The following is a 456,478-nucleotide window of genomic DNA, read 5'->3' as shown; positions in this document are numbered from 1 at the left end:
ATTGCCCGTATGCCTTTTAGTGGATGAGCTTGCCGCCTCAGGCGATGCAACCCGCGCCGGCACGCACTTGCCAACGATCTGGCGAGCGCAGAGCTCCTCCAGTTTGGCAAGGCGGCTCTTGGAACTCCGACGTCAAGCCCTAGCCTCGGGCAGAGGCGCGACGTGCGGCGAATTAAAGCCGATTCCAGCGGCAGCCGCGGCCATAACGGATGACCGGATCCGGCTTGCAATGCTGCTGCTCGCTCACGATCGGACATGTCTGGCCGTCATACCGAAGCGGATTCAATCAGGGCTGGTGCCCTCATGTGCCTCTTCTGGCACAGCGTTTGTCGATGAAGGTTAGAATAAAAATGACGGCAAAGGCAAACATCACCATACCGCCGGCAATCCAACTTGCCTCGCTCCAGCGCGATGCTTGCACATAGTCAATGACATAAGCTGACAACACCTTGGTGCGCCCAGGAATGTTGCCGCCGATCATCATCACTACGCCGAAGGTGCCGATCGAATGAGCAAAGCCAACCAAGGCAGCCTTGAGAAACTCCAGTCGCACCAACGGCAGACCGATAGTAATGAAGGCATACAATGGAGAAGCACGCTGATTGACGAGCGGTCCCCCGCCTATCGCAATAAAGGCATTATGGATCGGCTGCACCACCAAAGGGAGCGCTGAGAGGACCGATCCGACTACAATTCCTGCAAAGGTAAAGGCGAGCGTGTGCTCGCCCCAGAAAGAGGCGAGAAAGCCACCCGGTCTGTTCGGGCCGAGCAGGACGAGTACGCAGAAACCAAGCGCCGTCGGAGGCAGCACCAGCGGCAGCGCGATGATCGTCGCCACCGCCTTGCTCAAAACCGTCTTTGAACGTGCCAGCCACCACGCGAGTGGCGCGCCAACAACCAAAAGGATCATCGTCGTCATGCTGGCGAGCTCGATCGTGAGCGCAACGGATTGCCAGATCTCGGCCGAAAAGGTATCCATGTGCGTCAGCTCCACGGTGAGAGCACGTTGCCATATCGGCAGAGCGATCGCCTGCACGTCCGGCTTGCTGAAGGATTTGGCATGCAGCGCCTTTTGGCCGGATCCAACCTCCAGAAGCGAGGCATCCTGCCAGGTCGGTTCACAAGGTCCTTTGCTAACCGCCGGCGCGTTCTCACATCGTTCCCTTTTAGCGGCGATTCAGAATCTCCGGTCTGAATCAATCGATCAATCTGTGGGATCGACGCACACTGTACTAGGAGCTTGTCTGGATAGTCGCTGTTCAAATCTGGTCGGGTCTGATTCAACATTGGGCGATGAGCAAGTATTTTCGGCCTTGGAACATCGATCAGACGCTGCTTCTGCCGCCGAATGTGCAGGACTTCGTGCCGAAAGGCCATGTCTCGCGGTTTATGGTTGATCTGGTGCGGGAGAGCCTCGATCTCAGGGAGATCATGGGCAGCTATGTGAGCGGGCTTGGGCAGCCGCCGTTTGATCCGCGGATGATGGTGGCGCTGCTGCTGCATAGCTATGCGAGTGGGCTGTATTCGTCGCGTCGGATTGCCAAGGCCTGCCGGGAGCGGAACGATTTTGTGATGATCGTGGCGCTGGATGCGCCGGATTTTCGGACGATCAGCGACTTTCGCAAGCGACATTTGAAGGCGCTCGGCGCGCTATTCGTGCAGGTTCTGAAGTTGTGCGAGACGGCCGGGCTGGTCAAGCTCGGTCATGTCGCGCTGGATGGTACGAAGATCAAGGCGAACGCGTCGAAACACAAGGCGATGAGTTATGAGCGCATGAAGAAGCGCGAGGCGGAATTGAAGGCCGAGGTCGCTCGCATGCTGGCGGCCGCCGAGGCGGCGGATGCCTCGGAGGATGAGACTTTCGGCAACAGCGACGAACTGCCGGACTGGACCGTCGACAAGCAGAAACGGCTGGCGAAGATCCAGCAAGCGATGGCGGCGCTGGAAGCGGACGCCAAACTGGCGGCGGAGGAAGAGCGCCGCATCGAGGCCGAAAAGGAACAGCAGCGCCAGGCCGAAGGCCGCAAGAAGCCGGGCAAACCGGCGGCGCTGCCATCGGAGGAACCCAATCCCAAGGCGCAACGCAACTTCACCGATCCGGAAAGCCGCATCATGAAGTCGAAGGATGGCTTCGTTCAGGCCTATAATGCCCAGGCGGCCGTCGATGCACATGCCCAGATCATTGTCGCGCAAGAACTGACCCAGCACGGCAGCGATCAGGGCCAGTTGGTGCCCCTGATCGAGGCCATCGAGAGCAATCTTGGCCGCAAGCCGCGGCAGGCCTCAGCGGATTCCGGCTACTGCAGCGAAGCCAATCTCGAAGCGCTCGACACACGCAGCATCGATGGCTATGTCGCGCCCGGACGCGCCAAGCACCCGACAGTAGCGAACGGAAAAGTCGGCGGCCCGCTGACACAGGCCATGCGAAAGAAGATCGACGATGGCGGCTTCGAAACACCCTACCGATTGCGAAAGCAAGTGGTGGAGCCGGTGTTCGGGCAGATCAAACAGGCAAGAGGCTTCCGCCAGTTCCTGTTGCGGGGCATCGAGAAAGTGCGCGCCGAGTGGACAATGATCTGCACCGTCCATAACCTCCTCAAGCTGTTCAACCTCGCAAACGCAGCCTGAGCCTGCTACTCTACAACAAATGCCCGTCACGAAAACATATCTGGACGGGCTCCTAGCTTCGGCCGCGCCGCCTTCCCCATTGCGAATGCATCTGCGGTGTCCGGCCCACTCGTCCCTTTTGCGGCGACGACGCGCCTGCAGATCGACGGCACGGAGAACGACGACGGCTTGCACGCACGATTCACAACGTTCGAAGCCGAACTCGCCAGAGAGGCGAAGTGGCTTTCCGGAGGCGCGAGGCCGCCCTCAAGCAGCCGAGCCGGGCGACCGCGGTCGCCCGAGCGAAACGCCAGAAATGTTGGAGCTTGCGTGGCCTGGCTGTATAGCTCAGTGCCCGCTATGACATTCAACATGGCTTCGGACCACCTCGCCCGCTTTGACAATCCGGCAAGCCTATCCGTCGGCATGAGGAACTTGATGAGGGGTGCCATATTGACGCGCGTCATTTCTGCGAGAGAGGGCAAGAGGGCGGAAATCGCAGGCCTCATCGGAGACTCCTGTGACAGGGCCGCTTCACCCAGTCTGACGGCAGCAGCTCCTGTCTTGTCGTCCAGCAATGTCTGTGCCGCTTGCCAAATGTGATGCACTCCGTGCTCAACGTGAGGAAAAACGCGCATAGATGGGCATTGCTGTGGAGTGGACCTAACGCTCTGTCAGCTTTCTGGCATCATTGTCCTCGAGCGGACAGCGCCGCACAATGAAACTGCAGAGTTGACGTGCGCGAGATGCCCTTGGGGTCTCATAACGTTCCGGATACTCGACGGAAATCCTCGCGTGCATCTCCTGCTTCGAAGAATTGGTTAGCCGTTCCTTAAACGCTAGCAGGCATGACGGCCGGCAACCGCGCCACAGTCCCATGCGTGGTCATGCGCCAGTTGTTCCGAGCGCTGGACTAGGACCCACTGCCGAAACAAGCGCTGCAACGAGCCTATATCGTGTCCAGGCGATGTAGTATATCGAGGGTGATCGTGCCGTGAGCGCGAGAATCACATGCACAGATCTTGCGTTCGCGCGCTTTTGCTGCTCGCTGAAGAAGACGTCGCGGTGGTCAAGTTCACCGTCGATGTTGACGAGATCGATCGCACAGACGCCGCACTCCCCGCGCCGGCAATCCGCAATCACGTCGTAACCAGCTTCATTGAGTACATCGAGCAACGAGCGATCGCGCGGAATCACTAGCTCGATGGCAGGATCTGCAAGGCACACCCGGAAACCTTCAGTCGGCAGCGAGCCACTCGAACCGAAGGTCTCGTGGCGTAGGTCCGATAGTGCGCGCCCTGCGCCGGTCCAAGCCCGGCGCGCCGTATCGAGCATCCGCATCGGACCACACAAGAGTGTCAAGGCGTCAGGCGGCAGCGGGGCGAACAAGTCATCGAAATCGAGCCGACGCCCTTCGTTGCTTGCATGGATATTAAGTCTCTCGTTCAGCAAGGGGACGAGGACATCCAGATAGACGGCTTGATCACGAGAAGGCACGGCATAATGTAAAGTGAATTGGCTATCGCGGCGGGCTATCGCCTGAGCTGCCCCTATTTGTGGCGTAATACCGATGCCCCCGGCGATTAGGCAGTAGTGCCGGCGCGCCCAGTCTATCGACAGCAGTGAGACCGGCAATGTAATGGTCAGCCGCGCGCCCGGCGCGAGCGACCACATGTACTGCGAGCCGCCGCGCGAGCCTCCACGCGCCGCACCGCAATGCCATAGCCCGCCCGGTCGACTTCGCCGACCAAGGAGTAGGACCGCGTCTCCGGCCGTGTCCATCGACAGTGACGGCGACATTGATATGGCTGCCCACCGGATAGGCCGCGCTATCAAAGTTGTCCGGCTTGATCAGCAGCTCGCGGATCGAAGGCGTCAGATCGCATGTCGCAACGAGGGTTGCGGGTATCCAGCTTTCAATGAACCGCATGCAGCTCCCTTCAATCGCCTGCCATCCTAATGAGCGCCAGTCCCGGCAGCAGGTCGGAATGCGTCTTGTTCTTGAGCACCAAGCGCAAATTGCGCGCCGCCACTTGCGCGTGCTCCCGCATGATTGCTTCGGCCCGCGCGCCTTCTCGATTTTCGATTGCGTCGATTACGACGCGGTGTTGATCCTGCGCAATTAGGAGTGTGTGGCGCGCATCCGGCAGTGTCGATTGTATCATCACAAAGCCGCTAGGCGAGGCGGACGGTAATGCGGACGCGCGATCGACCTGCCTGATCAAGGGCGGATGCGCGACAATTCCGTCAGCAGCGCGTGAAAGCGCGCGTTGAGCGCGACGTAGGAGGAGAAAGTCTCGACGCGGGTTCGAGATCGCGCAACGAAACACCGCGCTCGGCGGCAACGCGTGCGGCCAGCCTCTGGAGCGTGCCGCGCAGTTCGATCGAGTCCACGACATCACGCTCGGAGAATGCCTTTACCATGAAACCGCCGGAAGAGATCGCTTCCAAAAGCCCTTCCTCCTGCAGTCGAACCAGCGCCATTCGCACCGGAGTGCGCGAGGCGCCGGTCGCCCCCACAGCCTGCAATTCGGAGATCCGTTCGCCGGGCCGCAAATCACCCGACAGAATCAGATCGCGCAAACTGAGCTGGGCACGCACCGTCTGTGAGACAGAGCGATCGCTGTCACGCTCGGCCATGTCCTACTCCGCGGCTTGCCGGTGCTGCGGCGGATTTCCGCGTCGATCATGCGATCTATCAGGCGGCGTGCCCACATCGCGCCAGCGTCGATGTTGAGGTTGTAGAAGACCCGATCGGCATGTTCGTCGATGGCGCGCTGTTGCGCCTCGAGAATAAGCTCATCCTCTCGGAAGATGCCGGAAACGCCTTGGCGGAGTTCGGTGGTCAGACGCTGTTCGCTTAAGCGGTAATTACGTACGAATGCCCAGAAATAATGGCAGGTCGTCTCCGTTTCGGGCGTGATGGTGTTGAGAACCATACCATTGACACCCGCCGAGCGATCGCCTTCGGGCGCGCCTGTTCCGGCGGGCGCCACCCCGACGTCGATATTGATGGTGCACGGCGCCTCGAAACGAATGATTTGCCAGCGGTCCACCCGACCAGGCTTTTGCAACTGTTTCGACCAGAACGGCGGCGGGGGTAATCCCCTTCATCCAGCGCGTTACTGTGGCAGTCTTCTCGCCGTGCGTGACGTCAAGCGGCGCTTCCGCGATGGCGTCGTTGCCAATACTGGCCCCGTGCACAAAAGTCTCGTGCGTCAGGTCCATGAGATTGTCGACGACCAAACGATAGTCGCATTTGAGGTGAATGGTCTCACCATCACCGACCCAAGCAGGATCGTCGTTCCAGTGCATGTCCGGCACCAAATCTGGGTCAGCCAGCGCCAGATCGCCCATCCACAGCCAGATGAAGCGATTGCGCTCGACTAGGAGCTTGTCTGGATAGTCGCTGTTCAAATCTGGTCGGGTCTGATTCAACATTGGGCGATGAGCAAGTATTTTCGGCCTTGGAACATCGATCAGACGCTGCTTCTGCCGCCGAATGTGCAGGACTTCGTGCCGAAAGGCCATGTCTCGCGGTTTATGGTTGATCTGGTGCGGGAGAGCCTCGATCTCAGGGAGATCATGGGCAGCTATGTGAGCGGGCTTGGGCAGCCGCCGTTTGATCCGCGGATGATGGTGGCGCTGCTGCTGCATAGCTATGCGAGTGGGCTGTATTCGTCGCGTCGGATTGCCAAGGCCTGCCGGGAGCGGAACGATTTTGTGATGATCGTGGCGCTGGATGCGCCGGATTTTCGGACGATCAGCGACTTTCGCAAGCGACATTTGAAGGCGCTCGGCGCGCTATTCGTGCAGGTTCTGAAGTTGTGCGAGACGGCCGGGCTGGTCAAGCTCGGTCATGTCGCGCTGGATGGTACGAAGATCAAGGCGAACGCGTCGAAACACAAGGCGATGAGTTATGAGCGCATGAAGAAGCGCGAGGCGGAATTGAAGGCCGAGGTCGCTCGCATGCTGGCGGCCGCCGAGGCGGCGGATGCCTCGGAGGATGAGACTTTCGGCAACAGCGACGAACTGCCGGACTGGACCGTCGACAAGCAGAAACGGCTGGCGAAGATCCAGCAAGCGATGGCGGCGCTGGAAGCGGACGCCAAACTGGCGGCGGAGGAAGAGCGCCGCATCGAGGCCGAAAAGGAACAGCAGCGCCAGGCCGAAGGCCGCAAGAAGCCGGGCAAACCGGCGGCGCTGCCATCGGAGGAACCCAATCCCAAGGCGCAACGCAACTTCACCGATCCGGAAAGCCGCATCATGAAGTCGAAGGATGGCTTCGTTCAGGCCTATAATGCCCAGGCGGCCGTCGATGCACATGCCCAGATCATTGTCGCGCAAGAACTGACCCAGCACGGCAGCGATCAGGGCCAGTTGGTGCCCCTGATCGAGGCCATCGAGAGCAATCTTGGCCGCAAGCCGCGGCAGGCCTCAGCGGATTCCGGCTACTGCAGCGAAGCCAATCTCGAAGCGCTCGACACACGCAGCATCGATGGCTATGTCGCGCCCGGACGCGCCAAACACCCGACAGTAGCGAACGGAAAAGTCGGCGGCCCGCTGACACAGGCCATGCGAAAGAAGATCGACGATGGCGGCTTCGAAACACCCTACCGATTGCGAAAGCAAGTGGTGGAGCCGGTGTTCGGGCAGATCAAACAGGCAAGAGGCTTCCGCCAGTTCCTGTTGCGGGGCATCGAGAAAGTGCGCGCCGAGTGGACAATGATCTGCACCGTCCATAACCTCCTCAAGCTGTTCAACCTCGCAAACGCAGCCTGAGCCTGCTACTCTACAACAAATGCCCGTCACGAAAACATATCTGGACGGGCTCCTAGGGGATAGGCACGCACGTATGCGGAGGGATTGATTGTCTCTTGCGAGGGCATGAAGGTGCAGCGCCCCTGCGCATTGAATTTCAGCCCATGATAGCCGCAGACAACGCTGTCGCCCTCAAGGCGCCCTTTTGAGAGCGGCACCAACCGATGCCAACAGGCATCCTCCAGCGCCCCCGCCGATACATTACGGCGTGCCTGCCGCAGATCGTGCGCGGCAACAGCGCCTGCTTGACCTCGGCATCCCAAGCGGCCGCGTACAGGCATTGGTCGGAAAGCAATCGCTCATGCGGCTTTAGTGTATACACTAATTCGAGATTTCGTGGGAAATATGCTCATTATGAGAAATTTTTGCAGTCAAAATCGTCGTCGGAATGACAGCATGTATACAAGATTCGATTTTATCAACCCTATATATCCCGGCCGGCGATGGAGAGGCATCAGCTTGGTCAAACTCCCGGGACATCGCCAGACGGCACATCCTGCTGCATCTCAGTCCTGCATCGTCGCTATTCTCATGCGGCGATCACCATGACTCCTGGCGTGCATAGGGCGCAGCCTTGGGCGATTCTTGGCCGGCAGCAACAATGCCTTTACGGGATCGGACGTTGACGCCCTGACAGCGAGATCGGCCCACGCTTTCAGCTCATCCAGTGCGTAGATGACGCGACCGCCAAATTCGTCGATACGTTGGCCCTGCGCCATATGTCCGGTGCGCTTTGAGCGTGCGGCCCGCCAAGCAGAGATAACGCGCCCAAAAAGAATCTCGATCTGACGCTCAGATGTCGCCAAGCTTCCATCGCGTGGATACCTGCGATCCAAACAATCGATTTTACCAATGCAACGCACTGTTGCATCAACTCGGCACTCGACACATTCCGATCACGCTAAGCTTCAACGCTGAGACGCGACTCGGCCTACGTGCCCTGCCAGAGCAAGAGATACGCCACCCAGCGCAACGCCTTCCATTCGAACATGCGAACGCAGGTCCGAGCATTCAGATAACCTCATCAAGAGATAGACGGCTTATGCCTGGTTTGATCGGCCGCAGATTAGCGTCTGGTGCAAATCTTGCTTGCCGAAAAAGATAACGTGACTGAATGCCTGCCTTTGGAATGACGCGCCGGCTCCCGGAACCGTCTTCAATCGGACACGGCTACGGCTAAAAGGACAGCCTCGTATGATGCCGTCGGCTCTCACGACGCGGCGGCTCACATTCGAGGGAATTCGGGAAGGAAGCGTCATGACCACCATGGCAACTGCGGCGCCTGCGCGCGCGTCGCAAACCTGGTATAAAATTCTCTACGTCCAAGTGTTGATCGCTATCGTGATTGGCGCCATCGTCGGATGGCAGTGGCCATCGGTCGCGACCAACGACTGGGTCAAGGCGCTCGGTGACGGCTTCATCAAGCTGATCAAGATGGTGATCGCGCCGATCATCTTCTGCACCGTTGCATCCGGCATCGCGCATATTCAGGACGCAAAGAAAGTCGGGCGCGTCGGCGTCAAGGCGCTGGTATACTTCGAAATCGTCTCCAGCTTTGCCTTGGTGTTGGGCCTTGTCATGGGCAATCTGGTTCAAGTCGGCCGTGGCCTTGCCGTCAAACCCGATGCTGCGGCAGTCGCCAATTACGTCAAGCAGGCGGAAGCCTCGAAAACCGTCGATTTCTTTCTCAATATCATTCCCGATACCGTGGTCGGCGCCCTGGCTCGCGGCGATGTTCTGCAGGTGCTCCTGTTCGCGATCCTGTTTGGCTTTTCGCTGATGGCGCTGGGAGAGCGTGGAGCGCGGCTGCGCGGCATGATTGACGACGTTGCGCACGCGGTGTTCGGCGTGATCGCTATCATCATGAAAGCGGCTCCGATCGGCGCGTTCGGCGCAATGGCCTTCACGATCGGCAAGTTCGGGCCGGCGGCGCTCGGTAATCTGATCGGTCTGATCGCGCTATTTTATGCGACGGCCGCGATATTTGTAGTGGTCGTTCTCGGCCTGATCGCGCGCCTTGTCGGCTTTTCGATCTTCAAGTTCATTGCCTATATCAAGGATGAGCTTCTAATCGTGCTCGGCACCTCGTCTTCGGAAAGCGCGCTGCCGCAATTGATGGAGAAGCTCGAGCGGCTGGGCTGCTCCAAGCCCGTGGTCGGCCTCGTGGTGCCAACCGGCTACTCCTTCAACCTCGACGGCACCAACATCTATATGACGCTTGCGACCTTGTTCATTGCCCAGACGCTCGGGGTCGATCTCACTCTTGGCCAGCAGCTCACGATCTTACTCGTGGCAATGCTGGCCTCGAAGGGGGCAAGCGGCGTCACCGGCGCGGGCTTCATCACGCTCGCTGCTACGTTGTCGGTGGTCAACCCAGCGCTAGTGCCGGGCATGGCAATCGTGTTCTCGATCGACAAGTTCATGAGCGAGGTACGAGCCCTTACCAATATCACCGGCAACGGCATCGCAGCTGTGTTCGTCTCCTGGTGGGAAGGCGAACTCAAGCACGGGACGCTGCACGCCCGGCTCAACCAGCCCGCCGATTCCACCAGCATCGACATTAGAAGCACAAGGAGGTAGGCCACGGACTTTATCCGTGATTACAAGACGCGTCGAACGCGAGTGTTGCCCAAACTTGTGATTCTTCGCAGTTCAGATCGGCGCAGCCGACCTGAACTGCAAACCGGAGCGTTTTCTCACGCGATCTCGGACCGCCTGCTTTGCGCTGCGGTCCAGGCAACTGCTCTGAGAAAGATCCTCACATAAAAAGGGAAAAGAGAGCATTGTTTTCGGCAGCCATCTCCAGGCGCGCCTTTTGAGGTACAGCTCCTGGCCATCCAAATGCCGGGGCAAGGTTTGCCGAGCCAGAGCATACGGTTAATGACAGAATCTGTGCGGCGTGACGGTCCACGGTACCCGGTCCGCCCATGAAACGGTTGGTACGTGGCTACTGATGAACCCGCCACGTCCGACGGCGACCTCGCTGGCGCAACTCGATCATCTGGCTTGTTCCGGTGCGCATTGCGGAAGAGACCGCGATGGACGTGATCACGGTGGACCAGATTGGCCCCTTCACCAGCCTGAGATGGATCCCAGAGGGTAACGTCACGGCGCTCCAGAGCTTTTCGCTGCTCTCTCCGCATAGGCAAGGCCTGCCGCATTGTTCAGCGTCAGCGCTTAGCTGAATTGATGTGGCCGCTGACCCTGACCTTGATGTGCCTTGGCGCCACGCAGCTGTGCTCGGCCGCAGCCTCACGCGCCCGCGAGCGTTTCAATAGCGAAGGAAAACAGATAGCCCGGGCTCGGTTGCACGCATGTCAGCGCGATATTGAATGGTTTAGGACAACTATACGTACGTTTGTAATGCGCCTTTCTTCGGTACGTGCTCAGTTCAACCGTAAGCAATCGATCCCGGAAATGCTCGTGTGCGTCTCTGGGGCAGAAAGGATTGCCTTACTTTTGCCTAGAATGTTATAGCTCTCCTGCCGCATAACGGCCGGACGGTCGAAGAATGCATAATCAGATCAGCAATTTCAAACGTTCGGCCACGCAGTTTGCCTTCGGCAGCATAACGCTGGCGGTGGTGACGCTAGCTTCCTTTTACCTTCAAACGCATTTCGCCGCGATGGCGCTCGTCTATCTGCTGGTGATATTGCTGTTTTCGTTGATCGGCAGCTTTGTCGCATCATACGCGCTTTCCGTCTTAGCCATCGCTGCTTTGGCCTACTGCTTTGTGCCGCCGGCGTTCAGTCTACGGATTGACGACCCCCAAGCTCTTCCGGTGGTCGTCGCATTTCTTACTGTCTCGATCGTTGGAACACACCTGATCGGAAGAGTCCGCCAGGAAAGAGAGGCTACGCATGAGGCTGCGGCCCAGCTGCGGCGCGGCGCGGCCGATTTGAAGGATCGCGAAAAACGGTGGCGCGCGATCTTTGAGCACAACCCGGCCATGTACTTCATGCTCGATGAAGCCGGTACGGTCCTCAACGTCAATACCTTCGGCGCGACACAACTCGGCTATGCCCGCGACGAACTGATCGGCCAATCCGTGCTGGGAATCTTTCTCGAGGAAGATCGCGCGTTCGTTCACAAATGCGTTCGCACCTGCCTTGAAGATATCGGCCAATCGCACACCTGGGATGTCCAGAAAATCAGGAAAGACGGCTCGGTACTGTGGGTACGTGAAAACGCTAAAGCCATGCTCTGGGCCGATGACCAGCCCATTGTCCTAATAGCGTGCGAAGATGTCACGGAGCGAAAGCGAACCGAACTTGCCCTGCAGCGGAGCGAAGCCCATTTGGCTCAGGCGCAGGAGTTGAGCCACACAGGCAGCTTCGGCTGGAACGTTGCTACCGGCGAGGTCTTTTGGTCAAAGGAGAACTTTCGAATTTTCCAATTGGACCCGCAGACGGCTCCTGCGCCGGAACTGGTTGTCGAGCGTACCCATCCAGACGATAAAGCTTCGGTCCAAGAGATCATCGATCGAGCGATGCGAGACCCAAGGGACTTCGAGCACGAATACCGGTTGCTGCTGCCGGACGGCTCGGTGAAGCACATCCACGCGCGGGCGCGAGCAACAAGAACTGCCACCGGTGACATCGAGTTTGTCGGCGCAGCGACGGATATCACGGCAGCAAGGCAAGTAGAACAGCAGCTACGCCGTAGCGAAGCCTATTTGGCCGAGGCCCAGCGTCTCAGTCACACGGGCAGCTGGTCCTGGGACCTCTACAGTCTCGACTTTGTGTATCGCTCCGCTGAGGTCGACCGTCTATTTGGCTTTGAACCGCAAGAGACTGTATCGATCGAGACCATTCGGTCGCGCGTTCATCCAGATGACCTGCCGCGGCTTCAGGAAGTGCAGCGCCAGGCTATCGAAGGCAAGGAAGAGCGCTTCGAGTATGATTTTCGAATCCTTCTAGCAGATGGCGGGATAAGACGCATACACTCCGTCGCGCATGTGGTGGTCGGCAGCGATGGCAATGTGCGCGAACTCATCGGAACACACATGGATGTCACCGAGCAATACGCCGCTAGGGAACGCTTGGAAAACACACTTGCCGCGCTGCGCGAAAGCGAGCAGCGCTTTCGCGATTACGCCGAAACAGCTTCCGACTGGCTCTGGGAGACGGGACCAGATCATCAGGTCACCCACTTATCCGAGCACACCAGCGCTGCGGGAATATTGGCGACGGGATTGATGGGCCTGCCTCGCTGGGACATCGCGTGCGACGTCGAGGAAGAACCTGAGAAGTGGCGGCAACATCGGGCGACGCTGGAGGCGCATCTTCCGTTTCGGGATCTGGTCTACCGCACTGTCAACCGTATGGGATCTCCGATCTACGTCCGGACGAGCGGCAAGCCTTTTTTTGATTTAAACGGCAATTTCCTCGGCTACCGCGGCGTCAGCACCGACATCACCGCTTTGATTCGCGGAGATCAAACCGAACAAGAGCTCCGAAAGGCGCAGGCGGAGCTTGCGCATGTGACGCGTGTGACGACGCTAGGAGAGCTGACAACCTCCATCGCCCACGAAATCAACCAGCCACTCGCCGCGATTATCAGCAACGCCGACGCGTGCCTCGGTTGGATGGGCCGCCAGACACCTGATCTTTCCGCCGCTCGCTGTTCGGTTGAGTGGATAATCGAAGACGCAATCCGGGCAAGCGAGGTGATCCGTCGCATTCGCGCACTTGCGAAGAAAGGCGAGATCGAGATGGTACCGCTCGATATCAATGATGTAGTCAAGGATGTTATTGCTCTGGTGGCACGTGAGCTGGTTAACCACCGAGTGACGCTAAAGACCAAGTTGACGGAAGCGCTGCCCGCAATCCTCGGTGATCGGATTCAGCTGCAACAGGTGATTATCAATCTGGTGATGAATGGGATCGAAGCCATGGACGCAGTTACGGACCGGACGCGCGAACTGGTGATTCAGTCGTCGGAGGACGATACGGGATACGTGCAGCTTACCGTGACGGATTGCGGCGTCGGGATCGCTGAAGATGATACCGACCGAGTATTAGACCCCTTCTTCACGACAAAGTCGAGTGGCCTTGGCATGGGCCTTTCGATCTGCCGCTCGATTGTGGAAGCTCATGCAGGGCGCCTTTCAGTCGTTCGCAAGCAGGGGCCGGGAGCGAGCTTTCGGTTTGACCTACCGTTGCACAAGGAGCTCGTGCCGTGAGCGAACGCCCTTCCCCCCCGCGCGAAGGCAGCAAAGCTGAAGCGTCGGCAAATGCGACAGTCTTCGTTGTCGAAGATGACACCTCGATGCGTCGGTCGCTAACGAACCTTTTTCAATCGGTCGGCCTGGACGTCGTTGCATTCGGATCGGCCCGCGAAATGCTACAGAGCGGGCTTCCCGATGTTGTTAGCTGCCTGGTTCTTGATATCCGGCTGCCAGGTCTGAGTGGACTTGAGTTCCAGGCTGACCTGGCGCGGTTGAACATTCATATTCCGATCATCTTCATCACCGGCCATGGCGACATTCCCATGAGCGTCAGGGCCATGAAAGGCGGAGCCGTCGATTTTCTCACCAAACCGTTTCGCGATCAGGAGCTGCTTGACGCCGTGGTCGCCGCGACCGAACGTGATCGCAAAAGACGGAAGGCTGAGCAGACCGTCGCGGAACTGCAGGCTCTATTTAACACCTTAAGCCCGCGCGAGCAGGCGGTGATGAAGCTGGTCGCTACCGGCCTGATGAACAAGCAGATAGCCGCCGAGCTGAGGCTCGCCGAGATTACGGTCAAGATCTACCGGGGACACGTAATGAAAAAGATGCGCGCCCGGTCGCTCGCGGATTTGATCAGAATGACTGAGACGCTGAGCATCCGCGCAAATCGGCCCGAACAAACCTAAGTATGATTTTACAATTTCAACACTCAAGCCCACTTTTCGCCGAGGGTGGCTAATGCTGCGGCAGCCGCCATTCCCGCGTCCGGAGGGCACGTCTTGTCCACGCCTTTAATATCTGTCGTTGACGACGACGCGTCGGTCCGCGCGGCGACAGAGAACCTTATGAAATCGCGTGGCTACATCGTCCAAACGTTTGCGTCGGCCGAGGACTTCTTGAGGTCACCGCGATTGAACGAAACCTCCTGCGTAATTTCGGATCTGCAGATGCCGGTTATGAGCGGCTTGGACCTGTTGGCAGAAATGCGGGCGAGAGGTCACGGTGTGCCGTTCATTTTCATTACTGCGTTCCCGAACGACCGCGTGCGCGCCTCAGCCCTGGACGCGGGAGCGATTGGCTTTCTGGCCAAGCCCTTCGCCGGACATACGCTGATCGAGTGCCTCGATGCCGCACTGCAGGAGAATCGCGACGGGGGGCACACCTAATCCAGAAGACCGCCAACCTCATGTCCAATCTGCGCACTTCTCACGCGACACGACATCGATCAGCTTCTTGGCGCCGAGCACGCTGCGCCTGTAATTAGAACTCCGAGAGGCCGGGTCCGCGCGCTCCAGTCTAATTGGTTGGTCCGCTTTTTTAGGCTCGTCACCCGCGAGTTCGCTCAAGCAGGGTGTCATTCGGCCTGCAATATTGACCCCCTAAGCCGGGGGATCGGCGTCCAAAATTGACCCCCTGTAGGTTGGTCTGTTGCGCTGCCTGCTTTGGAATGAAGCAGGTGGTCGGGGATGCTGGTCGTGGAGACGATTGCGCGGATTCGGCGCGAGCACTTCATCAAGGGCAAGACGATCAAGGAGATCGCCCGCGACCTGAAGGTGTCGCGGAACACGGTCCGGAAGGTGCTGAGGTCCGGAGGGACCTCCTTCGAGTACGAGCGGCAGGTGCAGCCACGACCAAAGCTGGGGCGGTGGGCATCGGAGCTCGATAGGCTGCTGGCGGCGAACGCGACCAAACCGGCTCGTGAACAGCTGACGCTGATCCGGATCTTCGAAGAGCTGCGCGGGAGCGGCTACGACGGCGGTTACGATGCCGTGCGGCGTTACGCCAGGCGGTGGAGCAAAGAACGCGGGCAATCGACCGCGGCCGCTTATGTCCCGCTGAGCTTTGCCCCCGGCGAAGCCTACCAGTTCGACTGGAGCCACGAGGTGGTCTTGCTGAGCGGCACCACGGTGATGGTGAAGGCCGCCCATGTCCGGCTCTGTCACAGCCGCATGCTGTTCGTGCGGGCCTATCCGCGGGAGACGCAGGAGATGGTGTTCGACGCCCACGACCGGGCGTTCGCCCTGTTCAAAGGCACCTGCACCCGCGGCATCTACGACAACATGAAGACCGCCGTAGAGACGATCTTCGTCGGTAAAGGGCGTCTCTACAATCGCCGCTTCCTGCAGATGTGCAGCCACTATCTGGTCGATCCGGTCGCCTGCACGCCAGCGTCGGGCTGGGAGAAGGGGCAGGTCGAGAACCAGGTCGGGCTGGTCAGGGAACGCTTCTTCACGCCGCGGCTGCGGTTCAAAAACCTCGACGAGTTAAACGTCTGGCTGCTCGACAAATGCATCGCCTACGCCAAGGCTCATCGCCATCCGGAGCTGGTCGATCAGACGATCTGGGAAGTGTTCGAAGCCGAACGCCCCAAACTCGTTCCCTATGCCGGCCGCTTCGACGGCTTCCATGCGGTGACGGCATCGGTCTCGAAGACCTGCCTGGTGCGCTTCGACAATAACAAATACTCGGTCGCAGCCAGCGCAGTCGGACGACCGGTCGAGGTTCAAGCCTATGCCGATCGCATTGTGATCCGTCAGGATGGACGCATCGTTGCCGAGCACCCGCGATCCTTTGGCCGCGGCGATACCGTCTACGACCCCTGGCATTATGTGCCGGTGCTCGCCCGCAAACCCGGCGCCTTGCGCAACGGTGCTCCCTTCAAAGACTGGGTGCTGCCGGCCGCGATCGAGCGGATCCGGCGCAAGCTTGCCAGCACCGACGATGGCAATCGGCAGATGGTCGACATCCTCAACGCGGTGCTGACTGACGGTCTGCCCGCGGTGGAAGCAGCCTGTGCTGAAGCGCTCAGTCACAGCGTCCATTCCGCCGATGTCGTGCTCAATATCCTGGCCCGTCAACGTGAACCCGCCCCACCGGCCAACATCATGACGCCGGCCGCACTGACGCTCCGTCATGCGCCGATCGCCGATTGTGCCCGCTACGACAACCTCCGGAGGACCATCTGATGGAACGAACCCAAATCTTCGACCTCATGGGCGAACTCAAGCTCTACGGCATGAAGGCTGCCTTCGACGAGATCATGGCAACTGCCGTCAAACGCCAGCACGAACCTCAGCGCATTGTCGGCGACCTGCTCAACGCCGAGATCAACGAGAAGCAAGCCAGGTCGATCAAATACCAGCTCACCATTGCCAAGCTGCCGCTTGCCAAGGACATTGCCGACTTCCAGTTCGACGGCACGCCGATCAATCAGACTCTCGTCAATGATCTCGCTGGCGGCGGCTTCATCGCCCAACAACGCAACGTCGTGCTGGTTGGCGGCACCGGCACAGGCAAGACCCACCTGGCCATTGCCATGGCCAGAAGCTGCATCCGATCCGGGGCTCGCGGCCGCTTCTTCAACGTAGTCGACCTCGTCAATCGCCTCGAGACCGAGACCCGCAACGGACGGCAAGGACGGCTCGCCGAGCATCTGACCCGGATGGACTTCATCGTGCTGGATGAACTCGGCTATTTGCCCTTCGCCCAGTCCGGTGGCCAGCTTCTCTTCCACCTCGTCAGCCGGCTCTATGAGCGCGCCTCTGTCATCGTGACCACCAATCTCGCCTTCGGCGAATGGCCGAGCGTGTTCGGCGACGCCAAAATGACCACCGCGCTGCTCGACCGGTTGACCCATCACTGCGACATTGTCGAGACCGGCAACGATAGCTGGCGGTTCAAGAGCCGAGACGACGATCACGCCACCCGCGCTCGTCTCGCCTCCGCTATCCCGGCCAGCTCCGACGAGACGAGCGCTACCAGCAAAGCCCGCCGCGCAAAGGGGTCAAAATTGGACGCCGATGAGGGGCGCATTGCCTCATCGAAAATGTTACCGAACAATTCCGCTGATGACTGGGGCGGCGTTACCGAATCAGGTCGGTGGCGCCAATGGCGAGCGGGATCAGCATGGGCGCAAGGCGCGAGGTGTTGGCCGTGGTGGCGAGGCGCTACCGTGCGGCTGGACGAGTTGAGAAGGGACGGATCCTTGACGAGTTGACAGCGACGACGGGTTGGCACCGCAAGCACGCGGTGCGAGCACTGTCGGTTGCCGGAAGGGACAGGCCCAGGCCACCACTGGACGAAGGGGCAACGAGCCCAACCGAACCAGCGACAAGTCGGCGACGCAAATACGCCAGCGTGCGCGACGCGCTGATCGCGCTGTGGGAAGCCTCCGATCGCGTCTGCGGTAAGCGCCTCGTATCGATGATCCCAGTGCTGTTGCCCGCACTCGAGCGGCATGGCCGGCTGAAGCCAACGAGCGCAGAGCGTGCGCTGCTGACAACTCTGAGCGCGGCGACGATCGATCGGATGTTGATCGACGTTAAAATTGCGGCTGCTGGGGGGCGCCGGCGGCGAGTCGGATTCTACTCGGCGATTCGACGCGAGGTGCCGATCCGCACTTTCAATGACTGGGCAAACCCGCCGCCAGGCTTTTGCGAGATCGACATGGTCGCGCACGGTGGGACCAGCGTCGCCGGCTCGTTTATCCAGACTTTGACCATGGTGGACATCGCAACAGGATGGACGGAATGCCTGCCCCTGGTGACACGCGATGGCAGCCTCGTCGTGGAAGCGATGAAGCGAGCGCAGGGCCTGTTCCCGTGGGTGATCTGTGGCGCCGACTTCGATAACGACAGCGCGTTCATGAACGACGTCGTCGTTCCATGGTGCCGAGCACAGAAGATCGAGGTAACGCGGTCACGTGCCTACAAAAAGAACGATCAGGCTTTCGTGGAGCAGAAGAACGGTGCGGTGGTCCGGCGGCTCGTCGGATACGGGCGCTTCGACGGGGTCGAGACGGCCCGCGTGATGGCACGTCTCTACGCGGCGGCGCGCCTGCTGGTGAACTTCTTCCAGCCGTCATTCAAGCTCAAAGAGAAGCGCCGCGAGGGTGCCAAGATCATCAAACGCTATCATCCGCCTGCCACACCATACGAACGTGCACTGGGGCACCCGAAACTCCCATCAGCGGTCAAGCGCCGTCTGCGCCACACGTATCGGACTCTCGATCCCATACAATTGCTTGCCACGATCCGCACGGCGCAGGAAGAGCTCGGCGAACGGATCGGCAAGCGCGGTCTTGCGAAGGTTCCCACCGTATCGCCGGCTGATCCGCTCTCGTTTGCCCGATCGCTCGGCACGGCGGCAAAAACCGCCGAAGTGCGGGCCACGCACCGCCGGCCGAAACAGCGATACAAAACGCGTATTCGCATGCCCTCGAAGCTCGATCCCCATCTCGCGATCATCGAGAACTGGCTCGCCGTCGAGCCACAGCTCACTGCACTGGCCATCGTGGGCAGGCTCGCCACGATCGATCCCTCGATGTTCAGCGACAAGCAGCATTCGATCGTTCAGCGCCTGCTTCGGTCCCTCCGGCGGAAGGTGGCGGAGACAGCCATCGTATCCATGCCCGTGGATGAAATACGGCCCGAGGCTGTGGACGGCGCTGCGTGTGATGAGCACTCCGCCCCGCCCACAGCCTCTCCACCGAGCTGGCCGCGGCTCGAGACCGGTCTGGGGCAGTTCGTAGACCTTCATCCCGGGTAACATTACTTCCTGAGGCAATACGAGGGGTCAAATTTGAACGCCGATTGACAAGCAGGGTTCAAGACCTGCATGTTGAAATCCTATCTCGAGCTCGTACGATCTACTGGAATGAACTCCCCGAAATCGGCCGGCATCACCAGCGGTCCATTTCTTACTTTGGCTTATTGATCCTTGTGACGTGCTCCGCCCGCTAGCCGCGTTGATCAGGACCAACGTTGCCGCCGCGAGGCTCGCGGTACTCGGCACTCCCGGCTCCGTTCAATCTCCGTAGGCTGGTGCTCAGGGTGATCCTCCTCCCGGACAGGATTCGACAGGTTCGCGCGCTTGCTTAGCTCGGTCTCGTTGCAGCAAGCATACTATTTTCAACAACGAAAGAGCTCTGCTCAGCCCAAGAGCTCTCCGGAACGCATTTTCGAACCAATTGCTTGAGTCTTGTTCATTTCGTCGGGCGAAAAGCTCTGTGGGACGAGCTCCTGTTCACCGCGCCGCCCGTCACAGCTTCTATCCTCCTTGTCTATTGGGGGGCAGCAATCGCTCCGTAGCTCCTTCACGCCCTATCTCAGGCTGCTCCTTTGCTCCTCATGAACTCTTGGGCCTCATCAGATCGCCCGGAAGACCTTTGCCTCCAGATACCCCACATAATCTGCGTGCAAAATGCCCGGCCTCCTTTCGACGGCCGGGCGGATCTTGGCCGCGCCTCGTAAAGTTATTACGACGCCGCCAATTCGATCTATTGGCTCGTGCATTGCTGTCACAGAGCGCACCAGGCACTAGCAGCTCGGCGAAGACTACGCCGGCCGGCTCAGTCTGCGTACCATCTTCTCCGCGCAGGAGCTCTTCTGACTGTGAGCCTTCCCCAAGGCCGCCTAGCGCAGCAAAGACGGCGCGAAGAGCACGTCGAGATACGTTCCACGCAACTATACTCGTCGTCGGTTAAGAAGCCGATTTGAGTGGTGTGCGGTGGCTGGTGACTGAGAAGAAGGCAGCCAGGAAGAGGTACCAAAGAGCCCTTAGCCAGGCGAGGATGCGGCGGAAGTTGTAACCGACGGCGGAGAGGATGACGTTGGCGGTATCGCCGGCGCGGCCTTTAAGGTAGCAGCGGCCGAGGTGTCCGTCAGCCTTCAAATGGCCGATCACGGGCTCGATAGCGGAGCGGCGCCGCAGCTGGCGCTTGATAGTGCCGAAGACGCCGCGCTTCTGGCCGGAGATGAAGACGCGGCGCGGGTTCTGTGCGTCATGGCCGCGGTATCCCTTGTCGACAACGGCGCACTCGATCGCGCAGCCGTTGAGTGTCTCGGTTCGGTCGATGACGTCCCGCAGGGTGTGACCGTCGTAAGGGTTATCGGGCAGCGCCTTGGCGTGCAGCACGAACTGGCCGCCGGGAGCAGGCCGGTTGTTGGTGACGATGGAAGCCTTCACGCCGAACTCGTAAGGCGCGCTGGCCTTGCCCTTGCCGATGCACTCCACCTCGGGGGCATGGAAGGAATACAGCTTCCAGCCGCGCTGGCGCTGCTGCTGCGAGCGGATCTGCGTGGCCCGGCTCAACGGGAGTGCGAACGCCTCTTCGAGCGCATCCTGGCCTTCGATCTTGCGGCGGATGTCGCGGATGATCCGGCCCAGGCGGCTGCGCAGGATGCGCAACTGCCGCTGGTGCCGCTTGAACTGTTTGGCATGGGCGTAGCGTCCCGCCATCATCGCGGTGGCCTTGGCGATCCGAGAATAGGATTGCCGCAGCCGCACTCCGTGCTTCCTCGCTAGGCGGTTGAGCCCCTGGATCGCCGCATGCAGCAGCTTGGCATCGGTCGGAAAGGTGATGGCCTTCGGCTGCACCGTGGTGTCGACCGTGACCCGCTCAAGGTCCTTGCCGCGTAACGCGCCGACGTCGTGCGCCACCCGCAGGCTCTCGGCCAATAGCAGTTCCAGTCTGTCGCCGAGCCGCTTGCGCCAATGGCTCAGGTCCGAGCGCTCGTGCGGGAATGCGTGCTGGAAGAACTCTTCGCCAGTGAAGTACTGGAAATACGGGTCGTGGACCCAGCGTTCGCATACCCCCTCATCGGACAGCCCGTAAATGTGCTTGAGCAACAACAGCCCGATCACGAAGCGGGTCTCAGTCCCCGGCCGGCCGTTCTCGCTGTAGAGCGGCGCGATCTCGCCGTCGATCCAGTCCCAATCGATCTTGCCGGTGAGCCGGACCAGCTCGTGCTTCAGATTGATGATCTGGTCGAGCCGCGCCCGGAAAAAATCGTTCGCTCCCGTCGTTTTGTGCTTCTTCGGCCGCATCGTGCCCTCCGATGCGGACAGGGAATCATGCTTCGCCCATCGAGGGAATCTCGAAAACGAAATTGCAAGCTTCCGATGCGCAAAACACCAAAACCTTGCAATCTCAGAACGTCATTCCAGCCAAATTACGATTCCAGATCAGTCGCCTGGAAGCTTCTTAACGGGCGACTATACTCTAGGAGCCCGTCCAGATATGTTTTCGTGACGGGCATTTGTTGTAGAGTAGCAGGCTCAGGCTGCGTTTGCGAGGTTGAACAGCTTGAGGAGGTTATGGACGGTGCAGATCATTGTCCACTCGGCGCGCACTTTCTCGATGCCCCGCAACAGGAACTGGCGGAAGCCTCTTGCCTGTTTGATCTGCCCGAACACCGGCTCCACCACTTGCTTTCGCAATCGGTAGGGTGTTTCGAAGCCGCCATCGTCGATCTTCTTTCGCATGGCCTGTGTCAGCGGGCCGCCGACTTTTCCGTTCGCTACTGTCGGGTGCTTGGCGCGTCCGGGCGCGACATAGCCATCGATGCTGCGTGTGTCGAGCGCTTCGAGATTGGCTTCGCTGCAGTAGCCGGAATCCGCTGAGGCCTGCCGCGGCTTGCGGCCAAGATTGCTCTCGATGGCCTCGATCAGGGGCACCAACTGGCCCTGATCGCTGCCGTGCTGGGTCAGTTCTTGCGCGACAATGATCTGGGCATGTGCATCGACGGCCGCCTGGGCATTATAGGCCTGAACGAAGCCATCCTTCGACTTCATGATGCGGCTTTCCGGATCGGTGAAGTTGCGTTGCGCCTTGGGATTGGGTTCCTCCGATGGCAGCGCCGCCGGTTTGCCCGGCTTCTTGCGGCCTTCGGCCTGGCGCTGCTGTTCCTTTTCGGCCTCGATGCGGCGCTCTTCCTCCGCCGCCAGTTTGGCGTCCGCTTCCAGCGCCGCCATCGCTTGCTGGATCTTCGCCAGCCGTTTCTGCTTGTCGACGGTCCAGTCCGGCAGTTCGTCGCTGTTGCCGAAAGTCTCATCCTCCGAGGCATCCGCCGCCTCGGCGGCCGCCAGCATGCGAGCGACCTCGGCCTTCAATTCCGCCTCGCGCTTCTTCATGCGCTCATAACTCATCGCCTTGTGTTTCGACGCGTTCGCCTTGATCTTCGTACCATCCAGCGCGACATGACCGAGCTTGACCAGCCCGGCCGTCTCGCACAACTTCAGAACCTGCACGAATAGCGCGCCGAGCGCCTTCAAATGTCGCTTGCGAAAGTCGCTGATCGTCCGAAAATCCGGCGCATCCAGCGCCACGATCATCACAAAATCGTTCCGCTCCCGGCAGGCCTTGGCAATCCGACGCGACGAATACAGCCCACTCGCATAGCTATGCAGCAGCAGCGCCACCATCATCCGCGGATCAAACGGCGGCTGCCCAAGCCCGCTCACATAGCTGCCCATGATCTCCCTGAGATCGAGGCTCTCCCGCACCAGATCAACCATAAACCGCGAGACATGGCCTTTCGGCACGAAGTCCTGCACATTCGGCGGCAGAAGCAGCGTCTGATCGATGTTCCAAGGCCGAAAATACTTGCTCATCGCCCAATGTTGAATCAGACCCGACCAGATTTGAACAGCGACTATCCAGACAAGCTCCTAGTCACATAAAATCATCCTCGCAATCGTATGTCGCGGAGCCTTCTGCGATCTCGGTATCACCGTTCTCACAGTTGCCAATTTCGGAAAGATATCGCGCGGCAGCGCCTTTTCGCTGCCATTCACCATCACTGTTCTTATCCAATTTTCTGACATCTCTGGGTCGAGAACCATATTGTCGGCGTCAACCTCGACAAACCCCAACTTCTCCCCACGGGCTCTTGCTTCTGGATTAGCCGGACGCAAATTGAGCAACGGCCTTTAGCCGTCCATTCGAAGTTGATGCTCGAGCAGAATATCGCCAGCGTTCTCGACAAGCGGATGAACGACCTGAAGATCTACACTCGAGGTAGTCCCCGTTCGCCCAGGAAACAGCTCCCGCCATCGCTTGACGTCGAACTCTGTCATGCTGTCGCCGCCTTCCATTCTTAGAAGCCCGACACTCTTGTTTCCTAATTGGTAGCTGAAGTATCGCGCATTATCGGAATCTCGAGTTGTTCCATAGTCCTCAGCAATTTCCGCAGTTCGCCCTGCTCTTGCGGACACGAAATCTGAGTACTCTTGCGGGTTGTCGGCGATGTACTTGATCTTTTCGCCGTGATAGGTCTGAGCTGCCTTTCTGAACGACGACCTATTGATCTCCACCACAGGAGGGTTTTGAACGAGCGAATACGGTCTTGCTGCCGACGATGAGCTGCCACTGGGGCCTGGCGCAGCCAAGCGCATATTGGCGAACGCATCCGCGAAGCTGTTTGCATCCCCTTGCTCGTCAGCTTCGACAAAGCGTGAGGATTGGAAGTGGACAAGCCATTGATCCGATTATACATGGCGATTGGTGCTCCCAGCGGGCATACACTTCCGCATTTGGTTCAGGCTTGTTAAACTCGGCGGAGTTGATAGGCTGACTGCCTTACCAAAACCTGACGCGAGACCGTGAATGCCCTCCCATCCTTTCGGCAAGCTTTCCTAAAGCGGCACCAATGCACGTCGCATTGGCGTTGCCGGGATTGGTGAGGCTACGAGCATGGCTCGCAATGTCAGCCTATCAGGAGCGGGTTCGATCGATAGTTCTCCTATTGAATCAGCCGTCGAACGCTCTCCTTCTGATGCCGCGCGCCATGCTAGACGTATGCCCAGATCGCAGTCTCGATAAGTCCGGGGGAGCGCGCGGCCTGCTAACAGTTACCAGAATTCGCGACAACCAAGTATCCACCAACCATGGATAGGCGCGAGACTACAGCCTTTCCGGATTTTGAATCCACCAGATGGGGCAGCCACCGCAGCCTGATGGCTAGACAACGGCACCTCGACATTGCCGGAGCCGGCTATTCGACGGTGACCGATTTTGCTAAATTGCGCGGCTGATCCACATCCGTCCCCATAACGACGGCAGTATGATAGGCTAAAAGCTGAACCGGGATGGCATAAACCATGGGCGTAAAGCTTCCACCCATGTCCGGCATCACAATGGTCATGAGCGTGTCCACCGTCGCTTCCGAAGCGCCCTTCGCATCAGTGATCAAGATGATGTTGCCGCCTCGAGCCGCGACTTCTTGCATGTTCGAGACAGTTTTCCCGAAGACCGCGTCGTATGGCGCGATCACCACCACGGGCACCGTCTCATCAATCAATGCAATCGGTCCGTGCTTGAGCTCGCCAGCGGCGTAGCCTTCTGAATGGATATACGAGATTTCCTTCAGCTTGAGCGCACCCTCCAGTGCCAGGGGGGCCGATGTGCCGCGGCCGAGATAGAGCACATCGCTCGACTTGGCGACATGACGCGCGAGTTTCTCGATCTGCGGCTCGATCAACAGCGCCGCAGCAATCAGCCGCGGCACTTCGATAAGCTCGCCGACAAGCTTCGATTCATCGATCTCGTGCAGTTTACCGCGCTCTTTGCCTGCTGCCAGGGCAAGCGCCGCCATTACCACTAGCTGACAGATGAACGCCTTGGTGGAGGCGACGCCGATTTCCGGTCCCGCCAGCGTCGGCAGCACGGATTCGCTCTCACGCGCAATCGTCGAGGTCTGGACGTTGACTACAGATATCGTGTGCAGACCCTGGCTCTTGGCGTAACGCAGCGCAGCCAGTGTGTCGGCAGTCTCCCCCGACTGCGAGATGACGATCGCGAGATCGCCCTTGCGCAAAGGCGCCTCCCTGTAACGGAACTCGGATGCCACATCGATTTCGACCGGCAGGCGTGCTAACCGCTCGAACCAGTATTTGGCGATGTGACCGGCATAGCTTGCCGTGCCGCAGGCCGTAATCGAGATTCGCTGAATCGAATTGAAGTTGAACGGTAGTTTGAGCGGCAGGGCGACGCGCTCGGCGCCGATATCGACATAATGAGCCAATGTCTGCCCGGCCACCATCGGCTGCTCGTGGATTTCCTTAGCCATGAAGTGGCGGTAATTCGCTTTATCTACCAGGAGTGACGACGCGCCTGACTTTGATGTTTCCCGGTGGACGATAGTGCCGTCCGCGTCGTAGATCATACAAATCGAGCGGGTAAGCACGGCCCAGTCGCCATCTTCAAGATAAGTAATGGAATCGGTCAAGGGTGCGAGCGCGATCGCGTCCGATCCTAGATACATTTCGCCATTGCCATGCCCAATCGCAAGGGGTGATCCCTTGCGCGCACCGATCAAAAGATCGTCGTGGCCTTTGAACAGGAATACCAGCGCGAAGGCTCCGTGCAGCCGCGGCAGCGACGCCTGCACCGCATGCTGTGGCGAGTAGCCATTCATGAGATAGGATTCAACGAGATGCGCCACCACCTCGGTGTCGGTCTCTGAGCTGAAATGAGCTCCATTCTGTCCCAGTTCGGCTCTCAGCTCGCGGAAATTCTCGATGATCCCATTATGAACGACCGCGACATTTTCCGTCGCATGCGGATGGGCATTTCTTTCGGTAGGCCTTCCATGAGTCGCCCATCGGGTGTGACCAATGCCGATATGACCCGATAGCGGATGCCGGTGTAGCCGCTCGGCAAGATTTCTCAATTTGCCTTCAGCGCGCCGCCGCTCGATACGGAGACCTTCGAGCGTCGCAACGCCTGCGGAGTCGTAGCCACGATACTCCAACCGCTCGAGCGAAGCGACCAACTGTCCAACGACCGGACCACGCCCCAGGATGCCGACAATTCCACACATGCTGATCAATGCAGCCCAAGTTCGCGAAGCCGCGGCTTCCGAATGGCCTGCTGTCGACGTGGTTGCGGGGCTGCTCTAGCGTGTGTTGCCATTTGTTACTGGAAATGTTTGTCGCGCTCGTTCAGGCGAACATGCGATACTCGGACAGATGCATGCTCCGCTTGTCGAGATCAGACTAAACGATCAATATCGATAGCTCGATTGTACGAAGGTAAACTTTCGATATCGAAACGTTCGAAGAACTATACAAGTGTTTGCAAGCTCCCCGTATTTCCTGCACCAGCAGAAGCGATGTCATCGATATGGTCGATGAGCTTGCTGCGCCCTAGGCTGAGTGTTCTGTTGGAGGTTGAGTGAGCGGTACGCATTGTGGGCTGCGATATCTATGCACAGGCTGTGGCTGGGTGTCGGCCTGCATGCTGCGATTCTATCAATGCAATGCCGATCTCCTAACTTGCAACTGGCTAACCTCAGCACGTCGCTTTATCCGGCCACGATAAGCCAGGTCCGAATGATTGTAATATTGGGATAGAGCAACTGCCGGATCGGAATAAATCAATGTATATAGTGTGCATGGATATATGATGTGTATGATCGGAGCTGACGATCGCTTTCCTCTAGTTGCGGGTGTAGCGCGCTTGAGCATCTAGATCTCTCGCAGCCGCTTCGCAACTGGCGTTCTTAAGGGGGGCTCTTTACGGCGCAACCAATAGAGACCATGGCGGCTCAGGATTCAAAGCGGCGCGTGGCGCTGATCACCGGCGTGACCGGGCAGGACGGCGCGTATCTCGCCGAATATCTGCTTGGCCTCGGCTACACCGTGCACGGGATCAAGCGCCGCTCGTCCTCGTTCAACACCGCGCGGGTCGACCATCTCTACCAGGACCCGCATGCCGGCAACGTGCCGTTCCTGATGCACTACGGCGACATGACGGATTCGACCAATCTGATCCGGCTGATGCAGCAGATCCGGCCGACCGAGATCTACAACCTCGCCGCCCAGAGCCACGTCCAGGTCAGCTTCGAGAGCCCGGAATATACAGCGAACGCGGACGCCATCGGCGTGCTGCGCCTTCTGGAGGCGATCCGCATCCTTGGCATGGAAAAGGAGACGCGGTTCTATCAGGCCTCGACTTCGGAGCTCTACGGGCTCGTGCAGGAGGTGCCGCAGAAGGAGACGACGCCGTTCTATCCGCGCTCGCCCTATGGCGTCGCCAAGCTCTACGGCTACTGGATCACGGTGAACTACCGTGAGGCCTATGGCATGTTCGCCAGCAACGGCATCCTGTTCAACCATGAGAGCCCGATCCGCGGCGAGACCTTCGTGACGCGCAAGATCACGCGCGCCGTCGCCCGCATCGAGGTCGGCCTCGAGAGCAAGCTCTATCTCGGCAATCTCGATGCCAAGCGTGACTGGGGCCATGCCCGCGACTATGTCGAAGGCATGCACAAAATCCTGCAGGCCGACGAGCCTGATGATTTCGTGCTCGCGACCGGCGAGACGCGCTCGGTCCGCGAGTTCGTCGAGCTGGCGTTTGCGGAGGTTGGTCGCAGCATCGAATGGCGCGGCAAGGGCGTCGACGAGGTCGGCGTCGACAAGGCGTCCGGCAAGACCCTGGTGCAGATCGATCCGACCTATTTCCGCCCGACCGAGGTCGATCTCCTGATCGGCGATGCCAGCAAGGCACGCGCCAAGCTCGGCTGGGCGCCGAAGACGCCATTCGCGCAGCTGGTGAAGGAAATGGTCGCCAGCGATCTCGCTGAGGCCAGGCAGGACGCGGGCAATGGCAAGCACGTTTGAACTGAAGGGTAAGACGGTTTTCGTCGCCGGCCATCGCGGCATGGTCGGCTCGGCGCTGATGCGCCGGCTGGCGCGCGAACAGGCCGATCTGCTGACGGTGTCGCGCAGCGAGGTCGATTTGCGCGACCAGGCCGCGGTGAACGTCTGGTTTGCCGCGAAGCGGCCGCAGGCCGTGTTCCTCGCCGCCGCCAAGGTCGGCGGCATCGTCGCCAACAACACGCTGCGGGCCGAATTCCTCTACGACAATCTCGCGATCTCGACCAATGTGCTCCAGGCCGCCCATGCCAATGGATGTGAGAAGCTGATGTTCTTCGGCTCGTCCTGCATCTATCCGCGCCTGGCGCCGCAGCCGCTGCGCGAGGATTCGATGCTGACCGGCCCGCTGGAGCCGACCAACGAGCCCTATGCCATCGCCAAGATCGCCGGCATCAAGATGGCCGAGGCCTATCGCAGCCAGTACGGAGCCGATTTCATCAACGTGATGCCGACCAACCTCTACGGTCCTGGCGACAATTATCATCCCGAATACAGCCACGTCGTCGCCGCGCTGATCCGCCGCTTCCACGAGGCCAAGGTCTCAGGCGCAACCAAAGTCGTGGTGTGGGGCACCGGGACGCCGCGCCGCGAATTCCTCTATGTCGACGATCTCGCCGACGCCTGCATCCACCTGATGAAGACCTATTCCTCGCCGGACCTGGTCAATATCGGCACCGGCGCAGACATCACCATCGCCGAGTTCGCACTCTTGGTGGCGGCGGCCGTCGGCTATCGCGGTGAGATCAGCTTCGACACGTCGCGCCCGGACGGCACCCCGCGCAAGCTGCTCGACGTCAGCCGTTTGGCCAGGCTCGGCTGGCGTGCCCAGACCTCACTGGAGGAAGGCATTAAGTTGACGTACCGGGCGTATCTCGGCCAGAGCAATAAAGGCCACCAGAGTGATCCAGCTCATCCCCGGCAAGTGGGCTTAAGGGAAGGCAATCCTGCACGACGAGTCCGCGGCGACTCTCCCGGCCGTCCGTCAGCCCAGGCCACTCGGTAATAATCTACTCCGTGAACGGCCTTCTTCTCAACACAGCGACCGGTTGGATCCTCACCATGTACATGCTGGCCAGCATGCGGATCAACCGGCTTGCATCACGACGCAGAATGATCATGATCGCGGATGTGTTGTTCTACTCCGCCGAAGTCGACAGTTGATAAGCGCGATCTGAAGTCGATGCTGAGCCGCGATCGATCATTGAGTTGGAACGCGCCAATATTCCTCTTCAGCCATGTCCAGCGATAGTCCGTCATCAGCACCCACGGCGATAGCGTGACGATGCAGAACTACGAGAGACGGAAAGCCTTTGAGGATCTTTTGTTTTCCAAGCTAGTTTAGCCTGAAGGCGCCAAAAATCGAGCGCCACGGTGTCAGCCGCCGCGGCGAGCCTGATTAGCACGAACGCAGGAATCGTATGCGAGCCTCTTCTACGCGAATTGCGCGACGGCACCGGCCGCGGCCGGCTCGACTCTTGGGCATATTCGCGAGCGGACAACGACAACCCAAGTTGGCCGCATTGAACTTGCTGTTAGAGCGCTACCCCTCGCCTCCATTCGCACGCTGACGCGCGCGCCGAGCTTTGCGAAAGCTCCTGTCCGCCGCCATGAACCTCGCCAGCATAGGTGCGATCAGCTTGGCTGGATCCTGAACGGGTTGTCCCGTTTCCTGGGCCAGGATTTCAGCGTAGGCAGCGAGGTCCCGGTGGACGCTTGCCGGCAGTTCGTGCGCCACTTTGATCGGTTTGTCGTCTTCGATCGCTCCAAGCTTGAGCTTTGCCATCGCGTTATCCTATATATGGTTCGAGCATCAGGTCGCGGTTGACGATCACCCTCACCGGGAATCCCTGGCGGATCGTCAACGTTGGCTGGATGTTGAGATTGCGGCGAACCAGCTGCTGTCCTGTCTGATTTGCGGAATCCTCCGCTCCACGCCGGAGCGCAGCAATGAGGTCGCTGTTGGTGTTGCCTGCGTCCGCGCCCGAATTGACCTCCGTGCCAACAGCGAGCAGTGTCGAAACCGCTGCTGCGCCCAAGAGCTATTTCCAGTGATTGTCGACCTCGTCCTCGAGGCCGGCGTATCCAGATGCATCTGCGCCAGGCTGCCGTTCCAGGACGATCGAACGCCCGTTCGGCATAATCAGCCGCGTCCAAACCAACAGTACGCGCGACTGGCCAAATGCCACCTGGCTGTCGTAGGTGCCGATCAGCCTTGCCCCCTGCGGGATAAGGCGCGCTCGCCGCGTTGGACTGTCATAGACAGCTTCCGTCACCTGCGCCGTGATCTGCCCCGGCAGATCGGATCGAATGCCCGTGATGAGAGCGGCCGGAATGACTGTGCCGGCCTGCACCACAAACGGCGAAGCTGGCCTCACGAGGCGATCCGGACTGGTCGTCCGGCGGTCGACGGATGCGCTGACGAAGGCAAGCTTCCGTTCCTGGCCATTCTGGGCGAACGTTTCATCAGATGATGTCGTGGCATTCGAAGGCGTTTCATTGGCCGATGTCACAGCAGTTGAGGGACGGACATTGGTGCTGGCACAGACCTTGCTGGTACGCGCCGACTTGTGCTTGTCGTGAGGGTCGATCACACGCAACCCCGCTGACGCAGCATGTACCACATCAAGAAGGTGCTTCATTCTCATATGATATTCGCCGGTGCCACGGCCGAACGCAGCTTCTAAGACCGTGCCTTCTGCTTCTCAGTCAACCTGAATAGCGTTGGCTACATCGTCTCGTATTTTCCCGTACATGTGGATGATGCGCGAGCCACCGAGAAACTGCTCTATGAGAATCCGGTCGTGTCCCCAGTGATGGTGTAGCTCGGTAGAGCAAAGCCGCCCGCACGCGCGCCTCAAATAGCGCCGTAGCGGGCGGGCGGCTTTGCGGTGGTCATCGGCAGTTCTCCGGTAGGATCGGGTTGCGACACGCCAACGCAACCGAGGAATCACCGATGACCGACGATATGATGAACCTGCGCACGCTCGTGGAGAAGACCCCCGATGCCGATCTGTTGCGCGAGATGATCGTAAGCGCTCCTTTCTACGCACCTATGCAGTTGAGCGCGGGGATGGGATGAGGTGTCCACCATGAGCGAGGTGGACACGATCGATGATCACTCCAGAAGAACCTTTGAGACTTGAGACGGTCGGCGTGTTGCGCAATGGCCGGCGTCGCTATGATCCGGCCAGCAAACAGCGGCTGGTCGAGGCCTGTCTGCAGTCTGGCGTGTCGCTGGCGGGGCTTGCGCTGCAACACGGCGTGAACGCGAACCTGCTGCGCAAGTGGGTGGCCAAGCGACAACTTCAGAACGGGGATGGCCAGCCGGAGGCGCGGGCGCCGATTGCGCCAGCCTTTATTCCGGTTCGCGCGCCGTCGCCGTCGCCAACTCGATCTGCTGGCGCGATTGCGGTTTGCGCGACGGAGCGATCCTGTGCAGGGCGGCTGACGGCATCGATGCCCAACGGCGTGACGCTTTCGCTGGAAGGCGGCGACGCGCAGTTGCTGTCGGCGGTGATTGAAGCGCTGGGGCGTTGCGATGTTCCGACTGGCGTCTGATCTTCGGGTCTACCTTCACCGCGAACCGATTGACTTCCGGGCGGGCATCAACAGCCTGGCGATCGTGGTCGAGCAGTCGATGGGGCTGGATCCGTTCCAGCGCGCGGTGTTCGCGTTCTGCAATCGTCGCCGCGACCGGATCAAGCTGCTGATTTATGATCGGTCAGGATTTTGGATGCTGCTGAAGCGGCTGGAGGCCGACAGATTCCACTGGCCCCGAAGTCAGGAGGCGGTGCTGACGCTGACGACGGAGGAGCTGCACTGGCTGCTTGACGGCATCAACATCGCGGCGGTGCGTCGTCATCCGGTGCGGCAATATCAGAGCGTGGGCTGAGCGTGTTCGATGCGGGCGGCGTCATCGGGCTTCGGCATGGCCGTTCTCAGATGACGCGGCCGAAGACATGACGAAGACATGGGAGCCCGGTTGACGCGGCGGCATGACTTCGATTCAAGACTCCGATGAGTCGCAAGCCCACGACGCACGAACTGGAAGCCTTGATCGCGGCGCACGCGGCCGAGATCGCGGCGCTGAAGGCCGAAAACGAGAAACTCGCACAACGCGTGCTGCATCTAGAGGAGCAGTTGCGCCTGGAGCGCCTGCACCGGTATGCGCCGAAGAGCGAAAAGCTCAAGGAGCGCATCTTCAACGAAGCCGAGCAGGCCGCCGCTGAAAGCCGGGACGACGACGATGTCGAGGCGGTCGCCGTGCCGGACACGGGATTGCCGGAGGCTCCAAAGCCGGCGCCGAAGGCACGCGGCCGCAAGCCGCTGCCTGACGATCTGCCGCGCCAACGCGTCGAACACGATCTGGGTGAGGATCAAAAGGACTGTCCGTGCTGCCATAATCGGATGCATCGGATGGGCGAGACCGTCACCGAGCAGTTGCACGTCGAGGTCAAGGCGTCGGTGCTGCAACATGTGCGGTTCAAATATGCCTGCCGTCACTGCGAGCGCACCGCGCTGAACACCCCGATTGTGACCGCGCCGATGCCGGCGCAGCCGCTGCCGGGTAGCGTCGCCACGCCATCGACGCTGGCGCTGGTGCTCGCCAACAAATACGTCGACGGCACGCCGCTGTACCGTGTGGCGGACGCGCTGGGGCGCGCCGACGTCAGCATCAGCCGCGGGACGCTGGGCAACTGGGTGATCCGGGCGAGCGAGTTGCATCTGCATCGGGTCTATGACGCGCTACAGCAAAAGCTCATGTCGCAGCCCCTGGTCCACGGCGACGAAACCTGGGTCCAGGTTCTTAAAGAGGACGGCCGTGATGCGCAGGCCAAATCCTTCATGTGGGCCTATCGCAGCGGCCAGGACTGCGCGCAGCCGGTCGTGCTGTTCGATTACCAGCCCGGTCGCGGCCAGCAACATCCTCAGGCCTTCCTGGCCGGCTATCGCGGCTTGTTGATGAGCGACGGCTATGACGCCTGGCGCACGCTGACAGGCGCGACCCATCTCGGCTGTATGGCGCATGCGCGCAGGAAATTTACCGATGCGCTCAAGGCCAGGACAAAGCCTGGCGGTCCGCCATTGCAGGCGCTCAAGTTCTTCGAGGCGTTGTACGAGGTCGAGAGGGTGGCGCGCCAGACGCCGCCCGACGGCGAAACGCGCGCCGCATACACCTTGCGGCTGCGCCAGCAGCATAGCCTGCCGGTATTGGCCGCCTTCCGGACCTGGCTCGACGACCAGGCGCCGAAGGTGCTACCCGAAAGCTTGACCGGCAAGGCGATCGCCTATGCACGCAACCAATGGGATTATCTGACCCGTTACACCAGTGACGGTCTCGCCCCGATCGATAACAATGTTCTGGAGCGCGACATCAGGCCGTTTTGCACCGGACGAAAAAGTTGGCTGTTCAGCGACACCGTTGCCGGCGCCAAGGCAAGCGCCGTGATCTACAGTTTGGTGCTGACATGCCGGGCATGCGGCGTCGATCCCTATGCATGGCTACGTCACGCGCTCACCGAATTGCCCCAACGCGCGCCAGACGCCGATATCGAAGATCTGTTGCCGTTCAATTGCACCGCTCAAAAAAACCTGCCAGCTGACAACGACAGCGGCTGACCGTCAAACGCTCAGGATCAATCAAGCCGTTCCGATGATCCCGCTGGGCCCCGGCGCCACGCGACGCCGCGGCCAGCCGCGCGCGCAGCCTGTGCAGTAAAATGCGCGCTTACAGATGATCGGCTTTGCCGCCCAGCGGCTGATGGAGCTGGAAGTCGAGGGCCACACCGGGCGGCCTACGGCGAGAAGAACCCCGAGCGTCTGGCGCAGCGCAATGGCTACCGCGACCGGATCTGGGAGACCCGCGCCGGCGCGGTCGAATTGCGCATCCCCAAGCTGCGCAAGGGCTCCTACTTCCCAGGCTTCCTAGAGCCGCGCCGGATGGCCGAGAAGGCGCTCACCGCCGTGGTGCAGGAGGCCTACGTGCAGGGCGTCTCGACCTGTTCGGTAGACGACCTAGTGCAGGCAATGGGGATGAGCGGCATCTCCAAGAGCCAAGTGAGCCGGCTGTGCGGCGAGATCGACGACAAAGTAAAGGCGTTCCTCGCCCACCCGATCGAGGGCGACTGGCCGTATCTGTGGATCGACGCCACCTATGTGAAGGTGCGCCAGAATGGCCGCATCGTCTCGGTCGCGGTGATTGTCGCGGTCGGCGTCAACAGTGACGGCCACCGCGAGGTTCTCGGCATGGATATCGGTCCCTCCGAGGCCGAGACGTTCTGGACGGCGTTCCTGCGCAAACTTGCCCGCCGCGGCCTGCGCGGCGTCAAGCTCGTCGTCTCCGACGCCCACGAGGGCATCAAGGCCACCGTCGCCAAGGTGCTCAACGCCGGCTGGCAACGGTGCCGCGTGCACTTCATGCGCAACGCGCTGGCGCACGCCGGCAAGAGCGGGCGGCGCGTCGTCTCCGCCTTCATCGCCACCGCCTTCGCCCAGGACGATGCCGAAGCCGCAACGGCGCAGTGGCGTAAGGTCGCTGATCAACTCCGCCCCAAGCTGCCCAAGCTTGCCGACTTCCTCGACGAAGCGGAGACCGATGTGCTGGCCTACATGAATTCCCGCCGCAACATCGCACCAAGCTGCACTCCACCAACCCAATCGAGCGCCTCAACGGCGAGATCAAGCGGCGCACCGAGGTGGTTGGCATCTTCCCCAACGAGGATGCCATCGTCCGCCTCATCGGCGCGATCCTGCTCGAGCAGAACGATGAATGGGCCGTCCAGCGTGCCCGTTACATGACACTGGAAACCATCGCGCCGTTGAGTAAGGCGTCGGGTTCGCTCGCGACCTTTGCTTCCTTCAGGATTTTACCCTGGGCATCCACAACGCACACGCTCGACAGTTCCAATGACACGTCGATTCCGGCCTAGTTCTCCACGGCAACCCTCCGTCTCCGGATGCTTGGGCCGACTCAAGTCGTGACCCCGTTTGATCAGGGGACAGCCACCATCATGCCCCCTTTGCTCGGAGCAGGGCCCCTTACCGCATCTAGCCTGACCAGGCCGCGCTCTGCGGCTGATCGGTCGTCTTGAGCGATGCTTCGAGTTCTGCGATTAGCGCGCTGTGCCTGTTCTTGTCCGCTATTGGCGGGCAGCTATCGCCGATCGCAATTGGCTTTCGAAGATGAGCGATATCGGCAGCGACAAATTCGTCGAGTGTCATGGCAGTCACCTCCTTTCTGCCTGACATCCGCAGCATGAGAGGTTAAGAGAGCGTAAAGACCTAGCGTCTCGCCCATAGGGCTGAGAAGACCTTCGCCTTTCCGCGCGGCATATGCCTAGCGCCTATCAGCCCCAACAGAATGACTTTGGCATGCATAGACGACAGTGCGGTGCTGCGCGGCGTTGATAAGTCCGGTGGCTCCGGATTTGCAAGATTATCGGAGCGAGCCGGCCTCACATAGCCAGGACTCTTTCCAAGGTGCAGCAAGATGGATGGTTGGATAGTGACGGTCGCCATCCTCAAGGAAGACAGCGACGACGAACAGGCATGTAACCTTGCGGTCAGCCGTGAAGCTGCCCCTGAAAGACTGCGGGGGCAAAGGCCGCAATGCTAAACTGCCCGATCGAAGAGAAGCAGTTGCAAAGGCCCGGCGTGGAGCCCGGCGAGCTGATCGCTATACTCGATGACTAGATCGATCCAATCATCTCGCGACCCCAACGTCACTAAAAGCGCTGCACGTCTGATCTCGCTCACCCGCGTCCGATTGATGACATGTGTCCGGAAGCCGCCATTTGAATTGCGAGTAATTGCTCGGGCCAAAGCTGGAAGCGCTGCGTTCTGCCTCTCCTTCAAGCAGAGTTGCATTTCGACTATTTGGCACGCCGGTTGCTACCCCCTTATGGCTTGGTTGCTTACTGATGAACCTCGTGAGACGGCCAAGTCTCCACCAGCAACTCGTGCGGGCGGCTCCTTCCGCCGTCCGCACGCTTTTCACGGTGCTGGCCTTAGCGCCGCGCTTCGTGTGGATCGTGACCTGTGGAAAGGCTGCGCAGCTTTTCGCCTCTTTTGCGTCGCGACGGTCTGGCATGCGAGTTGCTGAGGGACGTTTGGACTCGGCTTCTCATACTTTCGCGCAACCCCCATGAGATGGCGAAGTCCGCGCAGCCTTGCGCTAGCGCGAGCGGCTCCTCCAGCCGCTCGCGCTTCTTTCGGTAGCATCGGCCTAGTGCACGCTGTGGAGATCATGCCATGACCCGTGAAGGGGCGTTGAAGATCGCCATTGAGGCGCTCACACAATGGTCTCAAGGGAAGGTCGCAACGGCCGTCGTGCTTGCCGCGATCGCGAAGCTCGAAGCGCGTAGGCCGACACCTAGGCGGCCTCCAAAACGGAAGCTTTCTTCCATAACGGGGATGCGCGCGTTAAAGTTACGCCCTAGCAATGTCAGGCCCCTAGGGTCGCGCTGCCATCCTCCGGATATCGAGCAGGAGTACACCGAAGTATTCGAAGAGCGCGAGATCGCTGCATATCACGAGGCGGGGCATGCAGTGATTGCTCGCGCACTAGACATAGAGGTCGCGTGTGTTGCCATCATTCCATTTATGGGTCGCATTGGGCACGTGTGGCACGAGAAGGCCAGTCCCAAGACTGAAATCTTGATCACGATGGCAGGGCCATTCGCGGAAGCTCGCTTCACCGGCCGGCTGCTTTGTGCTGGCGATGACGAAGCCAACATCACCAGCGCAATGACGCAATTGCCGGAGCCGCGCGAGCACTATGAGGCGAAAGCAAAGACGCTCGTGGCGGAAAGCTGGCGCGCTATCGAAATTGTCGCGGAAGAACTATTGATCGGAGCTGGCAGGCTCTACGGCCCGATGCTTGATTTGGCTATTTGCTGCGCTGCCCCCGGCGTCCCCTAGCGATCGATGATCCCGGCGAGGATGGCTTTGGCGCGCACGGAGACGGCCATGTAGTGCTGTGCCGCTTTGATAGACTTGAGCCTTCCCGGGTCATTCTGTGCGATGTTGGGATCAGATAGGAGGCGCTGGAGCCGCGCTCTGCGCCACGCCTGCACACGGCGGAGGCGTGGCAGGATGGCCGGCCGCGCGACAGTGTCGATCCGCTCAAACTTGCTCGCCACGGCGGCTTTCCTCCAAGTCGTAGCCTAGCGCAGCTCGCGCTACGCATGGAAGAGGGTCCCGTGATCCTACGGACTTGGCCGCCACGGATTTGCAATCCTCCCATTATTGGGAGGTGGCTACTAGGCGTGGATGCGTAGAGTAACCGCCTGTCTTGAATATCGGACGAGTGAGATGGCAGCAGGATGGATGGTTTCAATCGGCGTTCCCAAAGCCGACGGCAAGCTTCGATATGTAACCTATGCGGTCGCAATGGCCGATGCGACAGAAGCCGTAAAGGCTTCGTTGGCGGCCAGCGCGGGCGAAGCAGCGATCTCGAATTCCGAACTACGCGAAGCTGACTTGAAGGGCCTCGGCGTAGGAGCTGGCGAGCTTGTGACCATATATGATGATCGGAATGATCCGCTGATCTCACGGACGTGGAGTCCTGATACCGGCTAGGATCGAGCCGCCCCAATTCTCAAGGCACCGCTGACCAGAGCCTTTCGGGCCGCGTGCGGTCGTTTGGCACGCTCGTTGCTGGGCTTGGTTGCTTGGCCCCGATGTCGCGGGACACCAAATCGTCAAAGTCAGAACTGGCGCGGGCGGCCGCGATGGTATTGCCAGCGACCCATCATAGGTTTCTCTCGGCAGAGATAAAGCGCATGATCAAACACCGAATGCTTTTCAAGCAAGCAAAGCCCCTTACTGACCGTCTGTTGGAAGAGGCGGCGCGCTTAAGGAACTGCGCTGACCAGATGCCGGCATGCCCAAAGCGCGATGCGATATTGCGCAAAGCGCGGGAGCATCAAGTGACTGCCCACATGGCAGATTGGATTAGATCGTCCGGGATTAGGTGCCCAACTTAGCCGGCGGCCCTCATCTTACCCCGTGGAAGCTTCAACCCGAGACGCGATGAAGGGTGTGGTGGTAGTCTTCCGTGCGATGCGCGCCGATCGGGTGAAGATTGTCGTCTGAGATGGCAGCGGCCTTGTGATGTACTGGAAACGGCTGGATGGCGGCGGCTTCAAATGTCCTCCCATCGTGGCCGGCGTCATGCGGGTGAATGCCGCGCTTCTGGCCGGCATGGATTGGACGCGCATGCACGCGCCTCGAATCTCTCAGCCGAAAGCGCTTTGCGTAGGACATAAAGTCTTCGCTGCATCGTGGCGCGAAGCATGGCAGACTCGGGCCAATGAGTGATTTACCTGATGTGCTGCCGAGCGATCCAGCCGAGTTGCGTGTCTTTGCCGCGGCTCTACTGGATCGCTGCGCCAGGCTCGAGCGGCTGCTCAAGCTTGCAAAAGATGCGAAGTTCGGTCGATCGTCGGAAAAGCTGGACGCTGCTCAGCTTCAGCTTGGTTTGGAGGACATCGAAGAGGCCGTCGCGGCTCTCGAAGCAACCGAGAATCACGCCAATCCAAGAACCTGCGAGAAGAGAACTTCCAAGCGCGGGGCCAATCGTGGCAAGCTGCCGGAGCATTTGCCACGCATCGTCGAGACCCTGATGCCCGCTGCAACCTGCTGCCCGTGCTGCGCAGGCGTCCTTTTTGAAATTGGGAGCGATGAGAGCCAGAGGCTCGGCGTCGTACCGGCGCAGTATCGCGTAATTGTCACTCGCCGGCCCAAACTGGCCTGCCGCGCTTGTCATGGCGTCGTCCTCCAACATGCTGCGCCCGAACGATTGATCAAGGGGGACTGCCCACGGAGCGGCTGGTCGCGCATGTGATCGATGCCAAGTATCATTGGCATTTGCCGCTTTATCGCCAGGCAGATGTTGGCGACGCACGGCATCGCCATCGACCGTTACACGCTCGCCTTCTGGGTCGGCTACGCCGCCCAGGAGCTGGAACCCTTTTGGCATGGTTTGCGCGAGATTTTGCTCGCCTCTTCGAAGCTTTGTGTCGATGAGACCCCGGCGCCGGTATTGGATCCGGGGCGCGGCAGGACCAAAACCGGCTACTTCTGGGCGCTCTCGCGCGATGACAGGCCTTGGGCCGGATCTGACCCACCTGGCGTGGTTTACGCCTATGCACCAGGCCGTGGGGCCGTTCATGGCTTGAGGCTGCTTGAAGGATACCGGGGCATCATCCATTGCGATGGTTATGAGGCCTACAAGACCATGACCCGAGAGACGCGTGCGGACGCCCTGTCCGGTACGCTTGCCTTCTGCCGAGTAGGCGGGGGTGTTGCCATCCCCGCCCCTCACAGACCCGGACGAGCGGATTACCCGCATCCGGTTCTTCACGCGCAAGCTTCGCTCACGAGACGGCAGCATATTGGTGGACGATCTTGGCTGTTGGCAGTGGGTATCGCGCGAGCATGGCCCGGAAGCGCGTCCACGGCAGATTGCTGTGGCGGCCACGCCGTGCGAGCCATTTCCTCCATATCCGCGTGACTTGGTGGTGGTACCATCTGATGCGTCGGCCGTTTCCGGAGATGCCGTAGTAGGCGCAGTGCCCCCGGATTACCCGTGACAGATGGGCGTGCTGCTCCCTGAACGAACAGTGCAGGTTTTGCCGACACCATTCCATCACAGAAGCCAGCGCGCGTGCGTAACGGTCTTTTGCCGTTATCTGACGGACGACATTCTTGCCTTGCCTCGACAGACCCCACACGTGGGTGAAGCCAAGGAAGTTGAACGTGGTCCCCGCCGTCGCAGGATGACGCCCGCCTGGGCGTTTGAACCGGAAGTCTACGAAGCGAGTCTTGGTCGGATGGAGTTGAAGCCCATACCGATCAAGCCGCTTGGCCAACACGTTCAGCAATCGCTTGCCGGACAGGTGGTCCTCAAAGGCAATCACCGCATCATCAGCGTATCGAACCAGTTGGCACCGCCCCTTGAGCCGCGGTCGCGCCACCTGCTCGAACCATTCGTCCAGCACATAATGCAGGTAGATGTTTGCAAGCAGTGGCGAGATCACGCCGCCTTGGGGCGTTCCAACAGTCGTGCGGCGCAGGATGCCCTTTTCGAGCACCCCCGCCTTCAGCCATTTATCAATCATCCTCCGGACGACACCGTCCGTGACTCGCTGGTCGAGGAATCGGCGCAAGTGTGCGTGGTCGATGGTGTCGAAGTATTTCGAGATATCGACGTCCACCACCCAGCGCAGCCCTTGTTCCATGAACCCGGTACGTAGAGCGTGCAGGGCGTCATGGGCCGATCGTCCCGATCGGAACCCGTACGAGCACGGCAAGAAGTCCGTCTCGTAGATCGGCTCTAGCAGCAGGAGAATCGCCCGCTGCGCCACCTTGTCTTCCAGTGTCGGGATGCCCAGCGGCCGTTCCGTGCCATCCGCCTTGGGGATGTAGTGCCGTCGCACCGGCGGCGCGATGTAACGGCCGGATTTGATGCGCGCCAGGAGATCATCAAGATTGACCTCCAAGTTCGCCTCATAGTCCGTCGCCATCATGCCGTCGACGCCGGGCGCGCCATCCTTGCGCGTCAGACGATAAGCCTCGAGCATCCATTCACGGTCGATCAGGTGATGCAGCGCGGTCAGCACCCGCTCGGGATGTTGCCTCGCCAGATCGGCTATCCATTGTCGTTTCGTGGACAGGTTTGCGGGACTCAGGGTTCCCTCCCGTGTTTCTCGTCAATGGGTCTTAACGCGTGACGGCTCCCTTCCCTCCAGCGGGTCCCGGTGAGCCCAGTTCCCCGCCTTCCTCGGTACTACGAAGCCGCTACGACTTCCCGCCGCGCATGTCCGTCAGCTTATGTCTTCGCCTCGGGATTCCACATGCCTTGGTGTTTCGTGTTCGCGTCTGCGCTCCCGATGTTCGCCAAGTCGGTCATCGGGCCCGGAGCATTGTTCAGGCCGGTGCTCCTGTCCGGCCGATTCATGTGGACACAAACGGGACCTCTCAGGTTTCCTGGTGGCCCATCCCGTACCTTTGCCCTGCTCTGAGACCCCGGCCGAACCGGTAAGCCTGACCATAGCGGCTTTCCCAGTGCTGCCCCCGGATCCAACACGGCGAAGGCTTCAGCACGACCATGATTTCGAGGCTGCCACAGGGCTTCAGTACCCGCTGTCTACGCTTCACGAATGACGTTGCCGTCACCCATGCAAGACTCGCTTCCGGCTGGCGGGCTCCGCCTTTGCCGCGAGGGCGTCGAACCCTCTGGGTCACGTTGAAAGGTTTCAGGTCACATTCTTCCTCCTTTCCAGGACTTATCCTGACGCAAGCTGGTCGCATCTACGGCGTCAATTTGTGAAGATCGAGCGCGAGGCTTCACTGGCGCCGGCTCCGGTTGCCCGGGAGGCCCTCAAGCGCATTGCCCAGCTCTACGCGGTTGAGAAAGCACTACGTGGCCGATCTGATGCCGAGCGCCGCGCGGGCCGACAAGGGCATGCCCGGCCTCTGGCTGCAGCCTTGAAGCAGTGGTTTGAGGCAAAGCTTGATCACCTTGCGCAGAAGTGCGACACGGCGAAGGCTTTGCGTTATGCGCTGCGCCATTGGGACGGCCTGACGCTCTACCTTGATGACGGGCGCATCGAGATGGACACGAATGCGGTCGAACGTGCGATGCGGCCGATCAAGCTCAACGCCAAGAACTCCCTTTTTGCCGGCTGCGACGAGGGCGCCGAGAACCGGGCATTGCTGGCTTCGCTGATTGAGACGTGCAAACTCAATGGCGTTAGCGCCGAGCACTGGCTCTCCGACGTCCTCGCGAAGCTCGTCAATGGCTGGCCTGCGGCGCGACTGGACGAACTGCTTCCCTGGGCGTCGACCTACAAGATGCATGCACACGATCCGAGGCTGGCGGCATGAGCCTGAACACGACCGCGGTCCGGATCAAGGTGACCCTCAAGGACGTGAAACCGGAGGTGATGCGCCGCCTCGTCGTACCGCTGACCCTGCGTCTCGATCGGCTGCATCTGACGCTTCAGGCGGCGTTTGGCTGGACGGATAGCCATCTCTTCGAGTTCCACGCTGGCGAAGGACGCTGGGGCATCCCTGACCCCGATGGTGATTTTGGCCCCCAGCGCATCGATGCTCGCAAAGCGCGGCTCTGCGAAATCGTTCGAGAGACCGGCGCCAAAACGATCCATTATCTCTATGACTTCGGCGACAGCTGGGACCATGTGATCAAACTCGAAAAATGGTTCGACAACACGACGACAGAGGGACTTCCCCTCTTGCTCGAGGCCGCCGGTGGTTGTCCTCCGGAAGACGTAGGCGGTGCGCCAGGCTATCCGAATACCCCGATGCCATCGGTGACCCCACCCATCCGGAGCACGAACAAATGCGCCTCTGGGGCCCGGAGCGGTTCGATCCCAACGTCGTCGACCGGAAGGCGCTTGAGGCCGCCGTCAACGCATTGTCCGGAATTTGGAAGCCACGCCGGCAAAAGCTGCGATCAAAATAGGGCGTCAAGAGCCAATCAAAAGGGCCGCAGAGCTACGCTTACCATAGACCATCGCGCTCACGACCAGGAGCGGCCGGATCCGGGACGGGCCGAGCTCGGCCCATGTCCGCGCGTTGCCTTTCGGGTAGAGGCCGGATTCCGGCCAATCTCGAGCGCCGTCATCTCGCCGCCCGGTGACCTTGTCCTTGCGCCAGGGACGATGCACGTCGAGGAGAACAAAGAGATTGACCGTGCATTCCGACGATACTCATAATCGTAACGTTCGAGCCTGCGGGGCTTGGCCGGGATCGGCTGACGCGTTTCGCCGATGAGTTGGACCGGGCTTTCGTCGAAGCACACCACTGTTCGATCGAATCCCCGCAAATCCACAAGTATCTAGTCGACGTCCTCGAAGGCACCCGCCCTGCATTCGATAACCGCGGTTCAAAGTATTACGCAAGCTGAGAAGCTGCCTCCAATATCTATCGATGATGCCGGGCTGGGTGGTGGATTACGCATATTTGGCATGTTCTACCTCCTAGCATCCCGACTGCTCAGAATTGCATCATGTCGGGATGAAGCAGACGACGCCTCAAGTTCGCTATCAAGGAACTATAATCAATTCTGCATCCGGTCGGTCTGGTATGTTTTGTTATCCTCATCCTGAGCGGCACACGGATGCCTTCGGACCTCGCCTGCAGTACTTCGAGATCGAGGCCGAGCGGGCGAGCAAATGCTCCAAAAAACCCTTCTCGACGAAAGCGAGACGTGAGTCTGGCTGCGCAACGCGCCAACTAATACTGCGGCTACAACACAGCCCACTTCATCGATTTTTCGGGTTGAGCCGTTCGTTCGACGTGCGACGTTCCATGTTTGCCAAGTGCGGTGCGGCGAACGTCGTCTTCCCGAGAATCAGGTCTGCCGCCTTCTCCGCTATCATGATGGTGGGCGCGTTCGTGTTGGATGACGTGATGCGCGGCATCACGGAAGCGTCGCAAATCCGCAGACCATCGACTCCACGAAGTCTCAGCGACGGATCGACCACCGCCAGCTGGTCAGTGCCCATCCGGCAGGTGCCTATAGGGTGATGATCGGTCTTGCAGGTCCTGACAGCATAGTCGACGAGAGCGGCTTCGCTTGTAGCCGCAACACCGGGCATCCGCTCGACCATGACGAATGGCTCGAGCGCGGGTTGCCGGAGAATCTCACGGGCCATCTTCAGCCCCTCGATCGCTGCCGGGCGATCACGCGCATCAGACCAATAGTTTGGGTCAATCAGAGGCATCGCGGAAGGATCGCCGCTTGCGAGCCGCACGGTACCACGCGAGCCCGGCCGCAAGAATGCCGAATTCAGCGTGACGCCTGCATGTTTTAGCTTTTCTACGCCCGCCTCGATTCCTGAGCCGAGCCCGAGATGGAATTGCACGTCCGGCCATTCCTGCGCCCTCGCCGCCGGCTCGACATACCAGAAGCCCCCTGTCTCAAATAGGGTGGACGCGACCGGTCCGCGCTTGAACAGCAGATATTCCAGTCCCGCCCAGATCATACGATGCAGTTTCACATAGCTGTCGTAGGTAACGTCGCCCTTGCACTCCGCGATCGCATAGACGTCGAGGTGGTCCTGAAGATTCTCGCCCACGCCGGGCAAATCGTGGATCGGCTTGACACCGACTGATTTCAGATGGTCGGCCGGACCGATCCCCGATAGCAGCAGAAGGCGAGGCGATCCGATGGCGCCGGACGCAAGGATGACCTCCCGCTCGGCGCGAACGATCTCCCGCTGCCCTCCGCGTACCGACGCGATTCCCACAGCACGCCCATTCTCGACCACGATCCGCGTGCTGTAGGCGTCGGTAAGGACGGTGAGATTCGGTCGGCCGCGGATCGGCTGCAGATAGGCGGTGGCGGTCGAGCACCGCCGGGCATCTCGCACCGTTACTTGATAGTGGCCGACGCCCTCCTGCCGCGCACCGTTAAAATCGGGATTGTAGGGCATTCCATATTCCTGCCCGGCTAGCAGAAACGCTTCGCTGATCGGCAACGGATTGACAGGCACCGAGACGCCCAAGGGACCACGGCGCGCATGGTAGGCGTCGACGAAGCGCTGGTTGTCTTCGGTGCGCTTGAAATACGGCAAGACATCCGCGTAGCTCCAGCCTGTCGCACCATCCGCCGCCCAACCATCATAATCGCGGGCATTTCCGCGGGTGTAAACCTGCGCGTTGATACTGGAGCCGCCACCTAGCACCTTCGCCTGGGTATAGCGGAGCACCCGCGCGCCGAGATGACGCTGGGGCACCGTCGAGTATCCCCAGGAGGGGATGCCCTTGGTCATCTTGGCAAACCCCGCCGGCATGCTGAACAGCGGGTTGTTGTCGCTGCCGCCGGCCTCGAGCAGCAGCACCCTGGTCGACGCATCGACGCTCAGGCGGTTGGCGAGCACGCAGCCGGCCGAGCCGGCGCCGACGACGATGTAGTCGTAAACCGTCATCTCATGTCCCCATGAGTTCGAAGATCGGTCCTCGCGACATGATCCGCGACGCGCAACGCCTGGGCGGCGATCGTCAGCGACGGGTTCACCGCCGCCGAGGTCGGCAGGAACGACGCATCGACAACGAACAGATTGGGGTGATCAAAGGAGCGGCAGAACGGATCGAGCGGTGATGTCGCTGGATCGAGGCCGATGCGCACTGTCCCGCACTGATGCGAGGGCGTGCGCCGGTCGAACGCCTTTGACAGTACGATCGGATAACCTGCGGCACGCAGCCGTTCCTTCAACGTCGCCACCAGCGCCAAATGGGTCGTCCAGTTCGAGCGCAGCCAGTCGAGCCGGATATTCGCACCATCGACCGTCACACGGCTCTCGGCGCGCGGCAGATCCTCGCTCATCACGTACCAGTCGACCGCATGCCGGCTCATCAGCCCAAGCGCCAATTCCGGCGCGAGCGGCATGTTGGCCTTCAGAATCGGCGCGGTGACACGTCCTAGCAACTGGATGTTGCCCAGCGGCGGTCCGCCGTGCCCATCATCGAGATAGAAATCGTTGGTGCCGATCGTCTTCTGGTAGATCGAGTTGTTGACGACGCGCGGATCGATCGCCAGCACAGCCGAGGAATTGTGGTTCATGAAATAACGGCCGACTGCATCGGAGCGGTTCGCGATGCCGGCCTGTGACGAGCGCAGAAGCAGTGCGGCCGAATTGACGGCGCCCGCCGCGAGCACCACGATGCCGGCGCCGATCATGGTCCGCTCACCGGCCTGAATGACCTCAACGCCGGCAATGCGTTTGCCGTCCGGCTCGACGACCAGCCGCTTGACCTGCGCACCTTCGCGCAGCGCGACATTGTCATGGGCGAGAGCACAGGCAAGCCCGCAGGATTCGGCATCCATCTTGCCGTGCCCGGCGTCGGGGAATGCATCCCACGGAGTCTTGGCACGTTTGAGCCATGTCTCGATGTCGATGCCAAGCGGCAGTATAAACGGCTTGAGCCCGATCTTCTTGAGCCGCTGCCGTACCGCCGCAATCGCCGGCTCATCCGGCACGGGGCCGAACGGATAGGGCGCGGAGTGAAAAGGCTCCGAGGAATCGTCTCCGAGCGCGCCGCGCACGTTGTAGAGCTGTTCCGCCCGGGTATACCATGGCTCCAGTTCGCCATAGCTGAACGGCCAGCCCGGCGTCGTTCCATCGCGGTGCGCGATGGGCGCGAAGTCTTGAGCGCGGTAGCGGATCAGGACCGCCCCGTAGAGCTTGGTATTGCCGCCGACGCAGTAGTAGTTGCCGGGATTGAAGGCCTTCCCCGCCCCATCGACCCAGGACTCCTGCGGCCGGAACACCCCGCGCTGAAAGATCGCCCTTGCGTCCCGCGCAGCCTCGCTATCGCGCAGACGCTGGCCGCGCTCGAGGATCACGATCTTTGCGCCCGTAGGCGCCAGACCCGCGGCAAAGTTCGCACCGCCCATTCCAGACCCGATGACGAGGACATCGGTTGACTCCGTGATCTTCATGCAGGTCTCGCACCACTCGATCAGATACGGCGCGTGGTCGTTGGGTCGAACAGCACCGCCTTGTCGAGGTTGAACGCAAAAGTGTGCGGTTGTCCGAGCCGGACGTCAGCATCAGCGCGCATGCGCAAGACCTTCGTTCGTACCATATGCACCTCGGGTCGTCAGATCGATGGGAGCCTCGCGTCCCGTTCGGGCAGCCTCGCGCGTCGACAGGGCGGCGCTCAGCGACTTGATCCCGTCTTCGCCCGTAGCCGACGGCGCGCCACGGGCGGCAACCGCGTCGCCGAACAGGCGCACCGCCCGTAGATAGAGATTCTCGTGCGCGATCGAGAGCTGCCTTTCGCCGTCCCTGGTCCGCAGCAAGACCTCGCCCTTGGGCACCTGGGTCATGCAGTCGGTCCCGATCAGCGATCCCTCTTCGCCATGGACCTCGAAGCCGGTCACCGCGTATCTTGTCGTGAAGGCATCGTGGAACTGGGCAATCAGCCCGTTTTCGAAGCGGACCACCCCCATGACACCGTCTTCGAGACCTGCCTGGCCCATACCACCCCGCGACGTCATCGCGGTCACGGCGACAGGATTTTCGTCGAGCACGAAACGCAAGGTGTCGGCATCATGAACGGTGATATCGAGCACGACGCCGCCGCCCGCTTCCGGCCTCTCAATCCGCCAGCCCTGCAGGTGCGGCGGAAGATAGACCGCATGAAAAACGCGGGCGAATAGAGGCTTGCCGATGTGGCCCGCCTTGATCGCGGCATGAATTGCACGATGGGTGGCCGCGTTGCGCAAATGATGGTTTGTCCCCATCTGCACCCCTGCCGCCTTGCAGGCCGCGACCATTCGCTTCGCGTCCGGCAAGTTCAGCGCGAGCGGCTTCTCGCACAGCACATGCTTGCCGGCCGCGGCCGCGGCCAGCGTTTGCGAACAATGATGCTCATTTGTTGTCGAGATGTAGACCGCATCGATACCGCTTCCGAGCAACGCGTCGAGGCTGGTTGTTGCTATCGCGATCCCGTTCTCGCTGGCAAATCGCTGCGCCCGCTCCGGATCGCTGCCCATCACAGCCCGCACCGCGCCAGCCGCTCCGCGGATGGCCTCGATCATCCACTCGCGCGCGATTGTACTTGCACCGATCAATCCCCAACGCAGGCCACTCAAGATGCGATTCTCCGTTTGAATTCCGCTCCACAACTCTCCCGAACGACCAACCGCGCTTCGCCCCCGCAACTCTCGAGACGACGCTCGCCCTCGTTGATCTGCCTCAGCAGCATCTGCGCGGCGCGCTCTCCGAGACTACCGGCATCGACCGACACAGTGGTCAGAGCGGGAGAGACATGATGGTCTCGGCGGTATCATCGAAACCGACGACGGCAACATCGCGCCCGACGGTCAGCCCCTGTCGTGCGATCGCCAACATCGCGCCGATTGCCACGACGTCGTTGAAGCAACCACCGCCGTTGGTCGCCTCTCCGACGACAGCAAGCGCTTCATGGCGTCGAAGCCGCCATCTTTCGTTAGCATGCTCTCAATGATCCACGCGGGCTCGACGGCAAGTGGCGCCACCGCCACCCGCGCTGTGGTGGAAGCGGTGCCGCCGGTCAACACGTGTTCTGCGATCGAGCCAATAACCGAGGTCGCAAGAATGTTAAGAACCTGATCGCTCTCCTCAAGGGGAGCCGTCGCCAGCGGAATGTACGCTCCTTTCAGCACGCCAGTCTTCGCTTTCCAGGCGAGGCATCGTATTCCCGTGTACCCGCGTTTTGGATCGCAGTCTCCACGTCTTGACGAACGGAACGCGCTGCTCGCCCTCTTGGATCGCATGGCATGCGCTACATCCCCCTTCGGCGGGATCTCTTTCGAAAATCACGTCGCCTTGGGCAACCAAGACAGCGTCACACTTCCAAGGCCATTTCGGAGGGCCGATTCGCGTTACTAAGTTTTCGAGTTCGCTCAGACCGTCGAAGTTAGCGGAATTATTGATGAGGAAATTGATGACCCCTCCCTGACGTTTCGGCTCAAACTTAGCCCCCCAGAACCTGGCCCACGTTCCGAGCCAGCCCTACAATGCCACTTCCGTTTTTTGCGAAACCCGGCCACTGCGTCTTGTCTTGCCGCGGCGCATTCCAAAGGAATGGATATCTCACGGGAGCGTCGGCGGTTTTTATGTTTTCCGGAATCATGAAGTCGGGTGGCGGACCGATGTCCAGACCGGATACGCGGTTGAAAATCATCCCTACAGCATCCAAACGGCAAACCCCCAGCCGTTCTCTGGCAGCGCGCGCACCATGCATGAGCGTGTGAAACCGCAAGTACCACCCACCTACCTGTAGACGAAGATCCGCAACATCTATCGCATCCGGCACTGCGGACCGCAGAACAGCTGCAGCAAACGGAGCGAATGAGCTGTCGCTGGCAATCACTTCGCCCACCGCCTTGTCTAGGTCGCGAAGCAGTGCGTAGAAGTCGACGAACCCCGGACCGCCATCCACCCGATACACCTTGCCGTTAACTTCGATCTGGAGCGTGTGACATGCTGAACAAGTCATTCCCACGACCTGACAGTCTTGAGGGCCAGAGCGTGAAAGCCTATGGGAAGGTTGGCCGGAGTTGCAGGATTCGGTAGATAACCGTGACAAACCATCCGCCAGGAACGGCTGTCCGTTCCTTTGCTTCAGGGCCTGCATCCTAGACAACGCGATCAAACGCGAGCCTTGATCGCGCGAATAGAAATCTGCTCTCGCTGCCGCGGTCCAATCCAGACCTTGGTCAACGTAGAAGGGATTGGCGTTGGTGCCCTGAGCGATCGACCGTGTTGTGACGAAAACCGTTAAGGCTATTAGAACGAGAGCACGGAGCATCGTATGGCCTACTGACTTCATTGTTAAACTCGCCCGAAGAAACGTTCGCTGAAATCCCTCGGTTGCGGCAAGCTTGGCTCGATCCTCTGACCTGCCTTTGGGCCCGCGGGTCCTTGACTATCGGCCATTAAAGGGCGCGGTCCACTAAGTTCAACCTACCAAATTTGGGAGAGGACAACGGCTCGGCAACCCCATTGATCGTAGAAACTCCTGCTGACGCCCGTTCACCCTTAGGCCGAAATCTATGGCCGCCAAGGGATCGGGCTTGATCGCGCGACACTTGGCAATTGGTGATGCCGCCCTGCTTCCCATCGGCAGCCCGTTGCCAACCTCATGTGCTGCGATTTCGCAGCCGCGGATCGCCTGTTCGTGTGAAATCGTGGCGCCGGTGCCCGATCTGAGCGTGGTCAAACGAAGAAGCGCGACTTTTGGACGATCGTCCAACGACCGCGGCTATAGCGGTCAAGTCTGCGATCGTGCTCTGCCGATATGCCCTCGGTCGCAGTCGCGCATTCGCAGAATAGTCCCTGGACGGCTTCAACAGACGCTTATCCGATACCTATGACAGTTATGATCGGCTGAGCGAAATCGCTCATCACAAGAATCGTGGACGCTCATGCATTGGTGAATTGGTGGAGCTTCGATGGCGTAGAGCTTTGCGATCCGCCGGACGCCAGCCTCGGGTCAATTTGACCAGGCACCGGCGCCGCGCGCATGGAACGCCCGCTGGCCTCTGGTCGGGTCGTTAAAGCCGTGGTTCGAAAAACATCCGTGGATGATCTCCAGCGGCTCGATGCTCGCTGATGACATCCGCTACGCGCTCAATATTGGCAGGTCGCTTCCTCGATGACCGGATTCTCGAGGTCGGCAGACTGGACGCTACCACGGTGACCATAAGTCGCGAGTCTTTACTATTTCCGCGGCCTTCGCCGGTGTCGCAGTTCGCACCACAGTTCCGCTTCAAACGTCGCTCGTCAAACCGGGCATGCAGATTTCGCGCACCCGGCTTTTACTTGTCCGTCAGACCTTCGCGCTCGATCGGTCAGTACGACGGTCTGGATGCGGAAGAGTTGGAGCGTATCGTGCCGGTAATCCTGCGGATACTCTTCGAAGCCCCTACCACCTCCTCCTGGTCGTCGCATTATCCAGTGCCGCAGACGGCGATCGACGTACCACCCGATGAAGTCATACGTCTTCATGAAAGGGCTTGGTCGAAGTAACCGCACCAGCCGCGAAGAAGGCGGCTGATAACGGTGATGGTGTTCTCTGGTGTGTCCGGGCAATACTGTGACGTCGTGCGTTCATGGATTCGTCGGAGCAATGTTAATTAGCTGAGGCTCTTCGTTCCAGCCAGGCGAGAGGCTTCGCGGAACCGCCAGCAGCAGCGTTGCACGATTAGATCCCGAACATCGCCGGTAGCGAATGCGGCCAGCAGTGCAAATTCGCGTGGATAGTAATTTTGTCGCACCTCGAAACGACACTATGGTCAAACGTCACAAAGCATCCAGGCTCTCCGGAGGATGCCCCATTTGGCGACAAACTAATCTCGGCACATCGCTGGCTAAGTCATGGGGCTTTAGTATCTGGAGCTTCTTTCTCCAGCAAACGGCGAATTCTCTCTTCAGCTGCCGCACGCTTACCCTCAAGCTCCTCGGCAAGTCCTAAAAGCTCCTGAATCCGATGCTCTGACTGAGCTCGACCAACCTCAAGTTCCGAGCAGAGATGAAGAAGTGCTTCGATCCGATCCTCGCTAGCCGAGCGCTTTGCTTCGAGTTCTTCGTTGAACTTCAACAGCTCTTGTATCCGGCTCTCTGACTCAGCTCCGCTCTCCTGCTGCTCCGCGCAATGCCTCAGGCGCCCTTCGATCTGGCCTGCGCTAACGATGCGTTTCGCTTCAAGCTCGTCCGCGACCTTCAACAACTCCTCTATCCGTTTCTCTGCCTGAGCTCGGCCAGCCTCGAGCTCCGAACAAAGACGGAGGAGCGCCTCGATCCGTTCTTCTCCGGCGGCACGCTTGTCTTCAAGTTCTTCATTGAGCTTCGATAACTCGCCAACGTGACGCTCCAGAGCAGAAGCGCCAGAGCGCACAGAAGATTCAGCCAGCAAGGGATCGACCTCGCCCTCCAACGAAATAGAGATCATCGGCCCAGAGGATTCAACGATGCGCAGAAGATAACCAAAGCGAGAAGCGGATACGGCGGGGACGCTGCACCAACCTTCAGATTCCGACTGGAGCGATACGTCCTGCTGGACGAGGGGATCGTACATAACCAAGGGCAAATTGGGCGTCGCGCGAACGCGCATAGGCAAACGCGGGAGAAAGATTGCCGTCGTATTTGCCAGACCCGGGACCAGGTAAGGCGCCCGCTCATAGCTACTAGGATCGACAAGCATCGGGAGATCGTCACGCTCAATCTGTGGCGGCAGGGCTATCGGAGGACTCTGCTTATCTTCAGTCAACACATCCGGCCTTGCCGCCACAGTCGTCTTGTCGAAAAGCATGACTATCTCCGAGCGCTGCGGCCAGGGGATTCGTCCCGTCAGAGCGAGCGTATAATGCAAGGCTTCTATTCGGTGCTCAAATGCGGCCGACAACTGTGCCTGCTTTGGCTGATAGGGCGAGCCACAGCATGGGCACTGAGCGTGCTCGAAATCGTAATGGCGACCGTTAAAGAGATGCAGCAGCTGAACAACAAGTGATGAACTCCATCGCCAGCGCGCGCCGCAAAAGGCGCGGTTGACCGCAGCAGCCCTTCCTTCCCAAAGCCGCGCCAATATCTCCGCAGAATACGACCGCTGGTGCCAATGCATATGGAAACCACGGGCACAGGAGCCGCAGTCGACCGTCGCGGCGTCGCGAGTCTCATTGTACGGGACAGCAATAAGCAGCCACCGTGTCGATACGCGATAGAGCTCATCGAGCGCCTTCCGATACTCGCTTTCAGCGATGTGCTCCAACACATCCGTGGCTAGCACCAGGTCGAATGCGCCGTCGGAAAACGGTAGCGCGGTGATCTCGGCAACCCTCGAAGAATAGCGGACATGGGCTAATGCTGCCGGCGAGATGTCACAGCCTTCGACATGGCGATCCGCAGGTAGATGATTAGTAATAGCTCCGTTTCCACATCCGACGTCCAAAATGCTGCGAGCATCTTGAGGGATCATGGCTAGGACAGCATCGCGCACTTCTCTTGTAGAAGCATCAATATCCTGGCGCCAAAGCGCTTCCTGCTGATAGTAACTTGACGAATCGGCCTCTACCATATTCCGCACTACTCTAACTGTAGGACAGCCACGTTGCATCGTGCAGAAAATCGCCGGTTTCAAGGCCCCTATTTGGGGGACTCATGACCTTGAGACGAAAGCGCCGATCGAGCACATGTAGAGGATCCCCACCATGATGATGCTCGTCGTGAAGATCTCTAAAAACGCCTACGGATACGATGTATTCCATCGGTCCAAGCCGAATTGGCATCAGCGAAACGCGATCACGGTGCCGACCTGCCGTCCGCGTGGAAGCCGGACTAACGACCTGTGCTGCGCAGCGGCCATCCAAACGGTAGACAGCGAGGACCAGTCGACAATGATCGATAGTACTCGATGCCTCCCACTCTATCTCGGCCGCGGCTGCCTCGCCGCATATAAACGTTCGACGCTCTTCGCTCCGCTCATCGTCAGGCGAAAAGAAACGTACCGCCGTGATTTGAGCTTCGCCCGCTCCGTAAGAGTCGCCATCCACAACATGGTCCACGTTCTCCGTTGTCGATTGCTCCCGCGCTGAGTCGGTGGACGACGACAACTTTGCTGGCAAACGCAGACGCTCAGTTCCCCACGCGCCGTCAGGTGATGGAGATAATGTGGCAGCCAGCGAATAGGCTTCGTCAGTCGTGAACTCAACCCGCACATCCTCACCGGCAACGGCCGCATGCTCGATCTCCACAATCCCGGATGCAATCAGGTCAGAGGGAATCCGAATGGTGAAAGGGGCGTGCAAGTAGCGTCCATTCTCGTCACGAAATTCCCGCCAAACCGTATTGTCCGGTCCTACCTGGGGCGCGGACCAGTTGGTATAGCCCGGCGCGTCAGTCAGCCAAACGACTTCCGTCGAGTCATTGTCGCGAGCGTCGCCAACGCGCAGAGACGCCTGCTCCTTATCATCTATCAATAGTCGGATCGAACGAACACGATGGCGTGCTTTCGGGGCAGACGGCGCACCGGTGACAAATCTACCCGTCACAAAATGACTTCCCGAATTCGAACTGGCGCTAAAGGCTAGTGCCCGTCTCGGCCACCTTGAGCCGGGCATCTTCCCGCAGTCGAATTGCTGACATGTAGGACTTACAGAGAGTTAGCGTGTCGCGTTCGGCCGCTACTCGGCCCCGATCAATCCAGGCGGCCCGACTACACATCATTTGTACGGAGGCGCGGTCATGTGAAACCAACAGCAGCGTAGCACCATTCCGTGTGAGGTCCTTCATTCGGGCCGCGGCTTTGATGGAGAAATACGCGTCTCCCACACCGAGAATTTCGTCCACGATGAGGATATCGGGGTCGACACTTGTGGCGACTGCAAAGGTGAGACGGGCTTGCATGCCAGCCGAATAGATACGGAAGGGGTGATGGATAAAATCACCGAGTTCCGCGAACTCAGTAATCTCATCAGCCTTCTTGTCCGCAGCTCTACCGGTGACGCCCAAATAGGCGAGCGACGCACGCAGGTTTTGAGCGCCAGTGAGATCGGGATGGAATCCGGTTCCCATCTCCATGAGCGCCGTCACGCGCCCAGAGACCCGAAGTGACCCGTTGCTCGGCCGGATCAGACCAGCGATCAGCTTAAGCAGCGTGCTCTTCCCCGCGCCGTTGCGGCCGATGAGACCAACGCGCTCGCCGCGCTTCAAAGAAAGGTTCACATTTCGAAGTGCCCAGAAATCCCACGGGGCATCCTTGGGTGTTGGCAGGCCCAGCGCGTCGGCCATCCGCCACCCCTTCGAGCGAAATAGCCGATAGCGCTTGCTCACCGAGTGAAGTTCGATAGCGAGATCAGACATGATCGGCAGCCAGGGTTTTCAAGCGCTGAAGCAGATGGAAGCCGAGGGTGAAGAGCGCTAGCGATACGGCACCGAAGGCCGCGAGCCTCCCCACAGGAATGCGGTCAAAGTGAATAAGATCGCGGTAAATCGAGATCATATAATACAGTGGATTGACGACCATGATCGGCATCATGCGCGACGGGATCATGTCGTCCGTATAGCCGATCGGCGAAACCAGCATAAGGAACAAGAGAAGCGGCGATACTAGATTGGCAATATCACGGAAGAAGATGTTGAAAATGGAGAGGACCCAAATGAGTCCGACCGTGAAAATAGTCGCCCGTTAAGAAGCTTCCAGGCGACTGATCTGGAATCGTAATTTGGCTGGAATGACGTTCTGAGATTGCAAGGTTTTGGTGTTTTGTGCATCGGAAGCTTGCAATTTCGTTTTCGAGATTCCCTCGACGGGCGAAGCATGATTCCCTGTCCGCATCGGAGGGCACGATGCGGCCGAAGAAGCACAAAACGACGGGAGCGAACGATTTTTTCCGGGCGCGGCTCGACCAGATCATCAATCTGAAGCACGAGCTGGTCCGGCTCACCGGCAAGATCGATTGGGACTGGATCGACGGCGAGATCGCGCCGCTCTACAGCGAGAACGGCCGGCCGGGGATTGAGACCCGCTTCGTGATCGGGCTGTTGTTGCTCAAGCACATTTACGGGCTGTCCGATGAGGGGGTATGCGAACGCTGGGTCCACGACCCGTATTTCCAGTACTTCACTGGCGAAGAGTTCTTCCAGCACGCATTCCCGCACGAGCGCTCGGACCTGAGCCATTGGCGCAAGCGGCTCGGCGACAGACTGGAACTGCTATTGGCCGAGAGCCTGCGGGTGGCGCACGACGTCGGCGCGTTACGCGGCAAGGACCTTGAGCGGGTCACGGTCGACACCACGGTGCAGCCGAAGGCCATCACCTTTCCGACCGATGCCAAGCTGCTGCATGCGGCGATCCAGGGGCTCAACCGCCTAGCGAGGAAGCACGGAGTGCGGCTGCGGCAATCCTATTCTCGGATCGCCAAGGCCACCGCGATGATGGCGGGACGCTACGCCCATGCCAAACAGTTCAAGCGGCACCAGCGGCAGTTGCGCATCCTGCGCAGCCGCCTGGGCCGGATCATCCGCGACATCCGCCGCAAGATCGAAGGCCAGGATGCGCTCGAAGAGGCGTTCGCACTCCCGTTGAGCCGGGCCACGCAGATTCGCTCGCAGCAGCAGCGCCAGCGCGGCTGGAAGCTGTATTCCTTCCATGCCCCCGAGGTGGAGTGCATCGGCAAGGGCAAGGCCAGCGCGCCTTACGAGTTCGGCGTGAAGGCTTCCATCGTCACCAACAACCGGCCTGCTCCCGGCGGCCAGTTCGTGCTGCACGCCAAGGCGCTGCCCGATAACCCTTACGACGGTCACACCCTGCGGGACGTCATCGACCGAACCGAGACACTCACCGGCTGCGCGATCGAGTGCGCCTTTGTCGACAAGGGATACCGCGGCCATGACGCACAGAACCCGCGCCGCGTCTTCATCTCCGGCCAGAAGCGCGGCGTCTTCGGCACTATCAAGCGCCAGCTGCGGCGCCGCTCCGCTATCGAGCCCGTGATCGGCCATTTGAAGGCTGACGGACACCTCGGCCGCTGCTACCTCAAAGGCCGCGCCGGCGATACCGCCAACGTCATCCTCTCCGCCGTCGGTTACAACTTCCGCCGCATCCTCGCCTGGCTAAGGGCTCTTTGGTACCTCTTCCTGGCTGCCTTCTTCTCAGTCACCAGCCACCGCACACCACTCAAATCGGCTTCTTAACCGACGACAAAATAAACTGCGTAAAATGAACCAGCGGTAACGCAAGCTGCGTAACCTGCATCTCTCCGCGCACAACAAGGATGGCTAGTAGTAGTGCGAGACCTACCAACATCGTGACAGAAGAAACCAGCACCGACTTTACGGCAATGAGTTCCACCGGAAAGATCGTTCCCTTAAGCAATGACCGATTATCAGCGAGGCTGCTTACGCCGGCGGACAGAGCCTCACTGAATCCAAGAAACGGGATGAGCCCCGAAAAGATGATAAGAGTATAGTCGAACGAACTCTTGCCCGGAATCCGCACCTGCAGGATAAGACTGAACACTAGGCTGTAGAGTCCCAAAAAGATCACGGGAAACAGGACCGTCCAGGCTAATCCAAAAAAGCTCGCTCCATGGCGTTGGCGCAAGTCGTGCAGGAAGGTTGCAAGCACCATCCAACGATTACCCCAAATGAGCCGAACTGGCGCAACTAGCATCCTTTTTCGCGCCCCGTAGAGCAACGTCCGTTCGCTCTACGGCTCCCTAGGTGCCTTTGGCTTTTTGGATCACGCACCGAACCTCCGCTCCGGCGCAGACAGGAAACTTAACGCACGAAATCCAGTCATGCCGCACAGCGTTGTTTCGCCGGCTTCATGAGGCGCGCATAAATATCCAGCAACTTCTTCCCCTCGAGTTCCCAGTTGATGCGCAAGCCAGCTTCAACAGCCGCACACTTGAGTTCAGCATAATGTCCGGAATCGGCAAGAGCCGTCGTTATGGCAGCGGCAACGGCCTCCGGCTTGTCTAGATTGGTGACGACACCGAAGCCGTGCTCTTCTGCTACGTCGCGCAAAAACGGCAGATCGTTTGCCAAGAATGGCACTAAGCGCCCGTCGACTATCGCTCTCAACCGAAACTCAAATCTCGCCCTGTTGCGAGTCGGCGCCTGCTTGGCAGTCGTCCTGCTGCACACCAGCGCGGACCATCTATATTTATGGAGAGGTCGGCCAGCTTTCTTGGAACTTCGCGAACCTCGTCAACTCGTCGACGCGCTGGTGTGTATCAGTCTTCGTGATGATCAGCGGTGCCTTGATCGCGTCCAAACCAATCGAGCAACCTCTCGCATTCATGTTCCGCCGCGCGCGCACCACTGTGGTGCCCATCGTCGTTTGGACCGCCGCCTATCTGTGGTGGAGGTCAGCTTATTACGACGAGCATTTCACCGCTCTGTCGGTCGCGAAGGAGGTCTTTTCCGCCCCCCCTATTATCATCTGTATTTCCTTTTCCTGATCGGCGGTTTCTATGTCTTCGCACCGCCAATTGCCGCCGCCATCAGCATTTTGCCCCGATCGCAGAGCCTCGTCATGTCGGGATTGGCGCTCGCCTTCGCGTCAATCACGTTGACCGCCCAGGGTCTTAACTCTAACGCGCTGACCTTCTTCGTGCCGTATCTTGGCTACTTCGCTCTAGGTGCGCTGTTGCTCGATGCCCGCGTGCGGCCCGGCCCAACCGCGGCGCTGTTCGCTTGCGCGGTCCTGATAACCGCGGCACTCACCTTCGTCGTCGTATCCAAGCGCGGCGTCAACAGTCGGTGGGGGCTGTATTTCTACAGCTACTCTAGTCCGACCGTCCTGATCATGGCGCCGGCGGTTTTCTGCCTTTTTAACAGCCTGAGAGTACCCGTGAGCTTCACCCGATGGCTCACCGCTTTCGTGCCATTGACGCTCGGGATCTATCTTGTTCATCCGATAGTGCTCGAAACTCTGCGATGGCAGTGGGGGCGCTTCGCGCCTGCACTACTGCGGCCTATTCTGGATATACCAATCACCTTCGTTCTCACGGTGATCATCTCGGCTGCCTTCGTGGGTCTAGTCAGATGCATTCCAATCGTACGGCTTGCCGTTTGACACCCCGAGAGCACATCAGCCATTTTCGCGATCTTTGATCGTACCGAATTCATACCGCTGATAGAACTGCCTACTCTGACCGCTACGCTTCTCAACAGTTGCCGGAATATCTTTCTAGATATCTGAAGACAAGAGAGTGAAATTGAATTTCCAAGAGAAAGTCGGTCACATCGATCGGGACGAGGTTATCCCCCTACGCGTTGAGCAAATTGAGAGCAAGATAACGCCGGACCCGGTTTATCCGCTGGCTCATGCCATTGACGTTGCACGGATACTGGAGGAACACGATGGCGGCTTCATCGACATGATCAATCGGTTCTTTGACCTCAGGGACGACGAGGTCGGTCGGAAAATGCCACACGGACGAGGACTCGTGTTTGCGCGTCGCATCGGCGCCGTCAATGAGTGCATCGCTGAGACCTCTGCAATCCTCGGTAAGATCGGCAAGCCGTTTCCGCCCCGCGACAAGGTGCACATCGATGTCGGTTGCGGCATGGGCTTTGGCATGGCGGCCTCCTCCAAGAGTTCTTTTGGACAAAATGTGATCGGGATCGATCTTGCCCCGCATTATCTCGTAATGGCAAAGCGGCTACTTGCCGAACAAGGCGTCGAGGGGGCGAGGCTAGTTTGTGGCGACGTTTGTGACGGTTGGCCGATCGAGCTCGATGACCACAATGTCGGATTTATTTCGATGGAGGGCGTACTCGAGCACATCAAACGCCTTCCTGAATTCTTCGCAAATGTACGCAAGCTGCGGAGCTTTCCTTCGGCGATCTATTTGACGGTACCGTATCGCTGGACGTTCCAACCTGAGCCCCACTTCAACGTCCGAGGAGTCGGACTTATGCCGCGCTCTTTACAGGACCGCTATGTTGCGTGGCGCCTCGGAGAAAAAGAGATCGACCACGTCGAGCAGTATTCCGTCAATTCTCTGCGGCGAATGCTGGCGTCTCACGTTGAAGACCGCACCCACATCACGCTGAACTCCACCGAGCTGCTCAAGGCACACTACCTCAAGTGTGTGATCTACATTGAGAGCGCGGCAGATTTCAGATGAACGAAACGCGGCGTTCTGATCGATGCGCTTTACGCCAGAAAGTTGCAGAAGCGCCCAATTTTGGGGAGCCGCGCCTCGAGTTCGATATCACCCTCGCCCACTCCAGGCGCTACGGGATCAACCAGAAGACCGTCGCGAAGTGGAAGCAGCGCGAGACCGTCGCCGATCGTTCGACAGGCTCCGGGAAGCCAAGTCGACAATCCTTTCCATCGAGGAGGAGGCGATCGTCGTCGCCTTCCGGCGGCATACGCTACTGCCGCTCGACGATTGCCTCTATGCCCTGCAGCCGACCATCCCGCATCTGACGCGGTCGTCCCTGCAGCGCTGCCTTCAGCGCCACGGCATCAGCCGATTGCCGGAGGTTGAAGGCGGTAAGCCTTCGAAGAAAAAGTTCAAGGCTTATCCGATCGGCTATTTCCACATCGACATCGCTGAACTCCAGACTGCCGAAGGCAAGCTCTACCTCTACGTCGCAATCGATCGCACCAGCAAGTTCGCCTTCGTGCAACTGGTCAAGAAGACGGGAAGGACCTCAGCCTCGGCCTTCCTCGAAGCTCTGATCGCGGCTGTCCCCTACAAGATCCACACGGTTCTCACCGACAATGGGATCCAGTTCACTTTCCCGCCGCGCTATGCGGACGGCCCGGCGGCAAGATACGTGACGCATATGTTCGATATGCGATGCCAAGGATCGAACATCGGCTGACCAAGATCAAGCATCCCCGGACCAATGGCCAGGTCGAGCGCATGAACCGCACGATCAAGGAAGCGACCGTCCAACGGTACCATAACGATCGACACGATCAGCTCGAAGCTCACCTTGCCGAATTCATCACCGCCTACAACTACGCCCGGCGCTTGAAGACCCTGAAGGGCCTCACACCTTACGAACACATCTGCAAATGCTGGACTTCCCAGCCAGAACGATCCAGACTCAACCCGCTCCAGCAAATGCCGGGACTAAACACCCTCGTCCTGTCCCCGCGGTCATGCGCCAACATCAGGCCGGGATCTACTGTCTAAAATGACGGGGGACGTTGCAAGACAGCGCACAGCGCTACCGGCACGCTTACCAGAATCAAAAAGCCAAATCAGGTAGGTTCGCTCTTGGATGCCGTCGGTTAGAGTTGCTTCTTTTTGTAAGCTCAAAAGGAGGGCAGTGTGAGTGAAGAACTATACGACGGGATGCTTGACGCGATCCCACCAAATCCCGCCAGGGCAAAGAACTACGTAGAATTGCTCGCGCTAATGAAGGAACAGCAGAAGATCGCCGAGCGCGGCGTCCGCCAATCACCTGATGATTTCTGGATGGACCAAAAAGGTCCAGTCGTTGCTCACTGCGCGCGAGCGATCGTTCCTTCTGGAGCCCCAATACTACCTTCCGGTCCGCAGGATCCAGACATCCCGCATGCAAATCGTTTAAATCGTCTGATCAAGATTCGCGTCTACCGACAAGGCCTCAAAATGACGAACGGATTCAACGGCTGAGAGTCGTCAGCCTAAGGTCGCAACCTGGGCCAGACACCTAAGTCGGCCGGTGCGGCGATAAGGTTCAAGGGCAGACATGAAAACTCGCCACTTGCGCGCCGGCTATGGGCGTCCGAAGATATTTCTATTTCAAGCGACGACTGGATGGGTTCGTCCAGGCTCTTCTTTTCGTCCAAAGCCAACTTTCAAGTTCAGCAATTTGGATCGAGAATGATTGGGGAATTTGGCATCCTGAGTATGATCTCGGGATCCGCCCTGGCCTTGTACGCACGTCGGCATCGATCGAAGGTCTTGGAGGCATGCGCTGGCGCACTGCTAATTCTTGGCCTCGCCTGCTTTGGCGCGTCACTGCCGGAGTGAGCATCCAATCTCGCGGAACTAGGCGTCTGCTCGCGCGGCAACAGAGCGCATCCCGGGTCGCACACAACTCGCGGCCGCGTCTATTATCCAGGTCGGCCGCGAGTTGCTAGAGAAGATGGTGCTTGGCCATTGCAATTTCTTGCCGTGGATTTAATCTGAGTTGGGATGACGGATCAGACTGCGCGAAACTATATGCGCGTCGCAACAGAGTGTCCGTCGTCAGATAATTTGCGACTAATCAGGCTTTTCGAGAAGGGAGGCTCTGGCTCATCTGTTGTTGGAGTTTAAGCGGCCTGCAGTTGGTGCTGCAAGCGGCGGTTTGCGATGGTCTCACGCTTGATGCGCTGTCGTTCGGTTAGGATGGTCTCGGCTCTGCCGAAGTAGACGTCAGCCGGGGTCAGGTTTTTGATGCTCTCATGATAGCGGACGTGGTTGTAATGCTCGACGAAGGCGCCGATCTGCCGTTCGAGGTGGTGAGGTAGATAATAGTTCTCGAGCAGAATGCGGTTCTTCAGGGTCTGATGCCAGCGCTCGATCTTTCCCTGGGTTTGGGGATGATACGGAGCGCCGCGCACGTGCTGCATGCCCTTGTGTTCGAGCCACCTGGCCAGATCGTCCGCGACGTAACTCGAACCATTGTCGCTGAGAAGCCTCGGCCGGTGCGCGACGGTGATGTGGTCAAGGCCGGAGGCCGCGAGTGCCTGGTCGAGTGTGGCCGTGACGTCGGAGGCACACATCGTGGGACCAAGCCTCCAGGCGACGATGTAACGCGAGAAGTCATCGAGCACGGTCGACAGGTAGTACCAGCCCCAGCCGGTGATCTTGAGGTAGGTAAAGTCGGTCTGCCAGAGCTGGTTGATGGCGGTGGTCTTGTCCTTGAACTCGTTCGCCGCCTTGATCACCACATAGGCGGGGCTGGTGATGAGGTCATGCGCCTTCAGCAGCCGATAGACCGATGCCTCGGAGACAAAATACTTCCGTTCGTCGGTGAACCGCACGGCCAGCTCGCGCGGCGACAGCTCGGGCAGCTCCAGCGCCAGGTCGATGATCTGGCCCCGCACATCGTCGGGGATGCGATTCCATATCCGGTCAGGTCGAGACCGGTGGTCAGCCAGCGCCTCGACGCCGCCATCACGATAGCGATCATACCATCTATAAAACGTGGCGCGTGGGATCCCGAGCTTGTCCAGCGTGCGCTTGGCCGGCAGGTGCGACTGCTCGACCAACTGGATGATCTCGGCCTTCTCGGACGCAGGATATCTCATGCCTCGTCCTCCCCATCCCCGTTCATGCTTTTTTTGAGTAGGCGGTTCTCAAGGGTGAGGTCGGCCACGACTTCCTTCAATGCGGCCGTCTCACGACGGAGATCCGTCACCTCGCCGGAGGTCGCCGCACGCGCCGTATCGCCCGCCAGGCGGCGCTTACCGGCTTCGAGGAACTCCTTCGACCAGCCGTAATACATTGAGGCGGCAATGCCCTCACGCCGGCAGAGCTCGGAGATGTTCTCCTCGCCCCGCAGTCCTTCCAGCACGATGCGGATCTTCTCTTCCGCCGAATACTGCCGGCGGGTCTGGCGCCGAATGTCCCTTAGTACCTGTTCTGCCGGCGCTTTGCCCGGTCCGGATTTCTGCTTCATCTTCGCTCCTGGTGGCTACGATGAACCAGAAATCCTCCCTCCGCAAAATCCTTCAATTTGTCTCACACGCCCTGACGGCAAACACGCCATAGTAACCATAACCGCGATCGTCGTAGCCAGGGCTGCCGTGAAAGCCGTAGCTCCGGCGCATCACATAGCCGTCGTCATAGCCGTAATAGCGCTGGACGTAGCGGGGCCCGCGGGTGGAAGCAGCGGCCGCACTCGTTGCGGCGTATGCGTCGTTTTCAGGCCACGGCTTTGAGGGCTTGAGCGCGGTAGGCCCAGGGCAGTAGCTGGTCGATGTCGCGGTTTGGATGCCCGTTGACGATCCTTGTCAGGACGTCGGTGAGATACGCGTCGAGCGCGTCGGTGATAGCGGTCACGAGATCGCTGGAAATCAGAACCTGACTCAGCGCCGCATTGGTGTGGAGGTCGGGGGGCCCACGGAAGCTAGGGTGGTGGCAACGTCGGGGTTCCCGCTGAGCTGCTGGGCGATCTGCACGTCATCAGGGTTCAACGGAGCGGTTGCCGAGCCGAACCTGATGTCCTGGCGCACGCCTGCCTGTTCGGCCGCGTGCCTGCCCCACGCCGCGGCCTAAGCCTTGAGCTGAGCGATGTCCTGATCCGTGAGCGTCTGCTTGTTCCGCAGTGGGCTCGGCAAGCCGGCTCTAGCCGGCCGTGTACTGGCCGCACCGGTGCCGCGCCCAGCGTCTTGGCTTGGATCCGTATCGCGTCAGCCTGCTGCTTGATGCCCGTGATCCCGAGGGCTGCCTTTTCAGCTAGGCACCGTCTTGGGTAAACAGCTACGAGAAATCGGTCGAGTATTTCAGCGCCTGGTTTAGGCCCGCCGCCCGTGAGTGCACCGCGGTAGCGCTCTCGTCTCGTGAAACGCCTTTGTACTGTCCTGACGCCTGGAGCAACTGAACGCTCAAGATGCTGAGGCTTGTGCGCTGCTCGGCCATCTCCTTTCGTCAATTGTTATCGCCTGTGCCGCGGCGGCGACGCGCGCCCTTCGATTTCGTTCGTTGCAACTTCAGACACTTTCGTCCTGGGCTGTGTCGACCTCTTTCTTCCGCCCGCCGACACCACTACCCTCCTCGTTGTGTTATGTCTCGATGATCACCTTCAAGGCCCCGGTCTCTGCCGCACGCGAGAACATGTCGTAGGCCTCCATGATCTCGTCGAGCTTGACGCGGTGTGTAATCAGCAGCTTCGGTTCGATGCGGTGGGAAAAGACCGTCTTCAGCAGCATGGGCGTCGAGACAGTGTCCACCAGCCGCGTGGTGATCGATATGTTCTGGGACCAGAGCCGTTCCAGATGCAGATCGACCTTGACGCCGTGTACGCCAGCGTTTGCCACGACGCCGCCCGGCGAGACGATGTCGGTACAGAGTTTGAAAGTCGCCGGTACACCGACGGCCTCAACGGCAGCATCCACGCCCTCTCCCCCCGTGAGCGCGCGAACCTTCTCAACTGCTTTGCCGTCGGCGCTGTTGACCGTCTGTGTTGCGCCAAACTGGCGCGCAATGGCGAGACGCTTGTCATCGACATCGATCATGATGATCTCGGCAGGCGAGTAGAATTGTGCGGTCAGCAGCGTAGCCAAGCCGACGGGGCCGGCACCGACGATGGCGACGGCGGAGCCGGGCGAGATCTTGCCGTTGAGCACGCCGCACTCGAATCCGGTGGGAAGGATGTCGCTGAGCATGACGAGAGCTCCCTCATCGACCCCATCAGGCAAATGGTGGAGACTGGTGTCGGCATGCGGCGTCCGGACATATTCGGCCCGCGTGCCGTCGATCTTGTTGCCGAGGATCCACCCGCCGGTGCGACAGTGCGAATACATACCTCTCCGGCAGAAGTCGCATTTGCCGCAGGACGATATGCAGGAGATGAGGACGCGGTCACCCGCCTTGAAAGCGGTCACGCCACCGCCAACCTGGTCAACGACGCCCACGCCCTCATGGCCTAGAATTCGGCCGGGCTGACAGGTCGTTACATCGCCCTTGAGGATGTGGAGATCAGTGCCGCAGATCGTGGTTTTCACGATCCGCACGATGGCGTCTCCGGATTCCAGGATGGCCGGTTTCGGTCGCTGCGCGAGAGACTTTTTACCGGGCCCCTCGAAGATGAGCGCTTTCATTTCGCATCACCTCCTTGCGTATTCAGTCCGCCGGTTTTGCCTCGGGCAATTGCCATCGTCGCCCGGTAGAGCCGAACCGTGTAGTTCCAGACTTTGGTGATCGGCAGGCAGTTTTGGATCTTGCCGTCGTAGCCTCCAAACTGGCACCGCAACTGAGCCGTCCGAGCCAGCCGCGCACTGAGCTTGCGAACGCATCGGTGGTCATGCCGGCATACGGCACCGCCATTAATCTGCACCAGGCCCTTCTCGCCGCTGGCGGCAAGCGCCCTGCTGTCCTTCTCCAGAATCGCTTTGAACGGCTGCCGCGGAAGAGCGCGCGCTCGACCACGCTGATCTCGGCGTCGAGTACAGGATCGTGGGCAGCGAGCCGCAATGCCTCGATCGCATGCGTGGCGCGACCGGTTCGAACTGTTGCAGCCAGTCGCGCGCGAACACGTCGCGCAATACGCCTCACGACCGGCGTGCGCCGGACGTACCAACCGGCGATGCGCCGCTCGCTGACGGGTTTGCCTCGATATGCAGGTCACCGCATCGAAATGCGTCACGTAGATTCTTTGCGCGCCGACGTCTGAAGCGACGATTGAGCGGGGTAGAGCATGAGCCCGTCTCGGACAGCAAATTTCGCCGGCGACAACAGCATCGTCGGAATGCCCTCGGTCCTCGATAGTGACGGTTCGCGTCACGGCATTCCCGGTCTCGAGCTGATCCGACGAGCGATTGATGGTCAGCGCGATCGACAGACTGCCTGCAGCGAGGAAGGGCAGATCGGATGCCACATGCGGGATGAAGGGCTGAAATGCGATCCGGGGGAGCGTGAGCGTTGCCTCGCGTGTGGCCGGCGGATCGACCGCGTATTTGGCGACGATCGTCAGACCAGAGATCGCATAACTGCCCGGCTCCTGCGGATGGATCGCGAATTCGAACCGGACGCCGCCATAAGTGAGGCCGTCGCGCTCTTCGCTCTCATTGGGGCTGCGCAGCAGGCGCGTCAGGGCATTTGACGGTTGGAACTCTGGCAGCTTGGGCGGCGCCGTCATGTAGTTCGGCGCCAGCACCTCGATCCGCTGCGTGGCGGCCTGTCTCACCACGACGCAGGGCGGATCGAGCGTCACCCGCAGGATCGGCTCGGGCGTGTTTTTCTGAGCGTGGGCCGCGCATGGCGCCAGCGAGCCAAGCATCGGGGCTGCGTTAGACAGCGGATACCTCATTGCTTCGCTCCCGCCGGCTGCGTCGCATCCTGGGGGGCATATTTCAGCTTGAGGACATCAGCAGGCGTGGCCTGAACCTGTCCAGGCTTCAGCGGCGCGGGACGTGGTCAGGTCTGCCGGTGTAACCTGATCTTCTGGCCGCCCTTCTGGGCTGGGTCGATCCGACGGCCTGCCAAATAGTCAAGCCCCTCATCGACGACAATTGCCGCAAGCGATCAACTACCAATGCTCGCAATTGACCTGCTGATGGGGCATGACCACCCTAGTTAATGATCGTCACTGAAAACTGTGCCGATCCGGCTGCATCACATGCGTTGAGGCATAAAGTCATCATCGGCCGATGAGCACGAAAAGGATATGGCTAAAACACACTTGGTATGTTTCCTTCAACCAGTCGAAGGGGCCAAATCGATACCCCATTCGAGAAACCAGAACCTTTCCAAGTGAGGCTGACGCGAAGAGATTCGCGGACGAACTGCTGAACAGTCCACCCGCGAGTTCGACTACCATACTGGCTGGCACGATAAACCCACATTATCCAAGGCGCGTAGTCGGATCGAGCGACATAGTACGTTGGATACGTGGTCGCAACTGACATAATCGACATTCATTCGATCCCCATCAGAAAATAGTCTCGAGCGCTTCAGATTTCTGTGGGACGCCGATCGTGAGACTACGATCCACTACCATCTCTGAACCGGTAATGTAAGAGGACTCGTCGCTGAGTGGGAACACCACTGCCTCAACGCTGTCTGCTCGGCCGTTAACGACGGGACGAATGCGTTTCCGGTCCCTCTAATCTTTGGCGCCCCGAATGCATCGTACCGCGCCGGAACCGAGAGCGGCGGAAGCGCGGATCTGATCAGCAGCATCTCCGCGATCGTCGCATTTACCGGAGAAGCGCGCCACCCTCGATATGCTCATAGAGCCGCCAGCCCACTGTCAGGAGCAAGCGTGAGCCTCGCTGCGCTCAGCTGAGGCTGAGTTAACGGCTCGGCAGTCGCAATGACCGACTTTGCCAACCACCAGTACACGGAGCGCATATTATGTCGCATATGGCGAATGGGAAAATTCTGGATCGACGAAGGAGAGCGGCGAACTTTGGATGCCTTGGGCCGCTCCTCAGCGAGGCATCTCGCCAATAACATCTCGCCCGATCTCCGTGCCGACGCTATCGAGCACCGCGACGCCATGGTCCCACCTCCGCCGCCGCCGACGATGAAATCAGGGCGAATTGACACCATGACTCCCTCGATCTCGATAGCCTCGAAGGTTGGCGCCGCACTGGAGCGCTATGGGCCGGTGATCCATCCCGGACTCGTGCAGCGCAACTAGCAAGCGCTCTTCGGTCTCAGTCCAGCTATTGAGTCCGTTCGCACGCGTTCGTCCCGTTCCGCTTCCGAAAAATCATCGCTGATTGCCGGAATGTACACATGCCCTAATTCTCTCCGGCTAGGGCGAGACAATGAAACGGGCCGCGTCACGCCAACGGCCCCTTATGCCGGTAAAAACCTGTTCGAATAGCCGTCAAGGTCTAGCAGGCTATTGAAAAAGGTGCTCGCCGCCGACCAGCGACCGTGATTCATTGGCTCTGACGAGATTCGGAGATGGTGCGTGCGCGGCGGCGACAATCGAACGGACGAGCTGTTCAGCTACGTCGATCTGGAGGCGCGGGTGCGGCGTGACCATCCGCTGCGAGCGATCCGGACGATCGTGAACGAGGCGCTGTCGACGCTGGAGCGCGAGTTTGCCGCGCTCTATTCGCCGATTGGGCGGCCGTCGATCCCGCCGGAGAAGCTGCTGCGGGCGATGCTGTTGCAAGCGTTTATTCGATCCGCTCGGAGCGGCTTTTGATCGAACGGCTGGAATACGACCTGCTGTTCCGCTGGTTCGTCGGAATTGGCGTCGACGACGGAGCCTGGGACCATTCGGTGTTCTCGAAAAACCGCGACCGGTTGCTGGAAGGCGACATCGCGGCCGAGTTCCTCGCGGCGGTGCTGGCGCAGCCCAAGGTGAAGAAGCTGCTGTCGAGCGATCACTTCTCGGTCGATGGTACGCTGATCGAGGCCTGGGCCTCGATGAAGAGCGTGAAGAGGCTCTGGCGCGCCGCCGGCGCAAGGCGGCGGGCGCAATGCCGAAGCGGACTTCCATGGCCAGAAGCGCTCGAACGACACCCATGCTTCGACCACCGATCGGGATGCCAGGCTTTACCGCAAGGGAAAGGACAAGGAAACGAAGCTGTGCTTCATCGGGCATGGGCTGATGGAGAACCGCCACGGCCTGCTGGTCGACGCCTGCCTGACGCGGGCCGACGGGCATGCCGAACGGGTGGCCGCGCTGCACCTGATCGAACCGCGTGCCGACCGGCCGACAGCGATCACGCTTGGCGCCGACAAAGCCTACGACGCAGAAGACTTCGTCAACGAGCTGCGCTCGATGAACGTGACGCCGCATGTTGCGCAGAACACCAGCGGCCGCAGCTCTGCGATCGACGGGCGAACGACCCGGCACGGCGGCTATGCCGCCAGCCAGCGCATCCGCAAGCGGATCGAGGAGGCATTCGGCTGGATCAAGACGGTCGCCGGGCAAGAGAAGACCCGCTTCCGTGGCCATGAACGCGTCGGATGGGCCTTTACCTTCGCTGCCGCCGCCTACAATCTGGTGCGGCTGCCAAAGCTGATCGCGGAGGCCGGCTGATGGCCAAGGTGCCCGGCTTCGCCAAGGCCTTTGCTGGCCGTTGGCACATCGTCGAAATGGCCAACTGGGACGGCGACTTCCTCGACCTCGTCGAACAGGCGCATCTCACCTTCACGGGCAAGTCCGACGGTGAAATTGCCTTCGGTGCGCTGAAGGGCTTCCTCGATGTCCGCTACGGCGCGCGAGACGGTTCGGCCTGCGCGGAGTTCTCATGGGAAGGGCACGATGAGAATGACCCCGCCTGCGGTCGCGGATGAGCTATGATCGGCACTGCGGGCAGGCTCGTCGGTCACTTCTACATACACAATGGCGACGATTCAGCCTTCGTTTGCGAACGCGGCTGAGTTCTTCAACAGCCTGCTAGAACATAAGCTCAACCAGCAGCACTGCGCCGGCAATACTCAGAAGTACGATGATGAGAGTCCAATCGCGGTGTTCCTCCGTCATGGTCCCACCTTGAAAAGGACGGTCGCAACGCCCCGGAAAGAGCACCAAGCCGTGGTAAATTGTTCCACATCATCAAAGCGAAGAGTCAACTTCGCGGACCCCCGAAAAGAAGAGGCTACACGCCGAGGCCAAATTGTCCTCATCACGAGAAGTAGGACGCTCACCCCAACTTACGCTGACGATCAGCGCGACGAGCGATATCCCCGCTAAGCCTACAAGAAAACTCGACGCCATCAAAATCGGTCCAGAACATAATACTCACCATTACATGTCGGATCAGGAGAGCGCTTCGCGTATGTCAGTCAGCGGCAGTGTCCTATGTGGACGCTTCAAAAGAACGGGCCAGTACCTCTGGGGGCCTCTAAGCCCGAACGGACAGCATTGCGGTGGCAACGTGCATCCCTACTCTGACCGCGAGTGAGCCGTTCTCGGCGCGAGCGTGACGTGAGATCGCTACGCAAGCGGGTCCGGCCCACGGAGCCATATGCCTAGCGTTCTGTCAGCCCCATCAGAATGATTTTGGCGCGCGTCGAGACGGCTAAGTAGTGCTGCGCGGCTTTGATGGACTTGTGTCGCGCGGGATCATTCTGGCGATGTGGGATCGGCTAGTCTAGCATCCGCTGGAACCGTGCCTGCGCCACGCCTGCACTCGACGGAGACGCGTCAGGATCGCCGGCCGTTCGACGCTGATCCGCTTCTCGCTCGTCAAATCTGCCACTCCTCTTGAGGTTGCGAGCCTAAGGGAGCCGGCCCTTCCAACCTCCCACTATTGGTAGGTGCGCTTTGCGCTTAGTGGCGCAGAGTAAGCTGGGGCAGTCTCCATATCGGATTGCACACATGGCAGCAGGTTGGATGGTTTCAATTGGCTACATAGAAAGCGGCCAACTTCGGCACGTAACGTATGCGGTCGCGGTGGCTAACGCCACCGAAGCCATCAAGGCTTCACTGGATGTCGGCGCCGCCCGATTCTCATTGGATGCCGGTCTCGGCGGGGTGGCCTTGGCGAATTCTGAACTCAGTCTACAGCAACTGGATGATCTCGGCATGGTGAAAGGCGGGATTTGTTCCCTATGGGACGACACGCATGATTGGCTGATCTGGCCCCGCCAGCTCCATTAAGTTTGATCAGGGAACACGATGACTCGGCAAGGAGCGATAGTTCGCGGTCTACCGGCAATCGGGCGCGGTGTCCGCTACGGCGCGCGAGACGGTTCGGCCCGCGCGGAGTTCTCATGGGAAGGGCACGACGAGAATGACCCCGCCTGCGGTCGCCGATGGGCTATGATCGGCACCGCGGGCAGGCTCGTCGGTCACTTCTACATGCACAATGGCGACGATTCAGCCTTCGTTTGCGAACGCGGCTGAGTTCTTCAACAGCCTGCTAGGTCGTCACCGGATACGTCTCGAAAGCAAGAGACCTGATCAACGGACTGGCGCACGCGGCCCCGACCTCGCGGCTAGCCCCGTGTCACGGATGTTCGATGGCTCTGGCAGAGGCTCGTTAGCTCGTAGGCCAATGCCTCACGGAGCGGCAGGATGGACGGTTGGTTAGTGACGGTCGCCATCAAGGAAGACGGCGATGACGACGACGACGGGTACAGGCACATAACTTACGCGGTCGCAGTCGCAAACCCGAGCAAAGCCGCAAAGCTGGCCATGAGAGATAGCGTCGCAAAGGGCGCAATGCTTAACCGTCCGCTCGAAGCTGGAATGTTGCAAAGTCTCGGCTTGGAAGCTGGCGAACTGGCCGTGGTTCACGACGATGACATTGATCCAATCACCTCACGGCCTCGGCATCATTAGCCAACGTCTGATTTTTCATTCAACAGCGTCGGATTGGAAACATGCATGTCCGGAAGCTCCACGAGCAGTTAGCTGGCGCGTTGTGAAGAAGCGAGTCGCTTGCTCCTCTCCTCTTTGGCACCCGAGTTGTTGACGCCCGCGAAGTGTGATCGCCAAGATAATAAAATGCCAACAAGGAGAGGAGGAAACATGGGCGCGGTGAAGACGGTTTTCATCGTGGGTGGCGGAATTGGCGGCTTGACGGTGGCCCATGCGCTTCAACAGATCGGCGTATCCACCAGAGTCATTGAAATGGGAGACAAGCGTGACCGGATCGGCACCGGTATTACGCTGCTGGGGAACGCCTTGCGGGCACTCGCCGAACTGGGATTGGTGGATGCGTGTCTTGAAGGTGGCCTTGGTTGGGACATCGTGTCGGTGCGCGATGGCGCAGGAACGATTCTGAGCGAACAGTCCACCCCAAGAATTTGGGACGCCGATCGTCCTGGCGCACTGGGAATCATGCGGCCACGTCTGGGACAGATCCTGGAAGACTTTGCGACGAAGGGCGGCGCGAAGATTGATTTCAACACAACGGTCACCCGAATTGATCAGGACGATGGAGGGGTGACGGTTCAGCTATCGAACGGCGAGACGGACCGCGCCGACCTGCTGATCGCTGCGGATGGTGCCTATTCCAACATCCGCCAGAGCATCTTCGGCGAAGAGTTCAAGCCGCACTACGCCGGTCAAGGCGTATGGCGTTATACGATTTTTCGCACCGAGGCGATGAATGGCTTCGTCCTATATCGCCTTCCGACGGGCCGGGTAGTTGGCGCGCTGCCGCTATCGAAGGAACTGTGCTATCTGTTCTTCTTGGAACGCACGGACGAAAAGCTTCGTATTCCGCAAGATCAGGTGTGCGACTATCTCCGTAAACTGCTCGCCCCCTTTACGGCGCCCGAACTGGTCGCGGCTGCCAAGGTGATCGGCGAAGACAGGCACATAAGTTACCGCCCATTTGATGTCTTGATGATGCCAGCCCCCTGGCACCGTGGCCGTGTCGTGCTATTGGGCGACGCGGCCCATTCGTTGACGCCGCAAATGACATCCGGCGGCGGTATGGCAATCGAGGATGCACTGGTTCTTGCCCAGGAACTGGATCGCAACAACGACTTGGAGACTTCGCTCGTGACCTATTGCCGTCGGCGCGAGCAAAGGGTCAGTCGCGTATACGACATCGCATACGCCATTTGCCGGGAAGAGCGCAAACCGGAGCATGGCCGGGACCATTCGATGGGCCTTCTTCGTGAAGGCTACGCGTTTCTGGCTACGCCCGTCTGATCGGAAGCAGGCGAAGTCAGCTGGGAAGGGACGGACGTCGATTCCGCGGTGGCAGGGCCACGTCCGTGGACCGAACGCAAACTCCGTACTCACTTCGGCCCACAACAAGTATGTCACGAGAGGGGGAAATGTATGACAAGACAGGCGAGGTCGCTGCAGGGATGGATTTTGACATCTGCCCCATGGATGACGATTTTTGGAGTGGTTCTGTATCGCAAGTCCTGCCGTTTATGATGAAAGATCTTGCGCAGAACCCGGAAGCGCAAATATTGGTTCCGACGGTGCTTGCCGGGTCGGCGGTGATCATCGCGATCCTGTCGCCATTCGTAGGCGTTTTGGTCAAGCGCGTTGGACGCAAGAGTGCTTTGATAGCGACGCGATCGCGGAATCGGCGCCGGTCTGGCTTAACGACATCTATCACATCATCGCGAGCCGTATGATCGTCGGCGCTGCCGAGGCAGTAGTGACGGCGATCGCAACTGTCTTGACGGTGGACCAAGAACCGGAAAACTCGCCGGCTGCCCGGGCCTGAGCCCGTCGCCCTCCGGGCTACGGGAGCGCGACACGCTCAGCGCCGCAATTCGCGCCAAGTTCTCACGCAACCTTACGCCGGCCTTGGGAGAAATACGGAAATGCAAAAGCCACTCGCTACGGCCCCGACCGATCAGACCCTGCCCCCTTACGACCGGGAGCACGCCGTCACCTATATGCGCCTGCTCGACGCGGATGCAGAGGGCGCTGACTGGCACGAGGTCGCGGAGTGTCGCGCATCGATCCCACACACGAGCCGGAGCGCGCCCGCCGGGCCTATGAGACGCATCTCGCCCGCGCCCGATGGATGGCTAATCAAGGCTACAAGCATCTGTTGCGGAGCGGCTGGCCCAGTGCAGCTAGCGGTAACTTCAATTCGCGCTCGCAGTCCTCTCGCGGTAGGCGCGTATGCTTAATGCACAGCATGGAGGCCGTGCGCTCTAGCCTCAGTGCCGGATTTCTTGTGGGGCGGGCAACGCTTCGAGCCGCTGACAAAGGAGAGTTCGAAACGGCCTACCGTCTCGCAGGTTGGTCTATGGTAATCTACGACCGTATCGCAGCTCCTCCGCGAGGCATTGACCGATGTCGGTTGGCTCGTTCAGAATCGAGAACGAAATCTATGCGGATGAGTATCTAGACGCGCTTCTAGCGGAGCCGAAATACAGATCGATGGATGAAGTCCGCATGCGTGCCGCCAAATTCATCCCCAACGCTAAAGTCACAACCTATTTCATCGTGGGTTTGCCGAAAGCAAAGAAGTTCATCCGCGATAGAGGTCGGTAGTCTTTTGACGTCACCCATTGTGAGAAGTCGTCAAAGCCGTGCGCTCCACCTTCCACGAAAAGCGTATTCGTCTGAAGTTGAGTAGCCTTTTCAAGTTGCTTCGTATCCCTCCATTGAGGGCCGCCTTGTTTGACGGACGCGAGCGCTGCAGGTCCTAGGGGTAATCCTAGGAGAAGCGCTATGACGATTTCGCGGGCAGAGGTGATCACATCGGTCGAGCGGCGGCGTCGGTGGTCACAGGATGAGAAGGAACGGCTAGTTGCAGCATCGTTCGAGCCCGGAGCCACTGTTTCCGAGGTGGCTCGCATGGCCGGCCTTCATGTGAGCCAGCTGTTCAGGTGGCGCAAAGAGCTTTGCAAGCACGGTGAAACGAGTGTAGCGCCGTTGGTGCCGGTCGAGATTGGGCCGTCTGTGCCGCCGCGGGATGTGGCCGAAGCGCCATTGACGACGGCGCCGGCGCGTCGACGGAGGAGCCAGGGCATCATCGAGATTGATCTCGGTAGCGGACACCGCATCCGGGTCGACGGTGACGTTGATGGAGACGCGCTGCGGCGAGTTCTCGATGCCCTGGTGCGCCGATGATCCCGGTTCCGACAGGCGCGCGAGTGTGGCTCGCGACAGGCTACACGGATATGCGCAGAGGCTTTCCGTCGTTGGCACTCCAAGTGCAGGAGGTGTTGCGCAAAGACCCGCTCAGCGGTCATCTGTTCGTCTTCCGCGGTCGCCGCAGCGATCTTGTGAAGATGATCTGGCACGATGGCCAGGGAGCATGCTTGTTTACCAAAAGACTCGAGAGAGGAAGGTTCATCTGGCCATCGGTTGCCGGTGAATCGGTAACGATCTCTCCGGCGCAATTGAGCTATCTGTTGTCCGGGATCGATTGGCGCAACCCTCAAGAAACCCAGCGTCCGACGCGGGTCGGTTAGTCGTTTTGCAGGTTTGAATCTGCTGCTTGATCTGATTCAATGGCTTCGTGATATCAAAGCCGGACGATCTTCCATCGGACCTTGTCAGTGCCCTGGCGGCGCTGCAGGCCGAGCGTGAGGCGCGGCTGCGAGCTGAGGCGATGGCTGCCAGCGCGCAGGCGGAGCTGTCGAACAACGAGGCGCTGGTCGCGCATCTCGAGCTGCGGATCGAGAAGCTCAAACGCGAACTGTACGGGCAGCGCTCCGAGCGCACGGCGCGGCTGCTCGAGCAGTTGGAACTGGAGCTCGAAGACCTCGTCGCCACGGCGAGCGAGGATGAGCTTGCGGCGCAGGCCGCAGCGGCGAAGACGCAGAACGTCCGCCCCTTCACGCGCAAGCGGCCGGTGCGCAAGCCTTGGCCGGACGACATCGAACACGAGCGCGTCGTCATTGACGCTCCGACGAGCTGCGCCTGCTGCGGCGGATCGCGGCTGGCGAAGGTCGGCGAGGATGTGACCAAGACGCTGGAGGAGATCCCGCGTCGCTTCAAGGTCATCGAGACAGTGCGCGAGAAGTTCACCTGCCGCGATTGCGAGAAGATCAGCCAGCCGCCTGCGCCGTTCCATGCCACGCCGCGCGGCTTCATCGGCCCACAATTGCTGGCGACGATCCTGTTCGACAAGTTCGGCATGCATATCCCGCTCAACCGCCAGAGTGCGCGCTTTAAGGCCGAGAGGATCGATTTGCCGCTGTCGACGCTGGCCGACCAGGTCGGCCACGGGACCTTCGCCGTCATGCCACTCTTCCACTTGATCGAACGCCATGTGCTCGCTGCTGAGCGCCTTCATGGCGATGACACCACCATCCGTATCCTGGCGAAGGGCAAGTGCACGACCGGGCGGATCTGGACTTATGTGCGGGATGACCGGCCCTTTGCCGGGCCTGCGCCGCCGGCGGCGGTCTATTACGCCTCGAGCGACCGACGAGGCGAGCATCCGCAGAAGCATCTGGCCGCCTTCGCCGGCATCCTGCAAGCCGATTGCTACAACGGCTTCGAGCCGCTGTTCGACCCGCAGAAGAAGGTGCTGCCGATTACGCCGGCGTTTTGCTTCGCCCATGCGCGGCGGGGCTTCTTCGAGCTGGCTGACATCGAGAAGAATGCCCGGGAAGGCAAGAGAGGTAAACCGGTCTCTCCGATCGCGCTGGAGGCGGTCAGGCGCCTGGATGTGTTGTTCGAGATCGAGCGCGCCATTAACGGCTGCGGCGCCGAAGAGCGGCGCGCCGTGCGCCAGGAAAAGAGCAAGCCGCTCCTCGGGGACATGCACGCCTGGTTGCTGCGTGAGCGCGAAACCCTCTCTCGCTCCTCCGAGGTCCTGAAGCCTATGAATTACATGCTCAGGCGCTGGGACGACTTCGCCCGCTTCCTCGACGATGGCAGGATCTGCTTGACCAACAATTGTGCTGAGCGCGCATTGAGAGGCATCGCCTTGGGAAGGCGCAACTGGACCTTCGCCGGCAGCCAGCGTGGTGCCGACCGTGCCGCCATCATGCTGACGATGATCACGACCTGTCGTCTCAACGACGTCGATCCGAAAGCCTGGCTCGCCGACGTCCTCGCCCGTATCGCCGATCTTCCCGCATCGCGTCTGCACGAATTGCTGCCCTGGGAATGGAAGCTCCTGCGCCAAGCCGACAAGCCCGCCGATCAGCAGGCCGCCTGACCTTCACGCAAACGCCATCATAGAGCTCGCCGTACCCGCGCGCATGCGTCCATCACGCGGTCCTCGTCGTATGCGTACGTTGCTTCCGACCATCCTTTTCGCTCAACAACTCCTCGAAGCCGACCGTGATGAGCAAGTATGTCTCGACTGTATGCATGCGATAATGACCGGTGAGCGCCTCGAAAACTCCGTAGCAATAAGCGAATGGCCAGATTTGATAGAAAACTTCCTGCACTGTCTTGTCCGCCAGCGATAGCTGCAACTCAATACCTTTGGTCCCGAGCACGGCAACAGACTTTATCTGTTCGTTTGTCACGGCCATTGATTATGCTCGCATCTCGCTGATGATGATGTGATCGCGAAGCACCCCGGTTTCATCCCCAAAATAAGCTCTCACATCGTGCCGAGGCCGACAACGGGCGGACACGCTTTAACTCTCGATCAGCCTGCGCAGGATGGCTTCCGCGCGCATCGCGACGGCCGTGTAGTGCTGCGCCGCCTTGATGGACTTGAACCGCCCCGGATCATTCTGAGCGATGTCAGGATCAGCTAGGAGACGCTGGAAACGCGCCCTGCGTCACGCCTGTATGGAACGAAGGCGCGGGAGGATTGCCGGCCGCTCTTCAACACTGACCCGCTTCTCGCTCGGCACTCCCAGTCGCCTCCTCTTGAGGCTATGAGCCTATCGCAACTCCCGGCTCGTGTGGAAGAGGTTCCCGGGATGATACGGATTAATCAAGACCGGCCGAATTCGACAACGAGGGATGGCTCGATTAGTATTCCGGACCAATCTCGCCTGCGCCTTTGTTGAGCCTCCGATATGAAACGACCGTTGATCGCCGCCGCGGCTCCTCCTCCTGACCGATTCGTCTGTGAATGCCCAAAACGCACTAACTGACGCGGAACGTGGAGCCATCCACAAAGCGCGCGAATTTTGTATCGAAGCTCTTGGCCGTGACCGCCGTCGAATATTTTTCGGAAACAGCGACACCGCCGACGCGTTTCACGCACAGCTTAATGAGTGCGCAATGCGCATGATGCCTCGTTACCTGCCTCCCGCGAGCCGTTGAGGCTAGTCTAGGTATGTTTCTTGTTTGCGTGCAGCCGCGCTCGGTTGACGGCATGCATGCCCGATGGCTCCGAATTTGCAGGATCATCGGTCCGAGCCGATCTCACATGGCGAGGGCTGCTCCCGAGGTGCAGCAAGGAGGATGGTTGGATAGTGACTGTCGCCATCTTCAAGAAAGACCGCGACGACGACGAAGACTTCAGGCATGTAACTTACGCGGTTGCAGTCACCGATCTGGCGGAAGCCGTGAAGCTGACCCTGAAAGACTGCGGCGCAAAGGCCGCAATGCTAAACTGCCCGATCGAAAAGGAGCAGTTGCAAAGGCTCGGCGTGGAGCCCGGCGAGCTGATAGCTATACACGATGACGAGGTTGATCCAATCATCCCGCGCCCCAGACGCCACTAAGGCGCACGTCTGATCTCGTTCAGTCGCGTCCGGTTCATGACATGTACGTCCGGAAGCTGCCACCACAGTGCAGGTAGTCAGTCTGCACGAGGTGTGAAAGCAAGCCGTTTTGCGTCTCTGCAGCGTGACCGTCAGGCACGCGAGTTGCTGAGCCCTGTATGGCTTGGTTGCATATTGATGACCCTCGTGAGACGGCCAAGTCTCCACCAGCAACTTGTGCGGGCGGCTCCTTCCGCCGTCCGCACGCTTTTCATTGATCGCCCTAGCGCCGCGCTTCGTGTCGATCATGACGCGTGGAGAGGCTGCGCAGCTTTTCGCCTCTCTTGGATCGTGACTGTCTGGCACGCGAGTTGCTGAGAGACGTTTGGACTTGGCTTCTCATACTTTCGCACACCCCCCATGAGATGGCCAAGTCCGCGCAGCCTTAACTAGCGCGAGCGGCTCCTCCAGCCGCTCGCGCGTCTTTCCGTAGCATCGGCCTAGCGGCGCGGCGTGGAGATCATGCTATGACCCGTGAAGAGGCGTTGAAGAACGCCATTGAGGCACTCACACAGTGGTCCCAAGGGACGGTCGCAACAGCTGTCGTGCTTGCCGCGATCGCGAAGCTCGAACAGACTAGGCCGCCGCCCAGACGGCCTCGAAAACGGAAAGTCACTTCCTAGGCCAGCGCTCACGATCGCTGGAGGCTGGTGCAATGGACAGACCACATTTATACCGGCCTTCGAGGCTGCTATTCGTCTGCCGATGAGGAGAGGCGCACATGAACATCAACCCAGCTTCTCGAAGCTATAGCATTCTCATCGCAGACGCGGCCGTATCTGTCGTTAATACGGCTTGCACAGCATGGCGGCTGTACGTCCGGACCGACAGAGAAGGCACAAGTGATCGGACCAGAAACGAAAGCGAAGAGATCGACCAAAACGAAAGCCGGCGCAGTGGCCGGCCCCGTAAATCTTCAATAGCTTGATGTGCTCAACGGAAGTACATCATAATCACTTCGATATCCGACGTGATGCGGGGCTGACGGTCATTCAAGTGAGTGTCCACAATGCGGCGCGCAACCAAGTGCGTAACGATATCTCCGAGATCGCGGGCGGCTGAGAGAATGGTCCAGACCTCAGCTAGTAGCGCTTGGCGTTCTGGCGGGACGGACATGCCCCTGTCCTCCTCAAGCCGAAACGACACGGACGGGAGCACCGGATATCGTCGCCTCGTATTCACCAAGAACCGGCCATCAATTGACGCTCCTATGTGCTCTTCGATGTATTGAACGAGGCCGGCACGAACCGCCTCAATGAACTCGGTCGCCGTCTGTCGAATGATCTCTTTGCTCTCCATCTCCCCCCCCCCCCGAGGTATGCCGAGATGCTTTGAAACGCCGCGCCCAGCGTGCCGCCGAGCGAGGAGACGATGGCGAGCGCGATCCCGGCGCAGAGGATCGAGTACTGGATCGAGGTGACCCCACGCTGATCCGGGACGAAGGGCAGGATCACGGCTCCCAGGTTCGGCATCCGCAGCGGAAGACGTTGCGCAAGACGATGGCGATCAAACGCGATCACTTCGCAGTCGTCGTCCGTCACTGGGTTGTCGTGCATGTGGTCGATAGCATCGAGGTCGATGGCTTCACTGCTGCGGGCCGTCGCGGCGACGACCAACTCGATTTTCTCGCGCTTCAGCGCAGTGAGCCGCTGCGCCTCCGCAATCAACGTGCCAGCCGCTCGGTCATTTGCGGCCCTCCACGATACGCTCAATGAACTTGACGAAGGCGACCTGAACAGCCGGCTCCAGGTACACGACGTGATCGCATTCAGGACGCGGTGCACGAAGCTGGATTTCATCTCGATCTCGATTACCCCGGAGAGCTTGGTGTCGCCACACCGTGAGCAGCCCGCGGGCAACGCCATTGCACCGCGCCACCTCGGAGATGTTCGCCCCCTCCTCGAAGCTCTCCGCTACGATCCGGGCCTTCTCTTCGCCCGTGCATCGCCGCCGCTGTCCGGTGATCACCTCGACCCGACGATAGGAATCACCTTCCTGCCTGGCATGAAGCATGGTATTTGCCATCGTTGCACCTCCACCGATCAGCTCATGCCAGGCTGTATCGCAGCCGAGCCTCACGATGGCGAGGTGGGGGCCTCATGCCGGTTACGTTGATCCAACCCGATCGGTCAGGGGATGCGGGGCCTTGGGCGACGTAACACGACCTGCGACGAAAATTCGTTGCGATCGAAGGTGCAGATGCGCTTGCGCCGCCCGCCCCTATGTCCCTATGTCCCCGCACGTACGATCTGGGGAATGGCGGCGCAAGAGGACTGGCCCCTGGGCGATGAGGCTGATGCTGATGAATTGTCGACGCCCTACACACAAAGATCCGGTGCGATGATCGATCGTACCGTACCGCGCTCGTTGCGGAATCAGCATGGATTGGACCGCGGCAGCGAGAGCGGATTTCTATTCGCGCGATCAGGGTTCGCGTTCGATTTCGTTATCTTGGATGCAGGCCCTGAAGCAAACGAACGGACAGCCGTTCCTCGCGGATGGCTTGTCACGGTACGGGTATCTACGGAATCCTGCAAACACGGCCAACCTTCCCGTCGGCTTTCACGCTTCTGGCCCTCAAGACTTCCAGGTCGTCGGAATGACCTGCTCGGCATGTCACTCGCGCCAGATCGAAGTTGACGGCAAGGTGTATCGGGTGGATGGCGGTCCGGGGTTTGTAGACTTCTACGCACTGCTTGGCGATCTGGACAAGGCAGTCGGCGACGTGATCGCCAGCGACAGCTCGTTCGCTCCGTTTGCTGCAGCTGTTCTGCGGTCCGCAACGCCGGATGCGGCCGATGTTGCGGATCTTCGTCGACAGTTGGCGAGGTTCTGGGGGTATTCGCTACGTTCGAGCCGAAGCGTCAGGGCGCGATCATCAATTTCCTCGACAATAACTCCGCCAATTTCGACGGCCTGAGCGAGCTTGAAAACTTGGTGAAGCGAATCGGCCCTCCGAAATGGCCCTGGAAGATTGACGCTGCTTTAGCCCCACGAGGCAAGGCTATTTTTGAAAGGGATTCCGCTGAAGGGGGATGTCGCGAATGCCACGGGATTGAAGACGGAGAGCAACGCATTCCATTCATCAAAACATGGAGGACTACGGTCCAGAACGTTGGTACCGATACACGAGAATACGACGTCCTCGCCTGGAAAGCGAAGACGGGCGTGCTGAAGGGAGCGTACATCCCTTCGCGACCGTCCCACTCAAGGAGAACGATGAGGTCCTTAACATTCTTGCGAGCTCGGTCATTGGTTCGATCGCAGAACACCTGTTGGCCGGCGCCGCGCCTTCCACTAACGCACGGGTGGCAGCGGCGCCAGACCCGGGATCGTCGGACACACCGGATTCTCTGGGGCTGGTGCGACTACCACCAACGCTGCAGGATTTGCTAACGGCTTTCGATACTGCCAGCACCTCCGAAGCAATCAAAAAGGCCAAGCGGCAGGGAGCAGAAAGAGCATCTCGGAGTCGGCTCCCTCCGTGGGGCGCCTACGAGGCTCGTGTTCTGCAGGGTATTTGGGCCGCCGCACCTTATCTTCATAACGGCTCGGTCCCTACCCTGGCGGAATTGCTCAAGCCATCAGGGGAGCGCAAATCGCAGTTTAGCGTTGGACGGAAATACGACATTGAAAACGTTGGTCTTGCTGCCACCCAGGAGCCGCTGAGCGAAACTCTGTCCGTCACGGATTGTAGTAATATCAATTCTGGCAATAGCCGATGCGGACACGAGTACGGGACCAGTTTAAGCGACCAAGACAAAAGGCGTTGCTTGAATACCTCAAGACACTGTGACCCGCTCCGGCGCTCCCTCTTTGACCGGTCTCCAGCATGCTGTCGGTCACAGTATGCTCGCTTATCGGCACGAGCCTTGAAACGGAGATCTGATCCAGCACAGCTGCTCAAGGAAGCGCAAGTGATGGCTTACAACTTATCGCCTTTCTACCGTATGCGTCGCTTGTGCATACGAAACGAGGTTCTACATGACACCAATCTCAATGCCACATCACAAGGAATGCCTTCGCTGTGGTTCTGGGTTAGTCACCCGCGAGTGGCATGAGCGCGTCAATGCAAACGAAGTTCAGGATCTTTGGCGCTGCTGGAACTGCAAACACCAATTTATCTCCGTCGTCACTTCTCACGAAAGGAGCCGTCAGTCGCTGAGATCACAAAACCATTCTTTACGAGCCTGCTCGTCTGAACCAATGACGCCCGAGCAGGTCGACCTTATCAGGTTATCGTTTGACGCGATGTGGCCGATCCGTCGCGACCTCGCTGACCTGTGCTACAACAGGTTCGTTGAACTAGCTCCTGATGCAAGAGATATATTCGGCGGCGATATCGAGCAGCAGCGGATGAAGGTGCTGGATATGATCACCGCGCTGGTCGCCTCGCTCGACGAAAGACCGATGTTCCAATCGCTGATCACGCTTTCAGGTCACAAGCACGCCAGACTTGGCGTTCAGCCATCGCACTTCGTCGCAATGGGCGAGGCGTTGATGTGGAGCTTTGATTGCAAATTCGGCCCTTCTTTCACCCCCGAGCTGAGGGAATCGTGGCGGACGCTTTACGCCACCGCCCAGAACGAGATGCTGCGCGCGGCCGGCCGGCAGAGTTCGTTTTGACAACGGCGGGCGAGAAGCCTAATTCGTGACCCAATCGTGGATCTCCGGTCGGCTGGAGACACACGAAAAAACCTTGTCGCGCGAACAGTGCTCGTGCTCCTGAGCTGACGTTCCGAGATTCGCTGAATTGGAAACTCACGCAAACGCGCTTCGATGAGTCCTGCGGAGAAATGAAATCCGCAACTACTTGCCGATCGAATATTCGATCTCGACTTGTGTCTCATTTACACCTACTTTGGGATCGGCGTGGCCGGTTGTTCGCGCAATTCCCCGAATGCTAGCTAGCGTTCCCGTACCTTCCGTGATGTAGGCGACAGTCGTGTTGCTAAGCTTTCCCAGCCCGGCGCTATGAGCAAGCACTGTCCCGCGGGTAAAGAACTTGTCGCCATTTTCGACAACATAGACATTGTATATGCTGGGTATATGCTGGCAGTGCCATTATTGTCGACGTAATCGGAAACGCAACGCGTCCACGTTTCCTTGATCTTCAATCCATTGACGACAGGGGCGTTAGTCGAAAAGATACGATGAATTTCAAAATCGCACCTGATGGCCAGCAACGTCGCCGACGTCGAGAAACTGCTGTTGTGTGTATTTGGTATTTTCCGCGCCCACTTTGTAGGATGCACGCTGTGTCTGTTGGGCGAACGCATCGCTGATCGGTACAACAACAGCGAGACACAGCAGAGCTGATGTCGTTAGAATGATTGTAGCGAGTTGTTTCATGGTAACCTCCTGGTCCGCCAACCGCAAGGCCTGTACGCCCTTATGATATTGGCCTCGTGCTTGCTGCACAGATTCCCGACCACGCTAAACGCAGGGTCGTCGCCCGTTAAGAAGCTTCCAGGCGACTGATCTGGAATCGTAATTTGGCTGGAATGACGTTCTGAGATTGCAAGGTTTTGGTGTTTTGTGCATCGGAAGCTTGCAATTTCGTTTTCGAGATTCCCTCGACGGGCGAAGCATGATTCCCTGTCCGCATCGGAGGGCACGATGCGGCCGAAGAAGCACAAAACGACGGGAGCGAACGATTTTTTCCGGGCGCGGCTCGACCAGATCATCAATCTGAAGCACGAGCTGGTCCGGCTCACCGGCAAGATCGATTGGGACTGGATCGACGGCGAGATCGCGCCGCTCTACAGCGAGAACGGCCGGCCGGGGATTGAGACCCGCTTCGTGATCGGGCTGTTGTTGCTCAAGCACATTTACGGGCTGTCCGATGAGGGGGTATGCGAACGCTGGGTCCACGACCCGTATTTCCAGTACTTCACTGGCGAAGAGTTCTTCCAGCACGCATTCCCGCACGAGCGCTCGGACCTGAGCCATTGGCGCAAGCGGCTCGGCGACAGACTGGAACTGCTATTGGCCGAGAGCCTGCGGGTGGCGCACGACGTCGGCGCGTTACGCGGCAAGGACCTTGAGCGGGTCACGGTCGACACCACGGTGCAGCCGAAGGCCATCACCTTTCCGACCGATGCCAAGCTGCTGCATGCGGCGATCCAGGGGCTCAACCGCCTAGCGAGGAAGCACGGAGTGCGGCTGCGGCAATCCTATTCTCGGATCGCCAAGGCCACCGCGATGATGGCGGGACGCTACGCCCATGCCAAACAGTTCAAGCGGCACCAGCGGCAGTTGCGCATCCTGCGCAGCCGCCTGGGCCGGATCATCCGCGACATCCGCCGCAAGATCGAAGGCCAGGATGCGCTCGAAGAGGCGTTCGCACTCCCGTTGAGCCGGGCCACGCAGATTCGCTCGCAGCAGCAGCGCCAGCGCGGCTGGAAGCTGTATTCCTTCCATGCCCCCGAGGTGGAGTGCATCGGCAAGGGCAAGGCCAGCGCGCCTTACGAGTTCGGCGTGAAGGCTTCCATCGTCACCAACAACCGGCCTGCTCCCGGCGGCCAGTTCGTGCTGCACGCCAAGGCGCTGCCCGATAACCCTTACGACGGTCACACCCTGCGGGACGTCATCGACCGAACCGAGACACTCACCGGCTGCGCGATCGAGTGCGCCTTTGTCGACAAGGGATACCGCGGCCATGACGCACAGAACCCGCGCCGCGTCTTCATCTCCGGCCAGAAGCGCGGCGTCTTCGGCACTATCAAGCGCCAGCTGCGGCGCCGCTCCGCTATCGAGCCCGTGATCGGCCATTTGAAGGCTGACGGACACCTCGGCCGCTGCTACCTCAAAGGCCGCGCCGGCGATGCCGCCAACGTCATCCTCTCCGCCGTCGGTTACAACTTCCGCCGCATCCTCGCCTGGCTAAGGGCTCTTTGGTACCTCTTCCTGGCTGCCTTCTTCTCAGTCACCAGCCACCGCACACCACTCAAATCGGCTTCTTAACCGACGACAGGGTCCTTTGATGCGCGTGATGCGTGCGTCAGCGCTTTATTCTGCCATAAGAACCGACAAAGACGTCACGTCGGCAGAGCGGATATCTTCAACCCTCGCGCTGCATCTCCTTTAGCCAAGCGCATTGTGTAACGAGATCGCGACCGCCGACAAAGCTACTCTACCTCAAGGATCATTTCGACTTCGACCGGGGCTTGGCGCGGAAGCGCCGCCACGCCCAACGAGGAGCGAGCATGCTTACCAACCGACTCGCCGAACACCTCGACCATTAGGTCGGAATATCCATTGACCACCTTGGCTTGGTCACCGAAGTCGTCGGCCGAGTTCACCATACCGACCACTTTGACCACGCGCTTCACCCGATCGAGGCTGCTCAGCGCCGCGCGCACTTTTGCCAGCATGATCAAGCCGGCCTGCCGCGCGGCTTCATAACCTTGTTCGACAGTCAGATCCCGTCCGAGCTTACCCTTCAAACCGCCTGGAACACTGCCCGCCATGAACAAGAGATTTCCAACTTGTACCGCGTTGACGTAGCTACCGACCGGAGCGGCCTCAACCGGCAGCGTGATGTTCTTCTCTCTCAAGCGAGCCTCCGCACTCGACGAATTCTCCGCCTGCGCGCCGTCAAATGCTGAAGCTAAGGTCACCAAACAAAAGGCGATCAATCCCGCAAATTCCCTCATCGAGCGCCCCCGCACTTACCCGTGAACGTACTTCTCTAAAGCGGACCTACCGGCAGCATCCGCTGTGTGGCCGTCACTGACTCAAAGCTTCTGGACCCTTTGACTAAGAGTAGTGTGGGCGATTGATTTGCGCGGGTCACCTCCCATTTGGGGTAGGACGAGCATTCCGGAACCTTTCTCCCGTGCGGTCTGTCTTGTTGTGCTGCCCAAGGCACTCGCGGTTCACAACCTTCTGCGACGCTCTCCGCCAGGCCTCCAACGCTATACGGAAGTAAAAACTGAAAACACAAGCGTTCGCCTGCGTGTCACACCGTAAATGACCGCCCATATGATGGCTCTATGGAGCAATAGCTGATACCGCAGTTCGCGTCTGCCTCAAGCGTGCCCAACCGATCCATCTGCTTGTCATTCAGCCAGTCATTTTGTGGAAGTTCCAGTCCGCCCCCACGTAGTACATCGTCCATCGAGTTGGACTTTTGTCACCAGCTTACAATGCCGGATCGTCATTGTTCTACAGATCGGCTGTATACGGGCCGTGCTGATCATTTCGTGAGTAGATTCTGTAGCTCGCCCATCCGTTCGCTAGTGGGTCTTGTGGGTGCTGACCATGCCGGAAACTGAACATTGCCTGCGACAGCTGTGCCTGTCAGGCGTCCGCGACACGCTGCAGACGCGCGTGCTGCAGGCGCAGGGCGCCAAACCAGCCATTCCTCGAGACCTTCTCCCTGATCCTGCAGGACGAACTGGAACGTCGTCAGTCCCGCCTCATCGAGCGCCGGGCCCCCGTCGCGGGATTGGCTGGATTTGAAGGTGGCGTAGTCTCCGAGGTGATCAACCTCGAATCATCCGGCGTTGGATCGCCGGATCGGAGACCACGCCATGACCAGCAGTATCACGAAGACGCATTTCTCGCTCTCATTCGGCGTTCAAATTTGGCTCTGACTCATATGTGGAACGGCCCGGGCTGCAAGGTCTTTCTCTGATTGAACAAGGAATGGCGGTGCGGTCATATGTTCGGCCTGTGAACGCGGCACCTGGCCGCTGGCCACGATGATGTCCGCGGAAGCAATCGCCCAATCAATTTTGCGCGCTCGAAGCGCAGTGAGTCAGGCGGTCTGATTGCTACCGGGAATGTCGTCATTCAGTGTTCATCCAGATTGCACCCTGCCTCCTCGGCGGCTTTCCTTTTCCGCCGATGAGCTCTTAAGATTAAGATTTCAGCATTGCGGCCGGTGCCTGATAGATGCCGCCCTTGACTAGCAACGCCCAGATGGTGCGCGCAATCTTGTTGGCTAACGCCACTGATACGACCTTGACCGGCCGGCGTTGCAGCATGGTCCGAACCCAGAGCGGGACTTTCAAGCCTCGTTTGGCAAGCTTGATGATAGAAGTTGCACCGACGATTAAGAGCGTCCGTAGTTGCCGATTTCCCCGCTTCGATATCGCGCCGAGCCTTTCTTTCCTACCGCTCGATTGTGCCCTCGGCGTCAGACCCATCCAAGCCGCAAAATCTCGTGCAGTGGCAAAGCCACGAGCATCCAAGACCGATGTCCGAACGGTAGCGGCGATGAGAGGACCAACACCGGGAATGCTCATCAGACGCCTCGCATCGGGATCCTTTCTGACGGCAACCAAAATCTCTCTATCGAGCTTCTCTATGCGGTTTGTAAGTAGCTCAATCTGTTCAGCGAAATGGATCAGGGCAAAGCGGGCGGTGGCGGGGATCCTGTCGTCTTCCCCCTCCCGGAGCAATCCCAGAAGTTTCGCGATGCTTGCCATGCCCGTCCCCGCAATAATACCCAACTCGGCCATGTGAGCGCGCAGAGCATTGGCAGTCTGGCTCCGCTGTCTGATCAGCAGCTCTCGCGCCCGCAGAATCATACCGGCGGCTTGTTGTTCGGCAGTCTTCATCGGTACGAACCGCATCGTCGGACGGGTGACAGCCTCACAAATGGCTTCTGCATCAGCCATGTCGGTCTTATTTCGTTTGAGTAGAGTCGAGGAGAGGCGCGGTGATGCGCTTGTTGCGCGTTCCGTTTCCTCTCCCCGCTCATCAAACCGGACGTGCAGTTTTCCCGCATCCGGCTTTCCGACAGGTTTTGTCACAAGGCGCACGTCGGCGACACTTTGCGCACGCGGTTCAGCACAAGTACGCCAGGGTTCCCATGGATCCGATCAGAGAACCGTCTGACGCCACGTCCTGGCGTCTTATGTCGTCTGCGCAGAAAGGCGAGCACGCGGTCGAAGACGTGTCGATCAACGGCCTGATGAGCCGTAGCAAGAGAGCCATAGCTGAAGTAAGCGGACCAGCCGCGCAGAAGGCGGTTCAGTCGTGCTTGTACTTCGGGCCAAGCGCCCTTGTTGCCCGGCGTCAGCAGTACGCTGACCTTCCTCTTGATCCGCAGCACGCTTTTCTTGGACGGAGCCGCGCCAAGATACCACCGTCCCCCATTGCGGAAGCGGCGGGGTCCGAGCGTGTACCCAAGGAAGTCAAAGCTTTCCAATCGGGCATTCTTCACCGAGGTTTTAGTCTCGTTGAGCGTCAACCCAAGCTTGGTCATCACCGCTTTCGTCCACGTCAATGCTTCCTCCGCGTGGCCGCGGCTGAGAATGACGAAGTCGTCGGCATAGGAGATAACCTGGGCATGGAATGCTTCACGCCGACCGCTGAGACGCCAATGCTTCAGGAACCGGTTCATGTAGATGACGGAGAGCAGCGGACTGATGACACCGCCCTGTGGCGTGCCACGCTTGTTGCTCTTACCGCCGCTCATGCACCGTTTCCCGTCGCTATCCCGCTCCTCGACCGGTACTCGCAGCCATAACTTAATCAGCCGCAGCACATTCCGGTCAACGATGCGTCGGGCCACCGATTTGAGGAGGTCCGAATGCGGGATCGTGTCGAAGTATTTCGACAGATCGGCGTCAACAACGTCCGTGTAGCCCCGGCACACAAGCCGGTGCACTTCCTTGACTGCATCGACCGCGTTACGACGCGGGCGATATCCATAAGCACCGTCCTCAAAATCCGCCTCGAAGATCGGTTCCAGCACGATCTTTGCGGCAGCTTGGACGACCCGGTCCCGGATTGTTGGGATACCGAGTGGACGTTCGCCGCCGCCGGGCTTCGGGATCATCACCCGCCGCACCGGATCGGGCCGGTAAGTCTTCGTGACGAGTTCATCGCGCAGGCCGGCCAACCATGCTTCGAGTCCCGACGCGTCGATTTGCTCGAAAGTTGTTCCGTCCACTCCTGGCGCACCCGCGTTGGCGCGGGCCAGCTTGTAGGCATGGCTCAGAATGTCCTCGCGGCAGATCTTGTCGTACAGCACATAGAAACGGAAGGCAGGCTCCGCCTTCGCCTTGCAATAACGCTTTCTCTGAAGGCTCCTGATCTTATCGGGCGTTTGTAGGCTCATCGCCAATCGACCCATTCCCTCGCCATCTTCAAAAGCGCACCTGAAGTCAGGGTCCTTTCCTCCGCCGGAATTACCCGGTTTCATCAGTACTACGACCCTGTCCGACTCCCGTCCGGTCCATCGACTACTCGATGCTGAAGGCGCGACCTTCGACCAAGACGGGTCTCCCCCGATTACCCGCACTACCTTTCCGGCGTGCCGTGCCCATTACCCCGGTGAACCGGACAGGTGCATGCGTCGATTGCTTCCCTGTCAGCGCGGCCTTCCCCGCCATACGATCGGGTCGGCATTCACATCGTAACTTTCGAGGCGTGCTCAGGCTTCACTCACGTTACGGCCCGCTGGATTGCTCGGCCGCCAAAAGCGACCTTTGTCACGAGGCTTCGATCCGTCCGATTGCTCGTCCAAACCGCTCGTCAGCTACCAGATCAATCGACAATTCTCTGGGTGGATCCTTCCTCCACTGGTAATGCGCGCCGTCGGGGCGCACCATAAGGCTTCACATAGGCCGGTGGCATCATGCGGACCGAATGCCCCAGGGCCGCGATTTCGCGCGCCCAATGATGTGCACTCGCACAAGCCTCCATGCCGACCAGGCAAGAGGAGAGCGCTCGAAAGAATGGCTGCACCTGCGATCGTCGCAACATGCGGCGAACCAATACTCTCCCGTCGTTGCCGATCCCGTGCACTTGGAAGATCGACTTAGCCAAATCCAAACCTACTGTGATAATCTTCTCCATTGGAACGGTCCTTCCCTTGTGGCGCCTCTCGAAGCGACCACGTTAGGCACTTTTGATGCCGGTTCGAAGGGCCGTTCCACACCATCACTTTTGATGCAGTTCGAGGGATCTCTGGCGCATTAATTGCGGGAAGAATCAGCGCCATGCCGCAAGCACTCCACCGCTCCAGGCTGGTGCCGCGTGGGTTTGTTGTAGAGAGTGCGTGCTACGAGCAAGGACACGCTCCTGCGTGTCGTGCGACGCCGCAGCCGTTCGCCGTCCGACCCGCTCAGGGTTATAGGCATTGATGACTGGGCCTGGCGGCGCAATCACCGATACGCCAGTATCATCTGCAACCTGGAAAGGCGCCGGGTCGTCACCTTGCTGCCGGATCGTGAGCTCGCGACCGCCCAAGCCTGGCTGGCTGCTTCCGTTGCGGTCGCGCCACCATTGCGATTGTATCTGACGCGCCAAACAACCGGATTCGCCGCAAATTTTCCTGGGAACCAAACCCCAAACATTTCCGTTGACATGGCCAATAGTAAATCTGCTATAAAGGCATCCGAAAGCAAGGTGGATGTATCCCTCGAGTTCGTCGGCTCGTCGCTTGAAGATCTTTCCGCCTTTCCCCTTCCCTGCAAGAAGGAGATCGGTTTTGCGCTCCGCGCTGCCCAGAAGGGCGAAAAAGGTGAAAATGTAAAGCCGCTGAAAGGTTTTTGGCGGAGCTAGCGTCCTCCAAATCACGTCTAATTTTGATGGAGACCCGTTCCGGGCTGTCTACACGGTTCAGCTGAAAGGCGCCATATACGTACTCCACGCCTTTCAAAAGAAATCCACCAAAGGCAAAAAGACATCCGAGAGCGATAAGGATCTGATACGCGCTCGGCTGAAGACAGCAATCGAGCTACACGCGGAGAAAGCAAATGAGCAAGGCAAGAAGCACAAAAGGCAGCGGTAATGTTTTCGCCGACATCGGCGTGCCGGATGCAGAAATGCATCTTGCCAAGGCTGACCTTGTGCTCGGCATTGCCGCGATCATTCGATCAAAGGGGCTCACACAATCACAGGCCGCGAAGGTGATCGGGATTGCGCAGCCCGATGTGTCGCGACTGATGCGTGGGAATTTTGACGGATTTTCATATGAGCGTCTATTCAACCTTCTCAACGCGCTGGGAGAAAACGTGCGCATTGTAGTTTCGGACGCAAAGCCGAAAACCAAAGCGAAGCTTGAGTTCGAATTTTCGTAATGCTAAGGGTCGCCATTTGAGCGGCCCTTGTTATATCCGCGCCGATGTCGCGTGCGCCTCTGTATACTCTGATCGGGCGGCCGCAGCCTTGCGGCCTCTCTTTCAACGGAACCATAACGAATGTCTAACGACGCGCTCACGGCCACCTGCACAAAGTGCAACGTAGGGCTCACCGTCACCGACAAGACCGACGATGCATCGCATATCAACGCTCAGCAGGCACTGCTCGGAGCAAAGACTATAGGCAACCGGCAAATCCTGCGGTTTTGTGAGCAAGAGGGCAACCAATTCCGCGACGGTCATCGGGGATGGTCGAGTAGCTAAGCCATTCGGCTTCGCCCTCACAGATCCGGGCATGCAGATTTCCCGCACCCGGCTCTTCTCGAGAGTCACCCGCATCGGTTTGCTCCTACGCCCATGAGTGAACGACACGTGCCCGGGGTAAGGGAAAACGCGCTTCCACAGTCTCAAACCAGTCCCAGCCCTTGTCCCGGTTCTTCTGGCTCCGCCGCCTGAGGCAGGTGAACCAGATGCGCCGGACCTCCTGTAGGAATCCGTTGAGAGCGCGCCAGTTGTGTGGGACGCCATAGTAGCCGTAGTGGCCGCGCAGCACGCTGGAGTACCAGCGATGCTGTGTCGCCATCGGGGCATGCATGATCTGCCACGCTTCCTGCCGCAACGCCTTCAGCTTTCGCGTCATGCGTTTGCTCTGCGTTTTGCGTTTTACGATAAATCTGCCGTCCCTGGTCCACCCAGAGTAGTGGGTGAGGCCGAGGAAGGCGAATGTATCTAGACGCCGTGCGCCGCGTTGTCGTCGAGCCATGGCCGGTAAACGGCCGAACTCGATGAGCCGCGTCTTGTCCTCGTGGAGTGCCAGGCCGAAGCGCGCCAGTCGCTCCTTGAGGTCTGCCATCATGCGTCGGGCATCCGCCAGCCGTTCGAAGCCCATCACGAAGTCATCGGCATACCTCACGATCGATACCCGACCGCTCGCGTGCCGACGGCGCCATTGATGCACCCAGAGATCGAGGGCGTAGTGCAAGACGATGTTGGCGAGGCACGGGCTGATGCCCGCCCCTTGCGGTGTCCCCTTGTCCGTTTCGTACCATTCTCCGCTCTCAAGGGTACCGGCCTCGAGCCACATCCGAATGAGCCGGAGGATCCGAGGGTCGGCAATCCTGTGCGCCACCATCCGCATCAGCCACTCGTGATCAATCGAGTCGTAGAAGTTGCGAATGTCGGCATCGAGCACCCAGTTCACGTACTGGCTCATGATCGCTGTATGCAATGCTGAGAGAGCCTGATGTGGGTTACGCCCCGGCCGAAAGCCGTAGGAGAACCCCATGAAGTCGACTTCGTAGATGCTGCTCAGCACCTCGGCGACCGCGCCTTGAACGATTTTGTCTTCCAGCGTTGGCACGCCGAGTGGACGCCGTCCACCATCTGCCTTCGGGATATGTACACGCCTGACCGGCTGCGGCCGGTATCGGTTGGTGTGGATTCGTTGACAGAGCTCCTCGAGATTGCTCACTAGGTTCTGTTCGTAATCCGTCACCGTGATCCCATCGACCCCCGCGCTTGCCCGCCGCTTCTGACGCCGGAACGCTCGTTCGAGCGCTTCGACATTCACGTGATGCAGCAGAGCCGTGAATTGGGTACGGGCGGCCTTGCGGGCCGCTGCGTTCACCCTCGCGAGGTTGGGCGGCAAGGCACCCCGGCTCTGTGTCCGGTCCTTGTCCCTCTCGTTTGGGCTCCTCTCGAGCTGGCTCCTTCCCTCAGCCCGTCTCGTTTCCTTCGACGGCTTCATCGGTAATATAACCCAGTCCGACTCCCGACCTCAGCTCGGATGGCGGCTCCGGCGTTGCCTTGCCGCCATCCCCCACCGGGGATCATTCCGGCGGACCCGGTCGGGCCTCTCATGTTCCGATGCGTGCTTTCCATGCGTGATCCGGCCTTCGACCCCGACGGAGCATCACCGTCTCGCTTAGCGACGGCGCACATTCTGCCTTCGTGGTCGGGAACACACTCGGCCTCCGTGACATTCAGCATTTCGTGGCTCAATCCCGCACCCCACATGGCCCCTGTCTACACTTCAGACGCCGCGTTACCGCGACGCCCGCAAGACTCGGTCCTGATCTGCCCGCTACGGCTTTGATCAGATGAGACTCTCACTCATAGGCGCGCATCAGCTTTCATGACGTACTCCCGGGTTCTGTTGAATTTCTGAAGAGGTCGGCGTTGCCCACCTTGAGCCGGTAGGCTCGGGGTGCTGATTCCACAAAGGAGAGCAACGCCATGACGAGAGATATCACACCGGCTGGTTCGCCGGCGACCGGGGCTGTTGGACGAAGCGTTTGCAGAAGTGCGGGCGAGCTTCGATCGGTTCTGCCTTGCGGCAGGGATCGAGGCGCTCGGCACGATGATGGAGACGGATGTGACGGCGGCCTGCGGGCCGCGCCACGGTCGCGATGCGGCGCGGCGGGCGCACCGTTGGGGCCGAACGCGGGGACGGATCGGTTTCCACGGCGGCAAGATCGAGGTCGAGCGCCCGCGGGTCCGGGGCGTGGATGGCCGCGAGGTCACGATCCCGAGCTGGGAAACGGCGGCGCAGGAGGATTGGCTCGGTCGCTGGGCGATGAACCTGATGCTGATCAATGTGTCGACGCGCCGGTTCGGCCGCGCCGTCCGGCTGCCCGAAGGTGACGTGCCGGCACCGCCCGGATCGGGGGTTTCGAAGTCGGCGGCCTCGCGGAGATTCGTAGCGCTGTCGGCGGCGCGGCTGGCTGACTTCATGGCTGCCGATCAGTCCGCGCTCGACCTTCTGGTGGTCCAAATCGACGGGCTGCATCTCGGCGACGATCTCGTGCTGGTCGCCGCGATCGGAGTTGACGGCGAAGGCAACAAGCATCCGCTGGCGCTGGTGGAAGGGGCGACCCAGAATGCCGCAACGGTTCAGGCCCTGCTGGACAACCTGGTCTCGCGCGGGCTCGACCGTAAGCGCTGTTCAGCGGCCACCTACCGGTTGACGGGGCGATCTGCGAGTCTGCGGTTTGTTTGAACCGTTAGGCTTAGAATGGACACAGTGCATAGTGCTATCACGGAGCCGGTGAGGCGGCTTGAGGTCTTCACTGGAGCCGGCCGTCGGCGGAAGTGGAGCGACGAGGACAAGGCGCGGATTGTTGCGGAGATCGTTGCGAGCGGCGACTCAGTCTGTTCGGTAGCGCGACGGCATGGATTGTCGCCGCAGCAGTTGTTTGGCTGGCGCCGTCAGTTGCGAGAAGCTGCGGGCGGTCATTCCGAAGTGGAAGAAGTACAGTTTGTGCCGGCGGTGGTGGATGCCGTAGTGCCGGCGCCCGCTCTTGGCCGTGAGCGCAAAGCGGTGCGCTGCAAGGCCAAGACGGATTCCGGGATCATCGAGATCGAAGTTGACGGCATCACGATCCGGGCCGGTCGTGGTGCCGACCCAACAATGATTGCGTCGATCGTCCAGGCGCTGAAGGCGAGCCAGTGATCGGTCCGTCGGGTGCGGTCCGGGTGATGGTGGCGACTAAACCGGTAGACTTCCGCAAGGGAATGGAGGGGCTTGCTACCCTGGTGCGCGAGAGCATGGGGGCTGACCCATTCTCGGGAGCTGTCTATGTGTTCAGGGCCAAGCGGGCGGATCGGATCAAGCTGGTGTTCTGGGACGGAACGGGTTTGTGTCTGTTCGCCAAGAGGCTGGAGGATGGAATCTTCCGCTGGCCGAAGATCGAGGACGGTGTGATGCGTCTGTCGGCGGCGCAATTGTCGGCGCTGCTGGAGGGGCTCGACTGGCGGCTTGTGCATGAAGCACGGGCGACGCCGGCGCCAACACAAGCGGGATAGTTGTTGGCGGTGCTGCGGCGAAGTGAATCAGGAGCGTCGGACGCGTCGCCAGTTGGCGGCGAATATGCTCTGAATTGGGTGTGAGCGACGCCCTGCCTGACGATCCCGAGACGCTGAAAGCGATGCTGCTTGCGGAGCGGTGCGAGAGCGAACGGCTGCGTCAGATCATCAAGGAATTGCAGCGGCATCGGTTTGGCCGGCGGGCAGAGACGCTGCCTGAAGATCAGATGCTGCTGGGCCTAGAAGACGTCGAGCAGGTGGCAGCGTACGGCGAGACGGCGCAGGACGTCAGCGCACCTGAAGGCCGTGAGGTGCAAGCCGGTAGGCGCCGCGTCAACCGTGGCGCCTTGCCGGCGCACCTGCCGCGGATCGAAGTCGTCGTCGACATCGAGGACAAGACCTGTCCCTGCTGCCAGGGCGAGTTACATCGGATCGGCGAGGATAGAAGCGAGCGGCTGGACCTGGTCCCGGCGCAGTTCCGGATCCTCGTTACCCGGCGTCCCAAATACGCCTGCCGCGCTTGCGAGGACGGTGTCATGCAGGCGCCGGCCCCGGCCCGGTTGATCGAGGGCGGACTGCCGACCGAAGCAACCGTCGCCCAGGTTCTGGTGTCCAAATATGCCGATCACCTGCCGCTCTATCGGCAGGCTCAGATTTACGCCCGCCAGGGCATTGAGCTCGATCGTTCGACGCTGGCGGACTGGGTGGGACAAGCAGCCTTCCACCTGCGTCCGTTGCATGAGCGCCTCCTCGGCAAGCTCAGGCGACGGCCAAAGCTGTTCGCCGACGAGACAACGATGCCGGTGCTCGATCCTGGCCGTGGGCGTACCAAGACCGGCCAGCTCTGGGCCTATGCGGCGGACGACCGGCCATGGGGCGGTGCCGATCCGCCGAGCGTCGTTTATGTCTATGCCCCCGATCGCAAGGCCGACCGACCGATCGCGCATCTGGCAGGCTTCAAGGGGATCCTGCAGGTCGATGGCTATGCTGGCTATGGCAAGCTGGCCGAGCGTGGCGACGTTCAGCTTGCATTCTGCCGAGTAGGCGGGGGTGTTGCCATCCCCGCCCCTCACAGACCCGGACGAGCGGATTACCCGCATCCGGTTCTTCACGCGCAAGCTTCGCTCACGAGACGGCAGCATATTGGTGGACGATCTTGGCTGTTGGCAGTGGGTATCGCGCGAGCATGGCCCGGAAGCGCGTCCACGGCAGATTGCTGTGGCGGCCACGCCGTGCGAGCCATTTCCTCCATATCCGCGTGACTTGGTGGTGGTACCATCTGATGCGTCGGCCGTTTCCGGAGATGCCGTAGTAGGCGCAGTGCCCCCGGATTACCCGTGACAGATGGGCGTGCTGCTCCCTGAACGAACAGTGCAGGTTTTGCCGACACCATTCCATCACAGAAGCCAGCGCGCGTGCGTAACGGTCTTTTGCCGTTATCTGACGGACGACATTCTTGCCTTGCCTCGACAGACCCCACACGTGGGTGAAGCCAAGGAAGTTGAACGTGGTCCCCGCCGTCGCAGGATGACGCCCGCCTGGGCGTTTGAACCGGAAGTCTACGAAGCGAGTCTTGGTCGGATGGAGTTGAAGCCCATACCGATCAAGCCGCTTGGCCAACACGTTCAGCAATCGCTTGCCGGACAGGTGGTCCTCAAAGGCAATCACCGCATCATCAGCGTATCGAACCAGTTGGCACCGCCCCTTGAGCCGCGGTCGCGCCACCTGCTCGAACCATTCGTCCAGCACATAATGCAGGTAGATGTTTGCAAGCAGTGGCGAGATCACGCCGCCTTGGGGCGTTCCAACAGTCGTGCGGCGCAGGATGCCCTTTTCGAGCACCCCCGCCTTCAGCCATTTATCAATCATCCTCCGGACGACACCGTCCGTGACTCGCTGGTCGAGGAATCGGCGCAAGTGTGCGTGGTCGATGGTGTCGAAGTATTTCGAGATATCGACGTCCACCACCCAGCGCAGCCCTTGTTCCATGAACCCGGTACGTAGAGCGTGCAGGGCGTCATGGGCCGATCGTCCCGATCGGAACCCGTACGAGCACGGCAAGAAGTCCGTCTCGTAGATCGGCTCTAGCAGCAGGAGAATCGCCCGCTGCGCCACCTTGTCTTCCAGTGTCGGGATGCCCAGCGGCCGTTCCGTGCCATCCGCCTTGGGGATGTAGTGCCGTCGCACCGGCGGCGCGATGTAACGGCCGGATTTGATGCGCGCCAGGAGATCATCAAGATTGACCTCCAAGTTCGCCTCATAGTCCGTCGCCATCATGCCGTCGACGCCGGGCGCGCCATCCTTGCGCGTCAGACGATAAGCCTCGAGCATCCATTCACGGTCGATCAGGTGATGCAGCGCGGTCAGCACCCGCTCGGGATGTTGCCTCGCCAGATCGGCTATCCATTGTCGTTTCGTGGACAGGTTTGCGGGACTCAGGGTTCCCTCCCGTGTTTCTCGTCAATGGGTCTTAACGCGTGACGGCTCCCTTCCCTCCAGCGGGTCCCGGTGAGCCCAGTTCCCCGCCTTCCTCGGTACTACGAAGCCGCTACGACTTCCCGCCGCGCATGTCCGTCAGCTTATGTCTTCGCCTCGGGATTCCACATGCCTTGGTGTTTCGTGTTCGCGTCTGCGCTCCCGATGTTCGCCAAGTCGGTCATCGGGCCCGGAGCATTGTTCAGGCCGGTGCTCCTGTCCGGCCGATTCATGTGGACACAAACGGGACCTCTCAGGTTTCCTGGTGGCCCATCCCGTACCTTTGCCCTGCTCTGAGACCCCGGCCGAACCGGTAAGCCTGACCATAGCGGCTTTCCCAGTGCTGCCCCCGGATCCAACACGGCGAAGGCTTCAGCACGACCATGATTTCGAGGCTGCCACAGGGCTTCAGTACCCGCTGTCTACGCTTCACGAATGACGTTGCCGTCACCCATGCAAGACTCGCTTCCGGCTGGCGGGCTCCGCCTTTGCCGCGAGGGCGTCGAACCCTCTGGGTCACGTTGAAAGGTTTCAGGTCACATTCTTCCTCCTTTCCAGGACTTATCCTGACGCAAGCTGGTCCCACATGCGGCGTAACTTCTACGAACTCGCCGCCCCCGGTCCCGCGCCCATTGCGGGCGAGGCGCTCAAGCATATCGCCGAGTTCTATGCCATCGAGAAGGACATCCGTGGCCGTAGCGCCGAGGAGCGCTGTCTCGTTCGGCAACAGAAAAGCCGACCGCTGGCGGAAGCCTTCGAGCAGTGGCTCCGCGCAAAGCTCGCGTTGATCAGCCAAAAGGGCAAGCTGGCCGACGCCATCCGCTATGCGCTCTCACGCTGGGAGGGCCTGACGCGCTTTATCGATGATGGCCGTATCGAGCTCGACAACAACGCCGTAGAGCGCTCGATCCGTCCGATCACGCTCAACCGGAAAAATGCGCTGTTCGCAGGCTCCGACGGTGGTGCCGAGCACTGGGCTATCATCGCCTCCCTGGTCGAAACCTGTAAGCTGAACGATGTCGATCCGCTTGCCTACTTGACCGACGCGCTCACCAGGATCGTCAACGGTCATCCGAATAACGAGATCGATCACCTGCTGCCGTGGGCCTATTGCCGTCACGACCTCAAAGCTGTGGCCTGAAAACAGCGCTTACGCTCGACCCGACGGTGCCAAGACTGTTCATCGCCGACGGCGCAAAAGCGTTGTCGAAGGCGATCCGCCGCACCTTCGGTTCGGCCGCTGCGATCCAGCGCTGCCAGATCCACAAGGCGCGCAACATCATGGAACGCCTGCCGAAAGAGCATCATGCGGCCACCCGTCGGGTGCTGCGCCAGGCCTGGGAGCTCGATGACGCCGACAAGGCTGAAAAATTGATCCGCAATCTCGCGCGTCGACGCGACCAGCAATGGCCCGGCGTAGCGGCCAGCATCCTCGAAGGCCTCGACGAAATCCTGACTGTCGTCCGGTTGAAGCGGCCGAAGGAGCTTCGGCGATCGCTCGCCTGGACCAACATCGCCGAGAACATGATGGGCACCATTCGCCGCGTCACGCGCAACGCCGAACGCTGCCGGGATGCCGGTATGGCCTTGCGATGGGTCGCGGCCGGCATGATCGAGGCCAACAAGGGCTTTCGACGATTGAAGGCGCATAAGCAATTGTCGGTTCTACGTGCGGCCCTTCAAGCTCGCCACGATCGCATGACGATCAAGCCCGTTGCCCACGTCTCGAGGGCCGCGTAACATTCATTCCGGCAACGTCGGCCCGACCTAGTTCAACACCAATCGGGACATCCCCACGGTCATCAGCGCAGCCTCCTTAATAGCCGAGCTGCAGGCGACGCAGAATCTTCCGCTTCCGGCGCGCCCGACGCTCTGGGGTGATAGGAATTATCTGGGCCGGGCCCGCGATGGCAGGGCGCACCGATCGCGTCAGCGGCCTCACCATCTCGTCGCAAAACGAGGCCATGAACTGCAGAGGCGCGAGGGCGAGATCGACAAAGAACAGCATGTGGCTACTCCTTTCTTTAAGCCGTAGTTGTTTCGTACCAGATCGAGTAGGTCGCACTCTGTCTGGCGGCGCTCGAACTCCTCACCTACCAACAGATCATCGACAGTTCGCACGCGCCCGAATTGCGCGCGGTATCCCGTGTCGTGCTCCCAGGCCGTCCCCCACAGCGAAACCGTACCCACAGCGAGAGCAACCAGATCACCCTGGTCGGCAGACGGCAACAGAAGCGGAGAGCGCCAGACGGCTGCAAGCTTTGCTCCTTCATCGGCCGTGCGCTCGGTGATCCCGAGGGATCGGTCCTATCAGTGGATGAGTCTGACCGCGGCGCCGGTGGGCAAGGTGCCCAAGCTATCCGAGGTGGTGACCGTCAGCGGCGTGCCGCGCGAGCCCGCGGCCGATGGCTGGAACGGCGAGATCGACGCACTCACCGACGCATTTCTTTCCGTCAACCAAGGGCGCTGTACGTGCCGTAGAAGAGCTAGAGCGCACTGTCTCGCAAGCAGCAATTCCATACTAGAGAAGACTGCTCACCGACTGTTCATTTCGCGGGCCGGCTTGTGTCCCCGATCGCAACATTCTTAAACCCGGCGCCGTTCATTTCCGCGGCAACGGCCTCAGCTCTTCTATCGTCCGGCACGGCTGAATGATTGGCCGACCGCTCCGACGTCCGCTTGCGAGATCACTACGGTTCTCCCTCCAATGAATCCCAGACGAAACATGCTGCTCTATTGGAGGCTTGGCAATGCGGGATCCTACGGGGTTGCGGTATTTTTGAGCTGCCCCAAGCCCCCAGGGTCCCGCGGGAGAGACGCCTATTCGCTGAGGACGTGAGAGCCTTGGCGACGACGTTGCCGGACGACATACACCAAGGCTCACCCGCACAACGGATTGCCCCTTAAATGGCGTGAGCCGTCCTTCGGTTGTCATCCCGCCCCGGCGCGATCGAGTCCTGCTTGTCCCTCTGACTTGAAGAATGGAGGAGTATGCGCCGGGTGCCGACCGCGATCCGGGCGGCCGGCGCCCCCTAGAATAGGTAGGAGCCTGATCCAATGTTGGTGCTGTACGGTGAACCGCCGTTAGCTTTTCGGGCTGTCCAGTGGAGCATCAGGACTCTGTTCGATGTCTAAAAAGACTACCAACTTGCGTGCCGGAGTTAAGAAGCGCATTGCCCAGATCGAAAGTATGACACTAGTCCAGATTCAACGGGTCATGATGGATTGTATGTCCAAGCGGTCTGCTGGTATGTGAGGGCAATGCGTTGCGCCACGCGCTCAACAAACGGGTCGGCATTCTCAGACGAGACCTTGTCGCGACGCGGGAGAGCTAAAGCGCCAGGTGAGAGGCCGCGATCCCGAAGCCGGGGTCGCCAAGCTTGCACGCCTAAAGAAAGAACTCGCGGCATGGAGTTTAGGATACAAATGCAGGAGCGGTACCCGCTCGCGTCAAGGACAAGAGGAGCGTGGCATGTTCGAACGATCACACTTCCGTTCTTATTCAACCTTGGCCGCATTTGTATTGGCCTTGCGGTCTTAAGCGCCGTCCTGCTGGTCCGGATAATAATGACGCCCGTCGGGCCATAAGGCTGCTCCCCAGTTTGTGTATCCTCGCTTGGTTGATTGGGGATTTGCTGGATGCCGTTCCGCCGCTGGAGACGAATCGGAGTGAGCCATGACTCGCCGCATTACCTGCATTGCCAGGCTGCCTAACCATCAAGACCGCCATCGGCGCATTCAAGCAGTCGGTGGTTCAGGATGGCAAGACACGGAAGAAACAGCCATTGCAAACGTCAGACGCGACAAAAGCGCTTATGAGGTCACTGAGCAGGGCAAGACGGTCAAGGTGACCGTCAAAAAACACGATGGTCGCGAGTACCTCAATACCGAGAACAATCGTTTTCTTCCCGACAATCTTCTTAGTCTTCCGGATTGCCCGTGACCAGCCTGTCGGCCCTCGCGCTCCGGCCGGAGGGGCATCTTTGTCTCGGACTTCGAGCAAGGTGAGATCGGCCCGGACCTCTTCCGGAAGGCCTGCGAGTTCGGCTTTGAGGGCTTGGTATCGAAGCGCTCCGATCGCCCATACCGCGGCGGCCGATGCCCGCATTGGGTCAAAATCAAGAATTGGACGCATGCGTCCATGGCGCGGAAGTTCGAGTGAAAGCCGAGCCGCGGAGTGGCGGGCGTGAGAGCCCCAGCCCTTGGCTTTCCTGCCCGCTTAGGTTGTGGCACATTCCCTTCTTATATTCATTAAAGGGAAACAGCCTGTGGCCACCACAACAAAAACGGGACCGAAGCGGAAGCCCTTAAAGACATTCAAGCCAAAGCTGGCGACAATTGACACGACCAAAGTTAAGCCAGTTCCTAAGACGAAACGCAAGAAATTGCCCGACGGAAGTTACGATGTCTAAGCGATGCACTCGCGCCAAATGAAGTTTGCACCGCCGCTCCACTCGGGGTCAATACAAGAAGCTTTCAATCGAAGCCTTCACGACATGGCCCGTGAAGTGGCCGCCAAATTGATCCAGGAGAAGATTCGCGAGCAAGGCGTGCATATAGCTGAAAATCACCTCGCCAGCTTAGTCGACGGACTCCTTCAAGCAAACAGCGTCGATGCGGTGACGGTCGATGATGGGGGAGCCGGCGAGCCGGTCGAGATAATATTTGATCGACGTGATGAAGACGAGCTGTCGCGACGGCTTGGCGATCTTGAGGATCAAATTCCATCTCTGACAAACGACTTCACAGAGAAAGTTTCGACGCAATTGCTCTCCACTCTTAAGCGGGGATGGCAAGAGCACGCGACGGAACAGAAGGACAGCTTGGACGGCTTCCGGAGCAGGATCGCTGAGCGTTGGGGAGCCGGACTCGAGGAGCTCGATTGCTCGTTACAATTGCCAGCGAATTCGGAAACAACATAGCGCATGGCGTGTCAGAGCCAGAGCCAATCGCCTATTCGATGGCGGCCATCCGCCTGCTTCACGCGCGATCCTGCCAGATTACCCAGGAAATCATCTGGTTGCTGAGCGGAGGATTTGCTGATGCCGCTATGGCTAGATGGCGGACGCTCCGCGAGGCGACGGCGGTGGCCAGTCTGATCGGGGAACACGGGGAAGATTTTAGCGGAGCGCTATTTCGCGCATGAAGTTGTAGAGACCCGCCGGGCGGCGTTGCAGTATCAAAAGCACTGCACAAAGTTGGGTCAAGAACCCTGCAGCGACGAAGAAATGCAACACCTTGAGAGCCAATACGCGGCGGCGCTATCAAGGTATGGACGCAACTTTAAGACCCAGCAGGGTTGGGCTGCTGAGCATCTAAAAAAGGCCAGTCCGAAGATCGAAGACATATTTGAGGCCGTCGAGCTCGATCACCTCGTCCCTACTATCGCCTGGCAAGCCATAATGTTCACGCAAATCCAAAGGGCGTGCTGTTCAAGTTAGGGCTGATGGACGAAATGAAGGTTCTTCTGGCGAGTCCCAGCAATGCCGGCTTGGCGGATCCCGGACACGCTACCGCTCGATCATTGATGCAGGTTTCTTCGGTTCTGAACATGTTGAATCCGACCTTGGACAATTTGATCAGCGTAAAGATGATGTTCCAGCTCTTGACGGAAATTACTGACAACTTCCAAGCGTCTCACGACCAATTAGTGCGTGAACATGAGTAGCCAACGGCTGGCGGCGCCATTTAGGCGGTGAACCAATGCATAGACTCCTCATGGCAAAGGAGCGCCAAGCGCTGGACCGCATGACGTGGACTACGTCAATTTCCACATCAAAGCCGAACTCGGGACTGGCGTCGGCACGAAGACCATTGAGGGCCTGGTGGCAGTGGGGTTGATCGAAGCCGGCCCAAATGCTCGTCACTAAGGGGAAATTGGCTGGCGGCTGACAGACGACGGTTGGCGCTGCATGTATGGTGAAACGATCGCCGAGATTTTGGCCAAGCCGGAGGCGTGAAGTCTTATCCCTTCATCGTGTGGCAATGGCCGGTAGATCCAAGTGGTAGAAGGCGACTCCGATGAACCGAGATCGTATAATTGCATCGATGCCGAGGTCTTCTCATCGAACTTGGTTCGAAAATTGTACTTCCGCTCTCCAACTTCGGTGATTTCATTTATTACGACGACACCGCCCTGGCGAAGGTACGGCATCGCCGTTGCGCCAATCGGCCCCGTTGAGATCAGAAACAGCGCCGCGGCGATGCAATCATAGGAACCTCGTGATTATTGTGGTGCAGGTCTTCGCCCAATCGATCAACGATGAATTCTGACGATTTTGACCGGCGCTGCTCTTCCCCTTGGAAGCCGTTCTCATCGAGAGTCGCGTTCCAGTCGGCCAAGACTCCATCGATCCGTCCGAATCGCATCGCGTTCTGATGTTGGATTGGCCGAATTCTAGATGCATATCGAACAGCTTCATTGCAAATCTCCTTCTCTATGCGAACAGCAACTGGTATTTGCGCGGCGGCTTGGTTTCATCGAGCGGTGCGGCCCCTTTTGCCATAGCTAGTGCGACCATTCCGTCGATGCGTCCCGCGCTCCGCGATTTTGACAGCTTCCGGTTCTAGGCGTCTTTACCGTCCACCACGGCATTGGCTGCACACATCGACAACGCAAAACGGACCACGGCCAATGGATCCGATCTGTCGGATCATACTTAGCCAGAACGTATCTTCTTGCCTGGACCCAACGGGGCCGGGAAACGTTCATCGCGATGATTAGTCGACACAACGAAGTCGGCTCCCTCGCCCAGCTGCCTCACGCCGCGTTTCGAACATGTTCATGCGGAGCTCCATTTGAGAACTGAAGCATTCTTATCTTTTCGTCATGATCGGCTCCGGGGGCGCCCGCAAAATCGGCTCTGGGGGCGCCCGCAAATTCCCTTTATCTTACAACCTAACGCTACGTGCGCTTCAAGCCGTTTACGCTAATGCTCTGGGTGAACCTGGAGCGCGTCACCGGCGCAAGCAAAACGCGCCCGCATTTGCTGCATCAACAAAGACAGGCAGCCAGAACGCCCAAGAACGAAACATAAAGTTGGCGGAGTAAATCCCGATGAGACAATTCGGTGGAAGCGATTCCTCGCTAACACGATTAGGGTCCTGTACCTGATCAGCGGGTTCTGATTCCTTCGCTCAAAGTTGATTCGGCATGGGACCGCGGCCCTGGAGGGAGATTACGTCGCAGCGAGATCGCGGAGCATGTAAGTCGCACCCTCCCCGTAGGATGCGAGCTTTGCGCGCAAGTCCGCATCCGTCGTGACGAGCCGAAATGACGACGCGCGGCAGCAGCTGGGATAACGTGCTGAACACACAAGACCCGCTCACCTTCGGCGGAGCGGGCGGCCTGAACGTGGTGGGCTCGAATACGTAACCGCGGTCCACGGCGCTACGACCACCGGCTCTCTACGGCCTGAACGCCGCCGGCAGCTTGATGGAAGCTGCCGTCGGCGACCAACACGTCCCGGAAATCCGATGCTTTGTCGTGCTTGGACATCGTCCCCTCTCTGTGATCACTTCCAGACCGTGCGTCGCCGCCAGTTAAGCCTGTGGTCAGGCATAGGCACAAGCGAATTCCTTTAAAGAGATCGTCAACCACGACTATCGCAAGGCCCAGAGAAGCCAGGGAAAGGACCGGCGCTTCCCCACATGATGCTCCGGTCCCTATCCAATTCTGAACCGATGATGTGACGCCGACCATGCTGCCCAGTTCTCAACAGGCCCGAGATGTGGCCTATCAGCTTCACGCCTATACCAACGCACGGTCGCACCAACGGGCCGGGCCGCTCATAATTGAACGCGGCGAGGGCCCCTACGCCTTCGACACGGCAGGAAAACGCTACCTCGATGCGATGGCCGGTCTCTGGAGTGCGGGTCTTGGCTTCCGCGAAAAGCGGCTTATCGAAGCCGCGCATCGCCAGATGCAAATCCTGCCATTCTATCATACCTTCGCCTCACGATCGAATGGGCCTTCCATCGCGCTTGCCGAGAAGCTGGTGAAGATGTCTCCGGTGCCGATGAGTAAGGTGTTCTTCACAAACTCCGGCTCGGAAGCGAACGATACGGTGTTGAAGCTGATCGCCTACCGATCGAATGCATTGGGCCAGCCTCAGCGCAAGAAGGTCATCAGCCGGTTGCGCGGCTATCACGGCGTCACGGTCGGTGCGGCAAGCCTGACCGGATTTCCCGACAACCACCGCTCTTTCGATCTGCCGCTGCCCAACATTATGCACACGGGCTCTCCCCATTTCTACAAAGACAGCCGTGCGGGCGACTCGGAGGAGACCTTTGCAACGCGTTGGGCCGAGGAGCTCGAGTCGCTGATTCAGCGCGAAGGTGCCGATACCATCGCAGCATTCTTCGGTGAGCCCGTAGTGGGCGCGGGCGGCGTCATCGTTCCGCCGCCAACTTACTGGGACAAAATTCAAAGGGTACTAAAAAAGCATAGCATCCTTTTGGTCGCTGATGAGGTGATTTGCGGCTTTGGCTGGACCAAAAAAATGTTCGGTTGCGAAACCTGCAACATCGCGCCCAATGTAATTGTAGTTTCGAAGCAGTTCCAGCTATTTTCCGCTATCGGCGATCATAATGAATGACTACATGTTCGAACCAATCGCAGACGAGAGCAATAAGGTTGGACTGCTGGCTCATGGCTTCACGGGCGGGGTCACCCGGTCGGAGCCGCCGTTGCGCTCGAAAACCTCAAACTCATCGAGGAGCGGGGTCTGATTGCGAACGTTGGCCGCATCGGGGCCCTACATGCAGGAACGGCTGCGCACGCTCGTTGACCATCCACTCGTTGGGGAGGTCCGCGGCGTTGGCCTTATTGCGGCAATCGAGCTGGTGCTGGACAAGAAACGGAAAGTCGCCGCTACTACTCCGGGCGACGTTGGCAGCATCGCGAGCCGGTTGCTGCACGAGTCCGGCACGTCGCTTGCTTTGTTCACACCACGATCACACCGTGACGAGAGGACGATGTGGAGAATGCTGTCTCGAGTTCACGAGGTGTTAATTACGATGGTCGTGGCGCTGCGTCATTGCTGCGCTTTCTCGAATCGAGAGAGCGCTCGGCTACGATATCTATCTTACGATCGTGCGCGACTGCCGGCTGCTGCTTCCGGTCGCCGCACCGTTCTCCACCGCAGCGCTCTTCGCAGCCCACGTGCTCGCGAGCTTTCTGCTGCTCGTGCCGTTATTCGCCAGCGTGGTCTTCGCGGAAGCACTGTTGGCGCTCTATGGCACTGCGATGGCGGCGGTGCACGTCATCCGCGCGGACAACGATCCACGGCCGGGAGCTGCAGATCACCACTAAAGCGCTGGTCGCCATCTCGGCGGCAGCCTCTTTCTTATCGGCGGCGGCCCCATGGCTCGGCCAAACATTTGTCATGAGGCTGCTCGCGTCGTTCATCGTCAAGCTGTTGCGTGCCGTGTGCAAGAAGCTGTTGCAAATCCTCTCATCGGTCGGCATAGCGGAGAACGCTTGGCTCGATATTGTGGTGGCGAGGGACGATCTTACCGAGCATCGCGTCTTCGTAGCCCAGTGCAGGCTGCAGAATTCTCCCAGAGAGCTGTCGAAAGAGCTCGGCATCGCATTCCGTGGCAGCCGCTTGCCGTACGGAGCACTGGTCGTCGGTGCCGGGGTAGTACGCGCCAAAAGGCTGATCAACAACCGTCAGCAGTTCGCAAGTCTGCTCGATGGCTGCGATCTCCGGGTTGCGCTGGTGCAATATTATCTCAGCGTGGTGCGCTCCACCCACTCGCGGCCGACCATTGTCGAGCTGGATGTCGAACATCCTCATCAACAAGCGATAGACGCCTGCGATCGCGGGAGCGAGGCGGCATTTCGCCGTTCCGCGCAGGCGGGTCGAGCGCCGCTCGCTCTCAGCCCTATGGTAAAGTCCCTGGTCGATGGCGCGGCGCTCCCTTTCGACCGCTGCGGCAGGGCGGCAAGCCCATAAGACCGAAAAGGCTGACAAGGCGAATTGCGAATACTGCGCGACTGCACCCTTCAGGGATTCTTGTGCTCCTGCTGCGGCTGCAGTGTGTCCACCAAGGGCGGGGCCCGCAAAAGTGCGGTGGCGCGGCAGATCAATCGCGCGTGCTAAACAGCGAAAGAGGGAGTGAGGGATGCGTGCTTGCGAAATCGCCGTCGTCGGCCTCGGCCTGATAGGGAGTTCTGCGTTCCATGCGCTGGTGCGTCGTGGGGCCGACGTGCTCGGATTCGACCCTCTTGTCTTGGGCGAGGCTCGCGGCTCGTCGCATGGCTCATGCCGAGTGTACCGACGCTTCAATTTCGAGAGCGCGGCTTACACGGAGCTTAGCGATGCTGCCCTCAAGGGATGGCGGATGTTGGAGGCCGCCAGCGGACGAACAATCCTCATGCCGACCCACGTACTCGAAGCAGGACCTCCCGGATCGAAGATGGTGGCCGACTCCCGCGCCGCCGCGCTCAAGGACGCCGTCCCCGGTCCGGTCACGGGAGCGGAAGCAAACGCCGCATTTCCCGCGTTCCGGCTTCCGGATAATTGGGATGTGGTCGTCCAGGAAAGCGGCGGGATCCTGTTGGCCGAAGCGGCGATCCGCGCGTTTCGCGAAGGCGCCGAACACCGCATCATTCTGGCTCCGGCCCGAATACGGCCGGTGGCCGCCGGCATCCGTATTTCAATGCCCCGAGAGGTAATCTTGGCCGAGAGGGCCATCATTGCTGCAGGACCGTGGATTGCCGGGCTAATCCCGGGACTCGCACGACACTTAAAGATCACCCGACAAACGGTCGGTTGGTTCAAGCCGGCCAAACCCGAATTGGTGCGTTACGGCGAGTTTCCGGCGTTTATTGTCGAAGGGGAGAAAGGAGTGGTCTACGGCTTTCCCGATTTCGAGGGACGAGGCGTGAAGGCTGCACAGCACGACCAAGGGCCAGTCGTGGGGGCAGACGCCTGGCACCCGCCGCCAACGGACGCAGAACTGGAGACTGTCGGATTGACACTAGCTGAATTGGTTCCCGGTGCGGCGGGGCCAATCGTCGAGCGCGATATCTGCCTCTACACGAACACGCTGCGAGCAGACCTGCAACCGGACGAGGGCAACGAATTCATCATCGATAGAGCTGGCGCCGGTTGTTTGGACAGCGCCCCGCGGGATTTAAGTGGATTCCTGCCGGGTTATGCTGAACGCGGGGCCTTACGATTTTGTCGTTGCGTCGGGAGGGCGTAGCCCGACCAGAGCGACGACAAAATCGTCGGCGACGGTCATGCGGCCATCACCATAGCTTGCGTGCCGAAGTAAGCCTCGTCGGGCGTGCGCCCGTCAAGGCTCGAGTGAGGGCGTCCCTGATTGTAGAAGGCCAGATACTTGGCAATTGACGCTCGCGCCTCGGACACGCTGTCGTAGGCGCGGAGATAAACTTCTTCGTATTTGACCGTGCGCCAGAGCCGCTCGACAAACACGTTGTCGCGCCAGGCGCCCTTGCCGTCCATGCTGATGGCGATCTTCGCGTCCAGCAGCACATCGGTGAACTCGAGGCTGGTGAACTGGCTGCCCTGGTCCGTGTTGAAAATCTCGGGCCTGCCGTGCTTCGCCAACGCCTCCTGGACCGCTTCGACGCAGAAGGCCGCCTCCATTGTGATCGAGACGCGATGGGCCAGGACCCGTCGGCTGAACACATCGACGACCGCCGCGAGATAGACGAAGCCACGCCGCATCGGAATGTAGGTGATGTCCATTGCCCACGCCTGGTCGGGCCGCTCGATCTTCAATCCGCGCAACAGGTACGGGTAGATCTTGTGACCCGGTGCCGGCTTACTCGTGTTCGGGCGACGATAGACCGCCTCGATCCCCATGCGCTTCATCAGCGTCGCGATGTGGCGGCGACCGGCGTATACGCCCTCCCGCCGCAGCAACGATCGCTGCATACGCGCTCCCGCGAAGGGATAATCGAGATGCAGCTCATCGAGCCGACGCATCAAGGCAAGGTCCTCGGCCGAAACTGGCCGAGGTTCATAGTAGACCGTGCTGCGAGCCAGCTTCAGGACCTTCGCCTGGCGCACGATAGAAAGATCATGACCGCGGTCGATCATCGCTTTGCGCTCAGCAGGCCCGCCTTGGTGAGCGCGCCGGACAAAAAATCGTTTTCCAACGCCAGCTCGCCGATCTTGGCATGTAACGCCTTCAAATCGACCGGCGTCTCGGCCGACGCCTTGTCATGCCCAAACACGCCGGCGGCGCCTTCCAGGAGCTGGTTTTTCCAGATCGTGATCTGGTTCGGATGAACATCAAACAGTTGCGCCAGCTCCGCCAGCGTCTTGTCGCCTTTGACCGCAGCCAAAGCAACCTTCGCCTTGAATGCCGGAGAATGCATCCGGCGGCTCTTCTTCGTCATCTTCGCTCCTGATTCGCGGCAAGAATCCTCGCCGCTGTCAGGCAGAAAATCCACTCAAGCTACTGTCCGAATTTGCGGAGCCAGCTCTGATCGACTTCCGGCCGACCCCCGCATCGTCGTTGCGTCGCCTTGCTCCGGTCACGGTGCGAAGTTCGCCAGCGCGATCGGTACGATGCTCGCGGATCTGGCACTCGATGCGAAGCTGATAGCGCCGAACGCGTTTCGGCTCGACCGTTTCAGCGGCGTCGCGCCGCCAAACTCCTGAGACGTCAATTGGCATCCAATTCTGGAATTGCAGACAATGGCGTAATTGCGGTCGTGGGCTCGGGCACCAATGGAGCTCCCGCAAACAACCAATTCGCATCAACTGCCATGAAGCACTATGTTGGGCCGGAAACCGCAGTGTGCGTGGTCGGCGAGACGGGGCAAGTGAGTCTTTGAAGGCCGCCCGTAATCGGTCTGTGCCGGGAATGCCCCAGCTGATCAAGTAGCTCGCAGGAGGGCACCGTCAAGTTAACGAATTGGAGCGGCCGAGGGGGTAGACGACGGGCATGCCGACCGCCCGGGACCCTCTTTATCTCCGCCATCGCTTCCCACCGGAAGTAATCAGCTATGCCGTTTGGTTGTATTTCCCGTTTCCCTTAAGCTTGCGCATGGTCGAGGAAGTGCTGGCAGCGCGTGGCATTGGCGTAAGCTATGAAACCGTGCGCCAGTGGGACGGAACATTCGGCAAGCCGTTCTCCGATCGAATCTGCCAGCGCGCTCCCGCTCGCGGTAACAAATGGCATCTGGACGAGGTCGTTATCTCGATCGCGGGCGAACAACATTGGCTCTGGCGCGCTGTCGACCAGAATGGCTTCGTTCTCGACGTTTTGATCCAGCGCCGAAGAGACTTGCGCCCTGCGCAGCGGCTCATGAAGAAGCTCTTGAAATCCGCCGGCACACCGCCGCGCGTGATGTTCACGGACAAGCTCCGTTCCTACGGCGCTGCCAGGGCAAAGATGGGCTTTCACGTCGAACATCGCCGGCACAACGCTCTCACCTATCGGGCCGAGAATTCTCATCGGCCGACGCGGCGACGCGAGCGGATAATGAAGCGTTTCAAATCGTCCCGTCAGGCTCAACGGGTTCTGGCAGTTCACGATCAGGACGCGAACCTTTTCCACATCCCCTATTCCGGAGCCGTCACTGCCGACTTCCGTCGTGCTTCACGCGAACGAGCCTTTGCGACTTGACGCGAGATCTCCACGACAAGCGCTATCGCCGAATCTCGAACCTTTGAGAATCGCCTCCTTCAGCTCGGCGGTCGATTAAGTTGACGATGCCGTGAGTGGCCCTTGCGGATAGAGCCGCCCCCTGGCTTCTAGAGGGCGATCGGACGGCGAGCGGTACGGCCCGGCAATGGCGGAGGTCACGGCTATTTTCCGCCGGCGCGGACCGCGCCTTTGTGCGAAACAAAATAGCCGCGCCTCTGCCATCTCCCCCTCGCTTCGGCCCTTCGCTTTGCGTCGGGTTCTGGTCCGTTCCACCTGCCGTCAGATGATCGCCACGAAGGCCACGATGGGCGCGGCCGATCCGGCAAAGGACGTCCCCCATGACGACCGACCTCGACGGCCCTCATTTCGAACGGCTCCATGCTTCGTCCCCGACCGATCGCGTTCTCGCCGAATTCGCGCCTGCCGTTCGTAGCGGCGCAACTCGTTTGCCTCGATGTCCTGAATGAGCAGGTCCATCCATGGCTTGACTTCCTGAAGCGGCTCGCTTTCCGCGCCGACCTGCGAACTTATGGCGAGCCTCCTCTCCTTCAGCTTCTGTTGCGCCCTCTTCTTCTCGCGAGGCCCCGTCGCCTGCGCCTTCCAACGCGGCCAGGCGCGCCTGCGCATCGGCCCTCTCCATTATCGCAGCAGGGAATGAGCGCAATTCATTAAGGCCGAAGGTTCGCCAGGCGATGCGATACGGCATTCGCCTCAATACCGGCAAAGGCGCCTCTATCCGCAAGGCTCGAGCTCACAGGAACGGTCATGACCAGTCCGCGGCCAACCGGTCTCGATTGCGGCGGGGACCAGGAAGCGCGCGACGCCCCGCCGGAACTGGAGCAGCAGCAGCGCAGAGCGAAAATCCATCCGGGCCGAAGGCGGTGCGCCGAATCCACGTCGAAGCCGCGACGGATTGGTGGATACCGAGGACGTGCTAGTCGAGACGAACGATCTGCGCCGTTGCCGGCACGGAAATTGCTGTCTTCACCATCGAGCGTGCTGGTCAGCGCGATGTATGGAGATTGACAATGTCGTTCGTGTCGACCGTCATAGAACGTCTGAGTCTATTCAAAGAAGGTGAGTTCTCTCTCCGCCCCTGATGACCAGAGGGACGCTTCAATCGCTCGTCATGCCGGGATTTGGAAGCACGCGAAAGACGCATGAGCTGACGACGGCAGGCAGGACATGCTGAGGCTGCCAATTCGCACCCTGCAAACTCAACAATGGGATATGAGTAAGGTTTTCATGAACCATCGGCCCGTGCCCCCAACACGAAGGAGAGCGAGATGAATCGGCCGACGGCTACTACGGAAGTAGATCTCCATGACTTACGGATTACTGATCCGCTCATTGGGAAATGCCGGCAATTGGTGAGGGAGGTGACGCTCCCTTATCAGTGGGAGGCGCTGAACGACCGTATTCCCGAAGTCCCGCCGAGCCATGCGATAGACAACTTTCGGATCGCCGCCAATCGAGCAAGTGGCGAGTTCTACGGCCCGGTTTTCCAGGACAGTGATGTGGCGAAATGGCTGGAAGCAGTCGCCTGGTCGCTATGCGAAACATCCAATCCAGAACTGGAGAAAATCGCCGATGACCTGATTGAACTGATTGCGGCCGCCCAGTGCGGCGACGGCTATCTGAACACTTATTTCACGGTAAAGGCGCCTGGGGAGCGCTGGAGCAACTTAAGCGAATGCCACGAGCTTTACTGCGCCGGCCACTTGATTGAAGCGGGCGTCGCTTTCTTTCAGGCGACTGGCAAAAGGCGCTTACTGGAGGTCGTTTGCAGGCTTGCTGATCACATCGCCGTGGTGTTTGGCCCGGAGCGCCATCAGTTACACGGCTATGATGGCCATCCGGAAATCGAACTCGCATTGATACGCCTCTACGAAGCGACGCTGGAGCAGCGATATCTCACACTGGCGAATTATTTCGTGGAGCAACGCGGCAGGGAGCCGCACTTCTATGACATAGAGTATGAGAAGCGATCCCGTCACCGCAAAGCAAACGTCGAGCCCTGGATGGTCAGAGATAAAGCCTATAGCCAGGCGCACCTGCCGGTCTCGGAGCAGCGGAATGCAACAGGTCATGCGGTTCGGTTTGTATACCTCATGACTGGGGTTGCCCATCTGGCGCGTCTGCTTCAGAACGAGCAGCAACGCCAAGCTTGCCTGCGGCTATGGCAAAACATGGTGCAGCGGCAGATCTATATCACCGGCGGCATTGGTTCGCAAAGCGCGGGCGAAGCGTTCAGCAGCGACTACGATCTGCCGAACGATACTGCGTACGCGGAAAGCTGCGCGTCGATTGGCCTGATGATGTTCGCCCGCCGGATGCTGGAGATGGAGGCGGACAGTCGCTATGCCGATGTGATGGAGCGTGCGCTCTATAACACCGTTCTGGGCAGTATCGCGTTAGATGGACGCCATTTTTTCTATGTCAATCCACTCGAAGCTCATCCCAAAACACTGCGGTCCAACCGCATCTACAGTCATGTCTCGCCGGTACGACAGCGCTGGTTCGGCTGCGCCTGCTGTCCGCCAAACATCGCGCGCCTTTTCACATCAATTGGTCATTACATCTACACGCCACGCTCCGACGCGCTCTATGTCAATCTCTACGTTGGCAACAGCGTGGCGTTACCGGTCGGAGAGCATACGCTGCGACTGCGCATGAGCGGGAACTATCCCTGGGAGGACCAGGTGGAGATCGCCGTGGAATCGGAGCAGCCAATCACGCACACGCTCGCGCTGCGCCTGCCGGAATGGTGCAGCGCGCCAGAGGTCAGACTGAACGGCGAACCAGTCAATTGCGAGTCGTGCAAAGGCTATTTGCACATTCACCGCACGTGGCGGCAGGGCGATCGCTGCAAATTGCAGCTGCCCATGAAAGCACGCCGCGTGTATGGCCATCCACAACTTCGCCACCTGGCCGGCAAAGTGGCTATTCAGCGTGGCCCCCTAATTTATTGTCTGGAAGAAGCCGACAACGGGCCGGAGCTACATAATATTTGGCTGGATGCAGACAGCCAATTTTCGCTTGTTGAAGGCAAGGGCCTCTTTGCCGGCAAGAGTTTGCTGCAGGCTGATGGCTTTCGTTTGCAACACAGGCTCTCTGAGGAAGCACCGCTTTATCACTACGACAACGTGCCTGGACAGCGGCAAACGCAGCGTTTGACATTCATTCCGTGGTTCAGCTGGGCCAACCGCGGCGAAGGTGAAATGCGGATCTGGATTAATGAGTGGTGACTGAGGCCATAATCGGGACCTATTTGAAGCAACTTGGCCGGAAAGAAGAGCATAGGTTGAGCGCCGGCATAGGCTGCTCGTCGCACGCAGCAGAAGGTGCTTTCAGGAGCGATGGCTTGGTCGATGCTTCGGCTTGGTTTTTGGTCCTTCTAGCGATTTCAATCCCATCGACCGTCAAGACGTGCGTTGGAACCGGTGAACCGTTGAGAGGCTGACAGGCGTCAGCCTAACCACTTGCTGGAGATCGCATTCAGCTGGCCTGGTCGCAATCGGAGCATACGAAGCGCGCGACATCCTTCGGCGTAAACTGGAGCTGCGAGGCTGAGCGGAGTTCACCGAGGCCGAACGTTTGTAGGTCGTCGTTGAAGTCTGAAAGCCGAGGCGATAAACCGCTGCACAATCTTACGATTCTGATCCAGAGTGTTCAGGACTGGCGGTCGCCGATTCCTGCGTGATAACAGCTACCATCCGCGGGTAAGACGATATGGTGAGTATTGCGCGTTAATCCCCAGCACGTCATTCGTTTTGGTTTACCGAGGGAGAGCGGACATGGTGCTGAACAGTCGAAAGGTCATCTTTTACGACGACACCAGGTTGCAGCTAACTTGCCTGCCCGAATCTGGCGCAAATTCGCTCATTTCAATATTGGCGCCCGCCTAACTTCCTCTCGGGTGGTCGGCTTGCGAAGGTTGCCGGACGCGAGAAGGCGGAGCTACCAGCTTACGGCGCATAACATCGCACGGTCGATCGAGGAACCCTTGGTCGCTCAGATAGGTATTAGCGCGCCCACTTTCTTATGCCTCTGAATTCCTCCGCGCGGGCGCGCTCTTGTGACCGTGACGTCGTCGGCGTGCATTCGCAACATGCTCAGCGAGCGGGACGGCCTACCATTTCTGGCAGGTGCCTCGGAGGTCTTTTGTGGCAGATAAGACACAAAGCAACCATCGGCAAAAGGTACGCATCCGGCGGGCGCCGTCTTGTCTGACACGCTGTAATTCGCCAAGCGTGTGACCTTAAGTCTAGCTTTAAGGTCATCGGGCGATGCGGGTCGAGGTTTTGGGCGGGCTGGAGCGTCGGCGGCGTTGGTCGCAGGATGACAAGGCACGGATTGTCGAGGAGACGTTGGCGCCGGGCGCAAAGGTGACAGCGGTTGCACGTCGCAACGGAGTAGCGGCCAGCCTGGTGTTCACCTGGCGTCGTCAAGCGCGGACATCCGAGCAGGTCGCACCGTCTTTTGCGCCGGTGCAGATCGCCGCCACGGAGGCGGAGGAAACTCCGAAGCTCTTACCTGCGGGTGATAGCCGAGGGCGGTCTGTAGTGGCCGCGCGTACTGGATTGATCGAGATCGACCTCGGTAACCGGCGACGGATCCGAGTGGATTCGCACGTCGATCCAGAAGCGCTGGCGCGGGTCCTCGAGGTACTTGAGCGCCGATGATTGCGATACCGGGTAATGTGCGGGTGTGGCTTGCGACCGGCCACACCGATATGCGCCGCGGCTTCCCGAGCCTCGCGCGTCTGGTCCAGGAGAGTTTGAAGCGTGATCCGCATGCCGGTGATCTCTATGTTTTTAGAGGCCGCCGCGGCGACCTGATCAAGATCATCTGGCATGATGGCCAAGGCGCGTGTCTGTTCACGAAGCGGCTGGAGCGAGGCCGCTTTTTGTGGCCATCAATGGCGGATGGCGTTGTGACGATCAGCGTTGCGCAGCTATCCTATCTCCTCTCCGGAATTGATTGGCGGATGCCGCAGGCAACCTGGCGTCCACGGGCTTCCGGTTAAATCGAGCGGGATTTTTTGCGACGAATATGGTTGATTCGTCCTCGTGACGACGCCCGCCGATCCGCTTCCCACCGACCTTGCCGCAGCACACGCGATGATCATTGCGCAGCGCGAGCAGCTGACGCTGGCGAAGAGCGAGGTGACCGTCGGCCGGCTGGAGATCGAGCGGCTGAAGCTGATGCTGGCCAAGGCACGGCGAGAACAGTTCGGGCAATCTTCTGAGCGCGGCAAGCTGCTGGTCGAGCAGCTCGAACTCGCCATCGAGGATCTTGAAGAGACCCAGGCTGAGCAGGAAACCAAGGCCGAGCTCGCAGCGCCGGAAGCCGCCAAACAGCAGCGCGTGCAAAATCCACGGCCGCCGCGACGTCCGTTGCCGGACAATCTACCGATCGAACGCATCGTCGAACCCGCTCCTTGCGTATGTGGCAAGTGCGGCAGCGAGCGACTGCACAAGCTCGGCGAGGTGGTATCGAAGACCCTGGAATGTGAGCCACGGCGCTGGAAGATTATCGAGCATGTCCGCGAAAAGTTCTCCTGCCGGGATTGTGAGGCAATCACCGAGGCGCCGGCGCCCTCCCATCCGATCCCGCGAGGCTTTGCCGGGCCGAGCCTGCTGGCGATGGTGCTGGTCAACAAGTTCCTGCTGCACCAGCCGTTGAACCGACAGAGCAAGACCTATGCCCGCGAAGGGATCGAGATCGACGTCTCGACCCTGGCGGATCGGATCGGCGCCTGCGTGGTGGCACTCGATCCCATCATTGAGGCGATCCGGATCCACGTCATGAGCGCGGAACGCATCCACGGCGACGATACGACGGTGCCGGTGCTGGCCAAGCTCAAGACGGTTACCGGCCGGATCTGGACCTATGTTCGCGATGACCGGCCGTTTGGCGGCACGGATCCGCCGGCGGCCCTGTTCTACTACTCACGCAACCGGGCTGGAGAACACCCGCAAAGCCATCTTGCCGGCTATGTCGGCCTCATGCAGGCCGATGCCTTCGATGGGTATAACCAGCTCTACAAGGCCCAAAGGAAGCCAGCTCCGATCCTTGAAGCGGCCTGTTGGAGCCACGGCCGCAGAAAGTTCTTCGACTTGGCGAAATCTGGAGAGGCGCCGATTGCCAGCGAGGCCGTGCGACGCATCGATATCCTTTTCGAGATCGAGCGCACCATCAACGGCAAAACGCCGGAACAGCGGCTTGCGGTACGTCGTGATAAGTCGAGGCCGATCGTCGCCGATCTCGAAATCTGGATGCGTCAGCAGCGAACCTTGCTCTCATCAGGCAACGATACTGCAAAGGCGATCAACTACCTGCTCAACCGTTGGGCGGCGTTCACCCGCTTCCTGGACGATGGTCGCGTCTGCCTCTCGAACAACGCTGCCGAACGAGCGTTACGCGGTGTGGCTGTCGGAAGACGAAATTGGACCTTCGCCGGTTCAGATGCCGGCGGCCATCGCGCCGCCGCCGTCTATACCCTGATCGAAACCTGCAAGATGAACGACGTTGATCCGCAAGCCTGGCTCGCGGATGTGTTGGCCAGGCTTCCAGATCACCCCGTCAACAAAGTCGCCGACCTGCTCCCGTGGAATTGGAAGGCGACCCAACAGTCCACAGCGGCTGCCGCCTGAGCGCCACGGCTGACCGGCGCGCCTGCCCGGGGTGCTGACCGGATGCGTACGGCAAAAGGCAGATTCCCGGGAATTGTTGAACAGACCAACCTGGAACTAGAACGGCCTCGACGAGCTTTAGGAATCACCGTCATGGTGGGTTCCGCTTTGAAAGGTGTGCATCAACGCACGTCGTCCAAAATCGGTTGTATGGTTCTCCTATTTCGGATCACATGGATTCGACGATGTCTCAAGAAATCTGGAAACTGACGCACTACGTGGCATCCGTATGCGTTCTGCTATTGGATGCAGCAGAAAATGCCCAACCCACCTGGACCTGGACCAACCAATATGGCTCAACTCTGACCGTCAACAGCTACGGTCAGAGTACCGGAGCACGTCTGGCACCTACACGAAACGCAAGCAACAGCTCCGACGGCAATGTGCCCCAAGCGATGACTGGCTGGCTTGCTCAGACCAATCAAGGCACGGCGATTAGCTTTGCGGTCAACTTCAGCTGCTGTGGCTCAACGACCGTGTAGACGGGGCAGCTTAATGCTGCATTGGAATTTCAGGGCCTCTGGCTGCTCTCACTAGTGGCTCTGCACAGTGATTTTGACAGGTTGGGTCCGGCAGTCAGATTAGCTCCGCCAGGAGTTTCGGATCAATGAGGACCTCGATGCTGCGAGGTGTCCTTGGCTGCCGTCTGATGAGGCCGGCGCGTTCAAGCGTCATCCAGCGCACCGAACTGAGGGCGCTGCTCAGCGGCGGCAAGCATGCGTCCCGCAAGCTCAAGCGAGCGCAGATTTTGCTGGCCGCCGATGCCGAGACCAGCGACGAGGAGATCGTAGGAGCGTCGGCGTGAGCGGCTCGACCGTGTACCGCACCAAGCGACGCTTCGTGGAAGGCAATCTGGAGCGGGCGCTGAAAGAAGAGCCGCGTCCCGGGGCGGAACGCAAACTCACGGGCAAGTGCAGCTTGCAGGCCGCTCAGAACGTGGAGGAAGTTTCGACCGACACGGTTTGGGGGTATCGGACTGCAGGAGAAAACGATCGTTTGGGTCATGGACCTCAAGCCGCATAGGCCGGCTGCGCGGGTTCCAACTTTCCGTCGTCAGCCAACCACCTTGCTAGACCCTCGCGCGGCCGACGATTGGAATTTCCCAAGCTGGGTCTAGCGTTCGGCGATTGCGGGTGAGACATACGACAGGAGGCAAAGCAACAGCACCTGCGAGAAAGCCAGACCGACGGAGATGATTTTAAGGCCCCGCATGCCCGCGAGGAGAGTGAAAGCGACGCCTCGAATGGCCGAGGCGGCCAGTTGAGCATCACGAGGATAAGGACATCCTTGGTGAGGTCGCAGAGAATATAGACTGCGGGCAAAAGCCAAAACGCCCAAACGGGTACATTCAACAAGATTGGAGGCCAATGCGATAGCCTCGCACGAAGAACGCTAGCATAACCTAGAAACAAGCCGAGACATACCAAATAGGCGATGTCGAGCGAAATAACGTGGCGCGCATAGCCCTTCGCTGATCGTCCTTGCGCTTGGACCCATTCGAACAACGTATCAGCTTCGAGACGATCGCCCTTCGCAGGCTCAGGCGGAACGGTATATTTCGAATCACCGTGCCCCGTCGGTCGCTCCAGAAGACGCAAGGAGACGGCGTTTCCTAATGGCATGGCCGCCTGGGCAATTAACAAAAGGCAATGCGATGGCGAGCGTGCCGAGAAGGATAATCAACCTCATGGGAACACCAGCGCTAATTGACCTGACGAACCTCAATCGTGGCTTCTCCGTCGTGGCGATCGTAGAAGCTTGAGCCACACATTCCGTCGAACGGCAAATCGAGTCATTCACGTAAAGGAACAGCTCGCCGTCTCTGCGTGGGGTTATGACCACGTCGAGGTTGTTTGACTTGATGTTGTCATCGGGTTCGAGAACCGTTTCATCACTTCCTGTCGACCCCACGCGGGCAACCACCTTGAAAGGCTGCACAAAGAGATGACGCTTCAGCGCCTGGCGTATGCGGTCGGTCAAAGTCACCGTCGAGGGATCAGCCCCTCTTGGGCTGACCACGATATCCCCGTTCTTCCAAGGTGATTTGCTATCTGGCAGAGGCGCCTTGATGAGATCCTGTATTTTAGCCCTTGCTCGACGATTAAGTTACATGCCTGAAGTCTTCTTCGTCGTCGCGGTCTTTCTTGAAGATGGCGACAGTCACTATCCCCGCACCTCACAAGCCGACGGGCAAATCGCAAAGCCCCCTTCCCGCTGGGGCCCTGGCAACGCACCTGATGCAGGCGCTGGCGCGGTCACAGGTTATTGCCATTCCATGAGGTCAGAGTAGTTGCTAAGGCGCTAAGCAGGCTGGTAGATTTGAAGTCGTCCCTCTGAAGTTAACACCACGAACTCGCGTCGGGTGGTCGCCGGCCTCGCGCCAGACCAGAGGATGCGGTGCCGGTTTGCTTGTCCGCTGCCTTTCGGCAGCGCTTGGAGCTGTCCGGAATTACAAACACTCCCGACCGCAGGCCCGCATCTGCAAGAGTTTGCAGATCGGCAGCTCAATTCAATTTTTCCTAAACCTCTGCAATTTAAGCCAGCCCCCTCCGCGCCTTGGCATCCTTCACCGCCGCAACCACCCTGCTGGGCAGCTCCGCGTTCTGCCGTCAGCCGATCCTAGACCGCACCGCACTGCCTCCACTACTCATCGGTGATACCGGAGTCATGCGGATAGCGAAGACGTAAGCTCCCCTCCATACTTTATCCAGGTCAGGATTTTGTCATCCCTCCTGGGGAGAGCCAACGTCGCCCGCATGCATTTCAAGCGGGCGGCGTTGGGCTGTTTTGTACTTGCTCGCATACGCGGACGGACATCATTTTGCTGCGCGGCGCGACTATACAACTTCCAACAGGCACACGTGGAGTGTGATCGGTCTCATGTTGCCGTCCAAGAGGACGCGCACCCTTGTCCTGGTCACACCAAGAGCGACGATGAGGCCGCTCCGCCCTTTCAGCTTTGGACCAGCCGAGTACACTACTGTTACGCGAGACCCAACGGTCATCGCATCATTGGCACGCGAAAACTGGATCGGTTCAACAGGGCGGTCGGCCCTTGGAAATCTCTCCGCTAAACAGGGGCGCCTCCCCTTCCCGCCCTCCGGCAACGGCTGATCGGTCGTTCTCTTTGCGGATTTGAACCATTTCGCTGGCAAACCCAGCACATAGCCGCGCCGTCTGAGATCCTGACAAGTCTTGTTCAGCGCCGGCGCGATGACTTCCTCTGGAGTTTGCTTTCTTACCAAATGCCAGAAGATCTCGTCCTGCTCGCGTGTCCAGCCCTCGGAGGTTTCGCTCATCACCAAATAATCACGTCATTGAAAAAATGGGTTGCTGCGATGCCTGCGAACCTGGTGATTCTAGGTTCGCAGGCAATCCCGACAAAGAGAGCGGCGCCTATATGGTTCGGCCGCGCGGTGAAGTCTTCCGTTCCGCCCCCATAGCCCACAAAGCCGAACGTGGCTGCGTGACTCCTAAAGCCACATCCAGTCTGCGTTATTGGCGAATGAAGGCGCCACCGAGGCCGATAGTTTCGGCATTGAAATTAACGAGCCCACCGAAGCTCTCCAGGTCGGCAGCATCGTCGCTGGCAATAAGGGTTCGCTATCAGAACCGGACCGGAGAGCTTGTTGTCGATCAAACGCAAGCAGTCGCAGCACTCAACGCAGCAAGGGTGGAGACGAAAAAAAGAGCTTGGGATCTCGGTCATAATGGAAAAATGGATCGTCTCCCAATCCGTCATCAATCCAGGCCTTCGACTCCAACCAGAGAGAGAAGATTGGCTAGCAGCTAGGCGACATCTCGCTCTCGATACTCGATCTCGCCGATTGAAGCCGCTACGTTCCAGCTCTCGTAAATAAGGGAAGCGGCCAAGGCGCGGCAGTTGGTCTCCGCGGTCACAGCAAACAGGCCAGCCCTATCACTACAAGGCGCTGCTCCTTGGGAGCCCACCAAAACGGTAGTTGAGGCGACCGCGGCAGATTTGCAGAGTACGACCCGTCTATCGATCACGGGGGCGATGCCGGAGCCAAGCTTTATGGACGAGGCGACTTGGTATTGAAATTCGAATGCAGCAAGCCGAGGAATCTCGTGTCCTGGCGACCGCACCGTCGTTGGACACCGATCACGGTCTGCATCAGGCCTTTAGTCTTCCAGGTAAATTGGCGCCAGCACATGCGAGGCGGCGACCAGGCAAGCGACGCTGCGAAGCCCAAGCGATGGCGAGGTATCGATCATTCAGATATCGAACCGCTCGGCGGCATCGGCGAGATTGCTGCAGGGTCATGACGGCGGCAGCGTTGCCGCGATCGATATCCGTAAAGGAGCTGTCGGCCGGTGCCAGCGTGATACCGTTGTTTTCACCAGCGACTCGGGTCGCGGGCTTGAAGAGATCGGCCGCCGAGATCGACCCTGTATGCTGCTTGAGCGTGTCGGTCGCGTTGCCCTGCGCGTCAACATCGATCATCAGAACCCGGCGGCCAGCTTCCGCCATGAACCAAGCCAGATGCACAGCAAGCGTCGTCTTGCCGACACCCTTTTTATTGTTGATGACGATCGTGTTCATCGATGACTACTCCTTCCGATCGTGCTGCTCCTGCTGGCACGATTTCGATGAAACCGGCCTCTTAATCCCCGGTGTTGGTTGGAACCAACACCCGCTACGGACCGGCGCTTTCTAGATAATCTTCAAAGCCCGGCACAAATCCCCTGCCAGAAGAGTCAGGTCGGCCCAGCCAAAGAAAAAAGACGCGCCGGATCGAAAACCAGTCCACACGGGTCGACAGGCGGTTGATGTTGTCACCGAAGCGCAGCCGCCCTCCCCGGCGTGTTGGTTTGAACTTCCAACACGTTCCGGGCCTGCACCATATTGCGACATCAACTGCTGGAAGGACGCGACAGAACCCGAAGCCCCAGAGACAGGAAATCCCTGCTCCGCGAGAGTCAAAGGGTCCCAGCGCGAAGAACACTAAATGGCGTCAGCTCAGTTGGTTGGGCTTTCCATCGATTGAGCGTCGTGAAGGGGTCGAGAGCCAGGAATCGACTCCCGCAGTTCTACAAAGTTCCAGTTTGAGACATGAACCTTGGCACGCTTTGTGCTGACCCATCCTTGTCGGGATTTTGCATCACCTTCGCGGGGCTAGGAGCCAACGCCGCTCGAATCATTTCAAGCGAGCGGCGTTGTATTGTCGAAGCTCCTCGGCGAGTGATCCTGAATCCACACGTGGGCGACACTCGCCGGACCAAGGTATCAACCGCCTTGCCGAGGAAACCCCGCCAAGATCGTCGTTGGCGGCCGACAGCAATGTGAGCGTCCACAGATCGTTAACAAATCCGGAGAGGCTAGCGGGCTTATCTGTTGGCTCGCATGGGGAGCCGTCACTGCCGTCGCTTCGCGCGAGCGAGCCTTTGCGACTTGGTGCGAGACGACAAGCACAATGGCCGAATCTCGAATCTTTGAGAAGCGCCTCCTTCAGCTCGGCGGTCGATTAAGTTGACGATGCCGTTACGCCGCTTGTGCGGCACCAGCAACCGGTCGGCTCTCTGCTGAGATGTTTCGTTGTCGTGCAACACTTCGAGACTGCAGACGCGAGCGATCGCCACGGCGCGGCGCGAGATTCGCTGATGGTTCATGGATTTTGCTTTTAGCTCTGATGCCGGTAGCGGACTGGCTGCCGGGGGTTCAGAAATCCTGAACGGCCAATGTGCTTTTGGGGTGCCCCTTCGACATGGGCGCACCGTCCCACCGAACGGGGCTGTTATACGCTGGCCCATTTGATGGCCACTGATGCTATCTCGGGTTTCTGATGCCCAAGCCTACGGTTGCATACAACCTAGACGTTTGCAACAGTCATTTTCTACTCAGGGCGCGACGAAACCGCGCGCTCTCCCTTGGTTTTTCGTACACACGGCTGCGCTCGGCCGCTCGGCTTTATCAAACCCGAATTGCTCAAGCTCCTGCCGAAAGCGCGGACAACGAACCTGCAAGCCGTGCTGCCGTGGCCTACTGCACTTACGATCGAAAGCCCGACGCGGATATAGACGCAAAAGACGGCGAACTGTCTTAGACTGGTCGCGCAGAAAGTTGACGCCGGTCTCGTCGTATTCATTCGTGTCAGGCCGATGCCACAATGTCCGCAACTCGACGCTGAGCCGCGGGGCTCGCACCGGCGAGGCGCACCTTTCTATGGCCATTGAAGCACTCACCGCGCAAATTCTCTGCGGCCGCTGGCGGACACCACCCAGCGCCGCACGGGTCATCAGGCGTGCGGGGATGCTGCGCAGCGTCGCCCAAGCATCGTCAGCTCACGAGGACAATCATGGGTTTCTATCAGACGGAGCCGTCTAAAACGACAAAAGTCACCTTCATCACGGATCCGATGGATTCGGGCTATTTCTGGTCGAAGTTGAGGGTGATGCGCCGAACTTCACGACAGGAATTACCCTAGTGCGCGATCCGCATTGGGTCGGCGGCCTGAAGATCGACGTGATGGGCTGGACGGGACCGCTCGGTGATGGGTCCACGCCCTACGCGGTCAAGGGCAGCTTCCCCGGCCATTATGTGCCGCAAATCGTCGTGTCCGGTAGCAATGGCACGCGCATTCCGGTGAAGGCGATCTCGGCGGAAGAATCTGACAACTACGTGCGGAAGTTGGCCGGATGACCACGGCCGATCACCCGCTCAATCCTCTTAAACAGGAAAGGATAGCTCTATGCCAGATACGACAACCAAAGACCACGTCGGATTGTTTCACGCCTGCTATCAGATTGGCGAAAGCCGCCCAGGAGACATAATCTTCATGCTGGATCTGGTCGTTGACACGCCGAACAGGCGGATCCAGGGCTGCGGCAGCATCACCCAAGCTGTTAATCCGCCGCTCGATGTCGCCGCCTCCCTGCAAGGCAATTACAGCCAGCTGCCTACGCTCTTGCCGGCGCCGGCACTACTTCTAGTACTCCTTACTGGCTACCCGCCGATCCACTGGCCGCACCATGCCGGGCTGGGACCGGTGATTCTGCCCAACGTCGATCTGCGCATGACCTGGTCCCGAACTGGCAATCGGGAATCGCCTCCTACCGCTATCGCAGCGGCCACGGCGATTGACAGGAGGTCGAGGCCGCGCCGGTCAAGCTGGTGTCTCCAGTCGTCGCATGAACGCATCAAGTTCGGGCCGGCAAGGCTCCTGCCCGATTATCGAGACTGGGCTGATCGTTCAGACACCCAGCCGGTGTGGTATCTCTCTTCATGGCGTTGCTCTCCTTTGTGGCATCAGCACCCAGAGCCTACCGGCTCAAGGTGGGCAACGCCAACCTCTTCAGAAATTCAACAGAACCCGGGACCTCCCCTTGACGACTGGAGGCTCCCGGTTCCCAGAGCCGATGCGTCAATACTGCGACGACTTGACCGAGGTCATGATCCGGTCTGGCCACTGGATGGCACATGAATGTCCGGTAGCCGTGAACGCTGCATTAGCGAAGTGGCTGGCGGTGAAGTTGGCTCACGTCTGGTCCTCGTGAAAGCGGTCATCGCGTTGGAAACGGCCCAACGGGCTGAACGGCAACCACAAGCAAATCTTCGCTCGAGTTCGTGGGGTGCCTCTCGAAAGTCTGAAAACATAGGGACGGAATTCTGCCATCACGGAACAGCATCAGGTCTCAGAGACCTCGGCAGCACGGATACTGTTTCTTGTTCCGTCTCTGGAACCAAACTTTCCGCGCCCTGTTGTTCCCCTAAGCAATGGAGGAACATCATGATTTCGAAATGCATTGCAATCGCATTCCTGGCTACTGCGTCGATGACCGGCGCGGCTTCGGCGCAATCCACGAACCAGGTCGATTCGACTACCACTGCCACCACGCACAAGGTGGGTGAATGGCGTGCGTCTAAGCTTGCCGGCGTGAATGTGTACAATGAAGCAAACGAGAAGATCGGCGAAATCAACGAGGTGATCTTGGATAGGTCAGGCAAGGTGGCCAATGTCGTTCTAGGTGTTGGCGGCGTTCTCGGCTTGGGCGAGCACTACGTGGCAGTCGCCTTCGATAAGTTGAAGTGGGTTGACCAACCGGTGACCTCGACAACTACGTCGACAACGTCCGCCCCAGCGAATGCTCCTGCAGCGACTTCCGCTCCAGACAGCACCACGCGAACCACCACCGGTGCCGCAACTACGACCACGACAACCACCACCACCAGCGCCAGTAAGAGTTGGTACCCCGATCACGCAGTGCTTAACGCCACTAAGGATGAATTGAAGGCCATGCCGGAGTTTAAGTACTAACTCTCGCCTACGATCCGAAGCCGCCCCCAACGGGGCGGCTTTTTGTTTGAGTGGCCGGATCGATGACGCGTCCGGTGCTAGCCCGATCTATTCACGAGAGCACGGTCGTTCTTGACGTCTGACGGGGGCTGGCGGCTGGCGTGGGTGACCGTCCGGCCTTTTGTCACCGGGTTCTACATCAAGCTGTTTTGTACGCGTTGGAGGAGTGGGGCGGGTGAGCGGGCGCAGGCCCGGTCGGTTACGGGCCGAGCGGGAGCAGCGCGCCGGGCAAGCTGCGGAAGAGGTCGGCTTCGGGGCATGCCGCGGCGAACGCAAGGCGAATGCGGCTCGCGGTTTCGACGACCCGGGCTGCGATTTTCAAGAGACGAAGACGCAGCGTCGCGAACTCGGCAGTGGCCAATTCCCGGACTTTGGGAATGGCGCCGCGCACGGTCAGCATCAACCAATAAGCGGCGGTGTGGAGAACGAGACGGACCTGGTTGGCGAGCGCCGAACGGCAACTGGTGCGATCGGAGGCGAGCTGCGTCTTATGCAGCTTGATCAGATTCTCGGCTTGGCCGCGCGCGCAATACAGGCTGTCGTAGATCCACTCGGCCGAGCCGACATCGAGGCTGGTGACGACGAAGCGGATGTCGAGGCCGAGCATCGTCGCCTCAATACGGGCGACGGTGCGCCGTTCGCGATCCCAGGACTTTGCCTTGTGGCGCGTCTCGGTATAGCCGCGCAGAACAGCTAGGTTCTCGATGGCGCGTCGGGTGCGGATATCGTCGGCGACCTCGTCGACGTTTCTGGCGAGCGGCTTGGTGCCGGACAGACCGAAGATGTAGTCGATGCCGTTGGTCTCGCACCACGCCATTGCCTCCGGCCGGGCATAGTGCCCGTCGCCACGGAACGTAATTCGCGTGTTGTGCCACCGCGTCCGGATATGCCGTATCAGGCGGCGCAGATGGGCACGCACCTCGACCCCGCCCGGCGTCTTGCCGGGCCGCAGCACGACCGCCACGGGCCGGCTCTTCTCCGTGTCGTAGACGTGGATCGGCAGGAAGCAGCGTTCGTCATAATGAGCGTTGAACAGCGAGAGCTGCTGATGGCCGTGGACGACATCGCAGGTATCATCGATGTCGAGCGTGACGGATGCCGGCTCGCGCGGGTAGCTATCCATCCATGCGTCGACCAAAGTGTAGGTCAGTCGGATCACGTCGCGCAGGCGCGGAGCATTCTCCAGCCGCGACAGCGTCGGTTGGGAACACAGATCGCGACCCGTGTCCGGCAGCCGTCCGCAGGCCAGCTTGAATGCGGGATCGGACCGCAGATGATCGAGGTCGTCGGCGTCCTCGTAGCCGCAGCAGATCGCGAACATGCGCGCGCGGAACATATCGACAAGGCTGTGCACGACCCGCGTCGGATCGCGCCGATCCGGGAACACCCGGGCCAAATTGTCGGCCAAGCCGAGACGCCGCTCGGCCATCGCCAGAAGCATCACGCCCCCGTTCGAGGTCAGCCGACCGCCATCGAAGGCAGCTGTGACTTTCTTGGCGTGAACGGCTGGAAACGAGAAGGGCAGAATCGTATCATCGGTCATGGCGGGCCTGGCGTTCGCGGTTGAGGTGATGGGGTTGGCTTTGCAACCGAATCCTACGCCGCATCAGCGCTTTACACCACGCTCGCCAGCCTCTCAGGCGCCCTCTCGCGAATAAGACGGGCTAGGGGCCCCCTCTCTTTCCGCCGTTGACGGCTCGGTGTGCCTGCTATCGCCCGTCCGTAGGGAGCTGTGGCCTGACTGTCTTGTCGCCTGAACGGGGGATGTCCCGATCGCTGTTGAACTAGGTCGGGCCAACGTTGCCGGAATGAATGTTACGCGGCCCTCGTGACGTGGGCAACGGGGTTGATCTTCATGCGATTTTGGCGAGCTTGAAGGGCCGCACGCAGAACCGACAATTGCTTATGCGCCTTCAATCGTCGGAAGCCCTTGTTGGCCTCGATCATGCCGGCCGCGACCCATCGCAAGGCCATACCGGCATCCCGCCAGCGTTTGATGTTGCGCGTGACGCGGCGAATGGTGCCCATCATGTTCTCGGCGATGTTGGTACAGGCGAGCGATCGACGAAGCTCCTTCGGCAACTTCAACCGGACGACAGTCAGGATTTCGTCGAGGCCTTCAAGGATGCTCGCCGCTACACCGGGCCATTGCTGGTCGAGTCGACGCGCGAGATTGCGGATCAATTTTTCAGCCTTGTCGGCGTCATCGAGCTCCCAGGCCTGGCGCAGCACCCGACGGGTGGCCGCATGATGCTCTTTCGGCAGGCGTTCCATGATGTTGCGCGCCTTGTGGATCTGGCAGCGCTGGATCGCAGCGGCCGAACCGAAGGTGCGGCGGATCGCCTTCGACAACGCCTTCGCGCCGTCGGCGATGAACAGTCTTGGCACCGTCGGGTCGAGCCCGCGCGAGACCAGGTTGTCCAGCAGGGCCTGAACCGTGGCGGCATTCTCGGTCGCCCCTTCCACCAGCGCCAGCGGATGCTTGTTGCCTTCGCCGTCAACCCCGATCGCGGCGACCAGCACGAGATCGTCGCCGAGATGCAGCCCGTCGATTTGGACCACCAGAAGGTCGAGCGCGGACAGATCGGTAGCCATGAAGTCGGCCAGCCGCGCCGCCGACAGCGCTACGAACCTCCGCGAGGCCGCCGATTTCGAAATCCCCGATCCGGGCGGTGCCGGCACGTCACCCTCGGGCAGTCGGACAGCACGGCCGAACCGGCGCGTCGACACATTGATCAGCATCAGGTTCATCGCCCAGCGACCGAGCCAGTCCTCTTGCGCCGCCGTTTCCCAGCTCGGGATCGTGACCTCGCGGCCGTCCACGCCCCGGACCCGCGGGCGCTCGACCTCGATCTTGCCGCCGTGGAAACCAATCCGTCCCCGCGTTCGGCCCCAACGGTGCGCCCGCCGCGCCGCATCGCGACCGTGGCGCGGCCCGCAGGCCGCCGTCACATCCGCCTCCATCATCGTGCCGAGCGCCTCGATCCCTGCCGCAAGGCAGAACCGATCGAAGCTCGCTCGCACTTCCGCAAACGCTTCGTCCACAGCCCCGGTCGCCGACCAACCAGCCGGTGTGATATCTCTCGTCATGGCGTTGCTCTCCTTTGTGGAATCAGCACCCCGAGCCTACCGGCTCAAGGTGGGCAACGCCGACCTCTTCAGAACTTCAACAAAACCCGGGACATCCCCCCTGAACGGCTGAAGGGAATTGACGAGGTGCTGATGCGCCGTCCCAGCCAAGGTAAGGGCAACTTAGCACTACTTTGGCAGAATCTGTTTGCGCCAAGGTTTTTCATGGATTTGTTTTCTGCAGTAGGGACACCGCTGAGACGCTGGCCGAAGGATGAGATCAACGATAGCGTGACGGTACGGCGGGCATGGTTGGTTGAGGCGGAGGCCCGTTGATTCTTTTTTTTCCGCCCCGCGTGTGCGAGGCGACGGTGCTGCTAGAAGGCGTAGGCAATCATAGTCATTAGGGCGTGACGATGAAGACCTTGCCACGAACGCCCTTCGAAGTGATCGAGGCCAAGCTCTTCTTTCTGCTGCTGATGGGCCTGCTCGCAAATCCATCGCGCCTTGATGGTGGCGGCCAGTATGCGCAGATCTGCCGCCGCGAACAGGTTAGCAAGATAGTATTTCTTCTCCCCGAGGCGCGATGCTCGCCAATGAGCCACGCCTCGTCGCCCGGGAGATGCTGCTGATCCTTATCCCATATTCGCTGCGGAGGCCCGTCGGCGATGCGCACACGGACAGCAGCAAATCGGGCTTTCAGCCGACCCTTCGGCCCGCTGCGCCAAGGCTGTGCTGGCAATTGTGCGTGACGATGCAGTCTGTCGCCGGCTTATGACAGTGCCGGGCGTTGGTCCCCCTAGGTGGTGTGGACTCTAAGGATTCCCTTTTAGGAGCAAATCAGATTCAAGGCTGCTTTTGGGGAGGCCGCCTTGGGTGTGATGGACCGTTTGGTATTGAGCGACGCGGCGTGGGAGCGGATAGCGCCGCTGATCATAGGGCGCCCCGATCAGAAGGGCTCCACCGGGCGCGACAACCGGATGTTCGTGGAAGGTGTGCTGTGGATCGTGCGTACGGGGTCTCCCTGGCGCGATCTTCCGGAGGTGTTTGGGGACTGGAACAGCGTGTTCCGGCGCTTCAGTCGATGGAGCATCAAGGGTGTTTGGTGGCGGATCTTCGAGGCGATGTCCGATGATCCGGACTTCGAATATCTGATCGTCGATTCCACCATTGTTCGGGCGCATCAGCACGCCGCCGGCGCCAAAAAGGGGGGTCTGAAGATCAAGCGGAAGATCAAGCGATCGGCCGCTCGCGCGGCGGCCTGAGCACCAAGATACATATGGCCGTTCGAGGCTTGGGATGTCCGGTGCGGTTCACGCTTACCGCAGGTCAGAAGGGCGATGCACCGCAAGCCGCCGCATTGATCGAAGGCTTATCCGCCGAGGTCGTCATGGCCGATACGGCCTATGACGCCGATCACTTGCGCCAAGCCATCGCCGCCAAAGGCGCGCTCGCCGTGATCCCCAACAACCCGTCACGGGCGCTCAAATATCCACTCGACAAGCATTTCTATGCCCAGCGTCATCTCGTCGAATGCTGCTTCTCAAAGCTCAAGCAGTTCCGCCGCGTTGCAACCCGCTTCGAAAAGACCGCCCGAAATTACCTGGCCGTCGTCACTCTCGCAGCCATCGTCTTATGGATGCGATAAGTGTCCACACCACCTAGTGGCTGTTACCTACAAATCAGCGATTGATGACCCTCATCGCATCGTAAAATCGAAGGCAGCAGGCGCTGCTGTTCGGGCTCACGCCAAAGAAGTACCAATCGGGAGAAGAAGACGTCACAGGCGGCTCACGCTGGCTGGCGATGAGATGGTGCACAGGGTGTTGTATGAAGCCGCCAACGTTCTGCTATCGCGCATCACGCGGTTCTCAAAACTCAAGCGCTGGGGGATGGACGTCGCCAAGCGGCGAGGCTCGAAGCGCGCAAAAGTTGCCCTGGCACGCAAGCTCGCAGTGATCCTGCATCGCATCTGGGTCGACGGCACAACTTATCGATGAGCAGGAGCGGATCCGATCCGCAACATAGAAGACGTGGAGGAGATCAAGAACGCAACCGGGCTGAACTGAGCCCTGTGCCCGAAGTCCCGTGCCGGGACGGTGGATCCGGTGAAGCCGTTACACGGCCAGTGGTCGTCGCCTGACGAACCACGCGTATCTAGATAGGCTCACCGCTCCCTCTGACAGCATGATGTGGCGGCCAGGCCTTGACCACGGACAGAAGCATGAGCTCGGCGGCGTGACGTTCACTCGGGAGGCTACATCGTCGGGCCCATTACAGAAGGCCGTGTACCCCATAAAACCGGCGGCGTCATGCGACGAAGGTTACGTCTGCTTTGACCCTATGGTGACCAGGTTCGTGCGGCAGCGCAGCCAGGTCGTGATGGTCCGGAACCAGAAGAGGTTATCAAGGCCCTCGTTGGTCCTACAGGGGCAAACGTCGATTCCTGGCGGACACGAACCGAGCTATTTCTGCCAGTGAGCTAGGAGTACGCCCGAGATTTCCTTGGCGCGCTCGACGATGGCCCAGTGACCCGCATTGCGTTCTATAAGAAGATTCGCGCCATGCCTCGTCGCAAAGCGTCGGGCCACCGACACCGGCACATAAGGGTCCTTCGCTCCCCAAATCAACAGCCCCCGCTTGGGTAGGGCTTCGAGCCGGTTAACCCAGTCTCCCTCAAATCGGAGCGCGTTGGCTGACCTATAAAGTGCGAGGATGGATCTGCGCATGTTTGCGCTCCATGCAGCCGCTTCGTGCCTCGCAATATCAGGTGGAAGCGCGCTCTGACGTAAAATGATTTCTATCATCTTTCTTGGTGAAGCGGCTATCGCAATTTCGCCTAGGAGCGGTGTAATCCAGATATGAGCAACAAAGTGGCCACCATAATCCGGGTCGATCGCCGCTCCCGATATCGCCCATGAGTTGATCAAGTCCGGGCGCAGTGAAGCAGCCCTTAACGTCAACAATGCACCCCAATCATGTCCGAAGATATCAAGCGGGCCGTAGGTGGCGTATTGATCCTGCAGCAGATCAACCAACCATTTCGCGTATTCGTCCTTGGTGCTGCCGAATCCCGCGGGCGGCGGGGCGCAAAAGCCGGGCAGACTGGGTGCCAGCGCGTGCGCACCAAGCTGCTCGATCAAAGCACTCCAAATGAATGGCGTGTCAGGCACCCCGTGCACAAGAATTCGATGGGTCATCGGCGGGTCGTCCTTCGTTGTCTCTGAACGGAAGTCTGCACTTTGAGGGCAATCCGTAAACGCCTGGCAAGCAACCGAATGTCGTTTGGGTCATTTTCAACGGTTTCAGCGGGGCGTCGGCAAGCTGATGTTCGCTTCTGACCGAAAGTGCCGAGCCGGGGCCACGCCAGAAATGTTGCGCCTGGCGAGACCCCTGTGACTCAAACTCCTAAAACTTGGGGCTCGAATCATGCGCTATGAACTCGCCGACTATGAATGGACTGCCATAAGGCCGATGCTGCCGAACAAGCCGCGTGGCGTTCCTCGAGTGAACGACTGCCGCGTCCTCAATGGTATATTTGGGGCTTGCGATCTGGAGCACCTTGGCGCGATCTGCCCGAGGCGTTTGGGCCGTACACCACTTGATACAACCCGCTTCGTCCGCTGGCGGCGGGCTGGTGTCTGGGGCCGTATCATAGACGCATTTGCCGCTGCCCATGATGCCGCTGTCCAGATGATCGACACCGCGATTGTCCGCGTGCATCAGCACGGCGCCTGCATCACAAAGAATCGGCGCCAATTGATGGGAAGATCACGCGGCGGCTTGACGAGCAAAATTCATGCGTTGGTCGATAGCAATGGCCTGCCGGTACGGCTGGCATTGAGCCCCGGCGGGGCCCATGACGTTCGACTTGCCGGGAAATTGCTGTCTCGTCTGAAATCGGGGTCGATGCTGCTTGCCGATCGTGGCTATGACGCCGACTGAATTGGAGAGCTTGCCACGAAGAAGTGCGCGTGGGCCAACATCCCGCCGAAAACAAATCGTAACGATCCGATCTGCTTCAGCCCTTATCTCTATCGCGCTCGCAACCGGGTCGAACGGGTCTTCAACAGAATCAAACAATGTCGTCGTCGGAATGGCTTGCGGCCGATCTGCCGAGGTAACTGACAGTGGCCAATCTCAAGCGCTCAGGCTGGTTCAGATGGCCGCTACCCAGATCGTATAGTCTGGTGTATCGAACGACCCGCGCGAGATAGCGGCAGGTCGAGAACGTCCACGTCCCTGCCGCCGGCAGCTTCAAGTAAGCCCGTGATGATGACCGACAGCGCTGCCCTGCCGCTCTAATCCGGGGCGATACCACGGTCTGAATATAGTAAACACGGGCTTGCTGACGCCGCTGCCGATGACGGCGCCGCCAAGGTCGATCATGTGAAGTGAGATTTTGTTTTCTCGACATCACTCATCGACAAGCCGCCGGAATGCATAGGTATATTCGAGGGCCACCCGGCGTGCATCTTCAATGAGATTGGCGGCGGCACTATGCCCCCCGTCGAGGTTCTCATAGTAAAAATAGGGCTGGCCTAGCTCAGCGAGCCTTGCGGCTGTCTTACGGCCGTGGGCCGGATGCACGCGGTCGTCCTTGGTGGAGGTGAGAATGAAGGGGGTCGGGTAGGTCTTGGCCGGCACCAACTTCTAATAGGGCGAGTAGGCCTCGAGCCACTCGCGCTGTTCGGGAATGGCGGGATCGCCATACTCGCCGGTCCAGGAGGCCCCGGCGGCCAGCTTGGTGAACCGAACCATGTCGAACAGCGGCACCTCCACCATGGCGGCATCGAAGAGGTCGGGTCGTTGGGTGAATGCGGTCCCCACCAGCAGGCCTTCCTGGCTGCCGCCGGCTACGCCCAGGCGGCGCGGAGAGGTGATCTTCCGTCGGGTCAGGTCCTCCGCAACGGCGATAAAATCATCCCATGTGCGCTGCTTTGTTGCCCCCTGGGCGGCCTCGTGCCATCGCGGCCCGTACTCGCCGCCGCCGCGCAGGTTCGCGACGACATATGCATTGCCCTGCTCGAGCCAGAGCCGTCCCATAACCCCCGCATAAGACGGCAGGAGCGGAATCTGAAACCATGCCATAGCCATAAAGAATGGTTGGAGTCGATCCGTCAAACCTCGCGCTCTTGGGCCGCACCACAAAGAAAGGAATGCGGGTGCCGTATCGCGAAGTTGCCTCGAACTGCTCCACGACAAGTCTAGACGCGTTGAACCTAGGAGGCATCGACTTCAGTATGTCGAGGCTTCGGTCGCGGCGTCGAAGTACCAGAGCGACGTCGGCCTGAGAAAGCTGGAGACGGTGAACATCACCTCGTCCTTTCATTCGATGCGGCAGGTAGACCGACACTCGCATTCTCCGGAAGCGGGATCGGCGTGGCCCGTTAGGTGCCCTGATCATACTTGTAGACGAACGCCTTGCTCTGAACCTTGTCGAGGGTCGTCAGGATCAACAAATTCCTGGTGGCGCTGAACCCGCTGAGCGCCTGCCGAGGCCCGGGCTGGAAGACGAGCGACGGTCTGGCACGCAGCGGATCCTGCTTCCATTCGGCCAGGTCATACGAGATGATCGAGCCGGCTGCGAACCGGGTGCCGCCGGACGGCGTCCACTCCTCGTCGAGCGTCACGAGCAGGCGGCCACTGTCGATGCCACCGATGGTCGCCTTCTTTGGCAGGTTGAGCTTGATCGGCCCCTTGGGCCCGAAGAGCACATACTCATACTCGAACGTGCTGATAGTGCGCACCGCGCCGGTCGCATGGACCATGCCTGCACTGTCGCGCAGCGCGAATGGCACCGTCCCGTCATCGGTCGGTTCGCCGCGAAAGACCTCGCGCGCTTCAACGAGCGGCTGAGCGCGCTTGAGCTCCTTCACGACGAAAGGGTAGCCGGCCTGCGTCGTGGTCCCTTCGCCCCAATCGCGTGCAATCAGGATCGTGTCGCCGTCGATCCAGCTGACGCCCTGCTTTCCCTCCGGAAGGTCGAAGCCGGTCGTGACGAAGGCTTGGGCGTCCGCGTCGAACTCGCGCACGAACACGGCGTCCTTGCCGCCCTCGGAAAATTTGAGCAGGCACAGGCGCTCTTCGGGCGGCAGGCAGCTACCCCCTTCAAAGACCCAATTCTTCTTCTCCGCGGCAGCCAGCGCGTCCAAGTCGAGGATGGTGTCCCATCGCGGGTCCTGGGCGCGATAGCTCTCAAACGTGGTACGTCGCCAGACGCCGCGCACGTGATTCTCGTCCTGCCAGAAATTGTCGAGACCGCGCCGTCCGAAGGAAACGTACGGAATCCGATCCTTGGCCTGGAGGATGGTGAGCCCCTCTTGATAGAAGCGCTGATAGCGGGGATCCGATTGGAGCGCGCCGAGCGTCTTGTCGTTCTCGGCGCGAGCCCAAGCCAATGCGCGCGGCCCTTCGATCTCCTCGAGCCAAAGGAAAGGATCGTCCGCCTGCATCGCAGCCGGCAGCTTCTGGGGCAGTGCCGCGGACATCAAACAGGTCATGGAGAGCGACGCGGCGAGGAGGAGCGACTTTTTCATGGGAGTTGTCCTGGATTGGGTCGGCGGGCCGGGCTCGCCGCGTCTTGCGAGGTAGGCGGAAGCAGACGGAATATGTGCATTCGGTTTCGAAGAGCGGATATGTGGGGAACCGCGCCCGCTGGTGCCCCGAACGAAGCAAGCAGCGTGCCGCTTGAAAATTGGAGGTTCTCCAGTCGCTTTCTACTTTGTGTCAGCGTTAACTTGGGGACGTTGGTCTCAAAGCTGACAATCGCGCTATGAGCAACGACCGTACGTTGCGCAGCAGGTTGCGCAGCAGAAAGCCGCCTTTTGCGCTAAGCATGAGAAGGCGACCCTTGTTGGTCTGGGCGGAATTTCGATCTGTCGAGTCTCATGCGAGGCGTTGGAAGGCAATGGGCTTTGGCAAGGCCGTGCTTCCATGGAATTGGAGTGCCCATGTCCGGTCTGTCGCGCCGACCCAAGCAGCTTGACGAGGAATTGCTCGCCCTCGGCGAGGAAACGATGCTGCTCGAAGATCCTGACGGCTTTATCGCCGGTTTGCTGGCCTGCCCGGAGCAGATCACGCCCAGCGATTGGCTTCCAGTCGTGTGGCATGAGGACAGCACGGACCAGCCGGTCTTCGAGAATCTCGACCATACTGTTCGCCGTCAGCGCATGTGAGACAAATTGAAGGATTTTGCGGAGGGAGGATTTCTGGTTCATCGTAGCCAACAGGAGCGCAGATGGAGCAGAAATCCGGACTGGGCAAAGCGCCGGCAGAACAAGTGCTAAAGGACATTCGGCGCCAGACGCGCCGGCAGTATTCGACGGAAGAGAAGATCCGTATCCGTGCTGGAAGGACTGCGGGGCGAGGAGAATATCTCCGAGCTCTGCCGGCGCGAGGGCATTGCCGCCTCGATGTATTACGGCTGGTCCAAGGAGTTCCTCGAGGCCAGCAAGCGCCTCCTGGCGGGCGATACGGCGCGAGCTGCGACCTCCGGCGAGGTGAAGGATCTCCGCCGGGAGGCCGCCGCCCTGAAGGAGGCCGTAGCCGATCTGACCCTGGAAAACCGTCTGCTCAAAAAACGTATGGCCCCGCCCCGTCTGCAAGGGGTCTGATTCGGTTAAAGGAGATCGTGGTCGACTGGGCTGCCCTGGTCACCAATATCAAGCCGAAAAGCGAACATCCGACTTTTCGCGTGCGCCTGGCGCTCGGCTTTACCACCTCATTAAGCTGCAATGCGACATCATAATGCATTCACGCATCTGTCACGGACTCGGCTTATGGCTTCAACATCGTCAAATGACCGAGGATTAATCATGAGCCCTTTGTCAGACATGCTGCGAAACCTGCGGTGGGATGACTACCGTTACTATCACCGGAGCAGAATTAATCAGATGCTGCATTTGATCAGCGCTTTCATCTTCCTCGGTTGCTATGCGCTCTTGTTCAAGGACCCGGCAGTGGCCGGCCTCGTTGGCTGGCTTGCGATGCTGACGCGGCAGACCGGACATTTCTTCTTCGAGCCGAGCGGCTACGATAACGTGAACAAAGTCAGCAACGAGTACAAGGAGGCGGTCAAGGTCGGCTACAACCAGACGCGCAAGATTGTGCTCTTGATAATCTGGGGCCTGGCGCCGTTCGCACTCTACGTCTTCCCGCTGTTTGGCATGTTCGATCCGCCTGTCGGGCGGCTTGACTTCATCCGGCAAGTCGGCACGGTATGGCTCGTTATAGGCATTGGCGGCGGCCTCTTTCGGATGATCCAGCTCTTCGTCACCCGTGACGGCCAGACCGGGCTGGTATGGGTCTTCAAAGTCCTGACGGATCCCCTCCACAACGTCGCGCTGTACTACAAATCGCCGCTCGCGCTGTTGCGCGGCGAGCTGATCGACACATCGATCGCGGACGCCGGCTGGGGCGGTGACGAGGCCGAAACGGCTCAGCGTCTCACCTGAGCGACGCACGTTGAGCGTGTGCTCACCAGGTGCCCGCTTGACAAGCGTATCCTTCGGCTGGAATGGTCCGCGCGCCTGATCGTCACTAAGGACCCCAAGGCGGTGAGCTTGCGTGGTCGCATCCGCAACGATGATGGGCGCCATGTCCGACGCCGCTGAATAGCTGGATCAGAAGGTTTTCGAGAAGGCCGCGCCGGCAAAGTGCGGCCTTCTTGCGTTGCTGGCATTTTCTCGCGGAAGCCAACGAGTTGGGGGATGTCCCGCTCGATGTTGAAGCTGGCAGAGCCGGTGTTCCCGATAATACCACGGAGGGCGGTCTCCGTGCGAGCTATAAAGAGAAGCTGATCAACTCCGCTTACCAATTACAGCGTCATGCGGGCGTGGGCCTGATTCGGCATACAGAGAACGATGGGGCGAAGGCACGGTCTGCGATAGCGGCAGGCCGACCACGTTTAGCGAACGAACAGGCTGGGCGGAGCGAATGCCGCTCAGCTACGGGACCGCGGCCTCGTCAGCTTCTCGAAAGCAGGTGAGACCCGCAATGGACTGCAGGGCAGGGGTAGCGCGTGCACAAGGCCGAAAAGCCTCGAAAAGACCAATGAAGTTGATTAGGGTATTTGGTGTGATTGATCGCCACTTTCGGAAACTCCTTCCGCTCCGCCCAGTATGTTCGCGGTTCGCGATCGGCGAATAACTGGAACCCGACGCCGGCCAAGCGTCAGCCGTTAGATCAGGGCGAAGCCCTCGCGACCCACAAACACTGCGAGCTACTTGATCAGCTGGGGCAATTCCCGGCACAGACCGATTACGGGCGGCCTTCAAAGACTCACTTGCCCCGTCTCGCCGACCACGCACACTGCGGTTTCCGGCCCAACATAGTGCTTCATGGCAGTTGATGCGAATTGGTTGTTTGCGGGAGCTCCATTGGTGCCCGAGCCCACGACCGCAATTACGCCATTGTCTGCAATTCCAGAATTGGATGCCAATTGACGTCTCAGGAGTTTGGCGGCGCGACGCCGCTGAAACGGTCGAGCCGAAACGCGTTCGGCGCTATCAGCTTCGCATCGAGTGCCAGATCCGCGAGCATCGTACCGATCGCGCTGGCGAACTTCGCACCGTGACCGGAGCAAGGCGACGCAACGACGATGCGGGGGTCGGCCGGAAGTCGATCGATGATGAATTCGTTGCCCTCGTCCGGTTGCAGGTCTGCTCGCAGCGTGTTCGTGTAGAGGCAGATATCGCGCTCGACGATTGGCCCCGCCGCACCGGGAACCAATTCAGCTAGTGTCAATCCGACAGTCTCCAGTTCTGCGTCCGTTGGCGGCGGGTGCCAGGCGTCTGCCCCCACGACTGGCCCTTGGTCGTGCTGTGCAGCCTTCACGCCTCGTCCCTCGAAATCGGGAAAGCCGTAGACCACTCCTTTCTCCCCTTCGACAATAAACGCCGGAAACTCGCCGTAACGCACCAATTCGGGTTTGGCCGGCTTGAACCAACCGACCGTTTGTCGGGTGATCTTTAAGTGTCGTGCGAGTCCCGGGATTAGCCCGGCAATCCACGGTCCTGCAGCAATGATGGCCCTCTCGGCCAAGATTACCTCTCGGGGCATTGAAATACGGATGCCGGCGGCCACCGGCCGTATTCGGGCCGGAGCCAGAATGATGCGGTGTTCGGCGCCTTCGCGAAACGCGCGGATCGCCGCTTCGGCCAACAGGATCCCGCCGCTTTCCTGGACGACCACATCCCAATTATCCGGAAGCCGGAACGCGGGAAATGCGGCGTTTGCTTCCGCTCCCGTGACCGGACCGGGGACGGCGTCCTTGAGCGCGGCGGCGCGGGAGTCGGCCACCATCTTCGATCCGGGAGGTCCTGCTTCGAGTACGTGGGTCGGCATGAGGATTGTTCGTCCGCTGGCGGCCTCCAACATCCGCCATCCCTTGAGGGCAGCATCGCTAAGCTCCGTGTAAGCCGCGCTCTCGAAATTGAAGCGTCGGTACACTCGGCATGAGCCATGCGACGAGCCGCGAGCCTCGCCCAAGACAAGAGGGTCGAATCCGAGCACGTCGGCCCCACGACGCACCAGCGCATGGAACGCAGAACTCCCTATCAGGCCGAGGCCGACGACGGCGATTTCGCAAGCACGCATCCCTCACTCCCTCTTTCGCTGTTTAGCACGCGCGATTGATCTGCCGCGCCACCGCACTTTTGCGGGCCCCGCCCTTGGTGGACACACTGCAGCCGCAGCAGGAGCACAAGAATCCCTGAAGGGTGCAGTCGCGCAGTATTCGCAATTCGCCTTGTCAGCCTTTTCGGTCTTATGGGCTTGCCGCCCTGCCGCAGCGGTCGAAAGGGAGCGCCGCGCCATCGACCAGGGACTTTACCATAGGGCTGAGAGCGAGCGGCGCTCGACCCGCCTGCGCGGAACGGCGAAATGCCGCCTCGCTCCCGCGATCGCAGGCGTCTATCGCTTGTTGATGAGGATGTTCGACATCCAGCTCGACAATGGTCGGCCGCGAGTGGGTGGAGCGCACCACGCTGAGATAATATTGCACCAGCGCAACCCGGAGATCGCAGCCATCGAGCAGACTTGCGAACTGCTGACGGTTGTTGATCAGCCTTTTGGCGCGTACTACCCCGGCACCGACGACCAGTGCTCCGTACGGCAAGCGGCTGCCACGGAATGCGATGCCGAGCTCTTTCGACAGCTCTCTGGGAGAATTCTGCAGCCTGCACTGGGCTACGAAGACGCGATGCTCGGTAAGATCGTCCCTCGCCACCACAATATCGAGCCAAGCGTTCTCCGCTATGCCGACCGATGAGAGGATTTGCAACAGCTTCTTGCACACGGCACGCAACAGCTTGACGATGAACGACGCGAGCAGCCTCATGACAAATGTTTGGCCGAGCCATGGGGCCGCCGCCGATAAGAAAGAGGCTGCCGCCGAGATGGCGACCAGCGCTTTAGTGGTGATCTGCAGCTCCCGGCCGTGGATCGTTGTCCGCGCGGATGACGTGCACCGCCGCCATCGCAGTGCCATAGAGCGCCAACAGTGCTTCCGCGAAGACCACGCTGGCGAATAACGGCACGAGCAGCAGAAAGCTCGCGAGCACGTGGGCTGCGAAGAGCGCTGCGGTGGAGAACGGTGCGGCGACCGGAAGCAGCAGCCGGCAGTCGCGCACGATCGTAAGATAGATATCGTAGCCGAGCGCTCTCTCGATTCGAGAAAGCGCAGCAATGACGCAGCGCCACGACCATCGTAATTAACACCTCGTGAACTCGAGACAGCATTCTCCACATCGTCCTCTCGTCACGGTGTGATCGTGGTGTGAACAAAGCAAGCGACGTGCCGGACTGAAAGGCGCGATTTCTGCAAGCACTACAGTCCTCTGTTGGGCATCGCGTCGCTTGTTGATGTCAGGTCAAAGCTGACAACATTTGTGAGAGCTCGAACATCGCCACTTCCTCATTTCGAGCACCACCCGCAGCCAGAAAGGGCCGCCAGGGTTACCGCGGCCCTCTTCAGGCAAAGTTCTGAGTTAGATCGCGGTTTAGACCTCGAACCAAGTGGAGGAAGGAATGGCACGGCCGACTCTGTATACAATTCGTTCTCCGCTTGAGAGCCGCCTGCAATTGAGCCGCAGGCGCGCGAACTCATGCGGTAAGCGGTTGGAGAATGATCCGGGTATCAAAGCGAACGGCGCCCACCTCAAAGAGAGGAAGAGCAAATGAAAACGCATAGCAGTATCGGGGAGCTGCAGCGAGACGGCTTCGAGCTTGAAAGGCATTGCGCCTGATTGTGGCAAACGCGATGGCTATGGTTCATTCGACGGGGTGACGAGTTCATCAAAAACATTCATTCGGGCACTTCGAGACCACCGCCTACAAGTTGCCGCTGGCTGTCCGGCGGCTGGCATGAGCTGCCCGAGCCGGCCAAGAGGCTTCGCTGAAAGTGCAATACCACATGGCTGCCGGGACCGAGGCCAATCTAGAAAAGTCACCCTCTTTACCTGGGCCGCAAGCAAGCGGCATGATCTCGGGGAACTCTCGCAAGTCCTTGAAGAATGGTATCGTACCGTTCCCTCGGCCGACTTGGCCCGGTACTCGTTCTCGCGAGAAGCTTCGGCTCAAGCTTCCTTTTAGGGCGGTCGCTTGAAAGCAGGGACTGCGTCTTCCGGATCAGCCGCTTCGAGGTCGGCGGCTGAGGCGTGGTCCAAGCCCTGGTCGACCTTGTGGCGTAGATGCTGTCGTCGCCATTGTGCCAACCGAGATAAATCCATCCCGTTTGCCTTGATCGAGAGCGAGGCCCAGCGATCGTCAACGCCTCCTGCTGCGAAAAGCAGGCCATCGTGATTCGCAGCGATGAGGGTCATGCCTTCCGGGCGTCTGCATCTCGCGCCGTCGATCTCGCCCTATAGTTGTTACGCGACTTCGACTGCGCCGCGGATTTGCGGAAGCACCGGTTTGATCGGGCAAATGCATGCGCGTTATGCGCCGTGTATCGATCATTGGTGGATCTGTCCAGGCAATCGGACTTGAGGCGCACTAACGGGGTTGAGTGAACGTTAGTGAGGCTCGCGACAATTAACGTACGCATACGACGAGGACCGCGTGATGGACGCATGCGCGCGGGTACGGCGAGCTCTATGATGGCGTTTGCGTGAAGGTCAGGCGGCCTGCTGATCGGCGGGCTTGTCGGCTTGGCGCAGGAGCTTCCATTCCCAGGGCAGCAATTCGTGCAGACGCGATGCGGGAAGATCGGCGATACGGGCGAGGACGTCGGCGAGCCAGGCTTTCGGATCGACGTCGTTGAGACGACAGGTCGTGATCATCGTCAGCATGATGGCGGCACGGTCGGCACCACGCTGGCTGCCGGCGAAGGTCCAGTTGCGCCTTCCCAAGGCGATGCCTCTCAATGCGCGCTCAGCACAATTGTTGGTCAAGCAGATCCTGCCATCGTCGAGGAAGCGGGCGAAGTCGTCCCAGCGCCTGAGCATGTAATTCATAGGCTTCAGGACCTCGGAGGAGCGAGAGAGGGTTTCGCGCTCACGCAGCAACCAGGCGTGCATGTCCCCGAGGAGCGGCTTGCTCTTTTCCTGGCGCACGGCGCGCCGCTCTTCGGCGCCGCAGCCGTTAATGGCGCGCTCGATCTCGAACAACACATCCAGGCGCCTGACCGCCTCCAGCGCGATCGGAGAGACCGGTTTACCTCTCTTGCCTTCCCGGGCATTCTTCTCGATGTCAGCCAGCTCGAAGAAGCCCCGCCGCGCATGGGCGAAGCAAAACGCCGGCGTAATCGGCAGCACCTTCTTCTGCGGGTCGAACAGCGGCTCGAAGCCGTTGTAGCAATCGGCTTGCAGGATGCCGGCGAAGGCGGCCAGATGCTTCTGCGGATGCTCGCCTCGTCGGTCGCTCGAGGCGTAATAGACCGCCGCCGGCGGCGCAGGCCCGGCAAAGGGCCGGTCATCCCGCACATAAGTCCAGATCCGCCCGGTCGTGCACTTGCCCTTCGCCAGGATACGGATGGTGGTGTCATCGCCATGAAGGCGCTCAGCAGCGAGCACATGGCGTTCGATCAAGTGGAAGAGTGGCATGACGGCGAAGGTCCCGTGGCCGACCTGGTCGGCCAGCGTCGACAGCGGCAAATCGATCCTCTCGGCCTTAAAGCGCGCACTCTGGCGGTTGAGCGGGATATGCATGCCGAACTTGTCGAACAGGATCGTCGCCAGCAATTGTGGGCCGATGAAGCCGCGCGGCGTGGCATGGAACGGCGCAGGCGGCTGGCTGATCTTCTCGCAATCGCGGCAGGTGAACTTCTCGCGCACTGTCTCGATGACCTTGAAGCGACGCGGGATCTCCTCCAGCGTCTTGGTCACATCCTCGCCGACCTTCGCCAGCCGCGATCCGCCGCAGCAGGCGCAGCTCGTCGGAGCGTCAATGACGACGCGCTCGTGTTCGATGTCGTCCGGCCAAGGCTTGCGCACCGGCCGCTTGCGCGTGAAGGGGCGGACGTTCTGCGTCTTCGCCGCTGCGGCCTGCGCCGCAAGCTCATCCTCGCTCGCCGTGGCGACGAGGTCTTCGAGCTCCAGTTCCAACTGCTCGAGCAGCCGCGCCGTGCGCTCGGAGCGCTGCCCGTACAGTTCGCGTTTGAGCTTCTCGATCCGCAGCTCGAGATGCGCGACCAGCGCCTCGTTGTTCGACAGCTCCGCCTGCGCGCTGGCAGCCATCGCCTCAGCTCGCAGCCGCGCCTCACGCTCGGCCTGCAGCGCCGCCAGGGCACTGACAAGGTCCGATGGAAGATCGTCCGGCTTTGATATCACGAAGCCATTGAATCAGATCAAGCAGCAGATTCAAACCTGCAAAACGACTAACCGACCCGCGTCGGACGCTGGGTTTCTTGAGGGTTGCGCCAATCGATCCCGGACAACAGATAGCTCAATTGCGCCGGAGAGATCGTTACCGATTCACCGGCAACCGATGGCCAGATGAACCTTCCTCTCTCGAGTCTTTTGGTAAACAAGCATGCTCCCTGGCCATCGTGCCAGATCATCTTCACAAGATCGCTGCGGCGACCGCGGAAGACGAACAGATGACCGCTGAGCGGGTCTTTGCGCAACACCTCCTGCACTTGGAGTGCCAACGACGGAAAGCCTCTGCGCATATCCGTGTAGCCTGTCGCGAGCCACACTCGCGCGCCTGTCGGAACCGGGATCATCGGCGCACCAGGGCATCGAGAACTCGCCGCAGCGCGTCTCCATCAACGTCACCGTCGACCCGGATGCGGTGTCCGCTACCGAGATCAATCTCGATGATGCCCTGGCTCCTCCGTCGACGCGCCGGCGCCGTCGTCAATGGCGCTTCGGCCACATCCCGCGGCGGCACAGACGGCCCAATCTCGACCGGCACCAACGGCGCTACACTCGTTTCACCGTGCTTGCAAAGCTCTTTGCGCCACCTGAACAGCTGGCTCACATGAAGGCCGGCCATGCGAGCCACCTCGGAAACAGTGGCTCCGGGCTCGAACGATGCTGCAACTAGCCGTTCCTTCTCATCCTGTGACCACCGACGCCGCCGCTCGACCGATGTGATCACCTCTGCCCGCGAAATCGTCATAGCGCTTCTCCTAGGATTACCCCTAGGACCTGCAGCGCTCGCGTCCGTCAAACAAGGCGGCCCTCAATGGAGGGATACCAATTAACTACAGTCGCCTTAAGATCGTGGAGCATGCCCGTGATCCCGTTGACGAGCTCGTCGATTTGATCCTTGTTGACGATCAGAGGTGGGCAAATCGACAATGCATCGTCTACATTCCGCACGATGATCCCTCGCTCGTGCAGCAACCGGCTCGCGATGCTGCCAACGTCGCCCGGAGTAGTAGCGGCGACTTTCCGTTTCTTGTCCAGCACCAGCTCGATTGCCGCAATAAGGCCAACGCCGCGGACCTCCCCAACGAGTGGATGGTCAACGAGCGTGCGCAGCCCCTGCATGTAGGGCCCGATGCGGCCAACGTTCGCAATCAGACCCCGCTCCTCGATGAGTTTGAGGTTTTCGAGCGCAACGGCGGCTCCGACCGGGTGACCCCGCCCGTGAAGCCATGAGCCAGCAGTCCAACCTTATTGCTCTCGTCCGCGATTGGTTCGAACATGTAGTCATTCATTATGATCGCCTGGGCAACAATGGTCGGCGTCACATCATCGGTTCAGAATTGGATAGGGACCGGAGCATCATGTGGGGAAGCGCCGGTCCGTTCCCGGCTTCTCTGGGCTTGCGATAGTCGTGGTTGACGATCTCTTTAATGGGATTCGCTTGTGCCTATGCCTGACCACAGGCTTAACTGGCGGCGACGCACTGTCTGGAAGTGATCACAGAGAGGGGACGATGTCCAAGCACGACAAAGCGTAGGATTTCCGGGAGGCGTTGGTCGCCGACGGGAGCTTCCATCAAACTGCCGGCGGCGTTTAGGCCGTAGAGAGTCGGTGGTCGTAGCGCCGTGGACCGCGGTTACGTATTCGAGCCCACCACGTTCAAGCCGCCCGCTCCGCTGAGGGCAGCGTGTCATGTGTGTTCAGCACGTTATCCCAGCTGCTGCCGCGCGTCGTCACGGACTGGTTGGGCTCCGAGCCAACACGCGTGATGAGCAACACTGTAAGCAGCAGCCCGCTCTGATTGACCAGTTTCTTGTGGGCCATCCGTGATCTCCTTGATCTGGTCGGTGTCCCGGCTTTGCGCGGAGATGCGCGACCGAGTTTTCTCCAGAATACCTTAACTCGTGGAGTTCGTCGCCTGCCAACGCTTGTAGGCTCCCCCCCAACCGGCACCGTCAAGTTAACGAATTGGAGCGACCGATGGGGTAGACAACCGGCATGCCGACCGCCCGGGACCCTCTTTATCTCCGCCATCACTTCCCACCGGAAGTGATCAGCTGTGCCGTTTGGTTGTATTTCCGGTTTCCCTTAAGCTTGCGCATGGTCGAGGAAATCCTGGCGGCGCGTGGCATTGGCGTGACCTATGACACCGTGCGCCAGTGGGGCGGAAATTCGGCAAGCCGTTCTCCGATCGGATCCGCCAGCGCGCACCCGCTCGCGGTGACAAATGGCATCTGGACGAAGTCGTTATCTCGATCGCGGGCGCACAACATTGGCTCTGGCGCGCTGTCGATCAGAATGGCTTCGTTCTCGACGTCTTGATCCAGCGCCGAAGAGACTCGCGCGCTGCGCAGCGGCTCATGAAGAAGCTCTTGAAATCTGCCGGCACGCCGCCGCGCGTGGCGTGATGATCACGGATAAGCTCCGTTCGTACGGCGATTGAAGCCCTGGCGCGCGAGGGCGCGAAAATCGCCGAGCGCGTTGCCGATGCCTGCCAAGACGAAATTCTCATCACGATGCTCGCCGACGACGCGACCGTTGAGGGCGTCGAGTTCGGAGACCGCGGCGCGCTTTCCGCGCTTCGCCGCGATGCCATCCACATTTCCATGAGCACGATCAGCGTGGGGCTGTCCGATCACCTGACGGAGGCGCATGGCAAAGCCGGCCAGGGTTACGTCGCTGCGCCTGTGTTCGGGCGGCCCGCGGCGGCAGCCAAGCTTTTCATCATCGCGACCGGCGCTGACGCGATGCTCAAGCGTTGCCATCAGCTGTTTGATGCGATGGGTCAGGAGACTTTTGTCATCAGCAACCGCCCCTCCGAGGTAATCTGGTAAAACTCTCCGGCAATTTCCTGATCGCGTCGGTGCTCGAGTCGCTGGGCGAGGCATTCGCGCTGGTGCGCAAATCCGGTATCGACCCGCATCGTTATCTCAATATTCTGACTAGCACGCTGTTTTCAGCGCCGGTCTATCGGACTTACGGACCAATCATCGCCGACGAGAAACAACCCGCTGATGGCTTCAAGATGTCGCTCGGGTTGAAGGACATGCGGCTGGCGCTCGCCGCAGCCGACGCGCTGGCGGTCCCGATGCCGGTCGCGAGCCTGGTGCGGGATCATTTCATCGAGGGCGTCGCGCAAGGCGACGGCGACGCCGACTGGTCCGGCCTGGCACGGCTCGCCGCGCGAAGGGCGGGGTTGTAAGGCCTGATGACGTTGACGGTGGAAGGCGACGCTTCAGGGGAAGGTACGCACAGAGACGTTTACTTAGTTGGCCGTTCGCGCCATCTGGGTGCACGCTTCAAGACGAAACGCATAGTCAGTCGAGATGCTCGCAGAGGTCAATCGACTACATCCAGAGTCGTTCGCTAGGCGCGGAATTGATGCGAACCTTGACGGCATCAAAAAGATAGGCCGCCTGCGTTGCCACAAGCAGCCCAAGTCTAGGGAGGAAACGCCCAAGGAGGGCGGCGATAGCGGGGCGCTACCGCACACCCTAGCTAAGATGATCGCGATCAGCGGCTCAATCGAACGTAGGTAAGGGTCCGGCATCCAAAGGGGCCACGGAAACTATACTAAGGTTTATGGCGCTCGCCCTCAAAGCCGATCACTTCCGCACCAGGCCCTGCTTTTCGTCGCGCATCGGCGACGCGGGGGCCCGCCGTACCTTATATGCGGATCGACCACTCCTCCTCCGCGCGGTCCCCCTTCTGCGCTGCCTCCTTTGGCAGCCTTACGGGCAGTCTCGGCGCGCATCTTCGCGCCCATGATCCTGCGCCCAAATTACCTCCCGCGATTTGGTGGTCATGGGGCGCGGGCATTGGAAATGCCACTAGAATTTGAGGATTGCCTCGCCTGACAGACCCCATAGATCGGTTATGATCATCTCTGGATGTGCAACATGGATTCGATCACAAACCAAAAAGTCATCCGCGCACTATTCCGCGTCATCAACCGCTATGCCGGCAACCGCTGATGCGCGCGCGTGACGTGCAGACAACACCCAAGCAGAAATACCCTCCCCTAAGTCCGCTAGATCACTCGAAGCGGACATCAGCTTTGAAGCAGCAATCCTTGCACTTCTTTCCGGAGGCGCATGGGCATGGCTCGCTCCATTTCGGCTTCCACTTCTTCCGTATCGGCATTTTGCTGCTCTCTCGCTCGTCTCTCTTATGGCAGCTAAGCCGCTGTTGGGGCATCGGAGCCTTGACCATCATCGAGCAGCCGGAGAACTCGTTGCGAGGCGGTCACCCCGCCGACCACCCGCGTCATGGCTTCGGGCTCCTGGGCGTCGCCACTGACGCGAAGGCCCCCGAACAGCTGAAACGCCCAGACCGACATCTCCGGGAAATCCATGCCTTGCGCCCCTCGTAGACGAAGGTACCGCCACCGATGTCGCCCTTTGCCCGGACGAGGGCATTCTGCGCCAGGAGCTTCCGGTGGATCTCCTCCCCGGGCCGGTTTAGCAGCTCGCCCAGACCCCGTGCTCCTGCCGATCGAGCACAATCCCGAAAAATGGAAGAGCAGCCCCTGGGTGGTGAACTTGAACAGCTCGCCGACCCGGTCACCGTCAAACGGGAGCGTCATCGCCCGCACAACGATGCCGTTCTGAAGCGTCAGCTCTTGCCGGTAACCGGCCGACAGGCGCCGCTTCAGCTTTGCGTTCTTCTCCAGCCGTCGTGCGACCATGTGGGACAGCACCATCGGCGCATCTTGATGGTTGCTGGCGAACGGCAGATCTTGAATTTGATGATCTGCCATTTGCAGCTCGAATGGAAATATTAGACCGCATCCTCGAACTGGATGACGACCGCAAAAACCAGCTGCAGTATCGGGGAGCCAAAGCCGTTCAATACTTCATGATTGCTGACACGCAAACCGCCGAGCAACAGTTGGGCGAAATCATTGGCTTTGTGCGGCAGACCGAAGCGGATGAGCGGCTGGATGGGTACGAGAAGCACCTTTATGGCGGGCTCCTTCAACTTCTCGGCAGCATGAAACGGGACAAGTCGATGCTGAAGGAGTCGGCATTGCAATTTCACGCGCTGCTGCTTGAGGATCCCTGGCCAAAAAGCGGCAGGGCCGCCATTCAACGCGAGTTAGGCGACAGCTACCGATATGCTGACGAGTGGAATCAGGCAGAAATGGCTTATCGTCAGGCAATTGCGCTTGGCGGGTCTGACCTCGATAAGGTCCACGTCGCAGGATGTTTGCTCTATAGCAAGCAAATCGATGCTGCCGCCACCGAGATCGATCCGTAAAGCGAGAGAACCTGCCGGGACATGAGTTCGAGGATTTCGTGTTCGCTTATGCTGCGATCGCGATTTGGTCGGCCAAAGCCGATCGCCTGACCGAGGCGAAAACGCATCTTCAAGCTCTTGCTCCGGCCGAGCCAATCTTCAATGATCGCCGCTTGAACCTGCTGCTCCGGGTGACGGAAACTCTTGCCAGCTGCACGGTATCCGCTGCGGCGAAGGCAGACAGCACGCCCAAAGGCGGGCTGGCAACGGTTGCCGGCTTCTTCGAGCTAAAGGCGAACATCGCCGGCATCGGGTTTAACTTCAACGCGATGATCGACTATTTCGCTCGAAAGAAAACCAAGGGCGAACCTGATAGGTCCGATTGAGGCCGGCCAATAGCGAAGCCGCGATTCCCCGGCCATCGCCAACCCACGTGTTCTGCGAGACGACTCAGGCTGTCGATCGCCAACTTGTAAATATTCGGCAGATTTGTTCGCGAATCCCGCTTTCAGGATTGCGGCATTTGCCTCGGGCGTGTTCCATCCTTTGAGTATCTGCCGCCTGGTTTGTCCGTCCCAGCCGGCACGCCCGATTGGGCTCCAGGCGAAATCGCGTCCGCCAGTTTTGCTCAAGGTGTTCTGCAAATCCTCCAGCGAATTCGACAGGGTCAAATATGCCAGTGCCGCCAGCAGTTCGAACTCTTCAAACAACCTGGTGAACTCACCATTCAAGAAAATGAAATCGCGCACCAGGCGGGCAGCACATCGTGAAGGTGATCGCTGAGGGGCGTCTTCCGCTTCTCAAGGCCCTCCAGGGTCTTCCGAGCGTCGTTGCTGCCTCCGTCCCAAGAGCCGAGCAGCAAACGCTTTACAAGGGGCTGTGGTTCGCGCTCGTGAGGCACTGTTGTCGCGAACAGCTTGAACATACGCCTGTGGAAGCCAAGTCTTGAAGCGGTCTTGTATGACTTGAATGGCGAGATATGTGACATCAATTCCGATCCTCCTACGTCCCATCTTCCCCGCCGCATGAATTGCGGTGCCGCATCCGCAAAATGGATCTAGGATATCCACCTCGCAAGGCAGGGCAATGTGGAGTCTTCAGTGAAGGGATATGTTTTTAAGGCCGGTGCTCAATCGGCAATTACCAAAGAGCAGAGTGGTAGCAATCTCCCCGCTCCAAAAGTCGGCTCATGGGCGTTTGCAAAGGAAATTAGGGACGTGACTGCACCGGGCCTTATTGGCTTTGACCCTGATGCATTTGCAAAGCAGGGATATCAACTTTGGCCCAATACCGGTGGCATTGCTTCGAGCCACGATCCGCTGACCAGCAAAGATATTTAAGGCGGCCAAGACGGCGGGGGTTAACCGGCTGAGACGGCGGCTCCGATAAGCAACCGCCGTCAAGACGTATTCTAAAGGTGGCTAGAACAGCATGCCGGCGCCGAGCACAGACGCTCAAGGGCCTTCGGCCCGCCGGTCATGAGCCTGTGGCACACACGGTGCAGTACGTTTAAGGCTGGGGATTTCAGCGTCCCAGTTCGGGAAGAAAACGTCGCCGGGCATGTATTTTTGAGACCGGCGGCGTATTTTTTTGGGACGGTCAGAACAGCATGCCGCTGCCGATCGTCGCCAGCTTGCGGCTCAGCAGGATCGCGTTCCGCGCCAGCCTGAGCCGATATCGCATCACCAACAAGCCGATCAGGCGCATTTCGTTACCCCCGCCTTCGCCGGCTGGGGCCGAACGATGTTGCTGTCACGCTCGAGCAGCGCGACCCTCGCCTCTTCGCGGATCTTGATCGCTCTGGCGTGGTCGATGATTGCCATGCGACCCGGTGCATCTGATGAACCGAGGTGTCGGCATCGGGTTGTGCCAATGCAAACGGGCTGTGGTGGCAATCGAGGCTTCCAAGGTCGGGCTCGTCGTCTTCGAAGCAGTCCTCGCGATCGCAATCGTCCCGCTCCGCTCGATTTCGGCCGATGCCTCTTTCCTGAGTCTGCGGAGGCGCTGGAGAGTCGTTTCCCGCTCCCGCTTGGATAGCGAGGCCGGATAAAATCGCCCGGCGGAGTCCGCTGGCTGTTCTATGAGGGTTTGCATGTGGTTAGTCTTTCGGTTTGGCTTCCTACAACGGCGCCCAGTGTCAGACTGGCAGCCGGGGGTAGGAACCTGCCGAAAGACAGGTCGCAACGCTTTTAAGGGTTTCCCCTCTGGACATGGCGCAGCGCCCCCGGCATAAAGCCAGAAGGGCGCGCCCGCCAAGGCGCTCCAGTAGCGCCTAGCGAGCCCGCCAAGGCTCACCGCGCTTTCGGCAGCAATCGACGCCGATCGATCGCCAGCCTGTTTCGGTCCGGGTTCCTACACCCGCGGACAGCCTGCACCTAAAAATCCATCCCCTTTCGGGGAATTGCGTTCGCTGGCCCGTTCGGGTTGTATCGTCGTCATGACAGAACACCCGGGCGTTTCAGAAAAACCAGACTTGGGAACGAGCGGCGCCGATGTCACGACCGCCGTAGCGCGATCGGTGCTGTCAATCGTACCCGTCGTCGGACAGGCCCTCCAGGAAGTGGTGACAGCGCTCGTCCCCAACCAAAGAGCCGAACGCTTCGAAAAATACCTTCCCCTGCTATCCGACGAGCTCAACAGGCTGGCGGTTGCTTCATAGTCCCCTCCGATTCGCGAGCTTGCGGGAAGGCTTGAAGATAGCTGACTTTTTGAGCCGCAGGCGCTGACCGCAATTACGTCATCGTATGCACGATTGACACGTCTTAATTGCGTGGGCCACTTCTTGCAATTGCGAAGGCATCTCGTCCAGCAATGCGCCTGCAGTGCAGACAATCAACGCGCCGGGCTGATCATCCCCTTCGCCTATGTCAAGGACAAACCGCAGTCGGTCAGCTCGACCACGACGTCGGTTGTAGAAATGACGCCTTTGCGATGAGTGATTGCCAGCACGGTCACATCTTCCGCCAGGCTGCGAATATGGTCCAAAATGTCCCGCTCGGTTCGTTCGTCAAGCGCGGAGCTGGCCTCGTCGAGAAGAAGGATCGCCGGCTCGCCATAGAGCGCGCGGGCAATAGCAATACGCTGGCGCTCCCCGCCTGAAAGCTTCAAACCGCGTTCTCCAACGGTTGTTTCAAATCCTTCCGGCAGAGCCTCGATAATGGGGAGAATTGCGGCTTTTTCCGACGCACCGCGAAGGCGCACCTCGTCGCGGCGCCGTCCTAGCAGAATGTTGTCGGCTACCGACTCATTGAGCAACATCACGTCCTGCGGCACAACAGCAACTGCGGCATACCAATCCGTGTGATCGATGGTCGCTATATCGGTTCCATCGACCAGAATACGGCCGCAGTCTGGCTCAATCGATTTTAGGACGAGCTTGAATATTGTCGACTTCCCCGATCCGGATTCGCCGACAAGGAAGGTAATGGCGCCGCGCCTAGCCATAAACGAGACATTCGTAACGCCACGACCGTTGTCGTAGGCATAACGAATGCCCTCGAAGGATAGCTGGCCAGCGGAGGGCGTGAAATCATGAGCATGAGATGTTCGCCGCTCTTCTGGTGCGACCCACAGTCTGGCGAGAGGAATGAGGTCGGCTCGCGACCGCGCCGCGTCAGAGATCGCGCGCGCGACCATCTCGAAGGGCATATTGAGTTGGAGTAGAAGCGTGTTGAATAGCACAATATCGCCGATCGTGACCGCGCCGGCCCGGTATTCAGGCATTAGAAGGAGAAGTGTGACGGCAAATTGTAGCGCGATGGCTAAGCCGAGCACGGCTATGTAGGCCAATCGTTGAAACACGTAGGCTCGCCAGTTATCGCGCACCTCCCGCGCCTTCATCGTAAAGCGCTGGCTCATCCAGGAATGACTACCGAAATGGCGCAACGTGTCCATGGAGTTCATGACGTTGCCGACGAAACGCGCATTCTCCTGTCCGGCTTCGATGGCCCGGTCCAGAAACACGCGCGCCCGACGCGTGGAACTCCACCCCAATGTAATCGCGACAGCCCCATAAGCGACGACGATTGCAGCGATTTGGATATTGACGAGCACACCGAGAGTAGCGAGCGTAAGCAGAAGCTGCGCTGCAGCCGGGATGAATATCATAGCTCCAAGCTGGACCAACGTCGTCAACCCGCTGCACCCGCGCGCGGCCGCACTCTGTATCTCCACGGGATTGTGCTCAAGAAAAAAGGCCGAGGTTTTTCTCAGGATGCGATCGAAAAAGCGAGTTGCAGCGATGAAGCCCAGGTTCTCGGCTGTCATGAAGGAAAGATACTGCAGCATGCGCTGCAATGCGGAGGCTATGCCGAGCAGGACCGCATAGCCGGCGAATCCCCAGGCAAGCGCCGACATGCCTTCCTCCCGCGGGAGACGATCAATGAGACTCGAAAATACATAGGGGGCTGCGACGCTGCTCGCGCTGGAGATCAGCACCACTGTGGCAACGATGAGAAGCAAGCGCCGATCGGATCGCCAGTACGCATGCAGAATTTCGGAAACCGGCGACAATGCGCTGTCGTTGACCTGATCTGCGGTGGATCCAGGGAATGGGGCTTTGCTTACACTGAGAGAGCCGACATGGCCTTGCGATCTGGATTCCATACGATCTCACGTAAAGATGCGGCTCTGCGGAATTTGCTGCCGTTTACCGTTACTAGACTCCAACCCAGTTTTGTCCAGCACCGTCATCCAACCCCGCCAAATCTTGGTAGGTTGTCGCCCGGCTTCTCACATGAGAGACGTTATAGTGTGGTTCGACACGCTGCCGCGCCACACGACGAGAAGCCCGATCACGCTATCAATAGGAACAGACATGAAGAGCGCAACTGCAGACACGTCTAAGCGGCCATCGCGGCCCGATACAACTGACCTCCCCTTACCGGTGCTGCCACCTCCCACTATTCAGGGAGAGAAGGGCCCCTTCCCTAACGACAGCAGTAACTTCGGCTACCTTTAAGATCATTCTTAACTCCGTTACCGCCTCTCCCACGAGAGGCGGTAACGTTTAAGGAACAAATGCTCAAGGCCACTCTGAAAATAGCCGACTTGGAAAACTACGATCCTGTTGCCAAAGGCAGTTCGATACAGTTTGGTGAAAGCTGCATCCGGCCGTTCCAACATAAGAGTCTTGAGAGTTCGTTAGTGAAGAACACTGAGCAATGGTTCTTCGTCATACGTGAGCGTCAAGTAGCGGCGGACGGGGCTGGCGTTCATTCGGTCGTAATAGCCCATGCGTCTACGGATCAGTTTCGTCAGCACTACCAGAAATGCATGTACTGGCCGCTCGATTTTATCGTGATCGAGGCCGCTCGCCGGGGTCCTCGGTTGCGTGTACGAGCAGGCCATATAGGTAGCCTCCCAATTTACTTCCACGTGGAGGAGCGCACTCGTACGGTTACGCTCTCCTGGGATTTCGTCGATCTTTTGGATAACTCGGGAACGATTGATGCAGAAATCATAGCCCATCATCTATCTATGAGAACGTTCTACTCTGCGCGACAGGCCTGCGTTGGCGTTAACCTGCTGACTGCTTGCTCCACCTTGTACGTCGACAGATCGGAAACGTCATTTGTGTACGGCGCGACAACTTCATCAGCCCCTGAGCTCTCTGGACGAGAGGAGAGCAATCATGTCCTTGAGTTTTCTGATACTCTTCAGGCGGTTGTTCGTTCGCGGCCGACGGCCTTCTGCGCAAGCGCTGTGGAGCTGAGCGGAGGAATGGACTCCGCTTCCGTCGCAATTGCTGTTGGCGAGAACGTAGCATCGCTAGCATGTGGCGGGATACTATTGGGCGACGGGAGTAGCCCCAAGCAGATTGACCGCCGAGCGAGCATTTTGAGCGCACTGGATTGCCGCGATCACAAAGTTGACATGCACGCCCACATGCCGGCGATTGATCTAGATCTTGACCTGAAAGGACGTCTGCCACTCATTTCAGAGTATTACCTTGAGGCGTTCGGGTCACTCTGGGATCGGTTCCGCGGTGATGGCTGCGAAATAATCTGGACCGGCATAGGAGGAGACGAGCTTTGCGCTCGCTTCACCAACGACGAGGATGACCCCAGATCTCCGTCTTCACCCCACCTGGATATCGCGCTTGGGCTTGCAGAAGACCTATTGACGAAACGCGGGCTTGACGCCGCTCGTTCATCCTTCCTTTTTAGCGCCCCCATCAGCGCCACTCTATCCACAACTCTGCTCGCAAGTCTTTGTCATGCTCGCCCACTCGCGACGCGAGGACTTTGGCCCGTCCGCCCATTCGGCGATCCGAGATTGATCAATTTTGGAGCGAAGCTTCCGTTTGCACTTCGCTCGGGCAAGGAGCTCCTCCGTTCTTACTTGCGTGAGCGCTTGGGCTCTGACGTATTTCCACGCGGTTACGCAAAGGAGACTTTCGCGCTTGTACTGCCAAAGGCGATTGCGGCTCGTGCGGACATAATTTCATCACAGCTTGCTTCTTGCGCCTTGGCCGACTTCGGCTTGGTTTCGCAAGAGGCTGTCATGGCACTCTTGAACAGGGTGATAACAACACACGAATTTTCCGCAACGAGCACCTTGGCACGTTTTTTATGGGCAGAACGTTTCGTTCGACAACTCTGTTGATTGCCGCCATCATAAACGATCACGCGTCAGAACACCTGCTACAGTGGAGAAGGGTTGCAATTGGGCGTTTTCGCTCGTCGCCGCTCGATTTCTGAACACGCGCGATTGTGCGCAACGCGAAAGGAACGCAAATGCCCCACGTTATCCGCTTCACTGATCCGGCCGGCGCGGTTTCGTTTTGGCCGAAAGGTTTCGGCTTCAGTTCCCACGCGCACGCGCCGACGATGGACGGCGCCGAGCACTTCGCGGACGCCGCGCGCGCTCAACGTTCCCTTAACGGCTACGTTAACCCGCCGGCATTCTGGAATTAACGGCTTTCGGGTCGTTCCGTACCGGTTGGCCTTTCTCCCGAATAGCAGCCAACACTCATGCCAGCATTGGGGATCAACGTCCCCCTTGAGATGATAAATAGGCCCAACGACTATGCTATTGGATTCGAAATCCGCGCTCCCGGTTGTTACGCCCAGGGACTAACTACCTAATCATCGAACACGGGCGGCAACTCGCGATCGTTACCGAAGCCCGGCTAATCCCCTAAACGACAAAGAGCACCCTGGTTTCCCGAGGTGCCCTTCTCGTCAGAACAGTCGCGAGAGCACGGCCACAATCCAAGCCAGGGGCATAGTGCACCCAAAGCCGAGACGGTAACTCGCACCGCCGGGCCTGCTGGCTTCGAGAGTGAGCAGCACAGTCAGCTGTGCCCTCCTTCCATTCGCCATCGGAAGCAAAGCACTACTGCCGCTTCACAGCATAATGGCTGATCAGCCGTCGCAGTTTTCAGTTTCCGCGCGCTGCGGTTGAACCAATACCTCGCTCAGGCAGTTGCTTGATCCTTCGATCTGGAAAGGACCGCGTGGTCAAGCAGCAGACGCCGCTTCACAGACTGAGGCCGCGTTTGTTGAACACCGTGTCCCTCAGAGCCCCCTTGATCTCGCGAGCGATGTCCTTGCTGACCTGGTGTCCGAACTCCCGCTCGGCATCCGCAACGACATCGGCTTCAGCGCCGATCAGTCCGGCTTCAACGAGCTTTTGCTTCAGTCGGCCTTGGAACTCCTCCTCCAAGGCATGGGCGAGCTGTTTCTCCATCGTGGCATGGTGTTCGGGTTCAATGCGGAGCACCACATCGTCCCAAGGTTTCCAGTCCGTCGCCAAATAGTCGGCGAACCCCGTCGCCTCCTTGCTCCGCACAGACGTCTCAGCCCTGTCAATGTCTTCCTCGGTGAGGTAAGAGTCGTAGAAGTAGTTCATGTCCGGGGCGATATGCTGCAGCCCCAGCCGCTCGCGCAGCTTGGCCTGATAGGCAAGGTAGACCTCGATTTCGTCGACGTCGTTGATGGTGTCGCCCGTGCGGAGCGATTGGACCTTCTCGCGCGCGATCCCCCCCAGTGCGTCCAAGCGGAACATGACACGGCCTAGATCAACGAGGGCCGCTACCCCCTCGTTATTGTCATAGAGCCCGCTCTCGACGTTGGCGATCAGGCGTGCGGTTTGCATGCCGTTCCAGGTCAAAGTTCTGCGATCCGCGCAGCTCTCGTTGGCGTCAAGAGCAAGCTGGAAGTACTGCGCGCGCAATTGCGGGTTGGCCGCCGCCTGCCGCAGATCATTGGCCACCCCCTGCTGGAATCCTTCGTTCCCAGAGTTCACGGTACCCCGCAGCCCGTTGAGGAAGTTTGCGTATTGCTGGGCGCCGGGTTCTTCTGCAAAGCTCTGCCACTTGGCCACCACCTCGGGATCACCCTCCTTCGGATCCCGGTTGAGCCAGTCCGCTACTGTCTCGGGAAGAAACTGCGCAGCGGCGTCCTCCTCCGACTGATCTTCGTCCGTCTCGGACAAATCACTTCCTTCGTCGGCCAGAAACAAGACCCTCGGGCCGGCATACCCATAGGCACTTTGGATTGTGTCCAGGTTCGTCAGCACCTCCTCGGGCAGCGGATTGCCAGACACAACCATCTCGGCAGCAGCACCCAACTGCGTTAGCAAGCCCGTGGGTAGGCTGGTTAGCTGGTTTTGGCTAAGGTCAAGTCTTTCGAGACTGGCCGGGAGAGTCTCTGGCAGACGCGTCAACTGGTTTTCACTAACGTCAAGGCTTTCGAGCCTGGCCGGGAGGGTCTCGGGCAGGCTCGTCAATTGGTTGTGGCCAACGTTGAGGTCCTCGAGCGCGGCCGGGAGGGCGTCAGGCAGGCTGGTGAGCCGATTGTGGTACACGTCCAGCGAGGCGAGCTCGGCCGGAAGCGCGGGCAGGCTGGCCAGCTGATTCCCCCTAACACTGAGCGAAGAGAGTGCGTCAGGGAGAGTCTCGGGCAGACTGGTCAGCCGGTTGAAGGACGCGTCGAGCAAGTGGAGCCCGGCCGGAAGTGGAGGCAGGCTGGTGAGGCGCAGCATTCCAAGATTCAGCTCGCCCTGATTCCAAGCATTCACTCGCCTTACAGCCTCTTGCCGATCCTCGAGCGGGTTCTGCCCCTCTTCGACAGCCCACTCCTCCAGCATCTGGTCGTGCCCCCCCCTCAGGAGCAGAAACCCCGAGGTTTGCCGGATCGTCAGCGGCGAGCACCGCGTGGGTCAAGACTCCAACCCACTGGGCCTCCTCACCTTCCCGGTCCTCGCGTTCGGAAGATTCGGCAGTGCTGCCATCACCGCGCTGAGCCTGCCCTGCATCAAAGGGATCCATTCCCTACTCCTTTGTCGGACTGAGCAAATCAAGGCGACCTATCAGCCCACATCGAACGGTTGCAGCATCTAAGACATTCAGCTTACGTCGAGCTGACGAGCGTTGAACTATGTTGAGGGAACGATCTGCGCGATGTGTGAAGGAGTTCGGCTTCGATTCGGTGCAGCCTTTCTCGGCTTGAGCCAGATGAGACCCGAGCAGCAGGGGGATTGAGCGTCTTGAACTCAACAAAGCCGACGTCTGAACGGGTTACGAATAAACTGTCCTGAGCCATTGCTGCTCGGCCAGATGCAGAGTTCTTGAGTGTTCGCCATCAGCGCCTGTGAGACAAATCGAGGGATGTGTTTCGGCATGGACCCCAGTCCAACGCCGATTGACAGGCCGCCGCGTCTTTCTCGGCGGCACGAACATCCCGTTCGGCGGTCAGGGTCCTTTCCTCCACCGGCATTACCCGGCTTCAGCGGTCGTACGGTAAGCGCGCATTTTACTGCACAGGCTGCGCGCGCGGCTGGCCGCGGCGTCGCGTGGCGCCGGGGCCCAGCGGGATCATCGGAACGGCTTGATTGATCCTGAGCGTTTGACGGTCAGCCGCTGTCGTTGTCAGCTGGCAGGTTTTTTTGAGCGGTGCAATTGAACGGCAACAGATCTTCGATATCGGCGTCTGGCGCGCGTTGGGGCAATTCGGTGAGCGCGTGACGTAGCCATGCATAGGGATCGACGCCGCATGCCCGGCATGTCAGCACCAAACTGTAGATCACGGCGCTTGCCTTGGCGCCGGCAACGGTGTCGCTGAACAGCCAACTTTTTCGTCCGGTGCAAAACGGCCTGATGTCGCGCTCCAGAACATTGTTATCGATCGGGGCGAGACCGTCACTGGTGTAACGGGTCAGATAATCCCATTGGTTGCGTGCATAGGCGATCGCCTTGCCGGTCAAGCTTTCGGGTAGCACCTTCGGCGCCTGGTCGTCGAGCCAGGTCCGGAAGGCGGCCAATACCGGCAGGCTATGCTGCTGGCGCAGCCGCAAGGTGTATGCGGCGCGCGTTTCGCCGTCGGGCGGCGTCTGGCGCGCCACCCTCTCGACCTCGTACAACGCCTCGAAGAACTTGAGCGCCTGCAATGGCGGACCGCCAGGCTTTGTCCTGGCCTTGAGCGCATCGGTAAATTTCCTGCGCGCATGCGCCATACAGCCGAGATGGGTCGCGCCTGTCAGCGTGCGCCAGGCGTCATAGCCGTCGCTCATCAACAAGCCGCGATAGCCGGCCAGGAAGGCCTGAGGATGTTGCTGGCCGCGACCGGGCTGGTAATCGAACAGCACGACCGGCTGCGCGCAGCCCTGGCCGCTGCGATAGGCCCACATGAAGGATTTGGCCTGCGCATCACGGCCGTCCTCTTTAAGAACCTGGACCCAGGTTTCGTCGCCGTGGACCAGGGGCTGCGACATGAGCTTTTGCTGTAGCGCGTCATAGACCCGATGCAGATGCAACTCGCTCGCCCGGATCACCCAGTTGCCCAGCGTCCCGCGGCTGATGCTGACGTCGGCGCGCCCCAGCGCGTCCGCCACACGGTACAGCGGCGTGCCGTCGACGTATTTGTTGGCGAGCACCAGCGCCAGCGTCGATGGCGTGGCGACGCTACCCGGCAGCGGCTGCGCCGGCATCGGCGCGGTCACAATCGGGGTGTTCAGCGCGGTGCGCTCGCAGTGACGGCAGGCATATTTGAACCGCACATGTTGCAGCACCGACGCCTTGACCTCGACGTGCAACTGCTCGGTGACGGTCTCGCCCATCCGATGCATCCGATTATGGCAGCACGGACAGTCCTTTTGATCCTCACCCAGATCGTGTTCGACGCGTTGGCGCGGCAGATCGTCAGGCAGCGGCTTGCGGCCGCGTGCCTTCGGCGCCGGCTTTGGAGCCTCCGGCAACCCCGTGTCCGGCACGGCGACCGCCTCGACATCGTCGTCGTCCCGGCTTTCAGCGGCGGCCTGCTCGGCTTCGTTGAAGATGCGCTCCTTGAGCTTTTCGCTCTTCGGCGCATACCGGTGCAGGCGCTCCAGGCGCAACTGCTCCTCTAGATGCAGCACGCGTTGTGCGAGTTTCTCGTTTTCGGCCTTCAGCGCCGCGATCTCGGCCGCGTGCGCCGCGATCAAGGCTTCCAGTTCGTGCGTCGTGGGCTTGCGACTCATCGGAGTCTTGAATCGAAGTCATGCCGCCGCGTCAACCGGGCTCCCATGTCTTCGTCATGTCTTCGGCCGCGTCATCTGAGAACGGCCATGCCGAAGCCCGATGACGCCGCCCGCATCGAACACGCTCAGCCCACGCTCTGATATTGCCGCACCGGATGACGACGCACCGCCGCGATGTTGATGCCGTCAAGCAGCCAGTGCAGCTCCTCCGTCGTCAGCGTCAGCACCGCCTCCTGACTTCGGGGCCAGTGGAATCTGTCGGCCTCCAGCCGCTTCAGCAGCATCCAAAATCCTGACCGATCATAAATCAGCAGCTTGATCCGGTCGCGGCGACGATTGCAGAACGCGAACACCGCGCGCTGGAACGGATCCAGCCCCATCGACTGCTCGACCACGATCGCCAGGCTGTTGATGCCCGCCCGGAAGTCAATCGGTTCGCGGTGAAGGTAGACCCGAAGATCAGACGCCAGTCGGAACATCGCAACGCCCCAGCGCTTCAATCACCGCCGACAGCAACTGCGCGTCGCCGCCTTCCAGCGAAAGCGTCACGCCGTTGGGCATCGATGCCGTCAGCCGCCCTGCACAGGATCGCTCCGTCGCGCAAACCGCAATCGCGCCAGCAGATCGAGTTGGCGACGGCGACGGCGCGCGAACCGGAATAAAGGCTGGCGCAATCGGCGCCCGCGCCTCCGGCTGGCCATCCCCGTTCTGAAGTTGTCGCTTGGCCACCCACTTGCGCAGCAGGTTCGCGTTCACGCCGTGTTGCAGCGCAAGCCCCGCCAGCGACACGCCAGACTGCAGACAGGCCTCGACCAGCCGCTGTTTGCTGGCCGGATCATAGCGACGCCGGCCATTGCGCAACACGCCGACCGTCTCAAGTCTCAAAGGTTCTTCTGGAGTGATCATCGATCGTGTCCACCTCGCTCATGGTGGACACCTCATCCCATCCCCGCGCTCAACTGCATAGGTGCGTAGAAAGGAGCGCTTACGTCGTACGACCCTTTCCGACTCCCGCACGGTCCGCTGCCAGGAGCAGCGTCGAAGCCGCGACGCGCATCACCCTTCCAACGTGCCGTGTCCATTACCCCGGTGGACCGGACAGGTGCATGTGTCGATTGCTTCCCGCGCGGCCTTCCCCAAATTGGGGGTGGGTCTGCATCCACATTGCTTCTTTCGAGGCCTGCTTAGACTTTACTCGCCCTACGGCCCAGTGGATCGCTCAACCGTCCAAAGACGGCCTTTGTCACGAGGCTCCGATCCGGAAGTTGCCCTCTGAACCGCTCGTCAGCTACCAGATCAATCGACAACTCTCTGGGTGGAATCTCCCTCCACTGATAATGTTCGCCTTCGGCGTGCACCCCAGTTTCCCGCGCACACAGTCCGACTGGTGTCGGGCGAGAGCCGCTCCAAAACCCGGATCACCGTGGGTTGCAATTCCATCGCGGCTGGCGTGCTGCTGGAGGCAGCGGGGCATCGTCAACTTAATCGACCGCGAGCCGAAGGAGGCGCTTCTCAAAGGTTCGAGATTCGGCGATAGCGCTTGTCGCGGAGATCTCGCGCCAAGTCGCAAAGGCTCGCCCGCGCGAAGCGCGACGGTAGTCGGCAGTGACGGCTCCGGAATAGGGGATGTGGAAAAGGTTCGCGACCTGATCATGAACTGACAGATACCGTTGAGCCTGACGGGACGATTTGAAACGCTTCATGATCCGCTCGCGTCGCCGCATCGGCTGATGAGAATTCTCGGCCCAATTGTTGAGAGCTTTTTGCTGGCGATGTTCGACGTGAAAGCCCATCTTCGCCCTCGCAGCGCCGTACGAACGGAGCTTGTCCGTGATTGTCCGTCGTCAGATGATTTGAGACTGATCAGGCTTTTCGAGAAGGGAGGCTCTGGCTCATCAGTGGTTAGAGTTTAAGCCGCTTGCAATTGATGCTGCAAGCGGCGGTTTGCGATGGTGTTGCGCTTGATGCGTTTGCTCGGCGCGGATCGCCTCAGCCCTGCCGAAGTAGACATCGGCAGGAGTGAGGTTGTCGATGCTCTCATGATAGCGGACGTGATTGTAGTGTTCGATGAAGGCCCGTATCTGGCGTTCGAGGTCGCCGGGCAGGTAGTAGTTGTCGAGCAGAATGCGGTTTTTCAGGGTCAGGTGCCAGCGCTCGATTTCAAGTACGATGGACGCCAGTTGTTCGAGGCGGCGCGCGGTCCTCCGCAGCCCGGTGCGCGCTGTGAAGTTCGTCCAAGGCGATCACTTCCAGGCACCCCTCAAGCAGGCTGGCGAATCGGCGCTTGCCGCGCTGACCGATTTGTCCAGGCCGTTGATCGCCACCTACGCCGTCGCCGCCGGCAATTAAGGCGATCGCACAGACCTCCGGCTTCGTTGAAGCCAGCCGCGATCAAGCCGATCTTGTCATCGAGACGTGGGCACACGATCCCGCCGCATTATCTGACACCGACACCGTGGACCCTCTGTCACTTTACGCTCAGTTCAGGGATCAACGAGACGAACGTGTCTCCATGGCGGCAGAACATCTCTTGGAGAAAATCACATGGTAGCTGGCATCGAGAAGTTCCGGGAGTTTTTCGCGGGACATGAGGACCACTACGCGATCATCGGCGGCACGGCATGCGACCTGCTGTTCGACGCCGCTGGCCTTCCAACGCCACCCACCGCTTCCGGTTGCAGCTCTTCCGACGTAACTTGCGTTGCTCTCAGTTGCTCGGCTTATCGCGTCTGCGGCACATGATGCTCGACCGACGGGCTGCCGCGCTCGAGGTTCAAGTTGTTGAATAGAATGAAGGACGGCTTTTCGGGACCTCTTCCCCCGCCGCTGGCACGACTCTTGAGTGTCTCTCGTTGCCCGGCGGCAGGAGCTGCCGACCTCCGTCACTGATTGATCCTCTCATTGAGAAGGGAAGCAACAATGAAGACCGATATGTCAGCTTAAGGTGTGACCGAATTACTGCTGAAGAAGCATCTGCAACTTCAGGAGGCTGGTCTTGGCTGCTCATAGGAGCAGTTGACCCCTTAACAGCCCCTCAGTCGGGTTTGCAGTGCCGGCCGACTGACGCTGAGTTGCTAAGGTTCTGCAGGCCTCGCTGGCCTGCCACCAACCCCCTAACCAGCGCTCGCGTGCCGTCCACGACAAAGACGCCGCAATCCCAGCCGTTCTGCTGCTGGGCCATGCCGGCTTGCACCGAGTCGCCGGGGAGGCCCAGCCTTCCTGCCAGATGGTCTGCAGACGTCTCGTTGAATCCCCAGAAGGAATCGTAGTGATAGGCAATCGGCGAGTTCCGGTCGCGGCGATCAACGAACAGCAGCGACCAATGATTCCCTTGGCAACGAGGATCTGTAGGATCGGCGTCGTTCACTGGCAGGAACAAGACCATTTTCCCCCCGTCGTTGCGAAACAATCTGTCCGCGTAGACACGTAGGGCTACGTGCGAGTGCAGAAAGCGAATCGCTGTAAAGCCCTAGCTCTCGGGAGAATTTGCGAAGCGCCCAATCGAAACTCCGGGCGGTAGTCGAACCCAACTTGTTGCTCTCAAGGGCGTGGCTTATGGCGCCCTTAATGAACCCTTCGTCACCAACGGCAGGAGGAAGCGGTGGGTGAACCTCCTCCGAATGAGTGGACACCTGTAGTAGGCTCAGAGAGCCCGGAGGTGTCGGATGCAAGAGCGTCAACGTCGGTCGTTTACCGAGGAGTACAAGCGGCAGGCCGCTGAACTCGTGGTATCGAGTGGCCGGTCGATCACGTCGGTCGGCAAGGAACTCGGTCTGCGTGATTCGGTGCTGCGGCGCTGGGTGGAGAAGCTCCGGCAGGAGCCGGCAGCGGCGGCGCGGCGCCCCACGACGCAAGCGACGCCGATGCCGGCGGACCAGGCTGCCGAGATCGCCCGGCTGCGCGAGGAGAATGAGCGGCTGCGCATGGAGCGGGACATTTTAAAAAACTGTCCAGCGCCGTGGCGTGCCTGCGCGGGGTAGAAACAGCCTTGTGCTATCGTCTGAGGCCGGGAGGGTAGCGGCCGTCAGCTTATTGGAGGCACTGTCCCCGTTAAAAAACGTGGTCCATGGGTGCATGCGGACTTGAGAGTGGTGACGGCGCTCCGGCGGCGATCCCGATTAGGAAGATGACAAATTGGCATAACCCAGACCCTCCTGCCCATGATTGGACGGAGGACCCGCAATGCTCAAGACGACAACTGCAGATCGCCCGGAATTGAAGCCAGTCAACGTCGGGGCGGCTGCCATCGACATCGGATCAAAGATGCACATGGCCGCCGTGAACCCGGCCTGCACCGATGTCCCAGTGCGCACGTTCAGCACGTTCACACAGGACCTGCATAGTCTGGCGGACTGGTTCAAGACATGCGGTGTGACCAGCGTCGCGATGGAATCCACTGGCGTCTATTGGATCCCGGTCTACGAGATTCTGGAGCAGCGCGGGTTCGAGGTCATTCTGGTCAACGCGCGGTATGCCAAGAATGTGCCCGGGCGCAAGACCGATGTCAGCGATGCTGCGTGGTTACGCCAGCTTCATTCCTATGGGCTGTTACGCGGCAGCTTCCGTCCCGATGCCGAGATTGCGACCCTGCGCGCTTATCTGCGCCAGCGGGAGCGGCTGGTTGAATATGCTGCCGCCCATATCCAGCACATGCAGAAGGCTCTGATGGAGATGAACCTGCAGCTCCATCATGTCGTCTCGGATATCACCGGAGCGACTGGTATGCGGATTATCCGAGCCATTGTTGCAGGCGAGCGCAATCCCGACGTTCTGGCAACCTATCGAGACGTGCGCTGCCATTCTTCAACGGAGACGATCCGCGCGGCGCTGATCGGCAACGACCGGGAGGAACATGTCTTCGCTCTGACCCAATCGCTGGAACTCTACGACATCTACCAGGCGAAGATGCTGGACTGCGACCGCAAGCTCGAAGTCTTGATCGCCGCGCTTAGCAACAGAGAAGCAAAGCCGGTCGGAAAGCTATCCCAGCCACGCGTAAAGACCAAGCAGGTCAACACACCCACCTTCGATGTCAGGACCGCGCTGTACGGTGTGCTCGGCGTTGATCTGACTGAGATCCATGGGCTGGGTCCGTCACTCGCATTGAAGCTCGTCGGCGAGTGCGGCAAGGATCTGAGGGCGTGGCCAACCGCCAAGCACTTCACCTCTTGGCTCTGCCTCGCACCCGGCAACAAAATCTCCGGTGGCAAGGTACTATCTTCACGCACGCGGAGATCCTCCAGCCGGGCAGCCGCACTACTGCGATTGGCAGCCACAACCGTGGGGCGGAGCGATACGGCGCTCGGAGCATTCTATCGCCGGCTGTCCTCACGCGCGGGCAAGTCGAAGGCGGTGACGGCGACCGCCCGCAAGATTGCAGTTTTATTCTACAACACACTCCGGCATGGCATGAGCTACAGGGATCCAGGTGCCGACCAATATGAGCGACAATATCGCAGCCGCGTCCTCGCTAACCTTCAGCGCCGGGCCAAATCGCTCGGCTTTGTCTTGCAGGCCATTCCGTGCAACGCCAATCAGGCTGTTTCTTAGGAAGTCGATCGCGATCTTTGCCGGAACCCGGACATGAGCTTCCGCTTCATTGAGGACCATCGCGACGCCTATCCGGTGCGGCTGATGTGCGCCGTGCTCGGGGTCTCGGCGGCCGGCTATTACGCTTGGCGTGAGCGCCCGGTAAACGCACGCGCAACCACCAATGCCGCGCTGCTGGCTGCGATCCGACAGGTCCATCAAGACAGTGGCGGACGCTATGGCAGTCCGCGGGTCCATGCCGCTCTGCGGGTACAGGGACGTGGCGCCAGCCGTGGCCGGATCGAACGCTTGATGCATCGGCACGGCATCCGCGCCATCATGGCATCACCGCGTCGCGTTCGGACCACCGACAGCCGCCACGGCCTGCCGATCGCGCCGAACCTCATCGAACGTCATTTTGCAGCCGCGGCCCCAAACCGGATCTGGCTCGCCGATATTACCTACATTCCGACTGCAGAGGGCTGGCTCTACCTGGCGGCCATCATGGACCTCTTCAGCCGCAAGATCGTCGGTTGGGCGATGCGGGATCACATGCAGGTCGAACTCGCCTCGTCCGCCTTGAAGATGGCAATCCAGCAGCAGCATCCGGAAGGCGGATTGATCCATCACTCCGATCGCGGCGTGCAGTACGCCTCACAGGACTATCGCGCGATCCTGTCGGCCGCCGGCATCACGGCATCAATGAGCCGCAAAGCCGACTGCTACGACAATGCCCCGATGGAGAGCTTCTTCCATACCCTGAAGACCGAGCTCGTTCATCATCGCCAATATGAGACCCGGGCCGAGGCCCAGCGCGATATCTTCGCCTTCATTGAGGGCTTCTACAATCGAACTCGACTCCATTCCGCCATCGGGTACCTCGCCCCGATCGAGATGGAGCTAAAACCAGCTTAACCCTGTCCACTTTTTCGGGGGAAGATCAGGGCGCCCACCAATAGATGAAGCGCCCGGAGCGTTGGGGGCACGATGTTCTCTAAGCGCCCCCACCGCGGCCCACATAAGTTTATCACCCTTGGAGATTTCCTTAGCATGGGCGAGCAAGAAAGCGTCACTACTCCCGTCAAACGATAGACCGCGCTCCCCGAGATCATTCGCCAACCTGTTAAGATTGCGCGTATATCCGTTAGCCACCGCGTCTTTCAGCTTTTGACTTGCAATAACGCCCTGAGCCCCCCTGATAAGCTCCCGGTCGCACCCAGACACATGAGGATACTCGGGCGGTTCGATGGATCGTCCGGCCTTGAAGCAGCTCCTTGCTGACGTCGAGACGGGGGCGGTCGACATCGTCGTCGTTTATAAGGTCGACCGCCTCACCCGCTCGCTTGCGGACTTCGCAAAGATTGTCGACGTGTTCGACGCTGCAAGCGTCTCGTTCGTTTCAGTGACCCAACACGACGAGCTCGAAGGGGCGCCTTACGCTAAATGTGCTGCTATCCTTTGCTCAGTTCGAGCGCGAACTAACCGGCGAACGGATTCGCGACAAGATCACTGCCTCCAAAAAGAAGGGTATGTGGATGGGAGGCTGGGTCCCTCTCGGCTATGACCGCATGGATCGCACTCTCAAGGTCAACGATCTTGAGGCCCAGACTGTGCGCACGATCTTTGATCTATTTCTCAAATTCAAGAACGTCAGGAACGTTCAGAACGAGCTGGCTCGCCTCAATCTCCGCACAAAGCCTTACTCGATTCAGCGGGAGCGGGCTATTGGCAATCTCCCCTTCGCTCGCGGTCATATCTACAAGGTCCTCTCCAACCCCCTTTATCTGGGAGAGATCGTGCATAAGGGTGCTCGTCATCCGGGACAACATCCGGCACTCATCTCCCCGACGACCTGGGATGCCGTTCAGGCCCAGCTCAGCGCGAACGGCCATAGGAGACGATCGCGATCGAACGCCGAGAGTCCGAACGTGCTGAGAGGACTCATGTACGACGACGCCGGTAACCGTCTCGCCGCGGGCCACACGAGTAAGAACGGCAAACGGTATTGATATTACGTCACCCCGAATCGCCGAGGTCGATCTCTATCATCAGAAGAGCCGGATCAACTTAGAGTTCCGGCAGCGCAAGCTGACGATATTGTGCTCGGACGCCTATATGATTTTCTCACAGAGGGCGCGCAAATCTCGAGTTTCCTAGGAAGCGGTTACCGTGTCGCAGAAATTCGTGCAGCAATCGGGACTGCAGAACAGCTTGCCCAAGTGATCGCTTCCGAACATTCAGAGCGGAAGATGGCCATCGTCTCGGACTTGGTTTCGCGCGTGATCGTCAGGAAGACGAGCTAAAACATCAACCTCAGCTCGAGCCAATTGCGCAGCGCGCTATCCAACAACGCTCCAAAACCTCCTGCCCCGCACGGGGAGGAGCGCGAGATTTCGCTCGAGGTTCCGTTCGTAGGGACGGATCGCGCCGGCTCGACCCAATTCCTGATCGACGACTATCGTCGCCCACAAGGTACGCCTCCGGTGGAGGCCGCCTTCCCGGATCGGGTTCGAGCGTGAGATGGTTTGCGCATTAATTCGCAAACAAATGAGCAAACGTGACGACGGTTACGGTTCTGTGCGGTCCTGAGCGGCGACGGCGGAGGACGAGTGCGGAGAAGCTTCGGATCGTGGAGGAGAGTCTGGCGCCTGGGGCCAGTGTTGTCGAGGTTGCTCGGCGACACGACGTTCACCGCAATCTGGTTACGGCCTGGCGGCGGCAGGCGCGGACCGGTGTCCTCGCTTGCGGGGCCGAGCCGATGCAGCGGCAGGATGACGAGGTCGGTTTTGCGCCAGTCTCCATTGCGCCAGACCGGCAACCGTTGACCGCGCCCTCGGGAAGCTGCGGTGCGATCGAGATTGAGTTCGCGGCCGGGGCTCGGATGCGGATCACCGGTGCGGTTGACGCGGCGACGCTGACCGCAGTCGTGGCGGCGCTGACTGATGGACGGCCGCGATGATCCCGTTGCCAGCCGGCGTGCGGGTATGGCTCGCGACCGGCCATACCGACATGCGGAAGGGCTTTCCGTCGCTGGCATTACAGGTTCAGGAGATCTTGCATCGCGACCCGCTGGGCGGCCACCTGTTTTGCTTCCGCGGTCGCCGCGGCAACCTGCTGAAGGTGATCTGGCATGACGGCCAGGGCGCCTGCCTGTTCACAAAACGCCTTGAGCGCGGCCGCTTCATCTGGCCGAGCCCGGCCGAGGGTGTGGTGACGATCTCATCGGCGCAGCTCGGTTATCTCTTGTCCGGGATCGACTGGCGGCACCCACAAGAGACGTGGCGACCGGCATCGGTCGGATGAGGCTTTGAGCTTGCGGATCGTGATGGATGTGATTCCATCATCATCGTGACCACATCTGAATCGCTTCCGACCGATCTTGCCGCTGCGCATGCGATGATCCTCGCGGAGCGCGCCGCGCGCCTGGAAGCGGAGGCGGTTGCGGCGAACGCTAAAGCGGAAGCTGCCAATGCGAAGGCGGCCGAGGCACTGATCCGTTACCTCAAGCTCGAGATCGAGAAGCTGCGTCGCCAGATTTACGGCAGCCGCTCGGAGCGCAAGGCACGGCTCTTGGAGCAGATGGAGCTTGAGCTCGAAGAGCTGGAAGCAACCGCAACCGAAGACGAGTTGGCGGCTGAGAGGGCGGCAGCCAGGGCGCAGACGGTGCAATCCTTCCAGCGCAAGCGTCCGTCGCGCAAACCGTTCCCCGACCATTTGCCGCGCGAGCGTGTTCGTAGTCGCCGCACCGCAGAGCTGCCCTTGCTGCGGCTCATCGAAGCTATCAAAGCTGGGCGAAGATATCACCGAGACGCTGGAGGTCATTCCCCGGCAGTGGAAGGTGATCCAGACGGTGCGCGAGAAGTTCTCGTGCCGGGACTGCGAGACGATCACCCAGCCGCCAGCCCCCTTCCACGTGACGCCGCGCGGCTTTGCCGGGCCGAACCTGCTGGCCATGATCCTGTTCGAGAAGTTCGGCCAGCATCAGCCCTTGAATCGGCAGAGCGAGCGCTACGCCCGGGAGGGCATCGATCTGAGCCTGTCGACACTGGCTGACCAGGTCGGCGCCTGTGCGGCGGCCCTGCAGCCGCTCTATCGGCTGATCGAGCGTCACGTCCTCTCCGCCGAGCGACTGCATGGCGATGACACCACGGTGCCGATCCTGGCCAAGGGCCAGACGGTCAAGGGACATATCTGGACCTACGTTCGCGACGATCGGCCGTTTGGCGGGCGGGCGCCGCCGGCCGCGCTCTATTACGCCTCGCGCGACCGGCGGCAGGAGCATCCCACACGGCATCTTCAAAGCTTCTCCGGCATCCTGCAGGCCGATGCCTATAGCGGCTACAACGAGCTGTATGACGCCTCGCGCGTGCAGGGGCCGATCATGTCCGCACTCTGCCGAGTAGGCGGGGGTGTTGCCATCCCCGCCCCTCACAGACCCGGACGAGCGGATTACCCGCATCCGGTTCTTCACGCGCAAGCTTCGCTCACGAGACGGCAGCATATTGGTGGACGATCTTGGCTGTTGGCAGTGGGTATCGCGCGAGCATGGCCCGGAAGCGCGTCCACGGCAGATTGCTGTGGCGGCCACGCCGTGCGAGCCATTTCCTCCATATCCGCGTGACTTGGTGGTGGTACCATCTGATGCGTCGGCCGTTTCCGGAGATGCCGTAGTAGGCGCAGTGCCCCCGGATTACCCGTGACAGATGGGCGTGCTGCTCCCTGAACGAACAGTGCAGGTTTTGCCGACACCATTCCATCACAGAAGCCAGCGCGCGTGCGTAACGGTCTTTTGCCGTTATCTGACGGACGACATTCTTGCCTTGCCTCGACAGACCCCACACGTGGGTGAAGCCAAGGAAGTTGAACGTGGTCCCCGCCGTCGCAGGATGACGCCCGCCTGGGCGTTTGAACCGGAAGTCTACGAAGCGAGTCTTGGTCGGATGGAGTTGAAGCCCATACCGATCAAGCCGCTTGGCCAACACGTTCAGCAATCGCTTGCCGGACAGGTGGTCCTCAAAGGCAATCACCGCATCATCAGCGTATCGAACCAGTTGGCACCGCCCCTTGAGCCGCGGTCGCGCCACCTGCTCGAACCATTCGTCCAGCACATAATGCAGGTAGATGTTTGCAAGCAGTGGCGAGATCACGCCGCCTTGGGGCGTTCCAACAGTCGTGCGGCGCAGGATGCCCTTTTCGAGCACCCCCGCCTTCAGCCATTTATCAATCATCCTCCGGACGACACCGTCCGTGACTCGCTGGTCGAGGAATCGGCGCAAGTGTGCGTGGTCGATGGTGTCGAAGTATTTCGAGATATCGACGTCCACCACCCAGCGCAGCCCTTGTTCCATGAACCCGGTACGTAGAGCGTGCAGGGCGTCATGGGCCGATCGTCCCGATCGGAACCCGTACGAGCACGGCAAGAAGTCCGTCTCGTAGATCGGCTCTAGCAGCAGGAGAATCGCCCGCTGCGCCACCTTGTCTTCCAGTGTCGGGATGCCCAGCGGCCGTTCCGTGCCATCCGCCTTGGGGATGTAGTGCCGTCGCACCGGCGGCGCGATGTAACGGCCGGATTTGATGCGCGCCAGGAGATCATCAAGATTGACCTCCAAGTTCGCCTCATAGTCCGTCGCCATCATGCCGTCGACGCCGGGCGCGCCATCCTTGCGCGTCAGACGATAAGCCTCGAGCATCCATTCACGGTCGATCAGGTGATGCAGCGCGGTCAGCACCCGCTCGGGATGTTGCCTCGCCAGATCGGCTATCCATTGTCGTTTCGTGGACAGGTTTGCGGGACTCAGGGTTCCCTCCCGTGTTTCTCGTCAATGGGTCTTAACGCGTGACGGCTCCCTTCCCTCCAGCGGGTCCCGGTGAGCCCAGTTCCCCGCCTTCCTCGGTACTACGAAGCCGCTACGACTTCCCGCCGCGCATGTCCGTCAGCTTATGTCTTCGCCTCGGGATTCCACATGCCTTGGTGTTTCGTGTTCGCGTCTGCGCTCCCGATGTTCGCCAAGTCGGTCATCGGGCCCGGAGCATTGTTCAGGCCGGTGCTCCTGTCCGGCCGATTCATGTGGACACAAACGGGACCTCTCAGGTTTCCTGGTGGCCCATCCCGTACCTTTGCCCTGCTCTGAGACCCCGGCCGAACCGGTAAGCCTGACCATAGCGGCTTTCCCAGTGCTGCCCCCGGATCCAACACGGCGAAGGCTTCAGCACGACCATGATTTCGAGGCTGCCACAGGGCTTCAGTACCCGCTGTCTACGCTTCACGAATGACGTTGCCGTCACCCATGCAAGACTCGCTTCCGGCTGGCGGGCTCCGCCTTTGCCGCGAGGGCGTCGAACCCTCTGGGTCACGTTGAAAGGTTTCAGGTCACATTCTTCCTCCTTTCCAGGACTTATCCTGACGCAAGTTGGGCCCACGCCAGGCGGCAGTTCTTCGAGCTGGCGGACATCGCGGCCAATGCGAGGCGAGACAAGAATGCCGCAGCGATCTCGCCGATTGCCCTGGAGGCGGTCAAGCGCATCGATGCACTGTTCGATATTGAGCGCGGCATCAACGGCCAAAGTGCCGGAGAGCGTCTGCGGGTGCGCAAGGAGCAAAGCGCACCCCTGCTGGCGGTGCTGGAAGCGTGGCTGCGCGAGCAGCGTGCTCGGCTATCGAACTCCTCATCGGTCGCCAAGCCAATCGATTACATGCTGCGCCGCTGGGATCGGTTCACTCGCTTCATCGATGACGGGCGGATCTGCCTGACAAACAATGCGGCGGAGCGCGCGCTGCGCGGTTTTGCTCTCGGCCGCAAGTCCTGGCTATTCGCCGGCTCGGAACGCGGCGCTGACCGCGCCGCCATCATGGCGACGCTGATCATGACGGCAAAGCTCAACGACATCGACCCGCAAGCCTGGCTGGCGGACGTCTTGGCCCGCATCGCCAGCACCCCGCAAGGTCGGCTCAATGAGCTGCTGCCTTGGGAATGGAAGAACAGCCCCGTCCAGTCTGCGGCCTGATCGGGCGACCGCACCGCGCGATCATGCCGCGGCCCTCACCGGACGGTTACCCCACAAGCTGACCCTGTTCTTGTGAAAGCTATCGCGCGAGCACGCAGTTGGTTCGAGCAGCTACGGACAGGGAAAGCCCAATCCATGGCTCAAATTGCCGCGCAGGAAAACATAACGGACAACTACGTCAGCAACCTGATCCACTTAGCTTGGCTGCCACCCCAAGCAAGTGCAGCGGATATTGGATGGAGATCCGACCGCTACTATCTTGGGTCGCAACAAGATGCGCACCCGCACCGTCGCCCCCCTATGGCCCGACTCGTGACGAGAGATGTGGAGGCGGTGTTGATTTTCGGCTTCGACATGAGGCTCGCGCAGGCATTCCGCGAGCGTACCGTACCAAATAGCGCCTCGGCTCGATAATTCGGCCCCGACCTCCAGGGCGCGCGCGTGCGGGTCATCAACGACCTCATGCACAATCCCGATTTCGTGGCGCGCGGTCCCGTCACGGTTAACCCGCGCAGGATCATCTCGAGCGCCTTGGCCTCTCCAATGATCCTGGGCAAGCGCTGCGTGCCGCCACCCGGAAAGATGCCAATACGGGTTTCCAGCAGACCGATGCCGTAACGGCATCCCTGCGATGCGCGGGTCGCATGCTAGCGATAGCTCAAAGCCTCCACCCATGCATAAGCCATTTATCGCGGCTACGACCGGCTTCTCGACGGCTGCAATCAGGTCCGTGAGCGCATGGAAGCCTGGCGGTCGAGGACCGGGCGGCGACGGCAGTCGCGGCGCTCCGGGCTCATCGCATCCGCGGCGTCAGAGAGTTCCCTGACGTCATAATGGCGGAAAGATGCCGGGTACGCTCCCCGTGATGACGACGGCCCGCACCGATGTGTTTTCTCCTGCAGCCGCGACTGCATGAAACATCTCGGCCGTCCCGGCAGCGGTCATGGTGCCGAACGGGGCGTTTGCGTAGGTGATGATACGAACCGCCGCGCGATCTTCGATGGAAACAAGGGCCATGGGCGTCCTCTCTCCTGCCGCGCACCGGCTGCTCGGGGCCGTGGTCTCCATCGGAAGCACCCTCACATTCAGGATGAACTGTCCAACTTTATAACGGATGCAAAGTGACCGCGGATCAGGCAGCCAAATCCGTATCCGGCGGTCGCTCGAACAATCTCGCTCGAAAAAGGCTGGCCGATCTCCGCGTTGAGGTGTCCCGGAACTACGTGCCGAAAGACACGCTGGGTGCACTTGAGAAGCGCGTCATCGACGCGATCAATGCCGCCGGCAGTCGCATTGACAGCTTGGCGAAACACGGCAGCACTAAGATCCTATCACTGATGAAAATCGGCTTCATTCGATTCTTGTTCTTCAGTGGGCGCAGGGGCTAGCGAGCCATCGGCCTGAACGATCATCTTGCGCGAGAGGGGCGCGCCAAGCGGCAGAACTGCCGATCGCCGGATCTGCGGCGGATATCGCCGGGAAAACGCTGCAATCAGGCGCTGGCGGCGGCCAGCTTTTTCCACCACCTTCTCGATGGTCTTCTCTTTGGAGCGTAGCGCGGCGCGGGTGCGTCGGCGTTGGCGGTTCCACTCCTGCACGTCCGTTAACAGCCACATTACCTCACTTGCTGAAGTGCTCGCGCACGGAAAATCTGGCTCTTCAGCCCAACGAGCGATTGTCCGAGGCGTGGTCTTGAAGTGCGCGGCCAGTTGGACCGCTGTCATTAAGATGCCGATAAGGCCGATCGATGTCGGTCCAACATCCGCAGTGATGCTCCCAGTGCTGTCTTTCATTGCTCGCGAGCCGCCCCCAAGCCAAGCGACCACGAGCGGGCGGCAGCTTGCCATTCATGAGCGATGCTCTTCATGCGCCGCGAGAATATGATCTTGATCAGCCTAAAGAGCTCAGTGCTCGTCACCGCGAACTCATCAGGGCCTCCGCGCTGGCGGATGACCTCTCGGAGTGCAGCTGGCTTCTCAGGGGCGGAAGAGCGAATAGCGGCCTCGAAGGCCGGTATGAATTTGAGCCGGTCCATTACAGCACACTCCACAAAGCCATCGTGAGTGTCAGTCGGGGAAACGAGCTTTTGGTTTTGAGGCCGGCTAGGGGGCGGCCCAGTCGCCATGAGCTGCGCAATCGTCGCGAGAACTACGCTCGTTTCGGTCGTTCCCCCGGACCAATCTCCGAGCGCCGCGATGGCGTCTTCCAAAGCCTCTTCACGGCTCATGTGAACTATCTCCCCAGCGAGCCTGTTGCAGAAGGCTGGTAGAACCCAGGAAAAGAGGCGCGGGCGTCTGGAGGAGCCGCCCGCGCGAAGTTTGCTACGCCAAGCTTGGCTGCTGGGGTTGCGTGAAATAAACAGCCAAGCCAAAGGCTCTCAGCAACTCGCGTGCCATTCAAGATGCAAGAGAGGCGAAATAGTGCGCACCACCATGAAAAGCGTGCGGGCGGCTGCTGACGACCGCCCGCACGAGTTACGGTGCGAGGACTTGGCCCTCAATCAATAAGCGACCAAGTCATACATGGGCTCAGCAATCAGTGTGCCAAACGGCCACATTGCGCAGAGAGGCAAACGGCGCGCTTTCATACCTTGTGCAGACTAACTACTCGCGCGAGCGGTGCTTTCCGGACTACAATGTCACGAACCGGACGCAACTGAACGACATCAGACTGCCGCGTTACGAGGGTGCGAAATAGTCGTCGGTTAAGAAGCCGATTTGAGTGGTGTGCGGTGGCTGGTGACTGAGAAGAAGGCAGCCAGGAAGAGGTACCAAAGAGCCCTTAGCCAGGCGAGGATGCGGCGGAAGTTGTAACCGACGGCGGAGAGGATGACGTTGGCGGCATCGCCGGCGCGGCCTTTGAGGTAGCAGCGGCCGAGGTGTCCGTCAGCCTTCAAATGGCCGATCACGGGCTCGATAGCGGAGCGGCGCCGCAGCTGGCGCTTGATAGTGCCGAAGACGCCGCGCTTCTGGCCGGAGATGAAGACGCGGCGCGGGTTCTGTGCGTCATGGCCGCGGTATCCCTTGTCGACAAAGGCGCACTCGATCGCGCAGCCGGTGAGTGTCTCGGTTCGGTCGATGACGTCCCGCAGGGTGTGACCGTCGTAAGGGTTATCGGGCAGCGCCTTGGCGTGCAGCACGAACTGGCCGCCGGGAGCAGGCCGGTTGTTGGTGACGATGGAAGCCTTCACGCCGAACTCGTAAGGCGCGCTGGCCTTGCCCTTGCCGATGCACTCCACCTCGGGGGCATGGAAGGAATACAGCTTCCAGCCGCGCTGGCGCTGCTGCTGCGAGCGAATCTGCGTGGCCCGGCTCAACGGGAGTGCGAACGCCTCTTCGAGCGCATCCTGGCCTTCGATCTTGCGGCGGATGTCGCGGATGATCCGGCCCAGGCGGCTGCGCAGGATGCGCAACTGCCGCTGGTGCCGCTTGAACTGTTTGGCATGGGCGTAGCGTCCCGCCATCATCGCGGTGGCCTTGGCGATCCGAGAATAGGATTGCCGCAGCCGCACTCCGTGCTTCCTCGCTAGGCGGTTGAGCCCCTGGATCGCCGCATGCAGCAGCTTGGCATCGGTCGGAAAGGTGATGGCCTTCGGCTGCACCGTGGTGTCGACCGTGACCCGCTCAAGGTCCTTGCCGCGTAACGCGCCGACGTCGTGCGCCACCCGCAGGCTCTCGGCCAATGGCAGTTCCAGTCTGTCGCCGAGCCGCTTGCGCCAATGGCTCAGGTCCGAGCGCTCGTGCGGGAATGCGTGCTGGAAGAACTCTTCGCCAGTGAAGTACTGGAAATACGGGTCGTGGACCCAGCGTTCGCATACCCCCTCATCGGACAGCCCGTAAATGTGCTTGAGCAACAACAGCCCGATCACGAAGCGGGTCTCAATCCCCGGCCGGCCGTTCTCGCTGTAGAGCGGCGCGATCTCGCCGTCGATCCAGTCCCAATCGATCTTGCCGGTGAGCCGGACCAGCTCGTGCTTCAGATTGATGATCTGGTCGAGCCGCGCCCGGAAAAAATCGTTCGCTCCCGTCGTTTTGTGCTTCTTCGGCCGCATCGTGCCCTCCGATGCGGACAGGGAATCATGCTTCGCCCGTCGAGGGAATCTCGAAAACGAAATTGCAAGCTTCCGATGCACAAAACACCAAAACCTTGCAATCTCAGAACGTCATTCCAGCCAAATTACGATTCCAGATCAGTCGCCTGGAAGCTTCTTAACGGGCGACGAAATAGTCGGACTGATTTCGTCATCGTGCACGATGAGAAGCTCGCCGGGCTTCACGCCAAGTCTTCGCAACTGCTCCTCTTCGATTGGGCAGTTGAGCATTGCGGCCTTTGCGCCGCATTCCGCGATGGTCATCCTCACCACTTCCGCCGGATCGGCGACGGCCCCCACGCAAGTTATGTGCCTGAATTCTTCGTCATCGTCACTATCTTCCTTGAAGAAAGCCGCTGTCACTATCCAACCATCCATCTTGTTGAGCTCCGTGGGGCCCTGAGCTGCCGAACCTCTGAAGATCCCGAGGCATCGGACACCGCGGCTGAACACGAGGACGGCCACCTCATTGCATGAATATTACGACCGCGGCGATGGCGAGCGAGGTTAGTCCCATCAAAATGACGTATGCGATGTACGGAAGGTCGCCACGCACTACACAGCTCCAGCACTTGACGGAGCGTGCACTCCGAGACGCGGCACACCAGCACAAGCCGGCGCGCAGCGTTCCGCACCCTGACACGGCAACCCCGAGCCCTACACCTACTTGTCGGCATAGGTGCCAACCTGACGGCGAAGCCATTAGACGTTAGCACGCGCTCAACCTGCGGAGTATCTCGTTGACGCTTCGCGGGGAGAAGGTCCGTCCTCCCGCAACCAAATCCCAATAGGGTCGGGCTGGAAGCCAGCTATTCAATTGAACCACCATTTGGTGCAGCATCCTTAGATTGTACGGGCGCAATGGCACCTCTCAATCAGACGAGCGAGCATGAAGTTCCGAGTGCCCGAGGTTGTTATAGGTTGCTTGCTCACGGTCGCCGCTTTCGCGGTGGGAATGGCCTTCCTACTCGGTTGCAAACTATGGGACGCTCCCTGCCGTCATCGAAGCTATGCAAGTAAGCCTGAGCGTGCACGCAGAGCCGCCAGTTCCGGTCAACTACGACCACAACCATCCCCCTGCGAGCTCTGCTGTCCTCATGCCTGGCGAGCCCCGCAATGATCTGGATGACGGGCTTGCGTGGAATGATGTGGAGCTTGACGACTACGAAGGTGACCGCCCCGATTTCGGCGACATGCATCTGTTCTTCTTCGGGTATCGCGGCACGTTCACAAGCGGCCACACCCCCGAGCGTGCTGGCGATACGATGAGCGAACACGCCGGCTCGTCGAGTTTAACGGTGGCTGCGAGTACAACAGTCAAGCCTGATGAGTAAGGAAGCGGGATGACAAAGCACGGTTCGATCATTGAAGAGTTGCAGCGAGAGCGAGCGAACATTGATCAGCTTTTGGCAGATCTTGAGGTCGCCAAGTCCGCGTCCATGCGGTGGGCGGCTCCGAGGCCGTTGACACAGCCGAATATGTGGATGGCCTCAGGCAAGCCTCGAACGCGCTCAACAAAGCAATTGCGGACTAAAGAACATGGATACCTGAAGTTAGTTATCCACGACGGCCGGGCCGCCGTCACGCAAGATGTGCCGGTATCCTTGATTAGTCATCCACTTGGTCCGGGCGAGATACGTCTCATACGCTCGGCGGGCACGCTGCGGCTCGCGTTTAGGATTGATGCGCAATACGATCTCCGCTACCTCTCGCTAGTCTGCGCACTCTGCGTCCGCTTCCAGCATGCGCATGTAGGTGACGGCGTGCTCCCGGTCATAAGGGTCAAGGTCTGATCGCTCGGGGCGATATCCCGTGGCGGTCTTTGCATCGGATGCAACTTCGGTTTGTCACAACCTAGAGCGTGATGACTTTAGTTTTGGCCATATCCGGCGTCGGCGAAGTAATTGGCACATTCGGCCGGTGAGAGGGGACCGAGGATCAGAGCGATAGCATCGTAGACGGCCTCGGTAGTTCGCTCATGCGCACGTTGGCGAGTCAATTGCGGGGGGTGCACGCTGAGGTCTTTGGCCCTGGCACTACATCGCCCCCCGCAAACCGATCCTGAACATTGCCCGGGTGCACGATGGTGCTCAGCAAATTTCCTTGTGTATCGGTGACGATGTGGCGCTTGCGACCTTTGATCTTCTTGCCCGCATCAAAGCCGCGCGACCCTCCGCTCTCGGTCGTCTTGACCGATGATCGCCACCGTTGGTTGCGGCTCCCGTCCAGCAAGCCTACGCGCGATTTCAACCGGGGCTTCATTGATCAATCCAACGCCCCGCGGTCGCGCAGGCCATAAAAATAGTACCGCACCGTCGTGAAGGGAGGAAAATCCTTCGGCAGTAGCGCCCTTTGGCATCCCGTCGTCGCAATGTAATGTACTGGATCGCATCCCATACCGATCGCATGCAGGTCGTGCGCGGTCGCCCGACCTTGCTCGGCCTTGGATCAACAGCTCGAGCAAGTCCCATTCCGCATCCGTACAATCGCTTGCATAGCGCAGTTCTCGTCTGTCATGCTGACAGCGGGTGATTTTTGGCCCAAGTCACCTGCTTCTCCGATGGCTTCGAACACCTCGAAAACGCACAACCTGCTGAAATCACCCAACTTTAATTTCCGGTCGGCCTCTTAGCTGTTGCTGGTCGGGATAACAATGACGCACGTCGTGCCGTAAGGCTGTGTGCAGTTGGTGTAGGCGGGAACAAGAACACCATAGCGATGCGCAGATTATTCTGGCGGGTAAACCGTGCGACCGCGTGACGATCCATCGACGGTGCTCCGTGCCCTACGGTTCCTCGATCCCACCGTACGTTTGAATGAAGTGATACGTCGTAAGCTTGTAGTCTTGCGTTCTCGCCTCTGCAATGTTGGCAAGGCGACTACCGGAGGGAAACGTTAGGCGAGCGCTGATATTGAAGTGAGGGTATTTGCCATTGGATACTCGGGTGTAGTTCAGCCGCAACCTCTACATCGGACTCTGCAATGTGCCTACCGCCCCAAATCTCGATGATGTCCCTTAAAGGGTAAGTACGGCGCAACATCCTCTTGGTTGGCATTTGCGCGTCCAGCCATTGATAAGCAATCCTGACAAAGTCGTCATGTTCGTGTCGAACGTTCGCGTGTCGATATTTAACGCGCTTTTTGGCGTTCGCAATTTCGATGGCGGTGAGTATAGTTGAAAGCTTCTCCAACATGGGCCGTTATATGTTGTTCCTAACCTTCTTGTGAGATTAGTTCCACGGTTGTCTGAAGTGCTCCCAAGTCTGGTAGTTGCTCATTCATGGCGATGGTCGTTTGAGGTTTCACGAAGTATCCAGGCGGTATCCGTAGCCGTTCTTTGCTTATGTCACCTCAAGCCAGCCCCCTCCACGCCTTGCATCCTTCACCGCCGCAACCACCCTGCTGGGCAGCTCCGCGTTCTGCCGTCAGCCGATCCTAGACCGCACCGCACTGCCTCCACTACTCATCGGTGATACCGGAGTCATGCGGATAGCGAAGACGTAAGCTCCCCTCCATACTTTATCCAGGTCAGGATTTTGTCATCCCTCCTGGGGAGAGCCAACGTCGCCCGCATGCATTTCAAGCGGGCGGCGTTGGGCTGTTTTGTACTTGCTCGCTGCGCGGACGGACATCATTTTGCTGCGCGGCGCGACTATACAACTTCCAACAGGCACACGTGGAGTGTGATCGGTCTCATGTTGCCGTCCAAGAGGACGCGCACCCTTGTCCTGGTCACACCAAGAGCGACGATGAGGCCGCTCCGCCCTTTCAGCTTTGGACCAGCCGAGTACGCTACTATTACGCGAGACCCAACGGTCATCGCATCATTGGCACGCGAAAACTGGATCGGTTCAACAGGGCGGTCGGCCCTTGGAAATCTCTCCGCTAGACAGCGTCGCCCCCCTTCCCGCCCTCCAGCACCGGCTGATCGGTCGTTCTCCTTGCGGATTTGAACCATTTCGCTGGCAATCCCAGCACATAGCCGCGCCGTCTGAGATCCTAACAAGTTTTGTTCAGCGCCGCCGCGATGACTTCCTCTGGAGTTTGCTTCTTTACCAAATGCCAGAAGATCTCGTCCTGCTCGCGTGTCCAGCCTTCGAAGGTTTCGCTCATCACCAAATAATCAGGTCATTGAAAAAATGGGTTGCTACGATGCCTGCGAACCTGGTGATTCTAGGTTCGCAGGCAATCCCGACAAAGAGAGCGGCGCCTATATGGTTCGGCCGCGCGGTGAAGTCTTCCGTTCCGCCCCCATAGCCCACAAAGCCGAACGTGGCTGCGTGACTCCTAAAGCCACATCCAGTCTGCGTTATTGGCGAATGAAGGCGCCGCCGAGGCCGATAGTCTCGGCATCGAAATTAGCGAGCCCACCGAAGCTCTTCAGACGTTTGAATTCCTGGTTTTCGGCGGTCAAGGATAAGGCGACATAGCCAGTGTCATCGTCCAGACCGGTTAGAACCGCTACCGTGGTTGGGCCAGTGCTGTTCTTGAAGTGGTAGTGGCCGGTCGCAGGATAGTTATGGCCATTATAGCTGATCGAAGCAGCAGCGATCTGGCCGTTCGAATCGTTAGCCTGTGAAATTACAAGCTTCGCTCCGATGTTGTCGTTCACATACGTCCCCTGAAGTCTGGACATGATTCTGCTCCCTTACGAGTGACGGTATCGCGCAATGAGTCTGCGAGATGAGGCACTATCGCCAAAACCGAACTGCGACGCACCTACCAGGATTGAGCGTCTCCTAGGCTATGAAGATTTACCGGGCCTTATTTTGGCGATATGAGCAGCCTCAGTCTGGCCTTTTGACAAACTGAAGGAGAAAGCTGTCAAGGCGGTCGCCCAGTCTATTGATAGCTGTGAGATATCCTTCATGGAGTTTTCATTGAGTCTCAACTTTTCCCGCCCTTCCCCTGTTCCTGAAGTCTCAGCGCGAAGCTCTCGCCGCCCTGCGAATCGCCTTCAGCGGGAGAGCGCCGCGATGACGTAGGCACCGCTACTTATTTGCGCGCGTGCGTACGTCGATTTCAATGCGCGGCCCTTCAGTTTTCAGCTAAAAAGGAACCTTGGCTAGGGAGGGCGACAATGCCGATCAATCGGCTATTGAAGGGTGGCAAGATTAGTCCCGAAGAGGTTGAAAGACTCAACCGCGCCTTCACGTTCAGCCTAAAGTCGCTACACCTTGTTGATCGCAATGACCCTGTTTCCGACATTGTGGCTCGCAAGGTAATCGAGATCGACAAGTCGGGTGCTCACGATCCGCACGAGATCGCGGCGCGTGTTGCGAAGGAATTTGGCATTCCGGAGTAAGGCTGCCTTGACGGACAAGTTCTTCCTTAAGGGCCACCGTATCGCCCTTCACGAGGAATGAGCGCACTTGCCCATCCTTCATGTAGCCGAGCACAAACACCTAACCTTCCAACGGCTACGGCGCAATTAACGCTGTATCAAAGCTGGCGCTCGTGCGGTCGTTTCTCTGCCGGATGTGACAAAAACGACACGGAGCGATTACTTTACGTGGCGTTGGATATTGGACGGGCGAGACCGATCTCGTACAGCCAGCTCAGAACAGCCTCGGTATAATGCGTCCGGTCCGCGCCATATACTCGCGATACTCGTCGCCGAACGTTTCCAGCATCATCTGTTCTTCTCTGGCAACCCGGCCGAAAAACAATGTCCCAAATCCGATCAAGCGTATCCGTCCGAGGGCGGCCGTCTTGCGAGTTTTTCCGATCTGTAGCTGACTGTCCTTATGGACGGACATAAGGACAGTGCGGTGCTGAGCCGCATGGATTTGGTGGAGACCGGTCGGCGGCGACGCTGGACGCGTGCGGAGAAGCTCAGAATCGTAGAGGAGAGCTTCTCGGGGCCACGACTGGTGTCGGCGACGGCTCGCCGGTATGGGATATCACGTCAGCTTCTGCTGAGCTGGCGCAAGGCTTGGACCTGTCATGATCCGGCCGAAGAGGATTCGATCGGCCCGACATTCGTCCCTGCGATAGTTGCGGCAAGTACGCCGCCAACGACGGAAGCTGTCGAGACAGGTCAGATCGAAATCGTGAGCCCTCAGGGGCTGCGCGTGGTCTTCGGCCCCGGTGCGGATATCGAGGCGGTCGTTCGAATTGCTCGGGGCCTGGCGCGCCGATGATCCCGATCCCGACGGGCGTGCGGGTGTGGCTGGCGACGGGCCATACCGACATGCGGTGCGGCTTTCCGAGCCTGGCTCTGCGCGTGCAGGAAGTGCTCAAGCGCGACGCCATGGGCGGCGGTCTTTTCTGCTTCCGGGGCAAACGCGGTGATCTATTGAAGGTCATTTGGCACGATGGCCAGGGCGCCTGCTTGTTCACCAAAAGACTCGAGAGAGGCAGGTTCATCTGGCCATCGGTTGCTGGTGAATCGGTAACGATCTCTCCGGCGCAGTTGAGCTATCTGTTGTCCGGGATCGATTGGCGCAACCCTCAAGAAACCCAGCGTCCGACGCGGGTCGGATAGTCGTTTTACGGTTTGAATCTGCTGCTCGATCTGATTCAATGGCTCCATGATATCGAAGCCGGATGATCTTCCATCGGACCTTGTCAGTGCCCTGGCGGCGCTGCAGGCCGAGCGTGAGGCGCGACAGAAAGCCGAGGCGAAGGCCGCCAACTGGCAGGCGCAAGCCGCGAATGCGCAGGCGAAACTGTCGGATACCGAGGCGCTGATCGCTCATCTCGAGTTGCGCATCGAGAAGCTGAAACGCGAACTGCACGGGCAGCGATCCGAGCGCTCGGCACGGCTGCTCGAGCAGTTGGAGTTGGAGCTCGAAGAACTCGTCACCACGGCGAGCGAGGATGAGCTTGCCGCACAGGCCGCAGCGGCGAAGACGCAGAACGTCCGCCCCTTCATGCGCAAGCGGCCGGTGCGCAAGCCATGGCCTGACGATATCGAACGCGAGCGCGTCGTCATTGAGACTCCAACGACCTGCGCCTGCTGCGGTGGATCGCGGCTGGCGAAGATCGGTGAGGATGTGACCAAGACGCTGGAGGAGATCCCGCGCCGCTTCAAGCTGATCGAGACGGTACGCGAGAAGTTCACCTGCCGCGATTGCGAGAAGATCAGCCAGCCGCCCGCGCCGTTCCATGCCACGCCGCGCGGCTTCATCGGCCCACAATTGCTGGCGACGATCCTGTTCGACAAGTTCGGCATGCATATCCCGCTCAACCGCCAGAGTGCGCGCTTTAAGGCCGAGGGGATCGACCTGCCGTTGTCGACGCTGGCCGACCAGGTCGGCCACGGGACCTTCGCCGTCATGCCGCTCTTCCACTTGATCGAACGCCACGTGCTCGCTGCCGAGCGCCTTCATGGCGACGACACCACCATCCGTATTCTGGCGAAGGGCAAGTGCACGACCGGGCGGATCTGGACTTATGTGCGGGATGACCGGCCGTTCGCCGGGCCTGCGCCGCCGGCAGCGGTCTATTACGCCTCGAGCGACCGACGAGGCGAGCATCCACAGAGACATCTGGCCGCCTTCGCCGGCATCTTGCAGGCGGATTGCTACAGCGGCTTCGAGCCGCTGTTCGACCCGCAGAAGAAGGCGCTGCCGATTACGCCGGCGTTTTGCGTGGCCCATGCGCGGCGGGGCTTCTTCGAGCTGGCTGATATCGAGAAAAATGCTCGGGAAGGCAAGAAAGGCAAACCGGTCTCCCCGATCGCGCTGGAGGCTGTCAGACGCCTCGATACGTTGTTCGAGATCGAGCGCGCCATCAACGGCCGCGGTGCCGGCGAGCGGCGTGCCGCTCGCCAGGAACAGAGTAAGTCACTTCTCGAGGACATGCATGCCTGGCTGCTCCGCGAGCGCGAAACCCTCTCGCGTTCCTCCGAGGTCCTGAAGCCGATTAACTACATGCTCAGGCGCTGGGACGGCTTCGCCCGCTTCCTCGACGACGGCAGGATCTGCTTGACCAACAATTGCGCTGAGCGCGCATTGAGAGGCATCGCCTTGGGAAGGCGCAACTGGACCTTCGCCGGCAGCCAACGCGGCGCCGACCGTGCCGCCATCATGCTGACGATGATCACGACCTGTCGCCTCAACGACGTCGATCCCAAGGCCTGGCTCGCCGACGTCCTGGCCCGTATCGCCGATCATCCCGCATCGCGTCTGCACGAGCTCTTGCCCTGGGAATGGAAGCTCCTGCGCCAGGCCGACAAGCCAGCCAATCAGCAGGCCGCCTGACCTTCACCCTTCACCCAATGCCATCATAGACCTCGCCGTGCCCGCGCGCATGCGTCAATCAGGCGGCCTCCGTCGTATGCGTACGATCAAGCCAGCGAAACCGGCTACCAAATTCGGCATAAGCAATGCCTGAGCGACAGCCCAAAGCCAGAATGCGGAATACATGGGGTGCCGACTTTCTCGATAAATCCCGTCTGTGATCAGGCGATGGTTTTCCCGCACGTCGAGACTTAACGACCAATTCCGACCAAGAGCTCGATGGGTTAGCCGAAACATGATCAGCGCCGCAACCGCCAGGAAAACGCCCAGCCACGCTTGAGCTGGCCGGAAGGCGTACGATGCGAAGTGAGGTATGGCGGTTACAATGTAGATGAATGGCACAATACCAAGACCCGTAAGCGATATCAGCAGCAGGGTGTTTTCGCGAAGACCTCGGGCGCTCGTCGCGACCTTTTCACGGCGAGCACGACGCGTGTATTTGTAGCGGACGAGATACCAACCGACCGCCATCATCACAAACACGAATTTGGCAATGCCAGGTGTCACCGTGTGCCGAGCGCTTGTTTCGCTCGCGCGCCATCTTTGCCGACCATCGAAACGGCGCCATCCTTAGCGAACGTCTGAGATTTGATCTGGAGAGGTCCAGAGAGGGATCATACAAGGGTTGCCGGTCGTTTCCACTGATTAATTGGCAGCACGTCCGGCGGTATCCAAGGCTGGTGCGTCGCCGCGTTCGTTCGCTCTCTTTGGGGCGAATAGCACAAAGCAGAGGATGGTTATGAGAGCATTGGTCGAGCTCTTGCTCGAGTTTTCTCAAATAGCACCCGTTGAGAAAGACATCTACGAAGACGCTCTTTGTTAGCTTCCCTGGATCCAGCTAAAAGTCCGCGATCGACAGGATTGCGAGCGCCGGACCGGTTGCCATGACAAAACTATTTCTATTTCGCCCGCGGCGAAGCCACCATGGCTCTTCGGTCTACGGTCGCCAGCACTCGCGGGAGTAACTGCGACGCTATGAAAGCATGACCGTCAGCCGTGAGGTGAATGAAGTCAAAAGCATAATACTGAGAAGGAATCTCTTCGTCATACACGATGCTTTTGATGGCGCGATCACACAGCCGCCGCTCCATCGCCGCGACATTGGCCGCCCGCTGCTCCTTCGTAACAAAAAAGCGCCTATCATTGCCTCCAGGCTGCAAGATTACGATGTCGGTTCCCGTTGGAACGGCGTTATCAATGCGCTTGAGCATACCAGCCGTGGTATCGAAGGGAACGCCGGCATTGACGACGGTCGCGTTGACGCCCTTCGCTCTCGGCAGGGCTTCTAACTTAGCTGGGTAAGCGTCTTGCTCTCCAACGTATCAACCTTGCGTGTTGCTTGCGCCGACCGCTACGATATGAATCGGCTTTGTGAAGGCGGCACACACGGTTGCCAGCATGCATATGGCTATAGCCAATGAGAATTGTCTAAACGTCGTCAATGACTGCCTCCCCGGCCCGAATTGCTAAAGAGAAACAACACGGACACCGGGCCCAACAGAGACGTAACCCAAAGCATCAAATGCTATATCAAACCCCACCTTCCAACTGTCTTTTGGGCGTCGTGCTAAGAATTGGTCGCTCGGGCCGCAGGTAAAACTGAGTTCGAAAGACTCGGGTGTTTTCGTGGGCGCGCAACAGCGGGGGCCGATTGCCCTTATCTTTCGTATCACCATGGTATGCAGCGCCGGGCTTTTGTCGATGTTAAAGTGGTTGCCGTTTACATCCCGAACATCGCAACCGAAATTCCGGGCGTCGCCTGAGCCCGCCGCTCAAAAGCGAGCTGCTTGCAAAAAGGAGCGTCAGGACGGCGCATCCAGTGCCGCGCTGTAACGCGCTTTCCATTTCAGGACGCCTCGTCCACTTCCAGTCGCATTAAATCAACTTGTAAATCGTAACAATGGCCTCCGAAGTGGCCTAGGGCCTGTCCTGTGCGCTTTTTTGACCAAGGCTAATATCAATGAGTGCCACCTCGCAGCTGGAGTGGTAATTTAACCATCGTCCATATCAGGCTCACCACGGATCCCGATCAACGTCGCAGCGGTTCTGGAGTAAAGTGTATATACGTTTCGCTTTTCCAGAATGAGCGGCAACCTTCAATGCAGACTTCGAGTTGTTAAATGATTCAACGACGGCACGTCTTCCACATCGGCGGCTACGATCCAATCACCCCAAAAGAGCAGGTTGATCGCTTACGCCGCTCGCTGTCGAGCTTCGATAAGATTTGGGGCGCTTCTTCACGGCTGTCGGAAATCTCGAACACATCTGCAATCAATGCCTCGTGTAACTTGGAGGCATGGGGGCCGAACTGGAAAACTTACGTCACCTTCGAAATACTGCGCTGGGATGATCTCATTCGATGCGATTCGGGAGTCGGGCTCGTGCCTCGTCTCGTTCAGTCCGTGAAAGCCCTATTCGACTTCATCGTAACGGGAACATTATTTAAATATGCTATCGCAAGCTGGAAATATGCCCTCTTCTTCATCTTTCCGTATTGCTGTTTACTGTTGATCGCATTTTGCAGCGCTGGGTTATCATATCTGGTGATCAGGTTCATACGCCCAACATTTTGGGTAGAAGAATTACTGCTTGGAATTCTTCTATCGCTTGCCATCTTCGTCATCTCGATGCTCTGGATTGGACCAAAGCGTCGGATAAACCACATTCTCGACGATGCCATTTTCTCCCTTCAATTTCTTCACGGGCAAAAACGCGAACTTGACAGGCGGCTCAGCGATTTTGCGGAGCTGATATCAAAAGCAGCTCGGGCCGCAGAAGTTGATGAAATTCTGATTGTAGGCCATTCCCTTGGCGCTGCGCTCTCAATAGCGGCGGTAGCGCGCGCGCTAAAATTGGATCCTCTGCTCGAAACGCGCGGACCAAAGCTATGCATTCTTACAGTGGGCGCCACTATCCCTAAATTGTCGTTGCATCCGATGGGCGGCCAAATACGGGAAGCGGCGCAACTTGTGGCCGGAACGGCTGCCATCGACTGGGTCGAATACCAAGCACGAGATGACGCGATCAGCTTCTATCGTTTCGACCCTGTCACTCTGAAACGTATCAGTCGAGACCATTCAGGAGTCCATCCAAAGATTCGGCGCGTCCAAATACACTCAATGGTAAGCCCTATCCGCTTCCGACGCCATCGGTTCAACTTTATGCAGATCCATTATCAGTTTCTAATGGGAAATGATCAGCGCTCGGCTTACGATTATTGCATGATTACTTGCGGACCGCTCGACTTCAACGTTGCGACTTCACCGTCTGGAGCAGTTGGGCTATTCGGGGCAAACGGTTCTCTGATGACGACCCGAACTTGATAAGTAGCCTCTTCGCTCTAGTTCCGCTCCAGGATGGAAATCGTCAAATGCCCAAACGCCATCTCGAGGAGCGCGCGTCATGGCAAAAGCTGCCGCCCAGCCAGCCGCAAACGAGCCGGATCAAGAACGACCTCCTTGTGCTGGTTCGACAGCGATCCGAAGGATGCCGCCCCGTAACAGGTCGCGCCGACGAATGTTCGCCGAAAGTCTTGATCGGCTACGCCGCTCATGCATGAATCCCTTCCTTTCCACTTAATTGGCTGATCAGCGGCCGGTCAGGAATCTCGCTCCAAAACTGTACTTGGTCGCTATCAGGAGAACCGACGCCCTCGGCTGCCGCCTGCACGCCAATCAAGGCTAAACGTTCTCCTTGGGGATCGCTTTTCCTTCGCCGCAGTCGGGAAACCGACAGCCAGGGCATAGGGTACTGGAAACTCTGGATTGACACCTGTTACAAGTCCGAACGCCTTCTTCCCAATGCGTGCGGGCAGATCTGGATCGATAGGGCGGAGGGCAATATCCGGGTCGGGCGTCGGCCAATTTCCGGGCGGTCGAACGAATGGAGGTCCGATGGGCACGCCCGGTGCCACCGGCACGAAGTATCCTTCTGGATCGCAACCGTCCTCGATCGCCGCAGCCTTGAATACATCAATGACATGGCCGGCGGTTACTGCGTAGGTTTTCCCTCGAAGAAAATGAAAGTGACGGTGGCCGTTGGGTCGTCGACCTCCGGCACAAAGCCGCGCAGAAAGAAGTCCTGGGCTTTTGCGCGAGCAATCGTTGCGCAATGCTGCCCTGAGCTCTGTAATTCATCTGCGAAAGCGAAGACTGGTGTTGGCGATGTGTCGTTAGATTTAGACATAGAATGGCTCACGATATGCAGAGTCGGGCAGCTGGCACAGTAAGGCCGCAAGCTTGGCTGGCGGCAGAACTGGGGCTTATGCTTCAAATCGCCATATGGCGAGCAATGGTACGGAGCGTTCTGACATTTTGGACTTACCGGCTTGCTATGGAGGCCACCCTCCCTTGGTAGCTGAGGGCGCTATCAATTGATGTGAAACCACTTCGACGACGCGAACCGACGGGAAGAGATATTCCCAGACTGGCGATGCTGTCGAAGCGTCGCTCCAATATCCCTCGCAACACGATTGAACCAGTTCTTCTGACCAGTCGGGAAAACGATTAAACTTCCCCGGGTATTTCTCCTTAAGCAGCGCCATCTGCATGTCGCCGATCCAGGCGAGGTCATGGATTACAACTCCTTCAGGATCGACCCGGTAGATATATTTGGCATTGACGATGCCGCACCGACTGAAGTCTTTATCTGGCCGGCAATAGACAAACCCGCGTCTTGGCTGAAGGTGTATTGGCCGATATTTTTCCAGTGGCCCCTCGAATTCGTCGGGCAGCTTTTCCTTGCCGTTCGCGACGATCAATTGATCGTGAGCGTCATGCGGAGACCACGCGCTGAGGGTTGATCTGGTCGGCTAGGAAGATCTCGCGGAATGGTTTGTCGCGAGGTCACAATGTCAAAGGATAGTCGTAAGGATAGCGATAAGGATAGGCATATGCCTATCCTCGAACACGGCGCCGACACGCTGCAGCGTGTCGAGATCATCACCGGGACGGGCCGACGTCGGCGCTGGTCGACCGATGCGAAGGCGGCGATTGTTGCGGAGAGTTTTGCGCCGGGTGCAAGCGTGTCCGCAGTGGCGCGGCGACACGACATCAGTCCAAGCCTGTTGTTTCTCTGGCGTCGCCAGGCTACGCGGGCGCAGGTCGCGGAGCGCGGGGACAGAGGCATGCCACCTGGCTTTGTGCCGGTCGCGATCACCGGCTGTGGGCGCCCGAGTGAGGAGCAGGCGGCGATCGAGATCGAGGTCGGCGCGATTCGCATCCGTGTCAGGGGGACAGTCGACCGGGAGGCACTGTGCGAGGTGCTGGCGGCGGTCGGGACGGTTGGTCGATGATCGGGCTTCGAGCTGGGTTGTCGATCTGGATTGCGACGCAGCCGGTCGATTTCCGCCGCGGCATGGACTCGCTGGCGATGCTGGTGAGCGAGGCCTTTGGAGCCGATCCGTTCGACGGCGGACTTTATGTCTTCCGCTCCAAGCGCCGAGATCGCGTGAAGATCCTGACTTGGGATGGAAGCGGCCTTGTCCTTTACTACAAAAGAATCGAGGGGCAGTTCACCTGGCCGCCGATCAAGGAAGGCGTCATGTCGCTATCTCATGCTCAGCTCTCGGTGCTGCTCGATGGCTCGGACTGGAAGCGTGTGCCGATGCGAGTTGTGGATCAGCCGATGCGAGCTGGTTGATCATTATCAAGAGTCGTTCGTCACTCATGCGGAGTTGTTGTAGAATCGCTCTGCATGAGTGATTTGCCTTCCGATCCAGCATTGCTCCGACAAGCCGTGATGACGCTATCGTCACGGCTTGCGGCGTTGTCGGAGGAATGCAGCACGCTGGCGACCGAGCGTGATGCAGCGATCGCCCAACGCGACGCTGCGATCCAGGAGAACGACAAGCTCCTGATGATCCTGTCCCAGTACAAGCGCACGATCTTCGGTCCGCGCTCCGAGACACTGGATATCGGACAGCTGTCTCTCTTCACCATCAGGGCACAGGCGGTTCGTGCCGCCGCCAACGACGACGTGACCGGAGGCAGGCTGCCTGACGGAGCGGAGGGCCGTGGAAAGCGACCGGCGCGACGCAACCGGGGGAAGCTTCCGGAGCATTTGCCGCGCATCGATGTCGTGATCGATATCGAGAGCCACATCTGCCCTTGCTGCGGCGAGCAGCTGCACAAGATCGGGGAGACCGTCAAGGAAGCCTTCGACGTCATTCCGATGCAGTACCGGGTCAAGCGCATCATGCGTCCACGGTACGGCTGCCGGGGATGCCGCCAGGGTGTTCTGCAGGCACCCGCGCCGGCCCAGGCGATCGACGGTGGAATGGTGACGGAAGCCTTGCTGGCCCACGTCGCGGTGATGAAATACGGCTACCAGCTGCCGCTGTATCGCCAGGAACAGATGTTTGCCGCCCAAGGCATCACGCTCGACCGGCAAACGCTGGCCTCGTGGATGGGCCGCGTCGCCTGGTGGCTGAAGCCGCTTCACGCGCTGTTGCGCCGCGCAGTGATGTCCTACCCGCGGCTGTTTGCCGACGAGACGCCGCTGCCAGTTCTCGATCCCGGCCGTGGCAGAACCAAAGTCTGCCAGTTCTGGGCGATCGCCACCGACGACCGCCCGTGGGGCGGCCCGGCGCCGCCGGCAGTAGTCTACGTGTTCGCCGAGGATCGCAAGGCAATCCGCGCCAGGCAGCTGTTTGGAGACTACGACGGCATCCTGCAGGTCGACGGCTACGCCGGGTACAAGGGGCTGATTAAAAACGGCGGCCGTCTGGTACAACTGGCGTTCTGCTTCGCGCATGCGCGGCGGAAGTTCTGGGACGTCCACATCGCGACGAAATCGCCGATTGCCGCGGAAGCGCTGCAGCGGATCGCGATGTTCTACGCCATTGAGGATCGCATTCGCGGTTTGCCGGCGACGCAGCGAGCTGCGGTGCGACAATCCGACACCAGACCGCTGATCGAGGACTTCAAGCCCTGGCTCGAGGCGCGACTGCTGGAAGTCTCGAAGAAATCCGGCCTTGGCAAGGCGATCCGCTACACCCTCAACCATTGGGATGGCCTGACGCGATTCATCGATGATGGGCGCATCGAGATCGACAGCAATACGGTCGAACGCAGCATCAAGCCGATCGGGCTGGGAAAGAAAAACTATCTGTTCGCAGGCAGTGAGGGCGGCGCCGAAACCTGGGCCACTCTCGCATCACTCATCAACTCCGCAAAGCTTCACGACATCGACCCACGGCACTATTTTACTGATGTTCTCGAGCGCATCGTCTCCGGACGTACCAAGATCAATCAGCTGAACACGCTGCTGCCGTGGAATTGGAAAGCCGAGCGCGATGGTTCGGAGCCAAAGCTCGCCGCTTGATCAGTTCGACGGCACGGCGTCGGGAACTTCCTGCGCATCGCTGGCGTCGTCGTAGATCTCTTCGCGGATCACGCGCAGCGTTACCTCGTGCAGATACACTTGCAGCGCACCCTCCAGCTCGGTGAACTCGGGCAGCAGGACTCGATCAACGAAGCCCCGTGACGCACGGACCATCACCGTGTTACGTCGCTGTCGGCGATAACGAAACGGCCGCAGCCCATATCGGCGGCAAAGCGCCAGAAACAGGTGCCGAGACCACTGGTCGGGAAGTGAGAATTGCTGTTCGATCGGTGGATCGTGGCGAGCAAGTTCCTCGACCCGGGCCCGCACCCGCTGCAGCGCGGCTTCCGCTGCAAGGCGCTCACCAGCAGTTCCGGCCCCCACGAACAACGCCTCGATCTTCCGAAGCTTCTCGCGCAGCTGCGACTCGCTGGTCATTCTGATCCCCGTTGCCCGCTCCGAACCGGGATCAACCCATCACCGCGCGCCGGCGGCGTCAATCATCCCGACCGCGCTATCCAGAGCATTCCGCGCAAGTCAAGCCCAGGCACCCGTGATCCTCTCGTGACGCTCACAATTGATCGGGCGCATAAATATCCCCGGACATGTGAAAATACGAAATCGGTGGAGGTCTTGTCACGCGAGGTTCCTCAGTCGAGAGTATTGAGCTCGGCAGCTGCATTCCGAACTTTATCAGTGACGTCAAGCACGCCATCCATCTTCCAAACATCGTCCCTCAGCAGAAATTTCCAGCTATTTGTATGAACAACGTGATCTGACGCATGTCTCACGACTGAAACGGGTATAAGAGCTGCGCGCACGACCTGAAAAGTTTGATCCACGAGAAGCCCCGCCAGAAAATCGAACGGACCCTTATCTAGATTTCGGATTGCGCTGAGTTGGCGCGACCGATTGTGCGGGGTGATGCGGCGAGCCTTGATCTGATAACGCACTCCGAGTGCATCAGTCGCGTCGTGCCCGGATGCGGAATTTCCCTCGCGCGCCCAGTCATAGGCATTGCAAAACAACAATTCGGCATAGTCGCTGAGTGGATTGTTGGAACTGCGAACGATCTTCCGATCCCGCAATTCATCAAGGATCGACGCATAGTCGGACAGAAGCTGTGCAACCGTGCGTTTCGTGGTCATGACATCTCTGTCGGTTGGGTATCTGTTAGCGAATAGCTAGTACTGCGGCCGCCCCCCTCGTCTTTCGTAAGGATGCCGCGATCGACCAACTCGCTGATGTCGCGTAATGCCGTGTCGGCCGAACACTTTTCGATCTTGGCATATTTGGACGATGTCAGCTTGCCCTCGAATCCGTCGAGGAGGCGGTTGAGAATATCGCGCTGACGTTTGTTGAGCGGCGCTTGTGCGTATCTCTTCCAAAACTCCGCTTTGTGGAAGACATTTGCCAGAACCGCTTCAGCGCCGTCGAACGCCCGATCCAGGCATGCGAGAAACCATTCAAGCCACTGGGTGACATCGAGGTCACCTTTCTGCGTGGCTTCGAGCATGTCGTAATAGGTATTCCGCTCCATACGGATCTGCGCCGACATGCTGTAGAATCGCTGCGGACTATCCTCCGATCGCGCGAGCGACATGTCGGCAATCGCGCGTGCAATCCGCCCATTGCCGTCGTCGAACGGATGGATGGTCACAAACCACAGATGGGCAAGCGCGGCCTTGATAACCGGGTCGAGTTTGTCGTCAGCATTGTACCAGGCGAGAAAGGCCTTCATGTCATGATCGATCCGGTCAGCGCCGGGGGCTTCGTAATGGACCTTCTCGCGACCATACGGGCCGGAGAGGACCTGCATGGGACCGGATGCCTCGTCTCGCCATGCGCCGACTTTGATTTTGCTTAAGCCACTGCGCCCGGTCGGAAAGAGCGCCCCGTGCCAGCCGAATAATCGCTCGTCGGTGAGCGGTTCTTTGAATCGCTGCGTGGCATCGAGCATCATCTCGACGACGCCGTCGACGTTGCGGTCGGCTTGCGGGAGCGCGCCGGCGTCCATCCCCAGGCGCCGGGCGATGGACGACCGGACTTGATCCTTGTCTAGAATCTCGCCTTCAATCTCACTGGATTTAAGAACGTCCTCGGTCAGTGTTTTCAAGACCGCCTCTTCCCGTAACGGGAAACCAAGCGCCTGCATGCGGCCGATTAGCCGTCCTTGCCGGTGACGTACTGCGGCCAGTTGCTGAGCGAGGGCCTCGTGATTCCATCGGAAGTCGGGCCAATCTGAACGTTCATAGATGTATTTCGGCATTCTCCGCACCTCTTGCGGTGATTATGGGGATCATTCGCCGCATCCGCAAGATTATTCTCCGCAATTATAGCGGCGAATAGGGGGCACAATCTCCGTATTTGACATTGTTGGATTTTTTATATTATATTTTTGACATGAATCGCTATGAGTGATGGTCCGTACAAAAGTTTGAACATGACGCCCGCCTGGAAGAAGTTTGCGGAATGGGCGCACAAAGACGCATTCGAGCCTGATCAGATCGCCGGGCGTGTCGTCCCTGCACTGGAAGAGACGTGGCGTGATGAAGGCTGCGGCGAGGTCGCCCGCGCCATCCGCGCGATCCTGGGTGATGCCCAGCAGACCGACATGTTCGGACAGAATAAATCAGTCGAACTCGAAGCTGCGCGACGGGATCTCTCGGCCGGATACCCAATGCGACGCTTGGTCGTCGATCACGTCATACAATCCGTTTCGAATGGAAAGCTCGGCATCGACGCGGTTAACGACGGTGTCGAGAACGCATTGCGCGACCGCGCGGCGCGGGGGCCGCGGCAAGTGGAAGAACATTATCTGCGCAAGCAAAGCCCCGAAACGACGGCGACCCGCGTCAGAAATCGCATGGAGGAGGCGGTCGCGAGCGCTCCGATCGCGGGCCTCGCCCGCCGCTTGTCGGGATTGGACGCTGCTGCCGCCCAGCCGCACTTGATCAAGCAGCAAGGAATTGACGACGGTGTGAGGCTGCCATGAACGATGACGAACTGCCCGCAATTCAAGTGGACGTGCACGAAGAGGGCGGACGCGCGCGCGCAGGCCGGATTCCCTGCGAGATCGGAAGCAATCTCATTTTCAAGACGCATAATCTTGCCGCATATTTCTTCGCAAAATGGGAGCCGGTCGTATTCGACCTGATGCTGCTCGCGGCATCCGTTGAATTCTGTGACCGCGTACGGCGCCGCCCGGCCTTGGGATGGGGACGCGCTTTTGAGCTGCGCCTGCCCGTGCATGATCCCGATGTCTGGAACCAAAAGAACGTATCCGACACTCTGCATGATGCGCTCGAACTCCTGACCGGAGATCAGTGGAAAGTCACCTTCATAAAGCGTAGGAAGCCCGCCCTCGAACCGGCACAGGAACTATTCTATCTCGATACCGGAGCCGAGGCGGTCATTCCGTTCAGCGATGGACTCGATTCCCGCGCGGTCGGCGCGCTGATGGCGGAAGAATACGGCAGCCGGCTGGTGCGTGTCCGCCTCGGATCAAAGAAGAAAGACCACCCAAAAGACTCGTTTGGACGAAAGCAGCCTTTCATGACGTTGCCGTACCAGGTGAAGCCCGGCGCATCTCATTTTATCGAATCGACCGCCCGGTCGCGTGGCTTCAAATTTGCTGTGCTGAGCGGATCGGCCGCGTATTTTGCCAAAGCCGGCAAGGTCATCGTTCCGGAGAGTGGACAGGGAGCGCTCGGCCCAACGCTCGTGCCCGTCGGTCAGGCTTATGAGGATTACCGCAACCATCCCCGGTTCATGAAGTACATGACGGCGTTTTTTAAAGCACTTCTCGGCTGTGACATCGCGTTCGTATTCCCGCGCCTGTGGTTTACCAAAGGAGAGACGCTCAAAGCTTACATGGCGCTGAGCGGCGGGAAAAACGTCGAGTGGTCGAAAACGAGATCGTGCTGGCAGGATAACCGCCATGTGTCGGTCAACAATCACCGGCGCCAATGCGGTATTTGCGCCGCCTGCATGCTGCGCCGCCTGAGCGTTCATGCAGCTGATCTTGAGGAGCCCGCCGATACGTATGTCTGGGAAAATCTCTCTGCACCGACCTTCGATGCAGGAGTCGCTAAAGGCTTCGACAAGAAGACCCGTGCTCAAAAGCAATATGCAATCGCAGGCACGTTGCATCTCGATCACCTCGCGTATTTAAAGCAGTCGCGTGCGGCAGAACGGCCGCTCAACCTCGCGGCCTTTCAGCTCGCACGCGCCCTCGGTGAGTCGGAAGCAGCCATCCGTATAAAACTGGACCGGCTGCTCTCCCAACACGAAAAAGAATGGAAAACCTATATGAATTCACTAGGACCGCAGTCGTTTGTTGTTCAGTGGGCCGACAATGACCAGTCTGCTTGATACCATGCCGCCGACGGAAGTCGGTGAGCGGCTGCGCGAGGCGCGTGAAAACGCAAAGTTCACCCAGGCTGAGGCGGCGGAAGCGGCTGATCTCTCAAGAACGACTCTTATCTCGATCGAGCAAGGCCAGAGGAAAGTCCGTATCGACGAACTGCGCAGGCTTACCAATTTCTATAAGCTGTCCATCAACGAGCTTATGCGGCAGGAAGCGGTTCAAGCAAATCTTACTCCGAAATTTCGCAAGCTGTTCCAACAAGAGGACGATGCGGTCGAAACGGCTGTCAAGAAGCTGGAAGGCTTAGCCAAGGCCGAGACCGAGCTCGAACGGCTTCTAGGAGTCCAGCATTTTCGAAATTATCCGCCTGAGCGCCCTATTCTCCCGGGGGACGTGCGAGCCCAAGCCGAACAGGACGCTCTCGATTTGCGGCAGCGACTCGGTCTGGGATTGAGTCCGATCTCTGACATTGTAACGCTGCTGGAGCTTGAACTCGGCGTCCGTGTCTATATCCGTCGCATCGATGGCGGAATTTCCGGTCTGTTCGCCTACGACGAAGCGCTCGGCGCCTGCATTCTTCTCAACGGCAATCACCCGCGCGATCGCCGCGCCCAAACGGCAGCCCACGAACTGGGGCATTTGGTTTCGACGCGGCGGGAGCCGGAGGTTCTGGAGGAGGGCGTCACTGAAAACTCCCGTGAGGAGCGTTACGCCAACACCTTCGGCAGAGCCTTCATGACCCCTGCCCGTGCGGTCATGCAAAAATTCAAGGAGATTACCGTCGGATCGGAAAAACTGACCCGACGGCATGTCATCGTGCTCGCACATTTCTTCGGCGTATCACGTGAAGCGATCGTCAGGCGGTTGGAAGAACTCAAGCTGGCGAAGTCCGGGACGTGGGATTGGTTTCAGGCGAACGGGAGCATTAGCGATCAGCAGGCCGCCCAGGTATTGGGGGATCTTTCAGGTCCCGACCTTCATAAAGTGGATGCGGACAGGCCGACGACGCTGCGGCTCGGGCTCCTCGCCGGCGAAGCCTGGCGCCGCGGGATACTGAGCGAAGGCCAACTCGCCCGTATGCTCCATCTGGACCGTGTCGAGCTGCGGCGCATGTTTGATGGCCTTGAAATAGAAGGGAGCGAAGCCGATGGGGCTCTCATGCCTGATTGACCCCACGGCGCCGGTTGTTATCGATGCGAGTACCGTGATCAATCTGAATGCCACGGCCTGCGGGCCACGCATTTTGAAGGCGATTCCGAATCCTTTCATCATTACGGATGTTGCGCAGGGAGAACTCCTCGAAGACCGCCGTAATGGTCGTAATGACGGGCAACTGGTCGCCGAGCTTGTCGCGGCAGGTCTTATCTCCGTTGCAAAACTCGACGATCTCACCGAGTTCCATTTCGAGGATCTGGTGATCGGACGGGGCGAGGCAACCCTCGACGACGGCGAAGCCGCGACAATCGCTTACGGCGTCGAGAAAGGAGCGATCACCTTGATCGACGAGCGGAAAGCTACGCGAATCTGCGGTGAACGGTATCCGCGCCTGACCGTTGGAAATTCTTTTGATGTCCTCACCCATCCCGCCGTGCTGACGGCATTGGGTAACGGCGCCACCGCCGATGCCGTCTTCAACGCGCTCCGGTTTGCCCGGATGCGGGTCCCGCCCTCTTTGTTGCAATGGGTGGTCGAGCTAATCGGAGCAGAACGCGCGGCAATGTGTGAAAGTCTTCCGCGCGAATATAGAGCAACAGACGGCACAGTGGTGGGCGGACGAGCTCGACCGGCTAAGTGAACAGGGTCGTGCTATCAAAATGAGCGCCTGAGGAAAAGCGCGTTCAAAGTGGGTGCTCCCTTCAGTCGCACGACCATTAGTTCGACATGCTGGTGTCAAGGAGCGCCAGAAGTGAGCGCACCACTACTAGTCGCCGACGTCCTATCGTTGTCGTGACGATACGCCCAGTTCCGATCAACTCGTAAAGCTTCGTGCGTCCCAAGCCGGTCACTTCGCATGCATCGTCAATCGTGCAGGTGAGCCGCTGGGCGAATGGCATCGTGCTCCGTTCTGCGGCTTTCGGGGCGGATAGACTGACTTGCGACTGTTGTCCGCCAGTTTTCTCTCGTCGATTGTATCTCACGTGGACCTCCTATTCGCAGAAAGCTCGACGGGACAAGAGTTGATTGTGCGACGAACAACGTCAATGCGAACAGCCGAGGGCGCTCGCGTACGACAGCGCACGTCAGCGGCGGTTTGAATATTTCCGGATATCAAGGAGCGACGCGAAAATTTTTCGCGAATGCGCCAGCCACGGTGAGGCATCGCGCCGAGGCCATTTGGCAAATGTCGGCAGCAAATTCCGCAAGCGTTCGCCGCTGATCACCAGCGTCTTATTCAACCATTATTCAACGAACTCGGCTAATGGCTACCTAAGTGCCTGAGTTTGCTGGCGCTCCCTAGGGGAATCGAACCCCTGTTTCAGCCTTGAGAGGGCCGCGTCCTAACCGCTAGACGAAGGGAGCGTTGAAGGGAAAGGCAATAGCCTTGAAATCGGCCTGCCGCAAGATGGCTTGTGCATTGCGGTGGGGATTTTGTCGGCCATACTTGACGCGCCGGGCCTCTGTTCGGCGCGGAAGCAGCCCCAAACCGCCCTGCCATGAGGGACCCCGGCGCGGCTCGCCTGCGCGGACCCAGCGATGCGGCCGCGCCGATCGCATGACGGCCACCTCCGGATGTCATACCTGCATCGTGCACGGCCCTGCTTTCGCCAAACGGAAATGCAAAACACTTGCCTGTGAAGTCACGCGGCGCCCGGCTCTGCTAACATCGCAGCCATTCACCACGCTGCGCGCCCGGCAAGGCGCTCGAGAAGCAAGAGGAGTGCTTGGAACACAGCGCAAATCCTTGGCGCACGGCAATTTGGTTCACCAACATCTTGGCAAAACAAACATCATCGCGGCCGCAGGCCATGGAAGACGTTCCGCCCTCGCGCCGCATCGGTCAATAGCTTAAGCAGAGCGAGGACAGACCATGATCAAGCTAAAAATCAACGGCCAGGAACAGAATTGGGATGGCGACCCCGACCTTTCGCTACTCTGGTATCTCCGTGACGAAGCCGGCCTCACCGGCACCAAGTTCGGCTGCGGCCAGGCGCTGTGCGGCGCCTGCACCGTGATCGTCGACAAGGAGGCGGTGCGCGCCTGCATCACCTCGGTGTCCGACGTCGTCGGCCGCGAGGTCACCACCATCGAGGGGCTGCACCCGACCGGCGATCATCCGGTGCAGAAGGCATGGCGCCAGGTCAATGTTCCGCAGTGCGGCTTCTGCCAGGCCGGCCAGATCATGCAGGCCGCAGCGCTGCTGGACCAGAATCCGAAGCCCAACCACGACCAGATTCGCGAAGCCATGGCGGGCAATATCTGCCGCTGCGGCTGCTACCAGCGGATCGAGAATGCCGTGCACCTCGCATCGACGGGGGTGTGACATGAACATTCGCACCAATCCAGGCAAGCTTCGCGGCTTCGAGAAGCACGTGAAGGTCGAGAACGTTTCGCGCCGCAGCATCCTCAAGGGGCTCGGCATCGCCGGCTCGTTCGTGCTCGCCGCACCCGTGATGACGCGCCAGGCGTTCGCCGCCTATGAGACCGGCGCCGGCAAGATGCCGCACGGCGTCGTGGTCGACCCGCGCGTGTTCGTCGCGATCGCGCCCGACGGCATCGTCACCATCGTAGCGCACCGCTCCGAGATGGGCACCGGCGTCCGCACCAGCCTGCCCCTGATCGTCGCCGAGGAGATGGAGGCCGACTGGTCGCGCGTCCATGTCCAGCAGGCGCATGGCGACGAGGTCAAGTTCGGCAACCAGGACACCGACGGGTCGCGCAGCACGCGGCACTATCTGATCCCGATGCGCCAGATCGGCGCCTCGGCGCGCTCGATGCTGGAAGCCGCCGCCGCCAAGAAATGGGGCGTGCCGGTGACCGAGGTGAAGGCGCAAAACCACGAGGTCGTCCACAGCGCGAGCGGGCGCAAGATCGGCTTCGGCGAGCTCGCGGCCGACGCCGCCAAGCAGTCGGTGCCGAGCATTGAAGGCCTCAAGCTGAAGGATCCGAAGGACTTCCGCTATCTCGGCAAGGGCCAGGTCTCGATCGTCGACCTGCACGACATCACCACCGGTAAGGCGCATTACGGCGCCGATATCCGGTTGCCCGGCCTGAAATACGCGGTCATCGCCCGTCCGCCGGTCACCGGCGGCAAGCTCAAATCGTTCGACGACAGCGCGGCGATGAAGATCCCCGGCGTCGAGAAGGTGATGGAGGTCAAGGGCTGGCCGTGGCCGTCCAAGTTCCAGCCGCTCGGCGGCGTGGCTGTGATCGCGCGCAACACCGGCGCCGCGATCAAGGGCCGCGACCAGCTGAAAATCGTCTGGGATGACGGCGCCAATGCCAAGTACGACTCCGTCACCTATCGTGCGTCACTCGAAGAGGCCGCGCGAAAACCCGGCCTCGTGGTGCGCAAGGAGGGCGATGTCGATGCGGCCCTGAAGAGCGCCGACAAGGTGATAACCGGCGAATATTATCTGCCGCATCTCGCCCATGTCAGCATGGAGCCGCCGGTCGCGGTTGCCGACGTCAAGGGCGACAAGGCCCAGATCTGGGCGCCGGTGCAGAGCCCCGGCGGCACCCGCGAGGACGTCGCCAAGACGCTCGGCATCCCCGAGGACAATGTCACCGTCAACGTGACGCTGCTCGGCGGCGGCTTCGGCCGCAAGTCGAAATGCGACTTCGCGCTCGAGGCGGCCCTGCTGTCGAAGGAACTCGGCGCGCCGGTCAAGGTGCAATGGACCCGTGAGGACGACGTCCACAACGGTTTCCTGCACACGGTCTCGGTCGAACGCATCGAGGCTGGCCTCGACAAGAGCGGCAAGGTGACTGCGTGGCGGCACCGCAGCGTGGCGCCGACCATCGCCTCGACCTTCGCCGCCGGCGCCAATCACGAGGCGGCGTTCGAGCTCGGGATGGGGCTGGTCGACATGCCGTTCGAGATCGCCAACATCCAGTGCGAGAACCCGGAAGCCGCCGCGTTCACGCGCATCGGCTGGTTCCGCTCGGTCTCCAACATCCCGCGCGCCTTCGCGGTGCAATCCATGGTGGCGGAGATCGCGCAGGCGACGGGGCGCGACCCGAAGGACATGCTGCTAGAGCTGATCGGAAGTCCGCGGATCGTCAAACTCGATTCGGTGAAGGACCTCTGGAACTACGGCGAGCCCTATGAGAGCTACCCGATCGACACCGCGCGGCTGCGCAAGGTGGTCGAACTGGTCGCGGAAAAGGGCGAGTGGGGCCGCAGTGTGCCGAAAGGCCACGGCCTCGGCATCGCCGTGCACCGCTCCTTCGTCAGCTACATCGCGACCATCGTTGAGGTGGCGATCGACGACAAGGGCAAGTTCACGGTGCCGCGGGTCGATACCGCGATCGATTGCGGCACTTACGTCAACCCGGAGCGGATCCACTCGCAGATCGAAGGCGCTGCGATCATGGGGCTGAGCCTCGCCAAATACGGCGAGATCAGCTTCAAGGACGGCAAGGTGCAGCAGAGCAATTTCGACGACTTCCCGGTGATCCGGATGGACGAGTCGCCTGCGATCACCAATGTCCACATCGTGCCGCCCGGTCCGGACACCCCGCCGAGCGGCGTCGGCGAGCCCGGCGTGCCGCCGTTTGCACCGGCATTGATCAACGCGATCTTCGCCGCGACCGGAAAGCGCATCCGCGCCCTTCCGATCGGCAAGCAGCTTGAGACCTGAGGAACGTTAGGCAAGACGGGAAGTTCTCATCGATCTGACAGGAGCAGATTGATGAGAACCCCACTTCAAAAATTCGGGACGCTCGCGGCAACCCTGTCCGCGGGCGTCTTTCTTTTTGCCGCGCAGACGTTCGCACAGTCAGCCTCGCCGCCGAGCACTACGGCAACGCGTCCGGCCAAGGTGCTGCCCGACCAGAGTTCGGTTCCAAGCAATGGGCCGCCAGCGACCACCGGCCAAGCCACCGGCGAGGCCAGCCGTGATCCCATCATCAAGAAAATGAATGAGGACGAGAAGCAGAAGGTCGACACCAAAGGCAAGTAGCGGGAACAAGTAGCGGGAAGCGGACCGGGAAGCGGCGGTCTCCCCAGCCGCCGCTCCCCGATCGCATCGCCCCCTGTCTGCTAAAGCGTTTTCGAGCGAAGTGGACCCGTTCGCCTGAAGAAAACGCGTCAAAGCAACGAGCCAGAGCTTCGGTTCTGATCAGAACCGAAGCTCAAGAGCATGATCCGGAAAAGTGCGAAGCGGTTTTCCGAAAAGATCATGCTTAAACAAGAATCCAAAGCGCGATGACGATTCAACCTGATCTCATCGCGCTTTAGTCGCGCGCTACTTCTTGTTGAGCGCGAACACCCAGATCACGCCGCCTTGCGGCACGTTGTTCTCGAAGCCCGCGACCTTGCCGGCAAGCGCGTCCTGGATGCGCTGCGCGTCGACGCCCCAGCCCGACTGGACCGCGATGTATTGCGTTCCATCGACCTCATAGGACATCGGCATCGCCATGATGCCGGAGTTGGTCTTCTGCTCCCACAACAGCTCGCCGGTCTTGGCATTGAAGATGCGGAACATCCGGTCGTTGGTGCCGCCGGCCAGAACCAGGTCACCGGCAGTTGCCGTGACCGAGCCGAACAGCTGCGAGGTCTTGAAGTCGTGCTGCCAGACCTTCTTGCCGGTGGCCGGGTCCCACGCCTGCAACTCGCCGAAATGATCGGCGTTCGGTGCGGGCGTCAGTCCGATGTCCTCCGGCTTGGTGCCGAGCCAGAGCTGGCCGGGAACCAGCGGTTGCTTCTCGCCGGTGAAGCCGCCGCAGAAATTCTCGTTGGCGGGAACATAGACGAGCTTGGTGCTCTGGCTGTACGCCGCCGACGGCCAATCCTTGCCGCCCCACAGCGACGGGCAGAACTCGACCCGCTTGCCGATCACCGGCTTGTGGTCGGGATCGACGATCGGCCGGCCGGTCTCGGCCTCGATGCCTTTCCAGACATTGGTCTTCACGAACGGCCAGCCGGACACGTAGTTGATCTTGTCGGGCTTGTTCTCGAGCACCCAGAAGATCGCGTCGCGTCCCGGGTGGATCAGGCTCTTGAACGAACGTCCGTCACGCTGCAGGTCGACCAGCATCGGCGCATCGACCTCGTCCCAGTCCCAGGAATCGTTCTGGTGATACTGGAAGTGCTTCTTGATCTTGCCGGTCTCGGGATCGAGGCCGATCACGGAGCTGGTGTAGAGGTTGTCGCCGGCGTGAGCCGAGCCCGGCCACGGCGCAGCGTTGCCGACGCCCCAGAGGATCGTCTTGTTGTCCCTGTCGTAGACGCCGGTCATCCAGGCCGATCCACCGCCCGACTTCCAGTCGTCGCCGCTCCAGGTCTCATGGCCGGGCTCGCCTTCGCCGGGGATGGTGAAGGTGCGCCAGAGTTCCTTGCCGCTGTCGGCATCGTAGGCGACGACATAGCCGCGCACGCCGAACTCGCCGCCGGAGCCGCCCACGATCACCTTGCCGTCGACCACCAGCGGCATCAGCGTCAGATATTGCCCCTTCTTGTAGTCCTGGACCTTGGTGTCCCAGACCACCTTGCCGGTCTTGGCGTCGAGCGCGACGACGTGGTCGTCGGTCGTGGCAAAGTAGACCTTGTCCTGCCACAGGCCGACGCCACGGCTGGTCGGGTGCAACTGGAACAGATCGTCGGGAAGCTGGCGCTTGTACCGCCAATATTCCTCGCCGGTCTTGGCGTTGAGTGCGATCACCTGCCCCATCGGGGTCGCGGCGAACATCACGCCATTGTTGACGATCGGCGGCGCCTCATGGCCTTCGATCACGCCGGTGGAGAAAGTCCAGACCGGCTTGAGATCCTTGACGTTGGAGGTGTTGATCTGATTGAGCGGACTATAACCCTGTCCGTCATAGGTCCGGCGATAGAGCATCCAGTTGCCGGGTTCGGGATTTTCGAGACGCGCTGACGTCACCGGACTGTAGTTTTCGATCGGCCCCGCGACGGCGTAGGTCGAGACGAGACACGTGAATGCGACGCAACCCGACAGTAACCACTGCTTGCTTGTCATGAGATGCTACCTCCCTGCTCTGTTTTGTTTTTTCAGCTTAGGTCATGCAGAAATCCCGGTGTGGCCTCATCCTCCTTGCTGAGCACCCACCTTTCCGACGAATGGCGCTGCGACCGTGATCGCGCCGTCGGCCACCGTCAGCGGCAATGCCGCGAGGCGACGTGGCGCCGGCCCGAACACGACCTGCGCATTCTGCCGCGGATCGTATTCGGAGTTGTGACAGAGGCATTTCAGGACGTTCTTGTCGCCCTGCTCTTCCTTCACCCAGGCGGTGATCGGACATCCGGCATGCGAGCAGATGATGGAGTAGCAGACGATGCCGTCAGGCGCGCGAGCGCGCGTCGCATCGTCCAGTTCGTTGGGATCGAGCTTGACCAGCACGACCTCATTCAGCCGCGAACCTTTGCGGACGACGGAGGATTTCGGATCCTTCGGCCAGGCGCGAATGGGCGGTCCACCGAGCGTCAGATCATCCGACTTGATGACCTCGCCGGCCTTGTCGCCTTCGGCGCGCACCAGGAGGTCGGCCTTTTGCGGTCGCTCACTGGCGCCAGGCTGATCTTCGTCGTCGGCGAATGCAGGCTCGATTGCAGCGAGGCAGGCGCAACCCGCGAGCGCGGTCAACAGCGCGCGGCGCGTCGGGTCGGCGCACGAGCCCGACGCATCGGCCTCACCGGTCTGTTCGACGGAAGCGCTGGGATTGGACTCCGACATGGCGCAAGCTGAGCGTGCAACTCGGCCGAAAAGATGGCGACAGACATTCTCGATGCACGAACGCATGCGCAAAAAATACGCTGCAGCTTCTGGTTGATTCGACTGCGCCGCTTCGCGGTTGCGTCGATCAGGGTTCGTTGACGAAGGTCAGCCTGCCGACAGGTTTCAGCGTCTTTGCATCAAATGTGCGGATCTCTGTTGCACCGCCTATATCGAGCGTCAGCACCAACCGTTCGCCGACGACGCCGGTGGAGACGATGCGGGCGCCCTTCGGCAGCGCAGCAGTGACGTCGGACACCGAAACAGGGCTTCCCTCGCTGCGATAAAGGCGGTAGCCGATGGCGATCAACACGACGGCCACGGCCAGTGCCGAGGTCAGCCCTGCGATCAGCATCATGCGACGCACCCGCGCGATCAGCGCGGCCTGGTCGGGGGTCGGTTCGGTCACAGCGGTGTCGGTCATCACAAGGCTCTATGTCTTTGCAAGAAGTCTCTTCGAATGGCGGTCGGAAGCTGGAGGTCATCGTCGCGGGCGACGAGGGCTCGGCCCGGCTTGACCGCGTGCTCGCGCAGCGCACTCCCGAGCTGTCGCGGTCCCGGCTCAAGGCGCTGATCCTCGCCGGTTCCGTGACCGTCAAGGACGCCGTCGTCCGCGACCCCGCTTATCATGTCGCCAAGGGCGATACGATCACAATCGACGTGCCGGAGGCCGCGCCCGCCGAGCCCCAGGGCGAAGACATCGCGCTCGATATCGTGTTCGAGGACGACGACATCATCGTCATCGACAAGCCCCGCGGCCTGGTCGTGCACCCCGCGGCCGGCCACGCCACGGGAACGCTGGTCAACGCGCTGATCGCCCATTGCGGCAGCAGCCTGTCCGGCATCGGCGGGGTCAAGCGGCCGGGCATCGTGCACCGGCTCGACAAGGACACCACGGGACTGATGGTGGTCGCCAAGAACGACCAAGCCCATCAGTCGCTGACCGCGCAGTTCGCCGACCATGGCCGCACCGGCCCGATGGAGCGCGGCTACATGGCGTTCGCCTGGGGCGTGCCGAACCGGCCTCGCGGCACGATCGACGCGCCGATCGACCGCCATCCGCACGCCCGCGAGAAGATGGCCGTCCGTCAGAGCGGCCGCGAGGCAATCACCCATTTCGAGGTGCAGCAGAGCTTTGCCGGTCGCGACGGCAAGCCGGTGGCCTCGCTGTTGGCCTGCCAGCTCGAGACCGGCCGGACCCATCAGATCCGGGTGCACCTCGCGCATCTTGGTCATCCGCTGATGGGCGACAGCGTTTACGGCGCCCACTTCAAGACCAAGGCCGGGCAGCTCAGCGCGGAAGGTAAGGACGCACTCACCGCCCTCGACCGGCAGGCCCTGCACGCCTATCTGCTGGCTTTGGAGCACCCCCGGACCGGGGAACTTTTGCGCTGGGAACAGCCTTTGCCGGAGGATTTGCTTCTCCTGCAAAGGGCACTGGAAGCGGCGGTATGACGCACCCCCTGATGAAAAGCCTCGTTATGACAACAGGTTATAGCTGCCACACGGGGACGTGACGTCAGCAGTCCTTCCCTATCACGGACAGTTTGGTGTATGTTGCACCTGCGTTGAATATCCAACGCGGAACATCGCAGCATGGCCGGCTTTAACCCAGCGGCCACCTGCCGGGTCCGCCGCTATCGGGGGCCTGAACCACTGGAGGGCGCAAGTAATGGCCCGTACAGCTACGTTACCGGTTCTCAATGGAGAATCCGGTCTTTCCAGATACCTCGCCGAGATCCGCAAGTTCCCCATGCTGGAGCCCCAGCAGGAGTACATGCTCGCCAAGCGTTGGCGCGAGCATGACGATCGCGACGCGGCGCATAAGCTCGTCACCAGCCATCTCAGGCTCGTGGCCAAGATCGCCATGGGCTATCGCGGCTACGGCTTGCCGATCTCCGAGGTGGTCTCGGAAGGCAATGTCGGCCTGATGCAGGCGGTGAAGCGATTCGAGCCCGAGAAGGGCTTCCGTCTCGCCACTTACGCCATGTGGTGGATCAAGGCGTCAATACAAGAGTACATTCTGCGTTCCTGGTCGCTCGTGAAGATGGGCACCACCGCGAACCAGAAGAAGCTGTTCTTCAACCTGCGCAAGGCGAAGAGCAAGATCTCCGCTCTGGAAGAGGGTGATCTCCACCCCGACCAGGTGAAGCTGATTGCCAAGCGCCTCGGCGTGACCGATCAGGACGTGGTCGACATGAACCGCCGCCTCGGCGGTGACGCGTCGCTCAACGCCCCGATCCGCGACGACGGCGAAGCCGGCGAATGGCAGGACTGGCTGGTCGACAACTCGCCCAACGCCGAGGCCGTGATGGCCGAGAGCGAGGAGTTCGATCATCGCCGCCAGGCCCTGAACGGTGCGATCGGCGTGCTCAACCCGCGCGAACGCCGCATCTTCGAGGCGCGGCGTCTGGCGGATGAGCCGATGACGCTGGAAGACCTCGCCGCCGAGTTCGGCGTGTCGCGCGAGCGCGTGCGGCAGATCGAGGTCCGCGCGTTCGAAAAGGTGCAGTCGGCCGTCAAAGGCACGATCGCCCGGCAGGAAGCCGCTCTCGAAGCCGCGCACTAAGCGCGCGGCGAACGAGCCAACAGACGCGTAAGCGAGACACGAAAGCCGGCGGCAACGCCGGCTTTTTTACTTTTATCTGTAGGATGGGCGGAGCGCAGCAATACCCATCATCCCACCGCGCAGCACAAGGTTGATGGGTATCGCTTCGCTCCACCCATCCTACGGGGCTGGTTTTTGGCATGATGCTTCGGCACGCATCTCGATCTAGGACGCATGCCCATAGATCCGCCTGCCGACGAATGTCCGCATTAGCCTCAGGAGCGGACAAACGAGGCGCTCTTGGCCATGTCGGCTAAGTGCCAGAAGCGGAAGTCTCGCCTTATGCCAACCGCGCCAGGGGGTACCAAAACAACAACAGGACGAGCTTGTGCCTAGATTTTGCCGCCGGCTTATCCTTCCCAGGTCCGTAGTATCTTCAATCCGGTCGTGAACGCAGGGCGACCGCATTCACGCGTAGCATGCCGACGAGCGAAGACGAGAGCGAAGCGCGCCTACCGTCACTTGATCTCCCACGCCGTGTTATGCGGGATATCCATCGCGGTATAGCCACCTGGGCCAGCGAGGGCCGGCATCGCTATGCATGCAAATGGCTCGGTCCCAGTTATGCCTTTGTACTTGCCGGTACCGCCGGTGATGATATGCGTACCGCACTTCATTTCTGGCTGCGACTTGTCGACGTCGCGAGTATCAAACGTCGAGAAAATTTTGTCACCGTCGCTGTCAGCGAGCACGCAAGCTCCGTCAATGTATTTCTTATCGCCTGATGCAACGCTCAGCGCCGCGCAATGTGCCGACATCTTGTCGAACATCTTTTCTCCCTTCATGTTTTGCGTAGTCCCGACAGCTTCCAGGTTGGTGGCGGTGCCAAGACCGGGGATGTCAATGCTCATGATCGGGCGGAAGATGAAATGTGTCACATAAGGCGTTGTCCCCTTCTTTTCCGATGTTTGTGCCTCAGCCGCTCCAGGCACAAGGGCCGCGAGGACTGCGCAAACAAGAGCCGTTTCCACTGTTGAGAGTAGGCTTATTCTGACGCGGGTCATTGGCACCTCCTACCGAGCGGCAGTCTTCAAGCCGCGACGGCCGCTTTTTGCGGAGGCTACTACATGCGTGACACGCGCACCGCTCCGCCCCTTTCCTGTTGCCAGGCAAGAGCGCAGCTTACTTTCTTAGCGAGATGGCCTCGGCCATGGCTGTACATCGTGCTGAACGCATGAGCAGCTGGCTTGAGCAAAAAAGCATATCGCACAAAGAGTCCGTAAGAAACACCACACCACCGAGGTATTGGTTCCAAAATACCTCCGCAGCATGTGACAGAGACGCGCAGGCTGAATGACCGCTTCGGGTCAGAAGGCGATATCGCTGAGGTCGGATCGGGTTTCCGCTTCGTCCCCGAAAGCAGACGTCCCGGATTTTTATGAGTGCCCCGCCCTACTCGCCCCACTGCCGCGCCATGGTCGCGAGCGCGCAGCCCTCGCAGTAGCGGGCATCCTTGAAGTCGATCCAGTCTGTAGGATGGGCGGAGCGCAGCAATACCCATCATCCCACCGCGCAGCACAAGGTTGACGAGTATCGCTTCGCTCCACCCATGCTACCGGGCTGGCTTTTGCCATGATGCTTCGGCACGCACCTCGATCCAGGACGTATGCCCATAGATCCGCCTGCCGACGAATGTCCGCATCAGCCTCGGGAGCGGACAAACGAGCCGCACTTGGTCATGTCGGCCAAGGCTCAGTGCGGACGAATTATTGCGCTCCGGCGCGGAGACGGCTTGGCCAACCGACACGGACCAACGTTTCATCTGGGTCAGAGATCGCAAATTCGTACATCCCCCACGGCTTGTCTTCGGGTGATTGCTGAAATTCGCGCGCCGCAGCATCAACACTCTCGAGGTATAGATAAAGCCCAAAAGGGTTTCTGCCCGGCGTTAGCCATCCCTCGACCGCGTCCGTCAGATGCAAGTATCCGCCCTTCCCGTTCGACAGCATGCGATAGGTGTCGGGCTCTCCCGGAGCAGGCCTTTCGCTGTCCGGGCGCGCAAAGCCCAGCCGATTGTAGAACCGCTCCGACGCATCAAGGTCATTACACGGCAGGATCGCGATCAAAGCTCCAGAAGGGCTCATTAGTGCACTCCGACGTCATGCAACAACTTTCGTCCGCTCTTCTCAATGCGGGCGTCCTTGAAGTCGATCCAGTTGTGCGCGTAGACGCGCTCCAGCGGAATGCCGTAACGCGCGCGCAGCACCTGCACCCGCCACGCCGCGAGACCCGGGACAGAAATCAAGTTACTGGGCCTCGGCCATCTTCGGTCGAGATGATTGCATCTGCGCGCTCGTTGCCGAAGGCCGGTTCGACGGCGGTACCAGATCCGGTGATCGGACGGCGGCGTCGGGCGGCGCGCCCTGGGATGGCCGATTGGCCGCGGGGGCCGGAAGCACGATGACTTTCGCTCCGACTTTCACCCGGTCATAAAGGTCCACGACGTCTTCATTGGTCAGCCGGATACAGCCGGACGAAACCCGCTTCCCGATCGTATCGGGCTTGTTGGTGCCGTGAATTCTGTATTCGGTCTCGCCCAGATACATCGCCCGAGCGCCGAGTGGATTACCGGGACCGCCTGCCATAAACCGCGGCAGATAAGGCTGTCGCGAAAGCATCTCTGCAGGCGGACGCCAATCCGGCCATTCTGTCTTGCGGGCCACGGCCTGCTCACCGGACCATGTGAAACCCTCGCGGCCGACACCGATGCCGTAGCGCATCGCCTGCTGGTCGTTGAGAATGAGATAAAGGAATGTGTTTCCGGTATCGATGACGACGGTGCCCGGCGTCTGATGGCTGACGTAGTCAACCACTTGGCGAACGAGTCTTCCGGGAACGTCAGCGGCTTTTGGCGTTTCGATCCGGGGCGCGGGGACCGGGATTGGAACCGGAGCTTGCGCTGGAGCCTGAACCGGCGCCGCTACGTGAATAGGAGCCGATGGCACCGGAGCCGATGGCGCCGGGACCTGGTGCGCGGCTTGCTTCCGTATCGGTTGGACGCTCGCCGGACGCCACAGCAAACCGTACCCCAATGCGACAGCCGCCACGGCGCCAATTGCAACTCTTCCCGCCACCGGTAGCGCGAGCGCCTCAGTCTTCCCACGTTTAGCCCGCTTGCCCATATCTTCTCTTCCCCTGATCCCTTGCTGGCAGAGGTACCCAGCAAATTTTAACAAGCTTCGAAGCGATTTCGCTCAGGCTGGAAATCGCCAAGCGTCGTTAACGACTACTCCCCCCACTCGCGCGCCATCGTCGCGAGCGCGCAGCCTTCGCAGTAGCGGGCGTCCTTGAAGTCGATCCAGTTGTGCGCATAGACGTGGTCGAGCGGGATGCCGTAACGCGCGCGCAGCAGCTTCACCAGCACCCGCCACGCCGCGATCTGCGCATCGGTCGCGCCCTTCGTAACGTCGGGATAGTTGCCGGCGAACTCGACGCCGATCGAGGTGTCCTTGTTCACCTGCCGATAGGTCTTGCTGTTGTCGACATACTTGTTGTCGTTGCGGTCGGCGCCGTCGGTGTGGGTCGGGACCAAATTGTCCGCAACTGCCCAATAGACCGTGCCGTCGGTTTCGACCCAGACCATGACGCCGCGCCGGGTCGGGTGGTTGTGCTGCTCTGCTGCGCCATATCGTGCCGAGCCCTGCGGGCCCTCGGTCTGGTGCACGATGATGTTGCGCCAGGGATGCGACTTGCCGACGTCGCCCCAGGGCGACAGCCAGACCATCTTCAACCCGGGAATCTCAGGCGTGCCTTGCGATCGCGCGATGGCCGCGAGATCGGGCGTTTCAGCTGATACCGCGGAGGACAGCACGAGCGCAGCAAGGACGGCGAGCAGGCGGGACATCATCACGGAGGGATCCAGGGTCGCCCCTCGTTAGCATGCTCAGGCGCGCTTGCGCAGGGTCGCTTCCACGAGATCGGCTATCTCGGGCGGCAGCTTGGGCTCGTAGGTCGCATAGCCGTTCTTGCCGCCTTTCTTGGCGTCGTACAGCGCATGGTCGGCAGCGGCGATCAGGCGGTCGGGATGCATGCCGATCTCGCGGCTCCATTGCGCAACGCCGATCGACACCGCGATCGGAATGTCCTGGCCGGTGCACTGCTCGGCATCGGCGCGGCAGACCTCCAGCACGCGGCGGGCAATCATCGCACCCTCGCGCAGCGTCGAGGACGGCAGCACGATGCAGAACTCGTCGCCGCCGGTGCGGGCCAGCATGTCGCCGGGGCGGAGCCTGGTCTGCGCCATCAGTGTGAAGTGCTGCAGGCAGGCGTCGCCGGCGGCGTGGCCATGGGTGTCGTTGATGCCCTTGAAGCCATCGAGGTCGATCACCAGCAGCGCGAACGCCTCGCCGTTGCGGTCGGAGCGCGCGCATTCCTCGGTCAGCCGCTGCACCAGATGGCGGCGGTTGCCGACGCCGGTCAGGTCGTCGAGCAGCGCGAGGTCGGCGACCTCGTTGCGCAGCCGGTCGATCGCCATCAGCAGAAAGCCGAAATTGAGCGCCATCGACAGGAACACCATCAGCAGGATCACCAGCGACTGGCCGGCATTGAAACGAACGAAGCTGAACTCGCCGGGCTGCAGCAGGGCGCCGACCAGGCGCAGCGCATAGATGGCGATCAGCAGCGAGGCGACGATGCCGGCAAGCCGCGCGCCGGGGCTGACGCGGCCGTTCTCGGGCGACAGCAGCAGCTTCAGCGTCAACGCGAACGGCGTGACCTGCGCGATGGTGTAGACCAGGATGCGCATCGGCATGCTGTCGTAGGCAAAGATGAAGACGGTAAGGCCGGCGAAGGTGAACGCGGTGGTCAGCATTGTGGTGCGCCAGCCCACCGGCTTGCCGTAGAACCGCTCGATGCCCATCGCGGCAAGGCCGGCGGCGAACACCATCAGCGTCCCCGCCGCCAGCAGCGGCAGCAGCAGCAGCGAGTCCGTCAGCATCATGCGGAGCATGGCACAGGCGGCACCGGCCGCCGCGGCGAACGCCGACGCGGTCCAGAACTGCGCCGCACCGAAGGCAGGATAGCTGCGCGCGACATAGGCCCAGATCAGGCCGAGCGCGAGAAAATTGATAACGAATACCGTCCAAAGCGTCGGAACGCTCAACATCGCCCCTGTTCGAGACCCCTATCGGTCTCGCCTCTCCTGAAATGACCGCCGCCCCTAGGGCGCTTCCCCAATGACAATCCCCGTTGTCTTGCGGGACAGGATGCGGCCGCGCCGCTTAACGGACTGTCACCCGCGATGCTCCAATCCAAGCTGTGGTTTTGAATTGATGAAGATGTGCGCATCGGCCGTTTGCGCATCGTTAAGCATGCCGGATGCGACGCGCGGCGCACGTAGCGCGGCAAAAACCTGGCGAAAACAGCTAACAACTGTGGATAACACAATGACAGCGCCGTGACAGCACGCGGCAGCCGCCTCCGAATCTGCTGAGTTTGCTACTGAGGATGTTGCGAGGCTGGCCCTCCGCCAAGCATGCCTCGGAGTCGCGTTTCAATCCATGAAACCTTGAGAGGATACTATGGCTAAGAAAGCGAAGAAGGCGAAGGCGAAAAAGGCCCCCAAGAAGAAGAAGGCCGCCAAGAAGAAGTAACCCGTTTCTTGCCCGGGTAGCGGCTCTGCCCTGCCCGGGCACCCAGATCGGGGCATCCAGATCAGGACCACCGGTCGCAACTTCAAATACACCAATCCAAACAAGTCGGCCCCGGACGGATGGGGCAACACCGCAGGCGCAAGGCCTGCTTTTTTATTGCCTGCATCAACGCTGGCGAAACGCGGTCAGCGCTCCGCGAAAGCAAGCTTGGCGCCGAGCAGGGCAAAGCCCGCGGCAAAGCTGCGCCGCAGCCAGGCCATCACCTTCGGCCGGGTGATGACGCGGTCGCGCACCGACGCCGCGAACAGCCCGTAGACCGCAAACACCGCAAAGGTCATCGCCATGAACACACCGCTCAGCTCGACCATCCGCGCCAGCGGGTGCGGCTCGTCGACGGCGATGAACTGCGGCAGGAAGGCCAGGAAGAAGATCGACAGTTTCGGGTTGAGGATGTTGATCAGGATGGCGGTTGCGATCACCCGCCCGCTCGAGCGCGGCTTGATCTCGGTGTCGACGGCGAGCGCGCCGCGCTCGCGCAGCGCCTGCCAGGCCATGTAGAGCAGATAGACCACGCCGCCCCATTTCAGCGCCGCGAACGCCAGCGCGCTGGTGTGCAGGATGGCGGCGAGCCCCAGCATCGCCGCGATCATCTGCGGCACGATCCCGAGCGTGCAGCCGAACGCCGCCGCCACGCTCGCCCGCGAGCCCCGGGTCAGCGCCACCGCCAGCGTATAGAGCACGCCGGTGCCGGGGGAGCGACCACGATCAGGGAGGTCAGCAGGAAGGACCAGGTCATTTCAAATCCTCAACGAGTGACGTCATTCCAGATGTTGCTTCAGATAGTCCAGCACGCGGGGAAAGGCATCCTTGCGCGCGTCGGGATCGGTGCCGATCACGGGAATCGAGCCGTCGTGCATCTGATATTGCGGCAGCTCGGTGCGCGGCAGGTTCGGCGCATCGAAGGCGTGCACCGCGCCGGGATAGCTCTTCAGCTCGACCGGATTGCCGCGCGCCTTGGCCGCTGTGATGAAGGCGTCGCATGGCTTGAACGGCGTCCAGACATCGGCCTCGCCGATCAGCACCAGCAGCGGCACTTTGGTGGTCCAGCTGTTGGGCTCCACATTGGTAAAGGGTCGCGATTGGTAAATGTCGGCGCAGACGCCGGGATAGAACGACACCGCGACGGCGAAATCCCGGATCTTGAAATTCTCGGCCAGCGCGGCGGGCCGGCCGATGCTCTTGTCGTTGATCGAGAGCAGCGTCACCCCGCCGCCCTGCGACCAGCCCATCAGCGCGATGCGGTCAGCCTTCACGAAGGGCTGCCCCTGCAGATATCCGAGCGCGCCGTAGGCGTCCTTCGGCCGGTCGCGCCACATCCGGCGGGCGTCCGGCCCGCGCGAGCAGGTCTGGCCGAGACCGCGCGGCGTCGCGCTGTCGACGATCAGCGTGACATAACCCTGCACGGCAAGCGCGCGCGCCCAGGCGCGGTAGAGACCGAAGATGCGGCCCTTTTTGTCGTTGAGGCCGGAGCAGCCGTGCATCAGGACCACCGCCGGCCGCGGCGCGTCACCCTCGGGACGGGTGAGATGGCCGATCAGGTCGGTCGCGCCGTCGAGCGAGGGGAAATTGACGATCGCCTCCGCCGCCGCGGCAGGCACCGCGATCGCGGCCGCGCCAGCCATTGCGGTCGCGAGCATGAACCAGACCAGTGCGATGATCGACCACGGGCGGGACATCAGCCGCCAATATCACGGCGTCCGGGGCGGCGGAAGCGGCCGCCGGCCGGCCGCGGCTCGCTTGCGCTGACAACTCCGTTATGACGACCAGCGTTATGAAGACCCGCGTTATGAAGACCCGCGCGGCCCGCGGCCGGACAGCGCCGATGCCGTCGTCTCGGCAAGGCGGATCACATCCAGCGGCGCCCAGGGTTTGGCCCAGAACAGCGCGCCATCGGGCAGGCGCTGCCGCAGCGGCCGGCCCGAGGTGACGACAACATCGAGATCGGGGTTGTATCGCTTGGCGGCATGGGCCAGCTCGACGCCGGTCATGTTTCCGGCCAGCTCGACGTCCGTCATCATCAGCACGACATTGTCGCCATTGCCCTGCAACACCAGTTCGGCGGCTTCCGCGCTGGCGCAGGCGATGACGTCGAACTCGCTCTCCTCCAGCAGCAATTCAATCATCTCCCGCTGCATCGGGTCGTCCTCGACGACCAGGGCCTTCGCACGACAGGGCTTGGACTGTCCCATAGAATATCCCATGGCCGGGCCTCCCTTGTTGATCGCAGTTTCTCAGAGCGAGCACGGGGTCAATGCCTAAAATCGCTGGATGGTTCGGTTCCAATTTGAGAAAAGTGGGCATAGCCGCCGTGTTCCCGCACGGCCACCGCCACCCCTCGTTGAGATGGAGCTGACCCGACATGACCGCGATCGCTGGATCCGCCGCCGCCGTGACCGGAGCCGCCAGCGGCATCGGCCGCGCGCTTGCGCTCGAACTCGCGCAGCGCGGCTGTGATCTGGCGCTCGCCGACCGCGACGAGGCCGGCCTCCAGGCTGTCGCCGCCGAGATCGCGAAAGCGGGCCCGCGCAAGGTCAGCGTGCACCGCCTCGATGTCAGCGAGCCGGAGCAGATCACGGCGTTCGCGCAAGCCGCCGTATCAGCGCATCCCGGCCTCAACATCCTCGTCAACAATGCCGGCGTCGCGCTGCTCGGCGAGTTCGGCGAGATCGGGCAGGCGCAGATGGAGTGGCTGTTCAACATCAATTTCTGGGGCGTGGTGCACGGCACCCGCGCTTTCCTGCCGCTTCTGTCGCGGCAGCGCGAGGCGCATATCGTCAACATCTCCTCGATCTTCGGCATCCTCGCCCCGCCCGGCCAGAGCGCCTATTGCGCGGCCAAGTTCGCGGTGCGCGGCTTCTCGGAAAGCCTGCGCCACGAGCTTGCGGTGGCGAACAGTCCGGTCAGGCTGTCCGTCGTGCATCCCGGCGGCGTCGCCACCAACATCGCGCGCAACTCGCGCACCGGAAGCGGCATCACCGACAATGCCCGCCGCGCGCAATCGATCGAGCGCTTCGATGCGCTGGCCAGGACCACGCCGGCTGGTGCCGCGCAATGCATCATCACCGGCATCGAGAAAAACCAGCCACGCATCCTGATCGGCAAGGACGCCCGCCTGATGGACCTGCTGCAACGCTTCCTCCCCGGGAGCTACTGGAAGGTGATGCAGCGGCAGATGGAGAAGACCGCAGCGCGGCGGATGGCGAGGGATACGGCGAGAGCGGGTTGAAGGCGCGGCGGTGGCGCGCAAGGGCGCCGCATACACTATCGTCGTCCCGGCGAAGGCCGGGACCCATAACCACGAATGTGCAAGTGGCAGGACGCTAGGGCCGCAGCTCGCTGCAACAACGAGCTGCGGTGGTAATGGGTCCCGGCCTGCGCCGGGACGACAGTGTGAATGCTGCACGGCCTGTGAGTCACACATCCGCATCCTCGCGGCACGATCTGCCCGAGCTTTGCATTTCGTTCCGCCGCCTCACCCGCCCAACTGCTTCTTCACCCCAAGCGCCAGCCGGAACAGCGGATCGCTCTTCTCCGATGGATAGAGCGCGCTCTTCGTCACCTGCGGAAAATTGTCGTTCTTCCAGAACGATGCCGGCGCGAACGCGAATTTTGCGACCAGCCGCCGGCCGAAATCCATCTCATAGGGAAAATAGTTTTCCTTCTGCGCGGTGCCTGACATCTCCGGATACTCGCCGAGCAGATAGCCCTCCTGGATGTGCGGCCGCACCGCCGACGGGGGGCAGACGCTGGAGAGGCGGACGATCTGCAGGCCGGCCTCGGCGCTGGCGGTGATCGCGCCGCTGAGGTTCGGCACGCCGAGCACATAGAGGAAGGCGGTGCCGGTCTCCGCCAGCGAGGCAAACGACGCAGCGATCCGGATCGAATTGGTGACGTCGAGCAGCGGCGTGGTGCAGACCTCGTAATGCTGCAGGATCGACCAGCGCAGGATGCGATGCCGCTTCAGCCGTTCCAGCCCGAGCAGTTTTGCCTTCGCATACTCCGCGATCAGGATCTGCTCGGCGCGAGCCAGCGTCGCGAACCGCGCCACCAGCGTCGCCTGATCCGGATTGCCATGGCCGCTGCGAAACAGCGTCGGCTTCAGCGACGAGTTGCGCTTGATGTTCCTGAAGTCGGCGCCCTGGCCGCGAAACAGCAGGACGTGGTCGCGGTTGAGGAATTGCAGCTCGGCGATTTTCGTGGCGAGCTCGAGATAGGAACCGACGCGATGGCCCGGCCCCTCCCGCACCGCCGCGTTCTTCGCGACCTGGCATCCGCGGCGGTCGAAGAACGACCAGATCTTTTGGCTGCCGATGGTTTCCATGGAGGGCCACTCATTCCGTCATTCCGGGGCTCGCGAAGCGAGAGCCCGGAATCCATTTCTCAGCAAGTTATGCGGCCCGATGGATTCCAGGCTCGCGCTGCGCGCGCCCCGGAATGACGACCGCGGATGTGGCTCGCCCTCACCGCCCCACGAGCTGATCGGCAAAATACCCGATGGTCTTGCGGTAGATCACCGCCCTGTTCCACTCGCGCATCGCCTCGAAATTGGCGCTGCCTTCGCCATAGGGCGCGCCCACCTTGAAGCCGTTGGTGTGCAGCAGGTTCGCGGTCGAGGCCAGCACGTCGGCGACCGAGTGGCGCAGATCGACATGGCCGTCGCCGTCGAAATCGACGCCATACTTGATGTAGGACGACGGCAGGAATTGCGTCTGGCCGATCTCGCCGGCATAGGCGCCGATCATGTCGTTCAAACGAAGATCGCCGCGCTGCACGATCTTGAGCGCGGCGAGCAGCTCGCCCTGGAACAGGTCGGTGCGGCGGCAATCATGCGCCATCGTGGCAAGTACGCGAAACACCGGCAGCTTGCCCATGTCGCCCTTGCCGAAATCGGTTTCCAGCCCCCAGATCGCGACCAGGATCTGGCGCGGCACGCCGTATTGCTGCTCGATCTTCGACAACAGCGCGGCGTGACGCTGCAACATCGCCCGGCCGCCATTGATGCGACCGGCGCCGACGCGGGTTGCAACATACTGCTCAAAGGTCTTGTTGAAGGTGTAGCGCTGCCGCCGGTCGAAGGCGAGCACCCCGCCATCCTGCTGCACCCCGCCGAGCGCCGACGAGATCACGTCCTGCGAAATGCCGGCCGCGGCCGCCTCCTGCGAGATCGACTGCACGAAGGTGGGAAAGCTGCCGCCGCAGCGGGCGGCATAGGAGGGGGTGGTAAGCAGCAAGGCGCCGAACACAACCGCCAAACGACACCTGAGCATGCAAACATCCCTCCTGCTTCGAATAGCCGATCATGCCCGGTAAAATCAGGCCCGTCAAAATAGTCGCGGTGCAAATCAGCGCGGTCGATCTCCCTACCAACCTTCGGTCACGAGATAGAAATGACCGTCGAGTTTCCTGACTGTAATTGAGAAACCTGAAGAGGGGTCCAACACTGAGCACAGGGGCGTGCCTGGGCATTGCCGGTTCGCCCGATCGTGCCACGCAAGCGAGCGCGGTGCAGGCGCGCGGGCGATCTCGTCAGCCTCGTCAAAAATGAGCGTATAGATGAAGTTTGCAACGCCGACCCCGCCGGTTTGCCCCCAATCGAACGTCGCCAGGCGGGGCTCACCCGCCTGTGGGAGCTTCTCGACCTGCGCGATATAGTAGTGCCTTCCGATCTCAAAGCGTATCAGCTCGGAGCTAATGCCGGCCGCTCGCGCGCCTGCGAAGATAAGACAGGCGGCGAGAGGCGCCACAAGGATTGAAGTCACGCGCCGCCATCGCCTCAGCCAGAGATTGCGTATCAGGGCGACTACCCAAGAGGCGGTCATGACTAGTGCCGACAGGAAAAGCACGGGCACCAGAGCCAGCCAAAGATTGAATACCCGATCCAGATCGTTACCGAACGCAAAGAGGAGCCCGACCAGCATCATCCATAGAAAATAGCTGACGCTGAACCGGTCAGCCGAAAGCCGCTTTTCGTGCGAGGCGTCGTTCATCATCTAATCCCACTCGGGGTTAGCTTGAATCGATCTAGGACTCCAAATCGGAGTGCTTCTGATTCACCGCACAAGCTGGGGGCGGATCACGGTCGCAGCGCGGCGGAGTTGTGCAGATTTCCCTCAATCCCTGAGCTGCTGCTCCAGCCCGGCGAAATCGATCTCGGCCCAGCGCTCGGAGATCCTGCCGTCCCGGATGCGCCAGAACGTCATACCGCGGAATTCGACGTGGCGGCCGGTTGGGGCAATGCCGCGCCACGGGCTGCGGTGCCGGCCGCGCCAGACGAAGCGGCCGGCGACGATGTCGCGGTCAGCCACCAGGCATTCGGCCACCGCCGACAGGTCGGCGAAGGTCTCGTGCAGTGCGGCCGAATGCGCGATCACCTCCTCGGCGCTCATCCGCTTGCCCGCCGCATGGTCGAAGAAGTCGGGCGCCAGCTGCGCGCGGATCGCCTCGGGATTATGCCGGTTGGTCACGGCGTCATAATGCGCGAGCACGAGCGCCTTGTTGGCGTCGAGGGTGGCGTTGGACATCGGCGATCGGCTCTCAAAAATGAGAAGTTGTAACAGAGGCAGGATACGCCTCATACGCGAATCGGATGTAGCCGCGCAAGTGACGATGGTCAGAAAGATCGGGGGCTTTCGGCCCGCGCGCGTTTCGAGCCCGATGCGAAAGGCGGTTGCCGGCAGGCCGTTCATCTGCAGGCGGTAACATCGTCCGATGGCAGGCAGCGCCGCCGGCATGCAAGCGACGCCGCGCCCAACCAACCGGGAAGCCGTTCGGGGCACGGCGGATGAACGCCGAAGGCGCCGGCCGCGACCAACGATGACCAATGCGGCGAGCCGGTTCCGCGCTGACGCGCGACCGTCCGCCGTGTCTTGTTCATGCAAAGCTGCGCCGCTAAAGCCAGGCCGGCTCGCTGCAACGACGCTGTCATCCGGGCGACGCCATCCGATGACGGGCTTCACGACGAGGATGTGCTGCCGATGACATCAGCCGGAGGATTTGTGCGCGCGCGCCGGGCTGCCGCTTCCGTCGGCATCGTCCTCGCGCTCGGCGCGACCTTCGCCGGACCAATCAACACCGCCGCCGCGCAGGACTCCCGCGCCAAACGCGCGCCGGCGCAAGGCGCAGGCAGCGCCCAGGCGATCACCGCGCAAATGAACAACGCCATCGCGGCTACCCGCAGCGGCAAGATCGACGCGGGCTATGCGCAGCTCACGGCCGCGCTCGACGCCGCGGACAGGCTCGACGACGCCCAGTTCGTCATGGGGCAATATTACCAGGCGACCGCCACGCTGCGCGCGGTCAAGCGCGACGATCTCGCCGAAAAGCTGTTCGCCCGCGCGTTGCAGGGCAAGGCGGCGGCGCAATCGCCGCCCGGCAATGCCGACGTGCTGCTGTCATACGCCATCCTGATATCCGACCACGCCAGGATCGCGGAAGCGGTGCCGCTCTACATGAAGGCGATCGGGGCCTACAACGCCTATTGGGGCGAAGGCTCCGAGGAATCTCTGATCGCCAACGACAAGCTCGCGGTCGCGCTGTCGGCCAACGGATCGGCCGCGTCGGCGACGAATCTGGGCCGGCACAATTTCGAGCTTTCGGAGAAGGCGCTGGGGCCCGACCACCGCACCACCTGGAAGCTCGCCAACAATTATGCCGACATGCTGCGCGAGATCGGCGCGCCGGCGAAGGCGCTCGAGCTCGATCTGTTCGCGATCGAGAAGCGCGCCAGGCATTACGGCGAGAACCACCTCAACACGCTGGTGACGGTCAACAACGCCGGCCAGGATTTTCTCAACCTCGGCCGTTTCGACGACGCCCGCCGCTGTTTCCGCCGCCATCGCGCGATCGCGACCGTGCTGGCGCCGAAGGATCCGAGTTTTGCCGGACAGGCCGATGCCTGGCTGTTCTACACCGACATGCTCGCCGCAGGCGATGCCGCGATGGCGGCACCCGATCTGGAGCGGCTGGAGGCGATCGTTGCCAACGAGGAGAATTTTGCGGATTTCCTGCGCATCAAGGCAGCCGGGCTGGCCGCCGCCAAGCGCGAGCAGCGCGGCGAGCTGGATGCGGGCATGCGGCTGCGCGAGACCGCGCTGGCGATCTCGACGCGGGCCTTCACCGCGCAGCACCCCGTGAGCTTCGAGATCAAGCTCGGCATCGCGACAGCGCTGATCGCTGTTGATCCGAACCGCGCGCTGCAGAGCTTCACCGCGCTCGATCGCGAGATGTTCGACTGGATGAAGCGCGAGGTCGGCACATCAGGCGATCGCGCCGTCGCCGAGGCGATCCGCGCCCATGCCGATCATCTCTTGTTCGCGTTCGGCCGCTTCGCCACCGGCGCCGGTTCAGCGGTGGCGCAGCCGGCGTTTGCGAGCGCCGTGCTGCGCTGGAAGTCGCTCGGCGGCGGCGACGCCACCGCGCTGCGCCGGCTCGAGACGGAGGTCGCCGGCAAGGACGAGGAGACCGCGGCGCTGCTGCGCACCGCGCTGCGGCTCAATGGCGAGAAGCAGGAGCTGTTCTCCTCGGGCAATATCGACGACTGGGCGAGATCGGTCTGGCAGCGGCAGGACGCGGCCGAGAAGGCGCTCACCCGCCGGCTCGATGCGATCGGTATGAGGCCGCCGCGCGATCCGCTCCGCCCCGCGCAGTTGCTCGCGGGCGATGAAGCTGTCGTCAACTATTTCATCACGCGGCAGTGGAAGGCGGACCGCCAGTCCAAGCAGCCGCTGGCGGCGACCGTGCTCTACGCCATCGTCGAGACCGCGCAGAGTGCGCCGCGCGTGGTCGATCTCGGCGATCCCGGCCGGATGGTCGATACCGGGGTGCGGACCGAGATCGCGCGGCTGCGCACGGCACGGGCTACCGCGCCTGATCTCGATGCCAGGCCACTCGATGCGAGGGGCCGCTTCCAGAACCTGCGCGAGCGGCTGTTCGCGCCGCTGGAGCCGCTGCTGAAGGACAAGACCGCGCTCTATGTCGTGCCAGACGGATTCCTGTTCGCCGTGCCGTTCTCGCTGCTGCCTGATGCCGACGGCGGCCTGCTGGAGGACCGCTTCACGATCCGGATGCTGACCAGCCCCGACGCGCTGATCGCAATCCATGGGCGCGAGAAGCTCGACAGGACGGGCGCGATGCTGCTCGCCGGCGGCATCGAATACGGCCAGCCGGGGCCGATGCCGCTGCCCGGGACCAGGACCGAGATCGAGGCGATCGCAAAACTCGCCCGCGCACGCGGCGCGCCGGTCGAGATGCTGAGCGGGCGCGGCGTCAGCGAAAGCACGCTGCGCGAGGCGATCAGCAAGGCTCGCATCGCGCATCTGGCGACGCACGGCTTCTATCACGACAGCACGGCCTCGGGCCTCGACACGCTGTGGCAGAGCGGCATCGTGCTGTCGGGCGCCGGCGACAGCCGATTTCCGCTGCGCGACGACGGCGACGGCTATCTCTATGCCTTCGAGTTGATGGACTGGGACCTGTCCGGGCTCGATCTCTTGGTGCTGTCGGCCTGCGAGACCGGCCGCGGCGACGAGAGCTTTGTCAGCGGGCTGCGTGGGCTGCCGACCGCGCTCGGCATCGCCGGGGCGCGGCGCGCGCTGCTCACATTGTGGCCGGTCGCCGACGAAGGCACCGCGAACTTCACCGTGCGCTTCTACGAGCACCTCGCTGATGGACTGACCTATTCGGATGCGCTGCGCCAGACCCGGCGCGACGCGCGTGACGGCAAGGTCGCCGGCGCCGGGGATTCCAGCGTCTGGGCGGCGTTCGTGCTGTTCGAGGGCTGAGGCGCGATCCGCGCGTCACAGCGCTGTCACCGTTCCGCCAGCGCAGGGCAGATCGGCGCGGAAATCCGCGTGATTTGCTTTGACAGCGCTGCCGGTATCGGGGACAAGCCGCGCATGCCGAAAAAACCCGGGACCAATCCCAAAGGCGAATTCGCCTTCTTCAACGTCTTCTATGAAGACGGCTCGCAGCGCTCCAACCGCCGAGTGCCCGCCGAACTGCTTGGCGGGCTCGACGGCGACGAGCCGGCGCGCGGGTTCATCATGGAGCAGGACCGCGAGATCGCCGAAAAGAGCGGCCGCCCACCGCTCGAGATCAAGACCATCGAGCGCGTCGGGGTGAAGAAGAAGTAGCGGCGCGGACAGTCACTGCATCACAACAAAAAACGGCGGGCCTAGGCCCGCCGTTCTTGTCTCGATGGATTGCCGGGTCAAGCCCGGCAATGACAGCATTAGTTGTCGAGGAACGACCGCAGCTTGCGGCTCCTCGACGGGTGCTTCAGCTTGCGCAGCGCCTTGGCTTCGATCTGGCGGATGCGCTCTCTCGTCACCGAGAACTGCTGGCCGACTTCTTCCAGCGTGTGATCGGTGTTCATGCCGATGCCGAAGCGCATGCGCAACACGCGCTCCTCGCGCGGCGTGAGCGAGGCCAGCACGCGCGTGGTGGTCTCGCGCAGGTTCGACTGGATCGCGGCGTCGATCGGCAGGATCGCGTTCTTGTCCTCGATGAAATCGCCGAGATGCGAATCCTCCTCGTCACCAACAGGGGTTTCGAGCGACAGCGGCTCCTTGGCGATCTTGAGGACCTTGCGGACCTTCTCCAGGGGCATGCCGAGCTTCTCGGCGAGCTCTTCAGGAGTGGGCTCGCGGCCGATCTCGTTCAGCATCTGGCGCGAGGTGCGGACGATCTTGTTGATCGTCTCGATCATGTGCACGGGGATGCGGATGGTGCGGGCCTGGTCGGCGATCGAGCGGGTGATCGCCTGCCGGATCCACCAGGTGGCGTAGGTCGAGAACTTGTAGCCGCGGCGATACTCGAATTTGTCGACCGCCTTCATCAGGCCGATATTGCCTTCCTGGATCAGGTCGAGGAACTGCAGGCCGCGGTTGGTGTACTTCTTGGCGATCGAGATCACGAGACGGAGGTTGGCTTCCACCATCTCCTTCTTGGCCTGACGGGCCTCGCGCTCGCCCTTCTGCACGCCGTGCACGATCTTGCGGAATTCGCCGATCTCAAGCCCGGTGAGCGCCGCCAGCGACTGGATCTCGTGGCGCAGATCCTTGATGCGGTCCTTCTCGTGATGGACGAAGTTCTTCCAGCCCTTGGCCGAGAGTTTCGAGACCCGGTTGAGCCAACGGGGGTCGAGTTCGGACCCCTGATAGTTACGCAGGAAGTCCTCGCGCGCGACGCCGTGGCTGTCGCCGAGGCGCAGCAGGCGGCCCTCGAAGGAGACCAGCTTCTTGTTGATGTCGTAGAGCTGCTCGACCAGCGAATCGATGCGGGCCTGGTTGAGGCGCAGCGACTTCACCTCGACGATGATCTCGTCCTTCAGCTTCTTGTACTTGCGCTCCTGCGAGGGCGACAGCGACTCGCTCTGCAGCTGGTTGGCGATGTCCTGCTCCTGCAGGCGGCGCAGCTTCTTGTATTCGGACGCGATCTTGTCGAAGGTTTCGACCACCTTCGGCTTCAGCTCGGCCTCGATGGCGGCGAGCGACATCTGGTTCTCGAACTCGTCGTCGTCCATGTCGGCTTCGGCCGCGGCCTCGCCGGGATCCTTCTCCTCGGTGACGGCTTCGCCACCGGCGGGCGCGGCGCGGAACGGAGTCGGCGACGGCGGCGCGGCGGGCGGCGCGACAAGGGCGGGCGCGCCGGCCGGCGCATCGCCGCCATTGCCTTCAGCGGCGGCGCCCTCGGCGCCGTTGTTGCCGATCAGGTTCGGATTGATGCCGCCCTTCGACTCCGGCCCGGCATAGGTCGCTTCGAGATCGATGATGTCGCGGAGGAAGATCTTTCCTTCGTTGAGCTCGTCGCGCCAGATGATGATGGCCTGGAAGGTCAGTGGGCTTTCGCAGAGGCCCGCGATCATCGCCTCGCGGCCGGCCTCGATGCGTTTTGCAATCGCGATTTCGCCTTCGCGGGAGAGCAATTCCACCGTGCCCATCTCGCGCAGATACATCCGCACGGGATCGTCGGTGCGCTCGCCGGGCTCCGATTTCTTGACCTCGGTGACGGCCTTCTGCGTGACCTCGACAAGCTCGTTGTCGGTCTCGTCGTCGCCGTCGTCCTTCTCGTCCTCGCCTTCGGAATCGTCAGCCTCCGTGACGTTGATGCCCATGTCGGAGAGCATCGACATGATGTCTTCGATCTGTTCGGGCGAGGTGGTGTCGGAGGGAAGCACTTCGTTGAGCTGATCGAAGGTCACGAAGCCGCGCTTCTTGGCCTGCTTGATCATCTTCTTCACCGCGGCATCCGACAGGTCGAGCAACGGCGACGGCGCGTCAGCGGAATCCTTCTCAGGAGCGTCAGCTGCCTTGTCGTCTTTTTCCTTGTCCTTAACCTGCAGCGTCTTTGCCTTGGTGGCCATTCACTAAGCTCCCGAAACGCGGTCGTGCAAATTGGTGCCACGCACGCATGTTTGCACGCTATCTAGAATTACTCTCGACGCACAAAGGGCGGCGCAAGAAATCGCCACCCCTGTCATCCGTCTCGATGGTTTCCATCTGCAATAGCCGCGAGGCTATTAAGTTTCGCTTAACCCTGTTTTTGCAGCCAAACCATGGATTTGGCGAGTCTTTTTGCGGGTTCGGCCAGCGCCGTCCGCAGCATTTTTGTTATCAGACATTACGCTGGAACCGGCCCGATAATTCCCCGAACCCCTCAATCAGGGCTTCGGTCCCGTCGGCTTCTGCCATCCGGGCCTGGATATCCTGCAACCATGCCAGATTGGCCTCGCTGGAGTCCTCAGCCAAAGCCACTTCCGCATCTTTTCTCTCCCTAAGTAGGGCGTGGGTTTTCTGATGCAAGGCAACGAGTTGGCGCCAGGTCGATAAAACATCCTCACGCGCCGCGCCGATCTGCGCGCCCCACACCGCCTGGGTTGTGATTGATCGATCAACCCTTTGAAGAATCTGCAATAATCCGCCCGCTTCAAGGTCGGCCCGCATCTTTTCGGCCTGCTCCTCGACATCCGGGGAGTGGTGATGATCGTGGGCAAAGGCCGCGATGATGGCCGCCCGCAGCTTGTGGGCCTCGGGATGGGCGAGCTCGAGGGCGGCGACCTCCTCGAGATGGTCGTGCAGCAGCCAGGGGTGGTTGATCAGGGATTGCAGGATCAGCGCCTCACGGCGGGAGATCGCACTGCGCTGGCCGCGCATGATCGGGCTGTTGGCAAGCTGGGGGCTCGCCGCCTGATAGGGGCCCCGTGAAATCCCGGGGGTGGCACCGCCATTGATGCCGCCCTTGGCGCCAAACCGGCCCCCTTGGGCCGGCCCGCGGGGGGCAAACTGGCGAGGTGATTCGCCGCCGCGGCCGCCGCCGAAATTGCCCCTGCCGTAGCCGCTGCGGCCATACCCGCCGCGGCCGCCCTCCGGGGCAAAATTGCGTTGCAGCCGCTCCTGCAGATCCTGCCGGTAATAGCGCCGCACCACCTCGTCGCGGATGCCGTTGGTCAATTCGCCGATCCGCGCCTCCAGCGCCGCGCGGCGCTCCGGCGTGTCGAAATTGCCGCCCTCGATCTCGCGCGACCAGATCATGTCGGCCAGCGGCCGCGCGGCTGATATCACGTCCTCGACCGCGCCACGGCCGCCGGAGCGGGCGAGATCGTCGGGGTCCTGCCCTTCCGGCAGCAGCGCGAAGCGCAGGCTTTTTCCGGGCTTGAGCTGCGGCAAAGCGATATCGGCAGCGCGGTAAGCCGCCTTCTGCCCGGCGCGGTCGCCGTCGAAGCAGAGGATCGGCTCGTCGACCATCTTCCAGAGCAGGCCGAGCTGGTTCTCGGTCAGCGCGGTGCCGAGCGGCGCGACGGCGCCGGGAAAGCCCGACGTGACCATGGCGATGACGTCGACATAGCCCTCGACGACGATCAGCTGTGCGCCGTCATGCGCGGCCTGGCGCGCCGTGAACAGATTGTAGAGATTGTCGCCCTTGTGAAACAGCGTGGTTTCCGACGAGTTCAGGTATTTTGCCGGAACGTCCTTTTCCAGCGCACGGCCGCCGAAGGCGATGACGCGGCCGCGGGCATCCGTGATCGGGAACATGACGCGGTCGCGGAAGCGATCGAACGGCACCGGCTTGTCCTCGCCGGACACCAGAAGCCCGGCCTCCACCATGTCCTCGGTGGAGATGCCCTGCCCGCCGAGATGCTCCTTCAGCGCGAAACGGTCCGGCGGCGCATAGCCCATCCGGAACTGGAGCTGGGTCGCCGGCGAGATGCTGCGGTCGGCGAGATAGCCGCGCGCCTTGGCGCCGTTGCGCGAGGCCAGCGTGTCGGCGAAGAATTTGGTCGCGAGTTCCATCACGTCGTGCAGGGTGCGGCGATGCTGCTCGTGCCGCGCCGCATCGGGCGTCACGGCCGGCAGCGGCACACCCGCCATCGCGGCAAGGCGTTCCACCGCCTCGGGGAACGTCACGCCCTCGGTCTTCATCAGGAAGTCGAAAATGTTGCCGTTCAGCCCGGAGGAGAAGTCGAACCAGGCCTGCTTCTGGTCGTTGACGAAGAACGACGGCGTCTTCTCCTGCTGGAACGGCGACAGCCCCTTCCACTCCCGCCCGGCCTTCTTGAGCTTGACGCGCCTGCCCACGACCTCCGAGACCGGAAGCCGGGCGCGCAACTCATCGAGGAACTCGGGCGTGAAACGCATCAGTTTGATTCTGGGCTCGGGCGACGAATCGCGGACAACCGGTTAGCCATATAGCGGGACGGCCCGGCATGACGAACAATGTGGGGCTTTTCCGGGCTATTCACAGGCTGGTCTGTCGGGCCCGGTCGAGCGGGCTACCCCTGAATTCACGGTGGAGAGCCGTTTCGGCCAACTTGAACCTTCCCCGCTTCCGCGGTTGGATAGCACCATGTTCACGACGTTCAGAGGCGGACAGAGCGGCGGCTGGAAGGTCACTTCCATCACGCGGGTGAAGGGCGAGACCTTGCCGAAGGTCGAGGCGCTCTCGGTGATCTCGAGTGACGCGATCGCGCTGCCGCTGTTGCCGGCGCAGACCTCCTGGCGGCTCGCCGGCGTTGCGAGCCATCTGCGCTACACCGAGAAGGAGGAGCGCGAGAAGCTCATCGCCGTGCAGGCCGCTCTCGGCCGCAGCGAGGCGACGCATGCGGCGCTGATCCCGATCAGGAAATCGGCTGCCTGGTGGGAGCTCACCCAGGAGGAGCGCCGCAAGATCTTCGAGGACAAGTCGCACCACATCGCAGACACCCTGAAATTCCTGCCGGCGATCGCCCGCCAGCTGTTTCACGCCCGCGACCTCGGCATGCCCTTCGATTTCCTGACCTGGTTCGAATTCGCGCCCGAACATGCCAGCCTGTTCGACGAACTGGTCGGCGTGCTGCGCGCAACCGAGGAATGGACCTTCGTCGAGCGCGAGGTCGACATCCGCGTGGTGCGGGAAGTGTGAGCCTTTGTGCCCCGGACGCTGCGCAGCACGCAGTGATGCGCTGCAGAGCCGGGGCCCATGATCGTTGCACAAGTGGGTCCCGGTTCTGCACAGCGGCACTTCGTGCCGCGGTGCGCCCGGGACACAAGCGCTAATGTTCGAGAAACTTTCCTGACGCGATCCGCGGCAGCTCTTTGACCGGCCAGTTGTAGAAATAGGTCCACGCCTCGCTCGCGCTACCGTCGGCGCGCGTGACCTTCAGCATCTCGCGGACATATTCGGTCGGCGGCGGAAATCCTTCGCCGCAGGCCTCGTACATGTCGAACTCGCGCAGCATGGCCTCGCGCTCACGCAAGCGGAACAATTCGCCGTGCACGATGTCGGCCGGATCGTCCGATGCCACAAGGCCCGGATAATGCTTCACCAGATAGAGCCGGCCGCAACACTGCGCCGGCCCAAGGAATTCGGCATTGCCCGCGAGCAGCTTCGCCATCGGATGGTCGAAGCCGCGCATCAGGGTGCCGTAGACGAAGAGGAGGTCGGAGATCATGTGGGTTCTATGTCATTGCGAGCGAAGCGAAGCAATCCATCGTGCCACGAAATGGATTGCTCGCTGGCGATCTCCCGTCATCCTGAGGAGCGCGGAACGAGCGTCTCGAAGGATGCACGGCCCGGCTGGTGGCCGTCGACCCTTCGAGACGCGCTTCGCGCTCCTCACAGGGTGACGGCTCTACATCAAGCCGCCGCCACCTCATCCGTCACCACGACGAACTTCGCCAGCGTCATGCGGCCAAAGCTCGTGGTGAGGGCTACGTCGGCGGCGTCGCGGCCGGTCGCCATCAGGATGCGGCCGATCCGCGGCGTGTTGTGGCGGGCATCGAAGGTGTACCACTGGCCCGACAGATAGACCTCGAACCAGCCGGAGAAATCCATCGGCGCGGGATCCTTTGGCACGCCGATGTCACCGAGATAACCGGTGCAGTAACGCGCCGGAATGCCCATGCAGCGGCAGAAGGTGAGCGCCAGATGCGCGAAGTCGCGGCAGACGCCGGCGCGGCTTTCATAGACATCATGCGCCGACTTCATGTGATGGGCGTGCTCGTAGCCGAACGTCACGTGGCGATGCACGAAATCGGTGATCGCCTGCACCCGCGCCCAGCCGGGCTGTGTGTTGCCGAACAGCGACCAGGCGATGTCGGTCAGCTTGTCGGTCTCGCAATAGCGGCTCGGCATCAGGTAAAGCAGCATGTCGTCAGGCAGCTGCTCGATCGAGACCTGCTGCGCCGCCGGATTGACGACGTCAGCCAGCCCGGAATCGCGCACCAGCGCGCTGCCACGAAAGGTGACGCCACCGGCGGGCGCGACCAGACGCCCACAGACATTGCCAAAGCCGTCGCGATACAGGCCGAACGGCACGTCTGGCTCGGTCACGATCTGCTCGGTGCCGACGATGTCCGCGTAGCGCGACGGATGGATCGACAGCATCATCACCATTGGCGTCGGCTGCGGAGCCGTGTAGGTGATCTCGAAGCCGACCCTGATCTGCATCGTCAGACTGTCTCCCGTTCTGCCGCGTCCTCACCGACCGATACGACCGTGATGTCGACGTCCATGCGCTGAAAGGCGTCAGGCGGGCCAAGATAGACCCCGTGCAGCGGGACCGCCTGGCGCGGATCGCGCGCCACCGCGACGCGGATCAGATCGCGCGTGCCGACGATGCCGTTGGTCGGATCAAACTCGATCCAGCCGGCGCTCGGCAGATAGACCTGCACCCATGCATGGGTCGAGCCTCCACCGACATAGCCATGCGCGCTGTCTGTGGGCATCGCGAGATAGCCGGAGACGAAGCGCGCGGCGAAGCCGAGCCGGCGCAGCGCCTCGATCATCAACAGCGCATAGTCGCGACAGGTGCCGGACTTCGTCTGCAGCGTGTCGAGCGGATGCTGGGTGCCATGTTCGTGGCGCTTGCGATAGCTAAAGCTCTCGCGGATACCATGGGTCATGCCGCTCAGGATATTGAAAGTCGGCGTCGGAGCCTCGACATCCAGGAAGCGCCGCGCCCAGGCCGAAAGCTCGCCGTTCGGGTCGCCATATTGCGGCGTGACGAACTGCTGCAGATCGGGGAATTCCTCATCGTCGTAGAGAAACGGATAGAAGTAGGCGGCGTCGTCAGGCGTCAGCGCGAATGTGTCGGCCGGATTGTGCTCCACCGTCGCGGTCGAGACGAATGTCAGCGTGTCGGCGCGCTCGTCGAAGGCGGCGATCGCCGTACTGTTGCCGAACACGTCGTGAATCCAGCGCAGCGACATCGGCTGCGGATCGATCACAAGCGCACTGTCGAGCACGCGCAGATCGTGACCGTCGCGGGGACGCAGCATGATGCGGTGTTCGCCGAACGCCACCGGGCGCGCGTAGCGATATACGGTCTTGTGATGAATAGTCAGCAGCGGCATCTTCAAACAATCATCGTGATTTCGGACCGCTTAATCTATAGAGAATGCTGCTCGATTCCAGACCAGCATGCCCCTTCAATAGGCAAAGTTGAGGAAAAGGCCCTTGAATTACGGCGGTGATCCATCGTTCCTGCTCGCAAGCACCGACGTTTCACCGGTTCTTGAACATAATGCCGCCGGCCGCTCGCCGTTCCTGTTCACCTGCGATCATTACGGCAGGCTGATTCCCTCCCCGCTCGGCGATCTCGGCCTGCCCGAAAACGAGCTCGTGCGGCACATCGCCTGGGATATCGGCATCGCCGGCGTCGCGACCCAGCTCTCCGACCGGCTCGATGCGCATCTGATCGCGCAGCGCTATTCGCGGCTCGTGATCGACTGCAACCGTCCGCCGCATGTCGCAAGCGCGATCCCGCTGATCAGCGAGGCCACCACCGTGCCGGGCAATGAGGGCCTGTCGCGCGAGGCCGCCGAGATGCGCCGCGCGCAAATCTTCGATCCCTATCACCGGCGCATCGACGAGATCATCGACGCGCGTGCGCGTCAGGGCGTGCCGACATTGCTGGTGTCGCTGCACAGCTTCACGCCAGTCTACGCCGGCATCGCCCGTCCCTGGCACATCGGCACGCTCTACCATCGCGACACGGTACTGCCGCCGCTTCTGTTGAAGCAGCTGCGTAGCGAGGGCGATCTCGTGGTTGGCGACAATGAGCCCTATGCAGTCAGCGACGAGACCGATTACACGATCCCGGCGCATGGCGAGAAGCGCGGCCTGATGAATTCCGGCATCGAGATCCGCCAGGACCTGATCTCCGACCAAGCCGGCGAGACGGCGTGGGCCGACCGGCTGGCGCGCGTGCTCGGCGAGATCGAGACGCCGCTGCGCGCGGAGGCGCTGATCTAGAGCGTCGTCTCACGAGCGCATGATTTGGTATCCGGTTCGGAAGCTTGAAACACGGGCGTCCGGTTAAATACAACACCCCGGACCTTCGCAGGATGGCTGTTGCTTTCCAGGCGAGGTCCGTATGGTTCGACTGCCCATCAGGCCGGACAATTTGAGCATGCCTCACAAGCCGTCACACGTCAGCCTCCACTGGGCCTGGTTGATCGTTCTCATCGTGGGGCTGGATCAAGCCACGAAGCAGCTTGTTGTCAGTTTGCTGCAACCCGACCGCTCGATGGTCATATTGCCGTCGGTCGAGTTCGTGTTGTCTTACAACAAGGGCATCTCGTTCAGCTTCCTCCGGTTTGTGGACGATGCACAGCGCTGGCCGCTGGTCGGCCTGTCTGCTCTAGCCTCTGGGCTGCTCGGTTGGTGGCTCGCTCGCGTACCTTCCGGCAAGCCAGTCCTGGCAATTGGCCTCACTCTGATCATTGGCGGGGCGCTCGGCAATATGTTGGATCGCGCCCGAATCGGTTCGGTGATCGACTTCGTTCACGTTTCTTATAAAGATTGGTCGTTCGCCATATTCAACCTCGCTGATGCGGCCATAACGAGCGGCGCCATCGCTGCCTTGGTATCCCCATATCTGGAGACGCCTGACGTCTACGCGGACCGGGAGCGCGATCCCGCTAACTGATCTTTGACTACGTGCCTGGCTGCCGCGGATGAAGCCGCCGTTTTTTCGGTGAGCGTCGGTCCGATGCTGTCCTGCGCTTCTTGGCCGAGGCCGGCGCGACCCTGGATTTACGGACCGCCTCGATCGCGGCGGCCGTACCGACGCAACCGTGGCAGATGATCTGTGGCGCTTTCACCGGCGCGACGCCGCAGGCCAGGCACTTGCGCGGTGGCGATTGCTTTTTGGATTTCTTACACATCTCGGCGGTTGAGAACACCACAGAGATGCGCATATTCCGATTGAACTTGGCCGCCCATCGCTTCGAGCAGCGATCAGGCCGAGCCTGATCAATTCGGCTGGCGCCGCCAGATGAACACCAGATACAGCAACACCGGCAGGCCCAGCCCCACCCAGGAGACGGCATCCCACACACCGTCGCCGACAAGCGCGCTGATCAAGCCCACCGTGCTCACGATTGCGATGACAAGCGGCGCGGCAAAGATCTGGGTCAATGAACGACGTGAGACCATGCTGATATCAGGACGACAATGCGGGGTTGTCGATGGAGGCGGCGTTGCCGATGGCGCGCTCCTGGCTCACGCCCGCCTTGCGGCGGCGCCACCACAGATAGACGCCGGTCACGAGGATGAAGATGGTCAGGACATCGAGCAGCGCCCAGACGATCTTGAGCGGCATGCCGCCATAGTCGCCGAAATGCAGCGGCTGCGAGACGAACAGCGTCGTCACATACCAGGGCATGTCGCGGCTGTCGGTCGGCTTGCCGGTTTCCGCATCGATCAGCGCCGGCTTCAGCAGTCGTGAGGTCAGCGGCGTATCGCCGCGCAGGAAGACCGCGTAATGGCTCTTGCTGCTGAAGGTCGTGCCTGGGAACGCGACGAAGCTCGGCGTCATTCCGGGCACCGCATGCTTGGCCACCTCAACCGCCGCATTCAGCGAGGTCAGTTTCGACGGCACCGGCCGGTCGCGATACTGCGCGGTCATTTCGGCGAGCTGGCCGAATTGCCACATCTTCACGACCAGATCGGCCCAGGTGTTGATGACCCCGGTGAAGCCGACGACCAGCGTCCAGGCGACCAGCAGGATGCCGGCGAGATTGTGGACGTCGAGCCAGCGCACGACGCGGGTGCGCTGCGCACGATAGGCGCCGAAACGCAGCTTCCGCATCGATGGCGCATAGACCACGATGCCGGAAACGATCGCGATGCAGAACAGGATCCCCATCAATCCGAGGAACAGCTTTCCGGGCAAGCCCGCGAACATGTCGGTGTGCAGCTTCAGCATGATGTAGGTGAAGCGGCCGGTCACATCGGGGGAATCGAGATAGGCGCCGCTATGCGTGTCCATCCGGATCAAGAGGTTGTTGGTCGGATCGGCATCGATCGTCGGACCGACACTGACCCACATCGCGCCGGGTTCGTCGCGATCCCAGATCAGGAAGTGCGGCACCTTGCCCGGCGCCCGCGCCAGCGCGTTGCCAAGCAGATGGTCAAGATTGGCCGGCGGCGTGCCTGCCGACACCTCGGCCGGCTTGACCTGGTTGTGCAGGAGATCATCGATCTCTTCATGGAAGATCAGCGGCAGGCCGGTGATGCACAACAGCAGCATGAACAGTGTGCAGATCAGGCTGGTCCATTTGTGGACGGCGCCCCATCGCCGCAGGGAAGTGGTGGTCGCAGTCAATTTCCGTCGCCTAATTCCAGGTACGCTTTGCCTCGCCGTCACTACCACGACGAAGGATGCGTACGGCCGCTTGGGAATTAGAACTCGTCCAGTGTTGGACTTATCGTTGATCGTGTTGCGGGCTCGCAACGCGTGCGCAGTAAAACCGCGACAATGCGCCTCGGATTTTTTCGACCGATTCTAAGGATCGTTCCAAATCGTGTTCCGCTGCGCGGCACGCGACCGGCGGAGCCTCACGCCGGCACGCGGCCCGCTTCCCACAGCGCCATCACCTCGTGGCGCGTGATGCCGCGGGTGATGAACACGATGCGCGAGCGGCGATCGGCATCGGGCCATTTGGCGAGCGCGACCGGCGGGTGGAAGATATGGTGCACGCCGTGGATCGCGACCGGCGCCGCCTCGCCATGCAGGTTGAGGATGCCCTTGACCCGCAACAAATCCTCGCCGCGCGCGTTGCGCAGATAGGCGAGCCACTGTGAAACCGCCATCCAGTCGAGCGGCGCGTCGAACGCGAGCACAAAGCTCGTGATCGCGGCATCATGGCTGTGATGGCCGTCGTGATCGTGATGATCATGTGCGGCGTGCCCATGCCCTTCCTCGCAAGGTCCCGCAAAGGCTTGCTCGTTGAGCCAGCGCTCGACGTCAGCCGTCTTCTTTTCGGGATCGACCAGGGCAGCACCGAATAGCCTGGAGGGATCGATCTCGCCGTGCGCCACGCGCTCGATCCTCGCCGCCGGATTAAGGCGGTGGAGCCGCGCCTCCAATGCGTCAATGTCATTGACCAAATCGCCTTTGGTGATCAGCAGACGGTCGGCCAGCGCCACCTGTTTCACTGCTTCATATTGCCGATCGAGCTGGCGGTCGGCGTTGGCAGCATCGACCGTCGTCACGACCGCATCGAGCCGCAGGAAATGCGACACCAGCGGATTGTTGAGCAGGAGCTGCACGATCGGCGCGGGATCGGCCAGCCCCGTGGTCTCGACCAAAATCCGCCGGAACGGCGGCACCTCGCCGCGATCGCGCCGCACCAGCAGCGCGCGCAGCGTCTCCTCGAGATCGCTGCGGATTGTGCAGCAAATACAACCGCTCGCGAGCACGGCAACCTCGCCATCGACGCGTTCGACGAGCAGATGATCGAGCGCGACCTCGCCATATTCGTTGATCACGACGGCGCTGTCGCTCATCGCCTCGTGACGCAACAGATGGTTGAGCAGCGTCGTCTTGCCGCTGCCGAGAAAGCCGGTGATGACCGACACCGGCAGCCGATCGGCGGACTTGTCGTTCTCGAACAGGCTCATCGATACGCGTCCCACCGTCATCGTTTTGTCGCTGGACAACAGCCTAACCGAGGAGGAGCATGCCGAAAACAAATTTCAAGCCCGAAACCGCGGGCGCAACCTGGGAGGGAAAGCATGGACGACGACGTCAGGAGCGACGAACCGAACAACGGGCCGGTCACGACCGATCGCCGGACCCTGTTGCGCACGGCGGGCCTTGCCGGCGCAGCAGGTGCAACGCTTGCCGGCGCGATGCATGGCAAGTTCTCGCTTGCACCGATCACCGCAGCCCAGGCGCAAACCCCGACCGCGATGCCGAAGGGCACCGACAAGCCGTGGTGGCCCTCGAAATGGGGCGCGGACGACGAGGCCGGTGCATCCAACCACATCACGCCGGAGAAGGTGCTCGACACGGCGAAATGGATCAAGGACGGCAAGATCTACAAGATCGGCCGCGTCTACGAGGGCGGCATGCCGCTGTTCGGGCCGCGTGCGTTCACGCTGCGCATCCCGGGCGGCCCGACCGGCGGCCCGTTCGGCGACAACAAGCTGGTCTACCACGACGAATTCCTCTCCACCGAGATCGGCCAGACCGGTACGCAGTTCGACGGTCTCGGCCACATTGGCATCCAGCTCGGCAAGGACGGCGACAAGAGCGAGATGCGTTTCTACAACGGCCACACTGCGCTCGAGATCAGCGACGCCTACGGTCTCAAGAAGCTCGGCGTCGAGAAGCTCAAGCCGCTGTTCACCCGCGCGCATCTCGTCGACATGGTCGCGCTCAAGGGCGGGATGATGGACGCCGGCCAGGAGATCACCACCGCCGACATCAAGGCGGCGCTGCAGAAGCAGAACATCAATGAGAGCGACATCAAGCCCGGCGACGCGATCATGTTCCACACCGGCTGGGGCTCGCTGTGGATGAAGAACAATGACCGCTTCAACAGTGGCGAGCCGGGCATCGGTCTCGACGCCGCGAAGTGGGTGGTCGAGAAGGACCTCGCCTTGACCGGTGCCGACACCTGGGCGGTCGAGGTGGTGCCCAATCCCGACAAATCGCTCGCCTTCGCGGTGCATGCCGAGTTGCAGACCAAGCACGGCATCCATAACCACGAGAACCTGATCTTCGACGAGCTGATCGCCGCCAAGAAGTACCAGTTCGTCTATTGCTTCGCGCCGGCGCCGATCAAGGGCGCCACGGGAAGCAACGGCTGCCCGATCGCGATCACCTGAACAGCCTGCCGCGGGCTGCGTGGGCGGACAAGACCGCCCACGCAGATTTCTGACCGCGCTACCGCACCGCGATCGCAGCGCACGCCAGTGCCGCGGGTAGCGACCAGGTCCAATCTCCGGCCAGCGAAACCACCGCCGCGACGATCACACAGCCCAGAAGGAACCCGGCCAAGCGGCCAAGCGAATGCTTCAACGGCGTCGCATCACGCGGCAGCAGGGGATGACGGACCGAAAGCAAGTCCATCACCGACAAGACGGCATTGGCCAGATTGCCGGTCATCACGGCGGTCGAGATCGCGCCCCGCACGGCGAGGCGCAGGAGCGCGTACTGACAGGCCATGGCGGACACCGCCATCATCGCCGCCGTGCCCGCCAACCATCCGGCCGGATCGGAGGACGGCCTGGCGATGATGCTGAAGGCCAGCAACGCCGCAAGGATCAGAAACTGAACCAGCAGCAATAGCCGCACCAGTCTTGCACCGTGCAAGCGTGATGCGCGGGCAATCAGCCAGACGGTTGCCAGCGCCAGCATGAAGACCGGGATGGTCAACAACTGCGCCCAATGGAATGAGCCGCCGTCGACGGCAACGCCCGCTGCCAGCACGAGGTTGCCGGTCACATGAGCCGTGAAGATGTGGCCCAGCGTGAAAAAGCCGGTGCAGTCGACCATTCCGGCGATCACGCTGAGCAAAGCCGGCAGTCGCGCCTCCATGCGCGACAGCTCCATGGCGTCATCGGCGGAATCATCCGGCCCTTGGAAGGCGAGCAAGCCTCTGGCGAACAGTGACATGGGCGATGGCCATGCGCTACCGCGCCGTCCAGCCGCCATCGACCGAGATCGCGGTTCCCGTGATCTGGTCGGCGGCGCCCGAGCACAGGAAGGCGACAGTGCCGCCAAGCTGCGCCGGAGAGACGAACTCGAGCGACGGCTGCTTTTCGGCGAGCATATCCCTCGCAGCATCCTGCTGGCTGATGCCGCGCTCCGCGGCGATGTCGTTGATCTGCTTGTCGACCAGCGGCGTGCGCACCCAGCCGGGACAAACCGCATTGCAGGTCACGCCGCTGCCGGCGGTCTCCAGGCCTACCACCTTGGTCAGGCCGATCAGACCGTGCTTGGCCGCGACATAGGCCGCCTTGTGCGTCGACCCGACGAGGCCGTGGGCGGAGGCGATGTTGACGATACGGCCCCAGCGCTGCTTCTTCATCTGCGGCACTGCGGCGGCAATGCTGTGGAATGCAGCCGACAAATTGATCGCCAGGATGGCATTCCAGCGGGCGGCCGGAAATTCCTCGACCGGCGCGGTGAACTGGATGCCGGCATTGTTCACGACGATATCGAGGCGGCCGAACTTGGCAACCGTCGCGGTGACCAGGCCGCGCACGGCATCTTCCTTCGACATGTCGGCGCCGTCGTAGCTGACGCGCACGCCATGCTCGCGTTCGATGCCGCTGCGGATCGCCTCGATTTCATTGGCGTCACCAAAACCGTTCAAGACGATGTCTGCGCGCAGTCTGGCGAGCTCCCTGGCAATGCCGAGCCCGATGCCGCTGGTCGATCCGGTGACGATGGCAACCTTGCCTTTCAACATGGCAATTTCCTTTCGATGCTGTGAGGATGTGAGGCGCCGCAACTCAGTCGCGGCGGTGGATGTCGTGGGTGACGATGCCGCGCTCGGGCGCCGGCCGGTCGAGGCGGCTCGGGTCCGCCAGCGTGCGGCGGATATCCTCCAACCCGCTTTGCCAGTGCGCGCGCATCGCGCTCAGCCCGAACTCGTAGTCCTTGGAGTGACGCTCGTGGACCTTGGACTGGTAGATCAGATGAATGATGTTGCAGGAGCGATGGCGGGCCATCTCGGCGATCTCGCGAATTTCCGGATCCTGCCTGGCGCTCTCCGGCAGCAGTGCGAGCGTCCGCTGCAACGCCTGACGCATCTTCTGCATTCGCAGCGCCTGATCGGTGATGGCGCGGGTGCGGCTGGAGTACTGGATGTCCTTCTGCCGGCTCGATACCTCCATCAGGTCGTTGGGCACACGGCCCTTCGCCGACCACAGATCGATCTGGAAGGTCAGCGTATCGCGCGGCTCGCTCGACAACACGCGGGACAAGGGCGTGTTCGAAACCACGCCGCCATCCCAATAGTGCTCGCCGTCGACCTCGACCGCTGGAAAGCCCGGCGGCAGCGCGCCCGACGCCATGAAGTGCTTCGGTCCGAGCCGGCGCTCGGCGGTGTCGAAATAGGTCAGGTTGCCGGTGCGCACGTTGACCGCGCCGACGCTGACGCGCACCTCGCCCGAGTTCAGCCGATCGAAGTCGACGAGCTGCTCAAGCGTCTGGCGCAATGCGGAGGTGTCGTAGAAGCTTGTCGCGGCGGCGCCTGAGAATGGCGACAGGAACGGCGGCGGGAAGCGCGGCTTGAAGAAGCCGGGCTGCCCCTGGAGCAAGGCACGCATCGCCGCCAGCGCATTGTGCGCCGATCGCATGTCGAAGGCGAACGGCAGGGCATTGGCGAGCCCCTCGCCGGCCGGCCATTCCACCGACGCGGCACAGATGCCTTCCCAGAATTTGCGCAACCGCTCGACGCGCTCTCCCTCGGGCGAGCCGGCGATGATCGCGGCGTTGAGCGCGCCGATCGAGATGCCGGCGAGCCAGTTCGGCCGGATGCCCGCCTCGTGCAGGCCTTGATAGACGCCGGCCTGGTAGGCGCCGAGCGCGCCGCCGCCCTGTAGCACCAGCGCCACGACATCGTAGGGCAGCGACCTGGTCTGCTGCGACAGCGGATTGATCTGCTCGCGCATCACGTTCAGCATTGCTGGATCTCCTGATGGACGGGTTGGGGCCGGTCAGCCGGCATTCGCAGCGGTCAAGACGTCGCCGCCGCGATGCGGTGTCGCCTGGCTCGTGGCGAGATAGTCGTGCACCACGCCGCCAAGCCCCAGCGTGAGGTCGGCAAGGATGTGCTTGGCGGAGAGAATCTCCAGCACCGGCAGCTCGGCGACGGGCGCCAGCGCATGCGAGTACAGGTCGAGCGCAGCCGGTCCGGTCCAGGCCCCCTTCACCGTGATGTCCTCGAGGTGGTAGCGCACCAGCTCGCAGATGCGCGGCGTGCCGTCGACATGCGGAATGATCTTGAGCAGGAAATTCGGCGCGGCGAGCTTTTGGGCCTCGGCTGCGATGTCGAGCGCACGGTGCTTGTAGCCCATGGTTCCGGTCGCGATCCGCACCGAACCGTACTTCAGGGTGCCGACCAGCGTGTCGATCTCGACCTCCAGCTTCGGCTGCGCCAGCTTCTTGGGAAAGCCCCACAGTTCACGCCCGCCCGCGATCGGCGGATGATCGTTGAGGAACATCTGATGGGTGAAGCCGCCGAGCTGACCCTTGTACGACACCGGAATGACCTGGCCGCTCTCGGTGTAGTCGCCGAAGCCGGTCGAATCCGGCATGCGGATGAACTCGTAGTTCACCACCGGATCGGTCAGCTGCAGCGGCTCAGGCACCACGCGGCGCAGCGCGTCGGGATCGGTCCGGTACTGGATGATGAAGTACTCGCGGTTGACGAAGCGGTACGGCCCGGGAGGAAAGGCCGGACTGGTCAGCGGCATCGCGAACGACGATGTACGCACGGTCTCGTGTTTCACTTTGGTGAGCTCCAGATATGGCGGTCGCGGGTGGCCGCGCCCCCTTCAGGGCGCGGCCGATGTCGGGAGAGCCTTAGACTTCGGTGACGTGCTCCGGATCGGCGGATGCGAGCGCGGCGGCGCGCTCGGCGCGGGGCGGATAGATCCAGACGGTGTTGATCTCCCGCTTGGTCTTCTTGGCGACGTCGCCGACCATCTCGACCTTGCGCTCCCAGCCGCGGGTGAACAGCGCGCCGGCCTCGCCGAGATCGAGGCAGGTGACATAGGCCTTCTGGTGATACGGCTTGGTCGGGACGCCGAGCAGTTCGGCGGCGGCGTTGTTGCCGGCAAAGGCGCCCATCCGCGTGGCGTGCTGGCATGACATCAGCGCGTAGTTGCCATCATCGTCGCATGCCGCACGCGCCGCATCGCCGGTGGCGAACACGCCTGCGACCGCCGGCACGCGCAAATCGCGGTCGACCAGCAGCCGGCCGGAATTGTCGCGCTCGGCCGGGATCTGCGCGGTCAGCGGCGCGGCGCGGATGCCCGCCGCCCAGACCACGGTCGCGGCCTCGATATGCTCGCCGCTGGACAGCGTGACGCCGGACTTGGTGACCTCGGCGACGCCGGCGCCGAAGCGGCCCTCGACGCCGAGCTTGCGCATCGCCTCCTCGATGATCGGACGCGGCTCCTCGCCCATGTCGGGCGCAATCGCAGCGTTGCGCTCGACGATGATGACGCGCGGCCTGGCGTCGTTGCCGAGAATCTCCTTGAGCCGCGCCGGCATCTCGGTCGCGGCCTCGATGCCGGTGAAGCCGCCGCCGGCAACGACCACGGTGTCGCGCGCCACCGAGGCCGGCTGCTTGGCGAGACCATGCAGATGACGGTCGAGCGCGATCGCGTCCTCGAGACTGTCGACGCTGAAGGCATGCTCGGCAAGGCCGGGCACGTTCGGGCGGAACAGCCGGCTGCCGGTCGCAACCACCAGCCGATCGTAAGGCAGCGTCTTGCGTGCGTCCTTGGCGGTGACGATCTGCACGGTGCGCGCCTTGGTGTCGACGGCCTCGGCGCTGCCCTGCACATAGACGACGTCGATCGCGTTGAAGACGTCGAGCAGCGGCGCGGTCAGCGTCTCCGGCTTTGGCTCGTAGAGCCGCGGGCGGACCACCAAAGTCGGCTCCGGCGCGACCAGCGCGATCTCGAGCTGCTCGGGCGAAACGCCCTTGATGTCGCGCAGGCGGGCTGCGGAAAGTGCGGCGTACATGCCGGCAAAGCCGGCGCCGATGATGACCAGTCGCATGGGATATCTCCTCTGGGTTGACAGTCTCTGATGTCCGCGCGTCGCCGCCGCCGCTTGCCGCTGACGGTCAAACCTGTCGCGAGTTGCGACGCGAAGTTGTGAAACGAAAGTGAGTGCCTATTGACGGGCGGCGCAGCCCGATACGAACGGCGAGCGCAGCGCCGGCCCACACGCCGCCCGACAGCCGCGCGCGCCGGGCAGCGAACCGCGGTGAAAGGAGATCGGCTGCGCGGCGCCCGGAAGCAGGTCCCGGGTGACTGCCTGAGCCGCATTATTGATCATCACCGAGGTCATGGGATCGACGCCGTGAGCGGCCTGCGCCGTGGCGTCGGCATCGTCGCCGGTTGCCGTGGTGAAGCGGACGGTGAGCGTCAGCCCGTACATCAGTGCGGTCGCGACGGCCCGGCGTCGCCGCGTGATTGCGAGGGAGCTGCCGAAATCCTTCCAGGCCATCGCTTGTCTCCGTTGTTGGCGTGGGTGCCACGGTGATCTAGCGAATTGAGCTTGTCGGTGCCCCAGAGCGATTGCCCGACCTGAAGAGCGATTGCTGCTAGAGCATTTTCGGTTCTGATTAAATCAGAACCGAAGCTCTAGCCTCTTGTTTTGACGCGTTTTCTTCACGCGAACCGGCGTCCACTTCGCTCGAAAACGCTCTACCGCAGACGGCGCCGCCAATCGCTCGGGGTTTCGCCGGTCAGCTTCCTGAACGCGGCGGCGAACGCCGTCTGCGAGCTGTAGCCTAGCGCCGCCGCGATCGAGACGACGGATGCGTCGGTGTCGCGCAGCATGTTCATGGCCTGCTCGAGCCGGTGCTGGCGCAGCCAGGCATGCGGCGAGAGCCCGGTGCTCTCCTTGAAGGCACGGCAGAAGTGAAAGCGCGACAGGCCGGCGTCCATGGCCAGCGCCGCAAGCGAGACGTCCGCATCGCTGTCCGAGCGCAACCGCTCGACGGCGCGGCGCAGCGCGGTCGGCGACAACCCTCCCATGGTCGCCTGCAGCATGGCAGGCGCGCCGGCATGCGCCGACAGCAAGCGGTTCGCCAGAAGATCGGTCAGCTGGTGCCTGAACAGCGCATCCAGCGCCTGGCTGCCGTCGAGAGCGTCGGCTGCGCTCAACAGCAATCGCGATGTGATGGGATCGGGATGCGCGGTGCGCTCCAGGAGATCGCCGGGCGCGGCGGTGTCGGCTTCGCCGGCCACGCGCTGCAGCGTCGCATGCGGAAGATAGAGCTGAACGACATGCATCGACTGGTGGATGTCCCATCGCGAGGTCGAGCCGGCCGGAATGATCGTCACGACGCCGGAACGCGCCGTTCCGATCGAAGCCACCTTGCCGGTGCGCCGCTCGAGCTGCTGCGAGCCGGCGGGATAGGTCATGATGACGTGATCGACCATCGGCCGGACGACGTCGTGCAGGGCCTCGTGCTTCCAATAGGCGAACGCGCCGCTCGACGGGTCGGCCGCGATGCGCAGCGGCCGCGTGTGGAGCACACGGGCCATCTCCTGGTCTGCCGGAGCGCGCGGGCCGACCGGCGTCTCGGGCGGCTTGGCATCGGATGCGGCGGACGAATCCCGCGAAGCATCGTGCAGGATCGGCTTAGTCATGACCTGTGCTCGCGTTTGAAAGCTCATGCGCTACCTCCCTGCGGGCAGGGTCAATGGACCGATGAGGTACGGAACTGTCGGCGGGACCTAAGCGCCACGCAGTTTGGATGTCTTTCCTGAAACGGCCATGCTTTATCTAATTCTGTTGCGAGCGCGCCGGTGCGACATCTTGTGTCCGGCAAGGTCGAGCGAACCAAAGCAATTGAATTCGTTCCGGAATTGCATCGTCATGATCGACGCAGCGGGGCGTTCATCATCGCGTGAGGAACTGGACGGCACCGCAGCAATCCGGATAATAAGCCACGACCACGCGGGATGACGGTGACGGTATCCCAGGTCACCCATCACAGTCGGACTTGATCGATATGGCACAGGCAGGCGTCTACGGACGGAGGCTCGGGCAGCCGCTGCAATTGGCGGAAGCGCCCTCGCTGATCACGCGCACGCTGCGCAGTGCCGAACTCGCGGTCACCGAGACGCGGAACGACAACCCGGTGCGCGACCTGTCCGGGTCGCTGCCCGCCGACGATGCCTATCTCCTCAGCCTCAAGTTTCGCGATTACCCGGACTGCGAGTGCTGGGAACGCGGCCGGTGCGTCATCAAGTCGGATATCCGCAGCGGCGCAACCTACCTGTACGACCTGAAGCGCGATCCGCGTTATGTGATCGACAAGCCGTTCCACTCGATCTTTTTCTATCTGCCGCGCTCGGCGCTCGACGACATCGCCAGGCAGGCCGGCGCGCCACGCATCCATGAACTGGCTTATCAGCCCGGAATCGGCCATGACGACGCCATCGTCCGCCATCTCGGCGCTTCGCTGCTTGAAGCATTGCGCCGGCCCGAGGAAACCAACCAACTGTTCATCGATCACATGATGCTCGCCTTCACCGCACACGTCGCACAGACCTATGGCGGACTGCGGAGCATCACCGCACCGACCCGCGGAGGCCTGGCCGCCTGGCAAGCGAGGCAAGCGTGCGAAAGGCTCGAAGCCGACCTCGGCGGAAAAATCCCGCTGAAGCAGATCGCGGCCGAGTTCGGCCTCTCGGTCAGCCACTTCTCGCGCGCCTTCCGCATCTCCACCGGCCTGCCGCCGCACCAATGGCTGCTGCAGCAGCGGGTGACGGCGGCCAAGCAATTGATGGCGGTGCGCGACCTTTCGCTGTCCGAGATCGCGATTTCGGCCGGCTTTGCCAATCAGAGCCATTTCACGCGGGTGTTTTCGGCCGTGATCGGCGTCAGCCCGGCGGTGTGGCGCCGCGAGACGCATCGCCCTGCGAAAAGCGAGAGCTGAACCGGTCCGCGTTCAACCGGCCGGGGCGGCTTGAACGGCATGCTTGGCATGCCATTTGGGGCCCGGCCCGCACATGTAGTGACGCTCCGGCCGGTAGGGATCGCGAATTCGGTCGATCAGATTCTGCCAGCCGGTCGTGATCGCGTGCAGGCCGCGGCGAAAGAGCAGCAATGCTGGCTGCAGCGACGGCATGGCGCCCTCTCAGTGTGGTTTGCCGAGAACGGATGCGAAGGACAGGATGACGATCTCGTCGCCGGACTCGTCGCTGACATGCACGGCCCAGTCGCGCCAGTCTTCCAGGCTGGCGGTCGCAACCAGGGATCGCATCATGCAGGTCGCCGCCTCACAGGCCTCGGAAAGGCTGGTCACCGGGGTGCCGCGGCGATCCATCAACACCCCCCGCGTGTTCGAGCAATGAAAATAGACCTGGGCCATGTCCGTGTCCTCGCAAGCTCCGGGCGAGCAGGCTCGCCTTTACCAAGCTCTACGTTTCTTGGACGCGACCATCCGTGATGCGGTTCACACCGGCGCGTGCGGCGTGGTGGCCTCGCGGAATGGTGATCAGGGGCTCCAGCACCACCCTCACCAGATCGCGATTTGACAGTTCGTCTATATTTGTCAAAATCGTCAAATGGGACCGAAGACCCGCATTCTCGATGCCACGATGCTGGTGTTCCGCCGGCACGGCTTTCGCCGTTCTTCGATCGAGCAGGTCGCCGAAGCGGCCGGCCTGACGCGGCAGGCGCTCTATCACCATTTCGAATCGAAGGAAGCGCTGTTCCGTGCCGTGATCGAGCGCGTACATGAGTCCGCGATCGCGGCCGAGGACGCCGCTGTTGCCGAGGCGGAGACGACGGGCGGCGATCTCGGCGACATTCTTGCCGCAGGCATGATCGCGCGGATGTCGACCATGATTGCGTCGCTGGACGGCTCGCCGCATCTCGAGGAGCTGTATTCCGAGCACCTCGTGCACGCGCGCGACCTCTACCAGACCTATGCCGCGCGCTATGCGGAGAGCATGGTCGCGACGATCTCACGGATCGTGCGCAAGCAGCAGCTTGTGCTGCCGCAGGGCCTGTCGCCGGCCGAATTCGCCCGGCTGGTCGAAATGGCGATGTACGCATCGAAGTCGCAGTACCCGGCGATGCAGCCGGCCGATGCGTTCCTGAAGGACATGGCGATGATGGTGCGGACGCTCTGCGCGGGCGCCTTGCCGAAATCCTTGCCAAAATCCTTGCCGAAATCCGAGAGGCCGCCCGTCAAGAAGGCGGCGATCAGCCAAAAGCCGACACGCAGGAAGACAGGAGGACATCCATGACGACGACGACCATCAACGGCCGCGTTGAATCCCTGCCCGACGATCCCGACGCGCTATTGATCGACGTCGTGCGCGACCAGCTCAAGCTCACCGGCACCAAGCTGGTGTGCGGCGCCGGCGTCTGTGGCGCCTGCACGGTGCTGGTCGACGGCGCGCCGGTCGCAAGCTGCCTGATGCCGGCGCACGCCGCCGCCGGCAAATCGGTGACGACGGTGGAAGGCATCGGCGCCGCAACGCTACATCCGGTGCAGAAGGCGTTCATGGCGCATGACGCGCTGCAATGCGGCTTCTGCACGCCGGGCTTCATCGTGGAAGCGACCGCGTTCTGCGACCGCTGGCGTGCGACCAAGGGGACGGCCGTGCCCTCGCGCGAGGAGATCGGCGTGGCGCTGTCCGGCCATCTCTGCCGCTGCGGCGCCTATGACGGGATTTTTCGCGCGGTGGCGGATGCCTGCGCCGGCCGTTTCGACGGCGACAATGTCACAGCGCCCCGCATCGAGGCGCGCGACAAGGTGACGGGCGCGGCAAAGTACACCGTCGATATCAACCATGATGGCCAGCTCGAGGGCGTGATCCTGCGCTCACGCGAGGCGCATGCCCGCATCACCGCGCTTGATCTGGCTCCGGCGCGGGCGCTCTCCGGCGTCACCGCGGTATCGCTACTCGGCGACGACCGCATCGTGCGCTATGTCGGCGAGCCGATTGCGGCGGTTGCCGCCCCGGACCGCAGGACCGCGCATGCCGCACTCGCCGCGATCAAGCTGACCAGCGAACGCCTGCCCGCGGTGATCGGGCTCGACGCGGGACGCAAGGATGACGCGCCTGTGGTGTTCGACAAGGCAAGCCGCAAGCGAGCCGGCAACGTCTCGGAAGCGGCCGGCGGGCCGGCGCCGTGGAAACAGAACATCCGCGGGCCGACCGCGGTGTTCTCGACACGCGCCAAGAAGGCCCGCAACTGGGTCGACGAGGCGCGCCAGGCCAACAACCGGCTGCTCGTCGAAGCGACCTTCCGCACCGCCACGCAACAGCACGCATGTCTCGAGCCGCACGCCGCGGTGGCGCGCTTCGACGGCGACCGGCTGACCCTGCACGCCTCAACGCAACAAGTCTTTCACCTGAAGGAACAGATCGCAAAGCGCTACAAGCTCGGTCACGACAAGGTCCGCGTGATCGCCGATCACGTCGGCGGCGGCTTCGGATCGAAGGCCAGCCTCGGCGTCGAGACGATCGCCGCGATCGAGCTCGCGCGCGAGGCCAAGGCGCCGGTACGGGTCGCCTACGATCGACAGGAAGAGCTTTCCGTCGCCGGCTATCGGCCGGCCGCGGAACTGAAGGTCGCGCTGCTCCCCTCCGAGCGGGGCGGATTGAAAGCGCTCTCCGTCACCGCGCATGCCGATACGGGTGCGGCGACCAACTCGACGATCGCGGGCCTGGCGCGACTGATCTATCCGGCCGAAGCCAAGGACCTCTCGGATTTCGACGTCATCAGCAACCTGCCGCCCGGCGCCGCCTTCCGCGGCCCCGGCGGTCCGCCGATGGCGTTCGCGGTGGAGCAGGCGATCGACGAGGCCGCGCTCCGGCTCAACGTCGATCCGATCGCGCTGCGCAAGCGCTGGGATCCCGATCCCAACCGTCAGCGGCTCTACGACTGGGCATCCGGGCTCGAGATCTGGCGCAATCGCAGGCCGGCGCAGAACGGGCGCTATCGCCGCGGCATTGGGGTGGCGACGGGCTACTGGCTCTATCTGTGGCAGCCCAATGTGAAGGTCGAGGTCGCGGTCAAGGCCGGCCGCATCGTCGCCAGCACCGCGACGCAGGACATCGGCACCGGCACCCGCAGCGTGCTTGCCGACACGATCGCGCGCGAGTTCGATCTCGAACCCGGCGACATCGAGGTGCGGATCGGCGATTCGTCGCTGCCCGAGGGGCCCGGCTCCGGCGGCAGCCGCGTCACCGCCTCCGTGCTGCCGCCGACGCTGCAGGCGGTGCGGAAGCTGAAGGCCGCCATCCTCGATCAGGCCACACGAAAGCCTGCGCCCGGCTCGAACGCGCCCTGGCGCGAGCTGATCGCGCGCTCGCCCGACATCGCTGTCACGGAGACCCGCGGCGAGGATGGCAAGAACACGGCGCCCGGCATCCGCTCGCCGCTGCGCGAAGTCGGCCTGATGGGATTTGTGTTCGGCTGGATGATGCGCCGCTTCTCGAACATCGCGGTCGGCGCCGGCGTGCCGAGCTCGGTGCAGGTGATCGAGGTCGAGGTCGACACCTGGCTCGGCCATGTCCGCGTGCTCAACGTGCATACCGGCATTGCGGTCGGCAAGATCGCAGCACCAGCGCTGGCGCACAGCCAGGCTTGCGGCGCGGTGATCCAGGGGCTTGGCTACGCGCTCTATGAGGCACGCGAGCTGGATCCGACCAGCGGCGACGTCCTGACCGCGGGAATGGAGGATTATCGCATCCCGGGCATCGCCGACACGCCCGAGATCGATGTCCATTTCGACGAGGCCGGCTTCGACCATGTGCTCGGCAACAGCGTCGGCATCGGCGAAGCGTCGACGGTGCCGACCTCGGCGGCGGTCGCCAACGCGATCCACAATGCGATCGGCGTCCGCCTCACCGAGATTCCGATCCGGCCCGACCGCATCGTCGCCGCGCTGAAAGGGAGGGCTGCCGCATGAGTGCCGCAACCGCAGAGGCAATGTTCGCGCCCGAATTCCGTGCCGCCGGCACCGACCTGTCGGAGCGCCGCCGCAGCGGCCTGTCGTGCGGCACGATCATCGATCTCGCCGCCAGTCCCGATACGATCGGAATCGCGTGGAACGCCGACGGCTCGGCACGCATCGGCGCCCTGACCGCGATCGCAACCATCGCATCCGACGGGCGACTGGCCCAGGCCTATCCCGGCATCGCCGCGGCCGCACAGGGCCTGGCCACGCCGCAGATCCGGCACATGGCGACGCTCGGCGGCAACCTCGCGCAACGTTCGCGCTGCTGGTATTTCCGCAATCCGCAGATCGCCTGTCTCAAGAAGGGCGGCTCCGACTGCCCGGCGCGATCGGGCAACCATCTCTATCACGTCGCGTTCGATCTCGGCCCTTGCGTGGCGCCGCATCCGTCGACCATGGCGATGGCGCTGTTGGCCTATGATGCGAAGGTCACCACGGACCGGCGCAGCGGATTGTCGATCTCCGACCTGCTCGGCAACGGCAGCAACGGCACGGCCGACAATTTGCTTGCGGCAGGCGAACGGATCGAGCGGATCGAGCTCCCCGCCCCGCTGGCCGGCGAACGCGCGCTCTACAAGCGCGCCATCAGCCGCTCGCATGCGGAATGGCCGCTGGTCGAGATCTGCGTACGAACCGTGATCTCAGGCGGTGCATTCCAGCAAGTTTATATCGCCGCCGGCGGCATCGCTCCGGTGCCGCTGCGGCTTGCGGCATGCGAGGCGGCACTGCGGGGCAAGCCCGCCAACGCAGCGACGATCGCGCAAGCCGCGGAGCTCGCGACATCAGGCGCGAAGCCGCTGCCGATGACAGGATACAAGCTTGATTTGCTGGTCGGTTTGCTGCGCGATGTGATGGAGCGGACGCTCAACGTCAACGAGACCGCGCGCTAGCCGCCACGGGTGGCAGCAAACAGCGCGGCCGCGAAAAAGAGTCCTGCGATGGTCCACAGCACCCAGGCGAGCCGGCCGTCGCCGCGCGCGTCGAGCGACGCTTCGGCGGGATTGGCGGGATTGACATGGACCTCGACGGCGGCGCCATCCTGGTAGCGCGACATCAGGCGCTGCAGCAACTTGTTCGAGCTCGCAGCGGACTCCGCGCCGACCCGCGCGCATTCGTTGGTGTAGCTGACGTTCTCGTAGGTGTAAGTGTAGGACACGCGCTTGCCGAACATCTCCATCCCGCGCCCGTCGCCATCGGGGGCAGCGCCACGATACTCCTCCATCTCGGACACACGGATAATGCCTGATACCACCGGCCAGTGGCTCGCCATCGACGCCTGCCGACGCACGGCGAGCGCAAACAGCCCGACGACGAAGCCGAACGCACCGAAGCCGATCACCATCCCCGACAAGTCGGGCCGCGCCATGTGGCGCGAGACAACATCGTGGATCCGGTTGAGACCGAAAGCCGAGCCGAACACGATCGCGAGCACGATCGCACTGCCGATGCCCAGACATCCCCAGATGCCCTTCGGCAAGTCACGCTCCAGCACCGCCTGATCGGGATGTCGCGGATTGTAGTAGACGGTCACGATGCTGCCGGCCGGATATTTCGCCAGTGTCTCCGCAACCTGGAAATTGCCGAGGTCCTCGCCGATGCTGACGCGGTTATTGCGCAACTTCCTGCCGTCCACCTGGTACTCGTAGACCACGTTGGCGAAGTTGCGCTGCTCCATCCGATAGCCGTCCTCGCGCTCATCGTCGGAGACCCTGACCTCACGTACCTCCGCGGTCGCGGTCACGACCTTGCCGGACGTGTCCGGCCAGCCCCTCGCCTCGCGCACCTGCCAGGTCTTGACGACGGCGGCGATCAGGATCAGCCCGAGCGGCGCGAGCAGCATCGCATAAACAAGCCAGGGCAAATCGGGCACGGGAAGGATCCTTCATCGGAGGCAGCGCCGGTTTGACGCGCCACCCCTGTGAAGGGTTCAACCAGCCGGCGGGGTCTATCGGGCCCGGGTCAGCGCCAGCCAGATGCCGCCACCGATCATGAAGCCGCCGGAGATGCGCGACATCAGCCGCGTCCGCTCCTTGGAGAAGAACTTTCGGGCGCGGCCGGCCGCCAGCGCGTAGGCCGCGTCGGTCAGCACGGCGGTTGCCATGAAGGTGACGCCGAGCAGCGCGACCTGCGGAATGTGCGGTTTGTCCATGTCCATGAACTGCGGAATGAAAGCGCCGAAGAACACCAGGACTTTCGGGTTCGAGAGCAGCACCAGAAAGCCCTGCAGGAAGAAGCCGCCGCGCGGCGGTGGCGGCGTCTCGTCGGTGCCGACGCCCTCGACCGGGGAGCGGATCAGCTTGATGCCGAGCCAGACCAGATAGGCCGCGCCGGCAAAGCGCACCCAGTCGAACCAGTACCCCATCGTCGCCATCAGCGAGGTCAGGCCGACCGCGACGATGCCGATCACGATCGCGAGCCCGACCTGCGCGCCCAGCACATTGGTGAGCGCAGCACGCGTGCCGTAGCGCAGGCCGTTGGCGATCACCATCGTGACAATCGGACCGGGCAACAGCGCCAGCGCCATGCAGGCGGCGACGAAGGCGAAATAGGCTTGCAGGGACATGGGGGGCTCGTTTTGTTCGTTGCTACATTATGCATGCAAGAAGCGAACATGGAAGCGGTCTGTTCCCTCTCCCCGCTTTTCGCGGGGAGAGGGTTGGGGTGAGGGCTCCATCCGCGAGGCGGTGCGAGTCGTTAGACCTGTACCCCCTCACCCGGATCGCAAGCGCGATGCGACCTCTCCCCGCAGGCAGGAGAGGTGAAGAGCCAGCTCCAACTCAACGGCCTTCCACCGCGGCCGTCATCCACGTTTTCATCTCGCGAGACTGCAGAAATGTCAGCACCGCTTGCCGCACCCGCGCGACGTCACCCCTGCCCTGCGCCGCCACCGCCATGAGATCGCAGCGATGCGAGGCCGCGAGGCCGATCGCGGTGCGCGTACCGTCGAGATCATAGGCCCTGATCCGCCCGGACATATCGGCGACATCAACGACATCGCCCGCATTCAGCGGCACGAAGCGCGGGCTGATCATGTCGACATCGGAAACGCGATCGACCTCGTCGTCATCGGCGACGCCGCTGTCGCAGTTGCAGAAGCCGAGCTTTGGCCTGAGATAAACCTCGACCTCAGTGCCGCACTCCGCCGTGCCGCAACGGAAAGCGCGGCCGGCGGGCCAGCCGTCGCGCGGGAACGGCCATGCGATCTCGCGCCACGCGGCAGCCCGCGACGGCGCCATCTCGTAGCCGGCTACGGCCGAGAGGCAGCCGAGCGCCAGGAACATCGCCGCGATGATCGGCCACCGGCGCATAATCGCGCTCACGGCAGACCGGCGATGGCGCGCGCCTCGCCGGTCAGTTCGAGGATGTGCAGGCCGGTGTTGGCGCGGTCGACCGCGTAGATATAGCCGCGCTCATCGGTTTCGACATTGTTGGTCTGGATCGCGACCTTGCAGCGCTCCTTGCCGTCGATGGTGACGCAGCGCTTGTCGGTCGCCAATGTGATCGACGGGATGAAATAGCCGACTTCCTTGGGGTGATAGGGATCGCGGATGTCGAGCGCGCGGACGCCGGCGTTGAAGAAGGCGATGAAGGCCAGCTTCTTGTAATAGACCGGAGCCATGCTCTCGTTCGACGAATGCGAGCCGAACCGGCCGCCGCGCTCGCAGAACGCGCCGGAGGCTTCCGGCACGGTGTAGCTCGAAATCAGCATCGGCCGCGTTTCGGTGGTAATGTCGGCGAACCACACCATCTGCCGCGCCTCGCCGCACTCGTTCTGGATCGCCTCGTCGACGATCATCACGATGTCGCGGGTCTTGCCGTCCTTGTCGTGCGCGAACTCGGCGATCGGCATGTCCGGCATCGGAAACACCGTATGCGCGCCGTTCATTGCCGACAGCGGCATCCGCGCGATCTCCGGGAATTTCAGATTGTCCGGCGTCGGCTCCTTCGGCCCGTTCAACAGCTTGTCGCGGTCGACGATCTGCAGGAAGCCGCCCTTGTTGGTGCCGTAGCCGAAATAGACGCGGTTGCCCTTCGGTCCGGTCGAGATCGGCCCGTGCAATTCGGTCGGCACCGCGCCGGTGGCGCCGGGCTCCTGCCCGGGCAGACCAAAATCCCTGATCTTCCTGGGCTGCGCGGGATCGGAGAGATCGTAGATCTGCGTCATCCGCCGGATGCGCCAGTCCGGCGCGCCCGACACCAGGAAGGCGATGCCGGTGCCACATTCCCAAAAATTCTTGTGGGTGTCCTTCAGCCCGCCGATCCGGGTCACCAGCACCGGATTGGCGGGATCGGCGACGTTCCAGATCTCATGCGCCTCGCTGCCGAAGGTGCGCAGCATGTAGACCGCGTTGCGATCACCCTTCGGCAGATCCTTGCCGTCGCAGATCCGCACCATCTGCGCACCGCCGGATTCATATTTGCCCTCCTGCCCCGGAATGTGCCGCAGATATTTCGGATGCGCGGGATCGGTGACGTCGACGATCGAGGTGCCGTTCGGCTCGGCCTTGCCGGTCATCGGATTGACCGGATCGGGAATGTCGTCGGTGCCGCCGTGATGGCCGATATAGGCGATCCACCTGTCGCCCTGATGATGGATGGTCGGCTGATAGGCGCTGCGCGCCTGCAAATCGCTGGTTCCAACCAGCCTCATGTTGGAGGCTTCGGGCGGGTCGCCGATCTTCGGCTGCTGGGCGCCCGCAGCATTTGCGAGCAGGACAAGAAAGAACGTGCAGCAAACTGCCGTAACGCGACCACCCATGCGCACCACCCCGTATTCCCTGCCAATCTGCGTTGGCTGTCGGTGACGATAGCACGGCGAAATGACCGCCCAAACACACGCTCTTGACATGCAACCATTTAGTTGCCTATTATTCGACCCATGGATGAAGTCTTCAAAGCCCTCGCGGATGCCTCACGGCGGACGCTGCTTGACCGGCTTCACGATCAGAACGGGCAGACGCTCAGTGAGCTCTGCGACGGCCTCGACATGACGCGTCAGGCCGTCACCAAGCACCTTGTGATTCTCGAGGAGGCCAACCTCGTCACCACGATCAGGCATGGCCGCGAGAAGCTGCATTACCTCAACCCGGTTCCGATCCATCAGATCGGCGAGCGGTGGATCAAAAAGTTCGAGCGGGGGAAACTTGCCGCGCTCAGCGAATTGAAAAGACAATTGGAGAAGCGTGATGAGTAAGCCGGAATTCGTCTACACCATCTATATCGCCTCAACACCGGAGAGGGTGTTCGCCGCGCTGACCGACGCGAAAATGTCGGAGCAGTACTGGCACGGCAGCTCCGTCGTCTCGGACTGGAAGATCGGCTCGCCATTCGCGATCCGGATGCCCCGGCACAACAAGGAAATCACCGGCGAGGTGCTCGAATACGATCCGCCGAGGCGGCTCGCCTATTCGTTCCTTGCCCATGACGGCTCCGATGGCGGCAAGGCTTAGAGCTGGCGCCGGTTGTTTGGACAGCGCCCCGCGGGATTTAAGTGGATTCCTGCCGGGTTATGCTGAACGCGGGGCCTTACGATTTTGTCGTTGCGTCGGGAGGGCGTAGCCCGACCAGAGCGACGACAAAATCGTCGGCGACGGTCATGCGGCCATCACCATAGCTTGCGTGCCGAAGTAAGCCTCGTCGGGCGTGCGCCCGTCAAGGCTCGAGTGAGGGCGTCCCTGATTGTAGAAGGCCAGATACTTGGCAATTGACGCTCGCGCCTCGGACACGCTGTCGTAGGCGCGGAGATAAACTTCTTCGTATTTGACCGTGCGCCAGAGCCGCTCGACAAACACGTTGTCGCGCCAGGCGCCCTTGCCGTCCATGCTGATGGCGATCTTCGCGTCCAGCAGCACATCGGTGAACTCGAGGCTGGTGAACTGGCTGCCCTGGTCCGTGTTGAAAATCTCGGGCCTGCCGTGCTTCGCCAACGCCTCCTGGACCGCTTCGACGCAGAAGGCCGCCTCCATTGTGATCGAGACGCGATGGGCCAGGACCCGTCGGCTGAACACATCGACGACCGCCGCGAGATAGACGAAGCCACGCCGCATCGGAATGTAGGTGATGTCCATTGCCCACGCCTGGTCGGGCCGCTCGATCTTCAATCCGCGCAACAGGTACGGGTAGATCTTGTGACCCGGTGCCGGCTTACTCGTGTTCGGGCGACGATAGACCGCCTCGATCCCCATGCGCTTCATCAGCGTCGCGATGTGGCGGCGACCGGCGTATACGCCCTCCCGCCGCAGCAACGATCGCTGCATACGCGCTCCCGCGAAGGGATAATCGAGATGCAGCTCATCGAGCCGACGCATCAAGGCAAGGTCCTCGGCCGAAACTGGCCGAGGTTCATAGTAGACCGTGCTGCGAGCCAGCTTCAGGACCTTCGCCTGGCGCACGATAGAAAGATCATGACCGCGGTCGATCATCGCTTTGCGCTCAGCAGGCCCGCCTTGGTGAGCGCGCCGGACAAAAAATCGTTTTCCAACGCCAGCTCGCCGATCTTGGCATGTAACGCCTTCAAATCGACCGGCGTCTCGGCCGACGCCTTGTCATGCCCAAACACGCCGGCGGCGCCTTCCAGGAGCTGGTTTTTCCAGATCGTGATCTGGTTCGGATGAACATCAAACAGTTGCGCCAGCTCCGCCAGCGTCTTGTCGCCTTTGACCGCAGCCAAAGCAACCTTCGCCTTGAATGCCGGAGAATGCATCCGGCGGCTCTTCTTCGTCATCTTCGCTCCTGATTCGCGGCAAGAATCCTCGCCGCTGTCAGGCAGAAAATCCACTCAAGCTACTGTCCGAATTTGCGGAGCCAGCTCTGCTTCACGCGTCACCTTCGAGCTGGAACGTCAGAGAGATCAAGTCAGGCTCACGGTGATCCATGACCGCTTCGAACCCGGCAGCGTGGCGCTCGAAAAGATCAGCCTCGGTTGGCCGCTGATCCTGTCGAGCCTGAAGAGCTACGTCGAGTGCGGCCGGGTGCTGCATGCGCCCTGGTACGAGAACGAGGCAACGACGGAGCAAGCGCGATGACCAAGCCGGAATTCGTCTACGTCACCTATATCGAGACCACGCCGGAGAAGCTGTGGGACGCGCTGACCGACAGCGCGTTCACCAGGCAATACTGGTTCGACACCGAGGTCCGATCCGATTGGAAGGTCGGCTCGCCGTTCGCATTGGTGATGGGTGGCAAGACCACCGACACCGGCAAGATCCTCGAGGCGGACCGGCCGCGGCGGCTGTCTTATACGTTCAAGCACGAGCTGTTCGACGGCATGCGCGACGAGCCGGCGACGAAAGTCGTCTTCATCCTGCAGCCGTTCGGCGGTCTCGTGAAGTTGACCGTAACCCACGAAGGCTTCTCCGCCGGCAGCAAGCTGCTCGGCGCCATCTCCAAGGGTTGGCCTGCGATCCTGTCCGGGCTCAAGAGCCTGCTCGAGACCGGCAAGGTGTCACCGGTTCCGCCGGAGGCGCTCGGGATCGAGGGCTTCGAGTGACCATGAGAATCTATCGAAGGACACGCGCGGACATGAACATCGATAAATTCAAGCCGGCGATCGTCTATGCGATCTACATCGCCGCCACGCCCGAGAAGGTGTGGCAGGCACTCACCCAGGCCGAGTTCAGCCGCCAATATTTCTCCGGCAATGCGGTCGAGGTCGATCTCCGGGTCGGCGGCGCTTACATCGTGCGCACGCCCGACGGCGCGCTGCATATCTCGGGCGAGGTGATCGAGTGCGATCCGCTGAAGCGGCTGACCGTCACCTTCAACGTCAACTGGCCGCAGCTCGTCGAAAAGCTCGGGCCGACGCTCGTCACCTACGAGATCGTGCCAGCCGGCGACGGCGTGAAGCTGACCTTGCTGCAGTCGCATGATCGCCCGATCAGCGACGACATCCTCGAAGGCGGCCGCACCGGCTGGCCGGCGATCCTCTCCAGCCTGAAGAGCCTGCTGGAATCCGGCAAGGCCATGGTGATCCCGATGCAGCCCCCGCAACGCATGATGGCCGCGCTGAAGGAATTGGGAATCGCGCTGCCGACGTAAGGCGAGCGATGCGCTCGTCGCACACTCGGCTGTCGTCCCTGCGAAAGCAGGGACCCATAACCACCATTCTTCGCGGTGCTGCACGCTGGGGCCACGGCGTCGCGCAACAATAGACAGCTGTGGTTATGGGTCCCGGGTCGCGCTTCGCTTGCCCGGGACGACGGTGGAGAGAGTTGCCCCCACGCCGCGCAATGGCGCGCGTGAATGGCTATACGAGCAGGAGTCCGACGACGAGATTGACCACGAACAGCGTCGCATCGATGACGAAGATCCTCAGCATCGGGCCCGTCAACACGGGCCAGTAAGCCACCCCGACGCGTCCGCCGCGCATCAGGACCGGAAGGTTGTAGGCGAACTGGCTGAAGTGACACGCGGCGAAGAACAGGAACAGCGCGAGCTGCGCGTCGCGGGCCTGGAAGAATGGCGGCCTCGCCGCGAGGAGATACAGCGACAGCAGGCCGATCGGCAGATTGATCCCGCCGAGGAACGCCACGCTGGCCGACAAGGTTGGTGCGATCGGATTTGCACGCTCCTGCCGCGGCACCAGGATCTTCAGCGTATTGCCCTGGGCAATGCTGAACTGGATGAATGCGCCGCCGAACCAGAGCGCGTTGAGCAGCAGGACGAAGTCAGCAAATCGCATGGCTATTTTCCGTAGAACGCTTCGCTGCGCACCACACGGCCGGCATGGTCGAAGTCCATGAACTCGCTGGCGCGCGTGTCGCCCAATTGCCACCACACCGTCAGCCGCGCGATCGTGTCGTCCCAGCTCCAGTTCAGGATCTTGAGGTCTGCGCTCTCGATGCTTCCATAAGCCTGGCGCCAGTAGGCGCGGATGTTCTCCGCGCCGGCAACCACGGGGGAATCCGTCAATTTGAGCGCCAGGGGGCTGCGCATCTCGGCGTTTTCGGCGAAGTGCGCGACGACGGCGTCGATATCGACCTTGCACCAGTTGGCGCACCACGCCTCGACAAAGCGTCCGGCGGCCGCCCGATCCATTGCCTGTTCGCCCACGTCTCCACCCTCCTCTACTGCTTCCGGCAGGAGAGTGACATGGCGCGATCCTACCGTCAACTAAGTTGACCTGAGGCGCGATCAGCTATTGTCGGCGATGGCCTCCATCACGGCCATCCAGGCGGCGGCGCCGGACTGGCCGACACGATCGAACGCCTCGCGCATCACCTTGCGCTCGTGGCCCGATGCGCGCTGCTCGATGCGTTGTCCGGCCGGCGTCAGGCGCAGCAATTTGGAGCGATGCTGCTCCGCCGACCGTTTCGACGTCATGAGTTCACGCTGCAGCAGCAGGCCGAGCGGCCGGTTCAAGGCCTGCTTGGAAATGCCGAGAACGTCGATCAGCGCCCCGATCGAGATGTCGGGTTGTCGCGCAACGACGTAGAGAATGCGGTGGTGCGGGCGCGACAGGCCAAGCGTGGCAAGATACTGGTCGGCCGACAGCGTCATCCCGCGCCAGCCGTAATACATCAGCTCCAGCGCGGCGTCCAAATCGTGGACCTTCTCGAGCGAGGCGCGATGCAAGCCCGCGGCGCGCGTGGCGGCTTTCTTCATTGGTCCCCCGAACCGAACTTAGCCCAGCGCCCGCAGCTCCCGCCGCAGCACCTTGCCGGTTGCCGTCATCGGCAGGCTGTCGGCGAACTGCACGAAGCGCGGATATTCGTGGGCGGCGAGCTGGATCTTGACGAACTCCTGGATCTCGCGCGCCAGCGTGTCGCTCGGCGCGTAGCCCGGGCGAAGCACGATCCAGGCTTTGATCGATTCGGTGCGGATCGGATCGGGGATGCCGACCACAGCGGACATCGCGACCGCCGGATGCTTCATCAGCGTGTGCTCGATCTCGGACGGGCCGACGCGATAGCCGGCTGACGTGATGACGTCGTCCTCGCGGCTGACGTACCAGAAATAGCCGTCCTCATCCTGCACGCCGAGATCGCCGGTCAAAAGAAATTCGCCGGCATATTTCTTACGCGTCGCCTCCGGATTGCGCCAGTACTCGATCATGGTGCAGGGGCACGGCTGGCGCACGCCGATGATGCCGCGCTGTCCCCGCGGCAATTCCTCACCCTTGTCGTTGACGATGCGGACGTCGAAGCCCGGCGTGGCGCGGCCCATCGAGCCCGGGCGGATCGGAAACAGATTGGAGTTGCTGCCGATCACGAGATTGCATTCGGTCTGCCCGAACACCTCGTGGGCATCGATGCCGAAGGTGTCGCGCACCCAGCCAAGCAATTCGCCGCCGAGCGACTCGCCGCCGGTGAAGATGCTGCGCAGCTTGACGCCCGAATTCTTCACATCGGCCTGCCGCATCAGCTTCAGCGCGGTCGGCGGCAGGAATACGTTGCGGATGCCGAGCTCGGCCATCATCTGCATCGCCGCCTGCGGCTCGAACTTGCGGGCGCGGTGACCGACCATCGGGATACCGTGGTACCAGAACGCGAACAGGCCGTTGATCAGGCCGCCGATCCAGGCCCAGTCGGCCGGCGTCCACATCAAATCACCCGGCCGCGGCAGAAAGTTGTGGCACATCTCGACATTGGGCAGATGGCCGAGCACGACGCGATGCGCATGCAGCGCGCCCTTCGGATTGCCCGTGGTGCCCGAGGTGTAGATGATCAGCGCAGGATCGTCGGCCGATGTGTCGACTGTGGTGAATTCAGCAGACGCCGATCTGATCGCGCCCCAGAACGGCTTGGTGCCGGCCGGCGTCTTTTCGCCGACGATGTAGACGCTCTTCAGCTCGGGCAGGCGCTCGCGGATCTTTGCGACCTTCTGCCAGCCGGCCTCATCGGTGATGATGGCTTTGGCTGCCGAGTTCGACAGCCGGAATTCCAGCGCATCCTCACCGAACAGCGCGAACAGCGGGATCGAGATCATCGCGGCGCGGAATGCCGCGAGATGCGCGACCGGCAATTCGAGCGACTGCGACAGGAACACCGCGACGCGGTCGCCGCGCACCAGGCCATCGGCTGCGAGCACATTGGCAAAGCGACGCGAGGCTTCCGCGACCGCGTCGAACGAGGTGCGCACGGTGCCGCCGTCCTCGTCGACATAGACCAGCGCAAGCCGACCCGTGCCGTCCGCATGACGGTCGCAGCAGGCGGTCGCCATGTTGAAGCGTGCGGGAACGTCCCAGCGAAAGTTGCGATAGAGCTCGTCGTAGGTTTTGGCTTCCTGAAGCATGGCTACAGAGTAGACCATCGCCGTCAGACCACAAACCCCTCCTTGAGGGGAACGCGGTCAGGCTGCCGCCCGCTCCATTGCGACCTCGACCTTAAGACTTTCGAGGTCGCGATAGATCGACGCGACCGCGAGCACGCGCCCGCCTCGCTTGTAGCGGAGCACGCAATCCCTCCCGCCAATGCTGCCGTCCACCGCGATCTCGTCCCACTGTTCGGCGTGGCCGACATAGTTGATCGGCACGTCGTAATGCTGGCTCCAGAAGAACGGCACCGCGTCGAAGACCTCGCGATGCCCAAGCATATTCCGCGCGGCGGTCTGGCCCTGGCGCTCGGCCACCACCCAGTGCTCGACCCGGATATTCTCGCCGCTGTGCCGATCGGGCCAGCGCGCGATATCGCCGGCCGCGTAGATGCCGGACACACTGGTCTGGAGATAGGCGTCCACTTTCACGCCGCGATCGATTGCGAGCCCAGCTGCTTCCGCCAGCGCCAGCCGCGGCTTCACGCCGACACCGACCACGACGAGATCGGCATCGAGTACGGGCCCACTCTGCAGGCGCGCGCGCTTGCCCGCGATCGCGGTCACGGTGTCACCGAGGTGGAATACGACGCCATGCTCTTCGTGCAGCGCGCGGACGAAATCACCCATGTCAGGCCCGAGCACGCGCTCCATCGGCCGCTGTTCCAGCCCGACCACGTGAACCTCGATCTCCCTCGCGCGCAACGAGGCCGCAACCTCGAGCCCGATGAAGCTGGCACCGATCACAACCGCGCGGCGTGCTCCGCTGGCCGAGGCGATGATCGCGCGACAATCTTCGAGGGTACGCAGCACGTGAACGTGGGGCTGGTCCGCACCCGGGATCGGCAACCGCACCGGCTCAGCACCGGTCGCCAACAGCAACCGGTCATAGGGAATCGTTTCGCCGCCGGCGAGCACGACATTGCGGCGGCCGGCGTCGATCGACTTGACCTCGGTCCTGAGTTTTAGCTCGATCGCCGCGTCAGCATAGAAATTGTCCGGCTTCAGCGGCAGCCAGTCTTCCGGCGCGCTGCCCGCGAGGAAGTCCTTTGACAGGTTCGGCCGATCCACCGGCGGCGCGGCCTCGCCGCTCAGCATGACGATGCTGCCTCGATAATCCTGCCGTCGCAGCATCTCGGCAGCGGCAAACCCTGCCGCGCCTCCGCCGACAATCACGATCCTGCCGGGCGCATCGACCGGGCCCTTGACGCGGGGTTTCGGCTGCTCGCGCTTCTCGCGCACGAGAATGCGATCGCCCTGTTGCTCAACCTTCCAGACCGCGAGCGGATTGAAGGCCGGCGCATGTCTCGCCTCTCCGGTTCGCACATCGAAGCAGGCATGGTGCCACGGGCAGCGGATGATCTCGCCGTCGACGAGGCCCTCGGCGAGCGGCCCGTGATAATGGCTGCAATGGGCGTCGATGGCAAAAATCTCGGCTCCCGAGCGCACCAGAAGCACCTGTTGATCGTCGACATGGCCCAACAGGACCGCGCCGGAGAATTCGCTCAGAGTGACGCCTTGGGTGAGATCGGGACCGGCTGGCGGGGCTTGTTGATCGGACATGTCATTCCTCCACTGCCCTGTGCTGCCTCAAACCGCCATTCCGAGGAATTCCTGGCGGGTCAACGCATTGTCGCGAAAGCAACCCAGCATGCGGCTGGTGACGAGATCGGTGTCCGGCTTGCGCACGCCGCGGGTGGTCATGCAGTGATGCTTTCCACTACGGTGTCATCACGAGGTTATGCCCGTCAGATGCACCGTAAGCAGAAAGGTTCCCGTAGTCCGGCCCGCGGCACCTGGCGCCGCAAGCCGCAGAGACGAACGGCTAGCCCGCGAGCGCCGCCTTCACCAGGCCGCTGGCCTTGCCGAAATCCATCTGGCCGGCGTATTTCGCCTTCAACGCGCCGATCACCTTGCCCATGTCCTTGATCCCGGCGGCACCGGTCTCGGCGATGATGGCCGAGATCGCGGCCTTCACGTCGTCGTCGGACATCTGCTTCGGCAGATAGGCGGAGATCACGGCGATCTCCTCACGCTCCTGCGCGGCGAGCTCGGCGCGGCCACCCTTGTCGTAGAGCTCGACCGACTCCTGACGCTGCTTGATCATTTTCTGCAACACGCTGAGGAGGTCGGCATCGGACAGCGGCGGCTTGCCCTGCCCGCGCGCATCGATGTCGGCGTTCTTGATGGTCGAATTGACCATGCGCAGCGTGGAGAGCTTGCGCTCGTCCTTTGCCTTCATCGCTTCCTTGACCGCAGTATTGATGTCGTCGCGCAGCATCCTGGTGTCCTTAAACTGGCAATTCACTCATGTAGGCAGTTTGCAGCTGCTGAACAACCTAGTTGCGCAACCATTCGACCAGCGCGTCGGCGCAGGCCTGCGGCTGCTCCAACTGCGGAAGATGACCGCAATTGGCGAGCACAACGAGCTTAGCCCCGGGAATGCCGTTGGCCATCTCGTCCGACAGCGCGTTCGGAACGGTGTTGTCGGTATCTGACGTCAGCACCAGGGTCGGGCACTTGATCCAGGCCATGCTCGGCCGCGAATCCGGCCGGCCGAGCACCGCGTTTTGCTGGCGGATGAAGGCCTCGGCGCCGACGTCCTCGCTCATGTCGTTTACAATCTGGCGCAGGCTTGCGTCGCCCTGCCGCGACGGATGCACGAAGCCGGGATAGAGCTCGTCGACCACGCTCCGGTACTGGCCGCCCTTCGCCCGCTCGATCATGCCGCGGCGGCGGGCGGTCGCTTCCGGCGTGTCGGCCCTCGCCTGGGTGCTCATCAGCGCCAGTTTCGCAACCCGCTCCGGCGCCTGCCGCATGATCTCGAAGGCGATGTAGCCGCCCATCGAGTGCCCGGCGAGCGCGAAGCGCGGCGGCGCCTCGGCCAGGATGCGGCGGGCGATCGCCCCCATATTGTCGTCCCTGACGTGGTTGGCGACCGTGACCGGCCCGAACCGCCACAGCGCCGGGATAACCGGGGCAAAAATCCGGGGCGAGCAGATGAGGCCCGGGACGAGCAGGATCGGCATCGTGTTGTCCATGCGGGGCTCCGGTCCGGGTCATTTTCGGCAAGCAAATGGCCGCTTCAGGGAACTTTAGATTAAAAGGCCGTTCCGGCCTGTCAAATCGACCGGGATTGCCGTGTGAATCCGCGCCGTTTCGCTTTGACGCCGCAGGGTGCGGCCTCTATTTAAAGGGCTCATGACAACCCCTGAAAACGCTCCCGCCTGGCCGGACCATAAACCGACCGCGCTCCTTGTGCTCGCCGATGGCACCGTGCTGGAAGGTTTTGGCCTCGGCGCGGAAGGCCACGCCGTTGGCGAGGTCTGCTTCAACACCGCAATGACCGGCTATGAGGAGATCCTCACCGATCCGTCCTATGCCGGCCAGATTATCACCTTCACCTTCCCGCATATCGGCAATGTCGGTACCAACGAGGAAGATATCGAGACGGTGAACATGGCCGCGACGCCGGGTGCGCGCGGCGTGATCCTGCGCTCGGCGATCACGGATCCTTCGAACTACCGCGCCACCCGCCACCTCGACCAGTGGTTGAAGGCCCGCGGCATCATCGGCCTCTCCGGCATCGACACCCGCGCGCTGACCGCGCTGATCCGCTCCAAGGGCATGCCCAACGCCGTGATCGCGCATGCCAGGAGCGGCGAATTCGACCTGCACGGCCTGAAGGAAGAGGCGCGCGAATGGCCTGGCCTCGAGGGCATGGACCTGGTGCCGATGGTCACCTCCGGCCAGCGCTTCACATGGGATGAAACGCCCTGGGCGTGGGGTAAAGGCTTCGGCCAGCAGACCGCTCCGGAATTCAACGTGGTCGCGATCGACTACGGCATCAAGCGCAACATCCTGCGTCTGCTCGCCGGCGTCGGCTGCAAGGTGACCGTGGTGCCGGCGACGACGACGGCCGAGGACATCCTGGCGATGAAGCCGGACGGCGTGTTCCTGTCGAACGGCCCCGGCGATCCGGCCGCGACCGGCAAATATGCGGTGCCGGTGATCCAGAAAGTGATCAATTCGGGCACACCGACCTTCGGCATCTGCCTCGGCCACCAGATGCTCGGCCTCGCCGTCGGCGCCAAGACCATGAAGATGCATCAGGGCCATCATGGCGCCAACCACCCGGTCAAGGACGAGACCACCGGCAAGGTCGAGATCACCTCAATGAACCACGGCTTCGCGGTGGACCAGGCGACGCTCCCGAAGGGCACGACCCAGACCCATATCTCGCTGTTCGACGGCTCCAATTGCGGCATCGCGCTCGACGGCAAGCCGGTGTTCTCGGTGCAGTACCACCCCGAGGCCTCGCCCGGCCCGCGCGATTCGCACTATCTGTTCCAGCGTTTTGCCGATCTGATGCGGCAGAACAAGCCCGCGGCTTAGACGCGACCTGTCATTGCCGGGCTTGCCGCCTTCGCCTAGGCTTCGGCGCGCCTCGCGCGATTGGCCTCGTCGAAGCCTTGGCGTAGACGGGACCCGGCAATCCATCCCTTGAAGAAAGATGGATGCCCGGATCAAGTCCGGGCATGACGGACTGTCATGTGCTCCGAGCACCGACGAGCAACGCGCCTTCGCATCAAATCACGGGAAATGCCGACATGACCGACAGCGCCGCCCCGAAGCCCGAATACGGTGTCTCGTCGCTGGATGTGATGGCGTCGATGTCCGGGCTCGACTTCGTGCGCGGCATCTTCGCCCGCACCCTGCCGGAGCCGCCGATCATGGAGAACGTCGCCCCGTTCGACTGCACCGCCGAGACCGGCCATGTCGTGATCCACAGCGTGCCGGGCCTGCGCCACTACAACCCGATCGGCTCGGTGCATGGAGGCTACGCCGCGATCCTGCTGGATTCCGCGATGGGGCTCGCGGTGCAGACCACCCTGCCGAAGGGTTTTGGCTACACCACGCTGGAGTTCAAGATCTCCTTTGTCCGCGGCATGAGCCAGGACACCGGGACGATCCGCACCGAGGGCCAGGTGCTCAATGCCGGCCGTCGCGTCGCAACCGCTGAAGCGCGCATCACCGGCGACAGGGGCAAGCTGATCGCACATGCCACGGCAACCTGCCTGGTGTTCGAACTTCCCAGGAATGGCTGAAGGCAATCGCGTCTTAGCGTAAGGTCTCGGCGTAAGGTCTTGGCGCATTGGAGGCATGACGAACAGCGCTGGATTGGCGCCGGCGTTCTGTGATTGAGTTTCCGTCTCCGAGATCAGGCAAACCTGATCCGGCCAGAAAGGGAAACGCCCGATGATGTCAGCCAACTCAGACATGACCATCCGCGACATCCGTGTCACGATGCTGCGGCTGCCCTGGGCCGATGATCGCTGGCTGAAGGGCGCAGCGCTGGGTGAGACGCGCGACATCCTGATCTGCGAGGTCGAGACCGCGGGCGGCATCACCGGCATGGGCTATCTGTTCGTGTTCCGCCCGGCGATGAAGTCGATCGCGGCCTGTCTGGACGAGTGCATCATCCCGCGCGTGAAGGGCAAGGACGCCACCGCGATCGAGGCGATCTGGCGCGATCTGTGGACGGCGACGATGACCTATGGCCGCGGCGGCATCGCCGCGATGGCGATGTCGGCGCTCGACATCGCGCTGTGGGATGCGGTGGGGAAACGCGCCGGCCTGCCGCTGCACCGGCTGTGGGGGCATTATCGCTCCGAAATCCCGATCTATGGCTCCGGCTGCTTCCGAGGCGCGGGCGGCGACGGCATGATCGAGAAGGCGCTGCATTTCGTGAAGCAGGGCTACAAGGCGATCAAGATGCAGGTCGCCCATGTTCACACGCCCGCGCAAGACCTCGACAATGTGCGCCGCATGCGCGAGGCGCTCGGGCCCGACATCGACATCATGATCGATGTCAACATGGGCTGGAGCGCCGATGTCGCCATCGAGATGGGACGCAAGTTCGAGAAATACGATATCTACTGGCTCGAGGAGCCGGTGCCGGCGGACGATTTCGCCGGCTATCAGCGTATCGCGGCGGCGCTCGACATGCGCGTCGTCGGTGGCGAGACCCATTTCACGCGCTACGATCTGCGGCCGTTCTTCCTCAATCCCTGCCTGCCGATCCTGCAGCCCGATCCGATGCGCGGCGGCATGACCGACCTGCGCAAGATCGCAGCGCTCGCGGACACCTTCGGCATCACCATCGCGCCGCATCTGTTTCCCGAACTCAATGTGCACCTGCTGGCTTCGATTCCGAACGGCATCTGGTGCGAGAACATGGCGCTGATCGACGACCTCTGGGTTGATCCGCCGGAGATTGCCAACGGCATGATCACGGCGCCGGAACGGCCCGGGCACGGGCTCAGATTCAGGGACGAGGTGCTGAAGTTCAAAATCTAGCGGGAACGGTTTCCGGACCGACGGCTTGGTTTGTCCGGAGACTGCGGCCCGTCAAAGGAGCGCCACCATGCCGGTCGTCAGGTCCGATGCTGACCCCCTCGCCCTTGTCTTTCAGGACGACGGGCTGGTGCCGAACAATCCGATGCCGTTCCTGGTCTACAGGGGCGCGGTCGACGTCAGCAAAAATCCCGAGGCCACGATCGAGCAGCTGTTCGGTGGCAATGGCTGGGGCGCGATGTGGCGCAACGGCGTCTACGACTTCACGCATTATCACGCCACGGTGCACGAGGCGCTCGGCGTCGCCCGCGGCAGCGCGCGCGTGCAATTCGGCGGCGCGCACGGCCGAGCGCTGGAGATCACAGCCGGCGACGTCGCGATCCTGCCGGCCGGCACCGGGCATCATTGCCTGGCCTCGAGCGACGATTTCAGCGTGGTCGGCGCCTATCCGCCGGGCCCGCCGATGGATCTGCAACGGCCGACGCCGGAGAGCCACGCCAAGGCGTTGACGACGATCCCGCAGGTCGCGATCCCCGCGACCGATCCGGTGATGGGCAAGGATGGACCGCTGGTGAGGCTGTGGAAGCGGTGACGCTTCAACGAGAGCTGCGTACCCTCTTCCCTTCCCCCCTTGTGGGAGAAGGTGGCTCGCATCGATAGATGCGAGCCGGATGAGGGGTCTATCTCCGCGGAGAGAACCCCTCACCCGGTTTCATCTCGCTCCGCTCGATTGCGCCACCCTCTCCCACAGGGGGAGAGGGTGAATTCTACGCCGCGTTGCTGCCTTCCTGGCGGCTTGCCTCGAACAGGAACCAGGTGCGCCGCTCGGTTTCGTCGATGAAGGTTTCGAGCAGGCCCGCGGTGCCGGAATCCTCGTGGTCGTCGGCGATCTTGTGCGCCTTGCGCATCGCAGCCGCCATATGCTTGTTGTCCTCCATCAACTCGCGCAGCATCTCGCGCGGCGGGACATAGGCCTCGTCATTGTCCTTGATGGTCTGATGCCTGGCGATCTCGCCGATCGACTTCAGCGTCGCACCGCCGAGCTTGCGGACCCGCTCGGCGAGCTGGTCGGTGGTGGCGAAGATCGCATCCGACTGCTCGTCCAGCAACAGATGGTAATCATGGAAATGCCGGCCGCTGACGTGCCAGTGGAAATTCTTGGTCTTGAGGTAAAGCGCGAAGGCGTCGGCCAGCAGCGTATTGAGCGAGGCCGAGATGGTGTCCACCGCAGCCTGCGGCAGGTCGCTCGGCGTGTCGAGATCGGGAGAGATCTTGTCGGTCTTGGCTTTGCTCACGTTGGACCCTCCTGTTAGGAACCCCTTACTTCGGCGCATTGAACATTGGCCGCCGGACCGCTAACGCATCATCAGCCCACCCGTTCCTGGGGCCAGGAACCCGTTCTGCCGGATACCAAACGCGATGGATGAATGGATCGATTATTACGATTCCACGCATACGATCTATGCAAGCCGACTGCACCGCGACCTGCATTTCCAGGTCATCGCAAACGACATCGTCGGCTACATCACCTCACCCGATGCGGTGGTGCTGGACTATGCCTGCGGCGAAGCGCTGTCGGCCACCAAGGTCGCCAATGCCTGCGCCCGGCTCTATCTGGCGGAGCCGGCGCCCGGCGTCCGCGGGCGCCTGGTCGCGCGTTTCGCGCACGACACCAGGATCCGCGTTCGCTCGCTCGATGATCTGAAGAACATGGAGGCGGATTCGATCGACCTCGTGGTGATGAACTCGGTGGCGCAATACATGACGCCGCAGGAGCTCGACAACGCATTCGACGTGATCCACCGCCTGCTGAAACCGACGGGCCGCTTCGTGCTCGGCGACATCCTGCGGCCTGAGGTCGGCATGCCCAGGGACGTCGTGGCGCTGCTGCGCTTTGCGGCGACCCACGGCTTCCTGCGCGATGCCTTGATCGGACTGGCCTCAACCGCCCTGTCCGATTACCGGCAGTTGCGCACCAAGATCGGGCTGCAGCGCTACCGCGAGGACGAGATGGTCGCGAAGCTCGGCGCCGCGGGGTTCAGCGCAACGCGCGCGCCGCGCAACATCGGACACAATCCGTGGCGAATGACGTTCGTGGCGCATCACTGATCAGGGGTTGCACCAAATATTAACCTTAACCAAAGGTAAACGTGGCCGACCCTGAAATAATCGGCAATGATCCACTCGGCCCGGTGGCGGAAGCGTCGACGCGGCAGTGGTGCAACACTGTTTATCCTGGTTCAAATCCAGGCCGGGCCTCCAGCCTTCGCTGCTGACGCAGCTTCGGCTCGGCAAGCCTCCTTTAGCGAAGGCTGCCGCGGCGTAGCCCGCAGGGCGAAGCCGGGCCTCAGCAAGCCCCTCGCCCTCCCCGATCCGGCCACCCCTCCAATGAGGAATTTCCCCCAGAATCGCGGTTGATTGGGCGTTTTTGGGGGTTTCGCGGGTGCGGAAACTGGTCTAAAGACCACCCGCGCGCGAGGGATCGCGCTTCCTGCGCTACAAGATGTAGCGCATGGCCCGAGGGACGCGCGACCAGCGCGCCCTTTTTTTGTGCCCAAAATCCAGTCCGCGAGAGCTGATGCCCAAAAGAACCGACATCTCCACCATCCTGATCATCGGCGCCGGTCCCATCGTGATCGGCCAGGCCTGCGAATTCGACTACTCCGGCACGCAGGCGGTGAAGGCTCTGAAGGAGGAGGGTTACCGCGTCGTCCTCGTCAATTCCAATCCGGCCACCATCATGACCGATCCGGAACTGGCGGACGCCACCTATATCGAACCGATCACGCCCGAAATCGTCGGCAAGATCATCGAAAAGGAACGCCACGTCATTCCCGGCGGCTTCGCGCTGCTGCCGACCATGGGCGGCCAGACCGCATTGAACTGTGCGCTGAGCCTGCGGCGCCAGGGCACGCTTGAAAAATTCGACGTCGAGATGATCGGCGCAACCGCCGATGCGATCGACAAGGCCGAGGACCGCCAGCTGTTCCGCGAGGCCATGACCAAGATCGGGCTGGAGACGCCAAAATCGCGGCTCGCCAACGCCTCGGCGCTGAAGAAGTCCTACCGCGACAAATACCACGCCGAGCGGGAGAAACTGTCCGGCGCGGCGCTGGAAGAACTCGAGCGACAGTGGACGCTTGGCGAGAACGACCGCCGCAAACGCTACCAGGAGCACGCGTTCGGCGAGGCGCTGATGGCGCTGTCGGAGATCGGTTTGCCCGCGATCATCCGGCCCTCTTTCACGATGGGCGGCACCGGCGGCGGCATTGCCTACAACAAGGAAGAGTTCCTCGACATCATCGAGCGCGGGCTCGACGCCTCGCCGACCAACGAGGTGCTGATCGAGGAAAGCGTGCTCGGCTGGAAAGAGTACGAGATGGAGGTGGTGCGCGATAAAAAGGACAATTGCATCATCATCTGCTCGATCGAGAATCTCGATCCGATGGGCGTGCATACCGGCGATTCCATCACCATCGCGCCGGCCCTGACGTTGACCGACAAGGAATACCAGGTCATGCGCGACGCCTCGCTGGCGGTGCTGCGCGAGATCGGGGTCGAGACCGGCGGTTCCAACGTGCAGTTTGGCATCAACCCCGTCGACGGCCGGATGGTCGTGATCGAGATGAATCCGCGCGTGTCGCGCTCGTCGGCGCTGGCTTCGAAAGCCACCGGCTTCCCGATCGCCAAGGTCGCGGCCAAGCTCGCGGTCGGCTACACGCTCGACGAAATCGCCAACGACATCACCGGCGGCGCCACCCCCGCGTCGTTCGAGCCGACCATCGATTACGTCGTCACAAAAATTCCGCGCTTTGCGTTCGAGAAATTCCCCGGCGCCTCCTCCACGCTGACCACCTCGATGAAGTCGGTCGGCGAGGTGATGGCGATCGGCCGCACCTTCCAGGAAAGCCTGCAGAAGGCCCTGCGCGGGCTCGAGACCGGCCTGACCGGCCTCGACGAAATCGAGATCGAGGGGCTCGGCCGCGGCGACGACAAGAACGCGATCCGCGCGGCGCTGGGCACGCCGACGCCGAACCGCATCCTGCAGGTCGCGCAGGCGATGCGGCTCGGCTGGACCGACGAGGAGATCTTCAACTCCTGCAAGATCGACCCCTGGTTCCTCGCGGAGATGCGCGCCATCGTCGAGATGGAGGACAAGGTCCGCCGCAACGGCCTGCCGGCGAACGCGTTCGCGATGCGGATGCTGAAGGCGATGGGCTTTTCCGATGCGCGGCTCGCCGTGCTCACGCAAAGCACCGAAGCCGACGTCACCGCCAAGCGCCACGCGCTCGGGGTGCGCCCGGTGTTCAAGCGCATCGACACCTGCGCGGCGGAGTTCGCTTCGCCGACCGCCTACATGTATTCGACCTATGAGCGGCCGTTCGCGGGCGAGCTTGCCGACGAGAGCGCGCCGTCGGACCGCAAGAAGGTGATCATTCTCGGCGGCGGGCCGAACCGCATCGGCCAGGGCATCGAGTTCGACTATTGCTGCTGCCACGCCTGCTTCGCGCTCGAGGACGCCGGCTACGAGACCATCATGGTCAACTGCAATCCGGAGACGGTGTCGACCGACTACGACACCGCCAATCGGCTCTATTTCGAGCCGCTCACCGGGGAAGACGTGCTGGAGATCATCGCGACCGAGCGCAAGAACGGCACGCTGCACGGCGTGATCGTGCAGTTCGGCGGCCAGACCCCGCTGAAGCTTGCCCGTGCGCTGGAAGCCGCCGAAGTGCCGATCCTCGGCACCTCGCCTGACGCGATCGACCTCGCCGAGGACCGCGACCGCTTCAAGCGCGTGCTCGACAAGCTGCGCCTCAAGCAGCCGAAGAATGGCATCGCCTATTCGGTCGAGCAGGCCCGCCTGGTGGCCGCCGATCTCGACCTGCCGCTGGTGGTGCGTCCGTCCTACGTGCTCGGCGGCCGCGCGATGCAGATCATCCGCGAGGAGACCCAGCTCAACGACTACCTGCTGGGAACGCTGCCTGAGCTGGTGCCCGCCGACGTCAAGGCGCGCTACCCGAACGACAAGACCGGGCAGATCAACACCGTGCTCGGCAAGAACCCGCTGCTGTTCGACCGCTATCTGTCGGACGCGACCGAAGTCGACGTCGACTGCCTCTCCGACGGCAAGGACACCTTCATCGTCGGCATCATGGAGCACATTGAGGAAGCCGGCATTCACTCCGGCGATTCCGCCTGCTCGCTGCCGCCGCATTCGCTCGATGCGAAGACCATCGAGGAGCTGGAGCGGCAGACCCGCGAGCTCGCGCTGGGCCTCGACGTAGTCGGCCTGATGAACGTGCAATACGCCATCAAGGACGGCGAGATCTACGTGCTCGAGGTCAACCCGCGCGCATCCCGCACGGTGCCGTTCGTCGCCAAGGTGATCGGCATGCCGGTCGCCAAGATCGCGGCGCGGATCATGGCCGGCGAAAAGCTCGCCGACTTCAAGCTGAAGAAGAAGGAGCTCGGCCATGTCGGCGTGAAGGAATCGGTGTTCCCGTTCGCGCGCTTCCCCGGCGTCGACACCGTGCTCGGACCGGAGATGCGCTCGACCGGCGAGGTGATGGGCATCGACCGCTCCTTCGAGGTCGCATTCGCAAAGAGCCAGCTCGGCGGCGGCACGCGCGTGCCGCGGCAGGGCACGGTGTTTGTTTCTGTGCGTGGCGACGACAAGATGCGGATCGCGGATGCGGTGCGGCTGCTGCACTCGCTCGGCTTCAAGGTGATGGCAACCTCGGGCACGCAGCGCTACCTCAGCGACAACGGCGTGCCGACGGAAAAGGTGAACAAGGTGCTCGAGGGCCGGCCGCACATCGTCGACGCCATCACCAATGGCGACGTCCAGCTGGTCTTCAATACCACCGAAGGTCCGCAGGCGCTGGCCGACAGCCGTTCGCTGCGGCGGGCTGCCCTCTTGCATAAAGTGCCATATTACACCACTCTTTCAGGCGCGGTGGCGGCCGCACGGGGGATCCGGGCCTATCGGGACGGGGACCTTGAGGTCCGCACGCTTCAGAGTTACTTTTCCGAAAGCTGACCGCTGCCCGGGCTGAAGGCTTGACGCGGTCAATTAGCCGAATGGCTGGAACTCACCGCGCGATTGGATGTTGTCACGGCCCTTAGCGGGGCCGAATATCACTGGGCTTCCGGGCGCGTTGGCGCCCTGATTCCTGCGTTAGCTGAACTGGATATTCGTGCACGCCGCCGGGTGCGCACGATGAAGGACCAAGATGATGGATAAGGTTCCGATGACCGCGGGTGGATACGCCGCGCTGACGGACGAGTTGAAGCATCGCCAATCGGTGGATCGTCCGCGCATCATCGAACACATCGCGGAGGCGCGCTCGCACGGCGATCTCTCCGAGAACGCCGAGTATCACGCCGCGAAGGAAGAGCAGTCGCACAACGAGGGCCGCATCGCCGAGCTCGAGGACAAGCTCGCGCGCGCCGACATCATCGACATTTCGAAACTGTCAGGCGACACCATCAAGTTCGGTGCGACCGTGACGCTGATCGATGAGGACACCGAGAAGAAAGCGGTGTGGCAACTCGTCGGCGAGGTCGAGGCCGACGCCAAGAAGGGCCGCATCTCCATCACCTCGCCGCTCGCGCGCGCGCTGATCGGCAAGAAGAAGGGCGCCACCGTCGAAGTAATGGCGCCGGGTGGCGCCAAGGCCTACGAGATCACCAAGGTCGAGTGGCGATAGTTACTCTCAAGTGACTGGTGCAAAAAGGCCGCGTATTGCACGCGGCTTTTTTTGTGCGCGCGTTTTTATGCCCGTCTGACAGCAATGTGAGTGGAGAGCCGGCGCGCGCCATACTAGGGAGGCCGCGACATGTTTATGAAGTATAATCATGTCGGGGACTGGAATTAGACTGATGATTGCGCCGCAATAGGTGTCGCTGCGCGTCACCCTGTCGCGCTCGCGGTTTCGATCACGCGAGGAATGATTCCAGATGCAAGGTGTTGACATCACACTCTGGTGGCGGACACCGTGCGCTTCCGCTTCGTGCCACGTTCCAGCGTGTCAAACAGGGGGTAAATGACAATGGACCAGATGTTCTCCAAATGGCAACCGACGGTGCTGAGCCTGTTCCGGTTCATCACCGGGCTGCTGCTGTTTCAGTACGGCGTCGCCAAGATCTTCAAGTTTCCCGTGGTCGCGTACTTCGCCAATATCCCGCCATTGATCCAGGCTGCGGGCTGGCTCGAACTGGTGCTCGGCGCGCTCTTGATGATCGGCCTGTTCTCGCGGCTGGTCGCGTTCATCCTGTCGGGCGAGATGGCGTTCGCCTACTTCCTCGGCCACATGTTCAAGAACCCGGCCGAGCCGCAGTTCCTGCCGCTGCTCAACAACGGCACCGCGGCGATCCTGTTCTGCTTCGCCTGCCTCTACCTCGCGACCTCGGGCCCGGGTCCGATCAGCGTCGACGCCGCGATGGGCAGGAAGTGACAACGCTGAGATCCGTCCCGCTCAGCCGGGACGGATTCTTCGCGGCGGCGCCATACGACCGACAGCGGCAATCCCGTCGAACAATGAAGGAATAAAGCCAAGAGAGCCTGAGGAGGCTGTCCAAGAGCGATGGGAGCAACCCGAGGAGCGTTGCAAGATCGGCAGGGCCCGATCTTCCAACCGGCCCAGACAGCGCCTGATCGTCCTTGGCGAGAAAGCTAACGATCGGAAGCGAGTTGCACCGTCTGGCGCCCGTCGTTCATGTCTCTCAACTGGTTTACGTAGTCCTCAGGCTTCTGCAAATGGAATGGCGTCTTCAAGCCCATGAAGCTGGCTATGCGACCAATAAAAGCCGTGCAATTGGTCGTTTCTGCGTTCCAGAGGGGTGAGGTCGCCTGAAGATGCTTGATATACGCAAAGACCTTCTTCGCGTCGGCCTCACTTAAGTACACGCGATAGCTGGCCAACAAATACTGCACGTCAAGGTCGCCGTAACTTGCCCCCGTCTCAGAGGGCACCCAGGTCAGATGTCCCAGCATATAAGGCAGAACGTCGCCCGCCGGGTGCAGCCCGGCGACGTCGACCATCTTCTGGCTTGTCTTGCCGTACCAAACGAACGCATGCCCGTAAGAGGCCGCGGTTCGGGCACGAAAGTCCACGTAATACGGCCCCTTGGCCGCAGACCTTCGAACCGGTTTCGCGTCTGCTCCAGAAACGGAAGCACCCGGTCCAGCAACGGCCGCCGCCACGACCGACCTTGACGACGGCTTGCGCGGCTTTTCCTGCTGTAGCGGGGCTTGATCCGTTTGCGCTGCCAATTGCTGCGCATGACTGATGCCGACCTCCAAAGTCACGGAAGCCGCAACGACACTGATTCCGGCAAGCAGCCGCAGGCCGATCTGTGTCCGCTTCGATTTTGGCACCTTCAGACCCTCACAAGGGCAAGACATCCCCCAGACAGCGCCGTCCGCAAAAACTGCAGGAATGCGCTGCCCGGGCGATCCTCGGATTAACCCTTGGTTACGATCGGGGCCGGAGCCTTGCCGACCGGGTACTTGCCGACCGGGGACTTGCCGACCGGGTACTTGCCGACCGGGTACTTGCCGACCGGGTACTTGCCGACCGGGTACTTGCCGATTGGCGCCTTACCAATCGGAGCCTGTACAGCGACCGGCTGCGGACGAGGGAGGTCGGCTGCACTGGCAGCAGCCACGAAACCAAATGTTGCAACTCCAGCAACCAGAAACTTCAGCATCGTCATCTCCGAGATGGAAGGCTTGAGTCTGAACACGATACCCTCTGACGGGTGCGGTGTAATTAACGCTGTGCCGAAGGTTGTGGTCGTGCGGTCGTTTCTTTGCCGGATGTGGCAAAATCGACACGGACGATTGCTTGGCCTCGGTATCTGAATGCAGATTCGGGCAAGATCCGACCTGGTACAGCCGGCTTAGAACAACCTCGGCATAATGCGCCCGGTCCGGGCCATATACTCCCGATACTCGTCGCCGAACGTTTCCAGCATCATCTGCTCTTCCCTGGCAACACGGCCGAAAAACAATGTCCCAAATCCGATCAATCCAGCGAAACCGGCTACCAAATTCGGCAACAGCAATGCCTGAGCGAAAGCCCAAAGCCAGAATGCGGAATACATGGGGTGCCGAATCTTTCGATAGATCCCGTCTGTGATCAGGCGATGGTTTTCCCGCACGTCGAGGCTTAACGACCAGTTTCGACCGAGAGCGCGATGGGTTAGCCGGAACATGACCAGCGCTGCGATCGCCACGACAACGCCCAGCCAGGCTTGAGCTGGCTGGAAGTCGTACGATGCGAAATGAGGTATGGCCGTTGCCACATAGATGAACGGCACAATGCCAAGACCCGTGAGCGATATCAGCAGCAGGGTGTTCTCGCGAGCACCGCGGACGCTCCGCACGACCTTTTCACGGCGAGCACGACGCGCGTATCGGTAGCGGATCAGATACCAACCAACCGCCATCATCACGAACACGAACTTGGCAATGCCAGGCGTCATCGTGGGCCAAGGGCTCGTTTCGCTGGCGCGCCATCCTTGCCGGCCATCGAAACGGCGCCGTCCTTAGCGAGCGTCTGAGATTTGACCGAAACAGATCTGCCGACCAACATGAAGCAATCATACAGGGCTTGCAGGTCGTTTCCACCGATAAGTTGACCGTGCGACAGGTAGAATCCAAGGCGGACGCGTTGCCGGGTTCGCTCTTTTGGCACGGTTGACCCAACGCGGTGGGCGGCAGTGATCGTGTCAGCTCTTTCTATCTCGCCTGCGGCGAAGCCACGATGGCTCTCCGGTCTATCATCGCCAACACGCGCGGGAGTAACCGCGACGCTATGAAAGCATGGCCGCCAGCCGTGAGATGGATGAAGTCGAAAGCGTAATACTGTGGAGGAATTTCTTCGTCATACACGATCACTTTGATGGCGCGATCACGCAATCGCCGCTCCATCGCCGCGATATTGGCCGCCCGCTGCTCTTTCGTAACAAGGAAACGCCTGTCATTGCCCCCGGGCTGCAGGATGACGATGTCGGTTCCCCTTGGCACGTCGCTATCAATGCGCTTGAGCATGCCGGCCGTGGTATCGAAGGGAACGCCGGCATTGATGACGTTCGCACTGACGCCCTTCTCTCTCAGCAGGACCTCTAACTTGGCTGGGTAAGCGCCCTGCTTCCCGACGTACCAGCCTTGCGTGTTGCTTGCGCCGACCGCCACGATATGAATCGGCTTTGTGAAGGCGGCGCACACGATCGCCAGGATACACATGGCTATGGCAATCGAGACTTTCCTGAACGTCATCACCAGTTGCCTCACCGGCTGAAGCCTAAAGAAAAATATACACCGACACCGGGCTTCAGCAGAGGTGCGACGTCCGGCCCCGCTCATTGCGTCGAACAGCGCCTTCAAACTGCCTTTTGGACGTCATGCTAGGAATTGGAGGAAGCTCCGGTTGCAGGCAAAACCAGGTTCGAAGGACTCTGGTGTTGCCGCGGGCGGGCGGATCCGATCGCCCTGATCTTTCGTATGACCATGCTATGCAACACCGCGCTTTTGTCGATGTTGAAGTGACTGACGTTTGCATCACGAACATAAAAGTTTGTAAGCTCGCCACGGAAGCCGGGGCCGCGGCTTATTCGGACGCCTTCATTCTTGTACAAATTCAGAACCCGCGCGACATTCGCCGTCGCCACGTGAGGCGATGTTCCGTCGAATGGCACAACCAAGGCGACCGGCACTCCCATTTGGCCAAGGTACTCCGCCATCGACATCACGGCATCCGCACCAAGAGAGTGCCCGACCAGTATGATAGGCCCACGCTGGCCCGCTCGATATTTTGCGACGATGTCGTCGGCAACGCTTTGCCACTGGGTGTGATTGGCGACAGCCGCGGCGATGCCAGCCGCTCGCAGCTGGGCGGCAAGGCCGTCCATGCCCAAGGAAAAGACGTTCAATAATCCGCGGAACAAATAGACGTGCGCCGTGGAAGAATGCAGTCGAGCGGGCGAACCGGTCGATCTCATTGCAACGGTTATTGCGGGACTCGCCTGAGCCGCGCCGTTCAAATGCAAGCTGCTCGCAAAAAGAACCGCCAAGACGGCGCATACCAGCGCCGCGCTGTAACGCAATCTCTCCATTTCTGGATTCCTCGCCAACCTCAAGTCCAGCGGCATTAGATCAGACTTTGGAATCGGACAATTAAGAACCATTGCTGGAAACGTGTTGCGGCACGCCAATTGGCTGGCTGTCACGGATTTGCCACACCGAAAGAAGCGATCAAGCGACGACCGTTCGTCGCCACCCGGCGGTCACTTGGCTATCATTCTGGAGCCGTCAGCCGCATTTTTTTCAGTCAAGGCCAATCTCCATGGGTGCACCAGGCAGATCGAGTGGTAAATTCGTAGGCTGAGATCCGCATGATCCATGTCAAGTTCACCTGGGATTTCAGGATCAGCGTCGTAAGATTTCCCAGTAAACTATCGATCCGTTTGCAGATTCGAGTTGCTGGATGATTCAACGACGGCACGTCTTCCACATTGGTGGTTACGATCCAATCACTCCAGAAGAGCAGGTTGAACGCTTGCGCCGCTCGCTGTCGAGCTTCGAAAAGATTTGGGGAGCTTCTTCACGGCTGTCGGAAATCTCGAACGCATCTGCAATCAATGCTTCATGCAACCTGGAAGCATGGGGACCGAACTGGAAAACCTGCATCACCTTCGAGATGCTCCGCTGGGACGATCTCATCCGGCGCGATTCCGGAGTCGGGCTGGTACCTCGGCTGGTTCAGTCCACGGTCGCGCTATTCGACTTCATCTTGACCGGAACAGTATTCAGATATGCGATCGCAAGCTGGAAATATGCTCTCTTCTTCCTCTTTCCATATTGCTGTTTGCTGTTGATTGCACTTTGCAGCGCTGGGCTATCCTATCTGGTGGTCAGGCCGATACCCGCTACATTCTGGGTAGAGCAGTTGCTGCTTGGCATTTTTCTATCACTTGCCATCTTCATCAGCGCGGTGCTCTGGATTGGACCCAAGCGTCGGATAAATCACATTCTCGACGACGCTATTTTTTCCCACCAGTTTCTTTACGGGCGAAGAAGCGAAGTTGATGAACGACTCAACGATTTTGCGGCCGTGATATCAAGAAAAGCTCGGGCCGCAGACGTTGATGAAATTCTGATTGTTGGCCATTCCCTCGGCGCTGCGCTCTCGATAGCGGCGGTCGCGCGCGCGCTAAACTTGGATCCTCTGCTTGAAACGCGAGGACCGAAGTTGTGCATTCTCACTATAGGCGCCACTATTCCCAAATTCTCGTTGCATCCGATGGGCCACCAAATACGGGAAGCGGCACAACTTGTAGCTGGAACGCCTGCCATCGGCTGGGTCGAATACCAGGCACGAGATGACGCAATCAGTTTCTATCGCTTCGACCCCGTCACGCTGAAACGTATCGGTCGAGACCATTCAGAAGGGCGCCCAAAGATTCGGCGCGTCCAAATACATTCAATGGTGGATCCGATCCGCTTCAGGCGTCATCGATTCAACTTTATGCAGATGCACTATCAGTTCTTGATGGGAAACGACCGGCGCTCGGTCTACGACTATTGCGTGATTACTTGCGGCCCGCTCGAGTTCAACGTCGCGACTTCACCGTCCGGGGCTGTTGAACTATTCGAGGCAAACGGTTCGATGATGACAGCCCGAAATTGAGTAGACTCTCCGCTCCAGCCAACGCATCGCCTCGAAATGACGCGCCACGGCGCTAACCCGCCGCCTTCAGTCCCAGCGGCACCGCCGCTTCGTACTTCGAGTTGTGCAGCACGAGCGACGTCCTGACGTTGCGCACATGCGGCGCGGCCGTCAGGTGCGTGACGAAATCCTGGAACGTCGCCATGTCGGGGGCGACGCATTTGAGGATGAAATCAACCTCGCCCGACAACATCCAGCATTCCCGCACCAACGGCTCGGCGCGCACGAAATTCTCGAAGGCGCGGAGATCGGCATCGGCCTGGCTCGACAGATGCACCGAGGCGAACACCGTGACGTCGTAGCCGAGGCGGCGCGGATCGAGCAGACCGCGATATCCCTGGATGTAGCCTTCCTCCTCCAGCGCCCGGACCCTGCGCAGGCAGGGCGGCGGCGAGATACCGACGCGTTTGGCCAGTTCCACATTGGTGATTCGGCCATCAGCCTGGATCTCGGCGAGGATTTTGAGGTCGATCTCGTCAAGGTTCTTCGACACGCGACTACAGTTCCCCTGGGGTTTGGAAGGCTTGGCAGGTCTGCCGGCAACTCTCATAGCGCAGCCAGCCCGCCTTGCGCAATTTTATTGCGCGTGCAGCGCACGATTTCGCGAATGTGACCTTCAGTTCCGGGGAAAAATCGCTGCCATGGATTGCAAATCTTGCATAGCTTCCCAGATATCCTAGACTTGGATTTGACACTTTTGGCGCCGCCGTGACCGTTTCCGGGGCGCTTCCCGCACAAGTCCTTGATCAAAATCCCCAAAAGAGAGGGATCTCACAATGCCCGCGCCTACCCATGCCAAGGTCGTCATCATCGGGTCCGGCCCCGCCGGTTACACCGCAGCGATCTACGCGGCGCGCGCGATGCTCGAACCGATCCTGATCCAGGGCATTCAGCCGGGCGGGCAGCTCGTCATCACCACCGACGTGGAAAACTATCCCGGCTTCGCCGATGTGATCCAGGGCCCCTGGCTGATGGAGCAGATGGAGAAGCAGGCAGCCCATGTCGGCACCAAGATCGTCACCGACCTCGTCACCAAGCTGGAGCTCGGCCAGCGGCCGTTCCGCCTGACCTGCGACTCCGGCGACGTCTATCTCGCCGAGACCGTCGTCCTCGCCACCGGCGCCCAGGCGCGCTGGCTCGGGCTTCCCTCGGAAGAGAAATTTCAGGGCGGCGGCGTGTCGGCCTGCGCGACCTGCGACGGCTTCTTCTACCGCGGCAAGGAGGTCGTGGTGGTGGGCGGCGGCAACACCGCGGTCGAGGAGGCGCTGTACCTGACCAACCACGCCTCGAAGGTCACCATCGTGCATCGCCGCAACCAGTTCCGCGCCGAGCGCATCCTGCAGGAGCGGCTGTTCAAGCATCCCAAGATCAAGGTGGTGTGGGACTCCGCGATCGATGAGATCTGCGGTTCGGAGAATCCGAGCAAGGTCACCCATGTGCGGCTGAAGAACGTCAAGACCGGCGCGCTGACCGACCTCAAGACCGACGGCGTCTTCGTCGCGATCGGCCATGCGCCGGCGACCGAGCTCGTCAAAGGCCAGATCAAGCTGAAATCGTCGGGCTATGTCGAGGTGGCGCCGAACTCCACGGCGACCTCGGTGCCCGGCCTGTTCGCCGCGGGCGACGTGGCGGACGAAACCTTCCGGCAGGCGGTCACCGCCGCCGGCCTCGGCTGCATGGCAGCGCTCGAGGCGGAACGCTTCCTGGCTCTTCGCGCGAGCGATCGCGCAGCGGCGGAATAATCATGGCACGATCTCGCGACGGATTTACAGATATGGATTGGGACAAGCTGAAGGTCTTTCACGCAGCGGCTGAGGCTGGCAGCTTCACGCATGCCGGCGAACAGCTCGGCCTGTCGCAATCGGCGGTCTCGCGCCAGGTCAGCGCGCTGGAGCAGGAGCTCTCGGTTTCGCTGTTTCACCGCCATGCCCGCGGCCTGATCCTCACCGAACAGGGCGACCTGTTGTTCCGCACCGCGCATGACGTGTTCATGCAGTTGCAGGCGGCCCGCGCCAAGCTCACCGACAGCCGCGAGCGGCCGAGCGGCGACCTCAAGATCACGACGCCGCCCGCGCTCGGCATCAACTGGCTGATCCCGCGGCTCGACGAGTTCGTTGCGCTCTACCCGGACATCCGGATTTCGCTGATCGTCACCGACGAGGATCTCGACCTGTCGATGCGCGAGGCTGATGTCGCGATCCGCACCCGCAAGCCGACCCAGCCGGACCTGATCCAGCGCAAGCTGTTCTCGATCGGCTTCCACGCCTATTGCTCGCCGGAATACATCAAGCGCTTCGGTACGCCGCGGACGCTGGATGATCTCGACTCGCACCGCATCATCATGCTCGGCGACTCGCAGGTGCCGCCGCATCTGCAGAACCGCAGCTGGCTGATCGATGCCGGCCGCAACGGCTCCGGTCCGCGCGAACCCTACTTCAAGGTCAACAACATCCTGGGCCTCGTGCGCGCCTGCCAGCAGGGCCTCGGCATCGCCGCGCTGCCGGACTATCTGGTCGAACAGAACAACCTCGTGCAGCTGTTCGGCGAGTCCGACTCGATCGCGCTCGACACCTACTTCGTCTATCCGGAAGAGCTGAAGACGGTGGCCCGTGTGCAGGTGTTCCGCGACTTCGTGGTCAGCAAGGCGCAGCGCTGGCCGTCCTGATTAAGCCGCCTTTATGGACTGGGTTATGGGCTTGCCGCGCTGCCCCAAGAGGCCCCTGAATCTCCGCATGACTGACATGCGACCTGGATAGTTGCTGCAAGGCGCCGATGGGGATCATATTGCTTACACGCTGAGCGGTCGCGTCGCGCATATGTCCCCCTCCTCCAGTGGCGCGGAAGTTCAGTAATCCCTCTTGGAAGGTGATTGTGTCGGCCTCACGTGGCCAATACCTTAAGCCGGGCTCTCTCGAGCCCGGCTTTTTTTCGTTTGCACGTCACGGGGACGTGCCGCACGCCTCGGTCAGCGCGTGCATTGACAACAACCTCGCAGCGCAGCATCATTGTCCCATGATCACGACTTCGTGCGCCGCTCTGTCGTCGAAAAAAGGTCCCCTCCCGGGGACACGAGATCGCGCGCGATAAGATCACCTTCGCATTCAAACCGATCCCGAAACCCCGCCGCCTGGACGGGGTTTTTTGTTGGTCCCGTCTCCGGCTTTGCCCTCTTAGGAGATGGAACATGACTGACTTACACCAGCAACTGCAGGGCCTCTGGCTGCCCCTGATCACGCCGTTCCGTAACGGCGAACTCGACGTCACCTCGCTGCGCCGCCTCGTGCGGCACTACGCCGGCGGCCCTGTCGACGGCTTCATCCTCGGCGCAACCTCCGGTGAAGGCATGGCGCTCAGCACCGATGAACTCGAGGGGCTGGTGAGCGTCGTGCTCGCCGAGCTCAGTGCCAGCTCCCGCCATCTGCCGGTCGTTCTCGGGCTCTCCGGCGCCTCGACCGCCCGGATGAAGCATGTGCTGGATGACACCGCCGACTGGCCGATCAACGGCTATCTGATCGCGAGCCCCTACTACACCCGCCCCTCGCAACGCGGGCTGGTGCAGCACTTCAACGCGCTCGCCGATCATGCCGCATGGCCCATCGTGCTCTACAACATTCCCTATCGCACGGCGGTGAACCTGACCAACGAGACGCTGCTGACGCTTGCCGAACATCCGAACATCGCCGGCATGAAGGATTGCTGCGCCGACCGCGCGCAGTCGATCGACTTCCTCAGCCGGCGGCCGGCGGGCTTCCGCGTGCTGACCGGCGAGGATGCCCAGACATTCGATGCGCTCTCCGACGGCGCCGACGGCGCGATCCTGCTGTCCGCACATCTGGAAACAAACATTTTCGCCTCGATCCGCACGCTGTTGCAGCAGGGCCAGCGCGACGCGGCGCTGGCCGCCTGGCAGAGCGTCGTCGGCCTGACCCGGCTGTTGTTCGCCGAGCCCAGCCCCGCGCCGGCCAAGCACTGGCTGTGGCGGCAGGGGCTGATCGACAGCCCCGAGGTGCGGCTGCCGATGGTGGAGGTGAGCGAGGATCTCGCGACCTGGCTCGATGCGGAGATGGGGCGGCGCGCACAGCTTCTGCTGCCGGCGTGAGGCCTCTTCTCCCTCTCCCCGTTCTTACGGGGAGAGGGTCGGGGTGAGGGGCTGTCTCCGCATATATGGTGGGAGACGGACTCCCGGAGAATCCCCCTCACCCGGATCGCATCTCACGATGCGATCCGACCTCTCCCCGCAAGCGGGGCGAGGTAAGAATGCTCAATCGAGCTTCACCCTGGCGAGCCGGAGCGCGTTGCCGATCACGCTGACCGACGACAGCGCCATCGCCGCGGCGGCGACGATCGGCGACAGCAGGATGCCGAACAGCGGATACAGCACGCCGGCCGCGATCGGCACGCCGGCGGCGTTGTAGACGAAGGCGAACGCCAGGTTCTGGCGGATGTTGCGCATGGTCCCGACCGACAATCGCCGCGCGCGGACGAGGCCCATCAGGTCTCCGGTGAGCAGCGTGATGCCGGCGCTCTCGATCGCGACATCGGTACCGCCCCCCATCGCGATGCCGACGTCGGCGGCGGCCAGCGCCGGCGCATCATTGACGCCGTCGCCCGCCATCGCGACGACACGGCCCTCGCCGCGCAGCCGCTGCACGACCTCGCTCTTGCGCTCGGGCAGGACGCCGGCCTCGATTTCGTCGATGCCAAGCGTGCGCGCCACCGCGCGCGCCGTGGTCTCATTGTCGCCGGTCAGCATCACGATGCGCAGGCCCTCGCTGCGCAGCGCCTGCAGCGCGTTGGCCGCCGACGCCTTGACCGGATCGGCAATCGCGATCGCGCCGGCGATGCGGCCATCGACCGCGACATAGATCGCAGTGGCGCCGTCCCGGCGCGCGGCCTCGGCGGCCTGGTCGAGCGCTGCCGTCGCGATCTTCAGGTCGCCCATCAGTACGGCGTTGCCGAGTGCAACCTGCCTGCCCTCGACCGTGCCGGTCGCACCCTTGCCGGACGGCGAGGCGAAGTTGCTCACGGCGGCGGAAGCGAGCCTGCGCTCCTTCGCCGCCGAGATGATCGCCTGCGCCAGCGGATGCTCGCTGCCCTGCTCGACGCCGGCGGCAAGGCGCAGCAGATCACTCTCGTCGAACCCCTCGGCGGCAATGATCCGCACGACCTTCGGCTTGCCCTCGGTCAGCGTGCCGGTCTTGTCGATCACCAGCGTGTCGACCGCCTCCATCCGCTCCAGTGCCTGCGCGTCGCGGATCAGGATGCCGGAATGCGCGCCACGGCCGGCGCCGACCATGATCGACATCGGCGTTGCCAGCCCGAGCGCGCAGGGGCAGGCGATGATCAGCACCGTGACGGCGGCGACCAGCGCAAAGGTGAGGCGCGGCTCCGGACCGAACACTGTCCAGGCGATGAAGGCGAGCACGGCTGTGGCGATCACCGCCGGCACGAACCAGCCGGCGACACGATCGGCGAGCCGCTGGATCGGCGCGCGCGAGCGCTGCGCCTTCGCCACCATGTCGACGATGCGCGACAGCATGGTGTCGCGGCCGATCTTCTCGGCACGCATCACGAGGCCGCCGCTCCGGTTGACGGTGCCGCCGATCACGCTCTCACCCTCGGCCTTCGTGACCGGCATCGATTCACCCGTCACCATGGATTCGTCGATCACCGCGTTGCCCTCGATGACGACGCCGTCGACCGGAACCTTCTCGCCCGGGCGCACGCGGAGGCGATCGCCGACCTTGATCGCGTCAATGTCGATGTCCTCGTCGCCGTGATCGGTGATGCGCCGCGCGGTCTTGGGCGCAAGGCCGAGCAGCGCGCGGATCGCGCCCGAGGTCTGGGCGCGGGCGCGCAATTCCAGCACCTGGCCGAGCAGCACCAGCACCGTGATCACGGCCGCCGCCTCGAAATACACCGCGACCGCGCCATGCATGCCGCGGAAGGCGGGCGGGAACAGCTGCGGCGCCAGCGTGGCGACCACGCTATAGACATAGGCGACGCCGACACCCATCGCGATCAGCGTGAACATGTTGAGATTGCGCGTGACCAGCGACTGCCAGCCGCGCACGAAGAACGGCGCGCCGGCCCACAGCACGACCGGCGTCGCGAGCACGAAGGAGATCCAGTTCGACCAGTCCTGCGGCACCAGATGTCCCAGCCCGAGATGGCCGCCCATCTCGAGCACGAACACGGGCAGCGTCAGCGCCAGCGCGATCCAGAACCGCCTCGTCATGTCGATCAATTCGGGATCCGGCCCGTCGTCGAGCGAGATCTGCTCGGGCTCGAGCGCCATGCCGCAGATCGGGCAGGAGCCGGGGCCGACCTGACGCACCTCGGGATGCATCGGGCAGGTGTAGATCGTGCCCGCGGGCGCCGGCGGCTCCACCTCGCGCGGCTTCAGGAATTTCTCCGGCTCGGCCTCGAAGCACTCGCGGCAGCGGCCGCTGCAGAACAGATACTCCTCGCCCTTGTAGCTGAAGCGGTGCTTGGCGGTCGCCGGGTTGACCTTCATGCCGCACACCGGATCGATCGCGAACGCCGCCTCGGCCGGCGCGGCGTCGTGATCGTGCTTGCCGCCGCAGCAGGAATGCGCGGCCGCGCCATGATGGTGGTGATCCGCGTGCGAATGGTCGTGCTCTGCCTGTGCCACGAGACTCTTCCCGGCCGGTATCCCCGGCCTCTTGATTTATATACCCTAGGGGGGTATATGAGACCTATGAGGGAAGAGGTCAAGACATCCTGTTTAAAACGGCTCAAACGGATCGAGGGTCAGATCCGCGGGTTGGCCGCCATGGTCGAGGACGACCGCTATTGCATCGACGTGGTGACGCAGATCGCCGCCGCGCGCGCGGCGTTGCGACGCGTCGAGGAGGAGGTCCTGCGCGATCATGTGGCGCATTGCGTGGAGCATGCGATCTCGTCCGGCGACAAGGCCGACCAGCGGCGCAAGATCACCGAGCTGATGGATGTGATCGGCCGCGCGGATCGGTGAGGCGCAGCCCTTCTACGGGCGCTAACCTCGCCGCTTCCGACGGAGTCGAGGGCGGCGCCTCACATTCAGTGTCGTCCCGGCGAAAGCCGGGACCCATAACCACAGGGAGTGGTTGTTTGTGCGAGGTGGGGCCCCAGCGTGCTTCATAACCACGGTTGGTGGTTATGGGTCCCGGCCTTCGCCGGGACGACATTAAAGAGAGTGCGGAGCTCACTCGAAATCGCAACTCAGGTATTGAAGCGGAAGTGCATGACGTCGCCGTCGGCGACGACGTAGTCCTTGCCTTCAAGCCGCAGCTTGCCGGCATCGCGGGCGCCGGCTTCGCCGTTGCCGGCGATATAATCTTCATACGCAATGGTCTCGGCGCGGATAAAGCCCTTCTCGAAATCGGTATGGATCACGCCGGCGGCGGCGGGTGCCTTGGTGCCGCGGTCGATGGTCCAGGCACGCGCTTCCTTCGGGCCGACGGTGAAATAGGTGATGAGGTCGAGCAGCTGGTAGCCGGCGCGGATCAGCCGGTCGAGCCCGGCCTCTTCGAGGCCCAGCGTCTCCAGGAAGTCGACACGCTCCTCGCGCGACAGCGTCGCGATCTCGGATTCGATCTTGGCCGAGATCACGACCGCGACCGCGCCCTCCTGCCTGGCGCGTTCGAACACAGCCTTCGAGAAATTGTTGCCGTCCTTCGCCGAGCCTTCCTCGACGTTGCAGACATAGAGCACGGGCTTCGAGGTCAGGAGCCCGAGCATGCGGAACGCACGCTCCTCCTCCGGCTTGCGCTCCAGCCCGCGCGCCGGCTTGCCATCGCGCAGCAGCACCAGCGCGCGGTTGACGAGCTCGAGCTGCTCCTTGGCTTCCTTGTCGTTGCCCTTGGCCTTCTTCGAGAGGTTGTCGACGCGCTTCTCGAGGCTGTCGAGGTCGGACAGCATCAGCTCGGTCTCGATGGTCTCGATGTCGGCGAGCGGCGCGATCTTGCCTTCGACATGGGTGATGTCGGAATCCTCGAAGCAGCGCACGACATGGGCGATGGCATCGACCTCGCGGATGTTGGCGAGGAACTGGTTGCCGAGGCCCTCGCCCTGCGACGCGCCGCGGACCAGGCCCGCGATATCGACGAAGGTCAGCCGGGTCGGGATGATCTGTGCGGACTTGGCGATCGCCGACAGCTTCTCCAGCCGCGGATCGGGCACCGCCACCTCGCCGACATTCGGCTCGATGGTGCAGAACGGATAGTTCGCCGCCTGGGCGGCCGCCGTCTCGGTCAGCGCATTGAACAGCGTCGACTTGCCGACGTTAGGCAGCCCGACGATCCCGCATTTGAATCCCATGTTCGTCCCGATCTCTCGCGCGCTCACGCTGCGCGGTTGAATTGACTGAGGTCGTCATACGCGGGCTTGACCCGCGTATCCATCCCACTCGGAAAATGGATCGCCGGGTCAAGCCCGGCGACGACGAGGGTCTACTTCGTGCCCTCGTCCTTAGTGTCGAAAAATCCCTTGGCCTGCATCGTCAGATGCACCTTGTTGGCGAACGACGCGTCGTGCCCCGTCGCCAGCAGGCCGGCATTGTCGGCGATGGCCTGGCCCAAGGCCTCCACCCACGCCCGGTCGCTCTTGGCGAAGTCCGACAGCACGTGGCTGTGCACGAGCTCCTTGACGCCGGGATGACCGATCCCGATCCGCACGCGCCGATATTCGTTGCCGATATGCGCGGAGATCGAGCGCAGCCCGTTATGGCCGGCGATCCCGCCGCCGATCTTGACGCGCACCTTGCCGGGCGGCAGTTCGAGCTCGTCCTGGAACACGGTGATGTCGGAGGGGGCAAGCTTGAAGAAGTTCGCCGCTTCCTGCACCGCGCGCCCGGAATCGTTCATGTAGGTGGTCGGCTTCAACAGCACGACCTTCTCACGGTCGACCACGCCTTCCGACGTCTCGCCCTGAAAGCGACGGCGCCATGGTGCGAAACCATGACGCCGTGCAATCTCGTCGACCGCCAGGAAACCGATATTGTGCCGGTTACTGGCGTATTTCGCGCCGGGATTACCGAGACCGACAAAAAGGCGCATGGCGCGGCATCCCGCGTCGGTGCGCCATCAGACGATGGCGCGCCGACCTGATCGATTACTTCTTCTTGTCGCCACCGCCGGCCGGAGCCTTGGCACCCGCGGCCGGAGCCGCAGCACCTGCAGCCGGAGCCGCCGCAGCGGCCGGAGCCGCAGCACCCGCGGCCGGAGCCGCAGCGCCACCGGCAGCCGCCGCAGCCGCGGCCTTCTGCTCTTCGGCGTAGCCGGACGGCGGCACGATGGTGACCAGCGTTGCGTCCTCACGGGTCAACGACTTCACCCCCGCGGGCAGCTTGACCTCGGAGAGATGCAGCGAGTAGCTGATCTCAAGCGCGCCGACATCGGCCTCGATATATTGCGGGATGTTGTCGACCGAGCACTCGAGGTCGAGCGTGTGGGTGACGATGTTGACGGTGCCACCGCGCTTGACGCCCGGCGAGCTTTCGCCGTTCACGATGTGCAGCGGCACGCTGACGCGGATGGTGGCGCCTTCGCCGAGCCGCATGAAGTCGACATGGAGCGGGAAGTCCTTCACCGGGTCGAGGTGGAAGTCGCGCGGAATCACGCGGTGCTTCTTGCCCTCGAGGTCGATGTCATAGATCGTGGTCAGGAACCGGCCCGCCAGGATGCGCTGGCGCAGTTCACGATCGTCGACCGAGATGGTGACGGGGGGTTGGTTGTCTCCGTAGATCACTCCGGGAACTCTCCCGGCGCGACGCTCTGCCCGGGCGGCCCCCTTGCCGCTCTTCGGACGCGCGGTCGCCTTCAATTCCTTGACGGTCGCCATAGCGTTAAGTCCTTGTATTTAAAAAGTTAAAGGCCGCAGCGCGGCCCATGCTCAGGTCCACAGCAAGCCTCCAGGGGTGCGGGGGCCGCGGACGTGGCGGGCTTTTAGCCCCAAAGGGCCGAAATGACAAGGAAATGAAGGGATTTTTCTGCGGAGTTCTCAAACTCGTCATGCCCGGGCAGAAGCGCGTGTTCACGCTAGATGACCCGGGCATCCATCAAAAAAGCAGCTTTGTCGAAGCAGATGGATGGCCGGGTCGAGCCCGGCCATGACACGCGAGGTAATTAGCCGGCACCACCGAGCTTGGCTTCCAGCGCTGCGATCCGGGCCTTCAGCGCCTCGTTCTCCTCGCGCGCCAGGCGGGCCATGTCCTTGACCGCGTCGAATTCCTCGCGCTTGACCACGTCGAGGTCGCGCAGGATGCGTTCGGCCTGGTTGCGCATGACGGTGTCGACCTCGCGCTTGACGCCCTGGGCAGCGCCGGCGGCATCGTTCATCAGACGGCCGATCTCATCGAAAAACCGGTTGCTGGTCTGGGTCATCTGGCAAAACTCTCCGCGTTCACTGGATTGCCAGAAGACAATGGCGATCCCCGCCATCCGGTTCAAGTCCGCCGCGAATGGCAGACCTTGCGGCAGCTTGCCTTGTCATGTTCCGGTTTCCTTGCAATCGTATGAACTCACAACAGAAATCGCACACATAACGCGAGCAGAAACGCCATGATCGAGCAGACCGTCGATATCGAGACCAAGGACGGCAAGACCACCACCTTCATCACCCATCCCGAGCGCGGCGGCCCTTTCCCTGTCGTCATCTTCTACATGGATGCGCCGGCGATCCGCGAGGAGCTGCGCGACATGGCGCGCCGGCTCGGCACGTCAGGCTATTATGTGATGCTGCCCAACATGTATTACCGCGCCGGCGTGATGGAGCTCGGCCCGATCAATCCCGATCCGGAATCGCCGGAGCGCAAGCGCATGTTCGAGCTGATGCACTCGCTCAACATTCCGCTTGTCATGGAAGACACCAGGGGCCTGCTCGCCTATGCCGAGACGCAGAAGGCCGCCAACACCAGGATCATCGGCACCGTCGGCTATTGCATGAGCGGACGTTACGCCGTGAACGCGGCGACGCACTTCCCCGATCGGGTCAAGGCCGCCGCCTCGGTCTACGGCACGCATCTGGCGACCGACCAGTCCGACAGCCCGCATCTCGCCGCGCAGAAGTCCAAGGCCGAGCTCTATTTCGCCTGCGCCGAGACCGACATCTACGCGCCCGCGGAGATCATCGAGCAGGTCAAGGCCGGCATGAAGGGCTCGAACAACGAGGTCGAGATCTATCCCGGCACCCATCACGGCTTCGCCTTCCCCAAGCGCCCGGTCTATGATCGCGACGCCGCCGAACGCCATTGGGAGCGGCTGCTCGCGCTCTATCGCCGCAATCTGGTCTAGAACGCATGCAGGATGCCGATGGCGGATAGCGTTCGGTGGTCGATCCAGCGTTTCGAGGCAAAGGGCTAGGGCGCGCCCTGAGCACGGAATGCGTTGCAAGGGCAAAGCGCGACGGCGCGCCCGCCATCGCGCTGCACACCAGTCCGATCATGACTGTCGCCCTGCCGATGTATCTCAGAATGGGCTTCCTCAAGGCCCATGATGTTCCTCCGATCTTCGGCGTGCCCTACGCCGTCTACACGAAAGCGCTCTGATCAAAATGCCATTCCTGCTGATCGACTTTCCGGTGTTCAACCCCGCTGCGCTCTCGCTCGGGCCGATCGTGATCCGCTGGTATGCGCTCGCCTATATCGTCGGCATCGTACTGGGCTGGATCTATGCCCGGTCGCTGATCAAGAAAGAGCGGCTGTGGGGCGGCCCGGCGCCGATCACGCTGCCGCAGCTCGACGATTTCATCCTCTGGGTCACGATCGGCATCATCGTCGGCGGCCGCACCGGCTATGTGCTGTTCTACAACCTGCCGTTCTTCATCGCGCATCCGGGCGAGATCCTCGAATTGTGGAAGGGCGGCATGTCGTTCCACGGCGGCTTCCTCGGCTGCGTCGCCGCGGTAATGCTGTTTGCCCGCCGCAACAACATTTCGATCCTGTCGCTCGGCGACATCACCACCGCGGTGGCGCCGATCGGGCTGTTCCTCGGCCGGCTCGCCAATTTCATCAACAGCGAATTGTGGGGCCGCCACGCCGAGGCGAGCCTGCCCTGGGCCATGATCTTCCCCAATGGCGGACCGCTGCCGCGGCATCCGAGCCAGCTCTACGAGGCCGGGCTTGAGGGCATCGTGCTGTTCGTGGCGCTCGCCATCATGATCCGGATGGGGGCGCTGAAGCGGCCCGGCCTGATCCTCGGCAGCTTCATCACGATCTACGGCATTGCCCGCATCATCGGCGAGCACTTCAGGGAGCCCGACCCGCAGCTCGGATTCCTGTGGGGCGGATTAACCATGGGGATGCTGCTGTCGGTGCCAATGATTATTGTAGGCATCATCATCATCAGGGCCTCCGTCCGTCGCAAGGCGAACGGACCGGCCCCGACTGCAACCTAAGCAAGTTAAATCCAAGGAACGCCGTGAGCGAACCCTCCCCGTTGCTGGACGAGATCAGGAAGCTGATCAAATTGTCCGGGCCGATGCCGGTCTGGCGCTACATGGAATTGTGCCTGATGCATCCGCAGTACGGCTACTATTTGTCGCGCGATCCGCTCGGCCGCGAGGGCGATTTCACCACGGCGCCCGAGGTCAGCCAGATGTTCGGCGAACTGCTCGGGCTGTGGAGCGCCTCGATCTGGCGCGCGATCGGCTCGCCGGAGACACTGCGCCTGATCGAGCTCGGGCCCGGCCGCGGCACCATGATGGCCGACGCGCTTCGGGCGCTTCGCGTGCTGCCACCGCTCTACCAGTCGCTCAGCATCCACATGGTCGAGGTCAATCCGGTGCTGCGGGAGAAGCAGTACGAGACCCTGACGGGCGTGCGCAACATCACCTGGCACGACAGCATCGACGGCGTGCCCGAAGGGCCGGCGGTGATCCTCGCCAACGAATATTTCGACGTGCTGCCGATCCACCAGATGGTCCGCCGCGAGACCGGCTGGCACGAGCGCACGGTCGGGATGGATGCCAATGGCAGCCTGTATTTCGCTCCCGCTCCCGAGCCGACACCACACTTCGAGGTGCTGCTGCCGCCGCTGGTGCGCGCCGCCCCACTCGGCGCGGTGTTCGAATGGCGGCCCGACAACGAGATCATGAAGCTCGCAACGCGGGTGCGTGACCAGGACGGCGCCGCGCTGATCATCGATTACGGCCATCTGCGCAGCGACGCCGGCGACACCTTCCAGGCGATCGCGCGCCATAGCTTCGCCGACCCGCTGAAGAACCCGGGACAGGCCGACATCACGGCGCATGTCGATTTCCAGGCCTTGGCGCGGGCCGCCGAGGATGTCGGCGCACGTGTCCACGGGCCGGCGACGCAGGGTGACTTCCTCAAGCGCCTCGGCGTCGAGGCCCGCGCCGCCGGGTTGATGGCGAAGGCAAGCCCCGAAATGTCCGCCGACATCGCCGGTGCGCTGAAGCGCCTGACCGATTCCGGGCGCGGCGGGATGGGCTCGATGTTCAAGACGATGGCGATCTCCGACCCGCGCCTCACCTCGATCGCCGGACTGAGCGATCAGCCTGACGAGACCGAACAATGACATTGGGATCATCGCTGCTGTCGGCCATTCCGGGCCTGCGCCACGCCTTCTTCTCGCGCGAGGGCGGCGTCTCGGAGGGCATCTATGCCGCCCTCAATGGCGGGCTCGGCTCCAACGACGATCCGGCCAGGGTCGCGGAGAACCGGCGGCGGATGGCCGCGCAACTCGGCGTCCCGCTGGATCACCTTATCAGCGTGCATCAGGTCCACTCGCCCGACGTCGTGGTCGTGGACGGCCCGTGGAACGGCGCGCCGCGCCCGAAGGCGGACGCGCTCGTCACACGCACCGAAGGGCTTGCGATATCGGTCACGACCGCCGACTGCGGCCCGATCCTGTTCGTCGATCCCAACGCGCGGGTGATCGGCGCGGCGCATGCCGGCTGGAAGGGCGCGCTGACCGGCATCCTGGAATCGACCATCGATGCGATGGAAAAGCTCGGTGCCGAGCGCGGCGGCATCGTCGCGGCGATCGGGCCGATGATCCGCAAGGAGTCCTACGAGGTCGGCAACGAATTCGTCGAGCGCTTCATCGAGGCCGATGCCGAGAACGGCGTGTTCTTCCTGCCCGGCGAGCGCGACGGACACGCGATGTTCGATCTCGCCGGCTTCATCCGGATGCGGCTGGAGAATGCCGGCGTGCTGATGATCGACGATCTCGGCATCGACACCTATTCCGACGAACGCTGCTTCAGCTACCGCCGCTCGGTGCATCGCAAGGAAGCCGACTACGGCCGGCACGTTCACGCCATCGCACTGGAACGCTGAGACGAGCATTTCTAGTCGTCGCTGTGCGATAACGGCTTGACTCTCCACCTGCTGGAGACCGGACAAGCGGCGCATGACACAACGCACCTACAGCATCGGCGAGGCGGCGCGGCTCAGCGGCATCAGTGTCCGCAAGCTCCGCTTCTATTCGGACCAGGGACTGCTGCCGCCGGCCGGCCGCACCGCGAGCGGCTATCGCGTCTTCACCGACGACGAACTGGTTCGCCTCGACCTGATCCGCTGCCTGCGCGATGCGGGGCTCGGTCTCGACGCCATTCGTGAGGTCCTGACCAAGGAGCTCTCGCTGGTCGAGGCGCTGAAGCTCCGCCTCGAGACGCTGGAAGCAGAGATCGCGGCACAGCGCCGCGTCGCCTCGGCCCTGCGGGCTGCGTTGCGTTCACCGCAACTCACCGAAGCAGACCTGAGGAGATACCTGACCATGACCCAGCTGTCCCGCGCCGAGCGCCGCAACGTCGTCGAACGCTTTTTCGAGAAAGTGTCCGACGGCATCAACATCGACCGGAATTGGGTCCGGCAGATGATCGAAACCAGCGTGCCCGAATTGCCCGATGAGCCGACGCCCGCGCAATGCGATGCCTGGATCGAGCTTTCGGAGATGCTCAATGATCCCTCGCTTGTCGCCAACCTCCGTGCCAACGCGGAGGACGTCTGGAATCACCGCGTGCTGGATCTCGCCGCCTGGCAACAGGCCAACGAGACCGTGCTGGCGAGGGCCAAAGAGATCATCGCGCGCGACCTCGGACCGACGTCGGAGGCGGGCCAGGCGCTGGCGCGCGACTGGCTCGAGACGTCGGCGCGATTGCTGAAACGCGAACCCGACCAGGAATTCCGCAACTGGATCCGCCGCAAATATGCGCTGCATGACGACCGCGCGGCCCGTTACTGGGAGCTCGTCGCCATCATGCGCGGGCAGTCGCCGGACGCGAGCCCGAACCGGGAATGGGCCTGGATCACCGCAGCCATGCGGTACCATCTCTCTGACTGAGCAAGGAAATCCGAAACCTCGTGGCGCAGCCGCCGGATCGGTTAAGGGCTGTGGCCGTCCTGCCCTAGACGTTAAGCCATTTTAACGATATCGCAGGACGCAATGAGGGAAGCGTCAAACCACCAGTTTCAAACTGGGACAGCCGTGCGCGCCGCGCTCGCCGTCACGTGGCTAGCGGTCGCCTGCGCACTTGGTGGATGCGCGGCCGGCGGCAATGTGGCCGATTCCTATGCCATGGCCACACCGGCGACGAGTGGCGCAACCGTTGCGTTCGAATCGATCGACGGTCCGCCGCCCCAGGTGTTCGACCGCATGGTGGGCGTGCTCGACAGCGAATCCAAGCTGCGCAGCCTGTCGGTCGTGTCGCGCCAGGGTGCCGCGGCTTACCGCGTGCGCAGCTATCTGTCGGCACAGGTGGTGCGCGGCCGCACCATGATCGCGTGGGTGTGGGACGTCTACGACAGCAATCAGCAACGCGCCCTCCGCCTCTCCGGCGAGGAGCCCGCAGGCAAGGCCGGCCGCGACGCCTGGGCCACCGCCGACGATCTGGTGCTGCGCAGGATCGCCCAAGCCGGGTTCAGCGGCCTGTCCAGCATGATCAATGGCGGCCCGGCGCCCGCCTCGGCCCCGGAGCTCCGCGGGCCGACCGTCGCGAGCGCCCCGTCCTCCGCCGAGCCCGAGACCGTGGCGCTCGGCTATTCCGCCAATTAGACCCCGTTATGTCCCGGAGACAGGCGTTTTTGCCCAGGAAAACGGCGGCGAAAGCGGGCTAATGGGTTGCCAGCCAAGCCGCCTCCCTGATATTCCCTCGCGCACCGAAAACCCGCCGGTTCTGTAAGGACTTGAGATGCTGAACGTCGTATCCAGCAAGGCGCGGGGGGAAGCATCGATGTCGGCAAAGAACGGATCAATCAAGCTCGTCGCCGGCAACTCCAATCCTGCGCTGGCGCAGGAGATCGCCAAGGGCCTTGGCATCGAACTGACCAAGGCCGTGGTCCGGCGCTTCGCCGACATGGAGATCTTCGTCGAGATCCAGGAGAACGTCCGCGGCTCGGACATGTTCATCCTGCAATCGACGTCGTATCCGGCCAACGACAATTTGATGGAATTGCTGATCATCACCGACGCGCTGCGCCGATCCTCGGCGCGCCGCATCACCGCGGTGGTGCCCTATTTCGGCTACGCCAGGCAGGATCGCAGGTCCGGCTCGCGCACGCCGATCTCGGCCAAGCTCGTCGCCAACCTGATCTCGCACTCCGGCGTCGATCGCGTCATGACGCTCGATCTGCATGCCGGCCAGATCCAGGGCTTCTTCGACATCCCCGTCGACAATCTCTTCGCGGCGCCGCTGATGGTCCGCGATATCAGAGAAAAGTTCGACCTCGCCAAGGTGATGGTGGTGTCGCCGGACGTCGGCGGCGTGGCGCGCGCACGTGGCCTCGCCAAGCGCATCAACACCCCGCTCGCGATCGTCGACAAGCGCCGCGAGCGCCCCGGTGAATCCGAAGTGATGAACGTGATCGGCGACGTCGCCGGCTACAACTGCATCCTGGTCGACGACATCGTCGATTCCGGCGGCACGCTGGTGAACGCGGCCGAGGCGCTGATCGCCCACGGCGCCAAGGAGGTCTCGGCCTACATCACCCACGGCGTGCTGTCGGGCGGCGCCGCCGCGCGCATCGCATCGTCACGGCTCAAGGAGCTGGTCATCACCGACTCGATCCTGCCGACCGAGGCGGTCAACAAAGCACCGAACATCCGCCAGATCTCGGTCGCCGGCCTGATCGCCGAAGCGATCGGCCGCACCGCGGCGGAAGAGTCGGTCTCCAGCCTGTTCGATTAAGGTCAATACTTGCTGTCGTCCTGGCGAAAGCCAGGACCCATTACCCCAACTGGAAATTGTTTTGCTCCGCTGGGGCGATAATCCCTTTCACTCCCTGGAACGGTGGTTATGGGTCCCGGCTCAAGGCCAGGACGACACCGAATTTGCGGATGCCGCGTTCCCTAAAACCCTGGCCGCGGCACGTGGCTCATCAGCGTCCGCGCATAGCCGCCATCGACGATGATCTCCTCACCATTGATGTAGGACGAGCGGTCGCTCGCCAGGAACAGGATGGCATCCGCCATGTCCTGCGGTGCGCCGATCCGGCGCACCGGCACCACGGCGGTGCGCCGCTCGGTGACCCCAGGCGTATCGTAGAAGGCCTGGCTCATCGGCGTCACGACAAGGCCCGGGCTGACCACATTGCTGCGGATGCCGTGCGGCCCCCATTCGGCGGCGAGCTGCTGCGAGAGCATCACGACGCCGGCCTTGCTGACGCTGTAGGCGCCGCTCTGCCCCTGTGCATTGCTGGCGGCGATCGAGGCGACGTGGATGAGGCTGCCGCCGCGCGCTTTACGCATCTGGCCGCCGAATGCCTGCGCGCAGATGAAATAGCCGGTGAGATTGACTGCCAGCACCGCATTCCATTCGGCGAGTGAAAGCGTATCGAGCCCGCCCGGGCGCAGCACCGCCGCGGTGTTGACGAGGATGTCGCAAGCCCCAAACGTGCGCTCGACCGCGCCAGCGGACGCCGCGACACTTTCTGCGCTAGTGGTGTCGCAGCTCGCGACGAGGTGACCATCGCCGAACTCGCCAAGCTTTGCCTTGGTCTCGGCAAGCCCGCGCTCGTCGCGATCGAGGGCTGCGACCCTGGCGCCGGCGCGCGCGAAGCTGACCGCGGTGGCGCGGCCGATGCCGCCGCCTCCGCCGGTGACGACAGCAACGCGACCCGACAGGCCGAGCCAGTCGGAGGAGGCTTCCTTGGTCATGGTCCGATCACTCCCATCCAGTACGTTTGTTACCGGACAGCTTAACCGAAGATGCGATCAGACCAAGACCCCTGTGCGCGCTCAGACGCCGACCGCCGTTGTCCCAGCGACAACCTCGCCAAAGGATTTGAAGAACTCGCCGGCAAGCTTCCTCGCGGTGGAATCGATCAGCCGGCCGCCAAGCTGCGCCAGCTTGCCGCCGATTTGCGCGTCAACCGCGTAAGCCAGAACGGTCAGGTCCGGCGCTTCCGACGTCAGCGTGACGATCGCGCCTCCTTTGGCGAAGCCGGCGATGCCGCCAGAACCTTCGCCGGAGATGCGATAGCTGTTCGGCGGATCGAGATCGGACAGCGTCACCTTGCCGCCGAAGGTCGCTTTCACCGGCCCCACCTTGAGCACGACGGTAGCGGTCATTTCGGTAGGTGAGGCCATCTCGAGCGACTGGCAGCCGGGAATGCACCGCCGCAGAATCTCGGGATCGTTAAGCGCGGCCCACACCTTGTCTTTTGAGGCCGGGATACGCTGGCTGTCGTTCATCTGCATATTGCGGATTACCTCCCTGCAATGGAACCGGTGGAACGCTGGCCACGGCGGCGTTCGATGGTGATTTCGGCGAGGATCGACATCGCGATTTCCTCCGGCGTGATGGCGCCGAGATCGAGCCCGGCCGGCGCCTTCACGCGATCAATCACGGCAGCCTCGAGACCGTCGGCAATCAACTTGTCGCGCAGCGCCGCCATCTTGCGTTTGCTGCCGACGAAAGCGTGATAGGCGGCGTCGATCGCGACCGCCATCTTCAGCGCGATCTCGTCACCCTTGCCCTGGGTCGAGACCACGACGAAGCGACGAGCCTGATGGAGATTTTTGGCTTCGAAACCGTCGAGGATCACGTCAGCATCCGGCGGGACAATGAGGTCGGACGCGGGCGCGGCAAGCGTCACGTGATAGCCGAGTTGACGTGCTTGGGCGGCGAGCGACAGCGCGACCGGACTTGCGCCCAGGATAATCAGCGAGGGATGCGGCAGGACCGGCTCCACGAAAATGTCCATCGTCCCCTTGCTCGGGCACATATTCGAGGCGAAGCGCACACCATCCTTGCTCTCGCCAGCCTTCACGCCGAGTTCGGCGAGCAAATTCTCAGGCTGCACCGAGACCATGCGCGGCTCGCCATCGATCAGCGCCTCGCGCGCCGCCTTCAAAACCGCTCCTCTGGCGCACCCTCCCCCGATCCAGCCCGCCACGATCGTACCGTCCGGACGGATGATGGCCTTCGCTCCCGCCTTGGCCGCGGTCACCGAGACCGTGCGAACAACGGTCGCCAATACGAACGACTGCTCCGCGGCCTTCAGCTGCGCGACCAGATCCATGATCTCGACATGCACGCCCATCAAAGCCTCGCCAGATAGGGTTCGAGCGCCCTCAAGCTCGCAAGCGTGTTGGCCGGCGCATAGAGATCGACATGCGGCAGCGCCGCCTTGATGCCGCGCGCCTCCGGCGCGTAACCCCGCCATCCCATCATCGGGTTGAGCCAGGCGATACGGCGGCAACGCCGGCCAAGCGCCGCCATCTCGCGGCCGAGCAATGCAGCGTCACCCGTCTCGTAACCATCGGAAACGATCATTACACAGGTGCGCGAATGAACCACGCGCGCCGCGTGCCAACGATTGAATGTCTGCAGACACTCACCGATCCTGGTGCCGCCACCCGCTCCCTGCGCCATGATCGAGAGCCGGTCGAGGGCGCGGCCGGCATCCCTCTCCTTCATCGCGTCCGAAACGTGAGCCAGCCTGGTATGAAACAGGAACGCCTCGGCCTCACGAAATTCGTCGAGCACGCCGTGGATGAAGCGGAGGAAAACGCCCGTGTACATGCTCATCGAGCCGGAAGCGTCGAGCAGGACCACCAGACGTAGTGGCTTCGGCTTGCGCTGGCGTCTCACCAGACTGAGCGGTACGCCGCCGTGACTGATGTTGCCGTGAATTGTACGACGCAGATCGAGACGATAGCCCCGGCGCCGCGCCAGATCGCGCCGCGTCAGCCGCGTGCGCATGACGCGCGCCAGTTGCGCTGCAGCGAGATGGGCCAGCTCAACCTGCTGCGGATCGGCCAGATTGCGGAAATCCACCTCGGCGAGATTGTCCGCGCGCGACGCGCCTTCCATGCGCCCATCGCCCGAGCGCTCGTTTTCGACCCCATCAACCGAGGGAATCTGATCGATCGCCGTCTCGGCACCGGCTCGGGGCTCGGCCGATTGGTTGGGCAGACTTTTCAGCGAAGGATTGTTCGCGGGTTTCGCAGCACCCGTTGCGATCGAACGCGACCGCACCCGCTTGCCGAGCCAGAAAGCGTCAAAAATTCCGTCGAACCTGTCCCAATCGGCCTTGCGCGTCGAAAGCAGGTGCTTGAGCGCCGAACGCAGCAGGCCCGGCCGTGCCGCGTAGCCCGCAGCCATCAGGGTGGCGGCGTCCTGGCCCTCGGCAAGACCGACGGCAAAGCCGCTATCCCGCAGGGTCCGCAGAAACGCCGCGAGCTTGCGGGAAACGAGACGGGATACCTCGTTGATGTCGTCAAGATCGGGCGATGCGCCGCAGCAACTCATGCGACCCTTCCCAGCAAACGTTGCGTGACCTCGCGCGAGACCCGCGCCTTGTCTTCCTGCGTCTTGAGCAGGCACATCAGGGTTTCGTGCACCGTCTCGGGCGCATCGTGCAGATCCTTCACCTCAAGCCCGACCAATGCAGCGGCCCAATCCAGCGTCTCGGCGACCCCGGGAACCTTGCGCAATTCCTCTTTCCGGATGCACTCGACCATGCGCGCGATCTGCAACGCCAGCGAGGCGCTGGTGCCTTCGACCCGCGTCGTGATGATGCGCGCTTCCCGGTCGATGTCGGGATAGTCGACATAGTGATAGAGACAGCGTCGACGCAGCGCATCCGAGAGCTCCCGCGTACCGTTCGACGTCAGCACGACATGAGGTATTGCAGTCGCCCTGATCGTGCCGAGCTCGGGTATCGTGACCTGGAAATCGGACAACAGCTCCAGGAGAAATGCCTCGAACTCATCGTCGGCGCGATCGATCTCGTCGATCAGCAAGACCGGCGACCTCTCTCGGCGAATCGCAGCGAGCAATGGCCGCTCGAGGAGATACTTCTCGGAAAAGATCTGGTCCTCGACCGCATCCGCATCGGCGCCGCGGTGCGCCTGGATCGACAGCAATTGCCGTTGGTAGTTCCATTCGTAGAGTGCCGCGGACTGGTCGAGCCCCTCATAGCACTGCAGGCGAATCAATTCGGTAGCGTGAACGGCGGCCAGCGCCTTGGCGACCTCGGTCTTGCCGACGCCCGCCTCGCCTTCCAGCAGAAGCGGACGCCGCAATTGTTGCATTAGCGCGATCGCAATCGCGAGCTCGCCGTCGGCGATATAGCCTGCGTCGCCGAGTGCGCGCGCGATCTCGTCACGGGTCTTCATGGTGCCCCGAACACGCCGAGGTTCTTCGCCGCCAACCAGTTCCGCCAGAAATCATGCGGCATCTGGATGTGGGTCGAGCCAAGAAACGAGAATGCGTCGTTGACCGCGTTCGAGAACGCGGGCACGCCGCCGACATTCGGGCTTTCACCGACGCCCTTGGCGCCGATCGGGTGATGCGGTGACGGAGTGACCGTAAAATCCGTCTCCCAATGCGGCGTCTCGACCGCGGTTGGCATGAAGAAATCCATGAACGAGCCGGTCACGACATTGCCCTCGGCGTCGTATCGAATCTCCTGTCCCATCGCGATCGCAAACGCCTCGGTGAGGCCGCCATGCACCTGGCCCTCGATGATCATCGGGTTGATCCGCGTGCCGCAATCATCGAGCGCATAGAAGCGCTTGACCTTGTACACGCCGGTGTCGACATCGATGGTCATCACGCAGATATAGGCGCCGAACGGATAGGTCATGTTTGGCGGATCGTAGTAGCTGACCGCCTCCAGCCCCGGCTCCATGCCCGGCGGCACCGAATTGTACGCGGCCCAGCAGATATCCTTCATCGACATGACTTTCTCGGGCAGGCCCTTGACGCGGAACCCATCGATGTCCCATTCGAGATCGTCCTCGTGGACCTCGAGCTTGTAGGCCGCAATCATCTGCGCCTTGGCCCTGATCTTGCGCGCGGCCATCGCAATCGCGGCACCCGCGACCGGCGTCGAGCGAGAACCGTAGGTGCCGAGGCCATAGGGTGCGGTGTCCGTGTTGCCTTCCTCCACCATGATGTTGTCGGCGGGGATACCGATCTCGGTGGCGATGATCTGTGCCCAGGTCGTCTCGTGCCCCTGGCCCTGGCTCTTGGTACCCATCCGGGCGATGCCCGCACCGGTCGGGTGCATGCGAATTTCGCAGGAATCGAACATCGCGATTCCCAGGATGTCGCAGTTCTTCGACGGGCCGGCGCCAACGATCTCGGTGAAGAAGGAGACGCCGAGACCCATGATCTCGCGGGTCTCGCCGCGCTTGAACGCGGCGCGCTGCTCCGCCTGCTGCTTGCGCAAGCCGGCGTAGTCGACCGACTCCATCATCTTGCGCATCGCGGTGTGGTAGTCGCCGGAGTCATATTCCCAGCCGAGTGCGGAGTGATAAGGGAATTGCTCCGGCTTGATGAAATTCTTCAGCCGAAGTTCGGCCGGATCCATCCCCAGCTTCTGTGCGAGAATATCCATCCCGCGTTCGATGCAGTATGCCGCCTCGGTGACACGGAATGAGCAGCGGTAAGCAACTCCGCCCGGGGCCTTGTTGGTGTAGATGCCGTCAACCGCGAGATGCGCGGTCGGGAAGTCATACGAGCCGGTGACAATGTTGAAGAAGCCCGCCGGCCATTTCGACGGATCGGCACAGGCGTCGAATGCGCCGTGATCCGCGAGCACATGGACACGCAACCCCGTAACCTTGCCCTCCTTGGTCGCGGCGATTTCCGTCGTCATGTGATAGTCGCGCGCGAACGACGTCGCGGTGAGGTTCTCGATGCGATCTTCAACCCATTTCACCGGCTTGCCGGTGACGATGGAGGCGACCGCGGCGCAGATATAGCCCGGATAGGCCCCGACCTTGTTGCCGAAGCCGCCGCCGATGTCGGGCGCGATGACGTGGATCTTCTGCTCGGGAATTTTCGCGATCAACGCCACGACGGTGCGGATCACGTGCGGCGCCTGGAAAGTGCCCCAGATCGTCAGTTCACCCTTGATCTTGTCGAAGGAGCAGACGCACTGGCAGGTCTCGAGCGGCGACGGATGGGTGCGATGGTAGGAGATCATCTCCTTGATCGTCACGTCGGCCTTCTTGAAGGCGGCGTCCGTCAGGTCCTTGTCGCCGACGGTCCACTCGAAAATGTGATTGTGGTGCTTGCGCGGGCCGTGGGCGCCGGTGGTCTTGCCGGCGAGATCTTCGCGCAGCACCGGCGCGTCTGCGTCCATTGCCTTGAATGGATCGATCAGCGGCGGCAGCGGTTCGTACTCGACCTTGACCTTGTTGATACCGTCATCGGCGGCGTAGCGGTCCGTCGCCACGACGAAGGCCACCTCCTGGTTCTGGAACAGCACCTTGCCGTCGGCCAACACCATCTGCACATCGCCTGCCAGCGTCGGCATCCAGGCAAGATTCACCGTCTTCAGCGTTTCGGCGGTGATCACCGCGAGCACGCCCGGCACCTTCAACGCCTCGGAATCGTCGATCGACTTGACGCGCGCATGCGGATGCGGCGAACGCACGAAATCGCCATGCAGCATGCCCGGCAGCTTCACGTCGTCGACGTAATTGCCTTTGCCCTGCGTAAAGCGGATGTCTTCGACCCGCTTGCGCTTGCAACCCATACCTTCGAGCGCAGCGCTGCGTTGTTCCCGCGTGGGAGTCATATCGTTCATTCTGCGGCCTCCCGGAATTCCACGCCGTTGATCTTGGCTGCGGCGTATTGAATGGCTTTGACGATGTTCTGGTAGCCGGTGCAGCGGCAGAGATTGCCGGAGATACCCATCCGGATCTCCTGCTCGGTCGGCGACGGATTCTCCTTCAGGAGCCGATGCGCGCGCATAATCATGCCCGGCGTGCAGAAGCCGCATTGCAGACCGTGCATCATGCGGAAGCCTTCCTGCAGCGCCGAGAGCGAGCCGTCGGGGTTCGCCATGCCCTCGATCGTGGTGATCTCGGAGCCGTTGGCCTGTATCGCGAACATGGTGCAGGACTTCACCGACATGCCGTCGATATCAACCGTGCACGCGCCGCAATGCGTGGTCTCGCAGCCAATATGGGTGCCGGTCATCTGCAGGTTCTCGCGGATGAAGTGCACCAGCAGGGTACGTGGTTCGACGAGGCCTTCGACCTCGGCGCCGTTCACCTGCATCGTGATATGCGTCTTTGCCATCTGGTCCCTCCTCAGGCCGCATTGGCGGCGGCGCGCTGCAGCGCTCGCATCACCATGATGCCGCCAACGTGCTTGCGGTATTCGACGGGCCCCCGCGCATCCGCGGCTGGCGCCATGATCGCCTCCGCCGCGGCGGCAGCCTTCCTGAGCGTGGCCGCGTCGAGACTGGTGCCGATCACCGCCTGCGCGGCGGCATCGGCCAGCAGCGGCGTTTCCGAAAGATTGGTCAGTCCGATCGTGCAGGTCGCGACCTTGCCGCCGGCCATCGTGAGCACCACCGCCGCGGCAGCGGTGGCGTAGTCCCCGACCTTCCGCTTCAGCTTCTCGTAGGCGTAGCCGTGACTCGCGGGCGGGACCGGGATGGAGATCGAGGCCAGAAGCTCGCCTGGCTCGATCGCTGTGAAATAGGCCCCCTGATAGTAATCGGCGGCTGCAACCTCACGACCGCCATGCGGCCCGTCGAGATGATAGGTCGCGCCAAGCGTCATCATCAGCGCCGGCATGTCGTTGCCCGGGTCGCCATTGGCGACATTACCGCCCACGGTGCCACGGTACCGGACCTGAGGATCAGCGATCAGAAGCGCGGCCTCATGCAGAATGGGGATGGATTGGGCGATCTCGACGGAGGTAAGCAAGTCGTGCTGGGTGGTCATGGCCCCAATCAGGACCTTGCTGCCTTCGCGACGGACGCCTTTCAGGTCGGCGATGTCATGCAGGTCGACCAGATGCTCGGGGGCAGCCAGCCGCAGCTTCATCATCGGAACCAGGCTGTGGCCACCAGCCAGCGGACGAACCTCATCGCCGAGTGTCGAAAGCAGTTTCACCGCGTCAGCCAGCGTCGCCGGGCGGTGATAGCTGAACGAGCCGGGAATCATCATTTCCTCCATGTCGTCCTGCGGCCTTAGGGTCCGGCGGACGTTGGAGGGAGGCTGGCTGGGCGCGGATTCGCACGCAACAAATGCGGCACGGGCACGCAAAATTCGCACGAAATACCGCCCGATGCGCACGAAATGCGTCAGCGCCTGCGTCCCATCGGGCCAGGGGGGGCGTTCAGGCGGTGCGGCGGGCGAGCCCGAGTCGGGCCTTCAACTCAGCGATCTTGGCCCGGCTCACCGGCACGCGATGTGGCGACGGACCGTCCAGTTCAATGACCGCGCCATCGCCCTCCTTCCGAACCAGAGTGACATGCGGTATCGCCACGATATGGCTGCGGTGCACACGCAGAAACAGGCGAGGATCGAGCAGCGCCTCGGCCTCCGAGATCGACCAGGGGCACATCCTCTCCCGGGTCCCGTCATGCACCTTGGTGTAGTGGGCATCCGCCGTCACGCTGCGAACGTCTGCGGCATCGATAAAATGGGTGCCGTCCGCCCCTTCTAGAGGCAGCCGAGGTGCCGGCGGGGCGCGGGGCGGCTGGCCAATTCCGCCCAAGGGGGTCGGCCGAAGCGGCGGATCGGCCTGAACAGTGGCGGCACCCGCCAGTTCGGCTGAATCGGAGCTTCCCCCGGCGGCGCCGGCAATTGCGGTAGCCGTTTTCCGCGGATCAGGCACCAGCGATAGCAGGAAGCCTGCGGCAATAACGAAGCACAGCAACGTCACGACCAGCGACAGCATCTGCGACGACGCCGCCAATCCATCCATGTGGTGATGAGCCCCGCCGCCAGATGGAGCTCTGCATGCCGGCCATCGCCGTGTAGTGCATCCCGGAGACGGCAAAGCCGAAGGCCACCGCGCTCAACATCAACTGGACGCCCCCGTGCCGCGCCAGGAATGCGCGCAAGCCGCCATAGGCCGCGGCGATCGCGATCGCGATCGAGAGCACAACCATTCCCGGAGCGTGCGTCATCGCGAAGTCGCCGGACAGCCCGTGCATGCCGACATAGTGCATGCTGGCAATGCCAAGGCCGAGCAACACGGCCGATGAAACAACGCGGAGCATCGACGGCTCGCCGACGCTGACGAAGAACAGCGATATGCCGACCACCAGCGCACAGATCAGAAAGGAGATAATGGTCGGCAACACCAGATAGACAGTGCCCACCGGCAATGGTGCGGCCAGCATGCCGACAAAATGCATCGTCCAGATGCCGACGGCGAAAAAGAATGCTGCACCCGCGAGCAACAAGCGATGAGCGGAATCCGGTCCGCCGCGGATGCGCGCGGCCAGGCCGAAACCGGTGTAACCTCCCAGAATCGCGATCACCACCGAGAGCGCGACGAGATAAGGATCGTGTCCTTCGAACATGATCGTCTCGGCCAAGCCGTCGTCACGGCGAGGCCTCCTCCCACCGCCGACTTTATAGAGGCGGCGGTGGGAATGACAATCAGACGATTGGAAGGACTGACCTAGCCGGGGATCCCCGCCGCGACCTGGCCGCGCAGGCGCTCCAGGCTGAGCAGCGTGTTGGCGCAGGCTTCGGCGACCTCGATCCCCTTGATGACGAAGTGCTTGCGGAAGAAATCGTAATGCACCTCGGTCTCGTGGAATTGCTGCGGCGTCAGCACCGCCGAGAACACCGGCACCTCGGTGCGCAGCTGCACATCCATCAGCGCCTTGATCACGGTGTCGGCGACGAATTCGTGGCGATAGATGCCGCCATCGACGACGAGCCCGGCCGCGACGATCGCGGTGTAACGGCGGGTCTTCGCCAGGAGCTGCGCGTGCAACGGGATCTCGAACGAGCCCGGCACCTCGAACACGTCGACATTGGTGATGTGGCGCGCCTCGATCTCCTTCAGGAAGGAGATGCGGCACTCTTCCACCACATCGCGATGCCAGGACGACTGCACGAAGGCGACGCGCTGCGGCTTGGCGAAGTGCGGATGCTCCGGCGCCGGCGGAATTGCCGGCGTAACGGGAGCGCTATCTGCTTCGGAGGTTTGGACTTGAGAAGCTTGAACGTCTTGGTCTTGCAACATCTGATTCATGGCTTTCCTCTTTCAGGACCAGAATCAGGGCACACGGACAACGACACGAGCCCACGCGAAAATCGCGTTGACTGCCGCAACCGTTCTCTTTCATCCGGACTGTAACCGTCGGCTTCGGAATTGCACCGAATCTGCTGACCCTTCTCCCGGCTTCGCGGAAGAAGGCGCTCGCGGGCTTGGGCTCATCACCCTTACCGCCGGTGGGGATTTTCACCCCGCCCTGAGAACATCGGCACGCCCGGGATGGACGTGCCTGAGACGAAATATGACCAAACCGCGACAGCCGGGCAAGGTCCTTTGGCATGGGGAATCGGCATGTCCCCATGAGCGCGCCGCGGCTCTTGCAGGGAGGGTGCGAGGGCCCGCAGGCTGATTCACGCGCGCGGCGAAGCGCTTGCAAATGGTTAACAAATCGTTACGCGCGCACCAAGATTCCGATTTGTTCGCAAAATCACAAGTGTGGCGGAGATCAGCTGTGGACGATGCGCGCTTTGGCTGTGGACGGACTCGGCGTGCGGTTGCGCGGATTCCGCAAATCACATCACTTCATCGGCGTCAGGTCCAGGAGCATCCGGAAGCCCGGTCAGGGAACTGCACTCGGCCACGACGCAGTATGTCGCAGGTGCCGGCTTCCGTGTGCGTATCAAGCGATCATAAGAACAAGGTCCGAGACGGCATGTCCCTCCTCGAAAGCATTATCGATTCCCGGAACAACCCGCTTGCGGTGGTCGAAGATATCGCCACCGACAACAACTGGGCGTTCGAGCGTTCCGGCGAAGACGAGGTGACGATCGTCTCCAAGGGAGACTGGATCGATTATCAGCTCTCCTTCACCTGGATGGGCGAGATCGAAGCGCTGCATCTCGCCTGCGCCTTCGACATGAAGATGCCGCAGGCGCGGCGCGCCGAAGTGCAGCGGCTGGTTGCCGCGATCAACGAACAATTATGGGTCGGGCATTTCGACCTGTGGACCCACACCGGCATGGTCATGCACCGTCAGGCGCTGGTGCTGCCCGGCGGCCTCACCGCCTCGACCGCACAATGCGAGAGTATGGTGGTCAACGCGATCCACGCCTGCGAGCGCTACTACCCGGCGTTCCAGTTCGTGGTGTGGGCCGGCAAGTCGACCGCCGAGGCGATGGCCGCCGCGATGTTCGATACCGAGGGCGAGGCGTAAGGGCGTCCGCATGCTCAGTGTCGTCCCGGCCTTGAGCCGGGACCCATACTCCGCGGCCCCAGTGGCTGAGCAAACTGCTTGTGGCTCCCGCTTCGCTTTACTAGAACCACCTGTGGTTATGGGTCCCGGCCTTCGCCGGGACGACGAGCGGTGACACCTGTGAACACGAGCAGCGCACTTAAAAATACCACCGGCACCATCGCGCTTGCGGGCGCGGGCAAGATGGGCGGCGCGATGCTGACCGGCTGGCTCGCACAGGGCCTCGCGCCCGAGCAGGTCGCGGTGATCGATCCGTATCTCTCGCCCGAGATCTCCGCGCTCGCCGTAAAGGGCGTGCGGCTCAATCCGCAGGCAAAGGATCTCGGCACGGTCGATACGCTCGTCGTCGCGGTGAAGCCGCAATCGTTCCGCGACGCGGGCGCCGCGCTGAAGGGATTCGTCGGCCCCTCGACGCTGGTGGTCTCGATCATGGCCGGCACGACCATGTCAGCACTGGAAGAAGTTGTTGGCGGCGCGGTGGTGCGCGCGATGCCGAACACGCCGGCAGCGATCGGCCGCGGCATCACGGTCGCGGTGCCGTCAAAGCGCGTCACCGCCGCGCAGCGCGCCATGACCGATGCGCTGCTGAAGGCAACCGGGCTCGTCGAATGGGTCGACGATGAGAGCCTGATGGACGCGGTGACCGCGGTCTCCGGCTCCGGTCCGGCCTATGTCTTCCTGCTCGCCGAGGAACTGGCCCGCGCCGGCGTCGCGGCCGGCCTGCCCGAGCAGCTTGCGACCACGCTGGCGCGGGCGACCGTCGCCGGCTCCGGCGAGCTGCTGCATCGTTCGGATCTGCCGTTGGCGACCTTGCGGCAGAACGTCACCTCGCCCGGCGGCACCACGGCTGCTGCGCTCGAGGTGCTGATGGCGAATAACGGCATGCAGCCGCTGATGACCCGCGCCATCGCCGCCGCAACCCGGCGCTCGAAGGAATTGGCGAAGTAAAGCATCCACCATCATTGCCGGGCTTGACCCGGCAATCCATCTCACGTGGAGAACGCCGTCTTTCTTGATGGATCCGCGGGTCAAGCCCGCGCATGACGAGTTGGTCGTGCGGACCGCACAGCGCCTTGGCCTGCCTATTGCGCCTGGCCCGAGGTCCCGGCCAGCCGTTTATTAAAGCTCTCGACATTGATCAGGCCGCGGGCGTGGCGGCCTTCGCCGAGCTTGCGCGGGCCTTCAAAGGCCTCGACCTCGAAACGGATCACGCGGCGCTCGACCGCGATCACCTTCGCGGTGGTTCGCACCGTGGCGCCGACCAGCGCCGCCGCGAGATGGCGGATGTCGACCTCGGTGCCGACCGTGACCCAGCCGGGCTGCAGCGCACCGCGGATGGCGTCGCCCGAGGCCATCTCCATTTCGAGGATCATCATCGGCGTCGCATAGACCATCGGCATGCCCGGCACAAAATGCCCGACCGTGCGCTCCGGCGGCACCACGAGCGTGCGCTCGGCGCTCATGCCGATCTTGATGAAGTCGCGTGCGTCCATTGGCGCCTCAAAAAGACTGTCGTCCCGGCCTTGAGCCGGGACCCATAACCACCGAAGCTGGTGGTTGCGAAGGCTGGGGCCCCAGCGAGCGCAACGACTGGCATTAGTGGTTATGAGTCCCTGCGTGCGCAATTGCGCACAAGGCAGGGACGACCCGTGGAGAGATAGGGCTATTTCTTCGCCGCGGCAGCGCGCTCGACGAAGGACTTGCCGCCCTTCATCTTGTGATGCAGCGGCGCTTCATTGATCTGGATCACGACCGCATCGGGGTCGACGCCGAGATTCTTCACCAACGCTTGGGTGATGTCGCGCATCATGCCGAGCTTCTGCTCGTCGGTGCGGCCGGCGGCCATGCTCACGGTGATCTCAGGCATTGGAAGAACTCCCCTGTTATTGTTGACGCGCAACTTCAGCTGACCGGGCTTGGCCGGGCGCGCCATCCTTTTGAAGATGGATGCGCGGGTCAAGCCCGCGCATGACAATCCAGCTATCCCCAGCTCAGCCCCACGTCACGTCATGCCGGGCCAGGACCTCGCGGACCTTGGCGACCAGATCGGTCTCTGCGCAGGAGAACTGCGCGGGACGTGTTTCGCGCCATTCCTGGTTGGAGGCGATCGCGGCCGCGGCCTTGGCGCCCTCGATCAGATCCTTGATCTGCACCTCGCCGCGCGCCTTCTCGTCGGAGCCCTGGATGATCACGCAAGGCGAGTTGCGGCGGTCGGCATATTTGAGCTGGTTGCCCATGTTCTTCGGATTGCCGAGATAGAGCTCGGCGCGGATGCCGGCCTGGCGCAGCTCGGCGACCATCTTCTGGTAGTCGGCGACGCGGTCGCGGTCGAACACGGTGACGACGACGGGGCCGAACCCGGCCTGCGTGTCGAGCTGGCCGAGCATCGTGAGCGCGGCCTGCAGCCGAGACACGCCGATCGAGAAGCCGGTCGCCGGCACCGGCTCGCCGCGAAAGCGCGAGACCAGGCCATCGTAGCGGCCACCGCCGCCGACCGAGCCGAACCGCACCGGGCGGCCCTTCTCGTCCTTGGTGTCGAGCAGCAGTTCAACCTCGTAGACCGGGCCGGTGTAGTATTCGAGGCCGCGAACAACGGTGGGATCGATGCGGATGCGATCCGCGCCGTAGCCGGACGCCGCAACCAGCTTGGCGATCTCTTCAAGCTCGCTCACGCCGGCCTGACCAACTTCACTCTTCGCCAGATAATTCTCTGCCGCAGCGATGGCGTCTTTCCAATCGTCGCGCTTCTGCGTGACGGCGAGGACGATATCGGCATCTGCCGGGCTCAGGTCGGCGCCCTTGGTAAAGTCGCCCTTGCCCTCTTCGCCGCCATCCCATCGCCCGGGACCAAGCAGCTTGCGAACCTCGTCGGCCGGAAATTTGTCGAGCTTGTCGATCGCACGCAGCACCGTGAGTCTGCGACCCGCATTCTCGTCGCCGCCGAGGCCAATCGCCTCGAGCACGCCGTCGAGCACCTTGCGGTTGTTCACCTTCACGACATAGGAGCCGCGCGGAATGCCGAGCGCTTCCATCGTGTCGGCCGCCATCATGCAAATCTCGGCGTCGGCCGCCGGCGTCGCCGAGCCGACCGTGTCGGCATCGAACTGCATGAACTGGCGGAAGCGGCCGGGACCGGGCTTCTCGTTGCGGAAGACGTAGCCGAAACGATAAGAGCGGTACGGCTTTGGCAGCGCGTCGAAGTTTTCCGCGACATAACGCGCCAGCGGCGCGGTCAGGTCATAGCGCAGCGAGATCCACTGCTCGTCATCGTCCTGGAACGAGAACACGCCCTCGTTGGGACGGTCCTGGTCGGGCAGGAACTTGCCGAGCGCGTCGGTATATTCCATCGCCGGCGTCTCCACCGGCTCGAAGCCGTAGAGCTCGTAGACGGCGCGAATCTTCTCGACCATCGCCCGCGTGGCGTTGATCGCGGCCGGGCCACGATCTTCCAGCCCGCGCGGCAGGCGCGCCTTCAGTTTCTGGGGTTTTTTGGGTTTCTCGGCCATGTCTGATGTCGGCTGCAAGTCAGTATTGACTTTGCGCCGGGTTACCAGCCGAGGCCACGGTCGGCAAGCGTCCGGCGCCTCTTACCTCGCCCCGCTTGCGGGGAGAGGTCGGAACGCATCGTCGGATGCGTTCCGGGTGAGGGGGATTTTCAGCGAGTCCCTATGTTGGAAAAGCCCCTCACCCCACCCTCTAAGAGCGAGCTTCGCTCGTCTCGACCCCGCGTGAGCGGGGCGAGAGAGTGAGAGAGGGTGCCTGCGTTACGCCAAGGCACCAATTACTGGACGTTTCTGATCCAGTTATGCGGGTCGTTGGTGCGACCGTACTGGATGTCGACCAGCTTCTTGCGCAGGCCCATCGCGACCGGGCCGGCCGCGCCGCCGCTGATCTGGAAGTCGCCGCTTGCCGAGCACACCTTGCCGATCGGCGAGATCACGGCCGCGGTGCCGCAGGCGAACGCTTCCTTCAGCTTGCCGCTCGCGGCGTCAGTGCGCCATTGCTGGATCGTATAGGGCTCCTCGCGCACCCGGGTGCCGGCATCCTTGGCGAGCGCGATGATCGAGTCGCGGGTAATGCCGGGCAGGATCGTGCCGAGCGGCGGCGTCAGCAGCGAACCGTCCTCGAACGCGAAGAAGACGTTCATGCCGCCGAGCTCCTCGATGTAGCGGCGCTCGACCGCATCGAGGAACACGACCTGATCGCAGCCACGATCGATCGCCTCGGCCTGCGCGCGCAGGCTCGCGGCGTAGTTGCCGCCGCACTTGACCGCGCCGGTGCCGCCGATCGCGGCGCGCGTGTAATTCTCCGACACCCAGATCGACACCGGCGCCGGACCGCCCTTGAAGTAGGAGCCGACCGGCGAAGCGATCACCGAGAAGATATATTCCGCCGACGGCTTCACTCCGAGGAAGACCTCGCTCGCGATCATGAAGGGCCGCAAATAGAGACTGCCCTCGCCGCCCGGGATCCAGGCGCGATCGATCCGCACCAGCTGCTCGACCGCGTCGATGAACACGTCCTCGGGCAGCGGCGCCATCGCCATGCGCTCGGCCGAATTATGGAAGCGCCGGGCATTGGCGTCGGGACGGAACAGGTTCACGCCGCCATCGTCGCGCTTGTAGGCCTTGAGACCTTCGAAAATCTCCTGGGCGTAGTGCAGCACCGCGCCGGCCGGATCGAGCGGGAAATTCGCGCGTGCCTCGATGCGCGCGCTGTGCCAGCCCTTGCCCTGGCTGTAGCGGACGATCGCCATGTGATCGGTAAAGACCCGCCCAAAACCCGGGTCCACGAGCCTCGTCGCGCGCTCCTTGTCGGGCGTCGCATTCGGCGAAGGCTGGATGTCGAAGTTCAAAGTCATTTTTCTTGCTTTCCGCTGTCGGAACCGGCGCAATGTCCGGCGCCGGCCCGTTTCCCCCGAAGCCTCCCGGCTCGGCTTGGCCCAAACTTCACCACCGCCGGCCGTGCGGCCGGTTGCCTGCGCCAACATGCCGTTTAGACATGCTTTTGCGGAATGCTGAAGTCCAGTATGTTTGCCGAAATGCCGCTCGACAATCGCACGGTAGTCCAATTTGCGGCCCAAGCCGCCTCACAGGCTCTTTCAGGCCGCCTCAAACGCTGTCGAAGACAAAACGACCTAATGTTTCGTCGTGATAGGCAGTTTTGTAACATTGAACCCAAGATACGTCAATATGACTGACATAAATTTCTCAGGCATGGCTGCCAAGCCCGATTCGCAGGGAGATGACCACGCTCTTGCGGCGGGCGGCCGCGACCTGCGCTGGGACATCATCGAGCTCTTGTTCTTCGCCTACCGCGACTTTGTCGGCGACGCCGACCAGGAGCTGGAGGCATTCGGCTTCGGCCGCGCCCACCACCGCGTCATCCACTTTGTCACCCGATATCCCGGCCTGAAGGTCGCCGACCTGCTCGACGTCCTGCGCATCACCAAGCAGTCGCTCGGGCGCGTGCTCAAGCAGCTCCTGGACGAGGGCTACATCGTGCAGAAGACCGGCAACAATGACCGCCGGCAGCGCCTGCTCTACGCCACGCCGAAGGGCGAGGCGCTGGTCGGCAAGCTCGCGGGGCTGCAGACCGACCGCATCAACCGCGCAATCGCCGGGATCGATCCGGCCGGTGTGGAGACAGTTCGCCAGTTCCTCCGCGCGATGATCGACCGCGATGATCCCGACAAGGTGCTCGAAGCGATCTTCGGCGTCGGCAAGAAAACGAGGGAGTGAACCTGGTGCAGGCTGCAACCATGCTGCGGACACCGGCCGAGCCGGCCGACGACGCACCGCATCTGCTATTGGTCGACGACGACCGGCGTATTCGCGACCTGTTGTCGCGCTTTCTGTCCGGTGAGGGCTATCGCGTCACGACGGCGATGAGCGCCACCGACGCCCGCGCCAAGCTGCTCGGGCTGCATTTCGACCTGCTGATCCTCGACGTGATGATGCCGGGCGAAAACGGCTTCGATCTCGCCCGCTTCATCCGCAGCTCCTCGACGGTGCCGATCATCATGCTGACCGCCCGCCACGAGGCGGAAGCCCGCATCGAGGGCCTGCAGATCGGCGCCGACGATTATGTCGCCAAGCCGTTCGAGCCGCGCGAGCTCGTGCTGCGCATCGGCAATATCCTCAAGCGCACCGCGCCGCCGCAGGTCGTAACCGTCGAGCAGATCGCGTTCGGCCCCTACATCTTCCACATCGAGCGCAGCGAGCTGCGCCAGGGCGAGGAGATCATCCATCTCACCGATCGCGAGCGCGAGATGCTGCGCATCCTCGCGAGCGCGCCCGGCGAGACCGTGCCGCGCGCCGAACTGACCTCTGGCGGCACCGTCAATGAGCGCGCGGTCGACGTGCAGATCAACCGCCTGCGCCGCAAGATCGAGCACGATCCCGCCAATCCGCTGTTCCTGCAGGCGGTGCGCGGCATCGGCTATCGCCTGGTGGCTTCGCCATAAGATGCAGCCATGAGCACGCTCGACACCGGCCTGACCCTGATCAAGAACGCCTCGCAGCGCGTCTCGAAGGCGAACGGCTGGATGGGCAATGCGTTCAAGAGCTGGATGCCGACCGGCCTCTACGCCCGCGCGCTGCTGATCATGATCGTGCCGATGGTGATCCTGCAGACCGTGGTGGCGTTCGTGTTCATGGAGCGGCACTGGAACACGGTGACGCGGCGGCTGTCGGCCGCGGTGGTATCTGACATCGCCGCGCTGATCGACGTCTACAAGACCTATCCGCAGGACAAGGATCGCGCGCAGCTGCGCCGCATCGCCCAGAAGCTGCAGCTGGTGGTCGACTTCCTCCCCACCGGCGACATGCCGCCGCCGGGACCGAAGCCGTTCTTCTCGCTGCTCGACCAGACGCTGTCGGTGCAGCTCGGCCGCCAGATCAGCCGTCCGTTCTGGATCGACACTGTCGGCAAATCCAACCTGGTCGAGATCCGCGTGCAGCTCGACGATTCGGTGATGCGGATCTTCGCCCAGCGCAGCGCGGCCTACGCCTCCAATTCGGAGATCTTCATCTTCTGGATGCTCGGCACCTCGACTATCCTGTTGATCGTCGCCGTGCTGTTCCTGCGCAACCAGATCAAGCCGATCCTGCGGCTTGCCGACGCCGCCGAAAGTTTCGGCAAGGGCCGCGAGGTGCCGAACTTCCGGCCGCGCGGCGCGCGCGAGGTGCGGCGCGCGGCACAGGCGTTCATCGAGATGAAGGCACGCGTCGAGCGCTCGATCGAGCAGCGCACCGCCATGCTCGCCGGCGTCTCGCATGATCTGCGCACCATCCTGACCCGCTTCAAGCTCGAGCTCGCCCTGATCGGCGAAGGTCCCGAGATCGACGCGATGCGCAAGGACGTCGACGAGATGTCGATGATGCTGGAGGATTATCTCGCCTTCGCGCGCGGCGATTCCGGCGAGGTGGCGCAGCCGACCGACATGGCGATGGCGCTGGAGGAATTGCGCAGCGACGCCGAGCGCCACGGCCACACCGCGACGGTGGCATTCCGCGGCCTGCCGGTCGTGACGGTGAAGCCGGCCTCATTCAAGCGCTGCCTCGCCAACCTCGTTTCCAACGCGGCGCGACACGCCAACACGATCTCGATCACCGGTAATCGCGACCATCGCTATCTCAACGTCACGATCGACGACGACGGGCCCGGCATCCCCGCCGCGATGCGCGAGGAAGTGTTCAAGCCGTTCCTGCGGCTCGACGATGCCCGCAACCAGGACGAAGGCGGCAGCGGGCTTGGCCTTGCGATCGCCCGCGACATCGCCCGCTCGCATGGCGGCGACATCATGCTCAGCGAGAGCCCGATGGGCGGCTTGCGGGCGGCAGTACGGGTGCCCGTGTAGCTACCAGCGATACGACAAGATGCCGATGACCTGACGCCGTTCGCCGGCATAACAATAGCCGGACTGGCAGGTCTGATCGTGCTTGTCGAACAGGTTGGTCGCGTTCAGCCGCATCGTGGCTCCAAGCAAGCGCCGGTCCAGTTTGCCGAGATCGTAATCGATCACGGCATCGAACAACGTTGTCGCCGCATTCTGGAACGTGTTCTGGTCGTTGCCGAAGTTGGTCCCGATGTAACGGACACCCAGGCCAAGCCCGAGCCCTTCGACGGGGACGCCGGACTGGAACGTGTATTTGCCAAAGGCGGCGAAGGAATTCCGCGGAATGCCGGAGAGCTCATTGCCGGTCGTATCGGGATTGCCCTGCGTGATCACCACGTTGAGATGGGTGTAGGCGGCGGTGAGATCGAATCCCTGCTTGAGCGCGAGCTTCGCCTCGAGCTCGACGCCCTTCGATTCGACCTGACCGGTTGCCGCCTGGAATGCCATGTTGTTGGGATCGGTGCGCAGCACATTGTCCTGCGTGATGTCGAACACCGCGGCGGTCAACAGCACCGGAACGTGCGGCATCTGGTACTTGATGCCCGCTTCCGTCTGCGCGCCGGTGGTCGGCTTGAACGGCAATCCCGATGCGTCGACGCCGACCTGCGGGCTGAATGCCGTCGCGTAGCTGACATAGGGTGCAAGGCCATTGTCAAAGACGTAGCTGAGACCCGCGCGGCCGGTAAAAGCGGTCGCCTTCTGCGTTGACGGCACGCCGTCGAGACCCGCGGTCGTCGTCTGCGAGACCCAGCTCTGGCGGCCATTGAGCGTCAGAACGAAGCCTCCGAGCCTGGCCTGTTCCTGAGCGTAGACGCCGACCTCGTCGGTCGACTGCTTGTTGAAGATCGAGAATGCCGGCGTCGCGATGGCCTGGGCGCCGTAGTTCATGGTCAGCAGATTGAGATCGGGAGCGGCGCCATAGCCGATCTTGTCGTTGTAGTAGGAGTGGCCGTAGTCAACGCCGAACAGCGCCGTGTTCCTGATCGCGCCGAGCATGAACTTGGCCTCGGCCTGGTTGTCGAGCGTCACGGTGTTGAAACTATCCAGTATCCGCCAGGCGGAGCGCGACGCCAGATTGGTGCCATAGTCGATGGAATCGATCTGGGTGTATTTCGCGTCCACGTCGACCTGATAGAAGCGGAAATTCTGCCGCACCGTCCACACGTCGTCGACGTTGTGCTCGAACGCGTAACCGATCCGATACTGCTTCTGGTCCATGGCGCTGAAGGCCGGATCATTCGAGTAGATGTTGGTCAATTGTCCGTCAGCCGTGCGGAAGTTGCCGATGCTCGCGGCGGTGCGGCTGGTCTGATATTCGCTCAGGATGGTGAAGGACGTATCGGCGTCCGGCCGCCAGGTCAAAGCAGGCGCGATGTAGGCGCGATCGTCGTCGTTGCCGGGATACCAGGTCTTCGCATCGCGGAGCAAACCGGTCAGCCGGTAGTACAGTTGATCGCTGCCGGGCACCGGGCCACCAATATCGAAACTGCCCTGGTAACGGTCATAATTGCCGGCCTGCAACTGCACCTCGCCGAACGGCGTCAACGTCGGCCGCTTCGTGGTGACATCCACGATGCCGCCCGGAGAGCCAAGGCCGTAAAGGCCCGAGGCCGGCCCTCGCAGGATCGATACGCTGTCGAGACCGTAGGGTTCGATCTTCGGAATGGCGAAATTGCCGCCGCCTTGGCGCAGGCCGTCCCGATAGATCCCGGTGTAGGTCGCATCGAAGCCACGGATGTAGAAACTATCGAACCGCGGATCATAGCCGAATGCCGTGGTCGTGACGCCGGGCGTGTAGTTGACGGCGTCCTTGAGTGTCTGAACGTTGCGATCCCTGAGCTCCTTCTGCGTCACGACGGAGAGCGATTGCGGCGTCTCGAGCAGCGGCGTGTTGGTCTTGGTGCCGGCGGTGCTGTTGGTCGCGACATAACCGGTCGTCGTACCGATCGTGCCGCCTGTGCCTTGCGACCGGGGCGCCTGGCTCTGAACGGGCGCCGTAGCGCGGCGCTGGTTCGCCGCGGCCGTTCGCGAAGTCCTGGCGCGCTGACTTGAAGCGACGGCGCTGCGTTTCCTTGCCGCATCAGGTTGATCCACCGTCACCGGAGGGAGCACGCTTACATTGTTCGGCGGAGCACTGGTTTGCGCCTGAGCGCTGACGACGTTTGCCCCCACTGGCAAAAGCAACACCGAACCGAGAAACGCCGCATTGATCGCAGCCGTTGATCCGAGCAAGCCGCGCTTGCTCAGCGACGAAGCCATTCCCACCAAACAGTCCCCACACTGCCCCAGCTGATCGTGATCGAGCCGCGTGCTCGCAACTCAGCGGGCATCGATTGGGGCGGACTTCTATCGGCGGGTTGAGCGAAATTCCACACGCGCAAAATAGAATCCATTGAAGCGCACACGATGCGAAACACTGGAACGATTCAAGATGCGCAACACTGGAGCGATTCAAAAATGACATGCTGTCGCAGCACACTTGCAGCGCGAAGAATTCGTGCGCGTCTTCGCTTTCTCAGATTGCTCGAGCGCGAGGCACGCAGTGATCGTTCAATGATGTTGATTTTGTCCTGCAATACCCTTGGCATTTTCGCGCGCGATCAAAGCCAGCACCTCGCAAGTGATGCGCGCTATCCATGTCATCGCATCCAACGGGTCGAGCGAACGTGCGCTCGATGTTAGGCTGCGCGAAGCAGCCATCGCTCCTTGACAAGCAAGCTGCGAATTGGATCTCGTTCGCCTTCACCGAGCTTCGGCGGACAAGTCGTTGCTTCAGCGCAAAATTGCTTGGCAATTTTGTCGCGAGCCTCTTGCAATGACGGAGGTGCAAAACGTTCATGGCCCCTCAACATGAGGGGCCATACATTCAGGCGCGCAGCGTCAACCGAATGCGCTGCGCCCTACTTCTGCTTGGGCAGCAGGCCCTTCAGCTTTTCCATGTCCTTGACGTTCATCTTCATGCCGCCGGGCATGATGATGTCACCGGGCTTCTGGTCGGCCTTGCAGGCGCCAAGCCATTTCGCCTCGATGGTCATGGTGGTGTCGCGCGCGCCGGCCGCGCCGCCCTCGGAATGTGAGGTGCTCTTGACCGTGTAGGCGGAATTGAAATCGCCGACGATCTCGGCATGGCTCTGTACCGTCATGCCGGCGACGCTGCAGACGGAATCGCTGACATAGCCGGTCGCAGTCTTCTGGATGTCCTGCTTGGAGCAGACTTCCTTGGCCATCGGCGAGGCCGCCGCGCTCATTTCCTTGTCGGTGGTCTCGTCGGTGCAGTGCTGCATGGTGATTTCCGGCATCGGCCCGCCGGTACGCAGCATTTTCATCTCCCACAGGCCGGGCTTGCGGGTCGGCAGGTCGACGGCACTTGCGGCGCCGGCGGACAGGACAAGGCAAACAGCCGAACCAAGCAAGGCAAGCTGTCGGGTCATGCGGTGAGCTCCCGGCTGAACGATCGGAGGATTTGCCGCGCGCTCAGTAGAGCGTGCGCACCGGCCTCTGGGCCGAGCCGTAGGGCACCCAGCGGCAGGCGAAGGAGATATAGCCGCTCGGATAGCGCTGCACCGCAAGGAACTTCACCACCTTGCCGTAGGAGGCGCAGTGATCGACGGCGAGCTGCCGGGCGTCGGTCTGGGCTGCCAGCGTATAGGCGATAATACCGCCGGTATCATTGCCCTTGAATGGCGGCACCGGCTGCATCCAATCGGCTCGCGCCGGTACGACGGCCAGCATCCCGCAAACGGCAACCAGGCACGCGGCCAATTTCCTTCGCATCGCAGACTCCATTTCGCTTGAAACAACATAGAGTGCGCCGGCCACCGTGAAAAGAACGAGCCGGCGGCTAGAAGTGGACTTCTCCGCAGGTGTTGCCGCGCTGCACTTGACCTTGCCGGGGCTTCGCGGCACCGTCCGCGCATCGGATCATCGGGTGGATTCCCATGCGCAACCTGTTCAACTCCCGCACTAAACTCGGCCACAAGCTTGGCCTCGGCGCCGCACTCGTGGTCGGCCTGCTGGCTTTCGGGGGTACGGCCGAGGCCGCCAATCCGTTCGAGCTGAATTTCTGGCTGTCCGGCCCGCGCTATGACGGCAATGTGGCGCCCTGCGAGAGGGCGCTGAGGGTCATCAGCGAGCAATTCCAGGAAAAGGAAGCCACTTTCTGGAATTCACCGCTCGTGATCACCGGCTTCAACCGGATCCACGAAACCGCCTTCCGCCCCTGGCAGGCCGACAATATTCCGCGCCGCTATTGCTCGGGCGACGTGATGTTGAGCGACGGCAAGGTGCGCGGCGTACACTATTCGATCATCGAGGACGGCGGTTTTGCCGGTGTCAGCGACGCCCTCAGCCTCAGCCCGGGCGTCGAATGGTGCGTGACCGGCCTCGATCGCAACTGGGCCTACAACCCGGCCTGCAAGGCCGCCCGGCCCTGATCTCCGACCAGATTGCTGACAGCAGAAGCCGCCGCCATTCAGACGGCGGCTTTTGTTCTTGAAATGTTCCCGCGGCCTGCTAGGCTCCGGGCGGTCGAGTGAGGGGGCGTTTGATGCCGCGGTTGGTCACAATTTCCCGATTTCTGATTTCGATTGCCTTTATTATATGCGGTGCGGTGGGGGCCTCGGCCCAGGATCGCCGCCAGAATGCGCCGGGCGAGTTCGATTTCTACGTATTGTCGCTGTCGTGGTCGCCTTCGTTCTGCGAGGCGGCGAGCGAGCGCGGCAACAACGGCCGCGGCACGCAGGCCCAGTGCAGCGGGCGGCCGTATTCCTTCGTGGTGCACGGCCTGTGGCCGCAATATGAGCGGGGCTTTCCGGAATACTGCCAGCGGCCCTCGCCGCGGCTCGCCCGCAACATCATGACCTCGATGCTCGACCTGATGCCGGCGCCCGGGCTGATCTACAACGAGTGGGACAAGCACGGCACCTGCTCCGGCCTCGGCGAGCGCGCCTATTTCGAAGCCATCCGCAAGGCCCGCGCCGCGGTGAAGATCCCCGAGGAATTCCTGCAATTGTCGGAGCCGAAGACGATCGCGCCCGACGAGCTGGAGGCGGCGTTCATCAAGGTCAATCCCGGACTCAGCAGTTCGGCGATCGCGGTGACCTGCGACAGCAGGCGGCTCAGCGAGGTGCGGATCTGCCTCAGCAAGGACCTGCAATTCCGTTCCTGCGAGGAAACCGACCGCCGTGCCTGTCGCCGTGATCAGGTGCTTATGCCGCCGGTTCGCGGCGGCTAGAGCCCTCCGCGTTCAGGGCGGGCGCGCGCCGCACGTCGTCGCGCAGCATGTCCTGGCCATCGACGCTGTCATGAAACAAGCGAGATAAGGCGTAGATGCCCGGGACAAGCCCGGGCATGACGAAGTACAACATGCGCTCCCTCTGGAGCGCGGCACAATCATCCCATGAACTACCGTCACGCCTTTCACGCCGGCAGCTTTGCCGATGTCATCAAGCACATCGTGCTGGTGCGCATGCTGACCTATCTGCAGGAAAAGCAGGCGCCGCTCCGCGTCATCGACACCCATGCCGGCGCCGGGCTCTATGACCTGACATCGAGCGAAGCGCAGCGCAGCGGCGAATGGCTCACCGGCATCGCGCGGCTGATGCAGGCGCGACTCTCCGACAAGGCACTGCCGCTGATCGCGCCGTATCTCGACATCGTCAGGGCATTCAATTCGAGAGGCGAACTGAAAGCGTATCCCGGTTCGCCGCTGATCGCGCGTGCGCTGCTGCGGCCGCAAGACCGCCTCACCGCCTGCGAGATCGAACCGACGGCGCGCAAGCAACTGATCGATGCGTTGCGGCGTGATGCGCAGGCGCGCGTCGTTGATCTCGATGGTTGGACGGCGCTGCCCGCATTCGTGCCGCCGAACGAGCGGCGCGGTCTGGTGCTGATCGATCCACCGTTCGAGGCAAAGGATGAGTTCGAACGACTGGCCCGTGCTTTCACTGAAGCGTTCGCGAAATGGCCGACCGGCGCGTATCTTTTGTGGTACCCCGTAAAATCCCGGAGGGCCACCGACGAGCTCGCGCACAGTGTCGCAGCAGCGGCAGCAACAAGCCGGCCTGCCGGCAAATGCTTGCGTTTGGAATTCAGTGTGGCACCGCAAGAAACCGACGGCGGCCTCGTATCCACCGGCCTTTTGATGGTGAATCCGCCGTGGACGTTGGCAGGTGAGCTGAAGATCATCCTGCCCGAACTCGAGAAGCCGCTTGGTCAAGGCGGCGCTGGCCGCTTCAGACTCGAGACGCTCAAGGCTTAATCCGCAGCACCCACTGAAAAGTTCGAATTGATCGTAGGCAACGCGCGCGGAACCGTATTATGCTCATCCTGTTACGACTGGCTTTACGTTCCGCTTCCGCGAATGGTTGCGGCGGAGTGACAAGGCCGAAATAAATCCAGGCAGACCGGCGGCGTGACACCGGCCTGTTCAGGTGGCCAAGCTTCCGACAAGCGAATGTCGGTCAACCGCTACGCGGCGTGCGCGTAGCGGTGGAGCAATACGGGGGAGGAGTTTTCCCGATGGCCATGACTGGGATAGTCAAGTTCTTCAACGGAGAGCGTGGCTACGGCTTCATCAAACCTGACGATGGCGGCCGCGATGTGTTCGTTCACATCACAGCTGTTGAGCGTGCAGGATTGAAGGACCTGACTGAAGGACAGCGCATTACGTTCGAGGTTGAACCGGACAAGAAGGGCAAGGGCCCGAAGGCGGTCAACCTGGTGGTTTCATGAGGAGCGCTTGCGGCGCGCGGCTCGTGATGAACGCCAAATGAAGCGTTGCGTGTGAGTTGACTGCCGGGCGCGGGGCTCGCGCTCGCTGCGTGACCACCTGCATGATGCGGACGCGACTGGCGGTGCCCGCATAACCGACACGTGCGGCGCGATTGGCTTCGCGAACGCGGCGTGCGTGTAGCTGCGCATGATGTCCACGCCATCGGCACAAAGAAAAACCCGACCGCGCGAGGCGCGGCCGGGAGTTGATGGTTGACGTTTTCTTGTTCTCAGAAGTGATAGTTGATGCCGGCGCGAACCAGGCTGAAGCTGTAGCCGTTCGACGCGCCGCCGGTGATCGTGAAGTTGCTGTTGGCGAGGTCGACGTAGAGATACTCGATCTTGGCGCTCCAGTTCGGCGCAAAGCCCATTTCGGCGCCGGCGCCGACGGTGAAGCCCGCATTGGTATGCGTCTCCGAAATGCCGAAGGTTTCGCCGCGCAGCTCGCCGAAGGCGAGACCGCCGGTTGCGTAGAACAGCACGTTGTTGACCGCATAGCCGGCACGGCCGCGCACCGTGCCGAACCACGGATTGGAGAACTTCCAGGGCGCGAACCGATCGTCCGCAGCGGAGCCCTGGATATCGGCTTCGATACCGAACACCCAGGGGGTGCCGTTCTGGAAATTGTAGCCGGCCTGCACGCCGCCGGCGAAGCCGGACGGCTTGGTCGGGTTGTTCTCGACCGAACCCCAGCCATAGCCGATGTTGCCGCCGAGGTAGGGGCCGGCCCAGCTATAGGCGTTGAGCGGCTGATGGACGGTGTAGGGCGATCCGTAGTTGAGGTCGGCCGACGCCGCCGAGGTCGTCCAGCCTGCGACGATCAGTGCCAGCGCACGCGCAACCAACCGGGTCATTGTACTCTCCACCACGCAACTGCCGCAGCCCGCCGGCCAAGGCCAGCGTGGTTACGGAATTCCACTTTTTTCGCTAAGGTTTATCGAGAGTTTTAAGTTAAAGGGCTGTTAAGCCCGGTTACCGGCCCGCTCATCAATCTTAACAATGTGTTACCCACCCGCCCGGATCGGCCCGCGGGGTCGGTAACCTCCTGCAATCGGGCTTGTTTTTCCGGCGCCGCCAACGCTGGCGAGCGGTCGCCCGAGCGCTTAATTTACGGCCCATGGTTCACGATTCTCCCGAACGTCCGACGCCGGCCCCGAAGCCACGGCGCGGTTCAAAGTCCGATCTGCCGCAGGACGATCTGACGCTCGACACGAGCGACGTCGATCCCGAAACCTCCGCAGCCGAGGAGGAGGATGAGGCGCGTCTGCCGGACGCTTCGGACGACGCCACCGAGGCGGTTGCCGAGGGCACGCTCTCGGTCGGGCATGCCGCGATCGAGAACGCGGTTCGCCTCGCCCCGACCTCGCCAGGCGTCTACCGCATGCTCAATGCCGCCAACGACGTGCTCTATGTCGGCAAGGCGAAGAACGTCAAAAAGCGGCTGTCGTCCTATGCGCGGGCCAACGCGCCGTTGCCGGCGCGCATCCTGCGCATGATCGCAGCGACCACGCATGTCGAGATCGTCTCGACCACGACCGAGACCGAGGCACTGCTGCTCGAAGCCAATCTGATCAAGCAGCTTCGCCCGCGCTTCAATGTGCAGCTGCGCGACGACAAGTCGTTTCCCTATATCCTGATATCAGGCGACCATTGGGCGCCGCAGATCCTCAAGCATCGCGGCGCACAGTCGCGGCCCGGACGCTATTTCGGCCCGTTCGCCAACGCCGGTGCGGTCAACCGCACCATCACGGCGCTGCAGCGCGCCTTCCTGATCCGCTCCTGCACCGACGGCTTCTTCGAAAGCCGCACCCGTCCCTGCCTGCTCTATCAGATCAAGCGTTGTGCCGGCCCATGCACGCGCGAGATCGATTTCCCCGGCTACAGCGAACTGGTGCGCGAGGCGACCGAGTTCCTCTCCGGCCGCAGCCGCGCCGTGAAGGAGCTGCTCGCGGCCGAGATGGAGAAGGCCTCCGGCGAGCTCGAATTCGAGACCGCGGCACTGTATCGCGACCGGCTCGCGGCGCTGTCGGCGATTCAGTCGCAGCAGGGCATCAACCCGCGCACGGTCGAAGAGGCCGATGTGTTCGCGATCCACCAGGAGGGCGGCTATTCCTGCGTCGAGGTGTTCTTCTTCCGCACCGGCCAGAACTGGGGCAACCGCGCCTATTTCCCGCGCGCCGAGAAGAGTTTTACGCCCGAGGAGGTGCTGTCCTCGTTCCTCGCGCAATTCTACGACGACAAGCCGCCGCCGAAGCTGATCCTGCTGTCGCACGAGATCGAGGAAAGCGCGTTGCTCGCCGACGCGCTGTCGGTCAAGGCCGGATCCAAGGTCGAGGTCTCCGTGCCCAAGCGCGGCGAGAAGAAGGAGCTGATCGGCCACGCGCTCACCAACGCGCGCGAGGCGCTCGGCCGCAAGCTCGCCGACACCGCGACACAAAGCCGGCTGCTCGAGGGCATGGTCACCACGCTTGGCCTGCCGCACACGCCAAAGCGCATCGAGGTCTACGACAACAGCCACATCCAGGGCACCAACGCGGTCGGCGCAATGATCGTGGCCGGGCCTGACGGCTTCATGAAGAACCAGTACCGCAAGTTCAACATCAAGTCCGAGGGCCTGACGCCCGGCGACGACTACGGGATGATGCGCGAGGTGCTGGAGCGCCGCTTCAAGCGGCTGCTGAAGCCGCCGGAGGGCGAGGCCGCCGCCAAGGACGGCGCAAAGACCAGGGCGGACGACGATTCGTTCCCGCAATGGCCCGACCTCGTCATCATCGACGGCGGCCGCGGCCAGCTCAACGCGGTCAGGGATATTTTCCAGAACCTCGGGCTGACCCAGGTCTCGCTGATGGCGGTGGCCAAGGGACCGGAGCGCGACGCGGGGCGCGAAACCCTGTTCATGCCGGACCGCGAGGCCATCAAGCTGGAGCCGCGCGACCCGGTGCTCTATTTCATCCAGCGGCTGCGCGACGAGGCCCACCGCTTCGTGATCGGCTCGCACCGCAAGCTGCGCAAAAAGGACATCCGCGAGGCCGGTCTGCAGGAGATCCCGGGGATCGGCCCGTCGCGCAAACGCGCCTTGCTGCACCACTTCGGAACGCTCAAGGAGATCGAGCGGGCCTCGATCGCCGATCTCGGCAAGGTTCCCGGCGTCAGCGCCGAAAGCGCCCGCAAGATTTTCGAGTTTTTCCACGCCCAGCCGGGTTAAACGAAAGACGAGTCATCAGGGCGTCGCCTGCGACGGGGCAACTAGGGCATGATGCGGGCAATGTTCCCTCGCGACAAACGCGAGGCGTTTGCGCGGAGATCATGCATAAACAAGGAGCTAAAGTGCCATGAGGATTCGGCGTAATCTCACCGCGCTTTGGCCTGCGCACGGTTGACCTTCTTGCTTCAGCGGTATTGGTAGAACGGATGAACATCGCCACGACCCGGGGACAGCCCAAGACCTTGTCCCTCCCGAATATCCTGACCTACGCCCGGATCGCCGCCATCCCGGTGGTGATCGGCTGCGTCTACTGGCAATCGATCCTGGACGGCCCGCTGTGGCTGCGCTGGGTGGCGCTGGCGGTATTCATCGCGGCGGGGATCACCGATTATCTCGACGGTTACTACGCCCGGATGTGGGACCAGCAGTCCGCATTCGGCCGGATGCTCGATCCGATCGCCGACAAGCTTCTGGTCGCCTCCAGCCTGTTGATGCTGGCCGCCGACAACTCGATCCATGGCTGGACGCTGTGGGCGGCGATCGTGATCCTGTGCCGCGAGATCCTGGTCTCGGGCCTGCGCGAATATCTCGCAGGACTGCGGGTCAGCGTTCCCGTCACCAAGCTTGCGAAATGGAAGACGACGATCCAGCTGGTGGCGATCGGTTTCCTGATCGCCGGCGAAGCGGGCGAGCAGGTCGTTCCAGCGACCACCCTGATCGGCATCGTGTTGCTCTGGATGTCGGCGATCTTCACCATCTACACCGGCTGGGATTACTTCCGCGCCGGCATCCATCACCTCATCAAGGAGGATGAGGGATGAAGCTGAAATATTTCGCCTGGGTCCGTGAACGCGTCGGCAAGGCCGAAGAGATCATCGAGCCGCCGGCCGACGTGCGCACCGTCGGCGACCTGATCGGCTGGCTTGCCGCGCGCGACGACACCTATGCCTATGCCTTCGAGAAGCCCGCGGTGATCCGCGCCGCGATCGACCACGCCCATGTCAAATCGGATGCGGCGATCTCCGGCGCCCGCGAGATCGCGTTCTTCCCGCCGATGACCGGCGGCTAAATCTTATCATGGCTGTCGCTGCCACCATCCGTATCCAGGAAGCCGACTTCGACGTCGCGCAGGAGATCGCCGGCTTGAGCAAGGGCCGTACCGATGTCGGCGCGGTCGTTAGCTTCAGCGGCATCTGCCGCGGCAGCGAACAGGGCGAGCCGATCGCGGCGCTGACACTCGAACACTACCCTGAAATGGCGGAAGCCGAGATTGCGCGTCATGCCGACGAGGCGCTGTCGCGCTGGCCGTTGCAGGGCCTCACCGTCATCCATCGCTTCGGCCGCATCGCGCCGGGCGAGAACATCGTGCTGGTCGTGACCGCCTCGGCGCACCGGCAAGCCGCGTTCGAGGCAGCCGAGTTCCTGATGGACTATCTCAAGACCAACGCACCGTTCTGGAAGCGCGAGGAAAGCGCGCGCGGCACCGGCTGGATCGAGGCGCGCGACCATGACGACGCGGCCGCCGCGCGCTGGACCAAATCCTGATGGCCAAGCGCAGCAAAGTGCCGGCCAGGCGCAGCCCCGCCGCGCCGAAAGCGCCCAAGAAAGCACCCAAGGTCGGCGCCGGCGAGCTTCACACCCTGTTCGATTTGCTGCGCTACGCGGTCAGCCGCTTCAACGCCGCCAAGCTCGTGTTCGCGCACGGCACCACCGATCCGGTGGCCGAGGCCGCATTCCTGATCTGCGAGACGCTGCACCTGCACCCCGACCAGTTCGAGAGCTTTGCCAACGCGCGCGTCACCGTTGCCGAAGGCAGGCAGATCCTTGACTTGATCGAGCGCCGGATCGCGACGCGAAAGCCGGCCGCCTATCTCGTCAACAAGGTCTATATGCGCGGCCTGCCATTCTATGTCGACGAGCGCACCATCGTGCCGCGCTCCTTCATCGGTGAATTGCTGGACTCGCATTTCGGCGGCGATGAGGACGGCACCTCATTGATCGGCGACCCAGAGGACGTCGAGAGCGTGCTCGACCTCTGCACCGGCTCCGGCTGTCTTGCGATCTTGGCCGCCAGGCATTTCGCCAACGCCGCGGTCGACGCGGTGGATATTTCGAAGGATGCGCTGGAAGTCGCCGCGCGCAACGTCGCCGACCACGGCCTCGACGATCGCCTGACGCTCCATCGCGGCGACCTGTTCAAGCCGCTCGGCGTCCGGCGCTACGATCTCATCATCTCGAACCCGCCCTATGTCGACGCTAGCGGCATGGCGGCGCTGCCGCGCGAGTGCCGCGCCGAGCCGAAGATCGCGTTCGACGGCGGCACTGACGGGCTCGATATCGTCCGCCGCCTGCTCGACGAGGCCAGGCAACATCTGACCCCGCAGGGCGGGCTGCTCTGCGAGATCGGCCGCGGCCGCGACAATCTCGAGGCTGCCTATCCGAACCTGCCGCTGCTCTGGCTCGACACCGAGGACTCCGAGGGCGAGGTATTCTGGATCGCCGCCGCGGACCTCTGACCGGCGCGGCCGCGGCCGGGTCCGGATTATTGCGGAGCCCGGCTTGCCGAGCCCGATCTGGGCGAAGCGAAAATCGTGTGCAGTTCCAGCCGGTTCCGAAGATCGCAGGCTCGTCGAATCAACAATGGTGCTAAGGTTGCGGTCCGGGGACATTCGGAGAGAGGGCGCGGGCGCGCGACATGATTCGCATTTCGACGATCTTCATCGCCATCTGCATGGTGCTCCTCGCAGCCTCGCTGGGCTTCGTGCTGTACTCGGTGGCGGGCATCAGCGGATCGGAATCGGCGATCGTGGCGCTCGCCGCCCTCACCTGCCTGATCCTCTACAACGCCGTCTCGATGCGGCTGCGCGACCGCAGCGATGTCGGCGGCCAGATCGCGGATCTGTCGCGCGGCACCGCCGACCTCGCCCGCCAGGTCGCCGAATTCGGCCGCCGGCTGGCCGCGGTCGAAGGCCGCGTCGCTTCGGCCAACTCCACCGGCGCCGACCGGATCCAGGGCATGGCCGGCGAGATCAGCGAGCTTGGCGGACTTGTGAAGCAGCTTGCGGCGTCCGTCGCCCATCATGAGGATCTGCTGGCGGCAGCTCCCGCGGCGCAGCCGGTCGCCTCATTGCGAGACGATCTGCTGCAACCGGTCCCGCCGGCACCGACCGTCGTGTTTGCGCCCCCGCCGCCACCTGCCCCTCCGTCAGCGATCTCACGCAGCCAGACCCAACTCATCGGCGCGATCAGGCACGCCCTCGATGAGAACCGCCTCGACATCTACCTGCAGCCGATGGTGACGCTGCCGCAGCGCAAGGTGCGCTATTACGAGGCCGTGACGCGGCTGCGCGACGAGCGCGACCAGGTCCTTGCCGCCGACGATTTCATCGAGGCCGCCGAGGCCGGCGGCCTGATCGGCCGTATCGACCACATGGTGATGCTTCGCTGCGTCCAGGTGCTGCGCCGCCTGATGATCCGCAGCAAGGATGTCGGCGTGTTCTGCAACGTGGCGTCGGCGACATTGTCCAACCCGGCGCATTTCACCCAATGCCTCGATTTCCTCGAAGCCAACCGCGCGCTGGCGCCGTCCTTCGTGCTCGAGTTCAAGCAGGCGACCTTCCGCAATCTCGGCCCGGTCGAAAGCGAGAACCTCGCGGCGCTGGCGCAGCGCGGCTACCGCTTCTCGATCGACCATGTCACCGACCTCCGCCTCGAGCCGCGCGAACTCGCCGATCGCGGCGTCCGCTTCATCAAGGTGCCGGCGGCGCTGCTGCTCGACGCCAGGCAGAACGCGACCACCGATATCCATCCCTCCGATCTGTCCGACCTGCTCGGCCGCTACGGCATCGACCTGATCGCTGAACGGATCGAGGGCGAGCGCTCGGTGGTCGATCTGCTCGACTTCGATGTCCGGTTCGGCCAGGGCTTCCTGTTCGCCCCGCCGCGGCCGTTGCGGCCGGAAGGGGCATCTGCTACCGCCGAGTCTGCACAGACCAAGCCCCAGGACCTCAATGGCGCCAGCACTTCCGCACCCGTCTCCAGCCCCGCAGCGCCACCGCGCACAACCGGCAGCGCTGCGCTGGCGCGCCGCGCCCTCGGTCCGAACTAACCAACGGTTCGCATCATGACGCTGCGTTTTGTGGAGCGGCTGCGCGATCTCGTCGACGGCGTCGACGTCGTGCTGTCGGACATCTGGGGCGTCGTGCACAACGGGCTCGAATCCTTTCCCGAGGCCTGCGCGGCACTGCACACCTTCCGCCAGCAGGGCGGCACCGTCATCCTGATCACCAACGCGCCGCGGCCGGCCGATTCCGTGCAGCGGCAGCTGCGCAAGCTCGGCGTCGCCGACGAGACCTATGACGCGATCGTCTCCTCGGGCGACCTGACGCGTCATTTTGTTTCTGATCATCCCGGCCAGAAGATCTTCTGGATCGGCCCGGAGCGCGACAGCTCGATCCATCGCGGCCTCGACGCCACCATGGTGCCGCTGGAGCAGGCCGACTACATCATCTGCACCGGCCTGTTCGACGACGAGACCGAGTCCGCCGAAGACTATCGCGACACCCTGTTGAAGGCTCTCGAGCGCAAGCTCACGCTGATCTGCGCCAACCCGGACATCGTGGTCGAACGCGGCGACCGGCTGATCTATTGCGCCGGCGCGGTCGCCGAGCTCTATCGCGAACTCGGCGGCGAGGTGATCTTCTACGGCAAGCCGCACCGGCCGATCTACGAACGCGCCATGGCGCTGGCCACCGAGCGCCGCGGGCGTCCGACCGAACTCAGCCGTGTGCTCGCGATCGGCGATTCCGTGCGCACCGATCTCACCGGCGCCCATGGCTTCGGCATCGATCTGCTGTTCGTCACCCGCGGCATCCATTCCGATCAGTTCGAGGGCATCGAGCAGCTCGATCAGGCCTCGGTGAAGGAATTGTTCGGCCATCCGCCGCGCGCGCTGATGCGCGACCTGAAGTGGTAGCGGCCAACTCCCTGCGCTCCCTCTCCCCGTCCTTCACGGGGAGAGGGTTGGGGTGAGGGGCTGCTTCCGCGAGTAACGAACGCGGTTAGACCTGTACCCCCTCACCCGGATCGCATCTTGCGATGCGATCCGACCTCTCCCCGCAAGCGGGGCGAGGTGAAGGGGCCCGCCGCCAAAATATCGAAAACAACCCCATGCAAAGGAGCCGGCGGCGGCCGACGTTCGACCAGGTAACTTGACACGTCGGGCAACTCAGGGGCATATTCTAATATTCCGAAATCGTGTAATCCCTCGCCGCAGGCATCGGTAGTGTCTCTGTTTCAAATTTTAGCTCGAAAATGGCAACTCTAGGCCGTGAGTAGTGAGTACACCGGCATAGTGATTTCGAAGCTCCCAAAGATGATTTCTAACGTCGTTCGCTTCCTCATAAGCGTCGGACCCTCGACCGATCAGGTTGCAGACTTCATCCATCCGCTGACATAATCCATTGAGAGTATCGCCTTGGATGAGGAGGCCCGGGAAGCGCCGTCCAGGATGCCGCATGATCGCGGCGTTCGTTGCATCAGAATATATCTCAACGGATTCAAGCCGCATTTGCGATCCCCTTGCGAAGCTTACCGCTAAGCATTAGCCCGCCAATATGATTGTTGGAAAGCTGATAGCGAGCTCGACGGCCACGACGGCGCGCGGAGAGGCTTGGCAAGGTTCCCCCGGCCAGCCACGTCCCCAAAAACGTGGATGCCCGGGACAAGCCCGGGCATGATGAGAATTTCTGTCGATGTGAGGGGGCGTCTTACGCCGTCGCCATGTCCGGGAAGACCGCCTCGATCTTGGTCTTCAGCGTGGCGGCGTTGAACGGCTTGACGATGTAGTTGTTCACGCCGGCCTTCTTGGCCGCGATCACGTTCTCGGTCTTGGATTCCGCCGTGATCATGATGAAGGGCGTGGTCGCGAGGTTGGGATCGGCGCGGACTTCCTTGAGCAGGTCGTAGCCGGTCATCGGCTCCATGTTCCAGTCGGAAATCACCAGGCCATACTTCTTGCCGCGCATCTTGTTCAGCGCCGCCGAGCCGTCGGAGGCATCGTCGATATTCTCGAATCCAAGCTGCTTGAGAAGATTCCGGATGATGCGGATCATGGTGCTGTAGTCGTCAACCACCAGAACCGGCATGGACAAATCAACCGCCATCTTTCCCCCCAAAACAACTGACGCTACTGGCTTCTGCACAAACGCAGCTTTCCGCCAACGACTAACAGCAGGCGTTAAACAGCGCGTTAACCGGCTGAATCCGGATTGTTACGGATTTGACGCGATTTTCGCTACGCTTGACTTCCACGCCGCCGCCGCGTCACGGTCCGGCCCGCAACAATCATGCTTAAGAATCCTTGAAGAATCCCTGACATGAGCACCGGCTTTACCGTTATCCGCGACAACACCCCCGCCAGCGCCATTCCGAAGGGCGCCGTGGTCGCGATGGGAAATTTCGATGGCGTCCATCTCGGTCACCGCGCCGTCATCGGCGCGGCGCTCGCGATGGGCAAGGCGCATGGCGTGCCCGCGTTGGCCGTGACCTTCGAGCCGCATCCGCGCTCCTTCTTCAGCCCGAACACCCCGCAATTCCGCCTCACGGACGAGACCAACAAGCTGCGGCTGCTCGCGGCCACGGGGCTTGCCGGCGCGGTCGTCATGACCTTCGACAAGGCGCGCGCCGGGACCTCGGCACAGGACTTCATTCATCATGACCTGATCGACCGGCTGGGCATCAGCGGGATCGCAGTCGGCTACGACTTCCATTTCGGCAAGGGCCGGGTCGGCTCGCCGAGCCTGCTGGTCAGCGAAGCGCCGCGGCTCGGCATCGAAGTCGATGTGCAGGCCCATGTCGACATCGAGGAGCGCCCGGTCTCCTCCAGTGCGATCCGCATGGCGCTCGCCGAGGGCCAGGTCATTGACGCCACCACGATGCTGGGCGGACCGTGGTTCGTCACCGGCAAGGTGATCCACGGCGAGAAGCGCGGCCGCGACCTCGGCTACCCCACCGCCAACATCCGGCTCGACAAGCATTGCGGCCTGAAGCACGGCATCTATGCGGTGCGGGTCGGCAAGGGCTCGCAACGGTTCGACGGTGTCGCAAGCTTCGGGCGGCGCCCCACCTTCGACAACGGCGCGCCACTGCTCGAAGTGTTCCTGTTCGACTTCAAGGGCGATCTCTACGACACGGTCCTTGATGTCGCATTCATCGGTTTCATTCGCGAAGAGCTGAAATTCGACACCATCGAAGCGTTGATACGCCAGATGGATGACGACAGCGCCAGGGCGCGCGCGCTACTTGCCGCCGCGCCCGACGCGTTCCCGCAGCTCGGAGCGATTGGTTGAACAGGACTGAGAAGCAAAAGATGCTGGCGGGCGAGTTGTATCGCCCGGATGCAGAGCTCGCCGCCGACCATACCGCGGCGGAACATTGGATGACGCGCTACAACGGGTCGGGCGCCTCTTCCGCAAGCGAGCTGCACGCGCTGCTCGCCGAGCGCTTCCGCCAGATCGGCAAGGATGCCGTGATCCGGCCGCCGTTCTTCTGCGACTACGGCAGCAATATCAGCCTCGGCGACGGCGTGTTCCTGAACTTCAATTGCGTGATCCTCGACGTGGTCGAGGTCGTGATCGGCGATCGCACCCAGATCGGGCCCGCGGTGCAGATCTATACCGCCGACCACCCGCGCGACGCCGCGACCCGGCGCGCTGGGCTGGAATTCGGCCGCCCGATCCGGATCGGCAGCGACGTCTGGATCGGCGGGGGTGCCATCATCCTGCCCGGCGTCACGATCGGCGACGGAGCCCTGGTCGGGGCCGGCAGCGTGGTCACCCGGGACGTCGCCCCGGGCGCGATCGTGGCGGGAAATCCAGCCCGACCGCGGCAGACCTAGGGCATCCCGGCGGGGCCGGATTTGCCGATGGCTGAGGGCTTTGCGATTTCCCTGCCCGGCTGCTATGGAAACCCCATGTTTTCGCGGCGCATCATACGGATTAGCGGCCCGGCTTCCGCCTGAGCCTGAAGGCTCGGCGCAAGACCGGGACTTTCGCCGTTTCACCCGCGATTGATCGCGTATCCGCGCCCTCACCTGCCAAATCAGAGCCTTTATGTCCGACAAGCCGCAAAAGACCGACGCCCAAAAGACCGACACCCCGGACTATTCCAAGACCCTTTACCTGCCGCAGACGGAATTCCCGATGCGCGCCGGCCTGCCCCAGCGCGAGCCGGAAATCCTGAAATACTGGAACGACATCGGCCTCTACGACAGGCTGCGCCGGGAAGCCGAGGGCCGCGCCAAATTCGTGCTGCATGACGGCCCGCCCTACGCCAACGGCAACATCCATATCGGGCACGCGCTGAACAAGATCCTCAAGGACGTCGTGACCAAGAGCCAGCAGATGCTCGGCTTCGACTCCAACTATGTGCCGGGCTGGGATTGCCACGGCCTGCCGATCGAATGGAAGATCGAGGAGGAGAACTACCGCTCCAAGGGCAAGCAGAAGCCCGACTTCCGCGACTCCGCCGCCATGGTCGCATTCCGCAGGGAATGCCGTGCTTACGCGACGCACTGGATCAACGTGCAGCGCGAGGAGTTCAAGCGGCTCGGCATCATCGGCGACTGGAACCATCCCTATCAGACCATGAGCTATCCGGCGGAAGCCACAATCGCGCGCGAGCTGATGAAGTTCGCCGCCAACGGCACGCTCTATCGCGGCTCGAAGCCGGTGATGTGGAGCGTGGTCGAGAAGACCGCGCTCGCCGAGGCCGAGATCGAATATGAGGACTACACCTCCGACATGGTGTGGGTGAAATTCCCGATCACCTCGCCGGCGCATGGCGCGCTGGCCGATGCCTCGGTCGTGATCTGGACCACCACGCCGTGGACGCTGCCCGGCAACCGCGCGATCTCGTTCTCGCCGAAGATCGCCTACGGTCTCTACAAGGTCACGGATGCGCCGGCCGACAATTGGGCGAAGACGGGCGATCTCCTGATCCTGGCCGACGCGCTCGCCGCCGAGGTGTTCAAGCAGGCGCGCGTCACGTCTTATGAGAAGGTCCGCGATATCCCCGGCGACACGCTCGACGCCGTGGAATGCGCCCATCCGCTGCGCGGCCTCAGTGGCGGCTACGAGTTCACCGTGCCGCTGCTTGCCGGCGAGCATGTCACCGACGACACCGGCACCGGCTTCGTCCACACCGCGCCGAGCCACGGCCGCGAGGACTTCGACGTCTGGACCGCCAACACCCGCGAGCTCGATGCGCGCGGCATTCCGACTGCGATCCCCTACACGGTCGACGAGAACGGCGCCTACACCGCGCAGGCGCCGGGTTTCACCGGAAAGCGCGTGATCAACGACAAGGGCGAAAAGGGCGACGCCAACGAGGCCGTGATCAAGGCGCTGATCGAGGCCGGCAAGCTGCTCGCGCGCGGCCGTCTCAAGCATCAGTATCCGCATTCCTGGCGCTCCAAGAAGCCGGTGATCTTCCGCAACACGCCGCAATGGTTCATCGCGATGGACAAGGACATCGCGGAACACGGCCACGCCAAGAAGGGCGACACGCTGCGCGCCCGCGCCCTGCACGCGATCTCGGTCACGCAATGGGTGCCGCCGGCCGGCGAGAACCGCATCAACGGCATGATCGCCAACCGTCCGGACTGGGTGATCTCGCGGCAGCGCGCCTGGGGCGTGCCGATCGCCGTGTTCGTGCGCGAGAACAGCGACGGCTCGGCCGAGATCCTGCAGGACGAGGTCGTCAACCAGCGCATCGCCGAGGCGTTCATGGAGGAAGGCGCCGACGCCTGGTACATGGACGGCGCCCGCGAGCGCTTCCTCGGGAGCCGCGCGTCCGAGAACTGGAAGAAGGTCGACGACATCTGCGACGTCTGGTTCGATTCCGGCTCGACGCACGCCTTCGTGCTGGAAGACCGCCAAAACTTCCCGCAGCTCGGCAACATCGTCCGCAAGATCGATGGCGGCAATGACACCGTGATGTATCTGGAAGGCTCGGACCAGCATCGCGGCTGGTTCCACTCCTCGCTTCTGGAAAGCGCCGGCACGCGCGGGCGCGCGCCGTACGACATCGTGCTGACCCACGGCTTCACGCTCGACGAGAACGGCCGCAAGATGTCGAAGTCGCTCGGCAACACGGTCGAGCCGCAGAAGGTGATCAAGGATTCCGGCGCGGATATCCTGCGGCTGTGGGTCTGCGCCACCGACTATGCCGACGACCAGCGCATCGGCCCGGAGATCCTCAAGAACACCATCGAGACATATCGCAAGCTGCGCAACTCGATCCGCTGGATGCTCGGCACGCTGCATCACTTCAAGCCGAGCGAGAAGGTCGGCTTTGCCGAGATGCCCGAGCTCGAGCGGCTGATGCTGCACGAACTGGCCGGGCACGCTGAGACCATCCGCAAGGCCTATGCGGAGTTCGACTACAAGACCGTGGTCGCAAGCCTCGCCGCCTTCATGAACTCCGAGCTGTCGGCGTTCTACTTCGATATCCGCAAGGACACGCTGTATTGCGATCCGCCGTCGTCGGTGGCGCGCAAGGCGGCGCTGACCACGATCGACCTGCTGTGCGACGCGATCCTGAAATGGCTGGCGCCGATCTTGAGCTTCACCACCGACGAAGCCTGGCGGATGTACCGGCCGAACGCGGAGCCCTCGGTGCACCTGACGCTGTTCCCCGAAGGCCTCGAGCAGTTCCGCGACGACGCCCTCGCCGCGAAGTGGGAGACGATCCGCAACGTCCGCCGCGTCGTCACCGGCGCGCTGGAGCTCGAACGCGCCGCCAAGCGGATCGGCTCCTCGCTCGAGGCATCGCCGGTGATCTACGTCGCCGACCGGCAGATGTTGGCAACGCTGTTCGACATCGACCTCGCCGAAGTCTGCATCACCTCGAACTACGAGGTGCGCGAGAGCGAGGCGCCGGCCAATGCCTTCCGCCTGGATGCCGTGCCCGGCGTTGCCGTCGTCGTCGAAAAGGCGGTCGGCACCAAATGCGCGCGCTCGTGGAAGATCCTGCCCACGGTCGGCGAGGACCCTGAATATCCCGACGTCTCGCCGCGTGACGCGCAAGCGCTGCGCGAATGGAAGGCGCTGGGGGGGACGGCTTGAGCTCGCCCGTTCGCGCGGGTGTGCTGGCGGCGGTCATCACCCTGATCGCCGACCAGGCCTCCAAGCTCTGGCTGCTGTACGTCTTCGGCATTGCGCACCGCGGCGCGGTGCAGGTGACGCCGTTCTTCGACCTGGTGCTGGCCTGGAATCCCGGGATCAGTTTCGGCTGGTTTCAGAGCGAGACCCCGGCGGCCCAGATTCTGCTGATGGTGATCAAGGCCGCCGCCGTGATCGCCCTGGCGATCTGGATGGCGCGGTCGCGGACCTGGCTGGCGACGCTGTCGCTGGGGCTGATCATCGGCGGCGCGATCGGCAACGGCATCGACCGCTTCGCCTACGGCGCCGTGGTCGATTTCGCCCTTTTTCATGTCGAGATCGGGGGAAAAACCTTCAATTGGTACGTATTCAACCTCGCCGATGTGGCGATCGTTGCTGGTGTGGCCGCCCTATTGTATGATTCCGTGATGGGGACCCCCGCCGTAAAAGCGCCCTGATCCCGGCCGATACGAGCCGGTCGGCGGCCGACTTGCACCCAGCGGAACTGAGCGCTAAGCCAGTGATCGCTCGGGCGAATTTTGAGATGGGAATAGCGCGATGCGCAACACCAAAGCCCGCGGTTACCTGATCGAGACCTCCCGGATGCCGCTGATGCGCGGCCTCCGCCTGGCGTTCGTTGCGGCCGGGATCGGCCTTGTCATGACGGCCGGCCCGGTGCGCGCCGGCGACGATGACGACGATGGCGATGACGGCCTGACCTTCGAAGAGCGGATCGTCGACAATCTGATGACCGGGCTCGGCGCCAAGAGCGCGGCCAGCAAGGGCATCGACTACCGCGAGCGCTCGCCGCTGGTGGTGCCGCCGAAGCTCGACCTGCCCCCGCCCGCCTCGGCCGCCCAGGTCAATGCGCCGAACTGGCCGAAGGACCCCGATATCGCCAGGCGCAAGGCCGCGATCGCGGCGCGCAAGAAGGAAGTCAAGAAGGAGTCGTGGGAGTCGGCGATGCCGCTGACGCAGGCCGAGATCGAGGCCGGCCGCAAGCAGCAGACAGCCACCGACGGCAAGCGGGAGCCGCTCGAGCCTGGTGGCAACACGAATCCGGCGCTGTCGCCGAGCCAGCTCGGTTACACTGGCGGCCTGCTCGGCATGTTCAAGGGAAACAGCAGCGAGTCCAAGCCGTTCAAGGGTGAGCCGACGCGCGATTCCCTGACCGAGCCGCCGCCGGGCTACCAGACGCCATCATCGGGCTTTGCCTATGGCACTGGACCGATGCAGCCGGTGGCGAAAGAGGGCCAGTACGACGTCATGTCCGGAAAACCGGTGCAGTGATCGTTTGGCCCGATCATTTGGCCTGTGCGGGCGAAGGCTGACATGAGCAAAGCTTAATGCGGGGTGACGCGTGTCTCTCCGCTTCGTGACGACGGACACGGATACGACCGTGTACGATGGCTTGCTTTCGCGCCCCGGCTGTGTGTCCGGGCTTCAACAAGGATCATGATGCCCTCACGCCGATCGATTGCCCTGTTTGCTGCCGCATTTTTTTCCACGATCCCGCTGTCGGGCGCCAGCATCCGCGCCCAGACCACCGTCACCTCGGAACGCCCCGCCAGCTTCACGCTCGATAACGGCCTGCAGGTCGTGGTGATCCCCGATCGCCGCACGCCGGTCGTCACGCAGATGATCTGGTACAAGGTGGGCTCCGCCGACGAGACGCCAGGCAAATCGGGGCTGGCGCATTTCCTCGAGCATCTGATGTTCAAGGGCACCGCCAAGCATCCGGAGGGCGAGTTCTCGAAGACCGTGCTGCGGGTCGGCGGCAACGAAAACGCCTTCACCTCGGTTGACTATACCGGCTACTTCCAGCGCGTGCCGCGCGAGCAGCTCGCCTCCATGATGGAGTTCGAGGCCGACCGCATGACCGGCCTGATCCTGAAGGACGAGAATGTGCTGCCCGAGCGCGACGTCGTGCTCGAAGAGTACAATATGCGGGTTGCCAACAACCCGGACGCCCGGCTCACCGAGCAGATCATGGCCGCGCTCTATCTCAACCATCCCTACGGCCGGCCGGTGATCGGCTGGCACCAGGAGATCGAGAAGCTCGACCGCGAAGACGCGCTCGCCTTCTACCGGCGCTTCTACGCGCCGAACAACGCGATCCTGGTCATCGCCGGCGACGTCGACGTCAAGGATATCCGCCCGCTGGTCGAGAAGAATTTCGGCCCGATTCCGGCGCAGAAGGCGATCCCCGAGAAACGCGTCCGGCCGCAGGAGCCGACGCCGGCCGCACCGCGCACCGTGACGCTGTCCGATCCACGGGTCGAACAGCCGGGCCTGCGCCGCTATTATTTGGTGCCCTCGGCGACCACAGCCGCATCGGGCGAGAGTCAGGCGCTCGATGTGCTCGCGCAATTGATGGGCGGTGGCGCCAACTCCTACCTCTATCGCTCGCTGGTGATCGACAAGGGCCTCGCGATCTCAGCCGGCGCCGGCTACCAGGGCACTTCGCTCGATCCGTCGCAATTCTCGATCTCGGTGACGCCGAAGGCGGGCGTCGAGTTCGCCCAGATCGAGGATGCGATCGACAAGGTGATCGCCGACCTCGCGCAGAACCCGGCCCGCGCCGAGGACCTCGAACGGGTCAAGACCCAGCTCATCGCGGAAGCGATCTACGCCCAGGACAATCAGGCGACGCTGGCGCGCTGGTATGGCGGAGCGCTGACCACCGGGCTCAGCATCGACGACATCAGGAGCTGGCCGGATCGTATTCGCGCCGTCACCGCCGAGCAGGTGCGTGCCGCAGCCGCCACCTGGCTCGACAAGAAGCGGTCGGTGACCGGCTATCTGATCAAGGATACTGCGCCGAAACGCGAGGAGAAGCGCTCGTGATCTATTCCCTGACCCGCCGTGCAGCGCTGATCGGTGGCGCCTGCGCCGCGCTGCTTTCGCTGTCCTCGGCGCCCTCGCAGGCCGCGGCCAAGATCCAGCGGCTGGTGTCGCCCGGCGGCATCGAGGCCTGGTTCGTGCAGGATGCGACCGTGCCGCTGATCGCGATGGAGTATTCCTTCAGCGGCGGCGCCAGCCAGGACCCGCCCGGCAAGCCCGGCGTCGGCAATCTGGTCGCCGACCTGCTCGACGAGGGCTCCGGCGATCTCGATTCCAAGACCTATCATGAGCGGCTCGAGCGCCGCGCCATCGAGCTCAGCTTCCAGTCGAACCGCGATCAATTCCGCGGTTCGCTGCGCATGCTCAAGGATAACAAGGACGAAGCCTACGACCTGCTGCGGATGGCGCTGACCTCGGCGCGGTTCGAGCCGAAGGACGTCGAGCGCATCCGCGCCCAGACGATCTCGAACCTGCGCCGCGAATCGACCAATCCGTCGTCCCTGGCCGGCCGCAAGTTCCTCGAGCTCGCATTCGGCGATCATCCCTATGCCAGGACCGCCACCGGCACGCTCGAGAGCGTGCCGACCATCGAGATCGCTGACCTGAAGGACTATGTCCGTCGCATCATCGCCAAGGATACGCTGCGCGTCGCCGTGGTCGGCGACGTCGACCCTGAGACGCTCGGCAAGCTCCTGGACAAGACCTTTGGCGGCCTGCCGGCGAAGGCCGAATTGACGCCGATTTCCGACGTTGTGGCGACCAAGCCGCCGCAGCGCGCCTTCGTCCCGCTCGACGTGCCGCAGACCGTCGTTACCTTCGGCGGCCCCGGCATCAACCGGCACGACCCGGATTTCATGCCCGCCTATGTCGTGAATCACATTCTCGGCGGCGGCGGGTCGTCGTCGCGGCTCTACAAGGAAGTGCGCGAGAAGCGCGGGCTGGCCTATTCGATCTATGAAGCGCTGGTCTGGATGGATCACTCCGCGCTGTTCATCGGCAACACCGGCACCCGCGCCGATCGCGCCGGCGAAACCGTCGATGCGATCGATGCCGAAGTCCGCCGCATTGCCGAGGAAGGCCCGACGCAGCAGGAACTCGACGAGGCGAAGTCCTATCTGAAGGGCTCGCAGATGCTGGCACTCGACACCTCCTCCAAGCTCGCGCAGGCGATGCTGCAGTACCAGCTCGACAAGCTGCCGATCGATTACATCGAGAAGCGCAACGCGATCGTCGATGCGGTGACGCTCGACGATGCCAAGCGGGTCGCCAAAAAACTCTGGGGCAACGGCCTGCTCACCGTGATCGTCGGCCGCTCCCCGCAAGCCGCGGCGCAACCGGTGTCGGCGCCGCCGAAGGCGAACTGACGCGCTTTTTAGCGCGTCCCGCAAGGGCGGAGGGTTGGGGAGAGGGGTGGCCGCGCGCTGATCGCAGTCGCAGTGCGGCGCCGCATCCACGTACCCCGAGCACGCCCGGCGCAAACCCGCTATCCTGCGGCCGCCGATTCTTCGCCACCGGGTGATGTCATGCTGCGGGTGTCCCGCGACCTTACGATCGACGAGAACGACATTGAGATCGTGTTTGTCCGCGCCTCCGGACCGGGCGGACAGAATGTCAACAAGGTCTCGACCGCAGCGCAGCTCCGCTTCGACACGAACAAGATCACGCTGCCGCCGGACGCCGCGCAACGGCTGGCGCGCCTCGCCGGCAGCCGCATGACCAAGGACGGCGTGATCGTGATCCAGGCCTTCCGCTTTCGCACCCAGGAACGCAATCGCACTGACGCGATCGACCGACTGCTCGAGATGTTGAAGGAAGCAATGGTGCGGCCGACGCCGCGCCGCCCGACCAGGCCGACATTCGGCTCCAAGCAGCGCCGGCTCGAAGGCAAGAAGCACCGCAGCGACATCAAGGCCGGCCGCGGCACCCGCCGTTTCGACGATTAAATTAGAGAGCACCGGACGCAGCGCACACGCGGCGCCGCATCCGGTATCCGATCATTGCGGGATCAGTATTTCTTGGTCCCCGGCGCCATCTCGGAACCGCTGGACTTCGGCGTGGCGTGGCTGCTGCCGACCGTTCCCTTGCTGCCCGACTTGGCGGTGGCGCCGCCCTTCTGCGTCGTGGTGCCGGGTTGCGCCGCCATCTCCTCATCGCCGCTGCCGGACATGCCGCCGCCCTGCTGCATGGTACCCCTGCCCTGTGCACCGCCGCGAAGCTGGGTATCCGATGCAGCCCCTTGCGCCAGAACGGAGCCGGCCATCGCGACTGAGACGGCAAGGGCGAACACGCTGGTTTTCACAAACGTCATCCATTTCTCCTGGACTTTAATTGACGATGGACGGAGCGGCGCTGGCGTGCGCCGTTTGCAGCGCCGACCCTGAACCCCATCGCGCGAGACTGAATTTTCCGCAAACGGCGCACGCGCAATGCAAGCGGCGTCGTGTGGTGATCGTGCAGGGATTTCGCGGTCATTTTGCGGATTTGTCGTTCGCATATGCGGCAACGATCGGTTCCGCGCCAGATCACCGCCCATCTTTGTTCTGCAGTGAAACAGCCCGCTACTACCAACGGCCGATTTCAGCCTCCTACAGTCGCCGCACAGAGGCGGTGATGTATATGACAAAGCTGCGGGCCACGTGGACGTTGGCGCTGGGATTTTGCAGCGCGATGTTTGCAGTGCAAATGGCCGGCGCGCAAATGCCCTTGCCTGCCGCCAAGCCGCCCGATGGGGCGACGCTGTTCAAGCAGCAATGCGCGACCTGCCACACCACCAACACGTCGGATCCCGCCCGGCAGGGACCGTCGCTCTTCAAGATCGTCGGCCGCCATGCCGGCCAGGCCGACGGCTTCAAATATTCCGTGGGCTTCGCCAGGGCCGATTTCGTCTGGGACGACGCCAGGCTCGATGCCTGGCTGGCCAATCCGCAGGAGGTGATCCCTGGCGCCGTGATGGCCTATCGGCAGGCCAAGCCGGAAACCCGCGCCATGATCATCGCCTATCTGAAGGAGCTGAACTGAATGGCGAAACCCGTGCACTCGATGATCCGCGTGTTCGACGAGGCCAGGGCGCTCGACTTCTACAAGCGCGCGTTCGGCCTCGAGATCGCGGACAATCTGCGATTTCCCGATTTCGCGCTGATCTATCTGCGCCATCCCTCCTCGCCGTTCGAGGTCGAGCTCACGGTGAATTTCGACCGCAAGGAGCCCTATGCGCTCGGCGACGGCTACGGCCATCTCGCCGTCGTGGTCGATGACGTCGACGCCGAGCACGCGCGCTTCGAGAAGGAGAAACTGTCGCCCGGGCCACTGCGCGACTTCAAGCATGACGGCAAGACGCTGGCGCGCTTCTTCTTCGTCTCCGATCCCGACGGCTACAAGATCGAGGTGATCCAGCGCGGCGGGCGGTTCGGTTAGAGCATGATCCGGAAAAGTGGGTACCGGTTTTCCGGCAAGATCATGCTCAGACAAAATGGTTCAATTACAAAAAATGTCTAAGGAGGAAACCCATGAGAGAAATCGATCGACGCAGCAAATATGACCGGCGTGTCTTCCTCAAAGGCGCGGCCGCCACCGCACCGGCAGTCGCGATCGCGACCTCGACCGGGCTTGGCATCACCGATGCGTGGGCCGATGACGCCTCGACGCTGACCCCCGCCACGCTGAAGACGCTGTTGAAGATGGCGCGCGACATCTACCCGCACGACTTCCTCGGCGATAGCTATTACATCACCGCGGTCAAGCCGTGGGATGCGAAGGCGGCGAAGGATCCGGCGGTCAAATCGCTGATCAATAACGGCGTTATCAGGCTCGATCAGGCGGCCAATGACCGCCACAAGATGCCCTATGTCCAGCTCGCCTGGGAGAACGATCGCGTCGCGCTGCTACAGCAGATCGAGCCAAGCGCGTTCTTCCAGCAGATCCGCGGCGACCTGATCGTCTCGCTCTACAACAACAAGGAGGTGTGGCCGCGGTTCGGCTACGAGGGCTCCTCCGCCGAGCATGGCGGCTACATCAAGCGCGGCTTCGCCGATATCGACTGGCTGCCGAAGGCTTGAATCGGACAACGCTCGGGAGGAAACAATGGCAAAATTCGATCTGAATGACAGCGGCGTTGTCGTGATCGTCGGCTCCGGCGCCGGCGGCGGAACGCTCGGCAATGAACTGGCGCAGAAGGGCATCAAGGTCGTGATCCTTGAAGCCGGCCCGCGCATCGAAAACCAGGACTTCATCAACGACGAATGGGACAGCTTCACCCAGCTCGCCTGGGCCGACGCGCGCTCCACGTCGGGAAGCTGGCGCGTCGCCAAGGACTTTGCAGGCCTGCCGGCCTGGATCGTGAAGGCGGTCGGCGGCTCGACCACGCACTGGGCCGGCGCATCGCTGCGCTTCGACGAGCATGAGTTCAAGATCAAGTCCGCTTACGGCAACATCCCCGGCGCCAATTTGATCGATTGGCCGATCACGCTCGCCGAAATGGAGCCGTGGTACGCCAAGGCCGAGGACAAGATGGGCGTCACCCGCACCAACGGGATTCCCGGACTTCCCGGCAACAACAACTTCAAGGTGATGGAGGCCGGCGCCAAAAAGCTCGGCTACAAGGAAGTCCACACCGGGCGGATGGCGATCAACAGCGAGCCGCGCGACGGCCGCGGCGCCTGCCAGCAGATCGGCTTCTGCTTCCAGGGCTGCAAGTCGGGCGCCAAATGGTCGACGCTCTACACCGAAATTCCGAAGGGCGAAGCCACCGGCAATCTCGAGGTGCGCCCCGGCAGCATGGTGATCAAGATCGAGCATGACCAGTCAGGCAAGGTCACCGGCGTGGTCTATGCCGACACAACGGGCGCGATACAGCGTCAGAAGGCGCGCGTGGTCGCGGTCGCCGGCAACTCGATCGAAAGCCCGCGGCTCTTGCTCAACAGCGCCTCGAGCATGTTCCCGGACGGGCTCGCCAACTCATCCGGCCAGGTCGGCCGCAACTACATGCGGCACATGACCGGCAGCGTGTATGCGAGCTTCGAGAAGTCGGTGCACATGTATCGCGGCACCACGATGGCCGGCATCATCCGCGACGAGGCCAAGAACGATCCGAAGCGCGGCTTCGTCGGCGGCTACGAGATGGAGACGCTGTCGCTCGGCCTGCCCTTCATGGCAGCGTTCCTCAATCCCGGCGCCTGGGGCCGCAGCTTCACCAGCGCGATCGAAGGCTATCCGCGGATGGCCGGCATGTGGCTGGTCGGCGAGGACATGCCGCAGGAGACCAACCGCGTCACGCTGGATCCGAAGATCAAGGACAAGTTCGGCCTGCCGGTCGCCAGCGTGCATTTCGACGATCATCCGAACGACGTCGCGATGCGCGATCACGCCTACAAGCAGGGCTCCGCGGTCTATGAGGCGGTCGGCGCCACCGTGACCTATCCGACGCCGCCCTATCCCTCGACCCACAACATGGGCACCAACCGGATGAGCGAGAAGCCGCGCGACGGCGTGGTCAACAAGTTCGGCCAGACCCACGACATCAAGAACCTGTTCGTCTCCGACGGCAGCCAGTTCGCCTCGGGCGCGGCGTGCAACCCGACGCTGACGATCGTGTCGCTGGCAATCCGGCAGGCCGACCACATCGCCGGCGCGATGCAGCGCAAGGAGATCTAGCAAGAAAACACAGAAAATACAGTTCCCCTCTCACTGAAGCGGCCTTGCCCAACAGGACAAGGCCGCTTTTCTTTTCGGGTTCGCCTTTGACGGACCCTAAGCTATGAGCCGCCGATATCGGCGTTATTCTTAATCAAGATTGCTAGCTCCCGCGCTTGGGTTCGAAGCCGATCTATCTCATTGGATGATGATAATGAGACCAGGTCATTGAAAGACCCCATCCCGCCGTAGGCACTCAACAGCCGCTCGATGCCATGAAAATCGCTATCCGCAATTTCGCGGCGAGATTTTTCCATCCAATCCGCCCAATGCGAACCCCACTTATCTTCACGCAGCAAAGCCGCTAGGCGGTCCAAAACGGCGATGAGTTCTGGCACTACGGCCGAGGGCGACGAGGGACTATTCAAGTGGGGCCTATTCCGCCGCGTCCAGGATCGCCGCCGCCGTGCCGCGATAGTCGGGGACGACCACCGGCGCATTCGCCTTGGCGCGGTAAATCAGGCAGGAGCAGCGCAGCAGCGACGCGAAATTGTTCACCTCGCCGTGATGGTCGAGCACCTCGTTGTGCAAGGTGGTGAGGAACTTGGCCAGCGTCATGCCTTCCTTGGCCGCGATTTCCTCCAGCGTGTCCCAGAACGACATTTCCAGCCTGATCGAGGTGCAATGGCCGTCGATCCGCAACGATCGGGTGTGCGATTCATAGTCGCGTTGCGGCTGGTGCGCGAAAAGGTGGCACATGGCGTTCCTCCGGCAAGAACTTATAATTTTTCTAAACGATATACCCGAGCGCGCGGCCCCACAATCGCGACGTAGGGGGTAACGCGTCGGCCGCCGAAGATGAGCGTCTTCAAGGTGATAGGCCGGAATCATCCCCATCTGGATCGGGCAGGCGCAGCGCTCCCATGCATTTGCCGGCGCGGCCATTTATAGTGGCGACCAGGCTCGAATCGCTCATCCGACATCCAATCCATGCCCGTCCGCCAGCTCCCGGAACAGCTCGTCAACCGCATCGCCGCCGGCGAAGTGGTCGAACGCCCTGCGAGCGTGGTCAAGGAACTGGTCGAGAACGCGATCGACGCCTGCGCGAGCCGGATCGATGTTTTCACCGACGGCGGCGGGCGGCGCCGGATCGGCATCACCGACGACGGCGGTGGCATGACCCGCGCCGACCTCGCGCTGGCGGTCGACCGCCACGCCACCTCCAAGCTCGACGACGAGGACCTGTTGCGCATCCGCACGCTCGGGTTCCGCGGCGAGGCGCTGCCGTCGATCGGCGCGGTTGCCAAGCTCGGCATCACCACGCGTCATGCCAGCGAACCGCACGCCTGGTCGCTGTCGGTCGAGGGCGGCGAGAAATCAGAGGTCATGCCGGCCGCGCTCGGCCAAGGCACCCGCGTCGAGGTCAACGAACTGTTCTACGCCACGCCGGCGCGGCTGAAGTTCCTCAAGACCGACCGCACCGAGGCGGAGGCGATCCGCGAGGTGGTGCGGCGGCTGGCCATGGCGCGCCCCGACATTGCCTTCACGCTGGCCGGCGAAGAGCGCGCACCGGTGACCTGGGCCGCGGCGCTGCCCGGGGCGGCCGGCCGGCTGACACGGCTCGGCGATATCCTCGGCGCGGATTTCCGCGCCAACGCCATCGAAGTCCGCTCCGAGCGCGAGGGCGTCGTGGTCGAAGGTTTCGCCGCCGCACCATCGCTGACCCGCGCCAATGCGCTCGGGCAATATCTGTTCGTCAACGGCCGCCCGGTGCGCGACAAGCTGATCCTCGGCGCCGTGCGCGCGGCCTATTCCGACTACCTGCCGCGCGACCGCCATCCCGTCGTGGCGCTGTTCGTGACCTGCGACCCGCAAGAGGTCGACGCCAATGTGCATCCGGCCAAGACCGAGGTGCGCTTCCGCAATGCCGGCCTGGTGCGTGCGCTGATCGTGCATGCTTTGAAGGATGGCCTCGCGCGCGAGGGCAGACGCACCGCGGCCAACACCGCCGACGGTGCGACGTTGCAGGCGTTCCGGCCTGCCTTCACGCCGCCGCGCCCGGGCAATTGGGACTGGCGCTCTTCGCCGTCATATCCGGTCAATCCGATGCGCGCGTTCGAGGGGACGGCGGCGCCGGCGTTCGCCGAGCCCGGACAGGCCGCCTTCGATGTCGGCACGCCGACCGCCGATGTGCGCTTCGAGGCGGCGCCCGCGCCCGATCTGCTCGACCGTCCCCTCGGGGCCGCGCGCACCCAGATCCATGAGACCTATATCGTCTCGCAGACCCGCGATGGCCTGATCGTTGTGGACCAGCACGCGGCGCATGAACGCATCGTCTATGAGAGACTGAAGGCTTCGCTGGCGAAGAACGGCGTGCAACGGCAGATCCTGCTGATCCCCGAGATCGTCGAGCTTGATGAGGCGACCGTCGAGAAGCTGCTCGACCGCGCCGAGGAGCTGGCGTCGTTCGGGCTCGCGATCGAATCCTTCGGCCCCGGCGCGGTCGCGGTGCGCGAGACACCCTCGCTGCTCGGCAAGGCCAATGCGGCCGGCCTGCTGCGCGACCTCGCCGAGCACATGGCGGAGTGGGACGAGGCGCTGCCGCTGGAGCGCCGCCTGATGCATGTCGCCGCCACGATGGCCTGCCACGGCTCGGTCCGCGCCGGCCGCCGCCTCAAGCCGGAAGAGATGAACGCGCTCTTGCGCGAGATGGAAGACACGCCGAACTCCGGCCAGTGCAATCACGGCCGGCCGACCTATGTCGAGTTGAAGCTGAGCGATATCGAGAAGCTGTTCGGGCGGAGGTAGGACTGCACACTCCGCTGTCATCGCCCGGCTTGCCGCCTTCGCTGGAGCTTCGGCGTGCCTAGGATCATAGGCCTCGTCGAAGCCTTGGCGTAGACGGGACCGGGCGATCCAGTACGCCGCGGCGATCGTGATCAGTCGAGAGGCCTCGGCGTACTGGATCACCCGCATGCGCGGGTGATGACAGCACAACAAGCGGTAACATTACGGCCTGCGCAAAAACACGAACTCGGTTTCGTCATACGCACGCCGCTCGAGCTCCTCGAAGCCCTCGGGCGCCGCGAACCCAGCAGCCTTTGCCTCCTCGACCACGAGCAGCGCGCCCGGCGTCAGCCAGCCGCCATTGCGCAGCGAGGCGAGCGCCTTGTCCGCGAGCCCCTTGCCATAGGGCGGATCGAGAAACACCAGCGAGAACGGCTCGACCGGATGCGCCGGCCCGAGATCGGTGGCATCGCGGCGATAGACCTTGGTCGTGCCGCCAAGCCCGAGCGACTCGACATTGTTGCGCAGCAGCGCCCGCGCCTCGGCGCCATTGTCGACGAACAGCGTGAACTTCGCGCCGCGCGAGACTGCCTCGATGCCGAGCGCACCGGTGCCGGCAAACAGATCGAGCACGCGCGCGTCCGCGATCGGATTATCGTAGGCGTGGATCAGGATGTTGAACACGGACTCGCGCAGGCGATCCGCGGTCGGGCGGATTTCGCGGCCCGACGGCGACGCGAGATTGCGGCCCTTCAGCCTGCCCCCGACGACACGCATTACGAAAACCACACTGGTACGGCACGGGCAGTCGGCTCCCTTCCCCCTTGTGGGGAAGGGTTGGGGACGGGGGTGCCCCACGGGCAGACCACCCGTGTGGCGCCCCCCTCCCTGGCCCTCCCCCACAAGGGGGGAGGGAACGGAGAGAGCGTTGATCGCATCGCAGCGAGTGAAGACGACACATCCATCGTCGCGAGCGCCCTACTCGTCCTTCGGCGTGAGATCGCGCTTGCCGTGATAGCCGCGCTTGGGCCGGCGCGGTGGGCCGTAGCCGCTGGCCTCGTCCTCGTTGCGGGCACGGGCTTCCTCGCTGCCGGTGCGCTGCACCAGCACGCGGCGGCCCTTGCGGTCAGCGATCACGGCCCGCTTCGCCACCGGCTTGGACGGCTTGCGCATGTCATCACCGTCGCCAGCGTCGCGCTGTTCCGGCCGGGTGAAGTCCGCACCTGCGACCTTGGCGATCTTCTCGCCGAGCTGTTCGCGCAGCACCCTTGTCTTGACCTCCTCGACCTTGCCCTCCTCGAGCTCGCCGAGCTGGAACGGACCGTAGGAGATCCGGATCAGCCGGTTCACCTCGAGTCCGAGATGCGCCATCACGTTGCGCACCTCGCGGTTCTTGCCCTCACGGATCGCGAACACCACCCAGACGTTGGAGCTCTGGTCGCGCTCCAGCGTCGCATCGATCGGCCCGTATTTGACGCCGTCGACCTCGACGCCGTCCTTGAGCTGGTCGAGCTGGCCCTGCGTCACCTCGCCATGCGCGCGCACGCGGTAACGCCGCAGCCATCCGGTGTCGGGATGCTCCAGCGTCCGCGCGAGCCCGCCGTCATTGGTGAGCAGCAACAGCCCCTCGGTGTTGAAATCGAGCCGGCCGATCGAGATCAGCCGCGGCAGGCCCTCGGGCAGATTGTCGAACACGGTCGGCCGCCCTTCGGGATCGGCATGCGTCGTCATCAGCCCGCGCGGCTTGTGATACATGAATAGCCGCGTCCGCTCGCGCGGCGGCAACGGCTTGCCGTCGACCGCCACGACATCGTTGTCGGTGATATCGAGCGCCGGCGAATTGATCATGCGTCCGTTGACCGTGACGCGCCCCTGGGTGACGATCTCCTCGGCATCGCGGCGCGAGGCGAGACCGGCGCGCGCCAAGACCTTGGCGATGCGCTCGCCGGATTTCTTCGGCTTCGGCTCGGGACGCTCGCGGCGGTCGTCGTAGGATCGCTCGCGATAGGCGCCGCGACCGCCGAAGGCCGGACGCTTCGCAAAGATCTCGCCGTCGTTTTCATTGTCGCGGCGCGGGCGGTCGGAGAAGCGGCCTTCGCTGCGCGGATGCTCCTGCCAATCGGTGCGGCCTTCGGGGCGCTCACGGCGGCGGTCGCCGCCCTCGTCACGATTCCCGGAGTCGCCGTCACGTCCCCAGCGCGGCCGGCTGAACTTCGGCCGCTCATGACGGTCGCCCTGCTCGCGATCGTCGCGGGAGCGGGAGAACCTGGGCCGCTCGCCGCCGCCGCGATCATCGCGCGGCTTGTCGTAACGCGGCTTGTCGAAATTGCGCGGGCCGTCACGGAACGGACGCGAACCACGCTCCGGACGATCGGAGCCGCCCTCGCGCTTCTGCCACGGCTTGGATTCGCCGCGCGGCGGCCGGTCGCCAAAGTCCTTGCGCGGGCCGCGGTCACCACGATCACGATCGCCCCCGCGATCCGCCGCACCGCGCTTGAACTTGCTGTCGCCGCCGAATTTCCGCGCGGGCCGGTCGCCGTCGCGCGAAGGCCGATCTCCAAACGATCGCTCGCCACGCGGCGTATAGGGCCGCTTCTCGCCGTCGCGCTCGCGCGGCGCGTAAGGCTTCTTGTCACCGAACTTCCGATCGGAAAACCGCCCCGCCGGGCGGGCGTCATCGCGATCGCGACGCGGCGCGCGGTCGTCGCGATTAAAGTTCGGGCGATCGCCACGCGGCGTGTAGGGGCGCTTTTCGCCGCCGCGGTCGTCGCGCGGCTTGAACGTGCGCTTCTCGCCATCGCCGCCGCGATCAAATCTCGGCCGGTCGCCACGCGGCTTGAAGCTACGCTTCTCGCCGTCGCCGTCACGCGGTGGCCGATCGCCACGGGGACGATCGTCGCGGTTGAACCTCGGTCTGTCGCCGAACTCGCGGCGCGGCGGACGGTCCTCGCGGTCGCCGCGATAGGGCCGCTTCTCGCCATCGCCCTTGCCGGCAAACTTCTTGTCGCCAAAGCCGCGCTTGGCGAATTTCTTGTCCGGTCCGCGGGCGGCGCCGGAGCGGCCCTTGCCACCGCCGGCGCGGCCTTGACCACCTCCGGGCCGATCACGCCGGCCGCGGGAATCGTTGTTTTTGTCGCTGTCGCGGGGCATGAATGTTCTCGCTGGACGTTCAATTGGGGTGCAAGGGGACGGGCCGTACGCGCCTGTTGGCAGCGCATTTGACGCAAAACCGGCATCCACTTTTGCTGAAGGCGAAGCTACTAGCAGGTTTCTGGCAATGATACGAGGCATGACAGCCCCTTCTTTCATGGATTTGGCGCTGAAAACGGCCGAAAACGCCGGAAAATCGGGCGAAGTTCCGATCGGATGCGTCATTGTCAGGGGTTACGAGGTGATCGCCACCGCTGGTAACCGCACCCTGACCGACCGCGACCCCACCGCCCATGCCGAGATCCTGGCGATCCGGCAGGCCGCTGACGCGATCGGCACCGAGCGGCTGGTCGATTGCGACCTCTACGTGACGCTCGAGCCCTGCACCATGTGTGCCGGCGCGATCTCGTTTGCCCGCATCCGCCGGCTCTATTACGGCGCCGCCGACCCCAAGGGCGGCGCGATCGAGTCCGGCGTACGCTTCTTCGCGCAGCCGACCTGCCACCATGTGCCTGAGGTCTATGGCGCCGTCGGCGAGCGTGAGGCGGCGACGTTACTGAAGGATTTTTTCAAGATGCGAAGGTAGGGGGCACACTCGCGCCTCCTCCCCACTGTCATCATCCGCGAAAGCGGATGATCCAGTATTCCAGAGACCGCAGTGATCAATCGATGGGCCGCGGCGTACTGGATACCCGCATTCGCGGGTATGACAGGTTCGCTTGTGGCTAGGCCGCCAGGAAAAACGCCCGCAGCAGCTTCGCCGTTGCGTCCGGAGCCTCCTCGGGCAGAAAATGCCCTGACGCCACCGGCGCGCCGCTGACATTGGTGGCCCAGTTCTTCCAGGTGTCGAGCGGCGTTGTCGCGGCACTGGCAACGCCGGCATCGCCCCACAGCGCCAGCATCGGGATCGTGATCTTCCTGCCGGCATCGACATCCGCCTTGTCGATCTCGTAGTCGGCATAGGCGCCGGCGCGATAGTCCTCGCACATCGCATGGATGCGGGCGGGATCGCGGAACGGCGCGAGGTAGTGCTCGAGCGCGCGCGGATCGATCGCATCGAGCGTCTTGTTCCTGGTCTGGCTCGCCATCTTCTCCTTGAGGAAGAATTCGCCGTGGCCGGAGATCAGCGTCTCCGGCAGCGGATAGGGCTGCGCCAGGAAGGCCCAGTGGTAGATCTTCAGCGCCGAGAGGCGATTGAGCTTCTGCCAGTAATCATAGGTCGGCGCGATATCGAGCACCGCGAGCTTCGACAGCCGGCCGGGATGATCGAGCGCGAGGCGGTACGACACCCGGCCGCCGCGGTCGTGGCCGGCGAGCGCGAAATGCACATGGCCGAGCTGCTCCATCACCTCGACCATGGTCTTGGCCCAGGCCCGCTTGGTGTAGGGCGTATGGTCCTTGTCGCTGTCCGGCATGTCGGACCAGCCATAGCCCGGCAGGTCGGCGATGATCAGCGTGAACTTGTCGTCGAGTTTCGGCGCCACCGTGTGCCACATCACATGGGTCGAGGAGAAGCCGTGCAGCAACAGCAGCGGCGGGCCCTTGCCGCCGACGCGGGCGAAGATGCGGCCCTGCGAGGTATTGATCCATTCGGAGGCATAGCCGGGAAAAAGATCAGCGAGATCAGGCATCGGTGGCTCCCTTCCCTGTCGCGGCCGCGCTGCTTCAAACTTTGTTCGGCGTTGCCGCTGCTTTCGGCGAGGTTTATGCCATCCTCAAGCCAAGCCAACAACAACATGAAACGAGGAAGTGCCATGTCGATCGATTTCGAGATTCCCACTGAGGCCAAGGCGATCCGCGAGAAGGTCCGCAAATTCGTCCACGACGAGTGCATTCCGGCGGAAAAGGAACTCGACACCAAGCCGCTTGCCGAGGTGCTGGGACCGCTGCGCAAAAAGGCCCGCGCGCAGGGCCTGTGGTGCCCCTTCGTGCCGAAGGAGTATGGCGGTATGGGCCTCGGCCCGCTGGCGAACGCCCTGGTGCAGATGGAGCTCGGCGAGAGCATGCTCGGCGCGCTCTCGATGAACACGCAGGGGCCGGACGACGCCTCGATGATGACCATCCTGGCGCACGGCACCGAGTACCAGAAGGAAAAATTCCTCAAACCCCTGTTGAACGGCGAGAAGCGCATCTGCTTTTCAATGACGGAAAAGGCCGCCGGCGCCGATGCCACCGGCATGCAGACCACCGCGGTGAAGGACGGCAACGAGAACTACATCCTCAACGGCGAGAAATGGTTCTCGTCGTCGGCGAGCGTCGCCGACATGGCGCTGGTGATGGCGAAGACCGATCCGAACGCGCCGCGCCACAAGCAATACTCGACCTTCATCGTCGAGCTGCCGAATCCCGGCTACCGCATCAAGCGCAACGTCGCGAACATGGCGATCGAGGGTCCGCATGACGACGTGATCCATGGCGGTCACTCCGAGATCGAGATCAAGGATCTGAAGGTGCCCGCCGACAATCTGCTCGGCGGCGAGGGCAACGGCTTCAACATGGGCCAGCACCGCCTCGCCTACGGCCGGCTGCGCCACGGCATGCACAACGTCGCCAAGGCGCAGCGCGCGCTCGACATGGCGGCCGCCCATGTCACCAAGCGCTCGACCTTCGGGCAGTTGCTGGCCGACCGCCAGGCGGTGCAGTTCATGCTCGCCGACTGCGCGAGCGAGCTCTATATCGGCCGGCTGATGCTGCTGCACATCGCCTACAAGGCGGAGAAGGGCCTCGATATCCGCCAGGAGAACTCGATCGCGAAGATCTTCCATGCCCACATGGTGCACAAGGTGATCGACACCGCGATCCAGCTCCACGGCGCGCTCGGCTTCAGCCAGGATACGCCGCTGGCGAAATGGTACACCCAAGTGCGCTCGCAGCGGCTGGTCGACGGCCCCGACGAGGTGCACAAGTGGAAGATCGGTAAGAACGTCATCAAGGCGTTCCGCGAGCACGGCACCACCGCATCAGCGGCGGGCGGGGATTTGCTGTAGTCGGCGGCGCCGTCCCACACACCTATCGTCATTGCCGGGCTTGACCCGGCAATCCATCTCACGAAAAGACTCTCGCGAAGGCGATGAATGCGCGGGTCCCGGCTACGCCAAGGCTTCGCCGAGGCTCTCGCACGCTGGCGCGCCGGAGCTTTAGCGGAGGCGGCAAGCCCGCGCATGACGGGCGAAGCGAGTGGAGCGCGTTAGCCCCGCTCCGCCTCCACCGCCTGCCACGCAATATCGCGCCGGCAGAATCCGTCCGGCCATTTGATGCGATCGACCGCCTGGTAGGCGCGGTCGCGCGCCTCGGTGACCGTCGTGCCCATCGCGCAGACGTTCAGCACCCGCCCGCCATTGGCGAGAATGGCGCCATCCTTGGCCACCGTGCCGGCGTGAAAGATCTCGACGCCTTCGACCTTGGCGGCCTCATCGAGCCCTTCGATCCGCGTGCCCTTGAGGTAGTCGCCGGGATAGCCCTTGGCCGCCATCACGACCGTTAACGCCGGTTCGTCGTACCAGCGCAGATCGAAATGTTTCAGCTGCCCCTCGCAGGCGGCGAGCAGCGCCGGCACGATGTCCGACATCATCCGCAGCATCAGCACCTGGCACTCGGGATCGCCGAAGCGGACATTGTACTCGAACAGTTTTGGGCCCTGCGCCGTGAGCATCACGCCGGCGTAGAGCACGCCCTTAAACGGCGTGCCGCGGCTCTTCATCCCGGCGACCGTCGGCAGGATGATCCGCGCCATGATCTGGTCGTGGATCTCTGGAGTCACGAATGGCGTCGGCGAATAAGCGCCCATGCCGCCGGTGTTCGGCCCCTTGTCATGATCGAACACGCGCTTGTGGTCCTGCGCGGTCGCCAGCGGAATCGCGGTCTCGCCGTCGCACAACGCGAAGAAGCTGATCTCGCGGCCGGAGAGGAATTCCTCGATCACGACCTCGGCGCCGGCCGAACCGAACGCGCCCTCGAACATCATCGTAATCGCCGCTTCCGCTTCGAGCAGCGTCTTCGCGACCACGACGCCCTTGCCGGCCGCAAGGCCGTCGGCCTTGACCACGATCGACGCCCCCTGCGCACGGACATAGGCCACCGCGTCCTTGGCATTGTCGAAGCGGCGATAGGCGCCGGTCGGAATGTTGAACTCGCTGCAGAGGTCTTTTGTGAAACCCTTGGAGCCCTCGAGCTGGGCGGCCTGCTTGCTGGGTCCGAATGCCTTGATGTCGACGGCGGCGAGATCATCGACGATGCCGGCGGCGAGCGGCGTCTCCGGGCCAACCACCACCAGATCGACCGCGTTGCCCCGGCAGAACTCGATCACAGCGGCATGGTCGGCGACATCGAGCGCAACGCATTCGGCCTCACGCGCGATCCCGGCATTGCCCGGCGCGCACCAGAGTTTCGTCACCAGCGGGGATGCTGCGATCTTCCACGCCAGCGCATGTTCGCGGCCGCCGGAACCGAGCAAAAGGATGTTCATCAGATACAGGCTCGAAAGGGTATGAGACCCGTGTCGGTCGCACGAATCCCCGCCGGCCTGCAAGGGGCGAGGCGGCCGATTCCCCCGTCATTCCGGCTCACGGCTGCTTGCCGGCGATGATCTCCTGCAAGGTCGCGACATGGCGGGCGAAGGCGCCGCGGCCGGCCGCGGTCGCGGTCACCGTGGTCTGCGGCTTCTTGCCGACGAAGGCCTTGTCGATCGAGACATAGCCGGCCCTGGCCAGCGTCTCGATATGGGCGCCGAGATTGCCGTCGGTGGCGCCGGTCAGCTTCTTCAGCCGGGCGAATTCCAGCCCGGTCGAAACCGGCAAGGCGTTGAGCGCCGCCATGATCCGCAGCCGCAGCGGCTGGTGGATGATCTCGTCGAGTTCGGCCATCGCGTCAGATCCGGCGCATCCAGAGGCCGCCGAGCATCAGCCCGCCGCCATGCACCACCGCCATCCATAACAGGAACGGCGGCCCGATATAGTAGTAGCCGATCAGCGTCAGCGCGCTGGTGCAGGCGGCGATCACGATGAAGGCGTAACCGAACCACACGCCGGCGATGGCGTAAAACAGCATGCCGTAGAGCACCCAGAACACGATCATCTGGCGCGGTCCGAAATGGCCAAGCATGACCGAACAATAGACGCCGAACACGCCGATCAGCAGGAAGCTGATCGTCGAACGGATCGGAAAGGTGCGATTGCCGGAGCGGAGGTTGATGACGAAGCCGACCGCGGTGCTGATCGCAAGGCCGCTGAGATTGGTGACGGTCCAGATCGTGTAACCCTGCCGGGGCCAGAGATGGTTGGCGATGTAGGCCACGAATAGCAGCACGCCCCATAGCGTGATGATGATGCTCGCGATCTGATAGATCCGCGACTGACGGACGCGCTGGACGACGTCGTTGATGTCGGCCAGCGCCGCGCTGGCCTGCTCGCTGTCGATCATGTCGCCGCTCCGCTTGGCTCGGCGAGTTTGGCGGACACCGGCGGCGCTTCCGCCGGCGGGCGATATTTCCCGATCAGGATATAGCCGATCGTCATGCTCACGATCGACAGGACGAAAGCGGTCAGCCCGATCTGCCCACGCGTCATCGGCGGCAGCAGACGCACCACGATTTCCGTCGACGCGGCCGAAATCAGCGACACATAGGACCAGGAGATGAAGTAGTAGTGTTTCCGTTTCCAGTTCGCCGGCCGCGGGCTGCGCAGCAACGGAACGATCGCTGCCACGATGCAGGCGAAGTTCACGATCGCGCCGACATGGAACAGGTTGAAGCGGCCGCTGAACTGATAGACCAGCATCGCTGTCCCGTCGGCGACCAGCATGGCGTAGACGTAGAGATAGCCGCGCGCCCGGTGGCCCGCACCGCGCTTCGGGCGCAGGAACTGGATCAGGCCGACACCGATGCACAGCATCGCCACGACGGCGTGGATGGCGCCTGCCGCAGAATGGACGAAACCTGCCAACGTCACATGCGACATCATCGCTCTGCCTCTAAACGAGGGCGTCATCTGTTTTATATAGAGAACTCTGTATCACAGAGTATATGCACAAACAAGCCCTCGGATTGGCGATGTCCCGCAAAAGTCCCTACGTTGCGTTGAAGCTCACAAACAGCCGAATCACCTGCAAATGACTGCTGCTGCGCCTAATCTCGTCAACGCGCCTGAATTCACCGTCTCGGAACTCTCCTCCGCACTGAAGCGGACGGTGGAGGACCGCTTCGGCCATGTCCGCGTCCGCGGCGAGATCTCCGGCTTTCGCGGCCCGCACTCCTCCGGCCACTGCTATTTCGCGCTGAAGGACGAGAACGCCAAGATCGAGGCGGTGATCTGGAAGTTCGCCCACGCCCGCATGCGCTTCAAGCCGCAGGAAGGCCTCGAGGTTATCGCCACCGGCAAGCTGACCACCTATCCGAACTCCTCGAAGTACCAGATCGTCATCGAGACGCTGGAACCGGCCGGCGTCGGCGCGCTGATGGCGCTGATGGAGGAGCGCAAGAAGAAGCTCGCGGCCGAAGGCCTGTTCGACGAGGCGCGCAAGCAGCTGCTGCCGTGGCTGCCCGAGGTAATCGGCGTCGTCACCTCGCCGACCGGTGCCGTGATCCGCGATATCCTGCATCGCCTCGAGGACCGCTTTCCCCGCCGCGTGCTGGTCTGGCCGGTCAAGGTGCAGGGCGACGGTTCGGCCGAACAGGTTGCGGCCGCGATCCGCGGTTTCAACGCGCTGCCGGAGGGCGGCAGGATTCCGCGGCCTGATCTGTTGATCGTCGCGCGCGGCGGCGGCTCGCTCGAGGACCTCTGGTCGTTTAACGAGGAGGTCGTGGTCCGCGCTGCGGCCGAGAGCCATATCCCGCTGATCTCGGCGGTCGGCCACGAGACCGATATCACGCTGATCGACTTCGTCGCCGACAAGCGCGCGCCGACGCCGACCGCCGCCGCCGAGATGGCGGTGCCGGTGCGCAGCGAGCTGTTCGTCGAGGTCGCCGCACTCGCCCGCCGCACCATGGTGTGCTGGCAGCGGGCGCAGGAGGCCCGCCGCACCGAGCTGCGCGCCGCGGCGCGCGCCCTGCCCGCCGCGAATGAACTGCTCGCGATCCCGCGGCAGCGGCTCGATCATCTCGGAGCCGGGCTGCCGCGCGGGCTGAAGGCCAACACGCACGCGCATTTCCGCCGCTTTGCCGCAACGAGTTCCCGGCTCACCATCGGCGTGCTGCGCGGCCAGGTCGCGCATGCCAGGCAGCGGCTCACCGCCTCGGGCGAGCGCATCACGCTGTCGGCGCGAGCGCTGCTGCATCGCCGGCGCGAGCGCTTTGGCGGGCTCGAGATCCGGCTCAAGGCCTCGAAGCTCGCCAATGCCAAGGCCCAACGCAACGCGATCGCGCGCGATCTCGAGCGCACCCACCGTCTCGCCGAACGCGCCCGGCGCGCACTGCTGACGACGATGCAGCGGCTGGAGGCGCGGGTCGCCCATCGCGGCCAGCTGCTGTCGGCGCTGTCCTATCGCGGCGTGCTGGCGCGCGGCTTTGCGCTGGTGCGCGACGACCAGGGCCACGCACTGCATTCCGCCGCGGCGGTCGGCCCGAACGCCGGCCTGTCGATCGAATTCGCCGATGGCCGCGTCGCCGCCACCGTGAATGCCGATCAGCCGCCGGCGACGGTGGCGCCTGAGAACCAGGGCAAGCCGCAGCCGCGTGAGGCGAAACCCGCTGCGCCGAAGCGGGTCGCAAAGCCGGTCGATCAGGGTAGCTTGTTTTAGCGCGCCAGCCACTCGGCGACTTGCTTCTGCGCATCCTTGCGCGCATCCGCATCGGTGCCGACGTGGCCGCGCTCGGCGATGTCGGCGTCGGAGGCCGCGACCGCGTGCAGCGGCAGGTTCGCCCGGTCGAAGTCGTGATACGCCTCGGGGTAGACCACGATCCGCGCCAGCGCGCTGCGGCCATGCGCGGCTTCGACCATCTGGTGACAGGCAGATGATGACGTGACATCGTCGCGCGCGCCGATCAACACCAGCGTCGGCACCCGCGCGCTCCAGCCGAGACCGAACGAGGCGCGGCAATCCGGATAGAACGCGACCGCCGAGCGGAAATCCGGCTCGGCATTGCGTGACCCCAGCTGCGGCCGCACCGCCCACAGCAGGGCGGCTGCGCCGTTGCCCCAGCCGATCAGGCTGATGCGGCTCTTCGCGACCCATTTCTGCTGCACCAGCCACTGCCGCGCCGCATTGATGTCGGCGACCCGCGAACGGCGGGTCTGGACCTGATGCTCCCGGATGCGGCACTGCGGACCCAGCTCGCGCGAGCCGTAGCTGTCCGGCAGCAGCACCGCATGGCCGGAGGTCAGCAGCTGTTCGGCCCAGTCGCGATAGCGCGGTGCGACCTGCTCGGAGTGGCCGCCGAGACCGCCGCAGCCATGCAGCGCGATCACCGTCGGGAACGGTCCGTCGCCATCGGGCCGGTAGAGCTGCGCATGCAGCGTGACATTGCCGTCGGGAATCTCGACCTGATGCGGGGCCGGGAGCGGCGCTGCGGCCGCGGCCGGCACGGCAAGCATCGCGAGACACATGAAAACTGGCTTGAGGCGCATCCGATCCGGCCGGCTCGTCATGGCGCTGCAAACGCGGCGAACCACACGTGTAACGCTACCATGCGCTTCCGCCGCCAAATCATCACAAGTGGGTGGTTTAACGGGCGGACATGACCCCCCATCTGTGATAGACGACTTCATGAATATCCAGGAGGCCTCGTCAGAGGCAAGGCGGAGAGCTCAATCGTGCTGAACAAGTTCGGTCCCTCGGGCCATGGCGAAGCGCAGGTGCAATATCTCGACGGCGATTTCCGCGTGATCTCGCCCGGCACCTTCGTGCGTTGCGCCATCACCGACGTCCGGATTCCGCTCGACGAGCTCAAGTACTGGAGCGTCGACCTGCAGGAGGCCTACGCCACCCCGACCGCCGTGCTGCAGCGCCACCATCCCGGCGTGCTCAAGCCGCAAGCCTAGACTCACGCGCGCAGCCTCCGGTCCCGCGCCTTGAACAGCTGATCGGTCACCAGGCGCCGCAGCGCGCCGGCGTCGGCGAATTGCAGCGTCACCGCGAACGGCACGATCGTCTTCGCCGCATCGGTGCCGCGCAACCGCGCGAAATCCTTCTCCGTCGTCACCAACGTCAGGCCATTGTCTCGCCCGTCAGCGACGAGCTGATCGATCTCGTCCTTCGTGAAGGCGTGGTGATCGGCGAAAGCCCTGCTCCGCACGATTTCGACGCCGCTCGACCGCAGCGAATTGAAGAAGCGCGCGGGATCGCCGATGCCGGCAAAGGCGAGCGCAGGCGTGCCGCTCAATGCCGCCAGCGACGCCGCGTCCGGCGTCAGATGCGCCGACAGCACCGGCTTGCCGCGGGAGGCGATCTCGGCCGCGATGTCCTGCGCTGCGCGCCACTCGCCGACCACGATCAGCGCGTCGGTCCGCTCCAGCTGCGGCGCCAGCGGCGCACGCAACGGTCCGGCCGGAATGACGCGGCCGTTGCCGATGCCGCGCGTGCCGTCGATCACGATCAGGCAGCAATCCTTCGCGACCGACGGGTTCTGGAAGCCGTCATCCATCAGGATCACGCTGGCGTTCTGCGCCCGCGCCAGCGCCAAGCCGGCGGCGCGGTCGCGCGAGACCACGACCGGCAATGTCGCCGCCATCATGAGCGGCTCGTCGCCGACATCTGCCGCGGTGTGGCTGTCGGAATTGACCTTGACCGGGCCGGCAAGCCTGCCGCCATAACCGCGGCTGAGCACCACAGGCCGTTCGTCGAGCTCGCGCAGCAGTTTTGCCAGCGCCAGCACGGTCGGCGTCTTGCCGGCGCCGCCGACATGGTAATTGCCGACGCAAAATACGGGGATGCCGGCGTCGATGCCGGCGCCCTGCATGCGCCGCGCGGCCACCGCGCCGTACAGCACGGCAAGCGGTCTCAACAGTTGCGATATCCAGGACGACGGCCGGTGCCAAAAGCCCGGCTCACGCATTGGCGGCTCCCATCTCGAGCCGCAACTGCAACAGATAGGGCTCGAGAGCGGTCACCGTGCGCTCCAGCGCACCACCGAGTTGTTCGACGACGCGCTCGGAGGCGCCCAGCGAGGTGTCGCGGGCCGCGGGATCGGCGAGAAACTGGCCAAGCTGCTTGACCAGCGCCTCGCGATCGTCGGCGCGCCGCGCGCCGCCGGCACGATCGAGTGCGTCATAGACGTCGGTGAAATTGAAGACGTGCGGACCGTGCACGATCGCAGCGCCAAGCTTGATCGCCTCGATCGGATTCTGGCCGCCATGGGCGACCAGCGAGCCACCCATGAACACGATCGGCGCCAGCCGGTAGAACAGGCCGAGCTCGCCCATCGTGTCGGCGACGTAGATATCGGTGGTCGCAACCGGCAGGTCCTCATGCGAGCGCATGCCGGGGCGCAGGCCGGCCTCCGTCACCAGCCGCGCCACTGCCTCGCCGCGCGCGGCGTGCCGCGGCACGATCACCGTGAGCAGCCCGGGGAAGAATCCGGCGAGCGATTTGTGCGCCTCGATCAGGATTTCTTCCTCGCCGGGATGGGTCGAGGCGGCGACCACGATCGGGCGGCCGCGCGTCACCGACATCAGCCGCTCCAGCTTGGCGGGATCGGCCGGCGGCGCCGCGACGTCGAGCTTGAGGTTGCCGGTGACGACGACATTCCGGCTGCCGAGCGCGGCAAAACGCTCGGCGTCGGTGTTCGACTGCGCGAGGCAGATGTCGAACCGTCCAAGCAGCGCCCCGATGGTGTTGGACACCCGGCGCCAGCGCGGGAACGAGCGTTGTGACATCCGCCCGTTGATCAAGACCATCGGCAGCCGCCGCGCCGCGCACGACAGGATCAGGTTGGGCCACAGGTCGGACTCGATGAACAGCGCCAGCGACGGATGCCAGTGGTCGAGGAAGCGCGTCACATAGCGCGGCGAGTCATACGGCACGTATTGGTGGATCACGTCGGGCGGAAAGCGCTTGGCCACGATCGCGGCCGAGGTCACCGTGCCCGAGGTCAGCAGAATGCGCAAATTGAGCGCGCGCAACCGCTCGATCAGCCCTGCCGCCGCCAGCACCTCGCCGACGCTGGCGCCGTGGATCCACACCAGCGGCCCCTGCGGCCTGACATCGGCGCTCATGCCGCGCCGCTCGTCGACGCGTTCGGGATCTTCCTTGCCGAGTTTGAGCCGCCGCTTGATCAGGGCAGGCGCGAGCGGCACCATCGCGGACGACAGCTTGCGGTACACACGCAACGTCATCGGTAGCGAGCTAGCCAAGCGTTGCCTCCGGCCGCCCGACGGCTGCATAGGCGCGTCGGGTCGCTTCGTTGAGCAGGTTCTCCACGCGCTGCCGAAGCTTTTCCATCGTCGCGGCATCGGCATCGGGCGGCACATAGACCGGCTCAATACCTACCACTGCGCCGCGCCCGAATGGCAAATTGATGGTGGTCGAATCCCAGTTTTTCAACCGGATGAATCGGCTGGTGACCATCGCAAAGGGGATGATCGGCCGGCCGCTCTCCCGCGCCAGCATGATGGCGCCGAGACCCGCCACCCGCGCCCGCTTCGGCACGTCGGCCGTGGTCGCCATGTTGCAGCCGTCTTCCAGCGTCCGAACCATCTCAAGGAAAGCGCCGACGCCGCCCTTGCGATGGAACGCGCCGGAATGGTCGCCGGAACCTCTGATCGTGCCGATCCCGAGCCGCTCCACCGCCAGCGCGTTGAACTCGCCGTCGCGGTGGCGGGAGATCAGGACCTTGGCACGGTAGCTCTCCTTGGTCTTGATGAACGGCGTCATGAAGTGCTGGCCGTGCCAGAACACGAAGATCGCCGGCATCAAGGGCTCGACGATCCCGTACACGTCAGGAGGCTGGTAGCTGAAGCGGTTGGTGTGCCAGACTAGCCGCAGATACTCGGCCGCAAGCACACCCAGCACGCGCTGCACGAAGCCGCTGCGCAGCAGATCGCGAAGTAGTCGTTTCAATGGGAGTGCTTTGTGTCCTGCTCAGGATCGAGCAACCGGTGGAGGTGAACGACGAAATAGCGCATCTGGGCGTTGTCCACGGTCTGCTGCGCCTTCGCCTTCCAGGCCGCATGGGCGGTCGCATAGTTCGGATAGACGCCGACGATCTCGACTTCGTCCAGGTTCTTGAAGGTGTTGTGCTCGAGATCGGTCAACTCGCCGCCGATGACGAGGTGGAGCAGCTGCGGCTGGGCATTGTCTGACATGATGGTTTTTCCTAACGAGATGCCCGGCAAAGTCGTGGTCGTCACAAGTCTGGTCGTCACAGGTCTGTCGTAACAAGTCTGTCGTAACGTCTGGTCGTCGCAATCGGAGGAACGGCGCGGATCGGCGGGGCCTCACGGCAATGGACGGCTGCGAAAATGCTCGACAATGCGTGCATGACGTTCGCGTCCTGCTGCCACCAGCACCCCATGCGTCACCTCCCGGCGATTGTACTCAATCGCTTCCCCCGAGAGCGCGGTCATCTTACCATCCGCTTCCTGCACGATCAAATTCGCGGCGGCAAGATCCCAGTCGCGGCTTTGCCCGCCCGCAAAGGCGGCGTCAAGTCGACCTTGTGCTACACGGCACAGCCTGAGCGCCAGCGATCCGATCCGCGGAAACAGCGTGATCTCGTCCGATGTCGGGCTTAGCCGCTGCACCAGCGGCTTCGGTCCGGCCATGCGGGGGAAATCGAATTCAGTGCCTGCGGTTGCATGCACGGCGCTGTCGTTCAGCGTCGCGCCCTGCCCGCGCGCGGCAAAGAAGAATTCCTCGCTCACCGGCGCATAGACCGCCGCGAGCACCGGAGCTGCATTTTCAACCAGCGCCACACTGACGCACCAGTCCTCGCGGCCGGCGAGATAGGCGCGGGTGCCGTCGATCGGATCGACGATCCAGGTGAAGCGCTTGCCGAGCCGGGCCGTGTTGTCGGCGCTTTCCTCCGACAGCCAGCCATAGGCTGGCGTTGCCGAACGCAGCTGCTGTTCCAGCAAGTCATTGACCGCGATGTCGGCCTCGGAGACCGGCGAGGACGCGCCCTTGGTCCAGTTCTTCAATTCGGTGCGGAACAGCGACAGCGCGAGCCGGCCGGCCTCCTGCACCGACCGGGTCAGCAAGGCAGCATCGCGCGCCTTGGTCCAGTCGTCCGTATCAGCGTCCGCCAAGCGTCAGGCCCTCGATGCGCAGCGTCGGCGAATTGACGCCGTAGCGGAATTCCAGATCGTTGGCGGCGACCAACGACTTGAACATCGGCAGCAGATGCCCGGCGATGGTCACTTCGCTGACCGGATAGGTGATCTCGCCATTCTCGATCCAGAAGCCGGACGCGCCGCGGCTGTAATCGCCGGTCACACCGTTGACGCCGGAACCGATCAGGTCGGTGACATAGAAGCCCTGCTTGATGTCGGAGATCAATTCCTTCGGCGTCACCGCACCGGGCTCGAGATGCAGATTATAGGTGCCGGGCGACGGCGAGGACGACACGCCCCGATGCGCGTGCCCCGTCGTGACCAGGCCGAGCTCGCGCGCGGTCGCCGAGTCCAGCACCCAGGTCGTCAGCACGCCCTCGTCGATCAGCGCCGTTCGCTTCACCTTGACGCCCTCGGCATCGAAGGTCTGCGAGCGCAGGCCGCGTACGCGCAGGGGATCATCGATGATGCGGATATTTTTGGAGAACAGCTGCTCGCCGAGCTTGTCCTTCAGGAAGCTGGTCTTGCGCGCGATCGAGGCGCCGTTGATGGCGCCGACGACATGGCCGACGATCGAGCCGGCAACCCGCGGATCGAACACCACGGGCACCTTGCAGGTCTCGACCTTGCGCGGGTTCGACCGTGCCACTGCGCGCTCGCCGGCCTTGCGGCCGACGGAAGCGGGTGAATCGAGATCGGACCCATGCGGCGCGCTGGTGAAATCATAGTCGCGCTCCATGCCGGTGCCCTCACCGGAAATCGCGGTCGTCGAGATGCCGTGGCTGGAGCGCAGATAGGAGCCGTGAAAGCCGGTCGAGGTCACCAGCACCATCCCGCCGATCCCGGTCGAGGCCGATGCCCCGCCGGACTTGCTGACGCCCTTGACCGCGAGCGCCGCAGCCTCCGCCTCGATGGCGCGCTGCTCGAGCTCCGCCGTGGTCGGGACCTTGCGGTCGAGCAGATCGAGATCGGGGAAATCATGCGCGTGGAGCGCAGGATCGGCCAGCCCGACATATTTGTCGTCGGGCGCCACGCGCGCCATCGCCACCGCACGCTCGGCAAGCTTTGCGATGCCGTCGCCGCTGATGTCGTTGGTCGACACCACCGCCTGGCGCTGACCGACGAACACCCGCAACCCCACGTCATCGCCTTCGGAGCGCTCGGTTTCCTCGACCCGACCGTCGCGCACCTCGACGCCTTGCGAGACGCCGCGGACCGCGATCGCATCGGCCGCGTCTGCGCCGGCGCGCCTTGCGGCCTCGACCAGACGCTGCGCGAGGTCGGTGAGGCCGGATTGGTCGAACAGATCGGAGGAATCGCCGTGTCGCGACGACGATGCAGATGGTGAAGGGTTCACGAACGAATTCCTGCGGATTGAGGGGAGGCCCGGAACGAGGTCGACAGACCCACCAGATGTGCAGGATTCACAGGGATTTCAAGCACTTTGCACCGGCGGGCAACAAAGATTTGAGTGATCGGCGCAAGGCTTCGTCAATCATGCGGGCCAACCTCTTGTCAATCATGGCACCAGGTGAGGATGGGTTAACCAGGCTTTTTAAGCCGAAACGGCCATCGCTCGGCTAGGCTCTCACACATCGACCGGGAACATAATCCCGGCGGGGAGATAAGGCTTTGAGGCGTCAAACACCAACAAGCGGAATCAATTCCGCCGGGTCGAGCTGCGCGTTGCGGCTCGACCCTCTTTCCCTTCCGCTTTCCTTCCACGCGCAGGATGCGCGCGCGGATGGCGGCATGCGGCAGGTCGAGCTTCATCGCGAACATGTCGTGCTGCGCCGTGCCGTTCTCGGCATGCGGATGGCAGTCAATGTTCGCGTCAGCGATTTCCTCGGCGTCGCATTGCGCGGCATCGACGACGCGCAGATGCTGGTGCTGGTTCACCGCGATCCCGCGCTCTCCATTCCGCTCGGCACCAGTTCGGATGCCGAGGAGATTGCGTCCGCCTGGCAGATGTGGAGCGACATCTTCCGTCTCCCGCAACTGACCGAGCCGGCGCCACGCCAGCCGGCCCCGCGCCGCCGTCGCCGCAACGCGATCCGCGCCCGCCGCCCGAAATTCCTGGTCCGCCGCCGCGCCGGCGTCCAGCTCAACAAAGCCAGCGTGCATCGCGACGAGCGCGAGATCATCGCACGAAATTGAGTTTGCCACTCGCGCTCCCTCGCCATCGTCCTGGCGAAAGCCAGGACCCATAACCACCGCATGTGGTTGTGACCGGTATCGCGGCCCCAGCGTCGCGCAACAATTCAGATTTGGGGTTGATGGTGTGGACGGCCCCCTACGGCATCAGTGTGCCAGAATGAGGTTGTCTAGATCTCATACATGGGAGCCGTCCGTGAACCAGATTATCCGCATTGGGATTGATACGTCGAAGTATATTTTTGTGTTGCATGGGGTTGATGCGAGGGAGCAGGTGGCGCTGCGCAAGAAGCTGTCGCGCAAACAGGTGCTGGAGTTCTTCGCCAAATTGCCGCCGACCGTGATCGGGATGGAGGCATGCGGGGCTTCGCAACATTGGGCGCGGGAGCTTTCCAAGCTCGGTCACGAGGTGAAGCTGATGGCACCGCAATTGGTTAAGCCCTACGTGATGCGGAACAAGAATGACGGGCGGGATGCAGAAGGTCTGTGTGAAGCGATGAGCCGGCCGAGCATGCGCTTCGTGCCGGTGAAGACGGCCGAGCAGCAGGCTGCGCTGATGCTGATGGGTGTCCGCGACGGATTGATCGTCCGGCGCACCCAGCTGACCAATACGATACGCGGCCATGCGGCGGAGTATGGCCTGATCGCACCCAAGGGATTGGACGCGATCGAACCACTGCTGGCGCGGATTGCGCAGGACGAGACGCTTCCCGTTCTGGCGCGCGAGCTGTTTGTGGTGCTGGGCCGGGAGCGCATCAGGCTCGAGGGTGAGTTGGAGGCGATTGAGGCCAAGCTGATGGCCTGGCACCGCGCCGATGCCACGGGCCGGCGCTTGGCTCAGATCCCCTCGGTCGGTCCGATCGTTGCAACCGCGCTGGTGATGAAGACACCTGATCCGCGCGCGTTCCGTTCTGGTCGTCATTTTGCGGCCTGGCTGGGATTGACACCCAAGGACCACTCCACCGCTGGCAAGACCAGGCTTGGCAAGATCACGCGGGCGGGCGATGAGGACCTGCGCCGTCTGCTGGTGGTCGGGGCCACAGCGGTGATCCAGCAGGCCGGGCGGGGACGCGGTCATCACTCGCGCTGGCTGCTGGCGCTGATCAAGCGCAAGCCGCCGAAGCTTGCGGCCGTGGCGCTCGCCAACAAAGTGGCCCGTATCGCCTGGAAGCTGATGGCGACGGGCGAGAGTTACGAGGCGGCACGGATGAATCCCATGACAGCCGCCGCCTAATAGATTGGCCAGCCGGCGGGCTCGCTCGCCGACCGACCGGAGCTGCAAGAGCAGATGGAGCGATCGATCGAGCAACGATGCGAGACAGTCCGCAGGACCCATCGGCCGCCAACAGGTCGCGTGGTTGTTTGGAACTCGCATCGCGCAAACCATCTTGGCCAGCGATCCATTCGATCGCACTCAAAAGGCCGGACATATGGATGCAAGCGATCCGATCTCACCAAACAGCTCTTGTGCCACGGGGGCCGTCCACATATGGGTCCTGGCATTCGCCAGGACGACACTGAGGATCGGTCGCAATTCAAGTTGCCACACCACGCGGTGTCATCACCCGCGAAAGCGGGTGATCCAGTATTCCAGAGACGGCTGTGCTTGAACCGAGAGGCCGCGGCGTACTGGATCGCCCGGTCGAGCCGGGCGATGACAGTTGTGGTGGGGACGCAGCTTCGCATTTCCGCGGCATGTTTTGTCCGAGGCTTGCATCTCGTTCCGCCCTCTCATGAGGCAGAGCACGTGCTACCCCGCGCGCATCACCGCATCGACGACAAGGCTCGCGAACAGGATGAAGCCGGCGTCGCGGTTGGACTTGAAGATGCGCAGGCAGAGCGCGGGATCGCTGGTGTCGAGCCGGCGGACCTGCCAGGCGAGATGCAGCGCAAATGCTGCAAGGCCGATCCAGGCCGGCCAGCGTGCGCCCGCGAGCGCGAACGCGGCGCCGATCAGCAGCACGGCGAGACCATAGAAGATCACCAGCGCGCGGTGGGTGCGTGCGCCGAACAGGCGCGCGGTGGATTTGACGCCGATCAGCGCGTCATCCTCGGCGTCCTGATGGGCGTAGATGGTGTCGTAGGCGATCACCCAGGCGATCGATCCGGCGTAGAGCGCAATCGCAGTTGCATCGATGCGTTCGAGCGTCACCGCAAATCCCATCAGCGCGCCGTAGGAGAAGGCGAGGCCGAGCACGACCTGCGGCCACCAGGTGATCCGCTTCATGAACGGGTAGATCGCGACGATCAGAAGCGAAGCGATGCCGGTCATCACCGCAAAGCGGTTGAACTGCAGCAGCACCGCAAGCCCGATCAGCGCCTGCAGCACCATGAAGACCACCGCCTGCGTCACCGTCACCTGCCCGGCCGGGATCGGCCGCGACCAAGTGCGCTCGACCTTGGCGTCGAGATCGCGATCGGTGATGTCGTTCCAGGTGCAGCCCGCGCCGCGCATCACGAAGGCGCCGATGAAGAACAGCAGCACGACGAGCGGCAAGGAGCGGACATCATGCGCGACGCCGGCGGCGAGCGCCGCCGACCACCAGCACGGCATCAATAGCAGCCAGGAGCCGATCGGCCGGTCGTAGCGCGCAAGCCGCAGATAGGGCCGCGACCAGACCGGCGCATGAGTGTCCACCCAGTTGCCTGTGGAGTCGGCAACGCGGGCGGAAACGTCGCTCATGAGCGGTCGATCATCGGGCGGCCCCTTATCGGGTGAGGACGTTGCCGTTCAGCGTATCGAATGTGCTGCCGCCCTTCTTGGTCGGGGTCGCTTCGGGCAGCGAAGCGGACGAACCCAGCACGTCGCTCAGCGACGGCCCCGCGGGGCCGCGCGGCTGCGCCGCTGCCTGCTCTGCGACATTGCAGACCTTCTTCAGCAGCGCTTCCGTGTTCTTGTGGCCGTCCTTGAGCTGGTTGGCGATCTGCGGCGGAATTCCGCACTTGGCCGCGTTGACGTCGACATATTTGATCATCTTGACCTCGGCCTGGCTGTAATTGCCGATCAGCTTGCAGGCCTCCTGCGGGCTGGCGTGGCGATCGCTCGCGGCCTTGATCGCCTTGCCGCGCTTCTCAGCCTCCTCGCGCAGCGGCACGAAATTCTTCATGCAGGCCTCGTTGGCGCCGCCCGCCTCGCTCGGCGGGGGCGGCGGCGAGGACAACCCGCCACCGGCAATGGGGGCCGCTCCATTGGCCGGGAACGCCGACGGCGCCGCGCCGACCCTGGCTGCCGGCGCGCCATTGACCGGCGGGAACGCAGAATCCGAGGCTGTTCCAGCCTGGCTTGGACGCATACCACTGACCGGCGGAAACGCCGGATCGGACGCGGTGCCGGCCTTGCCGGCCTGATTGGGCAGCGGAGCCGGAAAGGCGCTCTGGGCAGCGGCCTGCCCGACGGACAGGGCGGTCGCGGCAACGGTCAGCACGATCAGGCGGCGGATCATCGAGGGTGTCTCTCCGGCAAAAGGTCCAGGCAACCCCAGCGCAACAAAAACGAAGCAACCAATTTGGGGGCGTTTTACGATTCCTGTGGCGCCTTAACAACCCGTGGATTTGGGCGACAGCGCGGCGTAGGGCCACACCGGCCACATTAAATTGTTCCTCGTTTATAAGCCTTTAGGCTACGAACGGCGGTAAAACCGGACCGATCAAATATACCTGAACCCGATTTTCGGGTCATGCCACAGTCTGGATTTGCGGCCCCACGCCGCACAGGGGTGACTGAAAAGCAAAAGGGGCCGCGTGCAAGCGACCCCTTGGATTTAAGAGCTTTGGACTTAAGAACTTAACCAATGACTTGGTGACAGAAGCAATACATCGACAGGTCCTTAGTACGCTGGCCGGCGAGTTCCTGACGAGTCCGCGGGACTACGGTATTGCTCAGTTTGGTAGATTCGCCACGGAGCAATAAGGCCGCCTCGCCTTTTGGGCTAAAGCGCGGTCCGGAATCGGACATGCCTGAACTCGATTTTCGCAGCCCCCGCCTGTTTGTCGATGCGCCGCTTGGCGCCGGCGCGACCATCGCGCTCGAACGCGACCAGAGCAACTATCTCGGCAACGTGCTGCGGCTCGGCACCGGCGACGGCGTGCTGGTGTTCAACGGCCGCGACGGCGAATGGCGCGCCGAGATCGGTGGCCGCAAGCGCCCCGACACCCTCGCGATCATCACGCGGACCCGCGCGCAGGACCGCCTGCCCGACGTCGCTTACGTGTTCGCGCCGCTGAAGCATGCGCGGCTCGACTACATGGTGCAGAAGGCGGTCGAGATGGGCGCCGCACGGCTGGTGCCGGTGCTGACCCGCTTCACCCAGGTGTCGCGGGTCAATGGTGAGCGGATGCGCGCCAATGTGATCGAGGCCGCCGAGCAATGCGGGATCATTTCGCTCGCCGAGGTCGCCGATCCGCTCCCGCTGGAACGCTTCCTCTCCGGGCGCGACCAGGCGCGCCTGCTGGTGTTCTGCGACGAGGCCGCCGAGGTCGCGAACCCGGTGCAGGCGCTGCAGGCGGCAAATGCGGCGCAGGCCGGGATCGATGTGCTGATCGGCCCGGAAGGCGGCTTTGCCGAGGAGGAGCGCACCCTGCTGCTGCGCCAGCCCAACCTCCTCCGCCTCGCACTCGGCCCGCGCATCCTGCGCGCCGACACCGCGGCCGTCGCCGCACTGGCCCTAGTGCAGGCGGCGCTCGGGGATTGGGGAGGTGTTAGTGAAGGACGCACCGGCGGAAGGGTTCCCTCCGCCGCAAGGGGGGAGGGAGCCTGACTGGAGTGCCCACCTCACTCGCAATTCCTGCCCCTAGGAGCCCGTCCAGATATGTTTTCGTGACGGGCATTTGTTGTAGAGTAGCAGGCTCAGGCTGCGTTTGCGAGGTTGAACAGCTTGAGGAGGTTATGGACGGTGCAGATCATTGTCCACTCGGCGCGCACTTTCTCGATGCCCCGCAACAGGAACTGGCGGAAGCCTCTTGCCTGTTTGATCTGCCCGAACACCGGCTCCACCACTTGCTTTCGCAATCGGTAGGGTGTTTCGAAGCCGCCATCGTCGATCTTCTTTCGCATGGCCTGTGTCAGCGGGCCGCCGACTTTTCCGTTCGCTACTGTCGGGTGTTTGGCGCGTCCGGGCGCGACATAGCCATCGATGCTGCGTGTGTCGAGCGCTTCGAGATTGGCTTCGCTGCAGTAGCCGGAATCCGCTGAGGCCTGCCGCGGCTTGCGGCCAAGATTGCTCTCGATGGCCTCGATCAGGGGCACCAACTGGCCCTGATCGCTGCCGTGCTGGGTCAGTTCTTGCGCGACAATGATCTGGGCATGTGCATCGACGGCCGCCTGGGCATTATAGGCCTGAACGAAGCCATCCTTCGACTTCATGATGCGGCTTTCCGGATCGGTGAAGTTGCGTTGCGCCTTGGGATTGGGTTCCTCCGATGGCAGCGCCGCCGGTTTGCCCGGCTTCTTGCGGCCTTCGGCCTGGCGCTGCTGTTCCTTTTCGGCCTCGATGCGGCGCTCTTCCTCCGCCGCCAGTTTGGCGTCCGCTTCCAGCGCCGCCATCGCTTGCTGGATCTTCGCCAGCCGTTTCTGCTTGTCGACGGTCCAGTCCGGCAGTTCGTCGCTGTTGCCGAAAGTCTCATCCTCCGAGGCATCCGCCGCCTCGGCGGCCGCCAGCATGCGAGCGACCTCGGCCTTCAATTCCGCCTCGCGCTTCTTCATGCGCTCATAACTCATCGCCTTGTGTTTCGACGCGTTCGCCTTGATCTTCGTACCATCCAGCGCGACATGACCGAGCTTGACCAGCCCGGCCGTCTCGCACAACTTCAGAACCTGCACGAATAGCGCGCCGAGCGCCTTCAAATGTCGCTTGCGAAAGTCGCTGATCGTCCGAAAATCCGGCGCATCCAGCGCCACGATCATCACAAAATCGTTCCGCTCCCGGCAGGCCTTGGCAATCCGACGCGACGAATACAGCCCACTCGCATAGCTATGCAGCAGCAGCGCCACCATCATCCGCGGATCAAACGGCGGCTGCCCAAGCCCGCTCACATAGCTGCCCATGATCTCCCTGAGATCGAGGCTCTCCCGCACCAGATCAACCATAAACCGCGAGACATGGCCTTTCGGCACGAAGTCCTGCACATTCGGCGGCAGAAGCAGCGTCTGATCGATGTTCCAAGGCCGAAAATACTTGCTCATCGCCCAATGTTGAATCAGACCCGACCAGATTTGAACAGCGACTATCCAGACAAGCTCCTAGCCAAGCCGTCGTAAAATCGTTAACGGACGCAATCATTAAGCCACTTGGCCGATCGCTGTCGAAACCGTGATACGGCCATGGTAAGGGCTGCCCCCGAACCACCTTGGAACCTCGAGCGGGAACCCGAATTCCGCACCTTTTGGATACTGAGATGACCGAAGCTGCCGCACCACGATCCGCCGCCGGATCCGCCGACTGGGCGGATGCGTTGCTGGCCTCGTTCGCGCAGGCTGGGTATCTCCGGTCCGAGCCCGCGATCCTGCAGCCGGCCGAGCCGTTCCTCGACCTCTCCGGCGAAGACATCCGCAAGAGCCTGTATCTGACGACCGACCCGAGCGGCGAGGAGCTCTGCCTGCGCCCGGACCTCACGATCCCGGTGGCGCGCGACTACCTCGCCTCCAACAGGGCCGGCCAGCCGGCCGGCTTCAGCTATCTCGGGCCGGTGTTCCGCTATCGCGGCGGCCAGCCCAGCCAGTTCCTGCAGGCCGGTATCGAATCGTTCGGGCGGCAGGACCGCGCCGCGGCCGACGCGGAGATGCTGGCGCTGGCGCTGGAGGCGACCACGGCGTTCGGCTTGAGCGATGTCGAGATCCGCACCGGCGACGTCGCGCTGTTCAACGCGCTGATCGATGCGCTGGAGCTTTACCCGGTGTGGCGGCGCCGGTTGATCAAGGATTTCAACCGCAAGGTTTCGCTGACCGACGACATCGAGCAGCTGACCCTCGCGACCGCGCCGGGCCGCAATGAATATGAGGGCGTGCTCGCGGCTCTTGCCGGCTCCGACCGCAAGGCGGCGCTGGCGCTGGTCACCGATCTGATGTCGATCGCCGGCACCACCAATGTCGGCGGACGCACGGTCGCCGAGATCGCCGACCGCTTCCTCGAGCAATCGACGCTGAAGGGTGGCGCGCTGCCGCGCGACGCGGTCGCCATCATCAAGCGCTTCCTCGCGATATCGGGCGATCCCGACGACGCGGCCGCGCAGCTGCGCGCGCTGGCCAACGACGCCAAGCTCAACCTCGCCGCCGCGATTGACCAGTTGGAGAGCCGGGTCGGCTTCATGGCGGCGCGCGGCATCGACACCAGAAAGACGCGGTTCTCGACCGCGTTCGGCCGCGGCCTCGACTATTACACCGGCTTCGAATTCGAGCTGCACGCCAAGGGCAACGGCGCCGAGCCGCTGGTCGCGGGCGGTCGCTATGATGGGCTGATGACGCAGCTCGGCTCGGCAAGCCCGATCCCGGCGGTCGGCTTCTCGGTCTGGATCGAGGCGATGACCCGGCATGGCAAGGCCCTCCGCGGAGGTGCCCAATGAGCACGCCCTTCGTCGTCGCCGTCCCCTCCAAGGGACGCCTGCAGGAAAACGCGGAAGGCTTCTTCGCCCGCGCCGGGCTGACGCTGTCGAAGGCCGGCGGCGCGCGCGACTATCGCGGCACCATCTCAGGCGTCGACAATGTCGAGATCGCCTATCTCTCGGCGAGCGAGATCGCGGCCAATCTGGCGCGCGGTTCCGTGCATCTCGGTGTCACCGGCGAGGACCTGGTGCGCGAAAGCATTCCGGATGCCGACAAGCGCGTGCTGATGATCGAGGGCCTCGGCTTCGGCTATGCCAATGTCGTGGTCGCCGTGCCGCAGGCCTGGATCGACGTCCGCACCATGGCCGACCTCGACGACGTCGCCTCCGGCTTCCGCGAGCAGCACAATCACCGCATGCGGGTGGCGACCAAATACATCAATCTGACGCGCGGCTTTTTCGCCAAGCACGGCGTCGGCGACTATCGGATCGTGGAAAGCGCCGGCGCCACCGAAGGCGCGCCCGCGGCCGGCACCGCGGAACTGATCGTCGACATCACCACGACCGGAGCGACGCTCGCCGCCAACGGGCTCAAGGTGCTCGACGACGGCGTCATGCTGCGCAGCCAGGCCAATCTGGTGGCGTCGCGGGATGCCGACTGGTCGACCGGCGCCCGCGAGACCGCGCGCGTGATCCTTGACCACATCGCCGCCCGCGCCCGTGCCAGCAAGTATCGCGAGGTCCGCACCCGCTTTGCCGGCTGCAACGATGCGCTGCTCTCCGAGGCGCACAACCGTTTCGGCGTGGTGGCTCCGTTCGGCGGGCCGACCTCGTCGGGCATGCTTACGCTGCACTGCCCACCGGGGAAACTTTACGCGCTCGGCAGCTTCCTGCGCGACCACGGCGCCGAAACCGTGTCGGTGGTGTCGTTGGACTATGTGTACGACCGCGAGAACCCGCTGTTCGCCAGGCTCGAGGCGTTCCTGCGACAATAAGCAGGCAGGGCCTTTCATCTTGGCGACAGCTGCCCCGCGGTACCATATTCTGTTCAAGCTCTCTTGTTTGACCTCTCTTGTTTGACGCGTTTTCCGCATGCGAGCCGGATGTCCGCTTCGCTCGAAAACGCGCCTAGTTCTGGAACCTGACCGATGATGCTGGGCTCTGACGTTTCCAGCCTGACCACAACCGCCAAGACCGCCGCCGCGCAGGGTCTGTCCATCGTCGTGCCGGTCTACAACGAGGCCGCCGGGCTTGCGGCGCTGCACCAGCGGCTGATCGATCTCGCCAAGTCGCTGCGCGCCCGCTACGGGCTGCCTTGCGAAGTGGTCTATGTCGACGACGGCAGCGCCGACACTACCCTTGCGATCGCCCGCGGCCTGCCCGCCGATGGGCTGGACCTGCAGGTGGTGTCGCTGTCGCGCAATTTCGGCAAGGAGGCGGCGCTGATGGCCGGCCTCGACCATGCGCGCCGCGGCGCGGTGCTGTTCATGGACGGCGACGGCCAGCATCCGCCCACGCTGGTGGAACAGCTGGTCGCGCACTGGATCGATGACGGCTACGACGTGGTCTACACGGCGAAGGCGCATCGCGACAATGAATCGGCGTTCCGGCGGCTGGCCGGGCGCGGCTTCTACGCGCTGATCAACTGGGGCGCGCGGCAGAAGATCCCGGAAGATGCCGGCGACTTCCGCCTGCTGTCGCCGCGCGCGGCCGCGGCGCTGCGGCAATTGCCGGAGCGCAACCGCTTTTTCAAGGGGCTCGCGAGCTGGATCGGCTTCAGGCAGATCCGCGTCGACTACGAGCCGGCGCCGCGCGCGCATGGCGTCACCACCTTCAATGCCGGCCGGCTGATCGGCCTGTCGATCGAGGGCCTGACCTCGTTCTCGGTGGCGCCGCTGCGCTTCGCCAGCCTGCTCGGCGCGCTGCTCGCAGGCGCGGCCTTCCTGTTCGGTCTCTCGATCCTCTGGGAGGTGTTGACCACCGGCAAGCAGGTCCCCGGCTATCCGTCGCTGATGATCGGCGTGATGACGATCGGCGGCGTGCAGCTGATCATGATCGGCATCGTCGGCGAATATATCGGCAAGATCCTCTCCGAATTGAAGGCGCGGCCGATCTACTTCGTCGCCGAGCATACCGAGAAGCACGCAGACGGCGGTGCGGCGCAAAGCGCCGCCGAGCGGACCGCCGCCGAATGAGCGAATCCCCGCCACGCCGGATCTGGCTGTGTGCTGACGATTACGGCCTGAGTGACGGCGTCAACCGCGCCATCCGCGATTTGATCGAGCGCGGCCGCCTCAACGCGACCTCGGTGATGACGGTGACGCCGGCGATCGGCCGCGAGGCTGCGGCCGCGCTGCAGGCTTCGGTCACATGCAGCCCGCGCTGCGCGATCGGGCTGCATGTGACGCTGACCGCGCCGTTCCGGCCGCTGACGATGCATTTCCGCCCGCTCGACGGCGACATGTTCCTGCCGTTCGCAAAACTGCTGCGCGCCGGGCTGATGCGGCGGTTAGATGCCGAGCTCGTGCATGCCGAGGTGCTGGCGCAGCTCGACGCCTTCCACGATCTGTTCGGCCGCGCGCCCGATTTCGTCGACGGTCACCAGCACGCGCAGCTGTTCCCGCAGGTGCGCGACGGCTTCCTGCGCGCGGTGAAGGAGCGCGCGCCGCAGGCCTGGGTGCGGCAGTGCGGACGCGACGGTCCGCTGGCACGGCTGGTCGGGCCGAAGGCCCTGGTGCTGAACGTGCTCAGCACGCAATTCCGGGCGAAAGCCACCCGCGCCGGCCTGACGTTCAATCCGGCCTTCGCCGGAGCCTATGATTTCACGCGCGAGAACGATTTCGCGGCACTGATGCGCGGCTTTCTGGACGGCATGCCCGACGGCGGCCTCGTGATGTGCCATCCCGGTTTCGTCGATGACACGCTGAAAAGCCTCGACCCGCTGACGACGCAGCGCGAGACCGAACATGCCTATCTGGCAGGCGACGATTTCCCGGCCCTGGTCGCCCTGAATAAAGTTACACTGGCCTGACCCTTGTTTTGACGCGTTTCCTTCACGCGAACCGGTACCACTTCGCTCGAAAACGCTTTAGGTTCAGGAAAAACCGCCGGTCGTATTGTCGCATACATAAATTTAATTCGGCCCCCCACTCCTTGCGCCACAAAGCCCGTCCTACATCTCGGGCGCGGCGATTCGATCGACGCGATGGAGAACGCCATGACACCGCAAGAACGCCAACTGATCGACGATCTCTTCGACCGGCTTGCCAAGCTGGAGAATGCCCCGCGCGACGGCGAGGCCATGTCCGCGATCATGCAGGGCCTGCGCAGCGCGCCGAATGCGGTCTACGCGCTGGTGCAGACCGCATTGGTGCAGGACGAGGCGCTGAAGCGCGCCCATGATCGGATCCAGGAGCTCGAGGCCGCGGTCAGCCAGCAACCGCCCGCACAGCAGCAGGGCGGCGGCTTCCTCGATTCGATGCGCGACGCGGTCTTCGGACAGGGCCAGCCGCATGGCTCGGTGCCGCCGGTCCGCGCCCCCGATGTCGGCGGCAGCCGCCCGGTTTGGAACTCGGGCCAGGCGATGCAGCAGGCGGGCGGCTATGGCCAGAACTACGGCCAGCCGCCGCAGCAATACGGCCAGGGCCAATACGGCCAGCCTTACGGCGGCCCGCAGCCCCCGGCCTTCGGCGGCGGCACTCCCGGTGGTGGCGGCGGCTCGTTCCTCGGCACGGCGGCGGCGGCCGCGGCCGGCGTGGTCGGCGGCGGGCTATTGCTCTCCAGCATCCGCGGCATGATGGGTGGCGGCAGCCATCAGTCGCTGGCCGATGCCGGCGGTCTGGGCGGCGGTTCGCGCCCCTGGAGCGGCGACCAGTCGTCGAGCGATCTGGCGCGTGACGCCGGGATCAACGACGTCGGTTCATCCGGCCGCGGCAACGACAATTCCAGCTCGCGCTCAGGCCTGTTCGACCAGGCCTCGAACAACAGCAACAACAACGACGACAACACCGACCACGATTCTGACGGCTTCGATCATGATGACGACGATGACGGCGGATTCGACGGCGGAAGCGATGACAGCAACTACGCGTAAGCGTGTGCGTGTCGCCTGAACACGAACGGCCGCTCCATCGAGCGGCCGTTTTGTTTTGATCAGCCCGGATGCAGCGAAGCGTAATCCGGGGCAGGTCTTTCCGCGGCGAATAGCTCCCGGATTTCGTACGCTCGCCGTGATCACGTGGCTTGGATGCCCTGTAAAGTGAACGTATCGCCGACTTCGGAGCTCAAATAGCACGATCGGCTATCAAAGCATTGGCCATGGGAATGCGACCTCGCCATTTCTTGATGAATTTGAGGAATACCATAAGCGGCATAGGCGTCTGACGGCGGTTGGGATGGTATAGAAAAACACCGGGAAGCGTGAAGCTCCAGCCTGCCAGCAGCGCGATCAGCCGGCCCTGCGCCAAGTATGGTGCAGCCAATGGCTCGGCGAGGTACGAAATGCCGACTCCATCGAGCGTCGCGCTCAGGAGTAAATCAAGATCATTGACGGTAAACGAACCTTTGACGGCGATCTCGACCTGCTGGCGACCGTTAACAAATATCCATGGCTGTATCGAGCCATCCCAAGGGAAGCGGCACCGGATGCAACTGTGCGTATGGAGATCCTTCGGAACAGACGGTGCCGGATGGCGGGCCAAATAGTTCGGAGCCGCCACCGCGAGCATCCTGAAATCATCATGGAGACGCAGGACCGTCATGTCGCGTTCGATTCTGCGACCGACGCGAATGCCTGCATCGAATCGCCCGCTGACAATGTCGCCGTGTGTGTCGTCGACCGATACCTCAAGGTGGATGCCGGGGTATTCCGCAAGAAATGGCTGAATCAAGGGCGCGAGCACCGTCGTTGCGGAAGGCCTCGAGACCGCCAGACGTAGAGTCCCTATCGGTTTGTCACGGAACAGATTGACGCTCTCGAGCGCATGATCGATGCCCTCGACGATCGGCTGTATTTCAGCGAGAAGCCGCTCGCCGGCTTCCGTCAACGCGACGCTGCGCGTGGTGCGATTGAATAGCCTGACCCCGAGACGCTCTTCGAGCGACCGGATGGTCTGGCTCATCGTCGGCAGGGCAACACCAACCTGGACGGCCGCCTTCGTGAAGCTAAGTTGCTCTGCAACGGCCACAAAGGCTGTTAGTTCAGCGAATTGGACGTGGGTCATTCTTTGGTTTTTGCAAATAAGCCATTCAATTTATTTCATCTTATCAAACTACCGAGAGGTCCGCAATTTCATCTCACGGGACGGCAAGGCCTCACTTGACCGACCGCTGCTAAAAAGGACCAAGAGATGAAACGGATATTGAAGATGATCTCCGCACCTGCGCTGTGTGCGCTTGGTGTCATCGTGTTCGCACCCCGCGGCGCGCAGGCCGCCGAATATTGCGCGCAAGAACCTTCAGTTATCAAAGGATGCGGTTTTTCGAGCCTTGAGCAATGCAGGGCTTCGGTTTCGGGTACTGCAGGTACTTGTGCGCTCGGGCCCGACTGGGGCAACACTGCCATGGCTTACCAGCCCAGGCAGCCCGCCACGCGCGGCGCGCGCGCCTCGGCGAAAAGATCGACCGAGTGACCAAGCGCTTGATCCCCTGAAAGCACGGCCTCTGAAGTTGGACTTCAGAGGCCGGCTGCCCTCAAACGGCTCAACCAACCGAGGCGCAACCCCTCACATCACGAGACGCAGGAAGCGGCATAGCGGGAAGGATTGGAGCCGGGTCATGTCGCTTCTCTCTTGCTCGAGCCACTAAGGCCGTAAAGGCCGCGGCAAAGGTTCTGGCGCTCAATTTGGCTTGCCAGCCTTCGCCAGCGGGGCGTCCACGGCTCACAACGTCAGCTCGCGCGCTCACTTTTCGAAACGGTGACCTTGTTTTTGCCGACGACTACCAAGTCGCGCCGAATTGCCGACGGTGGCGCGCCGAACCAACGTCGACACGATCGCGTTAATGCAGAGTGCTCGGGGAAGGCCAGCATGCTCGCCAGTTTTGCGAGCGGAATCGTCGTCTCCCGAAGATACTGGAGCGCGAGCTCCTTTCTCACCGCATCTTTGATCGCCTCGAAACTGGAGCCTTCTGCCTCGAGTCGGCGTTGCATGGTGCGGGGATGGAAGCCGAGCATCCCTGCCAAATCATTCTTCCGGGCGGGCTGAACGCCCAAGGTACGCCGGATCGCCAGGCGTACGCGGGACGTGACGCTATCGTTTGGATTCCGAAAGTGCCTTGAAAGGTAATCTTCGGCAATTTCTCTCAGTGCCGGATTTGTCGATCGCAACTTTTCACGGAAAGTCGCGCGGTCGATATGCAAGCTGGCTCGCTCTTGGCCGGGAATGACCCGCGCACCAAAGAAACGCTGATACACTGCAAGAGAGACGACGGGCGTATGCGGAAGTGTAACCGCCCTGAGTTTGTAGTGCTCTCCCGCCAGCAGCTGAGAGATTCGATGAGCTGAGCCCAGCGACAGGTCAATCGATTGACGCAGCGGGGGCCGCGGGTCGAGCACGATATCGATACTCACTTCGGCCGCTCGATCGTCGAACTCACTCTTGGCAAAATAAGAAACAACCAACCCAGGGCTCTGCAAGAAAAGGAAGCGCGAGGTGTAGTCAATTGCGTCCTTGAACGTCCACGCATTCTGCATTGCAACGCCTAGAGGCCCAAGGATGCTGACGTCGTGCGCTCGCGCCATGCGCAAACCGAAATCACCGCAATTTGCTTCCGTCGCTGTCGCTTCCATCAAGTGAACGACAGATCGAAGCGGAAGCAACGTGTCCTCATCATCCAGGGACTTCAATCGGATCCTGTGGCGGCGCAGCAAAGGTAAGGGATCGTGACCGATGTCGCGCATCAACGCGGCATATCCCCGAATCCCTCCGGCTCGCAAAAAAACCGTCATGTCTCAAAACGTCAAACGTTTGTCTCGGGATGTCAAGACACCCGAAGGGCTCTCTGCGAACACTCATGGAAACCAATCAATACTGCGGGGAGAACAAGGAAATGGTCAACCAATACGACGTCCTGATCATCGGCGCCGGCGTTTCGGGAATTGGAATGGCCTGCCAGCTTGCCGCACAATGCCCAGGAAAGCGAATAGGCATTCTCGAAAGGCGCAAGTCGATCGGCGGCACCTGGGATCTGTTTCGCTATCCCGGAGTCAGATCAGACTCAGACATGCTGACCTATGGCTTCAGCTTCCGGCCGTGGACGAGCACGACAGTTTTCGCTGATGGTCCGTCCATCAAGAGCTACCTGACCGAGACCGCCCGCGAGCGCGGCATCGACAAGAAGATACGGTTCTCGTTGCGCATATCGCGGTGCGAATGGACTAACTCTGAGCAGCGCTGGACGGTGACGGCCGTCGACGAGGACAGTGGAGAGGCGCACCAGTTCACTTCCAATTTCCTCATAGCCGCAACCGGCTATTACAACCATGATCAAGGATATCTTCCGAGCTTCCCCAATGTCGAGCGCTTCAAGGGGCAGTGCATCCATCCTCAGCAGTGGCCCGAGGGGCTTGACTACAAAGGCAAGCGTGTTGTGGTAGTCGGCAGCGGCGCCACCGCGGTGACAATCGTTCCGGCCATGGCGCCGGACGCAGCGCACGTCACCATGCTTCAGCGTTCGCCCAGCTACTTGTTCTCCTTCCCAGGCTACGATGGTTCATCCGCAGCGCTCAACCGCGTGTTGCCAAACCGCTGGACCTACGCCCTGCTGCGGCGTCGTAATATCTGGCTTCAGCGCTTCATCTACAAAGGCTGCAGGCGGTTTCCTCGCCTGGCGCGAAAGTTGCTGCTGGGCGCCACGCGAAGACGACTGGGGCCCGACTTCGATATGAGTCATTTCAGCCCGGACTATCAGCCCTGGGATGAGCGCCTATGCGTGGTTCCGGATGGCGATCTATTGAAAGCTTTGAGAGACGGGAAAGCTTCGGTCGTCACGGATCACATCGAGACCTTCACGGAACGCGGCATTGCGCTGAAATCCGGCCGCGAGATCGAGGTGGATATCGTCGTGACAGCCACCGGCCTTCAATTGCAGACCCTGGGCGGGATTGAGCTAAAGATCGACGGCAAGGTAACCCGCCTCAACGAGCGCATGACCTACAAGGGCGTGTTGTTGGAAGACACTCCCAACTTCGCATACTTGATCGGATACACCAACGCCTCATGGACCCTGAAGCTCGACATGGCGACCGACTACGTCTGTCGCTTGCTGAAGGAGATGGATCGCCGCCGCGTCGGGAGTGTAACGCCACGAGCCGCTTCCGGTGAACTGCAGGATGACGGCATCCTCGATTCAGTTCGGGCTGGATATATTCAACGTGGCGGAGGCGCGCTCCCCAGGCAAGGGCGAGACGTGCCGTGGCGTGTGTTTCACAACTACGAATGGGACCGCGCCATGTTTCGCAAGCCTATCGAGGACCCAGCCCTGGAATGGATGCGCCCCGCCGCGCTCACCTTCATCCGGAAAGACAAGACCCCGGGCGCCTCAAAGCAAAGGGTTGCTTGAGAGCGTTGGTGCACGGCAAGCCGTCATTCGCACGCTTCAGGATCAAGCAAGCGGCTACGCGCAGCGTCGAGCAAGAGAGTTCGACGTCGAAAGAATTTTGAGGAGAGCTGGCGAATATGCTGCGCACGCATCCGAGAACGGTGCATCCGGACACCCACCGCCGCGTAAAAGGGGGCGAACTGATCGGTTCTCGCGAACCAAACGGTACGTATGCTTGGCGGGGCATACGTTACGCCGCTGCTCCCGTCGGCCCCTTGCGTTGGCGCGCGCCCCAATCATCACCTGCTTGGGCAGGAGTGCTCAAGGCCCTTGAGCACGGACCAATGGCCCCACAATACGCTGGGATGCTCGTGCAAGCACCCGCTCGTCTGCACGGCAAGGTCGTCGGAGACGAGGATTGTCTTACTCTGAACGTGTTCGCTCCCAGCGAAGCGCCGGCCGCCCGCCGCCGTCCCGTGATGGTATGGATCCACGGCGGGGCGAACGCCGCCGGCACTTCCGCTACGTACGACGTGGCACGCAATTATGCCGCGCACGACGGCATCGTCGTCGTGACCGTGAATTATCGCCTGGGCGTGCTCGGCTGGTTCTGTCACCCCGCGCTGATCAAGGCTGATCAGGCCACCCCTGAAGAGCAATCTGGCAATTTCGGGACACTCGACCTCATTGCGGCGCTGCGCTGGGTGAGAGAGAACATTGCCGCCTTCGGCGGGGATCCCGAGTGCGTGACAATCTTCGGCGAATCCGCCGGAGCCCAGAACGTTTTGACGCTACTGGCAAGTCCGCTTGCCGCCGGACTGTTTCATCGTGCGATCGCGCAGTCTCCCGTGGTCGATACATTCGATGTCGATGAAGCCACCGAGCGAAATCATTCGCCGTTGGAAAGCTTCCGGACCAGTTCGCACGAGATCGCGGCCCGCCTCTGGGTGACCGCGGGACGGAACGCGGACGTGGATTCGGCTGACAATACACTGCAAGCCATGCCACCGGTGGAAGTCGCCGCTTTTCTACGCTCGCTCTCACCGGCGCAGTTGCTCGGAGCCGTCAAGCCCGGCACGGGCGGAATGTACCTCACCCCGCGTCCCATTCGCGACGGTGTCGTCCTGCCGAAACAGCCGCTGTCCGACCTGTTCAGGTCGGGTGCATGGAATCGCGTGCCGATCATTCTCGGCAGTAACCGTGACGAGTATCGGGCCTTCATCGCCGACAAAGCGGAGCATGCGTGGCTCCTTCCCGGCAAGTTCCCCGTGCTTCGCAACCGCGCCGAGTACCTCGGTGAGGCCGGCTTTCTGTCGAAGGTCTGGCGCTCAATCAACCTCGATGAGCCCGCCGACGCCTTACTCGCCAGCGGGCACAGCGAGGTGTGGACCTACCGGTTCGATTGGGATGAAGCGCCCGCTGTTCCGGTGCTGCGGCCCGATCTGCTGTTCGGGGCGGCGCATGGCATGGAAATGCCATTCGCCTTCCGGGATGTCCGCGGGGAGTTGGACCTGTTCAAGGTCAACACGCCCTTCAACAAAGCTGGACGTGCAGCAGTGGCCGAAGCGATGGGTAGCGCATGGGCTTCGTTTGCGCACAGTGGCGTTCCGTCGTTGCCGAACGGATTCAATTGGCAACGCAGAACTACAGATCGAGGGCCGGACTCTCTCGTGATCGACAGCCCTGCCGGCGGTGGCCTGCGTATGGAAATGCTCCGTGCCGATGTCTCCTCGATCAAAGCAGGACTCCGTCGGTCGGCTGACGTGTCATCCGGCACGGCGCGATGCCGAATATATGCGCGCGCATTCCTGTGGTGCCCGATGTTCGTGCAGCACGGCAGCCTCGATGAATATGACCAATGGTGCGAGGAGTTCAGCTGCAATACGCCAGCACACGTGTTCCGGCCGGTTATGGAAGTCTGACAGCCGTGCGATAGACCAGAGAGGCGCATATGTTCGACAGGAAAGTAGTCGCCATCACCGGTGCCGGTTCGGGCATCGGACAAGCCTTGGCTGTACAATTCGCAACCAAGGGCGCCCAGCTCGCACTGAGCGACATCGACCAAAAGGGACTCGACGAAACACGAAGAATGCTCCCCCAGGGAACGGAGGTGCGCTCGTATCTTGTCAACGTGGGATCACGGGAATCTGTATTTGGCTACGCCGACACTGTCTGCAGCGATTTCGGAGCCGCTCACTATGTCATCAACAACGCCGGCACGTCGGTAATCGCCAGTTTCGAGAACGTCACGATCGAGGAAATCGAGAAGGTAATCAATATCAACCTCTGGGGCGTGATCTACGGCACCAAGGCGTTCCTGCCCCCGATGCTGAAGCAACGCGAGGGCTGCATCGTCAATATATCGAGTGTGTTCGGTCTCGTCGCCACGCCGGGCTCAGCCGCCTACACCATTTCCAAGTTCGGGGTACGCGCATTAACCGAGACGCTGTGGCAGGAACTTGGCGGGAGCGGGGTGCGGGCCGTGCTGGTCCATCCGGGTGGCATTAACACCAATATTCCGAAGAACACGCCCAAAGCTCACGCCGAAGGCGAGTTCGAGCGTCGCGTCATGGAGGCCAACAAGAAGCAGATGATAACCCCGCCGGCGGACTGTGCCAGGGACATTGTTGCTGGCTTGGCCGCAGGCAAGAAGCGCCTGCTGGTCGGCAATGGCGCAAAGCAGTTGCATCTGCTGTCGCGGTTGATGCCGGATGGCTACGGCGCTGTGATGAAGAAGAAGCTTGCGATCTAGGGACGCGCCGTCGTTTGCCAGGGCCAATTCCGTTCCGATGGAATCGGAACGAGGCCAAAGATTCTTGCTTTGACGCGTTCGCTTTGCGCGAACCGGTATCCACCCCGCATCAGCGCGGGGCTGGCTACCGCTCGAAAACGCTCTAGCGTGATGACTTACAATCAAGATCGGCGGGCGCGTCGATCGCGACCGCCGTACATGGCTTCGCCTCACATCACGACGACCTTGGCGCCGACATTGACGCGGCCATAGAGGTCGATGACGTCCTCGTTGCGCATCCGGATGCAGCCCGACGACACGTTGGTGCCGATGGTCCAGGGCTCGTTGGAGCCGTGGATGCGGTACAGCGAGGAGCCGAGATACATCGCGCGTGCGCCGAGCGGATTCTCCGGGCCGCCCTCCATGTGCCGCGGCAGATCGGGGCGGCGCGCCAGCATTTCCGGCGGCGGCGTCCAGGCCGGCCACTCCTTCTTGGCCGAGATCGTCTTGACGCCGGCCCAGGTGAAGCCGGGCCGTCCGACGCCGATGCCGTAGCGCATCGCGCGGCCATCGCCCTGCACCAGATAGAGGAACTTGTTCGGCGTATCGACCACGATGGTGCCGACGCCTTCCTTGCCGTGATAGTCGACCAGCTGTTTTTCATATCGCGGATCGAACGGACGCTGCGCCGGATCGCCCGCAGCCTCTTCCTGCTGGCGCATCATCTGCTGCTGCGGATCCATCGGCGGCAGGCCCTGGCGGTTGCCGTAATAGCCGGGCTGCTGCTGATACATCTGCGGTGAATAACCCTGCGACGACGGCGCATCGCCGAACAGGAATTCGATGAAGCCGCCGCCCATGCTGGAGCGCTGCGGCTGCACATAGGCGGTGCGCATCGGCGGCTGCGGTGCGCCCTGGTTGGCGTAGATCACGGTGGGCTCGGCGGACGACACCGCGTCGATCGCCATGGCGTGATGGGGAACGGCAATAAGAGAAGAGGCGCCGGCGAGCAGCGCAAGCGTGGTTTTGGTGAACATCGACGTACTCTGTACTGGTTTCGTCGTGACGTGATGTGCGAGAGCGCCAACTTGCGCCGTTGCACGTGGTCAATAAGCAATGAAAACCGCATCGGTTTGGTAAACGGATCGGCGGTTTCGATTCACCATCCCGGTAATGGCGCGCGGTTTTGCCGGGTAGCGTTTATTTTGCGTGAACGCCGCTAGCGCGGCCGCCGCGCGCCGTGCGCGCAAATTGTTCCGCGTGAACCTGACGTTAAATCACCTCTCGCTAGAACGGACCTCAGTGAAGGGGCGGGAATGAAATCATGTCAGTGAAGCGCAAGCGTTTTCGTGTCGAGCAGGCGATGGGCGAAGTGGTGATGGCGGAGCCGGAGGCCGCCGGCGGCGACGACCTCGGTCCGATGCATCGCGAGATCATGGCTGAGCTTCGCTCGATCCGCGCCCAGATGGCCGCAGCACCGGCGCAGCGCACCGCCGACAGCGTCGATGCCGTGGTCGCCCGCGAGGTCGCCGAGACGCATAAGATGCTCGAGACCTACCGCGCCCAGGTCGAACAATGCGAGAAGCTCAAGGTCGAGCTCGACCTGATCCATGACGCGATCAGCCGCACCAAGCGCGAGATCGCTGTGCTGCACGGCAAGAGCTTCAACGGCGAGGAGATGGCCAAGGTCAATGGCGAGCTCGGCGCCGTGGTCGGCGGCACCGAACAGGCGACCCAGCAGATCCTCGAGGCTGTCGAGGCGATCGACCAGGCCGCGTCGGCGCTGGCCAACAACGTCACCCCCGACCAGCAGAGGCGGCTCAGCGAGGATATCCAGGAGCGCGTGGTCTCGATCTTCGAGGCCTGCAACTTCCAGGACCTCACCGGCCAGCGCATCAACAAGGTGATGCAGACGATGAAGTTCATCGAGCAGCACATCAACGAGATGATGAACATCTGGGGCGGAGTCGACGCCATCAAGACGCACGTCCCGCCTGTTGTCGACACCCGCGAGGGCGACGCCCGCCTGCTCAACGGCCCGAAGCTCGACGGCGACGCCGGCCACGCCTCGCAGGACGACATCGACGCGATGTTCAACTGAGATTGATCGGATCAAAATAAAGACGCCGGCCTTCGGGCCGGCGTCTTTATTTGGGCTGGCGGCGACCCTTCTTCCCTTTGGATGCATAGCTTTTCTCCCCAACATTCGATTTCAACTCTGTTCTAACGGCCTCGCTATGCACGGCATACGCAGTCAAGAACAATTATGTCTGATCCACTGAGACGTCCGAATTAGGTCATTTTCGGACCTCCGCGCGGTCCAGACCGATGTCCGCTTTTGCTGCGATAGCAGACGTTAGCGGCGGCGGCCGGTCCCTCCGCAATCGGTCGTCAAGGTTCTTTGGAGGCCGCGACCTTTCGCGGGGCCCGCGCGACTGCACTTGTCGAGGGTATCTGGCGCGAGAAAATCCGTGGTTGCAGTTACAGGAAGCCATGCCGATGACTTCATCATCGGCTTCGAGCACCCATGGGCCAGAGCGTCGCGCCGCTCAGTAGTTCGGGCAGACCCAATTGCCGTAGGCGTCGTAGCCGCAGCCGCTGCGGTAGTAGGCCCCCGTCGCAGCTGCGCCGACTGCAGCCGCGCCCACTGCCGCCGCACCGACCCCGTAGCCGCGATAGCCGTAGCGCCCGCCGCGCACAGCGACAGCGCCACCCCGATATCCACGAGCAGCGACAGCGCCACCGCCGTGGAAGCCTCCAGCCCGCATACCGCCGCCGCGTCGGGCGAATGCATCATCGGGAGTGAAGGTGACCAGCAGCATGGCTGCGGCTGCCGAAGCGATGAGAATTCGACGCAACATTAGCGTTCTCCTTCTTCGAGAGAGGGAAAGCCGCGGAACACGTGCGTATCGCGGCGAACCGCGGATCGGCCCGAATCTCCCACGCGTGCGCTTCGCGCCCTTGACCTAGATCAAATCTCCGATGCGATCCGACCTCTCCCACAAGGGGAAAGGTGCACCGTCATTGCAGCATGGATTTGAATGCGAGGTGACACATCAGTCAGAACCTCTGTCACGACAGCATGCAGTTTGTGCCAATTGCGACACTTGGAAATTGCGACACTTGGAAATTGACTGGCAGGTTTGCTGTCGCGGACGCATACTGTGTCTGAGGGAAATTGTCATGCGTATGCCGGAAGCCAACATTTGGTGCCGGTTGCATGGGACTTCCGGAGTGAATCCGGTCGCCCCCGAGCGGGGTTTTGTAATTCCACAAGCACACGGTCACAGGTTCGCGGCCACTCGCCGCGCGCATCCGACGAGGGCAGCTGGCTTCTCTCGAGCGATGCCGGAACGCGAGGCCGCCTTCGATGCTGTAACGATGAGCGGCGGGTTTCTTTCGCGCTGATACGTACGCCTCGTTATCGGATCACTGATTGGGGGGAGCCACTGGAGTACTCAACGCTGGAGATCGAAAATGACGCAAAGAATCGTCAGGAATACTGCAATTGCGCTCTCGACTTTCGCTTGTGCGACACTGTTCTCCATCACCTGGTCTGAGCAGGGCGGCATTTCGGCGTCAGTCGAAAGCGCCCAGGCGCGTGTGGGCCGACCGCTGACGCCCATGAGCGGCGCAGGCGTTGCGCGTCGCCAAACCCGGCGCGCTGCGTATGGATACGGGGTTGGCGCGGGGGTCGCCGCTACGGCGGCGGTCGCCACGGCGGCCGCTACCACGGCGGCCTATTCCGGCTGGGGCACAAACAACTGGACCGATGCATATGCCGCCCAGACGGATCCCCGCTTTGGCCAGCCCTACTATCCGGCACGAGCCTATCAACGGGTCAGTCCGTATTACGGTTATGCCGGATGGGCAGACTACAAGGCCGCCAATGGTATCGCCTGCGAGCCCGGTACGATGACGAAAATGCCCGACGGCAACATGTACGTCTGCCAGTGAAGTCGGCGCAACGGCACCGCAAGAGGGCGGCTCCTTGAGCCGCCCTCTTGATCATCATGACGGACCAGGACGGGTATTCATAAGCGTCGGCTTCCAACTACGAGGCAGAACTCGCCGGGATCGATCGTCATCGGCGGCTTGTGACCCCGAGCGCACCTGCCCCCGGGCTAGATTAGGCCCGGGCCGGTATCCCGCTCTATTGTCACGAGACCTCAAGCGCGCTTTCATCCGGCCATTCTTTGGACAAAACTGACAGGAGTGCTGAGGGGGGCTGATCGACCCTAACGGATAGCCGGATCGGCACGCTTGGGTGACATTGGACGGAAAGGGAAACGTCAGTGAACTCCACCCCCACTCCGAACCCAGTTGAATCGAACGATAGCCTGACCGCGCCCGCCGACGAAAGACTCGCGGAAGCCCGCAAGCAGATCGCGCGCGCCGATGAAGAGCTCACGCGTTTGAGTGAACAGCTTGCAAGAATGGAGCGCGATGCCGCGTCCCCACCTTCGGCGCACCCTAACCCGCCTTCGGTCGGACCTAACCCCGCTTTTTCCGAGCCTAGCCCTAGCTCTTCCGGACCTAGCTCTTCCGGACCTGGCTCTTCCGGAACTGGCTCGCAATCGCCGCCTGGAAGGCCGCTGTTCCGAGCCCTCGCCGGCTTGTCGCTGGCAGCATGTATCGTTATCGCTGCCCTGGCTTTGCAGTCGTCTTATGGTGGGGAAGCCAAGCTGATTGCCGCCCGTTGGGCGCCGCAGCTTGTCTCAACTCCATCATTGCCGCCTGATGATCCGCCGCTTGCGCCGCAGCCCGCTCCACCCACCGTTCAGGTCGCCGCGGCGGACGCCGCTCCGCCCCAAGCGACGCCTGCGGTGCAAACGGCACCGCCGCAGGACACCGCGCCAACAGCCAACACAGCCCTTCCCGATCAGACGCAGTTGCTGCAAACGATCGCGCGCGACCTCGCAAATATGGAGCGAAGTATCGAACAGCTGAAGGCGGACCAGCAACAAATGGCCCGCGAGAACTCCAAAGCCATTGAGGAACTCAAGGCGAGCCAGGAAGAAATGAAACGGGCGCTCGCGAAGGTTTCCGAGCAGAAGGCGTTACCGCCTCCGACACAGCCGACTCCGGCCGTACGCAAGCCCGAGCGGACATCTCAGCCACCATACGTAAGAGCGCGGCCTCGAATCCCCAGGGAGTGGTTCTACGACGAATGGTGACCGTCGATGCAGTGATCATCGACGTCTTGTCCCGCAACAACGCCTCGATTTTGAATGCGGCGCGTGTCACTTCCGGTTTTGGCCCAAGCGGACATTGGGGCCAATAACGAGGGTGGCCGAAAGCCCCAAGCGGACCGAAGCGCGCATGCAACCGCCCCTGACTCCCCACTTCCGTCAATTTTGATCGCCATGTCAGATGTGGAAATTTTCGCCGAAGCGTGGCTACAGGAGTCACGCGATCAATTCTTTTGTCTAAGTGACTTGCAGGACGGCAATGAAAAACGCAACGCTGTTTGCCCTTGGTTTATTGGCGGCGGGAGTTTGGTCACACGACAGCGCGAGATGTCAGACGTCGCTGTCCCAGCCGCTTTCGCTTGCGCCGCCGTCTCCGTCGAATGAGGGGTCGGCATCTCCGGCCGCGACCAACAGCGTTTGGCCGCCGATGGCGGCACCCAGCGTGTCCCCGCCGCGGGCGGCTGCCGTAAGTCCCACGCCACCGGCCAAGGGCAATGTTGGTTCGTCACGGACGACGGATGACGTTCCGCCGCCGACGGCGACCGCCAAGGGAGCCAAGGGTCCGGTACAGCCCCGAGCCGCTAAAGATGTGCCGCCACACACCACCGCCCCACGGTCTGCCACTGTCGAGCACACGCCGCCAGAGTCCGACAGCGTTTCGCCAGCGCAAGTGATCGACAGGTCGCCGCCGTCGGCCAAGCCGGCCACCGATTACGATGGCTTTAGCGTCGGTATCGTCGACGATGATGACACGTCAAGCCGGACGACGCGACCCGTCAGGCCGCGCCGGGCAAAGCAGCCCACTAATCAAGAAGCAGATCGTGTCTCCGGGCAGCAATCGGTCGATCCCGGGGAAGATGACAAGCTAAAGGGCAAGCTTACGATTTGCCGCGGCTGCAAGTAGCAAGTGCCTCCGGGCGGACGATTAGATTGGCGCGTCATTTTGGGGGACTTCTTGCGATGCAAGAGTCCGGGAATGGCCCAGGGCGCGCGCCCGGCGTTGATCCATGTCAACATCACTCATCCTTTGCCACCGACGATATGTTGGGCCGCGTCTGCAGCGGCTTCATCACCTTCGGTTCGCGTGCGATGAGGAGGATCACCATGTGTCGGACGAACATTTTTTCGACCAGATCAGTGACAGTTGCGGGAATTGCGGCCAGCCTCGTGCTGGGGTTTGCAGGTGTTACTCTCAGTTCGGCGCCGGCTGAGGCCGTCATTTATTGCCAGTACGTCGGCTATCCGGTGGGTTGCGTGGCGAGAGCAGGCGTGGTGCTCAGGCCTCGTCCGGTGGCGCGTGCTGCGGTTCGTCATAACGCGGGCGGCAATTTTAATGGCGGCGTCAATCGCGTCGGAGCGCGGCGGTAGCAGTTGTTTGCGGGTCACGACTTTGGGCGGCAGACGGCAAGCCAGGTTCGTTCGTGCCCCCTGAAGTTCGTCATAGACAGACGAAAACGCCGGCCTTCGGGTCGGCGTCGGATGCGGTAATCAGCGACATCAACGAACCTGAAGGCGCGGCAGAAGTGCCCGACCTGATGGCCTCGACGTGCAACGGCCATTGCTTATCTCAAAGTCTCGGTGACATTTACTGCGACACCAATCCCGCCACCGAAGCCGATGCCGATCGGCGGCGGTCGAGAGTTTGACCTGCTGAACCAGGCGATGGCAGCAATGAACGACGCGGGAAATCCGGTGCTCAATAACATGGGTGGACGCTGCCAGTTTAGTCGGATCAGAGATACGTCGGCGAAGACTGTCGAAGTCCGCGGGTTCTGTACTTACGTCGACAAGGACGGCGATCAAACATTCGAACAATGCGATTTCCTGCCGGGGCAACCCAACAAGTGCAATATAACCGGCGGGACCGGCAAATTCGAAGGGCTCCAAGCCGAACTCATCATTTCCATCGAACCTCTTAAGAGCAATTTCGAAGGCAATGGTCAGGTCATTGGCCACAAGAAGGGCACGTATCGGATTGCAAAGACAAATTGATACATCCGGCCGCGTTCTGGTTGGCGCAAGCGCGAGCCGGCCGCGGGCCGCTTTCGCACGGAATGTGATTACCTCGATGGAGCGATTGCCACATCCGGCCCTGACCAAGTACCGTGATCAGCGACACTTATGATCGGATGGTCCGGCGGATGTACCCGTGGCCGATGATCTCGAATGGCCCCGACGTGGATATCGTCGGGGCCATTTGTCTAAGGCGCCGGATGAGGGGGCTGTCTCCACGAGTTCAAATGAGAGAGTTGAACTCGCGGAGAGAGACCCCTCACCCGGATTGCATCTGGCGATGCAATCCGGCCTCTCCCACGAGGGGAGAGGCGGACTGCCGATGTGGCGCTAGCCGGAGATAAAACGAATGCCCCGCTGTTACGCCCGTGGCGCGCAGCGGACGTAGACCATGTTGCCGTAGCGGGTGGCGGCGTCCTTGTCGACGAAGCGGGTGATCAAGACCCGGCCGTCGAACGAGATGATCTCGCGGTCCTGCTCGCCTGGCACAGGTCCGGGCGGGCCGATATAGTTCTTGCCGCCGGGGGAACCCTTCAGCCGCAGTTCCTGCGGGGTGGCCTGGTCGGCCAGATGCATGATGACGCCGCCGTTCTGGCCGGCGCCGATCACGTAAGGCTGCTTGCACTGGCCGCGCGCCGCTGCCTCGGTGCGGGCGCGGTCGGCGGGATTCTGGAACGAGGCGAGACCCCAGCGGCCGACAATCTCGTCGGGGCGGATCGACGCCGGCATCTCCGGGGCCACCCCCGGTTCGACGGGCCCGGGCTCGGGGTTCGACGACAACGACGGCAGGCTGAAGCTGCTGCACGCCCCCAAAAGTGCCGTCAGCGCCGAGACAGCCGCGAATCGTGCGACCAATCGCGCGTTGAGTGACCTGATCATATGCATCCCCCGACTATGTCCCGGCCGCACCCGTCCTGCAGCCAAGCGTAAAACTTAAGGCGGAGCAACGACGTCCGACAAAATTACGTCATCGCTACGATTTGGTTTCCGGTCCACCATCCTATATTGGCCTCACCAAGGCCTTAACCACTTTGCTTGACAGAAAACCCGCCAAGCCATATTTCCCGGCCCGCAATTAGCACTCTCGCACCACGATTGCTAAATGCGCCGGGCGTCCTGCCTGGCGCCGACCGGGCCGGCATTCAACGCCGGTCTCGATGAACCGGACCTGAAACCGAGCCTCCAAGAGGGAACGTCATGGCTAAATCCACCTTCCGCCCACTGCATGACCGCGTCGTGGTCAAGCGTATCGATGCCGAGGAGAAGTCCAAGGGTGGCATCATCATTCCGGACTCGGCCAAGGAAAAGCCCTCCCAGGGCGAGATCGTCGCCGTCGGCCCGGGTGGCCGCGACGAGGCCGGCAAGCTGATCCCGATCGACCTCAAGATCGGCGACCGCGTGCTGTTCGGCAAGTGGTCGGGCACCGAGGTCAAGCTCGACAACCAGGAGCTCCTGATCATGAAGGAGTCCGACATCATGGGCGTGCTGGCTTAAGCCCGACAATTCGAGAGTTCGCCGCTCTCTCCGCCGTCATGCCCGGGCTCGACCCGGGCATCCATCAATCTTCGAAAGAGTCTCACAACGACGACGGATTGCCGGGTCAAGCCCGGCAATGACGGACGCGGACAGCGGCAACTGCACACAATCTTTCCAGGAGTTGAAAACAATGGCTGCCAAGGACGTAAAATTCGCCGGAGACGCCCGCGAGCGCATGCTGCGCGGTGTCGACGTGCTCGCCAACGCCGTGAAGGTGACGCTCGGCCCGAAGGGCCGCAACGTCGTCATCGAGAAGAGCTTCGGCGCGCCCCGCATCACCAAGGACGGCGTCACCGTCGCCAAGGAGATCGAGCTCGACGACAAGTTCGAGAACATGGGCGCGCAGATGCTGCGCGAGGTCGCTTCCAAGACCAACGACACCGCCGGTGACGGCACCACCACCGCAACCGTGCTGGCGCAGGCCATCGTCCGCGAGGGCGCCAAGTCGGTCGCCGCCGGCATGAACCCGATGGACCTGAAGCGCGGCATCGACACCGCGGTCGCGGCCGTGATCAAGGACATCGAGAAGCGTGCCAAGCCGGTCGCCTCCTCGTCCGAAGTCGCCCAGGTCGGCACCATCTCGGCCAATGGCGACGCCGCCATCGGCAAGATGATCGCGCAGGCGATGCAGAAGGTCGGCAATGAGGGCGTGATCACCGTCGAGGAGAACAAGTCGCTCGATACCGAGGTCGACATCGTCGAGGGCATGAAGTTCGATCGCGGCTATCTCTCGCCCTACTTCATCACCAACGCCGAGAAGATGACCGCCGAGCTCGAGGATGCCTACATCCTGCTGCACGAGAAGAAGCTGACCGGCCTGCAGTCGATGCTGCCGGTGCTGGAAGCCGTGGTGCAGTCGGGCCGTCCGCTGCTGATCCTCGCCGAAGACGTCGAGGGCGAGGCGCTGGCGACGCTGGTGGTCAACCGCCTGCGCGGCGGGCTCAAGGTCGCCGCCGTCAAGGCGCCGGGCTTCGGCGATCGCCGCAAGGCGATGCTGGAGGACATCGCGATCCTGACCGGCGGTCAGCTGATCTCCGATGACCTCGGCATGAAGCTCGAAAACGTCACGGTGAACATGCTGGGACGCGCGGGCAAGGTGGTGATCGACAAGGAGAACACCACGATCGTCAAGGGCGCCGGCAAGAAGAAGGACATCGACGCCCGCGTTGGCCAGATCAAGGCGCAGATCGAGGAGACCACCTCGGACTACGATCGCGAGAAGCTGCAGGAGCGCCTTGCCAAGCTCGCCGGCGGCGTTGCGGTGATCAAGGTCGGTGGTGCCACCGAGATCGAAGTCAAGGAGAAGAAGGACCGTGTCGAGGACGCGCTGAACGCGACCCGCGCCGCGGTGCAGGAAGGCATCGTGCCCGGCGGCGGCGTCGCGCTGCTGCGCGCCAAGAAGGCGGTCGGCCGTCTCACCAACGCCAATGCCGACGTCCAGGCCGGCATCAACATCGTGCTCAAGGCGCTGGAAGCTCCGGTCCGCCAGATCTCGGAGAACGCCGGCGTCGAGGGCTCGATCGTGGTCGGCAAGATCCTCGAGAACAAGTCGGAGACCTTCGGCTTCGACGCCCAGACCGAGGACTATGTCGACATGGTCGACAAGGGCATCATCGACCCCGCCAAGGTGGTGCGCACCGCGCTGCAGGACGCCTCCTCGGTGGCCGGCCTGCTGGTGACCACGGAAGCCATGGTCGCCGAACTGCCGAAGGATGCGGCGCCGGCGATGCCGGGCGGCGGCGGCATGGGTGGAATGGGCGGCATGGGCGGCTTCTGAGCCCCGTCAGCGCATCAATATCGAGATCGAAGGCCGCCTCCGGGCGGCCTTCTTTTTTGGGACGTTCCCGTAGCCGGATCCACGCACCCAGCTGTCATGCCCGGCCTTGTGCCGGGCATCCACGTCTTGCTTTCCGCGATAGAAAGACGTGGATGGCCGGGACAAGCCTGGCCATGACGGGGCAGGCATTTACGCGACGCACACGCCCGGCACCGCCACCTTCCGGAACAGATGCGGCGACGCCACGGCGGACGCCGGATAGGCCGCCAGCTTGGCCCTGAACTCGGGATTGGCGAAGGCGGCCCGAAAAGCCGCGGTCGATTCCCAGACCGCGTAATTCAGATAGGCCGGGCTGTCGCCGAGCGCGCGGTGCAGCTGGGTCGAGATGAAGCCGGGCTGCCGCTTCATGATGGCGGCGTCGTCCTGCCACGCCTTGAGGAAAGTGTCCTCGTCGGCCGCATCGAGCGTGAAGAGGTTGACGAGCACGACATTGGCGGCATCGACCGCGAGCTGGCGGTCGATCGGGAATGCGGGGTCGAGGGGGCGCATCTGCGGCATGGCTGGCTCCGTTGATATGGTGCTATGATGTCATTCCGTTACGATGGATACATGGCGATATTGACATTATGATGTCAATACACTCTTATGGTGACAAATGCCGCAGACCAAGCGCACGCCGGCCGGCGAGGCCCTGAGCAACCTGATTCTCGACCTGTTCAGGCTCAACAGCCTGCTGTTCACCGCCGGCGACCGGCTGGTGGCCGGGCTCGGGCTGACCAGCGCGCGCTGGCAGATCCTCGGCGCCATCATCGCCGCCGAACGCCCGCAACCGGTGGCGTGGCTGGCGCGCGACCTCGGCGCTGCCAGACAGAACGTGCAGCGGATCGTCAACGACCTGGAACGGGACGGGCTCGTCACCTTCGAGACCAACCCGCATCATCGCCGTGCCCAGCTCGTGGTGCTGACCGGCAAGGGACAGCAGGCCTTCGACGCGGCCATGCGCCTGCAGCTGCCCTGGGTGAACGGCCTCGCCGACGGTCTCTCGACAAAGGACATCGAAACCGTGAGCCGCGTCGTGAACGCGCTGCGCGGCAGGCTGGAACGCAGTGAGGAGCCCGGTGCACGCGTATGACGCGCACCGGTACCGCTTCGCATGAAAACGCTCTCAGGCCGCCGTTAGGCGGCCTTCTTTTTGGCCAATGACACACAGGTTTGCTAGTTACGACGGAACCGATTCTGCCCTTCGAGGACTTATCGTATGCGCGCGCTCCCGCTCCTGCTGCTCGGTCTTGCCGTCGTCTCGGCGCCCGCTCTCGCCCAGATGAAGCTGCAGCCCAAGGCGGCGCCCGGCGGCGGCCCCGAGACGCGCTACTTCAACTCGATCATCGGCCTGATGGACGGCAATGCCGACGTGATCCTGAAGGAAACCCGCCAGGGCAAGACCGTGACCGCGGCCGTGCTCGACGTCTGCTATCCGGTCGAGAAGGGCTCCGACCGCAAGGACCGCTTCATCGCCAACCTCGCCGTCAGCGGCCAGAGCCTCACCGGCACCAGCCAGAGCATCGCCGACAAGCAGCCGGTCACCGTCAAGCTGACCCGCAAGCAGACCGGCGACGATTTCGAGTTCCGCGGCCAGATCACGATCGGCCAGGCCGTGACCGAGGTCGCCTCGACGGACAATTCCGATCTCAGCGAGAAGGAATTCCAGGACAGCCAGGCCAGCCAGGACGACATCACGCCGCAGCCGAAGGATTTCACCGATGTCTCGCCGGAATCGATCGGCGTGCGGGTGAAGCTGGATGCGGCGGCCGACTTCCTGAAGAGCCTGAAGGGCGAGGCCGTCGAGATTGGCACCTCCAGCCTCGCGGTGACCTGCGACGAGGTCCGCGCCGGCGAGCAGACCATCAACCTCACCGTCGATCCCGAGCGCGCAAGCGCGCTGCTCGCCAAGGCCAAAAGCACGCCCGGCGTGACCGCAGCCGGCTGGACCAGCGGCGTGTTCGAGATGGACCGCACCATCCGCTTTGCCGCCGCCGACTGGCGCGACGGTGACAAGATCAACAAGGACAAGCTCGCTTCCGCCGTCGCCGGTGTGCTGGCGAAGACGCTTGCCGCGAAGCCTGCCTCCGCCACCTGGAACGCGAATACCGGCAAGCTGAAGCTGGTGCTGAAGCGGCCGAGCGCGGTCTATCCGGCGCTCGGCCTGATCCAGAATTACGAGGTCACCGCCCTCGTCTCGCCCGACAAGCCCGGGAGCTCGGACAAGCTGATGCTGTGGGTCTCGACGCCGACCGTCTCGACATCCGACGACAGCGCCGGCGCCAAGCTCAATCTTTCAGACGATTCCAGCGGCAGCGACGAGGAAGGCAGCGAGCCAAAGGACGACAACGGCGGGATCGACGCCCTGATCAAGGAATTCAAGGGCCAGCGCTGGGACGCCGACAAGTCGGTGTGGCGCTAACGCCGGCGCGCTGGACCGGGATGACTTTTCGTCGAGTCGTCATCCCGTTCCAGCTCTTTGATTCGAGCATGACCTCTTCGGAAAACCGCTACTCACTTTTCCGGATCATGCTCTAGTGATTCAAGCTGCCCTGCTCTTCAGCGGCACGACATTGTCGCGCGCCGCATTGGGAGTGGCGTCCGGACCGGACTGAAGCATCCCGTCGCTTCTGACGAACAGTTCAGAGCGAGGTTCCATCGCAACGCGATCGAGCAGCGCCCGCAGTTCGGGACGAAGTCCGTCGCCGCGCAGCGCGGCGATCGCATCGAAATTGCGCATGAAGTTCTCCATTGTATTTGAGACGATGATTTCGCGCCCGCGTTGCGCGCACCACCCGTTTCCCGATTGAGCGACGACGCGAAAAAACCTGCGCCAAGCACCATGCCGACAAAGCGGAATCTCGCCTGAAGCTCGAGCGCACGCCCGATCTGGAATCGGGTGGCACGACACGCGCCTCCAAATGCTTACTGCGCGCATCGAGACAACGCCGGTCGCGATACCGGCAAACCGCAAATGGAGACGATCCGATGTCAGAGCAAAACAAGAACGTCGTAGGGCGATGGTTCAAGGAATTCTGGGGCAATCCCTGGAATCCGCGCATCATCGACGAGCTCGCGACGTCAGACATTGTCGTGCATTACCCGATGCACGAGCCGAAGCGTGGCCGCGCCGCGGTCACGAAATTCATGACCGAATTTCGCGAAGCCTTTCCGGATCTCAATTTCTGGGGCGTCGGCGACCTCATCGCGGAAGGCGACCTCGTCGTCGGCCGCTGGGAAGGCGGTGGCACCCACACCGGACCGGCGTTCAGCGACTTCCGCCTCGGCTCGCTGCCCGCAGCCTCCGGCCGCAAGATGACGTTCGCCGGCACGACCGTGCTGCGCGTGCGCGAGGGACGGATCGCCGAAGAGCTCGGGCAGGAAGACGCGCTGACCGCCATGTTTCAGCTCGGCCTCATTCGTTTGCCTGAACACAATGGCGCCGCGACGCGGCCCGGCGGCGAGTTGCCTGCCGGATGGAACAACATGCCGGGATATCCGGAGGGACCGCGCTGAGCACGGCTGTGCGGCGTGGCTTCATCGACGATCGCATCCTGGCACCCCGAACGCTATTGCCATAGCGTTCGGGTAAGCCAATCGATCGGCTCAGTGAAATTGAAGGTCTCTAAGTCGGTGCCTTGCTGGACACGTTCCAATGTTGCTGCGCCGGCACCGCATCTACAGATGCAGGCGGGCGCAGTCTCTCCGCGCCAACGGCGTTGCGCTACGATGGGAAGATCAGGCACGTCGTCGTGCCGTGGGCGAGCAGCCGTCCCTTGGCGTCGGTGACCCTGCCCTCGGCGGTGCCGATGCGGCGGCCGCAATTGAGCACCTGGCCTTCCGCCCGGATCGGGCCGGTGTCCGGCGTGATCGGCCGCACCAGCGAGATCTTGAATTCGAGCGTGGTCTGGCTGGTGCCGGCGTCGAGCGTCGACTGCACCGCAAGCCCCATGCAACTGTCGAGCAGCGTGGCGGTGAGCCCGCCATGCACGGTGCCGGCCGGATTGAGATGCGCGTCCGTCGGCTCTAGCGTGACCACGACGCGGCCGCGCTCGGCCTCAGTGACGTCATAACCCAGGGTCTGCGCGATGGTGTTGAGCGGCAGCGCGCCGGAGGCGAGCCCCTGGACGAATTCGAGGCCGCTCATCTGCGCTTTGCGTTCCGCACTGACGGTGCCGTAGCTCTTGGCCATTGCCGATCTCCATCGAGGTTCATCGTGATGTCTGGCTGCCGCTTGCCTCGCAGCGAGGCGGGCGAGCGGCCGTAGAGCCTTGCGAACGCAGCGTTCATGCGCCTTGCGCTGGAGAAGCCGGCGCGCTGCGCCACCAGAGAGAGCGGCAGATCGCTGCCGTCGATCAGGCGCTTGGCGCGCTGCACGCGCAGCGACAGCGCGATTTGCAGCGGCGAGGCATCGAGATGCTCGGCAAACAGCCGCGACAGGTGCCGCGTGCCGATGCCGAGCCGGTCGGCCAGCGCGGCGACATCGCCGCGATCGAGTGCGCCCGCCTCGATCAGCGCCAGCGCGCGCTCGACCGTCGTCCTGGTGCCCTTCCATGCCGGACAGAACGGCGCCGCCTCGGGTCGGCAGCGCAGGCAGGGCCGGAAGCCGGCGCGCTCCGCCGATGCGGCGCTGCCATAGAATTTCACATTGCGCGCCAGCGGCGTGCGCGCCCGGCAGACCGGGCGGCAATACACGCCGGTGGTCTTGACCGCGACGAACACGATGCCGTCCCAGGCCGGATCGCGGCGTTGAAAGGCGACATATTGTGCGGCGAAATCGAGCATGCGATCGCTATAGCCGCGCCGGCGTGCTGCGACGACCCGGTTTGCGGAGACGACGTCCGGAAACGACCGCTGCATCCTTATGCCCGGACATAGCCGTCGCAAGCACGGCCTCGCTTCTGCTCGCCTATGGCCCCGGAAATTTACGGGGGCTGCGACCAAAAGACTTTGTGCTGCCCCAGTTCGGTCACCGAAAATTAAGGCTCGATTTAGTTTCGGGGATCATCCTTTGCGTCACCGAACACAGGTCACGCCATGCAAGACCGCGAGCCGATCAGTGCTGCGAGCATCTGGCCAACAGATGTGACGGAGGGTCATTCGCCGGCGCAGACGGCGGACCTCTGGGACGTCTCCAACGAGAATCACGACGCCGCCCTGCTGCTGCGGGAGCCGTTCGCCGATCGCATCGGCACCGCGCTGCTGGCAGCCACGGCCCTTGCCGCAAGCTTCGTGCTGGGCTGGACCGGCGGCGCCAACTGGCACGACTTCGCAAGCCCCGCCCCGGTCGCGGTGGCCCAGAAGGAAGCGCCTGTCCCGCAAATCGCAGAGACGCGGCCGAGCCCCAAGAACGAGGGAAGAAGCGAGGGCCCGCGGCGGACCGCGTCCAACGCGGACCCCGCCGTCACCGGCAGCATTCCCAAATCCGTAGCCAATCCACGCCCGCAGGTGCTCGGTGCGGCGCCCACGACGTTGAACGCGCAGGCCATGGCGCTCGGGCCGAAGCAGCCGCTTCCGGCCGCGCCCGAGACGCGGCCAAGCACCATTCCCGGCTGGTCGGTGGTGGAGGTCCGCGACGGCACCGCCGTGCTCGAAGGGCCGGAGGGCGTCAAGATGGCCGCGCGCGGCGACGTCGTCCCCGGACTGGGACGGGTCGATTCGATCGTGCGCTGGGGCAACCGCTGGATCGTCGCCACCGCCAGCGGATTGATCGCGACGCCCTGAGCGGGTGCGCTCGACGCACCAGCGCGTTACGCCGCCATCAGTTGCTGTTGATCACGAAACGCAGCGACTTGCTTCCGATGAACGTGACCTGATCACCCTGCCGGTGCCAGGTCGTCATCTCGCCGAGTGCGGCGAGCAGATCCTTGTCGGCCTGCGCCCGCTCCGGCGCGCAGCTGCGGTTCTCCATCGCGCCGGGAACGAAGACGATGGTGTTGCCGGCTACCGAAAACTGGCCCTTGCCGCCGTCGCACCACAGCTCGAGGATCACCTCGCCATTGTCGCCGACCTCGATCGAGGGGATTCGCTTCGAGCCCGGCATGCGCGCGGCATCGAGCGTCATCACGAAGCCGAACGGGAATTCTTCCTGGGCCTCGGCCGGAACCGCGACGACGGCCACGGCAACCAGCGCCAAGGCGGCGATGCCGCCGTTCAGAATCCGCTTCATCGACATCATGCCAGTCCTCGACATACCCCGCGCAACGCCGCCCTTGTATGGGACGAGGCTGCGATTGGCCAGAATGGCGGCGCGAGAAAAAACGCTTGAAACGCAAAATCCCCGCGGGCTCCTCACCCGCGGGGATCTTCGTTTGGGCGACGCCTCGCCTCGTTATTTCAAGACCATCGCCGTGAACGGATAGACATAGGCCTGCAAGGTCACGAACAGACCGACCAGGCACGCCAGCACGATCGAGTGCAGGAACACGTAGCGCAGGATCGAGCCCTCGTGGCCGTACCAGTTGGTCGCGGTCGAGGCGACCACGATCGATTGCGCGTCGATCATCTTGCCCATCACGCCGCCCGACGAGTTCGCCGCCGCCATCAGGATCGGCGACAGGCCGAGCTGCTCGGAGGTGATCTTCTGCAGATTGCCGAACAGGATGTTCGAGGCGGTATCCGATCCGGTCAGCGCCACGCCCAGCCAGCCGAGCAAGGTGCCGAAGAAGGGATACAGCACGCCGGTCGCCGCGAAGGCGAGGCCGAGCGTGGCGTCGACGCCGGAGAGCCGGGTCAGCGTGCCGATCGCCAACATCGCCGAGATCGTGATCAGCGAGATCGCGCAGAGGCGGATGGTGCGGCCATAATCGGCGATCATCCGCAGTGGCGAAAAGCCCGCCAGGAACCCGGAAATGATCGCGGCGATCAGCATGCCAGTGCCGGTGAACGACAGATAGGTGAAGCCGAACACGGCGCCTTCCGGGGTCGGCTTGGCCGCCACCGGCGGCATCTTGTTGATCATCTTGTCGAGCTCGGGGATCGGATAGTTCACCGTGAAGATCGAGTTCGCCCAGGTCTTGAAGGCGCCGTTGCCCCAGATCAGCATCACGATGCAGACGATGATCCACGGCAGCAATGCGGTCCAGAGCTCGCGGTTGGTGAGCGGCGTCTTGTCCATCGGCTTCGGTGCGGTCATCGTCGCCGCCGATTCATCGCGCCCGCGCAGCGCCGGCGACAGCCAGAGCTGCTTCGGCTGCCAGATCTTGAGGAACAGGATCAGCGCGCCCATCGAGATCAGCGAGGCGCCGATGTCGACGATCCAGGGGTTGATGTAGTTCGAGATCACGAATTGCGGGACCGCGAAGGAGACGCCGGTGACCAGGATCGCCGGCCAGACCTCCTTCATGCCGCGCCAGCCCGCGAATGCCCACACCACCCAGAACGGCACGATCAGCGAGAACAGCGGCAGCTGCCGGCCGACCATGGCGCCGAGGATGTAGGGATCGAGCCCGGTGACCGAGGCGAGACCCTGGATCGGCGTGCCGAGTGCGCCATAGGCAACCGGGGCGGTGTTGGCGATCAGCGACAGGCCGGAGGCCGCGAGCGGCGAGAAGCCGAGCCCGATCAGCACCGAACCGGTGATCGCGACCGGGGTGCCGAACCCCGATGCCCCTTCGAAGAAGGCGCCGAACGAAAACGCGATCAGCAGCAATTGCAGGCGGCGGTCCTCGGTGACGCCGCCGACCGCGCGCTTCAACAGCTCGAACTGGCCGGTTGCAACCGTGAGCTGGTACAGGAAGATGACGTTGAGAACGATCCAGCCGATCGGGAAGAAGCCGGAGACGATGCCGAGCACCGAGGCGCGGATCGACATGTTGGCCGGCATCGTGAAGATGAAGATCGCAATCAGATTGGTCAGGATGACCGCAATGATGGCGGCGATATGCGCCTTCACCTTTCCGCTGGCGATCAGGATCAGCAGCGTGACGACGGGAATGGCGGCCGCGATCGTCGACAGCGCCGCATTGCCGAGCGGATTGTAGATTTGATTCCAGGTATTCATCTCGGGTCCTCCCCCATGTTCTTATGCAGCGCGCGGCCTGCCTGCAGGCCGCGCGCTGGTGCGATTGCGGGAGTCCGTCTACGAAAGTTGAAGCCCCGGCTCGCGAATGAACGATCGGTAAGGATCGCTCACATCCTCGCGAAAATGGAAGGTCCCCCGTCCCTCGCCGTTAGCTGCCATGCTAGGGTTGACTCGCTCGCCGGGACAAGCCAACGCTTGCATGCCAGGCTTACGACTTTAGTCGATGTCCACTCCGATTGTCCCGATTCTTCAGGCCTTTGCGGCCCCCTTCCCCGGAGACGATAATCTGTGAACAACATTCGCTCGACACTCGCGACGGTGTGGCGCATCGCCTCGCCCTTTTTCAAATCCGAGGACAAATGGGCCGGCCGCGTGCTGCTTGGCGCGGTCGTCGCGATCGAGCTGTCGTCAGTCCTCATGGACGTGCTGATCAACCAGTGGCGCAACCGCTTCTACACCGCGCTGCAGAACAAGGACTGGGACACGTTCAAGCGCGAAATGCTGGTGTTCTGTGCGATCGCAGCCGTCTCGGTGGCCCTCGGCGTCTACCAGCTCTATTTGAATCAGTGGCTGCAGATCCGCTGGCGCAAATGGATGACCAGCAAATATCTGCGCGACTGGGTGCATGACGCCAACCACTACCGCATGCAGCTCGCCAACGACGCGGCCGACAACCCCGACCAGCGCATCACCGACGACGTCAAGCTGTTCGTCGCCCAGACGCTGGCGCTGGGCCTTGGCCTGTTGAACGCGGTGGTTTCGCTGGCCTCCTTCGTGATCATCCTCTGGGGGCTCTCGGAACTGCTGCCCCTGACCCTGTTCGGCATCGATCTCTCGATTCCCGGCTACCTGGTCTGGGCCGCCTTGGTCTACGCCATCTTCGGCACCATGCTGACGCAATGGATCGGTTCGCCGCTGGTCGGTCTCGATTTCAACCAGCAGCGGCTGGAAGCGGACTTTCGCTTCAACCTGGTGCGGGTGCGCGAAAACTCCGAGCAGATCGCGCTGCTCAAGGGTGAAGGCGCCGAGCGCGGACGGCTGCTGGATCGGTTCGGTCGCGTCGTCGCCAACTGGTATGGCATCATGAGCCGCACCAAGCGGATCACCGCCTTCACACAAAGCTATGCGCAGGCGTCGGTGGTGTTTCCCTTCGCGCTGGCGGGCCCGGCCTATTTCGTCAGCAAGACGGTGCAGCTCGGTTCCCTGATCCAGATCGCCGAGGCCTTCGGCAAGGTGCAGGACTCGCTCTCGTTCTTTGTGTCGGCCTACCGCACCTTGGCGGAGTGGCGCGCGACCGTCGCCCGTCTCGACGGCTTCGAGAACGCGATTGCGGCTGCCGAAAAGCTCGCCGACGATCCTGCCGCGATTCACGAGAAGCCCGCGGCCGGCGGCGAGATCGCGCTGCCGCAGCTCTTGGTCAAGCTGCCGAACGGCACGCCGCTGGTCGCGGCCGAGCATTTCAGCTTCCGTCCCGGCGAGCGGACACTGGTGACCGGCCCCTCCGGCGCCGGCAAGTCGACGCTGTTCCGTGCCGTGGCCGGCATCTGGCCGTTCGGCAGCGGCGCGGTCGAGATCCCGGCCAATGCCAGCCTGATGATGCTGCCGCAGCGTCCCTATCTGCCGATCGGGTCGCTGCATGACGCCGTCGTCTATCCGGGCGAGGCCACGCAATTCGAGGCGGGCCGGGTTCGCGACGTCCTCACCGCGGTCGGACTGCCGCAGCTCGCGGCGCGGCTCGAGGAAGAGGCGCACTGGAACCGGATGCTGTCGCTCGGCGAGCAGCAACGGCTCGGCATCGCGCGGGCGCTGTTGCATGCGCCGCAGTTCCTGTTCCTCGACGAGGCGACGGCCTCGCTCGACGAGCCGTCGGAAGCCGCGCTGTACAGGCTGATCACCGAGAAGCTGCCCGACACCACGGTGGTTTCGATCGGGCACCGCTCGACGCTCGGCGCCTTCCATGAGCGCAACGTCACGCTGGTCCGCGATGGCGACCGCTTCAGCTTGCGCGACACGGTGAAGGTCGCCGCGTCGTAGCGGGGACTACTGGCTCAGCCGCGGCCATGGCCTGCGGCTGACCCAGCGGTGCCAGCCATAGGCGAAGGCTGCCAGCATCAGGACGCCGGTGAGCACCGGCGCGAGCAGGAATGACCACGGCAAATTGCCGGAGACGATCAGGAGCGGACTGATTCCCGCCGGCGGGTGGAAGGTGTCGGTCACGACCATCGCCAGGATTGCAATCCCGACCGCGGCGGCGGCCGCCCAGGCATGCGGCCCGGTCAGGCACAGCACCGCAAAGCCAGCCAGTGCGGACACCAGATGTCCACCGATCAGAGCGCGCGGCTGGGCCGGCTCGGCCTCCGGCGATCCCACCACCAGCACGATCGAGGTTGCGAACGGGATCACGCCCAGCGGATATCCGGCCGCAACGGAGAACCACTCCATCGTGCCGATCGCGATCGCGCCGCCGAGGCCCGCCACCGCGCCCGCAAGCAGGTCGCGCCGCCCTACCCGCATCAATGCCTTCACCGCGGTCCGGTCCGATGCCATGAGCCTTGCCCACAAAAACAAAGGGGGCGGCAGATTACTCTGCCGCCCCCGCGATCTCCGAGAGGAGAAATTACTTCAGGCTGGACGCCGCCGTCAGGTCGACCGAGAGCTTGGCGATGCCTGCCGCGCCGCACCAATTGGAGCCGGTGCCGAGCGGGTTGATCGGGGTCACGTTGGTGGTGCCGCCAGCGGTATAGTCGCTGGTGAAGGCGCTGCAATCACCCTTCGACATGTCGGTGTCGGAGTAGCGCAGATCGAGCGTGAACACCTTGTAGGTGAAGCCGATACCGATGTTCCAGGTGTTGTAGTCGGCATATTTGATGCCGTTCGGGAACGCCGGAACGCCGTAGAAGCTGTCCGAGGTGCCGAGCCACTGCCGGCCGAACTCACCCGAGACATACATGCCGACGCCGCTGGTGCCGAACACGGTGCTCGGCGCGGTGTACTTGCCGATGATCGAGGAGTAGTTGCCCCAGGCACCGGTGTTGAGGAAGTTCGGCGAGTAGTACTCGTTGATGGTGAACGCCCAGTTGTCGTTGATGGTCCAGGTCGCCTTGCCGTAGACTTCGAAGAACGAGACGTCCTTCTTCATGACATTGCCGTTCGGCAGGAAGTTGGCGGCGCACTGCGCGCTGAGCGGGTTGTTGGCGGTGTCGACCGGCGCGCCGTAGTAGCAGGTTCCACCCGGATACAGGTAACCCCAGACACCGATGTCGAAGGCGAAGGCGCCGAAGGTCGGGCGGATACCGCCGTAGACGTCGACTTCGGCCGCGGCGCGGTTGGCGAAGGAGATGCTCTCGGTCGAGGTACCGATGTAGAGCTGCAGGTCCTTGTTGACGTTGTAGCGCGGCTCGAAATACGCGGTGACCGACGGATTGTGGTTCGACTGGGTGACGCCGCGGAAGATGTAGTCGTTCATGATGCCGGCGCCGAAGGCGATGTCCCAAGGATCGAAGGGAGCCGGCGGCGGCGCCTTGACGGCCTTCACCGCCATGTCAGCTGCCATTGCCGAGCTCGAAATCATTGCTAGCGCCGTTGCTAACAAGGCCAGTTTCTTCATGACGATCCCCATCTACTTGTCCAGACAGCCCAGCTCCGTGGCCCCCCAGGGCGCGCGATAACGGACTGCAACTAAATCGCGTGGGTTCAATCTGCAGGTCGTGCACGGTAGCGTGAAGCAAAAAAGACATGCATGTGCCGACTTTTTAGGCGTTCCAGCCATTCTGCCGCACGTTGACTTGCGGGTGTTGCATTTGCACCACAAAACAGTTGCTCCCGTAGCGGTTGAGCCGGGCACCGGAAGTGGGGGATGAGCAACAGCCGGCCCGCTGCGAAAGCGCCGAAGCGAATCGCCGTACCCGCAAAAACACCGGCCGCCGTCGTGGAACGGAATCGTGGAACGGAAAAAGCCGCAGCGGCGTCCGCTGCGGCTTCGGTCAGGTGAACCTCTCAGGGATAGCTGCGGCTAGTGGTGCTCGCCGCTATCAGAGGTGCCGGCGCTCCAGCCCGGCGCGGGTTCATGGCTTGGCGTCGCCCAGCTCGGGGCCGGCTGCGGCGCGGGCTCGGGGGCCGGGGGCGCAGCGACCGGCGCAGCCGGCTTCGGCGCGGCGGCCTTCTTCGGAGCGCTCTTCTTGGCGGCTTTCTTCGCAGCCTTGGGAGCAGCTTTCTTGGGGGCCGCTTTCTTCGGAGCAGCCTTCTTGGCCGCTTTCTTTGCAGTCTTCTTGGCCGACTTCTTGGCTGATTTCTTCGCCGCCTTCTTGGCGGATTTCCTGGCGGATTTCTTCGCGGCCTTCTTGGCCGACTTCTTCGCCGCTACTGCCTTCTTGGCCTTTTTGGCCTTCTTGCTTTTCTTCGCCTTCTTCGACTTCGCCATCGTGGTCCTCCTGTTGCCGCTGATTTGAGTCCACCGGGCGTATTGAAGTGATCGCTTGCCGGACGTTGGCTGCACCTCGGAGAGAGGCCCCTCCACTTCGCTTGTCGGGCATGACGGCCGCGCGATCGCTTCGCGTCTGTGGCAAGGAAGCGCCGGTCCTTCACGTTGCATCAGGGCAAGGCTGGGGTCCGGATCATGCTCGAGTGGCAGTCGATCAATTCAATCCTGGCCGGGGACCTCCTGTCGCCCAATCGAGAAGCTCAATCGTGTGCACCACAGGAACTGACGTACCGCCGGCAATCTGAACCATGCACCCAATATTGCCCGCAGCGATCATGTCCGGTTTGACAAGCGCAATATTGGCGACCTTGCGATCGCGCAATCTGCTCGCAATGTCGGGCTGGAGAATGTTGTAGGTCCCCGCCGAACCGCAACACAAATGGCTCTCAGGTACATCTTTCACCACGAATCCATTCTTGGAAAGCAATTCTTTCGGTAGCTGAGTTATTTTCTGGCCATGCTGCAACGAACAAGCCGAATGATAGGCGACGGTGACGTCGCCTATCTGCGTTGAAGGCGTGAGCTCGAGGCCAGCGAGATACTCGGTGATATCCTTTGCCAGCGCCGAGATTCGCGCGGCAGGCTCAGCGAATGTTTTGTCCTCGCGCAGCAGGTAGCCGTAGTCCTTGACAACTGTCCCACAGCCCGAGGTCGTCACCAGGATGGCGTCGAGCCCGTTCTGGTCCGCTTCCCTTTGCCACACCGCGATGTTGGCTTTCGCGCGCGCCAGCGCGTCGTGATCCTGCCCCATGTGATGGGTCAGCGCGCCGCAGCATTGCTCGTCCTTGACCAGCACCACCTCGACGCCGTGCCGGGTCAGGACGTTGATCGCGGCCTGGTTGATGCGCGGCGCCAGCACCTGCTGGGCGCAGCCCTGCAGCAGCGCGACCCGGCCGCGGCGCCGGCCGATCGGCGCAAACACGGTTCCGGCTGATGGACCCGGCTGCGGCAGGCCGCGCGGCGCGAGCGCCAGCATCGCCTTGATCCGCCGCAAGAGGCCCGGGTTCGACGCGCCGACCGAAGGCGTCGGCAGCAGCGCCGCGAACGGACGGGCGAGCCCGGCGAGGATCATGCTGATCCGGAACAGGCCCGGCCGCGGCAGCACGAAGGCGAGCACCGACCGCAGCAGCCGCTCGGCCAGCGGCCGCTGGTAGTCCCGCTCGATCCCGACCCGGGCCTGGTCGACGAGGTGCATGTAGTTCACGCCCGACGGACAGGTGGTCATGCAGGCGAGGCACGACAGGCAGCGGTCGATATGCTTGACCACGTCTGCTGTCGGCGGCTTGTCCTTCTCCAGCATCTCCTTGATCAGGTAGATGCGGCCGCGCGGGCTATCGAGCTCGTCGCCGAGCAGCACATAGGTCGGACAGGTCGCGGTGCAGAAGCCGCAATGCACGCAGGCACGCAGGATCTTGTCGGCTTCCTTGATGTCGGGATCGGCGAGCTGCGCCAGGGAAAACTCGGTCTTCATGCAGCCCCGCCCCGCCTCATCCGGCCGCGGTTGAGGATCGATCTCGGATCGAAGCTCCCCCGGACCCGTTCGCCGAGCGCGGCAAGGCCGGCCGCCTGCGGCTGGAACACATCGACCGCACGGCGCACCTCCTCGCCGGCGCGGATCAGGGTGGCGTGCCCGCCGATCGCCTCGACCTGGCCGCGGACCAGCGCGGCCTGCGCGTCGGCGCTCTGCGGCACTGCAGCCCAGATCAGCCCGCCGCCCCAGTCGTAGATCACGTCGCCACCGGTTGCGCGCGACAGCGCCTGGCCTAGCGCGCCGCCGGCGGCCGGCGGGCAAACGATGCGCCACACCGGCCAGGCCCCGAGCGCGCCGTTCGCCGCAAACGGCACCACGTCGCGCAGCGCGCTCCAGATCGCAGCCGAAGCGTCGTCCGCGAGGACGTCGACCGCCCCATAGGAAGATAATGTCTGGGTCAGCGAGGCCGCCCGGTGTGCCACTGAGGCCGAAATACCCTCGAGCCGCACCAGCGTGACGGCCTGGCCGGAGGCGGCAAGGCTGCCGAGCGCACCGGTCCCGGATCGCAACACTGAGCCTGGAAGGTGCGCCGCGCCAGAAACGTCGAACGGCGAGCCCAGCGCCGCCGTCATCGCCTGGTTGGCGGTGGCGTCGTCGAGGGAGCGCAGCACCAAGGTCCGCTCGGCTTCCGGCTTCGGCATGACCTTGAGCGTCACCTCGGTCATGACCGCGAGCGTGCCCCAGGAGCCGGTGAGCAGCTTGCAGAGGTCGTAGCCGGTGACGTTTTTCACCACCCGTCCGCCGGTCTTGAAACTGTCACCGAACCCGGACACCGCGTGCGCCCCGAGCAGATGGTCGCGGGCGCCGCCGGCCTTGATGCGTCGCGGACCGGCCAGGCCAGCGCCGATCATGCCGCCGATCGTGCCGGCTCCCGCAGTGCCGAGCAGCACCGATGTGTCCATCGGCTCGAAGGCGAATTGCTGGTTCTTGGCGTCGATCAGGGATTGCACGTCGGCGAGCGGCGCGCCGGCCTGCATGGTGATGATCAGCTCGTTCGGCTCATAGGAGGTGACCGCGTTGAGCACCGAGACGTCAAGCACCGCATTGGTCGCCATCGGATGACCGATGGCGCGCTTCGATCCATGACCAATGACCTCGAGCGGCTGCTCGCCGGCGACAGCCGCGCGCACCACCTCTTCGACGTCCCGGGCATCCCTGACTTTGAGCGTTTCCACAGGCTAGGCGGTATCGAAATTCGGCTCCGAAATCAAATGCGCGCCGAACAAATCTCTGAATGCGACGGTGATCTCGACGGAACGGCCCGGTGGCGGGGGCCTAGACCGTGGAAACGGGGTCAAGCCGCCTTGCCCGGAACGTCCCGCTCAGCTCAAAAATCCGCCGCCCCGCGAAAGGCAGGAGCACGATATTTCCGCCTGTTCCGGCGTGCTGGTCGGCAAGCCCCGATGTCGGGACATTCCCCGTGGTCCGGTTTCCGCCACGACACTTCGGCCATGATCGAACCATTTTCACGACATCGACAATTCGACCATCACCGAACTGGGTTCGCCGAACGATCCATTATCTCTCGCGTCGCGGTTCGGCCCGGCTAGACGGTTGGTGCGAACCATCTGGAGGCGATCATGAAACGTTCGGAAGTCACGACCACGACGATGATGCCCACCCGGCGATCGGCCATCGGCTCTTTCGCGATCATGGCGATCGCCGGCGTCTCGTCCTGGGTCGGATCGCAAGCTCGATCGGAGCAAAGCAACGGAGGAATGCAAATGAAACACTATGCGATGAGCACGAGAACCATCAGCGATGCGATCAACACATCAGGCCTTCTGGTGGTGGCGCAATGGGAAGCAAAGGAGGGACAGGCCGACAAGGTCGCGGCAATTCTCGACGGCTTCCTGCCCGAGGCGCAGAAGGACGCCGGCACCAAGCTGTTCCTGATCGGCCGCGGCAAGGACAATCCGGCGCAATTCCTGTTCTACGAATTGTTCCAGGACGAAGCGGCGTTCAAGGCCCATCAGGAGAGCGCCTACTTCAAGACCTACATCGCAGAGCAAGCGCTGCCGCTGCTCGCCAAGCGCGAGCGGTCTCAGTACGTGCTGATCTGAACGATGCAGACGTCGCCTCAGCGCCGCGGCACTTCGATCACGATCGAAATGATCGTTGGAAACTGAGCCCGCCGGAACGGGTTGTCGGGACACGATGTCCCGGCATTCCCGGAACTCGCCCGATCCAATGACGGTGTTCACATGACAGATGACAAGGCGGCGTCGAAGCTTGATGCCCGAGAACAGCATTTCCTCATTCCGGGCCCTCGCGACGGGCTGTCACTGTTCCTTCGTTTCCTCGCGGGAAACGGCAGTGACGGCACGCCGCGCCGTGCCGTGCTCTACGTCCACGGAGCGACGTTCCCGTCGGCGCTCTCGGTCGCGCACCGCTTCGACGGCCGGTCCTGGCGCGATGCCCTGGTCGACGCAGGCTTCGACGTCTGGGGTCTGGACTTCTACGGGTTCGGTCATTCGGACCGCTATCCCGAAATGTCGCAACCGGCAAAGGAAAATCCGCCACTCTGCACTGCCGATGACGCTGCCGCGCAAATCGGGACTGCGGTGCGCTTCATTCGCGGCCACCAGGGTATCGAAAGGCTTTCGCTGATCTCTCATTCCTGGGGCGCGATGCCGGCCGCGAAATTTGCCGGGGCCCACCCGGCGCTGGTCGACCGCCTGGTGATGTTCGGACCGATCGGACGTCGCCCCCCGCGGCGCTACGAAGTGCCACCGGCCTTTCCCGCCTGGCGCATCGTGACCGTGGAAGACCAATGGAATCGCTTCATCGAGGACGTGCCGCCACACGAGCCGCCGGTGCTTGCTCGCGCCCATTTCGAGCAATGGAGCGAGGCCTATCTCGACAGCGATCCGGAGAGCCGCCAGCGCGACCCGGCCGGCGTCAAGACGCCGCTCGGTCCGTTCAGCGAGATCCTGCAGGCATGGCACGGCAAGCTCGCCTACGATCCGGCGAAGGTCCGCGCCCCGGTCGCAATCATCCGCGGCGAGTGGGACGGGCTGATGCTCGATGACGATGCCCGATGGCTGTTCGACGCATTCTGCAACGCCCCCGAAAAGCGCGACATCAAGATTTCGCGCGGCACGCATCTGATGCACCTCGAGACGAGGCGTCATGCGCTCTGGCGCGAAAGCGTCAACTTCCTCCGAAGCGACGAGGCCGCTTCGGCAACCACCTGAACAGTGGAAAGGACAGACCATGTTCTCCGTCATTTTCGAAGTTCATCCCAACGACGGCCGCAAGGACGACTATCTGGAGCAAGCCAAGCACCTGAAGCCGATCCTGGAGACGGTCGACGGCTTCATCGACAATGAGCGATTTGAAAGCCGGCTCCGGCCGGGCTGGATTCTGTCGCACTCGACCTGGCGTGACGAGAAATCCGTCGTGCGCTGGCGCACCGAGGGCGAACACCATGCGGTGCAGGAGAAAGGCCGTTTCGAGATCTTCTCGGACTATTTCCTGCGCATTGGCGACATCACCGCCGATACTGCGCCACCGGCCGGGATCCCCGTCCGCGAACAGCGCTTCGACGAGACCGAAGTCGGCACGTCAAAGATCGCGACCTTTACCGAGATCACGCCGGCCAAGGGAGCGACCTTTGCAACCCAGATCGACCTGCTGCCGGCGTATCTCGGCCTCGACATCAACAATGGTGACGTCACCGATCATGACATCTGGAGCAGCATCCACAATCCCGGCAAGATCGCGCTGCTGATCGGCTGGACAAATGCCGGGGCCGCGGGCAACTGGCAGCCGAAGCGGATCGAAGGCATCGAAAGCCTGCGCCATCGCATGGTCCGTGTGGTGCGCACCTACGGCCGTTTCGACCGTCGCGAGGCGCCGCAATTCTATCCCGACGTCAAGGGGCGGGAGACCAAGCATGCCGTGATCGCCAGGAAAGCGGCAGGCGCGGCCGGCTAAACTATGACGCGACGCTGGGCTGGCTGCAGCTCGGCGCCGCTCGACTGTCCCGCTCGAGTTCCCGCAACATCGAGCCTTGCGCGCAACTCGACCCGCTCGGGCGAGCGGCGCCAGAAGCCTATGATCGAGCTCCGCGCCAGCGCTGCCGCCTCGAGCTGCTCGACCTGGCCGCGGAGCCGGAGCGCGTGTTTCTCGACCAGGTGCCAGGACGCAACGGCAACGCCGAAGGCGAGCGGCAGGCTGATCAGGATGTTGAGATACCAGTGCTGAACGCCCGGACCGAAGGTCGCAATGCATTGCTGGATGACGAAGCCATAGAGATAGAGCCCGTAGGAGTAATCGCCCGACGAGACGATCCAGCTCCGCCGAGGGTTCATAAGGCCGAGATAGCACGCGACATAGGCGGCCGGCACTGGCGCCAGCGCGTCACCGCGTCCGGTGGCCATGGCGGCGGCGCACAGCACCAGCGCGCACAGGCAGACGGTCCGATTGAACGGCACCTTGTCGCGCCAGAGGTAGAAGCCGACACCGGCGAGGAAGCAGAACACCAGAAGATGCGGGCGAAGCTGGATCGGCACCTCGTCCCAGCGGTAGAGGTCGTAGCCGGCGAGCCCGATCTGCGCGATCACCATGAACACAAGATACGCCATCCTGTTGAAGCAAATCGTGGTCACCGCGAGCAGCGCCAGGATGACGTAGCACCACAATTCATACGGCACCGTCCAGAGCTGGGCATTCACCAACTCAGGCAGCGGATTGTGCAGGAATACGCCCGGCAGTTCGTAATGGATGTCGCCGACGATATTGAGGAAATAGGCGTGAAATTTCGGGTCGGCGAGATATTGCGCCAGTGGCAGCTCAGTGAAGAGCGAACCGATGATGACGGCCGACAGCGTGGTCTCGACCGCGAGCGCCGGTCCGATCCGCAGCACGCGCAGGCCGAGGAAGGAAATCAGGCTCTTGCACCTCAACAGGCTCGCCGTCACCAAAAAGCCGCTCAGGGCAAAGAACAGCGCAAGCATCATCGCGACGCCGATGCGAAGCGTGCTCTGGATCTCCAGCGCCCGGCCGAGCCCGAGCGTCACGTTCAGGCTGTGCAGGCCGATGATCGACACCGCCAGCGCAATCCGCATGTAGTCGAATCCCGCGGGCCGATTGCGCGAAAGCGCCAGCTGATCGGCCAGGCTGGGCATCGATGTGTTGCCGAAGACATGCATCTTGGGAAAATACCGAGGAACAGTCTAAGGCCGTGTAAACGGTGCCCGCTGCAAATTGCAGCGACGCGCGATGGGCCCTGTCGGCCATCGCGGCAAGCATCGGTTAAGGTTATCGGCTGGTGAGCGCGATCCGTCGAATTGTTTCGACCGGCCTCGCGGCTGACACATCTCCTGATGCCCGAAGGAACAGACTTGCGTCATCGTAACTCGGCAACCCCGTGATCACGGCTCAACGGCCGCAGGCAGAACGACCATGAAGATCAAACTGCCAGTCATCGCACTGCTTGCGATGATCGCACCAGGACAGGCGCGCGCCCAAATGCTCACCGACGCGGAGGCGACGTTCCTCGACCAGCTCGTCACCGCAGCCGCGGTGCTCGAACAACGATGCACCGGCTATGAGGCCGATGGCGCCGGCGGCGTTCAACTCGGCGCCAGACTTCTCGGCAGCCCCAACGCCGCGATGGCAATGATCAGCGCCTTTGACGCAGCCATCAAGGCCAACGACGGCAATGACTACGATCCGCGTAAATTCCGCCCCGAGGTGACCGAAGTGGCCGGCAAAACCTTCAAGCGAGTCCGGGCGGAGTTAATCAAAGACCCGGAACGGGCATGCGCCGAATATGGCGATACCAGCGCGGCGCTGGGCCTGCTGAGACGTTACTAGAACCGCGGGATATCCGGAAAAGCCAGCTTGCCGGCGTGCACATGGACGCGGCCGAGTTCGGCGCAACGGTGCAGGGTGGGAAACACCTTGCCGGGGTTGAGCAGGCCCTCCGCATCGAACGCGCATTTCAACCGCTGCTGCTGGTTGAGGTCGATCTCGGTGAACATCTCCGGCATCAGGTCGCGCTTCTCGATGCCGACGCCGTGCTCGCCTGTCAGCACGCCGCCGAGCTCGACGCAGCAGCGCAGGATATCGGCGCCGAACGCCTCCGCCTTCTCGATCTCGCCCGGCTTGTTGGCGTCGTAGAGAATCAGGGGGTGCAGATTGCCGTCGCCGGCGTGGAACACATTGGCGACGCCGAGGCCGTATTTCTCCGAGAGCTCGCGGATCCGCGCCAAGGCCTTCGGCAAGGCGCCGCGCGGGATCGTGCCGTCCATGCAGAGATAATCCGGCGAGATCCGCCCGACCGCGGGGAATGCCGCCTTGCGGCCGGCCCAGAACAGATTGCGTTCGGCCTCCGAGTTGGAAATCTGCAGCGTCACCGAGCCGCACCCCTTTGCGATGGTCTCGACCCGCGTGATCAGCTCGTCGACCTCGATCTGGGGACCGTCGAGCTCGATGATCAGGAGCGCTTCGACATCGAGCGGATAGCCGGCATGGACGAAGGCTTCCGCGGCGTGGATCGCGGGCTTGTCCATCATCTCCATGCCGCCCGGGATGATGCCGGCGCCGATGATGGCAGCCACGCATTCGCCGGCGGCTTCCACCTCGGCGAAGCCGACCATCAGCGCACGCGCGGTCTCCGGCTTCTGCAGGATGCGCACCGTGATCTCGGTGATGACGCCGAGCAGGCCCTCCGAGCCGGTGATGATCCCCATCAGATCGTAGCCAGCATTCTCGGCCGACTTGCCGCCGATGCGCAGGATCTCACCCGACATCAGCACGATCTCGCAGCCCAGCACGTTGTTGGTGGTCATGCCGTATTTCAGGCAGTGCACGCCGCCGGAATTTTCCGCGACATTGCCGCCGATCGAGCAGGCGATCTGCGACGACGGATCGGGCGCGTAATAGAAGCCGGCATGGGCGACCGCCTGGCTGATTGCGAGGTTGGTGACGCCGGGCTCGGTGACAACAACGCGGTTGTCGAAGTCAATCTCGCGAATCCGCTTGAACTTGCCTAAGCCGAGCAGCACGCCGTCGGCCAGCGGCAGCGCGCCGCCGGACAGCGAGGTGCCGGAGCCGCGCGGCACCACCTTGATGCCCTGCCCGTGGCAATATTTGAGGACCTTTGCGACCTGCTCGGACGTATCGGGCAGCACCACGACCATCGGCGGCTGCCGATAGGCGGTCAGGCCGTCGGATTCATAGGCCAGCATTTCCGCGGCACTGTCGATCACGCCCTCGCCAGGGACGATTGCGCGCAGGGCGGCCACGATCTCAGTGCGGCGGGCAAGGACGGCCTGATCGGCCGCCGGCATCATGATGGACATCGCTGTTCCCTCGGAGGGCTTTTGCCCTTTGCCGATTTTGTTACGACAAATCAATCAATTCTGCACCTGTTTCAGTCAACCGGCCGAAGGTCGGATTGCCCCGCCCCGCAATGGCGAGTTCTCTCTGGGACAAGCGGGCGGCCATGAAACCTGTCAAAGTTTCGTGGCTTGTCCTGTCCAAGCCGGACATGCCACAAACCGAACACTACCCCCCGGGACGAAACGAAGAGAACCCCATGAACCTAAAGACCTTGAGCGCGCTGGCGGTCGTCACATCGCTGGCCTCCGCATCCTCCGCGCTGGCGCAGGATGCCGCCGCCGGCAAGACCTCGTTCAACAAATGCCTCGCCTGCCACGCGATCGGCGAAGGCGCCAAGAACAAGGTCGGCCCCGAGCTCAATGGCCTCGACGGCCGCCATTCCGGCTCCGCGCCGGACTACAGCTATTCCGACGCCAACAAGAATTCCGGCATCACCTGGAACAAGGACACCTTCCTCGAATACATCAAGGATCCGAAGGCCAAGATCCCCGGCACCAAGATGGCGTTCGCCGGCATCAAGAACGAGACCGAGGCCAACAACCTCTGGGCCTACGTGTCGTCGTTCGACAAGGACGGCAAGCCGAAGTAATCGACCGTAACGGTCTGAACTCCGTCTCAAACCCGCCCTGGCGCAAGCGTCAGGGCGGAGTCACCATCGCGATCAGCGCGGCAACAGATTGGTCTTGGCGAGATCGACCACCTCGTCGCCGCGGCCGCTCATCACGGCGCGCAACACCCACAGGTCGAAGCCCTTGACCTGCTCCAGCGTGATGATCGGCGGCATCGACCGTTCCTGCGTCGCGGTGACGACGTCGAACTCCCCAGGGTCCTCGACCTTCCATCAGACTCCGCCAGATCACGCGGAGCTTGTTTGGCACGTTACGCCGTCCGAAACGGCCGCGCCGCCTCCACGGCCCACTCGCGCAGATGATTCAGCAGGTGCAGGGCTCGGGCGTTTGGCAGGTTGACAAAATAGTAGCCGGTCTGGAGTTGCAGGGGACGTTCCGCGAGCTTCTCGAGCCTGCCTTCGTCCACGGGCGTCGTAATATAGGCCATATCCATCAACGCAACGCCGGCGCCGGCCATTGCGGCATCGAGCGCCTGCGCGCGGGTTTCCACCGTCAACCATTTGATCCGCCGTTGGGCCAGCGTACGATCGTGCTGCTGCCAGTTCGACCAATCCGCGAATCGCGATCGGGCCCGAATCAGCGGTATGCCGTGCCAGATCTTTGCAAAATTTGTCTTTGCAGAATTTGCCGGTTTGGCGCTCGTCGCGGCACGGGCCACGACATCAGGTCTGGCAACGGGCATTAGGGTTTCCCGGAAAAGGAGCGTCGAGGAAAGCCCTTTCCACGCCCCGCGGCCGTGGCGGATGGCGCAATCCATGTCTTCCGTTTTAAGGTCGACAGCTCTCGTCGTTGTAAAGATACCGACCTCGATCAGGGGATGCCGCGCCTGAAATTGCGAAATGCGCGGGATCAACCAGTGAGAAGCAAAGGTTGCGACCGTGCTTACACGGATCTGCCCGCGATAACGTTGAAATGGTTCAACCGCCGCCTCCAACCGGTCGAGCGCGTCGCCCATGCTGGCGAGCAACCGTTCGCCGTCCTCGGTCAGCGAAATTCGCCGGCCGACTTTTCTCACCAATGCCACGCCGAGGCGCTTTTCCAATTCGGCAATCCGGTGCGACAGCGCCGACCGGGTAACGCCCAGTTGTTCGGCCGTCTCGGTCAGGGTGCCGAGCGTGGCGAACAGCGAGAGCGCTGTGAGTGCACGCGCCGATGGCGGAACCGACCGTCCCATCGAGTCCTCCTGATTGGTGAGATATTTTCACCAATTGGGGGATGTGGGCAAGTTATCATCCGCTATCGTTTCGAACAGGACAGCAAGATGGGAACCGAAAACTTCCGGCAGCTCGCGGCCTATAATCACTGGGCCAACCTGCGGCTCTACGGCGCCGCGCTTGAACTGCCCGAGGAGGCCTATCGCCGTTCAACCGGCGTTTTCTTTGGCAGCCTGCACGGGACGCTCAATCATTTGCTGCTGACGGATCGGATATGGTTGAAGCGATTGACCGGCACCGGCGAGCATCCGGATCGCCTCGACGCGATTTTGCACGACGATCGCCGCGATCTTCTTCGCGCCCGGATAGCGGAGGATGCGCGCTTGAATGAGTTGGTCGAAAGCTATACCGGCGCCGATCTCATGGAGCCCATCGCCTATCAGACAACGTCGGGCAAACCCTATCGGCAGCCGCGGCAGGATATCCTGCTGCATCTCTTCAATCATCAGACCCACCACCGCGGCCAGGCGCATGCGTGCTGCTCAATCCTGACCGGCAGCGAGCCGCCCTCACTCGACCTCTTGGCCTTTCAGCGCGGCGTGCCTGCGCCGAATTTAGGTTGAGCCGACGCAAGAACGGGACGACGGAGATCAACCCTAAAGCGCGATGAGATCAGGTTGAATCGTCATCGCGCTTTAGATTCTTGTTTAAGCATGATCTCTTCGGAAAACCGCTTCGCACTTTTCCGGGTCATGCTCTAGCTAGCGCGGCAGCAAATTGGTCTTGGCGAGATCGACCACCTCGTCGCCGCGGCCGCTCATCACGGCGCGCAGCACCCACAGGCTGAAGCCCTTCACCTGCTCCAGCGTGATGGTCGGCGGCATCGACAATTCCTGCGTCGCGGTCACGACGTCGAGCACCGCCGGGCCGTCATGCGCGAGCACGTTGCGGATCGCGCCCTCGAGCTCGCCGGGATCGTCCACCCTGACGCCGTGAATGCCCATCGCGCGGGCCATCGCCGCGAAATCGGGATTCTTCAGATCGACCCCGGTCTCGATGAAGCCGGCGGCCTTCATCTCCAGCGCGACGAAGCCGAGCACGCTGTTGTTGAAGATCACGACCTTCACCGGCAGCTTCGCTTGCGTCAGCGTGATCAAATCGCCCATCAGCATGGCAAAGCCGCCGTCGCCGGACATCGACACCACTTGCCGGCCGGGCTGCGCCGCCTGCACGCCGATTGCCTGCGCCATCGCATTTGCCATCGAGCCATGGACCCAGGAGCCGATCAGCCGGCGGCGGCCGTTCATTTTCAGATAGCGCGCGGCCCAGATCGTCGGCGTGCCGACGTCGGCGGTGAACACCGCGTCCTCGGTGGCCTGCTCGCTGAGCAGGCGCGCCAGATATTGCGGATGGATCGGCTTTTGGCCAGGCTTGCCGCGGGCCAGATCATCGAGCCCGGCACGGGCGTCCTTGTAATGCGCGAGGCTGGCATCGAGAAATTTGCGGTCGGTCTTGACCGTGAGCTTCGGCAACAGCGCGGCGATGGTCTCGCCGACGTCGCCGACGATGCCGAGGTCGAGCTTGCAGCGGCGGCCGAGATTTTCGGGACGGAGATCAACCTGGGCGATGCTGATGCCGGTCGGGAAGAACTGCTTGTAGGGAAAGTCGGTGCCCAGCATCAGCAGCACGTCGCAACCATGCATCGCGGCGTAGCCGGAGGAGAATCCGATGAAGCCGGTCATGCCGACGTCATAGGGATTGTCGTATTCGACATACTCCTTGCCGCCGAGCGCGTGCACGATCGGGCTCTTCAGCGTCTCGGCGAGCTTGAGCAAACCGTCATGGGCGCCGGCGCAGCCGCGGCCGCAGAACAGCGTGACGCGCTTGGCGCCATTGAGCAGCGCCGCCAGCGCGTTCAATTCGGGTTCGGCCGGACGCACCACCGGTGCCGGCGGCAGCAGGCCGGCATTCGGCGCGATGTCGCGCTTCGGCGCCGGCCGCATCGCGACGTCGCCCGGCAGCACCAGCACGGCGACGCCGCGCTTGCCGACCGCGGCGCGGATCGCGTTCTCCAGCATGTAGGGCAGTTGCGACGGATCGGAGACCAGCTCGCAATAGTGGCTGCATTCGCGGAACAGGTCCTGCGGATGGGTTTCCTGGAAATAGCCGCCGCCGATCTCGGCCGACGGGATCTGCGCCGCCAGGGCCAGCACCGGGGTGCGGCTGCGATGCGCGTCGAACAGGCCGTTGATGAGATGGAGATTGCCCGGGCCGCAGGAGCCCGCGCACACCGCAAGGCCTGCCGTGATCTGGGATTCGGCGGCGGCGGCGAAGGCGGCCACCTCCTCATGGCGCACATGCAGCCAGTCGATCGTGCCGCACTTGCGCAACGCCTCGGTGAGGCCGTTGAGGCTGTCGCCGACGACACCGTAGATGCGCTTCACGCCAGCCTGGGCAAGGGTTTCAGCGATGAGGTCGGCGACGTTGTCGATCCGCATGGGGCTTGTCCTTTGGGTGAGATCAGAAGAACCGCGCGGCCGCATGATGTTCGGCGCCACGCGGCCGCGCAAGCCTTGCCGGATCACATTCGCGCGGCAGACCGCCGACTGCTATTGCGCGGTCACTGTATGTCGCACCATCCGGTCAGCCACCGCCTCGATCTCGGACGCCACAAGATCGGGCACAGCGTACTGCACCATATGACCAACGCCCGGCATCACGATGAGCTTGGCGTTCGGCGCCGTGGCTGCAAGCGGCCGCGAATGGATGCGGGTCGAGACCGTCTTGTCGACGTCGCCCGTAATGATTGTGACCTGTGCCTTGATCTCCGCGTAGCGCGGCGCCTGTTCGACGACGGCAGACTTCAGCGTGACGAGGTCGCGCGCATTGGCGATGAACTCGCGCGGGCGCAGCAGGAGCAATGTCGCGCTGTCGCTGACGAAATCGTCCGGCATCTCTTGCGGCGCGAATACGCCGCGCGCGCCTGGATTGGCGACGAGATAACCGAGCGGCAGCGTGACCGTGTGCGCCAGCAACGGCCCGATCAGCGGCGTCGAGATCAGATCATTGTAGCGGCCGGCACCGCCGCGCCACGGATAGGCGACGGGCGCGAGCAGCACGAGGCCCGCGACGCGGTCCGGATGATCGAGGGCAATGCGCAGGCCGAGCGCGCCGGCCCACGAATGCGCCACCACGATCGCCCGGTCGACGCCGAGCAGGGTCAGCGCCTCCACGATCATCCGGCCCTGGATGACAGGCGTCGAATCCGCGACGCGCTCGCGGGTGCTCCAGCCATGGCCCGGCCGGTCGATCAGGATCACCCGGCGCGTCCTTGCGATGCGATCGCCGAGCGACTGCATCGCGCGGAGGTTGGAGCTCGCGCCATGCAGCAGCACGACCGGCGGCCCCGCGGCATCGCGCGGGCCGAGTTCGACGACATGGAGCCGCGCGCCGGCAACGTCGATCATGCGGCCCTGAGGCGGAAAGGCGCGCTGGATCAGCGCGACGCCGATTTGTGTCGCCAGCGCCAGCCCGGCCACCGCCAGCACGACGATCAAAGCGAGCATCAAAACGATCCGGATTGTCCTGCGCACCGAGGAGCTACGGTGAAAGTGCTCCTCGGTTTCGATGCTATCCCGCTTCGCAGTTCAAAGTCCAATGTCGACCGAGGCCGATGCAGTACCCCGATGCGACCAGCGAGCCGGCAACCTTACGAGACGGGCTTCGGCTCCCGACGTCGTGGCGGCCGCGGAGGCGGCGGCGGAGGCGTCACGGGTTGCAACGTCACGATCACGGGATTGGGCTTGTGATCGAGCGCAGCCCCGGTCGCAGCGTCGACCCCCATGCCGACAACGCCGCCAAGCAACAGGTTCCCGGCGAAACCTGCTCCGCCGGATCCGCTGATATCCTTGGTCAGCGGAATGATCTGCGATTGATAGCCTTCCTTGCCGATCGTCACGACGATGTCGGCGTTGCGCTTGGCCTGAATCGCGCACGGCGTGACACAGGCGGTCGGTATCTCCAATCCTGCGATGTCGGCTGTCGCGCCTGCCGGCGTCGACGCAATAGAGATCGTTTCGGTGGTCCCGCGCGTCACCGACGCGCAGCCACCCAACGCGACGCAAAGCGCCGCGGCAATCATCGATTTCATAAAATTGTCTTCTCCCCAGCCCGTTGCGTTGTGTCGCAACTTAGGGGCGAGGGCAATCAACCTTTAGCCTAACGGTAACGGCCGACCGGGCATTGAAAGCGCTGCTCACACGGCCCGGCGCCGATCGCCGTGTCCGGATCGCGCCCGGCGCGGAGTTGTCCACAGCACGCCCAGCCTGTGGATAGCGGGTTCATACCTGCGTCATTAGTAATTTCATAGTTTGGCGGTGGCAATTTCGCCATCAGACGCGAGGCTTCATCCAAACCGGGACGCCACCGGAAAACGCTTCTTGGCTTGTGCACAAGATTCACGGGAACCCTGCGTCCGCACGACGAGTTCAACGGGAAGTAATCGGAGGAGTACCATGATTTCCGACCCTAGCGATGCGGCCATCGATCAGATCGTGGCGAGCTGCAATGGCGACCTGCGCGGTGCGCTGAAGGCGCTGTTGCTCGTGAATGAGCACCTGGAAGCGGAACTGCAGCAATTCTATGCTGCCGTGGCCGAGGACTGCGCGTCCCGCGGCAAATTCCTGCACTAGCCTCCTGCGCCGGACCGTATCGCGGGCAAGTCCCAGCTCGCGAGTCACGTGCCCATTCGCGGCCATCCGACCGCGATCGCGATCAATCGCACGCAATCAGATGTCGCGGCCTTCGACCTTCTCGGTCAGCTGCTTGACGATCTGCGGCACTTTCTCGAGGTAAGGATCGACAGCCAGCGCCTTGCGGAAGGCGTTCAGGGCGCGCTTTTCGTCGCCCATGTCCTGCATGATCATGCCGACGCCCGCCAGCGCGCCGAAATGGCGGGGCTCACGGGTCAGCACCTGCTGCAGGTCTGCGAGCGAACGGACGTAGTCGTTCTTCAAATAGTAGATCGTCGCACGCCGGTTCCAGGCCTCGACATAGTCGGGCCGGAGCTTGATCACCGCGTCCAGCAGCTGCAGCGCGACATCGATGTTCTGGGCGTCGATCGCAGCCTTGGCGCGCACCATCAGCAACGCCGCGGTATCGCTCGGGGTCTGCAGCCACAGCGCCCAGATCCGCGCCTCGACATGGCGGGCACTGTCCTCATCGGGCGCGGCCTTCAGCGCGCCGAACAGGAAGTCCAGCCCGCGGGTGCGGTCGGCCGGAACCTTCGGCAGCTTGGTCGGCGCTTCCGGCAGTTTCTTCTGGGTCCGCGGCGGCGGGACCACCCGGGGATCGTCCTGCGCGGCGGCCGCGACGGGCAAAGTCAAAACAGGTCCAGCCAGAAGCGCGGCGATCAGGATCGCCAGCCGGCGGTTGGGTGGGCCAAAGAAGTTTAATCCCATGGCCGAAGTCTAGACGCACAACGCCGCACTGCAAAGCAGCACGGGGTCAAAGACCTGTGAAAGAGACGTGTTGAATCAGCGCAGCCGGCCGATCCTGTCGGATCAACCTTGGCGCGCCTTGAAGCGGCGCTGGACCTTGTTGATCACGTAGACGCGGCCCTTGCGGCGGACCAGACGGTTGTTGCGATGGCGGCCGCGCAGCGACTTCAGCGAGTTACGGACCTTCATGGGACAATCCTGTTACTTCGAAAGGCCCGTGTTGGAGGCCGTGCCTGATCAATGCCGAAAGGTGGCAAAATGGGATTTATCCCGACAAGCGGCCAACCGCCCGGGACGGCCGCCTTCTAAGCCATCGGACCGTTAAATGTCAACCGAGACGGTCCGATTTTCGGCCCGTGCCCGGCATGGAACCGGCCTTTGGCTGCCAGCCATGCCATTGAGATCGCTTCGGAAACGACGACAACCACGATTATCCCGCACCACGGTCCCGCCGCCGTCACATCATATCGGCAGCGGCGCGAGGGCGAATCGTGCGTTCGCATCCGGCTGAAGCCCGCGCCACGGACCGGACCGGACCGGGAGTTTGCGGCCGCAACCCAGCCTCTCACGACCGGCCTTCCCAAACACCAGCGCGCTTGCGAAAATCGTTATATCCTATAATTATTTTCCATCACCAACAAACCGGCCGCCGGGGAAACCGCAATGCCCAAGCTCAAACTGCCCGACATCGAAAAGGTCACAGCGATCGACATCCACACCCATGCCGAGGAGCCGTGCGGCATGCATGGCGACGACGGCTATGACGACTTCCAGGCTCAGATGGCCGATTACTTCAAATCGCCGCACAAGCATCCGCCGACCGTGCCGGAGACCGCGGCCTACTACCGCGCCAAGAACATCGCCGCCGTGATCTTCCCGGTCGATGCCGAGCGCGAGACCGGCTTCCGCCGCTACAAAAATGAAGAGATGCTGGAGATTGCCTCCGATCATCTCGACGTCTTGATCCCGTTCGTCTCGATCGACCCGCACAAGGGCAAGCTCGGCGTGCGCGAGGCGCGCAAGCTGATCGAGGAGTACGGCGTCCGCGGCTTCAAATTCCACCCGACCATGCAGGGCTTCTACGCCAACGACCGCATGGCCTATCCGCTCTATGAGGCGATCAATGAGGGCGGCGCGATCGCGTTGTTCCACACCGGCCAGACCGGTGTCGGCTCGGGCATGCCGGGCGGCATGGGGATGCGGCTGAAATATTCCAACCCGATGTACATGGACGACGTCGCGGCCGACTTCCCCGACCTCAAGATCATCCTCGCGCACCCTTCCTTCCCCTGGCAGGAAGAGGCGCTGTCGGTCGCGACCCACAAGCCGAACGTCTATATCGACCTGTCCGGCTGGTCGCCGAAATATTTTCCGCCGATCCTGGTGCGCTACATCAACTCGATCCTGCAGGACAAGATGCTGTTCGGCTCCGACTGGCCCGTCATCACGCCGGACCGCTGGCTCGCCGACTTTGCAAAACTCGACATCCGCGAGGAGATCCGCCCCAAGGTCCTGAAGGCCAACGCGCGCAAGATTTTGGGGATTTAGAGCATGATCCGGAAAAGTGCGAAGCGGTTTTCCGAAAAGATCATGCTCAAACAAGGAGATGAGATCATGATGCGATTCCGTGGAAGCGCATCGTGATCTAAGGGAGTATCATCGGCCGCACGCTTGCGGGGCGGCCGATGACGACCAGCGCCGGACTTGCCACCGTCCTCGCCGTGCTCCTGCTCGGAAGCGCGGACGGCAAGCCTGCGGCGGCAGCCGAAGCGCCTTCCGTGCTGGTCGAGTTCGAAAGCCCGCTTGCGAGCGCGCAGCCGCTGCAGGGCCTGTTGCGGCGGCCGGAGCGACCGGGTCTCCTGCCCGCCGTGGTGTTGCTGCATGGCTGCAGTGGGCAGTGGCGGGAACTCGACGAGCGCTGGGGCAAGCGGCTCGCGGCCTGGGGCTATGTCACGCTCACCGTGGACCGGTTCGGCCCGCGCGGCATCAGCGACACCTGCACCGGCGGTGTCCCGGCCGCAACGGTCCACGACGCCTATCGCGCGCTGAGCTTCCTGAGCCGGCAATCCCTGGTCGATCCGACACGCATTGCCGTGGTCGGCTTTTCGCAAGGCGGCTGGCTCGCATTGCTCTCGGTCGAGCGCGGCGCGATCGAGGTCAACGCGACGGAAAAATTCCGCGCCGCCGTCGCCTTCTATCCGCGCTGCCTCGGCATCAAGGGCAACATGACCGTGCCGACCCTGATCATGGTCGGCGAACTCGACGACTGGACGCCGGCGCAAGAGTGCCGGAACCTGGCGGAAGGCCACGACGATGACGGCATCTCGCGGCAGCAGGGCCTCGGCTATCCGATCGAGCTGATCGTCTATCCCGGCGCCCATCACGAATTTGACGTGCCGCAATATCGCACGCCGGGGCGGCTGCTCGGTCATCACCTCGAATTCAACGCGCAGGTCCTCGATCAGTCCATCGACGCTCTCAGGAAATTCCTGTATGCGATCATTGGCGGACAAGAGAAAACTCAATGACCATCAAGGCAATCGTGTTCGACGCCTACGGCACGCTCTACGACGTCCAGTCGGTGGCCGATGTCACCGAGGATGCGTTCCCCGGTTATGGCGACATCATCACGCAGATCTGGCGCCTCAAGCAGCTCGAATACTCCTGGCTGCGCTCGCTGATGCGGCGCTACCAGGATTTCGCCGCGGTCACCCGCGACTCCCTCGCCTACACACTGCGCTGCCTCGGCCTGCAATATGACGCGGCGACGTTCGCCCGCATCATCGACAAGTACCAGCATCTCGCGCTCTATCCGGATGCGGTCGCAGCCCTCGAGGCGATGAAGGACAAGAAGCTCGCGATCCTCTCCAACGGCAGCCCTGACATGCTGAATGCGCTGGTGCGCAATTCGGGGCTCGACCGCCTGCTCGATGCGACCATCAGCGTCGATGCCCGCAAGGTGTTCAAGCCGGCGCTCGAGGCCTACACGCTGATCGAGGAGGTGCTGAAAGTGCCGCCCGCGGACGTCCTGTTCATTTCCTCCAATCCGTGGGACGCCTGCGGCGCCAAGGCGTTCGGCCTCACCGTTGCCTGGATCGAACGGGTGACGCCGGAAGCAATGGCGCTGGCCTGCGTCGAGAGCGAGACGGTCGCCCCATTGACGATGTTCAAGACGCTGCGTACCCAGATGGACGAGCTCGGCGTCGTGCCCGATCACCGGATCCACGGTCTCTCCGAACTCCCTGCCCTGGTGTCTGCAAGGTCCTGAACCGTATGAGTCTCGCCTCCGTCCGTGCCTTCTTTGCCGAGAAGGCGTCCGAAATTCCCGTGATCGAATCCACTGTGAGCTCCGCGACCGTCGTGCTGGCGGCGGAGGCCTATGGCGTCGAGCCGGCGCGGATCGCCAAGACGCTGAGCCTGCGCGTCGGCGACCGCGTGGTGCTGATCGTCGCCAGCGGCACGGCGCGGATGGACAACAAGAAGGTGAAGGCGGCGTTCGGCGGCAAGCCGAAGATGCTCGGCCTCGACGAGGTCGCCGAGATCACCGGCCACGAGGTCGGCGGCGTCTGCCCGTTCGGGCTAAAGACGCCGCTGCCGGTCTATTGCGATGTGTCGCTGAAAGCATTCGACGTCGTGGTGCCGGCCGCAGGCTCGACCCACAGCGCGGTGCGCATCACGCCCGACCGGATGGCGGAGCTGACCGCGGCCGAATGGGTCGACGTCTGCGAAGTCCGGTCCCAGGCAGACGTCAGTCCCTAGGAGCCCGTCCAGATATGTTTTCGTGACGGGCATTTGTTGTAGAGTAGCAGGCTCAGGCTGCGTTTGCGAGGTTGAACAGCTTGAGGAGGTTATGGACGGTGCAGATCATTGTCCACTCGGCGCGCACTTTCTCGATGCCCCGCAACAGGAACTGGCGGAAGCCTCTTGCCTGTTTGATCTGCCCGAACACCGGCTCCACCACTTGCTTTCGCAATCGGTAGGGTGTTTCGAAGCCGCCATCGTCGATCTTCTTTCGCATGGCCTGTGTCAGCGGGCCGCCGACTTTTCCGTTCGCTACTGTCGGGTGTTTGGCGCGTCCGGGCGCGACATAGCCATCGATGCTGCGTGTGTCGAGCGCTTCGAGATTGGCTTCGCTGCAGTAGCCGGAATCCGCTGAGGCCTGCCGCGGCTTGCGGCCAAGATTGCTCTCGATGGCCTCGATCAGGGGCACCAACTGGCCCTGATCGCTGCCGTGCTGGGTCAGTTCTTGCGCGACAATGATCTGGGCATGTGCATCGACGGCCGCCTGGGCATTATAGGCCTGAACGAAGCCATCCTTCGACTTCATGATGCGGCTTTCCGGATCGGTGAAGTTGCGTTGCGCCTTGGGATTGGGTTCCTCCGATGGCAGCGCCGCCGGTTTGCCCGGCTTCTTGCGGCCTTCGGCCTGGCGCTGCTGTTCCTTTTCGGCCTCGATGCGGCGCTCTTCCTCCGCCGCCAGTTTGGCGTCCGCTTCCAGCGCCGCCATCGCTTGCTGGATCTTCGCCAGCCGTTTCTGCTTGTCGACGGTCCAGTCCGGCAGTTCGTCGCTGTTGCCGAAAGTCTCATCCTCCGAGGCATCCGCCGCCTCGGCGGCCGCCAGCATGCGAGCGACCTCGGCCTTCAATTCCGCCTCGCGCTTCTTCATGCGCTCATAACTCATCGCCTTGTGTTTCGACGCGTTCGCCTTGATCTTCGTACCATCCAGCGCGACATGACCGAGCTTGACCAGCCCGGCCGTCTCGCACAACTTCAGAACCTGCACGAATAGCGCGCCGAGCGCCTTCAAATGTCGCTTGCGAAAGTCGCTGATCGTCCGAAAATCCGGCGCATCCAGCGCCACGATCATCACAAAATCGTTCCGCTCCCGGCAGGCCTTGGCAATCCGACGCGACGAATACAGCCCACTCGCATAGCTATGCAGCAGCAGCGCCACCATCATCCGCGGATCAAACGGCGGCTGCCCAAGCCCGCTCACATAGCTGCCCATGATCTCCCTGAGATCGAGGCTCTCCCGCACCAGATCAACCATAAACCGCGAGACATGGCCTTTCGGCACGAAGTCCTGCACATTCGGCGGCAGAAGCAGCGTCTGATCGATGTTCCAAGGCCGAAAATACTTGCTCATCGCCCAATGTTGAATCAGACCCGACCAGATTTGAACAGCGACTATCCAGACAAGCTCCTAGACACTAGTCTTCATCATCGTCGAACCACGGCCGTGGCGGCGCAACCGGAGCCGGACGCATCTGCTGCGGCGGGCGTGGCCGCTGTTGCATCTGCGGCTGGGGTGCGCGCCCCTGAGGCTGCTGCGCGTTGGACTCGAATACGGCGCGACAGCCGCTGGAGAGTTGCGGCGTGTTCTGTCGCAGGCAGGCAACAATGCGTTGAACATCGGGCACCTGGTCGCCGCATAGCCGCCACACATCCGGTGTGCACGCCATCTGCTGTTCCCAGGTTCCCCGGTACTCCTGGGCGAATGCCGCAGGTGTCCCGGCGGCTCCGCTGATCGCTATGGCAAGGCTCAGGACAATCCGCTGCGATCGCATGTCCGGCTCCCCTTGTTTCAAGTTTGGATCCTGATGGGCGCGCGCAGACTCCGCGCGGCGATGCGCCCAAACTGCCAAATGAATGGGGCCAAGGATCGTTCTTGCAGACAACTAAATGTGAAGGCGGATCAGAGCGAGCGAAGTGGCGGCCGGTTCGCGTGAAGAAAATGCGTCAAACAAGAATCCAGAGCCCCGTTCCGATTCAATCGGAACGGGCTCTGGCTAGGTTCCCTACTCGACCTTGCCGATCTTCTTCACTGCCGCAATCAACCGCGCGCTGTCATCTGCAACAAATTTTGAAAACTCCGGCGCGTCCAGATAGGCGACGGGACTGCCCGCGGTCTCGAAGGTCTTGATCACCTCCGGCGCCTTGACCGCGTCGGCCATCGCTGCGCGCAGCCGCATCATGATCGGCGCCGGCAGCGCGGCCTGCGCGAACAATCCCGCCCAGATGTAGAACTCGACATCCTTGTCGCCGAGCTCCTTGAAAGTCGGCAGATCGGGGAAACTCGCGATCCGCTCGGCGCCCCAATTGGCGAGCACGCGCATCTTGCCGTCTTCGACCTGCGCCTTGAGCGTGCCCGGCGCCGACGCCAAGGCCTGCACGGTGCCCGAGAGCAGCGCGGTGAGCGCGGGGCCCGCGCCACGGAACGGCACATGCAGCAGTTTGATTCCTGCACTTGCCGCGAACATCTCCATCGCGACATGCAGCGTGCCGTAGGGGCCGGACGAGCCGTAGGGGATTTGTCCCGGGCGTTTCTTCGCGTCGTCGACGAACTCCTGCAGCGTCTTCCATGGCGCCGAGGCCGGCACTGCCAGCAGCGTCGGGTCTGCGAGCACACGCGCGATCGGCGCGAACTGCGACACTTCGTAGGCAACCGGACGATCGAACAGCCGGTCGGCCTCCGGCAGCACCGCAAGCGACGACAAGGTCATCAACAGCGTATAGCCGTCTGCCTCGGCGCGCGCGGCCTGCGCATTGCCGATCGATCCGCCCGCTCCGCCGGCGCGATTGTCGACGATGACGGATTTTCCGAGGATCCGCTCGAGCGCCAGCGCCACCGGACGCGCCGCGAGATCGGCCTGGCCGCCGGCCGGAAACGGCACGATCATCGTGATGTTGCGGTTGGGATAGGCGGCTTGCGCGAAGGCGGAATTGGCGAGCGCAGTGTGCGCGAGCGGCAAAGCTGCAGCGGCGCGCAGGAGTTCGCGGCGGTTCATCGAGAGTTTCTCCCCAGTCGTCCTTTTTGGCGATCGCAACCGATCGCGATGCCGCGGTCAAAGCCGCGGCTGGTTACATGGTGCAGGAGCGGGACGCCGATCTCAAGCGTCCCGCTTGCCGCATCCGATGCGGCCTGACCGACGAGGGAGATCAGGCCTCATGGGTCAGGTCCGAGCCCTTGCTGCGATCAGGTGGAATGGCAGCCGCAAGGGCGATGCGCTCCCTCTCCCGCTTGCGGGGGAGGGCTGGGGTGGGGGCTCTCTCCACGAGTCACATCGTGGAGAGAGCCCCCACCCGTATCGCATCTCCGATGCGATACGACCTCCCCCGCAAGCGGGAGAGGTGCATCAGCCTGCCGCGAGACCGATTCTACGTGACTTCATGATTCGCTAGCGCTTGCGCGACGCCTTCCGCGTCTTTGCGACGGATCGCTTCTTGGCGGCGCCGCGCTTGGTTGCGGTCTTCTTGCTGGCGGCCGCGCGGCGGACCGGCGCGGCTGCAGCCGGACGCTTGCGCGCCACCGCCTTCTTGAGCGGTTTCCTGGCCGTATTCCTGGCTGCCTTCTTGGCCCCTTTCTTCACCGCCTTCTTCGCTGCTTGCGGGCGCGCACGCCGTGCCGTGGTTGCGTTCCGGCGCCGTGCACCGCCGCTGCCCCCGATCGGAACGATGTGATCGTCGGCATCCAGCGTGAGCTGCTGGAGCGGATACGCCGGCAGGAAGCTCGGATCATTGTAGAGCTTGCTCAGGCTGTCCTGGTCGAACTTACCGCCCTGCCCGCGATCCTCACCGGCGCCGGCGCGCCAAGCGGCTTCCCAGACCCGGGCCAGGGTTTTGGCGCCGTCCTGCATGCAGGCCGCCGTCGCATCCTTCAGCTTCGACCACAGCGTTTCGACCTGGCCGCTCCCCATATGTGAGTTGAACAGGTTGACGATGGTCATCGGCGGCAGCCGCTTCACGGTTCGCTGCATCAGCGCAACCACGGCGATCGCGGCGTCGCGTCCGGTCGGCGTGCCGCCGGGCGCAATCTCCGCGACGTCGCTGGTCCTGGCATCGGGGATCATCTTGATGAGATCCTTGCCGTGGCGGCCGATCATCGTGGTCTCGTACACGCTGTGCACCTTGGCATGCGCCTTGTCGCTCGGATCGAGGCCGTGGTGGAATTGCGAGATGTGCAGCGGCTGGCAGGCATCGCCGATGTAGTGCGCGACAATTCCGGCGGCGCAGACGAACTCCAGCTTCTTGTTGGCGGCGGCGTACTCCACCATCTCGTCGAAGATCTGCCAGACGCGGAACGGCAACGCACCGCGCCGGTCCTCGCCGATCCCCTGGTAATAGTCGTTCCAGACCTTCGGATCGACGTTGCGCGTGGACTCGGCGCAAAGATCGAGCAGCGTCTTGCCGTCGCTGCCCGGCTTGTCCATGTCGGCGAAATGGTTGCTCTCGTCGGTGTGCCGGGTGAAGCGCCAGACCAGATCGGCGACGTCGGCCAACGGCGAGAACGTACCTCGCTGATGCGGTTTGAGGTCCGCAAGCAGCTTGTCGTCGAGGCCGATATTGTCGGAGTTGGCCTCCATCATGGTGGCGAGCTTGGGAAGCTTTGCGTCGATCAGGTCGGTCGCGTAAGCGCCGATCTTGACGTGCCCCCATTCGCCCCAATACTCGGTATGACCGGCATTCCAGTCGCCGATCAGCTCGACGTCGAGCTCGCGGCACAGCGTTGCCATGCAGATGCCGAGCGCGACCTGCATCGGGACCTTGCCGCCCGATCCGAACAATTCCTGGCCGCCCCATTCCAGCGCCACAGGGCTGAGGATGCGCGCGCCGCCGGCGTTCTTCTTCGCGTCCGGATCGTCGAGAAACCAGACCGTGCCGGAGTCGCCGGGATAGTTGTTGAGCGGCGTGTCGCCGTCGCGCGGACCGATCACGAAATCGCTGACATACTCCAGGCCGCCGACGGTCTTGTAGCGATAGAACAGGCCAAGGATCTTGCCCTTCATCAAGCCGCTGGTCGCACCGAAGGCAATCAGCGGCTGGTCGATGATGTCGAGACGGAAGGTGCCGACATTGAGATCGACGACGTCGCCGACCTGGCCGACGCCGTAGACCTGTGCGGTCCAGCCCTTGACGTCGTCGACGCGGATCAGTCCGGCATCGAGATTGGCCACCACACGCGAGCCGGGCCAGCCGGGATAGACCTCGCTGAAGGCGCGCTTGCCGAGTTGCAGCGCGTCGCTGACCCCGAGACGGCGGTCGGTGTTCTTGAAGCCGGCAAAGATCTCACGTCCGGCCGCGCCGACCACGTGACGGTTGGACAACGCAAACACCGTCTCGCCGTTGGTGACGAGGCAGCCGATCGAGCCACGGTGGATCTTGCCCTGGATCGTGGTCTGAACCGGAAAGCCGCCGCCGACCAAGTCGCTCTTGAACACCGGCGGGTCGACGGTGCCGGGCTTTCCTCGTTCGGATCGACCTTGACCACGCAGGTGGGCACGACGCGACCATCAGGCAGATACAGGAACGGCGGCACCAGCTGATCCTGCTTCTCCGGATGGTTCTTCAGCTCCGAGCGCTTCATCCAGTCGCGGACAAAGACCAGAATGCAGGGCCACGACCAGTCCTTGACCGACGAATTGAACAGCGTGCGCGGTCCGAGCGCCTGCGGTTTGGAGTGGGCCTTTCTTTCCGTCGCATTGCGATCGTTGTCGCGGATCAGATAGCGGCCAATTGCGGTGGCGTAGACCGACTGCAGGTGGGCGAGATGCACGTGATACGCCTCGCGGGCATCGAGCAGGTCCTTCACCGACAATGACGTGAAATCATGCTTGGTCAGGTCAATCATCTGGTTCCTCCGAAAATGCGCTTTGTGGCAACACCGGCTCAGGACGCAGCAATAGACGATCGCGCCAACCCACGATCGTGGGTTAGTTCACACAAGTTATACAATTTAAAAGGGATGACACGAATGTGACGGCTCACACGGCCTCCCCGAACATCCCGCGTGCGGAGTTCTATCTCTGCTGAGCGTGCCGCTTTATTTCTGCTGAGCGCGGCCCTCTATTTGCGCTGCGCGCGCCCTTTGGCGAAATGCCGGGCGAGGAAATCGGCGAGCACCTCGACACGGGCGGGCCGTGGGCCGCCGGGCGGGGTGACGAGATGCACGGCGCCTTCCGGCTGCTTCCAGCCTTTCAGGATCACCTCGACCTCGCCGCTTGCGATCGCATCGCCGACGATGAAGTCGGGCAGATCGGCGATGCCGAGCCCGGCCAGCAGCGCCGGCATCACCGCCTCGCCATTGTTGACCCTGAGCTGGCCGGCGGGGCGCACGCTCGCCTGCTCGCCCGACGCGTTGGTGTAGTGCCAGACACCCTGGGTCGAGAGATAGGCGTAGCCGAAGCATTTGTGCTCGGCGAGATGCATCGGATGGGTCGGCCGGCCGTGGCGCTTCAGATAGGACGGTGCCGCCACCGTGTAACGCGGCATGCCGCACAGCCGCCGCGCGATCAGCGAAGAATCCGGCAGCCGCGCGATGCGCAGGCCGGCGTCAAAGCCCTCGCCGATCAGATCCACCGTCGCATCGCTCAGATGCAGGTCGATCGCGACTTCCGGATAGGCCTCCATGAACTCGGGCAGCAGCGGCGCCACCGTCTTGATGCCAAAGCTCATCGGCACCGCGAGCCGCACCAGGCCGCGCGGCGTGGTCGATTGCGCCAGCGCCTCGCTCTCGGCGGCCTCGCCGTCGGCCAACAGCCGCGCGGCGCGCTCCGACAATTTCTGGCCGGCATCGGTCAGCGCCAGCCGCCGCGAGGTGCGGTTGAACAGCCGCGCGCCGAGCCGCTCCTCCAGCCGGCTGACCGCCTTGGACACCGTCGCCTTGGACAACGAGAGCTCGGTCGCGGCTGCCGCAAACGACCGTAACTCCACGACTTTTGCGAAAATCGCGAGCGCCTCGAAGTCCGGAAGTTTCGCCATGCGCCGCTGTCCTGATTACTCAATTTGGAAACAATGAGTTTCAATAGTTTCTATTTCTATACCACAGCCGGAGGCATATCCAAGTGCCATCAAATTCAATCGCAATTCAATCGATGGAGAAATCCAATGACCAAGAAGCTCTCCGGCAAGGTCGCCCTCGTCACCGGCGGTTCGCGCGGCATCGGCGCGGCCAGCGCCCGCGCGCTCGCTGCGGAAGGCGCCAACGTCACGATCAGCTACGTCGCCTCTCCCGAGAAGGCCGAGGCCGTCGTCACTGAACTGAAAGCCAAGGGCATCAACGCCCGCGCCTACAAGGCCGACCAGGCCTCCTCATCCGATGTCGATCAGTTGGTGAAGACCGTCGCCAGGGATTTTGGCCGGCTCGACATTCTCGTCAACAACGCCGGCGTCGCATCCGGCGGTGCGGTCGACGATCCCAAGGCCGATACCACCACGCTCGCCCGCCAGGAGGCGATCAACATCGATGGCGTCATCACCGCGATCCGCGCCGCCTCGAAGCTGATGGGTGAAGGCGGCCGCATTGTCACCGTCGGCTCCATGCTGGCCGACCGCGCCTCGTTCCCTGGTCTTGCCGACTACGTCGCCACCAAGGCGGCCGTCGTTGGCTACACCAAGGGCGCGGCGCGCGACCTCGGACGGCGCGGCATCACGGTGAATGTGGTGCAGCCCGGCTCGATCGACACCGACATGAACCCGAAGGACGGCGGCGAGTTTGCCGAGACGCAACGCTTGCAGCACGCGCTGCAGCGCTTCGGCCGGCCGGAGGAAGTCGCCGCCGGCGTCGTCTTCCTGGCGAGCCCGGACGCCTCGTTCGTGACCGGCACCGTGCTCAACGTCGACGGCGGCTTCGGCGCCTGATCGCAAAAATTTCTGGAGACGCCGGGTGAGGCCCACCCGGCCGCTCCGCAACATCGAAAATCAAAGAGGAATGACCATGATCGAACTGAGACCATTTGCTGAGCTTGGCGGTGCCGACCACGGCTGGCTGAAGGCCAAGCATCACTTCTCGTTTGCCAGCTACTACGATCCCGAGAATGTGAGCCACGGCGCGCTGCGGGTGTGGAACGATGATGAGATCGCGCCCAACTCCGGCTTCCCGGCTCATCCGCATGCCAACATGGAGATCATCACCTATGTCCGCGAGGGCGCGATCACGCACCAGGACTCGCTCGGCAACAAGGGACGCACCGAAGCCGGCGACGTGCAGGTGATGAGCGCCGGCAGCGGCATCCGCCACTCCGAGTACAATCTGGAGCCCTCGAAGACCAAGATCTTCCAGATCTGGATCGAGCCGACGACGAAGGGCGGCCATCCGACCTGGGGCTCAAAGCCGTTCCCGAAGGCGGACCGCTCGGGCAAGCTCGTCACCATCGCCTCGGGGATCGACGGCGACAACGACGCGCTGCCGATCCGCGCCAATGCGCGGGTGCTCGCCACCACGCTGAAGGCCGGCGAGAGCGCGGAATATTCCGCCGACAAGGCCCGTCACCTCTACCTGGTGCCGGCGGCCGGCAGCATCGAGGTCAACGGCGTGCGCGTCAATGCGCGCGACGGTGCCGCGATCCGCGACGAGGCCAAGCTGAAGATCACCGCGCTCGAAGATGCCGAGCTGGTGCTGGTCGACGCGGCCTGAGTCTCTCCACTCCGTCATGGCCGGGCTTGACCCGGCCATCCATCCCTCTTCGAAAGAGTCTTTCAAGATTGATGGATTGCCGGGTCAAGCCCGGCAATGACAGCCCTAGGACCAACTCCCCCAACCTCCCCCTACCAAACCCAAAAGGAGGCCATCATGGCCAAGGTTCTCGTTCTCTATTACTCCGCCTACGGTCACATCGAAGCCATGGCGAATGCGGTGGCGGAAGGCGCGCGCGAAGCCGGCGCCACCGTCGACATCAAGCGAGTGCCCGAGCTCGTGCCGGCCGAAGTCGCGAAAGCCTCGTACTACAAGCTCGACCAGGCCACGCCAGTCGCCGAGATTGACGATCTCGCCAACTATGACGCCATCATCGTCGGCACCGGCACCCGCTTCGGCCGCATGGCCTCGCAGATGGCCAACTTCCTCGACCAGGCCGGCGGGCTGTGGCTCAAGGGCGCGCTGAACGGCAAGGTCGGCGGCGCCTTCACCTCGAGCGCGACCCAGCATGGCGGCCAGGAGACCACGCTGTTCTCGATCATCACCAACCTCCTGCATTTCGGCATGACGGTGGTCGGCCTCAATTACGGCTTTGCCGGGCAGATGAAGCTCGACGAGGTCACCGGCGGCGCGCCCTACGGCGCCACCACCATCACCGGCGGCGACGGCAGCCGCCAGCCGAGCGAGAACGAACTGGCCGGCGCCCGCTATCAGGGCCGCGCGATCGCGGAGACCGCCAGGAAGCTGCACGGCTGAGCTTCACAGCTGGGTTTTCACGCCTGACTGGATGGTTGACGCGATAAGGGCGGCACTCGTTGAAGATTGCCGCCCTATCAGCTGCTTTCGGAAACGCCAGTTCCCGAGGTCATCGAGACTATTTTCGTGATATGCCGCAAGGCTTCTTGTCGGCCCAGCCCCGAGGTTTGCCATGACCAACACACAGAAGACCCGCTGGCCGGAACTGCCGACCGCGGCGTGGCGCGACAGCTGTGCCACGCTCCAGCTTTTCACCCAGATTGCCGGCAAGATCCGGCTGGCGAAATCGCCCTGGCTCAATCACTCCTGGCACGTCACGCTCTATGTCACGGCGCGCGGGCTGACGACCTCGCCGGTCCCCGACGGCGACCGCACGTTCCAGATCGACTTCGATCTTATCGATCACATGCTCAGCGTCTCGACCAGCGACGGCGCCGAGCGGCAATTCGCGCTGGCCGGTCAATCGGTCGCGAGCTTCTACGCGGCGCTCATGGGCAATCTGAAGGACCTCGGAATCGACGTCGTCATTGACGAGATACCGAACGAAGTCTCCGACCCGATCCGATTTTCGCAGGATACGCAGCATGCCTCGTACGACGCGGATGCCGTGCGCCGGTTTCACCAGATCCTTGTGAACTGCGACCGCGTGTTCAAGCAATTCCGGACCGGCTTTCTCGGCAAGGCGAGCCCGGTGCATTTCTTCTGGGGCAGCTTTGATCTCGCGGTGACGCGCTTCTCCGGCAGGACGGCACCGCGGCATCCCGGCGGCGTGCCACATTTGCCCGACGCGGTGGCGCACGAAGCCTATTCGCACGAGGTGAGCAGCGCCGGCTTCTGGCCGGGCGGCGGCGCAATCGATTACCCCGCATTCTATTCCTACGCTTATCCGGAACCCGCGGGCTATCGCAGCACGCCGGTGCGGCCCGACGCTGCATTCTTCAGCGAGGCACTCGGCGAATTCATCCTGCCATACGACGCCGTGCGGATGGCTGCAGATCCGGACAAGGCGCTGCTCGAATTCCTGCAATCGAGCTATGAGGCCGCGGCCATCAACGCGAACTGGGACCGTGCTGCGCTGGAATGCGCACAGGGCCAGCCGGGCGTGGTCAGAGGGGTCTAGAGCATTTTCGGTTCTGATCGAATCAGAACCGAAGCTCCAGCTTCTTGTCTGACGCGTTTACTTCACGCGAACCGGTATCCACTTCGCCTCGAAAACGCTCTAGCGCTGGCGCGCCGTACCAGTGGCTCAATCCTCCTCGCGCGAAGGCGTCGACTTGCCGAGTGCCTCTTTCAGCCGTGCTGAGAGTTTTGGATTGTGACGCAGCGCCAGCACGGCACGGTCACGCAGCGCCTGGGGTTGTCCGCGCCAGCTCAAGGCGGCACCGAGATCGACCAGCGGCGTACGCAGCGGTCCGAACCGCCGCTTGTAGCTGTAATTGCCGACCGAAAACTCGAACTCGCGCACGCCGTCTCTGTGCAGCGCCTCGATGGTGCGATCGATGATCAGCCGGCCCGGCGAGCACATCGACCACTTCTCGCCCGCATTGCTGATGCGGATCATGATGTAGCGCGAGCCGGTGCGGATGCCGAGCAGCGTCGCCACCACCTCGTCGTGCGTCGTCAGCGCGGTCATCACCGCATAGCCGCGGCCGGTGCCTTCGCGCACGAGGTCGCGATAGAAGGCGGTGGAGTCCGCATTGTCGAGCACGTAGTTGAGCCCAAGGCCCAGCAACCGATCGCCCTGCTGCGCCTCCGTGACCGAAAGGAGCTGCAATGCCTCGTCGGTGTCGGCAGCGAATTTGAAGGCGGCGGACGGTTCGCGGGTGAACACGCGCCAGCTCCGTTCCAGCTCCTTGCGGACCTTGCGGTCCAGCTCGTAGCGCCAGGCATTGTGGTCGTCGCCGATGGTCAGCAGATTGCCGTTGACGAGCGACGGTCCGACTCCATCGAGCAACGCCAGCGGATTGGATCGCGCCGCAAGCCTGACCGGCATCTTGCGAAAACGAATCAGATCGGCACCGCCCTGCATCTTGCGAAGCGCCGCCTTCAGGTCGCGCCAGAACTGCCAGGCGGCGACGTCGTCACGAGGGGCGGCCGGGCCGAGCAACGGCGCGTTGAAATCGGTGAGATTGAGATCGGCGAATTCGATGATGCGGAGGCTGCCCTGGCGGTGACGGATCAGCGGCAGCAGCGCGGCGCGCTCGCCGGTCGCAGCATCGCTGACGATGGCGATCAGCGGCTCGACGCCGTCCGTCGATGCAAAAGCTCGATACCACGACATGTACCATTGCGGATGCTGGAACGCGGTGAGCGGATCGAATGCGCCCCAACGGGCAACGGCCTGCGCCCAATCGTCAACCAGCTCGACGCGATAGCCGACTGCATGGGAGGAGACCCGCGCCCCGGATTTCTCAACCGCTGTCGTCAATACTGTCATTGCGGCACCTGCTTCCGGCCCAACGCGCTTACGCCGCTTCCAACGCCGCCTTCAACTCTGCCTTGGGCAGGTCGACGATCTTGCCGAGATCGCTCTCGTCGAGACGGAAATCGATCTGGCGGCGCACCGCGCGTTCGCGCTTTACCCACTTGCCGTCGCGCAGCAGCTTCTGCATCACTTGCTTGGCGAAGAAAGTGGGACCGCGGATGCTGCGGCTGCGCGGCGCGTAGCCGAAGCGGTGACGCAGCATGCCGTTGGCGAGGTGCAGGATCTGGGCACGGCGGATGTCGTCGTTCACATAGGAGATCGTCATCGAGATGTTGACGGTATCGAGGTTCTCGACGCGGTGCGGCGCATTGAGCGGCCAGTTCAGCATCTGGCCGGGTTCGAGATCGATCACCTGCGCGTGCCAGTCGTACCAGGGCTCATAGGGGATATCGACCTCGACATCGAACAGAGCGATGTTCTCCAGATGCTCGGGCCGGATGAACGGCTGCGTGTTGGGATAGATATAGACCCGCTTGCAGCCGGCGATCTGCACCAGGCCCTGCCCCGGCAGATCGGCGTGGTAATAGACCTGCGCGTCGGGTGACGAAATCAGGATGCCGGCCTGATGGGTCGGCGCGTCGAAACCCGGGACCTTGGCGGCGATCTCGCCGAACATCCGCTCGATCATGTCGCGGTAGCGATGATCGACCGCGGTGACGTTGCGCAGGTTCAGCCACAGGCCGCCGCGCGAGATCGACTCGATCACCTGCTGGCCGCGCAGCCTGCCGATCTCGCCCTCGCGCCAGACGCGGCTCGATCCCCTGGCGCCGGTCTTGACCAGGCTGTAATGCTCGCGCGGATAGTGCTCGATCAATTTCGCCAGATCGTCCATCGAGAACGCCGGCTGCTTGTGCATGGTGTGCTCGAGCCGGATCGGCTGATGGCTCCAGAGCTTGGAATGGTTGTCATCCCAATTCGCGAAGATCTTGCCCGTCGTCATGGTCGCACTCCTGGCTGCTGCACCGTTTCGCTTCATCCGATGTCCCGTTCCGGGACGCGCCGGCAGCTCTTGAGCGGGAATTGGCAAGAAGGATGCCGTCGCGTATGCGCGCGCGGTTACCCGAAGCTAATGTCTCGCCGATATGGCTATCCGCGATTTTTCCGGAGCCGGCCGCCAAGGCCGACAGCACTGAATGGCCGAAAAACCCCGATATCGCGCGCTGTTTCTCGGCGCCGGACCGCAGATGCACTGCGGCGTCGGGCAATTCACCTGCCTGCTGCAGCAGACGATCGAGAAGATCGAGCCCGGCGCTAGCACGGCGTTAACCCTGACCCAGACCGACGGCACGATCGCCGAGACCTGGCGCGCGGTCGGCAGCGCCGACAGCGTGGTCTGCAACTTCCCGATCGTGGCCTGGAAGCGGGTGATCCTGCGGCCGCTGCTCGCGCTGCTGTTCGCCCAGCTGCGCCGCCGCAAGGTTGTCCTGATCCAGCACGAATGGGCCGGCCTCAACGGCATCCGGCGGCTGACCTATATCCCGGCATTGTGGCTCGCCAATACCATCGTGATGTTCTCGCCGCTGGTGCGCCGCGAGCTCGCCGACGATCCGATCATGCGCGGCATGGTGCGGAAATGCGTGCTGGCGCCGCTGCCGCCGAACATCGCAGCGCCGGCGAACACGGCGGATTCGATGCTGCTGCAGCGGCTGGTCGCGGCACGCAGCGACGGACAGCTCGTCATCGGGCATTTCGGCTCGATCTATCCCGGCAAGCAGCCCAACGGGTTGCTCGAGATCGGCGCGATCCTGAAGCAGCGGGACTTGCGGCCGCTGATCGTCTATGTCGGTTCCTTCATCCGCGGCGTCGAAAATATCGAGCAGAAATTCCACATCCGCGTTGCCGAACTGGGCCTGAAGAGCGACGTCATCGTCTCCGGCTATGTCGCGTCCGATCTCGAGGTGTTCGGCCTGCTCAGCGAGATCGACGTGTTCTGCTACTCGCTGGCCGAGGGCCTGAGCGCGCGGCGGTCGAGCATTCTGGCCTGCGTGCAATCCGGCCGGCCGCTGATCGTCACCGGTCCGGCGCTGCCGGACGAGTTCGACCATCATCCGCGCTTCAGGGAGCTGATCGACCGCGGCGCGATCCTTTTGGTGCCGCGCGACGCCGACAGTGCGGCCTATGCTGACCAGATCATCGCGGCGCTGAAGCGGCCGACCGCGCAGGTGCCGTTCGATTTCGAGGGCTGGTGGACGGACGTCGCCAACGCGATTCGCGCACAGCTCTAGAGCATGATCCGGAAAAGTGTGTAGCGGTTTTCCGAAGAGATCATGCTCAAATCAAAGAGCTAGAGCGAGATGACGATTCGAAGAAAGTCATCCCGCTCTAGCTTCGCATCCGGAACCGGGCGAGATAATGCAGCCCGAACACCGCGATCAGGAACGTGACCCAGATCGTATCGGCGCGATCCAGGAAGAAGCTCTCCATCGACGACAGATAGAGGCCGAACAGCCAGATGCGCAGGAACAGCATCGTCAGCGGCGCATCATTGCTGCCGAGATCCGCTGCCTGGAAGTCGCGCAGCGGCTTGATGACAACGGCCGCGATCAGCAGCACGAGCCCCGGCAGGCCGGTTCCGAGCGCGGTGTCGAGATAGCCATTGTGGCTGTGCGAGGCGTAGCCCGCCCACTCCTTGCCTTCCTGCAGGTTCTGGATCGCGTTAGAGCCCCAGAACGCTTCGAAGCCATAGCCGGTCCATAGCCGCTGGTGCAGCGAATCGAGCGCGAACGCCCAGATGTCGGCACGGCCGGTGAAGGAGGTGTCGAGCGGCATCCGGTCGGCGATCGCCGCCAGCGTATCGCTCATGACAGTGCCGACGCTGAACAGATTGAGCAGCACCAATGGCGTCAGCAGCAGCAGCGCACGCCCCGAGAGCGAGCGGATCACCGGCAGCAGCGAGGTCAGCATCAGCACTGCGACGCACAGCACGATCGCGCTCTTGCCGGCGGTGAAGAACAGGAAGATCGCGGCGAGCACGGCGACGGCGATGCCCGACAGCCAGCCGCCGGCGCGCATCAAATAGATGCCGAGAAAGATCAGCATCGCCATCATCGCGGCGGCGACGTTCTTGTGGCCGAACGCACCGCGCCAATTGCCGGCGAGCGCCGGCTCCTGCGGGTCGGTGGCCTGGTGGATCGACAGATGCGGCGCCAGGAGAACGCCGAGAAAGCAGGTCACGAGCAGGACCAGCGCGGCGATGCCGAACCAGCGCATCAACTCGCCCTGCGACTTCGGCAGCAGCAGCAGCGTCGCCGTCACCACGATAACGAACACCGAGAGCGCCAGCCGGCGTAGCGAGGTGGCCGGATCGAACGACAGCACGACGGTAACGCAGATCCAGCCTGCGAACAGCAGGAAGGCCGGCGTCAGCAGCGACTTCAGCGCCGGCAGATTGTCGCGCAGGGTCAGCGCCAGCATCGCGACCATCAGCACGCCGAACAGGCCGTAGAGAAACGCTTCCTTGCCCGAAGTCACCTCGCCGACATAGAAGCCAGAGAGATCGGCGAACGGACGCAGCGAGATCCAGACCAGCAGCAGAATGCCGATGAAGAACGCGCAGCGGACGATATCTATCACCGGCCGCCGCGCGATGTCGGCGATCAGCGCCCGGCTTTCGGTCGTGACGGACAAGTCGCTCACGAGGCGATCTTGGAGGCGGCGTAGGGCTGCGGCTCGATGCCGAGCACCGCAAGCGCGCTGCCGATGGCGACCACCATCGGATGCATCGCGATCACGGCCTGATGCTCGCGCAGCACGATGCGCGTGAAGCGATACAGCGAGAACGGCACGAGGCCGAACATCTTGGCCTTGACGGCGGCGCGCGACCACACCGTCTGCGCCGCCTTGCTCTCGATGTGATAGTTGATCGCACCGATCCGCAATCCCCGCCGCACGATCCAGCCGAGATTGGTCCGGGTCGAGGGCACGGTCTCGCTGATTGTGGCCTCCGTCACCCAGAAGAAGCGGAAGCCCGCGCGGCGCGCCCGCGCGAAGAAATCGTGGTCGCCGCCGCCGAGGAAGTTGAAGCGCAGGTCGAAGGCAGGACTGCCGAGCCGCTCGAACACCGTACGCCGGATCAGACAGTTGCCGCAGCCATAGATCACCGGGACCGGTCCGCTGGCATGATAGGCCGGCGCGAATGCCGGATGGCGCTTGAGCCCGCCCTTGTGCTTGTCAGCGAAGTCAGGCCACACCGGCCCGCCGATGATGTCGGCGCCGGAGGTCTCGGCCGCCTGCGCCATCCGCTCCAGCCAATCCGGCGCGGCGACCTCGTCGTCGTCGATCATCAGGAAATTCCTGGCGTTCGGGAAGGTCTCGAGCGCGGTCTCGAACGCCGCGTTGATTGCCTGGCAATTGCCCTGCCGGGGCTCGACGATGCAGATGCCGCTGAGACGCCCGGAGTTGAGGAATTCGGCCGCAACCGGCGCGCTTTCGCATCGTGCGGCGTCGTTCTCGACCACGACGACCGCGAAGCTGCGCCCGGTGCGTTGCGCCGCGACCGATTCAAGCGTCAGCCGCAGGTGCTTCGGCCGGCGGAAGCTCGGAATACAGATCACGGTTTCGACGGAGCAATCGAGCGCGGGCGAGGTGGTGACCCAGGCGCGTTCCACGGCGGCAAGCTCTGTCGACATCTCGATGCCCTCCTGGCAATCGCGATCCGCAAAGCGCGCATCATCCCGGCACGGATCGGAATGGGACATCGCCGTCCCAAAGTGACCGACACAGGCGGCAATACGGTCGCGGATCGAACGTTACGGCGACCTCATGGCAAAATCCGCTCCAGCCGCGGCACACGTCATCGCAACTTCGTCGCAAGGTTAATTAGAAGTCTAGTGAAGCAATTTACCGCGAAGGGATGGCCGTGCGAGGCCGCGGCCTCGCGATCGCGGCCCGCGCTGTTAGCGAGTCCTTATGGTTAAGGGCCGCCACGCGCACGCAAAGCGCGTTTCAGGCGTCCGGCTGGCATCCAATTTGCTGATGAACCTATAAATCGTCCATCGATCCGACCGCGGCAACGATAACAACCATCTGAGGTTCACCTTGAAAGCGCTCGACCTCGTCTCGCTCGGCACCAAGCATGTACGCAACGCCCTTTCGGAAGAGCTCTATCTGCGTACCGGACGCGACGTCACGCGCCCGGCCGCGATCTTCGCGGAGGTGGTCGAACGCTGCAATTACAAATGCCGCTATTGCGACTACTGGCGCCGTCCGAACTATCGCGACGAGATGTCGATCGACGAATGGCAGCGGGCGCTCGCAAGCCTGAAGGAATTCATCGGCGCCTATCACGTCGAGTTCGCCGGCGGCGAGCCCTACATCAAGAAGGGCTTTCTCGATCTCTTGCGATTCTGCCGCGACAACGACATCCATTGGGGCGTCACCACCAATGGCGGCGCCTATCTCAACAAGAAGATCGTCGCACAAACCGTCGAGGCGCGCCCGTTCAACATCAATATCTCGATCGACTCGACGGACCCGACGATCCACAATTATTCGCGTGGTGTCGAAAATTCCCTGAGCGACATCGTGCAGGGCATCCGCAATGTCGCCGAGCAGCGCCGCGCCGAGGGCCTGGACTTCCCGATCATCATCAAGCCGGTCGTGCACAAGCTCAACTTCCGCCGCCTGCCCGAGATGGTCGACTGGATCCAGCAGATCGGCGCCACCGCGCTGAGCTTCCAGCCAGTCGAGCAGGGCACGCAGGAGGTCGAGGACGAGCTGTGGATCGGCGAGAGCGAGCTGGACGATCTCATCAAGGTCCGCGACGAGCTGCTGCGCCTGAAGCGCGCGGGCGCACCGATCCTCAATGGCGAGGCCGTGCTGCGGGCCTGGCCGAATCATTTCCGCCGCGAGAAGGCGCCGAAGGAAGTGATGCCGTGCCGGGTCGGCATGCGGAATTACTTCATCCGTTCCGACGGCCGCCTCGAAGTGTGCTGGTTCTTCAAGCCGATCGGCAACGTCCGCACCCAGACCGCCCGCGAGATCTGGTACAGCGAGGAAGCCCAGGCCCGCCGCAAGGAAACCATCGCCTGCGACAAGCTCTGCCTGTTCACCTGCCTCGCCCAGCGCACGCTGCAGGACAAGCTGAAGATGGGCCTGACGCTGCTGACCAACACCAAGGCCGCCTGACGCCGCAAGAGAGAGACAGCAAAGCCCGATCGGTCCAGCGGACCGATCGGGCTTCTGCTTGAGCGGGTGGAGGCAGCTGGTCAGCCCGCAAACAATTTTCGAAACAGGCTGGCGGATTCCGGAAATTGGCCATTGTCGATCTGCGTCGGCCACAGGCCATCGACATCGAAATAAGCCGCATAGGCGATGGCGGCCTGATTGGCCGCGAACCAGTCGTGCATCTGCTGCACGAAGGTGGCGTTGTCGCCGGATTGGCCGACGCCCCACTCCGGATAGCTCATCAGCTTGCCGTGCTTTGCCGCGAACGTGCGCTGCCATTCCAGGCCGAAGGGCGCCTTGAGATAGGAATTGGTCCAGCGCTCGGCCGCGCTACCCTCCGATTTGAAGTCGTAGACGTCGAGGCCGATGAAATCGACGACGTCATCGCCGGGATAGGCTGTAGCGGCCGGCATGTCTTGCGGCCCCCAGCCCGGACACCAGTCGAACTTGAAGCCGCCGGAGTGCCGACGGAAGATTCCGGCCACGCGACGGAACGCCTTGATGTAGTCGTCCTCGTGCCCCCCGGCGAACCAGCCCATGTTGGAGATGTTCATCTCCCAGCCGAGGCGAATGATCGCCTTCGGATGTGCTGCCGCGATCGCGCGCGCGGCCGCCTCGAACTCGGCGTCGTGCGCGCCAGCGGCAACATCGGCAAGCGGCGTGCCGGTGATGGTGAGCGGCACCGACCAAACTACATCGCGCGCCGGATTGAGCTTCTTCCAGAGCCCCGGCACCCAATCCAGCTTGTGAAAATCCTCCCAGCTGGTCTGGCCGTAGAAGTCGACGCCGAGCACCGACGAGCGCGGCCGGCCGAGCCATGTCTCCCAGGCCTGCAGCACATGCTCGCGGCCGGTTTCGCCCCAGTTGACGAACGCGCCGGCGAACCGCGCCGAATTTGCACCAAGCCGCGACCGGCCTGACGGTGCGGCCCGCGCCGTCGACAATCCGCCCAAGGCTCCGCTCAGGGCAAGCGCCGCGACGGCGAAGACGCCGCGCCGCGTGAGTCCGCGATCAGTCGGCATGGCGCGCTCCGACAAACTCGTGCGCAGCGCGTGTGCCAAAAGCGCACAGCGCCGCTGTCTCGAAATGGACGGATGGCGCTGCCTGCGGGCTGACCGCGCCGCTCATCCGCTGGAAATGCCACCAAATCTGCATGCGCACCTGCCTGCGCCGACCTCGTCGGCAATCGAGCCAGCAACACTGCAATATCCGGGCAACGTCGCGATCCAGCGTCAAAATCGCGCAACCCGACGTTTCCTTCCGATCCGTTAACCGATGCTGCCCGCCGCCATTTACCATTGCTTAACCATCAGCGCCGTCGATGGGGTCATCAAAATCCTCCGGCACCGATCTTGCTGAACTGGGGTTCAGGACAAGTCTGGCGGCCACGATGTTCCGCCTTGAAACGGTGACGCCGGAGAGAGTTACAAGATGAACCCTGTCGCGTTGCTGACCCCGACCTACGGGCGCGATCTGGAAATCTGCACGCTGCTCTGCGAGAGCGTCGATCGCCACGTCACGTCCTTCTCCAGGCATTATCTGCTGGTGCCGGATTGCGACCTGCCGCTGTTCGCGCCGCTCGCCAGCGAGCGCCGCATCATCATCCCCGCCTCCTCCTTCCTGCCCGACTGGCTGCGGCCGCTGCCGCGCGTGATCCAGCGCAAGCGCCGCCAGTTCTGGTGGTCGCTGCGCGCCAAGCCGGTGAACGGCTGGCACGTGCAACAGATCCTCAAGATCGCGGCAACGATCACGCTGCCCTATGAGCGGTTCTGCATCCTGGATTCGGACATCGTGTTCTTCCGCGATTTCGACCTCGCGCGCTTCCAGTATCCGAACACGATCCCGCTCCTGAAAATGGCCGACGCCGTCACCGCCGATCAGCCGCGCCATTCGCGCTGGCTCGCGACCAGCCACCAGCTGATCGGCCTGCCGACGCCGCCGTTTCCGGCGCCTGATTTCATCGGGCACATCATCTTCTGGGACAAGCAGACCACCCGCGCGCTCGCCGAGCGGATCGAGGCCGTCTCCGGCATGAGCTGGATCGAGGCGCTGTGCCGGACCCGCGAGTTCTCCGAATATCTGCTGTACGGCTTCTTCATCATAAACGACGAGGCATCTGCGCTCCGTCACTCCGTCGTCCCCAAGACGCAATGCGTCAGCTACTGGGACGATCCGACCCTGAGCAAGGACGAGCTGACCCGGCTGCTGCTGCGTGCCAACAAGGACGACGTCGCGTTCTCGATCGCATCGTTCTCGGGGACGCCGGTCGCGACGATTCGCGAGGTGGTGGCCGAGAGCGACGCCATCCTGGGCTCAATGGCGGCGACACGGCCGGCGGAGCTCGCCGCATCATGCTGATCGGACAGGCCAGCATCAATTTGACCGCCAACGTGCTCTCGGCGCTGCTCGGCCTGCTCAGCGTGTTCATCTTCACGCGGCTGTTCGCGCCGCATGATTATGGCGTCTACCTGCTCGGTGTCGGCTTTGCCTCCGTCATCTCCGTGTTCCTGGTCGGCTGGTTTCGCAACCTGATCCTGAGCGGCCACGGCCGCGACGACGGCACCGATGTCCGCGGCCTGGTGGCGTCGGGCTATCTGATCTGCTGCCTCACCGCGCCGATCGCCTATCTGCTGGCGCGTCTGGTCGGCCTCGATGCGACTGCCGCGCTGGCAGCCGTCGTTCTCGCAATCGCGATCGGCCTGTTCGAGCTGACGCAGGATCTGCTGCGCGCCCGGCTGCAGGCGCTTTCGGTGATGAAGGCGACGCTGGTCCGCGCCGGCGCCCTGCTCGGCTTCGGCGTCGTAGCCGCAACGGTCAGCCCGAGCGGCTTCCTGCTGCTGCTTGCGGCCGCCTCGGCCTATCTCCTGGCCGTGCTCGTGCAGTCGCGCCGCGCATGGCGCGGCACGGCCCTGAACTTCGACCGCGCCGACCTGCAATCGCTGGCCCGCGCCGGCCTGCCACTGACCGTGTCGCTGACGTTGCTTGCGATCTCGAGCGTGACCGACCGCTTCATGATCGCCAACCTGATCGGCGCGGCCGACGCCGGCAAATATGTCGCGGCGCTCGACCTGGTGCGCCAGACCCTGATGATGCCGGCGATGAGCATGGCCGCGGCGTTCTTCCCGATGGCCGTGCAGATCCAGGCACGGCAAGGCGACGCCGCGGTCAGGAGCCACCTCGCCGACTGCCTCGAACTGCTCACTGGCGTCACGCTGCCGGCCTGTCTCGGCTTCGCGCTGATCGCCCCGCATGTCGCCAACATCATCCTCGGCGTCGACTTCCGCGCGATCGCGGGCGAGATCATGCCGATCATCGCAATCGCCGTGCTGTTCCAGGTGCTGACGCAGCAATATCTGCATGCGAGCTTCCTGCTGTCGGGGCGCAATTCCTTCTATCTGATCAACACCGCCTCGATCATCGCGGCGAATGTGATCCTGTCCTATCTGCTGGTCAGCCTTGACGGCACGATCGGCGCGGCCTGGGCGCGGCTCGGCGCCGACATCACCGGCTTTGCCTGTGCCCTGATCCTGAGCCGCTTCGCTTTCCGGATACCAATCCCGCTCGGCCGCCTCGCTTTGATCGTCATCGCCGCACTCGCGATGGCGCTCACCGTGGGTGCGCTCGACCGCGCGTTGCATCTCGCCGATCTGCCCGCCAGCATCGTGCTGATCGGCGCGGGGTTCGCCGTCTACGCCGCGCTCTGCTGGCTGTTCGACATCGCGCGCCTGCGCGGCCGGCTGAAGCAGGGCCTCGCCATGTTCCGTACCAAATTCGCAAACAGCAATGTCGGGTGAGCCGATGACCAAATCCCTTGCGCTTGCTACACGTCTTGCCGCACGCACCGAGCTCTCGGTGCCGGTTCCCGCTGAGATCCATCCGGAATCGCTGCTCGCGCTGCCGCCCGGCGAGGCCAAGCAGAGCCTGCTTACGGTTCACAGCATCCTCGAAGCCCGGCTGCCGGCCGGGCCGCTGTCGATCTACGAAGCCGGCGGCGGCTCGACCAGCTATTTGCCGCTCGGCGTGCTGCGCCGTGCGCATGTGACCGTCGTCGACATCGATGCCGATCAGATCCGCAACAACAGCTATGCGCAAGAAGCCGTCCTGGGCGACATCCAGACCTATCGCTTCCGGCCTGAGCGATTCGACCTGATCATCTGCTACAACGTCATCGAGCACATTCCGGATGTGGCGGCCGTGCTGAGCGGATTCTGCGAGGCGCTGAAGCCGAACGGGCTGTTGCTGATGGGCGCACCGAACCCGAAGTCGCTGTCGGGCATCGTCACGAAATACTCCCCGCACTGGTTTCATGTCTGGTTCTACCGCACCATCCGCGGCGAGAAGAATGCCGGGCTACCGGGCGAGGCGCCGTTCCCGACCCATTTCCATCCGATGGTGACGCTGACCAATCTCGAAGCGTTCGTCGCCGACCGCGGGCTGCAGGTCATCTACCGGAAGAAATACGAGAGCCCGCGCTATCCCGAGATGCGCCGGCGCAAGCCTGTTCTGGCCGCCGTGATCGACGCGGCAGCGAAGGCGATAAATGCATTGCTGCCGGGCAGGATCGACGTCCGGCACGGCGACTATCACGTGATCCTGCGGAAGCTTGGGTCATGAACGCGCTGTGGTCGGAAGCCAGGGTCAAGGTCAGCCACCGGCTGGCGATGCATGTGCAGGTCGAGCGTTTCCGCCTGAGCAATGCGACGCCGATGGTGACCTTCACCTTTGACGATCTGCCAAAGAGCGCGGCGACGTTCGGCGCCGACATTCTGGAGTCCTACGGCGCCCGCGGCACATTCTACGTGTCGGGCGGATTGGTCGGGCTCGACGCGCCGGACTGGAGCAGCGGCAGCGCCGACGATGTCGTCTCGCTGCATCGCCGCGGCCACGAGATCGGTTGTCACACCTTCTCACACCGCCGCGCCTGCGATCTCGACGAGACGTCGCTGGCCGCGGAGATCGCGCGCAACCGCACCTATTTCCATTCACTTGATCCGACCATGCCGGTCGAGACCTTCGCCTACCCGTTCGGCTACGGCTCCTATGCGCGGAAGCACCAGCTGAAGTCCGAATTCCGCACCTGCCGCAGCATCGTGCCGGGCGTGAACAACGGCGAAGTCGATCTGCAATTCCTCCGCGCCATGCCGCTGATCGACCGCCAGATGTCCCGCGAACGGATCGACATGGCGTTCGCCGAGGCGGCAAACATGAACGGCTGGTTAATTTTTTACAGCCACGACGTCGCCGACGTTCCGAGCCTGTACGGCTGCTCGCCCGACCTCATGACCCACGCGCTGGAAGCCGCGGCGCGGCGCAATGTCCCTGTCTTGACGATGGCGGAGGCGTTCCGATGCGCCCGCGCTTAAACCCTTTGTTTGCCTTTCTGGTGAATAGTCGGCGAATGAGTATGGTTAATTTTTCGTGTTGCGTATTTTCCGCATCGTCTCGTGCGCGTTGCGTGGCCCGAAAGAGTGCTCCTCAGCCGATGCGTGCGGCCATTCAGATGGAAGCTGGGGTCGATGCTTAGCTATGACCAGCCGATCAACCGGGCCAGTCCGGAGCCGCGCCGGGCCGCAATCCCGGCCGGCTTCAACGTGCTCGAGCTGATCCGGCTGTTGTGGGCGCGCAAGGTCGTAATCGTCTCAGTCGCCCTGCTCTGCGCCTGCATCGCGGTCGCGATCGGCAAAAGCCTGACGCCGAAATATACCGCCGGCGCCCAGCTCTATGTCGACCCGCGCGAGCTGCAGCTGGTCGAGCGCGAGCTGACCCCGCGCGCCCAGGACGTCTCCGGCCTCTCGATGGTGGTCGAGAGCCAGTCGCGCCTGATCACGTCAAACAATGTGCTGCTGCAGGTGATCCGCGACACCAACCTGGTCGAGGATCCCGAGTTCGGCGGCGGCGCCGCAAGCAAGGGCCTGCCCGCGGCGCTGCTCGGCCTGTTCGGCATCGAACCGCGGCAGACCGCGGAACAGCAACAGCAGATCGAGATGAACACGCTCGATACGCTGAACCGCCATATCAACGTCAAGAAGACCGATCGCACCTTCATCGTCGACATCGACGTGTGGTCGCACGACCCGGTCACGGCGGCGATGCTCTCCAACGCGATCGCCAAGGCCTATCTCACCGAGTCCAAGAAGTCGCAGGCCGATGCCGCGCGGCGCGCCACGCGCGACCTGTCCGGCCGCCTGAAGGAGCTGCAGCAGCGCCTGCGCAACGCGGAAGAAGCACTCGCAACCTACAAGGCGCAGAACAATTTCGTCGGCTCGCAGGATAATCTGCTCACCGACCAGCAGCTATCGGTCGGCAACCAGCGGCTGGCCGCGGCGCGGGCACTGACGCTCGATGCCCAGGCCAAGTACGACCAGATCGAGGCCAGCCGCCGCGGCTCGATGGACCCGGGCGCGATTCCCGAAGCCCTGCAATCGCCGACCATCGCCAATCTGCGCTCGCAATATGCGGATGTGAAGAAGCGGCAGGCCGAGCTGCAGGGCGAGCTCGGGCCGCGGCATCCGGCGCTGCGCCAGGTTGAGCAGCAGGTCGAGGATCTGCGACGGACCATCAAGGAAGAGATCGACCGCGTCGCGCTGTCGGCGAAGAACGATCTGACCCGGGCGCGCGACTACGAGGCCTCGCTCAACAAGGCGCTGGATGTCCAGAAGCACCAGAGCGTGCAGATGAGCCAGGCGTCGGTGCGGCTGCGCGAGCTCGAGCGCGATGTCGATGCCAGCCGCGACGTGTATCAATCCTTCCTCAAGCGCTCGCGCGAGACCGAGGAGCAGGAGAGCCTCAACACCTCCAGCGCGCGCGTGATCGGCGATGCCACGATCCCGCAGCAGCGGACCTTCCCGCCGGCGATGAGCCTGCTCGCGATGATCGGCTTCATGTTCGGCGGGCTCGCCGCCGCAGGCTGGATCGTTGCCGCCAGCCAGCTGGCGCCCGGCGCCGATCCGATCCGCCCCAAACTCCAGCCGAAGCAGGATGCCGCACCGGAACGGCAGCCCGTCATCGCCAAGGTGAAGCCGCCTGTGCAGGCACCGCCCGCGGTACAGCCGGCGGCCGTCGCAATCGACAAGCCCGTGATCGAGAAGCCGCTGATCGCCGAGTTGCAGGAGAGTGACGTCATGCGCACGCTTGGCGGAATCCTGACCGGCGACCATCCCGCCGACGTCACGCATTTCGGCTGGCCGACGCTGCGCACCAGTTCGGCACTCGGCTCGTTCTCGAACACGATGCGCCAGATCCATGCGGCACTGGCTGCGGGAATTGCCCCCAAAGCCGTCCCCGTGCTGGCCGTGATCGGCACGGGCGACGATCCCGATCGCAGCGTCGTCGCGCTCAACATCGCACTGGTCGCCGCGCGCGACGGTGCCCGCGTGCTGCTGATCGATGCCGACACCGCCGCCCATGCGCTGACCGACTGCGTCGCGCATCCCGGCCAGAGCAAGCCGAGCCGCCTCGATTGGCTCACCATCGGCAGCAAGGCGTCCCGCGCCGTCAACACCGCTAACGGCATCGCGATCCTGCCGGCGATCAAGGACAATCCCGCCAAGGCCTGCGAAGCGATCCGGAAGGCGATCGCCCAGGCGCGCTCCGCCGGCGGCCATGACCTCGTGGTCCTGGACGGGCCGTCCATGCCGTGGGGCACGGACGAACGGCGGCTGTTCGAGGTCGCCGACGGGTTGATCGCCGCGCTGCCGGTGGATCGCGACATCAACGCGTCGATGGAAGACATCATCGCCGCGCTTGGCGGAGCCGAAAGCAAGCTCGCCGGCGTCGTTCTCAACGAACTGCAGCCCACCGTCGCAGGTCCGCAACACGACAAGCAGTATGCCTGAGCGACGCGCCGGCCGCGTCACGTTGTGCCCCGCTCCTGCACCAGCGATCGCGAGTTGATCGTCAATGACGCGACCATCGATATCAGCCATCATCGCCGCCGCTTCGATATTGCTGTCGGCCGCCGCACAGGCTTGCCCCGCCTTGATCGAAGGCGTCCCGGCGGATCGGCTCAAGGCGCTGTCACGCGGCGTCAACGCCGATGGCTGGATCGCCGATCCGCGGTCAGCGCCGGCGCGCAGCCTGCTGCTGCAACTGCGCAGGGCCGGCATGACCCATATCCGGCTGCCGGTGCCCGCCGACTTCGTCATGCCGCGCTTCGCCGCGAAGGCGGAGATCGACCGCCGTCTGAACACCGTCGACGTCGCGCTGAAGACCCTGCTCGCGCTCGGCTATGCCGTGTCGGTCGACCTGCATTCCGGCGAGCGCTTCAACACCCTGCACAAGGACGACCCGCCCGGTGCGATGAGCGAAATGAAGAGCGCATGGACCGGGCTCGCGCGGGTCATGCAGCGCTATCCCTCCGATCGCGTCTTTGCGGAGCTGTTGAACGAGCCCGATGTCGACGCAGCGCAGTGGCAGGGCGAAGTCCGGGAGCTCGCCGGATTCATTCGCCGGCTGCTTCCGCAGACGACGCTGATCACCGGGCCGGTCAACTGGCAGCGCGCGGATTCCCTGCCAGGCTTCACGCCGCTCGACGATCCGAACGTCGTCTACGCCATCCACTTCTACGATCCGATGGTGTTCACCCATCAGGCCCATTGGGATCCAGCCGAGCCGCTCCACGACATCACCGGACTGCCCTATCCGATGCAGGCCGACGATCCCAAGGTTCGAGAGTTGCGAGAGCAACTCGCCGCGCTGGACAAGCGCAAGGCGCTCGCCGTGCTGGACAGGGCAATTCCCGATCGCGGCATCGACAAATGGCTCGCGCCTGCAGCCGCCTGGCAGCAGCAATATTCGCGCCCGATCATCATCAACGAATTCGGTGTGCTCAAGGCCGGCGCTCCGCGCGACAGCCGTCTGCGCTGGCTCGCCGGCGTGACGGACTACGCCCGGCAACATTGCTGGGGCTGGACCCATTGGGAGATGATGCAGGGCTTTGGCCTGGCCGACGCCGTCACCGGCAAGGCTGACCCCGAGGCGCTGAAGGCGCTGCTCGGAACGCGCTAGCTCACTTGGTTAACTTAATCTTACACAATGCGCGGCTAGATCGACGATGCGGAATTGGCACGCCGGACGTCCGGTCATTTTAGGTCAGAGCTCGTGCGCGCAGAGATAGCCCCGCGGCCGCTGTTGGCCGGCGACCTCGTTCCTGCACTCGGCATCGCCGTGGCATCGATCGCGTTCGCGCCGATCCTGCAGGCGGCCAACGCCGGCTTGGCAATCGTCGTCGAAAGCCTGATCGGCTGCGCCATCGTGCTCGCAGCGCCGGCCTATGCGCCGTCGATCGCCATCTTCATCATCTTCT

General features: G+C 62.3%; 412 protein-coding genes, 2 tRNA genes, 49 pseudogenes and 1 riboswitch (1 of these 464 cut by a window edge). Of the genes and pseudogenes, 233 read left to right on the top strand and 230 right to left on the bottom strand.

The window, feature by feature from the left end; translation table 11 throughout:
• Positions 1-301: 301 nt before the first annotated feature.
• Entirely contained in the window at positions 302-979 is a 678-nt protein-coding gene (locus tag HAP48_RS23955; RefSeq protein WP_029084512.1) for a molybdate ABC transporter permease subunit, read from the bottom strand.
• 314 nt (positions 980-1,293) lie between these two features.
• On the opposite strand from HAP48_RS23955, the gene HAP48_RS23950 reads away from it, so the two are divergent.
• Entirely contained in the window at positions 1,294-2,628 is a 1,335-nt protein-coding gene (locus HAP48_RS23950) for an IS1182 family transposase (protein ID WP_166202952.1), read from the top strand.
• Positions 2,629-3,556: 928 nt separating this feature from the next.
• Here HAP48_RS23950 and HAP48_RS23945 read toward each other — a convergent pair.
• The 3 pseudogenes from HAP48_RS23945 to HAP48_RS23935 form a co-directional block, all read right to left on the bottom strand.
• A pseudogene (locus HAP48_RS23945) lies at positions 3,557-4,537 on the bottom strand (PDR/VanB family oxidoreductase).
• Between the two features lie 10 nt (positions 4,538-4,547).
• A pseudogene (locus HAP48_RS23940) lies at positions 4,548-5,247 on the bottom strand (GntR family transcriptional regulator).
• Between the two features lie 3 nt (positions 5,248-5,250).
• Positions 5,251-5,997, bottom strand: a pseudogene (locus tag HAP48_RS23935) (RHO alpha subunit C-terminal catalytic domain-containing protein); the annotation flags it as partial.
• A 57-nt stretch (positions 5,998-6,054) separates the two neighbouring features.
• On the opposite strand from HAP48_RS23935, the gene HAP48_RS23930 reads away from it, so the two are divergent.
• Complete coding sequence (locus HAP48_RS23930) at positions 6,055-7,389, top strand: IS1182 family transposase (RefSeq protein WP_166202952.1); 1,335 nt, start codon at positions 6,055-6,057, stop codon at positions 7,387-7,389.
• A 44-nt stretch (positions 7,390-7,433) separates the two neighbouring features.
• Here HAP48_RS23930 and HAP48_RS23925 read toward each other — a convergent pair.
• Positions 7,434-7,731: pseudogene (locus HAP48_RS23925) on the bottom strand (Rieske 2Fe-2S domain-containing protein); the annotation flags it as partial.
• Between the two features lie 203 nt (positions 7,732-7,934).
• Positions 7,935-8,196: pseudogene (locus tag HAP48_RS23920) on the bottom strand (DNA-binding protein); the annotation flags it as partial.
• 489 nt (positions 8,197-8,685) lie between these two features.
• Between HAP48_RS23920 and dctA the strand changes: the two are divergent.
• The 7 genes and pseudogenes from dctA (at position 8,686) to HAP48_RS23885 (ending at position 19,147) form a co-directional block, all read left to right on the top strand.
• A complete protein-coding gene (dctA, locus tag HAP48_RS23915; RefSeq protein ID WP_029084514.1) occupies positions 8,686-10,008 on the top strand; it encodes a C4-dicarboxylate transporter DctA in 1,323 nt (440 codons plus the stop codon).
• A 931-nt stretch (positions 10,009-10,939) separates the two neighbouring features.
• Positions 10,940-13,612: a PAS domain S-box protein gene (locus HAP48_RS23910; RefSeq protein WP_029084515.1), complete on the top strand. Its 2,673-nt coding sequence runs from the start codon at positions 10,940-10,942 to the stop codon at positions 13,610-13,612.
• Positions 13,609-14,286 (top strand): response regulator transcription factor, encoded by a 678-nt coding sequence (locus HAP48_RS23905; protein ID WP_029084516.1) that lies wholly within the window; start codon positions 13,609-13,611, stop codon positions 14,284-14,286. The genes HAP48_RS23910 and HAP48_RS23905 overlap by 4 nt, the downstream gene beginning before the upstream one ends.
• A gap of 93 nt (positions 14,287-14,379) precedes the next feature.
• Entirely contained in the window at positions 14,380-14,766 is a 387-nt protein-coding gene (locus HAP48_RS23900; RefSeq protein WP_166209475.1) for a response regulator transcription factor, read from the top strand.
• Positions 14,767-15,066: 300 nt separating this feature from the next.
• Positions 15,067-16,557, top strand: a pseudogene (istA, locus tag HAP48_RS23895) (IS21 family transposase); the annotation flags it as partial.
• 8 nt (positions 16,558-16,565) lie between these two features.
• A pseudogene (istB, locus tag HAP48_RS23890) lies at positions 16,566-17,288 on the top strand (IS21-like element helper ATPase IstB); the annotation flags it as partial.
• A gap of 449 nt (positions 17,289-17,737) precedes the next feature.
• On the top strand, positions 17,738-19,147 hold the full coding sequence (locus HAP48_RS23885) for an integrase catalytic domain-containing protein (RefSeq protein WP_166209478.1): 1,410 nt from the start codon (positions 17,738-17,740) through the stop codon (positions 19,145-19,147).
• A gap of 933 nt (positions 19,148-20,080) precedes the next feature.
• Here the strand turns inward: HAP48_RS23885 and HAP48_RS23880 are convergent.
• The 4 genes from HAP48_RS23880 to glmS form a co-directional block, all read right to left on the bottom strand.
• The gene (locus tag HAP48_RS23880; RefSeq protein WP_166209482.1) at positions 20,081-21,427 is read right to left on the bottom strand and encodes an IS5 family transposase; all 1,347 of its coding nucleotides are present in this window, start codon (positions 21,425-21,427) and stop codon (positions 20,081-20,083) included.
• A 231-nt stretch (positions 21,428-21,658) separates the two neighbouring features.
• Positions 21,659-22,993 (bottom strand): IS1182 family transposase, encoded by a 1,335-nt coding sequence (locus HAP48_RS23875; RefSeq protein ID WP_166202952.1) that lies wholly within the window; start codon positions 22,991-22,993, stop codon positions 21,659-21,661.
• A 318-nt stretch (positions 22,994-23,311) separates the two neighbouring features.
• Positions 23,312-23,776 carry a hypothetical protein gene (locus HAP48_RS23870; RefSeq protein WP_275949211.1) on the bottom strand — a complete coding sequence of 155 codons (465 nt, stop codon included), beginning with the start codon at positions 23,774-23,776 and terminating at the stop codon, positions 23,312-23,314.
• A 599-nt stretch (positions 23,777-24,375) separates the two neighbouring features.
• Positions 24,376-26,202, bottom strand: coding sequence for a glutamine--fructose-6-phosphate transaminase (isomerizing) (gene glmS, locus HAP48_RS23865; protein ID WP_029085165.1), 1,827 nt, complete (start codon positions 26,200-26,202; stop codon positions 24,376-24,378).
• Positions 26,203-26,920: 718 nt separating this feature from the next.
• On the opposite strand from glmS, the gene gmd reads away from it, so the two are divergent.
• Together gmd and fcl are read left to right on the top strand one after the other, a co-directional pair.
• Positions 26,921-28,003, top strand: coding sequence for a GDP-mannose 4,6-dehydratase (gmd, locus tag HAP48_RS23860; protein ID WP_165124591.1), 1,083 nt, complete (start codon positions 26,921-26,923; stop codon positions 28,001-28,003).
• Positions 27,987-29,042: a GDP-L-fucose synthase gene (fcl, locus tag HAP48_RS23855; RefSeq protein WP_275949210.1), complete on the top strand. Its 1,056-nt coding sequence runs from the start codon at positions 27,987-27,989 to the stop codon at positions 29,040-29,042. Before gmd ends, fcl begins: the two co-directional genes overlap by 17 nt.
• Before the next feature lie 537 nt (positions 29,043-29,579).
• On the opposite strand, the gene HAP48_RS23850 is transcribed toward fcl, so the two are convergent.
• Together HAP48_RS23850 and HAP48_RS23845 are read right to left on the bottom strand one after the other, a co-directional pair.
• Positions 29,580-29,822, bottom strand: a complete 243-nt coding sequence (locus HAP48_RS23850) for a DUF2274 domain-containing protein (protein WP_029085104.1) — start codon at positions 29,820-29,822, stop codon at positions 29,580-29,582.
• A 4-nt stretch (positions 29,823-29,826) separates the two neighbouring features.
• Positions 29,827-30,606 (bottom strand): annotated as a pseudogene (locus tag HAP48_RS23845) (TraB/TrbI/VirB10 family type IV secretion system protein); the annotation flags it as partial.
• 386 nt (positions 30,607-30,992) lie between these two features.
• Here HAP48_RS23845 and HAP48_RS50095 point away from each other — a divergent pair.
• The 5 genes and pseudogenes from HAP48_RS50095 to HAP48_RS23825 form a co-directional block, all read left to right on the top strand.
• Entirely contained in the window at positions 30,993-31,118 is a 126-nt protein-coding gene (locus HAP48_RS50095) for a hypothetical protein (RefSeq protein ID WP_275949209.1), read from the top strand.
• A gap of 32 nt (positions 31,119-31,150) precedes the next feature.
• Positions 31,151-31,597 carry an IS66-like element accessory protein TnpA gene (gene tnpA, locus HAP48_RS23840; protein WP_166205731.1) on the top strand — a complete coding sequence of 149 codons (447 nt, stop codon included), beginning with the start codon at positions 31,151-31,153 and terminating at the stop codon, positions 31,595-31,597.
• A complete protein-coding gene (gene tnpB, locus HAP48_RS23835; RefSeq protein ID WP_166205730.1) occupies positions 31,578-31,931 on the top strand; it encodes an IS66 family insertion sequence element accessory protein TnpB in 354 nt (117 codons plus the stop codon). Before tnpA (HAP48_RS23840) ends, tnpB (HAP48_RS23835) begins: the two co-directional genes overlap by 20 nt.
• A 125-nt stretch (positions 31,932-32,056) precedes the next feature.
• Positions 32,057-33,658 carry an IS66 family transposase gene (gene tnpC, locus HAP48_RS23830; RefSeq protein WP_166205729.1) on the top strand — a complete coding sequence of 534 codons (1,602 nt, stop codon included), beginning with the start codon at positions 32,057-32,059 and terminating at the stop codon, positions 33,656-33,658.
• Positions 33,659-33,859: 201 nt separating this feature from the next.
• Positions 33,860-34,755, top strand: a pseudogene (locus HAP48_RS23825) (IS256 family transposase); the annotation flags it as partial.
• 331 nt (positions 34,756-35,086) lie between these two features.
• On the opposite strand, the gene HAP48_RS23820 reads toward HAP48_RS23825, so the two are convergent.
• Positions 35,087-35,260, bottom strand: coding sequence for a hypothetical protein (locus HAP48_RS23820; protein ID WP_165123024.1), 174 nt, complete (start codon positions 35,258-35,260; stop codon positions 35,087-35,089).
• Positions 35,261-36,289: 1,029 nt separating this feature from the next.
• On the opposite strand from HAP48_RS23820, the gene HAP48_RS23815 reads away from it, so the two are divergent.
• Positions 36,290-36,958: an FtsH/Yme1/Tma family ATP-dependent metallopeptidase gene (locus HAP48_RS23815; RefSeq protein ID WP_165128053.1), complete on the top strand. Its 669-nt coding sequence runs from the start codon at positions 36,290-36,292 to the stop codon at positions 36,956-36,958.
• On the opposite strand, the gene HAP48_RS23810 is transcribed toward HAP48_RS23815, so the two are convergent.
• Positions 36,955-37,179 carry a hypothetical protein gene (locus HAP48_RS23810; protein ID WP_165128051.1) on the bottom strand — a complete coding sequence of 75 codons (225 nt, stop codon included), beginning with the start codon at positions 37,177-37,179 and terminating at the stop codon, positions 36,955-36,957. The genes HAP48_RS23815 and HAP48_RS23810 overlap by 4 nt on opposite strands.
• 172 nt (positions 37,180-37,351) lie before the next feature.
• Between HAP48_RS23810 and HAP48_RS23805 the strand changes: the two genes are divergently transcribed.
• Complete coding sequence (locus HAP48_RS23805; protein ID WP_156929140.1) at positions 37,352-37,618, top strand: hypothetical protein; 267 nt, start codon at positions 37,352-37,354, stop codon at positions 37,616-37,618.
• A 733-nt stretch (positions 37,619-38,351) separates the two neighbouring features.
• Positions 38,352-39,329 (top strand): annotated as a pseudogene (gene tnpC, locus HAP48_RS23800) (IS66 family transposase); the annotation flags it as partial.
• An 88-nt stretch (positions 39,330-39,417) separates the two neighbouring features.
• Here the strand turns inward: tnpC (HAP48_RS23800) and ltrA (HAP48_RS23795) are convergent.
• Positions 39,418-40,662 (bottom strand): group II intron reverse transcriptase/maturase, encoded by a 1,245-nt coding sequence (gene ltrA / locus HAP48_RS23795; protein WP_224496549.1) that lies wholly within the window; start codon positions 40,660-40,662, stop codon positions 39,418-39,420.
• Positions 40,663-41,338: 676 nt separating this feature from the next.
• On the opposite strand from ltrA (HAP48_RS23795), the pseudogene HAP48_RS23790 reads away from it, so the two are divergent.
• Both HAP48_RS23790 and HAP48_RS50825 read left to right on the top strand, forming a co-directional pair.
• Positions 41,339-41,929: pseudogene (locus tag HAP48_RS23790) on the top strand (IS66 family transposase); the annotation flags it as partial.
• Positions 41,926-42,300 (top strand): annotated as a pseudogene (locus tag HAP48_RS50825) (plasmid pRiA4b ORF-3 family protein); the annotation flags it as partial. The pseudogenes HAP48_RS23790 and HAP48_RS50825, both read left to right, overlap by 4 nt.
• 390 nt (positions 42,301-42,690) lie before the next feature.
• Here the strand turns inward: HAP48_RS50825 and HAP48_RS50820 are convergent.
• The 13 genes and pseudogenes from HAP48_RS50820 to HAP48_RS23735 all read right to left on the bottom strand — a co-directional run.
• Positions 42,691-42,878: pseudogene (locus tag HAP48_RS50820) on the bottom strand (IS630 family transposase); the annotation flags it as partial.
• A 451-nt stretch (positions 42,879-43,329) separates the two neighbouring features.
• Positions 43,330-44,997, bottom strand: coding sequence for a GMC family oxidoreductase (locus HAP48_RS23780; RefSeq protein ID WP_029084688.1), 1,668 nt, complete (start codon positions 44,995-44,997; stop codon positions 43,330-43,332).
• Positions 44,994-46,511, bottom strand: a complete 1,518-nt coding sequence (locus tag HAP48_RS23775) for a GMC oxidoreductase (RefSeq protein WP_035978167.1) — start codon at positions 46,509-46,511, stop codon at positions 44,994-44,996. The genes HAP48_RS23780 and HAP48_RS23775 overlap by 4 nt, the downstream gene beginning before the upstream one ends.
• A gap of 111 nt (positions 46,512-46,622) precedes the next feature.
• Positions 46,623-47,660 (bottom strand): Gfo/Idh/MocA family protein, encoded by a 1,038-nt coding sequence (locus HAP48_RS23770; RefSeq protein ID WP_256375211.1) that lies wholly within the window; start codon positions 47,658-47,660, stop codon positions 46,623-46,625.
• Positions 47,661-47,665: 5 nt separating this feature from the next.
• Positions 47,666-47,836: pseudogene (locus HAP48_RS50815) on the bottom strand (substrate-binding domain-containing protein); the annotation flags it as partial.
• Positions 47,830-47,928, bottom strand: coding sequence for a hypothetical protein (locus HAP48_RS50810; RefSeq protein ID WP_156929010.1), 99 nt, complete (start codon positions 47,926-47,928; stop codon positions 47,830-47,832). The pseudogene HAP48_RS50815 and the gene HAP48_RS50810, both read right to left, overlap by 7 nt.
• Positions 47,901-48,221, bottom strand: a complete 321-nt coding sequence (locus tag HAP48_RS23765; protein ID WP_156929011.1) for a hypothetical protein — start codon at positions 48,219-48,221, stop codon at positions 47,901-47,903. The genes HAP48_RS50810 and HAP48_RS23765 overlap by 28 nt, the downstream gene beginning before the upstream one ends.
• Before the next feature lie 311 nt (positions 48,222-48,532).
• Positions 48,533-49,390: a di-heme-cytochrome C peroxidase gene (locus HAP48_RS23760; RefSeq protein ID WP_165128039.1), complete on the bottom strand. Its 858-nt coding sequence runs from the start codon at positions 49,388-49,390 to the stop codon at positions 48,533-48,535.
• Positions 49,391-50,564: 1,174 nt separating this feature from the next.
• A complete protein-coding gene (locus tag HAP48_RS23755; protein ID WP_224496560.1) occupies positions 50,565-50,690 on the bottom strand; it encodes a group II intron maturase-specific domain-containing protein in 126 nt (41 codons plus the stop codon).
• 245 nt (positions 50,691-50,935) lie between these two features.
• Complete coding sequence (locus HAP48_RS23750) at positions 50,936-52,696, bottom strand: class I SAM-dependent methyltransferase (protein WP_166209489.1); 1,761 nt, start codon at positions 52,694-52,696, stop codon at positions 50,936-50,938.
• A complete protein-coding gene (locus tag HAP48_RS23745; protein WP_166209492.1) occupies positions 52,647-53,534 on the bottom strand; it encodes a Wzt carbohydrate-binding domain-containing protein in 888 nt (295 codons plus the stop codon). Before HAP48_RS23745 ends, HAP48_RS23750 begins: the two co-directional genes overlap by 50 nt.
• Before the next feature lie 100 nt (positions 53,535-53,634).
• On the bottom strand, positions 53,635-54,345 hold the full coding sequence (locus tag HAP48_RS23740) for an ABC transporter ATP-binding protein (protein WP_166209495.1): 711 nt from the start codon (positions 54,343-54,345) through the stop codon (positions 53,635-53,637).
• A 64-nt stretch (positions 54,346-54,409) separates the two neighbouring features.
• Positions 54,410-54,733 (bottom strand): ABC transporter permease, encoded by a 324-nt coding sequence (locus tag HAP48_RS23735; RefSeq protein ID WP_084518755.1) that lies wholly within the window; start codon positions 54,731-54,733, stop codon positions 54,410-54,412.
• Between the two features lie 170 nt (positions 54,734-54,903).
• Between HAP48_RS23735 and HAP48_RS23730 the strand changes: the two genes are divergently transcribed.
• Entirely contained in the window at positions 54,904-56,250 is a 1,347-nt protein-coding gene (locus HAP48_RS23730; protein WP_166209498.1) for an IS5 family transposase, read from the top strand.
• Here HAP48_RS23730 and HAP48_RS23725 read toward each other — a convergent pair.
• The gene (locus tag HAP48_RS23725) at positions 56,234-56,686 is read right to left on the bottom strand and encodes an ABC transporter permease (RefSeq protein ID WP_051346829.1); all 453 of its coding nucleotides are present in this window, start codon (positions 56,684-56,686) and stop codon (positions 56,234-56,236) included. The two genes, HAP48_RS23730 and HAP48_RS23725, sit on opposite strands and share 17 nt — an antisense overlap.
• A 167-nt stretch (positions 56,687-56,853) precedes the next feature.
• Complete coding sequence (locus tag HAP48_RS23720) at positions 56,854-57,105, bottom strand: glycosyltransferase (RefSeq protein ID WP_166209501.1); 252 nt, start codon at positions 57,103-57,105, stop codon at positions 56,854-56,856.
• A 142-nt stretch (positions 57,106-57,247) separates the two neighbouring features.
• On the opposite strand from HAP48_RS23720, the gene HAP48_RS23715 reads away from it, so the two are divergent.
• The 4 genes and pseudogenes from HAP48_RS23715 (at position 57,248) to HAP48_RS23700 (ending at position 60,683) form a co-directional block, all read left to right on the top strand.
• Positions 57,248-58,138 carry an acyltransferase gene (locus HAP48_RS23715; RefSeq protein WP_165128029.1) on the top strand — a complete coding sequence of 297 codons (891 nt, stop codon included), beginning with the start codon at positions 57,248-57,250 and terminating at the stop codon, positions 58,136-58,138.
• A 136-nt stretch (positions 58,139-58,274) separates the two neighbouring features.
• On the top strand, positions 58,275-59,195 hold the full coding sequence (locus tag HAP48_RS23710) for a class I SAM-dependent methyltransferase (RefSeq protein ID WP_166209504.1): 921 nt from the start codon (positions 58,275-58,277) through the stop codon (positions 59,193-59,195).
• Positions 59,196-59,296: 101 nt separating this feature from the next.
• Positions 59,297-60,218 (top strand): annotated as a pseudogene (locus tag HAP48_RS23705) (IS481 family transposase); the annotation flags it as partial.
• A 138-nt stretch (positions 60,219-60,356) separates the two neighbouring features.
• A complete protein-coding gene (locus HAP48_RS23700) occupies positions 60,357-60,683 on the top strand; it encodes a hypothetical protein (RefSeq protein WP_156929102.1) in 327 nt (108 codons plus the stop codon).
• A gap of 644 nt (positions 60,684-61,327) precedes the next feature.
• Here HAP48_RS23700 and HAP48_RS23695 read toward each other — a convergent pair.
• The 4 genes and pseudogenes from HAP48_RS23695 to HAP48_RS23680 form a co-directional block, all read right to left on the bottom strand.
• Positions 61,328-62,679, bottom strand: a protein-coding gene (locus HAP48_RS23695) for an IS3 family transposase (RefSeq protein WP_166208706.1) whose coding sequence is annotated in 2 segments (ribosomal slippage) — positions 61,328-62,343 and positions 62,343-62,679 — 1,353 coding nt in all. Because the reading frame shifts where the segments join, the coding sequence is not laid out codon by codon here.
• A gap of 245 nt (positions 62,680-62,924) precedes the next feature.
• Positions 62,925-63,035 (bottom strand): annotated as a pseudogene (locus tag HAP48_RS23690) (transposase domain-containing protein); the annotation flags it as partial.
• Positions 63,036-63,784: 749 nt separating this feature from the next.
• On the bottom strand, positions 63,785-64,822 hold the full coding sequence (locus HAP48_RS23685; protein WP_029085061.1) for a zinc-dependent alcohol dehydrogenase family protein: 1,038 nt from the start codon (positions 64,820-64,822) through the stop codon (positions 63,785-63,787).
• The gene (locus HAP48_RS23680) at positions 64,819-66,030 is read right to left on the bottom strand and encodes a protein BatD (RefSeq protein WP_166202884.1); all 1,212 of its coding nucleotides are present in this window, start codon (positions 66,028-66,030) and stop codon (positions 64,819-64,821) included. The genes HAP48_RS23685 and HAP48_RS23680 overlap by 4 nt, the downstream gene beginning before the upstream one ends.
• A 1,005-nt stretch (positions 66,031-67,035) precedes the next feature.
• Between HAP48_RS23680 and HAP48_RS23675 the strand changes: the two genes are divergently transcribed.
• The 11 genes and pseudogenes from HAP48_RS23675 (at position 67,036) to tnpC (HAP48_RS23625) (ending at position 76,240) form a co-directional block, all read left to right on the top strand.
• Positions 67,036-67,365: a hypothetical protein gene (locus tag HAP48_RS23675; RefSeq protein WP_156929097.1), complete on the top strand. Its 330-nt coding sequence runs from the start codon at positions 67,036-67,038 to the stop codon at positions 67,363-67,365.
• A gap of 279 nt (positions 67,366-67,644) precedes the next feature.
• A pseudogene (locus HAP48_RS23670) lies at positions 67,645-68,727 on the top strand (IS5 family transposase).
• A pseudogene (locus HAP48_RS23665) lies at positions 68,727-69,071 on the top strand (hypothetical protein). Before HAP48_RS23670 ends, HAP48_RS23665 begins: the two co-directional pseudogenes overlap by 1 nt.
• 940 nt (positions 69,072-70,011) lie before the next feature.
• Complete coding sequence (locus HAP48_RS23660) at positions 70,012-70,293, top strand: hypothetical protein (RefSeq protein ID WP_156929153.1); 282 nt, start codon at positions 70,012-70,014, stop codon at positions 70,291-70,293.
• A 417-nt stretch (positions 70,294-70,710) separates the two neighbouring features.
• Positions 70,711-70,977: a hypothetical protein gene (locus HAP48_RS23655; RefSeq protein WP_063619010.1), complete on the top strand. Its 267-nt coding sequence runs from the start codon at positions 70,711-70,713 to the stop codon at positions 70,975-70,977.
• A gap of 189 nt (positions 70,978-71,166) precedes the next feature.
• Positions 71,167-72,300: an FAD-dependent oxidoreductase gene (locus HAP48_RS23650; RefSeq protein ID WP_166209507.1), complete on the top strand. Its 1,134-nt coding sequence runs from the start codon at positions 71,167-71,169 to the stop codon at positions 72,298-72,300.
• A gap of 128 nt (positions 72,301-72,428) precedes the next feature.
• The gene (locus tag HAP48_RS23645) at positions 72,429-72,740 is read left to right on the top strand and encodes a hypothetical protein (protein WP_029085131.1); all 312 of its coding nucleotides are present in this window, start codon (positions 72,429-72,431) and stop codon (positions 72,738-72,740) included.
• A 192-nt stretch (positions 72,741-72,932) separates the two neighbouring features.
• Positions 72,933-73,177 (top strand): annotated as a pseudogene (locus tag HAP48_RS23640) (DNA -binding domain-containing protein); the annotation flags it as partial.
• Between the two features lie 617 nt (positions 73,178-73,794).
• Positions 73,795-74,196: an IS66-like element accessory protein TnpA gene (gene tnpA, locus HAP48_RS50090; RefSeq protein ID WP_166205105.1), complete on the top strand. Its 402-nt coding sequence runs from the start codon at positions 73,795-73,797 to the stop codon at positions 74,194-74,196.
• Positions 74,193-74,540 (top strand): IS66 family insertion sequence element accessory protein TnpB, encoded by a 348-nt coding sequence (tnpB, locus tag HAP48_RS23630; protein ID WP_165124204.1) that lies wholly within the window; start codon positions 74,193-74,195, stop codon positions 74,538-74,540. Before tnpA (HAP48_RS50090) ends, tnpB (HAP48_RS23630) begins: the two co-directional genes overlap by 4 nt.
• 47 nt (positions 74,541-74,587) lie before the next feature.
• A complete protein-coding gene (gene tnpC, locus HAP48_RS23625) occupies positions 74,588-76,240 on the top strand; it encodes an IS66 family transposase (protein ID WP_166207527.1) in 1,653 nt (550 codons plus the stop codon).
• Between the two features lie 52 nt (positions 76,241-76,292).
• Here the strand turns inward: tnpC (HAP48_RS23625) and HAP48_RS23620 are convergent, their stop codons facing one another.
• Positions 76,293-76,562, bottom strand: a complete 270-nt coding sequence (locus tag HAP48_RS23620) for a hypothetical protein (RefSeq protein WP_166209510.1) — start codon at positions 76,560-76,562, stop codon at positions 76,293-76,295.
• Between the two features lie 900 nt (positions 76,563-77,462).
• Between HAP48_RS23620 and HAP48_RS23615 the strand changes: the two genes are divergently transcribed.
• Positions 77,463-77,714 carry a hypothetical protein gene (locus HAP48_RS23615; RefSeq protein WP_224496559.1) on the top strand — a complete coding sequence of 84 codons (252 nt, stop codon included), beginning with the start codon at positions 77,463-77,465 and terminating at the stop codon, positions 77,712-77,714.
• Between the two features lie 1,247 nt (positions 77,715-78,961).
• On the opposite strand, the gene HAP48_RS23610 is transcribed toward HAP48_RS23615, so the two are convergent.
• Positions 78,962-79,420 carry a Flp family type IVb pilin gene (locus HAP48_RS23610; RefSeq protein WP_176399230.1) on the bottom strand — a complete coding sequence of 153 codons (459 nt, stop codon included), beginning with the start codon at positions 79,418-79,420 and terminating at the stop codon, positions 78,962-78,964.
• A 16-nt stretch (positions 79,421-79,436) separates the two neighbouring features.
• Positions 79,437-79,778: a transposase gene (locus HAP48_RS50085; protein WP_371261266.1), complete on the bottom strand. Its 342-nt coding sequence runs from the start codon at positions 79,776-79,778 to the stop codon at positions 79,437-79,439.
• A 355-nt stretch (positions 79,779-80,133) separates the two neighbouring features.
• Here HAP48_RS50085 and HAP48_RS23600 point away from each other — a divergent pair, with 355 nt between their 5' ends.
• The 3 genes from HAP48_RS23600 to HAP48_RS23595 all read left to right on the top strand — a co-directional run bounded on the left by HAP48_RS23600 (position 80,134) and on the right by HAP48_RS23595 (position 82,379).
• Positions 80,134-80,673, top strand: coding sequence for a hypothetical protein (locus HAP48_RS23600; RefSeq protein ID WP_156929127.1), 540 nt, complete (start codon positions 80,134-80,136; stop codon positions 80,671-80,673).
• Between the two features lie 172 nt (positions 80,674-80,845).
• The gene (locus tag HAP48_RS50485) at positions 80,846-81,814 is read left to right on the top strand and encodes a c-type cytochrome (RefSeq protein WP_338028992.1); all 969 of its coding nucleotides are present in this window, start codon (positions 80,846-80,848) and stop codon (positions 81,812-81,814) included.
• 145 nt (positions 81,815-81,959) lie between these two features.
• Complete coding sequence (locus tag HAP48_RS23595; protein ID WP_029085235.1) at positions 81,960-82,379, top strand: globin domain-containing protein; 420 nt, start codon at positions 81,960-81,962, stop codon at positions 82,377-82,379.
• Between the two features lie 534 nt (positions 82,380-82,913).
• On the opposite strand, the gene HAP48_RS23590 is transcribed toward HAP48_RS23595, so the two are convergent.
• On the bottom strand, positions 82,914-83,105 hold the full coding sequence (locus tag HAP48_RS23590) for a hypothetical protein (protein ID WP_156929149.1): 192 nt from the start codon (positions 83,103-83,105) through the stop codon (positions 82,914-82,916).
• Between the two features lie 267 nt (positions 83,106-83,372).
• Here HAP48_RS23590 and HAP48_RS23585 point away from each other — a divergent pair, with 267 nt between their 5' ends.
• Positions 83,373-84,719 (top strand): IS5 family transposase, encoded by a 1,347-nt coding sequence (locus tag HAP48_RS23585; RefSeq protein WP_165127233.1) that lies wholly within the window; start codon positions 83,373-83,375, stop codon positions 84,717-84,719.
• Positions 84,720-84,883: 164 nt separating this feature from the next.
• Here HAP48_RS23585 and HAP48_RS23580 read toward each other — a convergent pair whose 3' ends face one another.
• The 4 genes and pseudogenes from HAP48_RS23580 to HAP48_RS23560 form a co-directional block, all read right to left on the bottom strand.
• Positions 84,884-85,411 (bottom strand): RidA family protein, encoded by a 528-nt coding sequence (locus HAP48_RS23580; protein WP_029085234.1) that lies wholly within the window; start codon positions 85,409-85,411, stop codon positions 84,884-84,886.
• A gap of 1,209 nt (positions 85,412-86,620) precedes the next feature.
• Positions 86,621-87,505: pseudogene (locus HAP48_RS23570) on the bottom strand (IS110 family RNA-guided transposase); the annotation flags it as partial.
• An 8-nt stretch (positions 87,506-87,513) separates the two neighbouring features.
• Positions 87,514-88,845 (bottom strand): group II intron reverse transcriptase/maturase, encoded by a 1,332-nt coding sequence (gene ltrA, locus HAP48_RS23565; protein ID WP_224496558.1) that lies wholly within the window; start codon positions 88,843-88,845, stop codon positions 87,514-87,516.
• A 476-nt stretch (positions 88,846-89,321) separates the two neighbouring features.
• Positions 89,322-89,570 (bottom strand): annotated as a pseudogene (locus HAP48_RS23560) (IS110 family transposase); the annotation flags it as partial.
• A gap of 210 nt (positions 89,571-89,780) precedes the next feature.
• Between HAP48_RS23560 and HAP48_RS23555 the strand changes: the two are divergent.
• The 3 genes and pseudogenes from HAP48_RS23555 to HAP48_RS23545 all read left to right on the top strand — a co-directional run.
• A pseudogene (locus HAP48_RS23555) lies at positions 89,781-89,990 on the top strand (transposase); the annotation flags it as partial.
• A gap of 298 nt (positions 89,991-90,288) precedes the next feature.
• Positions 90,289-90,507, top strand: a complete 219-nt coding sequence (locus tag HAP48_RS50480) for a type II toxin-antitoxin system RelE/ParE family toxin (protein WP_334262130.1) — start codon at positions 90,289-90,291, stop codon at positions 90,505-90,507.
• The gene (locus HAP48_RS23545; protein ID WP_029085263.1) at positions 90,473-90,796 is read left to right on the top strand and encodes a helix-turn-helix domain-containing protein; all 324 of its coding nucleotides are present in this window, start codon (positions 90,473-90,475) and stop codon (positions 90,794-90,796) included. The genes HAP48_RS50480 and HAP48_RS23545 overlap by 35 nt, the downstream gene beginning before the upstream one ends.
• 409 nt (positions 90,797-91,205) lie before the next feature.
• Here the strand turns inward: HAP48_RS23545 and ltrA (HAP48_RS23540) are convergent, their stop codons facing one another.
• A complete protein-coding gene (gene ltrA, locus HAP48_RS23540; RefSeq protein ID WP_224496557.1) occupies positions 91,206-92,504 on the bottom strand; it encodes a group II intron reverse transcriptase/maturase in 1,299 nt (432 codons plus the stop codon).
• Positions 92,505-93,091: 587 nt separating this feature from the next.
• Here ltrA (HAP48_RS23540) and HAP48_RS23535 point away from each other — a divergent pair.
• From HAP48_RS23535 to tnpC (HAP48_RS23520), 4 genes and pseudogenes are all read left to right on the top strand, one after another.
• Positions 93,092-93,788 (top strand): annotated as a pseudogene (locus tag HAP48_RS23535) (IS256 family transposase); the annotation flags it as partial.
• Between the two features lie 81 nt (positions 93,789-93,869).
• Positions 93,870-94,307: an IS66-like element accessory protein TnpA gene (gene tnpA, locus HAP48_RS23530; RefSeq protein ID WP_165123109.1), complete on the top strand. Its 438-nt coding sequence runs from the start codon at positions 93,870-93,872 to the stop codon at positions 94,305-94,307.
• Positions 94,304-94,660, top strand: a complete 357-nt coding sequence (gene tnpB, locus HAP48_RS23525) for an IS66 family insertion sequence element accessory protein TnpB (protein ID WP_092304020.1) — start codon at positions 94,304-94,306, stop codon at positions 94,658-94,660. Before tnpA (HAP48_RS23530) ends, tnpB (HAP48_RS23525) begins: the two co-directional genes overlap by 4 nt.
• Before the next feature lie 122 nt (positions 94,661-94,782).
• Positions 94,783-95,697, top strand: a pseudogene (gene tnpC, locus HAP48_RS23520) (IS66 family transposase); the annotation flags it as partial.
• Between the two features lie 88 nt (positions 95,698-95,785).
• Here the strand turns inward: tnpC (HAP48_RS23520) and ltrA (HAP48_RS23515) are convergent.
• Complete coding sequence (gene ltrA, locus HAP48_RS23515; RefSeq protein WP_224496549.1) at positions 95,786-97,030, bottom strand: group II intron reverse transcriptase/maturase; 1,245 nt, start codon at positions 97,028-97,030, stop codon at positions 95,786-95,788.
• Between the two features lie 682 nt (positions 97,031-97,712).
• On the opposite strand from ltrA (HAP48_RS23515), the pseudogene tnpC (HAP48_RS23510) reads away from it, so the two are divergent.
• Together tnpC (HAP48_RS23510) and HAP48_RS23505 are read left to right on the top strand one after the other, a co-directional pair.
• A pseudogene (gene tnpC / locus HAP48_RS23510) lies at positions 97,713-98,276 on the top strand (IS66 family transposase); the annotation flags it as partial.
• Positions 98,277-98,290: 14 nt separating this feature from the next.
• Positions 98,291-98,875, top strand: a pseudogene (locus HAP48_RS23505) (transposase); the annotation flags it as partial.
• 76 nt (positions 98,876-98,951) lie between these two features.
• On the opposite strand, the gene HAP48_RS23500 reads toward HAP48_RS23505, so the two are convergent.
• Positions 98,952-99,143, bottom strand: a complete 192-nt coding sequence (locus HAP48_RS23500; protein ID WP_029085083.1) for a hypothetical protein — start codon at positions 99,141-99,143, stop codon at positions 98,952-98,954.
• Positions 99,144-99,445: 302 nt separating this feature from the next.
• Positions 99,446-99,571 (bottom strand): hypothetical protein, encoded by a 126-nt coding sequence (locus HAP48_RS50080; protein WP_256434653.1) that lies wholly within the window; start codon positions 99,569-99,571, stop codon positions 99,446-99,448.
• Between the two features lie 1,240 nt (positions 99,572-100,811).
• Here HAP48_RS50080 and HAP48_RS23495 point away from each other — a divergent pair.
• The 4 genes and pseudogenes from HAP48_RS23495 to HAP48_RS23485 all read left to right on the top strand — a co-directional run bounded on the left by HAP48_RS23495 (position 100,812) and on the right by HAP48_RS23485 (position 102,803).
• Positions 100,812-101,078 carry a DUF3892 domain-containing protein gene (locus HAP48_RS23495; protein ID WP_084518836.1) on the top strand — a complete coding sequence of 89 codons (267 nt, stop codon included), beginning with the start codon at positions 100,812-100,814 and terminating at the stop codon, positions 101,076-101,078.
• Between the two features lie 553 nt (positions 101,079-101,631).
• On the top strand, positions 101,632-102,057 hold the full coding sequence (locus HAP48_RS23490; protein ID WP_156929100.1) for a hypothetical protein: 426 nt from the start codon (positions 101,632-101,634) through the stop codon (positions 102,055-102,057).
• A gap of 38 nt (positions 102,058-102,095) precedes the next feature.
• Positions 102,096-102,576: pseudogene (locus HAP48_RS50800) on the top strand (DUF5677 domain-containing protein).
• 5 nt (positions 102,577-102,581) lie between these two features.
• Positions 102,582-102,803, top strand: a complete 222-nt coding sequence (locus tag HAP48_RS23485) for a hypothetical protein (RefSeq protein WP_029085079.1) — start codon at positions 102,582-102,584, stop codon at positions 102,801-102,803.
• 515 nt (positions 102,804-103,318) lie between these two features.
• Here HAP48_RS23485 and HAP48_RS23480 read toward each other — a convergent pair.
• Together HAP48_RS23480 and HAP48_RS23475 are read right to left on the bottom strand one after the other, a co-directional pair.
• On the bottom strand, positions 103,319-103,477 hold the full coding sequence (locus tag HAP48_RS23480; RefSeq protein ID WP_166209516.1) for a hypothetical protein: 159 nt from the start codon (positions 103,475-103,477) through the stop codon (positions 103,319-103,321).
• Positions 103,478-104,313: 836 nt separating this feature from the next.
• Positions 104,314-104,409, bottom strand: a pseudogene (locus HAP48_RS23475) (GNAT family N-acetyltransferase); the annotation flags it as partial.
• 426 nt (positions 104,410-104,835) lie between these two features.
• On the opposite strand from HAP48_RS23475, the pseudogene HAP48_RS23470 reads away from it, so the two are divergent.
• The 4 genes and pseudogenes from HAP48_RS23470 to HAP48_RS23455 all read left to right on the top strand — a co-directional run.
• Positions 104,836-106,063: pseudogene (locus HAP48_RS23470) on the top strand (aspartate aminotransferase family protein); the annotation flags it as partial.
• A gap of 166 nt (positions 106,064-106,229) precedes the next feature.
• Positions 106,230-106,448, top strand: a complete 219-nt coding sequence (locus HAP48_RS23465) for a hypothetical protein (protein ID WP_029085031.1) — start codon at positions 106,230-106,232, stop codon at positions 106,446-106,448.
• Positions 106,449-106,521: 73 nt separating this feature from the next.
• The gene (locus tag HAP48_RS23460; RefSeq protein ID WP_051346818.1) at positions 106,522-107,094 is read left to right on the top strand and encodes a thioredoxin domain-containing protein; all 573 of its coding nucleotides are present in this window, start codon (positions 106,522-106,524) and stop codon (positions 107,092-107,094) included.
• Positions 107,095-107,263: 169 nt separating this feature from the next.
• Positions 107,264-108,349 (top strand): FAD-dependent oxidoreductase, encoded by a 1,086-nt coding sequence (locus HAP48_RS23455; RefSeq protein ID WP_166209519.1) that lies wholly within the window; start codon positions 107,264-107,266, stop codon positions 108,347-108,349.
• Between the two features lie 35 nt (positions 108,350-108,384).
• Here the strand turns inward: HAP48_RS23455 and HAP48_RS23450 are convergent.
• A protein-coding gene (locus tag HAP48_RS23450) for an IS3-like element ISRj2 family transposase (protein WP_166204126.1) occupies positions 108,385-109,514 on the bottom strand; the annotation gives its coding sequence in 2 pieces (ribosomal slippage) (positions 108,385-109,262 and positions 109,262-109,514; 1,131 coding nt in all).
• A gap of 551 nt (positions 109,515-110,065) precedes the next feature.
• Between HAP48_RS23450 and HAP48_RS23440 the strand changes: the two are divergent.
• A pseudogene (locus tag HAP48_RS23440) lies at positions 110,066-110,828 on the top strand (IS6 family transposase).
• 221 nt (positions 110,829-111,049) lie between these two features.
• Here HAP48_RS23440 and HAP48_RS23435 read toward each other — a convergent pair.
• A complete protein-coding gene (locus tag HAP48_RS23435; RefSeq protein ID WP_165123021.1) occupies positions 111,050-111,397 on the bottom strand; it encodes a hypothetical protein in 348 nt (115 codons plus the stop codon).
• 659 nt (positions 111,398-112,056) lie between these two features.
• Between HAP48_RS23435 and HAP48_RS23430 the strand changes: the two genes are divergently transcribed.
• From HAP48_RS23430 to HAP48_RS23405, 6 genes and pseudogenes are all read left to right on the top strand, one after another.
• Positions 112,057-114,018, top strand: a complete 1,962-nt coding sequence (locus HAP48_RS23430) for a glycoside hydrolase family 127 protein (protein ID WP_029085035.1) — start codon at positions 112,057-112,059, stop codon at positions 114,016-114,018.
• Between the two features lie 1,041 nt (positions 114,019-115,059).
• Positions 115,060-115,455 carry an IS66-like element accessory protein TnpA gene (tnpA, locus tag HAP48_RS23425; RefSeq protein ID WP_166204418.1) on the top strand — a complete coding sequence of 132 codons (396 nt, stop codon included), beginning with the start codon at positions 115,060-115,062 and terminating at the stop codon, positions 115,453-115,455.
• Complete coding sequence (tnpB, locus tag HAP48_RS23420; protein ID WP_166204419.1) at positions 115,452-115,799, top strand: IS66 family insertion sequence element accessory protein TnpB; 348 nt, start codon at positions 115,452-115,454, stop codon at positions 115,797-115,799. Before tnpA (HAP48_RS23425) ends, tnpB (HAP48_RS23420) begins: the two co-directional genes overlap by 4 nt.
• 94 nt (positions 115,800-115,893) lie before the next feature.
• Positions 115,894-117,429, top strand: coding sequence for an IS66 family transposase (gene tnpC / locus HAP48_RS23415; protein WP_175612385.1), 1,536 nt, complete (start codon positions 115,894-115,896; stop codon positions 117,427-117,429).
• 212 nt (positions 117,430-117,641) lie between these two features.
• Positions 117,642-117,950 carry an avidin/streptavidin family protein gene (locus HAP48_RS23410; RefSeq protein ID WP_224496556.1) on the top strand — a complete coding sequence of 103 codons (309 nt, stop codon included), beginning with the start codon at positions 117,642-117,644 and terminating at the stop codon, positions 117,948-117,950.
• Between the two features lie 167 nt (positions 117,951-118,117).
• A pseudogene (locus HAP48_RS23405) lies at positions 118,118-118,380 on the top strand (helix-turn-helix domain-containing protein); the annotation flags it as partial.
• 651 nt (positions 118,381-119,031) lie between these two features.
• Here the strand turns inward: HAP48_RS23405 and HAP48_RS23400 are convergent.
• Both HAP48_RS23400 and HAP48_RS23395 read right to left on the bottom strand, forming a co-directional pair.
• A complete protein-coding gene (locus HAP48_RS23400; RefSeq protein ID WP_166209522.1) occupies positions 119,032-119,454 on the bottom strand; it encodes a hypothetical protein in 423 nt (140 codons plus the stop codon).
• A 2,149-nt stretch (positions 119,455-121,603) separates the two neighbouring features.
• On the bottom strand, positions 121,604-122,032 hold the full coding sequence (locus HAP48_RS23395; protein WP_224496555.1) for a ParA family protein: 429 nt from the start codon (positions 122,030-122,032) through the stop codon (positions 121,604-121,606).
• A gap of 1,881 nt (positions 122,033-123,913) precedes the next feature.
• Here HAP48_RS23395 and HAP48_RS23390 point away from each other — a divergent pair.
• The 3 genes from HAP48_RS23390 to HAP48_RS23385 all read left to right on the top strand — a co-directional run bounded on the left by HAP48_RS23390 (position 123,914) and on the right by HAP48_RS23385 (position 125,744).
• Positions 123,914-124,129, top strand: a complete 216-nt coding sequence (locus tag HAP48_RS23390; protein ID WP_198031287.1) for a hypothetical protein — start codon at positions 123,914-123,916, stop codon at positions 124,127-124,129.
• Positions 124,130-124,178: 49 nt separating this feature from the next.
• Complete coding sequence (locus tag HAP48_RS50795) at positions 124,179-124,910, top strand: DUF1842 domain-containing protein (protein ID WP_165128019.1); 732 nt, start codon at positions 124,179-124,181, stop codon at positions 124,908-124,910.
• Between the two features lie 306 nt (positions 124,911-125,216).
• Positions 125,217-125,744: a PRC-barrel domain-containing protein gene (locus HAP48_RS23385; RefSeq protein WP_029085057.1), complete on the top strand. Its 528-nt coding sequence runs from the start codon at positions 125,217-125,219 to the stop codon at positions 125,742-125,744.
• Positions 125,745-125,982: 238 nt separating this feature from the next.
• On the opposite strand, the gene HAP48_RS23380 is transcribed toward HAP48_RS23385, so the two are convergent.
• From HAP48_RS23380 to HAP48_RS23370, 3 genes and pseudogenes are all read right to left on the bottom strand, one after another.
• A complete protein-coding gene (locus HAP48_RS23380; RefSeq protein WP_166208111.1) occupies positions 125,983-127,326 on the bottom strand; it encodes an IS1380 family transposase in 1,344 nt (447 codons plus the stop codon).
• 272 nt (positions 127,327-127,598) lie between these two features.
• On the bottom strand, positions 127,599-128,873 hold the full coding sequence (locus tag HAP48_RS23375) for an IS256 family transposase (protein WP_166204996.1): 1,275 nt from the start codon (positions 128,871-128,873) through the stop codon (positions 127,599-127,601).
• A 202-nt stretch (positions 128,874-129,075) separates the two neighbouring features.
• Positions 129,076-129,579: pseudogene (locus tag HAP48_RS23370) on the bottom strand (IS701 family transposase); the annotation flags it as partial.
• A 145-nt stretch (positions 129,580-129,724) separates the two neighbouring features.
• Here HAP48_RS23370 and HAP48_RS23365 point away from each other — a divergent pair.
• Positions 129,725-130,500: pseudogene (locus HAP48_RS23365) on the top strand (IS5 family transposase).
• Positions 130,501-130,513: 13 nt separating this feature from the next.
• Positions 130,514-130,852, top strand: a pseudogene (locus HAP48_RS23360) (transposase); the annotation flags it as partial.
• A 465-nt stretch (positions 130,853-131,317) separates the two neighbouring features.
• On the opposite strand, the gene HAP48_RS23355 reads toward HAP48_RS23360, so the two are convergent.
• Positions 131,318-132,052, bottom strand: coding sequence for an alpha/beta fold hydrolase (locus HAP48_RS23355; RefSeq protein WP_166209528.1), 735 nt, complete (start codon positions 132,050-132,052; stop codon positions 131,318-131,320).
• Between the two features lie 229 nt (positions 132,053-132,281).
• On the opposite strand from HAP48_RS23355, the gene HAP48_RS23350 reads away from it, so the two are divergent.
• The gene (locus HAP48_RS23350) at positions 132,282-132,797 is read left to right on the top strand and encodes an IS5 family transposase (RefSeq protein ID WP_224496554.1); all 516 of its coding nucleotides are present in this window, start codon (positions 132,282-132,284) and stop codon (positions 132,795-132,797) included.
• Positions 132,798-133,268: 471 nt separating this feature from the next.
• Here HAP48_RS23350 and HAP48_RS23345 read toward each other — a convergent pair.
• Together HAP48_RS23345 and HAP48_RS23340 are read right to left on the bottom strand one after the other, a co-directional pair.
• Positions 133,269-133,898 (bottom strand): annotated as a pseudogene (locus HAP48_RS23345) (prolyl oligopeptidase family serine peptidase).
• Positions 133,899-134,242: 344 nt separating this feature from the next.
• A complete protein-coding gene (locus HAP48_RS23340; protein ID WP_224496553.1) occupies positions 134,243-135,391 on the bottom strand; it encodes a prolyl oligopeptidase family protein in 1,149 nt (382 codons plus the stop codon).
• A gap of 414 nt (positions 135,392-135,805) precedes the next feature.
• Here HAP48_RS23340 and HAP48_RS23335 point away from each other — a divergent pair, with 414 nt between their 5' ends.
• The 3 genes and pseudogenes from HAP48_RS23335 to HAP48_RS23325 all read left to right on the top strand — a co-directional run bounded on the left by HAP48_RS23335 (position 135,806) and on the right by HAP48_RS23325 (position 137,308).
• The gene (locus HAP48_RS23335) at positions 135,806-136,030 is read left to right on the top strand and encodes a UPF0149 family protein (RefSeq protein WP_029084244.1); all 225 of its coding nucleotides are present in this window, start codon (positions 135,806-135,808) and stop codon (positions 136,028-136,030) included.
• Between the two features lie 62 nt (positions 136,031-136,092).
• Positions 136,093-136,438: pseudogene (locus HAP48_RS23330) on the top strand (transposase); the annotation flags it as partial.
• Between the two features lie 231 nt (positions 136,439-136,669).
• Positions 136,670-137,308, top strand: coding sequence for a hypothetical protein (locus HAP48_RS23325; RefSeq protein WP_166209531.1), 639 nt, complete (start codon positions 136,670-136,672; stop codon positions 137,306-137,308).
• Positions 137,309-138,302: 994 nt separating this feature from the next.
• On the opposite strand, the gene solA is transcribed toward HAP48_RS23325, so the two are convergent.
• The 8 genes from solA to HAP48_RS23285 all read right to left on the bottom strand — a co-directional run bounded on the left by solA (position 138,303) and on the right by HAP48_RS23285 (position 145,492).
• A complete protein-coding gene (gene solA, locus HAP48_RS23320; RefSeq protein WP_029085032.1) occupies positions 138,303-139,451 on the bottom strand; it encodes an N-methyl-L-tryptophan oxidase in 1,149 nt (382 codons plus the stop codon).
• A 169-nt stretch (positions 139,452-139,620) separates the two neighbouring features.
• The gene (locus HAP48_RS23315; RefSeq protein ID WP_051346818.1) at positions 139,621-140,193 is read right to left on the bottom strand and encodes a thioredoxin domain-containing protein; all 573 of its coding nucleotides are present in this window, start codon (positions 140,191-140,193) and stop codon (positions 139,621-139,623) included.
• Between the two features lie 73 nt (positions 140,194-140,266).
• The gene (locus HAP48_RS23310; protein WP_029085031.1) at positions 140,267-140,485 is read right to left on the bottom strand and encodes a hypothetical protein; all 219 of its coding nucleotides are present in this window, start codon (positions 140,483-140,485) and stop codon (positions 140,267-140,269) included.
• Positions 140,486-141,970: 1,485 nt separating this feature from the next.
• A complete protein-coding gene (gene tnpC, locus HAP48_RS23305) occupies positions 141,971-143,623 on the bottom strand; it encodes an IS66 family transposase (RefSeq protein WP_166207527.1) in 1,653 nt (550 codons plus the stop codon).
• A gap of 47 nt (positions 143,624-143,670) precedes the next feature.
• Complete coding sequence (gene tnpB / locus HAP48_RS23300; protein ID WP_165124204.1) at positions 143,671-144,018, bottom strand: IS66 family insertion sequence element accessory protein TnpB; 348 nt, start codon at positions 144,016-144,018, stop codon at positions 143,671-143,673.
• The gene (tnpA, locus tag HAP48_RS50075) at positions 144,015-144,416 is read right to left on the bottom strand and encodes an IS66-like element accessory protein TnpA (RefSeq protein ID WP_166205105.1); all 402 of its coding nucleotides are present in this window, start codon (positions 144,414-144,416) and stop codon (positions 144,015-144,017) included. Before tnpA (HAP48_RS50075) ends, tnpB (HAP48_RS23300) begins: the two co-directional genes overlap by 4 nt.
• A gap of 47 nt (positions 144,417-144,463) precedes the next feature.
• On the bottom strand, positions 144,464-144,823 hold the full coding sequence (locus HAP48_RS23290; RefSeq protein ID WP_234583990.1) for an aminotransferase class III-fold pyridoxal phosphate-dependent enzyme: 360 nt from the start codon (positions 144,821-144,823) through the stop codon (positions 144,464-144,466).
• Between the two features lie 504 nt (positions 144,824-145,327).
• A complete protein-coding gene (locus HAP48_RS23285) occupies positions 145,328-145,492 on the bottom strand; it encodes a hypothetical protein (protein WP_224496552.1) in 165 nt (54 codons plus the stop codon).
• A 174-nt stretch (positions 145,493-145,666) separates the two neighbouring features.
• Here HAP48_RS23285 and HAP48_RS23280 point away from each other — a divergent pair.
• The 3 genes and pseudogenes from HAP48_RS23280 to HAP48_RS23270 all read left to right on the top strand — a co-directional run.
• Positions 145,667-146,105 (top strand): annotated as a pseudogene (locus HAP48_RS23280) (IS6 family transposase); the annotation flags it as partial.
• A complete protein-coding gene (locus tag HAP48_RS23275; RefSeq protein ID WP_224497070.1) occupies positions 146,086-146,502 on the top strand; it encodes an NAD(P)-binding domain-containing protein in 417 nt (138 codons plus the stop codon). The pseudogene HAP48_RS23280 and the gene HAP48_RS23275, both read left to right, overlap by 20 nt.
• Positions 146,503-146,531: 29 nt before the next feature.
• Positions 146,532-146,870 carry an NAD-binding protein gene (locus HAP48_RS23270; protein WP_051346723.1) on the top strand — a complete coding sequence of 113 codons (339 nt, stop codon included), beginning with the start codon at positions 146,532-146,534 and terminating at the stop codon, positions 146,868-146,870.
• A gap of 975 nt (positions 146,871-147,845) precedes the next feature.
• On the opposite strand, the gene HAP48_RS23265 is transcribed toward HAP48_RS23270, so the two are convergent.
• Positions 147,846-148,427, bottom strand: a complete 582-nt coding sequence (locus tag HAP48_RS23265; protein ID WP_029084539.1) for a hypothetical protein — start codon at positions 148,425-148,427, stop codon at positions 147,846-147,848.
• A gap of 11 nt (positions 148,428-148,438) precedes the next feature.
• Between HAP48_RS23265 and HAP48_RS23260 the strand changes: the two genes are divergently transcribed.
• From HAP48_RS23260 to HAP48_RS23250, 3 genes are all read left to right on the top strand, one after another.
• Positions 148,439-148,927 (top strand): hypothetical protein, encoded by a 489-nt coding sequence (locus HAP48_RS23260; RefSeq protein ID WP_029084538.1) that lies wholly within the window; start codon positions 148,439-148,441, stop codon positions 148,925-148,927.
• 38 nt (positions 148,928-148,965) lie between these two features.
• Positions 148,966-149,292, top strand: a complete 327-nt coding sequence (locus HAP48_RS23255) for a hypothetical protein (RefSeq protein ID WP_029084537.1) — start codon at positions 148,966-148,968, stop codon at positions 149,290-149,292.
• 714 nt (positions 149,293-150,006) lie between these two features.
• Positions 150,007-150,246, top strand: a complete 240-nt coding sequence (locus HAP48_RS23250; RefSeq protein WP_156928982.1) for a hypothetical protein — start codon at positions 150,007-150,009, stop codon at positions 150,244-150,246.
• Between the two features lie 1,522 nt (positions 150,247-151,768).
• On the opposite strand, the gene HAP48_RS23245 is transcribed toward HAP48_RS23250, so the two are convergent.
• Positions 151,769-153,511 (bottom strand): ABC transporter ATP-binding protein, encoded by a 1,743-nt coding sequence (locus tag HAP48_RS23245; RefSeq protein ID WP_084518727.1) that lies wholly within the window; start codon positions 153,509-153,511, stop codon positions 151,769-151,771.
• A 414-nt stretch (positions 153,512-153,925) separates the two neighbouring features.
• Between HAP48_RS23245 and HAP48_RS23240 the strand changes: the two genes are divergently transcribed.
• Together HAP48_RS23240 and HAP48_RS23235 are read left to right on the top strand one after the other, a co-directional pair.
• Complete coding sequence (locus HAP48_RS23240) at positions 153,926-155,512, top strand: hypothetical protein (RefSeq protein ID WP_224496551.1); 1,587 nt, start codon at positions 153,926-153,928, stop codon at positions 155,510-155,512.
• 131 nt (positions 155,513-155,643) lie between these two features.
• A complete protein-coding gene (locus HAP48_RS23235; protein ID WP_029084532.1) occupies positions 155,644-155,823 on the top strand; it encodes a hypothetical protein in 180 nt (59 codons plus the stop codon).
• Positions 155,824-156,388: 565 nt separating this feature from the next.
• Here the strand turns inward: HAP48_RS23235 and HAP48_RS23230 are convergent.
• The 6 genes and pseudogenes from HAP48_RS23230 to HAP48_RS23205 all read right to left on the bottom strand — a co-directional run.
• Entirely contained in the window at positions 156,389-157,999 is a 1,611-nt protein-coding gene (locus tag HAP48_RS23230) for an NEL-type E3 ubiquitin ligase domain-containing protein (RefSeq protein WP_224496550.1), read from the bottom strand.
• A gap of 765 nt (positions 158,000-158,764) precedes the next feature.
• Positions 158,765-160,366, bottom strand: coding sequence for an IS66 family transposase (tnpC, locus tag HAP48_RS23225; RefSeq protein ID WP_166209534.1), 1,602 nt, complete (start codon positions 160,364-160,366; stop codon positions 158,765-158,767).
• Positions 160,367-160,491: 125 nt separating this feature from the next.
• Positions 160,492-160,845, bottom strand: coding sequence for an IS66 family insertion sequence element accessory protein TnpB (gene tnpB / locus HAP48_RS23220; protein ID WP_166205730.1), 354 nt, complete (start codon positions 160,843-160,845; stop codon positions 160,492-160,494).
• Positions 160,826-161,272, bottom strand: coding sequence for an IS66-like element accessory protein TnpA (gene tnpA, locus HAP48_RS23215; protein ID WP_166205731.1), 447 nt, complete (start codon positions 161,270-161,272; stop codon positions 160,826-160,828). The genes tnpB (HAP48_RS23220) and tnpA (HAP48_RS23215) overlap by 20 nt, the downstream gene beginning before the upstream one ends.
• Before the next feature lie 586 nt (positions 161,273-161,858).
• Positions 161,859-162,210, bottom strand: a pseudogene (locus HAP48_RS23210) (DDE-type integrase/transposase/recombinase); the annotation flags it as partial.
• A gap of 65 nt (positions 162,211-162,275) precedes the next feature.
• Positions 162,276-162,528, bottom strand: a pseudogene (locus HAP48_RS23205) (integrase core domain-containing protein); the annotation flags it as partial.
• Between the two features lie 61 nt (positions 162,529-162,589).
• Between HAP48_RS23205 and HAP48_RS50070 the strand changes: the two are divergent.
• Positions 162,590-162,715, top strand: a complete 126-nt coding sequence (locus HAP48_RS50070) for a hypothetical protein (RefSeq protein WP_256375207.1) — start codon at positions 162,590-162,592, stop codon at positions 162,713-162,715.
• 685 nt (positions 162,716-163,400) lie between these two features.
• Here the strand turns inward: HAP48_RS50070 and HAP48_RS23200 are convergent.
• Positions 163,401-163,745, bottom strand: a complete 345-nt coding sequence (locus HAP48_RS23200) for a hypothetical protein (RefSeq protein WP_156928981.1) — start codon at positions 163,743-163,745, stop codon at positions 163,401-163,403.
• 286 nt (positions 163,746-164,031) lie between these two features.
• Here HAP48_RS23200 and HAP48_RS23195 point away from each other — a divergent pair, with 286 nt between their 5' ends.
• From HAP48_RS23195 to tnpC (HAP48_RS23165), 8 genes and pseudogenes are all read left to right on the top strand, one after another.
• A complete protein-coding gene (locus HAP48_RS23195; RefSeq protein WP_166204213.1) occupies positions 164,032-164,346 on the top strand; it encodes a transposase in 315 nt (104 codons plus the stop codon).
• Positions 164,347-164,548: 202 nt separating this feature from the next.
• Complete coding sequence (locus HAP48_RS23190) at positions 164,549-165,916, top strand: IS110 family RNA-guided transposase (RefSeq protein WP_166204212.1); 1,368 nt, start codon at positions 164,549-164,551, stop codon at positions 165,914-165,916.
• A 9-nt stretch (positions 165,917-165,925) separates the two neighbouring features.
• Positions 165,926-166,810: pseudogene (locus HAP48_RS23185) on the top strand (IS3 family transposase); the annotation flags it as partial.
• 331 nt (positions 166,811-167,141) lie between these two features.
• Positions 167,142-167,459 carry a recombinase family protein gene (locus HAP48_RS50790; RefSeq protein WP_084518725.1) on the top strand — a complete coding sequence of 106 codons (318 nt, stop codon included), beginning with the start codon at positions 167,142-167,144 and terminating at the stop codon, positions 167,457-167,459.
• Positions 167,341-167,904 carry a recombinase family protein gene (locus HAP48_RS23180; protein WP_029084528.1) on the top strand — a complete coding sequence of 188 codons (564 nt, stop codon included), beginning with the start codon at positions 167,341-167,343 and terminating at the stop codon, positions 167,902-167,904. The genes HAP48_RS50790 and HAP48_RS23180 overlap by 119 nt, the downstream gene beginning before the upstream one ends.
• Before the next feature lie 548 nt (positions 167,905-168,452).
• Complete coding sequence (gene tnpA, locus HAP48_RS23175) at positions 168,453-168,854, top strand: IS66-like element accessory protein TnpA (RefSeq protein ID WP_029085228.1); 402 nt, start codon at positions 168,453-168,455, stop codon at positions 168,852-168,854.
• Positions 168,851-169,198: an IS66 family insertion sequence element accessory protein TnpB gene (gene tnpB, locus HAP48_RS23170; protein WP_029085227.1), complete on the top strand. Its 348-nt coding sequence runs from the start codon at positions 168,851-168,853 to the stop codon at positions 169,196-169,198. The genes tnpA (HAP48_RS23175) and tnpB (HAP48_RS23170) overlap by 4 nt, the downstream gene beginning before the upstream one ends.
• 93 nt (positions 169,199-169,291) lie before the next feature.
• Positions 169,292-170,291 (top strand): annotated as a pseudogene (gene tnpC / locus HAP48_RS23165) (IS66 family transposase); the annotation flags it as partial.
• 88 nt (positions 170,292-170,379) lie between these two features.
• Here the strand turns inward: tnpC (HAP48_RS23165) and ltrA (HAP48_RS23160) are convergent.
• The gene (gene ltrA, locus HAP48_RS23160) at positions 170,380-171,624 is read right to left on the bottom strand and encodes a group II intron reverse transcriptase/maturase (RefSeq protein ID WP_224496549.1); all 1,245 of its coding nucleotides are present in this window, start codon (positions 171,622-171,624) and stop codon (positions 170,380-170,382) included.
• Positions 171,625-172,306: 682 nt separating this feature from the next.
• Here ltrA (HAP48_RS23160) and tnpC (HAP48_RS23155) point away from each other — a divergent pair.
• Positions 172,307-172,900: pseudogene (gene tnpC, locus HAP48_RS23155) on the top strand (IS66 family transposase); the annotation flags it as partial.
• A 254-nt stretch (positions 172,901-173,154) separates the two neighbouring features.
• Here the strand turns inward: tnpC (HAP48_RS23155) and HAP48_RS23150 are convergent.
• The 7 genes and pseudogenes from HAP48_RS23150 to HAP48_RS23125 all read right to left on the bottom strand — a co-directional run bounded on the left by HAP48_RS23150 (position 173,155) and on the right by HAP48_RS23125 (position 177,368).
• Positions 173,155-173,502 (bottom strand): enoyl-CoA hydratase-related protein, encoded by a 348-nt coding sequence (locus tag HAP48_RS23150; RefSeq protein ID WP_420869907.1) that lies wholly within the window; start codon positions 173,500-173,502, stop codon positions 173,155-173,157.
• A 34-nt stretch (positions 173,503-173,536) separates the two neighbouring features.
• Positions 173,537-173,677, bottom strand: a pseudogene (locus HAP48_RS50785) (enoyl-CoA hydratase-related protein); the annotation flags it as partial.
• Positions 173,678-173,728: 51 nt separating this feature from the next.
• Positions 173,729-173,917 carry a Clp protease/crotonase-like domain-containing protein gene (locus HAP48_RS23145; RefSeq protein ID WP_156929130.1) on the bottom strand — a complete coding sequence of 63 codons (189 nt, stop codon included), beginning with the start codon at positions 173,915-173,917 and terminating at the stop codon, positions 173,729-173,731.
• A 314-nt stretch (positions 173,918-174,231) separates the two neighbouring features.
• Positions 174,232-174,693, bottom strand: coding sequence for a helix-turn-helix transcriptional regulator (locus tag HAP48_RS23140; RefSeq protein ID WP_156929131.1), 462 nt, complete (start codon positions 174,691-174,693; stop codon positions 174,232-174,234).
• Positions 174,690-175,127: a hypothetical protein gene (locus HAP48_RS23135; protein ID WP_029085200.1), complete on the bottom strand. Its 438-nt coding sequence runs from the start codon at positions 175,125-175,127 to the stop codon at positions 174,690-174,692. The genes HAP48_RS23140 and HAP48_RS23135 overlap by 4 nt, the downstream gene beginning before the upstream one ends.
• Positions 175,128-175,604: 477 nt before the next feature.
• Positions 175,605-176,951 carry an IS5 family transposase gene (locus tag HAP48_RS23130; RefSeq protein WP_166209545.1) on the bottom strand — a complete coding sequence of 449 codons (1,347 nt, stop codon included), beginning with the start codon at positions 176,949-176,951 and terminating at the stop codon, positions 175,605-175,607.
• A gap of 138 nt (positions 176,952-177,089) precedes the next feature.
• Positions 177,090-177,368 carry a hypothetical protein gene (locus HAP48_RS23125; RefSeq protein ID WP_156929124.1) on the bottom strand — a complete coding sequence of 93 codons (279 nt, stop codon included), beginning with the start codon at positions 177,366-177,368 and terminating at the stop codon, positions 177,090-177,092.
• A gap of 719 nt (positions 177,369-178,087) precedes the next feature.
• Here HAP48_RS23125 and HAP48_RS23120 point away from each other — a divergent pair.
• A complete protein-coding gene (locus HAP48_RS23120) occupies positions 178,088-178,324 on the top strand; it encodes a hypothetical protein (RefSeq protein ID WP_156929123.1) in 237 nt (78 codons plus the stop codon).
• Positions 178,325-178,333: 9 nt separating this feature from the next.
• Positions 178,334-178,783 carry a hypothetical protein gene (locus HAP48_RS50780; protein WP_029085181.1) on the top strand — a complete coding sequence of 150 codons (450 nt, stop codon included), beginning with the start codon at positions 178,334-178,336 and terminating at the stop codon, positions 178,781-178,783.
• A 217-nt stretch (positions 178,784-179,000) separates the two neighbouring features.
• Here HAP48_RS50780 and HAP48_RS23110 read toward each other — a convergent pair.
• A pseudogene (locus tag HAP48_RS23110) lies at positions 179,001-179,523 on the bottom strand (transposase); the annotation flags it as partial.
• Positions 179,524-181,299: 1,776 nt separating this feature from the next.
• The gene (locus HAP48_RS23105) at positions 181,300-181,626 is read right to left on the bottom strand and encodes a hypothetical protein (RefSeq protein WP_165128001.1); all 327 of its coding nucleotides are present in this window, start codon (positions 181,624-181,626) and stop codon (positions 181,300-181,302) included.
• A gap of 444 nt (positions 181,627-182,070) precedes the next feature.
• Here HAP48_RS23105 and HAP48_RS23100 point away from each other — a divergent pair, with 444 nt between their 5' ends.
• The 4 genes from HAP48_RS23100 to tnpC (HAP48_RS23080) all read left to right on the top strand — a co-directional run bounded on the left by HAP48_RS23100 (position 182,071) and on the right by tnpC (HAP48_RS23080) (position 185,197).
• The gene (locus HAP48_RS23100; RefSeq protein ID WP_035977990.1) at positions 182,071-182,295 is read left to right on the top strand and encodes a hypothetical protein; all 225 of its coding nucleotides are present in this window, start codon (positions 182,071-182,073) and stop codon (positions 182,293-182,295) included.
• Between the two features lie 442 nt (positions 182,296-182,737).
• Positions 182,738-183,133, top strand: coding sequence for an IS66-like element accessory protein TnpA (tnpA, locus tag HAP48_RS23090; protein WP_166202956.1), 396 nt, complete (start codon positions 182,738-182,740; stop codon positions 183,131-183,133).
• A complete protein-coding gene (tnpB, locus tag HAP48_RS23085; protein WP_063676425.1) occupies positions 183,130-183,477 on the top strand; it encodes an IS66 family insertion sequence element accessory protein TnpB in 348 nt (115 codons plus the stop codon). Before tnpA (HAP48_RS23090) ends, tnpB (HAP48_RS23085) begins: the two co-directional genes overlap by 4 nt.
• Before the next feature lie 46 nt (positions 183,478-183,523).
• Entirely contained in the window at positions 183,524-185,197 is a 1,674-nt protein-coding gene (gene tnpC / locus HAP48_RS23080; RefSeq protein WP_166205228.1) for an IS66 family transposase, read from the top strand.
• Between the two features lie 54 nt (positions 185,198-185,251).
• On the opposite strand, the gene HAP48_RS23075 is transcribed toward tnpC (HAP48_RS23080), so the two are convergent.
• A complete protein-coding gene (locus tag HAP48_RS23075) occupies positions 185,252-185,743 on the bottom strand; it encodes a protein-S-isoprenylcysteine O-methyltransferase (RefSeq protein WP_166209552.1) in 492 nt (163 codons plus the stop codon).
• A 476-nt stretch (positions 185,744-186,219) separates the two neighbouring features.
• Between HAP48_RS23075 and HAP48_RS23070 the strand changes: the two genes are divergently transcribed.
• Positions 186,220-186,525, top strand: a complete 306-nt coding sequence (locus HAP48_RS23070) for a hypothetical protein (protein WP_156928950.1) — start codon at positions 186,220-186,222, stop codon at positions 186,523-186,525.
• Positions 186,526-187,356: 831 nt separating this feature from the next.
• Positions 187,357-188,559, top strand: coding sequence for an alpha/beta hydrolase (locus HAP48_RS23065; protein ID WP_051346685.1), 1,203 nt, complete (start codon positions 187,357-187,359; stop codon positions 188,557-188,559).
• 226 nt (positions 188,560-188,785) lie between these two features.
• Here HAP48_RS23065 and HAP48_RS23060 read toward each other — a convergent pair whose 3' ends face one another.
• Complete coding sequence (locus HAP48_RS23060; protein WP_176399229.1) at positions 188,786-189,007, bottom strand: hypothetical protein; 222 nt, start codon at positions 189,005-189,007, stop codon at positions 188,786-188,788.
• A 559-nt stretch (positions 189,008-189,566) separates the two neighbouring features.
• Positions 189,567-189,995 carry a hypothetical protein gene (locus tag HAP48_RS23055; RefSeq protein ID WP_166209555.1) on the bottom strand — a complete coding sequence of 143 codons (429 nt, stop codon included), beginning with the start codon at positions 189,993-189,995 and terminating at the stop codon, positions 189,567-189,569.
• A gap of 132 nt (positions 189,996-190,127) precedes the next feature.
• On the opposite strand from HAP48_RS23055, the gene tnpA (HAP48_RS50065) reads away from it, so the two are divergent.
• From tnpA (HAP48_RS50065) to tnpC (HAP48_RS23040), 3 genes are all read left to right on the top strand, one after another.
• Positions 190,128-190,529 carry an IS66-like element accessory protein TnpA gene (gene tnpA / locus HAP48_RS50065; protein WP_166202958.1) on the top strand — a complete coding sequence of 134 codons (402 nt, stop codon included), beginning with the start codon at positions 190,128-190,130 and terminating at the stop codon, positions 190,527-190,529.
• Entirely contained in the window at positions 190,526-190,876 is a 351-nt protein-coding gene (gene tnpB / locus HAP48_RS23045) for an IS66 family insertion sequence element accessory protein TnpB (protein WP_166202960.1), read from the top strand. Before tnpA (HAP48_RS50065) ends, tnpB (HAP48_RS23045) begins: the two co-directional genes overlap by 4 nt.
• Positions 190,877-190,975: 99 nt before the next feature.
• On the top strand, positions 190,976-192,559 hold the full coding sequence (gene tnpC / locus HAP48_RS23040; RefSeq protein ID WP_166215215.1) for an IS66 family transposase: 1,584 nt from the start codon (positions 190,976-190,978) through the stop codon (positions 192,557-192,559).
• On the opposite strand, the gene HAP48_RS23035 is transcribed toward tnpC (HAP48_RS23040), so the two are convergent.
• The 3 genes from HAP48_RS23035 to HAP48_RS23025 form a co-directional block, all read right to left on the bottom strand.
• Positions 192,560-192,997: a hypothetical protein gene (locus tag HAP48_RS23035; protein ID WP_166202962.1), complete on the bottom strand. Its 438-nt coding sequence runs from the start codon at positions 192,995-192,997 to the stop codon at positions 192,560-192,562.
• 212 nt (positions 192,998-193,209) lie between these two features.
• Entirely contained in the window at positions 193,210-193,707 is a 498-nt protein-coding gene (locus HAP48_RS23030) for a hypothetical protein (RefSeq protein ID WP_029084377.1), read from the bottom strand.
• A complete protein-coding gene (locus HAP48_RS23025) occupies positions 193,704-194,828 on the bottom strand; it encodes a Fic family protein (protein ID WP_029084378.1) in 1,125 nt (374 codons plus the stop codon). The genes HAP48_RS23030 and HAP48_RS23025 overlap by 4 nt, the downstream gene beginning before the upstream one ends.
• Positions 194,829-195,002: 174 nt before the next feature.
• On the opposite strand from HAP48_RS23025, the gene HAP48_RS23020 reads away from it, so the two are divergent.
• From HAP48_RS23020 to HAP48_RS23005, 4 genes are read left to right on the top strand one after another with little or no spacing between them, the layout of a single operon-like run.
• The gene (locus HAP48_RS23020; protein ID WP_210292674.1) at positions 195,003-195,554 is read left to right on the top strand and encodes a hypothetical protein; all 552 of its coding nucleotides are present in this window, start codon (positions 195,003-195,005) and stop codon (positions 195,552-195,554) included.
• Complete coding sequence (locus HAP48_RS23015) at positions 195,551-196,933, top strand: 7-cyano-7-deazaguanine synthase (RefSeq protein ID WP_166209561.1); 1,383 nt, start codon at positions 195,551-195,553, stop codon at positions 196,931-196,933. The genes HAP48_RS23020 and HAP48_RS23015 overlap by 4 nt, the downstream gene beginning before the upstream one ends.
• Positions 196,917-198,098, top strand: a complete 1,182-nt coding sequence (locus tag HAP48_RS23010) for a helix-turn-helix domain-containing protein (RefSeq protein ID WP_029084381.1) — start codon at positions 196,917-196,919, stop codon at positions 198,096-198,098. The genes HAP48_RS23015 and HAP48_RS23010 overlap by 17 nt, the downstream gene beginning before the upstream one ends.
• Positions 198,076-198,723 carry a PIN domain-containing protein gene (locus HAP48_RS23005; RefSeq protein ID WP_051346686.1) on the top strand — a complete coding sequence of 216 codons (648 nt, stop codon included), beginning with the start codon at positions 198,076-198,078 and terminating at the stop codon, positions 198,721-198,723. Before HAP48_RS23010 ends, HAP48_RS23005 begins: the two co-directional genes overlap by 23 nt.
• A 76-nt stretch (positions 198,724-198,799) precedes the next feature.
• Here HAP48_RS23005 and HAP48_RS50775 read toward each other — a convergent pair whose 3' ends face one another.
• From HAP48_RS50775 to HAP48_RS22995, 3 genes are all read right to left on the bottom strand, one after another.
• Complete coding sequence (locus tag HAP48_RS50775) at positions 198,800-198,982, bottom strand: helix-turn-helix domain-containing protein (RefSeq protein ID WP_029084382.1); 183 nt, start codon at positions 198,980-198,982, stop codon at positions 198,800-198,802.
• 186 nt (positions 198,983-199,168) lie between these two features.
• Positions 199,169-199,324, bottom strand: coding sequence for a hypothetical protein (locus HAP48_RS23000; RefSeq protein WP_166209567.1), 156 nt, complete (start codon positions 199,322-199,324; stop codon positions 199,169-199,171).
• A 49-nt stretch (positions 199,325-199,373) separates the two neighbouring features.
• Positions 199,374-199,448 (bottom strand) — tRNA-Glu (locus HAP48_RS22995).
• 508 nt (positions 199,449-199,956) lie between these two features.
• Here HAP48_RS22995 and HAP48_RS22990 point away from each other — a divergent pair.
• From HAP48_RS22990 to HAP48_RS22980, 3 genes are read left to right on the top strand one after another with little or no spacing between them, the layout of a single operon-like run.
• On the top strand, positions 199,957-200,409 hold the full coding sequence (locus tag HAP48_RS22990) for a (2Fe-2S)-binding protein (RefSeq protein WP_166209570.1): 453 nt from the start codon (positions 199,957-199,959) through the stop codon (positions 200,407-200,409).
• Position 200,410: 1 nt separating this feature from the next.
• Entirely contained in the window at positions 200,411-202,729 is a 2,319-nt protein-coding gene (locus HAP48_RS22985; RefSeq protein ID WP_166209573.1) for a xanthine dehydrogenase family protein molybdopterin-binding subunit, read from the top strand.
• A 51-nt stretch (positions 202,730-202,780) separates the two neighbouring features.
• Positions 202,781-203,050 carry a hypothetical protein gene (locus HAP48_RS22980; protein WP_166209576.1) on the top strand — a complete coding sequence of 90 codons (270 nt, stop codon included), beginning with the start codon at positions 202,781-202,783 and terminating at the stop codon, positions 203,048-203,050.
• Between the two features lie 285 nt (positions 203,051-203,335).
• On the opposite strand, the gene HAP48_RS22975 is transcribed toward HAP48_RS22980, so the two are convergent.
• The 3 genes from HAP48_RS22975 to HAP48_RS22965 all read right to left on the bottom strand — a co-directional run bounded on the left by HAP48_RS22975 (position 203,336) and on the right by HAP48_RS22965 (position 206,243).
• Entirely contained in the window at positions 203,336-205,066 is a 1,731-nt protein-coding gene (locus tag HAP48_RS22975; RefSeq protein ID WP_166209579.1) for a methanol/ethanol family PQQ-dependent dehydrogenase, read from the bottom strand.
• Positions 205,067-205,132: 66 nt separating this feature from the next.
• Positions 205,133-205,780 carry a QcrA and Rieske domain-containing protein gene (locus HAP48_RS22970; protein ID WP_166209582.1) on the bottom strand — a complete coding sequence of 216 codons (648 nt, stop codon included), beginning with the start codon at positions 205,778-205,780 and terminating at the stop codon, positions 205,133-205,135.
• A gap of 127 nt (positions 205,781-205,907) precedes the next feature.
• Positions 205,908-206,243, bottom strand: a complete 336-nt coding sequence (locus HAP48_RS22965) for a hypothetical protein (protein ID WP_166209585.1) — start codon at positions 206,241-206,243, stop codon at positions 205,908-205,910.
• An 11-nt stretch (positions 206,244-206,254) separates the two neighbouring features.
• On the opposite strand from HAP48_RS22965, the gene HAP48_RS22960 reads away from it, so the two are divergent.
• Together HAP48_RS22960 and rpoH are read left to right on the top strand one after the other, a co-directional pair.
• Positions 206,255-207,274, top strand: coding sequence for an RluA family pseudouridine synthase (locus HAP48_RS22960; protein ID WP_175612300.1), 1,020 nt, complete (start codon positions 206,255-206,257; stop codon positions 207,272-207,274).
• A 217-nt stretch (positions 207,275-207,491) separates the two neighbouring features.
• On the top strand, positions 207,492-208,388 hold the full coding sequence (rpoH, locus tag HAP48_RS22955; protein ID WP_029084390.1) for an RNA polymerase sigma factor RpoH: 897 nt from the start codon (positions 207,492-207,494) through the stop codon (positions 208,386-208,388).
• A 497-nt stretch (positions 208,389-208,885) separates the two neighbouring features.
• Here the strand turns inward: rpoH and HAP48_RS22950 are convergent, their stop codons facing one another.
• From HAP48_RS22950 to HAP48_RS22905, 10 genes and pseudogenes are all read right to left on the bottom strand, one after another.
• On the bottom strand, positions 208,886-209,431 hold the full coding sequence (locus HAP48_RS22950) for a hypothetical protein (RefSeq protein WP_224496548.1): 546 nt from the start codon (positions 209,429-209,431) through the stop codon (positions 208,886-208,888).
• A 388-nt stretch (positions 209,432-209,819) separates the two neighbouring features.
• Positions 209,820-209,897 (bottom strand): annotated as a pseudogene (locus tag HAP48_RS22945) (peptidoglycan recognition protein family protein); the annotation flags it as partial.
• Between the two features lie 236 nt (positions 209,898-210,133).
• Positions 210,134-210,511, bottom strand: coding sequence for a VOC family protein (locus tag HAP48_RS22940; protein WP_166209588.1), 378 nt, complete (start codon positions 210,509-210,511; stop codon positions 210,134-210,136).
• Positions 210,511-210,672 carry a hypothetical protein gene (locus HAP48_RS22935; RefSeq protein WP_166202887.1) on the bottom strand — a complete coding sequence of 54 codons (162 nt, stop codon included), beginning with the start codon at positions 210,670-210,672 and terminating at the stop codon, positions 210,511-210,513. The genes HAP48_RS22940 and HAP48_RS22935 overlap by 1 nt, the downstream gene beginning before the upstream one ends.
• A gap of 1 nt (position 210,673) precedes the next feature.
• Positions 210,674-211,549, bottom strand: coding sequence for a L,D-transpeptidase (locus HAP48_RS22930; RefSeq protein WP_166209591.1), 876 nt, complete (start codon positions 211,547-211,549; stop codon positions 210,674-210,676).
• A 104-nt stretch (positions 211,550-211,653) separates the two neighbouring features.
• Entirely contained in the window at positions 211,654-212,274 is a 621-nt protein-coding gene (locus HAP48_RS22925) for a peptidoglycan recognition protein family protein (RefSeq protein ID WP_166216091.1), read from the bottom strand.
• A 36-nt stretch (positions 212,275-212,310) separates the two neighbouring features.
• Entirely contained in the window at positions 212,311-213,531 is a 1,221-nt protein-coding gene (locus HAP48_RS22920) for a GGDEF domain-containing protein (protein WP_166209594.1), read from the bottom strand.
• Between the two features lie 672 nt (positions 213,532-214,203).
• Positions 214,204-214,814 (bottom strand): annotated as a pseudogene (locus HAP48_RS22915) (LysE family translocator).
• Positions 214,815-214,836: 22 nt separating this feature from the next.
• Positions 214,837-215,754, bottom strand: a complete 918-nt coding sequence (locus tag HAP48_RS22910) for a dienelactone hydrolase family protein (protein ID WP_166209597.1) — start codon at positions 215,752-215,754, stop codon at positions 214,837-214,839.
• 108 nt (positions 215,755-215,862) lie between these two features.
• Positions 215,863-216,267, bottom strand: a complete 405-nt coding sequence (locus HAP48_RS22905; protein WP_166216094.1) for a response regulator — start codon at positions 216,265-216,267, stop codon at positions 215,863-215,865.
• Positions 216,268-216,437: 170 nt separating this feature from the next.
• Between HAP48_RS22905 and HAP48_RS22900 the strand changes: the two genes are divergently transcribed.
• Complete coding sequence (locus HAP48_RS22900; protein ID WP_166209600.1) at positions 216,438-217,304, top strand: SDR family NAD(P)-dependent oxidoreductase; 867 nt, start codon at positions 216,438-216,440, stop codon at positions 217,302-217,304.
• A 246-nt stretch (positions 217,305-217,550) separates the two neighbouring features.
• Here the strand turns inward: HAP48_RS22900 and HAP48_RS22895 are convergent, their stop codons facing one another.
• From HAP48_RS22895 to HAP48_RS22880, 4 genes are all read right to left on the bottom strand, one after another.
• Complete coding sequence (locus HAP48_RS22895) at positions 217,551-218,399, bottom strand: FRG domain-containing protein (RefSeq protein ID WP_166209603.1); 849 nt, start codon at positions 218,397-218,399, stop codon at positions 217,551-217,553.
• 139 nt (positions 218,400-218,538) lie between these two features.
• Positions 218,539-219,345 (bottom strand): lytic murein transglycosylase, encoded by an 807-nt coding sequence (locus HAP48_RS22890; RefSeq protein ID WP_166209606.1) that lies wholly within the window; start codon positions 219,343-219,345, stop codon positions 218,539-218,541.
• Between the two features lie 93 nt (positions 219,346-219,438).
• A complete protein-coding gene (locus HAP48_RS22885) occupies positions 219,439-220,065 on the bottom strand; it encodes a hypothetical protein (protein WP_166209609.1) in 627 nt (208 codons plus the stop codon).
• Positions 220,066-220,188: 123 nt separating this feature from the next.
• A complete protein-coding gene (locus HAP48_RS22880) occupies positions 220,189-220,809 on the bottom strand; it encodes an ester cyclase (protein ID WP_166209612.1) in 621 nt (206 codons plus the stop codon).
• Positions 220,810-221,052: 243 nt separating this feature from the next.
• On the opposite strand from HAP48_RS22880, the gene HAP48_RS22875 reads away from it, so the two are divergent.
• Together HAP48_RS22875 and HAP48_RS22870 are read left to right on the top strand one after the other, a co-directional pair.
• Complete coding sequence (locus tag HAP48_RS22875; protein WP_166209615.1) at positions 221,053-223,857, top strand: CHAT domain-containing tetratricopeptide repeat protein; 2,805 nt, start codon at positions 221,053-221,055, stop codon at positions 223,855-223,857.
• A 114-nt stretch (positions 223,858-223,971) separates the two neighbouring features.
• Positions 223,972-224,208, top strand: coding sequence for a hypothetical protein (locus HAP48_RS22870; RefSeq protein WP_166209618.1), 237 nt, complete (start codon positions 223,972-223,974; stop codon positions 224,206-224,208).
• Positions 224,209-224,306: 98 nt separating this feature from the next.
• Here the strand turns inward: HAP48_RS22870 and rpoD are convergent, their stop codons facing one another.
• Both rpoD and dnaG read right to left on the bottom strand, forming a co-directional pair.
• The gene (rpoD, locus tag HAP48_RS22865; protein ID WP_166209621.1) at positions 224,307-226,439 is read right to left on the bottom strand and encodes an RNA polymerase sigma factor RpoD; all 2,133 of its coding nucleotides are present in this window, start codon (positions 226,437-226,439) and stop codon (positions 224,307-224,309) included.
• Between the two features lie 250 nt (positions 226,440-226,689).
• The gene (gene dnaG / locus HAP48_RS22860; RefSeq protein ID WP_175612301.1) at positions 226,690-228,711 is read right to left on the bottom strand and encodes a DNA primase; all 2,022 of its coding nucleotides are present in this window, start codon (positions 228,709-228,711) and stop codon (positions 226,690-226,692) included.
• 208 nt (positions 228,712-228,919) lie between these two features.
• Here dnaG and HAP48_RS22855 point away from each other — a divergent pair, with 208 nt between their 5' ends.
• The gene (locus HAP48_RS22855; protein WP_166209624.1) at positions 228,920-229,474 is read left to right on the top strand and encodes a chlorite dismutase family protein; all 555 of its coding nucleotides are present in this window, start codon (positions 228,920-228,922) and stop codon (positions 229,472-229,474) included.
• A gap of 130 nt (positions 229,475-229,604) precedes the next feature.
• Here HAP48_RS22855 and HAP48_RS22850 read toward each other — a convergent pair whose 3' ends face one another.
• The 3 genes from HAP48_RS22850 to HAP48_RS22840 all read right to left on the bottom strand — a co-directional run bounded on the left by HAP48_RS22850 (position 229,605) and on the right by HAP48_RS22840 (position 231,906).
• A complete protein-coding gene (locus HAP48_RS22850; RefSeq protein WP_166209627.1) occupies positions 229,605-230,003 on the bottom strand; it encodes a gamma-glutamylcyclotransferase family protein in 399 nt (132 codons plus the stop codon).
• 185 nt (positions 230,004-230,188) lie between these two features.
• A complete protein-coding gene (locus HAP48_RS22845; protein ID WP_166209630.1) occupies positions 230,189-231,001 on the bottom strand; it encodes a transglutaminase-like domain-containing protein in 813 nt (270 codons plus the stop codon).
• Positions 231,002-231,003: 2 nt separating this feature from the next.
• Positions 231,004-231,906 (bottom strand): transglutaminase family protein, encoded by a 903-nt coding sequence (locus tag HAP48_RS22840; RefSeq protein WP_166209635.1) that lies wholly within the window; start codon positions 231,904-231,906, stop codon positions 231,004-231,006.
• A gap of 103 nt (positions 231,907-232,009) precedes the next feature.
• On the opposite strand from HAP48_RS22840, the gene HAP48_RS22835 reads away from it, so the two are divergent.
• Both HAP48_RS22835 and lspA (HAP48_RS22830) read left to right on the top strand, forming a co-directional pair.
• A complete protein-coding gene (locus HAP48_RS22835) occupies positions 232,010-232,807 on the top strand; it encodes an N-formylglutamate amidohydrolase (protein ID WP_166209638.1) in 798 nt (265 codons plus the stop codon).
• 121 nt (positions 232,808-232,928) lie between these two features.
• The gene (gene lspA / locus HAP48_RS22830; protein WP_166209641.1) at positions 232,929-233,483 is read left to right on the top strand and encodes a signal peptidase II; all 555 of its coding nucleotides are present in this window, start codon (positions 232,929-232,931) and stop codon (positions 233,481-233,483) included.
• Between the two features lie 326 nt (positions 233,484-233,809).
• On the opposite strand, the gene HAP48_RS22825 is transcribed toward lspA (HAP48_RS22830), so the two are convergent.
• The 3 genes from HAP48_RS22825 to HAP48_RS22815 all read right to left on the bottom strand — a co-directional run bounded on the left by HAP48_RS22825 (position 233,810) and on the right by HAP48_RS22815 (position 236,482).
• Positions 233,810-233,974 carry a hypothetical protein gene (locus HAP48_RS22825; protein ID WP_420869888.1) on the bottom strand — a complete coding sequence of 55 codons (165 nt, stop codon included), beginning with the start codon at positions 233,972-233,974 and terminating at the stop codon, positions 233,810-233,812.
• 25 nt (positions 233,975-233,999) lie between these two features.
• Positions 234,000-235,163, bottom strand: coding sequence for a PepSY-associated TM helix domain-containing protein (locus HAP48_RS22820; protein ID WP_166209647.1), 1,164 nt, complete (start codon positions 235,161-235,163; stop codon positions 234,000-234,002).
• A gap of 233 nt (positions 235,164-235,396) precedes the next feature.
• Complete coding sequence (locus HAP48_RS22815; protein ID WP_224496547.1) at positions 235,397-236,482, bottom strand: CobW family GTP-binding protein; 1,086 nt, start codon at positions 236,480-236,482, stop codon at positions 235,397-235,399.
• Positions 236,483-236,575: 93 nt separating this feature from the next.
• Here HAP48_RS22815 and HAP48_RS22810 point away from each other — a divergent pair, with 93 nt between their 5' ends.
• Positions 236,576-237,673 carry a cyclase family protein gene (locus HAP48_RS22810; protein WP_166209650.1) on the top strand — a complete coding sequence of 366 codons (1,098 nt, stop codon included), beginning with the start codon at positions 236,576-236,578 and terminating at the stop codon, positions 237,671-237,673.
• 58 nt (positions 237,674-237,731) lie between these two features.
• On the opposite strand, the gene HAP48_RS22805 is transcribed toward HAP48_RS22810, so the two are convergent.
• From HAP48_RS22805 to HAP48_RS22775, 7 genes are all read right to left on the bottom strand, one after another.
• On the bottom strand, positions 237,732-238,463 hold the full coding sequence (locus HAP48_RS22805; protein WP_166209652.1) for a DUF1275 family protein: 732 nt from the start codon (positions 238,461-238,463) through the stop codon (positions 237,732-237,734).
• Positions 238,464-238,479: 16 nt separating this feature from the next.
• Positions 238,480-239,262: a 3-hydroxybutyrate dehydrogenase gene (locus HAP48_RS22800; protein ID WP_166209654.1), complete on the bottom strand. Its 783-nt coding sequence runs from the start codon at positions 239,260-239,262 to the stop codon at positions 238,480-238,482.
• Positions 239,263-239,305: 43 nt separating this feature from the next.
• Positions 239,306-240,481: a DUF3734 domain-containing protein gene (locus HAP48_RS22795; RefSeq protein WP_166209656.1), complete on the bottom strand. Its 1,176-nt coding sequence runs from the start codon at positions 240,479-240,481 to the stop codon at positions 239,306-239,308.
• A gap of 33 nt (positions 240,482-240,514) precedes the next feature.
• Complete coding sequence (locus tag HAP48_RS22790) at positions 240,515-241,309, bottom strand: acetoacetate decarboxylase (RefSeq protein WP_166209658.1); 795 nt, start codon at positions 241,307-241,309, stop codon at positions 240,515-240,517.
• Positions 241,310-241,382: 73 nt separating this feature from the next.
• Complete coding sequence (locus HAP48_RS22785; protein WP_166209660.1) at positions 241,383-242,588, bottom strand: NAD(P)/FAD-dependent oxidoreductase; 1,206 nt, start codon at positions 242,586-242,588, stop codon at positions 241,383-241,385.
• Between the two features lie 117 nt (positions 242,589-242,705).
• Positions 242,706-243,041: a hypothetical protein gene (locus tag HAP48_RS22780; RefSeq protein WP_166209662.1), complete on the bottom strand. Its 336-nt coding sequence runs from the start codon at positions 243,039-243,041 to the stop codon at positions 242,706-242,708.
• Positions 243,042-243,241: 200 nt separating this feature from the next.
• Positions 243,242-244,192 (bottom strand): helix-turn-helix transcriptional regulator, encoded by a 951-nt coding sequence (locus HAP48_RS22775; RefSeq protein ID WP_166209664.1) that lies wholly within the window; start codon positions 244,190-244,192, stop codon positions 243,242-243,244.
• Between the two features lie 365 nt (positions 244,193-244,557).
• On the opposite strand from HAP48_RS22775, the gene HAP48_RS22770 reads away from it, so the two are divergent.
• Positions 244,558-245,487, top strand: coding sequence for an AraC family transcriptional regulator (locus HAP48_RS22770; RefSeq protein ID WP_166209666.1), 930 nt, complete (start codon positions 244,558-244,560; stop codon positions 245,485-245,487).
• Positions 245,488-245,499: 12 nt separating this feature from the next.
• On the opposite strand, the gene HAP48_RS22765 is transcribed toward HAP48_RS22770, so the two are convergent.
• Both HAP48_RS22765 and HAP48_RS22760 read right to left on the bottom strand, forming a co-directional pair.
• Complete coding sequence (locus HAP48_RS22765) at positions 245,500-245,679, bottom strand: hypothetical protein (RefSeq protein ID WP_166209669.1); 180 nt, start codon at positions 245,677-245,679, stop codon at positions 245,500-245,502.
• Positions 245,680-245,688: 9 nt separating this feature from the next.
• The gene (locus HAP48_RS22760) at positions 245,689-245,922 is read right to left on the bottom strand and encodes a DUF6894 family protein (protein WP_176399228.1); all 234 of its coding nucleotides are present in this window, start codon (positions 245,920-245,922) and stop codon (positions 245,689-245,691) included.
• Positions 245,923-246,118: 196 nt separating this feature from the next.
• On the opposite strand from HAP48_RS22760, the gene HAP48_RS22755 reads away from it, so the two are divergent.
• The 3 genes from HAP48_RS22755 to HAP48_RS22745 are packed head-to-tail and all read left to right on the top strand — an operon-like array spanning position 246,119 to position 250,421.
• A complete protein-coding gene (locus HAP48_RS22755) occupies positions 246,119-246,805 on the top strand; it encodes a TetR/AcrR family transcriptional regulator (RefSeq protein WP_166209673.1) in 687 nt (228 codons plus the stop codon).
• Complete coding sequence (locus HAP48_RS22750) at positions 246,802-249,483, top strand: molybdopterin-dependent oxidoreductase (protein ID WP_166209675.1); 2,682 nt, start codon at positions 246,802-246,804, stop codon at positions 249,481-249,483. The genes HAP48_RS22755 and HAP48_RS22750 overlap by 4 nt, the downstream gene beginning before the upstream one ends.
• Positions 249,480-250,421 (top strand): FAD binding domain-containing protein, encoded by a 942-nt coding sequence (locus HAP48_RS22745; protein ID WP_166209677.1) that lies wholly within the window; start codon positions 249,480-249,482, stop codon positions 250,419-250,421. Before HAP48_RS22750 ends, HAP48_RS22745 begins: the two co-directional genes overlap by 4 nt.
• On the opposite strand, the gene HAP48_RS22740 is transcribed toward HAP48_RS22745, so the two are convergent.
• The 4 genes from HAP48_RS22740 to HAP48_RS22725 form a co-directional block, all read right to left on the bottom strand.
• Positions 250,418-251,401, bottom strand: coding sequence for a DUF3592 domain-containing protein (locus HAP48_RS22740; protein ID WP_166209679.1), 984 nt, complete (start codon positions 251,399-251,401; stop codon positions 250,418-250,420). The genes HAP48_RS22745 and HAP48_RS22740 overlap by 4 nt on opposite strands.
• 75 nt (positions 251,402-251,476) lie before the next feature.
• Entirely contained in the window at positions 251,477-252,094 is a 618-nt protein-coding gene (locus HAP48_RS22735) for a LysE family translocator (RefSeq protein WP_029082011.1), read from the bottom strand.
• Between the two features lie 214 nt (positions 252,095-252,308).
• A complete protein-coding gene (locus HAP48_RS22730; protein WP_166209681.1) occupies positions 252,309-252,839 on the bottom strand; it encodes a hypothetical protein in 531 nt (176 codons plus the stop codon).
• A gap of 8 nt (positions 252,840-252,847) precedes the next feature.
• Complete coding sequence (locus HAP48_RS22725; RefSeq protein ID WP_166209683.1) at positions 252,848-254,290, bottom strand: LVIVD repeat-containing protein; 1,443 nt, start codon at positions 254,288-254,290, stop codon at positions 252,848-252,850.
• Positions 254,291-254,410: 120 nt separating this feature from the next.
• Here HAP48_RS22725 and HAP48_RS22720 point away from each other — a divergent pair, with 120 nt between their 5' ends.
• Complete coding sequence (locus HAP48_RS22720) at positions 254,411-254,725, top strand: ArsR/SmtB family transcription factor (RefSeq protein ID WP_166209685.1); 315 nt, start codon at positions 254,411-254,413, stop codon at positions 254,723-254,725.
• Positions 254,718-254,981 carry an SRPBCC domain-containing protein gene (locus tag HAP48_RS22715; RefSeq protein ID WP_166209687.1) on the top strand — a complete coding sequence of 88 codons (264 nt, stop codon included), beginning with the start codon at positions 254,718-254,720 and terminating at the stop codon, positions 254,979-254,981. Before HAP48_RS22720 ends, HAP48_RS22715 begins: the two co-directional genes overlap by 8 nt.
• Positions 254,982-255,125: 144 nt before the next feature.
• On the opposite strand, the gene HAP48_RS22710 is transcribed toward HAP48_RS22715, so the two are convergent.
• Positions 255,126-256,255, bottom strand: a protein-coding gene (locus HAP48_RS22710) for an IS3-like element ISRj2 family transposase (protein ID WP_166204126.1) whose coding sequence is annotated in 2 segments (ribosomal slippage) — positions 255,126-256,003 and positions 256,003-256,255 — 1,131 coding nt in all. Because the reading frame shifts where the segments join, the coding sequence is not laid out codon by codon here.
• On the opposite strand from HAP48_RS22710, the gene HAP48_RS50060 reads away from it, so the two are divergent.
• Genes HAP48_RS50060 through HAP48_RS22695 form a run of 3 tightly spaced genes read left to right on the top strand, consistent with a single transcriptional unit; the run spans position 256,179 to position 257,568 of the window.
• Positions 256,179-256,556 carry an SRPBCC domain-containing protein gene (locus tag HAP48_RS50060; protein ID WP_166209689.1) on the top strand — a complete coding sequence of 126 codons (378 nt, stop codon included), beginning with the start codon at positions 256,179-256,181 and terminating at the stop codon, positions 256,554-256,556. The genes HAP48_RS22710 and HAP48_RS50060 overlap by 77 nt on opposite strands.
• Positions 256,553-257,020 carry an SRPBCC family protein gene (locus HAP48_RS22700; protein WP_166209691.1) on the top strand — a complete coding sequence of 156 codons (468 nt, stop codon included), beginning with the start codon at positions 256,553-256,555 and terminating at the stop codon, positions 257,018-257,020. The genes HAP48_RS50060 and HAP48_RS22700 overlap by 4 nt, the downstream gene beginning before the upstream one ends.
• Before the next feature lie 32 nt (positions 257,021-257,052).
• The gene (locus HAP48_RS22695) at positions 257,053-257,568 is read left to right on the top strand and encodes an SRPBCC family protein (protein ID WP_166209694.1); all 516 of its coding nucleotides are present in this window, start codon (positions 257,053-257,055) and stop codon (positions 257,566-257,568) included.
• Positions 257,569-257,776: 208 nt separating this feature from the next.
• On the opposite strand, the gene HAP48_RS22690 is transcribed toward HAP48_RS22695, so the two are convergent.
• The 8 genes and pseudogenes from HAP48_RS22690 to HAP48_RS22655 form a co-directional block, all read right to left on the bottom strand.
• Positions 257,777-258,211 carry a hypothetical protein gene (locus HAP48_RS22690; protein WP_166209697.1) on the bottom strand — a complete coding sequence of 145 codons (435 nt, stop codon included), beginning with the start codon at positions 258,209-258,211 and terminating at the stop codon, positions 257,777-257,779.
• Positions 258,212-258,213: 2 nt separating this feature from the next.
• Positions 258,214-258,567 carry a nuclear transport factor 2 family protein gene (locus HAP48_RS22685; RefSeq protein WP_166216103.1) on the bottom strand — a complete coding sequence of 118 codons (354 nt, stop codon included), beginning with the start codon at positions 258,565-258,567 and terminating at the stop codon, positions 258,214-258,216.
• Positions 258,568-258,663: 96 nt separating this feature from the next.
• Positions 258,664-259,134, bottom strand: coding sequence for a MarR family winged helix-turn-helix transcriptional regulator (locus HAP48_RS22680; RefSeq protein ID WP_166209700.1), 471 nt, complete (start codon positions 259,132-259,134; stop codon positions 258,664-258,666).
• An 18-nt stretch (positions 259,135-259,152) separates the two neighbouring features.
• On the bottom strand, positions 259,153-260,763 hold the full coding sequence (locus HAP48_RS22675) for an acyl-CoA synthetase (protein ID WP_166216106.1): 1,611 nt from the start codon (positions 260,761-260,763) through the stop codon (positions 259,153-259,155).
• Positions 260,764-260,820: 57 nt separating this feature from the next.
• Positions 260,821-262,344: an FAD-dependent oxidoreductase gene (locus tag HAP48_RS22670; protein ID WP_166209703.1), complete on the bottom strand. Its 1,524-nt coding sequence runs from the start codon at positions 262,342-262,344 to the stop codon at positions 260,821-260,823.
• A 27-nt stretch (positions 262,345-262,371) separates the two neighbouring features.
• Positions 262,372-262,494: pseudogene (locus HAP48_RS22665) on the bottom strand (GTP cyclohydrolase I); the annotation flags it as partial.
• Between the two features lie 112 nt (positions 262,495-262,606).
• A complete protein-coding gene (locus HAP48_RS22660; protein ID WP_029082000.1) occupies positions 262,607-263,062 on the bottom strand; it encodes a GatB/YqeY domain-containing protein in 456 nt (151 codons plus the stop codon).
• A 58-nt stretch (positions 263,063-263,120) separates the two neighbouring features.
• A complete protein-coding gene (locus tag HAP48_RS22655; RefSeq protein WP_166209706.1) occupies positions 263,121-263,822 on the bottom strand; it encodes an alpha/beta fold hydrolase in 702 nt (233 codons plus the stop codon).
• A 160-nt stretch (positions 263,823-263,982) separates the two neighbouring features.
• Between HAP48_RS22655 and carA the strand changes: the two genes are divergently transcribed.
• From carA to HAP48_RS22635, 4 genes are all read left to right on the top strand, one after another.
• Positions 263,983-265,176 (top strand): glutamine-hydrolyzing carbamoyl-phosphate synthase small subunit, encoded by a 1,194-nt coding sequence (gene carA, locus HAP48_RS22650; protein WP_166209709.1) that lies wholly within the window; start codon positions 263,983-263,985, stop codon positions 265,174-265,176.
• A 215-nt stretch (positions 265,177-265,391) separates the two neighbouring features.
• Positions 265,392-265,889, top strand: a complete 498-nt coding sequence (locus HAP48_RS22645; protein WP_166209712.1) for a PaaI family thioesterase — start codon at positions 265,392-265,394, stop codon at positions 265,887-265,889.
• Between the two features lie 151 nt (positions 265,890-266,040).
• Positions 266,041-267,141 (top strand): mandelate racemase/muconate lactonizing enzyme family protein, encoded by a 1,101-nt coding sequence (locus HAP48_RS22640; RefSeq protein ID WP_166209716.1) that lies wholly within the window; start codon positions 266,041-266,043, stop codon positions 267,139-267,141.
• A 67-nt stretch (positions 267,142-267,208) separates the two neighbouring features.
• A complete protein-coding gene (locus tag HAP48_RS22635; RefSeq protein WP_166209719.1) occupies positions 267,209-267,730 on the top strand; it encodes a cupin domain-containing protein in 522 nt (173 codons plus the stop codon).
• A 175-nt stretch (positions 267,731-267,905) separates the two neighbouring features.
• Here HAP48_RS22635 and HAP48_RS22630 read toward each other — a convergent pair whose 3' ends face one another.
• Positions 267,906-268,433 carry a Dps family protein gene (locus tag HAP48_RS22630; RefSeq protein WP_166209722.1) on the bottom strand — a complete coding sequence of 176 codons (528 nt, stop codon included), beginning with the start codon at positions 268,431-268,433 and terminating at the stop codon, positions 267,906-267,908.
• A 124-nt stretch (positions 268,434-268,557) separates the two neighbouring features.
• Here HAP48_RS22630 and HAP48_RS22625 point away from each other — a divergent pair, with 124 nt between their 5' ends.
• From HAP48_RS22625 to HAP48_RS22605, 5 genes are all read left to right on the top strand, one after another.
• Positions 268,558-269,247: a class I SAM-dependent methyltransferase gene (locus HAP48_RS22625; protein ID WP_166209725.1), complete on the top strand. Its 690-nt coding sequence runs from the start codon at positions 268,558-268,560 to the stop codon at positions 269,245-269,247.
• Between the two features lie 77 nt (positions 269,248-269,324).
• Positions 269,325-269,400, top strand: a tRNA-OTHER gene (locus HAP48_RS22620).
• Between the two features lie 316 nt (positions 269,401-269,716).
• Positions 269,717-273,181 carry a carbamoyl-phosphate synthase large subunit gene (gene carB / locus HAP48_RS22615; RefSeq protein WP_166209728.1) on the top strand — a complete coding sequence of 1,155 codons (3,465 nt, stop codon included), beginning with the start codon at positions 269,717-269,719 and terminating at the stop codon, positions 273,179-273,181.
• Positions 273,182-273,377: 196 nt separating this feature from the next.
• Positions 273,378-273,851 (top strand): transcription elongation factor GreA, encoded by a 474-nt coding sequence (greA, locus tag HAP48_RS22610; protein ID WP_156928677.1) that lies wholly within the window; start codon positions 273,378-273,380, stop codon positions 273,849-273,851.
• Positions 273,852-274,193: 342 nt separating this feature from the next.
• On the top strand, positions 274,194-274,598 hold the full coding sequence (locus tag HAP48_RS22605; protein ID WP_166209731.1) for a DoxX family protein: 405 nt from the start codon (positions 274,194-274,196) through the stop codon (positions 274,596-274,598).
• A 218-nt stretch (positions 274,599-274,816) separates the two neighbouring features.
• On the opposite strand, the gene HAP48_RS22600 is transcribed toward HAP48_RS22605, so the two are convergent.
• The 5 genes from HAP48_RS22600 to HAP48_RS22580 all read right to left on the bottom strand — a co-directional run bounded on the left by HAP48_RS22600 (position 274,817) and on the right by HAP48_RS22580 (position 278,262).
• Entirely contained in the window at positions 274,817-275,521 is a 705-nt protein-coding gene (locus HAP48_RS22600) for a hypothetical protein (protein WP_224496545.1), read from the bottom strand.
• An 86-nt stretch (positions 275,522-275,607) separates the two neighbouring features.
• Positions 275,608-275,853: a hypothetical protein gene (locus tag HAP48_RS22595; RefSeq protein ID WP_175612302.1), complete on the bottom strand. Its 246-nt coding sequence runs from the start codon at positions 275,851-275,853 to the stop codon at positions 275,608-275,610.
• Between the two features lie 192 nt (positions 275,854-276,045).
• Positions 276,046-276,630: a protein-S-isoprenylcysteine O-methyltransferase gene (locus HAP48_RS22590; protein ID WP_166209737.1), complete on the bottom strand. Its 585-nt coding sequence runs from the start codon at positions 276,628-276,630 to the stop codon at positions 276,046-276,048.
• Between the two features lie 256 nt (positions 276,631-276,886).
• On the bottom strand, positions 276,887-277,426 hold the full coding sequence (locus HAP48_RS22585) for an SGNH/GDSL hydrolase family protein (protein ID WP_224496544.1): 540 nt from the start codon (positions 277,424-277,426) through the stop codon (positions 276,887-276,889).
• Between the two features lie 128 nt (positions 277,427-277,554).
• Positions 277,555-278,262 (bottom strand): thioesterase domain-containing protein, encoded by a 708-nt coding sequence (locus HAP48_RS22580; protein ID WP_166209740.1) that lies wholly within the window; start codon positions 278,260-278,262, stop codon positions 277,555-277,557.
• A 371-nt stretch (positions 278,263-278,633) separates the two neighbouring features.
• Here HAP48_RS22580 and HAP48_RS22575 point away from each other — a divergent pair, with 371 nt between their 5' ends.
• Complete coding sequence (locus HAP48_RS22575; protein WP_166209743.1) at positions 278,634-279,836, top strand: alpha/beta hydrolase; 1,203 nt, start codon at positions 278,634-278,636, stop codon at positions 279,834-279,836.
• 52 nt (positions 279,837-279,888) lie between these two features.
• Here the strand turns inward: HAP48_RS22575 and HAP48_RS22570 are convergent, their stop codons facing one another.
• Positions 279,889-280,368: an Lrp/AsnC family transcriptional regulator gene (locus tag HAP48_RS22570; RefSeq protein WP_029081984.1), complete on the bottom strand. Its 480-nt coding sequence runs from the start codon at positions 280,366-280,368 to the stop codon at positions 279,889-279,891.
• 283 nt (positions 280,369-280,651) lie between these two features.
• On the opposite strand from HAP48_RS22570, the gene trxB reads away from it, so the two are divergent.
• The 3 genes from trxB to HAP48_RS22555 all read left to right on the top strand — a co-directional run bounded on the left by trxB (position 280,652) and on the right by HAP48_RS22555 (position 283,974).
• On the top strand, positions 280,652-281,617 hold the full coding sequence (gene trxB, locus HAP48_RS22565) for a thioredoxin-disulfide reductase (protein WP_166209746.1): 966 nt from the start codon (positions 280,652-280,654) through the stop codon (positions 281,615-281,617).
• 2 nt (positions 281,618-281,619) lie between these two features.
• Positions 281,620-282,540, top strand: a complete 921-nt coding sequence (locus tag HAP48_RS22560) for a LysR family transcriptional regulator (protein WP_029081982.1) — start codon at positions 281,620-281,622, stop codon at positions 282,538-282,540.
• Positions 282,541-283,059: 519 nt separating this feature from the next.
• Entirely contained in the window at positions 283,060-283,974 is a 915-nt protein-coding gene (locus HAP48_RS22555) for a 4-hydroxy-tetrahydrodipicolinate synthase family protein (protein ID WP_166209749.1), read from the top strand.
• 162 nt (positions 283,975-284,136) lie between these two features.
• On the opposite strand, the gene HAP48_RS22550 is transcribed toward HAP48_RS22555, so the two are convergent.
• A complete protein-coding gene (locus tag HAP48_RS22550; protein ID WP_166209752.1) occupies positions 284,137-286,530 on the bottom strand; it encodes a heavy metal translocating P-type ATPase in 2,394 nt (797 codons plus the stop codon).
• A gap of 66 nt (positions 286,531-286,596) precedes the next feature.
• Here HAP48_RS22550 and HAP48_RS22545 point away from each other — a divergent pair, with 66 nt between their 5' ends.
• The gene (locus HAP48_RS22545; protein ID WP_029081978.1) at positions 286,597-286,872 is read left to right on the top strand and encodes a metal-sensitive transcriptional regulator; all 276 of its coding nucleotides are present in this window, start codon (positions 286,597-286,599) and stop codon (positions 286,870-286,872) included.
• A 227-nt stretch (positions 286,873-287,099) separates the two neighbouring features.
• Here HAP48_RS22545 and ychF read toward each other — a convergent pair whose 3' ends face one another.
• The 4 genes from ychF to HAP48_RS22525 form a co-directional block, all read right to left on the bottom strand.
• Positions 287,100-288,197 carry a redox-regulated ATPase YchF gene (gene ychF, locus HAP48_RS22540; protein WP_166209755.1) on the bottom strand — a complete coding sequence of 366 codons (1,098 nt, stop codon included), beginning with the start codon at positions 288,195-288,197 and terminating at the stop codon, positions 287,100-287,102.
• 131 nt (positions 288,198-288,328) lie between these two features.
• Positions 288,329-288,934, bottom strand: coding sequence for an aminoacyl-tRNA hydrolase (gene pth, locus HAP48_RS22535; RefSeq protein ID WP_166209758.1), 606 nt, complete (start codon positions 288,932-288,934; stop codon positions 288,329-288,331).
• A gap of 55 nt (positions 288,935-288,989) precedes the next feature.
• Positions 288,990-289,718 (bottom strand): 50S ribosomal protein L25/general stress protein Ctc, encoded by a 729-nt coding sequence (locus tag HAP48_RS22530; protein ID WP_029081975.1) that lies wholly within the window; start codon positions 289,716-289,718, stop codon positions 288,990-288,992.
• Between the two features lie 284 nt (positions 289,719-290,002).
• Entirely contained in the window at positions 290,003-290,260 is a 258-nt protein-coding gene (locus tag HAP48_RS22525; protein ID WP_024581076.1) for an accessory factor UbiK family protein, read from the bottom strand.
• Positions 290,261-290,437: 177 nt separating this feature from the next.
• Here HAP48_RS22525 and HAP48_RS22520 point away from each other — a divergent pair, with 177 nt between their 5' ends.
• The 8 genes from HAP48_RS22520 (at position 290,438) to HAP48_RS22485 (ending at position 297,026) form a co-directional block, all read left to right on the top strand.
• The gene (locus tag HAP48_RS22520) at positions 290,438-291,169 is read left to right on the top strand and encodes a dienelactone hydrolase family protein (RefSeq protein ID WP_166209761.1); all 732 of its coding nucleotides are present in this window, start codon (positions 290,438-290,440) and stop codon (positions 291,167-291,169) included.
• Between the two features lie 35 nt (positions 291,170-291,204).
• On the top strand, positions 291,205-291,423 hold the full coding sequence (locus tag HAP48_RS22515; RefSeq protein WP_166209764.1) for a GNAT family N-acetyltransferase: 219 nt from the start codon (positions 291,205-291,207) through the stop codon (positions 291,421-291,423).
• Positions 291,424-291,428: 5 nt separating this feature from the next.
• Entirely contained in the window at positions 291,429-292,271 is an 843-nt protein-coding gene (gene lgt / locus HAP48_RS22510) for a prolipoprotein diacylglyceryl transferase (protein ID WP_166209767.1), read from the top strand.
• An 83-nt stretch (positions 292,272-292,354) separates the two neighbouring features.
• Positions 292,355-293,413: a class I SAM-dependent methyltransferase gene (locus HAP48_RS22505; RefSeq protein WP_166216114.1), complete on the top strand. Its 1,059-nt coding sequence runs from the start codon at positions 292,355-292,357 to the stop codon at positions 293,411-293,413.
• Complete coding sequence (gene pgeF, locus HAP48_RS22500) at positions 293,410-294,177, top strand: peptidoglycan editing factor PgeF (protein ID WP_166209770.1); 768 nt, start codon at positions 293,410-293,412, stop codon at positions 294,175-294,177. Before HAP48_RS22505 ends, pgeF begins: the two co-directional genes overlap by 4 nt.
• Positions 294,178-294,250: 73 nt before the next feature.
• Entirely contained in the window at positions 294,251-295,183 is a 933-nt protein-coding gene (locus HAP48_RS22495; protein WP_166209773.1) for a MerR family transcriptional regulator, read from the top strand.
• Positions 295,184-295,285: 102 nt separating this feature from the next.
• Entirely contained in the window at positions 295,286-295,894 is a 609-nt protein-coding gene (locus tag HAP48_RS22490; RefSeq protein WP_166209777.1) for a hypothetical protein, read from the top strand.
• A gap of 178 nt (positions 295,895-296,072) precedes the next feature.
• Positions 296,073-297,026: a ribose-phosphate pyrophosphokinase gene (locus HAP48_RS22485; RefSeq protein ID WP_029081966.1), complete on the top strand. Its 954-nt coding sequence runs from the start codon at positions 296,073-296,075 to the stop codon at positions 297,024-297,026.
• Positions 297,027-297,187: 161 nt separating this feature from the next.
• Here the strand turns inward: HAP48_RS22485 and HAP48_RS22480 are convergent, their stop codons facing one another.
• The 10 genes and pseudogenes from HAP48_RS22480 to HAP48_RS22430 form a co-directional block, all read right to left on the bottom strand.
• Positions 297,188-297,994 (bottom strand): SDR family NAD(P)-dependent oxidoreductase, encoded by an 807-nt coding sequence (locus HAP48_RS22480; protein WP_166209780.1) that lies wholly within the window; start codon positions 297,992-297,994, stop codon positions 297,188-297,190.
• An 81-nt stretch (positions 297,995-298,075) separates the two neighbouring features.
• Complete coding sequence (locus tag HAP48_RS22475; RefSeq protein WP_166209783.1) at positions 298,076-298,537, bottom strand: SRPBCC family protein; 462 nt, start codon at positions 298,535-298,537, stop codon at positions 298,076-298,078.
• An 8-nt stretch (positions 298,538-298,545) separates the two neighbouring features.
• Positions 298,546-299,382 (bottom strand): XdhC family protein, encoded by an 837-nt coding sequence (locus HAP48_RS22470; protein WP_166209786.1) that lies wholly within the window; start codon positions 299,380-299,382, stop codon positions 298,546-298,548.
• A complete protein-coding gene (locus HAP48_RS22465) occupies positions 299,382-300,593 on the bottom strand; it encodes a vWA domain-containing protein (RefSeq protein WP_166209789.1) in 1,212 nt (403 codons plus the stop codon). The genes HAP48_RS22470 and HAP48_RS22465 overlap by 1 nt, the downstream gene beginning before the upstream one ends.
• On the bottom strand, positions 300,590-301,462 hold the full coding sequence (locus HAP48_RS22460; protein ID WP_166209792.1) for an AAA family ATPase: 873 nt from the start codon (positions 301,460-301,462) through the stop codon (positions 300,590-300,592). The genes HAP48_RS22465 and HAP48_RS22460 overlap by 4 nt, the downstream gene beginning before the upstream one ends.
• Positions 301,459-303,885, bottom strand: coding sequence for an aerobic carbon-monoxide dehydrogenase large subunit (locus HAP48_RS22455; protein WP_166209795.1), 2,427 nt, complete (start codon positions 303,883-303,885; stop codon positions 301,459-301,461). Before HAP48_RS22455 ends, HAP48_RS22460 begins: the two co-directional genes overlap by 4 nt.
• Positions 303,882-304,382, bottom strand: a complete 501-nt coding sequence (locus tag HAP48_RS22450) for a (2Fe-2S)-binding protein (protein ID WP_166209798.1) — start codon at positions 304,380-304,382, stop codon at positions 303,882-303,884. Before HAP48_RS22450 ends, HAP48_RS22455 begins: the two co-directional genes overlap by 4 nt.
• Positions 304,383-304,393: 11 nt before the next feature.
• On the bottom strand, positions 304,394-305,257 hold the full coding sequence (locus tag HAP48_RS22445; protein ID WP_166216116.1) for an FAD binding domain-containing protein: 864 nt from the start codon (positions 305,255-305,257) through the stop codon (positions 304,394-304,396).
• 175 nt (positions 305,258-305,432) lie between these two features.
• Positions 305,433-306,627, bottom strand: a pseudogene (locus HAP48_RS50470) (MHYT domain-containing protein).
• A 101-nt stretch (positions 306,628-306,728) separates the two neighbouring features.
• Entirely contained in the window at positions 306,729-307,310 is a 582-nt protein-coding gene (locus HAP48_RS22430; RefSeq protein WP_166209801.1) for a 6,7-dimethyl-8-ribityllumazine synthase, read from the bottom strand.
• Between the two features lie 78 nt (positions 307,311-307,388).
• A riboswitch (FMN riboswitch) is annotated at positions 307,389-307,542 on the bottom strand.
• Positions 307,543-307,986: 444 nt separating this feature from the next.
• On the opposite strand from HAP48_RS22430, the gene HAP48_RS22425 reads away from it, so the two are divergent.
• Positions 307,987-308,487, top strand: a complete 501-nt coding sequence (locus HAP48_RS22425) for a type III secretion system chaperone family protein (RefSeq protein WP_029081955.1) — start codon at positions 307,987-307,989, stop codon at positions 308,485-308,487.
• 222 nt (positions 308,488-308,709) lie between these two features.
• On the top strand, positions 308,710-309,474 hold the full coding sequence (gene proC / locus HAP48_RS22420) for a pyrroline-5-carboxylate reductase (protein WP_234583981.1): 765 nt from the start codon (positions 308,710-308,712) through the stop codon (positions 309,472-309,474).
• A gap of 134 nt (positions 309,475-309,608) precedes the next feature.
• Here proC and HAP48_RS22415 read toward each other — a convergent pair whose 3' ends face one another.
• The 4 genes from HAP48_RS22415 to HAP48_RS22400 form a co-directional block, all read right to left on the bottom strand.
• The gene (locus HAP48_RS22415; protein ID WP_166209807.1) at positions 309,609-310,019 is read right to left on the bottom strand and encodes a thioesterase family protein; all 411 of its coding nucleotides are present in this window, start codon (positions 310,017-310,019) and stop codon (positions 309,609-309,611) included.
• A gap of 170 nt (positions 310,020-310,189) precedes the next feature.
• Positions 310,190-310,393, bottom strand: coding sequence for a tautomerase family protein (locus HAP48_RS22410; RefSeq protein ID WP_166209810.1), 204 nt, complete (start codon positions 310,391-310,393; stop codon positions 310,190-310,192).
• A 124-nt stretch (positions 310,394-310,517) separates the two neighbouring features.
• Positions 310,518-312,032, bottom strand: coding sequence for a histidine--tRNA ligase (gene hisS / locus HAP48_RS22405; RefSeq protein ID WP_166209813.1), 1,515 nt, complete (start codon positions 312,030-312,032; stop codon positions 310,518-310,520).
• A gap of 275 nt (positions 312,033-312,307) precedes the next feature.
• A complete protein-coding gene (locus tag HAP48_RS22400; RefSeq protein WP_166209816.1) occupies positions 312,308-313,387 on the bottom strand; it encodes a branched-chain amino acid aminotransferase in 1,080 nt (359 codons plus the stop codon).
• Positions 313,388-313,718: 331 nt separating this feature from the next.
• Here HAP48_RS22400 and HAP48_RS22395 point away from each other — a divergent pair, with 331 nt between their 5' ends.
• From HAP48_RS22395 to HAP48_RS22385, 3 genes are read left to right on the top strand one after another with little or no spacing between them, the layout of a single operon-like run.
• Positions 313,719-314,267: a MarR family winged helix-turn-helix transcriptional regulator gene (locus tag HAP48_RS22395; protein WP_420869887.1), complete on the top strand. Its 549-nt coding sequence runs from the start codon at positions 313,719-313,721 to the stop codon at positions 314,265-314,267.
• 20 nt (positions 314,268-314,287) lie between these two features.
• On the top strand, positions 314,288-314,992 hold the full coding sequence (locus HAP48_RS22390) for a response regulator (RefSeq protein ID WP_371261187.1): 705 nt from the start codon (positions 314,288-314,290) through the stop codon (positions 314,990-314,992).
• 9 nt (positions 314,993-315,001) lie between these two features.
• On the top strand, positions 315,002-316,387 hold the full coding sequence (locus tag HAP48_RS22385; protein ID WP_166209820.1) for an ATP-binding protein: 1,386 nt from the start codon (positions 315,002-315,004) through the stop codon (positions 316,385-316,387).
• Here HAP48_RS22385 and HAP48_RS22380 read toward each other — a convergent pair whose 3' ends face one another.
• From HAP48_RS22380 to HAP48_RS22365, 4 genes are all read right to left on the bottom strand, one after another.
• Positions 316,388-318,526 carry a TonB-dependent siderophore receptor gene (locus HAP48_RS22380; protein WP_224496543.1) on the bottom strand — a complete coding sequence of 713 codons (2,139 nt, stop codon included), beginning with the start codon at positions 318,524-318,526 and terminating at the stop codon, positions 316,388-316,390. It abuts the gene before it with no gap.
• 450 nt (positions 318,527-318,976) lie between these two features.
• Positions 318,977-319,126, bottom strand: a complete 150-nt coding sequence (locus HAP48_RS22375; RefSeq protein ID WP_166209826.1) for a hypothetical protein — start codon at positions 319,124-319,126, stop codon at positions 318,977-318,979.
• A 200-nt stretch (positions 319,127-319,326) separates the two neighbouring features.
• The gene (locus HAP48_RS22370; RefSeq protein WP_166209829.1) at positions 319,327-319,857 is read right to left on the bottom strand and encodes a DUF3617 domain-containing protein; all 531 of its coding nucleotides are present in this window, start codon (positions 319,855-319,857) and stop codon (positions 319,327-319,329) included.
• Positions 319,858-319,900: 43 nt separating this feature from the next.
• On the bottom strand, positions 319,901-320,200 hold the full coding sequence (locus HAP48_RS22365) for a hypothetical protein (protein WP_166209832.1): 300 nt from the start codon (positions 320,198-320,200) through the stop codon (positions 319,901-319,903).
• A gap of 164 nt (positions 320,201-320,364) precedes the next feature.
• On the opposite strand from HAP48_RS22365, the gene HAP48_RS22360 reads away from it, so the two are divergent.
• Positions 320,365-320,859 carry a hypothetical protein gene (locus HAP48_RS22360; protein ID WP_176399227.1) on the top strand — a complete coding sequence of 165 codons (495 nt, stop codon included), beginning with the start codon at positions 320,365-320,367 and terminating at the stop codon, positions 320,857-320,859.
• Between the two features lie 113 nt (positions 320,860-320,972).
• The gene (locus tag HAP48_RS22355) at positions 320,973-321,659 is read left to right on the top strand and encodes a ribonuclease T2 family protein (RefSeq protein ID WP_166209836.1); all 687 of its coding nucleotides are present in this window, start codon (positions 320,973-320,975) and stop codon (positions 321,657-321,659) included.
• Here the strand turns inward: HAP48_RS22355 and HAP48_RS22350 are convergent.
• A complete protein-coding gene (locus HAP48_RS22350; protein WP_166209839.1) occupies positions 321,634-321,792 on the bottom strand; it encodes a hypothetical protein in 159 nt (52 codons plus the stop codon). The two genes, HAP48_RS22355 and HAP48_RS22350, sit on opposite strands and share 26 nt — an antisense overlap.
• A 32-nt stretch (positions 321,793-321,824) precedes the next feature.
• Between HAP48_RS22350 and HAP48_RS22345 the strand changes: the two genes are divergently transcribed.
• Together HAP48_RS22345 and HAP48_RS22340 are read left to right on the top strand one after the other, a co-directional pair.
• Positions 321,825-322,685, top strand: coding sequence for a 23S rRNA (adenine(2030)-N(6))-methyltransferase RlmJ (locus HAP48_RS22345; RefSeq protein ID WP_166209842.1), 861 nt, complete (start codon positions 321,825-321,827; stop codon positions 322,683-322,685).
• A gap of 260 nt (positions 322,686-322,945) precedes the next feature.
• On the top strand, positions 322,946-323,158 hold the full coding sequence (locus HAP48_RS22340; protein WP_166209845.1) for a cold-shock protein: 213 nt from the start codon (positions 322,946-322,948) through the stop codon (positions 323,156-323,158).
• Between the two features lie 269 nt (positions 323,159-323,427).
• On the opposite strand, the gene HAP48_RS22335 is transcribed toward HAP48_RS22340, so the two are convergent.
• Positions 323,428-324,051 carry an outer membrane protein gene (locus tag HAP48_RS22335; protein ID WP_166209848.1) on the bottom strand — a complete coding sequence of 208 codons (624 nt, stop codon included), beginning with the start codon at positions 324,049-324,051 and terminating at the stop codon, positions 323,428-323,430.
• Positions 324,052-324,314: 263 nt separating this feature from the next.
• On the opposite strand from HAP48_RS22335, the gene uvrC reads away from it, so the two are divergent.
• The 7 genes from uvrC to HAP48_RS22300 all read left to right on the top strand — a co-directional run bounded on the left by uvrC (position 324,315) and on the right by HAP48_RS22300 (position 331,377).
• A complete protein-coding gene (gene uvrC, locus HAP48_RS22330) occupies positions 324,315-326,402 on the top strand; it encodes an excinuclease ABC subunit UvrC (protein ID WP_166209851.1) in 2,088 nt (695 codons plus the stop codon).
• Positions 326,403-326,608: 206 nt separating this feature from the next.
• Positions 326,609-327,223, top strand: a complete 615-nt coding sequence (gene pgsA / locus HAP48_RS22325; protein ID WP_029081939.1) for a CDP-diacylglycerol--glycerol-3-phosphate 3-phosphatidyltransferase — start codon at positions 326,609-326,611, stop codon at positions 327,221-327,223.
• On the top strand, positions 327,220-327,471 hold the full coding sequence (gene moaD / locus HAP48_RS22320) for a molybdopterin converting factor subunit 1 (protein ID WP_166209854.1): 252 nt from the start codon (positions 327,220-327,222) through the stop codon (positions 327,469-327,471). The genes pgsA and moaD overlap by 4 nt, the downstream gene beginning before the upstream one ends.
• A gap of 8 nt (positions 327,472-327,479) precedes the next feature.
• Positions 327,480-327,947 carry a molybdenum cofactor biosynthesis protein MoaE gene (locus tag HAP48_RS22315; protein ID WP_166209857.1) on the top strand — a complete coding sequence of 156 codons (468 nt, stop codon included), beginning with the start codon at positions 327,480-327,482 and terminating at the stop codon, positions 327,945-327,947.
• Positions 327,947-328,918, top strand: coding sequence for a 50S ribosomal protein L3 N(5)-glutamine methyltransferase (prmB, locus tag HAP48_RS22310; protein ID WP_166209860.1), 972 nt, complete (start codon positions 327,947-327,949; stop codon positions 328,916-328,918). The genes HAP48_RS22315 and prmB overlap by 1 nt, the downstream gene beginning before the upstream one ends.
• A 179-nt stretch (positions 328,919-329,097) precedes the next feature.
• Complete coding sequence (locus HAP48_RS22305; protein ID WP_166209863.1) at positions 329,098-330,510, top strand: EAL domain-containing protein; 1,413 nt, start codon at positions 329,098-329,100, stop codon at positions 330,508-330,510.
• Positions 330,511-330,522: 12 nt separating this feature from the next.
• Positions 330,523-331,377, top strand: coding sequence for a TIGR01459 family HAD-type hydrolase (locus tag HAP48_RS22300; protein ID WP_166216122.1), 855 nt, complete (start codon positions 330,523-330,525; stop codon positions 331,375-331,377).
• A 327-nt stretch (positions 331,378-331,704) separates the two neighbouring features.
• Here HAP48_RS22300 and HAP48_RS50770 read toward each other — a convergent pair whose 3' ends face one another.
• Positions 331,705-331,971 (bottom strand): DUF6959 family protein, encoded by a 267-nt coding sequence (locus HAP48_RS50770; RefSeq protein ID WP_420869886.1) that lies wholly within the window; start codon positions 331,969-331,971, stop codon positions 331,705-331,707.
• A gap of 199 nt (positions 331,972-332,170) precedes the next feature.
• The gene (locus HAP48_RS22295; protein ID WP_016844467.1) at positions 332,171-332,566 is read right to left on the bottom strand and encodes a response regulator; all 396 of its coding nucleotides are present in this window, start codon (positions 332,564-332,566) and stop codon (positions 332,171-332,173) included.
• Between the two features lie 213 nt (positions 332,567-332,779).
• Here HAP48_RS22295 and HAP48_RS22290 point away from each other — a divergent pair, with 213 nt between their 5' ends.
• From HAP48_RS22290 to arfB, 8 genes are all read left to right on the top strand, one after another.
• Positions 332,780-333,751, top strand: coding sequence for a bifunctional riboflavin kinase/FAD synthetase (locus HAP48_RS22290; protein ID WP_166209866.1), 972 nt, complete (start codon positions 332,780-332,782; stop codon positions 333,749-333,751).
• Complete coding sequence (locus HAP48_RS22285; protein ID WP_166209869.1) at positions 333,748-334,299, top strand: sugar O-acetyltransferase; 552 nt, start codon at positions 333,748-333,750, stop codon at positions 334,297-334,299. Before HAP48_RS22290 ends, HAP48_RS22285 begins: the two co-directional genes overlap by 4 nt.
• A gap of 214 nt (positions 334,300-334,513) precedes the next feature.
• The gene (ileS, locus tag HAP48_RS22280) at positions 334,514-337,528 is read left to right on the top strand and encodes an isoleucine--tRNA ligase (RefSeq protein WP_166209872.1); all 3,015 of its coding nucleotides are present in this window, start codon (positions 334,514-334,516) and stop codon (positions 337,526-337,528) included.
• Positions 337,501-338,022 carry a signal peptidase II gene (lspA, locus tag HAP48_RS22275; protein WP_166209875.1) on the top strand — a complete coding sequence of 174 codons (522 nt, stop codon included), beginning with the start codon at positions 337,501-337,503 and terminating at the stop codon, positions 338,020-338,022. The genes ileS and lspA (HAP48_RS22275) overlap by 28 nt, the downstream gene beginning before the upstream one ends.
• Positions 338,023-338,122: 100 nt before the next feature.
• Entirely contained in the window at positions 338,123-338,854 is a 732-nt protein-coding gene (locus HAP48_RS22270) for a hypothetical protein (protein ID WP_166209878.1), read from the top strand.
• A 168-nt stretch (positions 338,855-339,022) separates the two neighbouring features.
• Complete coding sequence (locus HAP48_RS22265; RefSeq protein ID WP_166209881.1) at positions 339,023-340,411, top strand: M16 family metallopeptidase; 1,389 nt, start codon at positions 339,023-339,025, stop codon at positions 340,409-340,411.
• On the top strand, positions 340,408-341,772 hold the full coding sequence (locus tag HAP48_RS22260) for a M16 family metallopeptidase (RefSeq protein ID WP_166209884.1): 1,365 nt from the start codon (positions 340,408-340,410) through the stop codon (positions 341,770-341,772). Before HAP48_RS22265 ends, HAP48_RS22260 begins: the two co-directional genes overlap by 4 nt.
• A 159-nt stretch (positions 341,773-341,931) precedes the next feature.
• Complete coding sequence (arfB, locus tag HAP48_RS22255) at positions 341,932-342,351, top strand: alternative ribosome rescue aminoacyl-tRNA hydrolase ArfB (RefSeq protein ID WP_166209887.1); 420 nt, start codon at positions 341,932-341,934, stop codon at positions 342,349-342,351.
• Between the two features lie 62 nt (positions 342,352-342,413).
• On the opposite strand, the gene HAP48_RS22250 is transcribed toward arfB, so the two are convergent.
• Positions 342,414-342,716, bottom strand: a complete 303-nt coding sequence (locus tag HAP48_RS22250; RefSeq protein ID WP_166209890.1) for a hypothetical protein — start codon at positions 342,714-342,716, stop codon at positions 342,414-342,416.
• 389 nt (positions 342,717-343,105) lie between these two features.
• Between HAP48_RS22250 and HAP48_RS22245 the strand changes: the two genes are divergently transcribed.
• From HAP48_RS22245 to HAP48_RS22230, 4 genes are all read left to right on the top strand, one after another.
• Positions 343,106-343,426 (top strand): c-type cytochrome, encoded by a 321-nt coding sequence (locus HAP48_RS22245; protein WP_166216125.1) that lies wholly within the window; start codon positions 343,106-343,108, stop codon positions 343,424-343,426.
• Complete coding sequence (locus HAP48_RS22240; protein WP_166209893.1) at positions 343,427-343,822, top strand: VOC family protein; 396 nt, start codon at positions 343,427-343,429, stop codon at positions 343,820-343,822.
• 92 nt (positions 343,823-343,914) lie between these two features.
• Positions 343,915-344,463, top strand: coding sequence for a gluconate 2-dehydrogenase subunit 3 family protein (locus HAP48_RS22235; protein ID WP_166209896.1), 549 nt, complete (start codon positions 343,915-343,917; stop codon positions 344,461-344,463).
• Between the two features lie 25 nt (positions 344,464-344,488).
• On the top strand, positions 344,489-346,057 hold the full coding sequence (locus tag HAP48_RS22230) for a GMC family oxidoreductase (protein ID WP_166209899.1): 1,569 nt from the start codon (positions 344,489-344,491) through the stop codon (positions 346,055-346,057).
• A 101-nt stretch (positions 346,058-346,158) separates the two neighbouring features.
• On the opposite strand, the gene HAP48_RS22225 is transcribed toward HAP48_RS22230, so the two are convergent.
• Together HAP48_RS22225 and HAP48_RS22220 are read right to left on the bottom strand one after the other, a co-directional pair.
• Entirely contained in the window at positions 346,159-346,464 is a 306-nt protein-coding gene (locus tag HAP48_RS22225) for a DUF6966 domain-containing protein (protein WP_210292671.1), read from the bottom strand.
• A gap of 7 nt (positions 346,465-346,471) precedes the next feature.
• Positions 346,472-346,795, bottom strand: coding sequence for a ribbon-helix-helix domain-containing protein (locus tag HAP48_RS22220; RefSeq protein ID WP_029081920.1), 324 nt, complete (start codon positions 346,793-346,795; stop codon positions 346,472-346,474).
• Between the two features lie 231 nt (positions 346,796-347,026).
• On the opposite strand from HAP48_RS22220, the gene mutL reads away from it, so the two are divergent.
• A complete protein-coding gene (gene mutL, locus HAP48_RS22215; RefSeq protein WP_166209902.1) occupies positions 347,027-348,844 on the top strand; it encodes a DNA mismatch repair endonuclease MutL in 1,818 nt (605 codons plus the stop codon).
• Positions 348,845-349,045: 201 nt separating this feature from the next.
• Here mutL and rsmD read toward each other — a convergent pair whose 3' ends face one another.
• The gene (gene rsmD / locus HAP48_RS22210) at positions 349,046-349,600 is read right to left on the bottom strand and encodes a 16S rRNA (guanine(966)-N(2))-methyltransferase RsmD (protein WP_166209905.1); all 555 of its coding nucleotides are present in this window, start codon (positions 349,598-349,600) and stop codon (positions 349,046-349,048) included.
• A gap of 201 nt (positions 349,601-349,801) precedes the next feature.
• A complete protein-coding gene (locus tag HAP48_RS22205) occupies positions 349,802-351,973 on the bottom strand; it encodes a pseudouridine synthase (protein ID WP_166209908.1) in 2,172 nt (723 codons plus the stop codon).
• A gap of 139 nt (positions 351,974-352,112) precedes the next feature.
• Between HAP48_RS22205 and HAP48_RS22200 the strand changes: the two genes are divergently transcribed.
• Complete coding sequence (locus HAP48_RS22200) at positions 352,113-352,559, top strand: nucleoside deaminase (protein WP_224496542.1); 447 nt, start codon at positions 352,113-352,115, stop codon at positions 352,557-352,559.
• 139 nt (positions 352,560-352,698) lie between these two features.
• Here HAP48_RS22200 and HAP48_RS22195 read toward each other — a convergent pair whose 3' ends face one another.
• Positions 352,699-353,604, bottom strand: a complete 906-nt coding sequence (locus HAP48_RS22195) for an alpha/beta fold hydrolase (protein ID WP_166209911.1) — start codon at positions 353,602-353,604, stop codon at positions 352,699-352,701.
• Positions 353,605-353,727: 123 nt separating this feature from the next.
• On the opposite strand from HAP48_RS22195, the gene HAP48_RS22190 reads away from it, so the two are divergent.
• Positions 353,728-354,960: an acyl-CoA dehydrogenase family protein gene (locus HAP48_RS22190; RefSeq protein ID WP_166209914.1), complete on the top strand. Its 1,233-nt coding sequence runs from the start codon at positions 353,728-353,730 to the stop codon at positions 354,958-354,960.
• Between the two features lie 200 nt (positions 354,961-355,160).
• Here HAP48_RS22190 and purD read toward each other — a convergent pair whose 3' ends face one another.
• From purD to HAP48_RS22170, 4 genes are all read right to left on the bottom strand, one after another.
• The gene (gene purD / locus HAP48_RS22185) at positions 355,161-356,438 is read right to left on the bottom strand and encodes a phosphoribosylamine--glycine ligase (RefSeq protein ID WP_166209917.1); all 1,278 of its coding nucleotides are present in this window, start codon (positions 356,436-356,438) and stop codon (positions 355,161-355,163) included.
• 97 nt (positions 356,439-356,535) lie between these two features.
• Complete coding sequence (locus tag HAP48_RS22180) at positions 356,536-356,835, bottom strand: winged helix-turn-helix domain-containing protein (protein ID WP_166209920.1); 300 nt, start codon at positions 356,833-356,835, stop codon at positions 356,536-356,538.
• Between the two features lie 4 nt (positions 356,836-356,839).
• Positions 356,840-357,391 (bottom strand): hypothetical protein, encoded by a 552-nt coding sequence (locus HAP48_RS22175; protein ID WP_166209923.1) that lies wholly within the window; start codon positions 357,389-357,391, stop codon positions 356,840-356,842.
• Complete coding sequence (locus tag HAP48_RS22170; RefSeq protein WP_166209926.1) at positions 357,388-357,930, bottom strand: DUF2306 domain-containing protein; 543 nt, start codon at positions 357,928-357,930, stop codon at positions 357,388-357,390. The genes HAP48_RS22175 and HAP48_RS22170 overlap by 4 nt, the downstream gene beginning before the upstream one ends.
• Positions 357,931-358,078: 148 nt before the next feature.
• Between HAP48_RS22170 and xseA the strand changes: the two genes are divergently transcribed.
• Positions 358,079-359,704, top strand: coding sequence for an exodeoxyribonuclease VII large subunit (xseA, locus tag HAP48_RS22165; protein ID WP_166209929.1), 1,626 nt, complete (start codon positions 358,079-358,081; stop codon positions 359,702-359,704).
• Here xseA and HAP48_RS22160 read toward each other — a convergent pair.
• Positions 359,701-360,531, bottom strand: coding sequence for a dienelactone hydrolase family protein (locus tag HAP48_RS22160; protein ID WP_175612409.1), 831 nt, complete (start codon positions 360,529-360,531; stop codon positions 359,701-359,703). The two genes, xseA and HAP48_RS22160, sit on opposite strands and share 4 nt — an antisense overlap.
• Positions 360,532-360,717: 186 nt before the next feature.
• Here HAP48_RS22160 and HAP48_RS22155 point away from each other — a divergent pair, with 186 nt between their 5' ends.
• Positions 360,718-360,945, top strand: coding sequence for a DUF2093 domain-containing protein (locus tag HAP48_RS22155; protein ID WP_016848019.1), 228 nt, complete (start codon positions 360,718-360,720; stop codon positions 360,943-360,945).
• 2 nt (positions 360,946-360,947) lie between these two features.
• Here the strand turns inward: HAP48_RS22155 and lpxK are convergent, their stop codons facing one another.
• The 6 genes from lpxK to HAP48_RS22125 all read right to left on the bottom strand — a co-directional run bounded on the left by lpxK (position 360,948) and on the right by HAP48_RS22125 (position 366,529).
• The gene (gene lpxK / locus HAP48_RS22150) at positions 360,948-361,958 is read right to left on the bottom strand and encodes a tetraacyldisaccharide 4'-kinase (protein ID WP_166209935.1); all 1,011 of its coding nucleotides are present in this window, start codon (positions 361,956-361,958) and stop codon (positions 360,948-360,950) included.
• Positions 361,951-363,285: a 3-deoxy-D-manno-octulosonic acid transferase gene (locus HAP48_RS22145; RefSeq protein ID WP_166209938.1), complete on the bottom strand. Its 1,335-nt coding sequence runs from the start codon at positions 363,283-363,285 to the stop codon at positions 361,951-361,953. Before HAP48_RS22145 ends, lpxK begins: the two co-directional genes overlap by 8 nt.
• Entirely contained in the window at positions 363,248-363,961 is a 714-nt protein-coding gene (locus HAP48_RS22140; protein ID WP_166209941.1) for a lysophospholipid acyltransferase family protein, read from the bottom strand. Before HAP48_RS22140 ends, HAP48_RS22145 begins: the two co-directional genes overlap by 38 nt.
• On the bottom strand, positions 363,958-364,206 hold the full coding sequence (locus HAP48_RS22135) for a DUF4170 domain-containing protein (RefSeq protein WP_166209944.1): 249 nt from the start codon (positions 364,204-364,206) through the stop codon (positions 363,958-363,960). Before HAP48_RS22135 ends, HAP48_RS22140 begins: the two co-directional genes overlap by 4 nt.
• A gap of 132 nt (positions 364,207-364,338) precedes the next feature.
• Positions 364,339-365,148 (bottom strand): 3'(2'),5'-bisphosphate nucleotidase CysQ, encoded by an 810-nt coding sequence (locus HAP48_RS22130; protein WP_166209947.1) that lies wholly within the window; start codon positions 365,146-365,148, stop codon positions 364,339-364,341.
• Positions 365,135-366,529, bottom strand: a complete 1,395-nt coding sequence (locus tag HAP48_RS22125) for a TldD/PmbA family protein (protein WP_166209950.1) — start codon at positions 366,527-366,529, stop codon at positions 365,135-365,137. The genes HAP48_RS22130 and HAP48_RS22125 overlap by 14 nt, the downstream gene beginning before the upstream one ends.
• A gap of 275 nt (positions 366,530-366,804) precedes the next feature.
• Between HAP48_RS22125 and HAP48_RS22120 the strand changes: the two genes are divergently transcribed.
• Together HAP48_RS22120 and HAP48_RS22115 are read left to right on the top strand one after the other, a co-directional pair.
• Entirely contained in the window at positions 366,805-367,329 is a 525-nt protein-coding gene (locus tag HAP48_RS22120; protein ID WP_166209953.1) for a DUF6101 family protein, read from the top strand.
• Positions 367,330-367,522: 193 nt separating this feature from the next.
• The gene (locus tag HAP48_RS22115) at positions 367,523-368,560 is read left to right on the top strand and encodes an IS110 family RNA-guided transposase (RefSeq protein ID WP_166209956.1); all 1,038 of its coding nucleotides are present in this window, start codon (positions 367,523-367,525) and stop codon (positions 368,558-368,560) included.
• 516 nt (positions 368,561-369,076) lie between these two features.
• On the opposite strand, the gene ubiA is transcribed toward HAP48_RS22115, so the two are convergent.
• On the bottom strand, positions 369,077-370,009 hold the full coding sequence (ubiA, locus tag HAP48_RS22110; protein ID WP_166209960.1) for a 4-hydroxybenzoate octaprenyltransferase: 933 nt from the start codon (positions 370,007-370,009) through the stop codon (positions 369,077-369,079).
• Between the two features lie 25 nt (positions 370,010-370,034).
• The gene (locus HAP48_RS22105) at positions 370,035-370,769 is read right to left on the bottom strand and encodes a hypothetical protein (protein ID WP_166209963.1); all 735 of its coding nucleotides are present in this window, start codon (positions 370,767-370,769) and stop codon (positions 370,035-370,037) included.
• A gap of 510 nt (positions 370,770-371,279) precedes the next feature.
• Between HAP48_RS22105 and HAP48_RS22100 the strand changes: the two genes are divergently transcribed.
• Positions 371,280-372,083, top strand: a complete 804-nt coding sequence (locus HAP48_RS22100) for a 16S rRNA (uracil(1498)-N(3))-methyltransferase (RefSeq protein ID WP_166209966.1) — start codon at positions 371,280-371,282, stop codon at positions 372,081-372,083.
• An 89-nt stretch (positions 372,084-372,172) separates the two neighbouring features.
• Here the strand turns inward: HAP48_RS22100 and HAP48_RS22095 are convergent, their stop codons facing one another.
• Positions 372,173-373,507 (bottom strand): IS1182 family transposase, encoded by a 1,335-nt coding sequence (locus HAP48_RS22095; RefSeq protein ID WP_166202952.1) that lies wholly within the window; start codon positions 373,505-373,507, stop codon positions 372,173-372,175.
• A gap of 212 nt (positions 373,508-373,719) precedes the next feature.
• On the opposite strand from HAP48_RS22095, the gene HAP48_RS22090 reads away from it, so the two are divergent.
• From HAP48_RS22090 to HAP48_RS22070, 5 genes are all read left to right on the top strand, one after another.
• The gene (locus tag HAP48_RS22090; protein ID WP_166209969.1) at positions 373,720-374,883 is read left to right on the top strand and encodes an ATP phosphoribosyltransferase regulatory subunit; all 1,164 of its coding nucleotides are present in this window, start codon (positions 373,720-373,722) and stop codon (positions 374,881-374,883) included.
• Entirely contained in the window at positions 374,880-375,857 is a 978-nt protein-coding gene (hisG, locus tag HAP48_RS22085; protein ID WP_166209972.1) for an ATP phosphoribosyltransferase, read from the top strand. Before HAP48_RS22090 ends, hisG begins: the two co-directional genes overlap by 4 nt.
• Positions 375,858-376,010: 153 nt before the next feature.
• Positions 376,011-377,057, top strand: coding sequence for a glycosyltransferase family 2 protein (locus HAP48_RS22080; protein ID WP_166209975.1), 1,047 nt, complete (start codon positions 376,011-376,013; stop codon positions 377,055-377,057).
• A complete protein-coding gene (locus HAP48_RS22075) occupies positions 377,054-377,893 on the top strand; it encodes a ChbG/HpnK family deacetylase (RefSeq protein ID WP_166209978.1) in 840 nt (279 codons plus the stop codon). Before HAP48_RS22080 ends, HAP48_RS22075 begins: the two co-directional genes overlap by 4 nt.
• A 186-nt stretch (positions 377,894-378,079) precedes the next feature.
• Positions 378,080-378,955 carry a DUF2076 domain-containing protein gene (locus HAP48_RS22070; protein ID WP_166209981.1) on the top strand — a complete coding sequence of 292 codons (876 nt, stop codon included), beginning with the start codon at positions 378,080-378,082 and terminating at the stop codon, positions 378,953-378,955.
• Between the two features lie 190 nt (positions 378,956-379,145).
• Here HAP48_RS22070 and HAP48_RS22065 read toward each other — a convergent pair whose 3' ends face one another.
• Positions 379,146-380,084: a LysR family transcriptional regulator gene (locus HAP48_RS22065; RefSeq protein WP_166209984.1), complete on the bottom strand. Its 939-nt coding sequence runs from the start codon at positions 380,082-380,084 to the stop codon at positions 379,146-379,148.
• Between the two features lie 126 nt (positions 380,085-380,210).
• Between HAP48_RS22065 and HAP48_RS22060 the strand changes: the two genes are divergently transcribed.
• The gene (locus tag HAP48_RS22060; RefSeq protein ID WP_166209987.1) at positions 380,211-380,492 is read left to right on the top strand and encodes a DUF3551 domain-containing protein; all 282 of its coding nucleotides are present in this window, start codon (positions 380,211-380,213) and stop codon (positions 380,490-380,492) included.
• Positions 380,493-380,749: 257 nt separating this feature from the next.
• Here HAP48_RS22060 and HAP48_RS22055 read toward each other — a convergent pair whose 3' ends face one another.
• Entirely contained in the window at positions 380,750-381,760 is a 1,011-nt protein-coding gene (locus tag HAP48_RS22055; protein ID WP_210292670.1) for an AraC family transcriptional regulator, read from the bottom strand.
• 113 nt (positions 381,761-381,873) lie between these two features.
• Here HAP48_RS22055 and HAP48_RS22050 point away from each other — a divergent pair, with 113 nt between their 5' ends.
• The 3 genes from HAP48_RS22050 (at position 381,874) to HAP48_RS22040 (ending at position 386,152) form a co-directional block, all read left to right on the top strand.
• Positions 381,874-383,421 carry a flavin-containing monooxygenase gene (locus HAP48_RS22050; RefSeq protein WP_224496541.1) on the top strand — a complete coding sequence of 516 codons (1,548 nt, stop codon included), beginning with the start codon at positions 381,874-381,876 and terminating at the stop codon, positions 383,419-383,421.
• Positions 383,422-383,537: 116 nt separating this feature from the next.
• Positions 383,538-385,322, top strand: a complete 1,785-nt coding sequence (locus tag HAP48_RS22045) for a carboxylesterase/lipase family protein (protein ID WP_166209993.1) — start codon at positions 383,538-383,540, stop codon at positions 385,320-385,322.
• A 29-nt stretch (positions 385,323-385,351) separates the two neighbouring features.
• A complete protein-coding gene (locus HAP48_RS22040; RefSeq protein ID WP_166209996.1) occupies positions 385,352-386,152 on the top strand; it encodes an SDR family NAD(P)-dependent oxidoreductase in 801 nt (266 codons plus the stop codon).
• A gap of 209 nt (positions 386,153-386,361) precedes the next feature.
• On the opposite strand, the gene HAP48_RS22035 is transcribed toward HAP48_RS22040, so the two are convergent.
• On the bottom strand, positions 386,362-387,168 hold the full coding sequence (locus tag HAP48_RS22035; protein WP_166209999.1) for a L,D-transpeptidase: 807 nt from the start codon (positions 387,166-387,168) through the stop codon (positions 386,362-386,364).
• A 287-nt stretch (positions 387,169-387,455) separates the two neighbouring features.
• Here HAP48_RS22035 and HAP48_RS22030 point away from each other — a divergent pair, with 287 nt between their 5' ends.
• Positions 387,456-388,232 (top strand): protein phosphatase CheZ, encoded by a 777-nt coding sequence (locus tag HAP48_RS22030; protein ID WP_166210002.1) that lies wholly within the window; start codon positions 387,456-387,458, stop codon positions 388,230-388,232.
• Between the two features lie 448 nt (positions 388,233-388,680).
• Here the strand turns inward: HAP48_RS22030 and HAP48_RS22025 are convergent, their stop codons facing one another.
• On the bottom strand, positions 388,681-388,992 hold the full coding sequence (locus HAP48_RS22025) for a hypothetical protein (RefSeq protein WP_166210005.1): 312 nt from the start codon (positions 388,990-388,992) through the stop codon (positions 388,681-388,683).
• 616 nt (positions 388,993-389,608) lie between these two features.
• On the opposite strand from HAP48_RS22025, the gene HAP48_RS22020 reads away from it, so the two are divergent.
• From HAP48_RS22020 to HAP48_RS22005, 4 genes are all read left to right on the top strand, one after another.
• The gene (locus tag HAP48_RS22020) at positions 389,609-390,088 is read left to right on the top strand and encodes a hypothetical protein (protein WP_224496540.1); all 480 of its coding nucleotides are present in this window, start codon (positions 389,609-389,611) and stop codon (positions 390,086-390,088) included.
• Between the two features lie 659 nt (positions 390,089-390,747).
• Positions 390,748-391,308: an SH3 domain-containing protein gene (locus HAP48_RS22015; protein ID WP_166210008.1), complete on the top strand. Its 561-nt coding sequence runs from the start codon at positions 390,748-390,750 to the stop codon at positions 391,306-391,308.
• A 1,104-nt stretch (positions 391,309-392,412) separates the two neighbouring features.
• On the top strand, positions 392,413-392,691 hold the full coding sequence (locus HAP48_RS22010; protein WP_166216132.1) for a hypothetical protein: 279 nt from the start codon (positions 392,413-392,415) through the stop codon (positions 392,689-392,691).
• Positions 392,692-392,940: 249 nt separating this feature from the next.
• The gene (locus HAP48_RS22005; protein WP_234622367.1) at positions 392,941-393,315 is read left to right on the top strand and encodes a hypothetical protein; all 375 of its coding nucleotides are present in this window, start codon (positions 392,941-392,943) and stop codon (positions 393,313-393,315) included.
• Positions 393,316-393,696: 381 nt separating this feature from the next.
• Here the strand turns inward: HAP48_RS22005 and HAP48_RS22000 are convergent, their stop codons facing one another.
• Positions 393,697-394,215, bottom strand: a complete 519-nt coding sequence (locus HAP48_RS22000; RefSeq protein ID WP_166210011.1) for a hypothetical protein — start codon at positions 394,213-394,215, stop codon at positions 393,697-393,699.
• A gap of 318 nt (positions 394,216-394,533) precedes the next feature.
• On the opposite strand from HAP48_RS22000, the gene HAP48_RS21995 reads away from it, so the two are divergent.
• Complete coding sequence (locus HAP48_RS21995; protein ID WP_166210015.1) at positions 394,534-394,830, top strand: co-chaperone GroES; 297 nt, start codon at positions 394,534-394,536, stop codon at positions 394,828-394,830.
• A 172-nt stretch (positions 394,831-395,002) separates the two neighbouring features.
• Positions 395,003-396,649, top strand: a complete 1,647-nt coding sequence (groL, locus tag HAP48_RS21990; protein WP_166210018.1) for a chaperonin GroEL — start codon at positions 395,003-395,005, stop codon at positions 396,647-396,649.
• Between the two features lie 189 nt (positions 396,650-396,838).
• Here the strand turns inward: groL and HAP48_RS21985 are convergent, their stop codons facing one another.
• Complete coding sequence (locus HAP48_RS21985) at positions 396,839-397,207, bottom strand: antibiotic biosynthesis monooxygenase family protein (RefSeq protein WP_166210021.1); 369 nt, start codon at positions 397,205-397,207, stop codon at positions 396,839-396,841.
• 97 nt (positions 397,208-397,304) lie between these two features.
• Here HAP48_RS21985 and HAP48_RS21980 point away from each other — a divergent pair, with 97 nt between their 5' ends.
• Positions 397,305-397,781, top strand: coding sequence for a MarR family winged helix-turn-helix transcriptional regulator (locus tag HAP48_RS21980; protein WP_166210024.1), 477 nt, complete (start codon positions 397,305-397,307; stop codon positions 397,779-397,781).
• Positions 397,782-397,907: 126 nt separating this feature from the next.
• Positions 397,908-399,110 (top strand): hypothetical protein, encoded by a 1,203-nt coding sequence (locus tag HAP48_RS21975; RefSeq protein ID WP_166210027.1) that lies wholly within the window; start codon positions 397,908-397,910, stop codon positions 399,108-399,110.
• A 120-nt stretch (positions 399,111-399,230) separates the two neighbouring features.
• On the opposite strand, the gene HAP48_RS21970 is transcribed toward HAP48_RS21975, so the two are convergent.
• Positions 399,231-399,428 carry a hypothetical protein gene (locus HAP48_RS21970; protein WP_166210030.1) on the bottom strand — a complete coding sequence of 66 codons (198 nt, stop codon included), beginning with the start codon at positions 399,426-399,428 and terminating at the stop codon, positions 399,231-399,233.
• A gap of 248 nt (positions 399,429-399,676) precedes the next feature.
• Between HAP48_RS21970 and HAP48_RS21965 the strand changes: the two genes are divergently transcribed.
• Positions 399,677-400,204 carry an ester cyclase gene (locus tag HAP48_RS21965; RefSeq protein WP_166210033.1) on the top strand — a complete coding sequence of 176 codons (528 nt, stop codon included), beginning with the start codon at positions 399,677-399,679 and terminating at the stop codon, positions 400,202-400,204.
• A gap of 208 nt (positions 400,205-400,412) precedes the next feature.
• On the opposite strand, the gene HAP48_RS21960 is transcribed toward HAP48_RS21965, so the two are convergent.
• Positions 400,413-400,880: a PaaI family thioesterase gene (locus HAP48_RS21960; protein ID WP_166210036.1), complete on the bottom strand. Its 468-nt coding sequence runs from the start codon at positions 400,878-400,880 to the stop codon at positions 400,413-400,415.
• A complete protein-coding gene (locus HAP48_RS21955) occupies positions 400,832-401,473 on the bottom strand; it encodes a bifunctional transcriptional activator/DNA repair enzyme AdaA (protein ID WP_166216133.1) in 642 nt (213 codons plus the stop codon). The genes HAP48_RS21960 and HAP48_RS21955 overlap by 49 nt, the downstream gene beginning before the upstream one ends.
• A gap of 252 nt (positions 401,474-401,725) precedes the next feature.
• Here HAP48_RS21955 and HAP48_RS21950 point away from each other — a divergent pair, with 252 nt between their 5' ends.
• A complete protein-coding gene (locus HAP48_RS21950; protein WP_166210039.1) occupies positions 401,726-402,412 on the top strand; it encodes a hypothetical protein in 687 nt (228 codons plus the stop codon).
• Positions 402,413-402,449: 37 nt separating this feature from the next.
• Here the strand turns inward: HAP48_RS21950 and HAP48_RS21945 are convergent, their stop codons facing one another.
• Together HAP48_RS21945 and HAP48_RS21940 are read right to left on the bottom strand one after the other, a co-directional pair.
• Positions 402,450-402,857: an META domain-containing protein gene (locus HAP48_RS21945; RefSeq protein ID WP_420869906.1), complete on the bottom strand. Its 408-nt coding sequence runs from the start codon at positions 402,855-402,857 to the stop codon at positions 402,450-402,452.
• Between the two features lie 162 nt (positions 402,858-403,019).
• Positions 403,020-404,690: an L-lactate permease gene (locus tag HAP48_RS21940; RefSeq protein WP_166210045.1), complete on the bottom strand. Its 1,671-nt coding sequence runs from the start codon at positions 404,688-404,690 to the stop codon at positions 403,020-403,022.
• A gap of 309 nt (positions 404,691-404,999) precedes the next feature.
• Here HAP48_RS21940 and HAP48_RS21935 point away from each other — a divergent pair, with 309 nt between their 5' ends.
• Positions 405,000-406,745 carry an ABC transporter ATP-binding protein/permease gene (locus tag HAP48_RS21935; protein ID WP_166210048.1) on the top strand — a complete coding sequence of 582 codons (1,746 nt, stop codon included), beginning with the start codon at positions 405,000-405,002 and terminating at the stop codon, positions 406,743-406,745.
• A 6-nt stretch (positions 406,746-406,751) separates the two neighbouring features.
• On the opposite strand, the gene HAP48_RS21930 is transcribed toward HAP48_RS21935, so the two are convergent.
• From HAP48_RS21930 to HAP48_RS21910, 5 genes are all read right to left on the bottom strand, one after another.
• A complete protein-coding gene (locus tag HAP48_RS21930) occupies positions 406,752-407,258 on the bottom strand; it encodes an HPP family protein (protein ID WP_166210051.1) in 507 nt (168 codons plus the stop codon).
• Positions 407,259-407,328: 70 nt separating this feature from the next.
• Positions 407,329-408,318 carry a TorF family putative porin gene (locus tag HAP48_RS21925; protein WP_166210054.1) on the bottom strand — a complete coding sequence of 330 codons (990 nt, stop codon included), beginning with the start codon at positions 408,316-408,318 and terminating at the stop codon, positions 407,329-407,331.
• A gap of 405 nt (positions 408,319-408,723) precedes the next feature.
• Positions 408,724-409,131: a histone gene (locus HAP48_RS21920; protein WP_166210057.1), complete on the bottom strand. Its 408-nt coding sequence runs from the start codon at positions 409,129-409,131 to the stop codon at positions 408,724-408,726.
• Between the two features lie 214 nt (positions 409,132-409,345).
• Positions 409,346-410,662 carry a glycolate oxidase subunit GlcF gene (gene glcF, locus HAP48_RS21915; RefSeq protein WP_166210060.1) on the bottom strand — a complete coding sequence of 439 codons (1,317 nt, stop codon included), beginning with the start codon at positions 410,660-410,662 and terminating at the stop codon, positions 409,346-409,348.
• Entirely contained in the window at positions 410,659-411,897 is a 1,239-nt protein-coding gene (locus HAP48_RS21910; protein WP_166210063.1) for an FAD-binding protein, read from the bottom strand. The genes glcF and HAP48_RS21910 overlap by 4 nt, the downstream gene beginning before the upstream one ends.
• 549 nt (positions 411,898-412,446) lie before the next feature.
• Between HAP48_RS21910 and HAP48_RS21905 the strand changes: the two genes are divergently transcribed.
• The 3 genes from HAP48_RS21905 (at position 412,447) to HAP48_RS21895 (ending at position 414,661) form a co-directional block, all read left to right on the top strand.
• On the top strand, positions 412,447-412,785 hold the full coding sequence (locus HAP48_RS21905) for a putative quinol monooxygenase (RefSeq protein ID WP_166210066.1): 339 nt from the start codon (positions 412,447-412,449) through the stop codon (positions 412,783-412,785).
• Between the two features lie 141 nt (positions 412,786-412,926).
• A complete protein-coding gene (locus HAP48_RS21900; RefSeq protein WP_166210069.1) occupies positions 412,927-413,919 on the top strand; it encodes an alpha/beta hydrolase in 993 nt (330 codons plus the stop codon).
• 19 nt (positions 413,920-413,938) lie between these two features.
• Entirely contained in the window at positions 413,939-414,661 is a 723-nt protein-coding gene (locus HAP48_RS21895) for an antibiotic biosynthesis monooxygenase family protein (RefSeq protein WP_166210072.1), read from the top strand.
• Here HAP48_RS21895 and HAP48_RS21890 read toward each other — a convergent pair.
• On the bottom strand, positions 414,658-415,854 hold the full coding sequence (locus HAP48_RS21890; RefSeq protein ID WP_224496538.1) for an acyltransferase family protein: 1,197 nt from the start codon (positions 415,852-415,854) through the stop codon (positions 414,658-414,660). The genes HAP48_RS21895 and HAP48_RS21890 overlap by 4 nt on opposite strands.
• A gap of 277 nt (positions 415,855-416,131) precedes the next feature.
• Between HAP48_RS21890 and HAP48_RS21885 the strand changes: the two genes are divergently transcribed.
• Positions 416,132-416,545 carry a hypothetical protein gene (locus HAP48_RS21885; RefSeq protein ID WP_166210075.1) on the top strand — a complete coding sequence of 138 codons (414 nt, stop codon included), beginning with the start codon at positions 416,132-416,134 and terminating at the stop codon, positions 416,543-416,545.
• Here the strand turns inward: HAP48_RS21885 and HAP48_RS21880 are convergent.
• Positions 416,542-418,035: an FAD-linked oxidase C-terminal domain-containing protein gene (locus HAP48_RS21880; protein WP_166210078.1), complete on the bottom strand. Its 1,494-nt coding sequence runs from the start codon at positions 418,033-418,035 to the stop codon at positions 416,542-416,544. The two genes, HAP48_RS21885 and HAP48_RS21880, sit on opposite strands and share 4 nt — an antisense overlap.
• Before the next feature lie 236 nt (positions 418,036-418,271).
• Between HAP48_RS21880 and cycA the strand changes: the two genes are divergently transcribed.
• Positions 418,272-418,664: a cytochrome c-550 CycA gene (cycA, locus tag HAP48_RS21875; protein ID WP_166210081.1), complete on the top strand. Its 393-nt coding sequence runs from the start codon at positions 418,272-418,274 to the stop codon at positions 418,662-418,664.
• Positions 418,665-418,736: 72 nt separating this feature from the next.
• Here cycA and HAP48_RS50055 read toward each other — a convergent pair.
• Both HAP48_RS50055 and HAP48_RS21870 read right to left on the bottom strand, forming a co-directional pair.
• Positions 418,737-418,913, bottom strand: a pseudogene (locus HAP48_RS50055) (ubiquinone-dependent pyruvate dehydrogenase); the annotation flags it as partial.
• 41 nt (positions 418,914-418,954) lie between these two features.
• Positions 418,955-419,878, bottom strand: a complete 924-nt coding sequence (locus HAP48_RS21870; protein ID WP_166210084.1) for a LysR substrate-binding domain-containing protein — start codon at positions 419,876-419,878, stop codon at positions 418,955-418,957.
• A gap of 87 nt (positions 419,879-419,965) precedes the next feature.
• On the opposite strand from HAP48_RS21870, the gene HAP48_RS21865 reads away from it, so the two are divergent.
• Positions 419,966-420,481, top strand: coding sequence for a DinB family protein (locus tag HAP48_RS21865; protein ID WP_166210087.1), 516 nt, complete (start codon positions 419,966-419,968; stop codon positions 420,479-420,481).
• Positions 420,482-420,619: 138 nt separating this feature from the next.
• Here the strand turns inward: HAP48_RS21865 and poxB are convergent, their stop codons facing one another.
• From poxB to HAP48_RS21850, 3 genes are all read right to left on the bottom strand, one after another.
• Entirely contained in the window at positions 420,620-422,356 is a 1,737-nt protein-coding gene (gene poxB / locus HAP48_RS21860) for a ubiquinone-dependent pyruvate dehydrogenase (protein ID WP_166210090.1), read from the bottom strand.
• A gap of 111 nt (positions 422,357-422,467) precedes the next feature.
• The gene (locus HAP48_RS21855) at positions 422,468-423,424 is read right to left on the bottom strand and encodes an alpha/beta fold hydrolase (RefSeq protein ID WP_166210093.1); all 957 of its coding nucleotides are present in this window, start codon (positions 423,422-423,424) and stop codon (positions 422,468-422,470) included.
• 143 nt (positions 423,425-423,567) lie between these two features.
• Positions 423,568-424,008 carry a peptidase associated/transthyretin-like domain-containing protein gene (locus HAP48_RS21850; protein ID WP_166216134.1) on the bottom strand — a complete coding sequence of 147 codons (441 nt, stop codon included), beginning with the start codon at positions 424,006-424,008 and terminating at the stop codon, positions 423,568-423,570.
• 364 nt (positions 424,009-424,372) lie between these two features.
• Here HAP48_RS21850 and HAP48_RS21845 point away from each other — a divergent pair, with 364 nt between their 5' ends.
• The gene (locus HAP48_RS21845; RefSeq protein WP_165126306.1) at positions 424,373-424,549 is read left to right on the top strand and encodes a hypothetical protein; all 177 of its coding nucleotides are present in this window, start codon (positions 424,373-424,375) and stop codon (positions 424,547-424,549) included.
• Positions 424,550-424,645: 96 nt separating this feature from the next.
• On the opposite strand, the gene HAP48_RS21840 is transcribed toward HAP48_RS21845, so the two are convergent.
• Positions 424,646-425,317 (bottom strand): tetratricopeptide repeat protein, encoded by a 672-nt coding sequence (locus HAP48_RS21840; protein WP_166210096.1) that lies wholly within the window; start codon positions 425,315-425,317, stop codon positions 424,646-424,648.
• A gap of 102 nt (positions 425,318-425,419) precedes the next feature.
• Entirely contained in the window at positions 425,420-425,545 is a 126-nt protein-coding gene (gene ykgO, locus HAP48_RS21835; RefSeq protein ID WP_002718645.1) for a type B 50S ribosomal protein L36, read from the bottom strand.
• A 474-nt stretch (positions 425,546-426,019) separates the two neighbouring features.
• Here ykgO and HAP48_RS21830 point away from each other — a divergent pair, with 474 nt between their 5' ends.
• From HAP48_RS21830 to HAP48_RS21815, 4 genes are all read left to right on the top strand, one after another.
• Positions 426,020-426,904 (top strand): amidohydrolase family protein, encoded by an 885-nt coding sequence (locus tag HAP48_RS21830; protein ID WP_029079264.1) that lies wholly within the window; start codon positions 426,020-426,022, stop codon positions 426,902-426,904.
• Between the two features lie 137 nt (positions 426,905-427,041).
• Positions 427,042-427,884: a dienelactone hydrolase family protein gene (locus HAP48_RS21825; protein WP_166210099.1), complete on the top strand. Its 843-nt coding sequence runs from the start codon at positions 427,042-427,044 to the stop codon at positions 427,882-427,884.
• Positions 427,881-428,624, top strand: coding sequence for a haloacid dehalogenase type II (locus HAP48_RS21820; protein ID WP_166210102.1), 744 nt, complete (start codon positions 427,881-427,883; stop codon positions 428,622-428,624). Before HAP48_RS21825 ends, HAP48_RS21820 begins: the two co-directional genes overlap by 4 nt.
• 5 nt (positions 428,625-428,629) lie before the next feature.
• On the top strand, positions 428,630-429,115 hold the full coding sequence (locus HAP48_RS21815; RefSeq protein ID WP_166210105.1) for a YbaK/EbsC family protein: 486 nt from the start codon (positions 428,630-428,632) through the stop codon (positions 429,113-429,115).
• Positions 429,116-429,167: 52 nt separating this feature from the next.
• On the opposite strand, the gene HAP48_RS21810 is transcribed toward HAP48_RS21815, so the two are convergent.
• The 5 genes from HAP48_RS21810 to HAP48_RS21790 all read right to left on the bottom strand — a co-directional run bounded on the left by HAP48_RS21810 (position 429,168) and on the right by HAP48_RS21790 (position 436,114).
• Complete coding sequence (locus HAP48_RS21810) at positions 429,168-430,502, bottom strand: IS1182 family transposase (protein ID WP_166202952.1); 1,335 nt, start codon at positions 430,500-430,502, stop codon at positions 429,168-429,170.
• Between the two features lie 64 nt (positions 430,503-430,566).
• Complete coding sequence (locus HAP48_RS21805) at positions 430,567-430,923, bottom strand: hypothetical protein (RefSeq protein ID WP_175612305.1); 357 nt, start codon at positions 430,921-430,923, stop codon at positions 430,567-430,569.
• Positions 430,924-431,154: 231 nt separating this feature from the next.
• The gene (locus HAP48_RS21800; protein WP_166210108.1) at positions 431,155-432,144 is read right to left on the bottom strand and encodes a tripartite tricarboxylate transporter substrate binding protein; all 990 of its coding nucleotides are present in this window, start codon (positions 432,142-432,144) and stop codon (positions 431,155-431,157) included.
• A 390-nt stretch (positions 432,145-432,534) separates the two neighbouring features.
• A complete protein-coding gene (locus tag HAP48_RS21795; RefSeq protein ID WP_166210111.1) occupies positions 432,535-434,574 on the bottom strand; it encodes a Nal1-like putative serine protease in 2,040 nt (679 codons plus the stop codon).
• 625 nt (positions 434,575-435,199) lie between these two features.
• The gene (locus tag HAP48_RS21790) at positions 435,200-436,114 is read right to left on the bottom strand and encodes a LysR family transcriptional regulator (RefSeq protein WP_166210114.1); all 915 of its coding nucleotides are present in this window, start codon (positions 436,112-436,114) and stop codon (positions 435,200-435,202) included.
• A gap of 126 nt (positions 436,115-436,240) precedes the next feature.
• On the opposite strand from HAP48_RS21790, the gene HAP48_RS21785 reads away from it, so the two are divergent.
• The 4 genes from HAP48_RS21785 (at position 436,241) to HAP48_RS21770 (ending at position 439,644) form a co-directional block, all read left to right on the top strand.
• A complete protein-coding gene (locus tag HAP48_RS21785; protein WP_166210117.1) occupies positions 436,241-436,993 on the top strand; it encodes an SDR family NAD(P)-dependent oxidoreductase in 753 nt (250 codons plus the stop codon).
• A gap of 76 nt (positions 436,994-437,069) precedes the next feature.
• Entirely contained in the window at positions 437,070-437,768 is a 699-nt protein-coding gene (locus HAP48_RS21780; protein ID WP_166210120.1) for a pirin family protein, read from the top strand.
• 156 nt (positions 437,769-437,924) lie between these two features.
• Positions 437,925-438,524, top strand: coding sequence for an NAD(P)H:quinone oxidoreductase (wrbA, locus tag HAP48_RS21775; RefSeq protein WP_166210123.1), 600 nt, complete (start codon positions 437,925-437,927; stop codon positions 438,522-438,524).
• Between the two features lie 172 nt (positions 438,525-438,696).
• On the top strand, positions 438,697-439,644 hold the full coding sequence (locus HAP48_RS21770) for a DUF5996 family protein (RefSeq protein WP_166210126.1): 948 nt from the start codon (positions 438,697-438,699) through the stop codon (positions 439,642-439,644).
• A gap of 126 nt (positions 439,645-439,770) precedes the next feature.
• On the opposite strand, the gene HAP48_RS21765 is transcribed toward HAP48_RS21770, so the two are convergent.
• Together HAP48_RS21765 and HAP48_RS21760 are read right to left on the bottom strand one after the other, a co-directional pair.
• The gene (locus tag HAP48_RS21765) at positions 439,771-440,961 is read right to left on the bottom strand and encodes a GNAT family N-acetyltransferase (protein ID WP_166210129.1); all 1,191 of its coding nucleotides are present in this window, start codon (positions 440,959-440,961) and stop codon (positions 439,771-439,773) included.
• Between the two features lie 28 nt (positions 440,962-440,989).
• Positions 440,990-441,949, bottom strand: coding sequence for a cupin domain-containing protein (locus HAP48_RS21760; protein ID WP_166210132.1), 960 nt, complete (start codon positions 441,947-441,949; stop codon positions 440,990-440,992).
• Positions 441,950-442,142: 193 nt separating this feature from the next.
• On the opposite strand from HAP48_RS21760, the gene HAP48_RS21755 reads away from it, so the two are divergent.
• A complete protein-coding gene (locus HAP48_RS21755; protein WP_166210135.1) occupies positions 442,143-443,234 on the top strand; it encodes a glycosyltransferase family 4 protein in 1,092 nt (363 codons plus the stop codon).
• A gap of 97 nt (positions 443,235-443,331) precedes the next feature.
• Here HAP48_RS21755 and HAP48_RS21750 read toward each other — a convergent pair whose 3' ends face one another.
• Both HAP48_RS21750 and HAP48_RS21745 read right to left on the bottom strand, forming a co-directional pair.
• The gene (locus HAP48_RS21750; protein WP_166210138.1) at positions 443,332-444,645 is read right to left on the bottom strand and encodes an O-antigen ligase family protein; all 1,314 of its coding nucleotides are present in this window, start codon (positions 444,643-444,645) and stop codon (positions 443,332-443,334) included.
• Positions 444,642-445,637 (bottom strand): glycosyltransferase family 2 protein, encoded by a 996-nt coding sequence (locus tag HAP48_RS21745; RefSeq protein ID WP_166210141.1) that lies wholly within the window; start codon positions 445,635-445,637, stop codon positions 444,642-444,644. The genes HAP48_RS21750 and HAP48_RS21745 overlap by 4 nt, the downstream gene beginning before the upstream one ends.
• A gap of 409 nt (positions 445,638-446,046) precedes the next feature.
• Between HAP48_RS21745 and HAP48_RS21740 the strand changes: the two genes are divergently transcribed.
• Positions 446,047-447,135, top strand: coding sequence for a radical SAM protein (locus tag HAP48_RS21740; RefSeq protein WP_166210144.1), 1,089 nt, complete (start codon positions 446,047-446,049; stop codon positions 447,133-447,135).
• Positions 447,136-447,215: 80 nt separating this feature from the next.
• On the opposite strand, the gene HAP48_RS21735 is transcribed toward HAP48_RS21740, so the two are convergent.
• Positions 447,216-448,196, bottom strand: coding sequence for a glycoside hydrolase family 26 protein (locus tag HAP48_RS21735; protein ID WP_166210147.1), 981 nt, complete (start codon positions 448,194-448,196; stop codon positions 447,216-447,218).
• Here HAP48_RS21735 and HAP48_RS21730 point away from each other — a divergent pair.
• The 8 genes from HAP48_RS21730 to HAP48_RS21695 form a co-directional block, all read left to right on the top strand.
• Positions 448,195-448,446 carry a hypothetical protein gene (locus HAP48_RS21730; protein ID WP_166210150.1) on the top strand — a complete coding sequence of 84 codons (252 nt, stop codon included), beginning with the start codon at positions 448,195-448,197 and terminating at the stop codon, positions 448,444-448,446. The genes HAP48_RS21735 and HAP48_RS21730 overlap by 2 nt on opposite strands.
• 159 nt (positions 448,447-448,605) lie before the next feature.
• Positions 448,606-449,532, top strand: coding sequence for a DUF6492 family protein (locus HAP48_RS21725; RefSeq protein WP_166210153.1), 927 nt, complete (start codon positions 448,606-448,608; stop codon positions 449,530-449,532).
• Positions 449,526-450,968 carry a lipopolysaccharide biosynthesis protein gene (locus HAP48_RS21720; protein ID WP_166210156.1) on the top strand — a complete coding sequence of 481 codons (1,443 nt, stop codon included), beginning with the start codon at positions 449,526-449,528 and terminating at the stop codon, positions 450,966-450,968. The genes HAP48_RS21725 and HAP48_RS21720 overlap by 7 nt, the downstream gene beginning before the upstream one ends.
• Positions 450,969-450,972: 4 nt before the next feature.
• Positions 450,973-451,788, top strand: a complete 816-nt coding sequence (locus tag HAP48_RS21715) for a class I SAM-dependent methyltransferase (protein WP_166210159.1) — start codon at positions 450,973-450,975, stop codon at positions 451,786-451,788.
• Positions 451,785-452,537: a polysaccharide deacetylase family protein gene (locus HAP48_RS21710; protein WP_166210162.1), complete on the top strand. Its 753-nt coding sequence runs from the start codon at positions 451,785-451,787 to the stop codon at positions 452,535-452,537. Before HAP48_RS21715 ends, HAP48_RS21710 begins: the two co-directional genes overlap by 4 nt.
• Positions 452,538-452,690: 153 nt before the next feature.
• Complete coding sequence (locus tag HAP48_RS21705) at positions 452,691-455,009, top strand: exopolysaccharide transport family protein (protein ID WP_166210165.1); 2,319 nt, start codon at positions 452,691-452,693, stop codon at positions 455,007-455,009.
• Positions 455,010-455,073: 64 nt separating this feature from the next.
• On the top strand, positions 455,074-456,180 hold the full coding sequence (locus HAP48_RS21700; RefSeq protein WP_166210168.1) for a glycoside hydrolase family 5 protein: 1,107 nt from the start codon (positions 455,074-455,076) through the stop codon (positions 456,178-456,180).
• Positions 456,181-456,273: 93 nt separating this feature from the next.
• A protein-coding gene (locus HAP48_RS21695; protein ID WP_224496537.1) for a hypothetical protein crosses the window boundary here: on the top strand, positions 456,274-456,478 show its beginning. The gene runs 1,298 nt beyond the window's last position; only the first 205 of its 1,503 coding nucleotides appear in the window; it begins with the start codon at positions 456,274-456,276; its stop codon lies off the right edge, out of view.

Source organism: Bradyrhizobium septentrionale (assembly GCF_011516645.4).
In the GTDB taxonomy this organism is placed as follows: Bacteria; Pseudomonadota; Alphaproteobacteria; order Rhizobiales; family Xanthobacteraceae; genus Bradyrhizobium; species Bradyrhizobium septentrionale.
Note: the sequence above shows the minus strand (reverse complement) of the source record. Positions and strands in the feature narration are given on the sequence as shown.

Excerpts from the sequence above, each read along its gene's own strand:
- HAP48_RS23955 (WP_029084512.1), bottom strand. The coding sequence starts at position 979 with ATGGATACCTTTTCGGCCGAGATCTGGCAATCCGTTGCGCTCACGATC.
- HAP48_RS23950 (WP_166202952.1), top strand. The coding sequence starts at position 1,294 with ATGAGCAAGTATTTTCGGCCTTGGAACATCGATCAGACGCTGCTTCTG.
- HAP48_RS23930 (WP_166202952.1), top strand. The coding sequence starts at position 6,055 with ATGAGCAAGTATTTTCGGCCTTGGAACATCGATCAGACGCTGCTTCTG.
- dctA (WP_029084514.1), top strand. The coding sequence starts at position 8,686 with ATGACCACCATGGCAACTGCGGCGCCTGCGCGCGCGTCGCAAACCTGG.
- HAP48_RS23910 (WP_029084515.1), top strand. The coding sequence starts at position 10,940 with ATGCATAATCAGATCAGCAATTTCAAACGTTCGGCCACGCAGTTTGCC.
- HAP48_RS23880 (WP_166209482.1), bottom strand. The coding sequence starts at position 21,427 with ATGCGGCCGAAGAAGCACAAAACGACGGGAGCGAACGATTTTTTCCGG.
- HAP48_RS23875 (WP_166202952.1), bottom strand. The coding sequence starts at position 22,993 with ATGAGCAAGTATTTTCGGCCTTGGAACATCGATCAGACGCTGCTTCTG.
- HAP48_RS23870 (WP_275949211.1), bottom strand. The coding sequence starts at position 23,776 with ATGCGCTTGGCTGCGCCAGGCCCCAGTGGCAGCTCATCGTCGGCAGCA.
- glmS (WP_029085165.1), bottom strand. The coding sequence starts at position 26,202 with ATGTGTGGAATTGTCGGCATCCTGGGGCGTGGTCCGGTCGTTGGACAG.
- gmd (WP_165124591.1), top strand. The coding sequence starts at position 26,921 with ATGGCGGCTCAGGATTCAAAGCGGCGCGTGGCGCTGATCACCGGCGTG.
- fcl (WP_275949210.1), top strand. The coding sequence starts at position 27,987 with ATGGCAAGCACGTTTGAACTGAAGGGTAAGACGGTTTTCGTCGCCGGC.
- HAP48_RS23850 (WP_029085104.1), bottom strand. The coding sequence starts at position 29,822 with ATGGCAAAGCTCAAGCTTGGAGCGATCGAAGACGACAAACCGATCAAA.
- HAP48_RS50095 (WP_275949209.1), top strand. The coding sequence starts at position 30,993 with ATGACCGACGATATGATGAACCTGCGCACGCTCGTGGAGAAGACCCCC.
- tnpA (WP_166205731.1), top strand. The coding sequence starts at position 31,151 with ATGATCACTCCAGAAGAACCTTTGAGACTTGAGACGGTCGGCGTGTTG.
- tnpB (WP_166205730.1), top strand. The coding sequence starts at position 31,578 with ATGTTCCGACTGGCGTCTGATCTTCGGGTCTACCTTCACCGCGAACCG.
- tnpC (WP_166205729.1), top strand. The coding sequence starts at position 32,057 with ATGAGTCGCAAGCCCACGACGCACGAACTGGAAGCCTTGATCGCGGCG.
- HAP48_RS23820 (WP_165123024.1), bottom strand. The coding sequence starts at position 35,260 with ATGACACTCGACGAATTTGTCGCTGCCGATATCGCTCATCTTCGAAAG.
- HAP48_RS23815 (WP_165128053.1), top strand. The coding sequence starts at position 36,290 with ATGACCCGTGAAGGGGCGTTGAAGATCGCCATTGAGGCGCTCACACAA.
- HAP48_RS23805 (WP_156929140.1), top strand. The coding sequence starts at position 37,352 with ATGGCAGCAGGATGGATGGTTTCAATCGGCGTTCCCAAAGCCGACGGC.
- HAP48_RS23780 (WP_029084688.1), bottom strand. The coding sequence starts at position 44,997 with ATGACGGTTTACGACTACATCGTCGTCGGCGCCGGCTCGGCCGGCTGC.
- HAP48_RS23775 (WP_035978167.1), bottom strand. The coding sequence starts at position 46,511 with ATGAAGATCACGGAGTCAACCGATGTCCTCGTCATCGGGTCTGGAATG.
- HAP48_RS50810 (WP_156929010.1), bottom strand. The coding sequence starts at position 47,928 with ATGTTGGCGATCGCACGACAGGGGCTGACCGTCGGGCGCGATGTTGCC.
- HAP48_RS23760 (WP_165128039.1), bottom strand. The coding sequence starts at position 49,390 with ATGAAGTCAGTAGGCCATACGATGCTCCGTGCTCTCGTTCTAATAGCC.
- HAP48_RS23740 (WP_166209495.1), bottom strand. The coding sequence starts at position 54,345 with ATGGCCGACGCGCTGGGCCTGCCAACACCCAAGGATGCCCCGTGGGAT.
- HAP48_RS23730 (WP_166209498.1), top strand. The coding sequence starts at position 54,904 with ATGCGGCCGAAGAAGCACAAAACGACGGGAGCGAACGATTTTTTCCGG.
- HAP48_RS23725 (WP_051346829.1), bottom strand. The coding sequence starts at position 56,686 with ATGGTGCTTGCAACCTTCCTGCACGACTTGCGCCAACGCCATGGAGCG.
- HAP48_RS23685 (WP_029085061.1), bottom strand. The coding sequence starts at position 64,822 with ATGAAAGCGCTCATCTTCGAGGGGCCCGGTAAAAAGTCTCTCGCGCAG.
- HAP48_RS23680 (WP_166202884.1), bottom strand. The coding sequence starts at position 66,030 with ATGAGGTATCCGCTGTCTAACGCAGCCCCGATGCTTGGCTCGCTGGCG.
- HAP48_RS23675 (WP_156929097.1), top strand. The coding sequence starts at position 67,036 with ATGACCGACTTTGCCAACCACCAGTACACGGAGCGCATATTATGTCGC.
- HAP48_RS23660 (WP_156929153.1), top strand. The coding sequence starts at position 70,012 with ATGGCAGCAGGTTGGATGGTTTCAATTGGCTACATAGAAAGCGGCCAA.
- HAP48_RS23655 (WP_063619010.1), top strand. The coding sequence starts at position 70,711 with ATGGACGGTTGGTTAGTGACGGTCGCCATCAAGGAAGACGGCGATGAC.
- HAP48_RS23650 (WP_166209507.1), top strand. The coding sequence starts at position 71,167 with ATGGGCGCGGTGAAGACGGTTTTCATCGTGGGTGGCGGAATTGGCGGC.
- HAP48_RS23645 (WP_029085131.1), top strand. The coding sequence starts at position 72,429 with ATGTATGACAAGACAGGCGAGGTCGCTGCAGGGATGGATTTTGACATC.
- tnpA (WP_166205105.1), top strand. The coding sequence starts at position 73,795 with ATGACGATTTCGCGGGCAGAGGTGATCACATCGGTCGAGCGGCGGCGT.
- tnpB (WP_165124204.1), top strand. The coding sequence starts at position 74,193 with ATGATCCCGGTTCCGACAGGCGCGCGAGTGTGGCTCGCGACAGGCTAC.
- HAP48_RS23620 (WP_166209510.1), bottom strand. The coding sequence starts at position 76,562 with ATGGCCGTGACAAACGAACAGATAAAGTCTGTTGCCGTGCTCGGGACC.
- HAP48_RS50085 (WP_371261266.1), bottom strand. The coding sequence starts at position 79,778 with ATGGCAAATACCATGCTTCATGCCAGGCAGGAAGGTGATTCCTATCGT.
- HAP48_RS23600 (WP_156929127.1), top strand. The coding sequence starts at position 80,134 with ATGGATTGGACCGCGGCAGCGAGAGCGGATTTCTATTCGCGCGATCAG.
- HAP48_RS50485 (WP_338028992.1), top strand. The coding sequence starts at position 80,846 with ATGGAGGACTACGGTCCAGAACGTTGGTACCGATACACGAGAATACGA.
- HAP48_RS23595 (WP_029085235.1), top strand. The coding sequence starts at position 81,960 with ATGACGCCCGAGCAGGTCGACCTTATCAGGTTATCGTTTGACGCGATG.
- HAP48_RS23590 (WP_156929149.1), bottom strand. The coding sequence starts at position 83,105 with ATGAAACAACTCGCTACAATCATTCTAACGACATCAGCTCTGCTGTGT.
- HAP48_RS23585 (WP_165127233.1), top strand. The coding sequence starts at position 83,373 with ATGCGGCCGAAGAAGCACAAAACGACGGGAGCGAACGATTTTTTCCGG.
- HAP48_RS23580 (WP_029085234.1), bottom strand. The coding sequence starts at position 85,411 with ATGAGGGAATTTGCGGGATTGATCGCCTTTTGTTTGGTGACCTTAGCT.
- ltrA (WP_224496558.1), bottom strand. The coding sequence starts at position 88,845 with ATGGGTCGATTGGCGATGAGCCTACAAACGCCCGATAAGATCAGGAGC.
- HAP48_RS23545 (WP_029085263.1), top strand. The coding sequence starts at position 90,473 with ATGAGCAAGGCAAGAAGCACAAAAGGCAGCGGTAATGTTTTCGCCGAC.
- tnpA (WP_165123109.1), top strand. The coding sequence starts at position 93,870 with ATGGACACAGTGCATAGTGCTATCACGGAGCCGGTGAGGCGGCTTGAG.
- HAP48_RS23500 (WP_029085083.1), bottom strand. The coding sequence starts at position 99,143 with ATGCTGTTCTTTGTCGATCTCGCCCTCGCGCCTCTGCAGTTCATGGCC.
- HAP48_RS23495 (WP_084518836.1), top strand. The coding sequence starts at position 100,812 with ATGACTCGCCGCATTACCTGCATTGCCAGGCTGCCTAACCATCAAGAC.
- HAP48_RS23490 (WP_156929100.1), top strand. The coding sequence starts at position 101,632 with ATGGCCCGTGAAGTGGCCGCCAAATTGATCCAGGAGAAGATTCGCGAG.
- HAP48_RS23485 (WP_029085079.1), top strand. The coding sequence starts at position 102,582 with ATGGACGAAATGAAGGTTCTTCTGGCGAGTCCCAGCAATGCCGGCTTG.
- HAP48_RS23460 (WP_051346818.1), top strand. The coding sequence starts at position 106,522 with ATGAGGCTGCTCGCGTCGTTCATCGTCAAGCTGTTGCGTGCCGTGTGC.
- HAP48_RS23455 (WP_166209519.1), top strand. The coding sequence starts at position 107,264 with ATGCGTGCTTGCGAAATCGCCGTCGTCGGCCTCGGCCTGATAGGGAGT.
- HAP48_RS23435 (WP_165123021.1), bottom strand. The coding sequence starts at position 111,397 with ATGCGCAGGCGCGCCTGGCCGCGTTGGAAGGCGCAGGCGACGGGGCCT.
- HAP48_RS23430 (WP_029085035.1), top strand. The coding sequence starts at position 112,057 with ATGAATCGGCCGACGGCTACTACGGAAGTAGATCTCCATGACTTACGG.
- tnpA (WP_166204418.1), top strand. The coding sequence starts at position 115,060 with ATGCGGGTCGAGGTTTTGGGCGGGCTGGAGCGTCGGCGGCGTTGGTCG.
- tnpB (WP_166204419.1), top strand. The coding sequence starts at position 115,452 with ATGATTGCGATACCGGGTAATGTGCGGGTGTGGCTTGCGACCGGCCAC.
- tnpC (WP_175612385.1), top strand. The coding sequence starts at position 115,894 with ATGATCATTGCGCAGCGCGAGCAGCTGACGCTGGCGAAGAGCGAGGTG.
- HAP48_RS23410 (WP_224496556.1), top strand. The coding sequence starts at position 117,642 with ATGGATTCGACGATGTCTCAAGAAATCTGGAAACTGACGCACTACGTG.
- HAP48_RS23395 (WP_224496555.1), bottom strand. The coding sequence starts at position 122,032 with ATGAACACGATCGTCATCAACAATAAAAAGGGTGTCGGCAAGACGACG.
- HAP48_RS50795 (WP_165128019.1), top strand. The coding sequence starts at position 124,179 with ATGCCAGATACGACAACCAAAGACCACGTCGGATTGTTTCACGCCTGC.
- HAP48_RS23385 (WP_029085057.1), top strand. The coding sequence starts at position 125,217 with ATGATTTCGAAATGCATTGCAATCGCATTCCTGGCTACTGCGTCGATG.
- HAP48_RS23380 (WP_166208111.1), bottom strand. The coding sequence starts at position 127,326 with ATGACCGATGATACGATTCTGCCCTTCTCGTTTCCAGCCGTTCACGCC.
- HAP48_RS23375 (WP_166204996.1), bottom strand. The coding sequence starts at position 128,873 with ATGACGAGAGATATCACACCGGCTGGTTGGTCGGCGACCGGGGCTGTG.
- HAP48_RS23355 (WP_166209528.1), bottom strand. The coding sequence starts at position 132,052 with ATGACCCATCGAATTCTTGTGCACGGGGTGCCTGACACGCCATTCATT.
- HAP48_RS23350 (WP_224496554.1), top strand. The coding sequence starts at position 132,282 with ATGCGCTATGAACTCGCCGACTATGAATGGACTGCCATAAGGCCGATG.
- HAP48_RS23340 (WP_224496553.1), bottom strand. The coding sequence starts at position 135,391 with ATGAAAAAGTCGCTCCTCCTCGCCGCGTCGCTCTCCATGACCTGTTTG.
- HAP48_RS23335 (WP_029084244.1), top strand. The coding sequence starts at position 135,806 with ATGTCCGGTCTGTCGCGCCGACCCAAGCAGCTTGACGAGGAATTGCTC.
- HAP48_RS23325 (WP_166209531.1), top strand. The coding sequence starts at position 136,670 with ATGAGCCCTTTGTCAGACATGCTGCGAAACCTGCGGTGGGATGACTAC.
- solA (WP_029085032.1), bottom strand. The coding sequence starts at position 139,451 with ATGCGTGCTTGCGAAATCGCCGTCGTCGGCCTCGGCCTGATAGGGAGT.
- HAP48_RS23315 (WP_051346818.1), bottom strand. The coding sequence starts at position 140,193 with ATGAGGCTGCTCGCGTCGTTCATCGTCAAGCTGTTGCGTGCCGTGTGC.
- tnpB (WP_165124204.1), bottom strand. The coding sequence starts at position 144,018 with ATGATCCCGGTTCCGACAGGCGCGCGAGTGTGGCTCGCGACAGGCTAC.
- tnpA (WP_166205105.1), bottom strand. The coding sequence starts at position 144,416 with ATGACGATTTCGCGGGCAGAGGTGATCACATCGGTCGAGCGGCGGCGT.
- HAP48_RS23285 (WP_224496552.1), bottom strand. The coding sequence starts at position 145,492 with ATGGCCCACAAGAAACTGGTCAATCAGAGCGGGCTGCTGCTTACAGTG.
- HAP48_RS23265 (WP_029084539.1), bottom strand. The coding sequence starts at position 148,427 with ATGGCAGATCATCAAATTCAAGATCTGCCGTTCGCCAGCAACCATCAA.
- HAP48_RS23260 (WP_029084538.1), top strand. The coding sequence starts at position 148,439 with ATGGAAATATTAGACCGCATCCTCGAACTGGATGACGACCGCAAAAAC.
- HAP48_RS23245 (WP_084518727.1), bottom strand. The coding sequence starts at position 153,511 with ATGGAATCCAGATCGCAAGGCCATGTCGGCTCTCTCAGTGTAAGCAAA.
- HAP48_RS23240 (WP_224496551.1), top strand. The coding sequence starts at position 153,926 with ATGCTCAAGGCCACTCTGAAAATAGCCGACTTGGAAAACTACGATCCT.
- HAP48_RS23235 (WP_029084532.1), top strand. The coding sequence starts at position 155,644 with ATGCCCCACGTTATCCGCTTCACTGATCCGGCCGGCGCGGTTTCGTTT.
- HAP48_RS23230 (WP_224496550.1), bottom strand. The coding sequence starts at position 157,999 with ATGCTGGAGGAGTGGGCTGTCGAAGAGGGGCAGAACCCGCTCGAGGAT.
- tnpC (WP_166209534.1), bottom strand. The coding sequence starts at position 160,366 with ATGAGTCGCAAGCCCACGACGCACGAACTGGAAGCCTTGATCGCGGCG.
- tnpB (WP_166205730.1), bottom strand. The coding sequence starts at position 160,845 with ATGTTCCGACTGGCGTCTGATCTTCGGGTCTACCTTCACCGCGAACCG.
- tnpA (WP_166205731.1), bottom strand. The coding sequence starts at position 161,272 with ATGATCACTCCAGAAGAACCTTTGAGACTTGAGACGGTCGGCGTGTTG.
- HAP48_RS23195 (WP_166204213.1), top strand. The coding sequence starts at position 164,032 with ATGCAAGAGCGTCAACGTCGGTCGTTTACCGAGGAGTACAAGCGGCAG.
- HAP48_RS23190 (WP_166204212.1), top strand. The coding sequence starts at position 164,549 with ATGCTCAAGACGACAACTGCAGATCGCCCGGAATTGAAGCCAGTCAAC.
- HAP48_RS50790 (WP_084518725.1), top strand. The coding sequence starts at position 167,142 with ATGGATCGTCCGGCCTTGAAGCAGCTCCTTGCTGACGTCGAGACGGGG.
- tnpB (WP_029085227.1), top strand. The coding sequence starts at position 168,851 with ATGATCCCGTTGCCAGCCGGCGTGCGGGTATGGCTCGCGACCGGCCAT.
- HAP48_RS23145 (WP_156929130.1), bottom strand. The coding sequence starts at position 173,917 with ATGGCCCTTGTTTCCATCGAAGATCGCGCGGCGGTTCGTATCATCACC.
- HAP48_RS23140 (WP_156929131.1), bottom strand. The coding sequence starts at position 174,693 with ATGAAAGACAGCACTGGGAGCATCACTGCGGATGTTGGACCGACATCG.
- HAP48_RS23135 (WP_029085200.1), bottom strand. The coding sequence starts at position 175,127 with ATGAGCCGTGAAGAGGCTTTGGAAGACGCCATCGCGGCGCTCGGAGAT.
- HAP48_RS23130 (WP_166209545.1), bottom strand. The coding sequence starts at position 176,951 with ATGCGGCCGAAGAAGCACAAAACGACGGGAGCGAACGATTTTTTCCGG.
- HAP48_RS23125 (WP_156929124.1), bottom strand. The coding sequence starts at position 177,368 with ATGGATGGTTGGATAGTGACAGCGGCTTTCTTCAAGGAAGATAGTGAC.
- HAP48_RS23120 (WP_156929123.1), top strand. The coding sequence starts at position 178,088 with ATGCCTGGCGAGCCCCGCAATGATCTGGATGACGGGCTTGCGTGGAAT.
- HAP48_RS50780 (WP_029085181.1), top strand. The coding sequence starts at position 178,334 with ATGACAAAGCACGGTTCGATCATTGAAGAGTTGCAGCGAGAGCGAGCG.
- HAP48_RS23105 (WP_165128001.1), bottom strand. The coding sequence starts at position 181,626 with ATGTCCAGACTTCAGGGGACGTATGTGAACGACAACATCGGAGCGAAG.
- HAP48_RS23100 (WP_035977990.1), top strand. The coding sequence starts at position 182,071 with ATGCCGATCAATCGGCTATTGAAGGGTGGCAAGATTAGTCCCGAAGAG.
- tnpA (WP_166202956.1), top strand. The coding sequence starts at position 182,738 with ATGGACGGACATAAGGACAGTGCGGTGCTGAGCCGCATGGATTTGGTG.
- tnpB (WP_063676425.1), top strand. The coding sequence starts at position 183,130 with ATGATCCCGATCCCGACGGGCGTGCGGGTGTGGCTGGCGACGGGCCAT.
- tnpC (WP_166205228.1), top strand. The coding sequence starts at position 183,524 with ATGATATCGAAGCCGGATGATCTTCCATCGGACCTTGTCAGTGCCCTG.
- HAP48_RS23070 (WP_156928950.1), top strand. The coding sequence starts at position 186,220 with ATGACCGTCAGCCGTGAGGTGAATGAAGTCAAAAGCATAATACTGAGA.
- HAP48_RS23065 (WP_051346685.1), top strand. The coding sequence starts at position 187,357 with ATGATTCAACGACGGCACGTCTTCCACATCGGCGGCTACGATCCAATC.
- tnpA (WP_166202958.1), top strand. The coding sequence starts at position 190,128 with ATGCCTATCCTCGAACACGGCGCCGACACGCTGCAGCGTGTCGAGATC.
- tnpB (WP_166202960.1), top strand. The coding sequence starts at position 190,526 with ATGATCGGGCTTCGAGCTGGGTTGTCGATCTGGATTGCGACGCAGCCG.
- tnpC (WP_166215215.1), top strand. The coding sequence starts at position 190,976 with ATGACGCTATCGTCACGGCTTGCGGCGTTGTCGGAGGAATGCAGCACG.
- HAP48_RS23035 (WP_166202962.1), bottom strand. The coding sequence starts at position 192,997 with ATGACCAGCGAGTCGCAGCTGCGCGAGAAGCTTCGGAAGATCGAGGCG.
- HAP48_RS23030 (WP_029084377.1), bottom strand. The coding sequence starts at position 193,707 with ATGACCACGAAACGCACGGTTGCACAGCTTCTGTCCGACTATGCGTCG.
- HAP48_RS23025 (WP_029084378.1), bottom strand. The coding sequence starts at position 194,828 with ATGCCGAAATACATCTATGAACGTTCAGATTGGCCCGACTTCCGATGG.
- HAP48_RS23020 (WP_210292674.1), top strand. The coding sequence starts at position 195,003 with ATGACGCCCGCCTGGAAGAAGTTTGCGGAATGGGCGCACAAAGACGCA.
- HAP48_RS23015 (WP_166209561.1), top strand. The coding sequence starts at position 195,551 with ATGAACGATGACGAACTGCCCGCAATTCAAGTGGACGTGCACGAAGAG.
- HAP48_RS23010 (WP_029084381.1), top strand. The coding sequence starts at position 196,917 with ATGACCAGTCTGCTTGATACCATGCCGCCGACGGAAGTCGGTGAGCGG.
- HAP48_RS23005 (WP_051346686.1), top strand. The coding sequence starts at position 198,076 with ATGGGGCTCTCATGCCTGATTGACCCCACGGCGCCGGTTGTTATCGAT.
- HAP48_RS50775 (WP_029084382.1), bottom strand. The coding sequence starts at position 198,982 with ATGCCATTCGCCCAGCGGCTCACCTGCACGATTGACGATGCATGCGAA.
- HAP48_RS22990 (WP_166209570.1), top strand. The coding sequence starts at position 199,957 with ATGATCAAGCTAAAAATCAACGGCCAGGAACAGAATTGGGATGGCGAC.
- HAP48_RS22985 (WP_166209573.1), top strand. The coding sequence starts at position 200,411 with ATGAACATTCGCACCAATCCAGGCAAGCTTCGCGGCTTCGAGAAGCAC.
- HAP48_RS22980 (WP_166209576.1), top strand. The coding sequence starts at position 202,781 with ATGAGAACCCCACTTCAAAAATTCGGGACGCTCGCGGCAACCCTGTCC.
- HAP48_RS22975 (WP_166209579.1), bottom strand. The coding sequence starts at position 205,066 with ATGACAAGCAAGCAGTGGTTACTGTCGGGTTGCGTCGCATTCACGTGT.
- HAP48_RS22970 (WP_166209582.1), bottom strand. The coding sequence starts at position 205,780 with ATGTCGGAGTCCAATCCCAGCGCTTCCGTCGAACAGACCGGTGAGGCC.
- HAP48_RS22965 (WP_166209585.1), bottom strand. The coding sequence starts at position 206,243 with ATGACCGACACCGCTGTGACCGAACCGACCCCCGACCAGGCCGCGCTG.
- HAP48_RS22960 (WP_175612300.1), top strand. The coding sequence starts at position 206,255 with ATGTCTTTGCAAGAAGTCTCTTCGAATGGCGGTCGGAAGCTGGAGGTC.
- rpoH (WP_029084390.1), top strand. The coding sequence starts at position 207,492 with ATGGCCCGTACAGCTACGTTACCGGTTCTCAATGGAGAATCCGGTCTT.
- HAP48_RS22950 (WP_224496548.1), bottom strand. The coding sequence starts at position 209,431 with ATGACCCGCGTCAGAATAAGCCTACTCTCAACAGTGGAAACGGCTCTT.
- HAP48_RS22940 (WP_166209588.1), bottom strand. The coding sequence starts at position 210,511 with ATGAGCCCTTCTGGAGCTTTGATCGCGATCCTGCCGTGTAATGACCTT.
- HAP48_RS22930 (WP_166209591.1), bottom strand. The coding sequence starts at position 211,549 with ATGGGCAAGCGGGCTAAACGTGGGAAGACTGAGGCGCTCGCGCTACCG.
- HAP48_RS22925 (WP_166216091.1), bottom strand. The coding sequence starts at position 212,274 with ATGATGTCCCGCCTGCTCGCCGTCCTTGCTGCGCTCGTGCTGTCCTCC.
- HAP48_RS22920 (WP_166209594.1), bottom strand. The coding sequence starts at position 213,531 with ATGTTGAGCGTTCCGACGCTTTGGACGGTATTCGTTATCAATTTTCTC.
- HAP48_RS22910 (WP_166209597.1), bottom strand. The coding sequence starts at position 215,754 with ATGTCCCGCCCGTGGTCGATCATCGCACTGGTCTGGTTCATGCTCGCG.
- HAP48_RS22905 (WP_166216094.1), bottom strand. The coding sequence starts at position 216,267 with ATGGGACAGTCCAAGCCCTGTCGTGCGAAGGCCCTGGTCGTCGAGGAC.
- HAP48_RS22900 (WP_166209600.1), top strand. The coding sequence starts at position 216,438 with ATGACCGCGATCGCTGGATCCGCCGCCGCCGTGACCGGAGCCGCCAGC.
- HAP48_RS22895 (WP_166209603.1), bottom strand. The coding sequence starts at position 218,399 with ATGGAAACCATCGGCAGCCAAAAGATCTGGTCGTTCTTCGACCGCCGC.
- HAP48_RS22890 (WP_166209606.1), bottom strand. The coding sequence starts at position 219,345 with ATGCTCAGGTGTCGTTTGGCGGTTGTGTTCGGCGCCTTGCTGCTTACC.
- HAP48_RS22885 (WP_166209609.1), bottom strand. The coding sequence starts at position 220,065 with ATGAACGACGCCTCGCACGAAAAGCGGCTTTCGGCTGACCGGTTCAGC.
- HAP48_RS22880 (WP_166209612.1), bottom strand. The coding sequence starts at position 220,809 with ATGCCGGCGGCGCTGCCTGCCATCGGACGATGTTACCGCCTGCAGATG.
- HAP48_RS22875 (WP_166209615.1), top strand. The coding sequence starts at position 221,053 with ATGACATCAGCCGGAGGATTTGTGCGCGCGCGCCGGGCTGCCGCTTCC.
- HAP48_RS22870 (WP_166209618.1), top strand. The coding sequence starts at position 223,972 with ATGCCGAAAAAACCCGGGACCAATCCCAAAGGCGAATTCGCCTTCTTC.
- rpoD (WP_166209621.1), bottom strand. The coding sequence starts at position 226,439 with ATGGCCACCAAGGCAAAGACGCTGCAGGTTAAGGACAAGGAAAAAGAC.
- dnaG (WP_175612301.1), bottom strand. The coding sequence starts at position 228,711 with ATGCGTTTCACGCCCGAGTTCCTCGATGAGTTGCGCGCCCGGCTTCCG.
- HAP48_RS22855 (WP_166209624.1), top strand. The coding sequence starts at position 228,920 with ATGTTCACGACGTTCAGAGGCGGACAGAGCGGCGGCTGGAAGGTCACT.
- HAP48_RS22850 (WP_166209627.1), bottom strand. The coding sequence starts at position 230,003 with ATGATCTCCGACCTCCTCTTCGTCTACGGCACCCTGATGCGCGGCTTC.
- HAP48_RS22845 (WP_166209630.1), bottom strand. The coding sequence starts at position 231,001 with ATGCAGATCAGGGTCGGCTTCGAGATCACCTACACGGCTCCGCAGCCG.
- HAP48_RS22840 (WP_166209635.1), bottom strand. The coding sequence starts at position 231,906 with ATGCCGCTGCTGACTATTCATCACAAGACCGTATATCGCTACGCGCGC.
- lspA (WP_166209641.1), top strand. The coding sequence starts at position 232,929 with ATGGTTCGACTGCCCATCAGGCCGGACAATTTGAGCATGCCTCACAAG.
- HAP48_RS22815 (WP_224496547.1), bottom strand. The coding sequence starts at position 236,482 with ATGACGGTGGGACGCGTATCGATGAGCCTGTTCGAGAACGACAAGTCC.
- HAP48_RS22810 (WP_166209650.1), top strand. The coding sequence starts at position 236,576 with ATGGACGACGACGTCAGGAGCGACGAACCGAACAACGGGCCGGTCACG.
- HAP48_RS22805 (WP_166209652.1), bottom strand. The coding sequence starts at position 238,463 with ATGTCACTGTTCGCCAGAGGCTTGCTCGCCTTCCAAGGGCCGGATGAT.
- HAP48_RS22800 (WP_166209654.1), bottom strand. The coding sequence starts at position 239,262 with ATGTTGAAAGGCAAGGTTGCCATCGTCACCGGATCGACCAGCGGCATC.
- HAP48_RS22795 (WP_166209656.1), bottom strand. The coding sequence starts at position 240,481 with ATGCTGAACGTGATGCGCGAGCAGATCAATCCGCTGTCGCAGCAGACC.
- HAP48_RS22785 (WP_166209660.1), bottom strand. The coding sequence starts at position 242,588 with ATGCGACTGGTCATCATCGGCGCCGGCTTTGCCGGCATGTACGCCGCA.
- HAP48_RS22780 (WP_166209662.1), bottom strand. The coding sequence starts at position 243,041 with ATGGCCTGGAAGGATTTCGGCAGCTCCCTCGCAATCACGCGGCGACGC.
- HAP48_RS22775 (WP_166209664.1), bottom strand. The coding sequence starts at position 244,192 with ATGACTAAGCCGATCCTGCACGATGCTTCGCGGGATTCGTCCGCCGCA.
- HAP48_RS22770 (WP_166209666.1), top strand. The coding sequence starts at position 244,558 with ATGGCACAGGCAGGCGTCTACGGACGGAGGCTCGGGCAGCCGCTGCAA.
- HAP48_RS22765 (WP_166209669.1), bottom strand. The coding sequence starts at position 245,679 with ATGCCGTCGCTGCAGCCAGCATTGCTGCTCTTTCGCCGCGGCCTGCAC.
- HAP48_RS22760 (WP_176399228.1), bottom strand. The coding sequence starts at position 245,922 with ATGGCCCAGGTCTATTTTCATTGCTCGAACACGCGGGGGGTGTTGATG.
- HAP48_RS22755 (WP_166209673.1), top strand. The coding sequence starts at position 246,119 with ATGGGACCGAAGACCCGCATTCTCGATGCCACGATGCTGGTGTTCCGC.
- HAP48_RS22750 (WP_166209675.1), top strand. The coding sequence starts at position 246,802 with ATGACGACGACGACCATCAACGGCCGCGTTGAATCCCTGCCCGACGAT.
- HAP48_RS22745 (WP_166209677.1), top strand. The coding sequence starts at position 249,480 with ATGAGTGCCGCAACCGCAGAGGCAATGTTCGCGCCCGAATTCCGTGCC.
- HAP48_RS22735 (WP_029082011.1), bottom strand. The coding sequence starts at position 252,094 with ATGTCCCTGCAAGCCTATTTCGCCTTCGTCGCCGCCTGCATGGCGCTG.
- HAP48_RS22730 (WP_166209681.1), bottom strand. The coding sequence starts at position 252,839 with ATGCGCCGGTGGCCGATCATCGCGGCGATGTTCCTGGCGCTCGGCTGC.
- HAP48_RS22725 (WP_166209683.1), bottom strand. The coding sequence starts at position 254,290 with ATGGGTGGTCGCGTTACGGCAGTTTGCTGCACGTTCTTTCTTGTCCTG.
- HAP48_RS22720 (WP_166209685.1), top strand. The coding sequence starts at position 254,411 with ATGGATGAAGTCTTCAAAGCCCTCGCGGATGCCTCACGGCGGACGCTG.
- HAP48_RS22715 (WP_166209687.1), top strand. The coding sequence starts at position 254,718 with ATGAGTAAGCCGGAATTCGTCTACACCATCTATATCGCCTCAACACCG.
- HAP48_RS22700 (WP_166209691.1), top strand. The coding sequence starts at position 256,553 with ATGACCAAGCCGGAATTCGTCTACGTCACCTATATCGAGACCACGCCG.
- HAP48_RS22695 (WP_166209694.1), top strand. The coding sequence starts at position 257,053 with ATGAACATCGATAAATTCAAGCCGGCGATCGTCTATGCGATCTACATC.
- HAP48_RS22690 (WP_166209697.1), bottom strand. The coding sequence starts at position 258,211 with ATGCGATTTGCTGACTTCGTCCTGCTGCTCAACGCGCTCTGGTTCGGC.
- HAP48_RS22685 (WP_166216103.1), bottom strand. The coding sequence starts at position 258,567 with ATGGATCGGGCGGCCGCCGGACGCTTTGTCGAGGCGTGGTGCGCCAAC.
- HAP48_RS22680 (WP_166209700.1), bottom strand. The coding sequence starts at position 259,134 with ATGAAGAAAGCCGCCACGCGCGCCGCGGGCTTGCATCGCGCCTCGCTC.
- HAP48_RS22675 (WP_166216106.1), bottom strand. The coding sequence starts at position 260,763 with ATGCTTCAGGAAGCCAAAACCTACGACGAGCTCTATCGCAACTTTCGC.
- HAP48_RS22670 (WP_166209703.1), bottom strand. The coding sequence starts at position 262,344 with ATGTCCGATCAACAAGCCCCGCCAGCCGGTCCCGATCTCACCCAAGGC.
- HAP48_RS22660 (WP_029082000.1), bottom strand. The coding sequence starts at position 263,062 with ATGCTGCGCGACGACATCAATACTGCGGTCAAGGAAGCGATGAAGGCA.
- HAP48_RS22655 (WP_166209706.1), bottom strand. The coding sequence starts at position 263,822 with ATGGACAACACGATGCCGATCCTGCTCGTCCCGGGCCTCATCTGCTCG.
- carA (WP_166209709.1), top strand. The coding sequence starts at position 263,983 with ATGACAACCCCTGAAAACGCTCCCGCCTGGCCGGACCATAAACCGACC.
- HAP48_RS22645 (WP_166209712.1), top strand. The coding sequence starts at position 265,392 with ATGACCGACAGCGCCGCCCCGAAGCCCGAATACGGTGTCTCGTCGCTG.
- HAP48_RS22640 (WP_166209716.1), top strand. The coding sequence starts at position 266,041 with ATGATGTCAGCCAACTCAGACATGACCATCCGCGACATCCGTGTCACG.
- HAP48_RS22635 (WP_166209719.1), top strand. The coding sequence starts at position 267,209 with ATGCCGGTCGTCAGGTCCGATGCTGACCCCCTCGCCCTTGTCTTTCAG.
- HAP48_RS22625 (WP_166209725.1), top strand. The coding sequence starts at position 268,558 with ATGGATGAATGGATCGATTATTACGATTCCACGCATACGATCTATGCA.
- carB (WP_166209728.1), top strand. The coding sequence starts at position 269,717 with ATGCCCAAAAGAACCGACATCTCCACCATCCTGATCATCGGCGCCGGT.
- greA (WP_156928677.1), top strand. The coding sequence starts at position 273,378 with ATGGATAAGGTTCCGATGACCGCGGGTGGATACGCCGCGCTGACGGAC.
- HAP48_RS22605 (WP_166209731.1), top strand. The coding sequence starts at position 274,194 with ATGGACCAGATGTTCTCCAAATGGCAACCGACGGTGCTGAGCCTGTTC.
- HAP48_RS22595 (WP_175612302.1), bottom strand. The coding sequence starts at position 275,853 with ATGCTGAAGTTTCTGGTTGCTGGAGTTGCAACATTTGGTTTCGTGGCT.
- HAP48_RS22590 (WP_166209737.1), bottom strand. The coding sequence starts at position 276,630 with ATGACGCCTGGCATTGCCAAGTTCGTGTTCGTGATGATGGCGGTTGGT.
- HAP48_RS22585 (WP_224496544.1), bottom strand. The coding sequence starts at position 277,426 with ATGACGTTCAGGAAAGTCTCGATTGCCATAGCCATGTGTATCCTGGCG.
- HAP48_RS22580 (WP_166209740.1), bottom strand. The coding sequence starts at position 278,262 with ATGGAGAGATTGCGTTACAGCGCGGCGCTGGTATGCGCCGTCTTGGCG.
- HAP48_RS22575 (WP_166209743.1), top strand. The coding sequence starts at position 278,634 with ATGATTCAACGACGGCACGTCTTCCACATTGGTGGTTACGATCCAATC.
- trxB (WP_166209746.1), top strand. The coding sequence starts at position 280,652 with ATGCCCGCGCCTACCCATGCCAAGGTCGTCATCATCGGGTCCGGCCCC.
- HAP48_RS22560 (WP_029081982.1), top strand. The coding sequence starts at position 281,620 with ATGGCACGATCTCGCGACGGATTTACAGATATGGATTGGGACAAGCTG.
- HAP48_RS22555 (WP_166209749.1), top strand. The coding sequence starts at position 283,060 with ATGACTGACTTACACCAGCAACTGCAGGGCCTCTGGCTGCCCCTGATC.
- HAP48_RS22545 (WP_029081978.1), top strand. The coding sequence starts at position 286,597 with ATGAGGGAAGAGGTCAAGACATCCTGTTTAAAACGGCTCAAACGGATC.
- ychF (WP_166209755.1), bottom strand. The coding sequence starts at position 288,197 with ATGGGATTCAAATGCGGGATCGTCGGGCTGCCTAACGTCGGCAAGTCG.
- pth (WP_166209758.1), bottom strand. The coding sequence starts at position 288,934 with ATGCGCCTTTTTGTCGGTCTCGGTAATCCCGGCGCGAAATACGCCAGT.
- HAP48_RS22530 (WP_029081975.1), bottom strand. The coding sequence starts at position 289,718 with ATGGCGACCGTCAAGGAATTGAAGGCGACCGCGCGTCCGAAGAGCGGC.
- HAP48_RS22525 (WP_024581076.1), bottom strand. The coding sequence starts at position 290,260 with ATGACCCAGACCAGCAACCGGTTTTTCGATGAGATCGGCCGTCTGATG.
- HAP48_RS22520 (WP_166209761.1), top strand. The coding sequence starts at position 290,438 with ATGATCGAGCAGACCGTCGATATCGAGACCAAGGACGGCAAGACCACC.
- lgt (WP_166209767.1), top strand. The coding sequence starts at position 291,429 with ATGCCATTCCTGCTGATCGACTTTCCGGTGTTCAACCCCGCTGCGCTC.
- HAP48_RS22505 (WP_166216114.1), top strand. The coding sequence starts at position 292,355 with ATGCCGGTCTGGCGCTACATGGAATTGTGCCTGATGCATCCGCAGTAC.
- pgeF (WP_166209770.1), top strand. The coding sequence starts at position 293,410 with ATGACATTGGGATCATCGCTGCTGTCGGCCATTCCGGGCCTGCGCCAC.
- HAP48_RS22495 (WP_166209773.1), top strand. The coding sequence starts at position 294,251 with ATGACACAACGCACCTACAGCATCGGCGAGGCGGCGCGGCTCAGCGGC.
- HAP48_RS22490 (WP_166209777.1), top strand. The coding sequence starts at position 295,286 with ATGAGGGAAGCGTCAAACCACCAGTTTCAAACTGGGACAGCCGTGCGC.
- HAP48_RS22485 (WP_029081966.1), top strand. The coding sequence starts at position 296,073 with ATGTCGGCAAAGAACGGATCAATCAAGCTCGTCGCCGGCAACTCCAAT.
- HAP48_RS22480 (WP_166209780.1), bottom strand. The coding sequence starts at position 297,994 with ATGACCAAGGAAGCCTCCTCCGACTGGCTCGGCCTGTCGGGTCGCGTT.
- HAP48_RS22475 (WP_166209783.1), bottom strand. The coding sequence starts at position 298,537 with ATGCAGATGAACGACAGCCAGCGTATCCCGGCCTCAAAAGACAAGGTG.
- HAP48_RS22470 (WP_166209786.1), bottom strand. The coding sequence starts at position 299,382 with ATGGGCGTGCATGTCGAGATCATGGATCTGGTCGCGCAGCTGAAGGCC.
- HAP48_RS22465 (WP_166209789.1), bottom strand. The coding sequence starts at position 300,593 with ATGAGTTGCTGCGGCGCATCGCCCGATCTTGACGACATCAACGAGGTA.
- HAP48_RS22460 (WP_166209792.1), bottom strand. The coding sequence starts at position 301,462 with ATGAAGACCCGTGACGAGATCGCGCGCGCACTCGGCGACGCAGGCTAT.
- HAP48_RS22455 (WP_166209795.1), bottom strand. The coding sequence starts at position 303,885 with ATGAACGATATGACTCCCACGCGGGAACAACGCAGCGCTGCGCTCGAA.
- HAP48_RS22450 (WP_166209798.1), bottom strand. The coding sequence starts at position 304,382 with ATGGCAAAGACGCATATCACGATGCAGGTGAACGGCGCCGAGGTCGAA.
- HAP48_RS22445 (WP_166216116.1), bottom strand. The coding sequence starts at position 305,257 with ATGATTCCCGGCTCGTTCAGCTATCACCGCCCGGCGACGCTGGCTGAC.
- HAP48_RS22430 (WP_166209801.1), bottom strand. The coding sequence starts at position 307,310 with ATGAATCAGATGTTGCAAGACCAAGACGTTCAAGCTTCTCAAGTCCAA.
- HAP48_RS22425 (WP_029081955.1), top strand. The coding sequence starts at position 307,987 with ATGTCCCTCCTCGAAAGCATTATCGATTCCCGGAACAACCCGCTTGCG.
- proC (WP_234583981.1), top strand. The coding sequence starts at position 308,710 with ATGGGCGGCGCGATGCTGACCGGCTGGCTCGCACAGGGCCTCGCGCCC.
- HAP48_RS22415 (WP_166209807.1), bottom strand. The coding sequence starts at position 310,019 with ATGGACGCACGCGACTTCATCAAGATCGGCATGAGCGCCGAGCGCACG.
- HAP48_RS22410 (WP_166209810.1), bottom strand. The coding sequence starts at position 310,393 with ATGCCTGAGATCACCGTGAGCATGGCCGCCGGCCGCACCGACGAGCAG.
- hisS (WP_166209813.1), bottom strand. The coding sequence starts at position 312,032 with ATGGCCGAGAAACCCAAAAAACCCCAGAAACTGAAGGCGCGCCTGCCG.
- HAP48_RS22400 (WP_166209816.1), bottom strand. The coding sequence starts at position 313,387 with ATGACTTTGAACTTCGACATCCAGCCTTCGCCGAATGCGACGCCCGAC.
- HAP48_RS22395 (WP_420869887.1), top strand. The coding sequence starts at position 313,719 with ATGACTGACATAAATTTCTCAGGCATGGCTGCCAAGCCCGATTCGCAG.
- HAP48_RS22390 (WP_371261187.1), top strand. The coding sequence starts at position 314,288 with ATGCTGCGGACACCGGCCGAGCCGGCCGACGACGCACCGCATCTGCTA.
- HAP48_RS22385 (WP_166209820.1), top strand. The coding sequence starts at position 315,002 with ATGAGCACGCTCGACACCGGCCTGACCCTGATCAAGAACGCCTCGCAG.
- HAP48_RS22375 (WP_166209826.1), bottom strand. The coding sequence starts at position 319,126 with ATGGCTGCTTCGCGCAGCCTAACATCGAGCGCACGTTCGCTCGACCCG.
- HAP48_RS22370 (WP_166209829.1), bottom strand. The coding sequence starts at position 319,857 with ATGACCCGACAGCTTGCCTTGCTTGGTTCGGCTGTTTGCCTTGTCCTG.
- HAP48_RS22365 (WP_166209832.1), bottom strand. The coding sequence starts at position 320,200 with ATGCGAAGGAAATTGGCCGCGTGCCTGGTTGCCGTTTGCGGGATGCTG.
- HAP48_RS22360 (WP_176399227.1), top strand. The coding sequence starts at position 320,365 with ATGCGCAACCTGTTCAACTCCCGCACTAAACTCGGCCACAAGCTTGGC.
- HAP48_RS22355 (WP_166209836.1), top strand. The coding sequence starts at position 320,973 with ATGCCGCGGTTGGTCACAATTTCCCGATTTCTGATTTCGATTGCCTTT.
- HAP48_RS22350 (WP_166209839.1), bottom strand. The coding sequence starts at position 321,792 with ATGTTGTACTTCGTCATGCCCGGGCTTGTCCCGGGCATCTACGCCTTA.
- HAP48_RS22345 (WP_166209842.1), top strand. The coding sequence starts at position 321,825 with ATGAACTACCGTCACGCCTTTCACGCCGGCAGCTTTGCCGATGTCATC.
- HAP48_RS22340 (WP_166209845.1), top strand. The coding sequence starts at position 322,946 with ATGGCCATGACTGGGATAGTCAAGTTCTTCAACGGAGAGCGTGGCTAC.
- HAP48_RS22335 (WP_166209848.1), bottom strand. The coding sequence starts at position 324,051 with ATGACCCGGTTGGTTGCGCGTGCGCTGGCACTGATCGTCGCAGGCTGG.
- uvrC (WP_166209851.1), top strand. The coding sequence starts at position 324,315 with ATGGTTCACGATTCTCCCGAACGTCCGACGCCGGCCCCGAAGCCACGG.
- pgsA (WP_029081939.1), top strand. The coding sequence starts at position 326,609 with ATGAACATCGCCACGACCCGGGGACAGCCCAAGACCTTGTCCCTCCCG.
- moaD (WP_166209854.1), top strand. The coding sequence starts at position 327,220 with ATGAAGCTGAAATATTTCGCCTGGGTCCGTGAACGCGTCGGCAAGGCC.
- HAP48_RS22315 (WP_166209857.1), top strand. The coding sequence starts at position 327,480 with ATGGCTGTCGCTGCCACCATCCGTATCCAGGAAGCCGACTTCGACGTC.
- prmB (WP_166209860.1), top strand. The coding sequence starts at position 327,947 with ATGGCCAAGCGCAGCAAAGTGCCGGCCAGGCGCAGCCCCGCCGCGCCG.
- HAP48_RS22305 (WP_166209863.1), top strand. The coding sequence starts at position 329,098 with ATGATTCGCATTTCGACGATCTTCATCGCCATCTGCATGGTGCTCCTC.
- HAP48_RS50770 (WP_420869886.1), bottom strand. The coding sequence starts at position 331,971 with ATGCGGCTTGAATCCGTTGAGATATATTCTGATGCAACGAACGCCGCG.
- HAP48_RS22295 (WP_016844467.1), bottom strand. The coding sequence starts at position 332,566 with ATGGCGGTTGATTTGTCCATGCCGGTTCTGGTGGTTGACGACTACAGC.
- HAP48_RS22290 (WP_166209866.1), top strand. The coding sequence starts at position 332,780 with ATGAGCACCGGCTTTACCGTTATCCGCGACAACACCCCCGCCAGCGCC.
- ileS (WP_166209872.1), top strand. The coding sequence starts at position 334,514 with ATGTCCGACAAGCCGCAAAAGACCGACGCCCAAAAGACCGACACCCCG.
- lspA (WP_166209875.1), top strand. The coding sequence starts at position 337,501 with ATGGAAGGCGCTGGGGGGGACGGCTTGAGCTCGCCCGTTCGCGCGGGT.
- HAP48_RS22270 (WP_166209878.1), top strand. The coding sequence starts at position 338,123 with ATGCGCAACACCAAAGCCCGCGGTTACCTGATCGAGACCTCCCGGATG.
- HAP48_RS22265 (WP_166209881.1), top strand. The coding sequence starts at position 339,023 with ATGCCCTCACGCCGATCGATTGCCCTGTTTGCTGCCGCATTTTTTTCC.
- arfB (WP_166209887.1), top strand. The coding sequence starts at position 341,932 with ATGCTGCGGGTGTCCCGCGACCTTACGATCGACGAGAACGACATTGAG.
- HAP48_RS22250 (WP_166209890.1), bottom strand. The coding sequence starts at position 342,716 with ATGACGTTTGTGAAAACCAGCGTGTTCGCCCTTGCCGTCTCAGTCGCG.
- HAP48_RS22245 (WP_166216125.1), top strand. The coding sequence starts at position 343,106 with ATGCCCTTGCCTGCCGCCAAGCCGCCCGATGGGGCGACGCTGTTCAAG.
- HAP48_RS22240 (WP_166209893.1), top strand. The coding sequence starts at position 343,427 with ATGGCGAAACCCGTGCACTCGATGATCCGCGTGTTCGACGAGGCCAGG.
- HAP48_RS22235 (WP_166209896.1), top strand. The coding sequence starts at position 343,915 with ATGAGAGAAATCGATCGACGCAGCAAATATGACCGGCGTGTCTTCCTC.
- HAP48_RS22230 (WP_166209899.1), top strand. The coding sequence starts at position 344,489 with ATGGCAAAATTCGATCTGAATGACAGCGGCGTTGTCGTGATCGTCGGC.
- HAP48_RS22220 (WP_029081920.1), bottom strand. The coding sequence starts at position 346,795 with ATGTGCCACCTTTTCGCGCACCAGCCGCAACGCGACTATGAATCGCAC.
- mutL (WP_166209902.1), top strand. The coding sequence starts at position 347,027 with ATGCCCGTCCGCCAGCTCCCGGAACAGCTCGTCAACCGCATCGCCGCC.
- rsmD (WP_166209905.1), bottom strand. The coding sequence starts at position 349,600 with ATGCGTGTCGTCGGGGGCAGGCTGAAGGGCCGCAATCTCGCGTCGCCG.
- HAP48_RS22205 (WP_166209908.1), bottom strand. The coding sequence starts at position 351,973 with ATGCCCCGCGACAGCGACAAAAACAACGATTCCCGCGGCCGGCGTGAT.
- HAP48_RS22200 (WP_224496542.1), top strand. The coding sequence starts at position 352,113 with ATGACAGCCCCTTCTTTCATGGATTTGGCGCTGAAAACGGCCGAAAAC.
- HAP48_RS22195 (WP_166209911.1), bottom strand. The coding sequence starts at position 353,604 with ATGCCTGATCTCGCTGATCTTTTTCCCGGCTATGCCTCCGAATGGATC.
- HAP48_RS22190 (WP_166209914.1), top strand. The coding sequence starts at position 353,728 with ATGTCGATCGATTTCGAGATTCCCACTGAGGCCAAGGCGATCCGCGAG.
- purD (WP_166209917.1), bottom strand. The coding sequence starts at position 356,438 with ATGAACATCCTTTTGCTCGGTTCCGGCGGCCGCGAACATGCGCTGGCG.
- HAP48_RS22180 (WP_166209920.1), bottom strand. The coding sequence starts at position 356,835 with ATGGCCGAACTCGACGAGATCATCCACCAGCCGCTGCGGCTGCGGATC.
- HAP48_RS22175 (WP_166209923.1), bottom strand. The coding sequence starts at position 357,391 with ATGATCGACAGCGAGCAGGCCAGCGCGGCGCTGGCCGACATCAACGAC.
- HAP48_RS22170 (WP_166209926.1), bottom strand. The coding sequence starts at position 357,930 with ATGATGTCGCATGTGACGTTGGCAGGTTTCGTCCATTCTGCGGCAGGC.
- xseA (WP_166209929.1), top strand. The coding sequence starts at position 358,079 with ATGACTGCTGCTGCGCCTAATCTCGTCAACGCGCCTGAATTCACCGTC.
- HAP48_RS22160 (WP_175612409.1), bottom strand. The coding sequence starts at position 360,531 with ATGCGCCTCAAGCCAGTTTTCATGTGTCTCGCGATGCTTGCCGTGCCG.
- lpxK (WP_166209935.1), bottom strand. The coding sequence starts at position 361,958 with ATGCGTGAGCCGGGCTTTTGGCACCGGCCGTCGTCCTGGATATCGCAA.
- HAP48_RS22145 (WP_166209938.1), bottom strand. The coding sequence starts at position 363,285 with ATGCAGCCGTCGGGCGGCCGGAGGCAACGCTTGGCTAGCTCGCTACCG.
- HAP48_RS22135 (WP_166209944.1), bottom strand. The coding sequence starts at position 364,206 with ATGTCAGACAATGCCCAGCCGCAGCTGCTCCACCTCGTCATCGGCGGC.
- ubiA (WP_166209960.1), bottom strand. The coding sequence starts at position 370,009 with ATGAGCGACGTTTCCGCCCGCGTTGCCGACTCCACAGGCAACTGGGTG.
- HAP48_RS22105 (WP_166209963.1), bottom strand. The coding sequence starts at position 370,769 with ATGATCCGCCGCCTGATCGTGCTGACCGTTGCCGCGACCGCCCTGTCC.
- HAP48_RS22100 (WP_166209966.1), top strand. The coding sequence starts at position 371,280 with ATGCCTGAACTCGATTTTCGCAGCCCCCGCCTGTTTGTCGATGCGCCG.
- HAP48_RS22095 (WP_166202952.1), bottom strand. The coding sequence starts at position 373,507 with ATGAGCAAGTATTTTCGGCCTTGGAACATCGATCAGACGCTGCTTCTG.
- HAP48_RS22090 (WP_166209969.1), top strand. The coding sequence starts at position 373,720 with ATGACCGAAGCTGCCGCACCACGATCCGCCGCCGGATCCGCCGACTGG.
- hisG (WP_166209972.1), top strand. The coding sequence starts at position 374,880 with ATGAGCACGCCCTTCGTCGTCGCCGTCCCCTCCAAGGGACGCCTGCAG.
- HAP48_RS22080 (WP_166209975.1), top strand. The coding sequence starts at position 376,011 with ATGATGCTGGGCTCTGACGTTTCCAGCCTGACCACAACCGCCAAGACC.
- HAP48_RS22075 (WP_166209978.1), top strand. The coding sequence starts at position 377,054 with ATGAGCGAATCCCCGCCACGCCGGATCTGGCTGTGTGCTGACGATTAC.
- HAP48_RS22070 (WP_166209981.1), top strand. The coding sequence starts at position 378,080 with ATGACACCGCAAGAACGCCAACTGATCGACGATCTCTTCGACCGGCTT.
- HAP48_RS22065 (WP_166209984.1), bottom strand. The coding sequence starts at position 380,084 with ATGACCCACGTCCAATTCGCTGAACTAACAGCCTTTGTGGCCGTTGCA.
- HAP48_RS22060 (WP_166209987.1), top strand. The coding sequence starts at position 380,211 with ATGAAACGGATATTGAAGATGATCTCCGCACCTGCGCTGTGTGCGCTT.
- HAP48_RS22055 (WP_210292670.1), bottom strand. The coding sequence starts at position 381,760 with ATGCGCGACATCGGTCACGATCCCTTACCTTTGCTGCGCCGCCACAGG.
- HAP48_RS22050 (WP_224496541.1), top strand. The coding sequence starts at position 381,874 with ATGGAAACCAATCAATACTGCGGGGAGAACAAGGAAATGGTCAACCAA.
- HAP48_RS22045 (WP_166209993.1), top strand. The coding sequence starts at position 383,538 with ATGCTGCGCACGCATCCGAGAACGGTGCATCCGGACACCCACCGCCGC.
- HAP48_RS22040 (WP_166209996.1), top strand. The coding sequence starts at position 385,352 with ATGTTCGACAGGAAAGTAGTCGCCATCACCGGTGCCGGTTCGGGCATC.
- HAP48_RS22035 (WP_166209999.1), bottom strand. The coding sequence starts at position 387,168 with ATGTTCACCAAAACCACGCTTGCGCTGCTCGCCGGCGCCTCTTCTCTT.
- HAP48_RS22030 (WP_166210002.1), top strand. The coding sequence starts at position 387,456 with ATGTCAGTGAAGCGCAAGCGTTTTCGTGTCGAGCAGGCGATGGGCGAA.
- HAP48_RS22025 (WP_166210005.1), bottom strand. The coding sequence starts at position 388,992 with ATGTTGCGTCGAATTCTCATCGCTTCGGCAGCCGCAGCCATGCTGCTG.
- HAP48_RS22020 (WP_224496540.1), top strand. The coding sequence starts at position 389,609 with ATGACGCAAAGAATCGTCAGGAATACTGCAATTGCGCTCTCGACTTTC.
- HAP48_RS22010 (WP_166216132.1), top strand. The coding sequence starts at position 392,413 with ATGAGGAGGATCACCATGTGTCGGACGAACATTTTTTCGACCAGATCA.
- HAP48_RS22005 (WP_234622367.1), top strand. The coding sequence starts at position 392,941 with ATGCCGATCGGCGGCGGTCGAGAGTTTGACCTGCTGAACCAGGCGATG.
- HAP48_RS22000 (WP_166210011.1), bottom strand. The coding sequence starts at position 394,215 with ATGATCAGGTCACTCAACGCGCGATTGGTCGCACGATTCGCGGCTGTC.
- HAP48_RS21995 (WP_166210015.1), top strand. The coding sequence starts at position 394,534 with ATGGCTAAATCCACCTTCCGCCCACTGCATGACCGCGTCGTGGTCAAG.
- groL (WP_166210018.1), top strand. The coding sequence starts at position 395,003 with ATGGCTGCCAAGGACGTAAAATTCGCCGGAGACGCCCGCGAGCGCATG.
- HAP48_RS21985 (WP_166210021.1), bottom strand. The coding sequence starts at position 397,207 with ATGCCGCAGATGCGCCCCCTCGACCCCGCATTCCCGATCGACCGCCAG.
- HAP48_RS21980 (WP_166210024.1), top strand. The coding sequence starts at position 397,305 with ATGCCGCAGACCAAGCGCACGCCGGCCGGCGAGGCCCTGAGCAACCTG.
- HAP48_RS21975 (WP_166210027.1), top strand. The coding sequence starts at position 397,908 with ATGCGCGCGCTCCCGCTCCTGCTGCTCGGTCTTGCCGTCGTCTCGGCG.
- HAP48_RS21970 (WP_166210030.1), bottom strand. The coding sequence starts at position 399,428 with ATGCGCAATTTCGATGCGATCGCCGCGCTGCGCGGCGACGGACTTCGT.
- HAP48_RS21965 (WP_166210033.1), top strand. The coding sequence starts at position 399,677 with ATGTCAGAGCAAAACAAGAACGTCGTAGGGCGATGGTTCAAGGAATTC.
- HAP48_RS21960 (WP_166210036.1), bottom strand. The coding sequence starts at position 400,880 with ATGGCCAAGAGCTACGGCACCGTCAGTGCGGAACGCAAAGCGCAGATG.
- HAP48_RS21955 (WP_166216133.1), bottom strand. The coding sequence starts at position 401,473 with ATGCTCGATTTCGCCGCACAATATGTCGCCTTTCAACGCCGCGATCCG.
- HAP48_RS21950 (WP_166210039.1), top strand. The coding sequence starts at position 401,726 with ATGCAAGACCGCGAGCCGATCAGTGCTGCGAGCATCTGGCCAACAGAT.
- HAP48_RS21945 (WP_420869906.1), bottom strand. The coding sequence starts at position 402,857 with ATGAAGCGGATTCTGAACGGCGGCATCGCCGCCTTGGCGCTGGTTGCC.
- HAP48_RS21940 (WP_166210045.1), bottom strand. The coding sequence starts at position 404,690 with ATGAATACCTGGAATCAAATCTACAATCCGCTCGGCAATGCGGCGCTG.
- HAP48_RS21930 (WP_166210051.1), bottom strand. The coding sequence starts at position 407,258 with ATGGCATCGGACCGGACCGCGGTGAAGGCATTGATGCGGGTAGGGCGG.
- HAP48_RS21925 (WP_166210054.1), bottom strand. The coding sequence starts at position 408,318 with ATGAAGAAACTGGCCTTGTTAGCAACGGCGCTAGCAATGATTTCGAGC.
- HAP48_RS21920 (WP_166210057.1), bottom strand. The coding sequence starts at position 409,131 with ATGGCGAAGTCGAAGAAGGCGAAGAAAAGCAAGAAGGCCAAAAAGGCC.
- glcF (WP_166210060.1), bottom strand. The coding sequence starts at position 410,662 with ATGAAGACCGAGTTTTCCCTGGCGCAGCTCGCCGATCCCGACATCAAG.
- HAP48_RS21905 (WP_166210066.1), top strand. The coding sequence starts at position 412,447 with ATGAAACACTATGCGATGAGCACGAGAACCATCAGCGATGCGATCAAC.
- HAP48_RS21900 (WP_166210069.1), top strand. The coding sequence starts at position 412,927 with ATGACAGATGACAAGGCGGCGTCGAAGCTTGATGCCCGAGAACAGCAT.
- HAP48_RS21895 (WP_166210072.1), top strand. The coding sequence starts at position 413,939 with ATGTTCTCCGTCATTTTCGAAGTTCATCCCAACGACGGCCGCAAGGAC.
- HAP48_RS21890 (WP_224496538.1), bottom strand. The coding sequence starts at position 415,854 with ATGCCCAGCCTGGCCGATCAGCTGGCGCTTTCGCGCAATCGGCCCGCG.
- HAP48_RS21885 (WP_166210075.1), top strand. The coding sequence starts at position 416,132 with ATGAAGATCAAACTGCCAGTCATCGCACTGCTTGCGATGATCGCACCA.
- HAP48_RS21880 (WP_166210078.1), bottom strand. The coding sequence starts at position 418,035 with ATGTCCATCATGATGCCGGCGGCCGATCAGGCCGTCCTTGCCCGCCGC.
- cycA (WP_166210081.1), top strand. The coding sequence starts at position 418,272 with ATGAACCTAAAGACCTTGAGCGCGCTGGCGGTCGTCACATCGCTGGCC.
- HAP48_RS21870 (WP_166210084.1), bottom strand. The coding sequence starts at position 419,878 with ATGGGACGGTCGGTTCCGCCATCGGCGCGTGCACTCACAGCGCTCTCG.
- HAP48_RS21865 (WP_166210087.1), top strand. The coding sequence starts at position 419,966 with ATGGGAACCGAAAACTTCCGGCAGCTCGCGGCCTATAATCACTGGGCC.
- poxB (WP_166210090.1), bottom strand. The coding sequence starts at position 422,356 with ATGCGGATCGACAACGTCGCCGACCTCATCGCTGAAACCCTTGCCCAG.
- HAP48_RS21855 (WP_166210093.1), bottom strand. The coding sequence starts at position 423,424 with ATGCTCGCTTTGATCGTCGTGCTGGCGGTGGCCGGGCTGGCGCTGGCG.
- HAP48_RS21850 (WP_166216134.1), bottom strand. The coding sequence starts at position 424,008 with ATGAAATCGATGATTGCCGCGGCGCTTTGCGTCGCGTTGGGTGGCTGC.
- HAP48_RS21845 (WP_165126306.1), top strand. The coding sequence starts at position 424,373 with ATGATTTCCGACCCTAGCGATGCGGCCATCGATCAGATCGTGGCGAGC.
- HAP48_RS21840 (WP_166210096.1), bottom strand. The coding sequence starts at position 425,317 with ATGGGATTAAACTTCTTTGGCCCACCCAACCGCCGGCTGGCGATCCTG.
- ykgO (WP_002718645.1), bottom strand. The coding sequence starts at position 425,545 with ATGAAGGTCCGTAACTCGCTGAAGTCGCTGCGCGGCCGCCATCGCAAC.
- HAP48_RS21830 (WP_029079264.1), top strand. The coding sequence starts at position 426,020 with ATGCCCAAGCTCAAACTGCCCGACATCGAAAAGGTCACAGCGATCGAC.
- HAP48_RS21825 (WP_166210099.1), top strand. The coding sequence starts at position 427,042 with ATGACGACCAGCGCCGGACTTGCCACCGTCCTCGCCGTGCTCCTGCTC.
- HAP48_RS21820 (WP_166210102.1), top strand. The coding sequence starts at position 427,881 with ATGACCATCAAGGCAATCGTGTTCGACGCCTACGGCACGCTCTACGAC.
- HAP48_RS21815 (WP_166210105.1), top strand. The coding sequence starts at position 428,630 with ATGAGTCTCGCCTCCGTCCGTGCCTTCTTTGCCGAGAAGGCGTCCGAA.
- HAP48_RS21810 (WP_166202952.1), bottom strand. The coding sequence starts at position 430,502 with ATGAGCAAGTATTTTCGGCCTTGGAACATCGATCAGACGCTGCTTCTG.
- HAP48_RS21805 (WP_175612305.1), bottom strand. The coding sequence starts at position 430,923 with ATGCGATCGCAGCGGATTGTCCTGAGCCTTGCCATAGCGATCAGCGGA.
- HAP48_RS21800 (WP_166210108.1), bottom strand. The coding sequence starts at position 432,144 with ATGAACCGCCGCGAACTCCTGCGCGCCGCTGCAGCTTTGCCGCTCGCG.
- HAP48_RS21790 (WP_166210114.1), bottom strand. The coding sequence starts at position 436,114 with ATGGCGAAACTTCCGGACTTCGAGGCGCTCGCGATTTTCGCAAAAGTC.
- HAP48_RS21785 (WP_166210117.1), top strand. The coding sequence starts at position 436,241 with ATGACCAAGAAGCTCTCCGGCAAGGTCGCCCTCGTCACCGGCGGTTCG.
- HAP48_RS21780 (WP_166210120.1), top strand. The coding sequence starts at position 437,070 with ATGATCGAACTGAGACCATTTGCTGAGCTTGGCGGTGCCGACCACGGC.
- wrbA (WP_166210123.1), top strand. The coding sequence starts at position 437,925 with ATGGCCAAGGTTCTCGTTCTCTATTACTCCGCCTACGGTCACATCGAA.
- HAP48_RS21770 (WP_166210126.1), top strand. The coding sequence starts at position 438,697 with ATGACCAACACACAGAAGACCCGCTGGCCGGAACTGCCGACCGCGGCG.
- HAP48_RS21765 (WP_166210129.1), bottom strand. The coding sequence starts at position 440,961 with ATGACAGTATTGACGACAGCGGTTGAGAAATCCGGGGCGCGGGTCTCC.
- HAP48_RS21760 (WP_166210132.1), bottom strand. The coding sequence starts at position 441,949 with ATGACGACGGGCAAGATCTTCGCGAATTGGGATGACAACCATTCCAAG.
- HAP48_RS21755 (WP_166210135.1), top strand. The coding sequence starts at position 442,143 with ATGGCCGAAAAACCCCGATATCGCGCGCTGTTTCTCGGCGCCGGACCG.
- HAP48_RS21745 (WP_166210141.1), bottom strand. The coding sequence starts at position 445,637 with ATGTCGACAGAGCTTGCCGCCGTGGAACGCGCCTGGGTCACCACCTCG.
- HAP48_RS21730 (WP_166210150.1), top strand. The coding sequence starts at position 448,195 with ATGGCGCGCTCCGACAAACTCGTGCGCAGCGCGTGTGCCAAAAGCGCA.
- HAP48_RS21735 (WP_166210147.1), bottom strand. The coding sequence starts at position 448,196 with ATGCCGACTGATCGCGGACTCACGCGGCGCGGCGTCTTCGCCGTCGCG.
- HAP48_RS21725 (WP_166210153.1), top strand. The coding sequence starts at position 448,606 with ATGAACCCTGTCGCGTTGCTGACCCCGACCTACGGGCGCGATCTGGAA.
- HAP48_RS21720 (WP_166210156.1), top strand. The coding sequence starts at position 449,526 with ATGCTGATCGGACAGGCCAGCATCAATTTGACCGCCAACGTGCTCTCG.
- HAP48_RS21715 (WP_166210159.1), top strand. The coding sequence starts at position 450,973 with ATGACCAAATCCCTTGCGCTTGCTACACGTCTTGCCGCACGCACCGAG.
- HAP48_RS21710 (WP_166210162.1), top strand. The coding sequence starts at position 451,785 with ATGAACGCGCTGTGGTCGGAAGCCAGGGTCAAGGTCAGCCACCGGCTG.
- HAP48_RS21705 (WP_166210165.1), top strand. The coding sequence starts at position 452,691 with ATGCTTAGCTATGACCAGCCGATCAACCGGGCCAGTCCGGAGCCGCGC.
- HAP48_RS21700 (WP_166210168.1), top strand. The coding sequence starts at position 455,074 with ATGACGCGACCATCGATATCAGCCATCATCGCCGCCGCTTCGATATTG.